Consider the following 461,373-nt stretch of genomic DNA (forward strand, 5'->3'; position numbering starts at 1 on the left):
GCTATGAGGGCAGCTTTGTGGGTGTAACCGGGGTTGCCGACGGGGTGCCAAGTGTTGATATAGGCGTGGCCGAAACCAGCGCAACACCGGCAGGCTTTTCCTTAAGCCGCACCGGCAACAGCTGGAACGGCCCGGCGGAAAGTCACTTCGGGCGCTGTGCGAACCCCGTGCCTAACGAGCCAGCACCACGGGTAAAAATTCATGAGGTGCAAGGTGCTGGCGATCGCATTGCCATTGAAACACCGGTGCAAATTGAGGGCGTGGTGATTGCCGACTATCAGCAAGATTCCCAATTGCGGGCCTTCTTCGTGCAGGAAGAAGATGCCGATGCCGATAACAACCCGGCCACCTCCGAAGGTATTTACGTTTACTGCGGGAATAAGTGTGATGTGGATGTGGCCGTAGGTGACCTGGTGCGGGTAAGCGGCACGCCCAAAGAATATTTTGGCATGAGCCAGCTCAATATTGCCCGCAGCGACGATGTGGAACTAGTCTCTACCTCGCAACCACTACCCACACCGGCAACCCTTAGCTTGCCCGTGCCGGTTACCAGCGGCGACCTAGCCCAAGCCATGAGTGAAATTGATGCCTACTACGAAGCCCGCGAGGGCATGCTGGTGCAATGGCCTGCACCGCTCACCGTAGTGGCGCATTACAATTTGGGCCGCTATGGCAGTGTGCAATTGGCCGATGACCGGCTGTATCAATTTACCCACTTGCAGGCACCGAGCGAGGCAGGGTTTATTGCCCACCAAATTCACACCGCAGCGCGCACGCTGATACTCGATGATGGCAGCAGTGCACAAAATCCCGCGCTTGCGCCACACCCCTTCCCGGCGCTTACTGCCAACAACTATTTGCGCGCGGGCGATCAGTTGGCCAATGTAACCGGCGCCTTGCACTACAGCTTTAATAACTGGACGCTGCAACCTGTGCCCGAGCAATTTAACTATACCCATCTCGCGCGCAATCCGCGGCCCCAAGCGCCGGCTACCTGGGCTGATTCCCTGACGGTGGCAAGCGTCAACTTGCTGAACTACTTCACCAGCCTAGACCTCGGCCCCGATGTGTGCGGGCCCGATGCCAACATGGGGTGCCGCGGCGCCGATAACGCCGCCGAGCTTGAGCGCCAGCAAGCCAAACTGGTGGCGGCGTTGTGCGAGATGGATGCCGACATACTGGGCCTAATCGAGCTGGAAAACCCCAATCTCGGCCACACAGGCCCCACCCCGCTCGATACCTTGGTGGCGGCAGTGAACGCGCGTTGTGGTGGGTATGCTGCTGTGCATACCGGCACTTTAGGTACCGATGCCGCAACCGTGGGCATTATGTACAAGCCCGCGCGTGCCCTGCTTGAAGGTGCGCCGGCCGTGCTGGATTCGCCCGAGTATGTAGACCCAATGAACACCGGGCGTGGCAAACATAGGCCAATGCTTGCACAAAGCTTTCGCGACCTGCACAGCGGCAAATCCTTCACCTTGGCCATGGCGCACCTAAAGGCCAAAAGCTCTTCATGTGGTGAAGGTGACGACGACACCACAACCGGCCAGGGCAACTGCAACGGTACCCGCACAGCCGCTGTAAAAGTGGCGGTTGAATGGCTTAAGACCCGCCCCACGGGCAGCGTATCGCCACACCTGCTGGTGATGGGAGATCTAAACGCCTATCGCAATGAAGATCCGATCATCGCCTTCGCCCGCGCGGGCATTACCGATCTTGGGCGTCGCAATGGCCAGGGTGCGTATAGTTACAGCTACGACGGCCAGCTGGGTTATCTCGATCACGCGTTGGCGAGCCGTTCGCTGCAGCCATTTGTGCGCAAACTGCACCACTGGCACATCAATGCCGATGAGCTGGCCCTGTTTGATTACAACGGCGAATACAAACCGGAAAACTACTTTGAAAATCTTTATCAGCCAACGCCTTACCGCGCCTCTGATCACGACCCGATCATGGTTGAGCTGTATTTCCCTGGTCGCTTCCCACCTGGTCGCGTTCCAAATGGCCACGATCCGCGCAGCGGCAAGCAAGCGCGCCCCTAGCGCCGTGCTTGTTTGCTAAACAGTGGTACACTAAAACTCCCGGCACGCGCTGGGAGTTTTTATTTATAACTTAAAATTTCAGTTAATTGTTAAGTGCTGCAGTTTTGCGCGGCACCAAGAGGTGTAGAAATCATGGTCAATAGCTTGCTAGAGCAAACAGCCGGCACCTATAAGCGCTGGCTGCAATGGGCGACACTGGGCTTGGTTTGCATGGTGGCCACAGAGGCCAGCGCTGAAGCCTGGTTTGAAAAACTGAAAGCCAGCGGCAACGATAAAGCCCTTTATGAAATGCTCTACGCCATGCCAAAGGGCGGCGACTTGCACCATCACTTAAGCGGCTCCGCGTTTTCTGATTGGTGGTACTCCCTGGCGCTTGCTGAAGCAGAGCGCGGCTACCGCTACTACACCAAAGTGCGCATCAACAACTGCCGTGCTTACGGCGAAAACGCCTACAGTTTTCAGCCCTACCATTTGCTGTTTCAAAATATCTCCAGCGCACAATTCGATGGCCTGGCGGAATGTGAAAAAGCGGAATACAAGCGCCTGGAAGAGTTAAACGCCGAGGAAAAAGCCGCGTGGTTAGACAGCATTCGGCTAGATAAGCCGCACGAAGGGCGCGATGAATTTTTTCAAACCCACTGGTCGCGTTTGGGTGCTTTGCTCGCCAACCCCTACCTATTATCGGAGCTGTTGGTGCGTAACATGCAGGCCTACCGCGACGAAGGCCTTACGTATCTTGAAACCATGGTAGAAACCCGCGGCTTTACCCGGGCCGACGGCACACCGCTCACGCCCGATGAAGTGGTAGAGGTATACCGCCAGCGCCTGCAACAAAAAGACGCCCGCGCCACCGGCGTAACCGTGCGCCTGCACGATTTTGTGCTGCGCTTTTTATCCAATGCCGAACAGCAAGTTATCGACTCGCACGGCTTGGTGTATCGCAACCGCGACATCATGGTGGGGGTGAATATGGTGGGCCGTGAAGACAACGCCTTCGGTCACCCGCTGCGTTTTAACAACGCCTTCCGCGAAGCGCGCAAGCGATACCCCAATGTGCGCCTCGCCATTCACGCCGGCGAAGTGGATGAACCCAATACCCATGTGCGCGACACCTTGGCACTCGGCGCTGATCGCATCGGCCATGGCCTCAACCTCATCACCGATCGCGACCTGTTGCGCCAAATGCGTCACGGCCCCTACCTGGTGGAAATCAATCTGATTTCAAACCTGCTGCTTGATTACTATCAGAATTTTGATGAACACCCCTTTCCCGAGTACTTGCGCCTAGGCATTCCGGTGGCGCTGTCTACAGACGATCGCGGCATGTGGGATTCAAATTACACCGATGAGTTCTTTGCGGCGGTGAAATCCTACAACCTATCGTGGGAAGAGGTGAAACTGCTTAGCCGCAACTCCATCGCCTACGGTTTTGTGGAAGACGACATCAAACGGAAACTCTTGGCCGACTTCGACAAGCGAATCGCCAAGTTCGAAAAGCGCGCCGCGCGCCAGAGCTTCGCGGATTTTGAGCGTGCAGGCAAAGCAAAAAGCTATGGGTTTACCTGTCGGCAGTTCAAATTGTGTTTGTGAAAGCGGATGTGTAAGCAGATGGCCACCTTGTGTGGCCATTTTTTTGGCCGAAGTTCCGGTTTGCGTGAATTTGTGTAAGCGGGGTTTCGCTCTGAGTGGGTGCTGTGTTCATTGAGTAGCTTTGATCTTGCGGTAATTTCAGCGGTGCATTTGGCAGCGTTTGTGTATTTGGGTGTTTGGTTGCGCAGTCGTTGATTTGGTGACAGCAATTCAAATTCCTCTTAAAGAAGATACAGAATGTGTTGGCGCAGGCGCAGCAGGGCCGAGTTTTAAGGCCTGAAACACGGGCAATCAAGCATTGCTTATGAGGGGGGGGTGAATAAAAGAGTCGCGCTAACTCTGGGCTTCTGCGTTCAAGTGGGCTTAGCCCCAAGCAGCCAGACGTTGTGCTCAGTGCGAATTACTTGCCCCTTCAGTCTCCTGTTTCTGGGGGCTTATATATCTGCCCAGGTAATGGCCTGCAATCGCTAAAAACTGGTCTTGTTTCATGTTTTTATTGATACAAATCAAGGGTTTATCTTGCATTAAGGCCGCGCCTTTAGCGCCAAATTCCAACCGGGTGAGGCGGTTTTAGGTAATTGTACTGTGCTTTATCTGACCACAAGGTCGATTTTTACCCTCTTTAATATCTCCCGATTGTTGGCTCATTGCCGGGTTTGATCAAAGATTTGGATTTTCATTGCACCTGTCTAGAAAACGCTCAAGTTTCATATTGTTCAATAAAATCAAACATTTAATCCAGTCAGCCTAGTGCAGGATTCATGTAAAATCTGCCCCTCTGTGGCAGGATTGCGAGAAATCGGTTGAAATTCTCGCCAGTTATGGCAATCTCTGCATTCATACCAATTGGTATTTTTATTTGGTTTTAAGATACCAGCGGTGCAAATAAGTTCGCCGGCGTAGGGCGAACAACAATAACTGAATAACCAACTGCTCAAGATGGAGACAATGCCGTGACGATAAATGCAAAGCCCTCGGTGCTTTCACTTTGTATTGCGATGGCTGTTGCTGGTGTTCCAGCTGCAATGGCACAGCAAGCGCAAGACGATGCTTTACTGGTAGAAGAAATTACGGTCACGGGTATCCGTGGCAGCTTGCAGTCAAGCGTGGATGCCAAGCGTGATAACAGCGCGATTGTGGATGCCATCAGCGCCGAAGACATCAGCAAGTTCCCCGATAAAAACGTAGCCGAATCACTCTCGCGTATAACCGGCGTATCGGTAACCCGCGATTTCGGTGAGGGTGAAAAAATTGCAGTGCGCGGTACCGACCCAAGCCAGAACCGTGTGTTGCTTAACGGTGCGTCAGTAACTTCGGTTGACTGGTTTACGCTGTACCGATCCACGCGTGCATTTAACTACTCCATCCTGCCTTCGAACGTTGTATCTTCGCTTGAGGTGTACAAATCCCCCAAAGCAGACATTCAAGAAGGCTCCCTTGGCGGTACTGTTTACCTGAAAACCCGTCGCCCGCTGGATCTGAAAGCAAACACCCTTTCATTGAAAGCCGAAGGCCAGTACTCGGATATTTCCGGTGAAACAGATCCCCTGTTGAGCGGCCTGTACTCCTGGAAAAACGATGATGAAACCTTTGGCGCCTTGTTGAGCTTAACCAGCCAAGAGCGCACCGTAACCCGTGTTGGCCGCGAAACCCTGGGCTACGACCGTGTTGAAGTGCCTGGCGTAGCCGGCGATGCCGAAGACGGTAAAGTATGGTTTCCAAAAACCGTAAACCACGCGATCTTCACTCAAGACCGAAAGCGTGAAACGGCCTTGGCCTCTGTTCAGTGGCGTCCAACCGAAACTTTTGAAACCACACTGAACGTGTTGAACACCTCGCTTGATGCCAACAACCAGAACTACTCTTACCTGGCCACCTTCAATGATGGCGGCAACCGCATGTTTGATGCAGACAGCGCCGTAGTTGAAGGCGGCGGTGTAGTTGCCGGCCAAACGCTGCCCACAGCAGGTGGTGCGGGCCCCGAAGCGCACACCCAGTGGTTTGGGCGTGATTCTTCAATGGAAACCAATTCCTACGATTTGAGCTTTAGCCTGAATGAAGATGGCTACGCCTTGAGTGGCCGCGTAGGTCATAGCGAATCGGACGGTGGTACGCCACGTCAGCGTTACATGTTGATGCGCAACTTCATGGATCGCGTAACCTTCGATAAAGACCTGAACCTTGGTCTGTACATTGATGGCGATCGCCAGGAATCTGTAGCAGAGCGCAATCAGCGCAGCCTTGCTTGGTTCAATGAAATCGGCACCGAATACGACGACACCGAAACCTACGGCGGCCTGGATTTCGAGCTGCTTTTGGAAGGTGATGTATTTACCAGCGTAAAAGCCGGTTTGCTGGTGCGCGATCGCACCAAGGGCCAAGAGCAGTTCCTGACTTCTTTCCATTGGTGGCGTGATGATCAGCGCAACCCGGATGGCAGCATCAAAGATGGCGAAGCGCGCTGGTTCACTGAGTGGAACGGTGATCAAACAACTTTGGGCGGCTTGGCCGGTGGCGATAGCGTAGATGGCTACCCTTTGTTTGACCTGGGTGAAGCCTACCGTCGTTATGATCCGGTTGCTCCTTTTACGGGCGCTCGCGTGCCGGTGTTGGCGCAAACCTGGGAAATCAAAGAAGACATCACCGCCGCCTATGCTATGGCTGAGTTTGATGTGAGCTCACAGATTTCCGGTGATGTGGGTGTGCGCGTTGTGCAAACCAACCTCACTTCCAGCGGCTACACCTGGCAGAATGGCGATGATGTATTCGTAGCCGGCCAGCTGGTAGGTGGTTACGATGTAACCTTGGGTAATGCCGATGCCAACTACAACCTGCAGTGGGATTCAATCGATCACGACTACGTGAACGTATTGCCAAACCTGAACCTGAGCTACAACCTGAATGACGACACACGTGTACGTTTCTCGGCCAGCAAAACCATGGCCCGTCAAACGTTTAACGACATCGCCTATCAGGAAAGCTACTCAACGCTGACAGGTGCCGGTACCCGTGGTAACCCCGAGCTGGACCCAACCTTGGCCAACCAGTTCGACCTGGCTTACGAGTGGTACTTTGCAGAAGGCTCTTATGTTGCTGCAACTTACTTCTTCAAAGATATCAGCAATAACCTGACCGCGGTGCAAACCACCGAGCAGCGTTATGATCCACAAACTGATCAAGACATTGATGTCGTGTTCACCCAGTTGGAAAACGGTGCCGGTGCTAAAGTGCATGGCCTGGAACTGAGCTATCAGCAAATGTTCGGCGACTTTGGTGTGGTAACCAACTACACCTATACCGATGCCGACAGTGATGAAGATCGCGATCCGCTGAACAAGCCGGGCTCTGGCGTGGTGATGGGTAACTCCAAGCACATGTTCAATATCTCGCCGTTTTATGAAAACGACGTGTTCAGTGCGCGCCTGTCGTACAGCTACCGTTCAGAGTACCTGGACAACGTACATTTCTACGGTAACGAATACTGGACAGATGAGTACGGTCAGTTCGATTTCTCAGCAACCTATGCGTTTAACGATGAAATCACACTCAACTTTGAAGGTGTAAACCTTACCGGTGAGAAGATTCGTCAATACCACATTGAGAAAGCGCAGTTGGCTTCACTCTACGAAAACGACACTCGCTTCGTATTGGGTATTACTTACCAGTTAGACTAAATGTCCCCTTGGAGGCCGCGATGCGTGCCTCCTTTTTTATTCCCTCCTGCCGGAAGGATTGGCGCTCGTAGAGTTTCGATCTTCTCCGGCATTTTTTTGGGCCGAATTTTATGCATGCAAGTGATGTAAATGCCAGCCGGATTTATCTGGAAAATGATGCGCTGTCGGTGACTGTCAATTGCCGGGGGGCAGAGCTTGCCAGCCTGATTTGCAAGTCTACTGGCCGGCAATTGCTATGGCAGGGTGATGCTTCGATTTGGCGTGGCCAGGCACCTGTGTTGTTCCCCGTTGTTGGGCGGCTGCGTGAACAGGGTTTTGAGTATGAGGGTAGATTTTACCCTATGCCCATTCACGGTTTTGCCAGCAGCGCCTGTTTTAAGGTGCAAATCCTTACACCTGAATGTGTGACCTTGCGCTTGGAAGACAGCCCGGCCACGCGTAGCGGTTACCCCTTTCCCTTTTGCTTGGATGTCAGCTTTAGCTTGCAGGGTAGCAAGTTGGCGGTGGATTACCGGGTGGTAAACACCGGCCTTGGGGATATGTACTTTTCCTTGGGGTCGCACCCTGCTTTTGCCCTGCCGGAATGGGCAGATTCGCATTGGCCGGTGGCGCTCGAGTTTGAAAAAGAAGAGCTGCCGCGTTGCTTTCGTATTCGAAATAGCCTTTTGGGGCAGGCTGAGCCCTCGCCATTTGTTGGCCGCAGGTTGCCCATTACACCGGCGACATTTGCAGAAGATGCACTTATTTTTCGCAACATTAATTCACAGCGCTTGTGGCTTTGGGTGGGTGATGATCGCCAGCTTGAATTTGACACAGGTGGTGCGCCCCACTTGGGTGTGTGGGCAAAGCCCGGCGCGCCTTACGTATGCATTGAGCCATGGCTAACCACCGATGACGGGCCGGATGCCCCGCTCGATATTACAAAAAAGCCGGGCTTTATCGCCTTGGCCCCCCAGTCTGATTACCACTTGGGTTATGCCATTTCAGTAAAAGATCACTAGTACACACTAACCACAGCAACAATAATAACGGAGCAAAAAATGAAGAAAATATTTCTGATAATCGGCCTCATGGCCTGCCATATGCTGGCGTTGGCTGATCCAACCACGCGCGATGCAGACGCCATTCTTGCCAATCAAACCCCGGTGTATGTGAATTACAATTGCAGCAGTTTGTCGTTTGATGTGCCGCCACTGATTGTGGAAGGCACCACCTTTGTGGAAGTAAATGGCTTGTTCACAGCCATGGGTATTGCGCTGCAATGGGACGGCGCTGCACAAAAGGTGACAGGTACGCGTAATGGCACTGTTATCGAATTATGGATAGGCAGTACCACTGCCAAGGTTAACGGCAGCACGGTGACGTTATCTGCAGCGCCGTTTATTGCCACACCTTACAATCGCACTATGGTGCCTGTGGCATTTATTGCACAGGCAACGGGCGCCCATGTTGCATGGGAGAATACCCGTCGCACGGTGATTGTGAGCGATGCCCCCTGCACCAGCGCGAGCGACTGGCAAACCGGTGCGCTCAATGGCGACATTGTTGACCCGACACTGCTAGAGCCACTCGCCATAGAAATTGATACACGCAAAATCTGGAAGAGTAACAATCCGGAAACCGTTGAGGGCGACGGCTGGTTAATGCAGAGTGGCCGCGTAGACGCCCTGCGGGGCGGCAGTGCCTACCCGCTGTCTGGTTGCTTTGATGTGTACCTGTTTCACATTAATAAATCAGGCTCCACCAAATATGTGCACCTACTGGCTTCCAACCCCAATGGCACCAGTGTAACCATCACCGGCCGGGGCTCTATGTACAACAACAGCGAGAAGCCGCTTGTAGGTGCCGGCGGCGGCTTGAACTATCAGGTTGTGTATGACTTCCTGTTCAACACGCCACGTACCACGTTCAATACCAGCATTGCCCCTTCAACAGCAAAAGAGTTGGTGAAAATCCCGCTTTCCAGCATGATTGATGGCCGCTACGAAATTTGTGCAAGTAAAGGTGTCTACCTGTATACGGTAGCTACCAGTAACGGCAGCGCGAACGATGCAGTAAACCTGTCGCAAAGCAATCCGGCGCCCGGATTCATCGCTCAGCCAGACGTAGATAAATTTGGCCGTGAAGCAGGTGTGTATCAAGGCTCGGGCGTACAAGCCGTTCAGGTAATTGATTTGCCTGTGGGGCAGGGGCATATTGGGTTCAATTTCAATACAACCAATAAGATTTATACTTACCTGCAAGATCAGACATCCGGTGCGGTAATGCATTTGGGTGACTCCTCTGATCGCACCCACGGCAACTACGGTCATCGCTACCAGGTAACTTTGCATGTGAAAAACACCCAGTCTTTTGCGCGCACTGTGTCCTTCAGCTTTGCCTCCAACCTTACCGGCAGCGGGCCATCGTTTACCTGGAACAGCCCTGCCAAGCTCAACGGCAGCTTAAAAAATATCTACGTGACGCCACAAAATCCTGCCCAGTTTTTAAATAGCTATTCTGTGCCGGCCCAGGGCTCGCGTAGCATTACGCTGGATTTGTATGTGCCGGGATTAATCACTACCAATCAGCAGTTGATATTGGAAGTAAATTAACCTGCTTCAGAATTGAAAAAGCCCGGCGATGCCGGGCTTTTCTTTTACTTTAAAGTTTGGGTGCTAGGCGGTAACTTCCAGCCCTGCCTTGCCACGTTTCGCGGCATCGGCAAACCATTGTGTGACAACTTCCGTGCGCGTTATCGCTGTGCCTACTGTAACAGCCCATGCGCCAAGTTTGCGCGCTTTGGCACAGGTAACCGGTGAGTTAAAGCGGCCTTCAGCCATAACCCTTGGAAAGCGCTCGGCCATTGCCTGCAATAAAGAGAAGTCTGGCTCATCGGGAATGGGGCCGCCGGTATAGCCCGAAAGCGTGGTGCCCACAATGTCGGCACCGGCGTTGCTGGCGAGTTCTGCATCTGCCAAGGTGCTGCAATCTGCCATGGCGATTTTTCCAGCGCTGCGAATCAGCTGAATTAACTCTTCAACCGGCTCCGGGCGCGCGCGTTGGGTGGCGTCTACTGCAATGACGTCTGCACCGGCGTTGGCCAGTGCAATAACATCTTCATTCAGCGGCGTAATGCGCACGGGTGAATCATCAAGATCGCGTTTAACGATGCCGATGATAAATGCATCGGGCAGTGCCGCGCGTACTTTTGCAAGGCGCTGGGCGCCTTCAATGCGCAGGCCATCTGCACCGCCATCGAGCGCCGCTTGTGCAAAGCGTACCACTATATCGTCGTGATCCATTGGGCCGTTATCAACTGGCTGGCAAGAAACAATCAAACCGGTTGTCATGCGCGCATCCAGCGCTTCTAGAGTGGTAGTGTTTGCGTCAGACATCATTCGTATACCGTGGCAAGGCGTGTGCCGTTGCGTTGTACCAAAACGTTAAAGCGGTAGCGATCAGCGCGGTACAAACTTTTCGCAAGCTCAATGATCCGGCCCTGTTCATCGTACACGGTACGCTCGGCGAGCAGGGCAGGGCTAAAGGTGGGTATTTGCAGCAGCTCGGCTTCTTCTTCGTTTACAACGGTGGCGCTGATTTGTTGTTTCGCTTGATCTACCACTATGTCGTACTGGCGATACAAAATTTCATACAGCGAGCCTGTGCGCAGCTGCTGAATTTCAAGTTCGGGAAAAATGGCCTTGGGCAGGTAAACCCGCTCAATGGCAACCGGGCAATCGTCGGCCAGGCGCAGGCGGCGCACCAAAAACAATTCCGAGCCGGGGGCCAGGTTCATCTTGTTGGAGATTTTAACGTCTGCCTTAATGACCTCGTTAAACAGCAGCTGGTTAGTGGGCTTAAGCCCCAGTTGTTGCATCTCTTCACTGAACGACATCAGCTTTAGCTGGTTGGCCAAGGGTTTGGCCAGCACGAAAATTCCTGCGCCTTGGCGAATTTCGATCCGGCCGATTTCCTCTAGGTGCTTAAGCGCGCGCCGCAAAGTGTCGCGCGATACCTGGGTCAGCTCGGCCAAATCCCGCTCACCCGGCAGGCGTGCGCCGGGGGGTAGCTCATCAATGAGCGCCAGAAGTTGTTGGTGCAATCGCTGCTGCTTGCGTGTCATCGCCATTGGCAGTCCCTTACTGTATGGAATAAACGACCAAAGTAACCTCGCTGGTGGGTTTAGCTGGCCGAATTTTTTCTAATAATATACCAAATGGTTTGATTTGGGAAATTTTCTTCGTTAAAGTCGTACCATCGTTTTCGAGGGAGTTGCCATGAAGTTTCGCCTGGGTTTAGGGTGCGTTGTGCTGTGTTTGGTCGGCTGGGCGGGCCTCGCGCAGGCTGCCGGCAATAAGGTGCAGATTCAGTTCTGGACAATGCAGCTGTCGCCCTTTCACGACGACTATGTGCAGGCCGTAATTCGTGAATTTGAGCAGGAAAATCCTGAAATTTCCGTCAAATGGGTTGATGTGCCCTGGAAGGAAATGGAAAAGAAAATGCTGGCCTCTGTGGCGGCCGGTACCGCGCCGGATGTGGTGAATTTAAACCCCCAATTTGCCGCCAAACTTGCTGAATTCGGCGCTTTGGCCGATCCCGAGCAGTATTTAACGCAGGCCGAAGTGGCCGCTTATTTGCCGAATATCTGGCGTGCTAACCGCTTTCAGGGCCAGGCGTTTGCGTTGCCTTGGTATCTTTCTACCACCATTACCATCTACAACCGTGCGCTGTTGGATGAGGCCTATGTATCCGTGCCGGAGAGCTTTGCGGAGCTTTTGACTGTTTCGCAAAAAGTGCGCGAAAAAACAGGTAAATATGCGTATTTCCCGGCTATGGATGGCAGCCGTCCGCTGGAAAATATGGTGGCCATGGGCGTGCCCTTGTTGTCTGAAAATGGTGCAGCCGTCGGCTTTAACAATGCCCGCGGTGAAGCGTTTTTTCAGTTCTATCGCGATCTCTACCAGCAGGGGTTAATCCCCAAAAACGTGCTTACCGAAGGCCACCACAAGGCTGTGGATCTGTTTCAATCCGGCGAGGTGGCCCTCATTACCACCGGCATGCAATTTTTGCAGTCGATAAAAACCAACGCGCCGGGCCTGTATGCACAGGTTGGCGTAGCGCCGCAGTTAAAGGCGCCGGAAAGCCTGGCCAATGTGGCGGTTATGAATGTGGCTGTGCCAGCAATTTCCAAGCACAAGGTGGCGGCCTTTCGCTTTGCGCGCTTTGTTACCAATCATGAGAACCAAATGGCCTTGGCGCGCCGCATTCCACTGCTGCCCTCTACCGTTGAAAGCTATAGCGACCCATTCTTCGCTATGCCCGAAAACCCAAGTTTGGTAGATCAGGCCCGTGCGATTTCAGCCCGCCAAGTGTTGGCCGGTGGGGTGTTAGTGCCACCGCTGCCAAAGTACAGCAAGCTCAAAACCAGTTTTGTATACAACCTGCAGTCGGCCATGGTGGGCAAGCGCCCGGTGGCCGAGGCACTGGCCGATACCGCGCGTACCTGGACGCTATTTTTAGCGCCCAAGCGGCCAGCCGATACAACGGCACTGGAGGCAATAAGTGGCCAGTGATCGCATGTTTATTGCAGCCGACATTGGCGGCACAAAAATTCGCGCAGGCGTGTTCGATGCGAATTTAACCCTGTTGCAAAGTGTGCAACGGCCAAGCAACGCAACCAGTGGGCGCGAGGCGCTACTGGTGGCTTTGGCCGCGGCCATTGATGCCGTTATCGAGCCCTTCGCAAACAAAAATTTTGCCGGCATTGGCATTTCAACGGCCGGTGTGGTGAACGCAAAAACCGGTGATATAGAAGACGCCACAGAGGCCATTCCCGGCTGGCGAAACACGCGCCTTGGTGGCCTGTTGGCTGCCCGTTACAAGGTGCCGGTGGTAGTGGAGAACGATGTAAAAGCCGCATTGCTGGGCGAGCTGCACGCAGCCCCCGCGCTTTGCGCCGGGCGGGTTGTCATGCTCACGCTCGGCACCGGGCTTGGCGGCGCGTTAGCCGAGCGCGGGCAAATTGTTGCAGGTGCACGCCATCTGGCCGGTCACTTTGGGCGCATGCCCATGCCGAACCCTTGGCACTTCGGCCAGTGGCTCACCCTTGAGGCGCTGGTGTCTGGCACGGGGCTTGCGCGGGTGGCCAATGAATCGGCCGTGGGCGATGTGCGTGAAACTTTCGCCAATGGCCACGCCGTACTTGATGCCGTGCAGGCAGGCAATACACAGGCGGCACGCGGGCTGAATCTTTTTTGTGATTATCTGGCCATGGCACTGCAGCAAATCGGCTGGTCTTTGGATCCGGATCATATTGTCTTGGGCGGCGGCCTCACCGAGGCGCGCTCACTTTGGTGGCATTTACTTGAAGCGCGGCTGGCCGAGGCCGGCCAGCCCTTGCCAGTTGTTGCTGCCACTTTAAATAACGATGCCGGCATGGTGGGTGCGGCCACGTTAATTCGTGATCGCCTTAACGCGCCGCAAAAGGATGCTCACGATGTTAAGTAAATCCAACCAATCAGCATTGGCCCCGGCATTGGCGGCATCAGGGCGGGCTCCTCGCCGCCGGGTGCAGGTGGCGGGCTTGGTGCGCGCTCTGGTTCCCTACGCGTTTTTATTGCCGGCGTGTGCAATTATCGGAGCTTTTGTGTTGTACCCCATGCTGCACGCCATCGCGGCCAGCCTTACAGATTACAACATGATTACCGAGTCTAACTTTGTGGGGCTCGATAACTACGCCATGCTGCTGGAAGATCCTTTCTTTTGGAACTCCTTGAAAAACACCTTGCTGTATTTGGTGTTTGTGGTGCCGGTGCTTGTGGTTGCTCCCATTTTTCTAGCCATGCTTGTGAACAACGCGCTGCCAGGCATCAAAATGTTCCGCGCGATATTTTATTTGCCGGTAATCACATCGCTCGTTGTTACGGGGTTGATCTGGAAGTGGGTGTATGAAGAACAGGGGATATTAAATTATTTCCTGCTATCAACAGGTATAACCGACAACCCCGTGGCCTTCCTTACAGACCCTGCCAACGCGCTTTTCTCTGTAATGGCGGTGACAGTCTGGACGGGGCTGGGTTACTACATGGTGATTTACCTGGCGGGCCTGCAATCTATCCCGCGCCACTTGTATGAGGCCGCCGAAGTGGAGGGCGTATCCAAGTGGCAGCAAACTATTCATATCACGATCCCGCTACTTAAGCCTTCTATTGCAGTGGTTGCGGTAATGTCTTCCATTGCGGCCATGAAAGTATTTGAAGAAGTGTACGTCATGACCCAGGGCGGGCCACTGGATGCCACCAAAACCCTTGTGTACTTCATTTACCAAAGCGCGTTTGAAGAGTTCGAAATGGGCTACGCAGCCGCCGCAGGCGTGGTGCTGTTTTTGCTGACCCTGGTGCTCTCGATGATCAACCTGTTTTTACTGAGAAAAGATCGATGAAACATTCAGCCTTTGCCATAGTGGGCAGGTACCTCGCGCTTGCAGGTGTTGCAGTGCTCACCATGGGGCCATTTTTGTGGTTAATGTCTACCGCGCTGAAATCGGGCAGTGAAAATATTTTTGCCTACCCACCAGCCTTGTTGCCGGAGTCGCCCACGCTCGATAACTTTGTGCGCGTGCTCGAAACCCAGCCCTTTATGCTGTACCTGAAAAACAGCGCACTGGTGGCGTTGCTGTCGGTAGGGGCTAATTTGCTGTTTGCATCGCTTGCGGCCTACCCATTGGCGCGCATGAACTTCCGGGGCAAAAATCTTATTTTCCTCGTGCTGCTAAGCTCGATGATGATTCCGTTTCAGTTACTGATGATTCCCGTGTACGACATCGCCATCAGCCTTGGCTTGCAGAATTCCTACTTGGGGTTGGTGCTGCCACATGCCTGTACCGCCTTCGGGGTGTTTCTCATGCGTCAGGCATTTTTGGGCATTCCCCGGGCGCTGGAAGAATCGGCCATGCTTGAAGGCCTGAACCGCCTGCAAATTTGGTGGCATGTGTTGATCCCGCTTGTGAAACCATCGCTGGCAACCCTTGCGGTGTTTAGTTTCATTGCCGTGTGGGGCGATTTTTTATGGCCGCTCATTATTCTTGACGACCCCTCCTATTACACCTTGCCGCTTGGCGTGAATCGCCTGGCCAATACTTTCTCTATGGATTGGCGGCTGGTGGCAGCCGGAGCCATATTTTCCATAGTGCCAATTTTAATTGTGTTTATTTTCAGCCAGAAATATTTCATTGAGGGCGCCATGCGTGGCGCTGTGAAGGGGTAGGGTACCAATGAGTTATCAAGAAGTTGCTGTGGTTGTCCAAACCCACTGGGACCGCGAGTGGTACTTTGCGCACCAAACATTTTTGGCGCGCCTGTTGCGCGTCATGGGGCAGGTGGTAGATCAGCTCGACAGTGGCGACCTGCACAGTTTTCTGTTCGACGGGCAAGTTTCCGCCATTGAAGATTTTTACCAGCAGGCAGAGCCGGCACTTGCCGCGCGTGTGCGGGCCCATGTTGAAGCCGGGCGCATCGTTATTGGCCCATGGTACATCATGGCCGATGAATTTTTGTGTGCAGGCGAGTCGCTGGTGCGCAACCTGGAGCTGGGTATTGCCCGTGCCAATGCGTTGGGCCGGGCGCAAAAGGTGGGCTACCTGCCCGATACCTTTGGCCATATATCGCAGATGCCGCAATTGCTGCAGGGCTTTGGCATTGATAACGCCGTTGCCTGGCGTGGTATAGACAGCCCGCAGTCGCAAGTGCAGTGGCAGGGCGCAGACGGTTCAGAAGTATTTATGGTGTTTCTGACCGAGGGCTACTACCAGCACCCCTTTAACACCGAAGATTGGCGCGCGGCACTTAACAGCTACCTAAATAAAGTGGGCCCACGTGCAAAAGGCCAGCCGCTGTTGCTCACCCAGGGCGGGGATCACCTGCTCACCGCTAATGGATTGGCAGAAAAAATTGCGGCCTTTAATGGCGAACAGTCCGAGTACCGGCTGGTGCAATCAAGCCTTGAATCCTACATAGGTAAGTTGCAGGCGGAGCCCTCGCACTTGCCAACAGTGCGCGGTGAATTGCGCGATAACCGCACAGCGTTTGTGCTGCCCGATGTATTGTCTACCCGCCAATACCTGAAGCGTTTGAATCAGGCTATTGAAGATCGCCTGCTAGGTGAAATTGAGCCGCTGCTCGCCGTTGCCGCGTTAAGCGATGCAAGTTTTGAATACCCCGCGCGCTACCTAGAGCTCACCTGGCAGCTGCTGATTGAGCAGCACGCGCACGATTCCATCTGCGGCTGCAGTGTGGATGAAGTACACAGTGAAATGGAAACCCGCTTTACCCAATTGGCCCAGCGGCTGGATGCCTTGAAAGCCCAGGCGTGCCTGGCACTGGGTATGAGCGGCGATCAGCAAGCGCGGGCCCGCGCGCAGCTTGCCCCAAGCCCCTTTGCCGATGACGCTAAAGTGTCGCTATTTAACCCCAGCGCCAAAGCCCGCAGCGGCTGGCAAGTGCATGAAGTTTTTGTGCAGGGTATGCCGCTCAACAACCTGCAATTGCGCACACTGGAAGGCAAAGCGCTTGCCTGTGTGGTATTGGATGTGGCGCCGGCAGAGGAGTTTCATTCGCCCGTTGATGACTTCCCGGATATGTTGGCAGGCCACCGCTACCGCGTGGCGGTAAAGGCAGATCTTGCAGGCCTTGCCGTTAGCGCCTGCGCTTTGCAGGGCGATCAGGTTGAAACTTTGGAATCCACAGGGCCCCAGGGCTTCAACCAGGCCCATGGCCGTGCCCAAGCCGCCGTGGAAAACAGCCACTACCGTATTGCCGTTACAGACGGCCAATTGGAAATTACCCACAAAGCCCGCGGCCAAACCTTCGCCAATGCGCTGGCTATTGTGAGCGAGCTGGACGGCGGTGATACCTACAATTTTTCACCGGTGGGCGATAGCCGTTTTGTAGCAACCCTTACCGAGGCCACGGCCTGGGAAGTTAACTGCCCGGATGCGCGCGCACCCGCAAGCATTCAGGAATTGCACCTGGAGTTTTCATTGCGCCAGCCTGCAGGGCTTGATGATGAGCGCAAGCCACGCACGGATTTTGTAACCAGTAGCGGGCAAATGCGGCTGCGCTTGTTGCCCGAGAGCACACAAATCGATGCGCAATTAACCTGGCATAATCGCGCCTGCGATCAGCGTTTGCGCCTGGAGATTGCGCTCGGCCAAGAGGTTCAGGAAATTGCCGCAGACAGCGCCTTCGATTGGGTGAAGCGCCCCAAGGTGTACCACTGCAACAAGCAGGTGAGTGGTCAACAGGAATCACCGGTGGCGGTGATGCCCAGCCAATCTGCGGCTCAAGCAGGCCCTGTGGCATTTATTCACCGCGGCTTGCAAGAACTTTCATTGGTGCCAGGCAACAACCAGGATTACTTTTCTGCAACGCTCTTGCGCAGCGTGGGTTGGCTTTCGCGGCGCGACCTGGTGACCCGTGGCTTAGGCGCGGGGCCAGATCTCGCCACCCCGGGCGCTCAATGCCTGGGCGAGCACGGCTTTGCGTTCGCACTGGCCTTTGATGCCCCCCAAGCTGCCACCTTGTTAGACCGTGCCGATGCCTGGCGCCGGCCTGTGGTGGCAGTGCGTGGCCATGTTAAGGCGGCAGGCTTGCCTGAACTCACGCTTACCGAACAGGCGCTGCAAATTAGTAGCCTTCGCAGAATTACCTGGCAAGGCGAACAGGCGTTGAGTGTGCGGCTGTGGAACCCAACTGAACAACCACTGCAGGCTGAATTTAATCAAGCGCCCTGTGCGCGTATTTCCTTGGGCGGCGAGACGGTTGCGTTGAGCCCAACCGTGGGCGCACGCCAAATTGCCACATTTGCTTTCAGTGGAGGTGCGCTACATGCATAAGCCCGCTAAAGGCCTGCCCAAAATTCTGGCGCTGCCTGTTGATGGTCGCCCGGTAACACGCGAGCAAGTGCAGCAGCTTGCATTGGTTGCCGGTTGCGAGTTGTTGTGCCCGCCGGTTTCCGCGCTGGGCTATTTTCGTGAAGCAGCCGACCGCGACGCCCTGAACGAGTGGGTTAGCGAGCACGCGGCCAGTGCCCAAGGGTTTATTTTTTCACTGGACATGCTGGTATACGGGGGCCTCGTGCCCAGCCGGTTTATTGACGACGAGCAATCACAATTGCAGGCGCGGCTGGCGTTTTTGCAAACCCTGAAAGCGCGCTTCCCGGAAAAGCCCCTGTACGGCTTTTGTGCCACCATGCGCATGAGCAACAACAACGAAAATGAAGAAGAAAAGCGCTACTGGGCAGATTACGGCACCGATATATGGGCCTGGTCTTACCATACCGATCGCTTCAGTTGCCTGGGCGAGCCGGCCGACAAGGCCCGCGCCGAAGCGGCCCGCGGCTTAATTCCAGAGGCAATACAGCAAGATTATTTGGCCACGCGCGCGCGCAATTTTAGCGTTACCCAGTCAGTACTTGAGCTGGTTGAGCAGGGCGTAATAGACAGGTTGATTCTGCCTCAAGATGACACCGCCGAGTATGGTTTTAACATCGCCGAGCGGCGCGCGCTGCAGGCCGCGGTAGAGGCAAAAGCGCTGGCTGACAAAGTATTAATTTACCCGGGCGCCGATGAAGTAATTTACACCTTGCTGGTGCACCAGTTATGTCATTTGGGACAGTTCAAACCCATTAAGCTTGCACTGCTACCGCACCATGAGCAGGCGCTCATGCAGATGGTGGCGCGCTATGAAGATCGCCCGGTTATGGAATCTATCCGCTGCCAGATACATGCAGCCGGTGCCGAACTTGTAGACACCCCAGAGGCGGCCGATGCCCTCATAGCCGTGCATTGCCGTGGCCATTTGCAAGGCGACTGGGCCATGCAATATCCCCTCGAGCAGGATCTGGGGTTTGACGCAAGTTGGTGTGACGCACTTGAGCAATATTTACAGGCAGGCGCTAAACCCGTTGCGCTCTTGGATCTTGCCTATGCCAATGGCGCAGACGCAGAGCTCATAGAAAGGTTAAGCCCAACCGCGCTCGGGCACCTTGTGGCTTTTACCGCATGGAATACCGCCAGCAATGCCATTGGCAGCCTGGTGGCACAAGTGTGCGCAGCCGTCGGTACCGGCAGCAGTGGAGGGCCCGAAAACCAGAAGTTGCTAGCCACCCGGTTGCTGGACGATTTTCTCTACCAATCAAAATGGCGGCAAACTATTCGCAAAGCGCAGCAGACCCAGCAAACAGCCGATGGCGAGCAAGGGCTGCTTGAATCCATGTATTTGCCGGCCGCACGCCAGTGGTTGGAACAATCGCCGTTCACGGCCGTTGCACTTGAATCTGTGTATTACCCCTGGGCGCGCACCTTTGAAGTGGGGCTGGTATTGGCTGATACGCCCGCAGAGGAGGCAGTTGATGCGTAACTATTCAGCCGATGTCGCCATTATTGGCGCAAGCCTGGGCGGCGTACTGGCAGCCTGGCAATGCGCGCGCGCCGGTGTAAACACTTTGCTCACCAGTGAGTTTGCGTGGATCGGCGGCCAGCTCACAAGCCAGGCTGTACCACCCGATGAGCATCGTTACATAGAATCTTTCGGCGCCAGTGAAAGCTACCGCGATTTTCGCCATGCAATCCGCGCCCATTACAAAGCACAACCCGGTTTTATAGATAACAGCCAGATGACCGAAGGCACTAACCCCGGTGACGGTTGGGTGAGCCGCCTGTGTTTTGAACCGGCTGTGGCAGAGCAATACCTGCGTGAACTATTGGCGCCTTTCATTGCATCCGGGCGGTTACAGGTGTTGGAACTTACACGCCCCACAAAGGTAGAGCGCAACGGCAGGGCCATCACCCGGGTTGAAGTGCAGTCCGATGCTGGTGCCAGTGTAATTGCTGCACGCTACTTTTTAGATGCCACCGATACCGGCGATTTACTTGCGCTGGCTGATGTGCCTTTCCGTTTGGGCAAAGAGGCGGCCGATGAATTCAACGAGCCGCAAGCGCCTGCTGTTGCATCGCCGGCTGATCAGCAGCCGGTTACTGTGGTGTGTGCGCTGCGCCAGCACCCTGTGCCCCAGCCGCCCATTGCCAAGCCTCTGCGCTACGCATTCTGGCGCGAGTATGTGCTGCCTCATTACAACTACCCCTTGTTCTCGGAATACTTGCCCGGCCACCCGGGGTTTGCCTCTATCAAGCTACCGCTGTTTTCACGCGCGGCTCAGGCTGGCCACTACCAGGATCAAACGCTGGATTTATGGCGCTACCGGCGCGTGGTGGCCGCCCATAACTGGGCAGATGGGCGCGCCGATGTGAGCCTGATTAACTGGGCGCAAAACGACTATGGCCTGCACCCGCTGCTTGAAGGCGCGCAGGCAACAGAATCTGAAGTGGTTGAAGCCGCGCGCGAATTGACGCTGTGTTTGGTGTACTGGCTGCAAACCGAAGCGCCGAGAGATTGCCTGGGCGATGGCGGTAAAGGCTTTGCCGAACTGAGCCTGGCACCGGATGTAACGGGCACTGCCGATGGCTTGGCGCAGCAGGTTTATGTGCGTGAATCGCGCCGCATTGTGGCGCTGCAAACGCTAACCCAGTGCGACATTATCGCCCCTGAAGGTGACGAGTCCTGGGCGCCGGCAACCTGCGCAAACAGCGTGGGCATTGGCCTTTACAACATGGATATTCACCCAACCTGCGTGTCGGGTATGGGCACCAATGCGTCTGTGCGCCCGTTCGAGTTGCCGCTGGGAATTTTCATTCCTGAGGCAATAGATAACCTGCTGCCTGCCTGCAAAAACATCGGCGTTACCCATCTGGTTAATGCTGCAACCCGCGTGCACCCCATTGAATGGCTGGTGGGCGAGGTGGCGGGCCTGTTGGCCGCCGAGTGCGTGCAGCACGAATGCACGCCCGCAGATATCTACAACAGTGGTAGTGCTACCCGGCAACTCCAGAATCGCCTGCAGGCGGCAGGTATTCCTCTGCACTGGCCGCAATCGCCGGCTGCAAAACTGCATTCATAACAAAGTATTTGAGAAGCGTAATGGCAAACTTAAAAATCAGTGGTGTGAAGAAGCGCTTTGGTGAAACCCAAACCATTCATGGCGTAGACCTTACAATCGAATCGGGCGAATTTGTGGTATTTGTGGGCCCCTCGGGCTGCGGCAAGTCTACGCTCTTGCGCATGATTGCAGGCCTTGAAACCGTCACCGAAGGGCAGGTGCACATTGGCCAGCGCGAAGTCACCCGCTTGGCACCCAGTGAGCGTAAAGTGGCAATGGTGTTTCAGTCTTACGCACTTTACCCGCACATGACCGTGGCCGATAACCTGAGTTTTGGCATGCGCATGCGTGGCGAACCGCGTGCGGAAATCAGCCAAAAGGTAGAGCGTGCCAGCAATGTATTGCAGTTGGCCGACTACCTGGCAAGAAAGCCGGGCGAGTTGTCTGGTGGCCAGTGCCAGCGCGTTGCCATCGGCCGGGCTCTGGTGCAAGACCCAGACGTATTTCTATTTGATGAACCTTTGTCGAATCTGGATGCAGAGCTGCGGGTAAAAATGCGCACGGAAATCGCCGAGCTGCACGGCCGCCTGGGTGCCACCATGATTTATGTTACCCATGATCAAACCGAAGCCATGACCCTTGCCGATCGCATAGTGGTGCTGCGCGATGGCCGCATCGAACAAGTGGGCGCGCCGATGGATTTATACCGCAACCCGGCCAATCAATTTGTAGCAGGCTTTATCGGCTCGCCCAAAATGAATTTTCTGCCGCTAGCCGTTGCAAGCCAAAGTGCAGCGCAAGCCACTGTGGTAGTGGGTGAACAGCAAATGAGTTTTGATCTGCAAGAAAATGGGCTGGAAAATGCGGCTGAGGCCGTGCTTGGTATTCGCCCCGAGCATTTGTTTTTCAGCCAAAACGGCCCCTTGAAAGCGCAGGTAAAATCTACCGAGCGCCTGGGTGCCATCAGCTTCGTGTACTGCACCTTGGCCGACACTGTGGTGTGCGTGCAAACAGCAGAGCCAAGCCTACCGGCTGTTGGTGAGACGGTAGCGCTCGATTTCATCCCGTCACATGCCTACCTGTTCAACACCCAGGGCCGCACTGTCTCATTGGACAAAATATAACAGGGGATCCACTTTGGAAAAGGTAATGCGTAAATGCAAGGCACTGTGCCTGTTACTGGGCGCTGTGTTGTTTATGGCGCCGATATATCTCAACGCAGCAACTGCGCCCTCAGTTGGGCCTGATGCTGCGAGTGCGGGCAACTTACCCCAAGCGGTACGCGGTGTGTGGTTAACCAATGTAGACAGCCAGGTGCTTAATTCCCGTGCGGGTATTGAAGAGGCGGTGGCCCTGTGTGCAGATATTGGTATTAACGCGATTTTTGTAGTGACCTGGAATAAGGGCCGAACCTTGTACCCGTCGGCCATTATGAAAAACTTTTCCGGTGTTGCGATGGATCCGGCGTTAGACCCAAACAATACCGGCCGCGACCCTTTGCAGGAACTCATTGACGCCGCGCACCGCAAGAACATCAAGGTATTTGCCTGGTTTGAGTTCGGCTTTGCGGCATCCTATCAGCGCGCGGGCGGTGAACTGGTGGCGCGCAACCCCCACTGGGCAGCACTGGGTGCTGATGGCAAGTTGGTCACCAAAAACGGCTTCGATTGGCTTAACGCTCTGGATAAAGACGTACAGCAATTTATGAACTCGCTGGTGCTAGAGGTTGTGAACAATTACAACGTCGATGGCATTCAGGGCGATGATCGATTACCGGCACTGCCTTCCGAGGCGGGCTACAACCCTGAAACTGTGGCGCGCTACCGCAGCGAAATGGGTATTAATCCGCCGCGCAATAGCCAAGAGCCTGCCTGGGTTGATTGGCGTGCAGCCCAGCTTAATGACTATGCCGAGCACTTGTACCGTGAGGTAAAAGCCGCTGATGGCAGTGTGTGGGTATCCTTTTCCCCGTCGGTGTTTCCCTGGTCTAAGCGCGAGTACCTGCAAGACTGGCCTGCCTGGCTTGCCGCCAACTCCGTTGATCTTTTGATTCCGCAACTTTACCGGCATGACCTGCAGCATTACGAAGATACGCTAAAAGCGACACTTGACTACATCCCGCAAGAAAAACGCGCGGCATTCGCGCCTGGGTTGTTAATTAAGGTAGGTGAAAAAAAGCCCTCTGTAGCCATGCTTGAAGGCATGTTGGATGCCAACCGTGCGGCGGGCATTCGCGGAGAGGTGTATTTCTTTTATGAAGGGTTGGCGGATTTTCGCGCGCAAATAAAGCGCCGTTACGATGCAGACCCGGTGGTTTTTCCCAGCCTTTAGTGCGCATATAGAAATGCCGCAACAGGTTTTGAGCAATAGCAGGAGGCACTTGTGATAAATGTTGTATGTTTTGGCGAGGCCTTGGTGGATATGTTGTCCAGCCGTGTAGCCAAAGGCGACGCAGCCAACGCCCAGGCCGAACAGTTTACCAAGTATGCCGGCGGCGCACCGGCCAACGCAGCGGTTGCAGTTGCAAGGCTGGGTGGTGCAGCAAAATTTGTGGGCATGTTGGGTGATGACATGTTCGGGCGCTTTTTACAGGCTGAGCTACAAGCACAGGGTGTCAACACCGAGCATGTGCAAACTACCCGCAGTGCCAAAACCGGCTTGGCGTTTGTATCCCTTGATGAGCACGGCGAACGTAGCTTTGAATTTTACCGGCCGCCGGCGGCAGATTTGCTCTATCGGCCCGAACATTTCGACGCGGCAGTTTTTCAAAGCCCCGGCATTTTTCATGTGTGTACCAACAGCCTCACCGAAGACGCCATTGCTGAAACCACACAGCAGCTTGTTGCCAGTGCGCGTGCCCATGAGTGGTTGGTAAGCGTAGATGTAAACCTGCGCCACAACCTTTGGCCCGAGGGCCGCGCAAATCGGGACAGGGTAAATGCATTATTGGCCGAGGCCGATGTTATTAAGTTTAGCCTTGAAGAGCTTGAGTACCTGGCCGATGGCAGCGACCATTTTGTATCAGGCCTGCTTAAGCAACGCGCCAAACTGATATTAATTACCGATGGCAGCCAGCCAGTGCAGTGGGTGACCGCCAATGATTGGGGTGGCGTACATCCGCCTGCAATTCGTGCGGTAGATACCACCGCCGGTGGCGATGCTTTCATCGGCGCCTTGCTTTACCAGCTGGCAGCGGCAGACATTTCAGCCAATCAATTACCGGCCTGGTTAAGCGAAGGTGCGCATGAGCGGGCCATCAAATTTGCTTGCGCCTGCGGCGCGCACGCGGTATCCCGAAGGGGGGCCTTCGTGGCCCTGCCCGGGCTTGCCGAAGCCGAAAAAGTCTTTGCTGAACACTACCCAAATTAAGGAGTACGCCATGCCCAGTGCGCCAAATTTCAAGAGCGCTGCCTTTTTACGTGAGCATGTTGATAGCATTCTCGCGTTCTACGAGCCCCATGTGGCAGATCCAGTGCATGGCGGCTTTCATCAAAATTTCTACGATGATGGCACGCCATTTAACCCGGGCGATAAGCACCTGGTGAGCAGCACCCGCATGGTGTTTAACTATTGCAAAGCCTACCAGCACGCACAAACGCCCGAGCGCAAGGCGCAATTTAAAGCGCGTGCACTGGCGGGCCTTGAGTACATTCGCACCCAACACTGGGATGCCAGCCGCCCCGGCTACCACTGGACACTGAGCGTTAATCAGCCGGTAGACAGTACCAATCACTGCTATGGCCTGGCGTTTGTGATACTGGCGTTTTCAAGCTGTTTGTCAGCGGGCGTGGCCGACACCCGCGCCGAGTTGTATCGCACCTGGGATCTGTTAAATGCCAAACTTTGGCTGCCGCAATCTGGCCTTTATGCCGATGAAGCCAGTGCCGATTGGCAAACCGTCAGTGATTATCGTGGGCAGAATGCCAACATGCACTGCTGTGAGGCGCTCCTGGCAGCGCACCAGGCAACCGGCGATGAGGTGTTTCTGGAGCGTGCCTATACACTGGCTAACACCGTATCGGTAACGCTTGCCGATAAGGCAGAGGGGCTGGTGTGGGAACACTTCACGAAAGATCTGGCAATAGATTGGGATTACAACCGCGACGACCCAAAAAACCTCTACCGCCCCTGGGGCTTTCAACCCGGCCACCAAACGGAGTGGGCAAAATTACTGGTGCTTTTGCACCGGGTAAAGCCCGAGGCGTGGATGCTCACCCGTGCACAATCCCTGTTTGATCGCGCGCTTGAAACCTGCTGGGATAGCGAGCAGGGCGGCATTTTTTATGGCCATGCGCCAGATGGCAGTATTTGCGATGACGATAAATATTTTTGGGTGCAGGCAGAAAGTTTTGCCGCAGCAGCCCTGTTGGCAGAAGCCACAGGCGAGGCACGCTATTGGCAGTGGTACGAAAAAATCTGGCAGTACAGCTGGGCGCATTTTGTGGATCATCAACACGGTGCCTGGTACCGTTTGCTAACCGCAAATAATGAAAAAACGAGCAATCAGAAAAGCACTGCCGGTGGCAAGTGCGACTACCACACCATGGGCGCCTGTTGGGAAGTGTTGGGTGTATTGGCATAGCGCGCGGGCTTGATTTGATCTATAGGTGAGCAACCCCATGCAGCGCTACCCCGCAACGGACGGCCGCATTTATAAGGCGGGCTATTGGCTTAAGGCCGCTGCATGCAACGATTTTTCAACGGATACCCAGGCATCCAGCGCTGGCGCTATTGCATTTGACTGGCCCGGCACCCGCGTCGTTTTTCGGTGCAGGGCGCAGCGAATTGTGTTGCATTTCTCCGGTGCGCAAACGTATTTTCAGGTGCGTATTTTGGCGCCTACAGCAAACGGCTTGCGTGAAGTATCGTCAAGGCGTGTGCGTGCCGGTTGCGATATCGCGATTGACCTTGCCGCACAATCTGCCTCTGCTACCCCCGATGACGAGCGGCTGGTGCATATTGCGCAGTGCTCTGAGTGCCGTAACCAACCGGTGGTATTTCACGGTGTTTCCCTTGATGGTTGCCTGCTTGATCAGCTTGCCGATGCCGGCGAGGCAGCCGGGTTATCGGCCACAAACACTGCTGATACTTTTGACGGGGTTGATGAATTTTTTGGTGCAGCCCCGGGGCGCTGCTCGCCACGCTTGGAATTCATCGGTGATTCCTATTTTGTGGGCTATGGCAATCTGTTGCCTGAAACCGCGCCCATGCGTGACGGTTTACCTGATGATCAGATAGACCAACATACCGATACCCAGCAAGCCATGGCGGCCCTTGCCGCCGGTTACCTGAATCTGCCTTGGCGTTTGCGGGCAGTTTCAGGGCGGGGGCTAGTGCGCAATTATCCGGGGCAGGCTTTACACTTGCCCACCCTGCCTGAATGCGTCAACCAATCGCTCCACGCGGCCCCACTTGCGCCAGCCATTAGAGCAGCCCAATTGCATACCGGGCCCGTTATTTATGTCGTAAATCTGGGCACCAACGACTTCTCCACACGCCCGGACGCCGGCGAAAAATATACCGAGCTTTCGTCATTGCGTGCGGCTTTCTTGGAAAAATATACCGAGCTTGTGGCACAACTATGTACCACGCATGCTCAGGCAAAGGTGCTACTAGTGGGTGTGCCGCACCCGAATTCCTCGCTACAGGCAAGTCTGCTGCAACAGCTAGCTGGCCAACTGGGTGCGCATCTACCCGTGCATTTTTGCCAGTTGCCCGAGGTGGGGCTGCACGGCTGCGATGCCCACCCGAACCTGGCCGGCCACAGGCAGTGCGCACAGGTTTTGGCAAAGTCATTGCGCCGAATACTGCGCTAGCATAACCGCTTGTTGTGTTTACGCCTTAGGTTGAAGGCTGCTTTGCATCGTGCATTGCTGCAACCTTCGGTAAGGCTAACACTCCCTCCAGATCTTCACACACCCGGGCGATTTCCTTTTCGTTCCAGGGGCTTTTTTCGCCGCTGTAGTAAATGTTGTTGTAAATCAGGCTTGCCGGGTCGTGGTGATTGCGCACTATGTGCTGGCACAAGCCAATGCGGGACGCGGTGGGGCAGGCCTGCTTTAAGAGTTTTGCGCCGGGCAGCGATTCACAGCCGGATTTCAAATCCAGCAGTTTCTCTTGCTCGGCGTCGGGAATGGCGTATTCGCGGCATTGATGGCCGTGTGCTATTAGCTCGCAAGCGTAGCGCTCGGCACCTTTGAGTGCGGCAATGCGGGCTTGGGTGGCGCGGTGTTCGGCAGCTTTGTACTCTGCATAGGTGCCGGTGTGGTCGTCGCGGTACACGTCGTGAGCGTTGTGCTGTTCGTGTGCACTGAGCACCAGCGAGGTAAGTGCAATAAAGCTTACTGCCAAAGTGATGAAAAAATTACGCAATGTCATGAGTGTCTCCTGCAAGACGTGAATCTAATAAATGCGTTTTCTGAATGATCTATTGAAGCCATAGCAAACCTCCAAGCGCGGTGGTGGGGCTGCAATTGGCAGCAACGCTGTGGGTTGCTGCCAATTAAGCCTGTAGGCTGTATGGCCGCGTTAATCGAGCGCCTCGTATTTCCGGCGCAGATCATCACCGCACAAATTGCACGTTACCGACTGGGTGCATTGATGCACGGCTTTGCCCTGCAAATTGGTTGTGCTTTGGCAGTCGGTTGTGAGTGCTTGCGCATCGCCCGGGTAGCAGCTGTCTTGTGCTTCTTCCAGGGCGCCGGCAATGGCCAAGGATGGATTGGCATGGGTGTGGGTGCCTTCAATTATGGTGGCTTCACACTCTGTGTTTGCATCCTTCGATTGCCCATAACCATTAAAGGAGGCCGCAATCAGCAACGCTGTAATACAAAATCTTAAATTGAACGTGTGCAACATAACGCCTCCTCAGTAGCCCTTAAAGACGGTGAACTGATCGATTATTTGGTTGTCGGTATTTTTGAAGTAAAACTCCGCGCGATCATCATAAAAGGTGCCAAACAATGCGCCGTATTTTGCACCCTGGGTGGAGGTGTAAATGCTGGCCCACCAGTTTCCGTTGCGCTCCTGGTCGCGTATGCCAATACCGCCCAGGCCTGATACGAAAGCGAAAGTATTGCCCTCGCTTACCGTAAAGGTCGAGCTAGTGGAAGCCAGGGTTTTGTCGCTCATGTCGCTTAGCAGGTGGGTGCGCGAGTAGGAGTGCTCGTGGCCTGTAGCAATAATGGCGCCTTGCTGGCGACAGGTTTCGTAGGCAGTCCAACCCACCTCGTCGCCCTTGCCGCCCACTTGCATATCGCGCTGGTTTTTGTGCCAGGCACAAATGCGCCAGTTGCCATTGGGCAGGCTGTTTAAACTGTTGCTGATGTAGGTTTCGTGCTCGGCACGTGAACCGGCAGAGCCAATGGCCGAAAGCACAATAGACACATTTCCGAAGTGACAGGTCATTTGTTCTGCATAGGTGCCATTGCACTGCACGGACGATTGGGCGTTCAACCGGGCCTCACCAAAGCCGCGTACATCGTTGAAGTTGCTGTCGCCGTAATCGTGATTGCCCGCGGCAATGATGGCGGGGTCGTTACCCAGCGTGTTGCGCACCATGGAATCCCAGTTGTCGTCGCGGGTGGCATTGTAGGAGGTATCTCCTGCCACTACCGTAAGTGCCGCGCCTTCCTGCGCAATAAGGTTCAATACATTCTGGAAATTGGTGCCGGTGCCGGTATCACCAATAAATGCAATCTTTACGCCCTCACTGTTATTACCGCCGTTGTCGGCCGGGCCTTCAAACTCCACCACCAATTGCGGGGCCTGGCTTGCTGAGCCGTTAAAGGATTCCGCCGTGCGCTCGCCGGTGCCCTGGATGATCAGCGCCAGCTCGTTGCCGCTTTGCCAGCCGCCACGATTTACCACTTCCTGAATGATATTTTTCAAGTTTGGCGTGCGTTGATCTATTCCGGCGGCACCCACGGTATTCCAGGCCGGTGGCTGCCAATTAACCGATGCACTGGTTGTAGGGCGGCTGGAAACATTGTGCGGGGCGCTGCCAAAGGGTGCCGCGTTGTTGACGTCTTCAGCGCGAATGGTGAGATTTGTTGCGCTGCTGTTTACTTCATCTGCGGTAAATTGCACATAGGCATTGGTAATGGTTGTGCCTTGGGCAATGGGCAGGTCGCGAAAGCGCAGGCCAACGGTTTGGCTGCTGCCATCGTAGGTTAATTCAAGGTCTGTGCTGTCTGGGTAAATAGACCCATCGGCCCGTTCTTCCACATCGTCTGTGCTGCTTGTGATGCGCTTACTGATGGTGGTTGTTTGTACGGCCACTTGGTACTCGATGGTAAGCAGCGGGGCCTGATTGCTTGCGCCATCGTAGGATTCTGCTGTGCGCTCGCCACTGCCGGTAATAATGAATGCCATTTCGTTGCCGCTGCTCCAGCCGTTGCGGCTAACAACCTCCTGCACCAGTTGCTTGAGGTTGGGCGTGCGTTGGCCGCTGCCTGCGGCGCCCACATTCGTCCAGGTGCTGGGCTGCCAGTTAACCGAGGCGTTTGTAGTTGCGCGGCTGGAAATATTGTGGCTGCTGTTGGCAAAGGCCGCCGCGCTGTTGGTGGCCTCTGCGCGAATGGTCAGCGAGGTGCTGTTGCTGTTGGTTTCATCGGTTGTAAATTGAATGTGGGCGTTGGTAATGGTGGCCCCTTTGGGTACCGCTATATCCTGAAAGCGCAAACCCACGGTTTGGTTGCCGCCATCGTACACAAGCTCTATGTCGGTGCTGTTGAAATACATGGAGCCATCGGCGCGTTGCTCGGCGTCGTCGTTGCCATTGCTAATGCGCTTGCTGAAGGTGATGCTCTCGGCCATAGCGTAGCTGCCAGCCATAAGGCACAGCAACGCAAGGCCACTGGTGATGTGTTTTATCATTTTCATGCCACCTTAGTCAGGGTAGGGGCGGCACACATGGGTTCCATGCCTTGTGTAACCGCGTAGATGTTATTTCCGTGATGTATGGCGCAGTGCGTCTTGCCGACCAACGCGGGGAATCTAGCGCAGCTATTTGACATAGCTGTTACACTTAGGTGACAAATCAGGTGGGTTGATTGCGATGTGATACAGGTGGCAGTTTCGTGTTACTTGCCGCGCACAGCCTGATGCCAGATAGATAATGCCGGATACTATAAGAACTCAGTATGTTTACAGCTTTTTACCTGTGGGCCACATTGCACGCCTTATTTTTGGGGGTGGCTATTCCCTGCATTCGCGCCAATATTGCCAATGGTTTTTTAAGTGCCTTCTTTCTACTGACTTCACTCAATGTGCTGTTTCAGCACCTGCTGGTGTTTACGGATTTTCGCCTGGCCTACCCTGAATTTGTGTTTGTTTCTGATGCCATTGGTTTTTGCTATGGGCCGGTATTGTACTTGTACTACCGGCAATTGATTTTTGAGCGCTTTGAGTGGCGCCAGGCACTGCATTTTGTGCCTGCAATGGCCTATGTGTTGTACTTTTTTGTGGTGGAGATGTGGTTTAAGGGCCCCTTTGTTTTTGAAAATTACATCCACCAAAATCAGCATGCGGTGGTGTTGTGCTTGATTGTGGCATCCACCCTTAGCTACTTGTGCCTGAGCCTATACTCCATTAAGCGTAACCGTAATTTACGGGGGGTTGAGGAGTTCAAGCTTATCTCGTGGCTGGATTTGCTGATTTTCGTGTTTCTTTTAAAATCGGTACTTAATCTTTTTATATTTGCCTTTCACGCGATTCTTGGCGAAGAAATATTCGATGCAGTGCGCTTGGGCAAAGATATTTTGTTTATTGGCAGCACTGTGGCGATTATTGCTGCCGCCCAGTGGTACTTAATGCGCCACCCGCAGGTGATTTTGCACGGTGCCATGGCCGATGCCGACGATGATGATACCTATGAGGGTGATGAGCCGGCAGTTCTAGATGTTCCCTGCAGCAAGGCCGGTGTGCATTCCCAGGCGGCTGCCCGAAGTAGCGTTGAGGGTACGGAACCTTTGCCGGCCCCGGCCCTTGATGAAAACACTGGCGCGGCCCGGCCTGGCGTGGCCCGGCCTGGCGCGGCCCGACCTGACGCGGCCCGACCTGACGCGGCCCGACCATCAACTTCAAATGTGAAACCCGCACTCGATGCACAAGCTGATGCAGGCCAACCCTCAGGCGCGCAGCCTTCTGTTGCGCCTGAGGGTGGCGCAGAAAATCTGCCCGATGCCGAGCGCAACGCCGAACGCCTTGAGGCGTTGATGAAACAAGATAAACTCTACCTGGACGCCACACTTACGGAAAAGGCGCTGGCCGAAAAGCTGGGTGTGCCCAGTTATTATTTATCGCGCCTGTTAAACCAGGTGGTGGGCAAGCGCTTTAATGAATACATCAATGAAAAGCGCGTAGAAGAGGCCAAGCGGCTGTTGCTGGCAGCAGATTCCAATAATAAAACCATGTTCGCTATATCGCTGGATGCAGGCTTTAAATCGGAATCGGTTTTTTATACCAACTTCAAAAAATTTACCGGGGTTACGCCCCGGGTGTTCAAGGTAAAACACGCCGTTTAGCAAACACGCCCAAGTTTACATGGGCGTGTGCCGTGGGTTACTTCGTTTTGACTTCTTCCCATTCTTCGCGCTGGGCATCTTTGGTTTTTTCAATGTAGTGCTTATCTAGCGCGGGTGAATCGACATAAGATTCCCTGAGCGTTGCCAGCTGCTGCTTGAGTTTTTTCACCACCGGCGCGTAGGCGGGGTTGAGGTATACATTGTTAAGCTCATCCGGGTCTTTTTCCAGATCGTAAAGCTCCCACTCGTCTATATCGTAGTAAAAGTGAATCAATTTATATTGGTGGGTGGTGATTGCGTAGTGGCGCTTAACCATGTGAATGGCAGGGTAGGCGTAGTAGTGGTAGTAAAGTGCATCGCGCGCCCAGGTGCCTGTGCGCGCCCCGGGCGCAAGCAGTGGCAGCAGCGATTGCCCGTGCATATCTTCGGGGATCGGTTGGTTTGCCAGTTGTAAAAAGGTGGGCGCGTAGTCGATATTCTGCACCAGCGCGTCGCTGACTTCACCGGGTTTGATGGCATTGGGCCAGCGTATGATTAACGGCACCTGCATGGATTCGCGGTAGGCGAAGCGCTTGTCGAACCAGCCGTGTTCGCCCAAAAAGAAGCCGTTGTCTGAGGTGTACACGATTACCGTGTTTTTATCGAGCCCTTGGGCTTTCAGATAGTCCATGAGCCGGCCTACGTTTTCATCTACCGATTCAATGGTGGCCAGGTAATCTTGCATATAGCGCTGGTATTTCCACTCTACCTTTTCGGCATCGGTCATGGTGGGCCAGTTTTCTTCAAAATCGCGATTAATTTTCTCAAGGGTTGGCTCATAGGCGGCCCGCTGCTCGGCGGTAACGCGCTTGGTGTAGGGGTCGTCAAAACCCCAGGATGAGGGCGCAATGGGCGGCTCTACTTTATTCATGCCGAGGTAGGTTTGCGGTTTTATTTTGCTGTCGTGGCTGTAGCGCATGTGATCGAGCAGCCGCATTTCAGCGGTTTTTGCGGCTGTGCCCCGGCCTTCGTAGTCGTCCATCAACGTGGGCGGGAGCGGGAATTTTTTGCCGTAGTACTTGGCAAATTTATCGGCTCTTGGCCACCAGGGGCGATGGGGCGCCTTGTGTAAATAGGCCAGAAAAAACGGCTTGGATTTATCGCGCTTTTTGTCCAGCCAGTTGATGGTCACATCGGTAATCAAATCGGTGACATAACCCTCAAGCCTCTGGGTGCCGGTGGGCGTGATGAAATCGGGATTAATGTATTCCCCCTGGCCCGGCAAAATCATGAAGTCGTCTACGCCCTTGGGGTTGTTGCCAAAGTGGAGCTTGCCAAACATGGCGGTTTGGTAGCCTGCACGCTGCAGCAATTGCGGGAAGGTGGTTTGGCTGTCGTCGAATGGCTGCACGTTATCTACCTTGCCGTTCACATGGCTGTGCTTGCCCGTGAGAATGGTTGCCCGCGAAGGCGCGCAAATGGCATTGGCCACAGTGGCCTGGGTGAAGCGCATGCCTTCAGCGGCAAGCTGGTCAATATTGGGGGTATCTATCAACTGGCTGCCGTAGGCGCTGATGGCTTGATAGGCGTGATCATCAGACATCATAAATATGATGTTCGGGCGAGAATCTGGCGTGGCAGCAGGCGCATCTGCAGAGGTGGTGCTGGCGGTGACAATGCTTGCTAACAGGCAGGCCACGGCCTTTGCTGCTTGCTTCATGGTTGGCTCCTTGGCGTTTATTTTTCTGACCATGAGCGCACCAAAGTGGTGCAATCATGTGACGCAGTGCCCGAATCGGCGCATTTATGATTGTGTGTGATTGTATATTGATCTAAAGTGATTGGTAAGGATTGATAATGGTATTTTGCCTGTTGTTCTTCGCTCCTGACTTGCTGGCGGCTTTCATAGGCTGTGTGGCCGCTCAATACAATAAAGATAAAGAGAGCAGTTATGTTAAAACACCTCATAGGCGGGCTAGCGCTGCTAGGCCTGCAATCTGCAATGGCAGCCACGGTTTGGCAGCCACTTAACCCCGGTGCCGGGGGCCAGGTACAGGATGTGGTGGCAGACCCTAACCAGGCCAACGTTGTGTACATGGCCTCTGATATGGAAGGGGTTTATAAAAGCACCAACAATGGCGAAAGCTGGCAAATCACCGGCAACCTGGTAAACAACCGGGTATTTGCCGTGGCGGTAGCGCCCGGTAATTCCAGCAAAGTATTGGTGGGCACCCTTTACGGGCTGCACATTTCCACCAACGGCAGTAACAGCTATACGCTGGTGCCGGAAACCGAAAACAAATCCATCGCCAGCATTGCCTTCAAGCCTGGCAATGCCAATCACATTATTGCTGCACCCGGCTGGCGCGATGACGACGATTTCATCGGTAAATTTGGGGAAACCGCCACCGGCCCGGGCCAGGTATTTGTGTCGCAAAACGGCGGCAGCAGCTGGCAAACGGTCACCTTCGACAGCAACAACAGCACCGATCGCAACGTCTACTCGGTGGAGTTTGATAAAACCAACCCCAGTACCGTGTACCTGGGCTCCAATAAGGGTGTTTACAAAAGCACCAACGGCGGCCTGAACTGGCAGCGCATTGCCGGCCCCAATGATGGCAGCCGCCCCTGGAACAAGGGCATTGCCTTAAGCCCTAATGGCAAGGTGCTCTACGCCACCTTTGCCGAGGCCAAGGCCGACTTGCGCTACAACACCAATTTCCTGGTGTACGCCACCCGCACCAACGGCATTAACTGGCAGCAGGTTACCGGTGGCGGGCTGGAAGGCAATCGCCGCTATTGGTACCCAGAGGTAGACCCACGTTCAACGGGCAACAGCCACAAGCTGCTCTTGGGTGCGGTGAAAGACCGCTTTGGTTTGTTCGAGGGCACCTTCAACTGGGACAACAACGGCAACCTCACCAGCTACTACTGGGAAAAAATCTGGGACAGCTACGACGGCAGCTGGGACATAGGTTGGGATTACGCAACGCCCCCCAATGCCCGTTTTGCCCACTACACACCCGCCACCGGCGGCTGGGCACGGGGCGTGTGGTCTACCACCAACCAGACCATGTACTACGCCAGCCACAACAGCGGCAACAACAGCTACAGTTGGGCCAACAAGTATTCAACCCCCACCAGCCAAACCGTTAACTGGTACGGAACTGATTGGCCCACCTACAAGGGCAAAGGCACCGAGAGTACCTACACCTACGATGTGGCCGTGCATGACAACTACGTAATTCAAGGCCAGGCCGATAACGGCTTGATGGAAAGCTGGGACGGCGGTGTGTCCTGGTCGAACATGCAGCACCGGCGCGGTGGTGGCTTTAATTTGTCAGACGTACAGGCAGTGGACATTGCCGATGCCTGGGGCGTGCCCACGGTGGTGGCGCAGGCCACCTCCGGTTACGGTGGCGCGGCACACAACGGCCGCTTATGGGCCAAACGGTTGAACACCCATAGCCCCTCTGATCAATGGGTTGAACTTGCCGGTGGCCCCAACGCCAAAGCGGGCTTACCCAAGGGAGTGCTCCGCGATGTGGCGGTATCACCTGCCAACCCCGCCAAGGTGTTTATGTTCAGCTCGAACTACGGCCTGTACATGTACGAAGACATTGGCCTTGCGCTGGATTACCACGATCGCGGCCAAACGCTGCCGGTAACGCTGGTATACGAAGGTTTGGATAACAGCACCGAAGCCCGCATGGCGCGCAAGATTGCCCCGCACCCCACCAATGAAAAGGTGGTGTTTTTAAGCTCTACCGGCGGTGTGCAAGGTGTATGGCGCGGCGAGCAGCAAAGCAACGGCAGCTGGAACTTCGCCCGGGTTTTGGAGAGTTCTGGTTGGGATGCGGAAGTAGAAGCCTGGGCCCATAACGGCACCGTGTACCTCATGAGCTTTGCCAAGGGCGGCGGCCCGGATCTTGCCGATGGCAACAACTGGCAGATATTGCTCTCTACCGATGAAGGCCAAAGCTGGCAGAAAATTTTCACCCCGGCCAACGCCAAGAGCGTGCGCCCAACCAGTAATCTGGTGTGGTGGAACGCCGTGGGCGATCGCTTCAAATTTACCGGTAAAGGCGGCTCGGCCGGTGCCGGCAACAAGATTGTGATGAGCTATTACGATCACGACTACCAGCTGGGTTATGGCGTGTTCCTGGGCACTATCCAGAGCAATGGCCAGGTGAACTGGCAAGACATCACCGACGACCTGCACTTCTCCGGCATGACCAGCTCGCGCTTTATTAAAGATGCAGGCCAAATGTACCTTTACTCCACTACACCCGGTGCCGGTTTATGGCGCAGGGCTATCAGTGGTATGAGTATGGATCCGGCGCCCTCCGGCGCACCTGCCAAGCCCACAAACCTCAATGGCCAGTTGCAGTCGTCCACCAACTCTGCGGCCCTTAGTTGGAGTGACGCTTCAAATAACGAAACCGGCTTTCGCATTGAGCGCTCGGCCAATGGCGGGGCCTACAAGGTAGTGGGGCAGGTGGGGCGCAACGCCACAAGCTTTACCGATGCCAATCTGGCCGGCGATACCCAATACACTTACCGCGTTTATGCATTCAATAGCGCGGGCAAGTCTGCCAACTCCAATACCAAAACCCTTACCAGCGGCGACCCGGTAGACCCGCCCGTTGCCTGTGAGCCTGTAAACCTGACGCCCGATGGTAACTTCACCGGCGGCCAGGGCGCCTGGACTGTGTACGCCAATACCAGTGCCGGTGCATCGGCCACGGGCAGCGTGGGCGTAGAGGGTGGATTTGGCAACGGCAACTCGTTGAAGGTAAACATCGGCGCGGCCTTTAGCACTAACGACGTGCAGGTTCAGCGCAGCTTCGGCAAGCTTGAGCCAGGCAACACCTACATGCTGAACTTCAACGCCAAGGCGGCCAGCAACCGCACCATGGAAGTGAAAATTCATCAGGCCCAAAGCCCTTGGGCCAACATCAAAACGCCCGATGAAATCCAGCTCACCACACAAGATCAATCCTTCACGCTGTTTTATGAGCCGGGTGTGGATTTCGGCAACCTGAAGCTGGGCTTTTTCCTGGGCAACAGCACCACCGATGTGTGGCTGGATGAAGTGAGCCTGCAACGCTACTGCGATACCGTAGTGCAACTGCCAGCCCCGGCTTCGGTGACGGCCAGTGCAGTGTCTGCAAGTTCCGCCAGCGTTAGTTGGAGCGCGGTGACCGATGCCGCAGGCTACCAGGTGCAATACCGCCCAGTGGGCGGCAACTGGGCCACGGCCGAGGCCAACACCCCCGCCACCAGCGCGTCAGTTACCGGTTTAGCCACCGGCGACTACGAGTTCCGCGTGCGGGCGCTGGCCTCTGTGGGCCAATCTTCCGAGTACCAGTTATCAAACGTGATAACACTCGAAGAAACCGGCGGCCCCTGGGGAGCGCCCGGGTGGATTGCAGTGTCGGTTAGCTCAGATACCTCAGTGAACGTGCAGTGGGCATCGGTTGAAAGCGCGGTTTCCTACGACGTGCAGCAGCAACTCTCTACCGAAACCACCTGGCGCAAGGCCGAATACGGTGTTGCGGGTACGTCTGCCTCGGTTACCGGCCTGGATGCCGGCGCAACTTACAAGTTCCGCGTAAAAGCGCGCAATGCCAGCGGCCAGGCCACATCCTGGACCACCAGCAGCCAGGTGAACCTCTCTGGTAGCCAGCCTCTGGCCGCGCCCGCCAATGCCGATGCCCTGGCGGTAAGCCATAACCGGGTGGATGTGAGCTGGAGTGCCGTAACCGATGCCGACAGCTACAGCCTCCAGCGCAGTGTGGATGGGGGTGCCTGGGCGGGCCTCACTTCCGGTGTTACGGCCACCAGCTACAGCGACACCAGCGTCAACCCCGATACCCTGTATGACTACCGCATTGCCGCGGTAAACAGCAGCGAGCAATCGGGCTGGACGGAAACCGGCGCCGTGGCCACACCCTCGGCGCCCAGCGGAAGCTTCGGTGCCCCTACGGGCGTGAGCGCCAGTAAATCGGGCAGCACCAGTGTGACCGTGAGCTGGAACCCCGTGGTGGACGCCGTCACCTACGACATCCAGAAGTTCAAAGCCGGCGATGCCTGGCGCAAGGCCGAGTACGATGTCACCGGCACCAGCGCCACCATCACCGGGCTGGATGCCGGCGCCACTTACACCTTCCGGGTAAAAGCGCGCAACGCCTCGGGTTCTGCCAGCGGCTGGACAGAATCCAATAACGTGGGCCTCTAACATTGGTTGGTAAATTGTAAGTAAGTGCTTCTTCTCTCCGTCCGGGGCGTGCGTAAACCCCGGAGCCTGCCCCGCCACTGGCGGGGCTTTTTTTGTGCTGTGTGATCAGGTCTCGGGCCTTGTTGATCGTTGACCGGAGTTGACTAATGGGTAACCCTAGTGATTCTTGATTGGGGAATTCAAACCGTGGCATTTATCCTCGAAAAAATAACCGAAGACATCAAACAATCAATAGTGTCGGACGCGGCCTCTGACGCAAATCTGCAGTCTCTGATGCAGTATGCCGCGAAAGAAAACCACCTTACAAAATCGCGAGCAATAGATTATGAAACAGGATGCTACCTGATGATGTGCCCAACTATTGTCCGAGACGATCGCTGCGACATTGGCTATTTATTTTATTGCATCGGCACTTGGTATGAGTTTTATCTGAACACCCCGTTTTCAGTCGATGCCCGATTTCGCAAAGAGGTGAACCTTACCGGTGAGGACTTTGAGGCCCTTACCCGTCGTATAAAAAATGCGTTCTCAGTGCATGGCTACTTTGGACTAGAAGATGACCGTGAACAGGCTGTAGTTCTTAATTTCCAAGAGGAAAATAATTGAGCATCAATAGGGTGTATCAATAGGGTCAGAGTCATTTGATTTCTGTATCAATAGGGTCAGAGTCATTTGATTTCTGTGATGCCACCAATAAAGCTCGGGCTCCGGGGGTAATCGATTGAAGACGCATATCGAAGCCAGGGCCGGGCGCAGAGCCGTTCTTGCCCGCAGAGGTGGCGTCAGTAAATCGGCCGCGTGCAGAAATGGGTAGGATCAATGACTCTGACCCTATTGATTTTGATTCCTATTGATTTGACCCGCTCCCGATTATCCGCTCATGCGTTGATCAGACTGCTCAAGCGTTGGTTAAAAATTCACCGAAAACCGAAGTTTTCACTGCAAAATTGTTCGATTTTAGAAAAACCGAAGAGAATTTGGTGTGTTTTATGGTCGGGTGATCGATTATAAGTGTCTGTTATTTATATGTTTTTGTTGTTATTGGTACTCTATCAATAGGGTCAGAGTCATTTGATTTCTGTGATGCCACCAATAAAGCTCGGGCTCCGGGGGTAATCGATTGAAGACGCATATCGAAGCCAGGGCCGGGCGCAGAGCCGTTCTTGCCCGCAGAGGTGGCGTCAGTAAATCGGCCGCGTGCAGAAATGGGTAGGATCAATGACTCTGACCCTATTGATTCATGACTCTGACCCTATTGATTCCTATTGATTTGACCCGCTCCCGATTATCCGCTCATGCGTTGATCAGACTGCTCAAGCGTCGGTTAAAAATTCACCGAAAACCGAAGTTTTCACTGCAAAATCGTTCGATTTTAGAAAATCAGAAGAGAATTTGGTGTGTTTTATGGTCGGGTGATCGATTATAAGTGTCTGTTATTTATATGTTTTTGTTGTTATTGGTGCTCAGTGTACTCAACTTTAATCAAAACTGAGAAATAGTTTCTTCGGATTCGTAAATGCAAAGTTTTTAGAGCAATTGCACCGATATAGTGACCCCAAACGATAACCATAATTGGGCAATGATATGTCGGTACCTCCTAGCAGTGCGGCCAGTGCGGCCGGCCTTGCATCAACGGATGCAAATTCCTCCAACTCCTACGTATTCCCGCTGTTGGTGATGACCAGCCTGTTTTTCATCTGGGGCTTTATTACCAGCCTGAACGACATTCTGATTCCGCACCTGAAAAGTGCCTTCGACCTCACCTACGTGCAGGCCATGCTGATCCAGTTCACCTTTTTTGGCGCCTACTTTTTGGTATCCATACCCGCCGGTGCGCTCATTCGCCGCATCGGCTACCAGAACGGGGTTTCGGTGGGGCTGGGTGTGGCTGCGCTCGGCTGCATCCTGTTTTACCCGGCGGCGGCCATTCAGCAGTATTGGCTGTTTCTGGCGGCGCTGTTTGTGATGGCCTCGGGCATCACCCTGCTGCAGGTCTCGGCCAACCCGTACGTGGCGGTGCTGGGCAACCCCGATACCGCCTCCAGCCGGCTGAATTTCTCACAGGCGATCAACTCTGTAGGCCACACCGTTGGCCCTTTGTTTGGTGCGCTGTTGATCATGACCGGCGATCACACCCAGGTGGCCGAAACCGCCAACCCCGAAGCCGTACAAATTCCCTATTTGATGATTGCAGGCTTTCTGCTGTTGGTTGCTGCCATTTTCAAATTCCTGAAGTTGCCCTCCATTGAAGGCGATGCCATGGCGCTTGGCGCCAGTGGTCAAACCAGCGCCTGGCAGTACCCGCACCTGGTGTTGGGTGCAGTGGCCATTTTTCTGTATGTGGGCGCAGAAGTATCCATTGGCAGCTTCATCATCAACTTTATTTCGCTGCCTGAAATCGGCCAGATAGACGAGCGCACCGCCGCCCAATACCTCACCTTTTATTGGGGTGGCGCCATGGTTGGCCGTTTCATCGGCTCGGCCGCGTTGCAATTTATCAAGCCGACGAGTGCACTGTTTTTTAACGCCGTTGTTGCCGGTGCGCTGCTGATGCTGGTGGTGGCTGTTGATGGCGCGCTGGCCATGTGGGCGGTACTGGCCATTGGCCTGTTTAACTCCATTATGTTCCCCACCATTTTCACGCTGGGTATTCGCGGCCTGGGTTCGCTCACAAGCCAGGGCTCGGGCATTTTGTGCCTGGCCATTGTGGGTGGTGCCGTGGTGCCTATGGCGCAGGGTTTTGTGGCCGATGGCGTGTCTTTGTCTGCAAGCTTTGCCGTGCCCTTGCTGTGCTATGCCTTCATCGCCTGGTATGCGCTGGTGGGTGCGAAAAAGCACTGAGGGTAAATACATGGCTAAAAATATTATTTGCTTCGGCGAGGCGCTAATCGATTTTCTGAACGTAGGCAGCCAAGATTTACAGGGCGTGCCTATCAACCGGTTCGATCAATACCCGGGTGGGGCGCCTGCCAATGTGGCGGTGGCGCTGGCCAAGCTGGGTGCACCGGTGCAGTTTTTGGGGCAGGTGGGGCAAGATGCCTTCGGCAACTTTCTGATTGATTGCCTGAACACCTACGGGGTAGATACCCGCCTTACCTTGCAACACCCCAGTGCCCCCACGGCACTGGCGTTTGTGTTTTTGGATGCATCCGGCGATCGCAGCTTCTCTTTCTATCGCGATGCCAGTGCCGACCTGCTGCTGACACCGGCACAGTGCCCGGCAACTCTCTTTGAAGGTTGTGGCATTTTTCACTTTTGCTCTAACACCTTGACCGATGAATCCATCACCAAAACCACAGAGGCGGCGCTGGCCAATGCCCGTGCCCAGGGCGCGGTGGTGAGCTTTGATGTGAATTTGCGCCACAACCTGTGGGCCAAAGGCGCCGCAGATATTGCGCGCGTGAATCGCTTGGTACACGCGGCAGAGGTGGTGAAATTCTCCCGCGATGAGTTGGATTATCTGGCCGGCAGTGGCAATGCCAGCAGTTACTTGCAGGCGTGTTTTGCAGCCGGTGTAAAGCTCGTGTTGGTTACAGATGGCGGCCAGCCCGTGCATGCCTATACCGCGCAGTTTGATGTGGTGGCCGGCATTCCTGATGTTGACGTGGTGGATACCACCGCCGGCGGCGATGGCTTCACCGGTGGCATGTTGTGCGCCGTCAATGCGCTGGGTTTAAGCGCATTAACTGCAGATGCGGACCTTCTTACGCGGGCGGTGGGATTTGCTGTTTCCTGCGGTGCTGTGGCGGTATCACGTCCGGGCGCTTTTCCTGCATTGCCCACGCTTGATGATGTAAAACCTTTCTGGAACTGATATGGCCGACTACCCGAATTTCCGAAGCGCCGCGTTTTTGCGCGACCACATGCAATCCATCCTGGATTTTTACGAGCCCAATGTAGACGACGCCGTACAGGGTGGATTTCACCAAAATTTTTATGATGACGGCACGGTATTCGAGCCGGGCCGCAAGCAGCTCGTAAGTTCAACACGCATGGTGTTTAACTATTGCACGGCGTTCGCTGCCTTCGGGCGCGATGCGTATTTAGCGCGCGCAGTACGGGGGTTGGATTACGTCAAGCAACATCATTGGGATGCCGCGCGTAACGGCTATCAGTGGGTGTTGGAAAATAACTCGCCCGTCGATCAAACCAATCAATGCTACGGCTTGGCGTTTGTCATGTTGGGCTATGCCAGCGCCCACATGCGCGGCATTGAAGGTGCAGCGCAAGGCATTGCTCACACCTGGGAAATTATGGAGTCGCGCTTTTGGGTACCCGCTCACAATCTCTATGCCGATGAAGCCAGCCCCGACTGGTCTGAGGTGAGCGACTACCGCGGTCAAAACGCCAATATGCATTGCTGTGAGGCCTTGCTGATGGCCTATGAAGCCACAGGTGATGCACTGTATCTGGATCGTGCCTATCTATTGGCAAAAACCGTGGCCGTTGAGCTGGCGGCAAAAGGCAATGGCCTGATCTGGGAACATTTCACATCGAGCCTTGAGCCGGATTGGGAATTCAACAAAGACGATCCGAAAAATTTGTACAAGCCCTGGGGCTTTCAGCCCGGCCATCAAACCGAGTGGACCAAGCTTTTACTTACCCTACACCAATTCCGCCCGGAACAATGGATGCTGGATCGTGCACGCGCACTCTTCGATGCCGCCTGGGAAAACTGCTGGGATGCCGAGCGCGGCGGCCTCTACTACGGCCACGCGCCAGACGGGCGCATTTGTGATGACGAAAAATATTTCTGGGTGCAGGCGGAATCCTTTGCTGCGGCTGCCATGTTGGCAAAAGCCCTGGGCGAGGAATCCTACTGGGAAAAATACGATGCGCTCTGGCGTTACAGCTGGGATCACATGATCGATCACAAGCACGGCGCCTGGTACCGCGTGTTGTCGGCCGACAACAAGCCCCTGTCAAACATTAAAAGCGCCGCTGGCGCCAAGTGCGACTACCACACACTGGGTGCTTGCTGGCAAGTGCTTCAGACTTTGAATAAATAGCTAGCAGAGGAAATAACATGCTTCGCTCGAACTACATAATAAAACCGGCGGCCTTGTTGCTTGCAACCGGCAGCTTGCTGCTTGGCGCTTGTGGCGCCGATAAAGCAGAAATCAAACAAGGGGCTAAGCCCAGCGCTGAAGTGCAGGCGGCTGCCGGTGTTACCCAGTGGGTAGACCCGTTCATCGGAACCGCCAATGAAGGCAATACTTACCCGGGCGCAGTACTGCCTTGGGGTATGGCCTCGGTTGTTCCGCAAAATATTGACTTCAGTAACCGTAAAAACTCTGCAGCCTATGTTTTTGGTGAGCCCTACATTTATGGTTTTGGCCATATGCAGCTTTCAGGCGTGGGCTGCCCAAGTTCGGGCGCGCTGCCTGTAAAAGTCACCACAGGCGAGCTGTTGCTTGGCCAACAGGATACCCGTAGCCGATACTCGCGCGAAATGGCCGAGCCAGGTTACTACCGCGTATTTTTAGATACCTTTGGCGTGCTGGCTGAAATGTCGGCCACAACCCGCTCGGGCATTAGCCGCTACCAGCTGCCAGCTGGCCAAACCAACTTTATTTTTGATTTGGCGCTCAACCAAGGTGAAACCAAAGGCGGCACGATTACCCATGTGAGCGAAAACCGCGTTGAAGGTTTTCAGGCAGAAGGTAACTTCTGTGATGCAGGCCAAATGCGGAAAATATTTTTCGCAGCCGAGTTCAGCAAGCCTGCAGCCAGCTTTGAGAAGTTCGAATCGCCGGAGTTCTTAAAAGAAGCCAAGCGCGTTGATGGCGGTAACTATGAAGGTGTGCACTTAAGTTACGAGTTCGCAGAGCCCACTGAAATTGAATTGCGTGTAGGCATCTCATTTGTGTCGGTTGAAAACGCACGCGAAAACCTGAAGGTGGAACAAGGCAATAAATCCTTTGCCGAAATTCGCAAAAATGCTAAAGCCGCCTGGGAAAAAGAGCTGTCTGTTGTAAAGGTTAAAGGTGGCACCAGCGAGAACAATACCAAGTTTTATACCGCGTTTTACCACTCACTGATCATGCCGCAGACCTACAATGATGTGAACGGCGAATACCTGGGTATGGACGGGAAAACCGTTCGCAAGGCCGAGGGGTTCACCCGCTATTCCACCTTCAGCCTGTGGGATACCTACCGCACAGTGCACCCGTTGATCACGTTAACCCACCCCAAGCAGCAAACCGACATGTTGAAATCCATGGCGGATATGGTGCACGACAGTGGCTGGCTACCAAAGTGGGAACTATTGGGAATGGAGGCGGCCACCATGGTGGGCGACCCGGCAGTGCCGGTAGTAGTAGACAGCTACCGCAAAGGCTTGACCGACTTTGACGCAGAAGCCGTTTACGGCGCCATGGTAAAAGCGGCAACCCAAACCGAGCCCTTTAACCACATGCGCCCGGGTTTGAAGCACTACCGTGAGCTGGGTTACATCCCGCAGGATGATCGCGGCGGTGAAGGCAAAGATTTCGGTTGGTTCAACGGCATTGTATGGGGCACGGTTTCAACCACCCTGGAATACAACCTGGCGGATTGGAACATCGCCAAAATGGCCGAGGCATTGGGTAAAACCGAAGATGCCAAGGCATTTCATGAGCAAAGCCTAAGCTACAAAAAACTCTACGATGAAGAAACCGGATTTTTGCGCCCGCGCAATAAAGACGGCTCCTGGATGACGCCGTTTGATCCGCTCGATCGCCACTGGGATATCCGCTGGAAAATGAGCGGCGGCGCCGGCTACGTAGAAGGTACTGCATGGCAATACCTGTTCTTTGTGCCACACGATATGCCAGGCCTGATTGATATCATGGGTGAAGAGCAGTTTATTACGCGCCTGGATGAAAGTTTTGACGAATTTTATTTCGACATGACCAACGAGCCAGATATCCAGTACCCCTTCCTGTACAACTATGTGGCCGGTAAGGAATACCGCACCCAGGAAGAAGTGCGCTACGCCGTTGATAAGTACTTCACCACCTCGCCCTGGGGTATTCCCGGCAACGATGACGCCGGCACCTTGTCTGCCTGGTTAGTGTTTGCCATGATGGGCTTCTATCCGGATTTGGTGGGCGAGCCCAGCTACCAGCTAGCGCTGCCAAGTTTTGCACGGGTAGATATCGCCCTTGACCAAAACTATTACCCGGGTGAAAGTTTTTCCATTGTTGTGGAAAACTTTGAAGATACGCACCGTTACATCAACAGCAAAAAGGTTAATGGCCAGGCGCACGCAGCCTTCCAGTTGAGCCACGATACCATCGTAAAGGGTGGCGCAATGTCGCTCACTTCATCACTCTACCGCGAGGTTAAGTGATATGAGCGTGGCAGAAAGGTTGTCTGAAAATCTGGATGCGGTGAATGAATACGAACGTGAACCGGTACCAGAAAAAAAGGTTAAAGGCTTTAAGAGTTTTCTTGGCCTTGTATCGGGCGAGCACATCGCCGGAACAGAATTTGTTATAGGGCCGTTGTTTGTTTTGCACGGCACGGCCTGGAGCGATCTGTTTTGGGGTTTGCTTGTAGGCAACATTCTCGCCACGCTAAGCTGGGTGTGCCTGTGCGCACCCACGGCCGTTAAAACCCGGCTTACCATCTATTACCAGTTGGAAAAAATAGCCGGGTTTAATTTGGTCAGTATATTTAATGTATTAAACGGGCTGCTATTTTGCGTGGCCGCGGCCGCCATGATTGGCGTATCCGGCACGGCCATTGGCTACATGCTGGGTGTGGATATGCCCGGGCTCACAGATCTGATGCCGGGCAGCCTTGAGGCCATGGCAATAGTGTTTGTTATTGGCACTGTAATGGCGCTGGTGTCTACCTGGGGTTATGACTTCGTTAGTAAGTTCTCGCTGATTTTCGCCCCCTGGATGCCGTTTATTTTTCTTGGGGCGGGGATAGCAATGTTGCCCCAGCTGGGGTTAACCCAGTGGTCAGACTTCTGGACCATTGCCGAAACCAAAATCTGGACAGGCATTCCCGTTGAGGGCCAATCCAAGTACGGTTTTTGGCATGTATTAATTTTTGCCTGGCTATGTAACAGCGCAATGCATATCGGTTTGTCTGATATGACGATCTACCGCTACGCCAAAAAACCGCACTACGGCATTGCCTCTGCGGCGGGTATGTTTATCGGCCACTTTATGGCGTGGGTTGCCTCGGGCATTTTATGTGCTGTGGCCATTCAGGCGGGCAACAATAACCCAAGCTCCGGTGAAATTGCGGTAATGAGTATTGGTATTGCAGGTGGCATTTGCGTACTGATTGCAGGCTGGACTACCGCCAACCCCACGGTCTATCGCGCAGGCATTGCCGTGCAGGCCCTGTTTCCGAACTCCAAACGCTGGAAAATCACACTGGGCATTGGCCTCTTGGCAACCGCGCTTGCGTGCTTCCCGTGGATTATTTCCAAGCTCGATCAATTTTTAGGCTTTTATGCATTGGTGGCGGCACCGGTTGGTGCGATGGTATTGGCCGATGTCTGGTTGTTTCCAAGGCTTGGGTTGGTGCAAAACTTTGCCGATTTCCGAAAGCTTAAATTCAATTACGCCGTAGCGCTTGCGTGGGTGCTTTCAATCGCGGTGAGCTATGGGCTTTATCTGGCATTCCAGGCGGACTTCTTTTTCTTTATGGCGTTGCCTGCCTGGCTTATTGCGGGCGTGTTGTATGTGGGCTTTGCAAAATTGATGCAAAACGGGCTGCAAGCAAGTACCGCAACGCTGCAAGTGGAGGCCTGAAATATGAACCGTTTACTACCCTTAAAGCTTTTTTCTTATTCTGGCCTTGCCTGTATTTTGATCAGTGCCCTGCTGGTGTTCTACCAGCAGCTTACGCTTGATGAATTCAAATCGTGGGCGCTGGCCGGTACGTTAATCTGGATTGCAACGGCACCTTTTTGGATTAACAAAAAGCCTGTGGAGGGCGCTGAATAACGCAGGCGTCTTTAAAAGTCTACCGGTTTTCAGGCTTAGGCTGCTGTTTACTTTAAAGCCTGCCGTTGCAGATTTCTTAAGCGCCCCTTTAGCGCTGGGCCAATCAATGATACACGGCTTAAAAATGTAAAGGCCTAAAATATGAAAGCCGCAGACAAAGCCCCGGCCTGTTACGCCAAAACAATAATCAGTGAGCGTGAGAGCACCATGAAAATCACATCAATTTTTGTTCAGTCTGTACCGCGCCGCCTGGCACTTGCCTTGGCAGTTGCCAGCGCTGCATCAGCAAGCATTGCCGCTACCGCGCAAGATGCCCGCGCGCCCCAGTATGTACCTGTGCCAGAGGTTACGCGCGATTACATTCGCCGTGCTGCAGAAGGTGATCACCTGGCGCTCGAAGGGGGCCACATGGCACTGGATGGGCATGTTATGCCCTACATGTATTTTCAGCCCCACGAAATATTGTTTTTGGAGCGCCTTGGGCGGCTGCGCCACAAAACCGTGTGGGAGCTCGATGCCATCGCAAGGGTAGATGAGTGGCGCGATGCTTTCATTACCCAGGGGCTACCGGCTGATGCTGTAAAGGCCTCGCCCGGTGAATTGGTGGGGGGGCGCCACTCGCAAATTGGTTATGAATTTACATTGCCCGAGCTTGCACCATCTGCCACGGGGTGGGAGCGATTCTTTACCCTGAAGCCCATGGACATGAGCGTGCCCGGCTGGCCGGAAACCACCATTTATATTAACGGCGAGCCAAAGGCTGCACTGCAGCGCAAACACTTTTATTGGTCGCTCGATAAACTTGTGACCACAAGTGGCCCCCAGCGTATCACCATGAAAAGCTTTGGCGTATTTGAGAGCCCACGCGGCTACCGCCAAGTGGCCGTGGTAGAGCGCGACCCGCTAGCGGATGACCTCTACTGGAAAATGCGCGTGTTGGTTGAGGCAGGCAGCATTTTATCGGATCAATCCGAGGCAGGCAGCCGTATTCGCCCTCTCATAGACAAGGTGGTCGCGCAGGTAAATCTTGAAACGCCCCACACGCCTGTGTATCGCCAGCAATTAAAAGCGGCAATAGCGCTGTTGGATAAAGGCTTTGCCGAGCTTGCCAGCTTGCCAAAAAATGAAGAGCGCCTGCGTGTACTTTTGCATGGCCACCTGGACAGCGCCTGGCGCTGGACGCTCGATCACACAGACGACAAATTGCTGCGGCTTGCACTTAACAACCTCTACTTGATGGATCGCTTTCCCGAGTACCGTTACGTATTTACCACGCCTTTTCACTATGAGCGAATTCAGGCGCTCTACCCAGAAGTATTTGAGCGCATTAAAGCCAAAATCAAAGCCGGTCAGTGGATCGCAAACGGTGCAACCTATGTGGAAACCGATCTCAACTTGCCTGGCGGTGAAAGTGTGGTGCGGCAGTTTTTGTACGGGTTGGATTACTACAAAAACACCCTGGGCGTTGAAAAAAACACCCTGTTTTTACCGGATACCTTCGGCTACCCGCCGTTTTTCCCGCAGGTGGTTAACAGCTTCGGCCTGGATAGCCTGATTGCCATGCGCACCAATACCCCAGAAATAGACAGCAGTATTTATCGCTGGCGGGGGCTTGATGGCAGCGAGCTGTTGGTAAACAGCCTGACCACGCCCGCCTGGGAATACCCCTATGAAGAGGCGATTCACAAGCGCCCCGTTGAAGATGGCGAACGTATCACCACCTATAACGCACCCGATGCCGGGCCACGCCGGCTGGCAGGCACCTGGGAGCAATTTAAAAATAAGGAAGACACCAAGCAACAACTGCTACTGGTTGGCTGGGGCGATGGCGGTGCCGGTGGAACGGAAGATCATGTTGAGTTGATCCGCCGCGTAACCGGCCTGCCGGGGTTCCCGCAGGTGGAGTGGACAACCCTCTACGGGTATGTGCAGGAACAAAACCAGGCCCGAGATAAATTCCCCGTTTACGATGGCAGAATTTTGCCGCGCGACTGGATTCAGCGCACCTTTATGATGGCCAACGGTATTAAGGCGGCCAACCGCGACGTAGAGCAGCGCCTGCAGGAAGCCGAAGCGCTGGCGGTTTATGCCGGAAAAAGTGGCTACCCCTACCCGGCAGATGCGCTTGAGAAATCCTGGAAGACGCTGCTGCTAAATCATTTTCACGACATAGTTACCGGCATGGCGGTGCCCGAAGTATTGGCGCGCGCAGCGCGCGATTTAACCGGGCTTGAGCAATCGGTGAGGGGCATGCGCGACAGCGCGCTAAAGCACATTGTGGCAGAGGCAGGCCTTAAAGAGGCGGGCCTTGTGATCTACAACCCGGCACCCTCTGTGGCAGGCGGGCTTGTGAATTTGGGTAAGGTTGATACGGGCAACAAAGTACTTGTAGATGCAGGCGGTGTGCAAATTTCCACGGCCCCTGATGCAGAAGGTAATCTCTGGGCCGATTTGCCAAAACTTGGGCCGCAACAGTTTATGCATCTGGCTTTACACAACAAGGTACTGCAGAAAGCCGCAAAAAAACCTGCAGATTCTGGCCTGGTTGCAAAAAAATACAGCCTGGAAAACGCACTGGTTAAAATCACTTTTAACAAGTCTGGGCAAATAAGCTCTTATTACGATAAAGCTCAAGCACGCGAGCTGGTGCCGGCGGGGCGCGTGTGGAACCAGTTTATACGGGTAGATCACGCCACCGTAACTGACGATCCTTTCAGTGCCAAAGCAAAGGTTTCTGACGTATTTTCAGATAACCTGCGTGCAGGCCTTACCCTGAATTGGAAAGTAGGTGAGAGCCGCATAGAGCAGCGCGTGTGGCTTGGGCACAATTCTCGCAAGTTACAATTTGATACACAGCTCGACTGGCGAGAGCAACACAGGCTTGAAGTGGATTTCCCGCTTAACCTCAATGCCCGAGTTGCCAATTACGGCATTCCCTTTGGCTACGTGCCCATGGCACGCAGCAACTTTGGCCCTCACGATCACATCCAAACCCCTATCGCAGTGCATGAATGGGCCGATGTATCCGAGGCCGGTTACGGTGTAGCACTCATTAACCGCACGCGCTACGCCTATAACCTTAAATCCGGCGGCCTGCGCATGAACATCGCCTGGGGCCAACGCAAGCACGACTACCAGGAAATGAAAGACCTCAACTGGAGCCTGGATGGCAGTGGCGATGCCGGCGGCATGAACTTCAGTTTTGCAATTTTGCCCCACGAAGGTGATCTGGCTGCCAGCGATGTAATTACCGAGGCCAAGGCGTTTAATCACCCGCTGGTTGTGCACCCCAATCAAGCCGCCACCGAGCCTGGGGTGGGCTTACCTGCACCGCTGATTACAGATCTGCCCGGTAACATTTTATTTCCCACAATCAAGCGGGCTGAATCCGGCCAGGGAACAGTATTGCGCCTTTATGAAACCCAAAACCGGCGCACCTCCTGGCAGGGGCCGGCTGGGGCATCGGTTATCACGATGAATGAAGTGCCTCAAAACGATAGTGCGAACCTGTTTACGCCCTTTGAAATCAAAACGCTGATTGTTAATGATTGAATATGATGCTTGAAGGTAATTGAAGGCGCCAATATCAAAATTGGCGCCTATAAAAACTTGGTCAACCAGTCAAATAAAGGGGGGGGTCAAAATGCCTAAGTACTTGAAGATAAGCACTATTACACTGATTTTGACACTTTTGGTAACAGCGAGCTAAAGGCTAAAATCACATTTCTAAAAATGATTGCAATTGATTTTATATGATTCATAATGGCTGCATGTTGCTTTTTGGGTGAACGCTTCTGAGAGCAGAGAAGGCAGGACAAAGGCAGCAGTCACAAGTTAGAGCATTTAAAATAACTAAAGGTAAGAGATATGCTGAAACACAATGCGTTTAATCGCACCCTCCTATCCACCGCTATCATTGCGGCTATGGCTGGCACCTCCGGCTATGCGCTTGCGCAGGAAGCGCCTGAAGATGAATCTGCACTTGAAGTAATTGAAGTTGTTGGTATTCGTCGCAGCTTAATGCAGTCTGCGGATATCAAACGCGACTCTATGGGCATTACCGACGCCATTTCTGCAGAAGACATGGGTAAATTCCCCGACTCTAACCTGGCGGAATCACTGCAGCGCATCACGGGTGTGTCTATCGACCGAAAAGACGGTGAAGGCAGCAGCATCACCGTACGTGGCCTTGGCCCAGCATTTAACCTAGTGCAGTTGAATGGTCGTCAGTTGGCTTCGGCTGCTGGCAACCGCAGCTTCGATTTCTCTACCATTTCTGCAGACATGATTCGCGGCATTGAGGTATACAAAACCTCTGCTGCTGAGCGTGAAACCGGTGGCATGGGCGCGACTGTCAATGTTAAAACCCTGCGTCCGCTGAATGAGCCAGGTGAGCGTTTGGTGTTGGTGGGTAAAGGTATTTCTGACAATTCTGCAGATGATGCCAGTATCACGCCAGAAATTGCAGGTATCTACTCAACCACCTTTGATGACGACAAGTTTGGTGTGGCTGTATCTTTGAACTACCAGGAGCGGCAGAACGGTCGCAGCGAAGCCAAAGAAGAAGTGTTCTGGATGTCTAACATCTGGGGTGAGGGCGCGCGTCCTGGCTTTGGCTGGATGAACTCTGAAAGTGCTGTAGACAATGACTACCAGGTAAACAAGCCTCAGGATGGTGAACTATACGCGCTGGGCCGTATGGCGGCATTCAATGCTGTTGAACAAGAGCACGAGCGTTTGAACGGCCAGGTGGTTTTTCAGTGGCGCCCAAGCGACAACATCACAACTACTGTTGATTATAACTACTTTAAAAAAGATGTGCAGACTCACACCAATCGCGCATCAATTTGGTATGACTGGGCTGGCCGAAACTCTACTGCAGTTTGGAGCGACGACACCATCAAGGCACCTTTGGTTTACGGTGAAGTCCGGCCGAATGCTGGTTTTGGTGAAACCACTTTCTACGCGCAAGAAGATAACGTGCAGAATGAATTGCAAGCCTTCGGCTTGAATGTTGAGTGGGATGTAAATGATAGTTTGGTTCTAGGCTTTGACGCGAATACTTCAAAGTCCGACATCACGCCAACTGGCGGTACCATGGGTTCGCGCGCGGCAATTGAAATGGCAGCTCTTACCCGTCAGGCAGTGGGTGTTGACTACACTGGCGACATTCCCGCTGTGTACTTGAATAATCCCAACGTAAATCCAGCTGACGTTGTGCCACTGAACCACTTCATTGAAAGCCGTTTTGATGAATCTGAAGTGACTCAGGCCAAGTTTGACGGCACCTGGTCATTAAATGAAGAGCACAGCTTTGACTTTGGTTTGCAGTACAACCAGGTGAGTTACGGCACGGGTGACATCCGCGTTGAACGTAAACGTAAGTACTACGAACAGTTTGTAGGTGACTTTGCAGCCTTTGAAGGTTTTGAAGCATTCAACTTCATGAACCGCTTTGATGCAGATTACGGTGATTTTGAAACAATTGCCCAGCAGTTGCCCAACGGGAATACCCTGAACGACTATGATAACAACGGCAACGTTGTTTCTTCTCATACACTGACAAAAGACAGCCTCTATGCAAGTGCGTTGAAGTTTGATTTGCGTGACATGTATGCCTTCCTTTCTGGTAACCCTGTTTGGGGTCAACACATCCCTGCAGGTGGTCTAGATTCAGCAGCACCTTCTCTAGGTTCGTGCGCTACGGTTTTCTGTGCTTCTAACAAATACGCACAGGGTAACCTGCAAGAAGTTGAGGAAGTTACCAATGTTGCGTTTGTACAGTGGAATTGGTCAAGCGAAGTATTGAGCATGCCTTTCGATATGCACCTAGGCTATCGCTACGAAGAAACTACTGTTGAATCTGCCTCCGCAATTCAGCAGTGGGGTGGTAGTGTATGGAGTACATACAGCCAGGTAGAGCTAATTCCTCAATTGGATTCAGATGGTAACGCCATTATTGGCCTGGGTTCACGTACTGGTGAATACAGCTACGGTTTGCCAAGCTTCAACCTGAACGTAAATGTTACCGAAAACATCATTGTACGTGCTGCATATAGTGAATCAATTGCGCGCCCTAACTACGGTGTGCTGAAAGGTGGTGTACGTATTGGTGCCAAGCAAAACCCTGGCATTGGTAACGGCAGCTCCGGTAACCCAGGTCTTGAGCCACTGGAGTCTGAGAACTACGATGTGTCTGCTGAGTGGTACTACAGCGACGACAGCTACGCATCTATTGCCTACTTCGACAAAAAGATCACCAACTTCGTTGGTGGAAACACCAACGTCAACACCATCCTTGATGGCGTGTACCAGCCAAGCGATGGTCAGTATGCACAAGAAGCAATGGCGGCAGGTATGACATCCACTCAGGAAATCTTCGATTGGATTATTGCCAACCGTGCTGGCTTCCCAGGCGTTGATAGCAGCAGTCAATCTGTGCTGGGTGATGTTGCACGTGACCCTGCGATGGAATTCCGTGTAAACGTTCCTAGCAATGGTGACCTAGTAAATGGTGTTGCTGGTTGGGAATTCAACGTTCAGCACCTGTTTGGCGAGTCTGGTTTTGGTGTGATTGCTAACTACACCATTGTAGATTCCGATTACAGCTACAAAAATGAGGACTTGAGCGGCTCGAACGCGCTGGTTGGTGTAAGCGATACCGCCAACCTTGTTGGCTTCTATGAAAAACACGGTGTTTCTGCCCGCTTGGCCTACAACTGGCGTGACAAGTTCCTCAAGAGCCACAACCAATCGTTTGGTCTTCAGGAGCCGGTGTACGATCGCGCGTTCGGTACGCTAGACCTGAACTTAAGCTACGATATCAACGATAATGCACAGGTGTTCCTGCAAGGTGTAAACATCCTTAATGAAGCTAATGTGAGCGTTGGTCGTGCTGACCACCTAATTCTGAATCATGCTGAAACGGGTGCGCGTTGGACATTGGGCGCTCGTTACCAGCTCTAATTTGATTCATTGTAAATTGATGCTCAATAAGCCCTCTGTATAGAGGGCTTTTTTCTTTGGTTTTTGACGGAATTCTATAGTGCGGTTTCTTAAAGTAGTAATGCTACTGGTAGTAGGTGGCGTTTTATTGGCGAGCTGTAAAGATGATCAGGCGCGAATCGTTGCGCTAGATTGGCAATACTGGGCGCCTGGCGGAGGTGGTGAAATTCAAAGCATCTATTTGGATCCTGCGGTAAAAGATCGCTTTTACGTAATGAGCGATATGGAGGGCTTGTACCGAACGGATGATGGCGGCAAGCACTACTCGCTGCTGGCGGAAGACCTTGCGCAACTGAATGTATTTGGCCTTGCGAGCGACCCAACTAACCCTGATCGCCTGTATTTGGGAACCCATCGCATGGCGCTTTTGTCTGATGATGCGGGTGAAACCTGGAACGCAATTGCTGAAACGCTCACTTACCCCGTGCAGCTTATTGGCGTTAACCCGAATAATTCGAGCCACATAGTGATGGCGCTAAGTTCGCCAGACATTACCGACCTCAATGACCAGCCCAAGCAGGTACCTGAATACGCAACAGGAGAAAAACACCCAGGGCTCGTGTTTGTATCAACTGATAGCGGTAAAACATTTACTAAGCACTATTACGATCAGGCGTTGCTAAAAGAAAAAAACGCCTGGGACTTGGTGTTCGATTCTGTTCACGATCTCGTTTATTTGGCCACCGAGCGCGGCTTGTATCACTCGCGTGATGGCGGCAAACAATGGGCGGCGGTTGCCGCACCCGAGGGCTTTAGTGCCGCGTTGGGTTTTGCACTCTCTCCGGCCGGTGATTTTGCCTTTGCCATTTTTGCCAAAGATGAAAAAATCTCAACGGTGTTTACTACCCGCGCTAAGGCCTTGGCCAACGGTACGCCCACTTGGGTGCAGGTTGATCAATTGTACCAACCTAACCGCAAAGGTGAGCCCGAACGCTTGGCGCAGCCCGGTGAAACCCGGGTGGAGTTTGATGGCGAAACCTATACCAACCCGGGCCAGCGCTACGCACGCCTGAAGGTAGACCCGCGCAGCCAAAGTGCTGAGTTCGGGCTGGCAAACACCGTGAGGCTGCTTATGGGTAAAACCATGAAACACCACAACAGCTCGCTTTTTTACTCAACCTTTGATGTAAGCCAAGGTGTGCCATCGCGCGGCAATTGGCAGCGCATCTATTACGAGGGCGGTAAAAAAGGGTGGGGTACCACCCAGGGTTCAGATAATTATGTTCAGGTAGACAGCTTCGATTTCGTACCCATTGCCTGGGGCCGCAACAACGAAATTATTCTTGAAAACGGCCACGGTATTAGCCTGCTGGATATAACTGCACCGGGGTTTCCAAAGCAGGGCGCTGAAACCATGCTTTACCAAACGCCCGTAACCGAAAATAACGGCGCCGCTCCCCATACTACCTGGGCCAATCGTGGTTTCGTAAATACCTACAACGGTGATTTTGCAACCAGTAAAAACTATTTTGTTGCCGCGCTCAGTGATCAGGGCCTGCATGAAAGTTGGGATTACGGTAAAAGCTGGATTCGCGATCTGCGCCCGATTCCGCAAATTACGGCCTCTAAATCTGTAGAAATTCTTGAAACAGACCCGCCCATTGTGGTGTTGGGCACGGGTTACGGCTATGGCGCAAGCGACATACCCATGGGGCTTTATGCCAAAGCGCTGGTGCATCACTCGCCCAAAGATACGTGGGTGCATCTGGCCGGCGGCATTGCAGAGTGGAACGGAGAGGGCAGTGAAAATGCCAACGGCTTGCCCTCGGTGCCAGAGGCGTTGCGCGTGCACGGCCACCCGGATGCCTGGGATTACCGCATATGGGCTATGGCTGCCGACAGCCAATCGCCGGGGCGCCTGTTTGTTGGTTTCAAAGGCCGCGGCATTTATGTTTGCGACGATGTGGGCGCCTTGTTGCGTGGTGACGGTGCAGGTTTCAGGCAATTGGATTTGGGCGAGGTTGAACTCCCGAAAACTGCGCTGGTTGCACACCCGCTAAAAGAAAATACCATTTTCTACCCCACGGCGAGCAGCTTGTACCGCTACCAAAATGGCCAGGTGGAAAAGGTGCAAACCTTCACGGGGCTAATTGAAGACGTGCACGCCTGGCAGCATCAGGGCAAAACGCTTTTGGCAGTGGCCGCGCAAACCCCGGCCGATGCCAGCCACAATACATATGTGAGTGCTGATGAAGGCAAAACCTGGCACACAGTGCTGGATAGAGCCGCAATGCGAAAGGCCGGTGTGCCGAGCTTCTTCGAAACCCCGGCCTACCCACGCAATGATCCGCTCATGCCCTTTATGGGTGGCTTTGCGGGGCTTGAAAACTGGTTAATTGTGCCGGTGGGTTCTATTCGCAACAGCATTGGTGTGTATGCCCTTGAATTGAACCTCAACAACCTTTCGGATGTGCGGGTGACAAATGTGGCCGGCACTGGCGCCAATCGCCACGGCTATACGCGCGTAAATGAAGGGGAGGTGCGCTGGATAAAGGGCAAGCCCTGGCTGGTGCACAGCACCCGTGGTGCAGGAGTGGTAGCCGCAGACTTATCGCCCTTGTTGGCGCGGGGAGCCGAATAATGGACATCGCCTTCCTGTGCCCCTTGTGGGGTTCTGAGCAGCTGCCCTTTGAAACCTTTTTGGCCAATGCAAAGCACGCGGGGTATGAAGGCGTTGAAGTGGCGTTTCCGAAAGATCCTGTTCAATGTGCAGAGATGGTAGCGGCCATAAAGCACTACAACCTCGTTTTTGTGGCGCAGCATTGGGACACGCTAACCACAGATTTTACCGAGCACCAGCGCGCCTACTTGGCGCGCTTATCGCAGCTTGCAGAAACTGGCCCATTGTTTGTTAACTCCCACTCCGGGCGCGATCACTTCAGCTTCGAACAAAATAAAGCGCTGTTGGACGCGGCCGAAGCCTTATCGCAATCGCTGGGTTTGCCCATTTATCATGAAACACACCGGGGCCGCTTTAACTTTGCGGCCCATGTTACTCAGCAATTTTTACAGGCCATGCCCGGCTTGCAGTTAACGGCAGATTTCAGCCATTGGTGCTGTGTGGCCGAATCATTATTGGAAGACCAGCAAGAGGCTGTGAATGCAGCCATTGCGCGGAGTTTTCACGTGCATTGCCGTGTGGGCCACAGCCAGGGTGCGCAGGTGGTAGCTACCGGGTTGCCAGAATATGCCGAAGCCCTTGAGCGGCACCTTGGCTGGTGGGTGGCCATTGCACAAGCAGCCCTTGCCCGTGGGCAAAGGTTACTGACTTTCACCGCCGAGTTTGGGCCTGCGCCCTATATGCTGCCCAACCCTGCAACGGGTGCGCCCATTGCAAATCAGTGGGCGCAAAATGTAGATATTATGCGCCGTGTGCGTGCTCGCGTTCAGCAAACGTTAGCAAAATCTCCCGTTGGTAGCGCTGCCCGGGGCTAACCAGCGGGCTTGGAAATTCAGGCCGGTTTACGGCGTTGGGGTAGCCTTGGGCCTCCAGGCACACGCCGCTAAACGGGCTGAATTCTCCGCTCAAATGGCCTGCGGTGTATAACAATATGCCGGGCTGGTTGGTGTGTAGTGTCATTTTCAGCTTATTGCCAAGCAGCACCGCCGCTGGCTGCAGTTGCGCCTTTGGCAACCCGCATTGCTCGCTTTTGGCTAGCGGGAAGTAATGATCAAAACCGTGTGCATCTACCCGCTTTTTTTGGCGCCAGCGCTCGATGTGCTGGCCGATGTTGTGATCAAAACTCAAGTTCAATTCATTTAATGGCAGTGCCTTGCCGGTGGGTAAGTCTGCGTGTTTCTCCAGCACCTCCTGTGCGCGCAGGCTTAATCGCAGGTTGCGGCAGTCGGGCTCGCCAAGCGTGAAGTAAGCGTGATGGGTGAGATCTATGGGTGTGGTGGCATCGGTGGTGGCACTCAAGGTGATGCGCATTTGATTGCCTTCAAGCAGCGCGTAGTGCACTTGCGCATGAACCCGCCCCGGAAAGCCCTGATCGCCATCGGGCGAGTGAATTTCAAACCCGGCCTCGCACGCCCCGCGCTCTGCGGTGGCCCAACTTTGGTTGCTGAAATTGCGCGCGCCGCCGTGCAATGTGTGTTCACCTAAATTGCGTGAAAGCGCATATTGGCGCCCCCCCAAACTGAATGTAGCGCCACCAATGCGGTTGGCAACCCGCCCGCATACAGCATTTACCGCGTAGATATCTTCAAGCCAAAGCGCTGCACTGGGGTAGGCAAGCAGTAGGGGTTGATCGTCGAAGTAGAGCTGCAACAAGCGCGCGCCGTGAGCACTTACTTCGGCCCGGAGCCGCCCGTGCTCTAGTGTGTGATAACCGGGCAGGCTTCCAAGGGGGGTGGATTGCGAGCAAAATTTTGTGGCTGTCATTGCTAACTTCCTGTTGTTATTGATTGAAATTATAATTATCATGATCGCAAATGACTAATAATGATTTGTAAGCGCCGCTACCGTTCGGCCGCTTACGTAGGGGGGGGCAGGCAATGCAGCCGCGGGATTATCGTCTCACAGGCCCAGAGGGCGCGCACGCGCAACAGCGTGGCCTTGCTGATGCACGCTGGTATCAAAGCCCGGTAAACAAAGCCGCCATGCGCGCACTGCTGGTGCGCCGCAATTGGCCTGCCCTGCGCGATACATGCATTTGGTTTGCGCTGCTTGGCGCCTCAGGTTACGCCATGTATGCCACCTGGGGTACGGCGTGGTTCCCGCTGCCTTTTCTGGTTTATGCGGTGCTCTATGCATCTGTTTCAGACTCCCGTTGGCACGAGTGCAGCCACGGCACAGCCTTTAAATCTGATTGGCTTAACATCCTGGTTTACGAAATTTCCTCGTTTCTGGTATTTCGTGAATCCACCACATGGCGCTGGAGCCACGTGCGCCACCACACAGATACCATCATCGTGGGGCGCGATCCGGAAATTGCGAGCCCGCGCCCGGTAAGCCTGTGGCAAATGGTGTTGTCTTTTTTTAAGCCGCAAGCCATGTGGGCCGAAGCCAAGCGCATTGTGTTACATGCGTTTGGCGGGCGCGATTCGCAAGCAGCCACCTATGTACCTGAAAGCGAGTGGCCAAAAATTCACTGGAAGGCGCGTATTTACCTGCTGATTTATTGCAGCGTGATTGCCCTGGCAGTGGCTGGCCAAAGCTTGTTGCCGCTGATGTACGTGGGCATGCCTACCGTATTTGGTTCATGGCTGATCAGCATTTACGGCTACACCCAACATGCAGGGCTTGCTGAAGATGTAACAGACCATCGCCGCAACAGCCGTACGGTGTACATGAATTTCCTTAACCGTTTTCTCTACTGGAACATGAATTACCATGTAGAGCACCACATGTACCCATTGGTGCCCTACCACGCGCTGCCAAAATTGCATGCCCTTATTAAAGACGATTGCCCGCCAGCCTACCCGGGCCTGTGGGCTGCCTGGAAAGAAATTATTACTGCGTGGCGCCGCCAAGCGAAAGATCCGGCGTTTTACATAGAACGCCCGCTGCCAAATTCAGATGCCACCTATGAGCGTGCAACTGCATCGGTAAAAGCTGCAGATGCGCAAGGCTTTGTGGACATCAGCGAAGCCCGCACACTTGCCCCTGAAGACGTTATGCGCGTAGATGTGGGCGGCCATACCTTTGCCGTATACCGCACCGCCAATGGCGAGCTTGCCGCCACAGAAGGCATATGTACCCACGGCAATGCACATCTGGCCAATGGCTTAGTGCTGGGTGATGAAATCGAATGCCCAAAGCACAACGGCCGCTTTAATGTGCACGATGGCAGCGCCAGGCGTGCACCGGCGTGCGTGGCACTTGAACGCTACGCCATAGAATCGCGTGCAGAGGGGCTGTTTTTAAACACCCGGCCGCTGCCCCGCACAGATGCAATAAAACGTTGGGCGCTGCGTGTTGTGGCAGTTAAGAATTTGTCTACCTTTATTCGTGAAATAGAGCTCGCGCCCGAACAGCTTACCCCGCAGTTTACCTATAAGCCGGGCGACTACCTGCGGCTGTGCATACCCGCCTATGAGGCGCGCAGCCTGTATCTTGCAGTGCCCACCGTATCGCAAGCCGCCACCTGGGAGGCGCTAGGCTTAACGCACGCCAAGGCCTGCAATGTGCAGCCCTGCATGAGAAATTACTCGCTTGCAACTAACCCTGTTAAAGATGAAACCCTAAAGCTTAATGTGCGGCTTGCTTTCAATGGCGCAGACGAACAGACCATGCACCTGGGTGTGGGCTCGGCTTACATGTACAGCCTAAAACCCGGTGATGTGGTTGAGGCAATGGGCCCGCAGGGTGATTTCCGAATCAAGCCTGCCAACACAGATATGGTTTACTTAGGGGGCGGTGCCGGTATGGCGCCACTAAAATCGCACCTTTCGTTTTTGCTGGAAACCGAAAAAACCGCCCGCTCCATCAGTTTTTGGTATGGCGCACGTAATCGTCACGAAGCGCTGTACAGGGAATACTTTGAAAACCTGGCAAAACAGCACCAAAACTTCACCTTCAACCTTGTGCTTTCCGAGCCGCAAGATGAAGAAGATAAACAGCTCAACATCGGTTTTGTGCATCAGGCAATGTACGATCAATTTTTAAAAGGTGCCGCCAACTCGCGCGCATTTGAATACTACCTCTGCGGCCCCCCGCCAATGATGGCCGCTGCCCGCACTATGCTGAAAAAGCATGGCGTGCCAGATAAGCAGGTAGCCTTCGACGAATTCTAGATGCCTCGTGTTCATGCTTAGGGTTTTCTCTCGGCCCTCGTTTTAGCCGCCCCTTGGGGCGGTTTTTTTATGGCCGGCCAGGTAGAAGGGCATAGCTCTGGGCTAACGCTTTAGGGGGGGAGTGCCTTTTATGTTGCGGGGTGAGGGTATGTTCAGCTTGGCTAAATAAATATGCGAGTCTATATATGGCTGGCTAATTTTTGTGCATGTCTAAATATGGACTGCAGTTAAGGTCATGCGCTAGCCATTAGCCATATCTAGACAATAAGGTGCCATATGTAGACATATTAGCAGCCAAATATAGACACATTTGAAAAATGTTGTGGCATTATTTGGAAGCGCGATCGTTGGTGCCTAAATGTGGACATATACGATCTATATATAGACACGGTGCGTCTAGATTTAGACTCGCCATTGAATAAGCTGTTATGCGGAAATAGAGCGAATGAGAAGGTGGAAGATCGAGCAAGTCCAGATGAGATTTGTTCGCTCGTTTCTCTGGTAGAGTACGAATAATATTGGGTGGACTTGTTAGCTTGGGCTGAGCCGGTATTAAAATTTCCTGCCAGTTTCAGGGCCATCAACATGCTGCGCAAGTTGCTTGCGGTATGTTCGCTCAAAACCAACGCAGTTTCGTTGCCCGCCCAACTTCAGCTTCGCACATGTTGGGCTAGTACACTGCCAAATTAATCAAAGTGCGGGTATCTGCTTTCTACCTTCTGGCCTTTTTACGTAATTCAAAGCTGGTCAAGGTTGTTCTAGCAGGTTCGCATAACAAGCCAAAGCAGCAAGGGCCTGCGGCCGGGACGCGCTAAACGCGCGCCCCTGTTTGCGGCGTTAAGTATATCGGTAGAAATGAAAATTCCGACGGAAGAAGATAAGCTTCTAGCAAAGAAGGCCAACGAATTAGCAAAGAAAATTTCTGCTGGAGACAAAGATGCAAAGGTGCAGCTAGTTAATATCATCCAAACAAATTGGTATGTAGCTAAACTGGTGGCTCGATTAAGAAAAAAAGCAAGTAGGCTGAATATGAAATGTCCAAAGTATAAAAAGCGGAGCAAGGTTAGGCTTCAGGGCAGTGTAATGCATGGACTGGCCGGGCATACCAGTAGCAAAAACTGGAAAAAAACAAAATAATACTTAACAAGCAAAGGCAAGCCGACGCGCAAAATGCGCGCGCGGTTGCTTTGGGCGTTATGCGGAAAAGCGAAACACTGAGAATGATGGCGAACAAATTACTTCGTAGTCATGATCAGCGCGGTGTCAAAGTGAAGTGGCTCAAAGTAGTAAGAATGCAAATGGAATTGATTAGGCTAGCCCATTGTTGGTAATTTCGTAGTCAAGAAAATCTTGGTACCAAAGATCAGTCTAAGAAAATAGTGTTGTATGCTCACATTTTCTAAGTGTATTTTCTTGCTCTGCTAGGTAGTGGCAATGTTGGTAGAAAAATAGTGGGCCAAAAGTAAATTAATATTAACAAAGGGCGGTGCGTAACTAGGTCGCGCATAACAAGCGGTTCTAGGGTCGCCGCAAAAAACGCGGCTGGGACGGCCTACGCTGACGCTCCGGCCGCCCCTAAACCGGGCGTTATGCGGAAAAGCGAAATCCTGAGTTTGGTTGCGCAACAAGCACTTCGTAGCGATGATCGGCAGGGCATCAAAGTAGGGTGCCTCCAAGTAGTACGGATCAAATCAAGATTGATTAGTGGCGTCCATCGCTGGTAACTTCGTAGTCAAGAAAAGTTTGGCGTCAAAGCGAACTCTTTGAAATAAACATTGTTGTAAACTCCGTTTTCTTAAGGGGTTTTTCTCGCACTGCGAAGTATTAGCGATGTTGGTTCAAGAATAATCGGCCTGTAAGTTGGGCAAAATAAACAAAGGGCGGTGCGTAACTAGGTCGCGCATAACAAGCGGTTCTAGTCACCGCACAAAAAACGTGCGGCTGGGACGGCCTACGCTGACGCTCCGGCCGCCCCTAAACCGGGCGTTATATTTACCAAGGAAGTCCAGTGGTCATTACCAGAATAAGTTTATTAATTACTTTACTGTTTAGTCTCAATGTTTATTCCGAAGAAACAACGTCTTGTCTTGAAACGGCAATGAGTCAGCGAGATATGAATCAATGTGCAGGAATTGATTACAAAAAAGCTGAGTTCGAAATGCATCGAGTAATTAAAGAGATTCGAAGGCTATATAAAGGTGAGGTGAAATTTTTAACCAACCTAGAGAAATCGCAACAAAACTGGGAAACTCAACTTGAGTTAGATCTGGATTTGAAATACCCAAAAGCAGATGAGCCCATGTATTACGGAAGTGTTTTTCCAATGTGTTACTCTGGTTATAAAACAAGACTTACGCTTCAACGAATTGCCTTTTTGAAAGAGTGGTTAAAGGGTAGTACAGAGGGTGAGGTTTGTTCTGGTTCAGTAATGCACGAATACTATTTAAAGAATGGCAAAGGGTAAATATAACAAGCTGTTCAAGCGGGACAAATTACAGTTGGCTGGTTCCGCTTCGCTTCACATTTTAGCCAACTACAATTTGCCCCTTAACAGGGCGTTATGCGGAAAAGCGAAATCCGGAGTTTGGTTGTGCAACAAGCACTTCGTAGTGATGATCGGCAGGGCATCAAAGCAGGGTGCCTCCAAGTAGTACGGATAAAATCAAGATTGATTAGTGGCGCCCATCGCTGGTAACTTCGTAGTCAAGAAAAGTTTGGCGTCAAAGAGAACTCTTTTTAAAAAATATTGTTTTAAGGCCACCTTTATTAGGGGCTTTTCTTGCGCTGCCAGGTTTTGGCGGTGTTGGTTAAAGAATAATGTGCCTGTAAATTGGGCAAAATAAACGAAGGGCGGTGCGTAACTAGGTCGCGCATAACAAGCGGTTCTAGGGTCGCCGCAAAAAACGCGGCTGGGACGGCCTACGCTGACGCTCCGGCCGCCCCTAAACCGGGCGTTAAGGCACCTATGAATCGAGCAATATTCATATTATCGATCCCACTACTTCTAGCTGCGGTATCAAGGGCTTGGTGGGTTGATTACGTCTATGAGCCACTATCCGAGACTGAGAAATATGGCTCTGAATTTAGTGCCGTCGAGATCTACACGTGTGAAAGTGATAGATACTTCACGCATGAACAATGTAAAGGAATCCAAATTAATGGCGGTAAATTTTCAGTGGTATCAGATCTTAACAACGATGGGGTAAAGGAGCTTTGGTCTGTAGGGGTTGCAAGGTACAAATCTGGCAAGTATCCCTACGCGAATGTCGTTGTTGTATCTGATCCAGTTAGCAAAACAATTCAACAGGTTCTAACTGTTGAACTGAAATCTCCAGGGTTTGCTATATTCTTTGGAAAAGAAAATGAATTGTCCCTGTTTTTCTGCATGGAGTGTGGCAGCTATGCTGATATACAATGGAAAAACAATAAATGGGCTTTGGTTTGGCCAGAGCCGTATGGGTAAATGCCTTAACAAGGCCATCAAAAATCGCTCCACTTCGTTCCGCTGGACCTCCTTACGCTGCGCTCCAGTCGGCCCTTTATGGCGGCGTTATGCGGAAAAGCGAAATCCGGAGATTAGTGGCGCACCTAGTACTTCGTAGCGATGATCAGTAGGACATCAAAGTAGGGTGCCTCCAAGTAGTACGGATAAAATCAAGATTGATTAGTGGCGCCCATCGCTGGTAACTTCGTAGTCAAGAAAAGTTTGGGGTCAAAGCGAACTCTTTGAAAAAACATTGTTGTAAACTCCGTTTTCTTAAGGGGTTCTTCTCGCACTGCTATGTAGTGGCAATGTTAGCTCAAAAGTAGTAAGCCAAAGGTAAGTCAATATTAACAAAGGGCGGTGCGTAACTAGGTCGCGCATAACAAGCGGTTCTAGTCACCGCACAAAAAAAACGTGCGGCTGGGACGGCCTACGCTGGCGCTGCGGCCGCCCCTAAGCCGGGCGTTATGCAGTCGGTTGATGAGTGATTTCAATCCATGAAGAAAGTAACAGATTTCATATTTTATGATTCGTGGCATGTGAAAGAGATTGGTCTAACGGTAGGCTCTTTTTATCTAGCTAAAAATGATTTGAGAGAACTTAAGGTTGGTGAAGTTATAAAGTTCGCAGGCTTTGAAGATGTGGATAATCATTACGGCAGATTTGTTTTCACCAATCAAAGTGGGCAAGTAGTCGTAGTTGATGGTGATTTCTGCACAAAAGACCATCCTGACTTCAAACAACTAAAAGAGACGCTATCAAATGCATAACAAACGCAGCCACACCGGCCTATCGGCCTCGACTCGCTACGCTCGCGTGTGCTGCGGGCGTTATGCGGAAAAGCGAAATCCTAAGATTGGTGGCGCACAAATTCCTTCGTAGTCATGAACAAAAAGGCGTCGAAGTGGTGTGGCTCCAAGAAGTGCGGATAAAGAATTGGTTAAGGGAGTTCATCGCTGGTAACTTCGTAGCCAAGATAAGCTCGGCGTCAATGAAAATTTTTTTTAAAAAATATTGTCGTAAGGCCACCTTTGTTAGGGGCTTTTCTCGCGCTGCCAGGCAATGGCAGTGTTAATTTAAGAATAATTGGCCTGTAAGTTTGGCTAAATAAACAAAGGGCGGTGCGTAACTAGGACGCGCATAACAAGCGGTTCTAGGGTCGCCGCAAAAAACGCGGCTGGGACGGCCTACGCTGACGCTCCGGCCGCCCCTAAACCGGGCGTTATGCAAAATGAAGAAACTATTACAGATATCTATAGCCCTGATATTTTCTGCAGCAGTCAATGCTAATGAATATCCAGAACAAATTGAGTTCAAGGAATGGATTATCGAAAATTTTGATCAGCTGAAATCGCTAGATATTAAGCTGCAGCAGGATGATAGGTTTGATTATATATGGAATATCGTGCCGCCGAGATTTAGGTCTAGGAGTCAAAATGGGAAAAGTGTAGATATTCAAGATAAAGAAGAGTACATAAAACTCCTACCCAAAAATGCAAATGTTCTCATATCTAGTGACAACAAGAAGTTTTTAATAGAAAACGGCGTTTCGTCGGTTTGCGGAAAGAAAATGTGTATAGTCTCTGCTGTTATGTTCAGATCAGACTTCGATGGCTCTACCTGTCAAGAGGCTGCGGAGCCAGCACCAGGAGTTTGCTTTATAAGAATGTTTGAGAATTGGTACTTAAGGTATCTTATCTTTGATGTTGATGCATAACAAACGCAATCAAACCGGCCTGTCGGCCTCGACTCGCTACGCTCGCGTTTGTTGCGGGCGTTATGCGGAAAAGCGAAATCCTGAGAACGATGGAGCACAAATTACTTCGTAGTCATGATCAGCGCGGTGTCAAAGTGAAGTGGCTCAAAGTAGTAAGAATGCAAATAGAATTGAGTAGGCTAGCCCATTGTTGGTAACTTCGTAGTCAAGAAAATCTTGGTACCAAAGATCAGCCTGAGAAAATAGTGTTGTATGCTCACATTTTCTAAGTGTATTTTCTTGCTCTGCTAGGTAGTGGCAATGTTGGTACAAAAATAGTGGGCCAAAAGTAAATTAATATTAACAAAGGGCGGTGCGTAACTAGGTCGCGCATAACAAGCGGTTCTAGGGTCGCCGCAAAAAAACGCGGCTGGACGGCCTACGCTGGCGCTCCGGCCGCCCCTAAACCAGGCGTTATGTGAAATCAAAGATCATCTATGGATAAGCCACGAATAAAGGTAGATTTTAATGAGCTTTTAGATAAAGACTTGGTTTTATTATCTAAAACAGACACGAGGGAAGATTCAGATGGGAATGTTGTCATTCTATCAGAGGGCTTACATTTTTCTTTGTATGAACATAATGAATACAGCGACGGAGAGATAGAATATCTGTATGCGGAAGGGGTTGTTGTGCCTAATGTCATACAGGAAAATCCGATAGCTATTTGGTGTTGCAAAATTAACGAAAAAGGAATTACCGTTGTCAACGAGTAGTATATAGGTTTTTTAAGAGTGTCGTTGCACATAACAAAGCTATCCACCAGACCCCATTTCCGTCGCTTGGTTTTTGTGCTTGGATAGCACAAAAATCCAATCAACTCCAATTTGCCGGTGATAGCGGCGTTATGCGGCCAAGTTACCCACGAAAAGTAGACACCCTGTATAGTTGTATTTGACTGATATGGAGGTGTCGAATGGCACGTAAAAAACACCAGCATTACACCGAAGAGTTTCGAAAAGAAGCGGTCAAGCGCTCTGAGCAGCCGGGCGTTACCCAGGCTCAGGTGGCCAAAGAGCTCGGCATTAGCGCCCAGCAGATATCAAACTGGAAGCGTCAGTTCACTCGCTTGTCAGACAAGCAATTTAATACGGTTGATGGCGTGGACTATTCCAAGCAGGAGAGCGAAGAGCTCCGTAAGTTGAAGCGCGAGAATAAACGCCTGCGAGAGGAGATGGAATTCTTAAAAAAGGTTTCTGCGTACTTCGCGAAAGACCAAGAGTGAAGTACGAGCTGATAGAACAGCATGCCGATCAATATGACATAAGATTGATGTGTCGAGTGTTGGTGGTCCACCCATCAGGCTTTTATCGCTGGCGGGATTGTCCATCTAGCCCGAGAGAGCAGCGGCGAGACCAGATCACTAGCTTGGTTAGAGATACCTACGAAGAGTTTGAGGCCGCTTATGGCGCCCCCAGAATCGCACGGGAGCTTAACGAGCAAGGGTATAAGTGTTCGATCAACTATATTGCCAAAATCATGCAGGAGCAGCGGATAGTCGCCCGTAACGGGAAGGCTTTCAATTATGGCGGGCATGCTTTGACGATGCATAACGTCGCAGATAATCTGCTGTGGAGGGATTTCACTACAGAGAGGCCTAATCAGAAGTGGGTAACGGATATCACCTATATCTGGGTTGAAAACCAATGGTTGTACTTGGCAACGGTAATGGATCTTTACTCGCGCAAAATCATCGGCTGGAGCTTCGATGAGAGTATGACAGTGGAGCTGATTACCGAGGCGATGCAAATGGCGATTGATGCCCGAGGTGTAAGCCCAGGCCTAATCGTTCACTCTGACCGTGGAACCCAGTACCGCTCGAACGAGTATGTAGGGTACCTTGAGCGACACGGAATCAAGCGTAGCATGAGCCGAAAAGGTAACTGCTGGGACAATGCGGTGATGGAATCATTCTACGCTCGGTTAAAGGTAGAGCTGATCTACGCCAAGAACTACCAGTCGATAGAGGCTGCACGTTCAGGTATATTTAGCTACATTGAAATATTTTATAACCGCAAGAGAAGGCATTCTGCAAACGACGGGGTTAGCCCTGTTGAGTTTGAGGAGAGGGCAGCGATTGCTGCATAAGTGAGGTGTCTACTTTTTGTGGGGAACACCAGCGGTAATGGAGATTATATGAAACTTGTAAAGTTAGCATTGATAGTAGGAGCCTTTTTTCTTATGTGTAATCAAGCTAATGCACTGTCTATTGTTAATTATAAGCAGTTAAAAAAAGAAGATTATAGCTCGCTCAAGTTATACGTTAGTGGCTTAGGTCAAGGCTATGATTGGAGTAATTCAATTGTAGCCAATAAATTAAAACAGAATTTATATTGCCCTCCTCAAAAAATAGCCTTAAATGCAGAAAATTTTTTATCAATAATTGATACAGAAATTGAATCAGGTCTATGGAAAGATGAAGATCCAATTGAGATGATTTTATTCTTTGGTTTAGAAAAAACGTTTGCTTGCGAATAAAACTGCATAACAAGTCATTCAAAAGGACAAATAACAGTTGGCTGTTTGCTCCTTCGTCGCTTATTTTAGCCAACATATTATTTGCCTCTTAACGAGGCGTTAAGGAAAAATAGAATGTTCTATATAAATATGGGTCTTGCCATTTTGCTATCTAAGGTTCTTCCAGTGAGTGCTTTTATAATGCCGATTTTGATTCTTGTTAAATCAAACATAAAAAGCATAAAAATTCCAAACTCAGTTATTATTGCAATGCTGTTAATAATTAGTATTGGTGTTCTTTATTTGGTTGCGCATATCTTTACTAAACATCAAAAATTTGCTGAACGGCTCCCTTCAAAAAAGCCTGGCACAGCTTTCATAGTTGCTGGGTTGATTTTTTATGCCCTCTATTTTTTCGTGCTAATTATTGCTTCGAGTGTAGTGGGTGGTGGTGCTTCATTCGCTGTTCTTCAGCTGGGTGTTTATGTTGTATATCCATCATACGTTTTAATTTGTGTGGGACTTTACAAGTCATACAAGGCTCTTTCTCCCAAGGAAATTCCTTAACAAGGGTGGTCATGTCGCAGCTAGCGCTGCTGGACTGCCTCCGCTGCGCTGCGGCCGCCCATGCCACCGGCGTTAGATTTCTATGAACAAAATACAGTCCTTCGTTCTTACACTTTTTATCAATTTCTTTATTTCGATGGATGCTTTTGCCTGTTCGTGTTTTAGCGATGCGAAGAGCATGTCTGAGGTAATCGATAGTCAAGTAGCCGTTTTTTCTGGGGTGATTCTTCAGACCGAACTCATTGAGAATGAATGGAATGAAGCTTATTACAAAAGTCGCCTAAAGCTTACAGCGGTATGGAAGTTGGAAAGCGATGAGAAAGTAGTAACTATACGCAGCGCAACCGAGATTAGCTCCTGTGGAGGACCGCCCCCTAAAGTTGGTGATGAATATGTTGTATTTTCTCACGCTATATTAGGTGGTGCACATTCCACTGGAGCTTGCTCTCAATTTTCAAATATCGAGAACAGAAACGAGGCCGTATTGGAGTTTATTCAAGAGCTTGGTTCACCTATGAGAGTATATGAAAACTAAATCTAACAAGTTGCTTAAGTACACTCCGGCCGCAAAAGGCGCGGCCTCCGCGGGACAACCTACACTGCGTTTCGGTTGCCCCTTAGCAAGGCGTTAAATGCCCAAGTTACCCACGAAAAGTAGACACCCTGTATAGTTGTATTTGACAGATATGGAGGTGCCGAATGACACGCAAAAAACACCAGCATTACACTGAAGAGTTTCGAAAAGAGGCCGTAAAGCGCTCGGAGCAGCCGGGCGTTACCCAGGCTCAGGTGGCCAAAGAGCTCGGCATTAGCGCCCAGCAGATATCAAACTGGAAGCGTCAGTTCACTCGCTTGTCAGACAAGCAATTTAATACGGTTGATGGCGTGGACTATTCCAAGCAGGAGAGCGAAGAGCTCCGTAAGTTGAAGCGCGAGAATAAACGCCTGCGAGAGGAGATGGAATTCTTAAAAAAGGTTTCTGCGTACTTCGCGAAAGACCAAGAGTGAAGTACGAGCTGATAGAACAGCATGCCGATCAATATGACATAAGATTGATGTGTCGAGTGTTGGGGGTCCACCCATCAGGCTTTTATCGCTGGCGGGATTGTCCATCTAGCCCGAGAGAGCAGCGGCGAGACCAGATCACTAGCTTGGTTAGAGATACCTACGAAGAGTTTGAGGCCGCTTATGGCGCCCCCAGAATCGCACGGGAGCTTAACGAGCAAGGGTATAAGTGTTCGGTCAACTATATTGCCAAAATCATGCAGGAGCAGCGGATAGTCGCCCGTAACGGGAAGGCTTTCAATTATGGCGGGCATGCTTTGACGATGCATAACGTCGCAGATAATCTGCTGTGGAGGGATTTCACTACAGAGAGGCCTAATCAGAAGTGGGTAACGGATATCACCTATATCTGGGTTGAAAACCAATGGTTGTACTTGGCAACGGTAATGGATCTTTACTCGCGCAAAATCATCGGCTGGAGCTTCGATGAGAGTATGACAGTGGAGCTGATTACCGAGGCGATGCAAATGGCGATTGATGCCCGAGGTGTAAGCCCAGGCCTAATCGTTCACTCTGACCGTGGAACCCAGTACCGCTCGAACGAGTATGTAGGGTACCTTGAGCGACACGGAATCAAGCGTAGCATGAGCCGAAAAGGTAACTGCTGGGACAATGCGGTGATGGAATCATTCTACGCTCGGTTAAAGGTAGAGCTGATCTACGCCAAGAACTACCAGTCGATAGAGGCTGCACGTTCAGGTATATTTAGCTACATTGAAATATTTTATAACCGCAAGAGAAGGCATTCTGCAAACGACGGGGTTAGCCCTGTTGAGTTTGAGGAGAGGGCAGCGATTGCTGCATAAGTGAGGTGTCTACTTTTTGTGGGGAACACCAATGCACAATGAATAGATACATCGTCACACTGTTAATAGCGTTTGCTTCGCCTGCTTTTTCTGGGGGAGATCACTTCCCTATACATGTTACTGAAATAGAAATTGATGGCAGCAATTTTTCATTTAATGCAATCCCAGTGACAGAAGAAAGGAAGTGGATGGAAGAAGAATGCACAAGTGTAAAAGTTAGTGGGACATATGGTGTATTGAAATGGTTGAATTACAAGGCACCAATTAGCAAAGATGAGCATGCATTAGCATTAGCCACATTACAGAAGTCTTATGAATCAGAAAAGAAAATCTATTTTGGCTACATCGGCGGTGGCTTGCATAAAGTTTCGAGCTGCAGCTACCTAAGCAAAGGGCTTCTCTATGAAAACGGCAATGTCTATTCTATCTACCACAGCATTTAACAAATCGGGGTTGTCGCCGTTGGCTGGGACGCTCCTGACGTCGCGCCCCAACCCGAGGCGTTACATGATCAATACAATCTATGCTCTACAAACTTGATTTAGAATTATTACGCAAGAAGCAAAAATTGATATTTTTCGCCACATGTGCAATGTGGACAGTTTTGTTCGGACTAGCTTTTATTTGGGGGGCATTGTTTGTATTGGTACTTGCTTTGCCTAGATTGATCTGGTCCATATATAAAAAGAGTAAGGAACTAGACTGTATAGAAAATAACTACAAGCTAGCTTCGCACATCATGATCAATAAAGATCACCTTTTTTATAGTAAAGGGGAAGGATCATATCAGGTTGAATTACCTTACGAGGACATTCAGTCTGTATCTTTATCCTCAATATTTGGATTCAATCGATTGCGAATCCAATTGAGTGGTGCAAGACAGTTAGATATTTGGAATATAGAAGGCTCAGCAGAGTTGTGTGAGAAGCTAAATGGCATGTAACAAGCCAAAGCAGCAAGGGCCTACGGCCGGGACGCGCTAAACGCGCGCCCCTGTTTGAGGCGTTAAAGCAATATGGAATTAATCCTGATGAGAAATTAGTAAAGCTAGTTTTTCTAACCCTATTTAGATTGAAAAAGGAATTTTGTGGCTAGGCATGCGGCGGAGGTTGCTGTTCGATTGCCACGGCAGCGGCCAAGTGCGTGATCGCTTTGCAGTTTGGCAGGCACCAAGTGCAAGGGTACCTGCAAGAACTGGCGCCTGACCATGAGTAGGGTATCTATCCTGTGCAGCCTAGCTGGTTTGCCATATGCGGCGCCATAAGCGAGTCACTGCGTTGTCTTGTTGTTTTGGGGCTTCGGTGCCCAACTCTGCAATTGGGTCTTTTCCTTCCACGCAGGCCTTCAGCAGCCCGTTGATCATGTCATCATTGAGAAAGTAGGGGTTAAAGTTTACCTGCCCTATCTGTTTCAGCAGGGCGCTCAGATTTTCTTCCAATGGCAGGTACTTCATAGACCAGCGGTCAAAAAGCCGCGCGCTAATTGTAACCATCGACAATACCTGAACGTTCTTATGGCGCGGGTCTTCAGAGATTTTTTGATACAGCGCATTAACCCGATCCCGTGGGCCTTCCAGGCATTGAAAAAAGTAACCATTGCCGTAATGCAGTACGCCGCCCACACCAACATGGCTGTTATTTTTTCGCGATTGCAGCAAAATGCGCGCAACATCAGATTCTATGCCCCCACGGCTATTGGTGGCGAATGTAGCGGTACTGGCATAGGTAAGCCGGGTGTATATCTGGGTCATAATCTTCAACTGCGTGTAGTGTTGTACGATTGTTACGGCGGGTTGTGTAAATCAGATCACGATAACCGGGCGGAGCGGAATATCTCATGTATAAAGTGCGGTAGCGCCGCCTTAATTTCTAGCTAACCATTTCAGGCGGGTAACCACTGCTTTTAATCTGGGCCATACAACCAAATAGCCTTTAAATGACAAGCTTTGACTTGGTGCTATCTTCAATGGAGTAGTGTTCACTAATCGCGAAACACCGCGTCAGCTACCTAGGTTTTTCAGCGGCGCTCATCTAGGTTTGACTTCGCTTGCTGCCCAGTTGTCGGTTCTAAAGGGTATGGCGGGCAGTTTTTCCTTGTTTACCAGATTTACCTGTGGGTAGTCTGCCCAGGCGTAGCGCGCGGCAACGGGCATGCTTACTTCGGGATGGCTTAATACCAGGGTTGCGCCCTCTATGCGTGCATTGGCCACGTAAAACGCTTTATCAGCGCCTGCAATAATGAAACCTAGCGGTGGGGTGTTGTCCAGGGTTGTTAGGCCTTGTGCGTAGTTAAAGTGTATGCGCATGTGGCTGCCCTCCACGGTTGCGTGCGTGAAATCTGGGCCGCTGGGTGTAATTTGATTGCCGTATACCAACGAGGCTGCTTGTCGCCAGAGGCGGTGGCCAACAGCGTACTTGTTGGCGGGGTGTACATTGTGTATTTCGCCAACGTCTATGGCAGTGGCCATTGCCGTGTGGGGCAGTGATGTGGTTTTTCTTTGTGCATCCCGCAGGTATGCCCAGCCACTTGCAGGTTGAAGTGTTTGGGGAAGCTTGAAAGCTGCAAGTTGAACAAACAGAAAGGGTAATTGAGGGTTGCCCGCCCGGGCTCGCCAGTTGTTGATCATGGCGGTGAAGAGTTCGTGGTAGCGCGTGTGTGTGCCTACGTTACTTTCACCCTGGTACCAGATGACGCCGCGTGCCGTGTAGGGCAGTAGTGGGTGAATCATGGCGTTGTATAAAAAGCTTGGTGTTTCGTTCAAGCGTTCAACCTTTGGCAGTGGTGGTTGCAGTTGGTTGTTGTGGTGCCAGTGGCCTGTGAGATCTACAGTGTGTTCTGGTGTTTTCAGCCACATCGCATCTGTGCGGGCACCTACGAACACGCGGTTATCCCAATCGTTAGCGGCCCTTAATGTAATTTGATTGGGGCCCTTTCTCAGCAGCTCGGCGGGAATTTTGTGCCTGGATTCACTGTGGCGCCAATCTTCTTTGGCGATGAATTGGCCGTTCACAAAAATAAAGGCATTCTGCACTATGTCGCCAAGAAATAGCTCTGCGTTATCCGTGGGTTTGTTGGCCAGTGTGAAGGTTTTCCGCAGCCAGTTTAAGTCACTAAGGGGCTCACTGTTCGGAAGTGTTACCAAGTTCCAGTGTGCAACATCTGTAGTTGATTTGTGTGCGCCGGTTTCTATAGCGAGTGCGAGGTCGTCTATTAGCCGGTATTTTTCTTTGCGGCGGGCGTCGTTTTGCGCAATGCGCTCGGCCCAGTTTTTCGTGGCGAGTACGGCGTGGGCCTTTTCGGCATAGCCGTTCACAGCGCTGAGTTTGTGGATGTCCATCCAGGCCTCAGCGGGCGTGCCGCCCCAATTGGATTCAATAATGCCCACAGCAACGGCTTGGTTTTCATGCAGATGTTTGGCAAAAAACCAGGCGACCGCAGAGAAATATTGCACCGATTCTGTGCTTGCCTTTACCCATTTGGATGGTGGCAGTTGTTGCTGTAGCGTAATGCCAATGGTATTGGGTACCTCAAAAAAGCGGATAGTGGGGTAGTTGGCATCAGCGAGGGCGGCTTTCTGATTGGTGATGCCCGCGTTCATTTTCCATTCCATGTTGGATTGGCCGCCGGCAATCCACACATCGCCAAAGTACACATCATTCAGGGTTCGGGTTTGATCTGCGCTTACCGTCAGCTGATAAGGCCCGCCTGCGGGCCGCGGCGGGAGTTTTAATTCCCAATAGCCGCGTTCGTTTGCCTGGGTTGTATATTCATTTTCGTTTACTTCTACTGTCACTGTGTGCAGTGCCGGTGCCTGCCCCCAAATCCTTGCGGGTTGATCGCGCTGTAATACCATGTGATCTGAAAACAGCGAGGGCAGCTCCAGTGCATGGGCGCTGAGTGCACAGAGCGTTAGCCAACAAAGCGTGAGACCGCAGAGGTATTTGGAGTGCTTGTTCATAGATGGCCGCGCCTGGTTGCAGTGTGGTGTGGCTAAGTTTTTAAAAAAAGGAGGGCCTTCGCCCCCCGGTTTTGTTACTTGGCTTTAAACCAGGTTTTCATATTGTCTGGTGATTCTTTGTCTTTCAGTGGGTACAGCATGATTTGATTTCCCGGCTGGTTGGGCCATGAGAACACATCGTACTGGTTGATTTGTACATCACTGGGCGCCACGGCCATGAGCGTTTTGCTGCTTTGTGGCATGCCTTTCATGGCGCGGATTTCAAGGCCTTCAACCGGCTCGCCTTGTGCCATTTGTTGTGCAGGCAGTGTGGGGATGTCTACATTTTGTGCAGCGCGTGCGGCCAGCATCCAGGGCCCTAGAAACTGGGTGTATACCTTGCCGCTTTCGGGCTTCACGGGCTCCGGTGCGCGCCCGGGAGTGGCGTTCCAGAATTTCCACTGCGCCATAAAGTGGTGTGTGGTGGTGCTCTGCTCTACTTGCCAGCTGGCCCAGCTGGGTTCTCGCAAGCAAACGTGTTTAATCTCGGGAGCCTCGGAAAGGTCTACGCTAAATTGCTGGTAATCCTGGCTCCACGCCAGGCTTACGGTTTGATTGCCAAAGGTAAAGGTGCCTTCTATAGGGTGCAGTATTTCCAGTGTGTCTTGGTGGCGTTGCACAAAGTAACTGGCGGCTTCCAGCATTACTGAGGGGCCATAGAGCGAGCAGCACCAATAGCCTTCTTTGCCCATTTGCAAATAGCGGTTTTGGTAAATAAGGCGTGCGCCAAAGCCGCCGTTAATGGTTTGGTTGTAGTAGAACTGGTTTTCCAGGCACAAAATGCCACGCTCCAGCCATTGGGCTTTGCCCGTGAGTTTGTGCAGTTTGAAACACAAGAGCATCCAGTCGGCGTGTGAGCAGGCTTCATCGTCGTGCACATGGTCGCCGTCGAACTTCACAAAGCGCTCGGGAATGCCGCCGGATTCCATCACAAATTCGTGCCACACTTGCTCCAGCTCTTGTTCGATATTGGCAACGAGATCTGTATCTTGATTGTACTCGGCAAACTCCAGGCAGCCGCGGCGCACGGTAAGGTAGGAGTGGGAGTGGTCAGCTTCGGCCAGCGATGCCACGTTGGGCAAGAACTGTTTGGCCAGGGTGAGAATACGTTCGTCTTGGGTGATCTGGTAGGCACTGGCAAGGCCTGCCAACCCGTGGAAGTAACCGCTGGGTGTAACGGCATAGTATTCGGTATCGCGCTCGCGAATGTTGCGGGCCACTTCTTCCCAGTAGGGGTACTGGTCTATGTACCACTGCACATGCTGACGCACTGCGGTTTGCAGTTTTTCGCCGGGAAACAGGCTCGCCAATACCGATAGGCCTTTTAGCATCCAGCCATTGCCATAGGCGCCAAGCATGGTTTCAACGCCGGGGGTGATGGTTTCGTTGCCAAAATGGCCGTCGGCCTGTTGGTGGGCGATGGCTTTATGGGCCAAATCCAGTACATCTTTCGGAGCTTCAGTGCAATCAGAGTGCGCCAATGCCTGGGCCCACAGCCAGCGGCCTGCTACGTCGCCATGGCAACAGGGGAAGTTTGTCCAGGTGTTTGGGTCTGTTTTGATTTGCTTTAGCAGGTACTCTTCGCTAAAGGGCGCCTCGTGGCTGATGCGGTGAATGGCGCGTGCCAGGCGTTCGCCCAGCTCGCCTGCCAGTTGCACACTGTCTGCCGAAAAATCATAGCGATTAATTTTCTTCGGGCTGAAATGTACGGGTGCGGGTATTTGGTACATAAAATTCTACCGTTAATAAGTTTATGCGTTTGATTGTGCTGCCGCGTCTTCACTGCCAGCTTGTTTGTATTGGGCCAGCGTGTGGCGGTTAATGCCGTAGCGCCAAATGAACACAAGCGCTAGTGCAATAATGATGGGGCCACCCAGGAATGAGAAGTTGGCAATGGCGCGCGCCGTTTCCGGTGCCTGGGTAGTAACGCCTTCAGCGTAGCCCAGCCACTCCAGTGTGAAGCCGCTGATTAAAATGCCCACAGAGGTGGCGGCTTTAATTACGAAGCTGAAAATGGCCGAGTAGCTGCCGTCTTTCAGTTCCCCGGTTTTGTGGAAGTTCACTTCCGAGGCATCGGCAATCATTGAAATGGTGAGGGGAATAATTATCCCGCAACCAAGCCAGAACAGCGCTTGGGGCAGCGCAAAGAGTACGGTAGTGTACCACTCGCCCATGTCTGCCACAGCGGCGCGCAGCGCAGACTGGCCAAAGGTGGCAAACATAACCACGCCCATCGCCAAAGAAAATAAAGTCGCGCCGGTGCAGATGCTGCGTTTTTCAAAGTGTTTCACCAGCCACACAATCAGCAGCGAGCCCAGGGTAAAGCCCACCATGGTTGAGCTGTGCACCACGGTTTTTTGAAAGGCCGAAAGCTGCATATAGTCGATAAAGGTGTAAATCTGCATTTGTGCGGTTAAGCCAATACCGATTTGGGCAACAAAGTAGAAAAGAAAAACCTTGTTAGCCTGCGGATCCCGGAATATCTGCACAATGCTTTGAAAAAACGCCTTAAGGCCTGCGTTTGCCGACTTCATTGCCCGCGAGTCTACAATGTAGTGGCGGGTTAAATAGCAGCACAAGAGGGTGAGGCACAGGGTGGCAATGGCGATGGTGAGGCCCATGGTTTCGTAGTTGGCCACTATGTTGGTGCCATCAAGCCTTGAACCATCGGGGTTCACCCCGTCTTTGAAAAACAGCGTCCAGGCCATGGCGCCAAAGGTAAAGTTAATGGCCATGTTCACCACGTAGCGAACCGACTGCAGGCTTGCGCGCGATTCATAGTTGGTACAGATTTCAAACCCAAGGGCGGTAAAGGGAATCACAAAAATGGTGACGGCGGTGCGCAATAAAATGTTTACCAGCAGCAGGTAGGTAAATAGCAAGCCATGGTCGCCCAACACAGAGTCGGGCACAAACCATACGAAATACAGCGACAGCGCCACCAATATGCCACCAATTAATAAATAGGGGTGGCGGCGGCCATAGCGGCTTTTGGTGTTGTCTGTTACGTGGCCCATGATCGGGTCGGTAATGGCATCCCACAGGGTGGTAATGCTCAGTGCCAGTGCGGCCATGGTGGCGGGCAGGCCCAGTGCCTGGGTGTAAAACACCATGGCGAAGTTGCCAATTGTGAGTAGTGGAATGGCGGTGCCGCCTTCTCCCAACGCGTAGTACCACATGTCGCGGCGGGGCGCGCGCGTTGGGGTTGTTACTTCTGATGCTTGCATGGTGATTCTGTGCTCTCGTTATTGAATCGGTGTTTTGTTGTTGGGTCTTTAAGGTTTTACTTGGCGATAACCGTGCAGGCCGTAGTAGATTACGTACAGGTAACAGGCCAAGGGCACAATGAGTGACATTTCCATATTCACAAGATCTGCAACCAGCCCCATAAGTGGCGGCACAAGGGCCGCGCCGAGAATGGCCATAATTAACATGGAAGACCCTTGGCTGGTGAAGCGGCCAAGATTATTGATGGCCAGCGTAAATACGTTTGACCACATAATGGAATTAAACAGGCCCACTGCCACAACACACCACATGGCAACCTGCGCGCCCATGAGCATAGCGATGGCAAGCAGCAGCACAATGACACTGGCAAAGGCCATGAGCGTGCGATTGGGGCTGAATTTGCAAGCAAACATCAGTGCAATGTTAATACCAATAAAGCCTGCCCAAATACTTGCGGCTACCCAGTCAACCAAAATACCGCAAATGCCAAAGGCCAGTAGCCACACCAGCGCAAACAGGGCCACCAATGTGCCGCGCTTTAAGCCATCCGAAAAGGCAATGGCACCGAGAAACCGGCCGACCATGAGCCCTGCCCAGTAAAGTGACAGGTAAACACTGGCTTCAAGTTCGCCAAGCCCTGCAATTTCAGGTAGGCCAAGGTATTTAATGAGGATGCTGCCCAGTGCAACTTCTGCGCCCACATACATAAAAATGCATACGGCTCCCAAAGTAAGGTGCCGGAATTGCCAAACATTGCCTTGGGTGTTGTGTTTAAGGCTGACATCTTCAAAGGCGGGCAATTTGATAACTTTAAAAAATACCGCCATCAGCAGCAGTGTGGCGGCCATGAAAGTATAAGGTGGCGCAACGCTGTTGACGTCGGCACTGAGGCCTGAGTGGCTGAATATGAGAATGCCGCCAATTATCGGGGCGAGGGTTGTACCGAGTGAATTAAGCGCCTGCGATAAGTTGAGCCGCCCAGAGGCTGTTTCGGGGCGGCCCAGAATAGATACATAGGGGTTGGCTGCAATTTGCAGAATGGCCATGCCACCGGCCAGTACAAACAATGCAAATAAAAATAATCCGTAGCTGGCCAGGCTTGCCGCCGGCCTAAACAACAGGCAACCGGCAGCCATCACAAAAAGCCCAAGGCTCAAGCCATTTTGGTAGCCAATGATGTTAAGCAAGTCTTTGCCTTTTTGGGCAAAGAGAAAGTACACCAGAGATACCACAAAATAGGCGATAAAAAATGCAAACTGCACCAACATGGCCTGGGTGTTGCTCAGAGTAAAAACATCTTGCAGGTGGGGAATTAAAATATCGTTCAGCGCGGTGATAAACCCCCACAGGAAAAACAAAATGGTGAGAAAGCACAGCGGCAGCAAGTAGCGGTTGCCTTCTGCGAGGGCGCCGGGTGCCGGGTTTTCTGCATCTGTATTGAGGGAGTTGATGGTCATGGCGGTGTGCTCGTTATGATTGTGGATTGCGCTACAGCAATATGAGTTTTACAAGCGCTGCGCTTGCTTTAAGGCAAGTTGGGCAACACCAATGGCTGCGTAATCGCCAATGGTTTCCCCCAACGCTGCGGGCACTATTTCACACGCGGCTGCGGCGCCGGGCAGTGCTTCGCGGGCGATCACTGCCTGCGCGGCCGGAGCAATCAGCGATTCACAGCGGGCGAAAACGCTGCCAATAATGATGCGCTGGGGGTTAAGCAGATCTATCACTATGCTGAGCCCTTGGCCCAAGCGGCGGCCGGATTCTGCAAACACACTTTGGGCCAATGCGTCGCCGTTGGCGGCATGGTGAGCCAGGTGTTTGGTGGTAAGTTCAGCTAATTCTTTTTCTGTGCGGCACCAGGTAGGCGCCTGATTTTTCTGCCAGGCAGCCTTTACCGCTGCCTGGCCAAGCAGGCGAATGCCAGCGCCGCTACAAAAGCCTTCAAACGATCCGTGTTTACCAAAGGCCAAAGGGCCTTCCTCTGCCAGCCGAATATGGCCTAGCTCGCCGGCCAGATCATTGGTGCCGCTATAGAGTTCCCCATTGAGAATGAGGCCCGCGCCTAAACCGGTACCAAAGGTTAAAAACACCATGTTGCGCGTGCCGCGGCCTGCGCCAAAACGCCACTCGGCCAAGGCGCCTGCATTGGCATCGTTTTGCAGTGCCGCCGGCACGCCGAAGGTGCGGCTAAAAAAGTCGGTAATGGGTACTTCATCCCAGCCTGGCAAATTGGGGGGCGAGAGAATCAGCCCTCTTTGGCTGTCGAGCGGGCCACCACAGCTGATTCCGATGGCGAGCAGTTCGGCTAAATGGCTTGGCGAAAAGCGTTCGCGTGCCAGTGCCGCTAATTGCCTTAGGGTTTCTAGCGGTGGCTGATGTGTATTGGTGGGCAGGGCTTCCCGGCGCAGTAGTTGGCCTTCTGCCGAGGCCAGCACCAGGGCGCACTTGGTGCCGCCAATATCCACGCCCAGCAGGAAACCGCCCATACATTGTTGCTCTATCAGGTGTTGTTTATTCGTTATTTGCGGGGCGGGTTACACCCCGTTTCTGATCGAATTAGATTACTATTGATTGTTTATGCTTGCAATCATTGATGAGTGCTTAATTCGAACAGCGAGAGGCTGTGTGCAGGCAGCTGCACTGCCTGGCCTGCGGGGTAGGTGTGCTCGCGCAGGGGCAGCGGCCCTTGTGCCCAAACAGGGCCACGGCCTTGGTAGTGAACTGTTGTTGCAGCAGGTGCATCTTCTACTGCGGGGTATACCCACTGGCTCGCCGGGCCGTTACCGGCTGGAAGTTGCAAGGTGAGCGGGTGCTCACTTCTGTTGATGATCCAGTATGATTGCCCGGCCTTGCCCGTGAGTGCTGCGCCATAGAGTGCGGCCTGGTTGGCGTCGCCCTCAATGGCTACGCCGAGCGCCGGGTTGTTGGCAAAGTGCAGCGGGTGCATCTGTTCATAGCGCAACGCGAGGCTTGTGAGGTGGGCGTATAGCTGCCCCATTTTGGTGATGGTGCCCGAGTGGGTATCAATGGGGTGGCCAAGGCCCCAGCCGTGATCCAGGTTGCCAATGCTGTGGTGGTTTAATACCTCTATGGCGTCTGGATTGTTCATTCCGTTGATAATGAAACTTGCCTGGTAAATGGCATTCCAGCCGGTGTCGCGGGTAGCCAACATCCACTCGGCCGACTCGCCCGTGCCATGAAACTGTTTGTAATAGGCGATCACATTGTATTCGGTGATCCACATGGGGTAGTTGCCGAAACGTTTTTTGATCAAGCCGGCGGCCCGGTCCAGGGTGGCCGTAGGGTAGGCCAGAAACGCTTTGCCGCGCGCGGCGTCTGTTGTGTAAGGGTCGAGCTTTTGCCGCTTCATTACATAGTGGTGCAAAATCAAGGCATCAAAATGCGGCCTGAACTCAGGGCGCATGATGTGCGTATTCCAGTTCACCATGGCTGGCGAGTCGTCTTGGTGATCAGTTTCAAACAGGTCGTCTTCGCGGGTCACAATGCCAATGCGTGCCTGTGGGTAGAGTGCCCGGATTTGCGGGCTGAGCTTGGCTACGCGCTTGGCGTAATTCAGCCCCCGTTCGGCTTCGCCGAATTCCTCGCCCCAGAAATAGGTTTCGTTATCCATTTCCACGTAGCGAATGTCGGCACCGGCGGCCTTGAGTTTTTGCAGCGCGGCTAATTGCTCGTCTTCACGGGTGGTGAGGTTAAGCATCCATTGAATTTCCGCATTGATGGCCTGGCCAAACTCCAGAAACTTTACCGGCCCCAGGGCACCCTCTGGCATGTTGCGGGTATCTTCAACCAGCTCCAGCATCCAGTTGAATGCACCCGCAGGCCAGATGGCGGTGATTTCCTGCTCGGGAATAAAATGCCCGCGGTGCCAATCCCAAAATGATGCCGGGCTGCCGGAGGGGTAGCGAATACCCTGCGCGTTCAGCGCCCGCAACATGGCCCGGTAGGCAGGGCTTGCCGCCGGATCATCGCTTGTTTCATGCACGCCATTTACGCCAAAAAGGCGTGGATTAATTGGGCTACCTGCGCCGAGGCTGGCCGATAGGGCTGTGGTTTGATTAACGCTTTGTGCAATTGATGTTTGCGCGGGCTCTGTATTGTCTGTACAGGCCCAAAGTGCGAGCAGACTAAAAATTGCGATGATGATGTAGATTTCGAGCTTTTGTTTTTTCATTTTATTATTTTTTTTAATCTGTTTTTTAATTTGATTAGCGCCGAAAATCCGACACTATTGGCCCGGGTTAAAGGGCCAGTTTCAACAGTGCTGGCCGCTCTGCTTGCAGCTTTAATATAAGTTCGCCAAACAACGTATTGGCCCAGGCAAACCAGTCGCGCGAGTATTGGCTGGGGTCGTCTTTGTCGAACCCCTCGTGCATCAAGCCTGTGTTGGCATCGGTTGTACACAGCCACTGCAGGCACTGGGTAATTTCTTCGTCACTTTGGCTGGTCATGGCGCGCAAGATTATGCCCATGGGCCAGATGCGGTGTTTGCCAGTGTGCGGGCTGCCCTGGCCCTCTGCGGCGGTGCCGCGCAAGTAGTAGGGGTTGTTGTCGCTCAATAAAAATGCGCGGGTATTTTGGTAAACCGGGCTTTGTGCAAAGGCAGGGTTTAAGTAGGCCAGCGACATCAGCGAGGGCACGTTGGCGTCGTCCATAAATAGCGCGTTGCCAAAGCCGTCTACTTCATAGGCGTAAATTTTGCCAAAGCCTTCGTGCTCTTTAATGGCGCAGGCTTTAATGGCGGCGTCTACCTGCGTGGCCATTTTGTCACAGCGGCGTGCAAAGTCCTGGTCGTTAAAAATCTGGCTGGCCATTTCACTGAGCTGGCGCAAACTGATTACCGCAAAAATGTTGCTGGGAATCAAAAACGGGAAGAGGGTGGCATCGTCTGATGGGCGAAAGGCGCTGGCGATAAGCCCGTTGGGTTTTACGGGCCGCCCGGTGCCCTCAAATACCGGGGCATCTATCATGCGCGGTGAGCTGCGTACAAACCGGTAGTCGGATTCGCCCGACCAGCGCTGCTCGGCTTCAAAGGTATCCACTGCGGCTATCATGGCGGTGCGCCAGCGCACATCGAAGGGGCTGTTGTTACCCGTGGCTTTCCAGTAGTGGTAGCCCAGGCGTACGGCGTAGCATAGAGAATCGATTTCCCATTTGCGTTCGTGAATGCCGGGCTCTGGTGTGGGTTCATCAGAGGCCCATTTCGATGGCCTGCTCAAATCTTTGTAAAAGGCGTTGGCGTAAGGGTCTTTAAGTATGCAGGTGGTTTGGCGGTTGATGAGCCCTTGAATCAGTAAGTCAATTTTTTCATCGTTGTGCACAAAGGGCAGGTAGGGCCACACCTGTGCCGTGCTGTCGCGCAGCCACATGGCGTCTATGTCGCCGGTAATGATGAAGGTGTCTGGCCGGTTGTTGATGAATTCGAAATCGACGGTGGTATCAAGGGTGTTGGGGAAGCAGTTAACAAACAGCTGCTTGAGTTTGGGCGATTCTATTTCTTTAGCCACCTTGTGTAGCGTATCTTCCACGGCCTGGCTGTGATAGGTGCGGGCCTTTACAGGTGGGCGTTTTAGGCTGAGTGTGGGTGCGGGGCTGGCTGCGCGCAACGGGGTGGCTGCCAGGGCTGTGCCCATGGCGGCAAGGTTCAAAAAGTGGCGGCGCTTAATCATGGTGGCTCCTGTATTTTATTATTTTTGCTTTTTGCTTTTTGCTTTTTGCTTTTTGTAAGGTTTGTGGGTTTGCGCTTAAGGCTTGGAGTGGCCCAGTAGCCATTGGTAGAAATCTCCGCCAGCGTAAACGCGGCGCCACACATCGTGCGCCATGTCTTCATGCACGGTGAACCGTGTGGCGTGCGGGTTGGCGTCGCGCAAAATGTTCAGGCCCGGGTAGAAGTGCTCAATGGGGATCACCGGGTCTAGCCCGCCTGCAAAACACCACACCGGCAAGCCGGCCTGTGCGATGGGGCCCATGAGCGACGGGTGGCCCCAACCGGCAACGGGGGCTGCGGCGGCAAAAAGTTCGGGGTGTTGGCTGGCCATAAACCAGGTGCCAAAGCCGCCATAGCTCAGGCCTGTAATGTAGGTGCGCTTTTGATCACCAGAGAGGTGTTCATGGGCGTGCTTGAGCATTGCCAGTAAGTCGGCTTCAACGGTTTCCCAGCCTTTCGGTAGCAGTGCGGGCCTGTTTGCCATGTGGGCAGTGGCTTGTTTACCCGTCATGGGCGTGGCGGGCGTATTGTGTGGCACGCGCGCGGGCACGCCTACTGCGCGCCGCTGCGGTACATCTTCTATACGCCGTTCGTTGAAATAGGCGTTGGTTTCAGGGAAGTCATAAAGTGGCAGTTGTGGGCTGATAATAATAAAAGGCAGGTCGCGTTTTTGAACCCAGGCTTCGTAGATTGGGCCGTGGGTTAATACAAAGTCCAGGTCCTTCTTGCCATCACCGCGCTCACCGTTGCCGTGCAAAAACAACAGCACTGGCCAGCGTTGATTGGCATCGCGCCCATAATTTTGGGGCAAGTACACAAAGTATTCGCGCTCGCTACCATCCTGTGTGCTGATGTAAGCCTGCCGCTTGAGCTGGGCGGGCAAGGTGTCAACACTTGCAGCATTCGTGGGTTTGGTCTCGTGTGTGAGGCTTGTACAGCCAAGTACCAAAAGGCTTGCCGCACTTAAACCGAGTATATATTTGCCAAGGCTGATCATGTGGGCTCCGGGGTGGGGCGCTGCAATTTTTGAACGCTCAAGCGCCACAAATTTTTGTAGCTTTTCAGATTGCTGAAAGTGGCGGGCTCGCAGCGAATGAGGGCGCTGTTGGGTAGCTGGTTATCCCGCGCCAGCATGGCGCAACCGGTGACGGTGCCGGTGTCGTCTTCCGATAATAAAATGGGCTGTGGCGCACGCAGCTGGGCCAGCAGTTTGCACAGCAGCGTGTTTTTCAAAAATGCGCCTTCAATAATGATGTCGCCCTGGCTTTGCAGGGCATCCAGCTGGTAGTCGAGCATGAGTGCACAATAAAGTGATGCCAGGCAATTACCGCTGCCTGCGGCAAGCTCGCCTTGAATGCGCCCGCGATGTTGGGTAAACGGGCCGCCGGCCTCGGCAAACGCAGGCAGCGCCAATGTGTTGCTGGCCAGCAATTGTTGCATGCGCTGATCTACTTCTTCGGGTTCGCTGTTTTGTGCAAGCGGTGCATGGGTGAGCTTGCAGATGGCCTCGTATTCGCGCCCGCCCATAAAGCGCGCGCAGGCCACGGGCGTGCCGTTTACATCAACGTTGGCCAGCATGTCGTGTGATTCAATCAGCGAATCGGGCGGCGTGGCCGCCGACATCACAATAGACCAGGTGCCCGTTGAAATAACCGTAAAGGGCGCGCCGCCGGCCCCGGCCTTGTGGCGCCAGTAGCTCGCATTGCTGTCGTGAATGCCTGCGAAAACTTTGCACTCAGGTTTAAGCCCGGCGCTTTGGCAAACCTCTGCCAAAGGTTGGGCAAAATGTTGCGCGCTCTTTACCGGCGGCAGCTTGGCTGCCCAGCCAAGGCGCTTCACCATGGGGGCGAAGGTGCGGGCCTGGGGTTGCCATAAATCCGTGTGGCAACCCAGAGAAGTTACCTCTGAACAGCACTCACCTGTCAGGCGCCAAAACCAGTATTGCGGGTACATCAGCAGTGCGTCGGCGCGTTCAAATTCCTGTGGAAACTGCTTTGCCAGCCAGTGCAGTTGGCGGCCAAGGTTCAGGCCCGCGGGCAGGCTGGGGGAGTGGGTAAGGGCAAAAGGGTCGCGCGTTTGCTGGTAGTGCTCTTCAATGTGGGGCTCGTCTGTAAGGCCTGTGAACTCGTAATCCAGCACTGGCAACGCCAGGCGCCCGGTGCGTGTGTCTACACAGGCCGCGGTGGCGCCGTGGGTAGTAATGTTGAGCGAATCAATGGGGTAGAGCTCATTGAGTTCAAGGGCCTGCTCGCAAAACCATTGCCAGATGCCGTCGGTATCTGCGTGCGGGTAGAGCCCCTGGCTGATTACCCGGTTTTTGGTTTCGCGGGCGGCAAGTGTTGCAAGGCCGGGGCTGACGACGCACAGCTTCACGTGCGTTTTGCCGATATCGAAAACCAGTGTGTTGGCCATGTAGGCTTCTTCCTTATTCTTAACCGCCCTGCAAGCTACCATCATTAACCCTACAAAACAATCATCTTTGATTGGTTATGCTTGGCTATGATTTTACGCGCCTTGATTGCAGTAGTTTATCCATTTAAAAAACAGGGGCTTAAAGGGCTTACGAGGAATTGTTTGTTTTGACAAATAATCATTATAAATCATTTGCGCTCATAAATTATCAGTGACATAATGATTTGACCTTGTACATAAATATCAATAACTAATTCAGAGTCCGCTATGAATCAGCCTCTCCAGAGCCTGTGGGATGACGCCCTGGCCGCCACCCTTTCCGAACCTGAAAAGCTGCGTTATCGCTCCAATCTTTTGGGGTCTGATTTGCGCATTACTAATTACGGTGGCGGTAATACCTCCGCAAAAATCGAGATGGAAGATCCGCTCACCGGCGAGCAAACCCTCGTTTTGTGGGTAAAAGGCTCCGGCGGCGACCTTGGGTCTATCGCGTTGGACGGCTTTTCCACCCTGTATATGGATAAGCTTGAAATGCTCAAGCAGAAGTACCGCGGCCTTGAGCATGAAGATGAGATGGTAGCCTACCTGTCTCACTGCACCTTTAACCTGAACCCGCGCGCGGCCAGTATTGACACCCCGCTGCACGCCTATATTCCGCACCCGCATGTGGATCACATGCACCCGGATGCCGCCATTGCCATCGCCTGCACCAAAGACAGCCGCGCGCTTACCGAAACCATTTTCGGTGGCGACATGGGCTGGCTGCCATGGCAGCGGCCCGGTTACGATCTGGGCCTGAAGCTTGAAGCCATGGCCAAATCGTCGCCGCACTTGAAGGGCATTGTGCTGGAAGGCCACGGTATTTTTACCTGGGGTGATAGCGCCAAAAGCTGTTACCTGAACACCCTTGAGATTATTCAAAAGGCCGCCGATTGGCTGGCAGAAAATAACACCCAACCCGCCTTTGGTGGCGCGCGCATCGCACAAGGTTTGGATGCGGGCGCCCGCGAACGTGTGGCCTCACATTTGATGCCGTTAGTGCGGGGCAAAATCACCCTGGATCAACCCAAGGTGGGCCACTTTAATGACAGTGACGCCGTGCTGCAGTTTGTTAATTCCAAAAATTTGCAGCCGCTGGCGGATTTGGGCACCTCTTGCCCGGATCACTTCCTGCGCACCAAAATCAAACCGCTGGTGTTGGATTTCAACCCGCAAGCCGAAGACCTAGAGGCCGAGCTTGCCCGTTGTGCAGCCAACCTCGATGGCCTGCTGGATGACTACCGCGCTTACTACAAAGCCTATTACGAGCGCTGCAAGCGCGATAACAGCCCCGCCATGCGCGACCCGAACGCTGTTATTTATTTGGTGCCGGGCGTTGGTATGTTCAGCTTTGCCAAAGATAAATCCACCGCGCGCATTGCCTCTGAGTTCTACATCAACGCCATTAATGTAATGCGCGAAGCCAGCGGTGTAAGCGAATACGTGGGCCTGGATGAGCAAGAAGCGTTTGATATCGAATATTGGTTGCTTGAAGAAGCGAAACTGCAGCGCATGCCCAAGCCAAAAAGTTTGGCGGGCAAAGTGGCTTTTATTACCGGCGGTGCCGGCGGTATTGGCCGCGCCACGGCCGAGCGTTTGCTGAGCGAAGGCGCCTGCACCATGCTCGCAGATATCGACGCCGAAGCTCTGGCAGGTGCTGAGCTCGAACTGGCTGAAAAATTCGGCAAAGATCGCGTGGCCTCTGTGCGCTGTGATGTAACCGATGAAGCCGGTGTTGCTGGCGCGTTTGCGGCCGCGGCGCGCGCCTTTGGTGGTTTGGATATTCTGGTTTCCAATGCCGGTATCGCCAGTGCTGCCCCCATTGAGGAAACCACGCTCGCGCTGTGGAATCGCAACATAGACATTCTGGCAACCGGATATTTCCTGGTGGCGCGCGAAGGTTTTAAAATTCTGAAGCAGCAAAACATTGGTGGCGCCATGGTGTTTGTGGCCAGTAAAAATGGCCTGGTGGCATCGCCTAATGCTTCCGCCTATTGCACTGCCAAAGCCGCTGAAGTGCAGCTGGCCCGTTGCCTGGCCCTTGAGGGCGCCCCCATTGGTGTGCGCTGCAACGTGGTGAACCCCGATGCCGTGCTGCGCGGCTCGAAGATTTGGTCTGGCCAATGGAAGAAAGAGCGCGCCGATGCCTACAATATGAACGAAGAGCAACTGGAAGAGCACTATCGCCAGCGCAGCCTGCTCAAGCGCAATGTATTCCCTGAAGACATTGCCGAGGCCGTGTACTTCTTGAGTGCCGACGTATCTGCCAAGTCTACCGGCAACATCATTAACGTGGACGCGGGTCACGCGCCATCGTTCACGCGCTAACAGGATTTCGTCATGACAGAGCTAAGAATTAATGCCGATCTGGTGGCCGAGCACAACCAGGCCCAAATTGCCCACGTGCAAGAAGATTACGATGCGCTGGCCAACCAGCTGGCGCGACGCGACATAGACATCAATGCCATCACCGAGCAGGCCATGGCCTTTGAAGTGGCTGTGCCCTCTTGGGGAACCGGCACCGGCGGCACGCGATTCGCGCGTTTTCCGGGCTTGGCCGAGCCGCGCAATATTTTTGAAAAGCTGCAAGATTGCGCGGTGATCAATCAGCTTACGCGCTGCACCCGTGAAGTTTCGCCGCATTTTCCGTGGGACAAAGTGGACGACTTCACCGAGCTGCGCCAGTATGCCGACAACCTGGGCCTGGGCTTTACCTGTGTAAACTCCAACACCTTTCAGGATCAGGCGGGCCAGGCGCATTCCTACAAATACGGCAGCTTGACCAACACGTCAAAGGCCGCACGCGAGCAGGCCATTGCCCACAATATCGAATGCATTCAGTGGGGCCAAACACTCGGCGCCAAGGCGTTAACTGTATGGGTTGGCGATGGTTCAAACCACCCGGGCCAGCAGCACTTCCAGCACGCTCTTGAGCGCTATCTGGATTCCATGCGCACCATTTACGCAGCCTTGCCGGACGATTGGCAGGTGTTTATCGAACACAAAATGTTTGAACCTGCGTTTTACTCCACCGTCATTCAAGATTGGGGCACCAATGTGTTGTGCGCCATGGAGCTGGGCGAGAAGGCCAAATCGCTGGTTGATTTGGGGCACCACGCGCCTAACGTCAATATTGAAATGATTGTGTCGCGTTTGATTCAGTTTAAAAAGCTGGCCGGTTTCCATTTTAACGACAGCAAATACGGCGACGACGATCTCGACAGTGGCTCGCTTCACCCCTACCAGCAGTTTTTGATTTTCAACGAACTGGTAGACGCCGAATACCGCAAACAAGAAGGCTTTGCGCCCTGCTACATGCTGGATCAATCGCACAACGTAACCGACCCTATCGAATCGTTGATGAACTCGGCAGAAGAAGTGCAGCGCTCTTATGTGAAAGCCTTGTTGGTAGATCGCAGTGCGCTTACTGCCGCACAAGATGGCAACGATGCACTGTTGGCATCACGCACATTGAAAACTGCCTTCAACACCGATGTGAACCCGATTCTTGCCATGGCGCGCTACCGCGCCCAGGGCGCGATAGACCCGGTGACCGCCTACCGCGCAGCCAACTATCGCACGCAAATTGCCGACCAGCGCCCCAGCAGTGGCGTGAGCGGCTCGGGTATTGTGTAAGTTTTATTCTCCATGTAAGTAAGTACTGTCATTGCACCGCTTAAGCCCCTACCGGGGCTTTTTTTATGACCGCCAGGGATGGCGGGAATGCCGGTATTGCAGGAGCAAATACCGGCGAGCCAGGGATGGCGGGAATGCCGGTATTGCACGACGGCATGGACGCCGGAGGTAGAGCAACGCAGGAGCAGTTGCCGAGGAGCAAATACCGGCGAGCCAGGGATGGCGGGAATGCCGGTATTGCACGACGGCATGGACGCCGGAATTAAACCCGTAGTTGCTAGCAGCGGCTGTTAGCGACACCTGGCCTTCAGATTCATCTAGCATCATTCGTAAAAGGGAGCGCCATGAAATACCTGATTGCCTTGTTCATTCTCTGGCTTCCGTTGTTGGGTCACGGTCAGGCGGCACGTGAACTTATTCCGGCCTATCTTGCAGACCTTTCGTCTTGGAAGCCCATGACGGCTATTACCTTTATGCCACAGGTCCGGCACGCGACGGCTTACAGATTCCTGTTTATCACTCGAAAGATGGCGAGCGCTGGCGCTATGTGAGTGGCGCTGTAGTACCTGCAGCCACGCCCGAGGCGTGGAACTACAAAAACTTTTGGGCACCGGAAGTGTATGCCTGGAATGGCCGCTACTACCTTTACTACACGGCGAGCCCGGGTACTACGCCTGCCAACGATGGCAACCGCGTTGGCCTAGCAATTGCTCACTCGCCTGCCGGGCCTTTTGTGGATCATGGGCCGGTAATTGCGCACGGCAGCCTTGATGGCTCAGTGATTGAGTTGCCCAATGGCGAGCGGTACATGTCTTACGCGCTTGAGTTGCGCAACGGCACCGGGCTAGGTGAGGGGGTGATTGTAATTGACCGCATGATCTCGCCCGCACAGATGGCGGGCAAACCCACTGTCATTTTAAATAAACACGGCTGGCAGGAAGCGCCCAACATTGTTCAGCGAGGCGATAAATTTTTTATGTTTTACGCACAGGGTGCCTGGCGTAAACCCGAATACAGCACCCGTGTTGCAGTTGCGTCTTCGCCTTTGGGCCCTTTTACCGAGCTGCCGGAAAGCCCGGTGCTGATAACCGGGCCTAATACCCAGGGCCCAGGGCACGGCCATTATTTGCGTACCCGGGCCGGGCGTGAGCTCTTTTACTATCACGCGTGGGATGCTGGCATGCAGCGCCGCTCGCCGAGGGTGGCCGAGGTGCAATGGTCGGCCGATGGCGTTCGCCTATTGCCGCAGCCCACAGCCCCCGATCCCTATTGCTGTCAGCTTGCGCGTGGGGCTGTGTTCACTGCTTCATACCCTGCATTGGCACGGTAGTACTCGGTATTGGCCCGCGATGCTTACGCGAGGCTCACCTGCCTGGCGTCTGTATGTTTTGGGGTGATCTCAGGCGGCCCTGCGAAAATGGCGGGCCAGGGCCGCGGTTAAGCACTTATTTTGGGCTGAGTGATCAAAAATAGGTCACATACTGCGGTTTAATGAGTTGATGTGATTGTTAATGCGCTCTATTCTTGCATTTGCAGTCAATAATAATCACTAACGATCGGCTCGGGTACTTGCCCGGCCATCTGCTATGCGAGACAACAATAATGTTTAAAAAGTTAATCAGCGCATTGTTATTGCTGGTGCCTTTGTGTGCTCAGGCCCAGTGGACATCCATCAACCCCGGCGCCGGCGGCCAAGTGCAGGATGTGGTGGCCGACCCCAATTAACGAACGGTTGATATTGGCATCGGATATGGAAGGTATCTACGAAACGCTCGACAATGGGTTGAGCTGGCACCCCAAAGGCGAGCTACACCAGAACCGCGTGTACGCGGTGGCTATCCCCAAGCAGCCTAGCAATCAGAAAATGTATGTGGGTACGCTGTTTGGTCTGGAAGTATCCAATGACGGTGGGGAGACTTTCCGTCTTGTGCCTACGGCCCAAAAGAAATCCATTGGCGCCATCGCCATTCACCCAACCAACAAAAATATTGTGCTCGCTGCAGTGGGTTGGCGTGACGACTACAACGTCAATAATGGCGTAGACGGGTTTTATAGCAAGTTCGGCCTGACTAAAGAGGGGGCTGTCACCTTGTTTAAATCAACCGATGCCGGTGAGACCTGGACAGAAATTCAAACGTCCGAGACCTACGGTGATCGCAATGTATTTGCTGTGAAGTTCAATCCGGCAAACGGCAGTGAAGTGTACCTAGCCTCTGATGCGGGTATTTTCAAGTCTGCCGACACGGGTGAAAGCTGGGTGCGGTTGCCGTCTCCGTCTGACAGCAATGGCCGGGCCAAAGGGGTGGATGTTTCGGCCGATGGCCAGGCAGTCTATGCCGTTTACCTGACCAATGCAGATATTAATAACAACCGGTTTCAAGGCAATAAGCTTGAAGCGGCAATCTATGTCTCAAGAACCTCCAGCATCGCCTGGCAAAACGTCACCGGCAGCCTTGAGAATTACAGCTTTTGGTTACCCGAGGTAGATCCTCGCTCCACCGGTGCCACGCACAAGTTGATTGTCTCTATGGACGCCGAACGCAAGGGTTTGTTCGAGGGCAAAGTAACATGGAATAGCAGCTACAACAGTGCCAGTCCAAGCTCGGTCAGCTAGCAGCAAGTGTGGACGGAATCCGATGTGGTTGATGGTTGGGACGTAGGTAAGCCCAACGCACGATTTGCACATTACACGCCCAAGGGCAATGGCTGGGTACGTGCTATCTGGTCAACACAGAACCAAACCATGTATCGCGGGTAATGGGATGGCGTGAGCTACCAGTGGAGCAATCGCTACAGCTATACCACCAATGAGTACTTTGCGGATTACTGGGGTACGCCGGTTGCCACCTATGGATCCCGCGGAACAGAGAGTACCTACACCTATGATCTTGCCGCCGATAAAAACTATGTGATTCAGGCGATGGCAGATAATGGCCCGGTGGAAAGCTGGGACGGCGGCGCAACCTGGAGCAATGTGTGGATGCGCCAGAATGGTTTTCTATCGGATGTACAAGCGGTAGAAATTGCTACAGCCAACGGCAAGAAAATGGTGCTCGCGCAAATGGCGCCCGGTTTTGGTGGCCTTGCCGGTACTGGCAACTTATACATCAAGCATTTGGATGATTATTCACCCAATGATCAGTGGGAGTTTTATGCCGGTGGTGCCAACTGGCGAGGCGCTTTGCCAGACGGTTTGTTCAGTGATATTGCCGAATCACCAGCGGCGCCCGGTAGAATATTTGTTTTTTCAAGGGGGCATGGCTTGTACCTTCAGCAAAATCTAAACTGGGGGTACAACGAACACATGAAGGGCAAGGACCCTTGGTTCAAAAAAATAAGTAATGGTGTTGCAGGCGGCATTAACTCCGTTAAAAAAATCTCTCCGCACCCCACTAATGCAGACATCGTATACCTGAGTGCCACCAGTGGCGATCAGGGTGTATTCAAAGGCGAATATAACGGCGCTGATTGGGTTTGGGAAAAACTCTATGAAGGTGGCGGTTGGGACGCGGAGGTGCAGGCTTGGGATAATGCGGGGCAACTCATCCTGTTTTATTCTGGAAAAAGCGTTGATGACGGAGAAGGCGATAACTTTGTTGGCGTGATATCTCTGGATGGCGGAACCTCCTGGAAAACCGTATTGAAAAGCACCGACTCACGGTCTGTGGTGTCGCACGACTGGTTTGATGTTGTGACCAGTGGCCCGGCAGCCTACCAGTATCAATTTCAAAGTAAGGGCGGCTTGTTGGGCTACGAAGATAAAGTTTTTATGGCCCACTATGATCATACGTTGCAAAAGCATTATGCCATTCTTGAGGGAACTGTAACCGGTAGCAGCACCGCCAATGCGGCTGTCACCTGGCAGGATATCAGTGGTGACTTGCACTTTGGCGGGCTAACTTCATCGCATCTAGTCAGTAACGATTCCGGTGCGCTTTCCCACTATGTATCTACCGCGGGTGCGGGCGCATGGTTCAGGTCAATGCCCGGAGAAGCCGTAGTTCCCGTCAGCGGTGTCTCAATTGGTGCCTGTCCAACAGATGCAATGAATATAGATGATCAAGTGCGTTTGCTGGGCTCGGTTTTGCCTGCCAATGCAACAGATAAGGGCATCGTTTGGAAGTCGACAGATTCGGGTATTGCCAGCGTTTCAAGCTCGGGTTGGGTCAAGGCCGTGGCGGCGGGAAGTGCGGTTATCAGTGCAACTTCCGCTGATGGCTTGCGCACAAGCAGCTGCGAGGTTTCGGTGCTTGCTGCCGCTGATGGGCAAGGTTATAGGTATTTGACATTGCGGGCCCATGGCACCGTTGAGTTGCCGTCCACAATTCAGCAAATCCATTTTATGCAGCAAGGCGAGTCTTACCCCAGCCCTAAGTTGACATCAGGCACAAAACATTCCGCGTCATCGAGTACTGATGGAAGCAGCGACTATCGTGCCTTTGACAACAGTAACAGTGGTTGGGTTATTGGTGATAATTTCCCGGCTTGGATTACTATCGATTTAGGCCAGGATACTGCCATCACGCCCGATGCAATAATGATAAAAGCGAGCGCAAATAATCGTGCGCTATCTGGCTTCGATATTCTGGGGTCGGACAACGGAAGTGATTGGACGTTGATCCATAGCCGATCTGGGCTCTCAACGTCAGATTATTCCGGATTGACCACCTTACATTTTAACCAGTAGCCCGATCGCGCCCTGGAAACAATTTTTTGTAGTGCCAAGGCGCGATTTTTGTTGGAAACTGGTATCTGTTTTGATTGCCGGTAGTTTTACGTTTAACCCCAACTGTGTTGATCTGTGATTGCTGGTTGCGAGTGAGTGTTGCCGTTAAAATTTAATGCAGGTACAGGCGCGAATGTCTGATTTATCCAAACACCATGAATTGTTAACAGAGCTTATGCGCAACCATTGGGATGCGTGCGATTGGACGGCCTATCGCCTGAGTGACGAGCAGGTTGCGCATTTTCAGGATCAGGGTTACGTGGCCGGTATTCCCATGCTCGATGATGAGTACATTCAGGCCTTGCGCGCAGAGCTTGCCGAGTTGCAGGACCCAGCGCACTCCGGTAATCACCTGTTTCACGAGTTCCATACCAATGAATCCAGCCTGCCTGATCAGGTGCTGTTTCACTCACTGGGCCACTGGCGCATTACGCCCCACTTTCATGATGTGTTGTGGAACCCGCGTTTTTTGGTGCCGGCCTGGCAGCTGTTGGGCCGGCAACCGGTGCGCTTTTGGCACGACCAGTTGTTTTGCAAGCCTGCAAAACACGGTGGCGTAGTGGCTTGGCATCAGGATTACAGCTACTGGACCCGCACTCAGCCCATGCAGCACTTAACCTGCTGGGTTGGCCTGGATGACGCCAATAAAGATAACGGTTGCCTGCATTACATTCCCTGCAGCCACCGTTGGGGGCTATTGGAAAAGCCGGAATTGGCCGGTGATATGCAGGGCCTGGCAGAGTATTTAACACCGGCGCAGCAGCGTGAGTTTGAGGGCCAGGTGGCCGTTGAAATGCCCAAGGGCTATGGGAGTTTTCATCACCCGTTGATGGTGCACGGCTCCTATGAAAACCGCTCGGAACGTGCACGCCGGGCGTTTGTGTTAAATGTGTTTGCCGAGGGTACCCGCTCTGCAAGCCACGAGCCCTTGCTGCCGGGGGTGCCACCAGTGTTGCCGGGTAACGCGCTGGCGGGGCAGTTTTTCCCACTGCTTTATAAGCCGGGCCTGCTTGGGCCGGCCATATAATGGCGGGCCAGATAGCATCTGGCGCTCAAACCGTGAGTTTCAATCGTAAAAGGCCTTTCATGATAGGTAATGAGCGGTTATGATTGGTAAAATTTCACGATCTAGGGATTGGACCCATGCTAGAACGCCAGCGGCACCAGTTGTTATTAGAACTTCTCGACGAGCAGCAATTTGCCAGCGTTGCAGACCTGACCACCCAGTTGAACTCTTCAGAGGCCACCATTCGCCGCGATTTGATCAAACTGCATAAAGAGGGGCGGCTGGAAAAAATCCGTGGCGGTGCGCAGCGGTTGCAAGGCGCGCCTATGCCCTCTACCAAAACGCATATCACGGGCTCCGCGTTTTTGGTGAACAAAGATAAGGCCACTACCGCCAAGCGGGCCATTGCCCAGCGCGCCGTGCAAATGTGTGACGATGGCGAGTTGATTATTGTCAACGGTGGCTCATCCACTTTTATGATGGGCGAGTTTCTGAGCCAGCGCGATGTGTCGGTGCTCACTAACTCTTACTACCTGGCCCAGTACCTGTGCGATAACGGGCAAAACCAGGTAACGGTGCCGAGCGGTGAAATCTATCGCAAGCAGGGCATTATTCTAAGCCCCTTTGAAAACGATTCCATCCAGAATTACCGCAGTAAGCTGATGTTTACCGGTACTGCGGGCATTGGAGAATTCGGTGTTATGGAAACCGATTCGCTGTTGGTACGGGCCGAGCAAAAACTGCGCAAGCAAGCCGAAAAGCTTGTGGTGCTGGCCGATAGCAGCAAGCTGGGCCACAAGAGCAACTTCATTCTCTACCCTATTGATGAGGTGGATGTGCTGATTACCGATGACGGCGCCGATGCCCAAATGGTGGAAAGCATTCGCGCCCACGGAGTAGAGGTGATTTTAGTACCGCTGGCCCAAAGTATTGCACAAGCGGTATAGCTGACCCGGCTTCTCTTTTATTGCTCACGCGAGGCGTGGGCAATCGCTATTTCGTCTGAGAAGGTGCCAGATTTGGTGCCTTTTTCAGGCTTTCGTGTGGTGTTTACTACATTTCCCGCCAGTAATCTTTATATTTCGCTCAAAATTATTCAGTGCTTGACTGTTTGTGATTGAAAATGCTAATTTTTGCCTTCAAACAATAATCACAACAATAACCCGCCGGTAGTCATGGTGGGCTGAGGGCATGAATTATGGCGAATGCCGTACTGCTGAATAATCAAGAGCACCATCAACTCAAGTACCAGCCAACGTTTGGTGAACCCTTTGGCCATAGCGTTGGCCGCATGGTGGTATTTCCCAATGAAATTAAAAACCTGCACGTCCAATACCCGTTGCTATTTGCCAAGGGGCAAGATGGCCTCCAGTTAGTGGCCCTGTTGGGTTTTGGCCCGGAGGAAAACCTGTTTCTTGAGGGCGCTGACTGGAACGCCCATGTGACACCCCTGCTGGCTGCGCGCGGGCCATTCAGTATTGGTTACCAAACCGCCGCGAACGGAACCCAAGCGATGGTGGTGCACGCCGACCTTGCCGATGCCCGGTTGAGTGATGCCGAAGGCGAGGCGCTATTTCTGCCCGAAGGCGGTGCCGCACCCAGATTGCAGCGCGTGCAAGGGCTGCTGGCGGCCATTGATGAAGGGATAAAACAGACAGCGCCTTTTGTAAAATTGCTCGAGCAACACCAGCTGCTGGAGCCGCTTTCGCTGGACGTGTCACTCGGCGAGCAAAGCTATCGGCTGGAAGGTTACTACAGTATTTCCGGCAAGGCGCTGGAAAACGTCTCTGCAGAAGCCTTGCAGGCTCTTCATAAGTCTGGCGCATTGGCTTTGATCTACTGGTTAGTGGGCTCGATGGCGAATGTGTCACGCTTGGCGCACCTAAAGCAAAGGCAGCTGCAACATGCGAGCTGAGGTGAGAGAGCTTGATGGCCTGGCGCTTGCTGAAATTCCGGTACAGGTAGTTAAGGCTTCTTTACCTGTGGTCTTTCGTGGGGCGATCAGTCATTGGCCGCTGGATGAGCTCGGCAATGCCGAAGGTGTGCAGGCTTTTTTTCAAAGGTTTGATTCCGGCCGTCCCATTGTGAGCTACCGCAAGCCTGTCGCAGAGCGTCCGGATTTTGGCTATGCCGAAGGTTGTGAAGCGTTGAGCTTTACCAAGCAGCCTTTAAGCCTTGGGGCTTTTTTTGAAGGCGCGCAGGCCATTGCCAAGGGTTCGGCCGAGCAATCCATCTTCGCACCGTCTGTGCATCTTGATACCCACTTGCCAGGCCTACGCAGTGCATTGTGTGATGAGCTTCCCTACGCTCCCGACGCCTTGATACAGGCCTGGATGGGCGGCCCTTCATTGGTGCCTGCTCATTTCGATAGCCAGCATAATTTTGCCTGCTGTGTGTCTGGCAGGCGTCGCTTCACGCTGCTTGAGCCTGAACAACTCGAGAACTTGTATGTAGGGCCGATGGATTTAACCCCGGCCGGCCAGCCGATCAGCCTGGTAGACCCCTATGCGCCGGACCTTGCGCAACACCCTCGCTATGCCTCTGCCCTGCAGGCGGCCCAATCTGTGGAGCTTGCGCCGGGTGACGTGTTGTATATACCGCCCATGTGGTGGCATCAAGTTGAAGGCCTTGCGCAATTTAATCTGATGATCAACTACTGGTGGCCAAGCCTTGGGGCATACACAGGTGATGCAATGTATGCGCTTTATCACGCCATGCTCACCATCAAAGATCTTCCTGACGACGAGCGCAACGCCTGGCGCAATCTGTTCAAGCACTATGTATTCGACGCACCAAGCGACGGCCGGTTCGAGCATATACCGGCCGCTGCCCGTGGTCGCCTGGATAAACTCGATGCCGCCAGGGCGCGTACCTTGCGTGCCCAGATATTGCGCGCACTTAACGTTTAGGAGGCGCTATGAAGTCGTCTAAATTATTCATAGCACTTGCGCTTGCAAGCCTGGTGGCATGTGGTGGGGGTGGCTCATCGACCGGCGGTGATGCACCAGCACCTACGCCGACACCTACGCCTAGTCCGACACCTAGCCCGGCCCCTAGCCCAACACCTTCAAGCTGGCAGTTTTCCAATAAAACCACATCATCCAACCTTGTACATCATTGGGGTGTGAGCGGTGCGTCAAACGCTACAGATATAAAAGATGAACTGTATTTTGGTGGTGGTGTCGCTCTAGGCGACATTGATGGCGATGGGCTGGATGACATTTTCATAGACTCGGGCGACATCGAGTCTGCAAAACTTTACCGCAACTTAGGTGACGGCCGCTTTGAAAACATTGCGGCAGAAGCAGGCGTTGCGCTGGCCTCACACTTAGGTAGTGGCCCGACATTTGCCGATGTCAATGGAGATGGGCGGGTAGACCTTTTTATTGGTGGCCTTGATGGCCACGCCAATAAACTGTTTATCAATGTGGGTAATAGCCAGTTTCAGGATGCCACAGCCGATGCCAACCTGACATTGAATGCGCCCAATACCTATTCAGCCGCTTTTGGTGACTACAACCTCGACGGCTTTTTGGATCTCGCGCTCTCGCATTGGGGGAATGCCTTTTCCGATGACACTGAAACGTTGTTTGAAGGTACAGGCACGGGTAGCTTTGTTCCAGCCAGCCAACATACAGGCATAGCAAGCCAGTTGTTGGTGGCTGGCAGTGGCGGTGTGCAGGGTGATCGCGATTACACCTTTACCCCGACTTTTGCAGATTTTAACAACGACGGCTGGCCGGATCTGGCCATGGTAGCGGATTTTAAAACCAGCAAGTATTTCCTGAACGACCAGCAGGGTAAATTTGTTGATGCCACAAACAACCAGCTCACAGATGACAGCGGCATGGGTAGCGCAATAGGCGACTACGATAACGATGGCGACCTCGATTGGTTTATTACCAGCATTTATGAAACCAGTGAGCACGGTATTGTACAAACGGGCAATCGCCTGTTTTCCAATAATCTCACAGGTTTTGGGGATCAAAGCTTCGTGTCTCGCATTGAAGACGGAGGCTGGGCTTGGGGCGCATGTTTTGCAGATTTTAACAACGATGGTCTGTTGGACATCTTTCATACCAACGGTTGGGTTGAGCCTTCAAGCTACGATCCGGATCAGCACAACTATCCGGAAGATCAAAGCCGCCTGTTCATGGCTAAAGGCGGTGGGCGATTTGAAGAGCAAGCCATGCTGCGTGGGCTCACTGATGAAGGCCAAGGGCGCGGTGTTGCCTGCTTTGATGCCGACAACGACGGCGATGTGGATTTGTTGCTGGTAAGTAATGAACGGGGTCACAACGCCTTTACCTATTATGAGAATCAAAACGGTAATGCAGCAGGTAACTTTCTTGCTCTCAGCCTGGTCGGTTCCGGTGCCAATACTCAAGCGGCTGGTGCACGAGTGTATGTCACCGCCGGTGGCGTTACCCAAATGCGCGAGCTGATGATCGGTTCAAATTTTACCAGCCAGAATTCCACTCAGTTGCACTTCGGGCTTGGGGAGTCAGAAGTTATTGAAGCACTGAAGGTGCGCTGGCCCGATGGCGCAGAACAAGAAATTACACCGCCATCGGTAAACTCCCGCATTCAATTGGTTCAGCCCTAACAATAATAATTTGAGAGAAACGCAATGAAAAATCATGCTGCATCAAGGCTTACCTTTTTGAGTTGCGCGCTGGCATTACTGAATGCCTGCGGTGGCGGCTCGTCAGGCGGCAGCACCCCGGCACCTTCGCCCACGCCAAGCCCCAGCCCAACGCCCGTGGTAGATACCAAGTCGCCCTCTGTGGCGCGCCAGTGGAATGAGGTGTTACTGGAAGGCATTCGCAACGATTTTGCACGCCCAACGGTGCACGCGCGCAACCTGTTTCATATTTCATCGGCCATGTACGACGCCTGGGCAACGCTCAGCGATGCCAATGCAAGCACCTACCTGCTTGGCAACAGCTTTGGCGATTACAGCTGCGAATTTGAAAGCCACAGCATAGAAAAAAGCCAGGCCAATCAAGAGTTGGCCATAGCGCACGCCGCCTACCGATTGATCGAGCACCGGTTTTTCCGCTCGCCCGGGCAAGAACATATTATGGAAACAGCCGATGGGCTAATGGCCGAGCTTGGCTACAACAAAGATCACACAGATACCGATTACGCCACCAACGGCGCGGCGTCGCTGGGCAACTACATTGCCGATTGTTACATCTATTACGGCTTGCAAGATGGCGCTAACGAGCAGTTCGACTACGCCAACCAGGGCTACGAATACCGCAACGACATTATCGAGCCGCAAAAACCCGGCAACCCCAGCGCCTTGGCCAACAACGATTACAACAGTTGGCAGCCCATTGTGCTGGAAGAATACATTGATCAGGCGGGCAATTTGATCAGCGGCACGCCGCCGTTTCTTTCGCCCGAGTGGGGCCATGTGGCGCCCTTTTCGTTAGACCCGGTAACCGCCACCAGCTACTGGCGCGAGGGTTTTGAATACAAGGTGTATTTTGATCCGGGCATGCCGCCACTGTTGGGTACAGACAGCCGCGATTTCTATCAGTGGAATTTCTCGCTGGTGTCTAAGTGGTCTGCCCACCTAGATCCGGCCGACGGAGTGATGATTGATATCTCGCCAAAATCTCTGGGCAACAATCCGGCGTTGCCTGCTGAAGACACGGTGGCGGCCTATGAAACCTTTTACCAAACCCTGGCCGGTGGCGATGCAAGCCAGGGCTATGAAGTAAACCCGGCAACCGGCGCACCCTACGCCGAACAACGGGTACCACGCGCCGATTATGCGCGCGTACTGGCGGAATTTTGGGCCGATGGCCCAGATTCGGAAACCCCGCCCGGCCATTGGTTTGTGCTGATGAACGATGTGTTCGACCACCCGGATTTTGAATTCCGCTGGCGCGGTGAAGGCGATCTGATTGGCCGCCTGGAGTGGGATGTAAAGTCTTACTTTGCCTTAGGTGGTGCCATGCATGATGCCGCCATTGCCGCCTGGGGCATCAAAGGTTGGTACGATTATTTACGCCCGGTGTCTGCCATTCGCCTGATGGCAGATTTAGGCCAAAGCTCTGATGCAATGCTCCCCAATTACCATGAAGACGGCATTCCCCTGGAGCCCGGTTTTATCGAACTGGTGCAGGCCGGCGACCCATTGGCCGGTGCGGCTGATGAGCATGTGGGCAAAATAAAAGTAAAAGCCTGGCGCGGCCCCGATTACATCGCCGATGTTGAAACCGATATCGCCGGTGTGGATTGGATTCTGGCGGAAAACTGGTGGCCCTACCAGCGGCCCACTTTTGTGAGCCCGCCCTTTGCCGGTTACATTTCTGGCCACTCCACCTATTCACGCGCGGCGGCAGAATTAATGACGCTGCTTACCGGCAGTGCCTATTTCCCCGGTGGCATGAGCGATTATGTGGCCAAGCAAAACGAATTTCTGGTGTTTGAGCAGGGCCCGAGTGTGGATGTTGTGCTGCAGTGGGCCACCTATCGCGACGCATCTGATCAATGCAGTTTGTCGCGCATTTGGGGCGGCATTCACCCGCCGGTAGATGATATTCCAGGCCGCAAAATTGGCGAGGCCATTGGCCCGCAAGCCTTTGCCAAGGCCGAAAGCTATTTCAGCCAGTAGCAACATGGCTGGCACGATTAAACCTGCGTTAATTGATTTTAATAAAAGCTACAGGAGTAAAGAATGAAACTGATCTACCCGCTATGTTTGGCAGCGCTTGTAGGGCTAATGGGCTGCAGTGAGCCTGCCGAAAGTAATGCGCAGGCAAAAAAGGCTGGTGCCCAGCCCAATATTGTTTTCATTCTCACCGACGACCAGCGCTGGGATGCCGTAGGCTATGCCGGTAACGACATTATTCAAACCCCCAATATTGATGCCTTGGCCGAACAGGGTACGCGCTTTTCAAATGCCTTTGTAACTACGTCAATTTGTGCTGCCAGCCGCGCTTCAATCATGACGGGCACCTACGAGCGCCGGCACGGTTTCACCTTTAACGAGCCGCCGCTGCGCACAAAGTTTATTGAAAACTCCTACCCCAAGTTGCTGAAAGATGCAGGTTATACCGTGGGATTTGTAGGTAAGTTCGGTATGCAGTTTGAAGGAGATGCCGATAAAACCCTGTTCGATTACGATGCCCGCCCCGGTGAGAAGGCTGTGGCCGGCCGCTACTACGAACTCAATCTCGATACCCACAAACACGAACACACCACCGAGCGCATTGGCAACCACAGTGTTGAATTTATTCGCAAGGCGGTTGCCAGCGGAAAGCCATTCAACCTTTCTGTAAGCTTCCATGCGCCCCACGCCGATGACCACGACCCAAACCAGTATGTGTATCCGCGTGATCTGGCGCCTTTGTATCAGGATGTGGAGATCCCCGTATCACCCCTTGCGCAAGATAAATACTTTGATGCACTGCCCGAATGGGTAAAAGGCTCCATCAGCAAAAAGCGCTGGTACTGGCGCTTTGATACGGAAGAAAAATATCAAACGATGGTGAAAGGCTACTATCGCATGATCACGGGCCTTGATCGTGAAGTTGGCAAAATTCGCGCAGAGCTTGAAAAACAAGGCGTGGCCGACAACACCGTGATTATGTTCATGGGTGATAACGGTTATTTCCTGGGCGAGCGCCAGCTGGCTGGTAAATGGCTGTTGTATGAAGACAGCCTCAGGGTGCCGTTTTTCGTTTACGACCCACGCAAACCTCAAGCCGAGGTAGACAAATTGGTACTGAACATTGATGTAGCGCCCACCATTTTGCAGTATGCAGGCCTGCCTGTGCCAGAGCTGATGCAGGGCAAAGCGCTGCAGCCGCTGCTGGCGGGTAAAAATATTGATTGGCGCGAGCAATTTTTGGGCGAGCACCTCATGCGCACAGACTGGATTCCCACAACCGAAGGTGTGCGCACGCTGGATAAAAAGTTCATTCGCTACCCGCAACACCCGGGTTACGCAGAGCTGTATGACCTCAAGGAAGATCCGTTGGAAACCAACAACCTCGCAACAGATCCCGCTTACAAAGCGGAGGTTGCGCGTATGAATGCCCTGACTGACCAGCTGATAAACGAGGCCAAATAGATGCCAATGCGCGAGTGTTTGGGCCGGCTGCTATTGGTAGCCGGTATGGCAGGCTGGTTAAGTGCAGCATCCGCAGCTGTAATAGTAGATGCCGATACTGCAAATGAAGTGGATGACCTGTTTGCTGTGACGCGCGCGGCCATTGCCGAGGAGTGGCAGCTTACCGGTGTGACGGCCGCGCAGTGGTCTGCCAGCCATTGGAGCATTCCCAACTCCATGGAAGAGAGCCACCGCCTAAATCAGATGATTCTCGCGCACTTGCAAGTGGAAGTGCCCACCTTTCGCGGTGGGCCAAACCGCCTGTATGACTGGGGCGATCAAGCCCAGCATTCCGCAGCCGCCTACGAAATTATTCGCCAGGCCAAGGCTATGAAACCCGGCCAGAAGCTCAAGGTGTTGGCATTGGGTTCGCTCACCAATGTGGCCTCGGCGCTGTTAATTGAGCCTGCGATTAGCAAAAAGTTGGCGGTTTACTGGTTGGGCTCGCAATACGATTTTGAAACGGGCAAGCATGGCATTGATGACTTCAACTGCATGATGGACATGCAAGCGCTATTTAAAGTGTTTAACGCAGATGTCGAGCTGCATGTCATGCCATTGAATGTGGCCAGTGCACTGACCATGAATTACCGCGAAGTGGAGCAGGCTTTAAAGGGTAAGCACCCTTTGGCCGACTTTTTGTTGCAACGCTGGCAAAGCCATATAGACCCGCTTAAACGCGAGCGCGTGATTTGGGATTTGGCTCTGGTGTATGCCGTGCTTAATCCTTCGCTTGTGAGCGAACAAGTTGTCACAACGCCTGCTCTGTTGGGGCAGCGCAAGGTATGGTTTTACCGCACCATCGATGCGCGCGCCATGATTGATGATTTTATTCAAACGACCGATGAATATTGGCGCACTCAAGCCGTACCTCCTGTCTGAGTTTTTAAATACATAAGTATTAAGTGGATACCGCGCATGCAATCCAGTGTGAAGATGTACCCTGCAAAACCCACGCACGTATACCTGTATGTTACCTGTTTGGTAGACAGCTTTTCCGCTGATACAGGCCTTGATGCCATAGCGCTGCTTGAGCGTGAAGGTGTTGAGGTTGTGGTGGTGCCCGAGCAAACCTGTTGCGGCCAGCCGGCCTATAACTCCGGTTATCGCGATCAGGCACGTGCGGTGGCGGAGGCCCAGATGGCATTGTTCCCCGAGCCTTGGCCGATTGTGATTTTGTCTGGCTCGTGCGGTGGCATGATGCGCAAGCACTATGAAGATCTCATGCCTGATAATCAAAACCTGGCCACGTTTACTGAGCGTGTATTTGAGTTCAGTGAGTTTATGGTGCATGTGCTGAACGTAAAATTACAGGATGTGGGCGCACCGACCCGAGTTACCTTACACACCAGTTGTGCCGGGCGCCGGGAAATGGGTATTCATGAATCCGGGCTGCAGCTTATAAAGCAATTGGCCAATGTAGAGCCTGTGGCCCACGAGCGGCAAACCGAGTGCTGCGGATTTGGCGGCACTTTTTCGGTAAAGCAGGCCGATATTTCCTCTGCCATGGCGCAAGATAAAGCCGCCAGCCTGAGCGCCACTAACGCCCCGGAATTTGTAAGCACCGATTGGGGTTGCATGCTCAATATCAACACCACACTGGAGTACCAGAAGTCTCCGTTGCGTGGTCGTCACCTGGCGAGCTTTCTTGCTGAGCGCACGCAGCCCGCCAAGGAGCCCAGCTAATGCATCAGGCACCAGAGCAGTTTAAACACAATGCCCGCCAGGCCCTTGGCAACTTACAATTGCGAAAGAACTTTCGCGGCGCCATGGATTTTTTGCAGGCCAAGCGCAAAGGCGTGCTACCCGATGACGAGTTTGCAAGCCTCTCTGCCCGTGGCGAGGCCATCAAACAGCGCTGCTTGAGCCAGCTGCCCGAGCTGCTGGAACAGCTGGAAGCGCAATGCACGAAAAATGGCATTCAGGTACATTGGGCTGCCACTGTGGACGAGGCCAACGGCATCATAGCGCGTATTGTGAGGGCGGTGGATGGCAAACTTGCGCTGAAGGGCAAGTCGATGGTTACCGAAGAAATGGGTTTAAACCATTACATGGCAAGCCACGGTGTAGATTGCCTTGAATCCGATATGGGCGAATTCATTGTGCAAATGGCCAACGAAGGGCCGTCGCACATTATTATGCCTGCCATTCATAAAAGTGCTGTAGAAATTGCGCAACTGTTTGAAGAAAAAATTGAAGGCGTGGCCTACACAGAAGATGTGGATACCCTCATTGCCATTGGGCGCAATCAATTGCGGGAAAAATTCAAACGCGCCGATGTAGGCATTTCAGGCGTGAACTTTGCGGTGGCTGAAACCGGTACCCTGTGCCTGGTGGAAAACGAGGGCAATGGGCGCATGTGCACCAGTGTGCCACCGGTGCATATTGCCGTAACCGGCATTGAAAAGGTGGTGCAGTGGTTGCAGGATGTACCGCCGCTACTTTCACTGCTTACCCGCTCGGCCACCGGCCAGCCCATCACCACCTATTTCAATATGATCTCCGGCCCGCGCAAAGGCGATGAAAAAGACGGGCCAGAGCAGGTGCATCTGGTGCTGCTGGATAACGGCCGCTCGCAAGCTTACGCCGATGAAGAGCTGCGCAAAACCTTGCAGTGCATTCGTTGTGGCGCCTGCATGAATCACTGCCCTGTGTATACGCGCATTGGTGGCCATGCCTATGGCACTACCTATCCAGGCCCCATTGGCAAAATTATCAGCCCGCACTTGTTGGGGTTGGAGGCCACGCAGGATTTGCCCACAGCATCATCACTGTGCGGTGCCTGCGAGGAAGTGTGCCCGGTGCGCATTCCAATTCCGAAACTATTGCAGCGCCTGCGCGCTGAAAGCCAGTCGCCACAAAGCCTCGCGATGCAAGGCGCCGGTGCCAGCTACAGCAGGCTTGAGGCCAGTATCTGGACATTGTGGTCTTGGGCGTGTGTGCACCCCCGGGTTTACCGCATCGGCAGTATGATGGCCGCACGCTTTAGGAAGTGTATAGGCTGGCTGCCGTCTGCCTGGAAAACCGGGCGCACTATGCCAATACCAGCTGCGCGCACTTTTCATGAGCGCTACCGCCAGCGGAGGCAACAACCATGAGCACCAAGCAAAATATTTTGGCGCGGCTGCGCGCATCTGGCCCTCAGGTTGCAAATGCCACCTTCGCCAGCAAACCCGAAGTGCCGGCAGTGGTTGAGGTAGATGCAAATGATGTTTCGCGCTTTATCGAGTGCCTGCAGGCTTGCCATGCCCAGGTAGCGGAAGTGTCGGCCGCTATGCTTGCCACAAGGTTGGCGGCACGGGTGCGCGCCCATGGGCTTACGCGGTTGCTTGTAAGTGAGCAGCTGCAGCCGATTGCCGCAGAGTGCGGCGATGCGTGCGAGTTAATTAGCTGGCAATCGCTGGGCGATGCGCCGGTAGCCAAACTCTTTGATGAAGTACCGGCAGCTCTCACTGGCAGCTTTGGCGGCATTTGTGAAACAGGCTCCATTGTGTTGTGGCCAACCGCTGAGGAGCCGCGCACTGTATCACTGGTGCCGCCGGTGCACTTTGTGGTGGTGTATAAAAGCAGGCTTGTGAAAAATTTTACGGCGCTGCTTGCCAAAGATGAATTTTCAAAAGGCTTGCCAACCAACTTGGTGTTGGTGTCTGGCCCGTCCAAAACCGCCGACATTCAGCAAACCCTGGCCTACGGTGCACACGGCCCCCATAGCCTCGAAGTGTTTCTGGTAGACGACACCGCGCAATAGCAGCCTGAATATAAACTGCCAAGCGGGTGTGCAAACCGGCTGGGCGCTGCTTGGCTACAAACCTTGCCTGTGATAACCAAGGCTCTCTATAACAAGGCGCTGCCCCAAAAGGCTGCGCCTTTTTTGTGGCTGGTAAAGAGGTTAATAGAAGGCTAAAAGGTACCGCTGGGGTTAAGGGGTTTAATCTTAAGAGTGTAATAAATTATTCCAGATGTTTGACTTGGCAGGAATAATAATGTTAACTTCGGTGCCACGCGACTAAGAATAAAGTTGGATAATAACTCGCCAGCCCCTAGCGGACGAGGGCAGTGCTCTTGGCGGATAGCCCCTGGCTCAATATCCCCACCCTGCAATACCAACACCGGTTGGCCCGTCGCGGCCCCTTTGCGGATGCCGGCGCCACCTAATCGCATGTGACTTAATCAGGTATCCGTTCGCCAGGACCCTCTCATGATTTATAAAACATCCTCATCACTTTTGCTCATACTTGCTTTGGCTGCCTGTGGCGGCGGAGGAGGGTCTGGTTCTTCGCCCAGCCCAACGCCCACACCCACACCTACACCCACACCTACACCTACGCCGACGCCTACCCCCAGCCCGTCGCCCAGCCCTGCAGGCGACTGGAAATTTACAAATATCACAGCACAGAGCGGGCTTAGCCATCAATGGGGTGTGCGCGACATCACCGTAACCGGCGATGCAACCGAAGCCGAGTTCTTCGGCGGCGGCGTTGCGGTGGGCGATTACAACGGCGATGGGCTACCGGATTTATTCATCGATTCAGGCGACTACAAACCGGCCAAGCTCTATAAAAATCTGGGTGGAAATCAGTGGGAAAACGTAGCAGAAGAAGCCGGTGTGCAGCTTGTGTGGCATAGAGGCAGTGGCCCGGTATTCGTTGATGTAGATGGCGATGGCTGGCTGGATCTATTTGTAGGCGGGCTTGAAGACGATGGCAACAAGCTCTTTTTAAACAATACCGATGGCACCTTTCGCGATGTTTCACAGACATCCGGTTTACGGGTGAACGCCAAAAATACTATCTCTGCAGCTTTTGGCGACTACGACAAAGATGGCTTTATAGACGTAGCGCTCGCTCATTGGGGCAACCCCATCTCAGATGAAACTGAAACAATTTTCAAAGGCTCGGGTACCGGGCAGTTTGTGGATGTCAGCCGTTCAACACGCGTAGCAGAGTTCGTGCTTACCCCTGGGGTTGATGGCATTGAAGGTGAGCGCGATTACAGTTTCAGCCCCACATTTGCAGACCTCAATAACGACGGCTGGCCAGACCTCACCATGGCGGCAGATTTTGGAACGTCAAAATATTTTTTGTCTGACGGCATGGGGCAATTTCTTGATAGTACAGACGATCAACTGACAGACCAATTTGGTATGGGATCTGCGCTGGGCGATTACGATAACGACGGCGATCTGGACTGGTTTGTCACCAGCATTTACGAAGCAGGCGACTTCTCTATTTCGAGCATTGGTAATCGCTTGTATGAAAACGACGGCGGCCGTTTTACAGATACCACTTTTTTTGCGCGGGTTGAAAATGGCGGTTGGGGTTGGGGCGCGTGCTTTGCCGACGTAAATAATGACGGGCTATTGGATATTTTTCACACCAATGGTTGGCATGCGGTGGGCGATACAGAAGATGCCCGTGACTACCCGGAAGATGCCAACCGGCTGTTTATTTCCGAGGGTAATGGCCGTTTCGATGAGCAAGCGCAGGCTCTGGGTGTTGGTGACTTAGGCCAGGGCCGCGCGGTAGTGTGCTTTGACTCAGACGCCGACGGCGATATTGATTTGCTGGTGGTCAACAATGATCTGGCTGCAAACGCCATGGTGCTCTACCGCAATGATGGAGCAGACGAGCTGGGTAATTACCTTCGCGTGAAGCTGCAGGGCAGTGGCGCCAACACCCAGGCTGTGGGTGCACGCATATACGCAACCACGGGTACCGTTACCCAAATGCGGGAGGTCATTGTTGGCGGCAGTTACGCAAGCCAAGTGCCGGTTGAAGCACACTTTGGGCTTGCCGGGCATCAAGTGGTAGATACGCTAACCATAGTTTGGCCAAACGGCGCAGAGCAGGAAATAACCGATGTGCCTGTAAATCAGCTGCTTACAATTGTGCAGCCATAGTATCTGGTGTTAGTGGCCGGCATTATTGGCGGGCATTGCGTTAACAATAAATTAGAAAAGTGCGGATCAACTCGATGAATCTTTTAATCAGCCCTATTGCAAAATTCATGGTGCCTGCGGCCGCGGTGGCCATTCTTTCCGCCTGCGGTGGCGGCTCGTCAGGCGGCAGCACCCCGGCACCTTCGCCCACGCCAAGCCCCAGCCCAACGCCCGTGATAGATACCAAGTCGCCCTCTGTGGCGCGCCAGTGGAATGAGGTGTTACTGGAAGGCATTCGCAACGATTTTGCACGCCCAACGGTGCACGCGCGCAACCTGTTTCATATTTCATCGGCCATGTACGACGCCTGGGCAACGCTCAGCGATGCCAATGCAAGCACCTACCTGCTTGGCAACAGCTTTGGCGATTACAGCTGCGAATTTGAAAGCCACAGCATAGAAAAAAACCAGGCCAATCAAGAGTTGGCCATAGCGCACGCCGCCTACCGCTTGATCGAGCACCGGTTTTTCCGCTCGCCCGGGCAAGAACATATTATGGAAACTGCCGATGGGCTAATGGCCGAGCTTGGCTACAACAAAGATCACACAGATACCGATTACACCACCAACGGCGCGGCGTCCCTCGGCAACTACATTGCGGACTGCTACATTTATTACGGCTTGCAAGATGGCGCCAACGAGCAGTTCGACTACGCCAACCAGGGCTACGAATACCACAACGACATTATCGAGCCGCAGAAACCCGGCAACCCCAACGCCTTGGCCAACAACGATTACAACAGTTGGCAGCCCATTGTGCTGGAAGAATACATTGATCAGGCGGGCAACTTGATCAGCGGCACGCCGCCGTTTCTTTCGCCCGAGTGGGGCCATGTGGCGCCCTTTTCGTTAGACCCGGTAACCGCCACCAGCTACTGGCGCGAGGGTTTTGAATACAAGGTGTATTTTGATCCGGGCATGCCGCCACTATTGGGTACAGACAGCCGCGATTTTTATCAGTGGAATTTCTCGCTGGTGTCTAAGTGGTCTGCCCACCTGGATCCGGCCGACGGAGTGATGATCGATATCTCGCCAAAATCCCTGGGCAACAATCCGGCGTTGCCTGCTGAAGACACGGTGGCGGCCTATGAAACCTTTTACCAAACCCTGGCCGGTGGCGATGCAAGCCAGGGCTATGAAGTAAACCCGGCAACCGGTGAACCCTACGCAGAACAACGGGTACCACGCGCCGACTATGCGCGCGTACTGGCGGAATTTTGGGCCGATGGCCCAGATTCGGAAACCCCGCCCGGCCATTGGTTTGTGCTGATGAACGATGTGTTCGACCACCCGGATTTTGAATTCCGCTGGCGCGGTGAAGGCGATCTGATGGGCCGCCTGGAGTGGGATGTAAAATCTTACTTCGCCTTAGGTGGTGCCATGCATGATGCCGCCATTGCCGCCTGGGGCATTAAAGGTTGGTACGATTATTTGCGCCCGGTGTCTGCCATTCGCTTGATGGCAGATTTAGGCCAAAGTTCTGATGCAATGCTGCCCAATTACCATGAAGACGGCATTCCCCTGGAGCCCGGTTTTATCGCACTGGTGCAGGCCGGCGACCCATTGGCCGGTGCGGCTGATGAGCATGTGGGCAAAATAAAAGTAAAAGCCTGGCGCGGCCCCGATTACATCGCCGATGTTGAAACCGATATCGCCGGTGTGGATTGGATTCTGGCGGAAAACTGGTGGCCCTACCAGCGGCCCACTTTTGTGAGCCCGCCCTTTGCCGGTTACATTTCTGGCCACTCCACCTATTCACGCGCGGCGGCAGAATTAATGACGCTGCTTACCGGCAGTGCCTATTTCCCCGGTGGCATGAGCGATTATGTGGCCAAGCAAAACGAATTTCTGGTGTTTGAGCAGGGCCCGAGTGTGGATGTTGTGCTGCAGTGGGCCACCTATCGCGACGCATCTGATCAATGCAGTTTGTCGCGCATTTGGGGCGGCATTCACCCGCCGGTAGATGATATTCCAGGCCGCAAAATTGGCGAGGCCATTGGCCCGCAAGCCTTTTCCAAGGCTGAAAGCTACTTTACTACCCAGTAGCTTTCTAGGTTTTTGGAAGCCGCGAATTATCTACTTATTAGAATTAATTGAACTTGTAGTAAGGCCCTGTGGGCGCTAGGTGCTTGTAGGTTCACTATGAAGCCTGAGCGCGGCCAAGGCCGCGCTCAGGCCTCTTTGAGCTTCCCGCCGTACGTCAATCCAGAAAGCGGCCATGGAAATACCAGACCCTATAGCGCGTAATCAATGCTCACAAATAATGAACGGGGCTCGCCAATAAAATAGCGCTCACCGGCAAACGCAGAAAAATCTGCCCGCTCGGCGTAGTCGGTATTGGTCAGATTTTTCACCCGCGCGCCCAGGCTCAGGTTATCGCCCAGCTGGTGTTTGAAGCGCAGGCCCAGCAAGTTATGGCCGCTGTAATCGTGCGCGTTTTCCAGATCTGTGTAGTAGCGCCCCATGGCCACCCATTCTAACTCTGCACGAGTGTTTTCATGGGTGTAGCCCAGGCGCAGGGTGTTCATGTTGCGCGGGGCAGATACTAGGCGGTTGCCGTCGGTTGCAATGGTGTCGCTGCTGCCCGGTGCGCTTACATTGCTGCGATAGTGGTGATCGGCCAAGGAGCCGGTTAACGCAAGATCCCACCGGGTGTTCATTTGCCAGTGCAATTCATACTCCAGGCCCTGGTGCTCGGTTTCGCCATCGTTGAGGTTAAGTCTGTCTGCATTTTGGAAAATCACATTGTCTTTTTTCATGTGAAAAGCGGTGGTGCTGTAGGTAAATTGTGCCCACTGGCCGCGCAGGCCGAGCTCCACACTTTGAATAGACTCCGAATCCAGATTGGCTTGCATTTGGCCGTTTTGCAGCCGGTACATCTCTGTTGCCTGAGGTGCGCGATTGCCATGTGCTGCACGCGCGAACAGGGTGTGTGTGTCTGTCAGCTTATACACCAGGCCGAGATTAGCTGAGAGGTTGGCGAATGAATCCTTTGAGTCTTCCGGGCGCGTGTAGCGGCAACCCACGGCGCCAGTAAATCCGTTGATGCAAAGGCTGCCATCTTCGGCGGTATTGCCGCTGCGCATTTTGTTGTCGTAATCGTACTGCAGGGTTTCATAATGCAGGCCGGCGTTCATGTGGATGGATTGGTTGACGGCGAAGTCTGCTGATGCAAAGGCGGCAGCCATGGCAGCGCCTACACGGTAGTCGTACTGACGGCCTGCGGGAAACGCCGAGAAACCTTGCGCTTGTGATTGGGTAAGCCAGGCGCGCGTGAGTTCCGCGTCTACACCGGAGGTGAGATTAACGCTTGGGCCAAGCGGTAAAAAGTAGGCGCTTTGAACCCCCACACTTTGGTGGCCATTTTCCTCCACGGGCGTGCCCGGCAAAAAGTGCATCATGAACGTCATGTGGGTGTGGCGCAGGTAAGGTGTTACCAGAAGCTGTGCATCGTCACCCAAGGGCCGTAAAAACTGCGTTTGCAGGCGTGCGGATTGTACGTCGCGAAACGCCTCGGGGTTCGGATTTTCACGCTTGCGGTCGGCATCTTTGTAGGCGTCTTGGCCCACCACATAGCCGGCCGTTTCCTGGTTCAAATTGTTGATGCTAAGCAGTGTGCGCGCATTGAAGGTGTCTGACTCATAGTCGTGACGGGCGCTCAATTTTTGCTGATCAAATTCGGAATCGTCTTTGTAGCCGCCATCGTGTGCACCGTTCATGCTGATGCGCAGGCCATGCTGGCCCTGGCGCTCGCTGTGGCTAAGCTTTACGCGTGAGTAATCGTTGGCGCCGGTTTCAAGGCCAAGGCGCGTAGCGCGCTCGGGCGCCGGTGCCAGGCTTATGACATTAATGACACCGTGTTGTGCATCTGAACCGTAAAGCACGGTGCCTGGCCCGCGCAGTACGTCTATTTGGCCGGCTTGTTCGGTGTTGATATCAAATAACTGGTTTACGTTACAAAAGCCCGTGGCGCGCACGGGAATGCCTTCTTCTGTAATCGCGAAGGCGCCGCAGCTGCCTGCACCTGTGAGCACCGGTGAGCGGATGGCGGTAAGGTGTTCCTGGCCATTGCCGCGGGAAATCCAGACTCCGGGTACGCGTGTGAGCGCTTCATTGATGTGGGTGGCTGAAATTAATTCAAGTTCCTGGGTGTCTACAACCGAAACGCTGGCGGCCAGTTCATTGAGCGATTGTTCGCTGCGGGCGGCGGTAACTGTAACTGTTTCCAGATTGCTGGCTACCACCTGGCCTGTGGGGCTTGTCAGAGCTGTACTTACAATCAAGTAGCCCAGTAGCCGCTGGGAGCGTTTATCGTGCTTGCTGTACATCAAGTTGCTCCCATGCTGTTGCTCAAGCGCCTTGTATCTGGTTATACGTAGGCTAGCGGGAAGGGTTTACTTGAAAACCTCCGGCCCAGCGTTCGCCTGGCCGCACAAATTAGTTTTTTCATGAGCCCAAGGCTGTGATCTGAAAGTATAATGCCCGCGATGATAACTGCTGTACAGGAACTTACATGGAGCTGCTGAATATTGAATTAATGGAGCGCAGGCTACGCCTTGATGCCTCAATGGCCGGCTGGCAGCGTTTGTACTGGGGGCCAACCTTGGTGTCTGAATTGGCGGCCACGGGAGAGCCCGGTGGAGAGTTTACGCACACGTTCGAGCTGCCGGCTGTACACCCGGGCTCAGGTGAGCAACACGCTGTGCAAACCTTCACGCTCACATTGCGACTGCAATGGCAGCCTTTTAGCGTGACCTATTCGCTGCAAGGTAACGATCAACAGTTGGCCCGCGGCACGCGCAAGGCAAAAGATGTAGAGCAACAAACACCTGTGCCGCAGGTAGAAGATAAGCCCAAGTTCAACCTTGTGGGCTTGGGGTTGCTTGGCTTAAAGCTCCTGAAAAGCGCCAAGGTCATTAAAGCTGCGCTGGCGGGGGCGAGCCTTGCGGCTTATTCGTGGTTGTTTTCTTTAGAGTTTGCACTGGCGTTAATCGCCTGTTTGGTTGTACACGAATACGGCCATATTCGCGCGATGAAATACTTTAATATGCCCACCAAAGGTATCTACCTCATTCCATTTTTCGGGGGTGCGGCGCTAACCGATGGCAAAATAAATACCCGCTGGCAAGATGTGGTGATCTCCATCATGGGGCCGGTGTTTGGTTTGTTTATGTCGGTATTGTGCCTGTTGCTTTACTGGGCAACCGGCAGCCTGTTTTTTGCAGGGCTGGCCGCGTTTAATGCGCTGCTAAATCTGTTTAATTTATTGCCCATTTTGCCGCTCGATGGTGGTCACATTCTGAAGAGCGTGAGCTTTTCCATGAATAGCTGGGTGGGGCTGATTGTATGCGTAATGGCGGCGGCCTTTGGCGTGTGGCTAAGCTACACCTTGGGGCTTGCCTTGCTGGGCTTCTTGCTGATCATTGGCACCCTTGAAATATTAAGCGAGTGGCGGGGCCGTTATCAAAGCCACTTGCTGCCGTTAGATCGCTACGGGCAAGTATTTGCCACAGTGTGGTACTTCTCTGTACTGGGCAGTTTTGTGGGCATTATCTGGTACCTGGCTGGTACCGGCGACGATATGCTGGGCCTGCCATTAAAAATACTGCAAAGCTAATGTTACAAAGCTCGGGTGCAATTTTTTAAATTGCGCCATAACTAATCTCAGCGCATTCCCCCCTTTACTTTTTGCTTGCTGATCAAGCTGCAGTAGGCTTACTGCAAGTGCTAAATTCATCTGCTTTTCTGGCGGCATCATCTTTGCCTGGTCCCAATATGTATCGGCTGAAGCGCTAGCTGTTGCATTGTTTGTACTTTGCAGTCGGAATTGTGCATAGACAGGCCGCAAGAATTCTACAGGCAAAAAAAGGCCCGGAGGGATCCGGGCTGCAAGAGAGAGTAACAACACATGTTACAAGAGAAAGCGGGGAGCGCCGGAGCGCTCCTGTACTACTGAGGATTGCCTAAGTTTTACACTTAGAAGTGGAACGAAACGCTGGTGCCGATGGTGCGCGGCTGCGAGTAAATATCGCGGTGGCCAACACTGGCGCCTTGCCCACGCTGGAATGAAACCAGCTTCTCTTCGTTGGTCAGGTTGCTGGCCCAAAGGCTCAGGCCCCATTGATCACCGTTCACGCCAACGCTTGCGTTGTAGCGGGTGATTTCCGGGTAGGTCCAAACGATGTCATCGGGTGAATCTGCGCGATCTGATTGAATCTCGTCGCGGTAATTCTGATGCAGGCCGGCGCGGAAACCTAAACCGTTAGGCAGTACGGTGTTGTAGCTAACCGACAAGTTGTAGGCAAACGCTGGCGTACCACCAAACTTGCCGCCTTTCTCCCATGTGCGGCATTCATCGCCACTTTCATAGAGGCAGTGGGTTTTGGTATTGGCCCACTTGGCTTCGTTGTTGGACGTAGAGAACTTGACAGACCAGTTATCGGTAATGCGGTAGCGGATTGCCGTTTCAATACCTTCGGTTACTGCATCCGGGCCATTGGCGGTGCCGTTCAACGGGAAGCCGGCATCAATGGTTTGTACGCGGTAAGTTTGGGTGTTGTACCACTTCATCTGATAAGCAGAAAGCTGTACATACAAACGGTCGTCGAACAACTTGCCTTTCAGGCCCAGCTCGAGGTTGTCGATGCTGTCTGGCTGGTAGGTTTGTGCTTCTTCGGTAACGGTTTCACCAGCGTGATCTTTAAAGCCGTTAACACCACCGCGACGGAAGCCCTGCGAGAAAGTCGCGTAAGTGAGCATGCTGTCGGTAATGTCGTAAGACAGGTTCAATTTGTAGAAAACATCTTGGTCGCCGTTATTTACTTCACGCTCGTAGTCAACCAGTTCGAAGGCGTAGTCAACAACTTTAGGGTTGGCGTTGTCTTCCCAATCGAACCAGCGCACGCCGCCAGTTACGTGGAAATCTTCGGTAACATCCCAGGTCACTTCGCCGTAAACCGCAAGCTCGGTGTAGTCGGTGTTGATGTCTTCAAAGTAGCCGTTGTCGCCGTTGGTTGGCAGGCCCCAAAGGCCGGCTTCCAGGTCGTCATACCACTCCCAGAAGCGCAGGTTACCCTTTTGCTCAGTGTAGTAAACGCCGCCAATCCAGCTGATGGCGCCTTCGGTATTGGATACCAGGCGTGTTTCGTGGGTGAATGCCGAGTTAACGTTATCAAACGTCATGTAAGGCGCTGAGTCGTAGTTATTTGAATAACAGAATACGGCGCAGTTGCCCCAGTCACCGTAGTAGGTGTAGCCGTTGGGGTAGTTGTTTTGGCCGGTGCGCGAATACTCGTAGTTAGACGTGTTGGATACCAGGCCTGCAAAGCCCAGATCCCACTCAAAGCTCAGGCTGTCGAGTGTGAATTCGCGATCTGAAAATTCACGGTGATAGCCCACTACCACGTTTTTGTCGTATTGAACGGCGTAGTCGCCGTCAACGGCGGTACCGCGTGAGCCATTGGCGCGTTGGTTTTGCTCGATGTGCGTGAGCGTAAGTTCCATGTTGTCGGCAGGCTGCCAAGCCAATGCTACTTTGGCTGAGTTCACACGCTGCCAATCATCATTTTTGAACTTAACTTGCTTGCCTTGTGCATCCCACATAGGGTCGTTCAGGCGCTCTGCTGTTACGATCATGCGATCGGTGTAACCGGCTTCGTCCAGGTAGGCGATGTTTGCACGCACAGCCAAGTTTTCGGCCAGTGGCAAGTTCATTGTAACGTCTGTGTCTACACTCAGGCCGCCACCTTGGGTTTGGTAGGTTCCTGCGCGAACATCAACGGTAGTTTCGTCGTATTCAGGCTGGTTGGTGATGTAGCGAATGGCACCACCCAGGCTGCCGCCGCCATAAAGGGTGCCCTGTGGGCCCATCAGCGTTTCAACGCGGCGAACATCTTTAATGCGGTAACCCATGCTGTGCACGGGGGTGTCGTCTATGTAATAGGCAACGGTTGAGCGCACAAAGTATTCAAGGTCGTTCTGGTTTACCGGCGAAATACTTAAACCGCGCACAGTTACAGAGTCCATAGAGCGCGCGGAGTTTTCAGGCGCGTGAATGGATACAGAGTCTTTCAGGAAATCTTTCAGGTCGCCAATGTTGCGCTCGCGCAACTCGGCTTCGCCCATGGCAGAGATGTTCATGGGAATGTCGGACATAGATTCATCACGGCGGGTTGCCGTTACGAGAATCTCTTCTTCTTCCAACTGGAACTTGGCGTTTTTAGTATCGGCTTGATCGTCAGTAGCATTCTGAGCGTATGAAGGCACGGCCAGGGCGAGCGTTGCTGCGGAAATCAGCAGGCTCAATTGGGTTTTGTTGAAAGGTATCATGACACCTCCCCCTTTTCTGTAACGTTATAATTAGAGATTTTTTAGCAGCTGCACATTGGAAATAAATAATTCCTACGCAGGCTGTGACATCAAGAATGCACAAGAGTCTCAGTTAGAAGAAGTTAACTTCCATCGGTTTTGCCGATGGTGGGGCGCCCAAGTTGTGACCTTTGTCACCTAAATTCGCCTGCTGCGGGGCCTTCAGGCATGTAAAAGGGCGGCGGCGGCGCATAAAACCGCACTTTAGCTGATGTGCCAAGGTTGCAAATTTCGCGCAGGAATATTATATTCTGTGGTGTCGCTCTGCTTGAGATCAACTATTTCAGGCGGGCGCGGCGGTTTCATTGTGTTTGGCACGGGTGATGACCCGTGGTTTAGCGCATGGAATCCATTGACCTAGACTCGCATCGCGCCTGTGTATGCCCGCAGCTAATGCAGGAGCAACTGCCGGTCTCACCAATTTTCTTACTGTTCCCTTCAGTAAAATTGGACTCGCTTTTAGGTGGCTTCGGCCACCTTTTTTATGCGACAAATTTTCGGGCGCAAGCCATCGGCGCGAGCGATGGCTCGTCATTTATTACAGGGTGCCGGGCGATGGCATGCTCAAATATTGCTGTGTTTACAGGCGGGAGGCCTGCAGAGGTATCGTCAGCAATGCGCGGGCAACCCACCGCGTTATGGATCTCACAATAATGCTAAAAGGAGTTCCAAATGAACATTTTCCATCGCACCCTGGGTGCTTGCACCCTTGCGCTGGCGGGCCTTGTAGGCTTTAGCGGCCAGGCGCAAGCTGCCTGCCCAGACGGCGCCAGCTTCGACAACAATCTAAGTTTTTGCGTTTCAGACACCTATGCTTTTGGCCCCTTCACCAATGCCATGGTAAATAAATGCGTGCAGTTCGGCGGCGGCAGTGCCTGCACTACCAAGCGATCCTATTTGGTTAATGGCCAGCACACTATCAATGTGCTGCGCTGGACGCGCTCGTTCGCACAGAATATCCGCGGTACGGGCAGTTGCCCCATCGGCAGTGTGCGCTCGGCTACCTATGGCAACCATTGCTTTGAATCGGTACCCGGCGGCACCAACAATGTGTACGGCAACTTTACCGCCGATGAAGTGGCCAAGTGTGAATACTTGAATGGCGGCAACGCCTGCTACACCAACCGCTGGTCTGCCAATTTCTATCAAACCGTGCAAAACACCACCTTGCCGCCGGCCGGTGGTGCTGCCGTCAATAAATTTGGCGCATGGCTTTGGTATATAGATGAGCTGGGCAAAACCCACACGCAATTGGCCGATGAATTGGCGGCCATGGGCGTTAAGCGCATTTTTATCAAAATTGCCGACGACACCGCCAACTGCACGCTTTTTACCGATGCCTGCTCAACCACAACCACCCAAATTTATAAAGACCGCGGCATAGAGCCCTGGGCCTGGAGCTACAACTACCCGGGCGATGAAAATGCGCAAGCCGATGCGTTGTACCTGGCTGCGCAATATGGCTACCTGGGCTTCGTGTTAGATGTGGAGGTAGAGTTTAATAACACCACCACCGCACTGCACTCGTTGTTTCAGGCGTTCCAGCAGGCGCGTAACGATGCTCGCAACGATGGGCACATTTCAGGCGAGTTCCCCATGGGTGCCACCACCTGGGGTAACCCGCTCGATCAAGGCATGCGCGTAGATATTATCGATCAATACGTAGATTTCCACATGCCCCAAACCTACCTGGAAGTGTGGGGCGCAAGTTATATGGCCGATCCGAAATACTGGATTGAGTACGGCAACTGCGAATACCGCGACATGGGTGCCAACAAACCCATTTGGCACATAGTGTCTACCGAGTACAACAATATTTCCGTATCGCAGCTCAACACCTTTATGCAGTGGGCTGGCCCTAATGCGTCGATTTGGCGCACGCCCGGTGGCCAGGTGCCACTGGCCGTGTGGGATGACTGGAACGCCTTGAACTGGAGTCGGTCAGACTTTCCAACGGCAAATTGCGGTGCAAATAACAACGCCTTGTATGACTTAGGTGTTGATAGCCCCGATGCAGGGAACGGTGGCACACCGCAGCCTGCCACCGTGCCTTATTGGAGCCAGTTAAGTAACAGCTACGACCCCTATGGCACCTGCTCTATTACTTCACTTGCCATGGTGACGGACTTCTTTGGCCTCACCAACCCCTCAAGCCTTGGCAAGCGCACCCCCGATTATCTCTATGAGCGCTTTGGTGTGCTGCAGGATGTGCCGTCATTGGCGTGGGGTTTCGACACCATTGCGCAAGAGGCGGGCAGCCCACTGCGTGACGTAGGTGTTACCAACGGCACCATCGCGCAATTGCGCCAACTGGCGAGCCAAGGCAAGCCCACCATCGTGCACGGCTGGTTTACCTCGCCCGGGCACATCATGGTGGTTACCGGATTTGACGGCACTCACTACACAGTGCACGACCCTTTCGGCAAGTGGAACTTGCAAAAGTGGGGCAGCTATAACACCAGCGTGTCTGGTAAAAACCAGCGCTACCCCGCAGCACAATTTGAGTACGCCATTAATGATAACGGCACAGGCGATGACCTGTGGCTTCACATATTTGAGTAAAATCCTCGGGCACGGCTAGCCGTGCCCGCTTCAATACGGACTTTGAATTATGCAGCTACATTTCTCGAAAGCCCTCGCAACCGGAATTTTGGCCGGTTTTTTATTGTCTGCCTGTGGCGGAGGCGGCGGTGGTGGTTCCGATGAAGGTGGCCAGCCGGCCACGGAAACGCCAGCGCCTACGCCGTCACCAACAGCGACACCCACCCCAACGCCAACCCCAACGCCCACAGAAACACCCAAAAATTTCACTGTGAGCACCAACAAATTTGGTGTGTGGTTGTGGTATATCGACCAAAATAATGAAGGCCAAACCCATGCATCTTTGGCGCAACAATTGAGCGAGCAGGGCGTAAAGCGCATATTTATAAAAATTGCCGATGATGTGCGCAACTGCGATCTATTTTTTGATGTGTGCGACGCCACAGTGTCGCAAACCTACCGCAATGCAGGGGTAGAACCCTGGACCTGGTCTTACAACTACCCGGGTGATGAAAGTGCGCAGGCCGAGGCCTTGTATCTCTCGGCCCAGTACGGTTATGCGGGCCACGTATTGGATATTGAATCAGAGTTTAACGGCTTGAGTACGGAACTCACCGCGCTGCTCGAGGCCTTCCGCGCGCGGCTGGACGACGCCATTGCCGATAACCACGCAGACGCCAACTACCTGCTGGGTGCCACTACCTGGGGTAATCCCATTGATCACGGCATGCGGGTAGATATTATTGATGATTATGTGGATTTCCACATGCCGCAAACCTACCTGGAAAACTGGGGCGCAAGCTACATGGCAGACCCGGCTTACTGGATTGAGTTTGGCAATTGTGAATACCGCGATTTAGGCGCAGAAAAACCCATTTGGCACATTGTTTCCACGGAACACGGCGATATCACACCCGAGCAGATAGACACCTTTTTAACCTACGCAGGCCCCAATGCGAGTATTTGGCGTATACCTGGTGGTGGCGTTGCCGATAGCATTTACGATGACTGGGCAGCGCTGAATTGGGAGCGCGCAGAATTTGCCGAAACCCCGTGTGGTACCGGTAACAACATTGTGCATGAAACGCAGGTTTCCACCACGCCGCCGGCCGCCGTGCCGCACTACAGCCAGCTTGAAAATGCCAACGAGCCAGATGCCACCTGCAGCATTACCTCCCTTGCCATGATCACCGATTACTACGGCATTACCGACCCGGATGTTTTGGGTATGCGCACGCCTGATTACTTGTACGATGAATATGGCCTGCTGCAAGATGTGCCCTCGCTCATGGCGGGCTTTGATGAACTGGCAATGAACGCGGGCAGTGACCTGCGCGATCACGGTACAGAAACAGGTACCTTGCAGCAATTGCGCGAACTTGCCCGTGCGGGCCAGCCCACCATTGTGCATGGGTGGTTTACAAGCTCTGGCCACATTCTGGTGGTAACGGGATTTGATGGAAATTACTACACAGTGCAAGATCCCAACGGCAAGTGGAATCTGCAAAAGTGGGGCAGTTACGACACCAGCGTGTCGGGCGAATCCCAGCGCTACCCGAAAGCGGCTTTTGAATACGCCATTAACGACAATGGCACAGGAGATGATCTTTGGTTACACGTTTTTCAGTAACAGCTTTCACAACGATTTTGCGCCGCCTTTGTGCGGCCTTTTGCCTGCTGGGGTTGAGTGTGGGCGCAGTTGGCAATCCAGTGCCCTATTACAGCCAGCTGGAAAACCGCCATGAGCCGGCGGCAACCTGTTCGCTAACCTCTATGGCCATGGTGTTGGATTACTTAAACATTGCCGTACCCGGTAATGGCAGAACGGCTGACCGTATTTATGAGCGCTACGGCAAATTGCAAACCGTGCCTGCGTTTGCAAATGGCTTTAACACACTCGCAAAAGAGGCCGGCAGCCTCTGGCGTGATAACGCCACCCTGCAGGGAACCCTTACCGAGCTGCGCGCACGCGCAGCCCAAGGTTTACCCTCGGTAGTGCACGGGTGGTTTACCAAGGCCGGCCACATTGTTGTGGTAATAGGTTTTGATGGCACCCACTACACTGTGCACGACCCTTACGGCGCCTGGAATTTGGAGAAGTGGGGCAATTACGATACCGCCAAAAGCGGTAATGCCATTCGCTACCCCAAAGCGGCATTTGAATATGCCATTAACGATAATGGCCAGGGCAATGACCTCTGGCTACACCGATTTGAAACACAAGAGAAAATCCAATGACCATGAACACTTTCCGCAAAGCGGCAGCCCTTGCCGGTGTTGCCATTCTGGGGGCCGCGCAGGTGGCGTGCAATCACGGCACGCAATCAGAAACGTCACTCACGCTTGAGCAAAAAATCGCGCAAAAACTTGCCGTAGATATGCGTTATTTTTGCTCTGAACCCTTGAGTGAAGGTGAAAAATGCCGCACGCCCGTAACTCAAATGCCAAAGGCGTTGGGCGACATCATTGCCGATACCCAAGTGGGCGGCGTGATTTTATTTGCGGAAAACTTTTCAACACCCGAAACCACTTTGCGGCTGGTAAACGATTTACAACAAGCAGCAGCGCGCACCAGCGCAACTCCCTTACTGGTTGCAACAGATCAGGAGGGCGGCAAAGTGGCACGCCTGCCGCGCCACTGGGCGGCTGCCTTTTCCGGCAATATGGCGGTTGCGGCCACCGGTGAGCGCGCGCCAGAATTTGCTGACAAGGTGGGCGGTGTGATGGCCGAACAGCTTTCGGCCTTGGGTATTTTTATTAACTATGCCCCCACCGTAGACGTAAATGCCAACCCCTTGAACCCGGTCATCAATACGCGCTCCTACTCTGAAGACCCAAAGCGGGTAGCAGAGCTTGGCGCGGCTTATACCCGTGGTTTACAGGCCGGTGGTGTAGCGGCAACGCTCAAGCACTTCCCCGGCCACGGTGATACCCATGTAGATTCGCACACCGGCCTGCCGCTGGTTGCGCACCCTTTGGCGCAAATCAAGGCGCAAGATTTATACCCGTTTAAATCGATCATTAGCGAAGCCGCGCCTGCATTGGTGATGACCGCGCACATTCAGTTCCCTGCACTGGATAACAGCACCCTTACCACCCACACAGGTGAACAAGCCGTTGTGCCGGCAACGCTTTCGCGCAAAATCATGACAGATCTATTGCGCCATGAGTTCGGCTACCAGGGCGTAACCACCACAGACGCACTCGACATGGTGGGTGTAGCCATGCTGCTACCAGACCCAGTAGAACGTACGGTTAAGGCATTCGCTGCCGGTGTGGATATCGCACTTATGCCGTTTAAAATCCGCACGCCCGCTGACGGTGAAAAGCTGCAAGCGTTGATAACTGCCGTGGCAGATGCTGTGCGGGCGGGTAACGTAGAACATTTAACCGAGGCGGAAATAGATGCATCGGTTGATCGCATTCTGGCGCTAAAAAAGCAATTGCCTATTAATGCGTGGTTGGCTAAACCCCTTGCAGAGCGCATTGCGCATACCCAAACGGTGTTCGACAACAAATCACACCGCGCGCTGGAATCTGCCATCGCCTTGGCGGCGGTAACTCATGTGGCAGGCTCACAGGAATCCCTTGCCGAACTCTGTGCCAAGCCCAGCCGGGTATCTGAGGCGGGCAATACCAATCGTCGCCTGGTGGTTGTGGCGCCTACAGAAGATGTGCAGCAAGCCATGGCGCAAACCTTGGTGGCAAAAATGCCAGAGCTTGCAACCCAGGCGTTCACCTTGAAAGACTACGCAGATCCCGCCCGGCGCGATGCCATGTTAAACGCCAATTGCGTGATGGTGATTGGCGTAACCCCGCCTGGTTCTCCAGTAGATATGGGCGGTATGGATGATGTCATTGATCAGATGAAAGCCGAGGCCGGTAATAATCCAGAGGCCTGGGCCGCCATTAAGGAGCGCCAGCGCGAGCAGGTAGGCCGTATTCAGTTCTCGTTATTGCGCGCCTTAAAAGAGCGCAAAGTGCCGCGTATTTTCGTGTCCATGCGCGCGCCCTACGAGGCTAAAACCATGGCCCCGGTAAGTGATGCCGTTTACGCCACCTACGATTTCAACAGCGCAAACTTTGAAACCGTAAATGGCCCGGTAAGCGTGCGTGGCCCTGCTTACGATGCCCTTGTTGCGGTGCTCTCCGGCCGTGCCAAAGCGCAAGGTAATCTGCCGGTTACAGTGTTTGATCAAGCCGTAGAAACTGCAGGAGCCCAGTAATGTTGAGCAAATCTGATGCGCTAAGAAATTGGGCAGGCCCGCTGCTTGCGGTGCTCGCGCTGTGCTTTGGCACAGCTCAGGCAAGTGTGCCTGCAAATTCTGGGCAGCTGGTGCTGGTGATCAGCGAAAACTGGGAAGACCGCAACGGCCAATTAAGTGCTTGGACACGTGGGCCGGAAGGTGAGTGGCAACAAGAGGAAGTTGCCACCCAGGTTTCGCTGGGGCGCACCGGCACTGCCTGGGGCAAAGGATTACATGCGCCCCAAGAGGGTGTACAAAAACGCGAAGGCGATGGCAAAGCCCCTGCGGGTATTTTCGCACTGGGTGATGCATTTGGTGCACTCAGTGCGTTAAACACGGGCTTGAATTATCAACCTATGAGCGAAAGCCATTACTGCATTGATGTACCCGGCTCACCTTTGTACAACCAAACGGTAGACGCCAAACTGGTTGGCAAGGCAGCGGTTGAAGGCTCTACCGAGGCCATGCGTCGCGATATCCACTCGAACGACAATCTGTACAGCAAAGGTATTTTTGTGGCCCACAATCCCGAGAATATTTCGGGCGCAGGTAGCTGCATTTTTGTACATATTTGGCGTGGGCCAGATAAGCCGACTGCCGGTTGTACGGCCATGCCGGAAGCCAAAATAGATGCCTTGCTTGCGTGGTTAAAGCGCGAGGCCGCACCGGTATTGGTGGTGTTGCCGCAGGCAGAGTATGAGCGCGTGCAAAGCCTGTGGGATTTGCCAAAACGCTAGGTGGTATTTCTAAGGCGCGCGAGCCAATTTACCGGTGTATTCATTGAGCGGCAAACAAGCCACGGCCCTCGCCGCGCATGAATGCGCCTTCTATTAAATCGCTATCGCCACACTGCGGGCCTGCCTCACAGTAAACTGTGAGGCAGGCTGAGCACCAAGCAGTGCTTGCTGATAGCTCTCACTGCCGCCAGGTGGCTTGTGAACCATTGAGAATCCTGCGTTACAGCGATGACTCTACTACCAGCAGCGCGCTGGGTACGTCCCGCTGTTGGTCGTAAATGGCTTGATCGTTAAAGGCCATGGCGCTGGAGCCGCCGCCATCCAAATTCATTGCCTCTACACAATTTAGCTTCAGCATTAACGCGGGCATGTCGCTCAGTTTCGCGCTGGTTGCTACCACCAGGCTTACCTGGTTGGTGGCGTCTACACAAATGGCCGAGCGGGGGCGTAAGTCGTCAAGCTCTACACCGGAACCCCAGAAAACCTCCTCGTTATAGGTGAGGGCGGGGGCGCCGTTGTTTAGCAGGGTGGGGCCGCCGCCGATGGCTGTGTGTATGGCGATGGGGGTGCCGTCTTCAGTGGTTGGGGCGGCCAGCGGGTTACTGGCAGAGCCTGTGTAGGCTAAAGGTTCATCAAAGCGGTAGGCCTGTGCGGCTGCATCTGTGCTGAAGTGATAAACCCACTCAACGCTTGCCTCACCTTCCGGGCTAATCACAAAGGCGCTGCGAATTACCGGGTAAGATTGGCCGTTACGCGTAAGCGCTGTGACGTTGCGCGCTTGCAGTTCGCCGCCGCTGACCACGGCAGAGTAACTTTGATTGCCTGCAAAAAATCCGCCGTTAATGGCAGCCACGGCGCCGGTTTGTGCCATGTAACTAAAAATTGGCTGGGCGTTGTCAGACTTAACCGCCTGTAACGATAATTCCGGCCGATTCAGATCTACACTCACCCAATACAGGTTGGTGCCATTGTGCTGGGCGAATTGGTACTTAACGCCTTGGGGGAAGTAGTGGTTGGCACTGCGATCTTCCCAGGCAATGGCATTCCACACATCTTCCGCTGGCCCATATACGGGTGCGGCCACGTCTTCACTTTTTGACCCGCCACCACCGCCGCAAGCACTTATTAGCAGTATGCAGCTTGCAAGGGGCAGTAGGTGATACCGGGTTTTCGAAAATGCATTTACTGTTGGCACGGTAATTCCTTCGTAAGTAATTTTTTTATTTAGCATAGGCGTGGGTAGGCCTGGCTCAAGTTGGGGCCTATCGGTTAGCCCTATCAATGCAGTTTTTAACTCAATTTCAAGCCGGTGCTGATTTCGCGGCGCTGCACATTTAATACAAAGGCAATTATCAAGCAGGCCCCGTAGATCACACTGAGAGCGCAGGCTGCAATTAAAATGTTAATCACCGGGTTGCCCTCCAGCAGCTTGGCGGTGGCCGCATCAAGCAGCGCTATGGCTGCGTAAATGGTCAGCGGTGTGAGTAAAAATGTGCGCGTGCGCGAAAATAGCATGCGTAAAACCTGCATTGAGGGGTAGCCAAATGCGCGGGCCAGATGCAGGCGGCGCGACTCAAGTTTGGCGGCGTTGTACAGGGCGGCGTAACAGTTGGCAAAAAACAGGCAGGCAAGGGCCGCCAATATAATCACGTTCAAATAGGCAATGTGCAGCCGCGATTTATTGCGCTCATCCCACATGTTGCGGGTGTCGTTATAAATGGGCTCTGCCCGCCCATTGAAGGGGGCAAGCCAGGCATTAACCACGTTGTCATCAAAGGGTGTGCGCGAAAATATTTTGCAATGCCCGCAAGATTCCGTGTAGGCATAAACAACTGCCCGGCTGTCTAACAGCTGCTGAAATCCCCAGGTTGTCTGGTAGCTGCCGGTAATGTTGTAGGTGGCATGGTTGGTTTGCAAAGGTACAGGCGGTGTTAGCCCCCTTTCATGCAATGGTTGTGACGGCGCAATAATCTCGCCAGACAATTGCGGGTTGCGGCCTTCGGCGAGGGTTGGGTTTACGAGCTTGAACCAGCCGGCTTCTGCACTGGCGAGGATAATTTTCTCACCGCTAAAGGGCGATTCTGGCTCAAGCGTCAGCGTGAAGTGGCGTTTGGTGGGTAAGTCTGCCATGGGAAAGCGCGTGTGATCACCCTGGCTCAAATGGCTGCGTAAATCACGCATGCCCTCGCCATGGTAATTAAAATAGCTTTCCTCGGGTGAAGTTGGGTACAGGCTTAACACATAAAGCGGATTTTTGTAGAGGCCGTATGCTGATTGGTCGGCATAAATGGCGCTCAGCTGATGGGTGCTTTGGCCCAGTAAAAATACAATGGCAGTGCCCAGTACTGCTTGCGATACCAGCACCCAGGGTGAACGGGTGCTGGTGGGGGTGCCTTTAAATTTCACGGTAATTTTTGCCAACCGGCTGCAGCCGCCGTAAAGCGCACAGGCCACCAGAAGCCCCAGCAATAAGTGGCTGGCTTCTGCGTGGCGGGCTGAATCTGCTTGCAACCATACATAGCTTAACAGGCCCCCCAGGCTGCCCAGCAGGCTGGCGGCCAGGCCTACCTGGCGGTAGCGCAGTTGCGATTGGTGGGCCAGGCGGGTGCCAAAGGCCAATTGCATGCGCCAGCGGTTGATGTTGCGTTGCTGCCAGCGCTGGGCCAGATAAATGTATAGCCAGCAGGTGGTAAAAAAACATAACAATGCCGCGGCCAATAAATAGCGCGCCGTAAATTGTGTTTCAACATCTTGCCTGCCTTGGGTGGCGATGGTGGGGATAGTTGGGAATTGGGGGTAATAGGCCTGCACGCTTTGCACCGCTTCAGCCGGCAGCGACCAATGCACCAGATTCCCATAGCTCACCGACATGCGCGTATTTGGCGGCAAGTTACTGGTGCTTTTAAGGTATTCGATACCCGCACGCGCAATAGCAATTTGCTCGTGCCAGTTCACCAGGGCATTCGGGCTATTGGGCAGGCTGCTTAAATCCAGCTCGGCGGTGAGCACCTGAAGGTCTATGCCATTAAGAGTAATGGCTGTGTGATCTATAAGGCCTTGTGATTCTGCAAAAGCGCGATCGAGAATAATCTGCCCGCTATTGAGCGTGATGTCTGCCATGCCGATGTGCTTCAGGCCATCTGCATTCATGGCGTGTACCTTGGGGCGCTCTAACAGCCCGTTGAGGTGCATGCTCATGGTGTGGCTAAAGGCCAGGTGGGGCGTTGTTGGGTGATCGGCCAGCCAGCGGTCGTATTGATGGCTGAAGTTAAACTCCAGCGGCTTTACCTGGTGGCGTTCAGTGGGGGGCAGGGGAAACAGCGTTCGCCAGTGGCTTACCTTTTCTGTGCCCGCAGGCATGCCAAGGTGCGTAAAAATAGCGTGGCCAATAATACCGCTGGTGATGCCCGAAAGCACAAACAGAGTGGCGGCGGCAATTAATAAAAAACGGTGCCGGCTAAAAAACCGTTGGGCGTTTTCAGGCTGCATTATGCCACTCTCCCGTCACATACCTGCAGGGTGCGGCTGGCACGGCTGGCTACTGATTGGTCGTGGGTAACCATTAAAATCGTTGCGCCGTCGGCGTGGAGCTGCTCGAAGATTTCCAGCACGGCGCGGGTGTTTTCGCTGTCTAGGCTGCCGGTGGGTTCATCGGCCAAAATCAGTGTGGGTTGGTTGATCAATGCGCGGGCAATGGCCGCCCGTTGCTTTTGCCCGCCGGAAAGTTGATGGGGCAGGTGTTGTTCAAAGCCTTTCATGCCAACCTGCTCTAGTAGTGTTTGGGCGCGCGCCAGTACTTCTGGCGCCGCGTTTGCCGGGCGCTGCTGTGTGGGTAACAGCACGTTTTCCAGCACGGTGGCATCGTCTACCAAGCAAAAGTCCTGAAACACATAGCCCAGGTGTTGTTGACGCACGGAGGCCATGGTCCGCGCATCAATACCGGCGGCGTTGGCTTCGGCAATAAACAGCTCGCCGGTGCAGGGCCTATCCAGCAGCCCGCAGATATTCAGCAGGGTGCTTTTGCCGTGGCCCGAGGGGCCCATCAGTGCCACGAACTCTCCTTGGGTGATGGCAAAGCTTACGTCGTTAAGTACGGCGTGTTGGCCATAGTGCTTAGACAAATTTTGGGCGCGCAAGATGGTATCGGGCATGGCCACCGGTTCCTTAGGGTTGTGTGGTTACTGGCGCAGCTGAATTTTAAGCGTGTCGCCGTAGAGAAATTGTTGGGTGTTGTTGCTTGTATCGCTGAGTGTAAATACCAAAGAGCCGGTGCCACCCTCGGAGCCTTGGGTTTTGCGCACCAGTTGCAAGTGCAAGCGTTGGCTGTTGGTTACAAGCTCATAATGTGCCTGGGCATTGTGGGCTGCCACGTCTTGATTGCTCATGCGCACACGGAATTCGGGCTGGCGCATGTCGTGCAAGGTGCCGAGGCGAGTGTTGGCATTGAGGTAGGCGCCGGTATTGGCACTGAGGTTGTCGGCCACAATAAATGTGCCGCTAAAGGGCGCGGTGATGGTCAGCTCTGCCACCTTGCGCTCAAGCCCCTGAATTTCCAGTTCAGCGGTTTGGATGTCGCTATCGAGTTCGGCCAAAAGGTCGCGCTTGTTGTCGGTTAAAAATGCGGCTTTCTTTTCAGCAAATGCCACTTGCAGTTGGGCGGTTTTCTCTTCCAGTTCATAGCGGCGCATGTCGATATCTGAAATCACATTTTTGCTGTGCAAATTCTGGTTGGCGCGGGTAACTTCGCTGGCCAGTTGCCATTGCAGGCGCGACTCTTCCATGGTGGACTGGTGTTGAAGTATGTCGTAGTCGATGGTTTTTGCACGGGTAATGCGGCGCGACTTCAGTGCGGCAAGTTCTATTTGTTTAAGCTTCAGGCGCTCTACCAGTTCAGGGTTGGCAAGTGTAAAAATCGCCGCGCCTTCTGTGACCTTAAAGCTTTCACCCTCGGCGATTTTGCTCACCAATGTGCCGGCAGATTGCACCGTGATGTCTGCGCTTAAACTGCTTGTTGCTCGCCCAATCAGCGAAGGCGTAGCGCGATCAAACGCGTCAATTGTTGTGGCATTGGGGCTTGTATCAGTGGCGGTTTGCGCCAAAGGGTTGCTGGCGTGATTGCTGTTTGCAGGCGTGAAAAACCAGTAGGTGGCAAGCAGGGTGCACGCGGCGGTGGCCGCCGCCGTGGCCAGCAGGTAGCGTTTTTTAATGGGTAGGGGGGCGGATGAAGGAACCTGGTTTACCAAATCGCCAAGGGGCGTTTTTGCATTCATTGTGGGCTCCCTGTTTCAGCTTTCCCGCTTTTCTGCAATGCATTTATTGCGCTCGCAACGCGCAATGAAGTCCGCAGGCTTTACCGCGCAGGTGGATTTTTCGATCCGGCTTGCTAGATACCACGCATCTATATCTTTGCGAATATTCTCACTGTTGTGGGTGTTAATGGCCACAACACCGCAGTAGTAGCCGGGCACCATTGCGCATTGGTTGTGGGCTTCGCACATGGCCCATGTGGGTGGGGGTGGTGTTTGGCAGGCGCTGATAACAAAGCCGCAACCCAATAGCAGGGCAGGTTTCATCACGACATTCCAGGTCTTGTGCATGCGGCATCTCTCTGCATGTGGCGCTCATGCGCCTGCCATTTAAATATTGGCGGCTTAACGCGAGCGCTTCACCACAGCCCGTGGTGCGAGCTTGAGAATACATTATTCTTTTTTGGTATTGCAATGGGAATATTCCCGAGAGGGATGCAAAAGCCAGGCGTTAGCCGGGCCTTTGCAGTTGGCATGCAAAACGCGGGTGTTGCGCTGAGGCTATTGGCACAGCTCGCTGTTTAAGCGAATGCCCGAGGCAAAATCAGCCGCGGGAATGGGCTCGGTTTTTACGATGCCCTTGTGTGAGGTCATGCGGTGAATGTAGTTGCCATCACCCAGTGCAATGCCCACATGGGTAATGACACCCTCGGCCCAATTGCCGTAGGTGTTTTTAAAAAATACCAAGTCGCCGGCCTGCAAATCTTCAATGCGATCGATGCGGGTACCCAGTTCATCGCCCGCCAGGGAGTCTGCGTGCTCTGGCAGTAATTTATCGTCTGGCCCCAGCAGGTGGGCATCCCAGGGTTTTTGGGTTTCGAGTGTGTGAAATTTTTCTCCGCAGGCTGCCACCAGCACTTCGCGCGTCCAGTTCATGCATTGCTCGGCTGCGCCCACGCGAAAGGGTTGCTCGTTCCAGGGCTTGGCCGCCGCAACCAGCTTGTCGCCCATTGTGGGCTTGCTAGTGGTTGCGCAGGCAAGCAATGTGCACAGCAGGGGTAGCAGTAACAGGCGGGTAAGTGTTGTTCGCATCATGGGTGTGATACCTCCACGGAATTATTTGAGCGCTGAATGTCGGGTGTCAGGTAGTCTGGGTCTAGGATAATGGTGTGTACGCGTTGCCCAGCAGCTACCGTTAGCTGCCATTCGATGTAGGCATGGCCCTCGGTATTCGCCCGGGCATTGGCCCAGGCGTTTACGGGAATGACTGCGTCTAATGATTCGCCATTGGTGAAGCTTACCCGCAGCGGCACAGGCAACAGGGCGGTGCCTGCGTTGCTGATGCCGATGCTGTAAGTGTGGGCTGCGGCATTGGCTGTGGTATTTTTTTCCGGCCTATTAACCGGTGCCGATTTATAGGTAGCCGACGGGTGTGTGGCCACAGGCCCCAGGTATTGGGCGCGGCTTTGGGTGTAGGCATCGGCCAGTGCCGGTGCATCGTCTACCACGAAACGGTGTTCATTGCCGTTTGTTAAGGCGCGTGCTTGTAGCGCAATTGCCGGAGGCTCTGGCGGGTTTTTATGGCGCAAAGGCAGTGGAGTTTGGTTGAGTTGTGCGTGGGTAATTTGCCAGTCGAGTGAGCGTGCTTCAAGAAACCAGCTGCGCCAAAACCAACCCAGGTTTTGGCCTGTGTGCTGTTCTATGGCCATCATCAAATCGCCGGGCGTGGGCCGTTTGCCTTGCCAGTGGGTAAAGAATTTTGCCAATGCGGCATCAAACTCGGCGGGGCCCAGCACCAAATAGCGCAGCATGTTTAACAGGCTTGCGGGTTTGTTATAGGCGTTGGCAATTTTTTGCTGCAGGTCGTCGGCCGGTGTCATTACCGGTTGGTGCCCGGGGCTTGCCGTGTAGCTTGCGATGCTGCGTGGCTCACCGTAAATCACATCGAAGTTGGCCTCCCACTGATGCTCTGCACGGTACTCCAAAAAGCTGGTTAGCCCTTCATCAAGCCAGGCCCACTCGCGCTCATCGGTGTTAACAGTCATGGGTATGTAGTTGTGCCCCACCTCGTGAATGACAGTGCCAATAAAATCGTATTTGGTGAGCGGGTTGTAGGCGGGCGTGTTGCCTGTTGCGTGAGTGCGCTCGGGGCGGGTGGCGATGGTTGCCAGGCCCGGGTATTCCATCCCAATGCCTGCGGCATTGGCAATGCTTACGGTTTGCATTGGCAGGTTTACCGCGGCGCTATCAAAGGTTGTGAGTGTGTGGCGCATTGCCGCCAGCCCAAAGGGCTGCCACAGGGGGGCGGCCTCGTTGGGGAACAGGCTGTTCAGGCGCCGGCCTTTTGCATCTACGCCCGTTTGCCACATAAACGCAGGCGAGGCCACAAAGGCAAAGTCGCGCAGTTGCTCGCCGGCAAATTGCCATTGTTGGCCTGCGGCAGCCGGCGGTTTTAATTGCCGGTTTTGCCGGGCAGTGTCTGCGTTAATCAGCAGGCAGTCTGTTTGGCTGGCCCAACATTTTTGCTGGGTTTTATCTAAAACTTCATGGGCGTTTTGCCAATTGCCGCTGGCGGCCAGCGCAAAGTGTGCCGGTGCAGTGACGGTGACCTGGTAGCGGCCAAATTCAGTTGAAAACTCCCCCTGGTGTAAAAACGGGCGCGTTTGCCAACCGCTGTAGTCGGTAAAGGCCGCCGCCCGCGGGAACCACTGGGCCGCCACAATAATGGGTGAACCATCGGCCAGCCATTCCACACCGCTGCGCGCATTGGTGGCCACTTTATCTGTGAGTGCAAGTTCCCAGGCCAGGTTCAGCTTAACCTCATCGCCACTTGCAATAGGCGTTGGCAGGCTAACGGTGAGCAGTGTGTCCTCTACTTGCCAGTGCAGGTTTTGCCCCTGCTGGCGGGCGTGGTGAATAATAAAGCCCTGAGCCTGGGCACGCCGGGCGGCCAACACTTCAGGTTTGCTGATGCGCGTTTGGGTGGCTAAAGATTCTGGCTTGAGTGCATTGTGATCCAGCAAAAATACCAGCTCACTAAGCGGCTTTGGGCTGTTGTTGTGATACACAATTTCGGCAGAGCCTTGCAGTTGCCATTGCTTGCCGTTGAATTCAAGCCGGGCGTTTAAGGTGTAATCCACCTGCTGTTGCCAGTAATTTTTTGCGGGCTGGCCGGTGCGGGTGCGCGCAGGGCTATCCAGTTGCAGACGTGCAAGTTCTACGTGGGTAAGCTGTGCGAAATCGTTTGCCGGCAGTTGTGGCGCCGGTGTGGGTTCTGCGCCATTGCAGCCGCCAAGCGCTACCACAACGAGCGCAGGCAGCAGCCGTTGGCAAGCGGCTGTGCGGCAAAAGTGCCGCGTATTTTTTTTGGGGCCTTGTTGCGTGTTATTTTTTTCCACGGTGCGCCATTTTTTGTGCATCAGGAGTGGCGGGCGCTAGGTGCCAGGGCTACCTTGGTTGTGCGCGCTTCAACCAGCAGCACCAAGGCGATAGAGGCCAACATGCAGCCGGCGCCCAGGCCAATTACGCCGCTGTAATCGTTGCCGTTAATCAGTGCCGCCGCCATTGGGGGGCCGGCCACTTCGCCCACTTTAAAGGCGCTGGCGCACAACACAATCAAGCGGCCTGTGGCATCGACTTTGTTGAATTGATCCATCAGCAAGGGTACGGCAAAACTCCAGAAAAACTGGAACACGATGGTGCTGCCGGCATAAAGGCCATACACAGAAAGCGGCATGTCGTCGCCCAGTAGCAACAGCATGGCGGCAATTTGAACCAGCGTGGCGCCGGCATAGGCCAGCGATTTACCCAGCCGTTGTGCAACCCAAGGCGCGGCCAGTGAGCCCAACCCGCTAATGGCAAAGCCCGTGCCCAACAAACTGCCCACGGCCTGGCCATCTAGCCCGAGTGCCACGCCCATGCGCTCTAGGTAGGCCCACACAGCGGAAACGCCACAGTAGTAAATTACCACCGCACTGAATACCAGCACGGCATTGAGGTTGAACAGGCCCAGCAAACTTTTTACATCGCTTGTACTGGTAGGCTTTTGCGATACCGGCATGCACACTGCACAGGCAACGAGCGCCAAAATGAGCCAGCCGTTTAAGTAGTGGAAAAACCCGGCCACACCCAGTGAATCAATTATGCCGGGCACGACGAAAAACCCCAGGGTGCCAAAGGCCACTTGTGCGGTAACCATCAAGCCAAAGGCAAAATCCGGGCGCCGGTGATCGCCAAGGCTTGCCAGCGCAATGGCGTAGGCGGTGCCGCAGCCTAAGCCCGCCAGCACGCGGGTGATCATCAGCAGGGCGAAATTTTCCTGGCCCAGGCTCAGCAGGTTGGCGATAAAAAACACGCCCAGGCCCGCAAGCGTTGGCAGCCGCCAGCCAATGCGGCGCACCCAAAACAGGCCGGAAACGGTGGCCGCAAAAATGCCCATCACGTCGGCTGCGGCCAGCCAGCCGATTTGTTGCTGGTTAAATACCGCTGCATCGGAAAGCGCGCCCACCCACAAGGGCAGCAGCGTCAAGATGGAGGCACCCATCACCGCAATGAATAAAAGGCTGGTTAGGCTTTGCCAATGGTTGGGAGTGGTGCGCATAGTTGTGTGCCGTATTTTATTGTATGAATGAGCGGGTAATTTCCGAGTATCTAATGCGCCTGAACGGGCTGCGAGTGAACAGCTATCGGCAGGCCCGATAGCTGTAAACGGGCGCGCATTTAGCTGCTCACCTGTTTGGCCAGGGCATCAATGAGCCAGCGTGTGGCGTGGCCTAATGTGCGACTTTGTGGCCAGATTAAATCCACCCCGTGAGGAAAGGGCGTGAGTTGGTAGCTGGTGGGCAGTTTTACCAGGCTGCCGTTGGCCAAATAGCGCTGCACCAGGTGCGAAGGAGCCGATGCCCAGCCCAAGCCCTGACGCACGAGTTCAATTAATTGGTGGTGGTTATCTACCTGCCACACCCGGTGGCTGAAATCGCTGGCGGCCTTGGCCGTTGAATTGCGCGCGCCAATGCGCAGGTGCAGGTGATCCCGAAGGCTTGCCGCCGAGACTTCACTCAATTGTGCAAGCGGGTGCGCGGCGCCCACTACGGCTTCAAAATAGGTGGTGCCTATGCCTTTGAATTCAAACTCTTCCGGGTAGTCGTCTGAGGCGAGCATCAAGCCAAGGTCTGCCTGGCCACTTTTAATCAGCGCCGCAGGCTCGGATTCCGGTGCCAGAATAATTTGCAGCTTAACGGTTTGAAAGCTTTCACTGAATGCCGCAAGGGTGGCGCTTAGCTGGCCCTGGCTAATGGCCGCCTCATCGATGGCCAGCGTCAGGCTGTCTTCCACGCCGGCGGTAAGGCTGCGGGTTTTGGCGTCGAGCCGGTTAAAGGCATTCATCACCGCGCGCACGTCATTTAACAGCGACTGGCCGTGCTCGGTGAGCATGGGCTCGCGGCGGGAGCGGTCAAACAGCTCAAGGCCCGTGTCTATCTCTAGATTGTTAATCAGCCCCGAAATGGTGGATTGCGCTTTGCCCAGCTGGCGGGCGGCCGCTGAAAAAGAGCCCACCCGCGCGGTTACCTCAAAGGCTTCCAGCTGCTCGGGTGCCAGGTAACTGAATTGTTTGGCTGTCATATTGGCTAATGTCCGCATAGTGTCTGGATTTTATATCTTTTAAACCGGTGAGCTTAGCGAGCATCTATCGGTTTTGGCGATGGGTCTTAACTTACTACTGAAACCTATATCTCTACAATGCACGAAAAGGACAGATTTTTTCACCTAGAGGTCCCGTTCGGTCATGTCTGATGCATTGTGTTATCTCTCTGCCACAGAGGCGCTTACGCTGTTTGCTGCCAAACAGTTGTCGCCCGTGGAGCTTATGCAAGCATTGATCGACCGGGCCGATGCCACAGAGCCCGCCATTAACGCGGCCTCATTTCGCTTTAACGAACGCGCACTCGAACAAGCCCGCGCCGCGGAAACCCGCTGGCTGCGCGGCGAAGCCCGTGGCCTGGAAGGCCTGGCCACGGCCATCAAAGATGAAACCTACATCGAGGGCCAGGTGACCACCAACGGCTCGAAACTGATGGTGGATAATCTGGCCGATGTGACAGACCCGGTGCCCGAGCGGTTACTCGCCGCCGGCGCCATTGTGCATGCGCGCACCACCACGCCGGAGTTTTCCTGCGCGGGGTTTACCTGGTCTGATTTGTGGGGCGTAACCCGTAACCCCTGGAATGAGGCAGTGACCGTGGGCGGCTCCTCTGGCGGCTCGGCGGCCATGTTGGCAGCGGGTTCTACCACGCTTGCCAACGCCACCGATTGCGGCGGCTCCATTCGCATTCCGGCGGCTATGTGTGGCGTTGTGGGCTTGAAGGCATCTTACGGGCGCATTCCGGAAATGCCGCCCTACAATGCAGACCCTTACGTGCACCACGGTGTTATGGGGCGCTCGGTAGCTGACGTGATTCTCATGTACAACCAGGTGGCCGGCCCGCACCCGGTAGACATCACCTCCCAGTTACCCGATACCCGCCTGTTGCCCAATGACTACCCGGCACTCGCCGGCAAGCGCGTGGCGCTCTCGCTGGACCTCGGGTTTTTCCGCCTGGAGCCCGATGTGCGCCGCAACACCCTGGCGCTGGCAGAAAAGCTGCGCGAGCTGGGCGCGGTGGTTGAGTTGGTGGAAATGGATTGGACAAGCGAATGCATTCGCACGGCCCAAGTGCATCAGGGCAGCCTGCTAGGCACCATGGTGCGCGAAAAATACGGCGCTGCCGACCAGCGCGCACAAATGACAAGCTACGCGCGCCGCTACCTGGAGCTTGCCGACGCCGTAACCCTTGAAGATGTGTTGCAAGCTGATCGCTACGCGCAAAAAATGTGGGATTCCCTAAGCACTATTTTTGAGCGCTACGACCTACTGGTTTGCCCCACCACTGCCACCACCCAGGTACCCGCCGATTACGATTACAGCAAAGATCAAATGCGGGTAGACGGCGAACTGGTAGAGCCTGTTAAAGGCTGGTTCATGACCTACCCCTTCAATACCCTAAGCCGTTGCCCGGTGCTTTCTGTGCCCTCAGGCGTGGCCGATAACGGTGTGCCTACCGGTGTGCAATTAGTGGGCAAACCCTACCGCGAAGCCGACGTAGTGGCCGTAGGCTGGCACCTTGAGCGCGCCTTTGGCAACAGCTTTGCGCAGGGTGTAAGGCCGAGTATTTCCACGCACGCCACGGTTTAATGTCACCTAAATAAGCGCTAGAGGATTCGCTGTTTTATAGTAGCTTGGATGCACCTATAAATGTACTGCGTCTTTGTTGCTGACACGCTTTACCGCGCTTACTGACAATATTTTTCTCTTAAGCAACAATTTCAAATCTCATATTCAAACTTCATACTCAAATTTCATGCCGCCAGATTTGTGCGGCAGGTCTGAACGCAGAAAGTTATAAAAAACAGGGAAGGATGGGGCAGACAGTGGCGCAAAGGGTGTTGCATGCGAGTGCAAAAGTGTTTGGAATCACACTCAATGTGGCTATGGCTCCGGCCGCTGATAAATCTCGCTGGCAGATGCAGCCCACTTTTTTTGAGTCGGCAATGATTCGCTGTATTTTCAGGTGGGCGCTGGCACTTGTATTGTGTGCTGGGGGTGGCACCTTGCAGGCGGAGCAAGCTGTTACCCCCGCTCAATGGCGGGTTGAAGCAGAAAGGGATTTAACGGCAACCTACCTTGCTATCAAGCAGGCGCATCCCGGCATGATAGATGAAGAAAATCCGGGCTTCGTAGATTTGGTGGAGCGGCAATATCAGTTGGCGCGTTCAACGCTCCCAGACGTATACGATTATCAATCTGCATTGAGTGTGACGCGCTTATTTCTAGTGGCCTTTAAAGATGGCCACCTTGCCATTTCTGATGATGTGCGCCCTCATGGTGATGCCCCATTGTCGCCAGGCGTCGGCTTGCGCGCAGAGGGCGAGCGGCTGTTTGTCAATGCGCGTATGAGGCAGTGGCCTGTGCCACTGCCTGAATTAAACGACGAGCTGATAGCGTGTGATGGTCAGCCGGTAGCTGATCTAGTGGCCAATCATTGGGCGCCCTATGTAGAACTGCGAAAAGCGACCGATCACTATCCTGCTGCGAAAACAGCTTTTACCATCGTCCATAGCTTAAAAAGCCAATTTAAAACCTGTGTTTTTCGGTCTCCCTTGGGGAGGGCGCAAACCTATTCACTGAGCTATCAGGCAACGGAATTGGGTGAGCTGATAGGGCTACTTGCAAGCGGTAATCGGGCGGGTGCTGCCAACGGTTATGATTACCAAGATGGTGTTTTATGGGTGCGGCTTGTCAGTTTTTCACTCAATGCTGCATCTGCCGATGTGTTTGAAAAGATGTTGACGGCTATAGAATCATTACCCTATTTCCATACACTGGTATTTGATGTGCGTGGCAATGACGGCGGCAGCTCAACATTGGGCGATCGCATCTTCAAGGCTGCTACAGGTGGTATTGAGTTAAGCGAACAGCAGCAGGCGCAGCTGCCCTTGGCATATGCACAGTGGCGGGTCTCCGATTACGCTCTGGCCCGTATAGAGGGTTCCATTGAATTCTTAAAGGCTGCCTACGGCCCAGACAACGAAGATCTTGGATTTTACCAGCAGTTAAAGGCGGCAATGCAGGCGGCACAGGCCAAGGGTGAGGCATGGGTGAGCGCAGGTAATAGCTACCACCAATGGCAACGCGAAGCCTTCCAGGAAATGAATATACGGCCTAAAAAGTTTTCCGGAGATCTTGTGTTGTTAACGGATAATCGTTGTGCCAGTGCATGCTTGGATTTCGCAGATACGGTGTTGGCAGTGCCTGGCGTCAGGCACTTTGGGCAGGCCACAAGCGGCGATACACTGTATATGGAAGCGCCTGCTTTTCGATTGCCAAGTGGTAACCGGCTAAGAATGCCGTTAAAAGTATGGCGTGGCAGGTTGAGGGGCAGCAATGAAGTGTATGTGCCCGATCTGCTTATCGATTTCAACGCCCATACTGAAGAATCGTTGCGGGCGCATGTATTAAAAGCCTTGAAGGATGTTGAGTAATGAATGTTATTGCCCCACGGGCGGATGTATACCTGCAATTGATGGGCGAAGCCAACTAGCTTATGCGAGCAACAGGTCCGTTTGCTTTAAGCTATTCACAGCCGAATGGCACAAAATATATTCTTTCAGCCTCGTAAACTCATGGGAGGTATTGCGTGGCCCTGCGCATTGTTTCCCCATTTAAACTCTACTGCAGGAAATAGGTTTCGTTGCCTGTGCGGCAGGTGTTTACAGGTTGCGCGCGGTTGCTTCGATCCACCAGCCAGCATTCGTCATAAATTGAGCAATAACACAGCGAAATACGGGTGCTCGCATCTACTTCAAGTACTTGTTCCAATTGCTTGCCTTGGTATCTCAAGGGGGTAACCGAGGTGTTGGCCGGTATGGTGACGTTGCCAATGTGCGACTGGGTAATATCGTTAAAGGCGGGCAGCTCTGCCCAGCGCTGAACGGGCTTGCCTGCATGGCTCACCTGGGCATAGTGAATAATGGCTGGGCCTGTGCCTTTGTTATACACCGCGTAACTAAATTCTGTGCCGCTGAAATTGCGATAAATCTCGAGTTTTGGCCATACGGATGCGCGAGCATAGGCGCGAATAAATAGAAATAACTGCTGTAAGCAAGCCGATAAACAGGGCTGAAAGCGCCACAAGCATTTCAGGGTTTTTATACCAGGGGGTGTTGGTCATGGCGCCGCACCTTTGCGATAAATGGTCAAAAATCTGAGTAGTTAGGCGTCTATGGTAGCGCAGCGAGCCCTGGGCTCAAATAGTGGCTTATTTCTGCAGCTTGTCACGTGGGTTTGACTGTGCGGGGCCATGGCCAAAGGGCTGAAAGGTGCGCCGGTATCGCACAGAAAAAGTATGGCTTCTCGCGGCGCTAAAAGGCGCCAGTTGAAATAAACACAACTTGCCCCATTGGGATGTAACATAGCAGCCGTTTGTTCATCCAAGCCAACTCACACACCATACAGGGCAATACCATGATGAAATCTTTCGCAATCTGCTTTCTGCTTAGCCTGGCCGCGCTGCCGCTACAGGCGGCGGAGCTTGCACTACCCAAGTTACCTGATGCCAGCAAGCTCTCGGCGCCCGAGGCCAAGGCCCTTGGGTTGCGCGATGGCGGCGCGGGCCTGGCAGTGGGCACGGCGGTGCCGGCCTTTAAGGCATCGGCGCACACTGGTGAGCCGGTATCGCAAAAGGATTTGCTGGCGGCGGGTAAACCACTGCTGGTTATTTTCTACCGTGGTGGCTGGTGCCCCTATTGCAACCTGCAAATTCGCCAGCTAACAGAGGCCTACAATCAATTTGCCAAGCGCAATGTGGAGCTTGTGTTGATTTCCGCAGACAAGGTAGACGGCGCAGCCCTGGCCCAGCGCCGGTACGAGATCCCATTTCCTGTGCTGGCAGACCCGGAGCTTTCTGCCCACGAGGCATTCAATGTGGTAATGACGCTCTCGCCAGAGCTGGTAGAAACCTACAAGGGCTATGGCATTGATGTAGAGCAGTGGTCTGGCAAAACCCACCACAAGTTTGCGCTCGCCTCGGCGTTTATCGTGAACCCTCAAGGCAAAGTGCAGTGGGCCCATGTGTCTGAAGATTACAAATCCCGCCCTTCCGTCCCGCAATTACTTGGCGTGATCGACGGGTTGAAATAGCCAGGCATTACGCCGAAGTTGACGCTTTGATAGTTGCATTCCAGCCATGCCCTGCTGCGGGAATGCAACGCCCCTCGCCCCATTTCATTCGCTGCTACCTGCCTTGTTGATGCAAAGGTAGGCGGGCCACACGGGATTTCAAAGAGTCTGCACCTGCCGCCATAGGGGCGCGGCCGTACCTTTTTGCCTCTCAGCTGCTGTTTCTGGCCGCCCAGCATGCCCATTTGCCGGTGGTTACGTTGAATTGCGCGCCAAAATAGAATTTTAAATTCCATAAAGTTCAATTGACTGGAATATTTCCTTGCAATTTTGTCGGCATGGAATAATCTATTCCTATATAAGTTTTAATAAGAATATTTACGTCTGACATTCGTGTCTCACAGGCGCTTTGGCGCTCCATCCGTTGTAGCAGTGAAAACGCAGTGCTTTTCGAGGGCGGTGCCCCGGGCTCTGAAATCGAAATTTAGGTATTTGCTGGCGCCTTGGGCGCCCGCGCAGCTTTTACTTTGGGTTACCGGCAGGCGCAGGCCTTGCCAGGCGCTTGGCCAGTGCATGCGGCCATGTAAAACCTGAAAAGTTTACACAACCAGAAAAATAAAACGGGGATGCTATGAACCCATTACTTCGTGCAGCGCTTTTTATGGGCGCGCTGTTGGCCGTAGGCGCCGTGCTTTTTTGGCCTGCTGAAAATTCACCTGAACACACGCCTGTGCAGGGCAGTACGGCTGGCCAAGCCCTTGCTAGCGACCAAGCAGCGAAAGCTGCGGGCAAGGCACCGTCGCAGGGTGTGGCTTTAGCAGCAGCGCCGGCTGGCGAACACGAGCCCGGCCATGCTGGCCATGGCCATGATCATGAATACAGCCGCACGGTAAGCGCGGAATCCCTGGACAAAAGCCATTGGTTCGAGCCGGTGGCCATGCTGGATGCGCGCCACTTTGTGCCCTCGGTTACCGCATTGGAGTTGGCGGAGTCTTGTACAGAGCTGCCGGCTTTTGAGGGGGTAAACACCCTGGAGGAGAGCCTGAAAAAGCAGTTCGCCATTGATACCAGTGCCCACAGCCCGAACAACATGTTCTTCAAATCTATTACGCAGTTTTTCCAATTGCCTGATAGCTATTTGCAAATGACCGTGTTGTGGGAAATGGATTTGCCGGCCACTTACCGCTACGAATTATTCCAATCTACCGACCCGCGCTTTGAGGCGCAGGTGTCGCAAATTCCGCTGCCGCAGGCGCCGCCGCGCCATAAAGATACGCTGGCAACCTATCAATATTTGCAACAAATTCAGGAGTATTACCAGGCCCAGGGAGGTGTAGCGGGCGCTCGTATCTTCGAAGGTGAAATCAATGGTGAGTCTGAACCGGTGAGCATTACTACCGTTAACGGCAAGCCCACCTTTGTTAGCTCAACGTCATTGACTTGCCGTTCTGACGTAAAAAGTTCATCGGCTCAATGCCTCTGTACGGAATCCTAATCATGAAAAAATATCACAATAAATCGCAATGGCTGCTGCCATTTGCGTGCCTGGCTCTGGCCGGAATAGGCACGCAAGCTGCAGCAGATACCTATGTCACCAAGCAAGACACTTACTTGAAAGTGTCTACCGCGCAATCCTCCTCGCTGCCCGCCAGCCAAAAGTGCTTAGTGGCTAAAAACACCTTGGTGAGTGTGAGCTCGGCCACTGTATCGGGCACGCACTTGCAGGTAAGCCTTGAAAACGAAGTGGCCAATTGCAGCTTGACCTCCGGTTATGTGTACGAACCTCACATGGCACCCGAGGCCAATACCCTGGTGGTGCATTACGACACCACCTTCAAAACCCAGGCGGTGCAATCCAGCCAGTTGCCGGCCAGCAGCAAGTGCGACTTGCCCGTTGGCGTTTACACCAGTAGCCAGTCTATTGGCAGCGCCAGTGCCGCGCACTTTTACGTAAAGCTTGAAAATGCACCGGCCGCGTGCGGATTCAGCAACGGTTACGTTTACGAAGGCCACAGTGTGCGTGGGCCGCAAGCCTTTAGTGTAACCACCGCTACCGATCTTAAAATCAGCACAGCGCAAACCTCCGAGTTAACGGCCGCAGAAAAATGCGCGCTGCCGGTGGGTACTTATGTGTCGAGCATTCCGGTACAGGATGCCGATGCCGTGCACTACAAAGTATCCATTCCGGATATCGACAACTGTGCATTCAACGAAGGCTATGTGTACTTTGAGCACACCAACATGGGCCAGCCCGTTGATCCGGGCACGGCGGAAACCTGGGAATTCCCAATGCCTGATGGCGTTTTGGGAAGCGGCTGGTGTGTGTGCCGCAATGTGGGCACCAGCCCGCACATCGGCCAGGATATCTACAAATACAACGGCATGTCGGCCTCGGCCACACAAGACGGTGTAGTGACCGATATCGTGTTCTCCAGTAGCTGTGGTTACATTCTCTATCTGGAAGATGAGTACAACACGCTGTGGCGGTACGTGCACTTGAACTCGCCGTCGGTGGCCGAAGGACAAAGTGTCAGCAAGGGCCAAACCCTGGCGTCTATTTCAGCCTACCCCAATAGCAGTTGCGGCACCGGCCCGCATTTGCACTTCGAGCGCAGAAGCGCCGGCTACTTTGGCGATCAGGCTACCGGCAACAGCTGCCAGAACGGCTATCGCTCTTGCTATTACGACCCGATCAAACCCTGGCGTGCAGGTTACGTTCCGCCAGCTGGCGCCGCCTCTGCCAGTGCCCCGGCCGGCAGCGCGCGCCCCGATGGCTGTCGCATGGATGTGGGTGATTATGCGGAAGTTTCGCGCTCTGAGTTGAACGAGTACAAAGCCGTTTCAGCTAACAAAGTGGATGCAGATATCAAACGCGTACAAAACGTCGAAGGCCAATGGGTGCTTGAAGCGGCCTTCGCGCTGGCAGATAACCCCAAAAACCAGTGCGCTAACGGCAATTGCATTGTGAATTGGGCTGTGGTTACAGAAGACGCCTCGGGCAACGGCCTGCGCCGCGTATTTTTTGACAACAAGGTACGCAACTACCCGCTGGCACGCGATGCCCGCGAGGAATTTTGTGTGGCCGAACAATCACAGCGCTACTGGGTGCTCTACACCGATCAAGAGGGCAATCAACTCCGCGTAGGTGGCAACTTTAACGAAAGTGCCAACGCTAAACAGGAGCAATAATAATGAAAGCTTGGATACTCCAAGCGCTGATGCTGGTGGCCTTCGCGGCCCCAGCAGTTGCGCAATATAACGATACCCCCGCAGACTGGAAGTGCTACAACAAGGTGGGTGGCAACTGGATATTTGGCATCGCACCCTACGGTTGCGATGCCAGTGCCTTTGGCTCAGACAGCCATTTAACCACCAACTACCCGCCGGTGATTTTTGACACCACCAAAAATTCTACCACCGAGCGCAACCGCTACATGCAAGAGCTTTACGGCATGTTGTTGGAGTCGGGCGAGTACTACATGGAACGCAATAAGCCCTCTGCCTCCAGCGCAGAGGTGGATGCCTTCAAACACGCCGTGCTGGCCATTGCCCACCAGGAAAGTTTTTGGTCTCACTACCGCTTGGCCTCACAAGATAGCCGCTACAAAATGATGCGCGGCGACTACGGCCACGGCCACGGTTTAATGCAGGTGGATGATCGCTGGCACTATTTGGCGGCCAACCAGGGTAAAGGCTGGGAGCTGGTGAATAACATTTTTTATTCACTGGATGAATACTTTACCGCCTGGCAGCGTGCGCCCAACGAGTGGTGTTTAAGCTCTGCTACCAATTGGCGTGATCGCGCGCGTGCGGCTTACTCTGCCTACAACGGTGGCCCGTCGCGCATCTGCCGCTGGACAAATCCAGACGATGTGTGGGCACGCAATGATGTGGGCTTTGTAACCAAGTACGATGAGCAAAGCTGGCTGAACTATGTGAACGCCAGCCAGACGGATTCCAACATCGATGTGGTGTGCCTGGCCAACGGTGGCAGCTACTGCCCACCGGGTGCGCCGGCAGATACCAGTAACTGGGCTGGCAAACTGATTGAAACTGCCGATCAAAAAGCCTGTGTGTTTACCAATGATGTGCTGCACTGCGTAGAAGATATGCGCCACTCTGCGTGTTTGGTAAACCTTGGCACTTTTGACGCCAATCAGGTGTTGGAATTGCAAAGCGGCGATACCACAGGCGTGGCACAGCAAGTGTATGATCCGCATAACCTGTGCGCCGATAACATTGCAGGCCTGGCTGCTGTGGGCGATTTTATTTCGCTTTCGCAAGCCAATAATCTGCGCGTTACACCTAACGGCGAGTTAATCAAAGCGGTGCCAGCTTCAACGCAGGTACAGGTGGAAGACATTGTGGTATACGACAACGTTTCCCAAAACCGCTTTTACCAAATCACCTACCAAGGCAGCACCGGCTACATTTGGGCTGGCAATCAATCGGATTACAGCAGCTGGACGCAAACAATTGCCTCGGCTGATGTGCCCTATAGCATTCCCGTAGCGGGCGATCAGGTAAGCATTGTAAAAGATGCCATTAATCTGCGCGCCGTGCCCGGCGGCACAGTTCTGGGTACCGTGCCCATGTATGCAGTAGTGCCGGTAGTGGATTTGACTGTGCAAGGCACCGATAACCTTGTTTACCTGAAGGTAACCTACAACGGTGACACGGGTTACATTTACTCAGGTCAGGTGCGCCCGCAAAACACCATTGCAGATTGGGTTGCTCTGCAAGGTGAAGCTCCCGAGTTCCAGGCGCCTTACTGCCCATCGGGTTCCAGCTACGACTTTGATTTGATGGTGTGTAAAAACGGCGTTGATGCCTACGGCCCCTTCACCAGCACCATGACCAACAAGTGCATTAGCTGGGGTGGCGGTTCTTCGTGTACCTCAACGGTGAATGTCACCATTAAAGATAAAACCCTGTCTTTGCAGCGCTGGGCGGTAAACTGGTACCAGAGTATTCGCGGCAGCGGTGATTGCCCCGATGGCGCGAGCCGCAGCAGCAGTTATGGCAACCATTGTGTGGAGTACAGCAATGGCTCGGTGGCCCACGTATACGGCCCCTTTGGTGAAGGCCAGGTAAGCAACTGTGTGGCCGGTGGCGGCGGTGCAGCTTGCTACTCTAACCGCTGGAGCGCCTACGCCTATAACGCCTGGGGTAATTAAGCAGGCAGCTGTTTAATCAGCCAGTAATAGTGCAACTAGGTGAAGCCTTTCGGCTTCACCTGGGGGCAGGCACCTTGCGCCGCAGTCAATAGGTAACTATGTATCTGCGTATATGGGTATCTGCGTATATGGGTATCTGCGCGCCTTGATGCCCTTGCCTTGGCACTGTTTTTATAAAGAATAAAGGCACCCAAGCGGTGCCTTTGCCCGTTGTGATACACGGGAAGACTTGCGAATGCCCTGAACTTTCTTCAGGTTAGCATTTCGAACGAGAGACAAACGCTATGAAAAAAGTCCATGTGGGAATTTTAACTGCGCTGGGTGTGCTGCTTGGCGTGGGTCTGCTTTTTAGCGCGACGCCCTTGCAAGATTTGGAGATGCCGGTTGACGATGCCACGCCAACGGTAAAGCAAGCGGCGGGCGCAGATTTAGCTGAAACCAAAACGGGCCCTGCCACGGCAACATCCGCAAAGGCAGGCGTACCGGTTGCGCAAAAAGCCGCGCCAGCCAAACCTCAAGATGGCGAGGCACTGGCAGAGCATTACACCCGGGCATTTACCGATTTAAACCAATGCCATGAAACCCAGGCCTGCGACTTCCCGCAAACCGATCCCCGCGCCTATTACTTTGCCGTGGGCAAAGCCATGCAGAACATATTGCGTGAGGCAGAAGCGGATTATGATGCCGGCAATCTTTCAGAGGCCGCAGCCCAGGCCTTGGTAGCGCAGGCGGCCCGTCAACCGGATGGCCACGTGCGCGCGCAAGCCTTGGCACTTATTGCCAAGCAACCCGTTTCGGCCGAATCTTTTACCGCCCTTAAAAACCTGTTGGCAGATTCCACCGATGCATTGTTACTTGAAAAAGCCATGCCCCAGCTCATGCGCTACTACCAGGCAGGCTATCAGGCCGAAATAGATCAGCTGTTACAAACCCTTATCGCTTCCGGTGGCCACTTTGTGCGCCAACACCTAAGCGCGCATGTGGGCCCCTTTGTGACGCTGAGTAATATTGATCAATACCGCATGCTGCAAACACAACTGCCGCAAAACAGCTTGGAATACAAAAACCTGACCTCCGCAATTGCGGCGTTCGAGCGGGCGCAAGCAGAGCAGGGTTGAGCCAAAAGGCTTATTATTTGTGTATGGCTAGTGTGGGGAGGCAATAGCGGGATAATTTTCCTCTACCCCCCACTTTTTAAACAAGGCCTGCGCCCGGCCGGACTCGCGCAATGATGTGAGGCCTGCATCCAGGGCATCGGCAATGGCCTGGCTTTCCGCTGATGGAATGAACGACACATACAGCGCCTGGGTGCCCAGCTCGTAGCTGTGCAGGCGTTGCGCTCTATTGCCCGCCAGTGCGCGGGCAATGTCGCTTTTGTCGTCTATGTAGCAATCCAGCCGCTTGGCCAGCAGCATGCGAATGCCTTGCTCTGTGTGGTTGAGCTCCATGTCTTTGTTTACTTTAAAGTGCACGTCATAGTCGTAGCCACGGGGCCAGGCGTAGCGTTTGCCCACCAAGTGCTGGCGCAGATTTTCGGTTTGCTTTGGCGTGTGGCATAGAGCAACTACCCGCTCGGTATAAATAGGTACACGATTGGTAAAGCGCGGGGTTTGTGGGTCTACCTTATTGATAAGGCTTGCGCGATAGGTGCCAATTTGGCCGTGTACCTGGCCTGTAACCAGCAACTGTGTGGCGCGCGCCCAGGGCGTTGTCACAATGCTTACTGCATAATTGGGCAGGGCCTGATGAATCAGGTCTGCAAACAGCCCCTCGCCGTTTTCCTGCATGAGTGCGGGCCAGGTGTCTGAGGCAAAGTGCGCAACCGGTGTTTGGGCAAGGCCCGGTACAGGTGCGCTGGCGGCAAGCCAGATGAGCAGTAGCGCAAGCGTTGTGTGCACTTTTGGCATAGGGTGGTTTTGTGAGGTAAGCATGTTCGTGAATATAGCATTCAAGTATGACACTTGTATGACGCAGCCTTTGTACGTGTTCCCCACAGGTGATGTTCAGGGTAGAGTGTTTTGGTTAGATTTATAGTGCAGCTTTTAAGGCGTGGGAGGTTTTTGGTGAAGTGGTTAGCGGTAGGCGTGCTGGCAGTGGGTGCCCTTGGGTGTGGCGGTGGCGGCAGCAGCGACGGCGGCGGTGACCATGTGCACCCGGCCCCGGCAGACCCTGGCAATAGCAGCGTGACTGCCAGTGCTGTAGCGGGTGCCAGTTGCTTTGATAATATGGCAGGGCCTTTCCCTTGCCTGCATATGGATCGGGTTTCAGGCTTGCAGTTTAACGTGGAGGCATCTGATATTTGGGGCTGGCAAGATGAAATTAACGGCGATGATTACGCGTTTCTGGCGCTTACCACGGGCACAGCTTTCATTCGAATGACCAACCCTCAGGCTCCCGAGTTTGCCGCCTACCTGCCCACCGCAACACAAAGCTCGGGTTGGCGAGATGTAAAACTGATTAACGAGCATGCGGTGGTGGTAAGTGAAGCCCCCGGCCACGGCATGCAAGTGGTGCACATTAAAGATCTGGTAAACCGCAGCGGCGGCGAAACCATTGCTGCCATTCATCACTACCAGGAGTTCGGCAGCGCACACAATATCGTAGTTAATGAAGATACCAATTTCGCCTATGTGGTGGGCTCTGATACCTGTGGCGGCGGCTTGCACATGATAGACATGAACAACCCCCATATGCCCGTATTTGCAGGTTGCTATGAAGGCGATGGTTATACCCACGATGCGCAATGTGCGATTTACTGGGGTGAAGACACCGACTACCGGGGGCGCGAAATCTGCTTTGGTGCCAATGAAGATACGCTGACGCTTGTGGATGTTACCGACAAAACCGCGCCGCAATTAATTGCCAAAAGAAACTACCCGCAAGTAGGTTATACCCATCAGGGTTGGCTAAGCGAAGATCACAACTATTTTATTTTGGGCGATGAAACCGATGAGCAGCAATACGGTGTGAATACCCGCACTTTGGTATTTGATGTGCGCGATTTGGACAACCCGGTATTTGTGAGTGCCTTTAACAATACCACCGGCAGTATTGATCACAATTTGTATGTGAAGGGAAATCACGTTTATCAAGCCAACTACACAAGCGGTGTGCGCATTTTGCGCCACGGTAACCTGGCGCTGGGTGAGTTGCGTGAAGTGGCCTACTTTGATACCTGGCCTGAAAATAACAGCGTGTTGTTTGATGGTGTGTGGAGTGTGTTCCCGTTTTTTGACAGTGGCTTGGTGATTACCGCCAATATCGATGGGCAGTTTTTTATTTTAAACCCACAGCTTGAGGCTATACCCGAGTGTAGCGATGGCTTGGATAACGACGCCGATGGCGCCACAGACTTCCCGGCAGACAACAATTGCTCCAGCGCTGAAACCGCCTTTGAATCGTAGCGGTTCGGCTACTAAATAAGGGCCTACAAACGTGGGCCAGCTATTGGGTGGCGATGCACTGGTTGCCGTGAAAGCACAACTCAAAATAGGGCCAGTGCGGGCTTTGATAAAAACTTGGCGTCAAGCTGCCATCGGCACGCATGGCATCCAGCGTGGCTTTCAGGGGTTGTACCCAGGGTTCTTGGGCGGCCCCGCGCGACACATAAAGATCTGCATGCACCTCAAACAGCGGCAGCGCAATGCGTAGGGATTCCCCGGCAAAGCCTGTTTCGTGCATGGCGTAAAGTAGTGATTGTTTAGTGGCGGCCATGGCATCTATGCGGCCGGCTTTTAACATGCGCAGTGCCTGATCTACATGGGGAATGCTCACCCGCTCAAAGTTCGGGTTGTTATCAAAGGCCTCGCCGTACTTGGAGCCTCGAACATGGCCCACCACCATGCCGTTGAAGTCATCCAGTGATTTAAAATCTTGGGTGTTGTTGGCCATCACCACAATCACTATGGGTACCGTAAGTACATGCCCAAGCGATACCGCCGCTTCATTTGCCATGGGGCTGCTGAACATAACGGCCACATCGGCATAGCCTGTTGAAATCGCGTGAATCACGCGCGGGTAGGGCTGCAAGTTATTTTTATATTCGATGCCTGCGCGCGCAAACAGTGTGCGCTGAAAATCTACCAACATACCCTGGTGCTTGCCCTGTTGGTCGGCAAAGCCCCAGGGTTTTACATCGGATGTCACCACTTGGGGAATCTTGGGGGCGGTTTTATTGGCTGCGGGGTTTGGTGCCGTGGCGTTGGGTGCGTCGCCACAGGCACCAAGCAATATCATGAGCGCCAATGCCCAGCTTGCATGCAAATGTTTGTATAACCTCGGCACTTTACTTTTACCGGGTGCGACTGCGGGCATAGGGCCAATCCTTTAGGCGTCTTGTGTGAGCGTGGTGGCCCTTGGGCCCGGGTGGCCTTATAAGACCTTTGGTGACTTTAGTATGTTAGCCAATCTTATCTACCGGTGCGGTATTTGCCTATTGGCTGCCGGCAGTTGGTTGTGGGCACTTGTTGCAGGTGGCGTGTTGGGGCGGGTGTGGTTTGGGGTGTGGCAATGCATGGTTGAGCAGCGCAAGGCCCCTTTGAAAAGGGCCTTGCTGCAAGCATGTTTAAAATCAGGCGCCGGCGCCTTCTTGAGTAGCCGGGGGCGTGGGCAGGCCGTATTCCAATGGCACTTTTTTAGGGAAATACTTCGCCAGCAGCGCCAACAAAATTGCCTGGGTTTGGATGTCGGCCTCGCCATCTACCTGCCATGGGCGGAAGTGATATTGAAAAGCTTTTACGTACAGCGCGTAATCAAGATCGGTGGCGGTTTCAGGCACTATGCCGTAGCCGTAGGCGGCCAGCCATTCAGCCACCTGAGTTTGTTCCGGGGTAAGCGGCTGTGGTTCTGGCTGGCTTGGGTCTGGTGCAATAGTGGCCGTTTGCGCGCGAAACTTGCCGGGCTTGCGCGTGTGGGCCTCGGTAAATTGGGCGGTTTCCGCACTTGGGTTCAGTGCCGCCACATAGGCGCGCGTGCTTAGCAGATCTGTGTAGTGGCGAACCGTGTCGTCATCGTACCAGGCGCCTACGCCGGCTTTGGCCAGTTGCTGCCAGGGGAAACGCGGGCCCGGATCATTCTTGAAATAGGGAATAATGTCGCCGTGGCCAACTACGCGGGTGGGGGTGATTTCGGGGTAGCGGGCCAGAATATCCTTTGACAGCTTGATCACCAGCTGAATTTGCTCCGGGTCGAAGTCGGGAAACAGGCACTGGCTTTTCGGTAGCGGAGGCAGGTTGGCCGCGTCACTTGTGGCGGCCGTTTGCGGAAGCTGTTCCAAATCTACCTTCGGGCGGTGGCAGCTGGCTAGGTTAACAATTTCAATGCCAATGGATTGATCGTTGAGCTGCTCGCGATCTTCCCAGCGGCTGGGGCCCGCATGCCAGGCGCGATTGTGTTCTTCCACCAGCTGAAAAACTTTCAGCTCATCGTGGGGGTAGGTTGGGTCGTTGTTTTCGGGCACCAAATAGTGGGAGCTTACCGGCCGGCTGGAAGGTTGGGTTAATGCCCGTAGCGAGCGCTCGAAATTAATGGCGGTAAAGTGCATTACCAGAAACCGTACGCGCTCGTTGGTATTGGCTGATTCAACGGTTTCTGTCACGTATTCCTTGGAGGGGCCGCTGGCGCAGGCGGTGAGCCCCGCGCACAGGAGTGGTAACAACACTTTACGAACTTGCAGCATGAAGACCTCAGGTTAAATGGCTGACAATTTTTACGGAATTATATATTCTTTCTTGATTAAATAAACAGAATAATCCATTATTTGTGCTCGCGGTACCGCACCGCGAGCGTTTACACCTTGCGCTCATTCCTGTGAGGTAAAGCATTGTTGTTGATCCGCCGCTCTCAGGGGGTCAATTCAGCATATTCCCTCTGCCGGCGTTAAGCCGGCATTTTTTTGAAAGTATTATTCGTAATTGAAGCGGTGGCTTGAATAATGTATTCTTTTGCCGTGTAGCCTGCTGCGCGACCGCTTCTACTATAGAGATTAGAACCCAAATGAGGGCAGTGAAATGATAAACGCCGGCCGCGCAATGCTGGGCGCTTTGGTGGTTTTCAGCCTGTTGGCGTGCAACGCACAGCCGGGCCGGGCAGCCACGGAATCAACCGCTTTTAGTACCGATGTGCCAGATATATCCGAGCCAATGCTGGAGGTTAACTTCTGGCTTGAGCGGTTGCAGGCCGATGGGCAGGTCATGTCTGAGGCGGAGGTGGCGCAATTTAATGCGGCGCTGTTTGCCAATAACCCGCATATGCACAGCATTCTACGCTGGCCTGATAAGTTAACGGCGCAACAGGTGAGCAACCTGATAAACAGCGTAAGCCGCGCCGCCAGCAGCCCCCGCTACTTTGCTGATGGTACACCGGTGAGTGCAGAGGTTTACGCGCGTTGGCAGGCGGCGGCCAATAGCCAGGGGCTCAGTGGTGAGGTGCCCGTGCGTTGGGGCATGGTGGTTGCTCGCGCGCACATGCGAAGCTTCCCCACCGATGAAAAAATATTCAAGCAGCCCAATGACCTGGATCTGGATCGCCTGCAGGAAACCGGTGTGTTTCCGGGCCAGCCGCTCGCGCTGTTGCATGAAAGCGCCGATGGCAATTGGTGGTTTGCGGTGAACTATCACTACGCCGCCTGGCTGCCCAAGTGGGCGGTGGCCACGGCAAGCAAGGCGCAACTTAAGGACTTTGAGGCAGCACACCCGCGGCTCTTGGTGACCGGTGCCCAGGTGCACACCAATTTTAACCCCGTTGATGCACGGAGCTCACAAGTGGCGCTTGATATGGGGGTAAGTTTGCCGCTATTGAGTGCAGCCCAGGTGAATCACAACGTGCACGGGCAAAACCCCTTTGCAAGCTACGTAGTGCAGTTGCCCGTGCGCACCGCAGACGGGCAGCTGAGCCTGACACCTACGCTCATTGCGCGCTCGCGCGATGTGCACGTGGGCCATCTGCCCTTTACCCGCGCCAATGTATTGCGCCAGGCATTCAAGTTTTTAGGCGAACGCTACGGCTGGGGGCACGATTATAACGGCCGCGACTGCACGGGATTTGTGGGCGAAGTTTACAAGAGCTTTGGGCTGCTAATGCCCCGCAACTCGGGCCAGCAGGGCGAGAGTGAGTTTGCCGAAAAATGGGATTTAGCCACGGCCTCGCGCGCGGAAAAACTCGACGCCTTGGCGCGCATGCAGGTGGGCGATCTGATTTACATACCCGGCCACGTGATGATGTACATAGGCTCAGTGAACAATGCGCCCTATGTGATTCACGATGTGACCGGTATGAGCTACTTCGATGGCCGTGGCGATTTGTATCAGGGCCGTTTGTCGGGTGTGTCGGTAACACCTTTATTGCCGCTTAGGCTTTCGGCCGAACGGGATTTTATAGACAGTATTTATGCGATAAAAGCAATTCGCTAACGGAAGAAACCATGAAAATTACTGATATTCGCTTGGGCATGCTCAAGGTGCCGTTGATTACACCATTTAAAACGGCCATGCGTACCGTAGAGCATGTGGAAGATGTGGTAGTGCAAATTGAAACAGACACAGGCCTTGTGGGCTACGGCAATGCGCCCGCCACCGCGGTAATTACCGGCGATACCCACGGCTCGGTAATAGAGGCAATTAATACCATTTACCGCCCGTTGCTGCTGGGCCGCAACATTGAAGAGCTCAACCGGCTTACAGGCGAAATTCAGGCGGCGCTGGTTAAAAACACCAGTGCCAAGGCCGCGGTTGAAATTGCCCTGTACGACTTGTTTGCGCAAAGCTACAAAACCCCGCTGTATAAAATACTGGGCGGTGGCGAAAGCAGCTTGACCACAGATATCACTATCAGCGTGGACTACATCGATAAAATGGTGGCCGATGCACAAACGGCCGTGGCGCGCGGATTTGAAATTCTGAAAATCAAAGTGGGCAAAGATATTCGCCTGGATATCGAACGCATTAAGGCCATTTATGCCGCCGTTGAAGGGCGGGCGCTGTTGCGGCTGGATGCCAACCAGGGTTGGACTGCCAAACAGGCAGTGCACGCCATCAAAAGCCTGGAAGATGCCGGCGTATTGCTAGAGCTGGTTGAACAGCCGGTAAAAGCCCACGATCTGGAAGGCATGCGCTACATCACCGAGCGCGTTCACACGCCCATCATGGCCGATGAAAGCACCTTCGGCCCCATTGAGGTGATTGAGCTTATCAAGCATCGTGCGGCCGATATCATCAACATTAAACTGATGAAAACCGGCGGGCTTTCCAATGCCATTAAAATTGCCGACATCGCCTCTGTGTACGACATCCAGTGCATGATGGGTTGTATGTTGGAAACCAGTATTGGCGTTTCGGCCGCAGCGCACGTGGCGGCAGCAAAGTCTGGTATTGTGCGCAAGGTTGACCTGGACGTACCTTCGCTATGCCAATATGATCCCGTGATTGGCGGTGTAAGCTACAAAGATGCCGATATCATCCTTAATGAAACCCCGGGCCTTGGCATTGAAACCATTGAAGGTTTGCAAATGCTTTAACTGCCAAGGTGCGGCGAGAAATCACCATGAGTTGCTTACTGAAAATGCGCGCCATGCGCGATGAAATGTCGGTGAATGAGCGCAAGCTTGCCGATTTTATTTTGGGCAATACGCCCTTGCTGCGGGATTATTCATCGCAACAGTTGGCTGATGCAGTGGGTGTGAGCCAGTCTTCGGTGGTGAAGTTTTCCCAAAAACTTGGCTATAAGGGCTACCCGAGTTTGAAGCTCGCGGTGTATGAAACCTACGCAGCCAACAATAGCGCAGATGCTACCCCCGGAAACGGTTTCTCTGATACCGGCCTGCCGCTCAGTGAGCTGGGGCAGAAAAAGCTTGAAGCGCTTGAAAATACCGTGCGCATTAACGATGCCGGCCAAATTCAAAAGGCCGTGGCGGCAGTGCGCAGTGCGCGCTGCATTCAGGTGGCCGCCTGTGCGGGTTCTGCCTCGGTTGCGCGCTACCTTACCATGCAGCTACTGGAGCTTGGCTATTGGGTGGTATTTGATAGCGACATCACGCTGCAAAAACGTGTGGCTGCAAACATTGAAGAGCGCGATGTGTTGTGCATTGTGTGCGACATGGGGCGCGAAGAGCCGCTTATCGATGTGGCGCGCAAGGCCCGCGAGCGCGGCGCGCAGGTGTTGAGCCTTACGCGCTACCATCACAACGCCATTAGTATGCACGCAGACATCAACCTGTTCGTCATGCCCGCAGAAGATGAGCGGGTGCTACAGAATTTGTTGTTCCGCTCGGCGCAACTTCATTTGGTGGAAAGCTTGGTGGCGGGCCTGCTGTTGGAGGCCGAGCGGCCTGCCTGAAACCTTAAAAATACATCAAGCGCCGCAGGGCGCTTTTTTTATGGGCGCAAATATTTTGCGGTTGCGGCTTTTGGCGTGGGCTTTAGTGGCCCCAGTGGCTTAAGCGGCGCGCACCGGCCCGTGGCCGGTGGCGAGGGGGTTAGGGTGTGTCGATTTGCTCCCAGGTCAGCGAGTAATCCCACTGGTCGAAATAGAGGTTGCCGCCGCGCCACTCCACTTCACCGCGCTGTGAATCTACGGTTTCCGAGCGAAAGTGTCGCTTGGCTGGCACAAAGGGCTGGCTGTAATCGGTGTTGAAAATTAACCGGAAGGCATCGAGCCTGCCCAGGTAAAACCACTGCAGGCGTGGGTCATTACTCGCCAGTTGGCCGTGGGTGACATCCATGGGCAACCAGCCGTAGGGCGCCAGATAAAACTCGGCCCAGTCGTGCATGGTATCGAACCCGCCCGGGCCGAACTCCCAGCCCGATTGCCAGCGGGTGGGAATACCTTTAATGCGCATTAATGTCATCAAAAGCAGGGTTTGCTGGCCGCAGTCGGCGCGGCCCTGGGTGTGTGCGTATTCGCTGATATTGCGAATGGTGGAATATTCGCGCGCGCTGGCCCAGGGGATTTGGTCCACATCTGCAAACAATTTCTGGGCGATGCGGTAGGGGTTGGTTTCAAGCCCGGCGGCCTTGTTGGCGCGGGCAATCAGTGCGGGCGTGAATTGGATGTGTGGTGGGCGCTCGCCCAAATAGGGTGCCAAGGCCTGTTGTTCTTCATCTGTTAGTGGCCGCACTTCCTGCGCCTTGGGGGTTAGCCCGCGCGAAAGGCTATCGAAGGCGTATTGCACTTCAAAGCGGGTGGGTTTGCCCGCCTGGGCCTCCTGGCTAAACGCAATGGTACGCTGGGCGGTGCTGTTAGGTGCCAGCTGGTAATGCGCAGGGCTCGCGCTCAGGAGCGCTACCTGTTCCTGGGCGCCGGGCAGGGCCTTTGGGAAGGGCAGCCAGGCGGTGAGCGTTTCACCGGCGGGCACGGCATCGGCATCCACGGTGAGTGAGTAGCTTACGCGGATGCGCTGGCGCAGGGGCTGGGCCTGTTCGATCAGGGTTTTGTGGTGATCATGCAGCCGGTAGAGGGGGCCCTTGTCGGTAAAGCGGGTAACCTGGGGCGCGCGCTTGGCTGCGGCGTCATCGGTTTGGATCAGGTTGTAGGCGCCGCGCTTGAAGTAGCGGGTTTCACCGTTGATTTGCTTGGCCTCAAAACGGCCCTCGGCCAGCCACTGGCTGATTTCAGCCTCGGTGGCATCTGGCAGGTAGCTCTGCACGCTGGCCCTGAGTGCGGCTTCATCCAGGGTAAATTCGCGCTCGATGCGTGCCATGCGTTCGGCTTCGAAGGCGAGTTCAGGGATGGGGGCGCGTGCGTTCAGGCGCTGGATTTCCGCTTTGGCGGCGCTGTACTGGCCGCTGTCTACCAGGGTCTGGATCTCGCTCACAGCTGTGGGTGTGGCATTGGCGTGGGTGGTTAGCAGGCCTTGGTACAAAAGGGCGCCGCAAAGGGCGAGGGGGAGGCGTATCACTTAGGTCTCCAAAATAATTTATTCTTCAATAAGGAATATTTTATGTTTACAAGAATTTTTAATGTTGATAAATTATTCCCATGCCTTTGCTGCGTCAAGGGGTAGCGCACGTCGCACAGCATATTAATAAAAAACAAAGAGGATCAGACATATGTCAAAACAACGTTCGGCTTTTATGACGAATCGCCTGGCTGAGGCAACGAGGGCCACCTGGCGCTCACCCTTTGCCACCCTATCCACTGCTGTGCTGGCTGGCGCCATGCTGTGCTCGCCGGCCTATGCGCAATTGGCTGGTGCCATTAAAGGTAGTGTTGCCTTTGAAGAGGCCGGCACAAGCCCCGCGGGCGTAAAGGTGACCGCCACCAGTAGCAAAATGCCCAAGGCCCGTACCGCCGTTACCGATGAGTCCGGTAGCTACAGCCTGCCTATGCTGGTGCCGGGCGAGTACTTGTTAACCTTCGAGGCCGCTGACGGCACTGTGCGTACCGCCAGCACTGAGGTGCGTCTGGAACAAACCACCCGTGTAGACATGGTGCTGGATTCAACCCTTGATGCCTCTGAAATGGAAGAGGTGTTTGTAACGGGCCGCATTGTCAACCTGGAAAGTAACTCTTCGCTGTCAAACTCCATCGGTGCAGACATGGTGGACGGTGTGCCAGTAGGGCAAGACTACCGCGACCTGATGAAGTTGATTCCCGGTGTGCAGTACACTCAAGAAACAGTGCGTGGCCCAAGTGCGGGCGCATCAGGCCAGGATAACGTCTACAACTTCGATGGCGTGGATGTAGGCCTGCCAGGCTACGGCGTATTGTCTTCAGAGCCTGCAACCCATGACGTTGAACAAATGGCTGTTCAGCGTGGTGGTGCGAATGCTATCAATTTCAACCGCGCCGGCGGTGTTTCTGTCAATACAACGTCGAAGTCGGGTAGCAATGAATTTGCCGGCAGTGTGCAGTACAAGTTTCAAACACCGAGCATGGTGGGTGAGACCCGTAACGGCGTTAAATCCGAGACTACCCGCAGCTGGTTGACCGCTAATGTAAGCGGCCCGCTGATTGAAGATCAGCTGTTTTTCTACGGCTCTTTCTACCGCCCCTATGCGGAACTAGACAATAAAGATACCGCCTATGGCCCGGTGAAAAGCTACAGCAGCGATCGCCATGAGTACTACGGTAAGCTCACTTATGCGCCTATTGAAGATATCCTCTTGAATGCCAGCTACCGTACCTCAGATAAAAAAATCGAGGGTAACTCCATCGGTTTTTACGAGCCAGACTCCGTATCGGCCGGTAGCGAAACCTCCATGGATATTCTGAACCTGGATGGCACCTGGATTATCGATGGCAATACCACCCTTTCGGTAGCTTATAGCGATTACGACAACGACGGCGGTACCACTGCAGATACGCAGTTGAGCGTGCAGCCTGTGCTGGGCGGATCGCTGGACATCGATAACATACATGAAATGGGCTATGTCAATGTGCCAAGCTATCGTGATGAAGATACGCCAGAAGATATCGCCTACAACGATTTCATTCGCCCTTACGTAGAGCAGTACGGCTTCATTAATGAAGACGGTGAGCGCCAAGGCGGTGGCGGTGTGGGCGCGTATTTTCAAAACGAAGTGGTAAATTATCATCGCAAAACCTTCACTGCGAAGCTGGATCATACCCTCACCTGGGGTGATGCAACCCACGAGCTGCACGCAGGCTATAAGTACACTGAAGGCGGCGAGATTCTGGATCGCAACGCCAACGGCTGGGGTAGCATCAGCATTATTGGTGGTCGCTCGACAACCGACGATGGCGTGCCGGTATATTTTCAAACCCGCACACCTTCCTCTGCGTTTAACAGCAGTGGTAACGTGCTGGACACCTATACCAAAGAGCACAATATCGAGTTTAACGACCTGATCACCTACGGCGATTTCATGATCAATGTGGGCGTATTGCTGAGCCAAGACACTCTCTACGGTCAGGGCCTGAAGGAAGACAGCAGCTCACCTGTTGGCTTTATAGAATCGCCCGGCACGAATTACGAAATGTATAACGTGCCCTTTTCGAAAATGATTCAGCCGCGTTTGGGTATTACCTGGCAGTACGCGGGTGAAGGCACGGTATTTGCCAACTACGCGGCCTACAACCCTGCGGCTTCTTCACTTGCCCGTGCGGCTTCGTGGGATCGCAATAGAACCCAGCTCTTGCAGGAAGTGCGCTTTGATGCAGACGGTAACTATATCGAGTCTGAACCCCAGGGTTCCAGCAGCGGTAAGTTCTTCGTAAAAGGCATGGACCCACGCAAGATTGATGAATTCACCCTCGGTACTACCCGTGAAGTGACAGATGAGCTGAGCATTCGTGCACACCTGCGCTACCGTGAAGGTTCAAACTTCTGGGAAGATGTGCCAAATGATGCGCGTTTAAGCGACGATGCGCCGCAGCATATCCAGGATAAAGGCCTTTACTTGCCAGAATTGCCAGACCTGATTGACGGCGTTGGTAGCGGTAGCTCTTATGTAATTGCCACGCTGGATGAGGCCTACACCAAGTACTACGAGGGCAGCATTGAAGCTGAGTGGAACGGTGACCGCTTCCACGTAAATGCATCTTACGTGTATAGCCGCTACCGTGGTAACTTCGACCAAGACAACTCTTCTGGTGCGAATGACCAGGCGATTTATATCGGCTCTTCCAACATTGCCGATGGTGTTGGCCGCCAAACCTGGGATAACCGCGATGGTATATTGCGTGGTGACCGCCCGCACCAGTTCAAAACCTACGGCTACTACAAAACTGACTGGAACGCCAACATTGGCGCCTACTTGATTTACCAGTCTGGTCAGCCATGGGAAGCTTGGGATGCCGAAGCCTTTGGATTGCCTTCTTGGTACTCCTCTACCTCGCGCTATGCTGAAAAAGCCGGTTCTAACCGCAGTAAGTCTCACTGGCAGTTGGACCTGAACTACACCCAGAACTTTGAGGTGTACAAAGGAACTATGGTGAACTTCCGCGCCGATCTGTTTAACGTGTTTGACCGTCAAACCGGTTACAACATTAACCCTTATGTAAGCAGCTCAACGTTTGGTGAGCCTAGGAACTACTTCGCCTCACGTCGCTTACAGTTGTCTCTTGGTGTGAACTTCTAAGCCAGGGCAACAGGTTACTCCTCCTTCGGCCAGGTTGGGCTGGCCGTTTTCTGTAGTACGCTTATGGGGCCTTTTGGCCCCATTTTTTCAGCCTGCTTTTTGGTGTGGCTGGATCAGGTGATTGCAAGCCAAAGGGGGCTAGGGCAACTAGCGCCGGCTGTGCGACACTCTTGGTTTGAGTGTGGCGTTTGCTCGCGCGGGTTGGCTGCCAAATAAAATAACCCAAAAGAATTTTTCACTTGCGCACGCGCAAGTTTCTACCAGCTGCGCCATGCCTTTGGTTTGGTTGGTAATACCTAACGACTGCCGCCTTGCTGGGTGCAGTATAAAAAAGGTGCAGTTTAAAAAGGAGGTGCTGTATGAATCGACGCAATTTATTAAAAGCCGCCGCACTGGCGCCCTTGGCTGCGGCAGTCGCGCCTGCAGCCTACGGGCAAAAGGCGCCGCTATTGCCAAGGCGCTTGCAACCGGGCATGACCGTTGGTTTGATTGCTCCGGCCAGCAACGCCATGGAAGACCAATCGATAGATTTTGCGGTTGATATCGTTAAATCCCTGGGTTTTACCGTGAAGCCCGGCAAGCACCTCTACCAGCGCACCCAGTACCTGGCCGGAACCGACCAGGCGCGCGCGGCAGACTTAAACAGCATGTTTGCCGATAAATCCGTAGACGCCATTATCTGTGCGCGTGGTGGTTATGGCACGCCGCGCATTTTGCCGATGCTTGATTACAAAACCATCGCAAAAAATCCGAAGGTGCTGCTGGGCTACAGCGATATCACCGGGCTACACAATGCGATTTACCGCCACACGGGGCTTGTGACCTTTCACGGCCCGATTGCCAGCCAAACCTATACCCCCTACACGCTGGGCGAATTCCGGCGCATTTTGATGGAGGCACAAGCGCCCACCGCATTGGGTGCACCGCCGCCCTTTGAGCCTAAACCGGGCCAGGCCGAGCGGGCTAATCGCATCACTACCTTTGTGGGCGGGCGCGGCCGGGGGCGCTTGGTGGGTGGCAACCTCACCTTGATTTCAACTTTGATGGGCACGCCCTATGCCCCGGATTTTCGCGGCAAGATTTTGTTTCTGGAAGACATAGGCGAGGCGCCCTACCGGGTAGACCGCATGCTTACGCAGCTTTGGCTGGCCGGTGTGTTTGATCAGGTGGCAGGTGTTGTGTTTGGTAAATTTACCGATGCAGACATAGACGGCCCAAGTTTCAGCCTGGAGCAGATTTTTCGCGAACGTACCGCACACTTGAAGGTGCCTGTGGTGCGTGGCCTGATGATTGGCCACGTGCGTGACCAAAGTGTGATTCCGGTAGGTGGGCTGGCTGAACTCGATGGCGACGCCGGTACCCTCACGCTGCTAGAGCCGGTACTGCGCGCTTAGCCGCCGGCGGCTCGTGAAAAAGCTTATAGATACTTGCGATAACTATAGGTTTGGCCGATAACTGCTGACTGGCCGCAGGGCGCTGCCGCGCTAGACTGGCCCGCGCACTGGCACAATGTGGGCTTGCTGGCCACCAACATTACTCTAATAACACAGTGATAACGACCATGACCGACCCAACCTGGACTTCGCTACTTCCCCCGCTGCTGGCCATTGGCCTGGCACTACTCACTCGGCAAGTGTATCTGGCATTGTTTGCCGGCATCTGGCTCGGCTTTTTCCAGCTGGCGGATGTCAACCTGTTAGCCGCTTTGGGCCAGGCGATCGAGGGCACCATTGCGGTGCTATCAAGCCCGGGCGATGCGCGCGTGGTGACCTTTACGCTGGTGATAGGCGCCTTTATTTTAACGCTGGAGCGCAGCGGCGCTGTGTCGGGTTTTGTGCAATACCTTGAGCGCTCGCGCTGGGTAAATAATGGCAAGCGCTCCCAGTGGATGGCCTTCTGGGTGGGCATTGTGATTTTCATTGAGTCGAATATCACCGTGCTGGTGGCGGGCACAGTTGCGCGGCCATTGTTTGACCGTTTTAAAATTGCCCGCGAAAAGCTCGCCTACATTATTGATTCAACCTCGGCACCCATTTGTATTTTGATTCCCCTCAATGCCTGGGGGGCGTTTAACCTGGGCCTGCTTGACGGCCTGGGTGTGGATCAGCCGCTCAAGGTGTTGCTGGCCACCATTCCTTTGAATGTGTACGCCATAGTGGCGGTGCTTACCACCGCTTTTGTTATTTACAGAAACGTCAATGTGGGCCCCATGGCCCAAGCCCAGGCGCGCACCGATGCCGGTGAGCGCGGTGGCATTGACGTGGGTGAGACGCCAGGCGAGTTGGATACCAGCACCAAGCCGCGCCTGCACAACATGGTTTGGCCGTTGGTGGCACTGATTGCGGCAATGCCGCTCGGTTTGTACTTCACCGGCAACGGCGATTTATTTGCAGGCTCGGGTTCAAAAAGTGTGCTGTGGGCAAGCTTGACGGGCTTGCTGGTGGTGTCTGTATTGGTGTTGGCGCAGCGCGCCATGAACCTCGAGCGGCTCACCCAAACCTGGATGGAAGGCGCCGGGCGCATGTTGCCGCTGGCCGTTATTCTGGTGCTTGCTTTGGCCTTGGGCTCGGTGGCTAAAGCACTTGGTACCGGTGCTTACGTGGCGGGCCTTGTGGGCGATGCCGTACCGCTTTGGCTATTGCCGGTGGTGATTTTTATGGTGGCGGGCGTGATTGCGTTTTCCGTGGGTTCAAGCTGGGGCACTTTTTCAATCATGATGCCCATCGCCATCCCTATTGCCACGGCGCTAAATCTGGATCCAACCCTGTTTGTGGCCGCCGTGCTCTCGGGGGGTATTTTTGGCGATCATTCATCGCCTATTTCAGATACCACCATTGTCTCAAGCCTGGCTGCAGGCACCCATCATATTGATCACGTAACCACCCAGCTGCCCTATGCGCTCATTGCCGGTGGCATCAGCGCGGTGGGCTTTATGATTTTGGGTGTGGTCTGGTTGTAATCCGCGTTATTTAAGGAAGGGTTTATGAAAATGTTCAGCCTCTTGGCACTTGCCTGTGGCGTTTTGATAACCAGCGGCTGCAAGCAGGCGGCTGATGCGCAATTGGGCGAAGCACAATCAGCTGCGGCGCAATCGCCCTTTGTGCAGGTTACAGACGCAAACATAACACTCGACATTAAATATTTTACCCACGAAAACCTTGTGGGTGAGCCCCTTGATGGCTACCTGGCTGCGCGTTGTTTGCTGGTGCCCGAGGCCGCCCGCGCACTGGTAGCGGTGAGCGAGGCGCTTGCCGAAGATGGCCTGGGCTTGTTGATTTTTGATTGTTACCGGCCACAGCGCGCGGTTAATCATTTTGTGCGCTGGGCAGCAAGCCCGGAAGACAACAGCACCAAGCCGGATTTTTACCCCAACGAAGAAAAGCACTTGATGTTCGAGCGCGGCTACATTGCCGAGCGCTCCGGCCACAGCCGTGGCGCCACTGTAGATTTAAGCCTGTATCGCTTGGCCGATGGCTCGCCGCTGGATATGGGCACCGGCTTTGATTTTATGGACGAATCTTCCGCCACCGATTACCCCCTGGAAAATGCGCAGGCCGTGGCCAACCGGCATTTACTGCGCCAGGCAATGACCGCGGCCGGCTTTAAAAATTATGCCCAGGAGTGGTGGCACTACACCTTCAAACCTGAGCCCCACCCCGACACTTACTTCGACATTCCCGTGCAATAACGGGCTGGAAATTTTATGTTTGCTGTGAAATACAACCCCGAATCCCAAGACCGTACCGCCTTGCTGCTGGATATTGCCAAGGCCCACGGCAGCCCCACCTTTGTGTATGACCTGGATGTTATCAGCCGCAATTACCGCGCTTATGCCGAGGCCATGGGCGAGCAACATTTAATTTGCTACGCGGTGAAAGCCAACGCCAATCTGGATGTGTTGCGCCATTTGGTGAGCCTGGGGTCAGGCTTTGATATTGTCTCTGGCGGCGAGTTAATGCGCGTGCTGCGCGCCGGTGGCGATGCCGGCAAGGTGGTGTTTTCCGGCGTGGGTAAAACCGATCAGGAAATTCGCTTCGCGCTTGGTGCGCGCATTAAATGTTTTAACGTGGAGAGTGAATCGGAGCTGCGCCGCATCAGCATGCTGGCCGTAGAAGAAGGGCGGGTGGCCAATATTTCGCTGCGCATTAACCCCGACGTAGACGCCGGCACCCACCCGTATATTTCAACGGGTTTGAAAGAAAATAAATTTGGCATTCCCATGGAGGAGGCGCGCGGGCTTTACGCCTTGGCGGGCGAGCTGCACAACCTGAAAGTGGTGGGTGTGGATTGCCACATAGGTTCACAGCTTACCGATCTCGGCCCGTTTAATGATGCACTCGAGCGGGTCTTGGCGCTGGTTGACGCGCTGCAAACCGATGGCATCAAGCTGCAACACATCGACATGGGCGGTGGTCTGGGCATTGCTTACAACGCCGAGCGCTTGCCCAGCAAAGCGGCCTACATCGGAATTTTTCGCGAGCGCATAGAGGCGCTCGGAATGCAGTTGATTATTGAGCCTGGCCGCTCTTTGGTGGCCGAGTGCGGCTCGCTTATTAGCGAAGTGATCTGCATTAAAGATACCCAAGGCAAACGCTTTGTAGTGGCCGATACCGCCATGAACGATAACCTGCGCCCGGCGCTTTATGGCGCCGAGCATCGCATCAGCGTGCTGCAAAGCCAGTGCCGCGAGCAGCCGCAATTGTGCGACTTGGTGGGGCCCGTGTGTGAAACCGCCGATACCCTTGCGAAAAAAATTCCTCTGGCCGTTGAAGAGGGCGACCTGCTGTTAATGCACGATGTAGGCGCCTATGGCTTTGCCATGAGTTCAAACTACAACGCGCGTCCACGGGCGGCCGAGGTGGTAATAAAAGGTGATGAATTTTCACTGGCGCGCCGGCGTGAAACCTTCGCCGATATGGTGGCCTGCGAAAACATGTACTGGAATCAATGATGGATATTGTCAATAAAACCCGCAATGCATTGGCGGGGCTTGCGTGTGTTTCTGCATTTTTAGGGGCCATGGCCTGCAGTGAAGGCCAGGTGGCACCCGAGGCACAATTGCGCGTGGGCGCAGAGCAACCGGCGGTGTATCAACCCCTGCTGGCGGGCAAAGCGCTTGGGCTTGTGGTGAATCAAACCTCGCGCGTGGGTGAGCGCCACCTGATTGATGTGCTTTTAAGCGAACAGCTGAGTGTTAAAAAAGTATTTGCGCTTGAGCACGGGGTGCGCGGCAACGTGGAAAACGGCGGCCATGTAAGTGGCGGTGTGGATGCGCAAACAGGCCTGCCAATTGTCTCTTTGTATGGCGGCAAGTATGGCCCTGATGCCAGTGATGTCAGCGATCTGGATTGGCTGGTATTTGATATTCAGGATGTGGGTGTGCGCTATTACACCTACATCAGCTCGTTGCATTATTTGATGCAGGCATGCGCCGATTTCGATGTGCCGCTGCTGGTGTTGGATCGCCCCAACCCCAATGGCGATCAAGTGGGCGGCCCGGTGCTTCAGCCCGAATTTAAAAGCTTTGTGGGCATGCACCCGATTCCCTTGGTGCACGGCCTGACGGTGGGTGAGCTTGCGCACATGATTAACGGCGAGGGCTGGCTTGATGGCGATAAAACCTGCGCGCTGACCGTGGTGCCGGTGGCCGGTTACCACAAGGCCATGCACTACTCACTGCCGGTGCGCCCATCGCCTAACCTGCCCAATGATTTGTCGGTGCGTTTATACCCCTCGCTCGGTTTTTTTGAGGGTACAGATGTGAGCATCGGGCGCGGTACTGATGCCCCGTTTCAAATTATCGGCCACCCGCAAGACACTGTGGGCGAGCTGTATTTCACCCCGGTGCCCAAACCTGGTGCCAGTGAAAACCCCAAGCATAAGGGCGTGCAATTGCGTGGTGATGCCATAGCGCTCACACCCGCCGAGGCCACCTTCACCATTGATTATGTGGTGAGCTGGTACCAGCGGCTGGGGCTTGCCCCTGAGGCGTTTTTTAATCGTGCGGCGTTTTTTGACAAGCTGGCCGGTACCGATGCCCTGCGCAAGGCCATTGTGAGTGGCGCCACAACAGAGGCCATAGAAAGCAGTTGGGCAGCCGACATAGCCGCCTTCAAACAGCAGCGCGCGCCTTATTTGCTCTACCCGGAAAATTAACGTGCGGCATATAGATAACATTCTTGCGCGCCAGCCGGCGCACCGGTTGATGTCTGTTGATTGCCTGCGCGGGCTGGCCATTGCCGCCATGGTGGTGGTGAACAATCCGGGCAGTTGGTCTTATGTGTACGCGCCTCTGGCGCACGCCACCTGGCACGGCTGGACGCCCACCGATGTGATCTTCCCGCTGTTTTTATTTGTGGTGGGGGTGTCTATTGTGCTGGCCAACGGGCGCGCGGAACATTTCCCCAAACCCGGCGCCGGCCACTGGAGCCGGGCGGCAAAGTTGTTCGGCCTGGGGCTTTTTCTGGCGCTGTTTTATATACAAACCTTTAACCCGGATTTCAACTGGTGGCGCGATCAACTGCTGCAGGTGCGTTGGTTGGGCGTGTTGCAACGCATTGCCCTTGTGTATATCGCAAGCTGCTATTTGGTGTGGTTGCTCGATAAGCGCGGGCTGATAATTGCCACGCTGCTGCTATTGGCGCTGCCTTACGCCATGATGTTGTGGGTGCCCTATGCCGATGCCCAGGGGCAGGTGTATCGCGGGGTGTTAGCACACGGCAATCACTTTTCCGCCTGGCTCGATCAATGGGTGTTGGGCAGTGCGCACGTGTATTACAAAACCGCCACGCCCTTTGCCTTCGACCCGGAGGGCTTGCTCACCACCTTGCCGGCCATCGCCAGTTGCCTGCTGGGTGTGCTGGCGGGCTTGCAGTGGCGAGCAACCCCATCGCACGAGGCCCTGGGCCTTGTGCGCCGCTGGCTGCTGTTGGGCGCGCTGTTGTTGGCGGCAGGCCAGCTGGCGCACCTTTGGGTGCCCATTAACAAAGCGCTCTGGACGCCCAGCTTCGTGGCAGTGTGCGCCGGTGTGTCTTACATTTTATTGGCACTGTGTTATTACCTTTGTGATGTGCGCCAGTGGCGGCGGCCCTTTGCGCCGCTTGTGGTATTTGGTGTGAATGCCATTGCGCTGTTTATGCTTGCGGGCGTTGTGGGGCGCTTGCTGGTGATGATTCCCGTAGGGGACATGAGCGCCAAGCAGGCCATTTTCAGCCAGTGGCTTGCGCCTTTGCTTGGCAATTACCCGGCCTCACTCACGTTTTCACTGCTGTGCCTGCTATTGTTTTACGCAGCCATGTGGCAATTATTTAAACGGGGCATTATTTGGAAGGTGTAAATGCTCGCTGAGCTTATTCAAACCTTGCGCGCCCAACTGCCCGCCGAGTGCCTGTTAACCGAGCCCGAGCAGCGGGTGGCGTTTGAGTGTGATGCGCTGTCGGTCTATACGGCCTTGCCGGGGCTGGTGGTGCTGGCGCGCTCCGAGGCCGATGTTGTTGCCGTGGTAAAAGCCTGTGCAACACACAAGGTGCCGCTGGTTAGCCGCGGTGCCGGTACCGGGCTGTCGGCCGGTGCACTGCCGCACCCAGATGGCGTGCTGCTGGTTACCGCGCGCATGAACCGCATTTTATCGCTGAATGCCCAAACCCTTACGGCGCGCGTGCAGCCGGGTGTCATTAATGCGCGCATCTCCGAGGCTGCGCAGAGCCACCAGTGTTATTACGCGCCCGACCCATCATCACAAATTGCCTGCTCTATTGGTGGCAATGTGGCCGAAAATGCCGGCGGTGTGCACTGCCTGAAATACGGCGTTACCGTGAACAATGTGATTGGCGCGCGCGTGGTGAATGCCAGCGGCCAGCTGGTGGAGCTGGGCGGCCAAACCGCAGCCCAGCCGGGCTTTGACTTGTTGGCCTTGGTGCACGGTTCCGAGGGCTGCCTGGGGGTAGTGACCGAAATTACCCTGCGGCTCACGCCCCTGCCCGAAACTACCCGCACCTTGCTGGCGGAATTTTCCGACGTGCGCAGTGCCTGCGATGCGGTATCTGAAGTGATTGCCAGCGGTGTCATTCCGGCGGCCCTTGAAATGATGGACGCGCTGGCCATTCGCGCCACCGAGGCCTTTTGCCAGCCGGGCTACGGCGCCGAGGCGCAGGCCGTATTGTTGGTGGATCTGGATGGCGACCCGGCCGAGGTGCGCGTGGAATGCGAGCTTACCCGCGAGCTGCTCACGCGCGCCGGCGCCCGGCAAGTGCGCGAGGCCAGTACCGAGGCCGAACGGCTGCGCTGGTGGAAGGGCCGCAAAAGTGCCTTCCCGGCCATCGGGCGCCTGAGCCCGGATTACTATTGCATTGATGGCACAGTGCCGCGCGGCAAAATTGGCGATCTGCTCGATTTTATTGGCCAGGCGGCACTGCGTTATCAATTGCAGGTGGCCAACGTGTTTCACGCAGGCGACGGCAACTTACACCCCATTATCATGTTTGATAACAGCAAGCCCGGTGAGCTTGCGCGCACCGAGCAGTTGGCCGGTGAAATTCTGGAGGCTTGCATTGCCGCTGGCGGCACCATTACCGGCGAGCACGGTGTGGGCGTTGAAAAAATTCGCCAGATGGCCAGCCAGTTTTCCGAGCCTGAAATTGCCCAGTTGCTGGCGCTGAAAGCGGCGCTGGATGAACACAACCTGCTCAACCCCGATAAACTGATTCCCTCGCTCGCGCGTTGCCGCGAGTACCGACTGTTGAAACAACAATGACCGATCAAAGTTTGAGCCTCTGCTCGGCGGTGAACCACGCCATTACCCGGCGCATTAATGGCGACCTTTTGGCGTTGCGCCTGCGTGGCGGTGGTACCCGTGTTGCCCCTTTGCCCGAAGCGCTCGATTGCAGCGGCCACACGGGCATCATGAGCTATCAACCCGAAGAGCTGGTAGTGCGCGTGCGCGCCGGTACCCGGCTGCGCAAATTGCAATCGGTGTTGCTGGCGCAAGGCCAACAGCTGGCGGCGGATATTCCGGTGCCGGGGCCGGCCAGCACCGTGGGTGGTGCCATTGCCATGGGCACCGATGGCCCCGGGCGCTTTTACGGCAACGCGCTGCGCGATGCGGTGTTGGGTTGCCAGCTGATTAACGGCCAGGGTGAGCGGGTAACCTTTGGCGGGCAGGTAATGAAAAATGTTGCCGGCTACGATGTGCCGAGGCTACAAGTGGGCGCGCGCGGCACCTTGGGGTTGCTGCTTGATGTGTCGCTCAAAGTGGTACCGGTGCCGGAGGCGAGCCTTTCGTTTAGTGAGGCCATAAGCCCCCAGCACTTGAGCGCGCGCTGGCTACAGCTACACGCGTTACGGCCGTTTTTGCGCAGCGCCCTTTACGATGGCAGCCACTTGCACTTTGTGTTGGCCGGGCGCGCACAGGCGCTCACAGCAAAGGTGAGTGCAGCAGGGCTTGGTGCACACCGCAGCAGTTTTAACTGGGGCGATGTAGCGGCCTGGCAGCTGCCTGTTTTTACCGGCGAAAGTTTGGCCTGTATGGTGTTGCCCGCGCCCTTGCCCATGGATATGTACCAGCCACAGTGGCTGCTCGATTGGGCGGCCACCCGCGTGTGGGTGGCCAATGGTAACCATCGGGCGCTCGCGCAACTGGCCGCCAGTTTAGGGGGCTTTTTGCAGGTGCTGCGGGGGCCTGCCGTTCCAAATCTTGGCCCGGGTCAGGTGCATTGGCACCGGCAAATCAAGGCGGCTTTTGACCCGCACAATATTTTTAACCCGGTAATTTTTCACACGCATTTCCAGGCGGCCTCGCCCCTGGATGAGGGGGCCGCGTGCAGGTCAATCTAGTTGAAAACCTGTTGACCGAAGCCCGGCAAGACAAGGCGCAAGCGGTGCTGAATGCCTGTGTACACTGCGGCTTTTGTACTGCCACTTGCCCCACCTACCTGCACACCGGCAACGAGCTAGACAGCCCCCGTGGGCGTATTTATCTCATTAAAAACATGCTTGAAACTGGTGAGGCGAGTGAAGTGACCCAAACCCATCTGGATCGCTGCCTGACCTGCCAAAGTTGTGAAACCACCTGCCCATCGGGTGTGGAATATCACGCGCTCTTGGCCATCGGGCGCGAGACGGTAGATAAGCTCGCGCCTGCCAATCGCGTGCGGGCAGCCAGCCGCTGGTTGATCAGAAAGTTAATGTTAAACCGCCCCCTGGTATTCGGCGCCTTTCGCATTGCCCGCGCACTGCGTGCGCTAGTGCCGGCCGCGCTTGCCCGCACCTGGTTGCCGCGCACGCGTTTCGATGCCGATTGGGATTACCCTGCACGCGGTGATCAGGGCGTTGAACAAGAGCAGGTAAGGCCTGCCTTTACCCGCAAAGTGCTGGTGCAAAGCGGCTGTGTGCAGCCGGCGTTGCGGCCCGATACCGACCGGGCGCTGGCCATTGTGCTGGCCTATTTTGGTGTGGATGTCGAGTTCGTCACCGGCGCCGGTTGTTGCGGCGCGCTCAATAGCCACACCGGCGATGAGCCAGCCGCACGCGCGCAGGCACTGCAGAATTTAAGCGCCTGGGAAGCCCTGCTTGCCGCACAAAAAGAAGCCGAGGTGCTGGCTATTGTGTCAAGCGCCAGCGGGTGCGGAGCACAGCTGGCCGATTACCCGAATTTGCTAATGGACGACGCGGGCGCACAAGCCCGAGCGCGCACATTGTGCAGCCTGCTGCGTGACCCGGCGGAACTCGTGTGGTGGTTAATGGAGCAGTCGCCCCAGACGGCATTGCCGGATTTAACGGGTGAAAATTTGAGTTTTCATTGCCCTTGCACTTTGCAGCACGCCTTAAAACTTTCCGGGCGGGTTGAGCAAATTTTCGCGCGCATGGGTGTCAGTTTACCCGCCGTTGAAGACAGCCACCTGTGTTGTGGTTCTGCCGGCAGTTATTCGTTGCTGCAGCCGGCCATGGCGCGCACCCTGCGCGACGACAAGCTCGACAAGCTATTGGCCAGCGAGCCCGCGCAAATCATCACCGCCAATGTGGGCTGCCAGTTGCACCTGCAAGGGGGAACCGAAAAGCCTGTGCGCCATTGGTTGGAGATTTTGGCAGAGGCTATGGATGGGTGACGGTTGCTAGTTGACAGTTGACAGTTGACAGTTGACAGTTGACAGTTGACAGTTAAAAGCGAAAAGCGAAAAGCGAAAAGCGAAAAGCGAAAAGCGAAAAGCGATGGCGTTGTGCGTTGATAGAGCCTTCGTGTGTCACACTGTTTCAGGATGGGGTAGTGCCCAAAATAAAAAGCCCGCTGAATTTCGCGGGCTTTTTTGTGTGGGGTTTGTAAAAAAGTTTCTAGTTTCTAGCTTGCGGCCTCGGCTTGTTGCAGGGCCAGGCGTAAAAAGCCGTTGGCGTTTTCGAGTGCGCGTTGGGCTTCGTTGCGGGGCAGGCCTGACAGAATCATCATGATGGCAAGTTTGGCGTTGTGCTCGCACTGGCTCAAGGTGGCGTCGGCTTCCTCGAGTGTGGCGCCGGTGGCCTCCATGACAATACGGCGGGTGCGCCCCACCAGTTTTGCGTTGGTGGCTTTTACATCCACCATCAGGTTGTAAAAACTTTTACCCTGGCGAATCATGGCGGCGGTGGTGAGCATATTGAGCACCAGTTTTTGTGCAGTACCGGCTTTCATGCGGGTAGAACCCGTGAGAATTTCCGGGCCCACTTCAGGCAGCAGGGCGATGTCTGCCTCGTTGGCAATTTGTGCCACGCGGTTGCAGCTCAGGGCCACGGTGGTGCAGCCGAGTTTGCGGGCGTAGCGCAGGCCACCAATCACATAGGGCGTGCGGCCGCTGGCGGCAATGCCCACCACCACATCATTGGCACTCAGGTTGATGCCTTTTAAATCCGCTTCGCCGAGTTCCGGGTTGTCTTCGGCGCCTTCCTGGGCGCGGTAGATGGCGGGTTCGCCGCCGGCAATCAACGCCACCACCTGGCTTTCATCTGTGCCGTAGGTGGGCGGGCATTCCACGGCGTCGAGAATGCCCAGCCGGCCACTGGTGCCTGCGCCCATGTAAACCAGGCGCCCGCCGTTGTTAAAGGCGGCCACTATGGCATCTACCGCTTCGGCAATTTGCGGCAATACCGCGCGCACGGCGGCGGGCACTTCGGCATCGGCATCGTTAATCTTTTTCAAGATTTCCTGGGTGGGCAGCAGGTCGATGTCTTGGGTGTTGGGGTTGCGTGCTTCGGAGGCCAGGCCCCCCAACTCGTGTATTAATTCAGGGTTCATTCACTGTTAGCCGTAGGTTGGGTGCAAAGTAAATAGCGCCGGCCACGGTGTTCTCAGAGGCGCCAGTGGCACCTGCGAGCCGGAGCGGCACTTGGTTAAGCGTAGCGCGGGCAAACCAGGCGAAGGCCATGGCCTCCAGGTAGTCGGGGTTCACGCCGAGGTGTTCACTGCTGTAGGTGGCGCGCTTGGTGCGCTGGGTGAGCCGCTCCATGAGCAGTTGGTTGTGGGCACCGCCGCCGCACACCACCAGGTCGCCAGGCGGGAGCCCGGCCAGCGCCTGTGAAACGCAGGCGGCGGTAAATTCAGTTAGCGTGGCCTGCACGTCGGCGGCGGCCAGATTGCGGCCATCGAGGTGGCGCGCCAGAAAGTCTGCGTTGAATAACTCGCGCCCGGTACTTTTGGGCGGCGGCTCCTGCACAAAAGGGGTAGCCATAAATGCCGCCAGCAAGGCGTCATCTACGCGCCCGGTGCGGGCCCAGTCACCACCGGCATCGTAGTCGTAGCCGCGCTGTTGTTTTATCCAGCCGTCCATCAATACATTGCCCGGGCCCACGTCAAAGCCGCCCATTACCCGCTCGCCTTCAAGGTGGGTCAGGTTGGCCATGCCGCCCAGGTTCAATACATAGCGGTGCCCGTGGGTGGCAAACAGTTGTGCGTGAAAGGCCGGCGCAAGGGGCGCGCCCTGGCCACCGGCGGCCACATCGGCGCGGCGGAAATCCGTGACGGTGGTGATACCGGTTTGGCGGGCAATGCGGTTGGCATCGCCAATTTGCAGGCTGTTGGCAAAGGGGCCAGTGGGGTAATGGGCCAGGGTTTGGCCGTGGCTGCCAATGGCGATAACGCGGTCTTTGCGGGTGATCAGTTGGTTGGCGGCATCGGCAAATTGCAGCCCCAGTTGGGCGTCTATGGCGCACAGTTCGGGCAGGCTCAGGTGTTGTTCATCGAGCACGCGCAGCAGGCGCTCGCGCAGCTGATCGTGCAGCGGAGCATAGTGGTGGCGCACCAGCTCGCACTGTTGATCGTTGATGTTCACCAATACGGCGTCTATGCCGTCGAGACTCGTGCCTGACATCAGGCCAATGTATAAACCGTCCACTAAAACCTCAGCTAAATTGATGGCGCTGGCGCGCCAGGGTGCAGGCACCGTCGAGCGCGGTACCTTTGGGCGCCACTAATTTAGCGCGTAGGTCGGGAGACAGTAAATCACTCATGTTCTGCGCCAGGCCTCCGAGCAAGGTGATGGGCAGGTCTTGATCGCCCGAGGCTGCGCGAATCAGTTGCTCTACTTCACTGGCGGTTTTGCGGGCAATTTTTTGTGCCAGTGGGCAATAGGGCAGAAACTCGAATACCGCCGGTGCCAGGGCTGCATATTCTTTGGGGCCGGCCTGGCTTAACCAGCGCAGTATGGCCGCACGCTCACGGCCCACCTGTTCTACCACATGGCGCGATAGTTTGGTTTGCGGCTCGCCGTGCAAATCCAGTTCCCATAGCAGTGCGCGCACGGCACTTTTGCCCACCGCCGCACCGCTGCCTTCATCGCCTACGGCCAGGCCCCAGCCACCAACCTGGGTGATCTTGCCGTCGGCCGACAGGCGCATGGCCACAGACCCTGTGCCTACGGCCACCATCACCATAGGCTCACCGGCGCCCGCGCCCAGGAGCGAGGTTTGCGCATCGGTGGTGATGTGCACGCTGGCGTAGCCTGCATTGGTGAGTGCGGTGTGTACCGCTTGGGCGGCGTCTGACTTGCCAGCGCCGGCAAGGCCCGCGGCTAAATGTACCTGTTCAGGCGTAAGGCCCGCCTCGGTGAGCAGCTGGTGACACACGTCTTGCACGGTGGCTATGGCCTGGGTGAGATCGTTGGTGAGCGAGGCCGCGCCTGCGCGCCGCTCGCACAGGGTGCCGTCACTGTTACACAGGCGCGCGACGCACTTGGTGGCGCCGCCGTCTACTCCCAGGTAGTAGTGGCTCATGCCAGGGCCTCTTGGGTGTTGCTGTTGTGGGCTTGGGTTTGCGCCGGTTTGCCCAGGCAGCACAGGCCAAAGGCGATAAGGGTGCCAATGCACAGCTGCCAGGGGAATGCCATGGGGGCAATGTAATCTTGCAGGGCGAAAGCTTCTATGAGCCAGGGTTGCATGACCAGCGGCGTACAAAAGCCGCCGATGAGTGCGGCAGTCACGCTCATGCCATTGCCGCGCCCGGTGAACAGGGCGGTAAAGAAGACGCCCAGCAGGCCCGAATAGGCAAATACCATTACCGAAAGCGCAAAGGGCAGCAGCGGCAGCTGGCTGACCTGTTGCCAGTAAAAGCACAGAATCGCCATGCCCGACAGCGCCGCAGCAACGGCAATCATGGCCAGGCGGCCTACGCGCACCATCTGGGCATCGCTCGGCTGTTGTTTGCGTTTGGCCGCCCACGGGCGGTAGAAATCTTCGGTAATCACCGAGGCCATGGAGTTCAGGCCCGAGGTTAAGGTGGAAAGTGCAGCGGCAATCACACCAATCACCACCAGCCCGCGTACGCCGCCTGGCAATTCGTTGAGCACAAATTGCATAAACACGGTGACATCGGCGCTGTTTTGCAGCACGCCCTGGCTTGCGCCCATGAGGTCTGGCCGCTGGTAGTACACATACAAGAGCATGCCAATGCCCATGAACAGTGCCATGACCGGAATCACCATCAACACGCTCCAAAGCATGGCGCGCGCGCCCTCAAGGCTTGAGCGGCAGGTGAGCACCCGCTGGGTGACATCCTGATCCAGGCCGAAGGCGGCCACGTTCAGCAATACGAAGCCTGTAAAGGTAGCCCACAGGGTGAAAGGGTCTGTGAGGTCGAAGCGCCAGTCGATCAGCTCAAGCTTGGAGCCGCTGCCATCGGTGGGGTTGGCCAGCGCCGTGAGAATTTCGCCGCTGCTCACCGGGATGTACCACATCAATACACAAAACACGGCAATGGCTGCGCCCACGTACACAAAGCACTGGATCACATCGCTTTGAATTACCGAACTTACGCCGCCAAACACCGTCTGCCCGAGGCTGACAATGGCGAGCATCACCACGGCAAGCACCACGTGGTCGGCCTGAATATCGCCAAATAACAGCATGGAAACGGCAATGGCCGCCATATACAGGCGCGCGCCGCTCGCAAAAATTCGGCCCAGCAAATAAACGCCGCCGGCCTTGCGCTTGGCGTTGGCACCGAAGCGGTTTTGCAAAAGCTCATACACGGTGGTGACGCGCTGCTGATAAAACAGGGGAATCAAAAAGCGCGCCACAATCAGGGCGGCAATCACGGCACCAAGATTGGTAAAGATGTAGCTGAAATCGCTGCGGTAGCCGAGATCCGGCCCGCCCAGAAAGGTGGCCGCCGATTGGGTGGTGGCAAGGGTGGAGATGGCCACCATCCACACGGGCATGGCATTGCCCGCCAGAAAGAAGTCGCGGCTGTTCTGGCTGTTGCGCAGGCTGAAGTAGTAGGCGGTAGCGCCCAGAATAAGGCCGTAGATGGCAAATACAGCCCAGTCTGGGCCGGTAAGTGTGAGATTCATCGTTATTGTGGTCGCTCGTTGGCACTGCTGGGTTAGGAAATGATTAAAAATATATTATTCCTAATCATGGTTTATATTGATATCATTTATTCTAAACAAAGGCAAAGGTTTGCCCATCGGTTGCGCCGATATTTCACCTGGCCCACGCTTGGGGTACATTGTCGGGCTGGGGCCTGCGAATGTCAGCAACACCGCGCCTGCCTTTGCCAAATAAGCCTAATAAAGCGGTGGCCCAAGCCGCCTGCGCAATGAAAAGTGGAACTAAGTATGGGTTGTATTGCAAAAATTCGCGCGATGCGTGAATCCATGTCGAGCCATGAGCGACGCATTGCAGATTTCTTGCTGGAAAACGCCACCGGAATTCGCGACCACAGCTCTAAAACGCTGGCCAGCGATATTGGCGTTTCACAATCGAGTGTGGTGAAGTTCAGCCAGAAGCTCGGCTATACAGGCTACAGCGATTTGAAGCTGGCGCTCACCGAAGCTGCCGCGCGTACGGCAGTGTTGCCCAAGGCCATTCATGGCGATATTTCTGCCAGTGACGACATCGCCACCGTGGCGCAAAAGCTGGTGGCGCGCAAATCCAGCTCGCTCACAGAAACCGTGGCCATTAACCGCGAAGATGTGTTGCAGTCTGCCATTGATTCACTGGCCCGCGCCCAGCGCATTCTGATTGCCGGGGTGGGCGCTTCCTCTCTGGTGGCGCGCGACTTTGGCTACAAGCTGATGAAGCTGGGTAAAAATGTGTTGGTGGAATCAGACACCCACGTACAGGTGGCCAATGCCGCCACCTTGCACCCCGGCGATCTGGTGTTTGCCATTTCGGAATCGGGCATGACCCAGGATGTATTGCGCGTGGCCACCACGGGTTTGCAGCAAGGTGCCGAGGTAATTTCCCTAACGCGCTTCACCCGCAACTCGCTGGTAGAGCTTGCCGGCATCAACCTGTTTTGCATGGCCGATGAGGCCGGTGCGCGCAGCTCCTCAATATTGGCCCGCACCGCGCAGCACATGATCACCGATTTGTTGTTTATTTTGATGTCGCAACGCGATGAACAGGCCCAGGAATTGTTTGAGCGCTCGCGCAAGGCGGTTCAGGTGTTCCGTCAGGGCTAGGTTACTCGCCAATATCTTCGTGCCAGAGCGCCGGATGCGCGCTGATAAACGCCCGCATCAGGGCGATGCATTCGGCGTTGTTAAGTACCTCCAGCTGCACGCCGCGGGCGCGTAGCTGGGTTTCATCCCCCATGAATGTCTCGTTTTCACCGATGATTACCCGGCCGATGCCGTACAGCAAGATGGCACCGCTACACATAGGGCAGGGCGATAGGGTGGTGTAGAGCGTGCTCTGGCGGTACACGGCTGCGGGTTGCCGGCCGGCGTTTTCAAGCGCATCCATCTCACCGTGCAAAATGGCGCTGCCTTTTTGCACGCGCCGGTTGTGGCCGCGGCCAATAATTTGCCCACCGTGTACCAGCACCGAACCAATGGGGATGCCCCCTTGGTCGCGCCCGCGAATGGCTTCATCTATGGCGGCGCGCATGAATTTATCCATCGCGATCAGGCTCTTGTGCCGCGTTCTGAAGGCTGGCTTCCGGTTTCTTCATCAGGCCGTATTTTTGCCAAAGCGCATCGAGAGTGCCCTGCGCTTGCAGGCGCTTGATGAAGTTGTCTAGCTCCGAAGGGGCGGGCCTGGTGCCTGCGCGTATGAGCGCGCAGTGCTGGTAGCGTTGATCGAATTTCTCTGAAATCAGCAGCTGCGATTGGAGTTCCGGTTGGCTCGCGAGCTGTTGGAATAAATACGATTGGGTAACCACCGCCACATCCACCCGGCCCGATAGCACCATGCGAATGCTGCCGGCGTTGCTGTCTATGAGGTTGATGGTGAACTGCTCGTGCAGGTAGTTTGGGTCTGCATTGAAGTTGGCAAAGCGGTAGTGGTAGCCGCGAATGCCCACCAGGCGTTTGTCTTGCAAATTATCGAAGTAATCCTGGCCTCGCCCGGGCAAGGCCTGTGCGATGTAGCGCTCGCCGCCGCTCAGGTAAGGGCTAGAGCTGTTGATGGCGTAGTTATTCCAGCCCCAGGTTTTATTTTCAAACAGCAGCATGTCGAAGCGGTTGGCCTCGAACTCCTTGTAACGCTGGGCGGGTTTGGTGGGCACAAACACAAAGTGGTAGCGGTTTTGCACCAGGTTCAGCGCCTCAATCAACTCCAGCGTCAGGCCGGAGGCTTCGCCCTCGGGTGATATTTCAACAAAAGGCGCGAATTGGTAGCCGCCTACGCGCACCTCGGTGGGCGCGCTGTTGGCCATGCAGGGGGCGGCTGCGAGCATTAGCGAAAGGGTCAGAAAAATTGAGGCCTTCATCGTAAGCGAGCAGAGGCTCATGGCGGTTACATCCTCATACAAGTGCTTTAAGCATAGCCGCTGGCGCCCATTGAACAAGGCTGCGCCCGCCTTGGGCTACACTTGGGTGTGCTTGGCCGCAGCTCTGCGCCCTTTGCATTGGCCCACAGGGAACCCTATGACTTTTGAAGAATTAAAGCTGCTGCCCGGCGCCCAGCTGGAGCTCGATTTCAATGTGGCGCACGGGCGGCGCGAAGCCAGCCGCCTGATTGGCTATGTGGTGGGGCGCTGCATACTGGTAACGCCGCCGGTGTTGCCCGCCGGTGCCGCGGAACTCCCCAAGCGCGGCCTTGTTGAAGTGCACCTTTACTCCGAGCACCTCAATTGCGCCATATTATTCAGCGCCCAGATCACAGGCCTGATCGAGCAACCCGTGCCCATGCTGTGTTTGGGGTACCCCGCATTTATTGCCCAGGATGAAAGCCGCAAGGCTACCCGGGTGGCCACCTCCCTTGCTGCCAACATCCGCCACGGTGAGCTTGATGTGGCGGGCACCATTGTGGATTTAAGTGTATCTGGCTGCCGGTTAGAGGCGGGCCAGGCGCTCGGTGGGCCGGGCACAAGCCTGACCCTAGCTACCACTTTGGCCCTTGAAGCCGCAGAGCGGCGCGTGAAAGTGGCGGCCACCGTACGTGGTGTATTGGGTCAGCCAGATGACGAGCACGACTGCTTCAGCTACGGGCTTTCCTTTGATGCCTTAAACGATGCCGGTAAGGCGCTGTTGGCAGAATTCATTGCCCAGCAGGCTGGGGCCGGCCACTAGCCCGCGCAATAAGCAAGCTGCAATTTTGTAACCCTCGCCAAAGGCCGGCACTCATTCAGTGCCGCCTGGTTGTGTACCTTGGTACCAGCTGCACCCCTGATTCCGGGGCAATTATCCCTTTTGCCACGGGAAAGCCCGCGGCTGTTTCACGGCGCCTGTTAACCTGAATTAGACTCGCCCCACAGGCCCTAGGGCAAAAGGATGAATTCAACGAGGGAATTACAATGGCGCGAGTAACCATGAGCACCGGCGGCCTAGTTTTTGGCAATGGTGCAGATTTCGAAGACGAGCGCGAACGCGCCCCAAGTTCAGACAGCGGCCAGCCGCTGCACATGATTTTAATGGGCGACTACTCGGGCCGGGGTAGCCGGGGCGTGCTGGATTTAAGCAGCCTGGGCGAGCGCCCGCTTAGGGAAGTGAACCGCGATAACCTGGATGAGGTGTTTTCCGCCTTAAAAGTACAGCTGGCCCTGCCAGGTTGTGCCACCCCCTTGGGTTTTGAGCTGCCCGATGACCTGCACCCGGATACCCTCTATACCCGCATGCCGCTGTTTGCCCGGCTGCGTGAATTGAAGGCGCAACTGGCAAATCCTCTGCAGTTTGAGCAGGCCGCAGCCGAGATTGCCCGCATGCAAAGCGCCACAGACGCATCCGATACGGCCGCTGTGGCCATACCTGCCGATTTGTTTGAGCGAAAATCCGGCCGGCTACCGGAAGGTGAGCAGGATGTGTCTGCCTTGATTGCACAAATTGTGGCGCCCTTTGTCGAGCCCAAGGCCGACCCACGCCAAAGTGAGTTGATGAACACCCTGGATTTGGCCGCCAGCGATGCATTGCGCGGGCTGCTGCACACGGGTTTTTTCCAGCGTCTTGAGGCCAATTGGCGCAGCCTGGAGCTGCTGGTCAGGCGCCTGGAAACAGGCCGCAACTTAAAGCTGTTTTTGCTGGATGTAAGCGAGGCCGAGGTGCGTGCTGATTTCGCCGCCTCCAACGATATTACCCAATCGGCCCTGTACCAGAGGTTGGTGACCAGCTTCCAGGTGCCCGGCGCCACGCCCTATTCGGTGCTGGTGAGCGACATCACCCTCACAGATAACCCGGCCGACGTGCGGGTGGCTGCGGGCCTTTCGGCGCTGGCAGTGTATGGCGATGCCATTGCCTTGGTGAGCGGCCACGAGCGCATTGCCGGCTGCGCAAGCCTTGCGGCAACGCCGGACGTGGAAGACTGGGCCCACCCAGTGGATGAGGAGTTTGCCAAGCTGTGGGCCGTGTTGCGCAACGAGCCCCAAAGCGATTCACTGCTGGTGGCTGCCCCCCGATTTTTAGTGCGCCTGCCCTATGGTGAGCGCACGTCACCCATTGAGAGCTTTGATTTTGATGAGCTTGGCCCGGGCGACAACCATCGCCACTACCTGTGGGGCGCGGGGGCTGTGCTGGCGGCGCTGTTGATTGGCCAGTCTTTTAACCGCAATTTTTGGGATTTCTCCACAGGGCTTGTGACCCGCGTGCCCGATCTCGCCCTGCACGTATACCGCGATGCCCTGGGCGACACCCAAATCACCCCGGCGGCAGAAATCTACATGACCGATGCCACAGCCAGTGCATTGCGCCAAGCGGGGCTTTGCCCCCTGCGCTCGGTGAAAGGGGAGGCGGCGGTTTTGATGCCCAGTTTTGCTTCGCTATCGGCCGCCGGGCACCCGGTGCTGGCCGTGATCTCGGCTTAAGGTTGGCGGGGCTGTGTGAGGGATTTCTGCACAGCCTCGCTGCAATCTGCATAAAAATTTCACTTTGTATTTAAAAATAGGCAGGGAAGTTCAAATCGGCTCCGTTTGCGGGGCTATTTAGGCGAAAAGTGCCCGGTTGGGCTAGCTATACTCTTCAGTCTCTGCGCGCATGATTGCGCCCACTGAACAGGAGGAGTAAGCAATGGCAGATTTATTCGAAAACCCCATGGGTTTAGACGGCTTTGAGTTCGTAGAATTCGCCGCCAAAGAAAAGGGCATATTAGAGCCCGTACTGGATATTCTGGGTTTCACCCACGTGGCAAACCACCGCTCCAAGGATGTGACCTTGTGGCGCCAGGGCGGCATTAACTTTGTGGTGAACTACGAGAAAAAGCACCCCTCTGCTTACTACGCTGAAGAGCACGGCCCCTCGGCCTGCGGCATGGGCTTTCGCGTAAAAGACGCCCACAAAGCCTACGCCCGCGCACTGGAACTGGGTGCACAGCCGGTAGATGTACCCACCGGCCCCATGCAGCTGCGCCTGCCCGCTATTCGCGGCATTGGCGGCGCCATCTTGTATTTGATCGACCGCTATGAAGAGGGCGCGTCTATCTACGACATCGATTTCGAGTTTATCGAAGGTGTGGATCGCCACCCGGAAGGTTGTGGCTTCAAGATCATCGATCACCTCACCCACAATGTGTACCGTGGCCGTATGGCCTACTGGGCCGAATACTACGAGAAGCTGTTTAACTTCCGCGAAATCCGCTACTTCGATATCAAAGGCGAATACACAGGCCTCACATCGAAAGCGATGACCGCGCCCGATGGCAAAATCCGTATTCCGCTGAACGAAGAAGCCGGCGGCAATGGCCAGATTGAAGAGTTCCTGATGGCCTATAACGGCGAAGGCATTCAGCACATTGCGTTTTCTTGTGACGACCTGCCGGGTTGCTGGGATCGCCTGAAAGCGCGCGGCATGCGCTTTATGACCCCGCCACCTGAAACCTACTATGAAATGCTTGAAGAGCGTTTGCCCGGCCACGGCGAGCCAGTAGACGAGCTGAAAAAGCGCGGCATTCTGATGGATGGCTCCGTTGAGGCCGGCGACCCGCGCCTGTTGCTGCAGATTTTCTCTGAAAACCTGGTGGGCCCGATTTTCTTCGAGTTCATCCAGCGCAAGAAAGACGAAGGTTTTGGCGAGGGCAACTTTAAAGCGCTGTTTGAATCCATGGAGCGCGACCAAATCCGCCGCGGTGTACTGAAAGCCGACGAAAAGGCCTGATCACCCGCAGCACACCCAAGGCGAAGGCAAACCCTTCGCCTTTTTTGTGGGCGCAAAAAAGGCTAGTCTGCACGCAATCCGATTGCGTACACCACTGCGGGATCTTTACACATTGCAGGAGTATCTATGAAAACCTTGATCATCAGCGCCAGCCAGCGCGCCGATTCACAAAGCAGCCGCATTGCGGGCCTGCTGAACACTCGCTACTTTAACAACAGCGCCGACCTGTTAGATTTAGCCGCCAAGCCCCTGCCCGAGTGGGACGGCACAGGCTTTGACCGCGACGATGTCAAAGCTGTAAAAGCGCGCGCCCTTGCCGCCGATGCACTGGTGTTGGTGGTGCCCGAGTGGAACGGCATGGCGCCGTCTGCTGTTAAAAACTTTTTCCTGTGGTGCGGCGCGGCGGAGCTGGCGCACAAGCCTGCGCTGTTGGTGGGAGTTTCGGCGGGCACAGGCGGTGCCTATGTGATTAACGAAATGCGCACCAGCAGCTACAAGAATTCGCGCCTGCTGTATTTGCCAGAGCACTTGCTGATGCGCGATGTGGAAAATCTGTGGGTGAATGACACGCCCACCAAGTCTGATACCTACCTAAGCGAGCGCACCCGGTATGCGGTGAATTTGCTTGAGGCCTACGCCAAGGCGCTGGCGCCTGTACGCAAGCAGGCCCTGGAGACTATGGGAGCCTTTACCAACGGTATGTCATAATCGCCGGGTCCAGGGCGGCGCAAGGCCGCCTTGTTAACTACCGGAGAGACCATGAAAGCGCTCGTGATTACCGCTGTACTCTGTGCCCTGTGCACTGCGGCACAGGCCGACTCCCTTGATCGCGCCAAAGCCCTCACCCAAAAATACCCAATTGTAGATGGCCACATAGATGTGCCTTACCGCCTGCAAGAGGCCTGGGCCGACGTCACCAAGGCCACGCCCAATGGCGATTTCGACTACCCGCGCGCCAAGGCCGGCGGGCTAGACGCGCCGTTTATGTCTATTTATATTCCCGCCTCTTTAGAGGGCAAAGGGGCCAAGGCGCTGGCCGATGTATTGATTGATCAGGTTGAAGCCATTGTGTACCGCGCGCCCGACAAATTTGCCATTGCGCGCACCGCCGCCGACATTCGCGCCAACCACAAAGCCGGAAAAATTTCCCTGCCGCTGGGTATTGAGAATGGGGCTGCCATTGAAGGCGACCTGAAAAATGTTCAACACTTTTATGATCGTGGTGTGCGCTACATTACCCTTACCCACTCAAAGTCTAACCACATATCAGATTCCTCCTACGATAAAAGTAGGCTCTGGCAGGGCCTGAGCCCCTTCGGTGTGGCCATGGTGCAAGAGATGAACCGCTTAGGGATTATGGTTGATGTATCCCACGTATCCGATGCCGCCTTCTTCCAGGCGGTTGAAGTCTCCAAGGTGCCGGTTATTGCCTCGCACTCATCACTGCGTCACTTCACGCCCGGGCTTGAGCGCAATGTGAGCGATAAAATGCTCAAGGCCATGGCCAAAAAAGGCGGCGTGATTATGATTAATTTCGGCAGCTACTTTTTAACCGAGCAAGCCGTCAAATGGACAGACACGCACGATGCCGCTGAAAAGGCCTTCATTGCCTTGCAGGGTGAGCACCTGACCGATAAGGCGCTCGCGGATTTTAATCGCGCATACAAAGCCAAGTTTCCCTACCCCTATGCCACGGTTAACGATGTGGCAAATCACATAGACCGCGCCGTAAAGCTTGTGGGCGTCGATCACGTGGGCCTGGGGTCAGATTACGATGGCGTGGGTGATTCCTTGCCCGTAGGTTTAAAAGATGCCGCGAGCTTCCCAAACCTTGTACAAGAGCTCCTGGCGCGCGGCTACAAAGAGCGCGATATCGAAAAAATATTAGGCGGCAATGTGCTGCGCGTAATGGAGGCCGTAGAGGCCTACGCACGCGCGCAATAAAATTTGCCTGAAAATAATTAATAAGGAGCTAAACCATGAAAACCCTGATGCTGTGTTTTGCCGCCGGCGGCATAGGTGCGCTGGCCAACAGTATAGTGGTGTGGGCCTTTGGCCACTATGGGCTCAGCCAAAGCATGGGCGTGGCCATTGCGCCCGCGCTCAGTGCCGCCTGGTTATACCCGCGCATTGTGTGGGGTGGCCTGTGGGGCTTTTTGTTTGCGTTGCCACTTTCGAATGCGCGACCGCTTACCAAGGCTGCACTGCTGAGTTTATTTCCCACGGCCTTTCAATTATTTGTGGTGTTCCCCTACTTTAAAGGGCTGGGGGTGGCCGGCATGGCGCTGGGTGAATTAACGCCGGTGCTGGTGTTGTTTTTCAATTGGGTGTGGGCAGTGGCGACCATGATGGCCCTGCGACTTGCCCGCTAATACACATACCTTGAGATACCGCTTTGCGCTCTCGCCGCTTTGACGATGCCGATGCCCCATTAACTTGGGGCACCTTAAAAAAATTGGTGCCCTATTTATTGGAGTACCGCGCGCGGGTGGCGCTGGCGCTTGCGTGTTTGATTGCCGCAAAGGTGGCGGCCGTGGGTTTGCCTTTTGTTTTAAAACACCTGGTAGATACACTTGCGAGCGAGCAGGGCGCATTGGTGGCACTGCCGCTGGGTTTACTGTTGGCTTACGGTGCCGTGCGCCTATCTACCGTGCTGTTTGCAGAATTGCGCGATACGGTATTCGGGCGTGTCACCGAGCGCGCCATGCGCCGCATCGGGTTGCAGGTGTTTCAGCATTTGCACAATCTGGAATTGGCCTTTCATCTGGATCGCCGCACCGGCGGTTTATCGCGCGATATCGAACGCGGTAACAGCGGTATCAGTTTTTTGCTGCGCTTTATGGTGTTTAACATCATCCCCACGCTGCTTGAGGTGGGAATGGTGATCACTCTGTTGCTCATCAACTACGATGCAGGCTTTGCGCTCATTACCTTGGTGGCGGTAGTGGCCTATGTTGCTTACTCTGTGTGGGCCACCGAGTGGCGCACGGGCTTTGTACGTGAAGCCAATCAGGCGGAGTCGGCCTCAAGTTCACGCTCGGTAGACAGCCTGCTCAATTATGAAACCGTGAAATACTTTGGCAACGAAGGCTACGAGGCCCAGTGCTACGATCGCGAGCTGGCCGCCTGGGAGCAGGCGCGTAGAAAAAACCGGCTGAGCTTGTTTGCGCTCAATGGCGGCCAGGCCTTGATTGTTGCGCTGGCGATGACCGCCATGATGGTGTTGGCCGCCCAGCAGGTAATGGTGGAAGCCATGACCATTGGTGATTTTGTATTGATCAACGCCTTCATGATGCAAATTTTTATGCCGCTCAATTTTCTTGGCTTCATCTACCGTGAAATGAAGGGCGCTTTCGCAAGCATTGAAAAAATGTTCGCGCTGCTTGCCAAAACACCACAGGTACAAGATCAACCCGATGCCAAGGCGCTGGCTGTAGCTGGCGGCAAAATAGTGTTTGATTCAGTGGGTTTTGGTTATGGTGATGCCCGCGCCATAGTGCAAAGTTTAAGCTTTGAAGTGCGCCCGCGTCAGCGGGTGGCCATTGTGGGGGCCAGCGGTGCCGGCAAGTCCACCTTGTTTAAATTGCTGTTTCGTTTCTACGACTGTAGCCAAGGTCGTATTTTGATAGATGATCAGGATATCCGCACCGTCACCCAGGCGTCTTTGCGCAAGGCCATTGGCGTGGTGCCGCAGGAGGCGGTGCTTTTTAACGGCTCAATTTACGAAAACATCCGCTACGGGCGTATTGATGCCAGTGAAGATGACGTGCGTGAGGCCATTGTGTTATCGCACCTTGAAGATTTTATCGCGCAGCTGCCTGAAGGCTGGCACACCCAGGTGGGCGAGCGGGGGCTTAAATTATCGGGCGGTGAAAAGCAGCGCGTGGCCATTGCCCGCACTATTTTAAAGCGCCCGCCCATTCTGGTGTTTGATGAGGCCACCTCATCACTGGATTCCCATGCAGAAAAATCCATTCTGAAAGCCATTGATGCCGTTGCCGAAAAGCACACGGCGCTGGTGATTGCCCATCGGCTGTCTACTGTTGTGAACGCCGATCGCATTTTGGTGTTGGATCAAGGGCAGCTGGTAGAGCAGGGCAATCACGGCGACTTGTTAGCCGCCGGTGGCCACTACGCAAAGCTTTGGCAGGCGCAGCAATCTGAAGTGCGGCACTCAAACTGATATTTCGCTCACGCAGGCGATGGATTGCATTAAAAGTTGCAAGTCAGAAAAATAAAAAGTGTAGATAATCTGGGCTGAAAGCCCGCGCTACAACGGGATACTTCTAATTACCGCAAGCTAGCCCGTTGCGCACTTGGCACCATGGCAAAGTGCGCAACCGGTGTTGCTTTAGTGGCCTGCCATGGCGAGGCTGGCGTGCTGATCGGCACTGCGGTAGAAGGCCAGGTCGGCGGCATTCACACGCTGGCCAATGAGCAGGCTTAATTCTTCGGCCACTTTTTCACGGTCTATGTCTTGGCTTTTTTCATCCACGGCTTCCAGGTCAAGCTGGCTTAAGCGCTTGGTGTGCTTTTCAACTGCGGAGGTGCCGCCAGCGGGCAAGTAGATGGCGCCGGTAGAGAGGTCTACGGCGAAGGCTACTACGCCCGGTAAAATACCGAACAACAGGCCGGCGGCATCCAGAATCACTACCGTTGGGTCTACGCGGCCGTCGGTTTGGCCTACGCGCTCGGGGTAGAGAAAATAGCCGCAAGCGGTGGTGTTCAGAAGTAGTACCAGGGCTGCAGTACGCGCAATGATTTTCATAGTCTGCCTCGTTAAATGCGTTAATGTCGCTGGGCTGCAGTGTAGCAAAACCCGCGAGGGCTTAGGTGCGCTGTTTGGCAAATTCCCGCTCGCGGTAGGCGCCGGGCGTGAGCCCCGTCCAGCGCTTGAAGGCCTTAAAAAACACGCTTGGCTCTGAAAAGCCCATTTTGGTGGCTATATCCTGCATGGGCAGGTCGTCGCGCAGCAGGTAGTGAATGGCCAGCGAACAGCGCACGGCGTCTTTGATTTCCTGAAAGCTGTTGCCTTCTTCCTTCAGGCGCCGGCGCAGGGTTTGGCTGGTGAGGTGCAGCGCTTGTGCCACCTGCTCAAGGCCGCATTGATCTATGCCCGAGTGATCGCTGTCGGCGGCGTTTTGCAGCAGCTGGCGCACCTGCGCCGAGAGGCTGGTGTCGCGTTGATAGTGGCTCAGCAGGCTCACCGGGGCCTGCGCCAAAAACTCTGCAAGGGTGTGCGGTGTTTGCGCCACGCGCTCATCCAAAAAGCGGGTGGCAAAACAGATGCGGGTTGCAGATTGATTAAAGTGCGGGGCGCAGCCAAAAATGTGGGCGCGCTCGCCCGGGTCTTCCGGGGTGGGGGCGTTGAAGTCGATGCGCGCTACCAGGAGCTTTTTGTCAATCATCCAGCTCGACCAGCGAATTAAAATCAACGCCAGGGTTTCCAGAAAAAACAGCGGGTCTAGCCCCGGGCGCGTGCTGTGCGTTATTTCAATACAGGCCTCGCGCTCGTTTTCCTGCAGGCCTCGCGCTCGTTTTCCTGCAGGCCGATGTGTAAGTCGTCGGTGAGCAGCTGAAAAAACTTGATGGCGCGCGCCAGTGCCCTGCGCAGGTTGGGGGTGTGAATAGTGGCGTGGCACAGCATGGCAAAGGTGCCGGGTTTGAGCGGGCGCAGGCTGTAACCGGCCGATTCATCCTGGGTGAGCGTCCACACCTTGTGCATCAATGCCACATAGTCATCCACCGGCATGCGCCAATGGGCGAGCGCCAGCTGGCGCTGTTGTTGCTCGGTGAGCAAATGGCTGGCAGCGATACCTTGGGCCTCGACGCCTGCGAGCAGGTGGCGCACGTAACAGGCCGCCACCGAGGGTGAGTGTGTCATTAGTCGCCGATGGGCAGGGGTTTGTGCAGGGTATCTACACCGCTTGCGCGCGCCAGCAGCAGCACGTCGGCTGGGCGGCTGGCAAACAGGCCGTTGGTCACCACACCCACAATTTGGTTGATGGCCATTTCCATTGCCACCGGATCTTCAATGCGCAGGTTGTGCACATCCAGAATGATGTTGCCGTTGTCGGTGGTAACGCCTTGGCGATATACCGGGTCGCCGCCCAGCTTTACCAGCTCGCGCGCCACCTGTGAGCGCGCCATGGGAATCACCTCAACAGGCAGCGGGAAAGCGCCCAGGCAATCCACCCATTTTGATTCATCGGCAATGCACACAAACTCATCGGCCACGGCCGCCACAATTTTTTCACGGGTTAAGGCTGCGCCGCCGCCTTTGATCAGGTGCAGCCGCGGGTTGGATTCATCGGCACCGTCTACATACACCACCATGTTGTCGATGGTGTTGAGGTCGTACACGGGGATGCCGTGTTGGCGCAGGCGCTCGGCAGAGGCATCGGAGCTGGCGACCGTGCCATCAAACAGGCCTTTGATCTCGGCCAAAAAGTCTATGAAGTAGTTGGCTGTGGAGCCTGTGCCCACGCCCACAATGCTGTTGGCTTCCAGTTTGGGTTTGATGTATTCAACGGCCGCACGGGCGACGGCTTGTTTAAGCTGGTCTTGATTCATTGGGCGCTCCCACTGTTAATGGCGCGATTATACCGATCTTAGGGGGTGATGGCGCGGGCGAAATTGTTTACCATGCGCGATTACGCACGCATTTATTGCGCCGCTTTTTCAAAATCTGCCAATTATTTCCGAGAATCTGAAATCACCATGCCCGAAACCTATATCAAACGCATTTTAAATGCGCGCATCTACGATGTGGCCGTTGAGACCCCATTGGACCACGCGCGCGGCTTAAGCGAGCGGTTGGGTAATCGGGTGTTGCTCAAGCGCGAAGACTTGCAGCCGGTGTTCAGTTTTAAGATTCGTGGGGCCTACAACAAGCTGTTGCAATTATCCGATGCCGAGCGCGATGCCGGTGTGGTGGCGGCATCGGCCGGCAACCACGCCCAGGGCTTGGCCATGGGCGCGCAAAAGCTCGGGGTGAAAGCCACCATTGTGATGCCGCGCACCACGCCCGCCATTAAAGTGGATGCCGTGCGCGCGCGCGGCGCCAAGGTGGTATTGCACGGCGATGCCTTCGATGAGGCCTCGGCCTACGCGCAAAAACTGGTGCAGGAAAAGGGCATGACCTATGTGCCGCCCTACGACGACCCGGATGTCATTGCCGGCCAAGGCACTATCGGCATGGAGATTTTGCGCCAGTGTACCGGCCCGATTGATGCGATTTTTCTACCCGTGGGTGGCGGTGGCCTGTGTGCGGGCGTGGCCGCCTACATCAAGTATGTGCGCCCGGATGTAAAAATTATTGCCGTAGAACCGGAAGATGCCGCTTGCCTGAAGGCCGCCATGGAAAAGGGGCGGCGCGTGGTGTTGCCGCAAGTGGGCCTGTTTGCCGACGGCGTGGCGGTGGCGCAAATCGGCAAGGAACCCTTTAGGGTGCTGCGCAAAACTGTCGATGCCTGTATGACCGTTAGCACCGATGAAATCTGTGCGGCCATTAAGGACATTTTTGAAGATACCCGCTCCATTGCCGAACCCGCCGGTGCTGTGTCGCTGGCCGGCTTGAAAAAATACGTGAGCAGCCAGGGGGCCAAGGGCCAAACGCTGGTGGCCATTGCCAGTGGCGCCAACACCAACTTCGACAGGCTGCGCTACATTTCCGAGCGCACGGAAATCGGTGAAAAGCGCGAGGCCATTCTGGCGGTGACCATTCCCGAAAAGCCCGGTGCCTACAAGCAGTTTTGCAAGGCCATCAACAAGCGCAATATCACCGAGTTCAACTACCGCTATGGCGACAAAAGTGCCGCCCGTATTTTTGTGGGCGTTGCCGTGAGTGCCGACCCCCAGGATCGCAAAGATCTGGTGCAAGAGCTGATTGATCAGGGCTATTCGGTGGCCGATATGACCGAAAACGAAATGGCCAAGCTCCACATTCGCCACATGGTGGGTGGCAAGGCGCCGCACGTAGAGCACGAGCGGGTGCTGCGCTTTGAGTTTCCCGAACGCCCGGGGGCGCTCTATAACTTCCTCACCAAGGTGGCCGGGCGCTGGAATATCACCCTGTTTCACTACCGCAATCACGGCGCCGCCTACGGCAGGGTACTGGTGGGTATGGAAATACCGCCGGCGGAGTTTCAGGCTATGAAGAGTTTTCTGGATGAACTGGGCTACCCCTACTGGGATGAAACACAAAACCCGGCATATACTTTTTTCTTAGGTTCTAACGGCTTTTAAGGCGTTGTGATGTGAGTGCTCGCTTACACTGTGCGCCTTGTCACACAAATGCGACTTGGTACTTTCTTCTTAAGGTCGGCTTACCTATGATAAAAACTCGAAGATCTTAGGTTAAGGTCTTGGGGTTTTTATTATATTGCGGTATAAAGGCCAGCGCGGCGAGTTTCAGTCGCAGGTAGTAGTAAATCGCAAAGAATCAAGTCATTTAAAAATAGAAAGGTGATGTCATGAAGGCAGATGTTCTGACCATCACTGCATTGGTGTTTGCCCTTGGGGTGTTGGTTACCGGTCTCACAAACAGTGATTTTTTTGAGCGCGAACCAGAGGTGCCCACGGCGTTAATGCAAGGTGTGGCAACTCGATAAGGACAGTCCTCCCCCGGCGTAAGCTGGTGTGGTTGTAGCCGCGGTAACAGGCGGTAGTGCAGATGTTGTAAGTAGTGCAGCTTTTTAAGTAGTGCAGATGTAGCTGAAATAAAACAAAAAAGGCGGGCCAGTGGCCCGCCTTTTTTGTGTCTCGCCACTAAAGCCTTGTGTGTGCCCGCTAGCAGCGAAAGCCTGCCATCAGCTGTTGCAGGCTCTTGGCCAGGGTGTCCAGCTCACGGCTTACCACCGCAGATTGGCCGATGCGACTGGTGGTGTCTTTCGATTGTTTATCAATACTGCTGAGGTTGCTGTTCACCTCGTGAATCACCGTGCTTTGCTCTTCGGCCGAAGTGGCAATTTGAATAGACATCTGGGTAATGCGATTCACTGCCTCATCAATGGCGGCCAGCGCATCGTTGGCCTCCCGGGCAGAATCTACCGTAAGCAGGGCGTTTTCGCTGGCCGCCTGCATGGCTTGCACGGCCCCTTTAACCCCCTGTTGCAAGGCGCTCAGCATTTGCTGGATGTGCTGGGTGGAATCCTGGGTTTTGCTGGCGAGGGTGCGCACTTCATCGGCCACTACTGCAAAGCCCCGGCCCTGTTCGCCGGCGCGGGCCGCTTCAATGGCGGCGTTCAATGCCAGCAAGTTGGTTTGTTCTGCAATACCGCGAATCACATCCAGCACCGAGTTGGCCTCCCCGGCCTGTTGCTGCACGTTGCCTATCAATGTTGAGGTGGCATCCACTTCTTTGGCCAGCTGGGCAATGCGCTCCATGGTGTCGTTCACCTTGGTGCTACCCTGGCCTGTGAGAGTGTTGGCGGTGCGCGCCTGATCGGCGGTGAGGTTGGTGTTTTGGGCAATTTCTTCCACCGTGGCAGACAGCTCCGCCACCGAGGCCACCACCGCGCGAATCTCCCTGTTTTGTGAAGACATCGCCTCCAGATTCGCCTCGCCCAGGTTGTGGGTGTCGATTGCGGCTTTCAGCACTTTATCGGCATCGAGCTTGGCGGTGCCGATGGTTTGTTGGAGGGTATCCATAAATTGGTTGAAGCTGCGCGACAGGCTGCCCAGTTCATCGTGGGTGTTGAGCTTGGTACGGCTGGTGAGGTCGCCTTCGCCCTCGGCAATGGCGGCCATGGTGCGGTTAATTTGGTCGAGGGGGGCGGTCAGCAGTGGCGGCAGGAACAATAAAATCCCAAGGCCCAAAAGCGAGCCGCCAATAATCAATACATTCGCGCGCGCCGTGGCGCTGCTGTTTTGCGCCTTGGTGTCGGCCAGGTACCGGTTAACCGCCTGTTGATGCGCTTCGGTGGCGGCATCCAACAGGTTGCGCAGGGCTTCAAACCGCGTTGCCACGTCGCCGTAACTCCGGGCAATAAGCGCCGGGTCGTTGGCGTCGGTCAGCGCCCGCTGACGCAGGGATTGGCTCACCGCACTTTGCCAGGCGTCGAAATGTCGCTCCAGCGCACTGGCCGATGCCACCTGCGCAATGGCGGGCGAAAGCGCACTGGCGCGGGTGGCGCGCTCTATGGCTTGCTGCTGGTTTTCAGCCAAGGTGTCGGTCAGCTGGTTGTAGCCTTTAAAGCTTGCATCCAGAAAAATCAGGCTGCGCTCGGCGGCTTGCGCCTGGTACAGATCGCGGTCTGCCTGCAGCAAGAGATCGAGCGCCTGCAGGTACTGCTCGCCCAGCTTTTCACTGGTGTCGGTAAAGCGCGCTTGCACCAGCAGGCTGTTGGCGGCTACCAGAATCATCAATAGCAGCAAGCCGCCAATGGGCAGGCTGATTTTCCAGCGAAACGACAAGTTGTGAAACCACGACATGCACAGCTCCTTGCGGCACCAAAATGGGGGTGCAAGCAAGAGTATAGGTAAGCTTAGGGGCGCGTGATGATTGTCTGGTGTTCGGTGGCAATGGCGTGCAGGGGGATATCCCAGTGTTCGGCGGTAAGTGCCGGCCAGAGCTGGCAGCTGTGGGCAAGGCCCAGCCGGCGGCCTATGGCGCGCGGGAGCCCGGTATTGCCGAAGGTGCGATCGTAATAACCGCCGCCCATGCCCAGGCGGTGCCCCTGGTGGTTGTAGCCCACCAGTGGCAAGAGGGTGAGGTCTATCAGCCAGGCCGGACGCACCGGCGCACCGGGCCGGGGTTCGGCTATGCCATAGCGGTTGCGCTTAAGGCGTTGGCCGGGCAGGTAGCGCTTAAACTGCAGCAGCCCGCGCCCGGTGACCACCGGCAGGTAGCAGCGCTTGGCCTGCGCCAGGGCGAGCTGCATGAGCGGGGTTGGGTCTATTTCACCGTCGTTGGGCAAATAAAAGGCAATGTGTTGCGCCTGCTTGAACCACAGGTGGCCCGCCAGGTGGGTGGCTAACTGCACCGCCGCGCGTTGTTGCTCGACGCTAGAAAGTGCCCTGCGCCGTGCGCGCAGCAGGCGCCGGATGTCTGAGCGGGTTTGGGGGGAATCCATAGCCAATCGCAGCAGCAAGCCAAAATAGGACCCCGAGAATGCCGTAGCCGGCTTGGCCTTGAACCCGATGGTTCAAGGTGGCGGAATCTGTGGTGAATCAGGCTTTCCGTCGCGCGGACATGCACACCATCACCAGCGAGACGCCGCCGGGTATAAATTTATCGGCTCGAGGACTTACCGGACCAACGAACACCTCAGGGAGGCACACAGTTTAACGTAAAGCGGGCGGCAGAAAACAGGGGGCAGGCAGCTGGTGCTTGTGGATAACAGGCTAGAAGCCGCGTGCAGGCTGCGGCCGCGGCGCATAGAAATTTATTTATTCGTAATCTGCCAGGGCTTTATCCAGCCGGCTGATCAGCGGGGTTAAATCCGGTGCTTTGGCGGTGTTGCCTTGCTCGCGGGCCTGCAGCAGCTCGTGGCTCAGGTTCAGCGCCGCCATGACAGCAATGCGCTCAAGGCCAATCACGTGGCCTGAGCTTCGGATGTCGCGCATGCGCTGGTCTAGCTGCTTGGCGGCATCTTGCAGGGCGTTGCGCTCTTCCGGTGGGCAGGCCACTTGATATTCGCGATCCAGAATACGGACCAAAACGGCGTTGGCGGCGGGTTTGCTCATGGCTTAGCCCTCAGATTCCATGCTTTTAAGGCGTTTGATCATGGCCTCCACACGGGAGCGGGCCAGCTCGTTCTTTTCAACCAAGCGCAATTTCTCTTGCTGCCAGGTGGCTTCGCGCGCCTTGAGCGCGGTGTTCTCCCGATCCAGCCGCTGGCACAGCTCGATGAGCTGATTGAGCTTGGCTTCTAATTGGGCTAACTGTGTATCGGCCATGGGCAACTCGTGCTATTGAGGCAGTGTAATTAGCGGTAACTATATGCATGCCGCCAAGAGGGGTCAATCTTTGTTGAAGTTAATTCTAGCTAATGTGCTGTAGGTTGCCGATATTTAAGCACTTTTTGCTTTTCTGAGTCTTTCGTGTGAGGCGTGGGCTGGGCGAATTCACGGCCGTAGTGGTAGCATGTGCGGCTTCTGAGATTTAGGACAACCCCATGACAGACACCAAGCCCGCCTTGCCCGCATTCGACGATTTTGCAGACTTGTTACTGCAGGCGAAATCTCTGGCGAGCCCCACGGATTTACAGGGCGTGGTGTGTGGGCGTTTAAGCGCCGGCGCAAGCCTGAATCAAGCCAGCTGGCACGAACTTGCCAAGCAATTGATGGACGTCGAAAGCCTGGACCCGCTGCTGGCCCAGGCACTGGACGATCTGCTGGCGGGCACCGTAGACGAGCTGCAAGGCGAGGGCTTTAGCCTCGATTTACTCTTGCCCGGCGATCATATTGGCCTTGATATGCGCGTGCAATCGCTGGCGGGTTGGTGCTCAAGCTTTTTGCACGGTTTTGGCACGGCAGGCCTAAAGGGCGATGCCAAGTTTTCGGCCGAAGCCGCCGAGGCGCTGCGCGATATTGCATCGCTTGCGCAAGTGGAGGCCGATGAAAGCTCCACCGAGCAAGAGGCCGAGGCCAACTACATTGAGGTGGTGGAGTACCTGCGCATGGCGGTGCTCACCTTGTACCTCGAGTTTTCCCGCAAAGCAAAAATGCATTAAGCGCACACTATGGCAATCGGCAAGGCGGAATTTGCGCGCAGGCGTCAGACCTTGATGGGCATGATGGAGCCCAACAGCATTGCCATTGTGCCCACCGCGAGCGTGAAAGTGCGCTCGCGCGATACGGATTTCCCCTACCGGCCAGACAGCAACTTTTTTTACCTTTCGGGTTTTAACGAGCCGGAGGCGGTGGCTGTGTTGTTGCCCGGGCGCACCCACGGTGAGTTTGTGATGTTCTGCCGCGAGCGCAATCCGGAAAAAGAAATTTGGGATGGCGTGCGGGCGGGCCCGGAGGGCGTGCTGGCCAGCCACGGTGCCGACGATGCCTTCCCGGTAGACGACATAGACGACATTCTGCCCGGCCTTATTGAAGGCCGCGATCGGGTTTACTACGCCATGGGCAAAGACCCGGTGTTTGATCGGCGGGTGATGAACTGGGTGAACCGCATCCGTGAAAACATCGGCATCGGCGCCATGCCGCCGGGTGAGTTTCTGGATTTGGATCACCTGCTGCACGACATGCGCCTGTACAAAAGTGCCGCCGAAGTGCGCGCACTGCAAAAGGCCTGCGACATCTCAGCCGCCGGCCACCGGCGCGCCATGGCCGCCTGCAAGCCCGGCATGATGGAGTATGAGCTCGAGGCCGAATTGCTCTACGAATTCACCCGTCAAGGCGCACGCCAGCCGGCTTACCCGAGCATTGTGGGCGGCGGGCGCAACGCCTGTATATTGCACTACATAGATAACAACGCGCCCCTGCGCGATGGCGACCTGGTGCTCATTGATGCCGGTTGTGAATGGGCCGGCTACGCCGCCGACATCACCCGCACCTTCCCCGTAAACGGCGTATTTTCGCCCGCGCAAAAGCAGCTTTACGAATTGGTGCTGGATGTGCAGCTGGCCGCCATAGCGGCTCTCAAGCCCGGCGCCCACTGGAATCAGGCTCATGAGATTTCTGTGCAGGTCATGGTGGAAGGGCTGGTGCGGCTGGGTATTTTGCACGGCGAGGTGGCCAAGCTGATTGAGGAAGGCGCCTACAAAGACTATTACATGCACCGCATCGGCCATTGGCTGGGCATGGATGTGCACGATGTGGGCGACTACCGTGTGGGCGATCAATGGCGTGTGTTAGAGTCGGGCATGGCGCTCACCGTCGAGCCCGGCCTGTACATTCGCGCAGACGACGAGCGGGTGCCCAAAAAGTGGCGCGGCCTGGCCATACGCATTGAAGACGACGTGGTGATTACCCGCCAGGGGTGCCAGGTATTGAGCAGCGACGTGCCTAAAACCTGCGCCGATATCGAACAGCTAATGGCCCAAGCGCGCGCCACAGGCCCCCAGCAGCAACTACTTTAAAACACTATGACCGAGCCAGAATTTGAAACGGATGTAACGCTTATTGGTGCCGGCATGGTGGGCGCAACGGCCGCTTTGCTGTTGGCCAAGCGAATACCCGGGCTTCGCATTCGCCTGTTGGAGCGCTTTGATATTTTCAGCCAACGCGCGCCCCAGCCCAGTTTTGATCAGCGTGCCACGGCGGTGGCTGCCGGCAGTTGGGCGCTCTTGCAGGCGCTGGATTTGGAGCCAGAGCTTGGCCCGCTAAGCGGTGAAATCACCGAAGTGCAGGTGAGTGATCGCGGCCACTGGGGCCATGCCCACATTCGCGCAGCCGAGCACCAGCTGGCAAGGCTTGGGCGCGTGGTGCCCAATCAGGCGCTGGGCCAGGCATTGATGCAGCGCCTTGGCCAAACGCCTGCCATTGAAGTGCGTGCACCGGAAACGGTACAGCGCTTGCGCCCCATTGCCGGTGGCTACCAGGTCACCGCCGAAAGCTGCCAATTCAACACCCGCTTGTTAATTCTTGCCGATGGCGCCAACGATGCGCTTAAAAAACAATTGGGTTTAAGTGCCCGCCAAACGGATTACCAGCAGCTGGCCGCCATTGCCAATGTGCAGGTGGAAAAGCCACACCTTGGCCGCGCCTTCGAGCGCTTCACTTGCGATGGCCCAATGGCGTTGCTGCCCTTGGCAGACCCGCACCAACTGGCCATGGTTTGGACACTCCCCAAGGCCCAGGCGCAGGTTGCCGAGCTCAGCGATGCCGAGTTTTGCCGCCGGGCCCAGGCCCATTTTGGCGATCGTCTGGGTAATTTTTTGGCCGTGGGCAAGCGCGATGTTTACCCGTTGGTGCTGCACGAAGCCACCGAGCAGGTACGCAGCCACCTGGTATTGCTGGGCAATGCCGCGCACTTTTTGCACCCGGTGGCAGGCCAGGGGTTTAATTTATCGGTGCGCGACCTGGCCACATTGGTAGATACCCTTGCACAGGATGTTAGCCGCCAGGGCGTTGCAAACCTCGGCAACCTGCAATCGCTACAGGCCTATGCCTCGGCCCGCGCGCAAGATCAATTGCTGACCGTGCAATACAGCCATCAGTTAGTGGCCTGGTTTAGCAGCGATCACTGGCTGCGTTTTTTGCCGCGCCAGCTCGGGCTAATGGCGTTGCAATCTGTGCCTTCGCTAAAACATTTATTGGCCGAGCAATCCATGGGTCGGGGCGTGTTTGCACGAGGGGTGAATAGCTATGAATAAGCCGATGCCGCAGGCAGATATCACCATCGTAGGCGCGGGCCTGGTGGGCGCGTTGCTCGGTTTACAGCTGGCGCGCCGCCTGCCCGATCACAGCGTTCAAGTTTTGGAAGCCCAGCCCACACTCACGCAATTTAACCCCAGCGCCGTAGACCCGCGGGTAGTGGCGCTCACTGAACATTCCGTGGATTTGTTGCAGGCGGTGGGCGTGTGGGGGCGGCTTGCCAGTGCGCGCGTAAGCCCTTACACAAAAATGGACGTGTGGGACGCCGAGGGCACCGGGCGCATTCAATTTGATGCAGATTCCGTTGAGCGCGAACAGCTCGGTTTTATTGTTGAAAACTCACTGGTTGTTTCTGAATTGCAACAGGCGCTCAGCTATCAGCCCAATGTGCAATTGTGCATGGGCCAGCGGGTAAAACAATTGCTGCTGCCTGAAAGCGACGCTGAAGATAATTTTGGCCAAGTGCAGTTGATTTTGGAAAGTGGTGAAAAATCCGCCACGCAATTGCTGCTTGCCGCCGACGGCGCCCATTCAAGTATTCGCACCCTGGCAGGCATTGATGCCAGAGAATCTGACTGCCACCAGCAGGGGATAGTCACCACCATCACCACCGAGCGCCCCCACGGGCAGGTGGCGCGCCAGCGGTTTATGGCCACTGGCCCATTGGCGTTACTGCCGCTCACAACCGGCGCGCAAGGTTATCAATGCTCGATTGTGTGGTCTGCCGATACCGATTGTGCAAGCAACATAATGGCGTTGGATGATCACGCATTTTGCGAGGCGCTTACGCGTGCAAGTGAGGGCTGCCTTGGGCAGGTTACGCACGCCGATGCCCGCTTCAGCTTTCCGCTTTGGCAGCGCCATGCACTCACCTATTACAAGCCGGGGCTTGCATTGGTGGGCGATGCCGCGCACAGCATTCACCCGCTGGCAGGCCAGGGCGTAAATCTTGGTTTAAAAGATGTGGGTGCTCTGGTGGGCGAAATTGAACGCGCACTTGCGCGTGACTTGCCGCTGGGTTGCATGGCCACATTGCGGCGTTACCAGCGCGCGCGACGGGCCGACAACCGGGCAACCCTGGGCGCCATGGCGGGCTTCCAGCAGCTCTTTGGTGCCGATGCACACCTGTTGCGCTGGTTGCGCAATGAAGGCCTGCGCCAGGTGGATCGCCAGCCACTGCTCAAACGTTTTTTAATTAACAAGGCTATGGGAGTCAACTCATAATGCACATCTCATTTCGCGCGTGCCTGGTTGCGCTGGTGTTCAGCTTGGGCTTGGTGGGCTGTGATGCACCCGAACAACACCATGCGGGCGTTAATAACACAGAGCTGACCGTGCTCTGGGGTGAAAACAGTTTCGAACAACCGCTCTATGCCGTGGTGGCCGAAGGTGCGGGCGAGCCCAAAAGTATTGGCAGCTACAGTGTGCGCATTTACACGCCCAATGCCGATGGCGGCAAGCGCGATTTCTTTCTGGCAGGCGAAGTGTTTTCCCGCGATGGCTTTTTGAAATCCATCACCCTGGCAGATGTAGATGGCGATCAATTGGAAGAGCTGGTAGTAGTGTTAGAAAGCGTAGGCACCGGCAGTTATGTAACCGCCCACGCCTGGCACTACCTGGAGGGCCACATCAGCGTTATTGCCAGCGCTGAAAACCTGTTGCCCGAAGTGGACATGATTGCCGCACTGAAAGCGCAAATTCAAGCGCTCAATGCACTGGAGCCCAGTGATTCTAGCCGCGGCCCAGAGCAATGAGCATGAGCAACAAAGCAGCACTTGGCCTTGAAATTCAACGGGTGGATTATGGCAACCCGCAGCAGGGCCGGGCATTGCTAACCCTGCTCGATGCCTACGCACAGGATCCAATGGGTGGCGGTGAGCCCTTGTGTGAAAATGTGCACCAAAATTTGTTGGCGCTCTTGCGGCAAACACCAAATGCGGTGAGTTTTATTGCCTACCTCAAAGGTGAGGCCGTGGGGCTGATAAACGGGTTTGAATCTGTATCTACCTTTGCTGCCCGGCCGCTGATAAACATTCACGATCTGGCGGTAAGTAGTCATGTGCGCGGCCAAGGTGTAGGGGCCGCACTAGTAAACGCCATGGCAAATCATGCCCGCGCGCGCAATTGCTGCAAGCTCACACTGGAAGTGCTCACCGGCAATACCCGGGCCCTGGCATTGTACGAACGCCAGGGGTTTGAAAGTTACGCCCTGGATCCGGCCATGGGTCACGCCACCTTTTTGCAAAAAAAGCTCTAAGCTTTTTGCTCACCCTTTAATTTGGATTCCCCATGCAAGAAGTTGTTATCACCCGCGAGCCGGTTGAGTTGTATAAAATTTTAAAATTTGAAGGCCTGTGTGCCAGCGGTGCCGAGGCCAAAAACGCGGTGGCGGCAGGTTTGGTGCAGGTTAATGGTGAGCAAGAGCTGCGTAAGCGCCGCCAGATTGTGGGTGGCGATGTCATCGCCTTTGAAGGTGAAACCTTAAAGATTCTTTTCCAGCCGCCGCAATAGTCGGCCGTTTAAAAGCCGGAGGTAACACGCCATGAATCAAACTCTTGAATCTGAACCCATCAGCAGTTTAACTGGCAAAGAGGCGCGGGTTTACACTACGGGCGATTTTCTTACGCAAGATCACCGCCCGGAGCGCGTGAACATCGAGCTTTCGCCCGCACGCGACATAGTGCGCATTTGGATGGGCTAGCGCCTAATTACCCCCGCCACTATTGCCAGCCCCACGGTGTGGGTGGTGTTTTTACGGGCTTGGTTAAATCAAAATCCACGCGAAATTCACGGCCCTGGCGCACCATGCGGTAGCTGAAAATCTTGGGGTAAAGATAAAACTGCCAGGTGTTGCCCATCGATTGCGGAATGCCCTCACGCACAAACAAGGCTTTGGTGAAGTCGTCTGCCGGAAACGATTGCACTTGCGGCCAGCCTAACTCTTTGGTGTGGCCACCATATTGGCTGATAGAATCTTCCAGCCCGTCTTTGTGGCGATGATCGTGTTTAAGCTCCAGCCCCGTGGCGGTTTTACTGATCACCCAGGTGCGCGAGGCATCGTCGCCCACGTGAAAGGGGATATGCAGCTGGGTGTCGCTGCATTGGCGCACATGCATCACCAAACGCTTGCCCGCAAAGCCGCCATCGGGGGCGTTATCTACCGCCACCTTGCCCGCGTAGGCCTTGCCGCAATGTTTAGACAGCGTATTAAAAAACGCATCCTGGGCGCTGGGCTTGGGTGTGGCGCTCGCGCCCAAGGTATACAGGCCCAGGCAAAGGGTGGAGAGTGCGAGCAGTGTGTGCTTTATCATGATGTGTGGCTCCGGCGAGTGTTGGGGTAGGTATAGCAGCCATTGTTTCAAGCGCGAATCTAATCAAGCTTGGAGGGAAAAAACACCGAGCGCAACCAATTCCACCAGCCGTTGTTGCCCATCACGTATTTATCCAGCGCATCCTGGTTGCGGTAGTAATGTTTTGGGTCTTGAAACAGCGAGGCGCGCGTGAGCATTTTGCGCTTAGGGTTAAGCGTTTTAACTACCTTGGCGGGGTTGCCCGCCACCACCACATTGGCCGGCACATCTTTGGTGACCAGGCTGCCTGCGCCCACCACACTGTTGTCGCCAATGGTAACTCCTTTGCCCACTATGGCGCTGTCGCCAATCCATACGTTGTTGCCTAGGGTTATGGGTTTGGAGCAGCGAAACGGGCGCGTGCGGTTGTAAAGCCCGTGCCAATCGGAATCCGATATATACACGTTGGCCGCAAGCATGGTGTTGTCGCCAATGCGAATACCGATGTTTGAGGCAAGGCGCACGCCGGGCGAAATGAGTACGTTATCGCCCACCTGAATGCTGCCCTGGCTTTGCTTGCCAGACCAGCAGGTAAACTGCACAGGGTTAGCGCGCGCTGAAATAATATGCACGCAGCGCCCAAGGCGTATGTGGCTGCCGAACACACTTACGCTCCAAGGCGATACCACCTGTAGGCCGCGGCCACAGGCGTCGAACTGCGGCTTTAGAAAGTGGCGCGTATAGGTGCGGTTAATGCGGTTGGCGAGCCACTTTAAAAGGTAGGGCCGATTGTTTTTGCGCATAGTTAAAAATTCAGGTTAAAGGTGGCGCCGCCACCGGGTGTTGCATGAACGGTGAGCGTGCCGCCGTGGGCCAACATGATTTGCCGGCTCAATGCCAGGCCAACGCCGCTGCCCTCGGTTTTGGTGGTAAAAAACGGCACGAAAATTTTATCGGCAATATTGTCGGCGATGCCGGGGCCGTTATCTGCCACTTGTATCACCGCGCGCCCGCGCTTGGATAAATGGGCTTTCAAGGTAAGCGAGGCGGAGGCATGGCCTGCGAGTGCGTGCAGCGCATTTTTTACAAGGTTGATGATCACCTGCTCAATCATATCGCGGTCTAACACCGCCTCCAGTGAAGAGGGCTCTGTATGGCATTGCAACTGCACCTTGGCCGCAGCGGCCTCGGGCGCCATGAGGGCACGAATATGGGTGAGTAATTCACTGATGCTGCAGCGCTGCTTTTGGGGCGTGGGCAGGCGCGTCATCTGCCGGTAGCTGGAAACAAATCCAAGTAAATTTTCTGCGCGCCTTGCCAAGGTGTCTACCGCTTGTTGCAAATCGTCAATGTTTTCCTGATTGATTTCCTCTTGCAGCTCGCGGGCCAGGCTACTTGCCGTGTGTGCCAATGAGGAAACCGGGGTAATGGAATTCATGATTTCATGGGTCAGCACGCGTACCAAATCTTGCCAGGCTTGCAATTGCGCGCCTTCAAGTTCGCTTTGAATATCTTGCAGGCTAATCAGCTTTTCAGTGGTGGCACTTATGCGCAGCTGTGCTGCGGTAACAATCAGCTGGTGCTCTATATCATCTACCACGCACTTCACCACGCGGCGCTCACCCACAGGCAGTGTGTGTAGCTGCGCTGCAAAGGTTTGGCCAAATTGTTCCAGCTGGGTTGTGTTCACCACAGGCACTGTGCCGAACAGGCGGCGCGCGGCGTTATTCCACAGGGTAATGCTGCCGTCATTAAACACTGAGATAAGCGGCACCGGCACGTGCTCCAGCAGGGCCCGCAAATGCCGCAGCTCCTGTTCTTGCTCCGAGCGCTCGGCGCGAATGCGCGCAAGAATGTCTGTAAAGGTGGTGCCCAACTCGTCAAAGCCCGCGCCTTGGTTGTTGAGATCAAATTGCTGGTTAAAATCGGCGTAGCGCGCAGCGCCTAAAAAGCGCGCAAGTTCATTGTTGGTGCGGCCAACAAAACGCACAATGGCCCAGCATTGCAATATCACCGCCGCCAAAACCAGCGCGCAGGTAGCGTAGTAGCCGGGCTGAAACAGCAACCAGGTGAAAGCCAGCAAACTTAGCAGTACCAATGTCAGGCGCAGAGTAAGCACCAGGCTGAAGCGTTTAAAGGCCATGTTTTTCCATCCTGCGGTAAAGGGCTGCGCGGGTTAGGCCAAGTTCTTTGGCAGCGTGGCTGATGTTGTAGCCGTGCTTTTTTAAGGCCGTTTGAATAATGCGCTGCTCCTGGCGCACCAGATTTAAATCTTCAGGCAACTCCCGGCTTGCCGATGCCCCGGCATAGGTCTGTTCGGGCGGCATGTCCAAAGGGAAATCGGCCACTTCAAATTCGGGTGTTTGCGACAAAATAACCGCGCGCTCTATGGCGTGGCGCAAGGCTCGCACGTTGCCCGGCCAGCGGTAGTGGGTGATGGCAGCCAGGGCTTGTGGGCTGAATTCACGGGGTGCCTGGTGGTATTTCTGGGCGTAAACCCGGGCATAGTGGCGCGCTATGAGGGCGATGTCCTGCCCGCGCTCACGCAGGGGTGGCAGCTGTAACTCAACGGTATTCAGCCTGAACAATAAATCCTGGCGGAACCGGGTTTCGTCACGCAGTTGCGCCGGTGGCAGGTTGGTTGCGGCAATCACGCGCACATCAAAGGGTTGCGATTGATTGGCCCCAAGGGGCGTGACGCGGCGCTGCTCAAGCACCGTTAATAATTTGGCCTGTAAATGCAGCGGCAGGTTGCCCACTTCATCCAAAAACAAGGTGCCGCCATTGGCCGCTAACAATTTGCCAAGCCGATCTTCCTGGGCGCCGGTAAAGGCCCCTTTGCGGTGGCCAAAGAGCTCGCTTTCAAACAAGGTTTCGGCAACGGCGCCCAAATCGATGGCCATAAACACCTGATCTTTTCGGAGGCTTTGGGCGTGCAATTGCCGGGCAACCAACTCTTTGCCGGTGCCATTTTCACCCAAAATTAACACGTTGGCATCAGTGGGAGCCGCGCGGGCTACCAGGCCCATCACTTGCTGCATGGCGGGGCTTGCACCCAGCAAGGCACTGGTGCGATTGGTATCAGACAGCAGCTGGTTAGCCTGGCGCAGGGTTTGGGTTTGCTTTTGCGAGGCGCGCAATTTCAGTGCAGCCGATAAAGTGGCCACCACTTTTTCGTTTTGCCAGGGCTTGGCAATAAAATCGGTGGCGCCAAGCTTCATGGCTTCAACGGCAATGTTCACCCCGCTGTGCGCGGTAATCATAATCACCACGGCCTGTGGGTCTTGGCTCAGAATTTTTTTAAGCCAGTAAAAGCCTTGCGCACCATCAGATTCGCCGGGGCTGAAATTCATATCCAGCAAAATGGCGTCAAAGTCGTGCTCGGCCAAAAGCTGTGGCAGTTGGCAGGGGTCGCCGGTGGTGGTGATTTTTGCCAGGTGCCGCTTGAGCAGCAATTGGCCGGCGGTTCGAATGTCTGGATCGTCATCCACTATCAGCAGGTGGCCGCTGCGTTCACTCATGGGAAGTTCCTTTTTTACTGTCCGCAATCGTACAGCGAGTGTTCGTATTCGTACAGTTGGCAGGCGGGCTCAATCGTCTTTTTTATGTAAGTGCTTATTATCGTTAGGGTTTTTGTGTTGGCACTCTGCTTGCAAATATACCTGTAGCAATGCGGGTGTACCGATTCAGGTGGCCTGTCGGGAAGTTACAGCAGGATTAATGCAATGGAAAACTCACAAGCCATACCGCTTCGCGCCACCAAGGCGAGCTCGGGTGCTGCCATGGATCGCGTGGTGGTCACGCCCCAGCGGCGCTGGCTTAAAATATTGATGATGGCCGCGGGCGGCCTGGCAGTTGCGGTACTCATTGGGCTTGCCATCGGCGCCGGGCAAAATCGGGCTTACACCATCGATGGCGATCGCCTGCAGCTGGCCCAGGTGCACTCGGGTATCTTTGAAGATTTTATTCCCGTGCGCGCACGGGTAACGCCGCTAAACACGGTTTTTTTGGACGCCATTGAGGGCGGGCGCATTGAGCGGGTGCTGGTGGAAGACGGCGCACTCCTGGCCGCCGGCGACCCCATTGTAGAGCTCTCCAACACAAGCCTGCAGCTAGAGGTTACCCGCAACGAGGCCGCGGTGACCGAGCAGTTGAACAACATGCGCAGCATTGAATTGCAGCTGGAGCAAAACCGGCTGTCGCACAAGCGAAATCTTGTGGAAATTAACTATCAGATAACCCGCCTCACGCGTCTGGTAAGCCGCCAGCGCAAGCTCAGTGAAAGCCAATCCATTTCGCTATCGCAATTGCAAGATACCGAAGACGAGCTTGCCTATTACCAAGCGCGCCGCCAGGTCACCTTGGAGAGCCAGCAAACCGATGCCCGCATGCAAGATGCGCAGTTGGCGTTTCTTCGCTCGGCCGCTGTGCGCCTTGAACAAAATCTGGAGTTTTCGCGCGCCAATTTGGATGCGTTGAAAGTGCGCGCGCCGGTGGCGGGCAAACTTTCGGGCTTTAGTGCCGAGGTTGGCCAGAGTATTGATCGCGGCGGGCGACTGGGCCAAATAGACGATCCGGATAACTACAAATTGATGGCCGGTATCGATGAGTTTTACCTGGGCCGGGTAGATATTGGACAGCGCGCAAGTTTTGATATGGCCGGCAATAGTTACCAGGTGGAAGTGGCAAAAATCTACCCGCACGTAAGTAACGGCCAGTTCCAGGTTGATTTGCTTTTCCCCGGGCAGGAGCCCGCCGGCATCCGCCGCGGCCAGACGCTACAGCTGAAGCTCATGTTGGGCGACGCCGAGCCCGCCACCCTCATTCCCAACGGCGCCTTCTACCAGGATACCGGTGGCCAATGGGTATTCGTGGTGACAGATGACGGCCAGGGTGCCATGCGCCGCAACGTGCGCCTGGGCCGCAGGAACGCCCGCTTCATTGAAGTGATTGAAGGCTTGGAGGTGGGTGAGCAGATAGTGACTTCCCCTTACAGCAGTTTCATAGATATGGACAGATTAGTGTTGTCGCACTGATCAACGCCCACAAAAAAGAAAGGAAAATACCATGATTAAAATGCACAACATGTCGCAAATATTTCGCACCGACGCCGTAGAAACCGTGGCCCTTAACAACATTAATATTGAAATTGCCGAGGGTGAATTTGTAGCCATTATGGGGCCTTCGGGCTGCGGAAAATCCACCTTGCTCAACATTTTAGGCATGCTCGATTCGCCCACCCAGGGTAAGTACCTGTTTAAGGGTGAAGATGTTGCAGGTTATGGCGAGTCGAAGCTGGCGGCCATTCGAAAGCGCAACATCGGGTTTATTTTTCAATCTTTTAATTTAATTGATGAGCTGAGTGTTGCTGAAAATATCGAGCTTGCGCTCTTGTACCACGGTATTTCGAGCTCAGAGCGCGCCCGCAGGGTCGCCGAGGTGATGGATCGCGTGGGCATAGCGCACCGCGCAAGCCACATGCCAAGCCAACTCTCGGGTGGCCAGCAGCAGCGCGTGGCGGTTGCACGCGCGGTGGTGGGCAAGCAATCGTTGATTTTGGCCGATGAACCCACCGGCAACCTGGATTCGGCCCATGGCCAAGAGGTGATGGAAATGCTGCAGCGCCTGAACGCAGAGGGTTCCACCATTGTGATGGTTACCCACAGCCCGGCCCACGCCGACTATGCCAAGCGCACCATTAATCTTTTCGATGGCCAGGTAGTAACTGAAAACCTGCGCGCCGTCGTGTAAGGAGCTCACCATGTTCAAGAACTACCTGCAGGTGGCCTTGCGCAACCTGGTCAAACACAAACTTTACAGTGCCATTAATATTGTGGGTTTGGCCGTAGGCCTTGCCGCATGCATTTTGATTACGCTGTTTGTGCGCGATGAATTTACCTACGACACCCAATGGGCCAAGGCTGAAAAAATTTACCGCCTAAACACCACCTTTGCCATTCCCGGGCGCGAGCCGTTCATCACGGTGTCGGCGCCGGGGCCTGCAAAACAGGCGCTACTTGACTACTTTGGTGAAGACATTCTGCACACTGCGCGCATAACCAATATGCACCCGGTGGTACGCTACGGCGATAGGGTAAATGAAGAAACCATAGTCTGGGCCGACAGTGCCTTTGCTGAAATGATCGATTTCCCCGTTGTGTCCGGCAACATCAAGGCCGCGTTGGGCGACAATGCAAGCCTTGTGGTAACGGAAGCTTTTGCTAAACGCATTTTTGGCACCAACAACCCGCTGGGTGAAGTGGTGAGCATGAGTTTCTACGATACCGTGCGCGATTATCGTGTGGCGGCGGTCATAGAAGATTTGCCCCATAACACCATCTTCGATATTGAAGCCATGGTGATGATCGATGAGCAGGATTTCAAATCCTTCCCGTGGATGTTCTCCCAGTGGACGAGCGTAAACCAGTATTTGTTTTTCGAGCTAAAAGATGGCGCCAGTATTGAAGCGCTGCACGCGCGCATGCCAGACTTTGTTGATCACTACATCAAGCTGCCACCTGCGGCAGGCATTAAGGGCAAGGCCTCTGATTTAATCACCATGACGCCGCAGCGCCTGCTGGATATTCAATTGAACCCTCACGGGCCTGTGGGCGGTGAGATGAAGCCCACTGGCAGTATTGATAATGTCATGCTATTTGCGGCCGTGGCTGCGTTGATTTTGATTATTGGCTGTATCAATTTTATGAACCTGGCCACCGCTAAATCTACCCAGCGTGCAAAGGAGGTTGCGCTGCGCAAAGTGCTGGGTGCAAGCCGGCCACAACTGGTTGGCCAGTTTATGGGTGAGTCTTTATTGCTTGCGCTGTTGGGCTTGTTTTTCGGCGTGGTGTTAGTGGAGCTTGTGTTGCCCGCTTTCGGCAATTACGTGGGCAAAACACTGGTGCTGGACTACACCGACGCAGCCAATTGGTTATTGCTTTTAGGGCTGATAGTCATAGTGGGGTTGCTGGGTGGTGCCTACCCTGCCTTGGTGCTTTCGGGGTTTCAGCCAGCGCGGGTACTCAAGGCCAATAAATCTGCAGAAACCCGCGGTTCTGCCAACTTGCGCCAGGTGCTGGTAATCGCCCAATTTGCCATTTCCGTGTCGCTAATTATTTGTACCTGCCTTGTGTACGGGCAAAAGTTCTACCTGATGAATATGGATGCAGGCTTCAGCAAAGACCAGCAGCTACTGGTGCATAATCTGGGTAATGCCGGGGTGCGGGACAAACGCGATGTGATCAAGCAGCGCATAGGTCAACTGCCCGGTGTGGAGTCTGTGGCGCTGCACGCAGATCCACCGGCTTCGGGTAATGAAAGCAATATTTCAGTGCGTATTCCCGGTGATGAAAGCCAGCAAAGCCAGTTAATTGGCGTGCAATCAATAGATCACGATTTTTTTCCCACCTATGAAATTCCACTGCTTGCCGGTCGCAACTACGACATCAATCGCCCGGCCGATGGAATGCCTGCCCCTGAAAGTTTGGTGCCGGGTCAAAAAGGCCAAGGTACCATTATTGTGAACGAAAGTGCGTTGGGTAAATTTGGTTTTGGCACGCCCGAGCAGGCGCTTGGTAAGGTGATTGAGGTGGGCGTTGATTTTAATCCGAATCAACCCACTATGGTCGACCTCACCATTATTGGTGTGGTGCCCGATATGCACTTTCAAAGCCTGCGTCGGGTGGTGCGGCCGGAAATTTATCAGCTTAATGCCAACAACTGGCGCACCTTGACGGTCAGGTTTTCAGGTAATGGCAACCAATTGGTAAAAGATATTCAGGAGGTATGGCGCTCGCAAGTAACCGATGAGCCTTTTCGCCACCAGTTTGTGGTTGATCGTATGGCCGGTGAATTCGAACAGGAAAGTCGTCAGTCCACGCTCCTTGGTATCTTCGCGGGTTTGGCCATTGTAATAGCCTGCCTTGGGCTTTACGGCTTGGCGGCATTTACTGCCGAGCGGCGCACTAAGGAAATTGGCATTCGCAAGGTGATGGGTGCCCGTGCTCGCGACATAGTGGCCTTGATGCTGTGGCAATTTTCCAAGCCTGTGCTGTTGGCCAATGTGATTGCCTGGCCACTTGCGAGCTGGATTATGATTAACTGGTTATCGCAATTTCCCTACCGCTTAGATAGCTGGGTGCTCATACCCGTATGTCTTGTGGCGGGCGCTTTGGCCTTGGCCATCGCCTGGTTGACAGTGGGCGGCAACGCGGCCCGGGTGGCAATGGCTAACCCCGTAAAAGCCTTGCGATACGAGTAACATTAACACGCAGGGGCGGTGGCAATAGAATGTGTCATCGCCCTTTTTTGTTGCCAGATATTGGGTAGGCGCATAGTGGCCCAGCCGTCGGGTTTATCGCGCGCACATGCACTGGATGAATTTTGCACCCAAGGTACTTGCCTGGTACATAGTGCCGGTTCCGAATATGAGCCGCTATGATTGCCTGAATATTTGCAGCTTGACTTAAACGGATTTTCATCAGCCAATGCTCATATTGAAACGCCCTGTGATCTATCTCTTGATGCCTGCTAAACAGGGCAATTACTCATTGGATTGCCTGCAGTGCAGGCTGGCTGCCTGATAACCCCATTGAATCCACGCCTCGTCGCCTTTTTGGGCAAATATTTCGTTGCGCCCGTGGTAGAGGGTTTTGGGTTGTTGGGTATCGCGCAACATCAGCGACGTGCTGTCGCCGCGCTCGGCAATAAGTGTGGGCGGTTGGGTGTCGAAAAAGGTGATGATGAATTCGTTTTTAGGGTCGTTTTCGCAGTAAAAACTTACCGGGCCTTGGTAATTAACCAGCCGGTACCGGGCCTGTAGCTCGGCGATGCGCTGGGTGTAATTTTGCGAAACACAGGCCTGTTTGTCTGCGGCCTTCCAGCAATCGTTGCGGCCTTTTATCCAGCCCCGTTGTTCGGCGGCAAGCCGTGGCGGGTGTTCATTGGTGGCCTTTTGCTTCGCTTGTTGGTAAACCTTGGCAAGTTGCTGGTCTAGTTCTGCCAATGTGCTGTTGCTGCAGATCATTTGCTCAACGTCGGTTAGAGATGATTGCTTGCAATCAAAGCTTGGGGCGGCAATGGACGCTGAATTGAACACCTGCTCGTGAATGTACTCACACCAGGCGCGGCTGTTGCGCGCAGGTGTTGTGGGTTTACCGCGAATGCCTAGTTTAAATTCAATCACCGATTGCCATTCCAGAGAGCCGAGGTCTGGCCCGTGGCCCTGGCCGTCGCCTGTGCTGATTTTTTCATCTACCGCTTGATACCATTGGGGCGAGCAAAGTGGCTCGCTATTTACCTCGCTTGTTTTGTTGGCGTGGGAGGCTGTGCAGCCAGTGAGTACCATCAGCAACAGCAGGGCCGAGCAAAACTTGGTCAGGTTAAAGGGCGAAATCATAAGCGAGCGCTCCGTGGCAGATGCGTTTATGGCAATGTTCAATGGCGATAGCAGTAGGGGTTTTGCAGCCAGCCTACAGCCGAGCCTAGCGTTTGCATGCAGTCAGGTCAAAGCCAAGGGTTGCAGTATTTAAACGGGCCCTGCGGTTTTACTGCTGCGGTGGGCCGGGCCTTGAGGTAAGCTGTGCGCCTTTATTGTTGCAACCAACGAGAGTATTGCATGAAATTGTTACAGGTCCCCGAATTCGACATTCAATCTGTGAAAGGGTTTCTTGCCGATGACGAAGGTGAGGGGCTGTACCAGCTGGCATTGACCGCCAGTCAAATGGGCCCGTGCCTTGAGGTGGGCAGCTATTGCGGCAAATCCACCGTGTATTTGGGAGCCGCCTGCCAGCAGCAGGGGCAAACATTATTTGCAGTAGATCATCACCGCGGGTCGGAAGAGCACCAATTGGGTGAGGAGTATCACGATCCGGAACTCTACGATGGCCAAGCACAAAAGATGGATAGTTTTCGCACCTTTCGCGATACACTGCAGCGCGCGCGATTGGAATACACGGTAGTGCCTGTGGTAGCACCATCGGCGGTGGCCGCACGCCATTGGGCCACACCCTTGGCATTGGTATTTATTGATGGCGGCCACGCGCTGGAAACTGCGCTGGCTGATTACCGCAGCTGGGCCGCCCATGTGATACCGGGTGGCTTGCTGTTAATTCACGACATCTTTCCAGACCCGGCCGATGGCGGCCAGGCACCCTACGATATCTACAAGCTGGCGCTGGCCTCGGGGCTTTTTGAAGCGCTGCCCACCATCAACACCCTGGGTGTATTGCGCCGTATTGCCTGAGGTTTTTCTGAGCGCAGTTATTGCGCTGTTAAACGCCAAGCCCCTGCTTGCTGGCCCGGCTGCTGGGGGCAAGCAGGTTGACTTCTGTGAAGAGTTTGGCGGCCGGGGTGTGCTCTGTGAGTGCGTCTGCTGCCAATAAAATTGCGCCACTCGTCCAGGTGGTTTTTTCTTCAGGCCAAATGGCTTTATCGCGAAACTGGTAGCCCATCCAATAGCCGCCATCGGCATCTAAAAACTGGTGCAACCAGCTGTAGAGGTTTACCGCGCGGGTGTGATCGCCAATGGCCAGCAGCGCCATGGTGAGCTCGCAGCTTTCGGCAATGGTGACCCAGGGCTCGTCACTCACACACCGGCACCCCAGGTTGTGCTCTACAAATTCGCTCCAGCGGCTGTCGATGCGCGCGCGCGCCTGCTCGCCGGAAATTACGCCGGTAAGCACCGGGTAAAACCAATCCATGGAATAGCGTGCCTTGCTCTCCCAGGTGCGATCGAAACGCTCGGGTTTGTGGTTGATGCATTCAACCAGCAGAGTGCGCGCGCGCACCCAGTGGCGGGCATCCTCACCCAGGGTTACGGCAATATTTATGGCGCACTCCAGGCTCTTGGCAATGGAGCTATTGGCGGTAAGCAGTGCATCGTTGAGGCCGCAGTCGTTTTCATCTACGGCCCAGTCGATTTCGCCGTGCACACTTTGGTAGCGCAGCACAAAATTGATGGCGTTTTGTACCATTTGCCAGTGGTGCAGTAAAAAACTGTGATCACCGCTGATGAGGTAGTGGTGCCAAATGCCGGTGGCCACGTAGGCCACAAAATTGGTTTCGCGCTTTTCACGGCATACAGGTTGATTGTTGCGGTAGTGATTCCACCAGCTGCCGTCTACCCGTTGTTGATCTGCCAGCCATTGGTAGGCGTGTTCGGCGGCGGCCCATTGGCCAGCAATGGAAAGCCCCATGGCGGCCTCTGTGTGATCCCACGGGTCTGCTTTATCGCCGCGGTACCAGGGGATGCAACCGTCTTCGAGCTGTTGGCTCAAAATATAATTAACTGTGGGGGCGAGCAGGGCCTTCGGAAAGCGGCCTTTTTGCAGCAATAGCGATGTCACTGTGATTCCTCGGTGCGGTAGTACATCACCACACTTTTCCCCATCAGGGGGTTTAAAAGTTTTTCGAGCGTGCGCGTAAGCCAGGGCTTTTGCATTAAATCCCACACCAGTAACTTGTGGTACCAGGCAATAAGGCGCGATGAATCCTGGGTGTCCCAGAGCATGCATTTCAGCCACCAAAAAGGTGAGTGCAAGGCGTGGGCCCAGTGTTTTTTGTAGCGTATAAAGCCGTGCTGCTGCACTTCCTGATTGAGCTGGGCTGCGTTAAATATGCGCACATGGCCGCCTTCCACCTGGTGGTAGGCGCTGGAGTAGTGCCAGCAAATTCTCTCGGGCCAGGCCCTTGGCACGCTGATGGCCAGCAGGCCGCCGGGCTTTAACACGCGTTGAATTTCACGGAGCGCGCCCTGATAGTCGGGCAGGTGCTCTAACACTTCCGAGCAAATAATTTTATCAAAGCTGTGATCGGCAAAGGGCAGTGCGAGTGCATTGGCGCATTGCAGGTGAAAGCTTTTGTGCTTGGAGCCGGTGTTAAAAGGCGTAAAGCGTTCGCGGCTGGCGGCCAAATCTTTTAGCGATAAATCCACACCGTAGACATCCACATCGCCTGCGATGTAGGCATTGATGGCGTGGCGGCCCTCGCCGCAACCTAAATCCAATAGTTTGTCGCCGCGGGCCAGGGGGAAGTGGGTAAAATCAACGGTGAGCACGGGCGGCCTCCGTTGTGAGCATTTGGGTGCGGTAGTAGTGGGTGAGTTCTGCCGCTACCCGCGCCCAGCAGAAAGTTTCTTCAATGCGCGTGCGCGCTTTGGTGGCCAACATCTGGCGCCAGGCGGGCTTGTCAAATAATTGCGATACTGCCTCGGCAATGGCCCGGGCGTCGCCCGCCGGTACGCTGAGGGCGGCATCGCCCACCACTTCGGGAATGGCGCCGCCATTGGTGGCCACTAACGGCAGGCCGCAGGCCATGGCTTCGCCGGCGGGCAAGCCGAAACCTTCATAGAGTGATGGCACGACAGCCACCTGGCTTTGGTTGTAACGCGCCACCAACGCCTGCGTGCTGATGCCCGATACAAAATGCACGGCGTCTTCCAGCTGCAAGGCTTTTAGCCGCTGCTCGGTTTCGCCGCCGGCGTTTAATTTACCGATTACCGTAAGCTGGATGCCGGGGTAGTGCGGGCGCAACAGGTGCATGGCCTCCAGCAGATAGCGCAGGCCTTTAAGGGGCTGATCGGCGGAGGCGGTGGTAATCAGGCTAAAGGGTGTTTTGTTGGCGTTTGGGTCTGGCTTGAATACGTCTGTGTCTATGCCGTTGTGAATCAAATCAATGGCAGATACCGGGCGCTTAAAGCAGGCGGCGATATCGCTACGCGATTGCTCAGAGACGGTAATCACGTGTTTAAGTTTGCGCACCACTTTTTCTTGCATGGCGAGAAACGAATGCCAGCGTTTAATGAGCAGCCGCATGCCCCAGTGCTGTTCGGCGGCAAGCTTGAGCTCCAGGTCGCGGGTGATGGGGTGGTGCACTGTGGCCACCACCGGCAGGCCGCGTTTTTGAATATCCAAAAGCCCCCAGGCCAGGCACTGGTTGTCGTGCACCAGGTCGTACTGGTGGCCGTGTTGCTTTAAGTATTTGGCCACCCGGCGCCCGAAAGTGTAGGGCTCGGCAAAGCCGCCGGTGATTTTGGCCCACCACTCGTAGGTATCGGTATAGCTTTTCAGGTGCGACCATTTAAGGGCCTTAAGGGGCTCTTCTACGGCGAATAAATCAAGGCTCGGCATTTTAATTAGCCCCACGCCTTCCACCAGTTCTGGGTAGGGCGGGCCCGAGATCACATCCACCTTGTGGCCAAAGGCCAACAGCGCCTTGCTGAGGTAGTGCAAGTAAATGCCTTGGCCGCCCACGAACGGGTGCGAGCGGTAGCCGAGCAGGCAAATGCGCAGGGCGGGTTTGCCGTCTGCGGCCAAATCGGGCAGGGCCTGGGCAATATCTACATGGGCCTGAGCAAGCGAGCGTGCATTCATAGGGCGTATCGATTTGGGTGATTGCAGAGGTTATAGCGAAACAGGGCCGAGGCCAAGAGTGACCGATTATAGAGAGAGGGTCAGCGTGAGCCAAATTAAAAGCACGACTTAAGAGTCAGCGCGCTGCCTGAAACAAAAAAGCCCCCTGCCTGGGTGACCGGGGGCTTCAAACTGCTGTGGCGAGGCCTAGAAGGAGAAGCGCAGCCCCAGCTCTAACGAGCGCCCAGGCTCAGGCGCGTAGGCGCGCAGGAAGGAGTTGGCATTGCGAATCTCCGCATTGGCGAGGTTGTTGCCGCGCAGGAATACCAGCAGTGCTTGCTCGGCGCCTACATCGAAGGCGCGGCTCGCACTCAAATCTACCCGGGTGTAACCATCAACCGCCAGTTCGCCTTCGCCAGGGTGGCGTTGCTCGCTCACCTGGGTGGTACGCAGCTCGGCATTCCAGTGCTCATCGCCGTAGCTTAGCGCCAGGCCAATGCGGGCAGGGGTTATGCGCGGTACATCGGTGCCGTCGTCAAGTTCGGCGCGCACGGTGTCGCCGGTGAGGCTGATTTCCCAGTGCTGGGCAAAGGGCAGGCCCAAGGTTGCCTCGGCACCGTAAAAGCGCGCGTCTTGCTGGCTGAACTGATATACCGGCAACTCCTCCAGCTCTGCGCCTGTGTTGGCTTTGTAGATGAAGTTGTCGATCTGGTTGTTGAACAGGTTTACCTGCAAGTGCAGCGGACCTTCGTAGTGGTAGGCCAGCTCGAGGTTGTTACTGGTTTCAGGGCTGAGGTCGTCGTTGCCCAGAATGTAATTTTGCTCAGCCAGATGCGGGCCATTGGCAAACAGTTCTTCAACGGCCGGGGCGCGTTCTGCGCGGGCCAATCCGAAGGTGAGGTGGCTCTCATCGGTGAGGTGCCAGTGCGCGGCACCCGAGGCGCTAAAGGTGTTAAAGCTCTGGGCTTTGAGGCCATCGGGGGCGATGTCTGCGTGCTCGGCACGCAGGCCCAGCTCCAGCACCCACTGGCCGCTGGTGTATTCCTGCAGTGTGAAGGCGCCCAGGTTTTCGATATCCGAGCGCGGTATGAAGGCTTCATCACCAATGGCTGCGTAATCGCGCAGCTGGTATTGCATGCCCAATGCGCCGCGGTGCTGGTCGCCCGCGCTGTGAATCAGTTCGGCGCGGCCCTCCCAGGCTTTGTTGGTAAAGCGCGTGCCCACCTCGTGGCCTTCCAGCTCGGCGTGTTCGTAATCGGTATAGCCCAGGCGGTAGGTAATTTTACTGGCCCAGCCGTCGCCCAGGTTGTGCTCGCCTTTGAGGTCGTAGCGGGTTTGTTCCATGTCGATGCGAATAAATTCTTCGCCGTGCTCGTGCTCTTCGTCATGGTCGGCGTGATCGTCTTCCTCGTGGTGCTCGTGAGCACCGGGCGGAATGCCGTAGTTGTTGCCAGATTGCGCAACTGCCAGGCCAATGAAGCCTGCATCGTAGTGAAAGGCGGTGCCCAGGCTGTAGCTGTGGGCTTCGCGATCGGTATTTTCGATCAGCCCGTGCGCTTCGGCTTCGGCCTCTGCTTCATCCTCTTCTTCGTGCACCGAGTGATGGTGGGCTTCGCCTGGAATGCGTACATCCTTGCCGGTGCTGGTCACACCGTTTAAGTGCCACGCCCACTGCCCATTGCCGCCTTGAATAAAGCCAACCCCGGTTTGCTGCTCGTTTACCGATTGGTAACGCACTTCGGCCGCGCCTTCTATGCCATCAATGGGCGCGGCGGGAATGCGGTTGTCGAGCACGTTCACCACGCCGCCAATGGCGTTGTTGCCGTAGCGCAGGGTGGCAGGGCCGCGCAGCACTTCAATGCGGTCGGCCAGCAAGGGCTCAACGGTGTTGGCGTGATCGGGGCTGGAGCTTGCCGCATCGCCGGTGCCCAGGTGGTCTTGCATCACTTTCACGCGGTTGGCGCTTTGCCCGCGAATCACAGGCGCCCCCACGCCCGGGCCAAAGCTTGCAGAACTGATGCCGGGCTCTTGTTGCAGGCTTTCACCCAAGGTGGCCGCGGCTTTGCGGCGCAGGGCCTCGCCGGTTAATACCGAGGCAGGCTGGGTTAGGGTGTCGCCGGTTTTGGCAAAGGGCGATGCGGTAACCACCACCTCTTCAAGGTCAGAGCGTTCGCCATCGGCTGCGGCAAAGGGCGAAACGCTGGCAATAGCAACGAACAAGGCGGTACGGCCCCAAGCGGGGGTAGAAAAAGCAGAAAACATAAATAGCACTCCACGGCCCAAGCGCATGGCGCCGGGCAACAGCATTAGTCAAAAATGGTCTGGAAAATCAGGCTGATGCTTCGCGGGTGGTCGGGGGGTCGCGCTTGCCACGCTTTTCGGCGTTGCGGTGCAAACGGTGGTAGGGGGAAATCTCCAGCCACATGCCCGGTTCCGGGCGCTGGGCTTTGGGCACCTCTTCATTGCAGGCAAGGGCGTTCGCGTGCTGGCACAGGAAACACTCGGTTTGCAGCTGCTGGTGGTCGTGTTGAACCTCTACCGCTTGTGCAAACACCAGGCACAAGGCCAGCGCTGCCAGAAGCAGTGTGCGCGACTTGTTAAATTTGGTGAATGAAAACATAAGCTCGGTTTGAGTGGTTCAGGCCCAGTAGACTAGTCTACAAGTAGACGGGGCTTCTGCGCTAGGGGTAGCCATTGCGCAAAAAATCGATTTTTTAATCGTCTATTGCGGCAGTGCTGGTAAAATTGTTGCTTTGCCTGCTCTGGTTTACGGATTAGCGTTGCTAATTCTAATGTTTCGATACCCCTAGAGGATGTCTTGTTGAACAGTGATTTTAGCCAGTCAACCAACCCCGCCAACAAGGCCGGCAGCGAGGCGAGTTTCGGTGCCGATGCAACGCTCCATTTGGCGATTACCGGCCGCTTCGGGTTGGATGTTCATCAAGCCTTCAGAGAGGCCTACCGGCCCTACGTGGGCCGCGCGCGCCGCTGCGTGATAGATCTTTCCGAGTGCACAGGCATAGACAGCGCCGGCATGGCCCAGCTGTTAATCCTGCGAGACCTGCTTGGCCTGGCGCAGGCGCAATTTTTATTAAGTGGCAGTAATGAAGACGTGACCCGATTGCTTGGATACGCCAATTTCGACCAGTTATTTACCGTAATCCCCCGTTAGCACTGCTGGGCAGCTTTGCCCTCAGCCTATATAATCCCCGCTCCTCGAAAACCCGCCACCGGAGTCCGTAGTGGAGCGCACCGCTAAAGTCAGCCGCGATACGCTGGAAACACAAATCACAGTCGCGTTAAATCTTGATGGTTCAGGCAGGGGCAAATTTGCCACTGGCGTGCCCTTCCTTGAGCACATGATGGATCAGATCGCCCGCCACGGGATGATCGATCTCGACATCACCTGCAAAGGCGATACCCACATTGATGATCACCACTCGGTGGAAGACATCGGCATCACCCTGGGCCAGGCCATTGCCAAGGCCGTGGGCGATAAAAAGGGCATTCGCCGCTATGGCCACGCCTATGTGCCCCTCGATGAAGCCCTTTCGCGGGTAGTGATCGACTTCTCCGGCCGCCCGGGTTTGATCATGGAGGTGCCTTTTACCCAAAAGCGCATTGGCCAGTTTGATACCGAGCTGTTTTGGGAGTTCTTCCAGGGCTTTGTTAACCACGCCCAGGTGACCTTGCACATAGACACGCTGCGCGGCTTTAACGCGCACCATCAAATTGAAACCGTGTTCAAGGCCTTTGGGCGCGCGTTGCGCATGGCGCTGGAAGAAGATCCACGCATGGCAGGCCAAATGCCTTCCACCAAGGGCACGCTCTAGACCATGAGCCAGACCATTGCAGTGATTGATTACGGCATGGGCAACCTGCACTCGGTGTCCAGTGCCTTGCAGCATGTAGCCCCCGATGCCGAGGTGCGGGTTACCGCAGATCCGGCGGCGGTGGCCGCGGCAGATCGCGTGGTGTTCCCGGGTGTGGGTGCCATTCGCGATTGCATGGCCGAAATTCGCCGCCTGGGGTTCGATGCGCTGGTGCGCGAACAGGTGGCCAGCGGCAAGCCCGTGCTGGGCGTATGTGTGGGCATGCAGGCGCTCATGAGCCACAGTGAAGAAAACGGCGGGGTAGATTGCATCGGCATTCTGCCAGGCCAAGTGCGCTTTTTCGGCCATGACTTGCACGAGCCGGGCAGCCAAACCCGCTTGAAGGTGCCGCACATGGGCTGGAATCAGGTGGCCCAGGTAGATCACCCCCTGTGGGCCGGCATCGACGATATGAGCCGGTTTTATTTTGTGCATTCTTATTACGTGCGCGCGGAACTTGCCCATCAGGTGGTGGGGCGTTGCCACTACGGTGTGGATTGCGATGTGGCACTGGCCGCCGGCAATTTATTCGCCGTGCAATTTCACCCGGAAAAAAGCCACACGCCCGGCCTGCAGTTGCTGCGCAATTTTGTGGGCTGGAATGGTCAGCCCTAGCTGACCCTGTTTAATTTTAAAAAGTCTCAGGAACTCCCATGCTAATTATTCCCGCCATCGACCTCAAAGACGGCCAATGCGTGCGCTTGCGCCAGGGCTTGATGGATGATTCAACCGTATTCTCCGATGACCCGGTGGCCATGGCTGCGCAGTGGGTTGAGCAGGGTTGCCGGCGTTTGCACCTGGTAGATCTAAACGGCGCCTTCGAGGGCAAACCGGTTAACGGCGAGGTGGTTACCGCCATTGCCAAGGCCTACCCGGGCCTGCCCATTCAAATTGGCGGCGGCATTCGCAGTGCTGAAATCATTGAGGCCTACCTTGCGGCAGGTGTTAGCCATGTGATCATCGGCACCAAGGCCGTGAAAGAGCCCAAGTTTGTGACCGAGATGTGCAAGGCCTTTCCGGGCCACATCATCGTGGGGCTGGATGCCAAAGATGGCCTGGTGGCCACCGATGGTTGGGCGGAGGTTTCCAATGTGAAAGCCACCGAGCTTGCCAAGCGCTTTGAGGCCGACGGGGTGGATTCCATCGTCTATACCGACATCGCCCGCGACGGCATGATGCAAGGTGTAAACGTAGAGCAAACCCTGGCCATGGCAAAGGCCTCGTCTATTCCGGTGATTGCCTCAGGCGGCATCACCAATATGGACGACATTCGCGCGCTCAAGGCGGTGGCCGACCAGGGCATTTGTGGCGCCATTACCGGCCGCGCCATTTACGAGGGTAGCCTCAACATGGCCGAAGCCCAGCAGTTTTGCGACGCCTAAAGGCGCGGGAGGAAAACCACCATGGCACTGGCCAAGCGTATTATTCCCTGCCTGGATGTAGAAAATGGCCGGGTTGTGAAGGGCGTAAAGTTTCTTGATATTCGCGATGCCGGAGACCCGGTAGAAGTGGCGCGCCGCTACAACGAGGCCGGCGCCGATGAAATTACCTTCCTGGATATCACCGCCAGTCACGAAGAGCGCGACACCACCGTACACACAGTAGAGGCCATTGCCTCTGATGTGTTTATACCCCTGACAGTGGGTGGGGGTATTCGCAAAGTTGAAGACATCCGCCGTATGCTCAATGCCGGTGCCGATAAAGTCTCTATCAATTCCGCCGCGGTGTTTAACCCGGATTTCGTCAAGCAGGCCTCAGACAGATTCGGTGCCCAGTGCATTGTGGTGGCCATTGATGCCAAGCAGGTATCCCTTGCGGGCGAGGCCCCGCGCTGGGAAATCTTTACCCACGGTGGCCGCAAGCCCACGGGGCTGGACGCCGTAGAATGGGCCGCGCGCATGGCCGAATACGGTGCTGGTGAAATCCTGTTGACCAGCATGGATCAAGACGGCGTAAAAAGCGGCTACGATCTGGGAGTGACGCGCGCCATCAGCGACGCCGTGCACATTCCCGTGATCGCCTCAGGTGGCGTGGGCAACTTGCAGCATTTGGCAGAGGGCGTGCTTGAAGGCGGCGCCGATGCAGTGCTGGCCGCCAGTATTTTCCACTTTGGTGAATACACTGTGGCCGAGGCCAAGGCCTATATGGCCGCCCAGGGCATTGAAATGCGTTTGTAAGCCAATGCGGTTTAAATTTTTAAAGCCGCAATTTATTGCGGCTTTTTTGTGGGCGCCAGAATTTATTTGCAGCCGCTTGAATGGTTAAGGACGCAGCGCAAATCTTGAGAGCTCGCCGGGGTAGCGGGAAAGCCGGGTGTGTAAACGCCAGGCAGCAAAAAGCAGGCACTGTGTAAACAGTACCTGCGGCTCATCAAGAAAGTGGTGGTGCTTAGGCTGCGTGGCGGCCGTAGCGCTCGAGCGTGGGGATCAGCGGTGCGCCGGCGCCCATAATGAATTCAATGAATTCGCTGGCACCTTCGCGGGCTTCGCTCAGGTTGTCGAAGGGACCAATGGCCACGCCCTCGCGGGTATTGTAGTACCAGTAGTCGTCTTTCTTGAAAAAGCGTTCATGCCTTGAGGGGACCTGTCCCTGTTCACCCGTTCTTTGCATACTCATAATATTGCCTTTGCTCGTCATGTCAGCGTGCTGACTTACCGATCTCTGCTGCATCTACTGCAACACTGCGAGACCATTCCCTCAAACGAGGGGCCCATGTTAGAACCAAGCACACAATCCTCTGGGTTGCCTGATTCTTAGACCACGTAGATAGCGATTTGCTCCCGCAATTTCCTGCCTGCTGTGCAGCCGGCAAGTGCTGCGCGAAACCCATGCGCTATCTGGGTAAGTTTATCGGACGGAGGGCGTGTGTCTTATACCAATTTGGTATGAACTATATTAATTTTTATAATTTCAGCGCGCAGACTCTTGTTTCCAAGGTGTTTTTAGGCGCCAGTTGACGCTTTGGGTGTGACGGACTTCCGTTTGATTGTGTGACAGGTGTCTCAAAAATGAGTACAGGGGTACTAGTTCTACCTGTTTGTCCAGCTTTGCCAGCTCCGCTTCCAGCACCGCCAAAGTGTTGGGGTAGGGGTGGCCAATGGCCAGCGCATAACCCTGGGCTTGCGCAAGGGCAATGGCCTGGTGCAGTTGTTGCCTGATGGCGGCGGGCGATTGATCGTTATCCAAAAATACATCGCGCTCGGCGGTGGTGATGCCCTGTTGGCGGGCCAGGCTGAAGGCCACGCTCTGGCTGCTGGTTTTGCTGTCTACAAAATATTTGCCCCGCTCGGCCAGTGCCAGCATCACCGCCTGCATGGCCAGCGGTTGGCTGGTAAGCAGGCTGCCCATGTGGTTGTTCATACCCTGGGCCTGGGGGAAAGCATCAAAATGCGCGTGCAGGCGGCGCTGTATGTGGGTGGCCGGTAAATCGGCGGGCAGGCCACCCGGGTCGAGTTTGGCGTGATTCACCGTGGCCATGGGAATGTGTAGCAGCACATCGCGCCCGCGCAGCCAGGCGTTCTTGGCAAGTGCTTGCGAGTGTGGGGCCACCGGAAGCACTGCAAAGCTGATGGGGTAGGGCAGGGCAATCAGCGCATCGGCCGTGGCCCGCTGGTAGCCTATGTCGTCGATGATAATGGCAAGCTTGCCTAACGTGCGCGTGGCTGCGGTGGTTTGGGAAGTGGGCTGCGCGCCGGTGGCCTGAGCCTCTAAAGCCGGGGCCTGCGCGACCCAAATGCCAAAAGCCAGTACACGCCACGCCCTGTTGATCACACGGGTGGCGCGCCGTGCGCGGCCTGGGTGGGGCAAGCGGGGCACCGGCCGTTAGGGCGCGTCTGGGGTGTGGCCGTTGGCGCTAATCACCGTGGCCTTGTCGCTTTTTTCGGGTTGCACCGCGGGGCGGCCAAACAGTTTGTAGCCCTTTAGCAGGTTCACCGCTTCAAACAGTTGGTTGTCGCGCTCCAGCATTTCGCGGTGCTCTTTTTGGGCCTCGGCGCGCTGTTTGGCTTTGCTCTCTTCGCCACCGTTGGCGTTGTTAATGTGGCCCGATAAATCCGCCTCTGTGTATTGCGAACGCGGGCGAATGGCCGTGAGCTTGGCGCGCTCCACGTGAATGTCGGGCACTATGCCCTGGGCCTGAATGGAGCGGCCGCTGGGGGTGAAATACAGTGCGGTGGTCAGCTTGATGGCGCGCTCTTCGCTGATGGGAATAACCGTTTGCACCGAGCCTTTGCCGAAGCTGTCGGTGCCGAGAATAATGGCGCGTTGGTGATCTTGCAGGGCGCCGGCCACAATTTCCGAGGCCGAGGCCGAGCCATCGTTAATCAATACCACTATGGGCAGGCCGTTGGTGATGTCGCCCGCCGTGGCGCTGTAGCTGTTGTCTGAATTTTCATAGCGGCCTTCGGTGTACACAATCAGGCCCTCTTCCACAAAGGCATCTACCACCTCAACCGAGGCTTGCAGCACGCCGCCGGGGTTGTTGCGCAAATCCAGCACTATGCCCTGCAGGGGTTGCTCTTTTTGCAGCTTGTTGATGGCATCGATCATGTCTTTGCCGGTGCCCAGCTGGAATTGTGCAATGCGCACATAGCCGTAGTCGTCGCTCAAGCGGCGCGCGCGCACGCTTTTCACTTTAATGGCATCGCGTACCAGGGTGAGTTCGCGGGGCTTATCTTCGCCTTCGCGCACGATGGTGACCTCAATCTTGCTGCCTTTCGGGCCGCGCATGGCTTTTACCGCTTCGGTGAGGCTCATGCCTTTAACGGATTTTTCGCCCAGTTTGATGATCAGGTCGCCCGCTTCAATGCCGGCTTTGGAGGCGGGGGTGTCGTCCATGGGGGCAATGACTTTTACGAAGCCGTCTTCCATGCCCACTTCAATGCCCAGGCCGCCAAATTCGCCGGTGGTATTGGTTTGCAGATCTTCAAAAGAGTTGGCATCCAGGTAGGCCGAGTGGGGGTCTAGCTCGGCCAGCATGCCTTTAATGGCGTATTCCAGCAGTTCGCGGTCGCTGATGTTTTCAACATAGCCCTGGCGAATGTGATCGTACACCTTGGTAAAGGTGCGCAAATCTTCCAGTGGCAGTTGGCCCGGCTCGTCTTCTGTTGTTTCAGCGGCGAAGGCTGCACTGGTAAAACTTAGGGCCAGGGCCGCAATAACATATGCCAGGGGGCGGCCTGCGCGCGCCCGGGTGTTGCAAAACGCGCGACCCAGAGTGCGATTGGATAACTTCATGAAACAAATACTCCCGAGTGTGACGACCGCAGCGTCAAGGTTTCATCACAGTGTAATGCATGGTGCGGCCATTTGTTTATCAGGTGACAATTTTTTGCCTGCAGGGTTCGCACAATGCGACCAGCCGCCCTAACCGCGGCACCAGTGTGCCGGATCAACGGGCTTGCCGGCGTGGCGGATTTCAAAGTACAGGCTTGGATCTTGCTGGCCGCCGCTGGTGCCCACTTCGGCAATTACCTCGCCGGCGGCCACCCAATCGCCGGTTTCCTTGAAGAGCACTTGGTTGTGGGCGTACAGGCTCAGGTAGTTATCGCCATGATCCACAATAATCAGCATGCCTTGGCCGCGCATGTACTCGGAAAATACCACCCGACCCTGGTGAATGGCTTTCACGTCGCGGCCTTCGGGGGCGCCAATCAGCACCCCTTGCCAGCGCAAGCTGTTGCCAGCGCGGTTGCTGCCAAAGCGGGCTTTCATATGGCCCTTGGTGGGCCAACCCATCTGGCCCTTGCGCGCGGTAAAGGCCTGGCCTGGCAGGGCCAGGGCGGTATCGCTCAGCTGGCGGGAAATCTCGCCCAGAATCTTTTCCAGATGGGCGCGCTCGGCGTGGGATTTCTGTAGCCGGACATCCTTGCTGGCAATACTGGCATCGAGTTTTGCCAGGGTGCGCTGGCGCTCGGCCTTGCGGCTTTTGAGCTGCTGGTAGCGGCTGTTGAGCTGGGCTTGGGTTTGGCTGAGTTTTTCGGTTTGGCGCTCAATGGCGGGTGCGATTTGGTCGAGCTCGGCCAGGGTGGCCTGGTAGCTGTTGATGGCCGTTTGCCGGTCTGCCAGCAGCAGGGCGTTGTAATACGCCATGCGCGAGACGGTATCTGGCTGGCTTTGGCTCAACAGCAACTGCAGCTGTGAGGGGTTGCCGGTTTTGTAGGCGGCCACCAGCTGTTCGCTGAAATGCGCCTGTTGTTGTTGCTTGGCGGCATTCAGCGATTGCTGGCGGGCTCTGAGATCAGCTAGCTTTTTTTTTCCGCGGCCAGCTCGCCTTTGATGCGCTCGATGTTTTGCAACAGTTCAGCAATTTCGCTTTCACTGCGTTGCAATTCGTTGTTGAGCTCATCGCGGTTGCTTTTTGCTTCGGCAATCTCGCCTTGCAGCTTTTGCACCATGGCTTGCAGCTCGGCGAGCTTCGCCTCGTAGTTAGCCTGATCTTGCGCGTGCAGTTGCGGGGCGGCCAAAAGGCAGAGTGCAAGCAGCGCTGCGTTAAAAGACTTCATAGGGTTAAACCTGATCAATGAGTAAACGTACCGCTTGGTGTCGGCAAATTCGCGCGCTCAGCATAAAATGTTGCGCGCGCGAACGCCAGCCTGTTGTGGCAGTTTGTGTGCCCGGCCTACGTAAAGTTGACCAGGTTCCGGCCGGTCATCTCGGCGGGCTGTTGCAAATCCATCAGCGCGAGCATAGTGGGTGCCACATCGGCCAGTGAGCCGCCGTCGGCAAGGCTGAGGCTGCGCTCGCCCACATACACAAAGGGCACTGGCAGGGTGGTGTGCTGGGTGCTTACCTGGCCTGTGGCGTCGTCGAACATTTCCTCAACGTTGCCGTGGTCGGCGGTAATCAGGGCCTCGCCGCCTACGCGCGCAACCGCCGCCAGCACTTGGGCCAAGGCGCCATCTACGGTTTCAACCGCTTGCACAGCGGCATCAAATACGCCCGAGTGGCCCACCTGATCGCAGTTGGCGTAGTTGCAGATGATGGTGTCGAACCGCTGGGATTCGATGGCTGCTACGAGCTTATCGGTTACCTCTGCCGCACTCATGGCGGGGGCCAGATCGTAGGTGGCTACCTGTGGCGAGGGCACCAGAATGCGCTCTTCACCCGGGTACAGATCTTCCTGGCCGCCGCTGAAGAAAAAGGTCACATGGGCGTATTTTTCGGTTTCGGCAATGCGCAGCTGGGTTTTGCCGAGCTTGGCCAAATAGTCGCCCATGGAGTTTTCCATGGATTCCGGCGGGAAGGCGATGGGCGCGTTGATGTCGGCGGCGTACTCGGTGGTCATCACGAACTCGGCCAACGCCGGCACCAGCTCGCGCTCAAAGCCGTCGAACTCTGGCTCAACAAAGGCGCGGGTAATTTCGCGGGCGCGGTCGGGGCGGAAGTTCATGAAAATCAGCGCGTCGCCATCGTTAACCGTGGCGACTTCCTGGCCCTCGGCCACAATCACCGTGGCTTTTACAAATTCGTCGTTTTCATCGCGCGCGTAGGCCGCCTGCAGGCCGCTGATGGCGTCGTCGGCGTCGTATTCTGCAGCGCCCGTGGTCATCAGGTCGTAGGCCGCTTGTACGCGATCCCAGCGGTTGTCGCGATCGAGCGCGTAAAACCGGCCGATAATGCTGGCCACACGGCCCACGCCCAGCGCCTCGAACTTGGCCTGGGCTTTTGCCAGCGAGGCCTCGGCGCTGCGCGGGGCGGTATCGCGGCCGTCGAGCATGGCGTGCAGGTAAATTTCCTTGGCACCGCGCTTGGCGGCAAGCTCCAGCATGGCCAGCAGGTGATCCTCATGGCTGTGCACGCCGCCGGGCGATAACAGCCCCATCACATGCACCGCTTTGCCGGCGCTCACGGCTTTATCAATGGCGGCGCAGTAGACGGGGTTTTCGAAAAAGTCGCCCTCGCTAATGGCTTTGTTAATGCGGGTGTAGTTTTGGTACACCACGCGCCCGGCGCCAAGGGTCATGTGGCCCACTTCGCTGTTACCCATCTGGCCCTCTGGCAGGCCCACGGCCATGCCTGAGGTTGCAATCAGGGTTTTTGGTTGTTCCGCCCACAGCCTGTCCCAGGTGGGGGTGTTGGCCGCGCGAATGGCATTGTGTTCGGAGCGCTCGGAGTATCCGAAGCCGTCGAGAATAAGCAGTACCAGGGGCTTTTTGGCAGACATGAACGAAGGGCCTTTTACAAACAAGAAACTGATGAAGGGGCGCATTCTACCGTTTGAGGGGGCATAACACTATGTTTGGGCCTCGGGGGCTCGGCAATGTTTGGCGGTTTTTTGGTCAGCCGGTGTGTTTTTGTGGCAGCCGTGGGTTGAGGGCAGGAAAATCCTGCCGGCGCCAGGTGGCCGGTGTGAGGCCTGGCCGCGCCCTGCGTTGTGCCTCATGCTTTTTCAGGGGTGAGTCGCTATACTGGCGCGCTCGCGAGCATCGAACAAAGGAACACCTGTGGATTTAATCATCTTTCTTACCGAGCAGTGGATGTTGGTATCGCTGCTGATATTGCTGATATACGTCTATTTCTGGCGTGAAGGCCAAAAGGCTGGCGCCACCTTGTCTATTCACCAAATGACCACCCTGGTTAACAAGGGCGATGCGGTGCTGGTAGACATTCGCGATGCTGCCGATTACAAAGCCGGCCACATAGTGGATGCCATCAATATTCCCCACAACAAGCTGGAAAAGCAGCTCGATGAACTGGGCAAGTACGCAGGCAAAACCCTGGTATTGGTGGATAAACTGGGCCAGCACACGGGCCACGCCGGCCGCTTGCTGCGCGCCAAAGGCCTTGAGGTTGCACGCCTTAGCGGCGGCATGGCCGAGTGGCAGGGCCAGAACCTGCCGCTGGTGAAGAAGTAGCCCCGCTTGAAATCTGCGCGTTGGCCCGCATAACTAAGGTTGTTCGGGCCAAGCCCAAAAACCCGCTTTGCAGGAGTACCCATGAGCGTTCCCGTTACCGTCTACAGCACCACCATTTGCCCCTATTGCGTGCGTGCCAAGCAGTTGTTGAGCCAGAAAGGTGTTGCCTATGAAGACATCAATCTGGATCGCAATCCGGAGCTGCGCAGCGATGTGATGCGCCGCAGTGGCCGCCGCACCGTGCCGCAAATCTGGGTGGGCGAAACCCACGTGGGCGGTTTCGACGAGCTGTGGGCACTCGATCGCGCCGGCAAGCTAGACCCGCTGCTGGCAGGCAATTAAGCGCGGGGCTTGAAAACGCCCCCGGTGCCCATATCTCAAGGGTATCCATAACAACAACACTAAATAATTAGTACTATCGAAAGGCATTTACCCCATGACTGAAGAAAACACCCAAGGCGCCGCAGCGGCCCAAGAAGAAGCCAACCCACAGGGTCAGCAATTTGCACTGCAGCGCGTTTACCTGAAAGACATGTCTTTCGAAGCACCCATGGGCGTAAAAGCCTTCATGAAAGAGTGGAAGCCCCAGGTAGATCAAGAGCTCAACACCAAAGTTGCCAAGGTTGATGAAACCAATTACGAAGTGACCCTAACGCTCACCGTTACCGTAAAACTCGGTGAAGAAACGGCGTTCTTGGTGGAAGTGCAGCAGGGTGGCCTGTTTCACGTGAGCGGTTTGCCTGAGCAGGCCATGCCACAAATTTTTAACACTGCCTGCCCGCAGATCCTGTTCCCCTATGCGCGTGAAGCCATTGACAACGTGGTTGTGAAAGGCAGCTTCCCGGCCTTGATGTTACCGCCAGTGAACTTTGATGCATTGTTCGCCCAGGCCGTGCAGCAGGCCAAAGCGCAGCAACAAGCGCAAGGCGCAGCCGAGGCCCCCGCCGAGCAGTAAGCTTGGTTGAGGTTTAAAAAACGGCGCTCTGGCGCCGTTTTTTGTTGGTGCGGCCGGTAGCCACTTGGCAAAGCTCACCTGCTAAGGGCACACTGCGATGAATTATCCAATGGAAGGTACCAGCCACTGCATGCCTAGAATCACTCCACATGGCTTGGCCATCACAGCGCTTGGTGTGCTGGCCGTGATGGCATCGGCGGGCGCGCGCGCGCAGCTGTTGGTGCAAGGCGTTGAGGGTGAACTGGCCGACAACATTCGCGCGCACATAAGCCTCACCGAAGAAGCCTGTGATGCACCCCGCTGGCGGCTAGTCCAGCGCCGCAAGGAAGTCCCCCAGCAGGCCAAGGTGGCGCTCAATGCCTACGGCTATTATCAGCCCGCGCTCAAGGCCAGCTTCACAGAAACAGACGATTGCTGGCAGCTGCTGCTCGATGTGACTCCGGGCGAGCGGGTGAGGCTGCGCAACATTAACGTAGCACTTGCCGACAGGCCCCCGGCACTGGACGGGGAGCTTGCAGAAATGCTCGACCACCCGCCGCTCGATGCGGGCGACCCCCTTGTTCACCAGGACTACGACAGCTACAAAACCCAATTGCTGGAAACCGCCAGAGCGCAGGGCTACTGGCGCGCGCAATTTACCGAGGCCGAGCTTGCCATCTACCCGCACGAGCAAGCGGCCGATGTAAAGCTTGCCCTGGTGCTGGGCCCGCGTTACTACTTTGGCGACTATCAATTTACCGATGTGGGCCTCACACCGGAATTTCTGCGCAGGCTTGCCGGCAATGTGCAAGATGAACCCTACACGAGCGAGGCGGTGCAAAAAATTTACAGCCGCCTGCAAGGCAGCGATTACTTTCGCCGCGTGCTGTTAAACCCTCACGTAAATACCCAAAGTGACGACGTCACCGTACCGGTGGAAGTGGATTTGGCACTGCAAAGCCAAACCAGTGTGAGCGCAGGTGTGGGCTACTCCAGTGATCAGGGCGCGCGGGTGCGTGCCGATTACCGCAATCGCTACGCCAATCCCAAGGGTCACAAGTGGCGGGTAGACGGCCTTTACTCACGCACGTTCAAAGAGCTGGGCTTTACCTACACCATTCCCCGCAACGACCCGGCGCGCGAGTGGTATGAAATCAACGCCGGCGTGCTGTCGGAAAGCACCGTAAGCTACGACACCGAAGCGCAAACAACCCAGGTGCGCGCGGTGGAGGCGCTGCCCTATGATTGGGTGCTGAGTTCTGCCATTAACCTTCGCAACGAAACCTACATCATTGGCAGTGAGCCAGAGGAAACCAAGTTACTGGTTGTGCCGGGTGTTGGCTTTAGCTGGGTAGATGCCCCCAAAGATGTGCGCCAGCTAGAGGGTATAAGGTTTGAGGCAAATTTAACGGGCAGCAGCCAATACTGGTTATCCGACGCCGATTTTTTACAAGTGCGGGTCAAGTCGAAAATTATTCTGCCGTTTTCTACGCGCCTACGCTTGATCGCGCGCGCAGAAGCGGCCACCACGCTCAAAGACGACATCACAGACCTGCCACCCTCGGTGCGCTTTTTTACCGGTGGCGACAACAGTGTGCGCGGCTACCAATACAACGCCCTTGGCCCCAAAAACGATGCAGGCGATGTGGTGGGCGGCAGCCACCTGGTGGTGGCCAGCGCCGAGTTTGATTATCTGTTTTTACCTAATTGGTCGGTGTCGGTATTTGCCGACGCCGGCAATGCCTTTGATACAGTGTTTGAATTAAAGCGCGGCGTGGGGGTGGGCGTGCGTTGGTATTCACCGGTAGGGCCGCTGCGTTTTGACCTGGCCCGGCCACTCGACCCCCAAGACCCGGACGATAAATTCCGTTTGCACTTGTCGGTGGGGGCGGATTTGTAAATGCGGTTATTAAAGCGCATTGCCTTTTATTCAAGCGGCGCTATTTCGGTGTTGGCGGCGGTGCTGTTTGTGGCGCTGGGTTGGCTTGCCTTCACCGAGGCCGGTGCGCGCTGGGCGCTTATGCGTGCACTGCCATTGGCACCGGTATCTGTGCAGTTTTACGAGCTGCAAGGCACCTTGTGGCGGGGTTTGCGGGTACGTCAGTTAAGTGTGGCGGCCGATGACCACAGCCTGGGTTTTGAGCGCGCAGAAGTTGGCGAGTTGTCGTTTCGCTGGCAGCCCTTGGCGTTGATGTCGGGCCGGTTGGTGTTTGATCGCGTGCACCTGCGCGATCTGCAACTGCAGCTGGCTGAAAACACGGCCGCGCCTGAAGCCGAGCCTGCGTTGCCGCAATTTTTTGTGCCGCTGGCCATCGATGTGCGCCACCTGTCCACCCGAAATCTGAACATCCAGCAGGCCGGCCAAAGCCATAGCCTGCCGGATGCACGCCTGCGCGTAATGGTGCAAGGCGATCAGCTGTTGGTGTCGCGGCTGCAACTGGAATATGAAGGCGTGCCCTACGCGCTGTCGCTGCGCGCGCACTTTGGCAGCACATTTAAACTTGTGGCCGACATCAGCTCCCACGGTATTCAGGCAAGCGGCAGTTGCTACCAGGCTGCACCCTGGGCCTGTGAGGCGCGCGTCAATTGGGCTGGCTTTTCGCACCCGCTTACCGGTGAATTTGCATCACCCAAGGGTGAGCTTGCGCTCAATTTGCAAGGCGAACTGCTCACAATAGAAGGCGCGGCCGATTTTGCCTGGGCCTTTGCGCCTGCGCCAATTGATACGCAGTTATTGTTGGCAGGCCAGTTAAATCTAAAATCGCAAAACCTTGAGGTTACGCGCTTTAATGGAGAATTTTCAGGCGGCCAGGTGCAAGCCACAGGCGCGCTGCAATTCGCCCAAGGCTTTGCCATGCAAATCCAGGTGGGTGCCCAGAAACTTTCACTGGCGCAATGGTTGCCCGAGGCACTGGCGGAGTCTCAGGCGCAGTTGCGCTCCACTTTGGACTTGAAGGTTCACAATGATGAGGTGGATTTGCGCTGGGCAATCAGCGAGCTGCAACTTGACCTGGGTGCGCGCCCCATTACCGGTAGCACAGAATTTTATGTAAACGGGCAAGGCCTGGGGTTCGACAAGGTCGCACTCAGCGGTACAAGCGGCAGTTTGACGGGCAGTGCCTATTTCGGTTTTGACGAGCGCGTGCGACTCGATGCCCGCCTGCAAGCAGACGCACTCGAGCGCTTGGTGCCCGAGCTTTCCGGTCAGCTTGACCTTACCGCAAAAGCCTCGGGCACAGCCAAGGCACCGGTGTTTTCATTGCAGGCGCAGGGTACAGAGCTTGCGATAGCTGGCTGGCGCGCGCGCGATTTATCGCTTGCAACACAACTGCAAACCCAAGCCACCGACGCGCCCGGTTGGAGCGACCAGCTACGCGCTTTGGAAATTGCGACTTTTGATGCCCGCGTACAAGGCTTGCACGATGGCACGCGCGAACTGGGTGAACTCGCCTTGCAGCTCTCGGGTACTGCTGCCCGCCATCAAATCAACATGACCGGCCAATGGTTGCCCGACCACATCAGGCTTGAAGCCCTGTCGGTGAATGGCCGCGTTGAATTGCCGGCCAAGGCCACCAACACCGGCGAGCTATTAAGTGGCCTGCGTTGGCAACCCCTACTTGCCAAGCTTGAGGTCAGTGATCTTTGGTTGCGCGAACCCTGGCGCCTGGTTAACCCCAGCCGGGGCGATGTGAGTGCTAGCGCCCTGCAATGGCAGGCTTTGTGTTTGGCGCGCGGGCAGGCCGAGGTTTGCTGGGATGAACTGCGCATGGAAAACTGGAAAAGTTTAAGTGCGCATGGGCGCGTCGCGGGGATATATCTGGATCGCGAGCGCAGCCTGTTTTCGGAATTTTACGATACCGTCCCTTTGGGCTGGCAGCTGCGCGGTGAAGCCGTGGCCGATTGGCAAGTCACTTTGGGTGAGTTGGCCAGCGCTCGCCCACAGGTTGCCTTGGATGTTGCTCTGGCGCTCAAGGGCGCCGGTATGCGCTACCAGGAAGACGGTGAAACCACGCTCGATTTGCCCGTGCAAAGCTTGCGCGTGCGGGCCACGGGCAACCAAGGCCTGCTGGACATTACCGGTGCGGCCAGGCTTGCAGAAGATGAGCCCATAAACCTTTCAGGCCAGCTTGCTGATTGGCTCACGGAAAACCGGGCGCTCACCGGGCGCATTGCAGGGCAGTTGCATCAGCTCACCTATTTGCAGCCATTCATGCCGAGCGTACAGGCGCTCAGTGGCCGGGCTGAAATGGATTTATCGCTCGAGCTGTTACCGGGGCGTGAAGAGCCTGTATACGATGGCCGATTGCTCATTGCCGATGTGGGCATGCTGGTGCCGGCCTCGGGCACAAACCTTAAAGATTGGCGGCTGTTGATGGAAGCGGTCAAGGGTGATTTGCAGGTGTCGGGCGGTGGCCTGGTGGGTGAAGGCCGCGCCACGGTCAACGGCATGATTCGCGCCGACCGCGCCAGTGCCAAGGGCGCCTTCACCGCGCGTTTGGCAATTGAAGGTGAGGGCTTAACCCTTACGGATTTGCCCGATGCACGTTTGCAGGCAAGCCCCGATTTGGTGTTGACCGGCAACGGCCAGCGCTGGCACCTGGCCGGTGATGTGCAGGTAGACGATTCGCTGGTGGTGCTGCGCGATTTGCCAGAGGCGGCCTCTGATGTCTCGCAAGATGCCAAAGTTTACGGTTTGCAGGAACCACAGGCGCCGCGCAACCTGGTGGTATTCACCAGCGATGTAGCCCTGCGCCTGGGTGATGATGTGCGCTTTGAGGGCTTCGGGCTCACCACGCGCGTAGACGGTAATTTACGCTTCACGCGCGATGAACACAGGCTCGATCAATTGCACGGCGTGTTGGGATTGCCTGAAGGGCGTTTTCGCAGTTACGGCCAGAAGCTCGATATTAAAAACGGGCGCATTATTTTTTCCGGTGCGCCCGATAACCCGGCGCTCGATGTGCGGGCGGCGCGAAAAATCAATGATGTGGAAGCCGGTATCTGGCTCACCGGCACCGCGAAATATCCGAAAACCGAACTCTATTCCACGCCGCCCATGAGCGAGGCCGACATACTGGCCTATATGGTGAGCGGCAAACCCATTTCCGAATCGGGCCAGGGCGAAGTGAGCGACATGCAGTCGGCGGCATTGGGGCTTGGCTTAAAGCAAGCCTTGCCACTGCTGCAACGCATTGGCGGCCAATTCGGGTTTTCCGATGTTTCCATTGAAGAGTCGAGCAGCGGCGGCAGCTCTATTGCCGCCGGGCGCCGCTTGAGTGATCGCCTGTACATTAAATATGTGTATGGTTTAGTGGGCGCGGCCGGTAATTTTGTGGTGCAGTATCAGTTGTCTGATCAGGTCACACTGGAAACCTCTTCGGGCGATACCCAGGCCATCGACATCACCTACAAGTGGTCATCCACGCCGCCAACACCTGCCGAATCCAGCGCGCAATTGCGTGAAGAAGATTAACGCCCAGCGCTTGCTGTCATAGAAAATTCATCTGCGCGTCACACTTCATTCATGGCAAGTGCTGACACTTAAGCCATGATGAAGCACACGATAACCCGGCTCAACCAAGCCGACACCCAAGCGTTTTTGTGGGTGGCGAGCCGCGCGCAACAGCAGGGGCTGTTGTTGCTGGCGCGCCTTGTGTCACGCCTGGCCGATGGCCCCGGGTACTTGGCTGCAGGTATTTTACTTGCGCTTTTTGAGCCGGTGGCTGGCCCGCATTTTTTGGCCCTTGGCCTATGTTGTTACGCGCTTGAAATTCCGATTTACGTATTGTTGAAAAAGCTGTTCAAGCGTGCCCGCCCGTTTCGAAGGCTCAACTGTTGGCATTTGTTGGTGCCGGCCGATGAGTTCAGTTTTCCCTCTGGCCACACGGCGGCTGCGGCGGTTTTTGCAAGCCTGCTGGGTATGTTTTATGTGGATAGTGTGTGGTTGATGGTGGCGTTTGTAGCGCTGGTGGGGGCTGCCCGTGTAGTAATGGGGGTGCACTACCCGGGCGACATTCTGGCCGGTGCCGCCTTGGGTTTACTGTGTGTTTGCCTGATTACATTCAGTGCGCGGGTGCTTGATTTAATGCACATGCCGCCCACGCTTTTGGAGCAGCTATGAAAATTCTCTACGGTGTGCAAGCAACGGGCAATGGCCACATTACCCGGGCCCGTGCGTTGGTGCCCTGGCTTAGGAGGCTCGGTTTTGAGGTGGATGTACTTTTGAGTGGGCGCCCCCGTGATCAATTGTTCGGGCTGGAGGTCTTTGGCCATTACCGCACGCGCAAAGGGTTTACCTTTGCCTTGGCCGATGGCCGTGTGCGCCCGATGCACACACTATTTCATGCCGATCTAAAAACCTTTTGGCGCGATGTGCAGGATCTGAATGTTGAAGATTACGATGTGATACTGACAGATTTCGAGCCGGTTACCGCGTGGGCGGCTAAGTTGAAAGGCCGTGAGTGCATTGGCATTGGCCACCAGTATGCATTTCAACACCCGGTACCTAAAGCCGGCTTCAACTATTTGGCGCGCACAATTTTGTGCTGGTTTGCACCGGCAAGTACCGCCCTAGGCCTGCATTGGGACAGTTTCAACAGCCCCGTGCTGCCGCCGATTATTGAAACAGATCAAGCCTACCGCGCGCCCATGGTGGGCCAATATTTGGTGTACTTGCCGTTTGATTCACACGAGCGGGTGATGAATCTTCTGCGCGCGTTTCCCGGTGTGGCGTTTACCTATTACGCAGGCGTTGATGCGCCCTACCAAGAGCGGCATATTCAGGTAAAGCCCTATTCCCGAGCAGGATTTAAAGACGATTTGGCGCGCGCAGAAGGTGTGGTGTGTGGTGCAGGTTTTGAATTGCCCTCCGAGGCGTTGCACCTGGGTAAAAAATTATTGGTACAGCCACTACAAGGGCAATTTGAGCAGTGCTCAAATGCCCGCGCGCTAGAATTGTTGGAGCGTGCGCAGGTTATGCGCGATTTAAATCCCGAGGCATTGCGGCGCTTTTTCAATGCGTCGCCCGTAGCTCCTGTGCACTACCCGGATGTGGCCCGAGCCATTGCCGAGTGGCTAAAGGGCGGGCGCACTCAATCGGTACAAGCGCTGGCCGATCAACTGTGGGCACAAACCCGCGCAGAGCATAGGCAAGTGTCGCCCCATTTCGCACGCCACCTGAGCCCCGGGTGAATGGCTGCTAAATCAGGCGGTATCAGGCTATGACGGCAGCAGGCTTGTAATTAATGGCGGGTATTGCCGGCCGTCTCGTCAAAATACGCGCGCTCCATTGCTGCAATGGCAATAATATAATCGTTCAAGGCCACTTGCAGTTGCGCAGTTGTCATGGCGGGGATGACGCTGCTCTTGAACTTGCGCGCTGCAAAGTCCACGGTGATGACCTGCGTCCGTTCGCGCAACTCTTTGTAGCTTGCGTAGGTGATCAGGCTGGATTTGAGTTTGGTTTTTAAATAATAGGTATCGCAGGTTTGAACTTTTTGGTGCCATTGCTTTAGGTTACTGCTAAAGCCGTGCAGCCTGTCTTGCCTGTGCACATCTTTTTCCGCAAAGCGCTTCACTTGCTTTGGCCACTGGGTTAAAAAATCGCTCATCACATAGCTGCAGTACTCCAGGTTTACATGGCGCGGAAATGTGGTGCCGAAGGTTTTTTTGGCGTACTGGCGGCCAGCCTGTTCTTGTTCGCTCATGGCCGCGTTACTGATGGGGCTAAACGCTAAAATGGCTAACAGTAAAATATGTTGCTTCATGGGTGTTTCCCTAAGGGTGCCTTCCTGACAAGTGCTTGAAGCTATCAATTATTAACTGTTAATGGGCTTGTGCAAAGGTGTGGCGTGGCCTGTTGATGCGGGTTGATTGGCTATTCAGTAAAATTGCTGAATTTCGCGGGGCTTATGGGAAAAGTGCGGCAGCGGGGCGTGAATTTGTTATGCTGCGCGCCTGCATTTGCAGTCATGTAATTTAATGAAGGAATCTCAACAATGAAAACAGGAATAATTTTACTGCTGGCGACCCTGCTGGCCTGTTCAGGTGTGGCTTTCGCCGGTGATGCGGTACAAGTGCAGCGGGTTATCGGTTATGCCGAAAACGCCGAGGTGCGTCAGGCTGTGGTAGATGAGTGTGAGCTGCAAACCAAAATACCGGTGTTCCTTTCGAAATATGCCAAGAAAGATGTCGCACTGGTTGATGGTGAACTGGCCGCCGAAGGGCGTCGGCTGGAGCTTGTTATTAGCAATGCCTTTGCCTCCGGCGGCGGTGCCTGGTCGGGTGCGAAATCGGTCACGGTAAAGGGCAAGCTCTATGAGGGTGAGGCGCTGGTGGGTGATTTCATCGCGCGACGCTACTCAACCGGCGGTATGTTTGGGGGCTTTAAGGGTACTTGCTCTATTGTTGGCCGCTGCGGTAAGGCCATCGCGAAAGATATTGCCGAATGGCTGAAAAACCCTACCGAGGGCGCGCGCCTAGGTGATGCTAAGTAAACTTAGCGGCTGTTGCCATTGGGCAATGGCCGTATAAATGAAAAGGCGCAAGGTGTAAGCCCTGCGCCTTTTTTAGTGCGGTTGTTCGCTGTGGCAGGTTCAGAATTACGGCGTTGATTGAGCCGTTAGGCAGGGCTTAGTCTTCATGCACTTCATCTTCGGCCGTATCTGCCATGCCCAGCTCTTTGAGTTTGCGCGTGAGGGTGTTGCGCCCCCAGCCCAGCAGGTTGGCGGCATCGCGCTTGCGACCGGCCGTGTGCTTGAGCGCTGTTTCAATGAGGGCGCGCTCAAAGGCCGGCACCGCCTGGCTCAGAATATCCTGCTGGCCGCGGGCCAAGGCTTGATCGGCCCAGGTGCGTAGGGCTTTGTCCCAGTCGCCGTTGGGTACGTCTTTGCCCTGGGCATCTAACAGCTCGGGCGGCAGGTCGCTCACTTGCACTTCGCGCCCGGAGGCCATAACGGTAATCCACCGGCAGGTGTTTTCCAGCTGGCGCACGTTGCCAGGCCAGTTCAGGTTGCACAGCAGGTTTTCTGCATCTTTTTGCAGGGTTTTGGATTCCACGCCCAATTCGCGCGCGGCTTTTTGCAAGAAAAATTGGGCAAGTTTGGGGATGTCTTCACGGCGCTCGGCAAGCTTGGGTATGTGAATGCGAATCACATTCAGGCGGTGGAACAAATCTTCACGAAAGCGATGATCTTCCACCAGCCTTTCCAGGTTTTGGTGGGTGGCAGCAATAATGCGCACGTTCACTTTTACCGGCGTATGGCCGCCTACGCGGTAAAATTCGCCATCGGCCAGCACCCGCAGCAAGCGCGTTTGGGTGTCGGCGGGCATGTCACCAATTTCATCTAAAAATAAGGTGCCACCGTTGGCCTGCTCGAAGCGGCCCTGGCGTTGGCCGCCGGCGCCGGTGAAGGCGCCTTTCTCATGGCCAAACAATTCCGATTCAATCAAATCTTTAGGAATGGCGGCCATGTTCAGTGCAATAAAAGGCGATGCCTTGCGTGGGCTGTGGCGGTGCAGTGCGCGCGCAACCAACTCTTTGCCGGTACCGGATTCGCCGTTAATAAGCACGGTAATGTTCGATTGCGAAAGGCGACCAATGGCGCGAAACACCTCCTGCATGGCCGGCGCTTCGCCAATGATTTCGGTGCTTTCTTCGCCTTCCTCAGGCTCGGGGGCCTGGGCTTTTTGCTCAAGTGCGTGGGCCAGCGCACGCTTGGTTACGGCCACGGCTTCGTCTACGTCAAAGGGCTTTGGCAGGTATTCAAAGGCGCCGCCCTGGTAGGCTTGTACGGCGCTGTCGAGATCCGAGTGGGCCGTCATGATGATCACGGGCACCGTTGGGTGGCTGTCGTGAATTTGTTGCAACAGCGCCAGGCCGTCAATGCCGGGCATGCGAATGTCGCTCACTATGGCGTCTGGCTGGTCGCGCTCAAGGGTGCTCAGCACGCCATCGCCAGATTCAAAACTGCGGGTTTCCATGCCGGCCTGCTGCAGGGATTTTTCCAGCACCCAGCGAATAGAGCGGTCATCGTCGATGATCCAAACGCGATTAGTCTTTTGCATTGGGTTGTTCCATCGGTATGTATAAGGTGAATTGGGTTTGGCCTGGCCAGCTTTCACACTCGATCAGTCCGTGATGTTGGTTGATGAGCTGTTGGGAGATGGCGAGCCCAAGGCCTGTGCCTTCGGCGCGCCCGGAAATCATGGGGTAGAAAATGTCTTCAATGAGCTCCTGCGGGATGCCGGGGCCGTTGTCGAGAATGTCTATGCGGCACACCAGCCCATAGTGGTGACGGCCAATGGTGAACTGGCGCTGCACGCGGGTGCGCAGCGCAATGTGGCCATCTTCCACATTGTTTTCCTGCAGTGCTTGCATGGCGTTGCGCACCACGTTCAGGGTGGCCTGCACCAATTGTTCGGCATCGCCGTCCAGGTCGGGAATACTGGGGTCGTAATCGCGGGTGATGGTAACTTGCCCACCGCTTTCGGCATCCACCAATACGCACACTCGCTCGAGCACCTGGTGGATGTTAATGGGCGCGAAATTGGGGGGCTGGCGGGGGCCCAGCATGCGGTCTACCAGGTTGCGCAGCCGGTCGGCCTCTTCAATGATGACCTGGGTGTATTCCTTCAGCCCGCCATCGTCTAATTCGCGCGCCAGCAATTGTGCGGCGCCACGTATTCCACCCAGCGGGTTCTTGATTTCATGGGCCATGCCGCGCACCAGGTTGCGGCTGGTGTCTTGGGCGGAAAGCAGTGCCTCCTCGCGGGAGATGCGCAGCAGCCTGTCTAAGGGCTGAATTTCAATGAGTAGGCCATTGGGTTGGTTAATGGGGGTTACGGTGTAATCCACCGTGAGCCGCGTACCGCTGCCGAGCGTCCATTCGGCGCGGCGGCGGGTAAACTGGTGCTGCTCGCTGAGCGCTTCCTGCAGGTCTTTTTGGGCTGCCTCCGATTCGTGCACAAAGTGCACCATCTGCTCGCCCACCACCCGCTCGCCACTTACCGCCAGCAGCATTTCGGCGGCGGGGTTAATGTGCTGGATGCGCAGGTTGGCATCGGCCACCACCACAGCGGTATTCAGGCTGTCGAGCAGGGTTCTGAATGAGAGTTCGGACTTAGTCACTGCAATACCTCAAGATCCAATGGGGTCAGCCTTGCAAGAACTAAACCAACCTTGAAATGGGCGTTTGCAGGGCAAAAGACGGTGATTCCTTCACCAAAGTGAGGCGATTAGCGTAGCGCAAAAACAACTAGCGCACCATTATGGTGCGCAGCTTGATAAAAAGGGATTGTTTTGGGGCTTGGGGCGATTAATCTGTGCGAGGAACCCTTGCACGGTGAACGTACACTGGCACCGGCTCCGATTCTGCCAGCACCTCTTGATCTTCGTTGTAAATGATCACGCTGATCTGGTGTTCGCCCCGGTGAATTTCGGGAATGGTGATTACTGTGTCGGTGCTGCTATTGCCCATAGGCGTACCGTTAGACAGCACCTGGTAGCGCATGCCTTGCTCAAGGGGGCGGTTGGTTTCAAAGCTTACGGTGAGGTCGCGATCGCCCGGGTTCAGGTGGGTTTCGGGTGCCGGGCTGACAATGTACAGCTCTATGGCCGGGGCCTGGTCGCGCTTGGGGCGGCGCTTGGGGTGCAAGTTGCCGGATTCGCCGCTCATATCAAAACCGGGGGTGACGTTGGTTTCCTTCAGCTCTACCTTTTCGGTTTTGTCTGTGGGTGTGTCTGTGTAGATAACCCGGCCTTTTTCATCGGTGGTTTTGTAAACTTCGGCACCGGCAGATGCGCACATCGAAAGGCTTAACAGCAAGCAGGCGATTAATCTCATGGCGGCTCCTCGGTGAGCGTTTGGTGTGGGCCTAAACCCTGTGGCGCGAGTATAAACCAAGTACTTAACACTCAGACAAACAAAAGGCCCACAAGTTTCCTTGTGGGCCTTTTGGGTGATGCGGCTGCTCAAATTCGAGCAGTGGCGCACTTACACAGAGTAGTAGAGTTCAAATTCTACTGGGTGTGGTGTCATGTTGATCTTCTGGATGTCGCCCTTCTTCAGTTCGATGTAAGAATCGATGAAGTCGTCAGAGAAAACGCCGCCACGGGTCAGGAACTCGCGGTCTGCATCCAGTGCATCCAGGGCCTGCTCAAGGCTTGAACACACAGTTGGAATTTCGGCTTCTTCTTCTGGTGGCAGGTCGTACAGATCTTTAGAGGCTGCTTCACCCGGGTGAATCTTGTTCTGAATACCGTCGATACCGGCCATCAGCAGGGCTGAGAAGCACAGGTAGGGGTTGGCGGTTGGATCTGGGAAGCGGGTTTCAATACGCTTGGCCTTGGCGCTCTGTACGAAAGGAATACGGATAGAAGCCGAGCGGTTGCGGGCAGAGTAAGCCAGCATTACAGGTGCTTCGAAGCCGGGAACCAGACGCTTGTAAGAGTTGGTAGAGGCATTACAGAAGGCGTTCAGCGCGCGCGCGTGCTTGATGATACCGCCAACATAGTAAAGGGCAGTTTCAGACAGGCCAGCGTAGCTGTCGCCAGCAAACTGGTTTACGCCGTCTTTAGAGAAAGACTGGTGTACGTGCATGCCTGAGCCGTTGTCGCCAATCAAAGGCTTGGGCATGAAGGTGGCAGTTTTGCCGTAGGCGTGCGCTACGTTGTGAACGCAGTACTTCAGAATCTGTACTTCGTCAGCCTTTTTCACCAGGGTGTTGGCGCCAACGCCAATCTCGCACTGGCCAGCGGTGGCCACTTCGTGGTGGTGAATTTCAATTTCCAGGCCCATGGCTTCCATGGCGTTACACATGGCGCCGCGGATGTCGTGCAGGCTGTCCAGTGGTGGTACGGGGAAGTAGCCGCCTTTTACGCGTGGACGGTGGCCGGTGTTGGCGCCGTCGAAATCGTCGCCTGAAGACCAGGCCGCTTCTTCAGAGTTGATCTTGTAGAAAGCGCCGCCCATGCCAGAGTTGAACTGCACGCTGTCGAAGATGAAGAACTCTGGCTCTGGGCCGAACAGTGCCTTGTCGCCGAGGCCGGTTGAGGTCAGGTAGTCTTCTGCGCGCTTGGCGATAGAGCGTGGGTCGCGGTCGTAGCCCTGCATGGTTGAAGGCTCAACGATGTTACAGCGCACAATCACGGTGGGCTCTTCGGTGAACGGGTCCATTACAGATGCATCGTCATCGGGCATCAGGATCATGTCGGATTCGTTGATGCCTTTCCAGCCGGAGATAGATGAGCCATCAAACATGCGGCCTTCTTCGAAGAAAGACTCGCTGATAGTGCTGGCTGGGTAAGATACGTGCTGCTCTTTACCTTTGGTATCGGTAAAACGCAGATCAACCCACTTGGCTTCGTGTTCCTTGATCAGGTCTAAAGTTTTTGACATGGATGCCTCCGAATAGTCAGACCGGTTAACAATTTATTTTTACATCGCGCCCTTCCTGCATGCTGCATCATCGATACCGCGGGGCGCTGATGAAGGGTATCCGAGTAAGGGCAAAATATATGCCAAATCGGAATATCCCGTAGAGGCCCATATTTCAGGCCGTGCGCCAGTGCAGGGCGGCGTAAGCGCAATTATGGTGCACCACACTGGTGCCTTAGTGTGTTGCGCGCACCATTATAGGTCATTACCCCGTTGGGACGCTCAATGATTGAGCATGTATAATGCGCGCCCTTTTATTTCAGGCGTGTGTCTGGCCATCACCATGCTGGGTGGCGTGGAGCTTTGGGCTCGAGGAGAAGTTAAGTATGCATTTTGTTGTGAAGTTGTTCCCGGAAATCACCATTAAAAGCCCGCCCGTGCGCAAGCGCTTCATAAAGCAGCTGCGCGAAAATTTGCGCGCGCAATTGGTGCAGGTAGATCCGGCCATAGCCGTGGTGCGCGATTGGGAAAAAATTGAAGTGACCTGTGAGAGCGCCGATGAGCAGCTCTGGGCGCGGGTGTCCGATGTGTTGGCGCGCACGCCCGGCATTGCCAACTTTGTGCGCGTGCAGGCCTTCCCGCTCGGCGACATGGACGACATCTTCCAGAAAACCCTGCCCATTTGGGGGCCGAAGCTCGCCGGTAAAACCTTTTGCGTGCGCGTTAAGCGCAGCGGCAACCACGATTTCTCATCCATTGATGTAGAGCGCTATGTGGGTGGCGGCTTGAACCAGCACACCGGGGCAAAAGGCGTGAGCCTCAAACAGCCGGATGTGACCGTAAAGCTTGAGATCCGGGCCGACACCCTCTACGTGGTGGAAGAGCAAACCCCGGGCCTGGGTGGCTTCCCGCTCGGCTCGCAGGAAGGCGTACTGTCGCTCATATCCGGCGGTTTCGACTCCACCGTGGCCAGCTATTTGATGATCAAGCGCGGCGTGCGCACCCACTACTGCTTTTTTAATCTCGGCGGCAAGGCCCACGAGCTGGGTGTTAAAGAGGTGGCCTTTTATTTGTGGAATAAGTTTGGCTCTTCGCACCCGGTGAAATTTGTCACTGTGCCCTTTGAAGGAGTGGTTAGCCAGATTTTGCAAAACGTGGATAACAGCTACATGGGGGTGGTGCTCAAGCGCATGATGCTGCGTGCGGCAACCCAGGTGGCGGCTGAGCTGGACTTGCCTGCGTTGGTAACCGGTGAAGCGGTGGCGCAGGTATCCAGCCAAACGCTGCCCAACCTGGCCGCTATCGACGCCGTTACCGATACATTGGTGCTGCGCCCGCTGGTGGTGATGGACAAAGGCGACATCATTGATATTTCCCGCGCCATTGGCACCGAAGATTTCGCCGCCTCCATGCCCGAGTACTGCGGTGTGATCTCCGTTAAACCCACCACCCGCGCCAAGATGGATCGCGTGCTGCACGCTGAAAGCAAGTTCGATTTCGATGTGCTGGAGCAGGCTATAGGCGCGCGTCGCACCCAGTTTATTCAGGATGTGGTGGCCGATTTAGAGCAAACGGTGGTGAGCGTTGAGCAGGTGGCCGACCCGCAGCAGGCGGTGGTGGTGGATATTCGCCACCCCAACGAGGAAGAGCTGCGCCCGCTGCGCCTGGCCAATGTGGAAGTGCTGAAAATTCCGTTTTTCAGCCTCAACACCCGTTTCGCCGCCCTGGATGCCGGCCGCCAATACCTGCTGTATTGCGATAAAGGTGTGATGAGCCAGCTGCACGCTGAGCACCTGAAAGACGCAGGCTTTGATAACGTGGGCGTATACCGGCCGGCCCCTAAAGCCGCTGGCTGCGAGCTTAAGGGCTAGGTTTGGCGGCGCTTGGCTTGCGCATGGTTAAAAACATGCCGTGCGCGGCAAAGATGTCGGCCCCGGCCTGGCTGTGGGCCACCGCCAATACCGCCTGTTCCAGTGCGTAGTGGCGGGCCTGGTAGTTGGCAATGTTCGGGTTGATGCACAGCACTATGTCCAGGTTTGGCAGCGCCAGCTTGCGGTAGGCAAATTGCGGCGAGAGCGCCACCAGTGGCGGCTCCATGTGTTCCTGAAAATCCACCACCAGGCCCAGCCGCTGTTTGGCAAACATGCGCACTATGGCTTTGTCGGCGTTGCTGTCGTCGGTTTTGGTGCCCGGCGGCAGCAGCTGGGCAAGTGTATGGCTGGTAGATTGCGGCGCGTACACCACCTCATTGGCCAGTTGCTCAAGGCGCTCAAGGGTGGGATGTTGGGCGCGGTTTACATATACCGCCGGCCTCAGCCGGGTGAGGGGCTCGGCCGAGCAGTGGTAGTGGTCTTTGGCCTGTGCAATGTAAAAGCTTGAAACGAAGGCCAGCTGCAGGCGGCCGGCGCGGGTAAGCTGCACCATGCGCTGCTGTGGCAGTTGTTGCAGCCGCAAGGGCTCATTCACCTGTGCTGCCGCTACCCGCAATAAATCCAGCGTAACCCCTTCGGCCTCTTTTGTTGCCTCGCTCACATACTGAAAGGGCGGGAACTTTACAAAGTTATAGGTGAGGGGGGCGGGCACTGCCTCGGCTGTGGCAAGCTGGCAGGCTGCAGCCGTTAGCAAAAGCCAGGTGCCCAGCGCAGGCAGCGCCCGGCGGCAGGTGCCGGTTGTGAAGGTGCAGGGCAGGGCCATGGCGCGCCTTATAGGGTGAAAGTATGAGCTTATAGCCTAGCGGGTGCCGGGCATTTGGTAAATGAATCTGACTTTCGCACGCTTTTGACTGTTTATTGAGCACCGACACCGGTATAATGCGCGCCCTTTATTCTTGAGCATTGCTGTCGGTTTGGCCATGGCCCCCGTCTACACTGTGCTGAGTGTGAGTAACACCCCCCTTTATTTTTAAGAGATTCCTGTTGTGATCGAGAAATTACGCAATATTGCCATCATCGCCCACGTTGACCATGGCAAAACCACCCTCGTGGACAAGCTGTTAAGCCAGTCCGGCACCCTCGATCGCAAGAATGTGGGCACCGAACGTATCATGGACTCCAACGACCAGGAGCGTGAGCGCGGTATTACCATTTTGGCCAAAAACACCGCCATTGAGTGGAACGGCTACCACATCAACATCGTAGATACCCCCGGGCACGCCGATTTCGGTGGAGAAGTTGAGCGCGTACTCTCGATGGTAGATTGCGTGTGCTTGCTGGTAGATGCCGTAGATGGCCCCATGCCACAAACCCGCTTTGTAACCTCCAAGGCCTTTGAAAAAGGTTTGAACCCCATTGTGGTAATCAACAAGGTTGACCGCCCCGGTGCGCGCCCTGATTGGGTAATGGATCAGGTATTCGACCTGTTCGACCGCTTGGGTGCCACCGATGAGCAGCTGGATTTCCCGGTTATTTATGCCTCTGCCTTGAATGGTATCGCGGGCATGGAACTGGACGACATGGCAGAAGACATGACGCCCCTGTTCCAATTGATTGTAGATAAGGTGAATCCGCCAGAAGTGGACCGCGACGGCCCCTTCCAAATGCAAATTTCTGCACTCGATTACAACTCCTACGTGGGTGTTATCGGTGTGGGGCGCATCAAGCGCGGCTCTGTGAAGCCCAACCAGCAAGTGGTGGTTGTGGATCACGAAGGTAAATCTCGCAAAGGTAAAGTGCTGCAGGTAATGGGTTACCTGGGCCTTGAGCGCGTTGAAGAAACCGAAGCCTTCGCCGGCGACATTGTGTGCGTTACCGGTATCGAAGGTTTGAACATTTCAGACACCCTGTGCGATCCGCAAAATGTAGAAGCACTGCCCGCGTTGATGGTGGATGAGCCCACCGTGAGCATGACCTTCCAGGTGAACGATTCACCCTTCGCCGGTAAAGAGGGCAAGTTCGTTACCTCGCGCAACATCAAAGATCGCCTGGACCAAGAGCTGATTCACAACGTGGCACTGCGCGTTCAGCAGGGCGACACGCCAGACAAATTTATTGTGTCTGGCCGTGGTGAATTGCACTTGTCGGTACTGATCGAAAACATGCGTCGCGAAGGTTTCGAGCTGGGTGTGTCGCGCCCTGAGGTTATCCAGAAAGAAGTGGATGGCCAGATCATGGAGCCCTTCGAGCAGGTAGTGATCGACGTAGAAGAGCAGCACCAGGGCTCTATTATGGAAGAACTGGGCCTGCGCAAAGCGGAAATGACCAACATGGAGCCAGACGGCAAAGGCCGTGTAAAACTGGAATTCATCGTGCCTTCACGCGGATTGATCGGCTTCCGTGGTTTGTTCCTCACCCTGACCTCCGGTTCTGGCATTATGACCAGCATCTTTGATCACTACGGCCCGGTAAAAGACGGTGAAGTGGCCAAGCGCATTAACGGCGTTCTGATTTCCATGGTGAAGGGTAAAACCCTGGCTTACGGCCTGCACCCGCTGCAAGACCGTGGCCGCCTGTTTTTGGGCTCGGCTGTTGAAGTGTACGAAGGCCAGATCATCGGCCTGCACAGCCGCGGTAACGACCTGGTGGTTAACCCTACCAAGGCCAAGCAGCTCACCAACGTGCGCGCCTCCGGTACCGACGACGCCTTGACGCTATCGCCACCGATCAAGCACACCCTTGAGCAGGCGTTGGAATTCATTGAAGACGATGAGCTGGTAGAGGTAACGCCCCAGAGCATTCGTTTGCGCAAGAAATTGCTCACTGAAAACGAACGCAAGCGCGCCAAGAAGTAATTGCCGCGCGTTTAAAAAACCGGCTGCGGCCGGTTTTTTTATGCCCGCTCGCAAGCGCGACGGCCCGCACGCCGGTAACATGCGCGAATAGGGTAAAGTGTACTGCCAAAAGGCGGCTGGATGCGGCTGCCCGTTAACCTTGAGTAAACAAAATGAAAGCCTCCGCCCCCAATTTTTCAGACCCGCGCCTAGCCGCCGTTTGGCAAGAGTGGCAGAAGGCCCCGCTTGGCCAGGCGCTGGATAAATGGCTGAAGTACCAGCTGCCCAAGCTGCATTTGCGCTATGAAGACCAAAAAACCGAGCGCGGTTCGTTGGCACTGGCTTTAATAGAAGCGCTGCGGTTTCAGCAGCTGGCAATGGCCCTTGAACACGCCTTTGCAACAGGTACTGAGGTGGATTGGTTCCAGTGGGATGCCCAATGGCGGCCCGCGCTACTGGCGGCCTTCAGCCCCGAGCTGCTATGGGGGTGGGTCAGCTTACGGGTAAGTGGCAAGCTGCCGGCCGGGCGCCAATACCAGCAGGCTGAGTGGGCCGGGCGGCGCGACCTCTTTGCAAGCCTCGCGCCTGGCGCGGCCGAAGGGCCCCTTGAATACCTGTGGCACGGCCTGAGGCCCGGCTGGCAGCCGCTGCTCGCTGCGCGTGCGCAGGCAAGCGGTTGGCAGGCAAAAGATGTATCAGCATTTATACGCGCCCAAATACAAACGCCGCCCCTGTGGTTGCGGGTGCAGCCAGAGTTGCCCATTAGCGCCGCCTGTGCCCAATTGCTAGCCGATGAAGTGAACGCAAAAATCGTAGCTAATGAACTCTGTGCAATCGGTGGGCGAGGGGTGCAAGGCAGTGGCTTGTACAAGCGCGGGCTGATTGAAATTCAGGATCTTGCCAGCCAGCGCATTGCCCTGGCCGTTGGTGTGGCGCCGGGCCAAAAAGTGTGGGATGCCTGCGCCGGTGCCGGCGGTAAATCACTGGCCATTGCCGCGGGTATGGGCAACAAAGGCTCGCTCTATGCCACCGACTTACACGAGCATAAGCTCAAGGAACTTAAGCGCCGCGCCAAGCGCGCCAATGTCACTAACATTCGCAGTTTTACCTGGAATGCAGAGCGGCCCTTACAGCTGCCGAAAGAGGTGGCCCAGCAGCAGGGGTTTGACTGGGTGCTGGTAGATGCCCCTTGCACCTCCACCGGTACCTGGCGGCGCAATCCCGATGCCCGATGGCGCTTTAACGATGAAGACACCCAAGAACTCGTGGCGATTCAAAAAAGCATATTGCGTATGGCCGTGCCTGCCGTGCGCGAAGGTGGCCATTTGGTTTACGCCACCTGCTCGTGGGATGTGCGGGAAAACGAACAGCAGGTTGCAGAGTTTCTTGCCAGCCACCCAGGTTTCAGGTTAATTTCACAGACGCTGCTTGGCTGCCCGGCAGAAAATTCGGATACTATGTTTGCAGCAGTTTTAAAGCGCCCTGTTTCGTAGGGCGGCTATTGCAGTGCCGTTTTTACTTATAATTTTGTAGCTGCGCGCTTGCAGTATCGGGCTATGCTTAACACCTAAAATACATGGTGAAAATATTTTTATACATTCTCCTGTCGCTTGGTGCGTTTGGTTTTTATACCAATGTTCTTCCAGACTCGGTGCCAGCTGTGAACTGTGGGCGCGCCATGGAGGGTGCCATTCACAACAAAAAGCGGCTCTGGTTTATATTGCGAATGCAGCCCCCTTCTTTATAATCACTAGCCACAAGCCCTCACAAAAAACTTCTCCTTTTAAGGCCCAGTATGCAGCTCCTGAAAAATAGTTTAAAAACATTAGTAAATATAACAGTACGTATAAGATACTTTATTACCGTAGGTGCCCTCCTCACCATAATAGGCGGTTGTGGCGGCTCTACGGGCAACTCAAACAACAACAATGAACCTGGTACAGTCGAGCAACAACTGCATGCGGCACTTGACGCGGCTAATATTGATACTGACTTTACGCTCATTGTTAAATCCCATAACGGCACTCAGTTCACTCATAGCCGCGGAGAGTCAACAGCAGCAACAACGTATCGTTCAGCCTCAACTGCAAAAATGGTGACCGCTTCTGTCATTCTGTGGTTAGTGGAGCAAGGTCTTATCTCGCTTGAGGACAACCCACAGGATTATCTCGATTTTTGGCCAACTACAGGGAATCATGCTGCCATTAAATTACGACACCTGTTGAGCTTTACTTCAGGGCTGAACAATGAACCTGTCTGCTTATATTTACCTGACGCAGTTTTTTTGGATTGCATTGAAAAAATTCTTGACGACAATCCTTCTATACCTGCCCCAGGAGACGAGTTTTATTATGCTAACACGCATTTACAAATAGCTGGCTTGATGGCCATTCACGCCAGCGGCATGGACAATTGGGAGCAGGTATTTGATTACTTCAAAGCGGGAACACAGCTGTTTACCAATGCTTCCTATGATTACCCATCCCCCAGCAATCCGCGCTTGGGGGGCGGTATGCACTGGCAAGCCAATGAGTACATTGAATTTCTTGACGCGCTTTATCATCAAAAAATTCTTTCTGGAGCTTCTGTAGAGGCCATGACCAGCGATCAAATTGGCAGTGCAAACATCGTTTACTCCCCAGTCAGTGAGTGGCCTATTGCATTAGATTGGCATTATGGTTTTGGTCAGTGGATTGAGTGCAGATCCATACCCTTTGACTGCATATCAACCTCTAGAGTATCTAGTACAGGTGCTTATGGTGCGTACCCATTTATAGATTTTGAAAACCAATACTTTGGTATTGTTGCGCGCGAAGGCTCTCTATCAATGGCGCATAGAGGGTTTCAGCTTTGGCGTGAAGTAGAAAGCGAACTGGCTGAATGGGCAGGAAATAATAATGAATAAAATGAAACGGTAAGAAGCATCAAGTCTAAAAAAGCAACTCACCAATAAAACGATCAATTTTCGCGCTTGCAGCATCGGGCTATGCTTAACACCTAAAACATGATGAAAATATATTTATACCTTCTCGTGGCGTTTTGTGCGCTTGGTGCTTCTGCCAATGTGCTTGCAGATTCGGTGCCAGGTACTAAGCCATTCAATTACCTTGGCAAAGATTACCACGGTAACCGCATTGAGCTCGATGATTACAAGGGCAAAGTAGTTGTTGTAAGTTTTTGGGCTACATGGTGCCCGCCCTGCATTAAAGAGCTTTCCGTGTTGGCCCAGATTCAGAAACAAGTTGGCACTGATCATTTGCAGGTGGTTGCAGTAAGTCATAAAAATTCGAGAAAAGTATTTTCCGAAGTGGCCAAAAGTTTTGATCAGATTCCGGTAAAGTTTACCTTTGATAAACGCTCCTATGTGGCAAACGCCTACGGGCTGAAAGCGTTGCCTTATATGTTAATCATCGGGCGCGACGGCATTGTAAAGTCAAAGTATGTGGGTTACAGAGAAGATCAGATTCACCTGTGGGTAGACGAGCTCAATGCGCTTTTGGCCACAGCACCCTGATGTTGGGTTTAGGGTGGTTTAACCTCTGGTTTGGTTAGCCTGGGCTGATCTATGTGGGCTGATCCATGTGCGCTGACCTGCGTGAAGTGGCCTTGGCAACAGGGCCTTCCTTGTCATATTAATTCGCGCCTTTTTCAGTAGTTTAATGATGATGCCCGTGCTCCATCATCGCGCTTATCCGCTGTTTTTGTTCTTGAGTTAATACATTTTCTTGTACTGCTGCGTAATCCAGCCAGGCAGATACCGCTGCTTGATTAATGGCCTGTTGGCCGCGGGGCAGGGCGGCCTTCACGCGCTTGGCGCCGCGCGCGCAGGCCGCTTTCAGCTGCTTTTCTTGCTTGCCGGAAAGGTTGGCAATCCAGGCGTGGCCGCCAAGCGCGTTGTTGCAACCATTGGGTGTGGCTATGTCTAACCCGCGCGCGGTGACAAGGCTCGCCCCCTGGCTCCAGCTAATGGGCAGGCCCAGTTTCCGGTAGGGCAGGGTGCGATCATAATTGGCAAATACACCATCTGGGTTTTCGGTTTCTGTCCAAACGTGCACCATGGCCAGGCGGTAGCGGTTGTCGCCTTTGCTGAAGTAGTTGTCGTTCATCCACCACTTCGCCAGCGTGCGTACAAAGGGCCTGTCTTCTGTTGCGGCATTAATGGCTGCCAAAAAATTGTGCACATGCCATGCGTCTTTTGGCCCGGCAAAGCCCGCGGGTACTGGCTCGTGTTCGCCAATACGCACCACAAAGGCCACGCCCGTTAAGGTTTTTTTGCCGTTTAGGGTGGCGTACATCAGGTTGTTTGGTTGAGAGAAATCCAGCAAATCGCCGCTCACATAGTCGGGCGCGCTGGGGTTGTGAAAATGCTGGCCCATCAAGGGTTCTTCGCCGCCAAAAGGCTCCCAGCCGGCGGCAATGGCCGCGTCGTAATCCTGCCATTTTGAAGCTGCACGATTAACCTCGGCAATTTGTGCAGGCAGTAATTCGCGCCAGTTATCCGGCTCGGGCTGTGCCGCTACCGGGTGGTGGGCGGCTGTTGTGGGTGCACTGATAGGCTGGTAGGTGCAGCCTGTGATTAACAAGCCTGCAAGTGCTACCCTTGATAGGTATGTGCGCATAGCGTGTTCCTTATTCGGCATGCCTCTGGTGCTAGATGAAAACCTAGCAAAGTTGGGCTTTAAACAAAAGTTGGGCTTTAAACAAAAGGAACAAATTGGGCTTTTTGTGGCCCAAGCAAGGCTCGCTGAAATTGTGCAAGCCCTGCGGACTTAAACCGAAGGTCGCTCTATTGCGTAATTGCTGGGAGGGTGTCGCACTGCAGTGGCTAGTGGCTAGTGGCTAGTGGCTAGTGGCTAGTGGCTAGTGGCTAGTGGCCAGGGCAGCGTGGCTATATATACATAAGTAGAAGGAGTAGGTATGAAAACCGGTTCATTTTTGAAGGCAGCTCTCGGGGCCCTGGCCTTGGTGTGCGGTATGTCTACGGCAACCGCTGGGGTGGTAGAAGATTGCCAGCCAGGGGCGAGCGTGGATGCCAGCCACGCGTGTGACACCTACATTGAGGGCTTTATTGCTGGCGCCCTGCTAACGGATGCAGCCATTGTGGAGTCGCTGGAGCGCTCTGAGGGTTCGGCTTTTATGGACCGGGCCTACCGCACGCGCCTGGGTCAAAAGCCGGTGCCGCCCACCTATCTGGCATCCTTCTGTTTGCCGGAGCAGCCAATTGATGCGATGGTAAAAGAGATTCGTGGCCACCTGCTTAAGGCCAAGCCCAGTCGAAACATTGGCGTGGTGATTTACGATGTCCTGAAAAAGCATTACCCCTGTAGTTAGTATTCGCCATAATCCAAAAGCCGGCCAGAGCGCCGGTTTTTTATGCCCTACGATCCCGCGCGTGCCTGTGTTACCTTTGGGCTCAAGTAGATCCGCAGTGCAACGGAATGTATTGCGGTGTGCGCCAGTCGAAACCGCGGCCGAAATGGTACCGGCTGGCTTAACCTGACGAAGGCGACCAGATGCTGCTCGCGATATATATTGCCATTTCACTGGTGTTTTCTTTTGCGTGCTCAGTTTTTGAAGCGGTATTACTGAGCGTGAACAGCGCCTACATTTCGCTGATGGAAAAGCGCGGCCAGCCGGCGGGGGCTTTACTGAAATCACTCAAGGCCGATGTATCCAAACCGCTCGCGGCTATTCTTACCCTCAATACTATCGCCCATACAGTAGGTGCCGCTGGCGCCGGAGCCGAGGCCGCCAAGCTTTTTGGCAGTGCCTATGTGGGGGTTATTTCAGCAGTACTTACCCTGCTGATTCTTGTTTTTTCTGAAATCATCCCGAAAACCCTCGGCGCCACTTACTGGCGCAAGCTTGCGCCACTTACCGCGCACTGCCTTAAGTATTTGATTATTGTGCTTTACCCCTTTGTAAAACTCTCAGATAAAATTACCGGTGGAATTTCCGGTGAGCCCACGCTCAACGGTTTCAGCCGCGAAGAGTTTGCGGCAATGGCAGAAATAAGTACTCAAGCGGGCCAGCTGGCCAAGCAGGAATCACGCCTGCTGCGCAGCCTGATGAAGCTCCGTAACCTGCGCGTAAAAGATGCAATGACACCACGCACGGTAATTTTTTCACTTTCGGAAGATTTAACGGTAGAGGAATATTTCCACAAGTACGACAAGGTAAACTTCAGTCGCGTGCCTATTTTTGACGGCGATCGTGAAAAAGTTACAGGCTTTGTGTTTCGTAACGATCTGCTATTGGCTCAAGCGCGTGGCAATGGTGAAAACCCGCTGCAAAATTACTGCCGGGAGCTGCCGGCATTGATTGGCACAACCTCACTGTTGCATGCGTTGAATGAGATGCTGGGCCAGCGCGTGCACATCATGCTGGTGGTGAGTGAGTACGGCGGCGTAGAAGGTATTCTCACCCTGGAGGATGTTATGGAAACCATGCTCGGCTTTGAAATTGTGGATGAAAAAGATAAAGCTGTTGATATGCAAAAGGAAGCAAAGCGCCTGTGGCGCCGAAGGGCGGGCAAAAAAAGTACTGCACCAGAATAAAAAAAGGCCTCTTGCGGGCACTGCTGACCCACAAAGCTACAGGCATGGAATATGGGGCGGAGTTTGTGACCGTCACCCGCATGGGTTTAAGCGCCCGCTGGCAAAGCAAGGCTTTGCGAGTGCTTAAACGCCTACATGCTGTGCTTGTAGGCAGGCCCCGAAGGGCGGGTGTCGAGACTACATGGGTTTGACAAACGTTTGCGAAGCGCAGCTTTGCGTGCCGTCATACGCCAAGAGCTTTGCTCGCAGGCCGGTCCCGAAGGGTATTTACGTCGTGTCACAAACTGCGCCGCAGATTTCATGTCCAGACATCGCTTAGAAACTCTACGATATAGGTAGTTTCAACGACTGTCTTCCAAGGACACTTAAATTATGGGACAGCAATGCCCTTGCGGGGCCTTTTTATTAATCAACAAACAGCCCGAGCAGCTGTTTGTTCCACACACCTTCAGTTGAGGTGTCGCCTTCCCATTTGGCTTGTTCTGCTTTCAGGTAAGCGATGGTTTCTGGTGTTTGAATATCACCAATGGCCTTTAGCGCTACCGCACGATCTTGCCACTGGCGGCCAGATTCGTGCAGTTTTTTCAGGTCTTCAAAGGCGGTAGCTTTACCTACCATGCCCATGCCAGAGATAGCCGCCAGGCGAATGTACTCGGCCTTATGGCTGCTTAACTCTTTAAGTGCGGCCAAGGCATTAGGGTTGTTTGAAAAGCCCAGCTCGTACACTTTTTGATAGGCGCTGTCTTCATCAGTGTTAATGCTGGCGTGAACTTCTTTCACAAGCTTTTCAACTTCGGCATCTGTGAGCTGATTGTTGAACAGCACGCCATTGATTTTGGCGGCCACTTCCTTAACCAACAGTTCCTGCGGCTGGTTGATGGTGGCTTCAATCAGGGGCTCTTCTGTGAGTGTCCAAATGGGTACTTTGGCGCGCTTGATCATGGCGCCAATACGGTAGGTCTCACCCTGGTGAGTCAGATCCAGCTTGGCGCTAGCAATCATTACCAAAGGCGCAAAGCCGTTAGAGCGGTGCACAATGGTGTCGTAAGAAATCAGTTTCAGCGCATCGGCGGCTTGGCCATCAAAGGTAACGGGCATGGCGCGGGCCTGAACTTCGTTTTTCAAAGCATTTAAGAAAAACTCAGACATATCGATATTTTTAGCGTTTTGCTGATAGTAATAATTCAGTAGCGGGCCCTTGGCGTGCACGCCCTCGGCAGGCAGCTGATGGCTGTAGCTGAGTTGAACGGGGGTATCTTGATCTGCTGAAACAAACGCTGTTTCAGAGGGTGCCGGGGTATCAATTTCCGCTTGAAAAGGGGCAATGGTACAGGCTTGGGTTAGCGCGATAAGCCCGCTCAAGCTAAGCAGTTTAATGGCCTTTAGTTGGCTGTTTGGCAAGTGCATACAATCTCCTTTAGTTATGGTTATGTTCCTTGCGCGCTAGCCTATCAGGCTTTCTTTGAGTGCTCACCTGGTAAATCTTCTGGCTCTGTATAAAAAATGGCCGCTCTGTTCTCTGCAGGTACAGGCCAGAGGAATTGGTGGGTTTTTTTACCAAAAATGAGGTTTTTCTGGCATGTTTGAAATGTTTTTGGCTATTTTTTGGTGAAACCTTTTGCCTTGCTTTAGCCAGCATTTATCTCGGCTAGACGCAATTTTTACTGTGCACCTACACCTACTGCTACACCTTTAAAGGGTGCTTATTTAGCTGAGGGGCTAGCGCCCGAGCAGCGCCGTGCTTTTTACTTGGGCAAATACTTTTTGCCCTTGTTTGAGTTGCAGGTGTGCAGCCGAATAGCTTGAAACCTGGGCGATAAGGGTTTGGTTGCCAAGGGCGAGGTGTACTTGCTGAATACCTTGCACCGGCGCTTCCAGGGTTTTAATGGTGGCCGCCAGAATGTTAACAATGGAGCTGTCGGTTGCGCGGGTGAGCGCCAGGCTTACATCGCGTGCATCTATGGCAAGGTAGGGCGTTTGGGTTTCGGGTGTGGCGGCAACGCGTAACGTTTGGCCGTCTGCAAGGGTAAATGATTGCAGGCCTTGGTACTCGCTTGCAGGTTGTGGTGTGCCCTGCAGTACGCTGAACTGATGCCCCCGCTGGTTTGTGAGCAGCGGGTGGTTTAACAGTTCTGCCACAGGCCCGCTCACCGAGCTTTGGCCATCTACCAATACCAGGTAGTCTGCCAGTGCCAACAGTTCATCCAGTTGATGCGTAACCAACAGCACCGGTTGTGTGCGCGCTATGTTTTTAATGTAGGGCAGCAGTGCCTGCCTGCGCTTTTTATCCAGCCCGTTAAAGGGTTCATCTAATAGCAGGGCACTGGCGGGTTTAAGCAGCGCGCGTGCCAGTGCGACACGCTGTTGTTCACCACCGGAAAGTTGGCGGGCAGGTTGTGCGAGCAGTGGCGTTAAATTTAATAGCTCACATACGGTTTGCCATTGGGTGGGGTTAATGGTGTGTGTGCCCAGGCGAATATTGCTTTGTGCATTTAAGTGCGCAAGCAGCCTGGGCTCTTGAAACACCATGGCAAGGTTGCGCGCGCGTGGGCTGAGTGAGTGCGTGCCTTCCTGCCAGGTTTGCCCGCCAAATTTTACGGTGCCAGGTTGTGGGCCCGTGCCTGCTAAGGCGTGCAGCAAGGTAGATTTGCCGCTGCCTGAGGCGCCGAATACAACACTCACGCCACGGGTTGGAAGCGCAAGGCTATGTTGGCAGCGGGGGCCTGTAAATTGAATATGCCAGTTCATGGTTTTTGCCTGCGCCCGTAAATAACGAGTAGTGCGGTAACGGCAATGACCAGCATCACGAGCGACAGCTTGTGTGCTTCATGGTATTGCAAACCTTCAACGGCATCGAAAATGGCAATAGAGGCCACTTGGGTTTCGCCGGGCAAATTGCCGCCAATCATGAGCACCACACCAAACTCACCCAAGGTGTGTGCAAAACCCAGCACCGCCGCCCCAATAAAACCCCGTGCACACAGCGGTGCCACCACGTGGCGAAAGCACCCCACCGTTGAAAGGCCCTGCACACGGGCCATGTGTAAAAGTTTGTGATCAAGCTGGGCGAAGGCGGCTTGCAGTGGCTGCACAACGAACGGCAGCGAATAAATCATCGAGCCAATGACCAAGCCTGTAAAACTGAAGGCCAGTGGTTGGCCGGTGCTGCTGAGCCATTGGCTGCCGGGCCAGTAATTGGGCGAGAAGGCCAGCAATAAATAAAAGCCGATCACGGTAGGCGGCAATACCAGCGGGAGTGCCACGCACACTTCGGCAATACGCCCGGCCCAGCTGCGCGATTGGTGCAACCACCAGGCAAGTGGTGTGGCGAGTACTATGAGTAGCACCGTGGTTACTGTGGCCAGTTGCAGGCTCAGCGCAATGGCGGCCCAGGCATTAGCGCTTAGCATCAGTTGCCCCGCTCAATGGTGGTTCAGGGTTTGGTTTATCGCCGCTGTGCTTTTCGATTTCTGGCAGCGCTCTAAAACCCTGTGCTTGCAGTAACGCCTGCGTGTTGGCGCTTAATAAAAATTGTACGAAGTCGGCAGCCGCTTGGGGTTGCCGGGTGCGTGTGAGCACCGCCAGCTGTTGTGCTATGGGTTCAGCCAGAAAGGGTGTGACATCCAGTTGTGTGTAATCGGCATTGGCGGGCTGTAAGGAGGCCGCGGCAAATGCGCTGTCTACATGGCTTGCGGCAAACCAGTGTTGCACCTGAGATACCGCCGTGGCGGTAAGTACCCGGCCATTAAATTCAGGTGCCTGTTGCAGTAAGGTTTGCGCGGCCGCGCCGTAGGGTGCCAGTGCCGGGTTGGCCATGGCCAAACGCTCGGTTTGGGCCAGCAGTGCCTGCCAGCTTTCACCTGAATGGCGGCTTATTAATAACAGCCTGCCGTGGGCGTAGGTCACGGGCATCTGTGCGAGTTGCCTGGCAAATAATTTTTGCGGGTAGTCTGTGTTGGCGGCAAGGTACACATCAAAGGGTGCGCCTTGCACAATTTGCGCAAACAGCTGGCCCGAGGCGCCGGCGCTCACCTGCACATTTATTTTGGGGTGTTGCTGGTGAAATTGTGCAAGCAGTGTGTGCAGGCTGGGGCTGAAATTGCTGGCCACCGCCACGCGCAGCGGCTCGGCTGCCTGCGCGCCATTAATGCACCAAAGCGCCAATATAAGGTAGCGCCCCAGTTGTGCGGTGAACTGCATAATGTGCGTTAGGCTTTGCAAGGCCGGTGGCTCCACCCGGTTAGCGAGTGGACATCTTAGCAAAAACCGGGGTTGAGCTGTCAGTGCCTGCGTTCGTGATCGTCGAGCATGGTGGTTACAGAGCGCTCGTTGGCGCGCTCTGCTTCTTTCTTTAAAAGCTCCCGCAGGCGTGCCTGGTTGTCTATGCCCAGGGCGCGGCATTCAATGCCCAGCATGTGCTCACGCTGATGGGCAAGCTTGCCCTGCATTTTAATGAGGTTATCGTCGCCGGCTTCAATACTTAAAATAATTTCCTCGCCGGGGCTAAGGTCGTGCGGGCGCACGAGTGCGGCCAGTGCACCATTAAAGCTCACATCAATAATGTGTACGTCGAACTTTTTCTTGGTGGTGGTGAGCGTGGCGTAGGCGCGGTAGTGAACACGCGGAAAATAACGGCGCTCGCGGTCTTCAGTGGGCGATGTGGTCATACAGCTTTCCTTCTCTACATTGCCGATGGTGTCGGCGCTTCCATGACGGGTGTCTCGTCCAGTAAGTTTAGCACGTAAGTACTAAGCAAAGCATCCACCGGCGGCGGTTTACAGGGGCTGGCCGAGCTTGTGTACCTCGCGCTCAGCGGCAACTGGGTCGCCAGTATTGAGCTCAACCAGCCGGCGCAAATGCGCCACACTTTCCACATCAATTTGCTGGCAGGCAAGGCCCGCCATGTCTGCTTCAAGGTGGCTCAGTTGGGTTGTCATTTCTATCACCGTATCGTCGGCCAAGGCCAGGCGTAGTTGAATAGGGGCGCTGGTTTGCAACTTGCAACCCTTGGGCAGGCGAATGAGTGCACCCTTAAGGGAAATGTCTACCACTTCACCTTGCCATTGCTGTTGCGCCTGCGTGAGGGTGACATCGCCAGTAAAGGCAACGCGCGCAAAGTGCCTTCTGTCTGTATGGTCTGTCACAGGGCCTCCTGGGTGCTTGGGCATTCTCCAGTGTAGCCGGTTTCAGTTGGGGTGGGGTGTGTGGCCAGGCCTTTGGCCCTATAATGGCCGCTCTCGATGGAGGCCAATCATGACTCAACTTCAAACACTGTTCGCATTGTTGCTAACTGCTAGCCTTTTGGTTGCCTGTGGTAGCGAACGTGCACCTATCGCAAGTTCAGTGGCAGATGCCCCAAGCGCCAAGGCGGGCACCCCAACCCCTAACCCACAAGCGCCTGAAACTGACGCAAACAGCTGCATAGACCCAGCCCAAATAGACCCATCGCGCATGTGCACCATGGATTACACCCCAGTGTGTGGCTGCGATGGTAAAACCCACAGCAACGCCTGTAAGGCCGGTGCCGCCGGTGTCACCGAGTGGGCCAAGGGCGCGTGCGACGCAACCCACTAGCCCAGGCGCAGGCTTCAGTAGGCCAAGGCGCGCGTTTGCGGTTGCAATGCCGTGCCCGCGCGCTAGGGCTGGCGCTGTTGTTGCTGGTTTCTGTGCCCGGCAGGGGGGCAGGTATTGCATCTATTAACCTCTGTGTTGATCAAATGCTGCTGCGTTTTGCCGACCACCGCCAAATTGCAAGTGTGACCTATTTTGCCGCCAATTCTTTGATGTCGCCCCATGCCGCCGCGGCACGGGGCCTGCACCTGAACCACGGGCTAGTGGAAGAAATTGTACCCTTGAAGCCCGATGTGGTGCTGGCCGGCGAATACGGGGCCCGCGAAGCCGCCACGCTGCTCACGCATTTGGGGTTTCAGGTAGAGCGGGTGCCTTTGCCTTCGGGCCTAAAAGATATCGACAACCATCTGGTGCGTATGGCCGAGCTTTTGGGCAAGCCGCAGGCGCTAGTGGCACATCGCAAAGCCTGGCTTGAACGATTGGCCGAGGCCCGGCAAGCCAATGCACAAGTGGCGCCCGGTGCGCGCCCGGTGGCCTTGATGCTGGGCCCAAACCACATCGCCCCCGGTGCAGGTACACTTGAAAGCGACCTGCTGGAATTGGCCGGTTTTCAAAACTGGGCGGGCAACAAAAAAGGCTTTGCCACCGTTGATTTGGAACAGCTAGTGGAGCGCCCGCCAGACCTGCTTATTGTTGATAACGTAGCGCGCACCCACTTTTCATTGGCGCATGAAGTGCTCGAGCACCCGGCGTTGCAGGTGGCCATGGCGCGCGGGCGTCTGGGCAGTTTGCCCGGCAATCTCTCTGTGTGCCCGGCGCCGCACATCAACGAACTGCTAAGCGCCTTGCAGGCACTGCGCGGCAAATTTACCCAATAAAAACTAAGGATTGTGTGTGAAGTATTTTGGGCTATCTGCGCTATTGCTGATGCTTGCGGTGGCATCGCTCACACTGGGCGCGGTAGATGTTTCTGTGTGGGCAGCGCTTGCCGATGCCTGGGCCAACAATGCCTCAGCCAGCCGCACTATTGTGTTTGATGTGCGCCTGCCGCGTGTGCTCTTGGCCTTGATAGTTGGGGCAAGCCTGGGCATCAGCGGCGCGGCCATGCAGGGTTTGTTGCGCAACCCTTTGGCCGAGCCTGGCGTGCTGGGTGTGAGTTCCGGTGCGGCGCTGGGTGCGGTAATTACCCTCTATTTTGGCCTGACCGCCTGGGGCTGGCTGGTGCTACCCGCCGCTGCCATGATGGGCAGCTTTGTGGCGCTGTTTGCCATTTATGCTTTGGCCGGGCGCAGCCAAAGTGTGTTGGTATTAATACTCGCAGGCGTTGCCCTTAATTCTTTATTTGGTGCGCTGGTGGCGGTTTCACTGAATTTCGCCAAAAACTTGTTCGCACTACAGGAAATTATTTTCTGGCTCATGGGGTCGCTGGCCAACCGCAGTATGGATCACCTGCTAATCGCCTTGCCTACCTGCCTGTTGGGCATGGCCATTATTTTTAACCGGCGCGCTTATCTGGATGCGCTCACCCTTGGCGACGATACCGCCGCAAGCCTGGGTTTTGTGGCCGCCCGCGAGCGCGGTTTATTATTAACGGGCATTGCGCTCGCCGTGGGCGGCGGGGTGGCGGTTTCGGGGAGCATTGGTTTTGTGGGGTTGATAGTGCCGCATTTGCTGCGCCCGTTAGCGCAACACCAGCCTGGCAAGTTGTTAGTGCTTTCTGCGCTGGGTGGGGCGGCTTTGGTATTGGGCGCAGATTTACTGGTGCGCCATTTGGATTTAGCCCGCGAGCTCAAGTTGGGTGTGGTAACGGCACTCTTGGGGGCGCCGTTTTTTATCTACCTGTTAATAAAAGGCAAGCGGGCCCTCATTTAATGGCAACAACACTCACGCTTAACTGTAAAGCCGTGCATGCCGAAGTGGCGGGCCACGCGCTACTTAAAGGTGTAGATTTCAGCGCTGCCAGTGGCGAGTTCATTGGCCTGATTGGGCCCAATGGCGCAGGCAAAAGCAGCCTGCTAAAAACCCTGGCAGGTCTGCAGCCGCCAAGCCAGGGCGATGTGCAGCTCGATGGCCGCGCCTTAAACCAGTGGCCACCCAAAAAGCGCGCACAAAAACTTGCCCTATTGGCGCAGCAAGAAACACCGGCCTGGTCGCTTTCCGCCCGTGCGCTTGTAGCACTGGGGCGCTTGCCGCACACGGGCAGCCTGGATGTCGCACTTGAACGTGAAGGGCATATTATCGATATGGCACTGGCCGCAGCCGACGTGGAGCCGCTGGCGCATCGCGCAGTAGACACACTTTCTGGCGGCGAGCTTAGGCGTGTGCAATGCGCGCGGCTATTTGCCACAGTGGCCGATATCTGGCTTGCCGATGAACCCATAGCCGCGCTAGACCCACTGCACCAGCTGCAAATTATGCAGCTGTTAAAAACCAAATCAGAAACCGGCCTGGTGATTGCCGCGCTGCACGATCTCACATTGGCGGCACGCTTTTGCGACAGGTTGCTGTTGTTAAATCATGGCGAGCTGGTGGCAGACGGCCCCCCGGCCGAGGTGCTTACTGAAGCCAATTTAGCGCAGGTTTATCGCGTGCAGGCGCGCGTGGTGAGCAATGGCGGCAGCCTCAATATCACCATCGACGCCCCCTTGGGTAGTTCTTCTACCAGCTCAGCACTAAGCCCTGCAACAAACCCTGCTAAAAATACCAACACCACAAAACCCTATCCAGATTAATGGCGGGTCTTTGGTGCAATGAATAGCTCTGTTCCCACTACTCGATCGCTGAATCAATGGTGCTTGCAGCACCACATTCAACTTCAGTTTTTGAGCATCGCGCAGCTTAGCCCTAGGTTGGTTTCGCTCGGTATGCAAGAGCCCTCCCAAGCGGTGCAGCGGCGTGCAAACGCCATCGCCAAAACCCTCTGTGCCGACGAATGGCATGCGTTGGTGGATTTAGAGCAATCCAAAATGCCGCACTGGCTTGCCTACCGCATTGTGCGCTATTCAGAAATGTTGGCGTTGCGTGAGCTGGGCGCAAGGCCTCTCGGCCTTGCAGCCACCCTGTTGCTGGCAGAGCGCAAGCCCGCCAGTGCAGCTGGTGGGGCGTTGAATCTTTTGTGGCAGCGCCGTAGCGCAACCAGCCATCTATTCCCCGGGTTTTACAGTGTATTGGGTGGCGGCTTTAACCCCTACCTGAATGACGCAAACCCCGGCGATCACAACAGCCCGCAAACCACCGCCGTGCGCGAATGTTTTGAAGAATCCAACCTCACCGTTACCATCGCACCCAATACCTGGGTTGCCCTAACCCGCGAAACCGACAGCGGTGCAATGCAAATAAATTACCTGGGTGTTGAAACAGATTTTACCGGCATGCAGGCAGACGAGACTGAAGGCAGCCTCCACATCATGCCCGCGCCTGAACAACAGGAAATCGCCGGGCTGGAAAACTTTACCGATCTGGCAAAGGGGTGTTTGTATGCGTGGCGGTGTGTTGGTGGGTAATAGGCGCCCCGTGATCTTATCGGGTGCTCGTTAAAGGGGGCGGGTTGAATTAGAGCTGGGCGTGCTTGATGATGTTGGGCGCGTACACCTAGAGTAATTGACTCCGGCTCCTTTATCCCCCGGCCCCTTTATCCCGAATGACTTTTCTAACTTGATTGAGGCTATGAGAGTAAGATACTGATGGATGAGTGGTCAGAGGTTGTCAAGATATTGATTTTCATTTTTATACTTTTCTTGATAATTCCATTTCTAAAGGAGCTTGGGCGGGGGAGGGACTCAGTCCCTTGGAAAAGTCTATCCGTAAGGTATCAGAAGACAGACAAAATTTACTGCGGTAATAAATTTGGTGGCGATATTTTCGTATGTGATTCAAAACATACAGGTTGTAAGTCGCATTGGATCGCGCTACCTGGTGCCTCTGTGTATGTTGGGGAGAAGTCCATAATAATTAAGCCATCGTTTCTATCTCCTGGTATGTGCGCGTTAGAAATTCCCCGGGAAGATTTTGAGTTGTCAAATGGAAGGTACAAATATTTTCATTACAGTTTTAGGTTTCTTAAGGTAAAAAATCTAGCTGTTTGCCTTGTAATTCCTGATGACGTTGCTGAAATTATTGGCGGTTAAAGGGGGCCGGGATAAAGGGGTCGGAGTAAATTAATTTATAATGCTGCTCCCGCGAAAGTAGCAGTGCCCGGTAGTGGGAATAGTTGGGGGTAGATAAGAATTATGATGGAAGCGTACCCAGCCTTGGTTAATTCACTCCGACCCCTTTATTCCATAAAGGCAATAGAGATCAAATGGAAGATTCCAGACGGTGGACAATTGATAAATCATTACTACCAGACAGTTTTGGGGGATGCTTTTGGACAGTGGCGGCGATAATAAGTGCAAGGAAATTAATGGGCGAAATCTGGTGGGTTATGTAGGATTGGTATCTATTATTCCGCATGCGCTAGTGCGAGCGGGTGAGCTCAATGCGTCCGCGGTAATATTTTTAATTGCACTATTTCTGCTTTTAAATGAGATTCTTTGTAAGAGTTATTTCGAAAATAGATCGTTAAGCTTTATAGGGCTAATGTTATTTTGTGTTGCATATGCATTGGCTGCTTTTGGTTACCATAGCTACGGTGAGTTTGACTGGCGAGATATAAAATATGTAGATCTAAGCTTATTTATTTTTTGCTTTGCCTTGTTAGTTTATTTTTATGTTCAGGTTGCCACTAACGATATAGTTATAAAAGAGTGGGAAGGGTGATCCCCGAATTAAGTGGGGTCAGATTGAACCTGCTACAGTTTAACGGACACTTTTAATCAGGGACAATGGAGCCCTCAGGAGTGTTCAATATGACAGCAAAACGTAGACCCTATAAGACCTATTCTAAAGAGTTCAAACTTGAGGCGGTTCGCAGGATGGAAGCATCTGACCGGCCTGCTGCCGAGATAGCGAGAGAGTTGGGGTTGCGCCGAAATCAGCTGTACAAGTGGAAAGAGCAGCTAGAGAAGACTGGTGATGTAGCATCATCCCAGCGCGGTAGGCCAAAGAAAGAAGATCAGAGCGATGTCACCCGACTTGAAGCTGAAGTAAGGAAGCTCAGGGAGGAAAACGAGATACTAAAAAAGGCCGCCGTGTTCTTTGCCAAGGAACTGGATTGAAGTTCGCTTTTATCCGCGAGCATAGCAAAGAACACAAGGTAGTCAGGCTCTGTGAAGTGCTGGAGGTGTCCACCAGCGGCTATTACGACTGGCTTGATCGGCCTGAAAGTAGAACTTCTCGTGAGAATAAACATCTGACGGAGTGGATTAGGCGAGCTCACGAGCGATCTAACCAGATCTATGGTGCGCCGAAAGGATAAAGGGGTCGGAGTGAATTAGATCTGTAGTTGTGTCGGTAGTGAGGATAAAGGGAACCCGAATCAATGTGGTCAGAGTCGAATGGCACTAAATTAAGGGTTTCTAGCTTAATAGCCAATTACATGCTTAGTTAACTCTGAGCGGGCCATTAGTATTGATTTTTACTGTATTTAATGTCTTTAAAAGTACTGGCCCTCTAAAGCTTTTGGTCTGAGAGTTTGTCGCAAAGTTAGCTTAACTTAGTGCTATTCGGGTCAGAGTCATTGATTTTCTCAGCCTCATAATAATCGGGGTCGGATAAGTATTTTCCGTTCAATAATCGGGGAATAATCAGGGTCAGATAAGAATTATTTCGTTGATTTTGGTAAAGCTGGTTAAAGGGACCGGAGTGAATTACAAGTGGAATCAGATGAGTTATTCCAAGCTCATTGATTTATGGCCTGCTACTGCCAGATGTAAAAAAATCTTAAAGAAATGCAACTTACTTAATTTCAAAGCCCCTGTTCTCAGGGGCTTTTTTTTGCCTGGAATTCAGGGACGGCGGGCTTGGGGTGAATTTGTGAAAATTTTACAAGTCAGCAGGCTGTTTTGTGTTTTTTACACGCCTCAAATGGCCTGTAGGCCGCATTATTTGGTGTTCTTAAAGTTGGCATGGCCCATGCATTATTCCTTGTGACATCGCCAGCAGGAGGTTGGTGTGGCGGGCAGGAGGCCCATAAGTGTTAACCAAAAAAGGAGTATAGGTATGAACGCTGAAAATATTAGTAGCATTATTAAAGTGATTAATGGTGGTATTGAGTTTTACGAGTCGGCCATTGAGAAGGTAGACAGCAACCCCATTAAAAACGTATTCAAATCCATGGTGCTGGCACGCAAAAATGCATTGGTGAAGTTGCAGCCCTTTGCGAAAATAAGCGAAGGTGAGCGTGAAACCGGCAGTGCGCTAACGGTTAAAGCCCGTGAGGTTTACACCGAGGTTATGGGTGCGCTTACCTCAGATACTGAGCACACCTACATCGAGCAGCTGGAAGAAGTGGAAGACAAAACATTGGAGGAAATCCAAAGCGCGCTGGAGGAAAACCCCGATGCACGCTACGCAGCAACCCTGCGTGAGGTTTACCACGAAATGAAGCTGTGTCACGACCGTATGTTAAACCTCCAGGAAGTGACTGCATAACACATATGTGTTGAGCTAACAAAAACGCGCCAATTGGCGCGTTTTTTTATGCTGGCTGATTTCTATTGCCTCTCAGTGCGCCGTAGGAGAAATAAGCTCGTTTAACGACATGAGCGCATCAAGTGACAAGGGTTTTAACAGCGCACCGGTAAAGGGCGAGCGGGCGAGTTCATCGGGCGAGAGGGATTCTCCGCTTACGGCAATCACCGGCAGGTTGTATTGCTGGTTGATAAATTGCGCAAAATCCGAGCCGTGCCCATCGGGCAGGTTTAAATCGGTAAGTACTGCAGTAAAGCTCGATTGCGCCAAATGTGCTTGTGCTTCGCTGATGGTTTCACAGGCATACACCTGCCAGCCTAATCCCTCCAGCAGCAGCGTGGTGGCGGTGCGCGCATCGGCGTTGTCTTCTACCAATAGCAGTGCTGCGGTTGTTGATTGCGTGCAGGCTTCGGGCGCTGTATCGGTTGTGTGATTGGCTGCATTGGATCTTAGGTGCCGTTGAATGCAGCTGATTAGCTGGCGCTCTTGCACGGGTTTTCCCAGGTGTGTATTGCATCCTGCGGCCAGGCACTTTTCTTTTTCGCCGAGCATGGTTTGGGCGGTAATGGCAATCACTGGCTGGGTAAAACCTTGGGCGCGCAGTTCGCGGGTGGCTGTTAGGCCATCCATTTCCGGCATTTGCATATCCATTAACACAAGATCTATCGGCGTGCCATTGCGCTCATGTTTATGCATGGCCTCAATGGCTTGCAGGCCATTGCTGGCAAATACCACCGTGCCGCCGTAGCGGCTTACCCAGTGGCCTAAGAGGTTTCTAAGCTCGGGCAGATCATCTGCCACTAGAATTCGCCCACTAATGCCCAGGCTGGGTTGTGGCGCTGTAAGGGCCAAATTTTCAATATTCACAGGCACCCAGGCATTGGGTTCGGGTAGCTGCAGCTCTTTTAATGTAAGGGTAAAGCAGCTGCCTTTGCCAGGTTGGCTGCTGGCCGTAATGTGGCCATTAAGGCGCTCGGCAAGTTTTTGGCTGATGGCAAGCCCCAGGCCCGTGCCCAGTTCGCTGCGGCTTTTGGCGCTGGCGGCCTGCTCAAAGGGCTGAAACAATTTGTTCAGTTCATTGGCGGCAATGCCTACGCCTGTGTCTTTAATTTCAAAATACAGACGGTTTGCCTGCACATCTGCTTTTAAGGTGACGTTTACCCCGCCTTCATCGGTAAACTTTATGGCGTTGCCAATAATGTTAATTAATATCTGCTGCAGGCGCGTGGCATCTGTGATGAGCTGCTGTGGAATATCGCTCGCGCCTTGAATAGTAAACTGGATGTTCTTTTCACGCGCCTTGATGTGCATCAGGCTGTGAATGTTTGACAGCAGCTCATTTAAATACACCGGCTGCAATGTCATGTCGAGCTTGCCAGCCTCAATTTTAGAGAGATCCAGCACATCATTCAGCAGGCTTAAAAGGTAGCTGCCATTGCGCTTGATGATATGCACATATTCTGCCGTGGGATCTGTTGATACTTCATGGGCCAATAAATCCGTGTAGCCCAAAATGGCGGTAAGGGGGGTGCGCAATTCGTGGCTTAAGTGTGCTAAAAATTCGCTCTTGGAGCGGTTTTCAGCTTGCGCGCGAATGCGTTTCAAACGCTCGCGCTCCATTTCGCGGCGCGCTACGGCGTAGCGAATGGCGCGCCCCAGGCGTGCAGCGGAAAGATGATTTTTTACCAGGTAGTCTACGGCGCCTGCCGAGAGCGCATCTGCATCCAGGGCGCTGTCATCGTGGCCGGTGAGCATAATAATGGGTGCGTTAAACCCGAGCTTATGGGCCTCTGCCATGAGTTCCAGGCCTGTGAATGCACCCAGTGAGTAATCCAGCAGGCAGACATCGTGATTGTCTGCAGTGAAAAACTCGCGCGCCTGTTCGGGCGTTCGAGCCCAATCCAGCTGGTAGTGCTCGGCGCCTAGGTCATTTAGAAAATCCTGGGTGATGATGTAGTCGTCTTCATCATCTTCTACCAGTAATAATTTTATGGCAGGCATGGGGCTCCTGTGCGTTGGGGCGCTTAAAATTTGTGTTGTTTACCCGGTAGCTCAACAAATTCTACCCAGTAGCGGCCGAGCGTTTTCATAAGCTCCACCAGCCCATCAAAGGTTACGGGCTTTGATAAGTAGGATGCGGCGCCCAAATCGTAGGATTTCAGCATGTCTTCTTCTGCTTTTGAGGTGGTGAGTATCACCACGGGAATGCGGCGTAGGTCTGGGTCTGCTTTGATGGCAGCCAGTGCCTGGCGGCCGTCCATGCGGGGCATATTTAAATCCAGCAGAATGAGATCCGGGCGCTCGTTGGCATCGCGGCCTGCAAAACGGCCTTCGGCCTTGAGGTACTCCAATAGCTCTACGCCATCATCTACTATGTCTAGCGTGCTGCGTACCAGGCTTTCTTCCAGCGCATCGCGGGTGAGTAGCTGGTCGTCTTTGTCGTCGTCGGCTAATAAAATGCTGATCGACTTGGGGTTGGCTTGCATAGGTACTCCTTAAATGGCGTTATTGCCTGGCGCTGGGTTGCTCTCTGATTGCAAGCCAAGTTCGGCATTGGAAAGTTGGGCGGCCGCGGCTTGCTCCAACGGCAACACCACAATGAAGGTGGCGCCTTCGCCGGGGATGCTGTTGGCGGTAATGGTGCCGCCGTGGCGCTCTACAATGCGGCGGCATATGGCAAGGCCAATGCCTGTGCCTTCATAGGCTTCACGGGCATGGAGCCGTTGAAAGGCGTTAAATACTTTATCTAAAAATTGTTCATCAAAGCCAATGCCATTGTCTTGCACGGCAATTTCAATGGCCGGTACATCGTTGCCTGTGGCATCGGTGAGGATTTCGCCAGGCTCCTGGCCTGCAAAGTGCAGGCGGGTTTCAGCGGCTGTGATGTGAATAACCGGCTGCCTTTGTGGTTCTATGAATTTCAGCGCGTTGCCAATTAAATTAAGAAACAGCTGGCCCATTTGCATTGGATCTGCCGAGATGGTGGGCAGTGGGTCTACCTTTATTTGTGCGTTGGTTTCTTCAATTTTAAATTGCAGATCGTCTAACACTTCTGCCACTGTGCTTTGCAAATCTACCTGCTCGAAGGGCTTGCGGCGGGTGGAAACACGCGAGAAGGCCAATAAATCTTCGATGAGCTTAGACATGCGCGAGGCGGCATTTTGCATGCGTTCTACGTAATCTTTGCCATCGCCCAGCTGATCGCTGTAGCGATCTTGCAGCCGGTCGCCGAAGGCGCGAATTTTACGCAGGGGTTCTTGCAAATCGTGTGAGGCCACAAAGGCAAAGCTTTGTAGCTCGCGGTTGCTGCGGCTGAGTTCCTGGGCGTACAGCTCCAGCGCTTGGGTGCGCTCTTGTACTTTGCCTTCCAGAAGTTTGGCGTATTCCGCTTGCTGGCGTGAGGTGCGGCTGGTGAGCATGGCGATAATAATGATAAAACCAATGCCCAAGCAGTTGGCAAATAACACTGCTTGCGAAATTTCCTTACGGCGCTGGGCGCTTTCATCCATGATTTTCTGGATGTGGCTGAACTCTTCCTGTTCAACGGTATTAATAAGCTCAGAGAGCACCGTTAAGCTCTGCCGGCTGGCGGCCATGGTTTGCGAAAGGGATTTAACCTCCTGCTTTTCCAGCTCTGATTTTTGTTCGCTCAGTTCGGTTTCAGTAGCACCTTTCTGTGCCATTAATGCCTTCGATTCCTTGTGGCGCTGAATGGCTTCTGCTAGGGCTTGATCGTGAGAGTTGATGATTTCAAGCAGTTCTTCAAAACGCGAGCGCTGCAGGGGTAATTCTGTGCCCATCGCTTGTAACTCGGTGATCAGGCGTTTTACTTCATCAACGGCTTCATTGTAATTTTCCAGCTGGTCATCGTTATCAGCGAGCATATATTCGCGCAGGTGTACTTCGGCGTTTTGTACCGCCAGGTAGGTGTTGCCGGCCAATTCCAGAATGTTTTTTGTACTACCTGAACGGCTGGCGTTGAGGTCTAGCACTTTTAGGCTTTCATAGGTTTGCAGGCTGTTTACCAAAAATAGCAGCCCCAATGCGCCTAGCAGAAAATTCCAGAAATATTTAAGCGTACTGGATTTATCAGCCATGGTTTCTGACTGTTCCTTTGTGCTATCGATGTTCGTCAAGCAGTGTTGCGCACTCTCTGCAGGCCTCCGTGACTTTGGCAAGGCTTGCGAGTACTTTTTCCTGCGCTTGGCCTTGCTGGGTTTGCAGTTTGGCCAATTCGGTATTCACAGAGATGTTGTTCAGCTTATTGCGAATTTCGTGCAGTAGCTTGGCATCGGGTGTAGTGGTCATTCGGCCTACTCCTGATCTTTATATTGGTTTAGGCGGTTGTAGAGCGTTTTCAGGCTGATGCCCAGCATTTCGGCGGCCTTGGGTTTGTCGCCTTGTACGGATTCGAGCGTCATTGAGATCAATTGGCGCTCCATATCTTCAATGGTAGTGCCAGGTTGCATGCCCGCGGCTGAGGGTTGTGTTGTGTCTACCGATTTGCCGAAGGGGCTGCCCAGTTGGGCGGGCAGGGTGAGCTCCGATTGGCTCTTGTCGCTCATGATGACTGCGCGATGGAGTGCGTGGCGCAGTTCGCGTACGTTGCCTGGCCAGCTGTAGCTACTCAGGGTGTTGATGGCGGCATCGCTCAATTCAAAGTGGGTGTCGTACTCGGTGTTGAAGTCGTCGAGAAAGGCCTGGCACAGCAGGGGGATGTCTTCTACGCGTTCACGCAGCGGGGGCAGCTGCAATGGAAACACGGCCAGGCGGAAGTAGATGTCTTCACGCAGTATATTGCCTTCAGCCAGTTGCTGGTGGGTGCGGTTGGTAGCAGATACCACGCGGCAAGAAACCGACAATTCACTGGTGCCGCCTAGCCGCGTAACCTGGCCGGTTTCGAGTACCCGCAGCAGGTTGGGCTGCTGGTCTATGGGCATTTCGGTCACTTCATCCAAAAACAGGGTGCCGTGGTTGGCGCGCTCAAACAGCCCGGGCTTGCGCGACACGGCGCCGGTAAAGGCACCTTTTTCATGGCCGAATAACTCGCTGGCAATCAGCTCTTTGGAAATGGCGCCGCAGTTTGCCGCAACGAGTGGGCCCTGGGCATTGGAGGCATTGTGAATCGCATTGGCGATGAGTTCCTTACCGGTGCCGCTTTCACCTTGTATTAGAACATTGGCCTGGGTTTGCGCCACTTTTTCAATTTGCTCATAGAGGGCGTGCATTGCAGGCGATTCACCCACCAGAACGCCAAAGTGGCGGGTGTACTTGCGCCTGGCGGGTTGGCTTTCGTCGGCATTGCCCACCAGCTCATCAAGCTGATCAAGGGTTACGGGCTTAAGCAGGTAGCTGACGCCTGGGCCCGCCATGGATTTGATGTTGGATTTAATGGCTGAGTGGCCGGTTACAAAGGCGATTCGCGCGGGCGTGCGATCCAGTGGCAGGGCGTTTAGCACATCAAAGCCGCTGCCATCTGGGAGCATTAAATCAAGCAGCAAGGTGTGGTATTTGGTGCGTTCAAGTTGCGCTTTGGCATCGGCCACGCAGTGGGCAATGTCTACCTGGTGGCCCATGTTTTCGAGCAGCGCCTGGGTGGCTTCGGTAAAGCTCTGGTCGTCGTCTACCAACAATACCTTTTGCATGAGCGAGGGTAGCTCCTTATGTTGATGATCTAATGGCACGATTTGATGCGCAGTGGCCTGTATGTCGTATTTGACGCCATAAGTCGCCGAACTGCCGTTATGGTGCCCTAGTTTGGTGGTAAATGTTGTGATTTCAAGGGTTTTTTAAGGAATTATGACGTGCAGCACGCTCACGTGGCTTTACCCTTTAAATGTAAGGCTGCCCTCTAGCTCTATTTCATAGGCGCGTATGAAGGCGTTCTCAATAATACCCCATATGAGTGTGAGCAGCGGGGTATCTATATTATCCAGTTCACCCGCAAGCGGCACCTTGGTGGCAATGGCACCTGTTTGATTGTTCTCTAGCAGTTGCGCCAAGCCATCGCTCAGGCCTTCAAATAGTGCGCTGAAGAAATGATCGCCATCGCGCTCTATGTCTGCACGCCAATCAAACACTGAAATTTCCTTAAGCCCAAGGCGCAAGTAGCCATCAACGGCCCCTTGATTGGCCTGCATTTCTGCGGCTATATCAAGTGTACCGGCTTCAATATCGTAAGGGGTGTAGTACTGCACCAGCGCGTCTAGCTGTTTGGCGGGAAGGGCGGCCATGGTGAAATCTACATCAAAGGTAGGCCGTGGCTCGTAGGGTGAATAGGTGCCTTTCAGCGTAAAGTGCGAAACGTTGTACAGCTCGCCTTCAAGATTAAACTGGCCGTCGAGTGTGTTGGCTACTTGCAGGCTGTTGGTGATATTTAGCAGCTGGCCGTTTAGCTTGGTAAGTGTAAGACCGCGCTGCCACTCACCTTCATTTACATACAGGTGCAATTCACCGTTTCGGATATCCAGCCTATTGATGGCAAAGGGCGCAATGCGATCTGCCAGGGCGAGCCAGGTGGTGTTTTCATCCAGCGCATTTTCGTCTGCCAGATTTCGCCCTTTGCCGTCGTGCAGGTTCAGTACCGGGCTGTGAAATACCAGCTCGCTAAGCAGCTGGCCACGTATTAGCGAGCGCCATTCGAGCGTAAGTTCTAACCTGGGCATGGTTAACAATGGGCGGGCGTCTTCCCGCTCGACTGTGTAAAGGGCGATCCCTTCAATACTATAAGCACCGCGCCAGAGGTGCAGGTCTACACCTTCTATTGCGCCACCTATTTTCGAACTGTTTGCAATGTGATTGTTTATCACTTTGGTAATGTAAACTGGCGCGTAAATCCGGGCTGTAATGGCTATCAAAGCGAGCGTTAGCAGTGCCGTAACCAGGATTTTTACGCGCCGCATGCCATTCCATTGAATGTTCATCAACACTCCCGGGCTTGTGGTGCTGGCTGCGGCGAAGGTGTGGGGGCATCGTCATCCTGCTTTCCATTGCGCTCGTGGACGGGTTTTTTTACTACGCCGGAAAACTGGAAGATCAAAAACGCGATGAGCGATAGGGTAAGCGCTATTTCATAGCGGCTGTAAGCCACACTCACGCCGATGGCGCCGGTATTCCAAAGGCCTGCAGCGGTGGCGGTGCCACCCACTTTGCCGCCGTGCTTTACAATGGCGCCGCCACCAATAAACCCCATACCACCAATCACGCCATACATAATGCGCGCCTGCGCGTCTGGGTGATCAAAAATATCTATGCCTACCAAAATAAATGCACACGAGGCGATGGCAACCAGTGGGAAGGTGCGCAAGCCTGCGCCCTTGTGGTTAAGCTCGCGGTTAAAGGCCACCGGCAGCGCCAGTAAAAACGCAACGCCCAAGTGGGTAAAGTGTGAAAGTACCAAATCGAAATCAATATCCATGGCGGTGTGCCGCTCCTAGGCTGGCGCCTCCTCTTGTTCAGCTTTTTTGGATTCTTCGTTCTTTGCCTTCGCCTCTTGCGTTTTGGTGGTTGCAGGTGCGGGGCTTAGCTGTGTGTCGTTTCCAGCCTGCGTTGTAGTGGGATTAATTTTGTCACCAATGGATTCGCCCAGCATAAAGGTGCGGTGTGGGAAGGGTATTTCAATGCCGCGCTCATCGAAGGCATATTTGATACGGCGATTGAACTCGCGCCCCAGGGCCCATTTATCATGGGCGCGGGTTTTCAGCCGCACGCGAATATTCACGGCGCTATCGGCAAATTGGTTAACACCCAGTATTTCAATGTCGTCTAGCATCATTGGCCCGAAGGTGTCGTCTTCACGGAGCGATTTGCTCACATCCTTAGCGCAGGCAATTACAGAATCGATGTCTTCTTTGTAGGCCACGCCTATGTCTGTCAGGTAATAGCTGTATTCTTTGGTGTGGTTTTCAACCACATCCAGCTCGCTAAAGGGAATGGTGTGCACTGTGCCGTCAAGGCTTCGCAGTTGAAGCTTGCGCATGGTGATCTTTTCCACCTCGCCCATGCGCCCGGCAACCTTAACCACATCACCAATTTGCAGCAGATCCTCAAGCACAATAATAAAGCCCACCAGGAAATCGCGCACAACAGTTTGGGCACCAAAACCAATGGCAATACCGAATACACCGGCACCGGCCACCAGCGGCATAATATTAATGCCCAGCTCTGAAAGCGTCATGAGTGTGAAAATAATCACTAGCACGATGAAAATTACACGGCGAATAATAGGCAGCACGGTATCTGCGCGGGCACTGCTCATAGAGCGTGCGTGGCGCATGCCATATTCTATGGCCGCGTTAGAAACCTCCCAGAACACGGCATAGAGTAATGCCAGCACGCCCAAGGTAAGTACCCAATTTAAAAGTTTTAAATAGCTGGCCTGGCCTTCGGGCAAAAACCAGCCGAGCTGCCAAATTTCTGCGATGGCCGCAATACCCAGGGTTAAGCACAGCGCAAAACCCGCAAGCGACCACACCTGAGTAATCATGCGAAGGCGATCGGGTTCGAGTGCAAACCGTGAGCGCACCTGGTTAAGTTTTCGATCTGCTGTGCGTGCAATCCAGCGGTTAGCCAGTGCCATGAGCATCAGTGAAAACAAGGCACCAATGCTTACTAGAATCTTGCCTATTTCGGAGTCGCTAAGGCCCAGGTTTTGCAACAGTTGGCTGTACTCGGTTGCAAGTGCGCCGCTGCTATCTTCAAGATGCAGTAGCTCGCTGAGGGCCAGTTGGTCTTGCTCTTCTTCCTGTTGCAGCTGTGCCAAGGCTTTTAGCTTATCGATAAAAGCCTGGCGCGCGGTTTCGCTCTCCAGTAACGCAATCAGGTCGTTTAACTCGGCGTTACTGGCGGCGTGGGTGATCTGCTCAGAGGCGTCGGGCTGCTCTGTGGCAGTTTGGGCCTGATCTGAGGTTGTTTGATTGGCGTGAATAGGGGCGCTGAGGGCCAAACCGAGCGATAGGCCAAGTACAATGCGCTGGATACCACGCCAGATATTGCGCATGCTGTTCATAAGTTCTCTGCAATAATCTGATTTCAAGTGGTGGCCGGTGAGGCCGGTTGAGAAAATAAAGGCGCTCTAGTGAGCGCCTTTGGGTATAGCCTATTAGCAGTCGGTATCTTCAGCTTTTACGCCTTCTTTAACTTCTTCACAGGCATCTTCAATATCGTTACCGATATCTTCTGCAGTTTCTTCAATGTTTTCGCCAAACTCCTCTGGGCCGCCTTCGTTAACGTCGCAAGCAGACAAAGCAAAAACAGACAGCAGAAAGGTGATCATCAACATTAACTTTTTCATCTTCATATCCTTTTCAAGATTTACGTTGTTTGAGCCAGCGGCCGCCTGAATTCACAGAAAGTGCACCGGCGTTGCTAAGCACTGTAGGTAATCCAATATGCGTGCCAACTTTTAAGTTTTTACTGAATTCTCTTGTGGGCCCCCTGTTTTAAAGGGTTCTGGCGGTGCTTGTGCAATTGTCGACGAGGTTTGTGCAGCCTGTGTGCCATAAGTACTGGAGGTTGTTTAGGTAGCCTTTACAAGCCCTGTAGGAACTGCCTGTAAATCTTGCAAAAACAGCGCTTATTGCTGCCTGCTAATTGATGGCTTGTTATGCCCTGGAGTATAGGTGAGCTATTAAGTGCAGTGATTTTCGTGCCTTTTTAGTTCGCGCTAGAGAGAGAATGATTGGTGCTGTAGGGCCTGATCTTCATGGCTTTTGGGGGGTTGAAGATGTGCGGTGGCTTGCGTTTTCATGTCAACGCGGTAAGTGGTTAAGGCGGCATGTATTTTAATGGATTAAAAAGTTGGCATACCCGTTGCAACACTCTCAGTGAACGGCGAAAAAGTTTACATCGCCATTTAGGTTTAACCATTAAATGCAAACTGAGAACAAGGAGTTCGTTATGTTGAGCTGGGTAGTAACGTTTTTAATTTTGGCATTGATTGCCGGTTTTCTTGGTTTTGGCGGTGTGGCCAGCGCGTCCTTAGGTATCGCCAAGTTGTTTTTTGCCGTTTTCATTGTGCTGTTTCTGGTAACACTGGTGGCGCATTTGTTAACAGGCCGCAGGCCGCCTATGCCGTAGTGGCTGCATTTTTTAGGCGTAGATATTCTGGGTATAAATATTGTCAACAAGGAGCTAACAATGAGTAACGATATTTTTAAAGGCCAATGGCGTCAGGTGGAAGGAAAGCTAAAGGAGCGATTTTCCAAGTTAACTGACAACGACTTGGGTGAAGCCGAAGGCAAGATGGATGTATTGCTTGGCAAACTTCAAGAGAAGTACGGCTGGACTAAGGCCGAGGCTCAAGCGCAGTTAGATAGCCTTAGGTAGTGCACTGCCACCTCGTGCATGAGTGCGTTGCGATGTCAATGTGTTCATGCGCGAGGTGGTGTGCCTCTGAACGCTTGCCGGTGTTTTCAGATGTAACGCGTTAGAGGGCTTCGTAAGGACGCTGCGTGTAAGGCTATTGAAAGGAGCTATGTAAAGTAGCTACATAAAGGAGCTATGTAATGGATATTCAAATAACAGGCCTGTTGGGCCTTTTGATTTTGATTGCTGATATCTGGGCCATATTAAGTGTGGCACAGTCGTCAGCAAAAACTGCAGTAAAGCTTGTGTGGGTTTTGCTAATTCTATTGTTGCCCGTACTGGGTTTGATTATTTGGTTTTTGGCAGGCCCGCGCGGCCGCTAGTATTTTATGCCTCCCCAAGGCTATTTATTTAGTCTCCCATTGGCCCCTGAAGGGGCCTTTTTTATGCTTGATAATAATGGCTAACTTTCATCACAAGGCTCGGCGTAAATTTATTGCCAAGGCGATGTCTGTTTGCAGTGTAAGCTTTTCAAAGGTTGAAAAATATTTTGTATTTTTCGCAAATGCAGTACAGGGTTTGGTTGAAATTTCACCAAAAAGTCGGGGTTTGGCCTTTTTTAAGGCTAAATTTGCGAAATTAAAAGTTGGCACGCTTCTCGCTACATACACAGTGCAAAGTAACCGGGTGCCAAATGGTCCCGCTGCAACTGACGTTTTAATCGCAACGTTTAGTTATTGAGCAATCAACTGGAAAGGAGTTATCCATGAAAACTGTAGCGAAAACATTAAGTGTATTGGCTGTAAGTATTGCCGCGGCTTCTGCTGTGCCTACCGCAATGGCAGGTGATCGTGGCCAAGAAATGAATGAGAAAGAATCTCATTATTTCAGCAACGGCTGGCGTGAAGGCAAGATTGAAGCTGCGGTATTATTTAACGAACATCTTAACCCCTTCGATATTGATGTAGAGGTTAACCGCGATGTGGCCTACCTTGTAGGGTCAGTATCATCTGATATTGAAAAGGATCTGGCAGAGCAGGTAGCCTTAAGTGTTGAAGGCATTAGCCAGGTTGAAAACAAGCTGACCGTTAATCAAGATGCCGCCAAGGCGGAAAGCCGCAGTGAGCGCCGCATTAAAGACAGTGAGTTTGTTAAATCTGTGAAAGACGCCACTCTGGCTGCGCAGGTTAAAATGAAGCTTTTGGCTAATTCGAACGTGTCTGGTTTGAAAATCGATGTAGATACCAAAGACCAGGTGGTAGAGCTAAAAGGTGAAGTGCCGAGCAATGCCGCAAAAGAGCTTGCAGGGCGTATTGCGGAAAATACCGAAGATGTACGCGATGTGCGTAACAAGCTTAAGGTTGTTAACAGCTAATGCCGTTGTACCGTAAAAAATCCGCGCAGAGGCGCGGATTTTTTTTGCCTGCAGTTTATTCATCTTACTTGGTAATAAAAATGCGCAGTTTATTGTTGAGTGGTGCTGGTATTCTAGTGCGGCTGGTGCTGCTATCGGAGTTTCACATTGATGCTCCTGCGCGCGCTGTAAAGGCCTCCTAAGTTTAAAGCCTTAGCCATAATTCAAGCACCAGGGTTAAGGGTGATTGGCGGGTCTGTCTAATGTCGAGCACGAAACCATGGGGCAGCAGCGCAACCTATGCTTTGCTAATCAGCCACAGCTTTTGCCTAGACCTCGATCGACATCCTTGAGAGGTTGAGTTGTAGCCAAGGGCTGGTGTGCCATTCCCGCTGCAAAACTTATGCGCGGATTCTTGTCTCAATAGGTGTAACCCAAAAGTAGCGGTAAGGAGGCTGATGTGGCCGGCTGAGCCATCTCACCATTGATCGTAGGTGCATTATTTCTCTTAAGCTGGCCACAATTCTACACGCGCGTTTGCTCAAGCACTGCGCGAATAGCGTTAAGTAACTTCTCTCAACATTGCGGCGGCAGTTAAGGCTCTTGGGGCTGCATTGTGAGTGCTAATGCAGGTGTGGCATAGGAGGGGTAAGGTTTGGGTGGCTTGCCAGATTCTGTGTCAGATTTTGGTCAAATTCGGCGCTGTTGGTATGTCAGTTGTGTGCGGGCCTTGTGTCGGCTTAGATGTAGGAGGGTGTAGAAAGGTATATCAGGCGCTGGGGTATTACTGAGTTTGCTATTGTGTTATCGCAAGGTCATGTGCTTCATTCAGTCGGCGTGTATGATCATGGCGCCAATGATGTATGGCGCCCGCCAGAGTAGAATCAATAGCGAAGTTAAGTCTTGGTTACAAAAAAAGCCACGGGAAACCCGTGGCGAGTGGGGTGCGAAGGGAGGGCCTTCGCAACTACCTTGGGGGAGGTAGCGGGATACTGTTGCAGATAGCGTTTACTGACGCTGTGAAACCTGCTCTGTACTTACCGGGGCTTCGTAGTTCTCACCCTTATCCAGTACAACTACTTCAACCCGGCGGTTGTGTTGGCGGCCAGCGGCGGTGCTGTTGGTGGCAACGGGATTTGCCTCACCGTAGCCTTCGGTGTTGATGCGATCTTTGCCAATGCCGCGCTCGGCAAGCGCTTTCTGAACGGCGTTGGCTCGGCGTTCCGAGAGGGTGAGGTTGTACTCTTCACTCCCTTGGGCGTCGGTATAGCCTTCAACCACAATTTTTACATCGGGGTATTTCTTTAAAAATTCGGCCAAGCGTTTAATGGCCGCTTGAGAGCCAGGCTGTAATTGATCATCGTCAAAGGCAAAGAGCATGTCACCAAGGGTGAGTACGTTTGCCTTTTGCGACTGACGGCTGCCGGCCTCACTGAGTTCAGCCTTTAGCTTGTCTATTTCCTTTTGCTTGTGAGCCAGCGCTTCATTCTTTGCTTTAAGTTCCAGCTGCGCACGACGCTCATCTGCTTTGGAAAATTCGGCTTCCATCTTGCCAAGGCGGGTTCGTGCCTCGGTGTTTAGCAGTAGTTTGTCAGACACATACATATGGTGCTCGGCAAGGGATTCTTCGTCTTCTTCCCAGGCCTTGGTGGCAGATTTAACACTCTCGCTTGCCTCATTGAAGGCATCGCCTGCGTACAGCGCAACCTGATCATCTTGTGCCAGGCGTGCTTCACGTTCTTGCAACGCCTGTAGTTCGTTTGGGGTTTCTGTGGTTGCGCAACCCGTGGCCAGAAGGGCAACCAATGCGGTGGCGATACCTGTAGATAGTAGGTGCTTATTCATGATTGGGCTCCTGAATATATTTCGATTTATGCCGTCACTCGTAACAACACAGGGTTTAGTGTGCGTGCATTTCTTGTTCAAGTTGGGCAATGGTTTCGTTCAGTTCAGTCAGCATCTTCTGCATTTTTACGGTTTTGGCTTTTGCCTCTGCCAGTTTTGCATCTGCTGTGGCCTTTTCTGCAGCCCAGCGTGCTTGCTGGTAATCTTCGCTATCAAGTGCGGCCATTGCGATGTCCAAATTTGACTTGGCGCGGCGGTAGTGCTCTGCGGCCAGTTTGTCTGCTTGCTCATCCTGAGCAGTTTTTACATAGGTTTCAGCGGTGGCCAATTCCGATTTTGGTGGTGTGCCGGTGGCACACGCAGTGGCAGTTAGCGTGATGGCGCTGGCAAAAATCAGCTGTTTAATATTCATGGTGTGCTCCTGTATCCGTTACTTTGTGAAGAAGTCCTTGAAGCGTGCATCCCTGCGCCTTTGCTCACGTCTTGCATCCGTACATTTAACGTCCGTTTATCGTGCGTGTGCACATTCACTCCTGTGGTTGAGCTATCCGTGTTGGCATCCATGCGTGAGGGCGTATAGGCCCGGCTTCTGCTGCAACACAGGCTGCAGCGGGCGAATGTGCCGCGCTGCCGCCAGATGTTTAATGTTAAAAGCTGTACTGCAAGTTAACTGAGGCCACATCAACTTCCGGCTTGATGTCGTCATCCAGTTCGTAGCGGTCGTATTCCAGGCGCAAATCCAGGTTGGTGGTTAGGCCAAACTTCAAGCCGCCGCCGTAAAACCAGTCGCCGCCGTCAATGTCTTCAGAGATTTCACCGATTACCGGCACCGTGGTTTTCAACTTGGCATCCCAGGTGAACCAGCCGGCGCGGGCGTAAACTGAAAATCGTTCATGCAATGGTGCAGAAACGATACCTGCGAAAGTAAAGCCATCGATTTCAGCGTTGTCGTCAAAGCTGTTGGCTTCATCGAAGTTGAGGTAACCGATTTCTGCGCCAAGAAATTCGTTGAACTTCATGCCGCCGTAAACTTTCAGTACTTCAGCGTCATCGTCGAAATCTGTGTCGTCGTTTTCATACTTGATGGAGTACTGTCCGTAGCCGCCGCCCACATAAAGCTCGGGTTCATTCAGGTTGAAATCGTTGGCCCAAGCCGAAGCAGAGGTGGCAGTGATTAAGCCTGCTGCGAGTAATGTGCGTCCAAACATCATGTTACTTCTCCTGTTTGCAATTAAATCAATGGTATGGCGTTGCCATGTTTGCGCTGAGAGTATTGCAACCGGTATGCCAACTTTATTGTTCGAATTTCGGGCGTAAATCGGCATTTTTTTGTGAGCGAGTTATCAAAATAATGTGGGTGAACTTCCGGGGATTTTCTTTTTTTCAAACTTTTTTACACGCCCCCGTGAAAGCTTGTAAAAGTTACAGCCCACGTTTTTCGGAAACTGGGCCCGGCGGCCCGCAAAAGGCTTAAAAGGTTATTTCTTGACCTAGGGCCCGATTGGCGTAAACTGCGCGCCATCGTAACCAGGTGCCTGTATGGCCCAGCGCGAGCTGGAGTCTGATACAGGGTAAATGGGAAGCCGGTATTCCGGCGCTGCCCCCGCAACGGTGATTGATGCAGTGCGCATCATCAGCCCGACACCAGCCTGATTGCGCTGCCCCGCCACCACGGCGGGAATACGACGTAGCGGAGGGCTGCATCGGTGGATGTTTTTTCAGGCGCTGGCCGCAGGTTTACACCCACTCTTCTCCCTCCCTCAACACTTATTATTGTGATTGGGGAGTTCTCATGAAATTGATTCACACCACCCTGGCCGCCGCCGTAGCGCTGGCTGCCAATACCTATGCCCAAGCAGAAACCGGCTTGATAGCCGAGGAAGTGCTGGTTACCGCAACGCGCACTGAGCAGTCTGTGGCTGAAACCCTGGCGCCCGTTAGCGTGCTAAGCGCTGAAGATATCACCGCTCTGCAGGCGCCCGATTTACCCACGCTTTTGCAAGGCCTTACCGGGGTAGATCTCATTCAGCGCGGTGGCCGGGGCGCCAGCACCGGCACTTTTGTGCGCGGCACCAATACCGGCCATTTGTTGGTGTTGGTTGATGGCGTGCGCGTGGGTTCGGCAACCCTAGGGGCTGCTGCGCTGGAAACCTTAGACCCGGCCGCCATCGAGCGAATTGAGCTGGTGCGTGGCCCTCGCTCCAGCCTTTATGGCTCGGATGCCGTGGGCGGCATATTGCAAATATTTACCCGCCAGGCGCTGGAACCCGGCACCGAGTTTGGCGTGGCGGCCAGTGTGGGCTCGCACAATGAGCAGCAGGTCAGTGCCAATGTTGGAGTAAAAACCTCGCGCGGAAATCTGCGCCTGGTGCTAAGCCACAACAGCACAGACGGTTTTGATCGAACCTTTGCTGAAACAAGCGGCAATGGCGACAAGGATGCCTACACAGCTAATCGCCTGGCGCTTACTGCGGGCTACCAGCTGAGTGATGCACTTACCGCAAGCGCTCAAGTGCAGTATCAGGAAGGTGAGGCAGATTCCGATAACCTTTATTGCTTTATAGACTGTGAGCCCTTTGCACGCTTTGCCAATGGCAGCGCCAGCGCAAGCCTGAGTGCGGCATTAACCAACGCCTGGCAAAGCAAGCTTACTTTGGGTTTTGCGCAAGACAAAAGCGAACAAGACGATCACATCAGTGCGGCGGCTGAAATCAATTACGGTGGCCGCAACCGCATTGAAACCGAGCGCCAAAGTGCCAGCTGGCAAAACGACATCACCCTCTCCGATAGCCAGCTGTTAACCCTGGGCGTTGACTATGTGAACGACAGCGTAGACGGCAAGCTTGAGCAGCGTGATTACCAGCCAGATTTCAGCTACCTGGTAAGCTTTGTAGGCTACGACGTAGAAGATCGCGCAAGCCTGGGTGTATTTGGCCAGTACCAGTTGCGCGCCGGTCACCACAGTTTGGTTGCCGCACTGCGCAATGAAGACAATGAACAATTCGGCGCGGCTAATACCGGCAATCTGGCCTACGGCTACCAATTAACCGAGCGCTGGGCACTAAAGGCAAGCGCTGGCTCGGCCTTTAAAGCGCCCACCTTTAACGATCTCTACTGGCCCAATTCCGGCAACCCCGAGCTTGAGCCGGAAACGGCCACCAACTACGAGCTTGGTGCCAGGTTTAGTCACCGTGGTGTGCGGGCAGAAATCAACCTGTTTCACAACCGCATTGATGACCTGATTGCTTGGGCGCCAAACGCCATGGGCAACTGGCAGCCATCCAATGTGGCCAAGGCAGATATTTTGGGTGCAGAGGCTGAAGCAAGTGCACAGCTGGGCGAGTGGCGTATTGGCGCCAATTACACCTGGCTTGATACCGAAGATAAAGCCACGGGCAATGCGCTGCCACATCGTGCACACCAGCTGTTTAATGCCGATGTGAGCCGAAGCCTCGGCAGCCTTACCCTGGCGCTGGCCTTTGAGGCGCGTGGCAAGCGCTATACCGACGCAGGCAACAGCACCACGCTTGCAGGTTACGGGCTGGTTAATGCCCGCGTCTCTTGGGCGCTGGCCGAGGGCTTCACTCTGGAAGCCAAGGTGAATAACCTGCTGGATAAAGACTATGTGGTGGTACAGAACTACCGCCAGGATGGTATCAATGGCTCGGTAGGCGCACGCTTCGTGTTCTAAATGCCGGCCGGCCCTCTAAAACCCGCGTACAAGCTGATTGTGCGCCATTGCTGTCCCACAAATCTACAGGCATGGAATATGGGGCGGAGTTTGTGACCGTCACCCGCATGGACGCGGGTGTCGAGACTACAGGGATGTATTTACGTCGTGTCACAAACTGCGCCCCAAATTTCATGTCCAGGTATCGCTTAGAAACTCTGCGATATAAGTAGTTTCAACGTCTGTTTTCCATGGAGACATAAACTATGGGACGGCAGTGGATTGTGCGCGGGTTTTTTATGGGAAAGGCCCGCCTTTCACAATTGCGGCATTCGCGCCGGGTTTCGTCCTATACCTTTACCCAACCCGAAGGACGCGCGATGAACCGGTTAGTCTCCACCGGCCTTGCAGCCGCCATTGCACTTGGTTTAAGTGCCTGCGGCGAGCCCGAAAAGGCCAAGCCCACGTTGGATTTGCCCAACAAAAACCCTTACCCCTCAACCTACCAAGCCAACGCCAAGGGCACTTTGCTCATCAAAGGCGCCAATTTGTTGATTGGCAATGGCGAAGAGAAGGCCGGCACAGACCTGGTGGTAACCGATGGCAAAATTGTGGCCTTGGGCCAGGGCCTGCAGGTGCCAGCTGAGGCCAAGGTGATTGATGGCGCAGGCAAATGGGTAACGCCGGGTTTGATTGACGTGCACTCGCACATGGGCGTGTACCCGGCGCCGGGCACCCACAATCACCAAGATGGCAACGAAATGACCGCCCCGGTAACCCCGCAGGTGTGGGCCGAGCATTCGGTTTGGCCGGAAGACCCCCAGTTTGAAAAGGCGCTGGCCGGCGGTGTAACCACCGTGCAGGTGTTGCCGGGCTCTGGCAACCTCATTGGCGGGCGCGGTGTAACCCTTAAGAACGTGCCTGCCACCACTGTGCAGGGCATGAAATTCCCGGGCGCGCCCTACAGCCTGAAAATGGCCTGTGGTGAAAACCCCAAGCGCGTGTACGGCAGCAAGGGCCAGTTGCCCTCCACCCGTATGGGCAACATGGCCGGTTATCGCGCCGCCTGGATTGAGGCGCGCGCCTACAAAAAGAGCTGGGATGATTACATCGCCAAGGTAGAGGCCGGTGAAGAGGCCGATGCGCCCACCCGCGATCTGCGCTTGGAAACCCTGGCCGGCGTACTTGAAGGTGACATCCGCATTCACAACCACTGCTACAAAGTGGATGAAATGGCGCAAATGATTGATATGTCGAAGGAATTTGGCTACGAGATTGCGGCCTTCCACCACGCCATTGAAGGCTACAAGGCCGCGCCAATGCTGGCTGAAACCGGCATTTGCGCGGTGATGTGGGCCGACTGGTGGGGCTTCAAGCAAGAGGCCTTCGACATGGTGCGTGAAAATATCGCCCTGGTTGATTACGCCAAGGCGTGCGCTGTGATTCACTCTGATGACCCGATTCAAATCCAGCGATTAAACCAGGAAGTGGCCAAAGCCATGAGCGCAGGCAACCGCCTGGGCCTTGGGCTAACCGCGGGCGATGCCATCAAGTGGGCCACCTTGAACCCCGCTATTTCGCTGGGCCTGGCCGATCAGATTGGCTCTCTGGAAGCGGGCAAGAATGCCGACATCGTACTGTGGGATGCCAACCCCATGAGCGTATACGCCCACGCAGAGAAAGTCTGGATTGATGGCGTACTGCGTTTTGATCGCAACGATGCAACCGTTGCGCCCACCAGCGATTTTAATCTTGGCATTCTGGAAGCCGGGGAGGTCCGCCCATGAAACCTTTAACGCAACGCCTCACACAGCCTGTTGCCCGCACTGCCAAATTCTGGCTGGGTGCCTTTAGCCTGGCGTTGGCAACCGCCGCCGGTGCGGAATCTATTTTGATTAAAGGGGCCGATGTTTACACGGCCACTGATCTAAAGCCGGCCACCGATGTGTACATCAACAATGGGCGCATTGAAGCGCTTGGTAAAAACCTCACGCAATCTGCCGATCGCACGCTAGACGGCAAAGGCAAAACCATTACTGCAGGTTTGTTTAACAGCTCTACTCATTTAGGCGTAGTGGAAGTGGGTGCCATCGAGCAGACGGTAGATTTTTACACCGAGCGCGCGGATATCACCGCGGCACTAAAAGTGGCCGATGCCTTTAACCCCAACTCCACGTTGCTCCCCCACAACCGCGCGCACGGGCTTACCCACGCACTGGTTATGCCAGAGGCAGGTGCAGGGTTGTTTGCCGGCCAAGTGGCCTTGGTGCAATTGGGTGTGGCGCCGCGTGTTGTGCACGAAAGCCTAGGCGTTGCGGTAGATTTCACCGAGCACGGTGTGGAGCTGGCCGGTAAATCACGCGCGGCTGCCATGGCGCTCTTGCGCCAAGGGCTGGAAGACGCCAAAGACTACAGCGCCAACCGCCGCGCGGCACTGGCCGGTGAACGGCGTGAATACAGCATCAGCCTGATGGATGCCCAAGCGCTGGCGCCGGTGGTTAATGGCGAAAAGCCCTTGTTCGTGCGCGTGCACCGCGCATCGGATATCCGTGGCATTTTGGCGCTGGCGAAAACCTACAAGCTCAAGCTGATTTTAGCGGGTGTAGAAGAAGGCTGGATGGTTGCCGAAGACATTGCCCAAGCACAGGTGCCGGTAATTGTTGATCCAATCAATAACTTGCCATCGGGTTACGAGGCTCTGGGTGCACGCCTGGATAACGTGGTAACCCTGCACAAGGCGGGCATCACCTTGTTGTTTACCGGCATGAGCTGGCACAACACCCACAATGCTTATTTGGTGCGCCAATCGGCCGGTAATGCCGTGGCTAACGGGCTGGATAAACACGCCGCCATCGCCGCCATGACATTAAACCCCGCGCGCGTTTTTAAGGCTCCGGTGGCCGGCGATTTGGTGCAAGGCGCTGTGGCTGATTTGGTGCTATGGGATGGCGACCCGCTGGAAGTGACCACAGAGCCCGCGCTGGTAATGGCCGCAGGTGAAGTGGTTCCAATGGTGACCCGCGCCACCATGTTGCGCGATCGTTACTTTGAGCGGTTATCAGCCAAGTAAACTATTTAGCGCAATAAATGAAAAGCGGCTTCGGCCCACTGCTGTCCCATAGTTTAAGTGTCCTTGGAAGACAGTCGTTGAAACTACCTATATCGTAGAGTTTCTAAGCGATGTCTGGACATGAAATCTGCGGCGCAGTTTGTGACACGACGTAAATACCCTTCGGGGCCGGCCTGCGAGCAAAGCTCTTGGCGTATGACGGCACGCAAAGCTGCGCTTTGCAAACGTTTGTCATACCCATCTAGTCTCGACACCCGCCCTTCGGGGCCTGCCTACAAGCACAGCATGTAGGCGTTTAAGCACCCGCAAAGCCTTGCTTTGCCAGCGGGCGCTTAAACCCATGCGGGTGACGGTCACAAACTCCGCCCCATATTCCATGCCTGTAGCTTTGTGGGACAGCAGCGGCTTCGGCCGCTTTTTTTATGCAAGGCCCAACGCCATGGGGCAATTCCTACAAGCGCTTGGCAGAGGGTTGCGCCTTGTGGCTAGAGTGCAGTTAAATGGCCGAGCGCTGTGAGCGGGTTTTGTGCACCTGCCCGTCAGTTTGAGAACCTACAGGATGTTTGTGCATGGGCTAAAATATTTCGCCGTGGCAGTTAGTCAACATTCAACTGAATAAATGCATAAAAAGGAATTGAGTCATGAAGTTACTTTGCATGGTGGTCATCAGCCTGCTTGTTGCGTGCACACCTTTGCAATCAACGAAGGCTGTGAAGGTGCAGGGCTGGGTGATGATGTCTTACGTGAGTACACCCTCGGGTATGTATTCGGGCTATGTGTTGCACACCGAAGACGGGCGAAAAATATTGCTGGAAAGTGATAGCACCCAGTTACTCGATGAACTGGCCGGCAAGCAAGTTGTGGCAACCGGTGCCTTGCGCAAAGAGCACGCCGAGCTGTTTCACACCGAATATATTTTGCAAGTAGAGCGCTTGGGCGCACTGGCCGAGGCAGGCTAGGTGCCATAACTGCGCGCCCTGGTGCAGTTTTCAGGCCGGATCTTAAAAAGGTACACACATGTCAGCCGATAGCACGCGTGCATTAAATCTCTTATGGGCCAGGCTGCGTGCTCGGCTGTTTTCAACGGCGGTTTCCCCTCTACGCAACGCACTGAATTGTGTTGTGTTATGGCTGTTGGTGCTTACCACAGTTGCGGTATTTGGATACCTAGTGCTCTCACAAGCGGCTGCCCACTGTTGGCAGGGGTTTTTCAGCCTTGCGTTGTTAAGTGGGGTTTGCCAGAGTGCCGTTATCGGGTATCTATTCACTGCGCGCAACTTGCCTGCCTACGCGCGCGGCGCCATTACCCTGGTGTTGTTGATGAGCAACCTGTGGTTGATTTTGTTTATATTCTCGTTGCGTGCATGTGTTTGATGTGAGCGGTGAATGTTAACCCCTGCCGGAGGCCCAGTGGCATTTGAAGATACCTTTCGTTTAAGCAGCCACGCGGTTATTACCAATGTTCTTGGCGAGGTACTACTGCTCAAGGCCACCTACGGTAAACAGGCCTGGGGTTTGCCGGGCGGTGCGCTTGAGCCAGGTGAAACCATTCACGAGGCGCTGGTGCGCGAGTGCCTTGAAGAGCTAGGCTGTGAGGTGCGCATTCACTATTTAAGCGGCGTTTATTATCACAGCGCGGTTAACTCGCAGGCGTTTATTTTTCGGTGTGACCTTGCTGAGAGCGCAGCCATTGCGCTCAGCCATGAGCACAGCGCTTATGCCTACACGCCTGTACATGCGCTTGCACCTGTGCAGTTACAGCGTGTACAGGAGTGCCTGAATTACAGTGGCCGCGTGTCCAGCGCCAAATTTTAGCGCCCACTGTTCACCCCTGGTTCAGGTGCAATCCGCTATACTCGGTTCAATTGTCAGTAGCGGCCCGGTCACTCGGCCTGTGGCATTTTTATCACACCATTTTGGAACAGAAGAGCCCAAACGCCATGAAACTGTTGTTGCCTTTAGTGTTGATCGCGCTGCTAGCAGGGTGCGCCACCATGAATAAAGAAGAATGCCAGCTGGCCGACTGGAGCGCTGTGGGCTACAAGCACGGCGCACAGGGGCAGGCGGCCACTACCTTTAACCAGTATCAGGCCGATTGTGCCGATCACAGCATCAAGGCCGATTACGCCGCCTTTAAACGTGGGCACCAGCAAGGGTTAGATGACTACTGCGTGTATGAAACGGGGCTCAACAACGGCAGTGCCGGCAACAATTACAATGGCAATTGCCCAAGCCGGCGCTACCCGGATTTTGCCGAGGGCTACCACGAGGGCCTGGGGCGTTTTTGCACCTATGAAAGCGGCTACGATCAAGGCGCCCGTGGCCAGGGTGCCAACCGCAATTGTGCAGAGCAAGATTACCCCGAATACAGCCAGGGCTTGGTGAGCGGGCAGGCCAAATACGAAGTGATTCGCGCAGTTCATGCATTGGAAGACGAGCTGATCAGCCTTGAGCAAGATCTCCAGCGCCAGGATGAATTTATTGCAGATTCAGAGGCGGTTATTGTGAGTAAAGAAAGTACCTCTGATGATCGTGTAAAGGCGTTGTTGGATATAAAAAACCACCGCGATGAGCGCAAGCGTATCAAGCGTGAATACCGCCGCGTTGAAGCGGAGCTCGCCGATCTGCAAATGCGTTTAAGCGAAATGTAATAATTTGTTGGTAATATTGCACAGGCCTGCATTCGCGGGCCTGTTGTTAAAATAAATTGTTAAATTAAGCTGTTAAAAGAAGTCGTTAAAAGTAATTGTTGCCAGTATTTGTAAGCAGAGTTTGTTGGCCGTGAATGCAGCCGTAAAACCTAATCAATAGTTTGAGTCTTAGTTTTAAGTTTAAGGATGCCCGTTTTGTTTAGCCCGGCCGTTGGCGTTGCCCGCCTTAAAACCTGTATGGCAAAGTGCCTATCAACCCTTAAGTTATCACCTTGGTGGCTACTCGCCTGTGTAGTGCCCATCGAGGCTCAAGCACTTGGCAAAACCGGGCATCGGGTGGTGGCAGAACTTGCGGAAAATCATTTAACCGCAGAGGCCAAAGCCGCCGTGCACGCCATCACTGGTGGCAAACCTTTGGCAAGTATCGCCAACTGGCCCGATTTTATCCGCTCAGACCCAGCCTGGGATCACGCAGCCCCCTGGCACTATGTTTCAGTAGAAGATGATGAAACCGTCACAAGTTATAAACCCAGTAAGAAAGGCGATATTCTGCAAGCCCTCGCACGCTTTGAGCAGGTGTTGCGCAACCCAAATGCCGGCGCCAAAGCCCACTGGGAAGCGCTCGCATTTTACACGCACCTTGTGGGCGATATTCATCAGCCACTGCACGTGGGGCGCGCAGCTGACTGGGGTGGCAACAAAATTGAACTCACCTGGCTTGGCGAGCCCAGCAACTTGCACGCCGTGTGGGATAGCGGGTTGATTGACCACGAGCAATTAAGCTACACCGAATATGTGGCGTTTTTGTCGTTCCTTAGCGCACCCACCATTGCCGAGTGGCAGGGCGCAAGCTACCTGGATTGGGCGCGGGAATCGAAGGCGCTGAGGCCTGGCGTGTATCAATTCGGCAAACAGGAAGGCCGCAATCTGGCGTTGGGTTGGGAATACAATTTCCACCACAAACCCACCATAAACGAACGCATGCAGCAAGCAGGCATTCGCCTGGCGGGTAAACTGAATGACATTTTTGCAAAGCAATAGCGGGCGAGGGGCGTGCACCGCCTTGAGCAGGTGCGAATACACAGAGTGCGAAAAGTCAGATTGGTAAATTTGCGCAATGCTGGGAGCCATGCCTCAGCGTGTAGCCCTTAAATGTGACCCATAAAAAAGCCAGCGTGAAGCTGGCTTTTTTATGGGTTCAGGGTAATTACTTTTCCTGCAGCTGATATTCGTTGGCAAATAAATGCAGCATCACAGTCCAGGCCGCCAGGTTTTGGTTGAAATGCTCGGGGTTAATTTTGTCGAGCGTATCATCGGCGGTGTGGTGGTAATCGAAGTAGTCTGTGCCGTCTTGTTTCAGTTGAAATAAGGGCACGCCTTTGTCGGCCATGGGGATTATGTCTGGCCCGCCGCTGGTGGCATCGTTACCCAGGTATTTAATGCCCAGTGGTTTTAAAAGCGCTTGAGCTCGCGCAATAAATTCATCTGAGGGGTTGGCGAGGCGGGTTTTAAAGGCCCAGATGGGGCCTGCGCCAAAATCAGATTCAGAGGCCACTATGTGGCGGCTCAGCTCATCGGCGTGGGCTTTGGCATAGGCCTTGGCACCAATTAACCCTTGCTCTTCGTTTGAAAACGCAATCACACGAATGGTGCGCTGGGGGCGCTGGCGGTGCTTGATGAACTGGTAGGCGGCGCCGGCGGTAATGGCAACACCGGCACCGTCATCAAGCGCGCCCGTGCCTAAATCCCAGCTGTCTAGGTGGCCCCCAATGGCGATAATTTCTTCTGGCCGGCCTTTGCCGGTGATTTCTGCAATCACATTGTGCGAAGTGTATTCACCGGTCCAGCCTACGTTGATATCAAGGCTCACCTCCACTTTGCCTTTCGCCAGCAGGCGCTCGAGCTGATCGGCATCGGGGTTGCTTAGGGCGGCGGCCGGAATTTGTGGCTGGCCGGCGCTCATGCTCATCATGCCTGTGTGGGCAAAGCGGTGGCTGTCGGTGCCGATAGAGCGAATCAAGAGCGCCTTGGCGCCCTTGGCTTCAGCTTCCAGCGCGCCTTTGCCCCGCGCGATCACCGCTTCGCCGTAGCCTGCGCCTTCTTTGTGTTTGCGCATGCGGTTTTTGATAAACACAATTTTGTCTTTTACCTGCGCGCTCGGTGTTGCCAAGAGGGCTGCGTAGTCTTCAACCATCACAATTTCCCCGGTGAGCTCACCTTGGGTTCCCACCGAGCCGCCCAGGGCTGTGATGTGCAATGGCTGGGGGAACTTGCCAAGTACCCGGGCACGTTCGTGGTTGCGCTGCCACTGCGCGAAGGTGACAGGCTCAAGCCAGACTTTATCGAAGCCCATTTGCTCAAAGCGTGCTTTCGTCCAGGCTACGGCGCGGGCGTCGGCCTCTGTGCCGCCCATGCGCGGGCCTACCTCGGTGGTCAAATCGCGCACAAATGAGTAACCTGCCTGATCTTCCAGCGCTTTGTCGCGCAGTATTTCAGCGTTATCTTGTGAGCGGGGTGTGGCGCATGCGGCCAGCGTGGCTGCCAGCAGGGTGGCAACGATTGTGCGTAGAGTCATGGGGGCCTCCATTAAATGAAGGCGGCAGTTTAGGGGCTTGCCCACCGATTGCAAACCAGAGCCGCGTGCCGCTAGGCTAGTGCGGGCGGCTTGTATGGCAGCTTTGGCAAAGTGTGTGCACATCCACACAATAATTAGCCAATAAAAATAACAAAGAGACGCGTAGATGGCGGTGAAATTGCGAAAAACCGTTTGGAGCCTGCATAAAATATTGTCGTATTTTGTGTTTCTGCAAATATTTTTCTGGGTGTTGGGCGGCATTTTCTTTGCCACTGTGCCCTTTAAAGCGCTGGTGAAAGGCGGCGACTATGTAACGCCCCCCGCCAGTGCCAGCCTGCCCGCCAACTGGGTTATGCCCGCGGTTGCAGGCGTGCAGCAGGTTCAAGCGGTAAATACGGCCCAGGGCACACTGGTGCACATTGTGGCTGAAAGCGGCGAGCAGTGGTTTACCCCTGAAGGCCTGAGCGCATCAAAAGCCAATGCCAAAGAAATTGCCACCTTTGCCCAAGGTTTGTACCAAGGGCCTGCAAGCGAACCTTCTGTGACCTGGCAGGCAGAGCCCCAGCGCCGGATGCTCGGGCTTGTTGACGAAACCGCGGGCCGTGCGGGCTTGTGGGTGGCGGCTTTTGAGGGTGCGCGGCTGTATTTTGGCCCCCGGGGTGACTACCAACTGGTGCGCTCGGATTACTGGGTGTGGTACGACGCCCTCTGGCGGTTGCACATAATGGATTATGGCGAGGGGGACGATTTTAATAATACCTTGCTGCGCGTGTTTGCCTGGCTTGCCTTTGCCTTCGTGCTCACCGGGCTTGTGCTCAGCTATTACGCCTTTACGCGCACAATACAACGCGGGTTTAATGCGCCCGCTAAACGATTACACAATCAAAATGAGATGTAACCCCCATGAGCGATGACGAAAAGAATCAAGCCAAAGCCGCCCGCCACAAGGAGCGCATGGCGCAACGTAAAGCCCTGGTAGATGCGGCCGTAGCGCGCGCCACTGAAGAGCGCGGTGTAGTGATTGTGCTCACCGGCGACGGCAAGGGCAAAAGTTCATCGGCCTTTGGCACGGCGCTGCGGGCCGCCGGCCACGGTTTTAAGGTGGGCATTGCGCAGTTTATCAAGGGCACCTGGGAGTGCGGCGAGCGCAATATTCTGGCCAAGCTGCCCAATGTGGAATTTCACGTAATGGGCACAGGCTTTACCTGGGAGACACAAGATGCCGAGCAAGATAAAGCCGCCGCACAAGCCTGTTGGGCAGAGTGCAAACACCTGCTGGCAGATGAAAGCGTGCGGTTGGTGGTGTTTGATGAACTCACCTACATGCTCAACTACAAATACCTGGATAAAGACGAGGTGCTAGCCACCATCAAGGCGCGCCCGAAAGATCAAAGCGTGATCATCACCGGCCGCGGTGCGAAAAAATATTTAGAAGAGCTTGCCGATACATTCAGTGAAGTGAAATCTGTAAAACATGCCTTCCACGCGGGCGTTGCCGCGCAGAAGGGCATTGAATGGTAGGGTTAACGGCACTTGGCAGAGCGATATTTCCTGTCCAACGTACCCAGATCACAGCGCCATTGCAGGCGCTCGGATTCATCAAGATAGGGTTGAAACACTATTGTTTCGCCCTGGAGTTGTGGTGCGCCTTGAAGGCGGAGAACAAATCCTTCGTCGGTGATTTCCACTCCGCTTACGATGTCGTTACCTAGATTGTTAGGAAGGTCAATCGCCGACAGTTCGGCGGGCAATGCCTGGTGCTGGTTGATATAATTACTGGCGTTTTGCGTTATCTGTTGGCCAAGGTTTTCGGCTTGGTAGGTTTGGGCTCGGATTGTGTAATCCTGATAGGCCGGAATAGCAACGGCAGCCAGAATACCGATAACTGCCACGACAATCATCATTGAGGCCAAGCCGCCACCAACCCCCAGCCTTGGTACCAGCAGTGCAACTGCGCCGGCAAAAACATTGCGTCGTGGAAATCGGCTATCAACACCTTTTGCGGCTTCAACAAGGTGCTGCATACGTTTTGACAACCACGGATAATCGTTGGTGTATTCGTGAAAAGACATCCAAAAGCCCTGCGGCTTGGTGTTTTGCTGCATGTAGGCCTGGATATTGAGCTTGTTCCAGTGGTCTTGCCCGGTTGCTAGTACCGCCATGGCGAATGCGGCATCTTTCGGTTGATTACAGCAAGCCAGGCCGTGCAAGTCGCATGTGTATTCACGCGCGCGCGAGTAGGCAGCGCCCAGCAGGGGCAGCAGCCTTGCTGGCCAAATAAGTGTGGCCCAGTTTAAATGGCCGCGCTTTATGTGCCCTAGTTCGTGGCCTAAATAAAAATTCAGCCCATCTGGGTACTTCTTCAAAGCATCCACTATGCCGCTGTATAGCACCACGTACTGTTGGCGCAGAAACCGTGTTGCCAATGCGTTGAGCATGCCATCGGAGTTAAGAATGTAAAGTTCGGGGGCTTCCTTGATTTCAAGTTTTTCACAGCAGTGTTGATACTGTGCGTAGAGCTCCGGAAATTGCTGCGCATTCACCAATACCCCATTGCCGCGAATGTGGGCGATAAAGCCCGACTGGGCAAAAAGGTAGAATAGAAAGCCCAGTAGTAGGTAAAGAAATACAGTACCCAGAGTGCCTACTACAAGGAGTGCCCAGAATAGCAGCGATAGCACCAGAATTATCTTGTGCAGAGGTTGTTCGTGCTTATAGATCAATTTCATAGTGTGACTTTGTATGTTATTGGTATTTAAATGAGATTTTTAGCGGCCCTGAGCCCGCTGGCGTAAGATTATGATTATTTGCAGTTCCTAAAACCAGCTAAAAGCTGCGATTAACCGCCGTTAATATGCGTCAGTGCGACTTGCGCCGGTAGGGTTGTTTTGGCAAAGATGCTACATTTGGTATGCGCTGCGATCCGGCGCCACAATAAATCACAAATGGAGTTTGCCCATGTTCAAAAAACCGTTGGCCGCTGCCTGCCTGATGTTTGCCGCTGGCGCCTATGCCGGCCCGCTGACTGATTCTGTTCAAATCCCCTATGAAACCTTCACCCTGGATAACGGCCTGCGCGTGGTGGTGCACACCGATCGCAAGGCGCCGGTGGTGGCGGTAAACGTGTGGTATCACGTGGGTTCCAAAGATGAGAAACCCGGCAAAACCGGCTTTGCCCACCTGTTTGAACACCTGATGTTTAACGGCAGCGAAAACGCCCCGGGCGAATTTTTTGAACCCTTTGAAAAGGCCGGTGCCACGGGCATGAATGGCACCACCTGGCTTGATCGCACCAACTACTTTGAAACCGTGCCCACGCCCGCGTTGGATATGGCGCTGTGGATGGAGTCCGATCGCATGGGCCACATGCTCGGCGCCATCGACCAGGCCAAGCTCGACGAGCAGCGCGGCGTGGTGCAAAACGAGAAGCGCCAAAGCGAAAACCAGCCCTACGGTAAATCCTGGGGCATTTTACAGAAATCGGCTTTCCCTGCAGGGCACCCCTATTCCTGGAGCACCATTGGCTCTATGGAAGATTTGAACGCCGCTTCGCTTGAGGATGTGAAGGCCTGGTTTCACGAATACTATGGCGCCACCAACGCCGTGGTGGTGCTGGCGGGTGATATCGATGTAGCAACCGCCAAGGCCAAGATGAACAAATACTTCGGCTTCGTAGAGCCAGGTGAGCCCATTGATCGCCAGAAAAGCTGGGTGGCCAAACGCGATAGCCAAAAACGCGTAAAAACCCAAGACCGCGTACCGCAATCGCGCTTGTATAAATCCTGGAATACCGCAGAGCTTGCCAATAGCGACAGCGATGTGATGCAAATTGTGGCCGAGCTGCTGGCCGGCGGCAAAAACTCGCGCCTGTACAAGCGCCTGGTGCATGAAGATCAAATTGCCACCAGCGTGAATGTGGCCTACTGGCCCTTTGAACTCTCAAGCCTGTTTACCATTATTGCCGATGCCAAGCCCGGCGTGGAATTGGCACAGGTAGAGCGCGCCATTGATGAAGAAATTGCCCGCTTCTTGAAAAAGGGGCCCGACAAAAAAGAACTGGAGCGCGTGCGCACCAGCCTTTTTGCAAGCTTTGTGCGCGGTGCTGAAAAAGTGGGCGGCTGGGGTGGCAAGTCAGACATCCTGGCCTCTAACGCGGTGTACATGGGTGACCCGGGCGCTTTTAAAAAGAGCCTGCTAGTGATGGAAGAGGCCAGCACCAAAGACGTGCAACAAGTGGCCAAGCGCTGGTTGTCTGCCGGCGATTTGGTGTTGGAGGTTGAACCCTTCCCGAAACTTGCCGCCTCCGGCCAAGATGCCGATCGCTCTAAAATTCCCGATGCCGGTGAGGTGCCGCAGCTGAGCTTTCCCGCCATTGAGCGCACAGAGCTCGCCAATGGCCTGAAGGTGGTATACGCGCGCCGCGATACCGTGCCTCAGGTGAACTTGTCGCTTATGTTTGATGCGGGATACGCGGCAGATTTCGGCAACAAACTGGGGCTCACCAAGCTTGCCTCGGGCGTGATGTTTGAAGGCACCAAAAAGCGCGATGCGCTGGAAATTGCCGAAGAGCTGGAAGGCCTGGGTGCTAACTGGAATGTCAGCAACAATGTGGATGTCACAACCTTTGGTGTGTCGGCGTTGAGCGTAAATCTGCGCGATACCTTAGATGTGTTTGCCGATGTAGTGCAAAACCCGGCCTTCCGCGAGCAGGATGTCGAGCGCAAACGCTCACTGGCATTGGCGGGTATTGGCCAGGAGAAATCCCAGCCGGTATCTATGGCGCTGCGCACCTTGCCGCCACTGTTGTACGGCAACCAACACGCCTACGGCATTCCGCTAACGGGCTCTGGCACTGAAGATTCCGTCAAGAGCATCAGCATTGACGACATGAAACAATTCCACAGCCAGTGGATTCGCCCAGACAACGCCACACTGGTGGCTGTAGGTGCCATGTCGCTTGCGGATTTAAAGCCGGAGCTTGAGCGCGCCTTTGGCAAATGGCAGGCACCTAAAGCCGATAAAGGCACAAAGAAAATCCAACCGGTAAGCGCACCGGCGAAGGCTCACGTTTATCTCATTGATAAACCCGGCGCCGAGCAGTCGGTGATTCTGGCAGGCCAGCTGGTGGGGTCAGCCAAAGACAAAGGCAACCTGGCACTGGATATGGCCAACACCATTTTGGGCGGCGCCTTTACTGCACGGTTGAACATGAACCTGCGTGAAGACAAACACTGGGCCTATGGCGCCTACACCTTCATGGTGGATGCCGTAGCGCAGCAGCCGCTGATGGCCTATGCCCCGGTGCAAACCGATAAAACCAAAGAGGCTGTGGCCGAAGTGGCGCGCGAGTTGAAGGAATACCTGGGTAAAAACCCGGCCCAAAAAGACGAGCTGCACCGCTACCAGTTAAACGAAGTGGCCAAGCTGCCCGGCAGCTACGAAACCATGAACGCCGTCTTGGGCGCCATGAGCTCGCAGGTGCGTTTCGATCGCCCGGATGACTATGTGGTGACCTACGCCGATCGCGTTAAAGCGCTCACCGTAGACCAAGTGCGCCAGGCCGCCCAAACCAACATGACACCCGATAAGCTCACCTGGGTGATTGTGGGCGATTTAAACAAGATTGAGGCGGGTATCAAATCGCTCAACCTTGGCCCCATTAACGTGTTGGATGCCGATGGTAAACAGGTGCGTTAATACCTGAGTGCCCAAGTTTTTAAGCCGGCCCCGGGCCGGCTTTTTTGTGCCCGGTAATTTTTTTGCAAGCCGCGCGCACACGCAACGTACAATGGGCGCCGAACTTTGGGAGCGCTTATGGCGAAGACATTAATGGTGCAAGGCACCACCTCCGATGCGGGCAAAACCACCTTGGTGGCCGCACTCGGGCGCCTGCTGGCCCGTGAGGGGCGAAAGGTGGCGCCCTTTAAGCCGCAAAACATGGCACTTAATTCTGCGGTAACCGAAGACGGCGGCGAGATTGGCCGTGGCCAGGCGGTGCAGGCGCAGGCCTGCGGCGTGGCGCCCCACACAGACATGAACCCCATATTGCTAAAGCCCGCCACTGATACGGGCGCGCAAGTTATTGTGCACGGGCGCGCGCTCTCGCAAATGGAGGCCGGCGCCTTTCACGACTACAAAAAAGTGGCCATGCAGGCGGTGCTCGAATCCTACCGGCGGCTCGCATCGGCCTATGAATTTATTGTGGTTGAGGGCGCCGGCAGCCCCGCGGAAATTAACTTGCGCGAGGGCGATATTGCCAACATGGGTTTTGCCGAGGCCGTGGACTGCCCGGTGATCATCATTGCCGATATCGACAAGGGCGGCGTTTTTGCGCACTTGGTGGGCACCTTGGCGCTCTTGTCGGAATCTGAGCAGGCGCGGGTGCGGGGCTTTGTGATCAACCGTTTTCGCGGTGATATTTCGCTCTTGCAGCCGGGGCTTGATTGGCTGGAGCAACGCACAGGCCTGCCGGTGTTGGGGGTGATTCCCTATCTGGAGCAGCTGCACATTGCCGCCGAAGATGCGCTCACCAGCAGTGCAACAGGTAAAGAGGGCGCGCGTTTGCGGGTGAAAGTACCTGTGTGGCAACGGATCAGCAATCACACAGATTTCGACCCCTTGCGGCTGCACCCACAGGTAGATTTCGAATTTGTAGGCCCGGGTAGGGAGCTGGCGGGTGCCGACTTGATTGTGTTGCCCGGCACCAAAAACACCCGCGCCGATTTGGCCTTCATGCGCGCCCAAGGCTGGGATCAACAGCTGGTTCGCCACTTGCGCTACGGCGGCAAGGTGCTGGGTATTTGTGGTGGCTTGCAGATGTTGGGGCGCGATATTCACGACCCAGAGGCCATTGAAGGCCCGGCGGGCAGCTCTGCGGGCTTGGGCCTGCTGCCCATCAGCACCACCATGGCGCCCGAGAAAACCCTCACCAATGTGTGCGGGCATTTGCACCTGCCGGGGCGCCCACCGGCGGTTATTACGGGCTATGAAATTCACGCAGGCCGCACCACTGGCCCCGCCCCCTCGCTTATTGCCCTCGGCCAATACAGCGATGGCTACCTGAGTGAAGATGAGCAGATAGCGGGCACTTACTTACATGGGTTGTTTGATGCCCCCGAGGCCCTGAGCGCGTGGCTCCACTGGGCCGGCACAGGTGAGGTGGCAGCCTTCGATCATGGGCTGCGCGTAGAGCAAGATCTAGACAGGCTTGCCGATGCGGTGGCAGCCCATCTGGATTGGGCGCGGGTAAAGGCCTGCTTTGGCTAGCGGAATTTAAGCTCGGCGCAGGCGCCGAGCAGTTGGCTGCGTAGCCAGCTGTGCGGGCCGGAACCCGCGGTGCGTTGATGTTGCACCAGCACGTAGCGCATGAGGGTGTTGAGCGGCTCGGCATCGGCGCTGGGAATCTGGCGCGCCGCCAGCAATTGGCGCAGCTGCGGGCTTACGGCCAGCAGCGGCGGGCCCAGCATGATGGCATCGGTACGCAGTAAAACTTCAATGGCGGTCATCAGGTGGCTGGTTTCCAGCACAAAGTGCAATTGGCGCTCGTACTCGGCCAGGCGCGCATCCTGTTGCCAGAATTGCAGCTTGCGAAAATCGCCCACCAGCAAGCGCACCTGCGGGTAGCGCACAAAGCCCTCCCATTGCACTGTGGCCTGCTCGGTAAGTGGGTGATCACTACGCATCAGCAAGCAAGGTTGCATGGCGCCAAGGCTCGTAACCTCAAAACCCGGCCCATAGTGCTGGCGTTGCAGTTGCACGGCAAAATCCAGCTCGCCATCGGCCAGTTGCTTGAGCGGGTTGGCCTCGTGGGCGGCCGCACTCAGGCGTACCCCCGGCGCTTCAAGGGCAAGCCGCGATACCAGTGTTGGCATAATGGCCACGCCCAGGTATTCACCCAGCGCCAAGCGGAACTGGCCCTGGTAGTGGCGGCTGTCGAAGCCTTGGGGCAGCAGTAGTTTATCGGCTCCGCGCAGCCAGTGGGCCAGTGGCTCTGCCATTGCAAGGGCTTTGGGGGTGGGCGTTAGGCCCTGGGGGCTGCGGGTAAATAGCGGATCGTCCAGCGCTTGACGCAGCCGGCCCAAGGCCTTGCTCACGGTAGACTGGGTAAGGTGCAACCGCTCGGCCACCCGCGAGACTTGCCGCTCTTCAAGCAGCAGGTGCAGAGTGACCAATAGGTTCAGGTCTAGCCGGGCCAGTTGATCAATATTCATGGGTGTGAATTTAATTCATATCTAAATTGATTAAAAGTCACTGGAAGAATATTAATCCGTCCCCTAATCTAGCAACCACTCCACACCGTAGGGTGTGCATAGGGAATGCTCTCCCTGTGACTGCCGTGAGCGGCACATTTTACCCCTCTGAACTTGTTCAGATAGCGTCAGATTCACCCCGCCCCGGCGGGGTTTTTTTATGGCCAAGGATGGCCGGTATGCCGAAAAGAGCCAGGGAGGGCGCCGGGTCGACGCATCGATTCGGCGTGCTCGAATTCACTGCTACCCCAAAACCCAGCAAAGGCAGGACGCCGTATTGCAGGGCATGGCCAAGGATGGCCGGTATCACGGTGAACGCGACAATGTGCCGAAAAGAGCCAGGGAAGGCGCCGGGTCGACGCATCGATTCGGCGTGCTCGAATTCACTGCCACCCCAAAACCCAGCAAAGGCCGGCGCCGCATTGCAGGGCATGGCAAGAGTTGGCAATTCGCTGCGCGAGCATTCACACAGCCCTTGACTCCATAGCCCCGGATCTTGAAGCGAAAATTAAGCGAACCGCTTATTTCCTCTGAGGGCTGGTTAATCTCTGGTTGTATTTCACAGCCTATTCCGCCCGGCAGCTACCTTCAGGGGCCTGTTCGCCGAAATATTGTAAATACCCTGCAACGCCCGCCATTGTTGGGGTTTAGCCTGAGCGTCCCGCTGGTTTCAGGGCCGGTTTCGGGGTGGTTTCACCTTACTGTCGGGTTGGTTTCAGGTAAGCTTCGTGTTGGGCTGGGCGATTTTTCGCAATCATGGCACCACCTCAACAGCAAAGGCAGAACGATGATTTTACGTAAGCTCAGGTTACAGCGCGGCTGGTCGCAAGAGCAGCTGGCAGACATGGCGGGTGTCACAGTGCGCACCATTCAGCGGCTGGAGCGCGGCCACAAGCCCGGGCTTGAAACGGCAAAATCACTGGCTGCGGTGTTTGAGGTGGAATTTTCCATTTTTCTCAGCGAGGAACGCCCAATGACAAGTGATCAATCAGTAGACAAGCCCGCAAATCAAGCCAACAGCAAGGCAGATCTGGAGGAAGATCTGGCCGTTGAATACATCAAGGGTGTAAAAGAATTCTTCAGCCACCTGCTAATGTACGTAATTTTTTGTGCCGTCTTTCTGTTTTTGGATGATGAATACTCAAGCACTCTGTTGTGGGGTTTCTTCGGCTGGGGTGTGGGGGTGCTTTTTCATGGCTTGAGCGCTTTCGAGGTTATCCGCTTTGGCACAGCCGATTGGGAGCGCAAGCTGGTGGAGTGGCGTTTAGGGCGTAAGTGGTAAGTGTCGCTGGCAAATTAAGGCATGAAAAAAGGCACCTTTGGGTGCCTTTCTAGTTGTGCCTTCTTAGTTGTGCTGAATCAGGCCTTGCGCTTGCGCATGGCCGCCAAACCTAACAAGCCCAAGCCCAGCAGGGCAAAGGGGGCGGGCTCGGGTACTTTGATGTCTGCACGCGCATCCAGCCAATCGTTGCCACACGACATGGTCCAGTGGGCGTCCATGGTGAAATCGCTCATCAAGCCAATGGCACCAATGTTGAAACTGAACATGTTGTAGAAGGATTTCTTACCGTCTGCGCCCATTGCATAACTTTCCGTGAAGTTGCTGCCATTGGCGGCAATCAACAGGTTGCCACTGGCCATGGCAAAGGGGTTGGACACGCCGTGGCCTGTGTATACATCGTTGCTCCAGCTCGTTACCGCGTACAGGCCTGCGGCATCTGTGCCGAGGTTAGTGCCATAGTAGCCCTTGGTGAGATTGCCGAAATCCAGTGCGTACTCGTATTGGCTGTCGTCGCCATCAAAAGACAGGGCCAGGTCGCCGTTGAAGTAGTCTTTGTTGCCGTAGCGGTAGCCGTTGTTGTCGGCATCTATGATGTCAAAGCCCGTTTGCAGGCCCACGTGCAGCGTGTTGCTGCTGGCGTCGAACTTGTACATCAAAAATTCAACATCAAAAGGCTGGCCGCCCACGCCAGGGGCGATAACGCCGTCGCCGTTGCCGGCGGTTACGGTCATCTGGTTCCAGTCTGAACCCCATACGTTGAGCAGGCTTGCAGAGGCAGACAGTGGTGCGCCCAACAGCAGAGCAAGAGCGGCAATTTTAAAAGGTGATTTCATGGTTGTGCTGGCATCCTTGTGGGTTAATCCGGCCGCAGCGCGGCATAGGGGATGCAGAGCAAATACCAAGCCACTAACGAAAAATCCTTTTATGCCAATGGGTTATTGTAGGTTTAGGCCATTCAGATAAGGTGGGTTGTTAAATTTTCCGACAGCGTGGTTTACAGGCTGAATGCCTCGCCAAGTGCTTTGCATTCGGCGTGTGCCGGGCAGCTGACCAGGTGATCGTTCACCATGCCGGTGGCCTGCATGTGGGCGTAGCAAATGGTAGAGCCCACAAAGTTAAAGCCGGCTTGCTTTAGGGCTTTACTGAGCTGGTCTGAAAGCGCGGTGCTGGCCGGCAGCTCGCTCATGGAGCGCAGGTTGTTTTGAATGGGGCGCCCATCCACAAAATCCCAAAAAAAGGCCACCGGGCTCTGGCCTGCTTCTTTCATATCCAGCCAGGCGCGGGCGTTTTTTACGGCGCTGTTTACTTTCAGGCGATTGCGGATAATGCCCGGGTCTTGCAGTAGTTGTTCGATTTTTTGGGGGCTGTAGCGGGCAATTTTCTCTGGGTTGAAACCGTCAAATACCTTGCGGTAGTGCGCACGCTTGCGTAGCACAGTAATCCAGCTAAGCCCGGCCTGCGCACCTTCCAGCACCAAAAACTCAAACAGGGTTTGCTCGTCTTTGAGCGGGCGGCCCCACTCGTGGTCGTGGTAGTGCTCATACAGCGCGTCGCCGTGGCACCAGTTGCAGCGTGGATTATTCATGGGCGGCTCCTCGGTTCTGGTGCCAGTTTGCCTCCGTTCGCTTGGGGTCGTCTACACTTTGGGGATTGTTTAAGCACTGAGTGGAATTCGGGCAATGAAGCGAGGCTATTTGCGTTACCTGTGGTTGCTGGCGTGCTTGGTGAGTGCCCCATTATTGGCACAGTCGCCTACGGCCTGTGACGTAACGCGCACGGCCAAGGTGGCCTTTACCGGCCAGCAGGCCACCGATACCCTGACTGTCACAGTGGCAGGGGACCCTTGCCGCGAGGCCACGGTAGTGCTGCGTATCAACAATAAAGACGGGCGCGAGGTGTACCTGTATGAGGGCCTTTTGCTTGAGCACTTGCCCTTTGTGGTGCACGAGCCTGAGCTTGAGCCGCTGGTGGGCTTTTTTGCCGAAAAGGTGATTCGCGATGGCTTTATTCGCCGCACCAACGACTTGCCGCCCTGGGCGCCGGTGGAGCAATATTACGATTCAACCAACGACATCATCGTGGTTTCAGAACAGGTGTATAACGGCCTGCGCGGCATGAAGAAACCCATATTCTGGCATGCAGCAGGCGATGCCACCTGGGTGCATGTGGTGTACGACGGCCGCAGTCAGTACGGGCGTATCATCATGCGCGGTGGCGTGTTTCGATCAGCAGGAGAGCAGTGAATCACCATGCATCAGGCCTACCCTGATATTCGCCCCTTCGCCCGCAACACACTCGCCGTTAACGGGCATCAAATATATGTTGAGCAGGCCGGCCAGCCCACGGGCGTGCCGCTGCTGTTTTTACACGATGGCCCGGGCCTCGGCTGCCATGGGGCCGACCGTCGGCTCTTCGACCCGCAGCGCTTTCACATGATATTGCCAGACCAGCGCGGTTGTGGCCGTTCGCGCCCGCACCTGGCCCTGGCCGATAATCGCCGCGAGCAGTTGTGCGACGACATGGTGGCCTTGCGCGAACAGCTAGGCATAGAGCAATGGGTGGTGGTGGGTGTTGGTTGGGGCGGCCTGCTGGCGCTCACACTGGCGCTGCGCGAGCCAGAGCGGATTCAACATCTGCTGCTTATAGGAACCGGGCTTGGCCGCCGGCAGGAGCTTGAGTGGCTGTTTGAAGAGGGCGCGCCACAGGTGTTTCCCGAGGCCTACCGGCACCTGTGCAAGGCCTTGCGGGTCACCGAAGGTTTGAGTGCGGGTGAACTCCTGGCGCGCGCCACCGACATGTTCCAGTCAGACAACGAAATCGAGCGCATGGCACTGGCGCGCCACTGGGGCCAGTGGATGTCGCAATGTGCGGGCTTAAAGCCCCAAACCGATTTGCAGAAGGCCTATCTTGAGCCGCCGGTGGTGCTGGCCCATGCCTGCCTGCAGGCCGCTTACATGCAGCGCCAGTGGGATTTTGATCAGCCCGCCGGTGTGTTGCCACACCTTGGCGCCCTGCAATCGCACGGCATTACCTGTGTGCACGGGCGCTTCGACATGATCTCGCCACTTTCAGGTGTGTGGCACCTGCAGGGGGTGCTGCCAGACATGAAAATCCACATAGTACGCGAGGCCGGCCATTCAGTGCGCGAGGCCGCCATGCTGGATGCAGTGGTGAAGGCCCAGGCCGATATCGCCGGTGCCTGCAATGCGCCGCCCCCCGATTGCGGCTAGCGCTGCCTGCGGTACACTGGTGGCCTTGTAATAAGCAGTTATCAGTAGGGAAGGGGCGTGCGGGCGTTAATTCAGCGAGTAACCCATGCAAGGGTAGATATCGAAGGCCACACAGTGGGCGCCATTGATCAGGGCTTACTGGTTTTGCTGGGGGTGCAGCGTGGCGACACCGAAGCGGTGGCCGATAAATTACTGGATAAGCTCCTTGCCTACCGCGTGTTCTCCGACACTGAAGGCAAGATGAACTTGAGTGTGCAAGACGTACAGGGTGGTGTGCTGTTGGTATCGCAATTTACCTTGGCGGCCGATACCCAAAAAGGGCTGCGGCCGGGGTTTTCCAATGCCTGCCCGCCGGCAGAAGCCCGGGCGCTGTTCGATTACACGCAGGCCCGGCTCGAAAGCCTGCACGCCCAGGTGGCTTTCGGGCGCTTTGGTGCCGACATGCAGGTGAGCCTCACCAACGATGGCCCTGTGACCTTTTTGCTAGAGATGAACGCCCAGTGAGCGCACCGCGCTAATAACAATAGGCTTACGAGTAGCTACAGATGATGAAAGTGCATCAAGGTCGAATTCTGATTGTTGACGACAACGCCGTGAACATTGTGATTGTGGAAAAGATTCTTCGCCAAGACGGCTTTGTGCACATAGATTCCACCACCGATGCCAAAGCCGTGCGCGAGATGTACCTGGCCAATCGCTATGATGCGATTTTGCTGGATGTGCACATGCCTGAAATGAATGGCTTTGAGGTGATGCTGGAACTGCAGCAAGATCAACCGGAAGACTATCTGCCCATACTGGTGCTCACTGCCGATCACACACCCGAAACCCGCCATCTGGCGCTGAGTTCGGGCGCGAAAGATTTCATCAGTAAGCCCTTTGAGCGAGTGGAAGTATTGTTCCGCGTGCGCAACCTCGTAGAAGTGCGCATGTTGCACAAGGCGGTGCTGGATTCCCACGAGAATCTGGAGCACAAAGTGCGCGAGCGCACGCGCCAGTTGTACGAGGCGCAAATCAAACTCATTGAGTGCCTGGGCAAGGCCGCCGAATACCGCGACAACGAAACCGGCATGCACGTGGTGCGCATGAGCCACGCCTCGGCACTGTTGGCCAAGCGCATGGGGTTGAGTGACGATGAGTGCGAAATTATTCTGCATGCAAGCCCCATGCACGATATTGGCAAAATCGCCATTCCCGATGAGGTGCTGCTAAAAGAAGGCAAGCTCACCAGCAAAGAGTGGCGAACCATGAAAACCCACGCCGAGGTGGGGGCTGAAATTCTGGGCAGCTACGATTCACGGTTAATGGAAGTGGCGGCCATTATTGCCAAAACCCATCACGAGCGCTGGGATGGCAAGGGCTACCCGGCGGGCCTTAAGGGTGAAGAAATTCCGCTCTACACACGCATTGTGAGCGTGTGCGATGTGTTTGATGCACTCACCTCCAACCGGCCCTACAAAGCTGCCTGGCCTGTGTCTCGGGCGCTGGAGTATTTGCAGGAAAACAGCGGCAGCCAATTTGACCCGCAAGTGGTGGAGGAGTTTGTGTCTATCATCGATCAGGTGCTGGCCATTCGCCAGCAATTTCCCGATCAGAAGGCCGAACACGCCCATTAAAAGGCTGCGCCAACATTATTCATATGAGGTAAAAAGTAACGTCCGCAAAGTGGTAAGAGGTAATGCGGTTTCATCGCCAATAAAAGAGGAAAAAGTATGGATCCGGTTTCATCTGCGCTGTTTGTTTTTGGTTTGATTTTATTGGGTGTGAGCTGGCTGCTCATGTTGCAGGTGTCGTTTAGCGACGACTATGTGTGGGGCCTTTCAACCCTGTTTGTACCGCCGTTGGCCTACCTGTATGGGTGCTTCGCCTGGAGCAAGGCGAAAGAATCGCTGTACTTCGCCGCGGGCGGCTGCGGTCTGTTATTTTTCTCGTTTATCTGATTTTCTATCGGGCGGGCAAACCTTGCTACCAAAGTATGGTTTTGCCAAGCGGCAGGCAACAAAAAAGGGCGCTAGCGCCCTTTTTTGTTGACACCCAGGCGATTACATCGGGTTGACGTTCTCAGCCTGTGGGCCCTTTTGACCTTGGGTAACAGTCATGGTTACTTTCTGGCCGTCGTGCAGCGTTTTACGGCCATTGCCGTTGATGGCGCTGAAATGAACGAATACGTCCTTTCCGCCTTCCTGTTCGATAAAGCCAAAACCTTTTTCGTCGTTAAACCACTTTACAGTGCCTTCAACCTGATCAGACATAGTCTTTCCATTTCTTTTGCAATTGCCCCAACGGCGGAGCCTTAAAATCTGACTGTTAGCACCTAGCCTGAAAGCCGAGTATTAACAGACACCTTCCCTGCGCCGTCGGACCCGCAAGACGAACTTGTGTGATCCACTACACCAAAGCACAGTTGACTTGATTCTACACGGATAAATTTTTTTTGTTAGGGGCTGTAAGCACTATTTGGAACTTTCGTCTATTAAAGAATGCCTAGGGCCACACACTTTTTGGAGTGAATCAGGTTTCATCCGGGCGATTGCGTTCTATAACGCGCCCCACTAATACGCCCGATTCAAACAGCAGCCACATGGGCACGGCCAACAGCGACTGGGAAATAATATCCGGTGGCGTTAATAGCATGCCAATGATGAAACAGGTGACAACAATATAGGGCCGCTTACTGGCCAGGCTCTCGCTACTGGCAATGCCCATGGAAATTAACAATACGGTGGCCACGGGAATCTGAAAGGCCATGCCGAAGGCAAAAAACAGTTTTAATACAAAATTCAAATACAGGCTGATGTCTGTCATAACCGTGACATTTTCAGGCCCTACGCTGGTGAAAAACCCAAACACCAGCGGAAATACCACATAGTAGGCAAATGCCATGCCCGCATAAAATAATGAGACGCTTGCACACAGCAAGGGCAGCGCGAAGCGTTTTTCATGCTTGTACAAAGCCGGTGCCACAAAGCCCCACAGCTGATACAACAAGTAGGGTATGGCTACCACCACCGCGGCAAACAGCGTGAGTTTAAAGGGTGTAAAAAACGGTGAGGTGACATCGGTGGCAATCATGCTGGCGTTGGGCGGCAAAAACTTTTCCAGCGGTGCGGCTACAAAGGTGTAGATGTCGTTGGCGAAATAAAACAGCGATAAAAATACCACCAGTACTGCCAGCAGCATGCGCAGCAGGCGGTCGCGTAATTCAATCAGGTGTTGAACCAGCGGCAGGGGTTGATCTGTCATGCTTTGTCCTGCGGTGGGGTGCTGGCACTTGGCTGCTGGTCGCTGGCCGATGTGGCCTGGGCCTTGGGTGTTGCTTGTGATTCTACCTGCGGCTCTACTTGCTTTTCTGCAGCAGGTTTTGTGCCGGCTTGTGTTGGGGCGGGTGTTGCGGGCGCGCCAATTTCCCCGGCGGCTGTGGCCGGTTTTTGGGGCTCATCCATGTGTGCGTGATCGGGCAGCTCTTCGTGCTCTACGTAGCCGTCGCGCAGTACTCGCTCAATTTCTTCGCGGCTGGCGTTGAGCTCGCGCATGATGGATTCGTTATGCAATTGGCGGCGAATGTCATCGGTACCCAGTTGCTGTTCAAGCTCGGCCTTGGTGGAAGAAATGCTGCGCTTTATGCGCCCAACCCACAGGCTGAGCGTGCGAATGGTTTCCGGCAATCGTTCGGGGCCAATAACCAGCAGCCCCACAATGCCCACAACCAGCAGTTCAAAAAAACCGATGTCAAACATGCGGTATTGCCCGGTCAGTTACTTGGTTTCAGATTTTGAAGGCTCGCCGGTTTTGGCCGCTTCGGCTTTTGAAGCCGCGCTTTGTTCCAGTGGCGCCGGGGGTTCTTTATCTACGTTTTCTTTGGCTTTGTCTTCGTCACTTACCGCTTTGCGGAAGCCTTTAATGGCATCGCCAATGTCGCTACCAAGGCCTTTCAGGCGCTTGGTGCCAAACAGTAAAATGACAATGACAAGAATAATCAGAAGTTGCCAGATGCTAATGCCGCCGAGTCCCATGGGTGTCTCCTAATGCTGATGGCTAGTCTTTTCTGCGGTTGGCTTTTTCAACCAGCCCGGAAAGGTCGAAGCGGCGGCTGAGTTCCTGTAAAACGTCATCCGCCGTTAAATTTAAATGCGAGAGCATCACCAGGGTGTGAAACCACAAATCGGCAGTTTCGTAGATCAGCTCGTCTTTGTTGCCGGTGTGCACGGCGTCTTTAGCAGCAATAATAGCCTCTACAGACTCCTCGCCCACCTTTTCCAGAATTTTGTTTAACCCCTTGGCGTGCAGCGAGGCTACGTAGGAGCTCTCTGCCGGTGCGGTTTTGCGGGCTTCCAGCACAGCCGTCAGCTGGGTGAGTACATCGCTCATGAATACATCTCGCTCGGGTCTTTAATCACTGCATCGGTGGTGCGCCACTGGCCGTTTTCCAATACCCGGTACAGGCAGGATTCGCGGCCAGTATGGCAGGCAATGCCGCCGACTTGTTCAATCTGGAGGCAGATCATATCACCATCACAGTCGAGCCGAATCTCTTTCACCTTTTGGGTGTTGCCCGAGCTTTCGCCCTTGTGCCACAGCTGCTTGCGCGAACGGCTGAAGTACACAGCCTCACCGGATTCTACGGTGGCGGCCAGTGCTTCGCGATTCATCCAGGCCATCATCAAAATGCGCCCAGTGCCGGCGTCTTGGGCGATGGCGGCCACCAGCCCGTTGCTGTCGAAATTTACCTGGTCTAGAAAGTTGGCTGACATAAGCTGTTAAAACCTTAGTGTACCTTAACTGGGGTGAGGGCCCTTAACGGGCCAGCAGCGCAAACAGCGCACCACCGGCCAACAGCCAGCTGGCGATGGGTGCCTCGTGAATGATGGCCTGCAGGCGCGGCTCGGCGGCGCACACGGCGGCCAGGCCCAGTGCAGCAGCAATCACCCATCGGCGCCTGCGATTGTGGCCAGGTTGCGGGTTGCCGAGCTCGCACAGGCGGGCATCTAGCGCGCCCAGCCGGGCGCTGGTGTCTTCCAGGCTTGAGAGCGCCTCATAGAGCTTTTGCGGCATGTGCGGCAACTTTTCCAACCACTCGGGGCCAAAGCGCTGAATTTCCGCCCACAGGGTTTTGGGGTGATAGCGCTGTTTCATCCAGCGCTCGAGATAGGGTTGTGCCGTGCTCCACAAATCCAGTTGCGGGTACAGCTGGCGGCCCAGCCCCTCAATATTGAGCAGGGTTTTTTGCAGTAGTACCAGCTGGGGCTGCACTTGCATATCAAAGCGCCGGGCGGTGCGAAACAGCTGCAGCAGCACCTGGCCGAAGGAAATCTCGGCCAAGGGCTTTTCAAAGATGGGCTCGCACACGGTGCGAATGGCGCTTTCAAAATCGGCGATGCGGGTGTTGGCGGGCACCCAGCCGGAGTCTAGGTGTAATTGTGCCACCTGGCGGTAGTCGCGCCGGAACATGGCCAGCAGGTTGCGCGCAAGATAGTACTGGTCTTCGGTGGTGAGGCTGCCCATGATCGCGGTATCTACGGCAATGTAGCTCGGGCTTTCGGGCGTTTCGCGGGCCACGAAGATGTTGCCGGGGTGCATGTCGGCGTGGAAGAAGTTGTGTTCAAACACCTGGGTGAAAAAGATTTCCACGCCCCGCTCAGCAAGGCTTTGCATGTTGGTGTGCTGGGCGTTGAGCTGCTCGATGTCGCTCACGCCAATGCCCTCAATGCGCTCTTGCACCAGCACGTTTTCACGGCAGTAATCCCAGTAGATGTCGGGCACATAGAGCAGTTTCGAGCCTAGAAAATTGCGTCGCAACTGGGTGCAGTTGGCGGCTTCGCGCAGCAAATTGAGTTCATCGGTAATGGTGTGGCGGTAGTCGTCTACCACTTCCACCGGGCGCAGGCGCCGGCCGTCCTGGCTGATATTGGCCACAAGCCTGGCCAGCAGGCGCAGCAGGGCGATATCGCGCTCGATCACGGGCGCAAGGCCGGGGCGCACCACCTTGACGATGACCCGCCGGCCGTCGTGCAGCACGGCGCCGTGCACCTGGGCGATAGAGGCGCTGGCCAGTGGCTCGGTATCAACGGATTCAAACAGCTCGGTGAGCGGCTGGCCCAGTGCTTGTTCCACAAGTTTGGCCCAGTGGTTGTTTTCGAAGGGGGCCACGTCGTCCTGGAGCTTGCGTAGCTCCGCTACCAGGGGCGCAGACACGAGGTCCGGGCGGGTGGAAAGCAGCTGGCCAAACTTGATGAATATCGGCCCCAGCCGCTCAAGGGCGAGGCGCAGCCGTACTGCCACCGGTTGCTTGGGCGCAGGCAGCAGCGCCAGTGGCGCAAGCAACAGGCGCAGCCACCAGGGGCGGTTGGCCGGCAGCAGTTGGTCGAGCCGGTAGCGCAGGGCAATGGCGGTAATGTGAAACAGGCGAATCAATGCGCGCACGGGCTTCTCAGTGTCTTGTTGCAAGTGAGGCTTGCAGCGCCCGCAGGCGGGCTTCAAGCCGGTCGGTGTCTTGGGCGAGCTGGTCTACGGCGTCGCTGAAATTTGCCAGTGCCGTTGCGGTGGGCAGCACTTTCAGCTCTTCAGACAAGTAGGGTTCAAGCTGATCGCGCGCGCCGGCCAGTTGTTGCTTGCCGTATTCATGTACGCGCCTTGCGGCCGCACCCAGGGGGCCTGCAAGTTCATCGCCCAGATACTGGGCCAGCCAATCCGCCCAGTCGATATCCAGCTCGCCCAGGCAATTTTTGAGCGCCAGCAATAACTGGGTTTGGCCGCTTACCTGCACGCCTGCGCCTGTGATATTGAGTTGTTCGCTGGTGGCAAGCGTCAGTAGTGCAGATAGCCTGCCGCTCACTTTACAGTGCACGGGTAGCTCGCAGTGGCTCAGTAATTCGATGCCCTGCGTGCCCATGTGGAGGTACACATCAAAGGCGGGCTCGGTGATGTGCAAATGCACCACCTTGCCCGCCAGCGCTTTCAGGCGCGCGCGCGTGGCCGGATCAAAGCGCAAGGCCTCGTTCACCAGCCGTTCGGCCGCGGCCAAGGCCGCGAGGGTAAGCGTACGCATCAGGGTTTGATGCCCTTGTGCAGCGCAACAATGCCGCCGGTCATGTTGTAAAAGCGGGTTTCGGCAAAGCCTGCGTTTTGCATCATGCCTTTAAGGGTTTCCTGATCCGGGTGCATGCGGATGCTCTCGGCCAGGTAGCGGTAGGATTCGCTGTCGTTGGCAATCAGCTTGCCCATCAACGGCAGCAGGCGGAAGGAGTAGGTGTCGTACACCTTTTCCAATAGCCCGTTGGTGGGCTTGGAAAACTCCAGTACCAGCAAGCGCCCGCCGGGTTTCAAGATACGGTGCATGGAGGCCAGTGCCAGGTCTTTGTCGGTGACGTTGCGCAAACCAAAGGCGATGGTGATGCAATCGAAGGTGTTGTCTGGGAAGGGCAGAAACTGCGCGTCGGCCTGGGCGTATTGCAGGTTGCCTACATCGCCGAGGTCGATGAGTTTATCGCGCCCTACGCGCAACATGGATTCGTTGATATCGGCCAATACCACCAGGCCTTCGGCGCCCACAATGCGGGCGAACTTGTGGCTTAAATCGCCTGTGCCACCGGCAATGTCTAACACTTTGTCGCCGGCGCGTACGCCCGAGAGCTCAATGGTAAAGCGTTTCCACAGGCGGTGAATACCGCCAGACATGACATCGTTCATCATGTCGTACTTTGCTGCTACCGAGTGAAAAACCCCGGCAACGCGTTTCGCCTTTTCTTCAACGGCCACTTGCTCGAAGCCAAAGTGGGTGGTGCGTTTATCAGACATATCAATATCACAGCCAAACAGTGGTGACCGGATTCTACCTTGTTGTGCGGGGTTTGTCGGCCTTGGGCAATGGATTCCTGAGGGCCGGTTTTCGGGTGGCCTTGTGCGCTTGATGGTAAAGCCCCCACCCTGAAGGCTTCTGCAGTTTACCGCTTTTTCTTACATTGCCTGCCCGCAGGTGTAGCGGCCAGGTGGGCGTTGACCAGGGATCTTTGCCGGATGCGGCGGGAGCCATTGCTCCTTAGTGCGTGGCAGGGGCGAAGAAGCACTAGATAAACTTTACCACCGAGGTGTCGGGGTCGCGGGTGGCCTTTGCTTCGTGTAGCTGTGCCAGGTAGGCGTTCCAGTAGTGATCGTGCCGGGTGGCCAAATCGTGCAGGTATTGCCAGGTGTAAATGCCGCTGTCGTGACCATCGCTAAAAATCAATTTCAGGGCGTAACTGCCCACTGGCTCTACTTTATTGAGTGCCACCTCGCGCTTGCCCGTTTGTAAAATGGCTTGGCCCGGGCCATGGCCCTTGACCTCTGCTGAGGGAGAGTGAACGCGCAAGAACTCCGCACTGAGCGTGTAGGGCGTACCTTGGTAGACCAATTCGAGGGTGCGGGTACTTTTATGCAGTTTGATCTTGTCCGGCATCATTGTGTGAGTTGTCACTGTGTTACGCGCCCGGTGCGGGCAGTGGCTGGCAGGGGTGGGGGAAAGTATAACAGCTGCAAAACGGTGCTGTGCGAGAGGGCGCGGTGCAGTCATTTACCCGTTAGAATTATTGCCCGTCTACACCCTGCCCGCCGCCTGCGGGCAAGGGGTGAGCGACTGTGCTAGAGGATGAACCGGCTTAAATCTTCATCTTGTGCCAGTTCACCCAGTTGGGCGTCTACGAAGGCTGCATCAACACTCAGGCTTTTGGCGGCGGTGCCGGCATCAAAAGAGGCCGCTTCCATCAGTTTTTCAATCACCGTGTGCAGGCGCCGTGCGCCGATGTTTTCAGTGCGCTCGTTCACCTGGTGGGCGGTTTCTGCAATGCGACGGATACCCTCCGGGGTGAAGTTGACCTCAACGCCTTCCGTGGCCATCAGCGCTTTTTGCTGTTCGGTCAGCGACGCGCGCGGTTCGGTGAGAATGCGCTCGAAATCTTCCGGTGTCAGGGCTTTGAGCTCAACGCGAATGGGCAGGCGGCCTTGCAGCTCGGGAATCAGGTCGGAAGGTTTGGAAAGGTGAAAGGCGCCGCTGGCCACAAACAGAATGTGATCTGTTTTGATCATGCCGTGCTTGGTGGATACGGTGCAGCCTTCAATTAAAGGCAGCAAATCGCGCTGTACACCTTCGCGCGAAACATCGGCGCCGCTGGTGCCCTCGCGCTTGGCAACCTTATCAATTTCATCAATAAACACTATGCCGTTTTGCTCGGCCGCGTTGATGGCCTGGGCTTTAACGTCTTCCTCGTTGACGAGCTTGGCAGCTTCTTCTTCGCCGAGTTGCTTAAGGGCCTGCTTGACGGTCATTTTGGCCTTTTTGCGCTTTTGTTTGCCCATAGAGGAAAACATGTTTTGCAGCTGGTTGGTCATTTCTTCCATGCCGGGCGGCGCCATGATTTCTACGCCCATATTCATGGCGGCCACTTCCAGTTCGATTTCCTTGTCGTCCAGCTGGCCTTCACGGAGCTTTTTGCGAAACACCTGGCGGGTGCTGGAATCTGTGGCTTGGGGCTCGCCGTCGGCACCGCGCGCCGGTGGTAAGAGCACGTCCAGAATGCGCTCCTCTGCGGCCTCTTCTGCGCGGTATTTCACTTTCTCTTGCGCCTGCTCGCGGTGCATTTTAATAGAAACGTCCACCAGGTCGCGGATGATGGAATCCACATCGCGGCCCACGTAACCCACCTCGGTGAATTTGGTGGCTTCCACCTTTATAAAGGGTGCATTGGCGAGCTTGGCCAGGCGGCGGGCAATTTCGGTTTTGCCCACGCCTGTGGGGCCAATCATCAGAATATTTTTGGGGGTAACTTCTGCGCGCAGCTCGTCGTTGAGCTGCATGCGGCGCCAGCGGTTGCGCAGGGCGATGGCCACGGCGCGCTTGGCATCTTGCTGGCCAATGATGTGACGGTCCAGCTCGTGCACGATTTCACTGGGGGTCATGTTAGACATAGGCTTAACTCAATTCTTCGATGGTCAGGTGGTTATTGGTGTACACGCAGATGTCACCGGCGATTTTGAGGCCTTGCTCGACAATGTGGCGGGCATCCAGCTCGGTGTTGTCCAGCAGCGCGCGGGCGGCGGCCTGGGCGTAGGGGCCACCTGAGCCGATGGCGATGAGGTCGTCTTCGGGCTGAATCACATCGCCGTTACCGGTGATGATCAGCGAGGCGTCTTTGTCGGCCACCGCCAGCAGGGCTTCAAGCCGGCGCAGTGCGCGATCGGTGCGCCAGTCTTTGGCGAGCTCGACGGCTGCGCGCACCAGTTGGCCGTTGTGGGCCTCAAGCTTGGCTTCAAAGCGCTCAAACAGGGTAAAGGCATCGGCAGTGCCACCGGCAAACCCGGCCAGCACCTGATTGTTATACAGGCGCCTGACTTTGCGGGCGTTGCCTTTCATGACGGTATTGCCCAGGGAAACCTGGCCATCGCCACCAAGTACAACCTGGCCTTCGCGGCGTACAGATAAAATTGTGGTCACGGGAAGTCCTTCGTTTGACACGTGAGAACTTCCTAGGTGGGGGTGGTGTTGGCTTAATTCAACCGATCAGCCGGCCTTGCGTTTCAGCAAGAGGGTATCGAACTGGTTGGAAACCAGCGTTGAGCGGGCATTGGCCATGGCCGAGGTGTTGGTAAATGGGCCCACAATCACACGGTGCCAGGTTTCGCCGGTTTTCACGGTGACCTTTTCTACCTTGGCGTCCATGTTCAGTAAAATGAGCTTCGCGCGCACGCTGTCGGCATCTTCGGCCTTGCGAAATGAGCCCACTTGCAGCAGGTATTCCACATTGCTGGTGGATTGCTGTTGCAGCTGGATGCGGGTCTCCTCCGGGGTTTCCACCTGCACTTCGCTCTCTTCCAGCAGCTTGTAAAAATCAAAGCGTGGCTTGGGCACGGTTTTTTCTGGTGCCTCGGCCTTGGGCGCTTTGGCGACTTTTGCGGGCTGGGCTTTGCCGGGCGGTTGCTCGGCCAGATATACCAAAAACATCACGAACGCGCCCAGTACGGCACCGGTAAACAGCCAGACCCAACCGGGCACGTCTGACTTCTTTTTACTGGGCTGCTTACGGCGTTTGCGATTGGCGAAATCTTGGGTCATGGTTTTGTATGCATTGTGTTTGGGGCGGCATTGTAAAGGATTGCGCGTGCGCCGTCAGTGCTCGTGGGCGCTTCAATGGGCTTCTTGTGGGTCGACATCAATGGCCCAGCGCACCCGCCGGCTGAGTGCCAGCGCTTCCAGGCGCTCAATCCATGGGGGTAAAAACTGCTGCAGCTGCGCGCGCGAGTGGGCCTGAAGCTGCAGCAGGAAGCGGAACCTGTCTTGGCGCTTTTCCATGGCGGCCGGCAGTGGGCCCAGGTAGCGAAATTGCGGGCTGGGTGGCAGCAGTTGTTCGGCTTGCTGGCGGGCTTGTTGTAAAAATTGCTGGGCGTTGTCGGCGCGTTTGGATTCCGCGCGCAATAGCACCATAAAGCTGAATGGCGGCAATTCTGCAAGCCTGCGCTCGCGCAGCAGTTGCGCGGCCAGGCCGTGGTAGCCCTTGGCCAGCAATAGCTGCAGGTAGGGGTGTTCTACGTGGTGGCTTTGCAGCAATACGCGCCCTTGCAAATCTTCACGCCCCGCGCGCCCGGCCACTTGCACAATCAGTTGGGCCATTTTCTCCGTTGCCCGAAAGTCGGGCGAAAACAGCCCGCCGTCGGCATCGAGAATAATCACCGTTGATACCCGGGGAAAGTGGTGGCCCTTGGCCAGCATTTGGGTGCCCACCAGCACGCAGGGCTCGCCTGTGTTGATTTGATCGAGCATGGCGTTGAGTTGCTTTTGCGAGCGGGTGGAATCGCGGTCGATACGTAGCACCGGGGTGTTGGGCACCAATTGGTTCAACAGCGCCTCGGTGCGCTCTGTGCCTGCGCCGATTTGTTGCAGCTCCGAGCCTTTGCAATCCGGGCACTGGTTGGGCACCCGGCGCTGGTGGTCGCAGTGATGGCAATGCAGGTGGTAGGGGTGATGGTGCAGCGTCATGCGCGCATCGCAGCGTGGGCACTTGGCCTGCCAGCCGCAAAAGTGGCACATCAGCAATGGGGCAAAACCGCGCCGGTTGATAAATACCAGCGCCTGCTCGCCCCGGCGCAGTGCGGCCTTCAACTGCTGAATGCTCTCGCCCGCCAGCCCCTCTTGCAAGGCTTGGTTGCGTATGTCTACAGGCTCAAGGCGCGCCAGCTGGTTGCTGGCGGCTTGTTTTCTAAGGCGCAGGTGTTGGTAGCGCCCGGCGCTGACGTTGGCCAGGCTTTCCAGCGAGGGCGTGGCGCTGCCCAATACCAGAGGAATTTGCAGTTGGTGGGCGCGAAACACGGCGAGATCCCGGGCCGAATACCGAAAGCCTTCCTGTTGCTTGTAGGAGGTGTCGTGTTCTTCGTCGACGATGATAATGCCCGGGTGTTTGAGCGGCGCAAACACCGCCGAGCGGGTGCCAATCACGATGCGATCAAGCCCTGCCCGTGCCCGCAGCCAGGCCTGTTGGCGCCCGCCATCTGCCACGCCTGAGTGCATAAGCCCCACGGGCACCTTGAAGCGTCGCGCAAAGCGGGCCACGGTTTGCGGGGTGAGGCCAATTTCCGGCACCAGCACCAGTGCCTGACGCCCGGCTGCCAGTTGCTGGGCAATGGCCTGCAAATACACCTCGGTCTTACCGCTGCCGGTCACGCCATCGAGCAGGCTCACTTGATAGCCCGTGGTGTTAATCGCTTGCAGCGCCGCGCTTTGCTCGGGGTTCAGGGCAAGCGCTGGTTCGCCCAGCGGGCAGTCGAAGGTTTGCGGCTCGGCAAGCTCTATTGCTTGCACCAGCTGTTTATCGGCCAGGGCATTGAGCACACTTTTGCTGAAGCCTGCGGCTTGAATGTCGGCCGGGCTGCGGGTGCCCTGGCGCAACAGATTCAACAATTGCGCCTGCTTTTTGGCTCCTTTGGGCGCGCCCTCGGGTAATCCCAGGCCCTCAACGGTTATTTGCCAGCGCACCTGGGCCGGCAGCGTGGCTGGCTCGCCGGCGCGCAAAGGGGCGGGCAGGGCGGCGCTGAATACCTCGCCTAAGGGGTATTGGTAGTAGCGCGCCGCCCAGCGTGCGAGCGCCAGCAGCTGCTCGTCGAACAGGGGGGTGTCGTCGAGGCTTGCCAGGGCGGCCTTGAGCTTGGCTTCGGCTTGGTCTGTTTGGCTCGTGCACTCCACCACCACGCCCACCAGCTGCTGGTTGCCAAAAGGCACAAGCAGGCGCTGGCCCGGCGCCGGCAGCGGGCCCCGGGCGGGGGGCAAATAGTCAAACAGGCGCCGTAACGGGCTAGGAACGGCGACGCGAAGCAGGGTGTGGCTGGGCATGAGGGCAGGTCTGCCTGTTGAAAAATTACACAGTTAGCGCTTGTCTGGGAGATGAATTCTGGTAGTATGCGCGATCCTTCGAACCGCTAACATTAACCTTTGTGCGGTGCCCGGCACAAGATCGGGTGGCGGCACACAATGGGAAAGCTAAATCATGAAAGCTGAAATTCATCCAAATTACACCGCCGTTGTTGCAAGCTGCAGCTGCGGTAACAAAATCGAGACTGCCTCTACTTTGGGTCAAGATTTCCACATCGATATCTGTTCTGAGTGCCACCCTTTCTATACTGGCAAGCAGAAAGTTGCCGACACCGGTGGCCGTATCGATCGTTTCAAAAAGCGTTTTGCCGGCCGTACCACAGCCAAGTAATTGGTTGCCGCAATCGCTCAAAAAAGCCGCACTTGTTGCGGCTTTTTTTATGCCTGAAATTTGTCGCCCAGGCGAGCTGCTATAAATGCCTTCTATACTCGATATTGAACGGCTTGATGCAGCGCCCCGTGCGCCTTGAGGGGGGGTAGGCAACTCTGTATGCTTTTGGGCTAAAACAATAAATTGCATTGCAGCAAATACTAACAACAATCACAAAAACTACGGAAGGCGGTTGCATACATGTCTGAGTCATCAGCATCACAAGAGTCTGCAAAATCGAAACAGCGCGCGCGCAAGCAGGCCGCGCTCGATTATCACGCGTTGCCTGTGCCGGGCAAATTGAGCATTGAATTATCCAAGCCTGCCGACACCCAGGAAGATTTATCGCTCGCCTATAGCCCAGGCGTTGCAGAGCCTGTGCGCGCCATTGCTGAAGACCCGGAAAATGCCTACAAATACACGGGCAAGGGCAATCTGGTGGCGGTAATTTCCGACGGCACGGCCATTTTGGGTTTGGGCAATTTGGGGCCTTTGGCCTCGAAACCTGTGATGGAAGGAAAGTGTTTATTGTTTAAACGCTTTGCCGGCATTAATGCCATCGACATAGAAGTAGCCGCGCCATCCTCTACCGCCTTTATAGACACAGTGGCAAACATTGCGTTGACCTTTGGCGGCATTAATCTGGAAGACATCAAAGCGCCTGAGTGTTTTGAAATTGAGCGCATTTTAAAAGAGCGCTGTGATATACCCGTGTTTCACGACGATCAGCATGGCACGGCCATTGTGACGGTTGCGGGCCTGTTAAACGCCTTGGAGGTGCAGGGTAAATCCATTGAGACTGCAAAAATTGTGTGCTTGGGCGCAGGTGCTGCTGCCAATGCCTGCTGTAACCTGATGGTGGCCGCCGGCGCCCCACGCGCTCATATCATGATGCTAGACAGTAAAGGTGTGGTGCACACTGAGCGCGATGACCTCAATCAATACAAGCGCCAGTTTGCGGTAAAAACCCACAGGCGCAGCCTCGATGACGCCATTGACGGCGCCGATGTGTTTTTGGGTGTGTCTGGCCCGAATCTCTTGAGCGCGCAGCAGCTGGCGAAAATGGCCAGTAAACCTGTGGTGTTTGCCTGCTCCAACCCGGACCCCGAGATAGACCCGGCCCTTGCCCGCAGCGTGCGCTCGGATTTGATTATGGCCACCGGCCGCTCGGACTACCCCAACCAGGTGAACAACGTTTTGTGTTTTCCGTTTTTGTTTCGCGGCGCGATGGATGTGCGCGCCACCATCATTAACGAAGAGATGAAATTGGCCGCCGTTGAGGCGATTAGGGCATTGGCGAAAGAGCCGGTAACCGAGGCTGTGCGTTCGGTGTATGGCGGTGGCGACTTGGCGTTTGGGCCAGAATATATCATCCCCAAACCCACCGATGACCGCTTGCTGGGCGCAGTGGCTGCAGCCGTTGCCCGAGCTGCTGTTGATACCGGGGTGGCCAAAGCCGGCTACCCGGCACACTACCCGCTAGCGGGTGTGGGTTCGGTGAAGGTGTAAGCGCACCCGGCCATTCCTGAAAACGCCCCGTTCAGGTTCTGTCAACGGGGCGTTTTCATGTTGGGCTGAGGCGTTGTTAGAAAAGCTCTTCGGGCAGTGTTTCGCTGTCGCTGTCGGCCGTGCCTTCGTCGGCCACTGATTGAACCTCTGCCGGTGCCGTTTCTGCTTTGAATATCTCGAAAATGGCACCGCTGCTGCCTGGCTGTGCGCGCTTGCCGGTTTTGGTATCGATGCGCACGGTAATAATGCCCTCTGGCTGGCGACGGTGGGTTTCCGGCACGCCGTTAAGCGCCTCGGCCATATAATCGATCCAAATTGGCAGTGCGGCAGAGCCGCCGTATTCACTGCGCCCCAGGTTGAAATTTTGGTCAAAGCCAAGCCAGGCAGTGGCCACCAGCGAGTGGTTGTAGCCCGAGAACCAGGCATCGCGCGGGCCGTTAGTGGTGCCGGTTTTGCCGGCCAGGTCGTTGCGCCCAAGCGCCATGGCCTTGCGCCCGGTGCCCTTTTTAATCACATCGCGCAGCATGGAATCAATCAGAAAGGCATCGCGCTCATCCAGAATCTGCTCGGCAAGGCGGACAGCGGGTTCGGTGTTGACGGTTTCTGGCTCTGTTTCGGTTTCTGCATTGGCTTCTGCCAGGAGGTCTGCCAAATTGCCGGCCTCGGGCTCGGCAGTTTCTGCGGAGGGCTCGCTTGCCTGGGCCTGGGCGAGCTGTTGGCGCTCCGGGCAGGTGTGGCAGGCGCGCAGCGGGTTTTCCTCGTAGAGAGAGAGGTCGTTGGCGTCGGTGATGCGCTTAACAAGATAGGGCTCTACGCGGTAGCCGCCGTTGGCGAATACCGCATAGCCTGTGGCAATTTGCAGTGGCGTCAAGGCGTGGCTGCCAAGTGCCAGCGATAAATCCCGCGGCAGTTTGCTGGTATCGAAACCAAAGCGATCGAGCTTGGCGATGGTATCGGCAATGCCCATGGAGCGCAAAATGCGGATAGACACCAAATTGCGCGATTGGTAAAGGGCCTGGCGCATGCGGGTTGGGCCCAGAAATTGGCCGCTGTCGTTTTCTGGCCGCCAGGTGCCTTCCAGGCTTGCGTCTTCAAATACGATAGGGGCATCGTTAATGAGGGTGGCAGGCGTAAAGCCGCTCTCTAGTGCTGCGGTATAGATAAACGGCTTGAAGCTGGAGCCCGGCTGGCGCTCGGCCTGAATGGCACGGTTAAAGTGGCTCTGGCGGAAATCGAAACCACCTACCAATGACACAATGGCGCCGTCTTCGGGGTTTAAGGCAACAAAGGCGGCCTGTGCATTGGGCACTTGCGACAGCTGCCAGCTAGGGCCTACTGCCAGGCCTGCCTCAGCTTGCGGGGCCGCGCTGTTTTCGCTTGCCTCGGCGGCATCGGCATCGGCATCGGCATCGGCATCGGCATCGGCATCGGCATCGGCACTGGCCGCAGTAGCGATTGCGCGCAGGCGAATCAAATCGCCAACCGCCACAACATCGCTGGCATTCCTGGGTTCGCGCCCCACGCGGTTTTCATTAATAAAGCGTTGTGCGCTAGATAAACCCTGCTCCCAACCCAGGGTGTATTCGCTGCCATCGGCCAGCAGCAGTTGCGCGCTCTGCTCGGCCACCGTCAGCACCACAGCCGGCATCAGATTGCCGAGCCTGGGCGTGCGGGTGAGTTCGTCTAAATACCGCTGGAGTTGTGCCTCGGGGCTGCCCTCCACTTGGGGCAGTTGTTTTTCCGGCCCGCGGTAACCGTGGCGGCCGTCATAGGTCAGCAGCCCGTTGACCACGGCCTCTTGGGCTGTGGCCTGAAGCTCTGTATCAATGGTGGTGTATACCTTCAGCCCGTCGCTGTAGGCGTCTTCACCATAGAATTCCAGCACCTGTTGGCGTGCCATCTCGGCCACATAGGGGGAGCTTAAATCCAGTGCCAGTGCATGAAAGCGTGCGGTTAGCGGAGCGTTGATGGCCAGATCGTGCTCAGCTTGGGTGATTTTCCCAAGCTCCAGCATGCGCCCGATAATCCAATTGCGGCGAATGGTGGCCCGTGGCGGGTTGGCAATGGGGTTGTAGCGCGAAGGTGCCTTGGGCAAACCCGCAATCATGGCCAGTTGCGCGAGGTTAAGTTGGTCTATGCTCTTACCGTAGTAGACCTGTGCGGCGGCTTCGATCCCGTAAGCGCGATTGCCCAGGTAGATTTTATTAACGTAAAGCTCAAGAATTTCTTGTTTTGTGAGTTCGTTCTCAATCTTTATGGCGAGCAGAATTTCATTGGCCTTTCGAAGGAACGTCTGATCGAAAGACAGGAAAAAATTGCGTGCCACCTGCATGGTGATGGTGCTTCCACCGCCTTGAATCTGGCCTGTTTGCAATATTTGTGAAGCTGCTCGCAAAAGTCCTTTAATGGAGACGCCGTGATGTTTGTAGAATTGGTCGTCCTCAGCCGCAAGTATGGCATCGATATAGGCTTGAGGTATCTGGTCGTATCGCACCGGGCTTCGGCGCTTCTCGCCAAACTCGCCAATCAGCTTGCCATTGGCCGAATAGACCCTAAGGGGCGTTTGAAACTTAACCTGTTTCAAAGACTCCACATCGGGCAGTTTGGGGCTCAGATAAAGGTAGAGACCACCGGCCGAAAGGGCGGTGGCGCTAAAACCCGCTAAAACGAACCAGCCCAGGAGTCGGAGTTTGCGGTACTTCTTGGATATTTTTTCCATAGGAATTAGTAGCTTAGGGTATCCCGTCAATTTGGCGGCCATTATACGGGCTTTTACAGGCTTTACATATTGCCACTATTGTTGCAGGCTTAAGTTAAAGTGCTATAACATAACTTGCACGTAAGTTACGGAAATTGATAGAAAAATGGGAATTTTGGGATTTCTCGAGAAAAAGACGAAACCGGTGATCGGGCTGGATATTAGTTCCACGTCCGTCAAGTTGCTTGAGTTGTCCCGGCAGGGCGAGCGCTACCGTGTTGAAAGTTACGCAGTTCGGGCGCTGCCGCCGAATGCTGTATCGGAGAAAAACATCACCGATGTCGAGGTGGTGGCCGATGTGGTCAAGAAGGTGGTGCAGCAATCGAAGTGCAAAACTCAGCTCACGGCCGTTGCCGTGGCGGGCTCTGCGGTGATCACCAAGCTGATCGAGATGCCGTCGGGCCTGTCTGACGACGCCATGGAGACGCAGATCTCGCTAGAGGCTGATCAATACATTCCCTACCCCTTGGAAGAGGTGGCTATCGATTTCGAGGTGCAGGGCCCATCGCCGCGCAACCCCGATCAGGTGGAAGTGTTGCTGGCTGCTTGCCGACGCGAAAACGTCGATTTGCGCACGGCAGTGCTCGAGCAGGCCGGGCTCACGCCAAAGGTGGTAGATGTAGAAGCCTACACCATGGAGCGCGCTTTCTCACTGGTGGCGCGCCAACTCGAAGATGATTCAGACCAAGTGGTTGCCATCGTAGATATTGGCGCAACCATGACAACCCTCAGCGTGCTGCTTGAAGGTAAAACTATCTACACCCGCGAGCAGTTGTTTGGTGGCAAACAGCTTACCGAGGAAATTCAGCGCCGCTACGGTTTGTCTGCTGAAGAGGCTGGTCTTGCTAAAAAGCAGGGCGGCTTACCTGACGATTACGAAACCGATGTGCTGGTGCAGTTTAAGGAATCTGTAGTGCAGCAGGTTACGCGCTCATTGCAGTTCTTCTTTTCCTCCAGCCAGTACAACGATGTTGATCACATTGTATTGGCCGGCGGCGTTGCCGCGATGGAAGGGCTTGCCGAACTCATTGAGGAAAAACTGGGCACTCAGACAAGCATCGCCAACCCCTTTGCCAGCATGTCTGTTTCCCCCAAGGTGAATGCAGTTGCGCTGGCCTCTGATGCCCCGTCACTGATGATCGCCACCGGCTTGGCAATGAGGAGCTTTGAAGACTGATGTCACGCATTAACTTATTGCCATGGCGCGACCAACACCGCCAGGAAAAGAAACAGGAATACTTCACCATACTCGGTGGGGTATTTATTTTGGCAGCCTTGCTGGCGTACCTCTGGGTATCCGCTGTGCAGGGCGCTATTGAGCATCAAAACGAACGCAACGCCCTGTTGCAGCGTGAAATTCAACTGCTTGAAAAGCAGGTGGCTGAAATTCGCGAATTGCGTAAGCGCAAAGAGGAGTTACTTGCTCGCATGCGGGTTATTCAGGGCCTGCAGGGTACACGCCCGGTAATTGTGCGCTATTTCGATGAAATGGCGCGCGCCATACCCGATGGCGTGTTTCTGCTGGAGCTGCGTCGCACTGGCGATCGCATTGAGCTTAAAGGTATAGCGGAGTCAAATAATCGCGTGTCGTCGCTTATGCGCAATCTTGATGAATCCGAGTGGTTTGATGCGCCGAACCTCACCAGCGTGCAGGCAGCGCCTGATGAAGGTGAGCTGGCTAATGAATTCAGTATGTCTGTTAAGGCAGCGGTACCGGGCTCTCATGAAGAGGAAGCGAAATAATGGCGCTCGCAGATACCTTAGAACAAATACAAAACTTTGATTTTAATGATGTAGATTGGGACAAAATCGGCGTTTGGCCTGCTTGGGTAAAAGCCTTTTTAGCCCTGTTGCTGGCTGTGGCCATTCTGGCGTTGACCTACTTTTTGTTTATAAAAGATCTGGAGGTTACCTACCAAAGCGTTGTGGCCAAAGAGGCGGATCTGCGTCGGTCGTTCGAGAGCAAGAGTGAGCAGGCAGCCAATCTGGAAGCCTATCGCCAGCAAATGGTTGAGCTGGATCAATCTCTGGGCGCGCTGGTTAAGCAATTGCCCAGTGATACCGAAGTGCCGGGCCTGTTGGAAGATATCGATGAAAAAGGTGCATCCAGCGGCTTGGCAATCGGAAGGATTCAGCTGGAGCCCGAAGTTGCGGCTGAATTTTATATCGAGCTGCCTATTCAGATTGCGGTAAAAGGCAGCTACCACGATTTCGGTGCTTTTGTATCGGGTATTTCAAGTATGCCGCGTATTGTCACGCTGCATAACTACCACATCTTGCCAAGCAAGGAAGGCAACATGCTGGAAATGAACATCTCTGCGAAAACCTATCGCTATAAGTCGCAGGGGGAGTAACCAATGAAATTTCGACTATTGATCTTGGTGTTTGTCTCCGCAGCTCTGGCGGGCTGTGGGTCAGGTGCTAGCGACAGTGATTTACGCGATTACATTCAGGACGTAAAAGCGCGTCCGGCGGGGCCTATTGAGCCAATCCCGGCCTTCAGGCCTTATGAAGCTTTTAATTATAGCGCCATGTTGATGCGCAGCCCCTTTGATCGCCCGGTTGTGGAGTTGCAGGCACTGCTTCGTAGTACCGGTAAGAAGATCCAGCCGGATTTAAACCGCGAGCGTGAGCACCTGGAAAATTACTCGGTAAGCGCGCTTGCGATGGTAGGTACAATTAAGAAAGACGGCGTGCTTTGGGCTTTGATTGCAGATGATCAGGGCGGTGTGCACCGGATACGTGAAGGAAACTACGTGGGCCGCAACCATGGCCAGGTAATTTCAATTAGTCAGGCGCAAGTTGAGTTTGTAGAAATCATTTCTGACGGCCTAAAGGGCTGGGTAGAGCGGCCACGAAGCTTACGAATTGAGGATAAGGAATAGCAGCCATGAAAACTCCCATAAATATGTTAACCCACGTTGGCTGCAAGTTGGCTGCCTCTGCAGCCCTCGCATTTGCAGCGGTAACAGAAGCCGGCACTATTCAGGATATCTCCTTTGCCGAACTGCCCGGCCAGCGCTTTGAAGTGCACCTGAAGTTTGATGAGGCGCCGATACAACCTGATGGTTACACCATCGATAAGCCTGCGCGCATTGTGTTGGACTTTCCGGAAACCGATAGCGCATTGGCACAAAAAAAGTACGCGCTGTCTTTTGAAAACGCACAAGATGCCGCGGTGGTCTCTGCCGGAGGCCGCACACGCCTGATTTTATCGCTCGATGATTTGGCGCCCTACAACACTCGCTTAGACGGCAACACCTTTGTGTTGGAAGTAGGTGGCTCAAATGTGTCTGATTACCTGGCCAAGAGTTCCACCACCAAAACCTCGGCGCTCGCTGCCCAAACCAATTCTGCCAAGGCGAAAGCCGCGTCAAATAACAATAGCCGTGTACAAGTGGCTGATGTTGACTTCAAACGCAACGCACAAGGTGCCGGCGAGCTGATGTTTACGCTCTCTGACCCTCACTTGGAGGTGGATGTAGATGAAACTTCAGGCGGTGTGCGGGTCACCTTTATTAACACCTTCCTTGAGCAGGATTTGCGTCGTCGTTTGGATGTCACTGACTTTGCAACACCTGTTACCCAAGTGAATATGGATTTTGACGGGCGCAATACCGTGGTTGATGTGGCCGCCCCTGGCCAGTTCGATTACATCGCATACCAAGCTGATAGCAGCTACGTAATTAGCCTAAAGCCGCTCACTAAAAAGGAACTGGAAGAGAAAAATGCGCGCTTTGCCTTTGTGGGCGACAAGCTGAGCTTGAACTTCCAGGACATCGAGGTGCGCTCTGTGCTCCAGCTGATTGCAGACTTCACCGAATTAAACTTGGTGGCATCAGATACCGTTAGTGGCCGCATTACATTGCGTCTCGATAATGTGCCATGGGATCAGGCGTTGGATCTGGTGCTTAAAACTAAAGGGCTCGATAAGCGTCAGATTGGTAACGTGCTGATGGTGGCGCCTGCTGCGGAAATTGCCGAGCGTGAGCGCCAGGAGCTTGAAACCAAGCGCCAGTTGGAAGAGCTTGCTCCGTTAAGAACCGAATACATCCGTGTTCGCTACGCGAATGCCAAAGAACTTTTTGAATTATTTAAAGGTAAGCGCGATTCTGGTAGTGGTAGGGATTTTCGTGGCGGCTCAAGTGGCGCAGACGACAGAAACTCAACCGGCTCACTACTCTCAGAGCGCGGCCGAGCCATTGTTGATGAGCGCACCAATTCAATTATCTTGACCGATACCGAAGAAAAAATTACCGAATTCAAAAAGGTAATTGCTGAGGTGGATATACCAATCCGCCAGGTTCAAATTGAAGCGCGAATCGTTATTGCCAATACAAATTTCCGGGAAGAAATGGGGATTCGCTGGGGCGGCGTGGCGCTGCACGGTACCGATAATGGTATGATTGGCGGTGTAACTGGTAATCAGCGGCAATTGGATAGTAATAACTTGGAGTATGGTTGGGAAACCGCGGACCGTAACAAGCCTGTGTTAAACCAAATTGAGTTGAGTAATGCCAATTTAGTGGATTTAGGGGTAGATAACCCGGCGGGTATGTTTACAGCTTTCCTGAATTCCAAGAGCTCTTTTTTAAGTTTGGAATTGTCGGCACTCGAAGATTCTGGCATTGCCGAGGTGGTATCGCAGCCTAAGGTGGTAACTGGCGATAAGCAAAAAGCCACTATCATGTCCGGTACCGAGATTCCCTACCAGGAGGCTTCTGCCAGTGGCGCGACTACCACATCGTTCAAAGAAGCGGTCTTGAAACTGGATGTAACACCACAAATTACGCCGGACAACCGCATTATCATGCAGTTGCTGGTGAGTAAAGACAGTGTGGGTCAGGTGACAAACGGCGTGCCTGCAATTGATGTAACGCAATTGGAAACCAAAGTGCTTGCGTCTGACGGTGAAACAGTTGTGCTTGGCGGTATTTTTGAAACAGAGCAGGTTAATGGTGTATCGAAGGTGCCATTTTTTGGTGACATTCCTTACATCGGTCGGGCCTTCCGCAAGAACATCTCCCGTGAAGACAAAACCGAGCTACTCATTTTCATCACTCCTCGCATTATGGCGGACAACGTTACTCAATGAGTCAGCCTGTTTTTCTTGTCGGCCCCATGGGGGCCGGCAAGACCACTATCGGTAAACAATTGGCCCAACAGCTGGGTTACCCTTTCAAAGATTCAGACCGCGAAATCGAAGAGCGCACCGGTGCAGATATCCCCTGGATATTTGATGTTGAAGGTGAGGCGGGTTTTCGTCAGCGCGAGGTTGCCGTTTTGGCAGATCTTGCCACCCAGGGCCAGCTGGTGATCGCCACTGGCGGTGGCATAGTGATGCGCGAAGAAAATCGTGAGTGTTTAAAGCGATCCGGTATCGTTTTTTACCTAACTGCCTCTATTGAGCAGCTGCTTGAACGCACCGCAAAAGACAAGCGTCGCCCGCTATTGCAGGTAGACGATCCAGAGGCGCGTGTGCGGGAGCTGTTGGCAATCAGGGATCCGCTGTACGCCGAAGTGGCAACACACGTAATCAATACCGAGAAACGCCCTCCGCGTCAGGTTGCGCAAGAAATGGCGGCTTTGGTGCGCAGCTAGCTCACAAGTTGTTTCTTGGCTGATCTGAGTTAACAAATCTGCTATGGTTGCGGTTTTTCTACAGCAACCATAGCCATGCAAACACTTACCGTATCTCTCGGCGATCGCAGCTACCCTATCTACATTGGCAAGGGGCTGCTCGCTGACGCGCAACTGCTTACCAATCACCTCAAGAGCGCACAGGCCTGTATCGTCACCAACGAGACCATCGCACCGCTTTATCTGTCACAGGTACAGGCGTCGCTTTCAGGTATGCACCTTTCGGTAGTGACTTTGCCAGACGGCGAATCACATAAGCATTGGCAAACCCTTAACACTGTTTTTGATCAGATGTTGGCAGATCGCCACAATCGCCGCACCACACTGGTGGCGCTCGGTGGTGGTGTGGTGGGTGATATGACAGGTTTTGCGGCAGCGTGTTACCAGCGGGGCGTTAACTTTATCCAGGTACCCACCACGCTGCTGTCCCAAGTAGACTCCTCCGTGGGCGGTAAAACCGGTATTAACCATCCCCTTGGCAAAAATATGGTGGGTGCCTTCCATCAGCCGGAAGCGGTTGTAATAGATACCGCGGTGTTGTCTACACTGCCACCGCGCGAAGTATCGGCGGGGCTTGCTGAGGTCATTAAGTACGGATTGCTAGGTGATGCCGATTTTTTGGCATGGCTTGAGGATAATATGGATGCACTACTGGCATTGGATGACCAAGCGCTGGCTTATGCAATTTTCAAATCCTGTGAAACCAAGGCCCGTATTGTTGCCGAAGATGAGCGAGAAGGCGGTGTCCGGGCGTTGTTAAACTTGGGGCATACGTTTGGTCATGCCATCGAGACGCAATTAGGTTATGGCCAGTGGCTGCACGGTGAGGCGGTGGCTGCGGGCATGGCCATTGCGGCAGAGGTTTCTGCAGCGCTCGGCTGGATTACTGACGCAGATGTAGCGCGCGTGCGCAATCTCTTGGTGCGTGCAGGCTTACCCGTGGACGCGCCGGCAGAGATGACAGTGGCGCAATTTATCACTCACATGAGTGTTGATAAAAAAGTACTCAGTAACCGCCTGCGCTTTGTATTACTTAAGTCGCTAGGGCAGGCTGTGGTCACAGAAGCGGTGCCCTTGGCCTTGCTTGAAAAAGTGCTCCAAGCCTCAATTGCGCGAGGGCTTGCTGCAAGCGGATAAAGGCGTTAGCCTGATTAAAAAAACGCCAAGGATGAAATCATGTGTGCAGCGCCACGGCAAGCCCAAGCAGCCATGTCTTCGCTTGATGATCATGTAGCTCAACCGCACCCAGGGCTACCAGAGGGCTTGGCAGATTATCAGCAGTTTTTTGATTTGGGCGAGCCGCCTTTTGATGAGGCCATAGACGCCTACTTTACTGCCCACGGGCGCCAGCAATTGCTCAGTCAAACACTGCATTTGCTGCACTTTTCTGAAACCCCTTCTTTTATTACCGGGCCACAGGGCTCGGGTAAATCTGCGTTTGTTCGTGAGGTGGTGCGCCAGCTCAGTGACCAAGATTACGTTTTTCACTTGTCTGCCCCACTTATTCGAGAGCCTGCCGATTTACTCTATGAGCTGGCAAGCGGTATTGGTTTGGCCGTGGAGGCCGGTGATGCGTTGCCTCATTTACAGGAAAAGCTCGCCGAGTGGGCGCAATTCAGTGAGGGTAGCCTGCAGGTTTTTGTGATCATTGACGACGCTGAAGCATTGAGCCGTGAGGTGATTGCCCATTTACTCACATTGACCACAGCGCCTGAGAATAATTGTTGGCACCTTTTGTGTGTGGGCTCTGCCGTGGCGCTGGAAAAGTTCGGGCGGCAGATTGAAATTGATCCTGCACAACAATTTGAATTGCCTGAGGTAAGCGCCATGTTTGTGGCTGACTACCTTGAATTCAGGTTGGCCGAGGCAGGCTACGATGGCCCGCCTATTTTTGATGAGGAAGATGAAACCCACATTTTTATAAGCGCTGCGGGCGATTTGAATCGCGTTCACGAAGCGGCTGAAATCAGCTTGCTGGAAAAGGCCAGCCGTGCAACGCCTGGCCCAAGCGGTTTGCCCCTTTGGCATTTGGGTGCTCTGGCGCTGCTGCTTGTTGTACTGGGGGTTGCTTGGTGGGGGCTGGAGTCGGGCGTGGATGACGCCGTTACCCGCCAACCTGTGGCGCTCGATACCGGCCCTCAAAGTACTGGTGGCGATTCGGCAAGCGACGCGGGTGAAGGCCCAAATAAAAACCAGCGCCCGAGCGGTGCAACCGCGGCTGTGGGCAGCCCCCCTGAAAATGTGGGCAGCACCCCCGAAGAGGCAGGCCAGGTATCGGCGCGCGGTAATGCGGGGGCAAGCCTGCAGGCGTCGTCAGGTGCCGGGCTGCAATCGCAAATGCCAAAGGGTCAATTGGCCGAGGCGAGTATGTCCTCGCCAGACGCATCCATTGCATCCTCAAGCGCGCCATCAGTTACAGCGGGCAGCAACGCGAATGAGCAAGCTGCAGGCGCGCCCGAGGCGGACCCGCTCATGTACACTGGCGGCTTGAAGCGCGCAGAAGCACCTGTTGAAAAACCTACCCAGCCAAGCAGACTCGCCGCGGCCCCTGTGGCTCGTGATTCAGGGTTCTCAGACGATGAGCTGCACTTGCTTGAACGCCAGCCAACGCGCTACACCTTACAAGTGCTTGCGGCGGCCTCCGAGGCCGGGGTGCAACGCTTTCTGGATGAGAATGCCGGCCTGCCTATGCGGGTTTATCGCACCGTTCGTGCCGGAGAGCCTTGGTATGTGGTGGTACTTGGGGATTACGCCAGCACCCAGCAAGCACGCGCAGCGATTCAGAAATTGCCCAAATCCCTGCAAAAAAGCGGCCCCTGGCCCCGTGATGTGGGATCTATCCAGCAGCAAATAAATAGCCGCAGTTAGTCTGAGCAATTATTTGCTGTTATTGCCCTTGGGGCTTTATGTTTATTGCTTGGCTGCCCTTGCGAAGTGGGGCTTGAGCGGGTAACATTCTGCGCCCATTTGCCCTCGAATCCGCAGAAACTGCTGCGCCCGGGAGTCGAATGGGATCTGGGGAACCTCTGTGCGATAAATAATAGAGGTGGCAACCGATCCGAAGAGATCGCACTAGCATAGCCACCTACGCTTTCAGCATCGCAGGCACACGTCATCTACGCGCATCGTTCGCTTGCGGGTTTACACCCGCGGTGGTTACTGCGCCCTGACGAAAGCAGCGGAGGTTCTATCGGAGCCGGCGACGTTCCTGAAGTGCGCGCCGAGCAAAAAATTCTCAACGATTGAAGGACTGTTTATGAGCACTGGCCTGTACCGGTTAGACGAGTTCAAAGACAACTGCGGCTTTGGCTTGATTGCGCACCTCAAAGGCGAAACCAGCCACCGGCTGTTAAGCACGGCCATTGAGGCGCTGACCTGTATGACCCATCGCGGCGGTATTGCTGCCGATGGCAAAACGGGCGACGGGTGCGGTTTGCTGCTGCAAAAGCCAGACAGCTTTTTGCGCGCTGTGGCCAAGCAGGCCTGTGCTGCCGAACTGTCTGCCGTTTACGGTGTGGGCGTACTTATGCTCAGCACCGATCCGGTTTTGGCACAGCAACAGCGCAATATTGTTGAAGAAGAGCTGACGGCGGTGGATCTGGATGTGGCCGGCTGGCGCCTGATGCCCACAGATAACGCCTGCCTTGGGCCCATTGCCCTTGAGTCTGTGCCTGCTTTTTACAACGTCTTTGTCAATAGCCCGGCTGAGCTGGGCGATGAGCAGTTAAGTGCCAAATTATTTGTGGCGCGCCGTAAAGTTGAAAAGCGCCTGGCAGATGACGAATCTTTTTATGTGGCAAGCTTAAGCTGCAAGGTCATGTCTTTTAAAGGCTTGATGATGCCCGTGGATTTACCACGCTTTTTCCTGGATTTAGCCGACGATCGGTTGGAAACCGCCATTTGCGTTTTCCACCAGCGCTTTTCCACCAACACCATGCCGCGCTGGCCTCTGGCCCAGCCGTTCCGTATGTTGGCCCACAACGGTGAAATCAACACCATCACGGCCAACCGCAACTGGAGTGTGGCGCGTACGCCCAAGTTTCAATCGCCGCTGTTGCCGGATCTTGCTGAAATTTCGCCACTGGTCAACCGCACTGGTTCCGATTCATCAAGCCTTGATAACATGCTGGAAGTGCTCTTGGCAGGCGGCATGGAATTGCACCGCGCCGTGCGCATGTTGGTGCCGCCAGCCTGGCAGAACGTCGAGCATATGGACCCGGATCTGCGCGCGTTTTATGAATACAACTCCATGCATATGGAGCCCTGGGATGGCCCCGCCGGGCTTGTGATTACCGATGGTCGATACGCCGTCTGCACGCTCGATCGCAACGGCCTGCGTCCGTCGCGCTACGTAATCACTAAAGACGATTTTATTACCGTGGCCTCAGAAGTGGGTGTACACGGCTATAAGCCTGAAGATGTCGTGGCCAAGGGGCGCCTTGGCCCGGGCCAGATGCTGTCTATCGATACCCAGGAAGGCAAGCTCTACTTCAGCGAAGATATCGACAACATGTTGAAGTCGGCGCAGCCCTATAAGCAGTGGCTATCCAAGCGCGCGACGCGTCTACGCGCCGATTACAATGGCCCGGCCATTGATAACCAATTCACCATGGATGAGTTCTTCCGTCATCAAAAGCTGTTTCAGGTGAGCTTTGAAGAGCGCGACCAGGTGATTCGCCCGCTGGCAGAAGGTGGTCAGGAAGCAGTGGGCTCTATGGGCGACGACACGCCCATGGCCGTGCTGTCTGAAAAAGAGCGCTGCCTGTACGATTTCTTCCGCCAGCAATTTGCGCAGGTTACCAACCCGCCAATCGACCCGCTGCGTGAATCCATCGTGATGTCTTTGGAAACCTGTTTAGGTGCAGAAAAATCTGTCTTTGAGCATGTGGAAGATCACGCAGACCGCCTGATACTTTCATCGCCGGTGCTCACCTGGGCCAAGTGCGATTACATTTTGAAATTTGATAAGCCCGGTTACCGGGTGCGCAAGTTCTCGCTCTACTATGATCCCGCGCAAAAAGATTTGCGCCAGGCGGTGGTCGATTTGTGTGATGAAGTGGAAGCTGCCGTGCGCGAGGGTGCGGTTATCGTTGTGCTTTCAGATCGCGATGTAGAGCCCGAGCTGCTGCCTATTCATGCGCTGCTGGCCACCGGTGCCGTGCATGCGCGCCTGGTGAATACCGGGTTGCGCTGTAATTCCAACATCATTGCAGATACCGCCACCGCGCGCGATTCTCACCAAATTGCCTGCCTGATTGGCTACGGTGCCACCGCCGTTCACCCCTATTTGAGTTACTCGGTTATCAACCACCTGATTCAAACCGGTGAGATGCTGGACGATGCCGCAACCGCGCAGAAGCGTTACGTTACTGCAATTTGTAAGGGGCTTTTGAAAATTCTTTCGAAGATGGGTATTTCTACCATTGCGTCTTACCGCGGTGCTTACCTGTTCGAAATTATCGGCTTGAACCGCGATGTGGTAGACCTGTGTTTCCCGGAGACGCCATCGCGTATTGCCGGTGCCGGGTTTGATGATTTGCAGTCTGATCAAGCCAAGCTTCTGGCCTATGCCAACAAGGCCCGCAAGCCCATCCAGCCGGGCGGCCTGTTGAAGTATATGCACGGCCAGGAATATCACGCCTTTAACCCGGATGTTGTGCAAACCCTGCAGCGCGCGGTGCAAACCGGCGACTACAGCGTATGGCGCGACTACGCGGGCCTTGTGAACGAGCGCCCAACGGCCACGCTGCGCGATTTGTTGAAAGTAAAAGAGGCACCCACACCTATTCCGCTCGATGAAGTGGAGCCTGTGTCTGCCATTGTGCGCCGCTTTGATTCGGCAGCTATGTCGCTCGGTGCGCTGTCACCCGAAGCGCACGAGGCGCTGGCCCAGGCCATGAACGCTTTGGGTGGTCGTTCCAACAGCGGTGAGGGCGGTGAAGATCCGGCTCGCCATGGCACCAACAAAACGTCCAAAATCAAGCAGGTGGCCTCTGGCCGTTTCGGCGTCACGCCGGAATACCTGGTCAATGGCGAGGTGCTGCAAATCAAAGTGGCCCAGGGTGCCAAGCCCGGTGAGGGCGGCCAGCTGCCGGGCGGCAAGGTGAATGCGTTGATTGCGCGCCTGCGTTACTCGGTGCCTGGCGTTACGCTGATTTCGCCGCCGCCGCATCATGATATTTATTCGATTGAAGATCTGGCGCAGCTGATTTACGACCTCAAGCAAGTCAATCCCGCGGCCTTGGTATCGGTGAAACTGGTGTCGCGCCCGGGTGTGGGCACCATTGCCGCGGGTGTGGCCAAGGCCTATGCCGATTTAATTACTATCTCGGGCTACGATGGCGGTACAGCAGCCAGCCCATTGACGTCAATTCGTTACGCCGGTTCACCCTGGGAGCTCGGCCTTTCAGAAACCCACCAGATGCTGCGTGCCAATAACCTGCGCGGCAAGGTGCGCGTGCAAACTGATGGCGGTTTGAAATCGGGCCTGGACGTTGTAAAGGCGGCCATGCTGGGTGCTGAAAGCTTTGGCTTTGGCACGGCACCCATGGTGGCTTTGGGTTGCAAGTATTTGCGTATTTGCCACCTCAATAACTGTGCAACGGGTGTGGCCACCCAGAACGCCAAGCTCCGCCGCGATCACTACATCGGCACTGTGGATATGGCGATGAACTTCTTTAAGTTTATGGCTGAGGAAACCCGCGAGTGGATGGCGCGTTTGGGCGTGCGTACATTTGATGAGCTGGTGGGGCGCGTGGATTTGCTGGAGCGGATCGAAGGGCGCACCAAGCGGCAGTCGCAGCTCGATTTAAGCCCCATCACCCATACCGATGCGTTCCTGGCAACCAAGCCGCAAACCTGCCAGCAAGAGCGCAACAAGCCCTTCGACGAGGGCCGCCTGGCAGAAACCATGGTGCAAGCCCTGCTGCCTGCCATCGAGAAAAAATCCGGCGGCGAGTATGCGTTTACCGTCACCAACTGCGACCGCTCCATTGGCGCGCGTATCAGTGGTGAGATTGCCAAGCGCCACGGCAACCTGGGCATGAACGATGCCCCTATCACCTTGAAATTGACCGGTGTTGCCGGCCAAAGTTTCGGTGTGTGGAACGCAGGTGGCCTGGAGATGATTCTGGAAGGCGATGCCAACGACTATGTGGGTAAAGGCATGGCTGGCGGCAAGCTGGTTGTGCGCCCGCCGCAGGGTTCTGGCTTTAAATCCCAGGAAACCTCCATCATTGGCAACACTTGTTTGTACGGCGCGACTGGCGGCAAATTGTTTGCTGCAGGTCAGGCCGGTGAACGCTTTGCCGTGCGCAACTCCGGCGCCCAGGCGGTTGTGGAAGGTGCGGGTGATCACTGCTGCGAATACATGACCGGCGGTGTGGTGGCCGTGCTTGGCAAGGTAGGTGTGAACTTCGGCGCCGGTATGACCGGTGGCTTTGCCTACGTGCTGGATTTGGAGCGCAGTTTCTCTGATCGTTACAATCGCGAGCTGGTTGAAATTACCCGCATCAACAACGAAGAATTGGAAGCGCATCAAACCCATTTGCAGCAAATTATTGAAGAATTTGTGGCTGAAACAGACAGCGAGTGGGGCAAATACCTGTTGGAGAATTTCTTCGATTTGGTCGGCAAGTTCTGGTTGGTTAAGCCCAAGGCCGCAAACCTTGAAGGCTTGTTAAAGCAAACTGTGGCGAGCCCACAATAACCACACAGAATTGAAGAGGAAGCATTATGTCAGCTCGATTAAATAATCATTTTCAGTTCGTGGATGTGGGCCGTCAGGATCCTGCGAAAAAAGCGCTGAAAACCCGCAAGACACAATTCGTAGAAATTTATCAGCCGTTCACCGAAGAAGAGGTGCAAAGCCAATCGCACCGCTGCCTGGAGTGCGGCAACCCTTACTGCGAGTGGAAGTGCCCGGTACACAACTTTATTCCCAACTGGTTGAAGTTGATCAGTGAAGGCAACATTTTTGAAGCAGCCGAGCTCAGCCATCAAACCAACTCGCTGCCGGAAGTGTGCGGGCGTGTGTGCCCGCAAGATCGCCTGTGCGAAGGTGCCTGTACCTTAAACGATGGCTTCGGGGCGGTAACCATTGGCAATGCCGAGAAATACATTACCGATACCGCGTTCGCCATGGGCTGGAAGCCCGACATGTCGAAAGTGGTATGGACCGACAAAAAAGTCGCCATCATCGGCGCCGGCCCCGCCGGTATCGGGTGTGCCGATATTCTGGTGCGCAATGGCGTGAAGCCTGTGGTGTTTGATCGCTACCCGGAAATTGGCGGGCTGCTCACCTTTGGCATTCCCGAGTTCAAGTTGGAAAAATCCGTATTGAGCCGCCGCCGTGAAATCTTTACCGAAATGGGTGTGGAGTTCCGCCTGAACACCGAGATCGGCAAAGACATTTCCATGGATGAATTGCTGCAAGAATACGATGCGGTATTCATGGGCATGGGTACCTACAAATACATGAAAGGTGGCTTCCCCGGTGAGGATCTTGATGGCGTGTACGACGCGCTCCCGTTCCTAGTGGCCAACGTCAACCGCAACCTGGGCTTTGAGAAAGACCCGGCAGATTTCATCAGTGTGGAAGGCAAGCGCGTGGTAGTGCTTGGCGGTGGTGATACCGCCATGGATTGTAACCGCACCTCCATTCGCCAGCAGGCGGCCTCGGTAACCTGTGCCTACCGTCGCGACGAAGCCAACATGCCGGGCTCCAAGCGCGAAGTGGTGAATGCCAAGCAAGAGGGCGTGAAATTCCTGTTCAATCGCCAGCCCGTTGAAATTGTGGGCGATGGCAAAGTGGAAGGCGTGAAAGTGGTTACCACCAAGCTGGGCGAACCCGATGCCAATTGTCGTCGCCGGCCCGAGGTAGTGGCAGGCTCTGAGGAAATTATTCCCGCCGATACTGTACTTGTGGCCTTTGGCTTCCAGCCAAGCCCCGCGCCCTGGTTTGAAACCCACGGCATTAGCGTGAACAGCTGGGGCGGTGTTGAAGCCAAAGAGCATCAAACCTACAAGTTCCAAACATCCAACCCCAAGGTGTTTGCCGGTGGCGACATGGTGCGTGGTTCAGACCTGGTGGTTACCGCCATTTGGGAGGGCCGCGAAGCCGCCCAGGGGATTCTGGATTACCTGGACGTCTAACCTCCAGCAGCAACACCCTAAGGGCCCAGACCGGGCCCTTTGTCATTTCTGGGCGGAGGCTTGTGGCTTGCGTCTGTACGCCTTGCAGGCCACGCCGTACAATGCGCGCATCTGATATAAAGTGAATGCTATGACTGAATTGAAGAATGACCGCTTTTTGCGGGCGCTGATGCGCGAACCGGTTGATGTCACCCCCGTCTGGATGATGCGCCAGGCAGGGCGCTACCTGCCCGAATACCGCGCCAGCCGCGCGCGCGCCGGCGACTTCATGGGCCTGTGTACCAACCCTGAGGCCGCCTGTGAAGTCACGCTGCAGCCCTTGGAGCGCTATCCACTGGATGCCGCCATTCTGTTTTCAGATATTCTCACTATCCCCGATGCCATGGGCCTGGGCCTCTACTTTGAAACCGGCGAAGGCCCGCGCTTTAAAAAGCCCGTGCGCACCGAGGCTGAGGTCAACGCCCTGAAGGTGATAGACCCACACCAGGACTTGCCCTATGTGGTAGATGCAGTGAGCACCATCCGCCGCGAGCTCAACGGCCGCGTGCCGCTCATCGGCTTCTCCGGCAGCCCCTGGACACTGGCCACCTACATGGTGGAGGGCGGCTCCAGCAAGGATTTCCGCCGTGCGAAAACCATGGCCTTCAACCAGCCTGAGGTAATGCACCAGCTGCTGACGGTGCTTGCGGACTCGGTTACAGCCTATCTCAACGCCCAGATTGAAGCCGGTGCCCAGGCCGTGCAAATTTTTGATACCTGGGGCGGCGCGCTGTCGCATGCGGCTTACCAAGAGTTCTCGCTGGCCTATATGCAGCGCATTGTTGCCGGCCTCATTCGCGAGCGTGAGGGGCGCAAGGTGCCGGTAATTCTGTTTACCAAGGGCGGCGGCCAGTGGCTTGAGCTGCTGGCAAATACCGGCGCAGACGCGCTGGGCCTGGATTGGACCACCGATATTGGCCAGGCGCGTGCCCGCGTAGGCTCGCAGGTGGCGCTGCAAGGCAATATGGACCCAACCATGCTCTACGCAAGCCCTGAGCGTATTCGCGCCGAGGTGGGCCAAATACTTGGGTCTTACGGGGCGGGCAGTGGCCACGTTTTCAACCTTGGCCACGGTATCACCCCGGAAGTGGATCCGGCCCATGCGGGGGCATTTATCAACGCCGTGCACGAGTTGTCGGCGGTCTACCACGAGTAATTGTTAAGAGTGTGACCCCCTTCGTGAGGCAAAATTCGCCAAACGCAGTGGAAAGACGCTAAAATCGTCTATTAAGTCAAATGGTTAGAGCCGCTTTCTCTGGTAGGACTTGAATTCCAGCGCAGGCATTGCAGCCTGCGCGCGCAAACGCGCAGCCCGGCAGAGTGATTGGCACATAGCGACGAGGAAGTTGCCTTGGCGATAAAGCAGTTAAAAGTGGATGTAAATGAGCTGACTCCCGGCATGTTCGTGTCGGGCCTGGATCGCCCATGGTCGCAAACCCCCTTTCCCTTGCAGGGCTTCTACATCCGCGAGATGGAAGAAATCAAGCAGCTGAAAGCCCATTGCCGGCACGTATACATTGATGTAGCCAAGGGTAAGGGCCCGGTTGCCGCCAAGCTTAAAACCTTGAAGCCAGGTGTATCCCAACCTGCCGGCCCGCGCACAGCCAAAGGCTCCAGCGCCAACATTCCCGTGGCGCCGCTTAAAATCAAGCGCAATGTCTACCAGCAAAAATCGCAACTGAAAAAAGAAGTGGCGGTGGCCAAGGAATTGCACCAGCAGGTGCACTCGGCCATGGGGCAGGTGCTGGGCCAGCTGGAAAAGGGCCGCGAAATTTCCGTCAAGGATACCAAGCGTGCCGCCAGCCAGATGGTAGATTCAGTAATCAGAAACCCCGATGCCTTCTCTTGGCTTGCGCGCGTGCGCGAGGTGGATGAGCACACCTACACCCACGCCATGCGCTCGGCGGTGTGGGGTATTTTATTTGGTCGCCACATCGGCCTTGGCAAAACCGACCTAGACACCCTGGCACTCGGTATTTTGTTTAAGGATGTGGGCAAAACCAAAATTGAGAAATCGCTCATTGCCAAAAAGCAGCGCACGCCCGAGGAAGAGCTGCAATACGAAAAATTTGTATTGCACGGCTGCGATATCTTGCGCCAGATGCCGGGCATAGAACCGCGCGTGATTGCGGTGGTAAAAACCCACTGCGAGCGGCTAAACGGCAGCGGCTTCCCGCAGCATTTGCGCGGCGACAAAATCCCCATGCTGGGCAAGATTGCCGGTATTGTGACCTTCTACGACGACACCACTAACCCTCGTGGCGAGGCCTACCCGCTGGCGCCATCGAAGGCTGTGGCCAAACTGTATGAGCTGCGCGATATCCAGTTTCAGGAAGAGCTGGTGGTGGAGTTTATTCGCGCCATCGGCCTCTACCCAACGGGCACCTTGGTGGAGCTTTCCACAGGCGAAGTGGGCGTGGTGGTTGAGCAAAATTTCGAGCGCAGGCTGAAGCCCAAAGTAATGCTGGTGCTGGATGCCTGCAAGCATCACATGCGCAAACCTTTATTGCTGGATTTAGCCGAAGATGACAGGCAGAAGCAGGCGTTGATCGATTCCGGCAAAAAGCGCTTGTCTGAAATTGAAAAAATTGAAATCGCACAGGACTTGGAGCCCGGCAGTTACGATATTGATATCGCAACCATTCGCGATGAATACCTGTTTAAGCCTGAAAAAAAGGGCTGGCTTTCTGGCCTGTTCGGCAAATAAGCCGTTAGCCGTTTGTCTAAAGTTGAATAAAAAACGCCTGCATTAGCAGGCGTTTTTTATGGGCGAGGGTGCAAGATCTAGCGCTTTAGCTCGCCGAGTTTGGTGCCCATTACCGTGGGGGTGCCAGCGCGGTAATGCGCCTCCCACTCCATCACGCCCGGGCCAAAAACCACAATGGCGGTGCTGCCCAGTTTAAAGCGGCCCATCTCTGCACCTTTTTCAAGGCTAACGGTTTGGGCGGTGTTGTATTGGGTGCGCTTGATGGTGCGGCGGTAAGGCGTAACCTGGCCTGCCCACACAGTTTCAATGGCGGCCACAATCATCGCGCCCACCAGCACCAGCGCCATGGGGCCGGCTTCTGTTTCAAAAAAGCACACCAGCCGCTCGTTGCGCGCAAATAAGCGCGGCACTTCATCGGCGGTTGCCTCGTTCACGGAAAATAAATCGCCCGGCACGTAAACCATTTCGGTGAGCGTGCCGCCAAGGGGCATGTGCACGCGGTGATAATCTTTGGGTGAAAGATACACAGTGGCAAATTTGCCGCCCATAAACGGCTGGGCTGCTGAGGGGTCGCCACCGAGTAGTTCGGTCAGGCTGTAATCCTGGCCTTTGGCCTGAAATACCCGCCCCAGTTCAATATCGCCCAGCTGTGAAATGGCACCATCGGTCGGGCTTACAATGCTGTTGGCATCGGTATCAATGGGGCGTGCGCCGGGCTTGAGTGCACGGGTAAAAAAATCGTTAAAACAGGCGTAGCGGGTTGGATCTTCTTCCAGGGCTTCGCTCATGTTGACGTCGTAGCGATCCACAAACCAGCGGGTGAAGGGGTCTTTAATCCAGCTGATGTGGGTTTCGGCCAGCCAGCCTGCGGCACGCGAAAGCGCGTGCTGGGGAACGAGGTATTGCAGGCTGGCAAAAAGTTTCGGATTCATGTGGGGTGTCCGTGTGGTGGTTATTGTTCAACGGGCGTTGACGGGTGGTTGCCCCATTCGCTCCAGGATCCATCGTAGGCGCGAATGGAAAGGCCCAGACTTTTGCCTACCAGGTAGGTAAAGCCCGAGCGGTGATGGGTTTGGCAGTGGGTCACAATGTCTTTGCCGCGCGCAATGCCAAGGCTTGCCAAAAACTGTTTGGCATCGGGGCGAATGCGCAGCTGTTTTTGTTGGTCCATGAGCTGCGTCCATTCGCAGTTAATGGCGCCGGGAATGTGGCCGCCTTTTTGGGCGAATACTTTTTCGCCACGAAATTCTGCGGGGCTGCGGGCATCCCACACCAGGAAGTTGCTATCGCCAAGGCGCGCTTCAATTTCTTCAAGGCTTGCGGTAAAAGATTTCGGGTGCAGGTGCAGCTTGGGCGTTGTAGGCGCAACTTGTGTGGCCTCTGTTGACAGTGGCAAGCCCTCGGCCTTCCAGGCCAGCAGGCCGCCGTTTAAGTAGGAATATTTTTGATGGCCAATCACATCCAATAGCCAAATAAAGCGGCCAGCCCAGCCCCCGCCCTCGTCGTCGTACACCACAAAGTGGGTGTCGGGCGTGAAGCCTAACCGCCCGAACAGGGCCGTTAAGTGGGCGGCATCGGGCAGTTTACCCACCGCAGGAGGCGCGCTTGCCATAATCGATTGCGGTGTGGCGCTCAACGCACCCGGGATGTGGCCTTGGGCGTAAGACTGCTCGTTGCATAAATCCACCAAGCACAGGGCGGGGTTTTGCAGTTTTGCGCTCAGATCTGCAGGTTCGATAATCAATGGCAGCATCACAGGATTCCCGACTGGTTAAAGGCGACATTGTAATGCAATAGGCCCGGCACACCAGCCTTTGGTGTTAGCTGGCGGTGCGACGCTGTACGTTGCGGGCAAGGCGGGCGATGGATTTCTGTGCAGCCTGGGCCAGCCGTTTGCACGCTGCCAGCCTGGGTGGCGTGAGGTCGGCCTCGCTGGCGAATAAAATTGCCACGGGCTTGGCGCCCAAAAACAGCGAGATAAAAAGCGCATCCCGTTCCCCAAGTGAGTCTGCCAGCGGGTCAGGCAGCTGGCGTAGCATGGGTGCGCGGTTGTCGGCGTTAACCAGCAGTGCTGCGGGCTTTTCCAAAAGTTTCGCCAGCAGGCCGTTGGCGGGCAGGTGTTGGGGTAGCGAATTGTGTTGGTCGAAGCTGCATTTTAATTGCCATTGCCCGCTTTGGGTGCGCACCAGTAAACCGCCTTGTTGCATGCCTATGCCGTCGGCCAATGTGCTGGCAAGCAGGGTAAAAATATCATTCAGGCTCGCCAAAGCCTCTGCGCCCTCGGTTAAGTGCTGCAGGGCGTTGCGCACCCGTGTTGCGTTGTGAAAACGATTGTCTAGCAGGCGCGAGGTATCGGCGCTGCTGTTGCCTGTATTGGCCTTGGCTTCGGGTTTGATCTGTGGCTTGGCAACCGTTTGTGCTTGCTGGGGCCTGGGCAGTGAGTAAACCGGTTGCTGGGCAAAGCGCGGCCATTGGCAAACTAGCCGGCGCGCCGGGTGGCTGGCAGTTATTTGTGCGTGAATAACCGGCAAATTGGCCGCACATGTGTGCAGGGTGCGGGTAACCACCGAGGGCTCGCAGTGCAGCAGTGTGGCCAGCCATTGCTGCGCGCGCAGGCAGCGGTTTTGGCCGGGCGCCTCGGCAAAGCTGCGTGTAAGCCCGGCGATTAAGCCTAAAAAAACTGCCGGCCGATGTTGTGAGTCGGCGCCACGCTGTTGGCGGCTGGTGCGCGCGAGGTTGCGCAGTTGGTGCCGGTAGCTGGCAGGGTGCAGCGCCAGTGCTTCACGCAGCCGCAGCGGCAGCGGCTGTTGGCGCAGGGCTGCGTTTAGCCAGGGCTCAAGTGCGGTGCCAAACACCAGTGCCTGCGCTTTGGCGGGGCCTATGTGCGGGTTCAGGCTCAACCCGTCACATACGGCTTTTTCTTCCGGCGCCTGATGCCAGAGCAGCCATTGATCCAGCTGACTGAACAGGGCTGCAAAATACAGCTCGCCGGGCACAAGGCCTGCGCGCGCAAGCGGTAATTGCTGCACCAGGGCTGCGCGCAGCAGGGCTTGCTGCAGTTGGCGCCAGTAGGCGGGCAGTGGCCCTTCGGCCACGGGCAGGCTGTTTAGAATTTGCGTAACCTGCGGGAAGCCTAGCAGGCTCACCAGGTGGCTGAGCCCGTGCAACTCATTGCCCGATGCCTGCAACAACCGGTTGGCGCGCAAGAAAAAGTGCAGGCAGGCGGCTGGGTCCTGGGCGATGGCTTGGCCTACCTGTGCCGCGCTGCTGTTGGGTTTGGCCAGCGCGCGCTGAATACGCTCAAAGCTCCCCGGCAGCAGGGTAAGGCCTGCCAGCGACAGGTTTTTATGCCAGTGGGCAGCGCCTTTGGGGGCGCCGAGTTTGATGGGCTTGGGGCTGCTTCGCGTCATGCTCCAAGCATAGTCGAGCCCGCTCAGCCGTGCGGGTGTTCCAGGCTTGCAAGAATCATGTTGCAGCTGTCAAAGCGCGATTCGCTGATGCGCCCGTCTTGCACTGCCTGGCGCAGTGCGCAACCCGGCTCGCTTTGGTGTTTGCAGTCGCGAAATTTACAGTGCCCCAAAAAGGGCCGGAATTCGATAAACCCTTGCAGTACGTCATCTGGCTCCATGTGCCACAGGCCAAACTCGCGAATGCCGGGCGAGTCTATCAGGTGCCCGCCCGAGGGGAAGTGATACAGGTGTGCGGTGGTGGTGGTGTGGGTGCCTTTTTGGGTGGCCTCGGATAAGCCGCCCACGCGGATATCGTAACCGGGCAAGAGGCTATTGATGAGCGACGATTTGCCCACGCCCGATTGCCCCACAAACACGCTGGTGTAGTGGGCCAGATAGCGGGTGAGCTGGCTGATGTTTTCGCCGGTTTCGGTAGACACCCGCAGGCAGTCGTACCCCAATGAGGTGTAGCGCTCGGCCAGCCAATCCATCTTGGTGCGATTGCCCGCATCAATGCGATCGGATTTGTTGAACAGAATCAGCGGCGTAATTTCAAGTGATTCTGTGGCCACCAGGTAGCGATCAATCAAATTGGCGTGCGGCTCTGGGTAGGGCGCGGCCACAATGATTACCCGGTCGATGTTGGCGGCGATGGTTTTTAAATCGCCGTAAGGGTCTGGCCGTTGCAGTTGGGAGTGACGCGGCTGCACCGCCACAATCACGCCGGCATCTTTGCCGCGCCGCCATACCACTTTATCGCCGGTAACCAAAGAGCCCAGGTTGGCGCGAAAGTGGCAGCTCACCACCTCGCCTTGGGCAGAGCCCGCATCTTCTTCGCGCTCGATAGATTCTACCTCAACGCGCTTGCCATAGTGCGCCACCACCAGGCCAAACTCTTCAGGCCCCAGGCTGTCGTCTTGCAATTGTTGTTCGGTGCGGGCATCGCGCTTGCTGGCGCGCTCACTGCGTTCTTTTTGGATCTTCTCTATTCGCCAGGCTTGTCGGCGATTGAGCTTGCGCTTACTCATGGGGCAGGATCATTATGCGGGCGCCTCTGGGTGTGCCTTGCTAAACTGTGGGGCACATTGTAAAACGTGCGCCTTCAAAAAAATACGAGCATATCCCATGAGCCAAATTGCCGACGACAACCTGATCTGGATTGACCTGGAAATGACCGGGCTTGAACCCGATTCTGATGTAATCATCGAGATTGCCACAATCGTGACCGATGCCCAGCTGAACATTCTGGCAGAAGGGCCGGTGTTTGCCATTTCCCAGCCCAAATCGGTGATGGATGGTATGGACGAGTGGAACACCAACCAGCACGGCAAATCGGGCCTTACCCAGCGGGTGTTGTCTTCCGATGTGAGTGCCGCCGACGCCGAGGCCGCCACCATTGCCTTCCTGGAGCAGTGGGTGCCCAAGGGCAAGTCGCCCATGTGTGGCAATTCCATCTGTCAGGATCGTCGCTTTCTGGTGCGCGGCATGCCGGCGCTTGAGCGCTACTTCCACTATCGCAACCTGGATGTAAGCACCCTCAAGGAACTGGCCCGTCGCTGGGCGCCAGAGGTATTGGCGGGCGTTAAGAAAACCAGCAGCCACCTGGCCATGGACGACATCAAAGACTCCATTGCCGAATTGCAGCACTACCGCAAAGAGTTCATCAAGGCCTGATTGCCGGGCCTGCACTGGCAGGCCTTTACCTGCGCAGCGGCCTGTAGCGCGGGCGTTTTACGCGGTTTTTTCACCCAGTTTATGCAGGCAAGGTGTGCTACCAGGCCCGCTCGCTATTGCGAATTTTGCGCTTGCGCTTTTTTGTGGGGTTGCGCTGTTGGGCCAGCGCCCAGTCGATGTGCTCTTGCACCATGGCCGTTGCCTGTGGCCGTACGCGCTCGAGCACCTGAATAACTGCATCACTTTTTGGCGCGTTGCCAAGGCCAATGGCCAGGTTGCGCTGCCAGTTTTCAAAGCCCGTGCGGCGCAGGGGTGAGCCTGCCGTGCGATCCAAAAACTCTTGTTCACGCCACTGAAACAGCTCCACCAGTTTGGTGTTATCGAGCTTGTGGCGCGGTAAAAAGTCGATTTCCCGGGTGTAGTGCGCGTACTTGTTCCAGGGGCAGATGGCCTGGCAGTCGTCGCAGCCAAATACGCGGTTGCCTATGGGCTCGCGAAACTCTTCGGGAATGGCGCCTTTGTGTTCGATGGTGAGGTAGGAAATGCAGCGCCCGGCATCTAGCTCATAGGGCCGCGGGAAGGCATCTGTGGGGCAGACTTTCAGGCAGGCGGTGCACTCGCCGCACTCGTCGGCCTGGGGTTGTTGGTCGATTGGCAGTGGCAGTGCCGAGAGAATCTCACCCAGGAAAAACCAGCTGCCCGCTTCGCGGTTAATCACCAGCGTGTGTTTGCCCTGCCAGCCCAGGCCCGCCTTGGCGGCCAGGGGCTTTTCCGCCACCGGGGCGCTGTCTACAAAGGCGCGATGTTGAAAGCCCGCCGGCAGCGCAAGGCCCAGTTCTTCGGCCCGGGTTTCAATGTACTTGGCCAGTTGGCTCAGGCGTTTGCGAATTAATTTGTGGTAGTCGCGCCCGAGTGCGTAGCGCGACACATAGGCGCTTTCACCGTCTTTTAAAGCGGCAATGAGTTGGGTGTCGGCGGGTAAATAATTCATGCGCAGGCTGATTACCCGCACGGTGCCCGGCAGTAGCTCCTGCGGGCGGGTGCGCATATTGCCGTGCTCGCCCATCCACTGCATACCTGCCTGATAGCCCTTGGCCAGCCACTGGCTAAGTTGTGCCTCGCTGGCGGTGAGATCGGTATCGGTGATGCCGATCTGCTGAAAGCCCAACTGCTGGCCGCGGGTTTTGAGGTCGGCAGCTAACTGGGCCAACGCTGTGTGATCGGTTTCTGCCATTGTTCGTGTGCTGTGTATGCCTTTTCCGTATAATTCTGACAGATTTTTCACCTGCACGAGATAACGCATGTCTGCCGCCTTGCCATTGGAACTCTACAGCGCCGCTTCGGTGCGCGCACTGGATCAATACCTGATTGAACAACAAGGCCTCAGTGCCGAGCTGTTAATGAAGCGCGCTGGCCGCTTCGCCTTTGAGCAAATCCTGCAGGCCTGGCCACAGGCACGCCGCATGGTGGTGGTGTGCGGCGCGGGCAATAACGCAGGCGATGGCTATGTGGTGGCGGCCTTGGCGCAGGCGCGCAACTGGGCGGTGGAGCTGCGCTGGCTTGCCAAGCCCGAAGATCTCAGCGGTGCCGCCAGTGCTGCTTGGCAGTATGCCCAGCAAGAGGGCGTGAGCGCAAAAGCCTTCGATAAAACCGAAAGCCTGCCCGCCGATGTGCTGGTGGATGGCCTGCTAGGCACAGGCCTGAATAAACCCGTTGAAGGCCTTTACGCCGATGCCATTGACTGGCTTAACCACCAAAAGCGCCGCCAGCAGGCCAAGGTGTTGGCACTGGATGTGCCCTCGGGGCTGAATGTAGACACCGGCAGTGCAACCAAGGTGGTGCTTGCCGATCTCACCGCCACCTTCGTGGGCTTGAAATTTGGCCTGTTCACAGGCGCGGGGCGCAGTGCAGCGGGGCGCGTGGTGTTTTCCGATCTCGGCGGCGATACGCGCGAGGCCAGTGTGCCAGTCGCCGCCTACCGGGCCGATTATCCGGTGCTCTTGAGCAAACTTTCACCGCGCCCGCTCGATAGCCACAAGGGCCGCTTTGGCCACCTGGCTGTGGTGGGGGGTGATAACGGCATGAGTGGCGCAGCCCTGATTGCCGCCGAGGCAGGCCTGCGCGCAGGCAGCGGTATGGTGAGCCTGGTGAGCCGGTCGCTCACCGCGCAAATCGCGCTAACCCGCCAGCCGGAGTTGATGGCCTTGGGCGTAGATGCCGGCATTGATGCCCAGGCCAAGCTCGCCACTGCTACCTCGCTGGTCGTGGGGCCGGGGCTTGGCCAGCAGGCCTGGGGTGAGCAATTGCTCGCCCAAAGCCTGGCGGCAAACTTGCCCTGCTGCATAGATGCCGACGGCCTGAATTTACTCGCCAAGCTAGCCGCTCCCCAATTGCCCCCGCAGGTTGTGCTCACGCCGCATCCGGCCGAGGCTGCGCGCCTGCTCAGGCAAACTACCCAAGAGGTGCAAGCCGACCGGGCAGCTGCGGCGCGCGCCTTGGTGCAGGCCACCGGTGCGGTGGTGGTACTCAAGGGTGCCGGTACGCTGGTGGCCTACCGCGCAGGCGGTGATACCCGGCTCACGTTGATTGATGCCGGCAATCCCGGCATGGCCAGCGGTGGCATGGGTGATTGCCTGGCGGGCGTAATTGGCGCGCTGCTGGCACAGGGCCTTGAGGCCCAGGAGGCTGCACAATTGGGTGCGCTGGTGCACGCCATGGCCGGTGATCAGCAGGCCGAGGCCGACGGCCAGCGGGGCCTGTTGGCCACTGATTTACTACCCGCGGTGCGTTGGTTGTTGAACGGGCTCTAACACATGAACGAGTTGCGATTAAGCGCCCACGGCGAGGCGGAGATGGTGGCCCTGGGCGAGCGGCTGGGTAGGCTACTGCCTGCGGGTGTGATTTTTCTTGAAGGTGATCTGGGGGCCGGTAAAACCACGTTAACGCGCGGATTACTGCACGCGTTTGGCCATTCAGGTGCCGTTAAGAGCCCCACCTATACCCTGGTTGAGCCTTATCAATTGGGAGATGCACAGGTGTTTCACTTCGATCTCTACCGCCTGGGTGATCCGGAGGAGCTGGAGTACATGGGAATCCGTGATTATTTTGATGCCCAGAGCCTGTGCATTGTGGAGTGGCCCATGCGCGGTGAGGGTTTTTTGCCTCAGCCGGACTGGCGGGTTAAAGTCACGCCATTACTGCTTGCCGGGCAAGCACCGGGCCGCACACTGGCTGTGTCGGCTCACACAGAGCGCGGCCGGCAAGCGCTACAATTGCTACAAAACACTGGGAGTTAGGGCCGCTGATGCTGCGACCTATAGTGACATTGCTGGGCCTGTGCCTAAGCCTCTGTGCGCAAACGCTGGCCGCCACCACCATTGATGGCGCGCGGCTTTGGCGCGCCCCCGATCACACCAGGCTGGTGTTCGATTTAAGTGGCCCGGTAGATCACAGCATCTTCTCCTTAAGCGGGCCCGACCGCTTGGTGGTAGACATCCAATCGGTGAAGCTCAAAACCAATCTGGCGGATTTACCGCTGGAAAATACCCCCATTCGCACCCTGCGAACCGCGCCTCGCAACGCCGACGATTTGCGCATCGTGCTGGATTTATCGGCCGCGGTGAAACCGCGCAGCCTGGTGCTGAAAAAGTTTGGCGACAAGGCCGACCGTCTGGTGATCGATCTCTACGATACCGACATCAAGGTTGAGAAAACCGTGGTGGCCTCGGTGCCCTCCAGCAAGCGCGATATCGTCATCGCCATTGATGCCGGCCACGGCGGCGAAGACCCGGGCGCCCTTGGCCCCAACCGGTTGCGTGAAAAAGACGTGGTGCTGGCTATTGCCCGCGATTTGAAAAAGCTGGTGGATGCCGAGCCCGGCTACCGCGCCTTCATGACCCGCACGGGTGACTACTATGTGTTGCACGCCAAGCGCCGGAACCTGGCCCGTGCCGAGCGCGCCGATTTGTTTGTGTCGATTCACGCCGATGCCTTTACCAACCCCAAAGCACGCGGTGCGTCGGTATTTGCGCTGTCGCAGCGTGGCGCCACCTCTGAAATGGCGCGCTTTCTGGCCCAGCGTGAAAACGAGGCAGATTTGTTCGGCGGTGAGGGCACCATTTTGGAGGGCCGCGATGAAATGCTGGCCTCGGTGCTGGTGGATTTGTCCATGACCTCCACCCTCAGCCAGAGCTTGCAAGTGGGCGATAAAGTTATCCAGTCCATGAAAAAAATGGCGCATATGCACAAGCACCACGTAGAGCAGGCCAACTTTCTGGTGTTGAAGGCCCCCGATGTGCCCTCTATTTTGGTGGAAACGGGTTTTATCTCGAACCCCCAAGAGGCGCGCAAGCTCGCCACCAGCAGCTACCGCCAGCAAATGGCCAACGCCATTTTTGGCGGCATTAAAAATTATTTTTACGAAACCCCACCGTCGGATTCCTACATCGCCTGGCGCAAAAAAGGCGGCCGAGATGAAGCGCCCGGGCGTAAGGAATATGTAATCGCCAGGGGTGATACCCTCACTGCCATTGCAAGGCGCCACAATGTATCGGTTGATGAATTGCGCCGCGCCAACAATCTGAATGGCTCAACCATTATGATTGGCCAGAAAATCCAAATCCCCACTTCCTGACCTGTGTTGTTTTAATGACCTCTATCATCAAGTTATTGTCGCCCCGCCTTGCCAACCAGATTGCTGCCGGTGAGGTGGTAGAGCGGCCGGCATCGGTGATTAAAGAGCTGTTGGAAAACAGCATTGATGCCGGTGCCACACGGCTTGATGTGGAGGCCGAAGAAGGCGGCGTGAAACTCATGCGCGTGCGCGACAATGGCCGGGGCATCAGCCGTGAGGATTTGCCCCTGGCACTTAGCCGGCACGCCACCAGTAAAATTTACGAGCTTGATGATCTTGAGGCGGTGGGCACCCTAGGTTTTCGCGGTGAGGCGCTGGCATCTATCAGCTCGGTGTCGCGCCTGTTGATTACCGCCAACCCCACCGATGATGTCTCCCAAGGCTGGAGCGCGCGCTCGGAAGGGCGCGACATGGAAACAGAGCTCATGCCCGCGCCGCACCCGCGCGGCACCAGTGTAGAAGTGCGCGATTTATTTTTTAATACGCCTGCCCGACGCAAATTCTTGCGCACCGAAAAAACCGAATTTAATCGCCTTGAAGATGTGGTCAAGCGATTGGCGCTGTCGCATTTTGAAGTGGCCTTCAGCCTTACCCACAATGGCCGTGCCTTGCACCAGTGGCGCGCGGCGGGTTCACGCATTGAATGCGAGCGCCGCGTGGGGCAGATCTGCGGTACAGCCTTTATGGAAAATGCCCTCTACGTAGAAGTAGAGCGTGCAGGCCTCAAACTTTGGGGGTGGGTGGCGTTGCCTGCGTTTTCACGCTCCCAGGCAGACTTGCAGCATTTTTATGTGAACGGCCGCGCCATCAAAGACAAACTGGTGACCCACGCGGTGCGTCAGGCCTACCAGGATGTGCTGTTTCACGGCCGCCACCCGGCCTATGTGTTGTACCTGGAGCTGGATCCGGCCACAGTGGATGTAAACGTGCACCCCACCAAGCACGAAGTGCGCTTTCGCGATTCGCGCCTGGTACACGATTTTCTGTTCCGCACGCTGCACCACGCCCTTGCCGATGTGCGCCCGCAGGATCAACTGGCAAAGCCCGGGCAAGAGCCGCAGGTCACAGGCCCTGTGGCCGGTGAGTTTGGCCCCCAGTCAAGCTTGGGGCTGGCGGTGCCTAGCTCGCGCATACAGCCCTCGCCGGGCGCGCAAAGTTTTAGCAGAGGCCAAGTGGGCGAGCAGATGCACCACTATGGCGCGCTGCATCAAAACCAGAATTTACAACCCAGCCCTTGGCAAGGCGGCCAGAGCGCGGGCAGTGGTGTAACCGGTGCGCATGCGTGGCCTGCTGGTGGGTCTGAAGATGAAATGCCTCCGCTCGGTTTTGCCATCGCCCAGCTTAAAGGCGTGTATATTTTGGCGGAAAACGCCCAGGGCCTGGTGGTGGTGGATGCCCATGCCGCCCACGAGCGCATTACCTACGAGCGCATGAAAGCCGCCTTTGATGGCGAGGGGTTGAAAGCCCAGCCACTGCTGGTGCCGGAATCCATCCCGGTGAGTGAAAAAGAGGCGGGCCTTGCCGAAACCCACAGCGCACTGTTTGATTCGCTCGGTTTTGGCGTAGAGCGCGCCGGGCCTGAAACACTCCTGATTCGCCAGATTCCGGTGATTTTGGGGCAGGCCAAGGTGGAGCAATTGGTGCGCGATGTGTTATCTGATTTGGCAGAACACGGCACCAGCGATCGCATTCGCGAACATATCAACGAGCTACTTTCCACCATGGCCTGTCACGGCTCAGTGCGCGCCAATCGCAAGCTCTCCATTCCAGAGATGAATGCCCTGCTGCGCGACATGGAAGCCACCGAGCGCTCGGGCCAGTGCAACCACGGCAGACCCACCTGGTTTTTACAAAGTATGGATGCGCTCGACAAAATGTTTTTGCGGGGCCAATGATGCGCCCGCGCGTGATTTTCCTCATGGGCCCCACGGCCTCGGGCAAAACCGATCTGGCCATTGCCCTGCAGAACCACTTGCCCGTTGAGCTGATCAGTGTTGATTCGGCACTGGTGTACCGCGGGCTGGATATCGGCTCGGCCAAACCCAGTGCCGAAGAACAAGCGCTGGCACCGCACCGGCTTATCGATATCTGCGACCCGGCCGAGCCCTACAACGCCGGCCAGTTTGTGCAAGACGCGCTGGCCGCCATCGACGAGATTCACGCAGCCGGCAAGATCCCACTGCTGGTAGGTGGCACCATGCTGTATTTCAAAGCGCTGCTCGATGGCCTGGCCGACATGCCTGCCACGCCACCTTCGGTGCGCGCTGAGGTTGAGCGCGAGGCGGCCGAAAAGGGCTGGGCGGCCATGCATGCAGAGCTTGCCCGCATAGACCCGCAAACAGCCGCCGACCTACACCCCAATCACTCCCAGCGCATTTCCCGTGCGCTTGAGGTGTACCGCAGTTGCGGCAAAACCATGTCACAGTTGCGCGCCCAGCAACAAGCCAACGCCGGCCCTGGCTTCACCGAGCGCTTTGACCTCACCCAGCTCGCCATTGCCCCGCGCGACAGGGGCGTGCTGCATGCGCGCATTGCCGAGCGCTTTGAACGTATGCTGGCGGCAGGGTTTGATGCAGAAGTGCGCGGACTCATGCAGCGGGCGGATTTACACCCGGATTTACCCGCCATTCGGGCTGTGGGTTACCGGCAGATGTGGGCGCACTTGGCAGGCGAATACAGCCGGGCCGAAATGCTTGCCAAGGGGGTTGCGGCCAGTCGCCAACTGGCCAAGCGGCAGCTCACCTGGCTTCGAGGCTGGCCAAATCTCAATTGGGTCTATACTGACGATTCTTCCGGAAATGCGCTGCCACATAAAGAAATTGTGCGGCAGGCCTTGAACTGTCTGGGGGTTGCAACCATATAATGGGCAGTAGTGTGCCTGTTTTGGTGCATTTGTCAGTTATTTCGCTTGCAGTTGCGCCCACCACAATATGTGTGGATGGGGTATTCGCAACCTTTATTTGTTGATTATAAGGAGAATAAACATGTCAAAAGGGCATAGCTTACAAGACCCTTATTTGAATGTTTTGCGCAAAGAACGTATTCCCGTATCGATCTATTTGGTTAACGGAATCAAGTTGCAAGGCCAAGTAGAGTCTTTTGACCAATTTGTTGTGTTGCTGAAAAACACCGTAAGCCAAATGGTTTATAAGCACGCAATTTCCACAGTTGTACCCTCTCGCGCTGTCCGCGTACCCATGCTGAACCCAGCAGAAGGTGAGCAGGAAGAAGGCGCAGAGGACTAAAAGGGCCTAAAGCTCAGGAGCTATCTTGTTCTTTGAACGACCCGATTCCGGTGAACTGGCAGTGCTGGTTCACCTGGATTTCAACCTCAAACTCGATGTAAACGACCCCCGTGAATTTGAAGAGCTGGTGCTATCTGCCGGCGGAGACCCTGTGGCGTTGCTCACGGGTAAGCGCCCCGCACCCGATGCAAAAACCTTCATGGGTAGTGGCAAATTACAGGAACTGAAAGATCTGGTTACGCTGCATGAAGCGCAACTGGTGATCTTCAACCACAACCTGTCGCCGAGCCAAGAGCGCAACCTCGAACGTGAACTGAAATGCCGTGTGCTAGACCGCACAGGGTTGATTCTCGATATTTTTGCCCAGCGTGCACGCACCCATGAGGGTAAGTTGCAAGTTGAGCTGGCGCAGTTGCGCCATATGTCTACCCGCCTTGTGCGGGGCTGGACCCACCTCGAGCGCCAGAAGGGCGGTATTGGCCTGCGCGGCCCCGGTGAAACCCAGCTTGAAACAGACCGCCGGTTATTGCGTGGCCGCATCAGCTTTATCGAGTCGCGCCTGGAGGCCGTGCGGCGCCAGCGCGATCAGGCCCGGCGCTCGCGCACCCGTGCCGACATTCCCACTGTGTCTTTGGTGGGCTACACCAACGCCGGCAAATCTACCTTGTTCAATCACCTCACCAACGCCGAGGTGTACGCCAAAGATCAATTGTTCGCCACCCTAGACCCCACCATGCGCCGGGTAGAGCTGCAAGACGTGGGCGCAGCGGTGCTGGCCGATACCGTGGGTTTTATCAGCCACTTACCGCACAAGTTGGTAGAGGCCTTTCGCGCCACACTGGAAGAGGCCGCCAATGCCACGCTGCTGTTGCACGTGATTGATGCGCCCAGTGAGGAGCGTCAGCGCAACATCGAGGAAGTGGAGTTGGTGTTGGAAGAAATCAACGCCCATGAATTGCCGCAGCTGAAGGTCTATAACAAGATTGATCTGCTGGAAGACTTCGCACCGCGCATTGACCGCAACGACCAGGGTGAGCCCGTGGCTGTGTGGCTGTCGGCCCAAACCGGTGCCGGCACCGACCTGTTGTTACAGGCCATTGCCGAGCGCCTGGGTGAAGAAATTGTGCACCAGCGCGTCACCTTGCCGGTGCAGTGGTCGCGCCTGCGCGCGCGCCTGTATCAACACAATGCCGTGTTAGATGAGGCCAGTGGCGAAGACGGCTCGTATGAGTTGGATGTACGCATTGGCCGGGTGGATTTGATGCGCCTGCTGAGCGCTGAGCACATTGCCCTGGCGGAATCGCCCTGGCGCAATTTGACGGTGGTAAATCACTAGCGCGCCTGCGGGAAAACAATCGCGCCAACAGATCGGCGCGGTTCATAAAAGCTTGATACACTGCCGCCCCACAGCGTTCGCGTAAAGCCCGCGATGGGCGGCAACATTTTTTTATCTGATGGAGACTGACTATGGCTTGGAATGAGCCCGGTGGTAACAATCAGGACCCTTGGGGCGGTCGCAAAGGCGGCAAGAACGATGGTCCTCCAGACTTGGACGAAGCGCTGCGCCGCTTTCAGGAAAAGCTCGGCGGTTTATTCGGCAACGGCGGTGGCAGCAGCAATAATGCAGGCCCAGGCTTCAGCGCGGGCTTCTTTGGCGCCGTGTTTTTTATCGCCCTGATTGTGTATGGCCTGTTTGGCTTCTACAAGGTGGATGAACAGGAAAAGGCCGTAGTGCTGCGCTTTGGCTTGTTCCACGAAGAAAAAGGTTCGGGCTTGCGCTGGAACCCGCCGCTGGTTGATAACGTGGCCAAAGTGAATGTGACCCGCGTGCGTCTGCACAGTGCCAAGGCCACCATGCTCACCGAAGATTTGAACATCGTTGATGTCAATTTGTCGGTGCAGTACTCCATTCTGAACGCCAAAGATTTCGTGATTAACGTGCGCAACCCCGAGAACAGCCTGCGCGAGGCCACCGATTCGGCCCTGCGTCACGTGATTGGGTCAACGGTGATGCACGAAGTGCTGACCGAAGGGCGTACCCAGATTGCCGTAGACGTGAAAGATCGTTTGCAGGTGTACCTGAACGACTATGGCACCGGCATCCATGTGGAAACCGTCAACATGGAAGACGCGCTGCCACCCCAGCAGGTGAAAGCCGCGTTTAACGATGTGAACAAGGCCCGTGAAGACGAAGAGCGCTTCAAGAACGAGGCCCAGGCCTACTTGAATGGCGTGGTGCCAGAAGCCCGTGGTAAGGCCCAGCGCATCATCGAAGAGGCCAATGCCTACAAATCCCGTGTGATTGCAGAATCTACCGGTGAGGCCTCGCGCTTTGAGCAGCTGTTGGTGGAGTACAAAAAGGCGCCCAAGGTAACCCGTGATCGCCTGTACCTGGATGCCATCGAGTCGGTAATGAGCGCAAGCTCCAAAATCATGGTGGATGTAGAAGGCGGCAATAACATGATGTACCTGCCGTTAGATCAAATCACCAAGCAGCGCCAGAGCGCCATTGATAGCACTGAAATTTCACCAGAGGTGATTCGTGAAGTGAGCAACCGCGTCATGGATCAACTGCGCCGTGAAGCGGCGTCTAGCCGTCGGGAGGTTCGCTAATGAACGGTAAGTCGTTATTAGGTTTGGCCGTTGTGGCCGTCGGCGTGCTGGTGGCCAACGCCACCTTGTTTGTGGTGAAAGAAACCGAGCGGGCGGTACTGCTTGAGTTCGGTAAGATGTCGCCGGAAGAAATTACCCCGGGCCTGCATTTCAAGTGGCCCATTAAAGACGACGTGCGCAAGTTTGATGGCCGCGTACTCACCCTGGATACCCACCCGCAGAACTTTCTGACGGTAGAGAAGAAGGGCATGATCGTTGACTACTTCGCCAAATGGCAGATCAAAGACGTGCACAAATTCTACACCGCCACCGGCGGCGATGAAGCCACGGCTGATCGGCTGCTGGCCCAGCGCATCAACGAAGGCCTGCGCAACCAGTTTGCCCAGCGCTCTTTGCTGGAAGTGGTCAGTGGCGAGCGCGATGAACTGATGGATCAGCTCACCGATCATCTCGATGAGTTCAGCCGTACATCGCTCGGCATTGAAGTGATTGACGTGCGGGTAAAACAGATCGAACTGCCGCCGGAAGTGAGTGGTTCGGTTTACAACCGCATGACCTCCGAGCGTGAGCGCGAAGCCCGCGAACACCGCTCGAAGGGTAAAGAGCAGGCCGAATTCATTCAGGCCGACGCCGACCGCCAGGTGGTGGTGATTGAATCTGAAGCCTATCGCGATGCCGAGCGCATTCGCGGTGAAGGTGATGCAATCGCTGCGGCCACCTACGCCAATGCTTACAATAAAGATCCGGAGTTCTACACCTTCGTGCGTAGCCTCCATGCCTACAAGCAGACCTTTAAAGATAAGCAAGACATCATGCTGGTAGATCCCGATAGCGAGTTCTTCCGCTACCTGAAGGATGCCCAGGGCAAGAACAAGTAAGGCGTAGAATCCATACGCCTTTTTGTTCAACATTCACCCAGAAAGGGTGGTAGAATGCGCCCCTTTCGGTGATCGCCCACACAAGCGAGATGAAATCACCGGGCCAAGTGCCCGGTTTTTTTGTGTGAAAAAAGCCTTGGCTTGTTAACTGTTGCGTAATATTGCACGGTTTTCGTGAAAAGTGTCTTGGTTTTACAGGTTTGTGGGCATTAATAGCTAGTGAGTTATGTGGGAAGATTTGGCAAAAGCGTTTTGTCTGATGTTGGTGCTCGAGGGCATCATCCCTTTCCTGAACCCGGGCCGCTGGCGCAGCCTGGTGGCAACCATGGCTACCGTTAACGATCGCCAACTACGAATTATGGGGCTGGCCAGCATGCTGGTTGGCGCCGGACTCCTGTACATCATTAAGTAAACGAGAAGGCCCCACGCGTCATGACGAATGCTGATCGATGGTTGCTGCCCGATGGTATTGCCGAAATTTTGCCGGCCCAGGCCGAAGATATCGAACAACTGCGCCGGGATATGCTCAACCTCTACCATCGCTGGGGTTACGACCTGGTGATTCCGCCGGTACTGGAATTTACCGATTCACTGCTAACAGGCCTAGGCCAGGATCTGGATCTGCTCACCTTCAAGGTGACCGATCAGCTCTCTGGCCGCTCCATGGGTATTCGCGCTGACATCACGCCGCAAACCGCCCGCATGGATGCCCACTCCTTTAAGCGCGAAGGCGTTAACCGCCTGTGTTACGCAGGCCACGTGGTGCACACCCGCCCCAAGAGCCCGCTGGCTACCCGCACGCCCATTCAGGCAGGTGTTGAGCTGTATGGCGAGCCCGGCTTGAGTGCCGATATTGAAGTGGTGTCGCTGTTGCTGGAATCGCTGCAAACAGCCGGCGTGACCGAGCTTAATATCGACCTTGGGCACGTGGGTATTTACCGTGCGCTGGCCAAAGCCGTGGGCTTAAATAACACCCAAGAGCTGGCGCTGTTTGAGTTGCTGCAACAAAAAGCTGTGAGCGATATCGACCGCTGGGTAGCCGCAGAAATCGCCCAGCCGGGTGTGGCCCAGCTGATTCGCAAGCTGCCGGCCCTGTGCGGTGGCATTGACGTGTTGGCCGAGGCCCGCGCGCTCTTTTCGCGCTTTGTGCCCGATGCCCTGCAAGCTATAGATGAGCTGAACCAGTTGGCCGAAGTAATTGGCGAGCGCTACCCCAAGGCCAACCTCTATTTTGATATCAGCGAATTGCGCGGCTATCACTACCACACAGGTGTGGTGTTTGCGGCCTTCGCACCGGGCTATGGCGATGCCATTGCCAACGGCGGCCGCTACGATCACATAGGTGAAGTGTTTGGCCGCGCACGCGCAGCCACTGGCTTTGCCGTAGATTTAAGTGCACTGAATGCACTCGGCAACACCGTAGGCCAGCTAGAGCCCGGCATTTTAGCGCCCGAACCCGCAAGTGCCGAAGCCTGGGCCGCCGTGCAGGCGCTGCGCCAGCAAGGTGAGCGGGTTGTGTGTGTATTGAGCGACAGCTCATTGGTACGCGAAGAATTAAATTGTGACCGCGAGCTGGTGCTCGAGCACGGTCAATACCAGGTTAAACCACTTAGTCAGTAAAGGTTATTTCGTCATGGGCAAAAACGTCGTTGTATTGGGCACCCAGTGGGGTGACGAGGGCAAGGGCAAGATCGTTGATCTGCTTACCGATCAGGTCTCCATCGTGGCTCGCTTTCAGGGCGGTCACAACGCCGGTCACACACTGGTCATCAACGGTAAGAAAACGGTTCTGCACCTGATTCCCTCCGGCATTCTGCGCGAAGGCGTCTCCTGCCTGATCGGCAATGGCGTGGTGCTGTCACCCGAGGCCCTGATGACCGAAATGAAAGGTCTGGAAGACAGCGGCGTGCCCGTGCGCGAGCGCCTGCGCCTGTCGCCTGCCTGCCCGTTGATTTTGCCCTACCACGTAGCGCTTGATCAGGCCCGCGAAGCCGCCAAGGGCGACGCCAAAATCGGCACCACCGGGCGCGGCATTGGCCCGGCCTATGAAGATAAGGTAGCCCGCCGTTCACTGCGCCTGGGTGATCTGTTCGTGCCAGAGCGCTTTGAGGCCAAGTTACGTGAAGTCATGGAACTGCACAACTTCACCCTTACCGAGTACTACAAGGTGCCGGCGGTTGATGTAGAGGAAGTACTGGCGCTGGCGAGTCAGTGGGCGGTTGAACTCAAGCCCATGGTGGCCGATGTCACCGACTTGCTGCACACCGCCCGCGAGCGCGGTGAAGGCATCTTGTTTGAAGGCGCACAGGGCTCGCTTTTGGATATCGACCACGGCACCTACCCCTTTGTGACGTCATCCAATACCACCGCCGGTGGCACCGCCACAGGTTCCGGTTTTGGCCCGCTGTATCTCGACTATGTGCTGGGCATTACCAAAGCCTACACCACGCGCGTGGGCTCAGGCCCATTCCCCACCGAGCTTGATTGCGAAGTGGGCGAGCACCTGGGTGTGAAAGGCCACGAGTTTGGTGCCACCACCGGGCGCAAGCGCCGCACCGGCTGGTTTGATGCGGTAGCCGTGCGCCACGCCATTCGCATCAACTCCATGTCGGGCATGTGCCTCACCAAGCTCGATGTGTTAGACGGGCTGGAAACCGTGAAGGTGTGCGTAAGCTACCAGAATGCCCAGGGTGAAACCGTGGGTGTGCCTTGCGATGCCGAGGGTTGGGCAGAAGTTGTGCCGGTGTATGAATCTATGCCCGGTTGGAGCGAAAGCACCGTGGGTGTTACCACCCTTGAAGGCCTGCCGCAAAATGCGCGCAACTACATTTCGCGGTTGGAAGAGCTCACCGGTGCGCCTATAGATATTGTGTCTACCGGCCCGGATCGCGTTGAAACCATTGTGTTGCGCCACCCGTTTGCGTAAACGCCTGAGCCTTTACAAGAAAAAGCCCGGCAATGCCGGGCTTTTTTGTGCCTGTGCAGGTTCTATTTAATGGCGGCAATGTGTTCCTGCTGCCAGTTGTATACCGTGTGCCAATCCACCAGTTTTTCACTTTTGCCATTGTGAATGCGCATGGCGATGACGTCGGCGTTTTTATCGCCCACAACCGCCACCACAAAAATCTCCCGCCCCGCGGCACCTTTGCCTTTGGTGTCTAGGCTGTATAAGAGCGTCCAGCCGCGGGCTTTGGCCTGCTGATTGATGTCGGCGCAGCCATCGGTGCCCTTATAGACATGCGCACCCCAAGCGTGGCCATCCGGATCGCGCCACAGCTGGAATATACAGCCCGAAAAGCCGCCACTGGCCAACACCTTTACGGTGTCGGCTTTGGCGAGTGCGGTTTTTTGATCCTGAAAGTTGATGTATTTGGCGCCGACATTTTCAATGCTGGCATTAAAGCCAAGGCCCAGGCCGTTGGCCGCGTTGGTATTGAGTTGGCAGCTGTAGAAATCTTCCACGCCCTTGTTGGGGAAGGTCGCGTGGGTGCGGGTGGTCCAGGCGGCATTGGCGCCCTGATTATTGAAATAGATCAGATGTTTGCCGCGCGCAACCACGGTATCGGCGTTAATGGTCATGTGCTTTCCTTGCGTTAACGGGCGTTGAGCCAAGGGTGGAATCAGTGCGCGCAGTGTAGCTTGGCTGGGTGCCGGGCAGGTTTTAACCTGTACGCCAGTGCGTTAAATAGCAGGCATAAAAAAACCGGCTTGCGCCGGTTCTTTTTGCCTGCAAGGGATCAGCCCTTGGCGCGGCCTTTGAACTCGCCAGTGCGGGTATCGATCTCGATGGCTTCACCGATCTCAATAAAGGCTGCAACCTGCAGCTCGTAACCGTTGTCGAGCTTGGCCACTTTCATCACCTTGCCAGAGGTGTCGCCACGGGCGGCGGGCTCTGTGTAGGCCACGGTGCGCACGATGGTGGTAGGCAGTTCAATAGAGATCGCCTTACCTTCGTAGAACACCGCTTCGCAGGTTTCCTGCATGCCATCAACGATGAAGTTGGCGGTTTCGCCGAGGTTTTCTTTTTCAACGTCGATCTGGTTGTACTCTTCGTCCATAAACACGTAGAGCGGATCGGCGAAGTAGGAGTAGGTTACTTCCCTGCGCTCAAGAATGATGGGCTCGAGCTTGTCGTCGGCCTTGAACACGGGCTCTTGGGAGGCGCCGGTGATCAGGTTCTTTAACTTCATTTTGCAAACAGCAGCGTTGCGACCGGATTTGTTGAATTCCGATTTCAGGACGACCCAGGCCTGACCATCGAGGTTCATAACCTGGCCGGCGCGGAACTCTTGAGCAGTTTTCATAGCATATTCACCGAAATTTAAGGCGTTAAAAACGCGCAGTACTATACCTCATTGGTGCAAAAATGCACGATATTTGAGGCCAAATTACCGTGGCCGAGCATTTCTTCGCGCCAGCATTGGGCCTGTTCGGAAAGCGCTGGCAAGGCCGCCAGCAGCGCGGGCCAGGGCGGGGTTGCCGGGCGCTCTGGCTGGTTCCAGACTGCGTGCGCCTGGGTGAGTGTATGGGCAAGTGCTGCCGGTGCCGCCCGGGTGTAGAGCGAAAGAAAGGCGGCCAGCTTGTCCAGGTGGGCGGCTGCCTCTTGCGGGTAGATGTGCCACACAAAGGGCCGGCCCAGCATTTGGGTGCGCACGAAGGAGTCTTCACCGCGCACAAAGTTGAGATCACACAGCGCCAGCAGGCGGTCGTACTCGGGTTGCTGTAAAAAGGGCAGGCCCACCAGGGTGAGTTGGCCACGGGCAAGCTTCTGGCCTACAGCCAGCGGCTCGCCTAGCCAAGCGTTAACGCCTGCCTCCATGCGCCCGCGGGGTACGGCCAGCACGCAGGGCACAGGGCTTGCCGCCAGGCTGTCGAGCAGGGCGGGCAGAGCCGGGTTTTCGTAGCTGAATAGGCTAAGGGTTGGGCCATCAACGCCGGGCAGGCCAAGCTGCTGGCGCCACTGTGCGCGGGTGTGGTCATCGGCCGTGGCGAGCCCGGCAAGCGCGGGTTCACACAGCAGGCCGCCGGTACCGGCCTCAAAGCCTGGAAAGAAAAACGTTTTTTTAAGCCCATGCACGGGCGATTTACTTAAGTGGTAGTCCTTTACCCAGGCCTCGGCGCTCAGGTATTCGAGGTTTAGCCAGTGGGGCTTGTGGCTTTTCATGGCCTGAATATAGGGCGTGGGCAGATCGCAACCAAAGGCTTCAATCACCACGTCTGCGGGTGCGCAGTCGGGCAGTGGGTCGCACCAGTGGCGCACCTCAATGCCCTCTACGGTTTGCAGGCCGAGGGCGGGGTTTATGGCCTTACACAGCGCCTGAAAGCTTGCCAGGTCGTCCACAAACAGGCACACCACGCACTCATGTTGATGCGCCAATTGGCGGGCCAGGCGCCAGCAGACGCCAATATCGCCAAAATTATCGATAACCCGGCAGAAAATGTGCCAGCATTTGGGGGTGTTCATGGCGCCTCCTCACAGAGCGGGCATTATATCCAGTTGAACGTTTGGGCCACTAGCTCGTCTTAGCAGCCTTGAGGCTTACAACTTTTTCAGGAGGTATTTCAATGGGTTTACGCAGGCTTGCAGTGGCGGCATTGTGGTTAGGGGTACTTGGCGGTTGTGGTGCCGTGGTGGATGAAAGCACCGGCCCGTCTGCGGCGCAGGCTCCGCTCACCCTGGCAGATTTGGCCCACCGGCGTTGGGTGTTGCAAACCATCAATGATGAACCTGTGGCCAGTAAATCTTTGGGTACCTACGACAAGGGCATAGCGCCCGAGCTCGATTTTGGCGAAACGCCGCATGTGGCGGGCTTTGCCGGTTGCAACCGCTACCGGGGCAATGCGCAATTAAGCGAGGCGGGTGAGTTTCAGGTGGCGCGCTTGGCAACCACTATGATGATGTGTCCGCAAGCCGCGATGGCACTGGAAAAGCGGTTTACGGCCCTGTTGGAAACCGGCGCCCGGCTTACCATTGAGGGCCAATACTTAAGCCTTACCCACAACGACGAGCGCTGGTTATTCCGCATTGCCGACTGGGTGCAGTAGGCGCTCAATCCAGCGATCGAGATGGCTGAAAAGGGCGATAAATGCCACAAGCCCCGTGGCAATGCCCAGGCCATTGGCTAGCAGATCGCGCCAGTCGAAACTGCGGGTGGGCACAAAATACTGGCCCACTTCAATGGCAAAGGAATAGCTAAACAGCAGCAGAAATGCCTGCCACAGTTTTTGCGTGGGCAATGCCAGGCGAATGGAGCAACCGGCCACGGCGTAGCCTAAAAAGTGCAGCACCAAATCGTTACTGGCGCTCAGCACTTCACCGGGGTAGGGCACAAGCCCAAGCCAGGTGAAAATCATCAGTAACAGGGCAAACTGCACGCGTTTGCTCAGGTGGTAAATCTGCTGCATGGTGCGCTTACTTCTCGGTGGTTTGGTAAATATGTACATCGCGCTGGGGGAAGGGAATACTGATGCCTTCAGCGTCGAACCGTTTTTTCACAGCCCGGGTCACATCCCAATACACATCCCAGTAGTCTTCGGTGTTAACCCACGGGCGCACAACAAAATCCACGCTGGAATCGTTCAGTGTGTGCAATCGCACAATGGGTTCGGGCTCACTCAGCACCTTATCGTGGTCTGCCAAAATACTGTTGAGCACTTTTTCGGCTTGGTCTATGTCGTCTTGGTAGCCAATGCCGAATACCATATCTACCCGGCGCTGGTTTTGTGCGGTGACATTGCGAATCACATCGCCCCAGATTTTATTGTTGGGCACCACCAGGGTTTGGTTGTCGAAGGTAAGAATAGTGGTAGACACCAAGTTCATGCTGCGCACCTGGCCTTTGATGCCGGCAGCCTCAATAACATCGTCTACATCAAAGGGGCGGTAAATTAAAATCATCATGCCCGAGGCGAAGTTGCCGAGCGTATCTTGCAGGGCAAAGCCCACAATAAAACCTGCCACACCCAGGCCGGCGAGAATGGGCCCCACCGACACACCCAGCTGGCCCAGGCCAATTAAGACGCCGATAAACAACACCAGGCGGCCGGTGAGTTTTACCAGCATGTCTTCCATGAGCGATGACATGCGCACGTTCGAGCGGCGCAGGCTCTTATGCAAAAGCTTCGACGCCCAGCGCGAGAGCAAATAGAAAATGCCGATGATGGCAAAAAATACCACCAGCTTGAAAAATACCGCAGCGCCATTGTGCTTGATGAAATCTACCGTATCGGCAAGCCACGCCTGGGCCAGCCGTTTGATGAGATTGGCATCCAGAATATCGGCGGTAATGTCGCCGGTGGTGCGAATTAACAGTTCCTGGTAGCGCTCGGTTTCCAGCTTGTTGTCACGCATTAGCGCGATGACCACTCGCAAACTGTTTGTGATCAGCGCGAGTTTTTCATCCTGTGCCTGTTTGCGTGCTTTGGTGTCTGCGTCGTCCGGGCGGTTTTCAAGGTGCAGGGTGGCGTTTTCAATGGCGCGTTGGGTGAGGCTCACTTGGCCTGCCAGAATTTCCGCGCGCTGGTGCAGGGCCTGGTTTAGAAATTCCTGGGAATCTTTGTTGTTAAGGGATAAATCCGCCAAATTTTCCACGTGTTGGCTGAGCGCAGTCAGGCCGGTATCAATAAACTGGTTGTGCTCGCGAAAGGCCGCCAGCCACTCAACAGAGAGCGGCTCGAATTTGCCATCTAGGGTATCTATGGCCTTTTGGCGTTGCTCAATGGCGCGCCTGATGTGTGGCCCCAAGCGCAGTAACTTGGGCGCCAGCTGCTGTGTGACCTGACTTACATCAAGGCCCGCCTCACGGTCTTCGCGCAGTGCCAGCGCCAGCTCGTCGTACACATTCAGCAGCCGTAGGTGGCGCTCTGCCAGGCGAATGTTTAACGATGACTGGCTCTCGCCGCTGAGGTGATCGCGCTCGGTGCGCAGCTGTTCTATTTCGCTGCGTAGGCTTTCGGATTTTTCAATGAGCTCCAGTGTGCCTTGGGATTGGGCCAGGCAAACATTGCCAAGGCTTATGCCCAATAAAAGTATCATCCATGTCAGGCGTGGCATTCGCTGTCCTCTGTTGTGAGTTTACGCCCGTTATTCAAGCATACTTTTATGGCACTTACAGGGGGTTGGCGGTTTCAATATTGCGGCGAAACCAGCCGGCAATGGAATAGCGGTCAGTGTGCGCGGGCAGTACTTCATGGGGGAAGCGCTCGCTCCAAAACAGCAGCAGGTCGCCCCCGGCGGGTTGGATGTGGTTGATGATTCGGGCCTCGTCTGTGTCGCTGTAAAGCACCAGCTCGCCGCCATCACCTGGCGCCCAGTGGGGGTTGAGGTAGCACACACTGGTGAGCACCCGCGCGCCACGCCCGCGCAGGGCATCTACATGTTTGCGGTAAAAGGCACCGGGCGGGTAGTGGGCAAAGTGCGCCTCGTATTCAAACAAGCCGGCAAACAGGGCGCGGTTTACCTGGGTGCGAATCTGCTCCATGGCGGCCAGATAATCCTGCTGCGGGCCGGTATCGCCCTGCATCCAAATGGTGTGATCGCGGCGGATGTTGCTCTCGGTTTGGCCGGCCAGGCCCACGCCCGCGCGGCGCCAGTCTTCACTTTGCATGGCCTCCCAGCGCAGGCCGGCCACTTGTTCGGCCGACAAAAAGCCCGGCAAAAGCGCCCAGCCCTGTTCGCTCAGGGCATCGATGTAGTTATCGTCCCAGCCGCCCGGGCCGGATGTTGTGGTGGCAATACTCATGGGGCCTTCCCTCAATCGGCGCGCGATTGTAGGGCCAGCCTTTGCATGGGTACAGCGGTATTTTCAGCGCAGGCCTGGGCCGGCTTAGCGGTTTTCCAGGCGGTTGTAGTCGAGCAGCCCGAAAGTGTGCGGGTTTTGCTCGCCAAACAGCTGGTGCACTTGATCGCTCAGGGCCCAGAACCCCGGGTTATTGCGGCGCACGCCGTACTGGCTCATCAACTTGCCGTAGGCCTGTTCGCCATCGAGTGCCTGTATGGCGTTGGCAAAGGCCGGGATTTGCGTGCTTTTAATGCGATAAAACGCATTGGGGTAATAAGTGGCCACGCCCTGGGCCAGGGTCAGGGTATCTTCTTCAGGCAGCCGGTTGCGGTTTTCCAGCAGCAGGCTTGTGATATTGCGGTGGGCCTTGTTGAGAATCAGCGTTACCAGCACAGGTTTGAAGGGCGCGGGCTGCTCGATCAACAGCAGGCTTGTGTCGGGTAGCCACTGCAGGTGTTCGCCGGTTTGTTTTTGCAGCGCGGCCAGCGCCTTTTGGGTGGCACCTTCTAAACGCGGGTTGCCGAGCAGGTCGTATTCGAGGTTGCGCACGCCATCGAGGTGGCTTTTTAAGCGCTCCAGCAACTCCGATTTGTGGTCAGGCGTTTTGTAGCGAACCTGGGTTTGCCATACCTGATCCAGTTCCAGGGCCTTGAAGTAGGTCTCGGCGTCTTCATGGGCGCCGCGGTACCAAAAATCCAGCTCGCGCTTGGCGGTTTCGCTGGGTAGTAAGCCCAGAAAGTTTTGCTCGCCTTCCATGCGCAGGAAATCCATGTAGGTGCGCGTGAGTAACTGGTGGCCCACATTGCCATACACATCAAAGCCTGCCACCAGCAGGTAGTGAATGCGCTCGAGCAGCGGGTAGGTAATCACCCAGGCAGTTTTCGGGTGCTCGCCCACCAAGCCTTTGAGCACGGCCGAGCTGTCGAAGTGGCGCACCACTGTGAGGGCGGCGTTATCGTTGTGGCCGTCGCCCTGCCAGATCATTTCAAGGCTGGGGCCCTTGTAGGCCTGCAGGTTGTCTTTGATGAGTTGATTGCGCGCCTTTAAATATTGCCGCTGATGTTTGGCGTAGGTAATCCAGCCAGTGGCGCCGGTGGTGCTGTCGCGCTCGGCAGGCATGTTGAGATTGTCGCTGTTGTTGGCCAGAAAGCCTGCGAAGTCGGCAATGTCGGGGTATTCCGGGTCTACAAAAAACACCCAGAATTGATCGTTAATTACATTAAGCGCGGTTTGGCCGCGGCACACAGGGCCTTTAATAAAGCCCATAATCGTAAATTGCGCCTCTTCCAGCATGAACCGGTAGCGGGCTTTAATGGGCAGTGCCTCAAAGGCCTTAAAGGGGTTGGCGGCAATTTCCGGGGCGTAGCCCGGCAAGGATTTCACGCTGAAATCGGCGTCGATAAACCATTGCTTCCAGCGCGCCAGGCGCGCGTCATCCAGCCGGTAGGGCAGGTGATTTTTGAGAACCAGGCTGTCTACATTGAGCTGCAGGCGGTAATACACACGCCCTGTGCCCGGGTCGTCAAATGGGCGGCGGCTGGCAATGTAGGCGATGGGTTCACCGGGCGGTGTGGCCGAGCGTACAAGCTTGAAAAACTGGCGGCTTTCACCGCCGTCAAAGTGGATGTTGGCCAGAAACAAGTGCTCGTAAATGTAGCGGCCCATTAGCCGGGCTTTGTTGCTGTTGCCGTTTAAAAAGGCCTCCCAGCGGGTTACTTCATCGTTGAAGTTGTGTCGGCTGGGGTCGGCCATGGGCGCGCCCTGCTCCAGCCAGGCGGCCAGGGTTTTGTGTTCGGCAGCTGAAATGGCCGGCAAGCCGTAGGGCATGCCGGCTAATGGAAAGCGTTGGGCGTAGGTGTCGAACTCATCGGCACTTGGGCAGCTTTGGTTGCGGTCTATGGTGAAGTCGAAGGTGTCGGGCAGCGGGCCCTCGGTGGGCATCTGGGTTTTTTGCTTGAGCGCCAGCATCTGGTACATCACGCTGCCCACCTGATTGGCGCTTTTTACCTGGGCGCGCTCGTTCAGTACCGGGAAGAAACCTTTGTCACGCCACTCGGCGGTTGTGTGGGCATCTTTGTGCAGGCGGGTGAGTTCGGCTGCCAGCAAGCGCGTGCCATCGTACACTTTGGTGCGGTTGGCGCCGCGCGCAAGGCCTGCGGCAGATTCGAGTTTCAGCTGGCAGGGCGCATCGTAACAGCCGTGGCACACAATACAGCGCTGCTCGAGTATCGGCTTTACCTCAGCCTGGAACACCTTTGCATCGGCTTCTGAAGGCGCGAGCCTGCGGGCCGGGTCACTTGGGCCATAGCGCTGGTCCAGCGGGCTTGCCAGCAATAAGCTGCAGCCGGTAACGAGGGCCAGCACCAAAGGGAACAGAAATTTAGGCATCGCACTCTCGCTGCTTGAATAATCAGCGCGCTACTTGCGTTTGCCGATGACCCGCCAGCCGGCGTTGATCAGGGGCTTTTCGTCGCTGAGCAACTGCGCCACGTGGAATTGTTTTTTAATGTCTGAGGTAGTGTAAAACGCTTTTGGGTCTAATTGGGCTATAAGTTGGCACAAGGCGGGTACGCGTTTGCGGCTTTCAGAGATCAACAATATCTCTACATCTTTGCCATCGTCGAAGCGCGCGGCCAGCTCGATTACGGAGTAGTCGTGCGCACGCAGGGCCTCTGCCAGGCAGATATCGGGGTTATCGGTAACTACCCGCACCAGCTCCCGGCCCATGGCGAGCTTGGCTTCCAGTGTGATGCCTACATAGTTGCCGGCGGCAAAACCGCCCGCGTAGGCGACGGCCAAATGCCATTGGTCCAGGTGGGTAATCACCTGGCTTGCGGCCACTATCCACAGCAGTACTTCAAAAAAGCCCACAAGTGCCGAAAGTGCGCGGTAGCCCCGAAAAACCATCAGGGTGCGCAGGGTGCCCAGGCTTACATCGGTAAGGCGCGCAAAGAAAATGGCTGCACACAGCAGCGCCGGGTGCTGGTGTAAAAACGCCAGCAGCTCGGTCATTAGTTGAACATTTCCATCAAGCGGCGGCCTGGCTCTTCATCGCGCATGAACGCCTCACCCACCAGAAAGCTGTTCACATTGTGCCCGCGCATGATTTTCACATCGTCAATATTGTGAATGCCCGATTCACTCACCACAATGCGCGTCTCATCAATATGGGGCAGCAGTGCGAAGGTGGTTTCCAGGCTGGTTTCGAAGGTGTGCAGGTTGCGGTTGTTAATGCCGATTAACTTGTTGGGTAAATCCAGCGCCAGATCCAGCTCGGCGCGATCGTGCACTTCTACCAGCACATCCATGCCCAATTCGAGCGCGGTTTGGTTCAGGCTTACCAGTTGTTGTTTATCCAGCGCGGCCACAATCAGCAAGATGCAGTCTGCGCCAATGGCTCGGGCCTCTACCAGCTGGTAGTCGTCGATGATGAAATCTTTGCGAATCACGGGCAGGTTGCTGGCGGCGCGGGCCTGTTTGAGGTAGTCCTCATGGCCTTGAAAGAAATCGGCATCGGTCAGCACAGATAAACAGGCGGCACCGCCTTTGGTGTAGCTTTTGGCGATTTCCGTTGGGTCAAAGTTTTCCCGAATCACGCCTTTAGACGGCGAGGCCTTTTTAATTTCGGCAATAACCGCGGCTTCCTGATTGGCCAGCTTGCGCTCAATGCTGTTTACAAAGCCACGGGGTGCACTTTGGTGCTTGGCCTCGTTCAGCAGCTGTTGGGTGCCAGCCTTGCGCGAGCGCTCGGCAATTTCTTCTTTCTTGCGCGCTAGAATGTTGCGCAGCACTGTGGGAGTTGCAGACATAATAAAACCTGTATCACTGGGCGCGTTAGTTGGCGCGAAAGCACTCGGTAAACGCGGCGAGTTCCTGAATTTTTTCACGGGCAAGGCCTGAGCCAATGGCATCTTGTGCCATGGCAACGCCCTGGGCGATGGAGTCGGCCACGCCGCTCACATAAATGGCGGCACCGGCATTAAGGGCAATAATATCTGCAGCTTTTTTTGCAGCCGCTGTGTCTTGCTTGCCTAGGGCGTTCCTAATCAGCGCCAGAGATTCGGCCGCAGTAGCCACACTCAAGCCCTCAAGGGTTTGGGTTTCAATGTTGAAATCCGCCGGTGTGATGCGGTACTCGCGAATCTCACCATTGTTGAGTTCGGCCACAAAGGTGTGCCCGCTGAGTGTGATTTCATCCAGGCCGTCTTCGGCGTGAACCACCAGCACGTGTTCTGAACCCAGCCGCCCCAATACCTCGGCCATAGGCCTGCATAAATCGCGGTTGAATACGCCAATCACCTGGCGCTTCACCAGCGCCGGGTTGGTCATGGGGCCCAGCATGTTAAAAATGGTGCGCATGCCCATGTCGCGGCGCGGGCCTATGGCGTGTTTCATGGCGCTGTGGTGGGAGGGCGCAAACATAAAACCTACGCCAAGTGTATCTATGCACTTTTTTACCTGCTCGGCATTTAATGCCAAGTTTACACCTGCGGCTTCCAGTACATCGGCGCTGCCGGTGGAAGACGAAACCGAGCGGTTGCCGTGTTTGGCTACGCGCACGCCGCTGGCGGCGGCCACAAACGCGCTGGCTGTGGATACGTTAAACAGGTTGGCGCCGTCGCCGCCGGTACCACAGGTATCCACCAAATGGGTTTGATCGATGTGTACGTGGGTGGCGAGCTCGCGCATTACGCTGGCGGCGCCGGTAATTTCATCCACGCTTTCGCCTTTCATGCGCAGGCCCATCAGCAGTGCGCCAATTTGTGCCGCTGTGGCATCACCGGTCATTACCGTGCGCATCACGCTGGTCATCTCGGCCTGGCTTAGGGATTGGCCGGCGGCGATCTGCTGCAGGGCTGATTTGATATCCATGACTAGCCTCCTTGCGATTGCAAAAAGTTATCGAGCAGCTCGTGGCCTTGCTCTGATAAAATTGATTCAGGGTGAAATTGCACGCCTTCCACGTTTAAGGTTTTGTGGCGCACGCCCATGATTTCATCCATGCGTCCGTCTTGGTGTTGGGTCCAGGCGGTGATTTCCAAACACTCGGGCAGGCTGTCTTTGTCGATTACCAGCGAGTGATAGCGGGTGCATACCAGCGGGTTTTTCAAACCTTTAAATACGCCGGTGTTGTTGTGATAAATGGGCGAGGTTTTGCCGTGCATCACTTCCCGTGCGCGCACCACCTGCCCACCAAATACCTGGCCGATGGACTGGTGCCCCAGGCAGATACCGAGAACCGGCAACTTGCCTGCGTAGGTGCGAATAGCGTCTACGGAAATGCCCGCTTCGTTGGGCGTGCAGGGGCCGGGCGAGATCACCAGTCGCTCGGGTGCCAGTTGGTCGATATCTGCAACGGTAATTTCGTCATTGCGTACAACTTTTACCTCGGCCTTGAGCTCGGCCAGGTATTGCACCACGTTGTAGGTAAAGGAGTCGTAATTGTCGATCATCAAAAGCATTGTTTTCTCCTTACCTCATAAAACCATATCAACGGCGCGGAACATGGCGCGGGCCTTGTTCATGGTTTCTTTCCACTCAAGTGCCGGTTGTGAATCGGCCACTACACCGGCGCCGGCCTGAATGTAGAGGGTGCCGTTTTTAATCACTGCAGTGCGAATGGCAATGGCGGTATCCATGGCGCCGTTCCATGCCAGGTAGCCGATGGCACCGCCATAAATGCCGCGCTTTTCGTTTTCGAGCTCGTCGATAATTTCCATGGCGCGAATTTTCGGTGCGCCAGACAGGGTGCCTGCGGGCAGGGCGGCGCGCAGTACGTCCATGGCGGTGAGGTTGGGTTTTACTTTGCCGGTAACGTTGCTGGTGATGTGCATCACGTGGCTGTAGCGCTCTACCACCATTTTATCGGTGAGTTTGACGGTGCCGGTTTCGGCCACGCGGCCTACATCGTTGCGGCCAAGGTCGATGAGCATCAAGTGCTCGGCAATTTCTTTCGGATCGTTAACCAGATCTTGTTCAAGCGCGCGGTCTTCCGCTTCGGTGTGGCCGCGGCGGCGGGTGCCGGCAATGGGCCGCACGGTTACTTCGCCGTGCTCAAAGCGTGCAAGAATTTCAGGGCTTGAGCCCACCACCTGATGGTCACCCAAATCCAAAAAGTACATGTAGGGCGAGGGGTTCAGGCAGCGCAGCGCACGGTAGAGGTTCAGTGGCTCGGCATCGAAGGGAATCGACAACCGCTGGGAAACCACCACCTGCATGGTATCGCCTGCGAGCACGTAATCTTTGATTTTTTGAACGGCGCTGTGGAAGTTGGCCTCGCCAAAGCTTGAGGTGAACTCGGCCTCGCGCGCGGCTTCGCCCTTCAAGCGCATGGGTGCCGTGGCCGGTGCGGCCTCGGCGAGCTTTTGTTCCAGCGCATCCAGCCGACTTTGGGCTTGTTGGTAGGCATCACTGGTGTCGGCATCGGCGTGCACAATTAAAATGAGCTTGCCGGCCAGATTGTCGAATACCAGCAACTCATCAGACACCATCAGCAAAATATCGGGTGTGCCAATCACATCCTGGGGTTGGCTGGCCTTGAGCTTGGGCTCTACATAGCGCACGCAATCGTAGCCAAAGTAGCCCACCAGGCCGCCGTTAAAGCGCGGCAAGCCCTCAAGCTCCGGGGCGCGAAAGCGGCCTTTGAATTCGTCTACAAAGTCGAGCGGATCGGCCGAGCTGTGCGCTTCTACAACTTCGCCATCAAGCTCTACCTGAATCTGGTCGCCGTGCACGCGCAGCACCTGGCGTGCCGGCAGGCCGATAATGGAATAGCGGCCCCACTTTTCGCCGCCCTGTACCGATTCCAGCAGGTAGGAATAGGGGCCTTTGGCAAATTTCAGGTAGCTTGAGAGGGGGGTGTCTAAATCGGCCAGCAATTCGCGCGTGAGCGGGATGCGGTTATAGCCTTGCAGGCAAAGTTGGGCAAAAAGTTCCGGGGTCATGGGCGATCCTGATGAGCGTTTGTGTAAGCAATCGTTGGTACAGGCGTGCGCGGGCACACCCGTGGGCTGAAGGGATAATCAGCCACGCCATCGCAGGCTGCGGGCCCGGCGGGAATGTTCCAACAACTTGTCCAACGGCACAGGGTGCTCCGGATTTCGGGTTATTTTGTGGGGCGCTAGTGTACTGAAAAGCACAGGCCTTGCCTACCTGTGGCCCAAACACGGTAAATATGCCGGTTCACGCATACCATTAGCGAGGGCTTTGGCCGATAATTGCGTACACCTTGATTTGGATGGGAAGACTCGTAAATGTCGCTTTCAAGCAAAATTGTTGCAGGTTTGCTGGCTGGATTGGTAGCGGGGCTATGTTTTGGCGCGCGTATGACAAGCCTCGACATCATTGGCGAAATCTTCCTGGGCCTGCTGCAAATGACGGTGTTGCCCTACATTCTGGTGTCTTTGGTGTCGGCGGTGGGCGCGCTCAGGCGCAACCAGGCCCAGGCGCTGGCGCGCTTCGGGGCCATTGTGCTGGCGCTGCTTTGGGGGGTAACGCTGGTATTGATTGCCATTGCGAGCCTGTCTTTTCCGCAGTGGGAATCTGCGTCTTACTTCAGCCCGGCGCTGCTTGAGCCCGCCCAGCGCTTCGATTTTATCGGCAGTTTTTTACCCTCGAACATTTTTCACGCTCTCGGCACCGGCGCCATTCCCGCCGTAGTGGTTTTTGCGTTGTTGCTTGGGGTGGCCTTATTGCGGTTGGGCCAAAAAGATGAATTTTTGAAAGTGGTAAATGCCCTGCAAGAGGCCATTGGTGAAATGGCTGCACTGGTGATGAAAACCGCACCGCTCGGTGTGTTTGCCATTACGGCAAGTGCCGCCGGCACCCTGAATGTAGACGCGCTCAAGGGGCTGTATGTGTACCTGGTAACGCTCACGTTGCTATGCGTGGTGCTCACCTTCTGGGTGTTCCCGATGCTTGTGAAAACCCTTACCAAGTTTCGCTACAGCGAAGTGCTGGATGTCAGCAAAGATGCGCTCATTACCGCTTTTGCCACCGGCAACCTGTTTATTGTGCTCCCCATCATTGCCGAAAACACCCGCAAACTTTTCTTGCGCTCTTACGAAACCAATTCGCCGCAATCCAATCTGGTGGAGGTGGTAGTGCCTGCCTCTTTTTCGCTGCCGGTTGCAGGCAAGTTAATGGCGTTATTGTTTGTGTTGTTTGCCGGCTGGTTCAGTGGCGAGCCCATTGCGTTGGTAGATTACCCCGAGCTTTTGGTAAGCGGGGTGGTTAATTTATTTGGCTCAAGCCTGGCTGCCGTGCCCGCGCTATTGCATGCCCACAAAATTCCGGCCGAGGTGTTCGAGTTATTTTTGATTACTGAAAACATCATTTCCAACAGGCTGGGCGCGATGACCTCGGTGATGTTTGTGGTGGTGATGGCAATTCTCGTGGCCACCGGCGCAGACAGAAAGTGGCGCTGGCACACCTTTGCGGTGGTGCGCTTTGCGGTAGTGGGCCTGGTGGTGATTACCGCCATGTCTTATTCGCTGCGCTACCTTTATAAAGCCGTGGGCAACGAGTACACCGCCTACGATGAGTTTATCGCCCGCGAGCTGCTGCTGCCTGCCGCCCCTTCGCGCAACTTGATGCAAGTGCCAGAGCAGCGCGCCCAAGAGCCTTACGGCAATACGCTAGATCGCATTGCAAAACGCGGCACGTTACGCGTTGGCTATTATCGCGACTGGCTGCCCTATGCGTTTCACAATAAGCAGGGCCAACTTGTGGGGCTGGATGTAGAGCTGTGGCACCAGCTGGCGCGCGATTTGGGTGTGCGGGTTGAGTTTGTGCGTGTGTACCGCCGCGAGGTAAAACAGCTGTTAGATGCCCGCTACCTGGATATGGCCGCCGGTGTTGCCATGTCGCCTGCCGCTATCGCCCGCTACACATTGGCCGCGCCACACTTTAATGAAAATCTTGCGCTGCTGGTGCGTAAAGACAAGCGCACAGAGCTGCGCGAGTGGCAGGAAATTGGCAGTAACCAGCGCTGGCATTTGGGCGTGCCCAATGCCTACTACCTAACCAGCTCATTGCGCAACGCGCTGCCCAACTGGCAGGTTGAAGAAATTGCCTCGCCGCGCAGCTTTGTGCGGGGTGAAAAGCCGGAACTCGATGCCATTATTTTCGGCGCCGCCGGCGCTTCTGCCTGGACACTCTTATACCCCGAATACGGGGTGGTTGTGCCGCAACCCACCTTGCCACCAGTGCCTATGGCAATGCCTGTGGCAACCAATGACCTGGACTTCGTGTTGTTCATGCGCCAGTGGCTGGAAATCCGCCGCAACGATGGCACCATCGAAAAGCTTACCAACTACTGGATTCGCGGCCAGCGCCCGGAAGGTGCCCAGCACCGGTGGAACCTCTGGGACGACTGGGTGATGAAAAGCCCTGAACCGGTTCAGGACTAGTTGGCATTTGCTTGGCGTATTGTAGGGGCTTGATTGCTATCGGCGGCCCCAAAGGCCGCCGCATCTAATCAATACCCGTAGCAGCTGTTATTGAAATAATTTTCGCAAATCATCCACCAGCGCATCCGGGTTGAGTGTGGCAACAGGCGCGCCCCTGTCGTAACCGTAACTCACCGCTGCTACCGGCACCTGGGCTGCACGCGCAGCGCCAATATCGGCGGCAGAATCACCCACCATGAGCGTGTGGGCAGCGCCAATGTTGGCCTCTTTCATGGCTTCCAAAAGCATATCGGGCGCGGGCTTTTTATTGGCCACACACTCGCCACCGAACATTGAATCAAAATAGTGGGCAATGCCCAGATGCTCAACAATCGGGCGGGCAAACTGCACGGGCTTATTGGTAACCAGCGCCATGGAAATGTTTGACTGTTGCAGGAATGCCAGAAATTCCTTGGCGCCAGGGTAAAGGGAGGTGTTGCGCGTGCAGCACAGGGTGTATGCCGCGCGCCACAAGGTCATTGCTTGCGCGTGCATGCTTTGTTCAAGGCCTGCGTGTTCCAGTGCACGGGCAACCAGTGTGGCTGCGCCGTTGCCTACCCAATTGCGTACCCGGGCTACTCCGGCTTCGGGTTGGCCTAAGGATTTCAGCATGGTGTCTGTGGCTGTGGCGATGTCCGGCACCGAGTCTATGAGTGTGCCGTCTAGATCAAACAACACAAGCTGTGGCGGCTTGCCATTGAAAAGTTGTTCAAGGGTGCTCATCGGTGCCTTATGAATTTTAGGGGTTGTATATACGCCTGCCACTTCAAGTGGCTGAAGGCGTGCGCCCGCGGGTTAACCTTTTCTGCTTAGCAATCGGCCAGGGCCTCGCGCATTGCATCAATTGCAGATTTGTAAGATTGCGCGCCGAAAATGGCAGAACCGGCCACAAAGGTGTCGGCACCGGCGCGGGCAATTTCTGCGATATTGGCAGGGGTAACGCCGCCGTCTATCTCAAGGCGGATGTCATGGCCCGAGTTGTCGATGAGCGCTCTTGCCTCACGCAGCTTGTCGAGCGTTTGCGCAATAAATTTCTGCCCGCCAAAGCCCGGGTTCACCGACATCAGCAACAGCATGTCGAGTTTGTGCAGTACCGGCTTTACGATGTCTACCGGCGTGGCAGGGTTCAATACCAGGCCTGGCTTGCAGCCTTTATCAATAATTAATTGCAGCGAGCGATCTACGTGTTTGGAGGCCTCCGGGTGGAAGGTAATGTAGGTGGCACCGGCATCGGCAAACTGGCTGATTAAATCGTCTACCGGCTCTACCATCAGGTGTACATCGATGGGTGCGGTAATGCCGTAATTGCGCAGCGCCTTGCACACCATGGGGCCGAAGGTGAGGTTCGGCACATAGTGGTTGTCCATTACATCAAAGTGCACCACATCGGCACCGTCGGCCAGTACCTTGGCTACATCGTCGCCCAGGCGGGCCAGATCGGCAGATAAAATCGAAGGGGCAATCAGAAAGTTGGTCATGGGCTCACTCACAAGCAAATTGGTCGGCTATTGTACGCACTCCATAGCGCAGGCCCAAGAGGGGGCGGCTAGACTAAAGCTATTGAATGGGTGATGAAGGGGGGCGCGTGCGTAAACATCGGTGGGTTATTTTTGGCTGGTTGTGTCTTGTTGGGCTGGCGCACGGGCAGGCTGCTGATGAGAATGCCGCGGCGCCCGATGAGGTAGACGCGGCGCTAGCACCAACAGCTGCCGCGGAGCCGGAACCCACGCCCGAGCCGCCGCTTTATGCCAGCCGCGAGGCGCGCGACATGGCGTTGCTGGCGCAGGCAGTGCCGAGCGATCAGGTTGTTTGGTTTGATATCGGCGGCGAGCGGGTGTTGGGTTTGTATCACGCAGCAATCAGCGCCAACCCCTCCGGTGCTGTGCTGTTGGTGCAAGATCAAGACCGCAACCCCACCTGGCCCGAGCGTATCCAGGCGCTGCGCCTGAGCTTGCCCGAGCAAGGCTGGACCACAATGGTGGTGACCTTGCCCCCGGCAGATCCCGCGGCCATACCCGAGCGCGACCTCCCGCCTGCGCCTGACGAGGCGGCGGTATCGCCCGCTGAAGGCGACGGCGAAGCACGCCCTGAAACAGAAGAAGTGTTTAACGATGCCACAGGCGACGTGGCTGATGTGGCAAGCATGGCACAAGAGCAGCCGGCCCCAACGCCCACGCCCGAGGTGCCAAAAATACCCGCGCAAACACGGGTTGATCAGCGCCTGGCGCAAGCCATTGAGCACCTGCGTGGCCAGGGCCAATTTAATTTGGCGTTGTTGGCCGAAGGTGGCGGTGCGGTGCGCGCGGCCCGGCTATTTGCGGGCATGGGGTCTGAGGGCTTTCGCGCCTTGGTGTTGGTTGATGCCCGTCACAACCTGGGCACAGAGGCGGGTGACGTTCTCGCCATGGCCTCGGCGCAATTGCCTGTGCTGGATGTGATTGCCGTTGACCAGCCCGCATTGCTAGCGGCCGCCAAGGCACGCCACACCGCCGCCAAACGCGCCGGGCGCGAGGGCTTCCAGCAACTGTCGCTGCCACGTTACGAGCCGGATTTGGTGCGCCTTAGTAAACGCGTGCGCGGATTTCTGGATCGCCATGCAAAAGGCGTGAAGGTTGATAATGCCCAGGTGATACAAAACCCGCCTGATTAGGCGGGTTTTACTGTGGCTATCAAGGCTGCTGGAGGGCCTTGGCCTCAGGCGGTAGTTCGCCCTCAGCGATGGGGTTGGCGGGTGCCGAGTCGCCTGGGGCGGGTGTGGCGTCGGCCAGGGCTGCGGCTTGCGCTTTGGCGGCGGCTTCTGCTTTGGCTAGTACTTCGCTCTCCCAATCAACATCGGGTAGCTCACCCAGCGCAATCTCTGCCAGGCTGCTGTTCACCGCCGGCAGTGCCTTGCGGTTGGCCCAGATCACGCGGCCTTCGGTGGTTTCTACCAGGGCAACATCAATGCTGGCTCCTTAAGTATTCTGAACGGGCACAACGGCGCCGGCAGTCAGAACGCTCACCAAAATGCTGGTGCCTACATCTTTCGCAATCATGCCGACGGATTTTTTCGCGCCGGTGTATTCCATCAACAGTACCGCCTCAGCGCCGGTACGCTCGGCTATGGCGTTTACCACGGGGCCGAGGGTGGATTGAAAGGTGCTCTTCTTGTCTTCGCTCACTAGGCCTGTGGTGTACAGCTCGGTTTTGGCCGCTTCCCACGCCTCTTTGCATTGGGTCACGTTGTAGGCAAATTCTTCATCACTGGCGATGGCTGCTTCGATATCAAACTCCACTACGGACAGGCCTTCTTCGGTCAAGCGCTTGTGGGCGTGCGCGGTGATGGCCTCTTTGATCATCAGTTGATCGTCAATCAGCTCTTCATTGTCGCCATCGAAGGTGACCAGCTCGATGTTCACCTCGGGCGGCAGCACCACTACGGTGTGAATGTCCTTGGCGATATCGGCGTAGCTCTGGTGCTGGCGCACGGTGGTGTGCTGGGCGCAGGCTGTGGCCAGAAAGCACAGCAGTGTGAGGAGTCCTAGTTTTTTCATCTTAATGTCCTTTTAGGGTTAGATTTTTTTGACAAGGCTTTCGATGTAACGGCGGTCTTTTATGTCATTGAGTTGCAGGTATTGGGTAAAAAATTCCTTGGCCTGTGCCGGCTCTTGTTGATCCAGGTGCAACAAGCCCAGCCCTCGCAGCGCCACGGGGCTATGGGTTTCCAGCGCCAGTGCCTTTTGGTAGTGCGCATGGGCGCTGCTGATAAAGTCGGCCTGTTGCTCGGCAATGGCAACTTTGGCGTCGGCGAGTTTGGTGTCGTACAGCCATACCTGTTCCTGAGCGGCCGCCAAATTTGTCAAGGACCTTGCAGGGCCGCCAACCGCTCGGGCGTGCCCACATCCTGCCACAGGCCCCGGTGTACAAAACCGCCCAGTTTGTGCAGGCGCTGCCAGTGTTGCAGGGCGTCTCTGATGGGGAAGCGGGCTTGGCGGCCGGGGTAATCATTGATGAAGTCAAAGCGCGCAGTGCCAAGGCCTGTGTAGGTGTAGCGGGGGGGTAATGTGTTGATCAGCCCTTGGGCCAGGCCAAAGTCGCCATCGGGGTTGTGCGGTGGGTTGGCCGCTAGCACAAGCTCGGCGCAAAGGCCGCGCGCCTGCAAGCTTTGCAGTGATTGGGCAAGCAGGTTGTAGGGCAGGTCTGTGTAGGCATCGGTTGAGATCATTGCGAAGGCATCACCCGCCAGCCAGTCTAGGCACTGGTTGAGCGCGCCGCCGGTTTCCAGCGGCTCCGGGCCTTCATCGGAATAGTGGAGCCTGAGGCCATAGCGCCCGCCGTTGCCGCAGTGGTTGCGAATCTGGTCACCCAAATAGGAAAGATTGATCATGGCCTGGGAAAATCCGGCAGCGGCCAGCTTTTCCAGGTGGTAATCGATCAGGGCTTTGCCGTTGACCGTTAGTAGTGGTTTGGGTGTGTGATCGGTGAGTGGCCGCATGCGCTCGCCCTTGCCGGCAGCAAAGACGAAGGCTTTCACTGGGCGCGGGCCTTGGCGTTGCCGGCGCTGCGGTAATCGCTGTACCAGTGCTGTTGTTTGGCCAGCGGCAGCAGCGTTTCGCGCAGCCAGTCGGCAAAGGGCAAGAGCTCCGGGTAGGCCTCTGCCACTTCCAGCGTGTAGCGCAGCACCAGCGGCAGGTTTTGCAAGTAGCCGTCTTTGCCGTCGCGCAAGTGCAGCCGTGCGAAGATACCCAGTACCTTGATGTGGCGCTGCAGGCCCATCCAGTCGAACCAGCGCAAAAAGGTCTCACGGGTTACCGGGCGCATCAGGCCCACTTCCACGGCCATGTTGCCGTAGGCCAGTGCCCAGCGCTCTACCTGATCGGTGGGCCAGCGGATATAGCAATCGCGCAGTAAAGACACCAAGTCATAGGTGATGGGGCCTACCACGCCGTCCTGGAAATCCACTACGCCGGGGGCCAAGCCGTCGCGCACAATCAGGTTTCTGGAGTGGAAATCGCGGTGGACTAACACCTGCGGTTGCGCCGCGGCCAGTGCCTCTAGGTGCGCGAAGGTGGTGTGCAGCAGGTTTTGCTCGGCCGGGGTAAGCGTGTGGCCCAGGAGCCTGGTGGCAAACCAGTCTTCGAACAGGCTCATTTCCAGGCGCAGCAAGGGTTGGTCGTATGCGGGCAGCTCCAGCGCCGCGGTGGGGATTTGCTGGATGCGCAGCAGGTCGGTGATCACCTCGCCATACAGGCAGTGGGCGGTGTCTGGCTCCAGGCTGTCGAGCAGCAGTTGGCCGCCCAAATCTTCAACCAGCAAAAACCCCTGTTCGTAATCGGTGGCGAACACTTCCGGCGCGTGAATGCCCTGCTCGCGCAGCAGCTTGGCGATGAACACGAAGGTCTCGTTTTTTTCCGTGGTGGGCGGGGCCACCACGGCGAGCAGGTGGGCATCGGTGTTCAGGCGAAAGTAGCGCCGAAAGCCCGCATCGCTGGGCAGGGGCGCGAGTTGGAGTGGGCCGCTGGGCAGCCAGCCCTTATCTGCCAGGGTTGTATGCACCCATTGTTGTAATGCTGTCACTGAGGTCAAAAGGGGTTCCAACTCGAAAAAAGGGCACATGATTCCAGATTCGGCGCGCCGGTTAAAGTATTAGTTGTGCCCAAGCGGTGAGTTACAGCGGCTTTTCTTTCCAATTGACGGTGGCTTTGCAGTAGAATCCACGGCTTGGTTTGTCGCCCGGCCAAGGGTAGGCGGCAGAAGCAGTATATCGATAAAGGCTCAACCTTGACGTTCCCATTCCCCCAACAACCACTCAGCTTGGCCGTACGCCTAGGGCTCTGTGCGACTGTGCTGCTGGCCCAGCAGGCCAACGCCGACGATTCCCCCTACCAGGCCGGCGCCGATGGCGACATGTTTGCCGGCAGCCGCCAGGTGCACGCCCAGGGGCGGGCAGCGCTTGATTGGGTGCCCAAAGCCGAGCTGACCGATGCCCAGGCCAGTTGCCGCGCCGGCTGTGACGGTGCCTATGTGGCGCCCATGCGCACCGATGCCGAGGCTGGCCTCAAGCCCGAGCAGGCACCGGTGCGGGCTGCCGCTGACGACAGCCGTTGGCTGCAGGAATCGAAAGCCGAGCTGACCGGCAATGTAGAGGTCATACAAGGCTACCGGTCGCTCAGCGCCGATCGCGCCGTGTACGATCAAGCCAATCAAACCGCTGAAATTGAAGGCCACGTAGTGGTGCGCGAGCCGGGGCTGGTGGTTTTTGCCGATCGGTTGATGCTCGATGAAGGCCGTGGCAGTGCGGTGCTTGAAAACACCCAGTTTGTGCTGCACGAGGCCCATATGCGCGGCAAGGCAACCACGCTTGCCCAGCAGCAGGGCCGGGGCATTGGCGAAAACCTGTACCAGCTTGAAGACGGCAGCTTTACCATGTGCTCGCCAGAAGATAACACCTGGCTTGTGCGCGGTGCCGAAATTGAAATAGACACCGCCACAGGCCAAGGCAAGGCGCGCCACATGCGCCTGGAGCTGGCCGATGTGCCGGTGTTTTACGCGCCTTATTTCCGCTTTCCCGCCACCGATAAGCGCATGACGGGTTTGCTATTTCCCACTATCGCCTCCGACAGTCGCAACGGCTTTGAGTACGCCCAGCCGCTCTACTTAAACCTGGCGCCCAATTACGACCTCACCTTAACGCCGCGCTGGATGCAGCACCGGGGCCTGGGTATTGAGGCCGAGGGCCGGCATTTGTCGTCGCTGTTTGAAACCGCCATTGGGGGTGCTTACCTTGCCGACGACAAGGGCGGCGAGAACGATAAGCTGCAAGAAAAAGCTGATGCCGGTGAAATTTCGCAAGCCGATGTGACCCCCTACAAGGGCCAAGACCGCTGGTTGGCGCACCTGCAACAGCGCGGCGGGCGCGGCCGGGATTGGAGCACGGTGATTGATTACACCCAGGTGAGCGATGTGGATTACCTGCGCGACCTCGACACCGGCAGCATCGAAACCAGCTCGCGTACCCACTTGCGTCAGGCCGGCAGCCTGCACTACCAGCTGCCCGATTGGCGCCTGGGCCTGAACCTTGAAGCCTACCAAAGCGTGAGCCTGATTGGCGTTGAACCCTACCGCAAGTTGCCGCAGCTCACTGCCAACGGCCAGTACCAGTGGGGCGATTGGGAGCTTGCGCTCAATCACGATTACACCCAGTTCGCTCACAGCGATACCTACTGGGATCAAACCGACGACAACCCCGACGACATCCGCATTGTGGGTGACAGGCTCCGCACCGACTACCGGCTGGGGTGGCGGGCTGAAACCATCTGGGGCTTTTTGCGCCCGGCGGTAATGGTTAAGCACCTGCAATACGCGCTGGATGAAACTACCCTGCGCGCCGATGCCAATGCCACTCCCGGCATTACCGGCGCCCAGGCAAGCATTGATGCGGGCCTGTTTTTCGAGCGCGAAGGCAGCCTGTTTGAGCACGGCTACATTCAAACCTTCGAGCCGCGGGTGTTTTATTTCAACAGCCCAGAGCAGGATCACAGCGATCTATACCGTGTAACCGATCGCAACCGCTCGGTGCAATTTGATACCACCGAAACCACCTTCAGCTACAACCAGCTGTTTCGCGAGTCGCGCTTTAACGGCGGCGACCGCATAGACGATGCCAACCAGACCTCCGTGGGCTTAACCACCCGCTTCATTGAGGCCAGCAGCGGCATTGAACGCTTTCGCGCAAGCCTTGGGCAGATTTTTTACGCCGCCAATCGCAATGTCACACTCAGCGGCGTGGCCGATGAGGCGCCGCGCTCGGAAATTGCGGGCCAGCTGGCCGCGCACATTGGCGAGCACTGGCGCTTCAACCTGGATATCGCCTACTCCCAGGAAAACTACAAACCCTCCCAGGGCACAACCAGCCTGCGCTATGTGGATCCGGCCGGCTACGTGGTTAACCTGGGCTACCGCTACCAGCGCAAGGGCCTGGCGACAGATCAAGAAACCGGTGAACTTTTTAACAACAATATCGATCAAACAGATATTGGCATTGTCTACCCGCTGTCAGATCAATGGAACCTGATGGCGCGCAGCTTCTACGATCACGCGCTGGGGCGCGAAATTGATACCTTTGCAGGCGTTGAGTACAACAGTTGTTGTTATCGCGTGCGCGTGGTGGGCAGGCGCTGGACAGACAGCCGGGATATCCAAACACTGGGGCCCTCGAGCCTTGAGTTAGATCGTGGTATCTATATCGAATTCCAGCTCAAAGGGCTGGGTAGCTTGGGGCGTCGACTCGACGAATTGTTGACAGAAGGCATTATCGGCTTTGATCAACGCCCGCAATACGAACCCTAACGGTAAGCAAATGAAGTCTTTTAATAAAAAATGTGTAACGTTAATGCTGGCGCTTTCTACCTTGGCTGGTTGGGCGCACGCCGAAGTGCAAACCCTCGATCGCGTAGTGGCGGTGGTTGATGAAGGCGTGGTGATGGAGAGTGAACTCAATGCCAAGCTGCGTGGCATTGTGGCCAAGTTGCGTGCCTCCAACACCGAGCTCCCGCCCGAAGACGTGCTGAAAGCCCAGGTGCTGGATCACCTGGTGAACGAGCAAATCCAGCTGCAAATGGCCAAGCGTGCCGGCGCCAAAGTGCCGCCTGAAGAGCTCGACCAAATGATTCAGCGCATTCGCGCCTCGAACAACCTGAGTGAAGCAGAGTTTGCCCGCGAGTTGGCCGCCGAAGGCCTGAGCCTGGCGGAACTGCGCGAAGACCTGCGCCGTGAAATGCTGGTGCGTCAGGTGCAGCAAGGCAGCGTGAACCGCCGCATTCAGGTTACGGAATCTGAAATTGAAAACTTCCTCAATTCCACCGAAGGCAAATTCTGGACCTCGCCCGAATACCAGCTGGGCCATATTCTGATTGCCGTGCCCTCAGGTAGCTCCGAGGCGCAAATAGCCGAGCTTGAAGCCAAAGCCCACGCGCTGCGCGAAGAGGCGTTGGCCGGTGCCGATTTCCGTCGCCTGGCGGTGGCGAACTCGGCCGGCCAAAATGCCCTTGAGGGCGGTGATCTAGGTTGGCGCAAGGTGGCCCAGCTGCCCACGCTGTTTGCCGACAACGTAGCCAACCTGAAAGTGGGCGATGTTACCGAACCCTTCCGCAGCGGCGCCGGTTTTCACTTGATTAAACTGCACAACCAGCGCGGTGGCGGTGAAGTGTTAATTGAGCAAACCAAGGCGCGCCATATTCTGGTGAAAACCAATGAAGTGGTTAACGACACCGAGGCCTTCGACAAGCTCACAGAACTGCGCGAGAAGATCTTGGCCGGTGCCGACTTTGCAGAACTTGCCAAAGAGCACTCCGAAGACCTGGGCTCGGCCCTGCAAGGGGGCGACTTGGGTTGGGCCAACCCCGGCCAGTTTGTGCCCGCCTTTGAAGAAACCATGGCGCAGCTCAAGCCCGGCGAAATGAGCCAGCCCTTTCGCAGCCAGTTCGGCTGGCACCTGATGCAGGTGTTGGAGCGCCGTCAGCAAGACATGAGCGACACCATGATCAAAAATCAGGCCGCCAATTTGCTGCGCAGCCGCCGTTTTGAAGAAGAGCTGCAAGTGTGGCTGCAAGAGATTCGTGACGAAGCCTACGTTGAACTCAAACTCTAAGGTGCCGCTCACCTTTGCCATTACGCCCGGTGAACCCGCGGGCATCGGGCCGGATGTGCTGATTCAGGCGGCCCAGCAGGCCCGCGCCGCCCACTGGGTGGCGGTGGCCGACCCGGCGCTGCTCCAGGCGCGCGCAAGTACCTTGAATTTACCCCTCACCCTGCACCCTTTCGATGCGGCCCGGCCCGTGTGCGAGGCAGGCCACATTGCAGTGTGCGCCCAGCCCCTGCAAGCCCCGGTAACGGCAGGTACGCTCAACGCCGCCAATGGCCGCTATGTGCTCAATACCCTGGATGCCGCCATCGAGATGTGCACCTCAGGTAAGGCCCAGGGGTTGATTACCGGGCCCGTGCAAAAAAGCGTCATTAACGAGGCGGGTATCCAGTTTACCGGCCATACGGAATACCTGGCCCAGAAGGCCAAAACCCCGGTGGTGATGATGCTGGCCACAGGGTCCTTGCGCGTGGCGCTGGCCACCACCCACCTGCCACTGCGCGACGTGGCCGATGCCATTACGCCCGCGCTGCTGGATCAGGTAATTGGCATTTTACTGCACGACCTAACCCACCACTTTGGCATCAAAAAGCCCCGCGTACTGGTGTGCGGCCTGAACCCCCATGCCGGCGAAGGTGGCCACCTGGGCCGTGAAGAAATAGACATCATTACCCCGGTGCTCGCGCGCTGGCGCAGCCACGGCCATGCGCTGCTGGGCCCGCTGCCCGCCGATACCCTGTTTCAGCCCAAGTACCTGGAGCAGGCCGATGCAGTGCTGGCCATGTACCACGACCAAGGCCTGCCGGTATTGAAGTACCAGGGCTTTGGCGAAGCGGTAAACGTGACCCTTGGCTTGCCCTATATCCGCACCTCGGTAGATCATGGCACCGCACTCGATCTGGCGGGCACGGGCCAGGCCCACGCCGGCAGCCTGCTGACGGCCATCGACTATGCTACCCGCATGGCAACCCGTGCACACACGGGTGCTGCACAACATTAATCAGGACAACACCGTGACCGATTTCTATCACAAGGCGCGCAAGCGTTTTGGCCAAAACTTTTTAATTGATCAGGGCATTATCGGGCGCATTGCGCGCGCGGTGGGCGCCAGGCCCGAGGAGCAAGTGGTGGAAATCGGCCCCGGCAAGGGCGCCATAACCGAGCTGCTGATTGCCGACTGCCCGCACCTGAAGGTGGTGGAACTAGACCGCGATCTGATCCCCTGGCTTAAGGTAAAGTTTGAGCAATACCCCGATTTCGAGGTGATCGCCAACGATGCCCTTAAGGTGGATTTTGGCGCCTTGGCTGGCAACCGGCCGCTGCGCATTGTGGGCAACCTGCCCTACAACATTTCCACGCCCTTGATCTTTCACCTGTTGAGCTTTGTAGGCCAAGTGCAAGACATGCACTTTATGCTGCAAAAAGAAGTGGTGCAGCGCATGGGGGCGGAGCCCGGCTCCAAGGCCTATGGGCGGCTCTCGATCATGGTGCAGTATTGGTGCCGGGTGGAGTATTTGTTCGATGTGGGCCCGCAGTGTTTCTCGCCCGCGCCCAAGGTGGATTCCGCCATTGTGCGGCTCACCCCCCGCGCCGAGCCCGAGGTGGCGGTGCATGACCACAAGGTGCTGCAAGAGTTGGTTACCGCGGCTTTCTCCCAGCGTCGCAAAACCCTGCGCAACACCTTAAAGCAGCTGATGAGCGTTGAGGCCATAGAGCAGCTGGATTTTGATACCAGCCGCCGGCCGGAAACTATCTCGGTTGCCGAGTTTGTGGGCCTGGCAAACCATTTGCTGGCCTTGCGCGAGGCGGGAGTAGCCTAGTGGCCAAAGACGACATCCGCATCCAGGTAAAGAGCCTGTATCTGCCCGACCAGTCAGACCCCAAGGCCCGGCGCTTTGTGTTTGCCTACACTATCAAGATTAAAAACGCCGGGGCCGAGCCCGCCAAGCTGATGAGCCGGCATTGGAAAATTCTGGACGGCAACAACCAGCTTGAAGAAGTGCGCGGCGACGGCGTAATTGGCGAGCAGCCGCGCCTGTTGCCCGGTGGTGAGTTCACCTACAGCTCCGGTGCGATTCTAAAAACCCCCACCGGCACCATGGAGGGCAGCTACCGCTTCCGCACCGACGACGGCCGCCAGTTCGAGGCGCCCATCCCCCTGTTTGCCTTGGCCATGCCCGGAGCCCTGCATTAATGGCCACCTATGCCGTGGGCGATATTCAGGGCTGCTTTGAACCCCTGCAGCGCCTGCTGGCTGAGGTGAACTTCAACCCCGCACAAGACACCCTCTGGGTGGCCGGCGATCTGGTTAACCGCGGGCCGGATTCCCTGGCGGTTATCCGTTTTTTAAGGAGCCTGGGTGATGCGGTGGTGCCGGTGCTCGGCAACCACGACCTGCACTTTTTGGCAGTGGCCGAGGGCGTGAAGCCGCCCTCAAAGGGCGACACGCTAGAGGATTTACTGGCAGCGCCAGAGCTTGCCGACATTGTGCAATGGCTGCGTGGCCTGCCGTTGATTCACCAAGACAAAGCCCTGGGTTACACCATGGTGCACGCCGGCATTCCGCCGCAGTGGGGTATCAAAAAGGCGCTAAAGCGTGCCCGCGAGGTGGAGCAGGTGTTGCAAAGCGGCGATTACCGGCGCTTTTTGAAAGCCATGTATGGCAACACGCCCGCCGGTTGGCGCAAAGGCTTGCGCGGCATGAAGCGTTTGCGAGTCATTACTAACTATTTCACCCGCATGCGCTTTTGCGCCCCCGATGGCGAATTGGATATCACCAATAAATCGGCCCCCATGGGCGTAAACCTGGGCTTTGCGCCCTGGTACGCGCTGGAAAATCGCAAGAGCCGTGGCCACAGGATTATTTTCGGCCATTGGGCGGCACTGGAAGGCGCGGTGAGCGAGCCCGATATCTTCGCGCTCGACACGGGTTGTGTCTGGGGTGGCTGCCTGACCCTCCTGCGTTTGGAGGATCAGGCGCGCTTTCAGGTGAGCTGCAAGGCAGGCTAGCTGCCGTAACCCGCTGGATTTTGCTCGGTCCAGCGCCAGCTGTCTTCTACCATGGTGCGCAAATCAAACTCCGCCCGCCAACCGATGTACTCGGCGGCCTTTGCTGGGTCTGCGTAACAGGTGGCCAGGTCGCCCGCCCGGCGCGGCTTGATGGCGACATTAATCTCAGCGCCACTCACTTCCCGATAGGCTTTTACCACATCCATTACGCTGTAGCCTTGGCCGGTGCCAAGGTTGACTACCTGGCAGCCCGAGCCCATGTTTTCCATGGCCTTGAGGTGGCCGCGGGCGAGATCCACCACGTGGATGTAATCGCGCACGCCAGTGCCATCCGGGGTGGGGTAGTCGTCGCCAAACACGGGCAGCTCTGGCAAGCGGCCGATGGCAACGCGCGCCACATAGGGCACCAAATTGTTGGGAATGCCGTTCGGGTCTTCGCCAATCAGGCCACTGGGGTGTGCGCCAATGGGGTTGAAGTAGCGCAGCAGCCAGATGCGCCAGCGGTTGTCGCTGGCGGCCAGGTCAGCCAGCACCTGCTCAAGCATCAATTTGGTGCGCCCATAGGGGTTAATGGCAGCAAGCGGCGAGCTTTCGGTGAGCGGCACCTTGGCCTCGGGGGAATACACGGTGGCAGAGGAGCTGAACACCAGGTCAAAAACACCGTGGGCGGCCATAACCTCCAGCAGCGTAAGCGTGCCGGCAATGTTGTTCTGGTAATAACTCAAAGGAATTTGAGACGACTCACCCACGGCTTTAAGGCCTGCAAAGTGAATCACCTGCAGGATCTGGTGCTCGCCGAAGATGCGGGTCAGCGCGGCTTTATCGCAGATGTCTGCTTGATAAAACGCCACCGCTTGGCCGGTGATTTGCTGCACCCGCTTGAGCGATTCGGCCTGACTATTGCAGAGGTTATCCACAACCACCACCTGGTGGCCGGCCAGCTGCAGTTCGACGATGGTGTGGCTGCCGATAAACCCGGCGCCCCCGGTAACCAATACCGTCATGTGATCTGTCCCTGTATGCGTTGAATAAAGCGCCATTGTAACCGCAAAGGGCAGGGGCTGGGCAAAGACCTTAGAGGTCGTTTGTGAGTTACTTTGGCGTGAAATGCGCAAGCGCCTGACCAACGGTTGAACAATTTGATCGCGCAGTGGTCTGTGTGAAAATAATTAATGAATGTGTCTGCTAACGCGCCAGATTACCGACTATGCTTAAACCAAGCGCCAATTATTTCATGGGCCAGCAGTGCTGCCGGTGAACCAGTAAAAGGATTAAAAACGTAATTCAAACAGTCAGTTAAAAAAGCTTTCCGGCTTTCAAGGTAAAGGAGCGATTTGATGAGCATTTTCAGCCATTACCAGGACCGTTACGAAGCAACCCAGCAAGAGGAAATGACAATCCAGGAGTATCTGGATTTGTGCAAGCAAGAGCCTCGAGCCTACGCCACCGCCGCCGAGCGCATGCTAGCTGCCATCGGTGAACCGGAGCTGGTTGATACCTCCCGCGATTCGCGACTGAGTCGCATTTTCTCCAACAAAATCATCAAGCGATACCCGGTCTTTGATGAGTTCTACGGCATGGAAGAAGCCATAGAACAAATCGTCTCCTTTTTTAAGCACGCAGCCCAAGGGCTGGAAGAGCGAAAACAAATTCTTTACCTGCTGGGCCCGGTGGGCGGCGGTAAATCCTCCCTTGCCGAAAAACTCAAAGCGCTCATGCAGCAAGAGCCCATTTATTGCATCAAAGGCTCGCCGGTATTTGAGTCGCCCCTGGGGTTATTTAACCCCGATGAAGACGGCGCTATTCTTGAAGAAGATTACGGTATTCCCCGCCGTTATATCAAAACCATCATGTCGCCATGGGCCTCCAAGCGGCTGCAGGAATTTCGTGGCGACATCAGCCAGTTCAAGGTGGTCAAACTCTACCCCTCCATTCTGAACCAGATTGCCATTACCAAAACCGAACCCGGTGATGAAAACAACCAGGATATCTCCTCGCTGGTGGGCAAGGTGGATATCCGAAAGCTCGAAGAGTTTCCCCAAAACGACCCGGATGCCTATTCATTTTCCGGCGGCTTGTGCCGGGCCAATCAGGGCTTGATGGAATTTGTGGAGATGTTCAAGGCCCCTATCAAAGTGTTGCACCCCTTGCTTACCGCAACCCAAGAGGGCAACTTCAACTCCACAGAAGGCCTGGGTGCGATCCCCTTTGAAGGCGTTGTGTTGGCGCACTCAAATGAATCCGAGTGGCAGACGTTTAAGAACAACAAAAACAATGAAGCCTTTATCGACCGTGTGTACATTGTCAAGGTGCCCTATTGTTTGCGGGTGTCTGAAGAGGTGAAAATTTATGACAAGCTGTTGGAAAACAGCTCACTCAAGGGTTACCCCTGCGCGCCCGATACGCTTAACATGCTGGCCAAGTTCACCGTGCTTTCGCGCCTGAAGGAGCCTGAAAATTCCAACCTGTTTTCGAAAATGCGCATCTACGACGGTGAAAACCTGAAAGATACAGATCCAAAAGCAAAATCCATGCAGGAGTATCGCGATAGTGCCGGTGTAGATGAAGGCATGAACGGCTTGTCTACCCGCTTTGCCTTTAAAATTCTCTCCAAGGTGTTTAATTTCGACCCAACCGAAGTAGCCGCCAACCCCGTGCACTTGTTGTATGTGCTGGAGCAGCGAATAGAGCAAGAGCAATTTCAACCCGAGGTGCGCGAGCGCTACCTGTCTTTCATCAAGGAGTACCTGGCGCCACGTTATGTAGAGTTTATCGGCAAAGAAATTCAAACGGCTTATTTGGAATCTTACACAGAGTACGGGCAGAATATTTTTGACCGCTATGTTCTCTATGCGGACTTCTGGATTCAGGATCAGGAATACCGCGACCCTGAAACCGGCGAGATACTGAATCGCGCTTCGCTGAACGAAGAACTCGAGAAAATCGAGAAACCTGCAGGCATCAGTAACCCCAAAGATTTCCGTAACGAGGTGGTGAACTTTGTTTTGCGCGCACGCGCCAATAACCAGGGCAAGAACCCTATGTGGAACAGCTATGAAAAGCTGCGCACAGTCATCGAGAAGAAAATGTTCTCCAACACGGAAGATCTGCTGCCGGTGATTTCTTTCAATGCTAAGGCGTCTGCCGACGACAAGAAAAAACACCAGGATTTTGTCGCCCGCATGACCGAGCGAGGTTACACGGAAAAGCAAGTGCGGTTGCTGTCTGATTGGTATTTGCGGGTGCGTAAGTCGCAGTAAATTGATCGAAACCGAGGTACACGAATGAGCTATGTTGTCGATCGTCGCCTGAACGGTAAGAACAAGAGTACTGTTAATCGCCAACGCTTTTTACGCCGTTACCGCGACCATATTAAAAAGGCGGTATCTGACGCGGTTAATAACCGCTCCATCACCGATGTGGAGCGGGGCGAAAAAATCAGTATTCCTACGCGCGATATCAGTGAGCCCGTATTTCACCACGGCCGGGGAGGGCGCAACGAGCGCGTGCACCCAGGTAATAAGGAGTTCACCGCAGGCGACCGCATACCCAGGCCCCAGGGCGGTGGTGGTGGCGGTGGTGCAGGGGAGGGTGCCAGTGATCAGGGCGAAGGCATGGATGACTTCGTTTTCCAGATCACACAGGAAGAGTTTTTAGACTTCATGTTTGATGATCTGGAGCTTCCGAACTTGGTTAAACGCCAGCTCTCGGGCTCTGAAGAGTTTAAATTTCACCGTGCAGGCGTTGCCAATGAAGGCAACCCCGGGCGCATAAACGTTGTGCGCAGCCTGCGTGCGGCCAATGCCAGACGTATTGCCCTGGGCGGCCAAAAGCGGCGCAGGTTACGTGAATGCGAAGCCCAGCTTGCAGAGCTAATGGCGATAGATGAAGTGCTGCGTGACCACAAAGCGGTTGCCGCGCTTGAAGATGAGATTACACAACTGCAGGCGCGCTTGAAAAAGGTGCCTTGGCTTGATGATTTTGACATCAAGTACAATCTATTGGTAAAGCACCCCATCCCAAAATCCAAAGCGGTGATGTTTTGCTTGATGGACGTCTCGGGCTCCATGACCCAAGACACCAAAGACATGGCCAAGCGCTTTTTCATCTTGTTGTATTTGTTTTTGCAGCGCAATTACGAGCGTACCGAAGTGGTGTTTATTCGCCACCACACCAGTGCCAAGGAAGTAGACGAACAGGATTTTTTCTACAGCCGAGAAACCGGCGGTACTATTGTATCCAGCGCATTAAAACTGATGGATGAAGTGGTGGCAGATCGCTACTCGCCAGAGGAGTGGAATATCTATGGCGCCCAGGCCAGCGATGGCGATAACTGGAACGACGATTCAAGCGTGTGCCGGGATTTAATGTTGAGCAAAATTTTGCCCAAAAGCCAGTACTTTGCCTACATCGAAATTACGCCCCGTCAACATCAGGCGCTGTGGGAAGAGTACGCCAAGGTGGCAAACTCCCAGCCCGATGGCTTTGCCATGCAACAAATTAAAACCGCGGCCGACATCTACCCCGTGTTCCGTGAACTTTTCCAGAAGAAATCCCATGACGCATAGCCCTATTTCTACCAGCTCCGAATGGACCTTTGAGCTTATTTCGGAATACGACCAGGCCATTGCCGAGATTGCCAAAGAGTACGGCCTGGATACCTACCCCAACCAAATTGAGGTGATCAGCTCTGAGCAGATGATGGATGCATACGCCTCTGTGGGTATGCCCATTGGCTATAACCACTGGTCTTACGGCAAGCAATTTTTGAATGTTGAAAACTCCTACAAGCGCGGGCAAATGGGCTTGGCCTATGAAATTGTAATCAATTCCAACCCCTGTATTGCCTATTTGATGGAAGAAAACACCATGACCATGCAAGCGTTGGTTATTGCCCACGCCTGCTACGGCCATAACTCCTTTTTTAAGGGCAACTACCTGTTTCGGGCTTGGACCGATGCAGATTCCATCATCGACTACCTGGTGTTTGCAAAAAATTACATTGCCGAGTGTGAATCGCGCCACGGCATAGATGAGGTTGAGCGCATATTGGATTCGTGCCATGCACTTATGAATCACGGCGTGGATCGCTATAAGCGCCCCTATCCTATTTCTGCAGTAGAAGAGATTCAGCGCCAGGAAGAGCGAGCCAAGCATTTACAGCAGCAAGTGAATGACCTGTGGCGCACCATCCCCGTGGTGGAGGCGGAGAAGGCGGCCAAGCAGCAGCGGCGGTTCCCCGAGGAGCCGCAGGAAAATATTTTATATTTTATTGAAAAGCACGCGCCCCTGCTTGAGCCCTGGCAGCGGGAGCTGGTTAGAATTGTGCGCAAAATTGCGCAGTACTTTTACCCGCAACGTCAAACCCAGGTAATGAACGAAGGCTGGGCCACTTTTTGGCATTACACCTTGCTCAATACCTTATACGACCGGGGCAAAGTGACCGACGGCTTTATGATGGAGTTTCTACAAAGCCACACAAGCGTTATTTACCAGCCAGCGTTTGATAGCCCTTACTACTCTGGCATCAACCCCTACACCTTGGGCTTTAACATGATGTGTGATATCCGGCGCATGTGTGAACACCCAACGGATGAAGATCGCAAGTGGTTCCCCGATTTGGTGGGCAGGCCCTGGCAGGAAACCCTGGATTTCGCCATGCGCAACTTCAAAGACGAAAGTTTTATTTTGCAGTACCTTTCGCCCAAGCTCATTCGCGAGCTGAAATTATTTTCCATTGTTGACGACGATGCGGAAAGAGAAATTGTGGTTGATGCCATTCACGACGAGCAGGGCTATTTAGCGGTGCGCGAAGCGCTGGCGGGCAACTACAATCTGGGCAACCGCGAACCCAATATCCAGGTTTACAACGTGGATGTGCGCGGCGATCGCTCGCTGACCTTGCGCCACTATCAACACCTGCGCAAACCCATGGGCGGCTCTACAGAGGAGGTGCTCAAGCACGTGCACCGTTTGTGGGGGTTTGATGTGGTATTGGAATCTGTGTGTGATGATCAGGTGACCCAAAGCTTTCGCTGCCCACCGGCCTCGCCAGACGAGGCGGCCGCCTAGGTACTAGCCCCACTACCTGGGTACTAGCCCCACTAAGCGTCACCTGATTGTGACTAAGCTTGGTTCAGCCAGCGCCAGGCCATCAATAGAAACAGGCCGTAGGCCACAAGGGTTGCGGGAAAGGTTTTGGTGCCCAGCAAAGTGCCTGCCCGGCGCTGCTGGCTGGCGAAGATCAAGGCGCTGGATACCACCCCTTGTAAGGCCAGCGTAAAGCCGATGCCCCGGCCTTCATGGGGCAGCCACTGGGGAGCCACAAGCCAAAGCGCAGCAAGGCACAGCGCCATGGCAATGTTGCACCAGCCAAAGTATTCAATAGCCTTCAAATCATTGCCCCCGGGCTTAGAGTGTTTCCAGGGCGGGTTGCCCTTCGCCTATCAACTCTGCAACCTTGGTGAGCAGCTCGCTGTTGTCGAAGGGTTTGGGAAGGATGTCGTCGGCGCCGGCGGTCATGGCGCGGTTCAGGCCTTCGCGGGTTTCCGCAGAAATCACCAGCACTTTCACCTGGCTGTGGTCTTCCTGCTCGCGAATGAAGTTGAGCACCTGATAGCCGTCCATGCCGGGCATTTTCAAATCCAATGTCACCAGCGCCGGGTTGTGCCGCATTAGCAGGGTGCCGGCAATAAACCCGTCTTTAGCCACCTCAACCTCGTAGCCTGCACGCTTTAATGTGCGCCGTATGGCCGCTGCCATCTCTGGCTGATCTTCAATAATCAGTACCCGGTTGTTGGCGCCCACAAGCTCGGGCGGCACGGGCATGCTGTTGTCGCGCAAGAAGGTGACGAAATCCTGAGTTTGAATCCGGTGGTCTCCCCGCCCTGGCAATTTATAGGCTTTTAGCCGGCCGCGCTCGATCCAGCGGATAACAGTGCGGAAGTTAACGCCACAGTACTTGGCGGCCTCGCCGGTGGTTAGAACCTGAATTTCACTCATACAGAAGTCTGCTGGTGGGTTTGGACAATCACAGAATAGCCAATTTTTCTACTGACTTAAATGTCTAATGTGCTTTATGTATCAAATATCCATAACGAATTGATATAATGTCACGATTGACAGGTTAGTCAGAAAATGTAGAATGGTCACATGTTCAAGCGAAAGAGTGTGGTTGCCCAAGGGCCTGGGCCCGACGGTAGAAGTTCTCTGGCAGTAAGCTGAATGTGATGACCCTTTGTAGTAGCTAGTTGGTTAAATCCGGTTTTGTCGTAGTCGTTGTTAAGAAGGCAGAACCGGGCTCTATTTAGGGGGGCTCGAAGTAACACAAGTAGTCGCGTGTTGAGCCTCCCGATTTTTCCACCGCCGGCGCGAGCCCGCAGGTTAAACGGTAAGACCCGATGAGTAGATCAGGCCCAATTAACCCGTTGTAACAGGCAGTGATGAACCGAACACCCTAAGACCTTGCCCTCACCTTTTGAGGGCTTTTTTTTGCTTGCAAGAAAGGCAGGCCCGGGCCTGCTCTTGCGTCGCAAGGGGCATCTGCGTTTTACTGCACCCTCAGGCAAAGCAAGGAGCCAAGGCGATGTCTCAGGCAATACTGTTAGTGGATGACAACGACATCAACCGCAAGTTGGTGCGCCACATTCTGGCCGATGAGTACCCCGAACTCTATGAGGCCTCCAATGGCCTGCAGTGTTTGGCGCTGTTGCGCGAGCAACCCGTAGACCTGGTATTGCTGGATCTCAATATGCCGGAGAAATCGGGCTTTGAGGTTTTGGAGGAGCTGCCAGACCTACCCCTTTCCCGCTCTCCCACAGTGATTGTGCTCAGTGCCGATAACGAACCCAACACCATCAGCCGGGCCTTTCATCTGGGCGCGGCTGATTATGTGTCTACGCCCTTTAATCGCGACGAGTTGCTGGCGCGGGTGCGTACCCATCTGGCGTTGCACAACCGCGAGCAACACTTAGAGCAGCGCGTGCAAGAGCGCACCCAAGAGCTGCAAACCGCCAATGCGCGCCTGCAAGAGGCCACCGCACAGCTGATTCAGGCCGAAAAAATGGTGAGCCTTGGCCAGCTGGCGGCCGGAGTGGCCCATGAGATAAACAACCCTGTGGGCTATATCAATTCAAATCTGGATACGCTCAATGCCTACCTGGGGGATTTGTGGCGCCTGCTTGAGGCCTATGAGGGGCTTGAGGCGGAGCTGCCGGCATCCGAGGCGCTGCAAGACCTGCAGCAGTTGAAGGCCCGCTTGGATTTAACCTATCTGCGCGAAGATTGCGCGCACATTATCAGTGAATCGCGCCAAGGGGTGGCACACGTAAAGCAAATCGTAAGTGACCTCAAGGGCTTCGCCCACCCCGAGCAAAAGGCCTGGCAAGAGGTGGATTTACACCAGCTGCTGCGCTCAAGCCTTAATATTGTTAGCAATGAATTAAAGTACAAGTGCGATGTGGAGCTAAGGCTTGGCGAGCTTGTGCCGGTGCAATGCATTGGCCCGCAAATTAGCCAGGTGCTGTTAAACCTGTTGGTGAATGCAAGTCAGGCCATGACCGAGTTTGGCCGCATTGAGGTACGCTCAGGCTTTGATGCAGCCCAAGATTGCGTGTGGCTCAGCATTTCAGATAACGGCAAAGGCATGACGCAAGAGGTGCAGCGCAAGATTTTTGATCCCTTTTTCACCACCAAGCCCGTAGGCGAGGGAACAGGGCTGGGGCTCAGTGTTTCCTACGGCATTATTCAAATGCATCGCGGCGAAATTCAGGTGGAATCCAAGCCGGGCGAAGGCAGCTGCTTTACCCTGCGGCTACCCAGAGTGCAGCCGGATGTTTCTACATCGGCTCAGGTGCCCGCCGAGTCTGCCCAGTGAGGTGCAAGGCGATGGCTTTGCCAATCAGGCGGCTTCGGCCCAGGGGTGAACCAGTGGTTCGGCAGTGCAGTGGCGCTGGTCTTCGCCGGCAAGGGTTAGAATCGCCTCGTCACCCTTACTCCAGAAGTCTGCCGCTTCCGATTGATAATGCGCACCCGAGCCACTGGGAATGCGGGTGAGCAGATAGGTGTGTTCACCCAATGATAGAGTGGCCTGATCGCCACTGAGGCTTACGCGCAAGCCCTCGCCGTCGCACATAAAAAATACCGTGGTGGGCGCGGCCGCCGCTGCAGGCTGCATGACAAGGGTAACTGGGTTGTTTGTTTGGGGCAGTAGTGCGGCGTCTGGCGTGTGCCACAGCAATTTACCCGCTTGGCTTTCAATGCGCGCGCGCAGCTGGTATTGGGCGTGGTCTTCACTTGGTAGCTGCAGGTTTTGCAGCAGGAAGGTCAGTGGTTGCCGGGCTTGCTGGCGCAGCTCGGCAACGCGGCTGGGGGCTTCATTCGCTGCCGCTTGCCGCTCCAGCCAAACCACCAGTTGGGCGGCCTCGGGCAGTGTCGCGTTTTCGGGCAGTTGTGCCTGGCCACTCACTTGTTGCCAGTGCGGCGGCGCTTTTGGGGTACAGGCAAAGACCCCCAGCGCAAAGGCACATACCGCCAAGCGTACCCAGGGCATCAAATTAACGGGTCCCAAAGACCACCATGGTCTTGCCCTTTACTGAAACCAGGCCCTGTTCCTCCAAGGTTTTGAGTACCCGGCCCACCATTTCGCGGGAGCAGCCCACTATGCGGCCGATTTCCTGGCGGGTGATCTTGATTTGCATGCCGTCCGGGTGGGTCATGGCATCGGGTTCTTTGCACAAATCCAGCAGGGTGCGGGCCACCCGGCCGGTGACATCCAGAAACGCCAAATCACCTACTTTGCGCGTGGTGTTACGCAACCGCTTGGCCATTTGGGTGCCCAGCGCAAACAGGAATTCCGGGTGGCTCTCGCTCAGCTCTTGAAACTTGCTATAGCTGATTTCTGCTACTTCACATTCGGTTTTGGCTCTTACCCAGGCACTGCGGGATTCGTCGTCACTTTCAAACAAACCCATTTCGCCGAAAAAGTCGCCGTCGTTGAGGTAGGCCACAATCATCTCATGGCCGTCGTCGTCTTCAATCAAGACGGTTACCGAACCTTTAACGATGTAGTACAGCGAATCACTTTTATCGCCGGCATAAATAATGGTGGTTTTTGCCGGGTAGCGACGTCGGTGACAATGTTCCAGAAACTTGTCCACGTTTTTTATGTGTGGTGTCAGAGATACTGCGACCAAAATGTAACCCCTTGCGCGTGTTGCCAAAAGCTGAGTGTGGTGGCCTAGTGGGCCGGCACCGATTATGGCGTTTATCGGGTGTGTGTACCAGCTGGCATGTGACTGATGGTTCTACTGTGGTCTTAAAAGCCACCCATAGTGTGAACTGGTTGGCGTTTGGCTTAAGTCTAAGGTGTGATATTGCGCCCGATCCTGCCCGGGGTACAGCGAAATGCGCATTTATTGGCGCTTTTTTCAGGGCTGGCACGGTTTTGTGCTAATCTGCGCGCCTTTGTTTCAGCAACACCGAGAGGTCTGGCATGCAAGCGACGGTCAAATGGGTAGATGGCGTCATGTTTTTGGGTGAATCGGGCAGCGGCCACAGCGTGGTGATGGATGGCGCAGCCGATCACGGCGGTCGCAACATGGGCGTGCGCCCCATGGAGATGATTCTGCTGGGCCTGGGTGGTTGCGCCTCGTTTGATGTAATCAGTATTCTTAAAAAGGCTCGCCAGCCTGTAACCGATTGCCGGGTAGAGCTTGAGGCCGAGCGTGCCGATGGCGTGCCGTCGCCATTTACCAAAATTCACCTGCGCTTTGTGGTCACCGGGCGCGGTTTGAAAGAGGTGCAGGTCAAGCGTGCGGTTGAGCTTTCCGCCACCAAATATTGCTCCGCCTCCGTGATGCTGGAGGCGGCCAATGTTGCGCTTAGCCATTCTTATGAGGTGGTTGAGGCCCAGTAGCGGGCAGCGCTCAGTGTTTAAACGCGGGCGCAAGCAGGGCCAAGAGCGCCTGCAGGCCTTGTTCATCAACGGCTGAAAACGCCGCCGGATCGTTGGAATCCAAATCCAGCACGGCGCGCACTTCGCCCGTGTCGTCGAGTACGGGCAGTACAATTTCAGACAGGGTGCTGCTAGAGCAGGCAATGTGGTAGGGCAGGCTGTTTACATCGTCTACACGCTGCACGGCTTTGTCGTTGGCGGCCTTGCCGCACACGCCGCGATCAAAACTGATTTGCAGGCAGCCGTGCCCGCCCTGGTAGGGCCCCACTTTCAACAGGCGAGGCTCGGTAACCCGGTAAAATCCCGTCCAATGGCTGTAGGGCAGTGCCTGGTGAATTTCGCACACCAGGGTGGCCATTAGCGCAATTTCATCGGTTTCGCCCGCCGTTAAGGCTTGGCAGTTGGCAAGTAATTGGGCGTAGATCGCCTGCTTTTCAGCATCGTTCATGGGTTAGATCCGGTAACTGGTTTTGGTCATCAATTTGGCCGAAAGGCTCATCAGCTGTTTCACGGGGGCCGGAAACGCCAGGCCGCCGGCGGCCAGCGCCGCTTGCGCGTGCTTGGCTTCGTCTTCGCGCATTTGGCTAATCACCGCGCGGCTTTTGCGATCTTCGTCGGGCAGCGATGCCAGGTGGCTATCCAGGTGTTTACACACCTGATCTTCGGTGGCCGCCACAAAGCCTAGGCTCACTTTATCGCTGATGAGGCCGGCGCCTGCGCCAATGGTAAAAGACAAGCCATACCACAAAGGGTTCAGCAGGCTCGGGCTGCTATCGAGTTCGCGCAGGCGCTGCTCGCACCAGGCCAAGTGATCCACTTCTTCATCTGCAGCCTGTGCCATTTCAGCGCGCACTTCCGGCAGCTTGGCGGTAAGTGCCTGGCCTTGGTAGAGCGCCTGTGCACACACTTCACCTGTGTGGTTGACGCGCATCAGGCCTGCCGCGTGGCGCTGTTGCTCGGGCGCCATGGCAGCCTCGGGTTCACAGGCAGCAGGTGAGGGCCGGCGCGACGCCGTGGGGCCGGGCGCCAGGGTGCGCAGGGCGCGGTCTGCCTCAATCAGGCATTGATCCAAAAAACTGAGTTGTCGCATAGCACTTCTCCCGCGGGCATTAAGCGCCCAGTTTAAAGCTTTTGCTGATTTTTTTCCTGCAAGTTCGCGGTACCATGAGTGCCTGTTTCAAAGGGTAATACTCGGGCCTTGTTGCCCGCAGTGGCGCCCGGCCAATTATCGCCCACAAGGAGTTGATGGTGACGGATATACGCGATCTCGGTTTGTTGTTGCATTCAAAAACCCCGCTGTTGGTGCTGGAAACCTTTGATGAATTGCGCGCGCTCGAAACCGTGCAACGCGCCGTGGCCGAGGCCAGTACCAGTGAACGCGGGCGTTTGAGAAGCCGGCCAATCTACCGCTGGACAATCACCGACGGCCTTGTGCGCCTGGGCTTTGGTGGCGAGTTATCACTGGCCGGTGAATCCATGCCGCACCAGGAGCCAGATGAAGTGTTGCAGCATTTAAAAACGGTTGAAAAACCCGCCGTCATTGTGCTGTGCGATTTTCACCCCTACCTGGAGGGCAACCCGAAAAATGTGCGGTTGCTAAAAGATATCGCCCTGGGCCAGGGCGGCAACGGTCATACCCTAGTAATGGTGAGCCACCAATTAAAATTGCCCAAAGAGCTCTCCCGCCTGGCTGCAAGGGTTAACCTGGCGTTGCCGAGTGATGAAGAAATCATGACCATTGTGCGCGAAGAGGCCAAGGCCTGGGCTGCCAAAGGTGGCCGCGTGCGCGCCGATCAGGCCACCGTGGCACGCATGGTGAACAACCTGCGCGGGCTCAGTTTTGCCGATGTGCGTGCACTGGTGCGCTCGGCCATTGTGGATGATGGCGCTATTACCGAATCGGATTTGCCCGCCATTAACAAGGCCAAGTTTGAGCTGTTAAACCTTGAGGGTGTGGTGTCGTTCGAGTTTGATACCGCCTCTTTTGCGGATGTGGGTGGGCTTGAGAAACTGAAACAATGGTTGGCCAGCCGGCAAACGGCATTTACCGATGCAGCCCTGGCAGACAAGCCCAAAGGCTTAATGCTCTTGGGTGTGCAAGGCAGTGGCAAAAGCCTTGCCGCCAAAGCCGTGGCGGGCCTGTGGGGCCTGCCTTTGCTGCGCCTGGATTTTGGCGCGCTTTACAACAAATACCACGGTGAATCCGAGCGCAACTTGCGCGAGGCATTGGCATTGGCCGATCGAATGGCGCCCTGCGTGCTGTGGATGGATGAAGTGGAAAAAGGCCTGGCAACCGATGGCAACGACAGCGGCACCAGCAAGCGCTTGTTGGGTACGCTCTTGACCTGGCAGGCAGAGCGCAAAACCTCTGTGTTTGTGGTGGCTACGGCAAACGACATCTCGGCGCTGCCGCCGGAGCTTATGCGCAAGGGGCGGCTGGATGAAATATTTTTTGTAGATTTACCCAAGGCCCCGGTGCGCGAGCAAATTTTTGCCATTCATTTGCGCCGCCGTGGGCTTGAGCGGTTAACGATTCAAGCACCCATTTTAGCCAGTGCCGCGGAAGGGTTTTCCGGTGCGGAAATCGAGCAGGCGGTGGTGTCTGCCATTTATTCGGCGCGAGCAAACAATGCTGAGTGCGGGGTAAAAGATATTCTCCACGAGCTGGCAAATACCAATCCGCTTTCGGTGATTATGGCGGAAAAAGTGGCCGAACTCAGGGGCTGGGCACAGGAGCGGTGCGTGCTGGCTGATTAATTTGGGGCTGAACAATGTGGCTACAGCCCTGGGGCTGTAGCCACACTTTGCAGCGATTACTGCTTACTTTTGCTCGCGTGCAATGGCGCGGTAGGCGATGTCGGTGCGGTAGAAGCTACCTTCCCAGTGCACTTGGCCTGCCAATTCATAGGCGCGTGCTTGCGCGTCACTCACGCTTTCACCTAGCGCCGTGGCACACAATACGCGCCCGCCGTTGGTGAGCACGCGGCCATCTTCAAGGTGGGTGCCTGCGTGAAATACTTTGGCGTCTTGGCTGTCTGTTGCCGGTAGCCCTTTAATTTCATCGCCCTTGCGGTAGCTGCCGGGGTAGCCACCGGCGGCCAGCACCACGCCCACAGCTGCGCGGCTATCCCATTGGGTTTGCTGTTGATCCAGCGTGCCATCCAGTGCTGCGTTGCACAGGCCCACTAAATCCGATTGCAATCGCATCATAATGGGCTGGGTTTCCGGGTCGCCGAAGCGGCAGTTGTATTCAATCACCTTCGGGTTGCCGTCGGCATCGATCATCAGGCCCGCGTATAAAAAGCCCGTGTAGTCGTTGCCTTCTGCGGCCATACCTTTAACGGTGGGCATGATCACTTGTTCCATCACGCGCTGGTGTACGGTGTTTGTTACCACCGGCGCCGGCGAATAAGCGCCCATGCCGCCGGTGTTGGGGCCTGTGTCGCCATTGCCAACGCGTTTGTGATCTTGGCTGGTGGCCATGGGCAATACATTTTTGCCGTCTACCAACACAATGAAGCTTGCTTCTTCGCCCGTTAAAAACTCTTCAATAACCACGCGGCAACCGGCATCGCCAAAGGCGTTGCCCGAGAGCATGTCGCGCACTGCGTCTTCGGCTTGCGCCAGCGTTTCAGCAACAATCACGCCTTTACCCGCCGCCAGGCCATCGGCCTTAACCACAATGGGGGCGCCCATTTCGCGCAAGTAGGCAAGGGCAGGCTCAACCTCGGTGAAGTTCTGGTAGCGCGCGGTGGGTATGTTGTGGCGTGCGAGAAAGTCTTTGGTAAAGGCCTTGGAGCCTTCCAGTTGCGCAGCCCCTTTGCTGGGGCCAAAGCAGCGCAGGCCTTGCTCGGAAAAATAATCCACAATGCCATCTACCAAGGGTGCTTCCGGGCCCACGATGGTGAGTTGCACATCGTTGGCCTTGGCAAAGGTTGCGAGCTTTTCAAACTCGCTCACGCCAATGGCCACGTTTTCAAGCTTGGCATCAATTTCAGTACCGGCATTGCCCGGTGCCACAAAAACTTTTTTCACATCGGGATTTTGTGCGGCTTTCCAGGCCAGTGCATGCTCGCGGCCGCCGGCACCAATCACTAAAATATTCATAATCTAATCTCGTGTTAAACCAATCAGTGACGGAAGTGGCGCTGGCCGGTAAACACCATGGCTATGTTGTGCTCGTCGGCCGCGGCGATGACTTCTTCATCACGCATGGAGCCGCCTGGCTGAATCACGGCGGCGATGCCTGCCTGGGCTGCGTTGTCTATGCCGTCGCGAAACGGGAAGAAGGCGTCAGAGGCCATAACGGAACCCGGCACTGTGAGGCCTGCGTGTTCGGCTTTAATACCGGCAATGCGCGCGGAGTTTACCCGGCTCATTTGGCCGGCGCCCACGCCTACTGTGGCGTTGTCTTTGCCGTACACAATGGCGTTGGATTTCACCATCATCGCCACGCGCCAGGTGAACAACAAATCGCGCATTTCCGCTTCAGTGGGTACGCGCTTGGTGACCACCTTCAAATCGGCAGCGGTGATGTTGTCGCTGTCGCGATCCTGAACCAGCAAGCCACCTGAAACGCGTTTGAAATCAAGCTTTGCAATGCCTGCGCCGTTGTTGTTGCTCCAGGCTCCACACGCCAACAGGCGCACGTTTTTCTTGGCCTTTACCACTTCCACGGCATCGGCGGTTACGCTCGGTGCAATAATCACCTCAACAAATTGCTTTTCAACAATGGCGCTGGCGGTGTTGGCATCAAGCTCGCGGTTAAACGCAATAATGCCGCCAAAGGCAGATTCCGGGTCGGTGTCGAAGGCGCGCTGGTAGGCGCTTAATAAGTCATTACCGCTGGCCACACCGCAGGGGTTGGCGTGCTTGACGATCACGCAGGTGGGCGCCTCGAACAGCTTGACGGTTTCCAACGCGGCATCGGTGTCGGCAATATTGTTGTAAGACAACTCTTTGCCTTGCAGCTGCTTGGCTGTGGCAATGGTGCCGGCGGCCGGATTTTTTTCGGTGTAGAAGGCGCTCTTCTGGTGGCTGTTTTCGCCGTAGCGCAGCTCTTGCACTTTATTGAACTGGGTGTTGAACGTGCGCGGGAAATGCTCGCTGCCACCGTCTACCAAGCGGCCAAAATAGTTGGCGATGGCGCCATCGTAGGCGGCGGTGTGCTCGTAGGCTTTAATGGCCAGGTCGAAACGGGTTTTTAGGCTGGTGGCGCCTTTGTTGGCCTGCATTTCTGCAATGATGTGGCCGTAGTCTGTGGCGTTAACCACAATGTTGACATGGGCGTGGTTTTTGGCAGCTGCGCGCACCATGGTGGGGCCGCCGATATCGATGTTTTCCACAGCGTCTGCCAGTGAGCAGCCCTCTTTGGCAACGGTTTGTTCGAAGGGGTAGAGGTTAACCACCACCATGTCGATGGCGTTAATGCCATGTTCGGCCATTACCGCCTCGTCGGTGCCACGGCGACCCAATATGCCGCCGTGCACTTTCGGGTGCAGGGTTTTTACGCGCCCGTCCATCATTTCAGGGAAGCCCGTGTAGTCGGAAACTTCAATGGCGGGAATGCCGTTGTCTTTCAATAGTTTGAAAGTGCCACCGGTGGAAAGAATTTCTACGCCTTGGCCGTGCAGTGCCTGGGCAAATTCAACTATGCCGGTTTTATCTGAAACGCTGATGAGCGCGCGTTGTACCTGAACCAAGTCAGAGCTCATAGAGGGTGTCCTAACGTCTGTGGGTCTGAAAAACGAAAGGGGTGAAATCACCCCTTTAAATTGAAACTGTGTGTGCGTTACAGCAGGCCGTACTGCTTCAGCTTTTTGCGCAGTGTGCCCCGGTTTAAACCTAACACCTGGGCTGCTTTGGTTTGGTTGTGGCGGGTATATTTCAACACCACTTCAAGCATTGGCGCTTCCACCTCGGCCATTACCATGTCGTAAACGTTGGTTACCGGCTGGCCGTCCAGGTTGCGGAAATAGTTTTCCATGGCCTGATCTACACAATCGCGCAGCGATTGGTTCGCACTGATACCCGAGAAATTGTCTACTACAGTTTCTTTGGCGGGTGCCTCTGCCATAAAAGGTTCCAGTGTATTCATGCTGCTTTTTCCTCATTCAATCTCAGCATCTCAAAGTAAGTTTGGATGCTGGCATGTTGCTGTTTTGCACATTCAAGTTTGTTAAACGTTTTTCTGAACGCTTCCGAACCCGGTAGCGTTTTTAAATACCAACCCACATGTTTCCGGGCTATGCGCGGGCCCATAACATCGCCGTAAAATGTTGCGAGCGCGCCAATGTGTTCACACAGGAGTTGCTCAATGGTGTCGAGCCCCGGCGCCGGCAATTGTTGCCCGGTGCGCAGGTAGTGGTTGATCTCCTGAAAAATCCAGGGCCGCCCCTGGGCTGCGCGGCCGATCATTACCGCTTGGGCGCCGGTGTACTCAAGTACTTGCCGGGCCTCGGTTGCGCTGTTGATGTCGCCATTGGCCAACACCGGAATAGACACCGCCTGCACAATTTCGGCAATGGTGTCGTACTCGGCTGAGCCCTTAAATGCACAGGCGCGGGTGCGACCGTGCACAGCCAGAGCCTGAATGCCCGCCTGTTCGGCCATTTGCGCAATGCGCACGCCATTGCGGTGCGCGATGTCGGAGCCGGTGCGGATTTTCAGCGTCACCGGCACGTCTACCGCCGCCACCACCGCGTGCAGAATTTCCTGCACCAGGGGTTCGTTGGCGAGCAAGGCAGAGCCCGCGGCCTTTTTACACACCTTTTTGGCCGGGCAGCCCATGTTGATATCAATGATTTCGGCGCCATTGGCTACGTTGAGCCTGGCCGCTTGCACCATCATTTCTGGGTCGCCACCGGCAATTTGAACGGCGCGCGGGCTGGCTTCATCATCGTGTGCCAGGCGCAAGCTGGACTTGCGGCTGTTCCACAGGCGTACATCGCTGGTCACCATTTCTGATGCGGCAAGGCCGGCGCCAAAGCGCAGACACAATTTGCGAAACGGCAGGTCTGTCACACCGGCCATAGGTGCGAGCACCGCGCGGCTATCGATGATGTGGTGACCGATGTTGAACACGTGAACACCCTGTTCTGGCAACGATTTAGACGACAGCACGGCCGATCTGGCCTGTGCGAAAAGGGCAGCTATGATACCCGCACCGGGGGCGCGGTTAAAAGCAGAAAATACACAAAATGGCGAAATTTTAATCTGGTTTTTGCCGGCCAAATATGCTTGGCCGGCACTGTTTTAGTCGCGCACGATACGGGCGGTGTAGTTCACCGCTTCCGGGCCCGGGTCCAGTATTTCGAGGGCGATATGCACCGGTTGATTGCTGGGCATGTCGGTTTGGCCGGCCAGTTCACCGCCCAGATATTCCTTGGGGCGAAACTGGCGGGCGGCAACTACTTTGCCTTGCAGATCCGAAAATTGCAGTTCTAGCAGCGGGAAGGGTTGGGTAAAGCGGGCCTTGTTTAGCAGCACCGCGTCAATTTGCAGGGCATCGCTCATGCTGGGGTGGCTGCGCACTACCAGATTCGATGCATGTACCTGGCTTGGGTCAGACAGCGATGGCAGCTGGCAGCCCAGCAGGGGGCAAAGGGCTTCGTAGTAGGGGCGCGTGGCCTGGGCCCGAGCCCAGACATCCATATTGTAGGCACCTAATTGCACGATAAAGGTTACCGCCGCGGCCATGCACAGACTGGCCCACATGATGCGCTTGGGCCAGGGCGAGGATTCCACGTGAAAACCGAATTCAAGTGGCTCCGGCTCAATGGCCCTCAAGGCTGCACGGCGCTCCGGGTCGTAGGCGCGCAGTGCCGGTTCGTCGTCTACCTCCTCCATGGCGGTAAACAGCGGCTCGTGGCGCTCTTCTTCATCATCGGCAAATTGGAACATGGGCCGCTTTTCTTGAGCCACGGGTTCGTCGTGATCGTAGGGGGCGCTGTCGAAGCTGGCTTCATCCAGTGCGGCCTGTTCGCCGGTAATATTGAAGTTGTCTTCCAGTGCCGCCTCTAGATCGGCATCGGTGACGGCGCTGAAGGTACCGGTGGTGGCGCGGGAGTAGTCGCTTTTTGCCTTGGCTTCTTCTTTTTTGGCTGATTGGCGGGTTTCGTCTTCCACCTCTTCGAGAATGCTCAGCGCCCAGGATTCATCGGCCCGTTCTGTGTCTTCATCGTCTTCAACGGGCTTGATCTCCCGGTCGAAGATGGATTTTTCGGGTTGGCTGGCCTTGCGTGGCTCGTAGATGTCGAAAAAACTGTCAGACAGCTCGCCGGTGCGATCTTTGGAATCTTCTTCGTCGAAGAGGTCATCGTGAATGAGTTGATCGTCGTCCCACTCGGCCTCGTCGTCGATGGCTTGTTGGTTAAACTGCAGGCCTTTTTGCGCGGGTGCGCTGCTTGCAGCCTTTGCCGCTGCCGGTTTGGCGGCAGGTGTAGCCGCTTTGGGCGCGGCTTTAGCGGGTGCGGCCTTGGCGGCCTGCTTGGGGGCAGGGCTTGCTGCGGCAGGTTTCTCTGCTGCAGGCTGCTGGGCCGGGGTTTGTTTGGCAGCCTGAGCTTTAACGGCCTGCGGTTTGGCGGCTTGAGGCTTCGCGGCCTGTGGTTTTGGGGCCTGTGGCTTGGCGTCGCTGATCAGGTGGTCTGCCGCGCGAAATATTTGCAGGCAGGAGCCGCAGCGTACCGCACCCTTGGCGCGGTCCATTTGCGCCTGAGTGATGCGAAATGACGTGCTGCACTTGGGGCAGCGGGTCACGAATTGGGTCATGAGCAACGTAATCCTTACGGCTTCTTGGCCAGCGGGGCTGGCAGTTGTGATCTGGCGGCGGGGTGTATAACCCCCTGGGCGTAAATGCCTTTCGCGTGCAGAGTTTAGTCTTTGTCGGTAATAAGGTAAATCGCGCCAGCGCGCACCCGGGTGTTGTTGCACGCTTTAGGCGGGCTTTTCCGGGGCCATGGCCGCAAAAAGCGCGCCATTTTACCGAACTTTGGTGCCCGTCAATCTGACCCATTCCTCTTTTTGCGCAACCGGGTCGAAGTCAAAGGCCGGGTAGGCGGCCATTACGGTATCTGCCTGAGTGGCCAAAATACCCGAAAGGCACAACTTGCCGCCCGGGCTCACTTGCGCACTGAGCGTATCTGCAAGTTCCACCAGCGGGCCTGCCAAAATGTTGGCCAAGACAATATCAGCCACCGGCGCCGGCGCGTCGGCGGGCAGGTACACGGGCATGGCATCGGCGGGCATGCCGTTGCGGCTGGCGTTCTCGCGGGTAGCCAGCAGGGCCTGTGGGTCTATGTCTACCCCGATCACCTGCTTGGCGCCCAGCAGCAGCGCGGCAATGCCCAATATGCCGGAGCCGCAGCCGAAGTCCACCAGGTGGCGGCCCGCTAGGGGCTGTTGATCTAACCACTGCAGGCATAAAAAGGTGGTGGGGTGGGTGCCGGTGCCAAAGGCCAGGCCCGGGTCTAGCATCAGGTTTACCGCGTCCGCTTGTGGTGGCGCCTGCCAGCTCGGGCAGATCCACAGGCGTTCGCCGCAGCAGATGGGCTTGAAGCTTGCCATCCACTCGCGCTCCCAGTCTTTGTCTTCCAGCTGCTCCCACTTCATTTGGGTGGGCGGCTCGGCCAGCAGGGCCAACAACTCAAGGCTTACCGTTGATGTGTCGATATCTGCCTCAAATAGCCCGGTGATGCGCGTTGCATCCCACAGGGGTGTTTCGCCCAGGGCCGGTTCAAGAATGGGCTGGTCGGCGTCGTCTTGCAGGGTTACCGAAACCGCGCCCACTTCCAGCAGCGCATCGTCGATGGCTTCGGCCTGGCGGCGGTTTGTGTGAATAATCAATTGAAGCCAGGGCATGGTGCTACTCGTTTGCTTGGGCTGTTGGATAAGGGCGGCATTATAGCCCGACACTTGGCAGAAGGGGCTGCTTTCTATAACCTGCATGAAGGCCGCGCAGACGGCCGCTATGTGTCCATGCCCGCCGCAGTTTGATTGCGGAAATTGTGTTCAGGGATGCCGACGCTGCATACACATAACAAAACTTACGAGCAAATATTACCCATGAAAGATAGCCGGCCAACGTCACTGGATATCGCCTATCGGGCGGGTGTGTCGCAATCCACGGTGTCCCGTGCGCTGCGCGATAGCCCCCTCGTCAGCCTGGAAACCCGGGAGAAAATCAAAGCCATTGCGCGCGAACTCAATTACAAGGTGGACAAAGCCGCCAGTAATCTGCGGGCGAAATCCAGCCGCACGCTGGCGCTGTTGATTCGCGAAGACCCAACCACCGATGAATCGCACATCAACCCGTTTTTTCTTTCGATGCTGGGTTCAATCACCCGTGCCACGGCCGCCAAGGGTTACGATTTGCTGGTGAGCTTTCAACAGCAAAGTGAAGATTGGCACCGCGATTTTGAAGATTCCCACCGGGCAGACGGTTTGATTTTGTTGGGCTACGGCGCCTACGATTCCTACGTAGAGCGGCTGCGCCACCTGCTTAATGCCGGCGCCCATTTTATTTGCTGGGGGGCGGTACACCCGGATCAACCCGGCTGCTCGATTGGTTGCGATAACGAAGAGGGCGGCTATCTGGCCGGTAAACATTTGGTGAGCATCGGCCGTACGCGCATTGCGTTTTTAGGCGATACCTCGGCCAACAGCCCTGAATTTAGTGCCCGCTATCGCGGTTTTTGCAAGGCGCTGGCCGAGACCGGCATCAACCATGCACCCGAACTGCTGGTGGCGGCAGAAACCATTGAAACCCTGGGCTATGAGGCCGTGCAAAACTTGCAGGCAGCTGGCGTGGCGTTTGACGCCGTATTTGCCGCCAGCGATCTCATAGCCATAGGGGCGCTGCGCGCGCTGCAAAAAGCCGGTAAAACCGTGGGCCGCGACGTATCGGTTGTGGGCTTTGATGATATTCAATCGGCGGCCTACATCACACCTTCGCTCACCACCATCCGCCAGGATACGAACCTTGCCGGCACAATGCTTGTGGATAATTTGTTGCGCATTGTGGCAGGCGAAGCGGTGGCTTCTACCTTAATGCCACCAAAATTAATTGTGCGGGAATCCTGTGGGGCGGGCGGTTAATTGCGTGTTGATTTCATGGGTCTGATGCTTAAAACCAAAGGTAGTAATAAGCAGTCAGAATGCCAGCCGTAACTAGAAAGCCCGTAGTGTATTCCGCCAATGGGCGATGGATGTGAGTGTTTGGATGGGCTTTGGAAACACCAACCAACAACACAGGCACAAGTAGCAGGCTGGCAAAAATTTTTCCCGCAAGGATGAGCCACTCCATAATCAGTTGTTTTTCCTTAAGGCGTTGCGGGCCTCACGATGTGCCTTTTCCATGATTTTTTGCAGCACTTGTCTCATGAGCCGCTGGGTAAGGGCCTTTTTGCCGCTGGCCACCTGCATGCCCAAGGCCTGCATCATCTTGCGCATTAGGTGCTCCACCCAGTCGCTGATGTGCTCAGACAAATCAATTCCTTTCGCAAGTATCCAGGCAATTTTATCTGCCAGGGTGAGCCCACCCATGAATGTTGCCTGCAGTGACAGTGCGAGACCCATGGCAATTTTCTTGAGTACGTAAATAACCGCACTCTCGAGCCAGCGCCAAAAACTCGCGCTGTGAGGATCTACTGGTGATTTGGATCTCAACCACTGCTCCACGAATACCTGAACTGTGTAGGGCTCTTCAGGCGTCTCGTTGAGCTGTGCCCAGGATTTTCCTTCTACGGATTTTCTATAGTTCAGCATCCTGTGAGCGTCACCTGAAGTGAGAGGCTGGGCCGAAGGAATATAGTGGCCTTGTCGTTGGACTGGCGCGTGCATAAAAGGGTATAGCGCCACCATAGGTACGGGATCGGTTTTGTGATAGGTGCGGTGTATGTTGCTCTGGCCCAGGGTGCTGCTGGTGCTGGTGGCAAACCATTCAGTGCCCACCCGGGGCGCACCAAACGTATAGAGCTTGACGGGGTGTGCTGTATTGCGTTTTACCCAGTCGGCGGCCAGTGATGCAACGGCGCCGCCCAGGCTGTGGCCGATGCAATGAACTTGCCCCATGATTTTGTTGCTTGACAGAAATTGCTTGATGTCCGGCAGCATACTGTTGAAGGCATGGTTAAAGCCGATGTGCACTGGAAGCCCGGCCTTTGATAGCGTGATGCCAATACGGGCATCAGTAACAAAATCGGCTTTGTTATTGGCGGTTGTCGTACCGCGGAATACAAGAAACGCATCGCCCTCATGTTCACCACCGCCCACGGCGCAGACGCCAAACGCGTCTTTGCATGACCGAAATATGCGCCCTCCAATTTCAGCTGTTAATTTTGTAGGCGCTTGAGCGCTTGAAAATGGCTTTCGCTTTAGAAAAGCGCGAAGTTCGATATTGTTGCCGGAGTTAACGCTATATACACCAGAGGCGAGCTTTGCGGCTATCGTAGGTTCCAATTCCATTTGATTTTCTCCAAAAAGTTAATTGATCAATCCCAGTCTGTTGGCATATTTACCCAGCGACATATTGTTAGAACCCGAGAAAAACCGAGATCCAGTGCTACCTCCTCGCTCTTCAGATCACAAACCACTCTCTCTAAAGGCTCGCCGCCAAACTCCTTGTTTTCCTCTGCCTCCAGCTTGCTGTTGTACCACAGGGTGTGTTTTTCGCCGCCTATATGAGCTTCTATGTGCACATTGGCGGCAAATTGTGCCAATGGGCTGATGGCAAGTTCACGTACAATGGCCGGAAAGCTGAATAGTCCGTTGGCATCCGTTGTGGCGTGTTGTACGTCTTTTGGATCGTCGCCGTTCCAGCTTACTGTACGGCTGACGTTGACGCCTGACAGCGGCCCATTATTCTCGGTGAGAGTTGCGGTAAAGGCCGAGGCCAAGTAGTAATCTTCTTTTTTGGCTTTAAAAAACATAGTGGATTCCGCCGTGCTCCCTGGCTGTTTCGAATTGGCATCGCATCCGCTTACTGAGGTAAGCATCAGTATTGCGCTGATAAAGGTGAGGTAATTTGTGGTTGTGTTAGATTTCAAATTCACAGCGCCTGAGGTCTTGTCGGTTTTGTCTGTGTGTATTCACGGATTCTAGCGCTCGGCAAATAGATTCAGCAAGCGACTAGCCTGCAATTGCAAACTGTTGGTACCATGGTTTTGGCTAGGGTTCTGGCTTTGGATGCTAGGGCTCTGCCCCGGGGTACTTTACGGTCGCAGTACAAGTTCCGGCATGCTGTTGCAGTAAGGGCTTTTCAATCAATTTTGGGATTACTCATGAAAACAACTGAGGAAATATTGGGTTTGTTGCAACAACGCTTTCCCGGCGCGCCGCTCACCTTCCCGCCTCAGTGCTTTGTGACCATGGGCGGTGAGTTTTTGGAATTCGATGAACGCGCCAAGCGCTTGCGGGTGCGGTTTCCCGTGAAGGCCGAGTTTCAAAATCCCATGGGCTACATGCAGGGAGGGTTGATCGTGGGTGCTATTGATAACACCGTGGGCCCGCTGACCTTTCTGGTGGCGCCGCCGTCTGTTACCACGCAAATGAACACCAGCTACATTCGGCCCATTACGCCTGAGCTTTCGCATTTTGAGGTAGAGGCAGTGGTGACCGAGCAAACCCGGCGGCAGATATTTGTGGATGCAGTGGTTTATAGCGGTGACAAGCAGCTGGCGCAGGCGCGCGCCAGCTGCACGGTAATGGAGGCCTTTATTGAGGCCTGAAGCTTAAAAACGGGTTCAGCAAACGCGTGAGTGGGCCGGTCATGCGTACCGGCGCCGCCACCACAGAAAGGCAAATGCAAGGTGCATCCCGGCTGGCTAAAGGCCTGTGTACTTCACCGGCTTCACGCACCAGAAAATCGCCTTCGTTATAGATGCCGTTTTCATCGGAAAAGCTGCCGTCGAGCACCAGGGTGATCTCTGTGCCGCGGTGGTCGTGCTTGGCTACGCTGCCGCCGGCTTTAATACGGTGCAGCGCCACTTCAAACTCTTTTTGGCCGGTGCGCAGGCGCGCCATGTCGAGTGAGGGGGTAAGAAACTCCCACTTTGCCTTGCCGTAATTGGCAATCAGCTTATCAATCACCCGCGGCATTTTGCCAACCGGGCGGGCTGCTTGGGGTGCAACTTCCGCGGTGGCGTCTAGCTTATCCATAACCTGGGAAAGTAAATCATCACTTACCGGCACAGCGTCTGCTTCTTGCATCAAGGTGCCGCCCACTTGGGTGAGGCGATCGACGCGCTGTTGGCAGTGGCGGCAAAAATGTAAATGCGACGACACCGCAATACTTTGCGCAAAGGCCAAAGTGCCGGCGCTGAATTCAATGAGCAGATTGTCGTCTGGGTGGTGCTTGATCATAGTGTTACCTTGCATTGGCATGCCTGCATCACGCGATGGCTTCACGGCCAACCACGTCTTGTAGTTTCTTAAGGGCCAAACGCACGCGCGATTTGACCGTACCCAGTGGCAGTCCTAGCTCGTTAGATACCTCTGAGTGAGATTTGGATTCCATGTAAACTTTTTTCAGTACCAGCGCCTGCTCTTCGGGCAGGGTGGCCAGTGCGCTGGCAACGGTTTGTTGGTCGCGCGCATGCTGCAGTTGGGTGAAGGGGGTTTCGCCTGCTTCATCTTCGTACAGATCATCGGCAATCAGCTCTTCGGTTTCGGCATTGGCCTGGCGGCGCAACCAATCGATGCGGCTGTTTCTGGCAATGGTGTAAAGCCAGGTGGTGGCCGACGACTTGGTACTGTCAAATTGCCTGGCGCGGTTCCACACTTTAATCATCACCTCTTGCACCAGCTCTTCAGCCTGGGCGCCATTGAGGCGCGAGCCCTTCATCAAAAAACCTTTCAGCAGCGGTGAAAAGTGCTGGAAGAAGGTGGCAAAGCTCTGGCGGCAGCGCTGTTCGGCAATTCGGGTGAGCGCAAGGCTCCACTGGTCATCCCGCTGGGGGGCGTCATTCACAGGCGATCTCCGGTGCGCAGTGCGAGGGTCTGGGCCCTCTTTGGGGCGCATGGTTCTGGGCTTAGTGGCCATCATAGTCTGGCTATTCCTCAGATGCTACTTGTGCGCTGGGCGCGGATTGGGCTCGCCTGTGCTATGCCCGTTTGTACACTGTTACGGCCAGCAGCCTCGGCCGGATCACAGGCAGATTCATTCTGGCTACAAGAATTGTGGCTTGGGTGGTCTATATATAAAAGAAGCAGTGAAAGCGCGGGTAGATTTCCCGGGTTACAGCTAATGGCCGGCTATTTGCAGGTGATCCAGCGCAGCCACCGGCTCGTAATTCAGGCCAACGCGCGGCAAGATCCATGCATTACCCGTCATCGGGTTAAGGAGATTGAAGTTGGACGATTTAATCAAAAAATTCAAGGCGTGCTATAGCCAGTTTTCGCTCACCAGCGTGGGCATGCTGCCTGCGATCTACGCGCCCGAGGCCGAGTTCATAGACCCGGTGCACAAGGTACAGGGCCTGAATGCCATTGAAGCCTACTTCACCGACATGTGCCAAGGCCTCAATCGTTGCGAGTTCCAGTTTGAATCCATTGTAAAAGACGGCGATCAGGTGTGTATCCGCTGGTGCATGACCTTCGAGCACCCGAGGTTGCAAGGTGGCGCCCCGGTGAGTGTGCCGGGTGTGAGCTGGCTTTGGGTAGCCAATGGCCGCGTGGTGCGCCATGAAGACCATTACGATATGGGTGCAATGCTGTATGAGCAGCTTCCTCTGCTTGGGCGAGTGATTCGCTATTTGCGCAAGCGCCTGGCCGTCACCCAGAAACCCGAGGCGCAATTGGCATGATTAGCGGCAAAACCGTGTGGGTAACCGGCGCTTCGGCGGGCATTGGCAAGGCCATCAGCGAGCAGTTGCTGCAGTGGGGCAACCATGTGATTGCCAGTGGCCGCAACCGCGAGGCCTTGCAGGCATTGCAAGGGGCGCGCCCGGGCCAGCTGTCTATCTTGCCCTTTGATGTTAGCGATACGGCGGCGCTTTCTGCGGTGCAACAGCAAATGGCGGCCATCACGGATTTTATCGACATTGCCATATTTAATGCCGGCACCTGCGAATACGTGGATTTACCCAAGCTTGAGCCCGCCATGTTCGAGCGGGTGTTTGCCACTAATGTGCAGGGCGTTGTGAATAGCCTGCACCTGGCCTTGCCCTTGTTGCGCCGTGCCCGCGCCGGGCAGGTGGTAGCGGTTTCAAGCCTTTCATCATTGCTGCCCTTCCCCCGTGCCGAGGCCTACGGCGCCAGCAAAGCGGCGCTGGATTACCTGATGAGCACGCTGCGCATTGATCTGTTGCCCTTCAAGGTTGCGGTGACCGTGGTGCAGCCGGGTTTTGTGGCAACTCCGCTGACCGACAAAAACGATTTTCCCATGCCCGGCTTAATGAGCGCCCAGGCGGCAGCCGATGAAATTTTGTGGGCGGTAAGTAAGCGCAAGCGGGTGCATCGCTTTCCCAAGCGGCTTGCTTGGCCCTTGCGATTTTTTCAGGCATTGCGGCCTGTGTGGGATAAATTCATCGCCCCGGGCATGCAGCGCAAACCGAAAACCTTGTACTGATTATTTTTGGGAACTTCTATTTTTCTTGTATTCAATGTATTCGCTGTTGCAGGCGCTAATGCCCTACAGCTTAAGGAGCGTGTGTGAACATAGCCATTATCGGCAGCGGCATTTCCAGCTTAACGGCGGCCTACTTGCTGGCGCGCAAACACAATGTAACGGTGTTTGAATCAGATACCCGCATAGGCGGCCACACCGCCACCAAAACCGTGACACTGGGAGATGAAACCCACAATATTGATACAGGTTTTATTGTGTTTAACGATTGGACCTACCCCAACTTTATCCGCTTGATGAAAGAGCTGGGGGTGGCCTCGCGCCCCACCGAAATGAGCTACAGCGTGACCGATGATACCTCGGGCATGGAGTACAGCGGCACAAATTTAAATACCTTGTTTGCCCAGCGCTCGAATTTGGTGAGCCCGCGTTTTTGGGGCATGCTGCAAGATATTATGCGGTTTAATCGCGAATCCGTTGACGATTGGCAAAATGCGCGCATTGAACCCAACATGAGCCTGCGCGATTATCTAGCGGCCAACCGCTATGGCGAGAAATTTATTCACCACTATTTAGTGCCTATGGGGGCTGCTATCTGGTCTTCCGGCGACGAGGTAATGCTGGATTTCCCCGCGGTATTTTTTATTCGCTTTTTCCACAATCACGGTTTGTTGAGCGTGACTAATCGCCCGCAATGGCATACGTTAATTGGCGGTTCTAAAGCCTACCTTGAACCGCTTACCGCACCCTTCAGGCAAAACATCCACACCGGCACCAAAATTACCGGCATTACCCGCGCCAAAGACAATGTGACCCTCACCTTTGCCGACCACAGCACCCAGGTGTTTGATCAGGTGGTGATTGGTACCCACTCCAACCAGGCACTTGCGCTATTGGCAGATGCAAGTGCGGCAGAGCAACACATACTGGGCGCCATTCCCTATCAGCCCAACGAGGTGGTATTGCACACAGATACCCGCCAGCTGCCGAGCCGCAAACTGGCCTGGGCCAGCTGGAATACCCGCCTGATAGCCACCCGCATGGGTGAACCGCACGCCAAACCGGTGCTGACTTACAACATGAATATTTTGCAGGGGCTCGAGTCTGATCATACCTTTTGCGTTACGTTAAACCGCACCCACGCCATAGCGCCCGAAAAAATCCTGGGCATATACCATTACGACCATCCGGTGTTTACAGCAGCAGGCACACAGGCGCAAGGCCAATGGCAAGACATCAATGGTGTGCAGCGTACCTGGTTTTGCGGCGCTTACTGGGCCAATGGTTTTCATGAAGATGGCGTGGTGAGTGGTATGCGGGTGGCAGAAGCGCTGGGGTGTGGCTGGTAATGGCCAACCCCCTTTCGCAACTGGCCAGTGGCATCTACAGCGGGCGGCTCATGCATGCGCGCTGGGCGCCTAAGGCCCACCAGTTTCAATACAAAGTGTTCATGGCGTATCTGGACCTTGATGAACTGGATGCACTGTGCGCGCGCTCACCCTTTTGGTCTTGCACTCGGGCCGCATTATTTTGGATTCGTCGCCAGGATTACTTCGGCGACCCGGCTATCTCCCTAAAACAGGCTGTGCATAACAAAGTGCACGCGGCGCTCGGGTTTCGCCCAATGGGCCCCGTGCGCATGCTCACCAACCCCCGCTGCTTTGGTGTGCGCATGAATCCCATTACTGTGTTTTACGTTTTCGATAAAAAGGGTGAACAGCTTGAGGCGGTGCTTGCAGAGGTTACCAACACGCCGTGGGATAAACGCCATGTGTATGTGCTCGATTACCGCGCAGCTGCTGTGAATCAATGGGTAACCTTTGGCAAAGAGCTGCATGTGTCACCCTTTATGCCACTCAGCCAATATTATCGTTGGAAGACACATCTGCCCGGTGATGATGTGCGTATCTTATTGCAGAATTTTGCAGTGGGCGAGGCGCAGCCTGAGGAGGTTGCACGCACCCGCAAAGTGTTTGAAGCGCAGCTTGCGCTGGTGCGTGAGCCGGCCACAAGCCGGGTGCTTAACAGTTTGGTGCTACGCTTTCCCTGGATGACATTGAAAGTTGCGGCAGCCATCTATTGGCAGGCACTCAAGTTGTGGTTAAAAGGGGCAAAGTTTTACAGCTACCAAGAGCCCGATGCCCCTGCGCAAAAGGCAAGCACGCCGCCCACTGTGCCGGTGACAACGAATAATACGAACAACTTACCAAATAACTAGCAGGAGGCTTCATGGCTTCAGTAAACAAGGCGACCAGTACGCGTGCGGATCTCGTGGCACACCAAGCGGTTTCAAACAAACCCCGTGCCGCCAGATCATTGAGTACTACGCAGCGCCTGAGTAAACGCCTGGTGCTGAAGGCACTTGCGCAATTAAACCAAGGGCACCTGGTAATAGAAGACCGTGGCGAGCGCCAGTGCTTCGGTGATTCCCGGTCGAATCTGCACGGCGTGGTGCATGTGCACGACCCGGAGTTCTATGTGGCGCTGCTCACCTCAGGCACCGTGGGTGCGGGCGAGGCCTATATGCAGGGCCACTGGAGCAGCCCAGATTTGGTAGGCGTGGTGCGCGTGATGAGCGCCAACCTCGATACCACCAATGGCCTTGATAGCGGTTGGACAAATATCAAAAGCCTGGCACTTAAAGGCTTTCACTGGCTGCGGGAAAATTCGCGCAAGGGTTCGCGTAAAAATATTGCCGCACATTACGATCTCGGCAACGATTTTTTCAAGTTGTTTTTGGATTCTTCCATGATGTATTCGGCGGCGGTGTTCGAATCGCCCGAGGCAACCCTCGAGCAAGCGGCCTTCGCCAAGCTCGATCGCATCTGCCAGCGTTTGCAGCTCAAAGCCAACGATCACCTGCTGGAAATCGGCACCGGTTGGGGCGGTATGGCCATTCACGCGGCCAAGCACTATGGCTGTAGGGTTACCACCACCACCATTTCCAAAGAGCAATACGAATACGCCCGCGCTTGGGTTGCCCGTGAAGGTTTGCAAGATCGCATAACCTTGCTGCTGGAAGATTACCGCGACCTCAAGGGCCAATACGACAAGCTGGTATCCATTGAGATGATAGAGGCGGTGGGGCACAAGTATTACCCCACCTATTTTGCCGCCTGTTCACGGCTGTTAAAACCCGAGGGCCTGATGCTTATCCAGGCCATTACCATTGCCGATCAACGCTTTGATTTTGCCAATCGCAATGTGGATTTTATTCAGCGTTATATTTTCCCGGGCGGCGCGCTACCCTCGGTTAGCGTTATCGCTGATTGCCTGCGCAACCACACCGACATGCAGTTGGTGGGCATGGAGGAAATAGGCCTGCACTACGCCGAAACCCTGGCCCACTGGCGCACCCGGTTTTGGGCCGCCATCGACAAGGTGCGCGCCTGCGGGTTTGATGAGGTGTTTGTGCGCATGTGGGATTTCTATTTAGGTTATTGTGAGGGAGGCTTCCGCGAGCGCGCCATTGGCACGGGCCAATTACTCATGGCCAAGCCTGCAGCCCGCAATTTGCCAGGCCTGCTGCCTTTGCCTGAATCACGTGCACGATAAAAGGCCCGCACAGCGCACACGCCTGATTGCCAATGCGCTGCTGTTTCAGCTGGGGTGGTGGGCCATTGTGCTCACCCACAACCTCTATTCATTATTCATTATTGCAATTTATCTGGCGGTGCATTTTTGGCTCTTGGCCGAGCACCGCGTGCGTGAGGCTGTGTTTATTGCACTGGCAACCTGCTTGGGCGCGCTGGTTGATTTATTGTGGTTCAAGCTCGGCATATTACAGGCAGAGGGCGGCTACCCCCTTTGGCTGTTAGCCCTTTGGCCCTTGTTTTTATCAACCCTTTACCACAGCCTGGCGTGGCTTGGCGGGCAATGGTTGTGGGCCGCCTTGCTGGGCGCGGTATTTGCGCCTTTGTCTTACTGGGGGGGCGTGGCCTTTACACCGGTAAGCTTTGCTGACCCCTGGCTTTCAACCCTTGCGCTGGGTGCATTCTGGTTGGTTTATCTGCCTGCGTGCTTTAAGTTTAAGCAGTATCTGAGTGCCTCCACCGCGTTCAGGTTTTAGGCAGTGGCGGGTATTTGCTATTGTGCTTAAGTGAGCGCCACCCGTCTTGTGGCTGAATACTTAAGAGAACCTTCATGGAAAACCTGATTCGGCGTGCATTCTTGCAGGGTATGTACGATTGCAGCCCGTTCATTTTGGTTATTGCCCCTTTTGGCCTGCTGTTTGGTGTAGTGGCTGCAGAGGCGGGGTTAAACCTGCTTGAAACCCTGGGCATGACAGTGTTGGTAATCGCCGGCGCCTCGCAATTTACGGCGCTTGCACTGCTCACAGAGCAGGCACCCACCTTCATTGTGATTGCCGCAGCCTTGGCTGTGAACCTGCGCATGGCGATGTATTCGGCCGCACTGGTACCGCACCTCGGCGCTGCCTCGCTTAAAATGCGCGCGCTGGCGGCCTACTTCATGGTGGATCAATCCTTTGCGGTGGCCATAAAAAAATATGAAGCAGAGCAGGGCTTTTCTCTTTCACAAAAGCTTGCCTATTACTTTGGCTGCGCTGCAATAATTTGCCCTTTCTGGTATGGCTGCTCGGCACTCGGCGCTCTGGTGGGGCAGGCCATTCCCAAATCCTATTCGCTGGATTTTGCCATTCCCATTTGTTTTATTGCGCTGGTTGCCCCCATGCTCAGAAGCCTGCCGCATTTAATTGCCGCACTTGTATCTGTGTTGTGCGCGCTGTTGCTCGCGTGGATGCCCTATAACCTTTGGCTGCTGGTGGCGGCCATTATTGCCATGGCCGCCGGTGCGCAATCAGAGCGCTGGCTGGAGGTGCGCCGTGGCTAATGTAGATACTGGCACCTTGTGGTTGGTTATTGTTGCCTTGGGTGTGGGTACTTATTTAATTCGGTTTTCTTTCTTGGGCATTGTGGGCAATCGCCCGATACCTGAGTGGGTGCAGCGCCATTTGCGCTATGTGGCCGTGGCGGTTTTGCCTGCGCTGATTACGCCACTGGTTATTTGGCCGCCGGCCACCGGCGGCGAAACAGATCCGGCAAGGCTTGTTGCGGCGCTGGCAGCCTTTGCTGTGGGTATGCGGTTTAATTCGGTAATGGGCGCCGTGGGCCTGGGAATGGCCACGCTGTATGGCATGCAATATTTGCTGGGATGATGAGTGATGCCCGGCCAGTATATTTTCAATAAAAAAACCGGCTGACTAACACACTGACTGCTTTAGGGGAAACCCAAAACCTATCAATATGCCAGCGCCGGCAAGGTGCAAAAAATGTTGGCCGTTTAAATAAGGCCGAGCAATCCAGGTAGCCATTCGCTGAGTTGAGGCACCAGGGTTACCAGTGCTAATCCAACCAGCATGGCAAGGTAGAGGGGGATAATCGGTTTGATAATGTCGGCAATACTGACTTTCCCAATACTGCATCCTACAAACAGCACGCTGCCAACCGGAGGCGTACATAGCCCGATGGACAAATTTAAGATCATCATAATGCCGAAGTGCAATGGCGACATGCCCAGTGTTTCAGCTACCGGTAGCAGTATGGGCGTGAATATTAATACCGCCGGTGTCATATCCATGAATGTACCGATTACCAGCAACAGGCAATTGATAATTAACAGAATAACGGCTTCATTTTCGGTAAGTGCCAGCAGCCCCGCGCTAATAAACTGAGGGATAGTCGCAAAAGAGAGCAACCAAGACATAGCCGCAGATGCGCCAATGAGCAACATGACAATAGCGGTGGTAACTACCGACTTCGCTAAAATTGCCGGCAGGTCTTGCCAGCTGATTTCACGGTATATGCCTACCGACAGTGCAAGTGCATAAAGTACTGCAATTGCACCTGCCTCTGTGGGTGTGAACCAGCCTAAAATAATGCCGCCAATTACCAGAAATATGAGAGCAAGGCTCGGTAGGGCGCCCAGTAATCCTTTGCGCACTGAAACCAGCACCAGGCTTGCCCGCGGCTGTATACCGCTGCGCTTTACGTAGATCAAAGCGGCCGCCATTAACAGCCCGGCGATTAACAGCCCGGGTAGATAGCCCGCAATAAACAAGGCTGCAATAGATACCCCACCGCTGGCCAACGAATACACAATAAGAATGTTGCTGGGTGGAATCAGCATGCCTGTGGTTGAGGCGGTAACCGTAACGGCTGTGCTGAATGCCTTGGGGTAGCCTTCGCGGTTCATTGCCGGAATCATGAAGCCGCCAATGGCAGATGTTGCAGCCACAGCCGAGCCGGAAATAGAGCCAAACAGGGCACAGGCAATGATATTTACAAAAGCAAGGCCGCCCGGTAAGCGCCCCACAATTGACAGGGCAAAATCAATGAGGCGGCGTGCTATACCGCCTTGCCCCATCAGGTAGCCCGATAAAATAAAAAATGGAATAGCCAAAAGCGCAAAGCTATCTATACCTGCACTGAGCCTTTGGGCGATGGTTGTCACCGCTGGCAGTGGGTCTATGGTAACCAGCAGTGATGCCAGCGTCGCCAGACCAATAGCAATGGCAATGGGCACATTGATGGCCAGTAAGATAAAAAAGCACAGTATTAAAACCAGGGTTGTCAGTGCCATGTTATTCGGCTCCAGTAGGCGTGCTTGGGTGCAACATGGCCTCTGCACTGTAGAGGCACATTAACAATCCGCTTAAGGGTAAAACTGCATAGATTGCCGCCATGGGAAGCCCGAGTGACGGAGAAATCTGGCCTAGATCCCAAGTCAGTAGCATGAGGTTTCCGCCACCAATGATAAAAATACTCACGGCAAATACCGCGCAAAGTGCATGCACCAGAATGTGCAGTCGCTGCTGTGCCTGGGCGCTTGTTTTTTGGGTGAGCAGGTCGATCCCCAAGTGCATTTTTTGGCGATAGGCGTGCACTGCGCCCAGTAAACCAATCCAAATCAATAGAAAGCGCGCCAGCTCTTCTGTTACCGAGCTGGGTACGCTGAGTGCATAACGGGTGAGTACTTGCCAGCTTACCGTAAGCACCAGTAGGGCTAGCAGTGCACTCAAAAAGTGCGACAGGTATTGATCTATGGGCCGACACAAAGCAGCGAGGCTAGTCATGTTTATGCTCCTCCAGAGGACGGGTGGCCAATGCATTGATTCTTGAAATAAGGTGAGCCAATTCTGTTTGCTCTGCCAAATAATCTGCAACACTCAATTTAAATGTGGATTTATCGGGGTAAATAACTTCAACGCCTGCAGCGGTTACCGCAGCGAGTGCCTCCTGGGTGGCTTCGGCCCAAAGGGTACGTTGATACTCGCTTGATGACTGCATCGCTTGTTGCAGCCAGGTTTGCTGCTGTGGGTTCAATTGCTCCCAGGCATGGGTGCCGATCACAATCACATCCGGAATCGTTGTGTGTTCATCCAAGGTGTAAAATTTTGAAACTTCATAGTGTTTAGAAAGGTAGAAGCTTGGGGGGTTGTTCTCTGCGCCATCTACAACACCCTGTTGTAGGGCCGTATAGAGCTCGCCCCAGGAAACCGGCGTGGCAGAGCCACCCATGGCGCGCACCATATTTACCGCACTCTGGCTATTCATTACGCGTATTTTTAAACCCGCTAAATCTTTAGGGCTGTGAATGGGCGCATGGGTGGCGTAAAAACTGCGGCTGCCTGCATCATAGTAGCCCAGTCCGCGAATGCGATAGGGTGTGCCGGCGGCAAGTAATTCCTGGCCAAGGGGTGACTCCAGCGTGTGCCAGAAGTGGCGGTTATCCTGAAACAAATAGGGCAGGCTAAAAAGCTTCATTTGCGGTACGAAGGCCTCAAGTGAGCTGGCCGAAACTTTGGTCATCGCAAGGCTACCGATCTGTAGCAGTTCAATCACTTCGCGTTCGCTGCCTAGCTGGCCTGAGGAATATATCTGCAGTTGCATTTGCCCATTCGAGCGCTGCTGCAGATCTTTATTCATGTATTCAAGCGCCAGGTGTACGGGGTGCCTGTTATCTAATCCATGGGCGACAGTGAGTGAAACAGTAGTTTGCTTGTCGCCACATCCAACAAGTAACAGTGCAGCCATTGCCAGAGAAATTTGCCTGAAAACAACGCAGAGATGGTGCAAGGGTTGGCTAGTCATGGGCGAGCGCTCCTTGAAAGATAGCTTTGGGCACAATGGCGCCGGGGTGTTGAATGACCAAAGCCGCGCAACAGGCGCCCTGCAGCACGGCCTCTTCCGGCGATTCGTTTACCAGGCGCGCAGCAAGATAACCCCCATTAAAGGAGTCGCCTGCAGCGGTGGTGTCTAGCGGTTTTACGCGGGTTGGCACCGGCAAGGTACGGTGTACTTCCGGCGTGTATAAGCGGCTGCCCTCCACCCCTTGTTTCACGACTATTTCGTTGCAGCCGTGGGCACGGTAGCGACTGATGCATTGATCGGCCGTTTGCGGCCCCCAAAGCAACACTTCGTCGTCCAGGCTTGGCAGTGCTATGTCGGTTAAATCCAGCATGGCGCCAATCACTGCCTGCGCCTGTTGTGCATTGGGCCAATTGCGTGGGCGGTAGTTGATGTCGAATGCCACCCGGCCGCCTTGGGCACGAAATTGCGCCAGCGCCTTAAATAGCAGTGATCGCGCCTTGTCTGAGTAGAGCGACAAGCTGATACCACTAAGGTAAATGATGTCGTAATCGCTAAAGGAGCGAAGTAGCTCGGGCGCCAGATCAAACAGGTCCCTGGCGGGCGAGTTTTCACGCCAGTAGTGAAATTGCCGTTCACCCTCTGCATCGGTTTCAATGAGGTAGAGCCCCGGTGTGCGCCCGGGCATCTGCAATACATGCCGGGTGCCAATGCCTTCTTGCTGCCACTGGCTGATCATTGCATTTGAGAAACGGTCGGTGCCAAGTGCTGTGAGGTAATCTACCTCGGCGCCAAAACGCGCAAGGTAAACGGCAGTGTTTAGCGTATCGCCTGCGTACCCAAGGGCGAAACTGTCGGAATTATTAGGCGCAAGCTCAATCATGCATTCGCCCAATGCGGCTATTTTCGGCATATCTATGGCTTCGAGTTATTGTTTGTTTGCCAACCCGGTAATCTTGGCTCAGAGGGTGGCAATCATCATTAATTGGTCATGCCACTTGACCATAGTAATGGGAAACCGGGGCCCAAATCAACCCGATGCTTCTATATTCTGCTGTAATTGGCTAGTATGTCGCCTGCAGGGGGACTGATGGTCAGATAGATTTTAGAAGGGGTTTCTGGCCCTCTAAAGAGCAGATCCCAATGATTATTATCCGGGTGGCGTGCCGTTGCCGTGAGCCAGTTGCAGTGGCTTGCGGTTGATGAGAACTAACCAGTTGCCGTTTCCCATTGATCGGAGCACTAATGCAGTGGAATTGCAAACAGTAAAAGCCGAGCGTTTGTATTTAAAAGTGGCAGAACAATTATCAGGCTTAATTGCCGACGGCTCTATCAAGCCCGGTGATCGCCTTCCCTCTGAGCGGGTATTGGCCGATAAGCTAGGTGTAAGCCGCCCGACGATTCGCGAGGCTATGATTGCCCTGGAAATTTCAGGGGTGATTGAAATTCGTACAGGCTCTGGTATTTACGCAACCAAGAAACAGGCGCAGCAGCCACAGCTGGAGCTGGGTGACAAAGGCGTAGGTCCGTTCGAGATATTGGAAATTCGATTTATCGTAGAGTCGGAAGCCTGTGCGCTGGCCGCTGCGCGTATTACGCCCGAACAAGTGGCCGCATTGAAAGTGGCGCTGGCTGAAATGGAAGAGGAAGAGAAACGGCCCGATGCCTCAGAGCAGGCAGATTGGAAATTCCACCGCATCATTGCCGAAGCTACGCAAAATAGCGCCGTAATCAGTATTGTGAACTGGTTGTGGGAGTTACGTAATAAATCTGAACTGAGCACTGCCTTTATGGAGCGCTTGCGCGGTGGTGGCGTGCACCCTTCAATTGAAGATCACAAGAAAATTATTTTGGCGCTGGAGCAACGCAACCCAGAAAAGGCCCGTGCTGCAATGCGCAACCATATTGATAACGCCACTACAGCAGCGGCGACCTACTTTGGTAAAACAGAATAGGGCAATTGATTCTGTGGCGGCTTGCTGCCCAAAACTGCCTGTTTATCAGGGGCTCTGGAAAAAAGTAAAACAAGTATTATTGATCTAACGAAACGGCGCCTGAATTGGCGCCTTTTTATTGTTTGCTATTTACATTCGATAGATTGAAGCACAGCCACGGTTTGCTCGTGTAAAAAACGTGTAAAGGCGTGGTGTACCGCGCTAGTAAATTGGGCGTCGTTTAACAGCAGGCTGGGCACAATGCCCGAGTGCGTTAGGAGGGCGATGCTTTGCTCTGTAGTGGGAAAGGCTTTGTTGTCACACTGCTTTGCAATCATATCCAACAGCGCTCTACAGCCCGGATCGTTGACATCATAGCTATCCGATTGCAACCGGCTCTTGGTTAAAAAGGCAAGCCATGCACCTACCAGGGTGGCGATTTGGTGAGTGGGTTTGCCCAATTTTAGAAGCTCGGTGGCAGGCTCGAGTGCGCGTTGCGGTAATTTCTGTGAACCATCGGAGGCCACTTGAGCGCACCGGTAGGGAACCTTTGCATTGGCGAAACGGGCAATCAGTGTTTGGCAGTACTCATCAAGATCCACCCCTTTCAGGCTCGGCAGCGTTGGCCGCATGGCGCTTTGCATCAACTGTTTTACAAAGCCGCGAATGGCCGGGTCGTTTACTGCTTCATGGATGTAGGTATAGCCGGCCAGGTGTCCGAGGTACGCCAAGGCCGAGTGGCTGCCATTAAGTAGTCGCAGTTTCATTTTTTCGTAAGGCGCCACATCGTCCACCACCAGTGCGCCAGCGCTCTGCCAATCCGGTGTGGGTGCCACGAAATTATCTTCAATAATCCACTGCCGAAAGGTTTCGCAGATCAGTGATCCCTCATCTTTGAGACCGGTTTGTTGCTCTATGGCTGCTTGGTGTTCGGCAGTTGTGGCAGGCACTATGCGGTCTACCATGGTATTGCAAAACCCGAGATTGGTTTGAATCCACTCAGCCAAAGCGGAATCTACTAAGCGCGCAGCGCACAACAGTGCGTCGCGTAGCAGCTGGGCATTGTTGGGGAGATTATCGCAGCTCAATACGTTAAAGCCCGCGATCTGATTTTGCATTCGATTGCGAGCGGCCGCCAATAAAAAGCCTATTACTGTGCGCGGGTGTGTAGGGTGTGTGATGTCGTGTTGAATGTCCGGCAGGCTAAGGTCGAGTGATCGGCTGCCGGGTTTCAGGCAATAGCCTTTTTCAGTTACCGTTAGGGTGACATTTGTGGTGGTTTCAGCACTCAGAACATCAATTACCGCCTGCGGATCCTCAGGTGCTACGAGCACTCGCGCTATTGCGCCAATTACCCGCAGGGATTCTGAGTTTTGATCCATCTCCTTTAGCGTATACAGATATTGCTGGGGCGCCATTTTGTCGCGCATTGTGGGGCTGCGCATGCTAACCCCGATGATGCGCCAGGGCCCGCTGCTCCTGGCTAAAATATCGTCGATGTAAACCGCTTGGTGAGCGCGGTGAAAGTTGCCGACGCCCAGGTGCACAATGCCCGCAGTATTGGTTGCGGGGTTGTATGCAGGCACTGAGAGTTTGCCACTGGCGGATGCCTTTGGCGTTGGGCAATCAGATAGAGATTCTAGATTTAACTGGCGCATAAGATTCAGAGCTTGTAAGCACTTTTTGCAAGTGAGTAGGTAAGGGCCTGGGCCAGCTCGCAGGCTTCGCTGTCACTGAGCCTGTGTTCTGCAACCAGTTGCGCGAGGAAGGCGCAATCCATGCGGCGAGCCAGATCGTGCCGCGCCGGGATTGACAGGAATGCACGCGTGTCGTCGTTAAAACCTGCGGTGTTGTAAAAGCCTGCAGTTTCCGTTACCTGCTCCCGATAGCGTCGCATGCCCTCGGGGCTATCGTGAAACCACCAGGCCGGCCCGACTTTCAAGGCGGGATAGTGGCCCGCCAAAGGTGCCAGTTCACGGCTGTAACTGGTTTCGTCCAGCGTAAATACGATCATGGAAAACTTGGGGTCATTGCCGTACTTATTCAGCAGTGGGCGCAAAGCATGAACATATTCCGTTTGCAGCGGAATGTCGGCGCCTTTATCGCGGCCGTGGCTCATAAATAGTGGATTGTTATGGTTTCTATAGCAGCCAGGGTGTAGCTGCATCACTAGGCCATCATCAAGGCTCATTGCGGCCATTTCCGTTAGCATCTGGCCGCGAAACAGGTCTGCCTCTTGTGCGCTTAATGCATTTTTCTGGGCGCGCTGAAACAGGGATTCACACTCGCGCGCAGATAAATCCGCGGTGGTGGCCGTGGCATGGCCATGGTCTGTGGCCGTGGCGCCATGGGCAATAAAGTGTTGTCTGCGCTGGCGCAGCGCTTGAAGATAGCCCTGATATTGGGTGGTATCTTCGCCGGTTAGCTGGCCTAGGGCATGCAAATTGTCAACAAACGCAGGTTGTTCTGGGTCTAGCAAATCGTCTGGCCTGAAGGTGGTGATTACCCGCCCTTGCCAGTCGCTATCGATTATTTTTTTGTGATGCGTTAAAGGGTCAAGTGTGCCTTCGGTAGTGGCCAGTACTTCAATGTTAAAGCGCTCAAACAGTGCTCGTGGCCTGAATGCCTCTGTGGTTAGCTGGTCTTGAATTTTCTGGTAGTAGCGCGAAGCTGATTGATCGCTTAAGGGTTCATCTATTTCAAAGACGTGCTGAAAAACATAGTCGAGCCAAAGCCGCGAAGGGGTGCCGCGAAAAAGATGATAGTGGTGCGCGAAAATCTTCCACACAGCTTCCGGATCGGCGCTGGCGCCAATGCCGAGTGACTTGAGTGGCACACCCTGGCTATATAGCATGCGAAACACATAGTGATCCGGCTGAATCAGGAGTTCTGCAGGGTTGGTAAAGTGTTCATTGTCGGCAAACCAGCGCGGATCCGTATGGCCATGGGGGCTGATAATGGGCAGTGCTTTTACTTGCTGGTATAGCTCGCGGGCTATGGTGCGGGTAGTTGAATCTGCGGGAAACAGCCTGTCTTCATGCAATAGGGCCACGAAATCGCCTCTGCTTTTACGGTTGGATTAATGCCAAGAACCCAATGCCTAAGCGTAGGCTTTGGGTTACTTGTATTTATTAGTCGGCGTGCGCAAAGCCTGTGTTCAGGCAAGTTAGCGCTCGCGCAGTTGGTATGCGAGGGTGTGAATCACGCCACGCAACTCTGCCAGCCCCTTTAGCCTACCAAGATAAGAGTAGCCGGGCCTTACGCCGGGCACACCAATCTCGTCTGCCAGTGTGTGGCCATGATCCGGGCGCATAGGAATGCGCGATTCGGGCTCATTGGCTGCATGGCGTCGTTGTTCTTCGGTGAGCAGCGCATTAATCAGGCCCACCATGTCATTATCGCCGGTAAGATGGTCAGATTCATAAAATGAACCGTCTGCCTCCCGCACTACGTTGCGCAGGTGCACAAAATAAATGCGCGGGCCAAATTCCTTGGCCATGGCCACCAGGTCATTATCGCATCTCGCGCCGTAGGAGCCTGCGCATAATGTAATGCCGTTGGCGGGGCTAGGCACTGCGTTCAAGATAGCGCGTACATCCTCCGCGGTGGATACCACCCTGGGGAGCCCAAACAGCGAAAATGGCGGGTCATCCGGGTGGATGCACATCTTAACGCCCACCGATTCAGCCACCGGGATAATACGTTCTAAAAAGGCAAACAGGTTCGCTCTGAATCCTTCGTTGCCTAGGTCTATAAACTGTTGCAGCGTTTGCTGGATGCCGGCGCGATCGTGTGAGCCTTCGCCGCCAGGCAGCCCCGCGATAATATTGCGCTCGAGCAGTGCGATTTCCTCGCGACCCATGCCTTGCAGTCGCGCCTTGGCCTTGGCCAGCACTTGTTCATCGTAACTTTTTGCGGCGTTCGGGCGCTCCAGTACGTAGACATCGTAAGCGGCGAAGTCTGTCATTTCAAAGCGCAATGCTTGGCTCTTGTTCGGTAGGGTGTAGGTCAGGTTGGTGCGGGTCCAATCCACTACTGGCATGAAGTTGTAGCAAACAGTGGTGACGCCAGCTGCCGCAGCGTTGCGAATCGACTGGCAGTAGTTGTCGATCATCCGCTCAAAATCGCCGGTGCGGGCCTTGATATTGTTGTGCACCGGGATTGACTCGATGACAGACCATTCAAGCCCTTCTGCTTCTATTAATGCGCGCCGCGCTTCAATGGCGGCTTGTGGCCAAACTTCCCCTGCGGGTATTTCGTGAAGTGCACTGACAATTCCCGTGGCGCCGGCTTGGGCAATGTGCCGCAGCGAAATGCCATCCTCAGGACCAAACCAGCGCCATGTCTCTTGCATTTCGGAGTCTCTCTCAGGGTTAGAAATAGGTTGCCTTACAATTGGTAAGACCACTTGTCCAATTAAACCCAAACTGCCTGGGAATGGCAAGTAAATAGGCCAACTTTTCCAGAGATTTTTTCCATTTAGCCTGAATTTTGTGCAAATCCCATAGGATTGAGTGGTTAGTAATTGCTTTTTTGCTAAAAAGGTAGGTGGCAAGGTTGTAAGGCCAGTTTGCTTGGTCTAGCTTCGATGGGTCGATAGCGGGCCCTTTACTCGCATTGACCAGCCGGCGGAGCGCATTCTTTGAACCGAATCGCCGTCAAAGTGGAACGGAATATGGGCAGCAGTAACACGGAGTGTCACCGGCTGTAATCCTTTTACTTTTACAGGAATGATAATAATGAAAAAGCACGAATTTTCCCGCGCAGGCAGGACTGCAATGATAACCACACTGGCAATGGGTGTTGCGATTGCCAACGCACAGGCGGCACCCGGCTATAACGACGGCCAGAGTTTACCTCAAAGCTATGCGCAGGTAATCCAGGCAGCTAACCACGGTGTAATTGCCAATGATGGTCTGGATGATGCGCATGCTATTCAGGCCATCATCGATAATCAAATCAGCGCAAGCAACAGTGCAACTAATCTGATAGCAATTCAATTGCCAGCCGGTGAGCTGCACATTGATGATGAAATTCATGTGGATAAATCCGGCGTGGTGATTGTAGGCGCAGGCACTAGCCCCCAATCCGGTACGCGATTGGTGGTTCGCAGCTGGCAACCCTATGGGGAGGCCAGCGACGGCGCGCCAGATTTCGACAAAAAGTACTGGCCAGGATTTGGCGCATTTCGTGTAGAAACCCGTGCCAAGCACCCCAACGAGCAGGCTTATGAAGGTTCCATTAATTTTCATTGGAAGCACAGTATGGAAATTGTGCAGCCTGCCAACATTGGCGACACCGTATTAACACTTGAGAGCGGCAAGGCAGGTAACTTTTCTGTTGGTGATCTCATTTATGTTGGCGCGGCGAACGATACGGCGTTTCTGGATTTGGGCGAGGTTCCCACCAGTAAACGATCCAAAAGCCATATAACTACAGGCCACATGCGCACCCAAATTTTTGATGTGGCGGCGGTCAATACAGGGGCAAATCAGGTGACGCTCAGTGCGCCTTTGGAGTTTGACATAGAGCCTGCCAATAGCAGTGGCTACAAGAGCAGGGTGATGCCTGTGACGGCAGTAGCAGGCGTGGGCTTTCGAGATTTTTACCTGACGATGTCTACCCAGGGTACTGCGTGTGCAGGCTTCAATGGTGGTGATTTTTCACCACAAAACCCCAACGGGGTTGGGCATAAATACTTGAATCTCTGCCCGAAAGACGCGCTGCATGGCATTATTTTCAAATGGGCAGTTAACGGCTGGGTGGAAAACGTACAGATGGAAATGGTGGGCTCTCACCCGCTGGTTACCGAGTTCGCTCGCAATATGACCTTTAAAAACAACGTACTTTCCGGATCCTGGAATAAGGGCGCGGGGGGCAATGGCTATTTTCGTGGCTCAAAAATTTACGATAGTCTGATTCAGGGCAATACGCTTAATCGTTTGCGCCACTTGACCTTGCAGTGGTCTGCTACCGGCAACATTGTTGAGCAAAACACCTTAGACTGCGATATCAATCTGCACGGCGGCTGGGAGCGAAATAATCTGATTCGAAACAATCAGGTGAGTGTACCCTTTGAACACCGGAGTTGGAGTAACGGCCAGCCGGGTACGGGTACATGGCAGCCGGTCTGGTATGGCTCTGGCGATCATGCCAGTAATTGGGCTGGCCCTACTGGCCCGAATAATGTGTTCGTTGACAATCAGTTTTCTAAAGCCCTCTCAGAAGGCGCCCCTATTCAGCCTTGGGGGCTGTTTGATACGCCCGGCGTTTCTTACGCATTCGCGTGGGATGGCGCGGCATTTAAACATCTGAATATTTCGGGAACGCCGGTAGACACCTGGACCCAGACCCATGCAGAAGATGTTGCGGCCGAAATGCCTTTGTCTGGCGTGCTGGCTTCAGGCTCGCCTACACCAACGCCTACACCAACACCAACGCCTACACCAACACCAACGCCAACGCCAACACCAACACCAACATCAACGCCAACACCTGGTTGTAGCCAAGTGGTTGATGTGCCCTGGGATAGTCGCACGGAGGTGACTTTGTCTCAGGGAAGTTGTGTAAGGTTCGATCGGGATTTGTCTGGTGAGACAGTTCAAGTGTGGGACAGCAATGCCAATCCCAGCTGCGACTTCCGTGGCTCAGTGACCTCGGTAGATGGCGGTGGGTCGCTCAATGTTACCGGCAATTACCATGCGGCCAATAACTTTAGCGGTACAACGCTCGCGTTCAGCAGTAGCAATAGCTGCCCCTATGTGAAAGTGCGCGCCTATTGATCACGATTGTTTGAAGGTCTGCGCCCTGGTAGGGCGCAGTTTAAAAAAGGGGCTTCTAAGCCTCTTTTTTTTGCGCGAAAAAAAGCCCCGCGAGCGGGGCATGAGGGCGAGAGATAATACCGTTTACATCGAGCGCGCTGACATTGATTTGGCGCTCACGCTTTCGCGCATGCGGGAAGCCTGCTTGGGAGTTTTGCCCACAGCGAGTTTACTCTGGCTGCATCTTGGCATGGCTCTAATTATTGGACAAGTGGTAAGGCCAAATAATTGCGATTGTATTATCCAATATCGGCCATTGTCAGGTGGTCCATATCGTCGAATTCCTGGTTTTCACCGCCCATCGCCCAAATAAAGCTATAGCTGCAGCTGCCGGCGCCGGAATGAATAGACCAGCTGGGCGAGGCGATGGCCGTGCCTGCAGCCAGAGGCAGCGCCCGTGTCTCCTGTGGGCTGCCCATAAAATGAAACACGCGCTCTGTTTCGGGCAAATCGAAATACATGTACACCTCAGTGCGGCGGCGGTGGGTGTGTGGCGGTTTGGTGTTCCAAACGCTGCCGTCGCTTAATTGTGTAATTCCCATAACCAGTTGGCAGCTGTCTACAATACCCGGGCAAATGGATTGGTAGATAACCCGCTTGTTGCTGCTATTGGTATCGCCCAGGGCTATCTGGTTGGCCTTTTCCTGCGGTACATGGCAGTGCTGTGTTTGGCGATGTGCAGGATAACTGACGAAATAAAATTGCGCGGGTAATGCTGAATTGGTGCTTTCAAACTCAACGCTTTTTGCACCTCTTGCCACGTAGAGGCTGTCTAGCTTACTCATGGTGAAGCGCTCGCCATCAACGATCACGGTGCCATCGCCACCTATATTAATAATGCCCAGCTCGCGCCGCTGGCAAAAATATTCGCTGGCCAGCTCTTTGTGGGTGGGCAGAGCTAATGTGTTAGCGGTGGGCACTGCAGAGCCTACAACCGCGCGATCCACATCGGTATAGGTAAGCTGGAGCTCGCCTGATTTAAACAGTTGATCTATAACAAACGCGTCTTTGAGTTCCGCATTGGTCATGCGTTGGTAGCGAACCTGATCTGCTGTATGTAAAAAATTCATAGTTTCATCCGGTTGATATTACTTGCGGTTGATGATTTTTGTAGTAATCGGGTGGTTAAGTTCTTGCTGTTGACGCTTGAGCCAGCGCACAAAACTGCGCTTGTCTGTTACTTCCTCGTCTCGCCAGCTTGCACCAAAATAGTATTGTGTGTTCGGGCCACCTTTGAGTATGGCAAGGTGATTTGTCTCGTTTTGTTGTAGATCACTGAGTGCTTGAACAGGAAAAAACACTGCCATGCCCAGGTTGTCATCCGCCAGGCTTTGCTTGCCCCAGGTTGCCAGGTAGCCCCAGCCCGTTATTGGGCGCGCGTGAAGTTCTTCTACTTTATGGTTAACAATGCCAGTGGCCCAATGGGGCAGCGCTGCATCGGTGCGGGTAGTGACGCGGGTTAAGGCCTGTTCGGGCAGTATCCAGTATTGCACTTGCAAGTTAGTGCTAGGCCCGGCAGATTGCCATTGGTTGTAGTCAACCAAGGCGCCTGAGCCTAAAGGGCTGTTAAATATTTCAGCGTGCGCGCCTGCGAATTGATTGACACCGTGTAGGCCATATTGCTTGTGCCAGCTGGCGGGCCCGCCAATGCCGAGTGAGCTGCCAACTTTCAAAACGTCCATGCCCCAATCTGCCAGGGTGTGATAGTCGGTACCGTCTTGCCCAACACCCGGCAACACCAGTGCAGGGGTTTGTTTGCCAAAAATATCGATGGTGGCGCGGTGATCAAAATACAGGCGGTAGCCAATTTTGGACGATTCCCAACCGATGCCCTCATACTTGAGCAGGCGGTCGCCCACGGTATGGTTAGCGGGCAGTGTCAGTTTGGTTGTGGGCACATAGCTGCCCCCTTGCAAGCGACCCTCTGCATCCGTAATGGCATTTACACGCAGCGCAAGTTCCGCAAGCGTGTGGGTATTTTCAGTTTTTGCAGGTTGCGCGTTTGCATGCCAGGTGAGATTAAATTGCTTTGTTTCATTGCTTTTGAAATCAGCAAGAAATGCCGCATCAGTGAAATTGAGGTCAGCGCCGCAATTAAACGGTGTAAGGCTATAGTGGCGATTGCCGTCGGTAACAAAGGCTTGGGTGGCGGCCTGCGGTAATTGTGCTGCATCAATGCATACCAGCGCTTGCACTCGCTCTCGATCAAGCGGGTTGTGCGCCTCAAGAGTCACTGAATCGGGCGCGGCAATTGCCTGGTGTGCAAGCGCAAACACTGCGCCAGCTGTAAGTATTTTTAAACGTAAAAAAGCGCTCATTCGCTGCATGCTCTTGCCTGTAGACATGGTGGTCAGGCCAATATACACTACAAAAATTGGTATTACCACATTACCAGTTTGGAGGGTTGGCCTCTCGGCTGTGCACCCCTTACCCATAATGGATAATCAGGAAGGTATAAAAATGACAATGCATTCGAAGGCGGCCATCGGTTGCCTGTTAACAGGTTTGCTGGTTGGTCTTGGTGGCTGTGGCGGTTCAGATTCGGCACCGGTGGCAAAAGCTGCACCCGAGCAAGCTGTGTCGGCTAAGGCGAATAGGGCGCTGGCAGTAAATCCGTTGTGGCCGGTGGTTGTACCCTATCAAAAGCCCGGCACAGAGGCGGCAGATTTTAATGATGCATTGACCAAAGGCGCCATCACCCAAGTGGCCAACCAGGTGGCCGATTGGCAGCTGGCCCAATACGATTTACGCAGTAATAAAATGCGAGCGGAGGGGCGGCCAAGCGGTATTCCCCAAGGTTGGATGTATGCCACATGGCAAATTGGATTGCTGGCGTGGGCAGATGCCAGTGAGCAGGTTGCCTATGAGCAGGCAGTAATCAATGCATCGGCTGTTAATCAATGGCTGCTGGGGCCGCGTATCTATCATGCCGACGACCACGCCATGGGCGCTGTGTATCTGAGTTTGTATGAGCGCCGTGCTGCGCCCGAGCGCGTGGCTCATGTAAAACAAACTCTCGATCAAGTGTTGGCCGCCCCCTTATCCATCGATCTCACCTTCAATGACGACGATAAAGTCACCCACACTCTGGCCAAGCGCGATTTTATTGATCCCGCCTGCACTGATCGCTGGTGCTGGGCCGATGCCATTTTTATGGCTCCGCCCGTATGGGCGCAATATGCCCGCATTAGTGGCGATAATCGCTACCTGGAATTTATGGATAGAGAGTTTTGGGCAACCACCGATTTTCTCTATCGCGCGGATGAAAAGCTGTACTTGCGCGATAGCCGATATTTTGAGCGCAAAGATTCCAAAGGCCGTTTGATTTACTGGGGGCGCGGTAATGGCTGGGTTTTGGCCGGCATCGCCCGAGTGCTAAAAGAATTGCCTGAAGATTTTGCGGGACGCGAAAAATATTTAAAGCTGTATCGCGAAATGTCTGAGCGCCTGGTAGACCTGCAGCAAGCCGATGGTTCATGGCCGTCCTCTCTGTTGGAAATTGAACAGCAGTCACCACCGGAATCATCGGGCACGGGCCTGTTGGTGTATGGCCTGGCCTGGGGTGTGAATCAGGGGCTATTGAAGGACGAGAAATACCAGCAGGCAGTCACCAAAGGTTGGCAGTCGCTAGTGGCCAGTGTGCACGGCGATGGCAAGCTTGGTTGGGTTCAGCAGGTGGCGTTTGCCCCGGGCTCTGCAACAGAAAACGATACGCAGCTCTACGGCACGGGCGCACTGCTACTGGCTGCCTCTGAAGTTATCAAGCAGGCTGAGTAATTCCGAAATTAAGAGGCACGATCATGCAAGACTATTTAGCTCGTCAATTTGGCCTTGCCAACAAGGTTGCACTGGTTACGGGTGCAAGCCGTGGCCTGGGCCAGGCAATGGCCTTTGCCCTGGGGCGTGCGGGTGCACAGGTAATCGCCGTGGGCTCGTCAATCCAAAGCGTTGAAAATACAGTTAGCCAAATGAATGCCGAGGGTTTGTCGGCACTGGGTATGGGGTGTGATCAGTCTAAGCCTCAGGAGATTGTGGCGCTATTTGACAGGCTGCGTAAAGAAATCGGGCGCCTGGATATATTGGTAAACAATGCCGGCACCATCCGGCGCGCGCCGGCGGCGGAATTTTCCGATGAAGATTGGCAGGCCGTGATGGAAACCAATATCAACGGTGTGTTTCGCATGTGCCGCGCTGCAGGCCAGATGATGTTGACCCAAGGGCAGGGCAAGATAATTAACATTGCATCGCTGCTGAGTTTTTCCGGTGGCATTACCGTGCCGGCCTATGCCGCCAGCAAAGGCGCAGTGGCCCAGCTCACCAAGGCGCTGGCCAACGAATGGGCGCACAACAACCTGCAAGTTAATGCCATTGCGCCGGGATACTTCGCCACCGATAACACCGAAAATCTGCGCAAAGATCCGGAGCGTAACGCCAGTATCAGCGCCCGCATTCCTGCCGGTCGCTGGGGTGAGCCAGAAGATCTTGCGGGCGCCGCTGTGTTTTTGGCGTCCCGTGCGTCTGATTACATGAATGGCCATATCATGCTTGTTGATGGCGGCTGGATGGCGCGCTGATGAACTTCCCCCAAAAACTACTGGCAAGCCTTGCGCTTGGCTGTATGGCTTTTGGTAGTGCACAGGCTACGGAGCTGGTTGCAGCTGACAGCAAGCAATTGGCTCTGCAGCCGTCGCACGCATTACCTGAGGCCCCCTTGCGGTTGCACGCCCGTGATTTGGCATCCATCAAGGCTGCGTGGCAAGCGCGCCATCAACCACACGCCGCTGCGGTAGATCAACTGCTTGATGAGGCTGAGAAATTGCTCGCCGAGCTGCCGCCCAGTGTTGTGGGTAGTGACCCGGGTGTCGATAAAGAAAGCCCGAACGATTACGTAAGTTTGGCGCCCTATTGGTGGCCAAACCCCGATACAGCAGACGGCCTGCCGTGGGTAAAACACGACGGCAGGCGCAACCCATGGGTGGATGATCCACGCTCGTCGAAAGCTGCATGGAATCGCTTTGCCAATAGCGTTGAAGTGTTGGCGCTGGCAGGTTACTACACCGATGATGCCCGCTTTGGTAACAAGGCGGTGGATTATATGCGCACCTGGATGATTGCACCGGCCACCCGTATGAATCCGCATCTGAAATTTGCGCAGTCGGTACCCGGGGTGGCCAAAGGGCGGAGTTTTGGCATTATCGACTTTGTGTTGTTGCCGCGCGTGCTGGATGCGCTGCGGTTGGTGTCTGCCCAGGGCCTGTTGGATACCAATGCCCGCGCACAGGCTGATTTGTGGCTGGCCGAATTGCTGGATTGGCTGCAACAGAGCCCGCTCGGCATAACTGAACGGGATGCGCATAATAACCACGGCACCTTTTACGATGTGCAGGTGCTGGCGTTGCAATTGCATTTGGGGCGTATGCAGGAGGCCAGGGCAACCTATAAACGGAGCCAGGCGCGGCTATTGAATCATATAGCAGCAGACGGCGGCCAACCCCATGAACTGCATCGCACCCGTCCATTTGGATATTCCGTTTACAACTTGCGCGCGTTTTTTACCATTGCAGATCTCGCTCGCCATTTGCAGGCAGATTTTTGGCAGTGGCCGGACGACAACGCAGCTTTGGCCCGAGCATTGAATTATATCGTTGCGCGTGCAGAGCGCGATAACTGGGGCGGTGATGAAGAACCACTACTGAAACGCTATCGCCTGACATCGCTTCTGTTAATGGCTTATCGCGAGGATCAGCCGGTATTGGCCGCCGGGGCTAAGCTGAGTTCAGCGCTTGCGTTAAGCTGCCTTGCCAGATTCCCAGCACCTGCAGCGGAAGTTAACCCGGCCAACTGGGACGCTGCGGCAGGCTGCTTTTATTAGCGACCAAAGTTCATGCAGGGTTGCCCTGCAGAAAACAGAGCGCTGAATGCTAGGTTGACCAATTTTTAGGAAGTTCTATGAAAGGCAAAATGCACCACTTGCGCAATCGTCTGGCGAGTTTGCTGGTAAAGGTGATTGATTTCTGCAGCCCGCGCCTAACCCGTTGCGTGGTTGTTGTTGGATTGATCAGCCTGTGTGCCTGCTTGGCGGAGCCCACAGTTGGCCGCAACCACGCATCCGCTGGCACCGGCCCGGTTGAAATTTCAGTGGCTTGGGGCGAGCGCACAAATTTCAATGATCACTGGCGCTATGCCCATGCCAATGCCCCCTCGCCCAATGCAAAAGCGCTGGCCACTGTTACACAGTGGCAGCCAGTGACCTTGCCGCACACATGGAATGCCACAGATACCGTGGATCCCACTCCCGGGTATCGAAGGGCTACTGGCTGGTATCAAAAAACTTTCACGGTATCGGAAGCGGGGCATTATCGCCTGCATTTCGAAGCGGCAAACATGGAAACCCAGATCTACCTTAACGGGCACATGATAGGCGAGCATGTGGGCGGTTATGTGGGGTTTAAGCAATCTTTGAACAAGCACCTAAAAGTAGGCGAGCCCAATACGCTACTGGTGAGTGTAAGCAACCGCTATAACCCCGATGTGATCCCATCGCAAAAGGCAGATTTTTTTATTCATGGCGGCCTTACCCGCGATGTCTGGTTGGAGCGCCTGCCCGATTATTTTATTGAACGCGCCCTAATCACAACACCTGTGGTTAGCAAAGCCGAAGCACACACCCATGTGGCTGTGCAGCTTGCGGGCAAAGTACAGCCGGCAGACCTGCTGGTAACACTGAAAAACGCTGAAGGCGAAGCCCTGGTGAGTGAGCAGGTTTTGCTGCCGGCGGGCGGGCGTGAGGCCAATATTCAACTGCCTGTTATTGAATCGCCACAGCTCTGGTCTCCAGCTTCCCCGTATCTATACACGCTGTCTGTCACCCTGTTGGATGCAGACGGTGTTGCAGTGCACTCGCAAAGTCACCCTGTGGGTTTTCGTTGGTTCGAGATGCGCGATGGTGAGGGTTTTTTCCTGAATGGCGAGCGACTGCTGTTGCGCGGCACCCATCGGCATGAGGAACATGCCGGCGTGGGTGCGGCTATGAGCAACGCACAACACCGCGCCGATATGGCCCAAATGAAAGCGCTGGGTGTTAACTTTGTAAGGTTGGCACACTACCCGCAAGATCCGGAGGTGTATCGCGCAGCCGATGAATTGGGCCTGATTTTATGGGATGAATTACCCTGGTGCCGGGGTGGTAAAGGTGGTGCTTTATGGGAGCAAAATACCGAGCGCTTACTTGAGGCGCAAATACTGCAAAACTATAACCACCCAAGCATTATGTTTTGGTCTCTTGGGAATGAAATCTACTGGGAAAGTGATTTTCCCGGTGGTGGTGAAGACAGCATTATTCTCCCGTACCTGGAAAAACTTCACAGCAAAGCCAAAAAGTTAGACCCGCACAGGTACACGGCGATTCGCAAATACTACCCGGGCGCACAAACTGTGGATGTGTTTTCGCCATCCATTTGGGCTGGTTGGTATGGCGGAGCTTATGGCCAGTACCAAGCGGCCATTAGCAAGGCGATGAAAGACTACCCGCGGTTCTTACATATGGAGTACGGCGCTTCAAGTCACCGCGGGCGGCATACAGAGCAGCCCTACACTGAAGCCGGAATGCCAAATGAACAACTTTCTGTAGCGGAGGCCATGAATCAGGCTGGCGTCACTAGCATTGCACGCGACAGTGACTGGAACGAAACCTATGCGGCCAATTTATTTGACTGGCACTTGAGTGTAAGTGAATCCCAGCAAGGTTTCGGCGGTAATGCGCAGTGGGCATTCAAGGATTTTGGCACCCCATTGCGGCCTGAAAATCCGCTGCCCTACGTCAACCAAAAGGGCTTGGTAGACAGGCAAGGGCGGCCGAAAGATGCCTACTATGTATTTGCAAGCTATTGGTCGGAGTCGCCGTTTTGTTACATTGCGTCGCACACCTGGCCGGTGCGATACGGTCCGCCCGAGGGGCGAGAAGTTAAGGTTTATTGTAATACCCACAGCGCAGAGCTGACGCTGAATGGTAAAACCCTGGGTAAAAAGCAGCGTACCTATGGCCAGTACCCAGCGCATGGGCTGGTGTGGCAAGTGCCTTTCAATGAAGGCGAAAATCAATTGCAGGTTGCAGGGTTTAGTCGCGAAGGTGAGAGGCTTGCTGCCGATAGCTTGCAGGTTAAGTACCATATTGGCGTGCCGGGCAAGCTGGAACGGGTTGTTCTTACTGCACTGGATTTGGGCGAGGGCAATTGGCAAATAGACGCCGAAGCGCTGGATGAAAAGGGCAGGCGTGTAGTGACCTTCAGCGACCGCGCCTACTTTTCAGTTCTCAATGGCGACGCCACTTTGTGGGCAGATCAGGGCACTTATGATGGCGCGTCCATCATTGAAATGGCAAATGGTGTAGCCAGCATAAAAGTTCGTGCGGGCCGGTTGCCTTCAACTATTGAGTTGCGCACACAGGATGTGAAAGGTGTGTTCGTCCAATTGCCGCCGCAGGCCGCCCGGTAATATAGCCGCCTTAGTGATTACCCAACCGGGCCCCTTCTGGGGCCCGATTTGCATGTGCAGCGCCAGATATCGCGTTTGCCTGCGGCTCGCCATTGCGCTCATGGCATTGGGTTAGGATGATTCCTCAATCCGTGAATGCATGGTCAGGTGGCTTGCTAGTTGACCGTTTTTAAAACGAATTACCAGTGGCATAATGCATTGACCACAGGCGGCCGCAGGCGCTGCTTGGCCCTAGGGGTTTTATTCTAAGTTACTGATAATAAACAGATAAAAACTATTTTTTAAACCTGCTTGCAGCCTAAATGCACGTGACCAACTAAAATAATGCAGTCATAAATAGCGCCATTTAAATTGGTAAGGCCACTTGACAGTAAGTCATTTCTGCAGGAGTATGGGTCTATCTCATCTGGTGACTGATGAGTCCTGACAGCTGTTGCGTCAGAGAAATAATGAATAACAATGAATCCCAAGGGGACCTGAGCATGACAATTCAACGGACAACAACCGGCCAACCCGTCTTTAGAAAAACACTGCTAAGTGCAGTGATTGCCCTGGCGGCCACACCTGCCATCGCCCAAGAAAGCGATGCCAACGCAGCGCTAGAAGAGGTGGTTGTTACCGCACAATTTCAGCGCAACCTGGATAACGCGCTTGATGTAAAGCGAAACTCTTCCACCATTGTTGATGGTATCTCAGCCGATGACATCGGCTCGCTGCCGGCACTCGATATGGGTGAAGCATTGCAGGCTGTGGTAGGTGTTCAGCTGAACCGTGAAGGCGAGCGTCGCGAATCCAGTATCAACTTGCGCGGCATGCCCTCAGGCTTTGTGTTAACCACCGCGAACGGTCAAACCTTTGCTAGCCCCTCGCGCAGCGATAAGGCATTTGGCGCACCCAACCCCTTCGGTGCATACGACCCTGCGATTTTTAACGGTACTGATGTTATCAAAACCCAAACTGCAGAAATGCAAGAGGGTGGTATTGCCGGTACTGTAGATCTCAAACTGGCGCGCGCACTGGATAAGCCGGATAACAAATTGAGCCTGGCAGTGGCCGGGCGCAGTGAGCAGTTGGCTGATACCGTTGATACAGAGTTTGTGTTGTCTGGCTCTAAACATTTGATCGAAGACACCCTGGCCCTGACCGCCACTATTGCAACCTCAGAGCAAACCTTCCGTCGCGATACCATCAAAATTAACCGTTACGACAACATCCCCACTAACGGTAATTTTGTGGGCGCCAACGGGGAAGACTACGCCACTTGGGCGGCCGCCAATAACCTGCCCGATAACGCAGTGGTAAAGATGCCTGGCGAGTTGCGCCAGGGTTCAGAGCTTAACGAAGGTCAGCGCACCTCATTCAGCGGTAACCTCGAGTATCAAGCCAATGACGCGCTGCGTTTGGGTGTAAGCCTGTTCTACACCGAGCGCGATATGGATGAGAACGGCCAGCAAGAAATTGATATGCGTACCCGTAGTGGCGGTACAAAAATTACGCCCAATTCTTCGCCATTTGCCACAGGTAAGTTAGATAAAGACGGCAACCCCATCTACAGCGTGGCCGACATCATGTTTGATGATGTTGATTACCGTTACACCTCGCGCATTTGGGATACCTACGAACAGTCGCAAGCTGCAATTTTCGATGCGCAATGGCAAAACGAACAGTGGACCATTGACGGCCTGATCTCGATCTCCAGTGCGGAGAATAACTGGAGCGAATTGTTCTATACGCCTATTCACAAAGCTGGCAGCAGTGGTATTTCTGGCCGCTTGTACACAGGCGAAGGCGATGTGGAGGATTTCCTGGTAGACATCCAAAACTTCGACAACCTGGATCTGGATGCCAACTGGCAAGTTAAAGACACCCTAAGTAGCTCGGGTGTTGTAAACAGCCTGGATAACAACCAGATTCAAATGCTGGTTACCGGTACCTACGAAACACTTGAGCGCGATAACAACTCGTTCGAATTTAATGTAGAGCGCGAGCTGGATTTACCGGTGTTGTCGAACGTGAAGTTTGGTTACCGCTATTCTACCGATGAGCAAAGCTCCGATCGTCTGCGCAGCTCTCCCACAGGCATTGATCTTACCGGCATCATCACCAATGCCGCGCGCGGCAATCCGGCTTACAGCTCACAGGGCAGCTTCTTTGGTGGCAATGTTGATGGTTTTGCTGGTGCAGGTGAAGGCTGGTACGCACTGGATGTGGATGCCGTAAATGCATTGGCAGCCGCCACCATCGGTACCGTCAACCCGGATCCTGCCACCGGCGAAATGCCAGTGCGCGTTCCCTCTACAGGCTTGATTGCCCGTGGTGGCCAGCAGAGCGCGGGCCTCATTTACGATGTAACACTTGATACCTCCGCTGCCTATTTAATGTCGGATTTGGATTTCATGATTGCAGACCGCCCGGTGATGGGTAACATTGGTGTGCGCTATGTATCCTCCGAGCAAGATGCGTCAGCGCCGTTTTTTGCCTTTGGTGCAACGGATATCAATAACCCCGAAGATCGCCATGTGAAAAACAGCTACAGCTATGTGCTGCCCAGCATGAACCTGGCGATGGATATCACCGAAGATGTGAAGCTGCGGGTTGCTTATAGCGAATCCATGGCACGCCCGAATGTACGCGCAGCCACGCCCTCTGCCACTGTAAGAACCACACCGGGTGAAGCCACCGTAGGCTTGCCAGGTGCAGATGTAGATCCGTTTACCGCGCAGTCATACGATGTATCGCTTGAGTGGTATAACCGTGAAGGCAGCGCCATTACCTTTGCGGCCTTCCACAAAGATATCGATAACTTCTTCACCTCTGTTGGCACCTGTGATCAGGATCTGCTGGCAAGCTATGGGTTGAATGTGGGTAACCTCACTGAGGTGGGCGGCAATTGTATTACCGACGGTGCCGACGACTATGATGCCATCGATTCTGATTACATCATGGCCGGTGATGCCGTAAGCGCAAGCCAGGTGCAGAACATTGATTCACGCATTAAGGTGCAGGGCTACGAGTTGTCAATCCAGCAAAATCTCAGCTTCTTGCCTTACCCCTGGAACGGCTTTGGCGGCATCATCAACTACTCCAAAACCAAGCAGGATGCGCCTCTTGAAGCCCAGATTCCCGGCATTTCAGATGATACCTACAACATTATTGGTTACTACGAGCAAGGCCCCTTTGGTATTCGCCTGGCGTACAACTACCGCAGTGAATACGAGCTGGAAAGCGTAGGCACCTTTAACGGCGAAGGTAATAAAGATGTGAAAGCCGCAGGCCGCGTAGATTTGTCTGCCTACTACAACATTACCGACCAGCTGAGTGTTTCGCTAAAAGGCTACAACCTTACCGAAACATTGTATGAAGAGTATCAGGATACCGAGTATCAGCCGCGTGCTACCCACTATGATGGCCGCACGTTCGTGATGCAGGCCAAGTACAAGTTCTTCTAACCAATAACTGGTTGCCCAACCGGGGTCGCGATGAAAGTCGCGACCCTTTTTTTATACCTGAAAATTCATTCAGCTATATACGCACTTTTTAACGGCAAGCCTTGCCATCGGTTTAACGCGTTGTGGGTGCGCGGTAGCTTTGGGGTAACTGTTCTTGCGTTAGCTGCGCCTTGAATTGGTTAGCGGTATGGAAGGAGTGCAGGGCGTTTTGACTATTGAGTTTGATATGGTCTGCTGAGGTGAAGTGAGTTGGCTGCTTTAACAACTATGTTGCATAAATTATAATCATTCTTATTGTTTGATTTGTTCATTTTCTTTTTGTACGAAAAGAAAACGAACCAAAAGAAAGGCCACCCCGGCTGCGCTAAATCCATTCAAAGCACTAAAGCTTGGGGTCGCGTTGACAGGCGCACCGTCGAGCGGCACCGAGGTCCTGCCTTGCAACGCTCAAATGGGCGTCCTGCGGATGGCCGCCCCGCCCATTTGACCCCAACCTTCAGCACTTTGAATGGCCGCTACGCAAGGGGCCCCAAAGGCGCGGCGCTGTAGTTGGTTTTAAACTACATCAAAGTCTTGTGGTCTTTTCCTTCCCTATAGCTGCATTGCTCGATGTGGCACCACTTCCCCTTGCGCAGCGGTGAACGGAAGCTAAATCGAACTGGCTAAATGGCCATGGACCTCGGTGCCGCTTGACGGTATGGCCATTTAAGCGGCGTTCGCCAGGGACGGCGATTGCCACGGCCTGTTGGATTTGGCTGGAGTGCACGGACTCGAAGGGCGCACAGCCGGGGCGGCTTTTTTGGTTGCTTTTTGGCCGCGCAAAAAGTGACAAAGAATTCGTTCGAAGTGAGTTGGTCGATTTCACCAGCATGTTGCCTAACTTATATTCATTCTTATTGTTAGATTTGTTCATTTTCTTTTTATACGAAAAGAAAACGAACCAAAAGAAACGTACCCCGGCTGCGCTAAATCCATTCAAAGCACTAAAGCTTGGGGTCGCGCTGACAGGCGTCCTGCCTTGCAACGCTCAAATGGCCTTCCATGGCCATTTGCCCCCAACCTTCAGCACTTTGAATGGCCGCTACGCAAGGGGCCCCAAAGGCGGCACGCTGTAGTCGGATTTTAAGCGTGCAAGCGAGCGTTCTATTTTTCTTTTGCTCAACTACGTGCATCACTTGATGCTGGCACTACTTCCCCTTGCGCAGCGGTGAACGGAAGCCTAATACAGCAGGTTAAACGGCGGGGCGGCCATCCGCCAAGGATGGCCATCTAAGCGGCGTTCGCCAGGGACGGCGATTGCCGCGGCCTGTTGGATTTGGGTGGAGTAAACGAACCCGAAGGGGGATCGGCAGGACAGCCGATCAGTCCACCCGGGGCGGCCTTTTTGGTTACTTTTTGGCCGCGCAAAAAGTGACGAAGGAATCGTTCTGAGTGGGGTACTTGGTTCAGCACGTTCAATGCCGACCTAATAGCTATCTCAATTTATTTGGGTTGTTACTTTTCTTTGTGTGGCCAAAGCAAAGTAACCAAAAGAAAGGCCACCCCGGCTGCGCTAAATCCATTCAAAGCACTAAAGCTTGGGGTCGCGCTGACAGGCGCACCGTCGAGCGGCACCCAGGCACTGCCTGGCAAAGCTCAAATGGGCGTCCTGCGGACGGCCGCCCCGCGGATGGCCGCTCCGCCCATGTGACCGCAACCTTCAGTGCTTTGAAGGGCCGTTACACAAGGGGCCCCAACGGCGCGGTGCTGTAGTGGGGTTATTAATGCGTTAAGGCGAATGATGAGGAGATCCTGAGGTATGTGGCTGATCAAAAACCAAAAAAGGCAGCGCCGGCTGCCTTTATCCTAACTAAACGAAGTAAGTGAGCCGTATTGTTTACGACACTTGAATGGCGCTAATCAAATAGCCCCATTGAGTTGGCAGCAATAAATATCAACATTAGCGCAACTGAAATGGTATAGGTATACCAGAAAATTTTAGCCAAACCCCGGTCAAAAGTGCTGGTATGCTTTTCTAACAGATCTCTATCTGCATAGAGACCGCTTAGCGGACTTTGAGCCAATTTGTCTGTTATATACCTGGGCAAGGCCAAAGCTTGTGCTGCGTTCAAAATATCCCAGCCGCTGGCAAACTCACACCCTAACGCATTTTTGGTTTCTTCTGTTTTTCGAAGCCTTCGAACTGTTATTTGGCCAAAAAGAACAAATAAGATTAAAGCGATTAGCATCAAAAGTACTGAAAAGGCTAAGAGTTTTGAAAATAAAGTCATTTCGAACCTATTGCGCCCATAATTCCGTCATACCAACTACCGCTGTTATCTTTTATCGTATTGTTTACAGCAATGGAAGCTGTTGCTGCAGCACCTGCCACAGCTAAACCACCTACAATAAGACCTACCCATCCAATCGGTGTGGCTACCATTAGAAGCCCTAGTGCTGCAGTTCCAGCATGCACAGTAAGTATGCCCGCACCTGCACTTGCAGCGAAACTAGTGGACTCAATGAACAATTCCCGCTCCCATTCGCCGCCAGCTTTGTATTCATTATGAATATTGCCGATGCGGCTTGTAAAATCGATTACTGCAAGCCCGTTGCCCAGTACTTTGGCATGTTGGGTGAATTTTACCAAGTTATGGGCTTGTGCCTGTGATGTTACATTCAGCGAGGTGATATTTCTGCTGCTTTGGGCGATATTGGTAGCGCGCGTAGCGCTGGTGAGCGGCGTGCCCCGGCGTGAACGGATGCCCGCTGTTACGGCGTCGAGCTCGTGCCTGAACCTTACCTGCAATTTCTGGAAAGCATTAAACGCACGCTCCCTTGCTGCAGCCTTGAGGGCGGCGTTTGATTTGGCGGCGTGGCGATAGGCCATCAGGGCATCTTGGTATTCTTTAACGGCACCTGCAAAGCCACCCAGCCGGTTCGCATACATGCTGGTTGATGCCCCCATAAGGCCCACGTTGTACTCCTGCAGCTGTTTGGTCAGCTCGGCCAGCGCTAGGGTGTTATCCCCACCAAAGGTTAACGATAAATCCGTAAGGTTTTTGGCCGTGGTAGGGGCAGACAGGGTGGCCAGTATCTGTGATTCGCGCGGCCCCATGCTTTGCCCAAGCAGGTAGGGTGTGTAAGCGGCAATAGCCGACGGATTAGTGCATTGCCTACCGTGTAGCTGATTGGTATCGATACCGCAGGATTTACTTAGAAAATCTGCCTTCAATGGCTGATTGCACAACAATATCTCACTCATGCTGATCTCCTTGTGAGTGATTATGACAACTGATATGGCTGCTCGTTGGATAGACGTAGGTGTGCCAGCGTGGCAATGTGCAAGGCTTCCTTTCCATTGGTTTAACGCTCAGAGTCCATTCTTCCATTTGCATTTACACACCTGATATGTGCGTTTTTAAACCCCGTTTCTGGTGGTAATTGGGTGCGCTGCCAGGGCGGCATACGCTAACACAATAACGAAACAGCGAGAATTAAATTCATGAATTTTGGCACCTAGATTGACGGCCAAAAGAATAATTTAGTGCTGGCGTGCCAAATGAGTTTTATTCTATTTTCTCTGCTGGGTTGGACTTGGTGGAATGCCAATTGGTGGGTGCTATTGGGGTTGGTCAGGATTGAACCGAGTTGGTGCTAGCTCGTTTGTTTTGGTCTGGTAGTGAAATGATTCGCATTTGTCACCGACCCCTTTTCTATTAGACGTGCGACAATGAAATATCGGGCCATTCAATTGACCTAGTAAGCTGATAAGGGATGCGCTTTGTAACTAGGGTGGGCTCGGTTTCGCAAAGACTTGGGAAATCCGCTCGGCTAATTGCCGATAGCAAGGCCAGTATTGTTAAGCTAACCCACCTGTACATAACTACTCCTAAACAACTGTTAACCCGACTGATCGACAGCATGGCGGCGATTGAAAGCGGGTGTTGGATTGCGCGCCAAAATTCTTATCTGATCCCGATTTTCATCTTTTTTGATTGGTCGTGAAGTGAAATGATTCGCATTTGTCACCGACCCCTTTTCTCCTTTGCCTAACGTTGAAGCTGTGCGGTGCAAACGAAGCGCTGCGTAGCTTGCATACGAACGAGCGCCTTGTTAGCTCTTTTAGTTCCACTGTGATATCTGTTGTATTTTTTCATGAATGTCGGCAAAACGTCCCGAGCCAGAATGCCCCCATCCGTAACTCCACTGGTCTAAGTCACCTCTAATGGCCATTTCTCCATCTTCGTCAACAAAACCCGATCTTATTAAGATGTCTTTTTTGTTCTCTCCTTCGTCCATATGTATACCCCCGCCAGTAAGGAAAAGCAGGAACCACCACTCTATTTTTTCCCGATTCATTAACTGCTCTAAATAAGCAATTGCTTCATCAGAATGAAGATTTTGCGAGCCCAAAAGATTAAATATTTTAGGGTTGCCAACTTTAAATGCAGCCATGGCTAAAGATCCGGCGCCTAGGCACCAGTACAGCCGTCCTCTATTCTCTTCTGTTGTAGATAATATATGCCCAAGAATTCGAAATACTTCTTGTATTTGTCTTGGAGTAAGTTTTAATGCTCCTATGAGCTCGGAAATATTATCCACCAGATAGTGGTCTAACTTCATAAAACAGTGTCGTTCATTCTCGCGCTCTAGAAAGAGGGGTGCATAGGTAGAAGCCAGCCTCTTGTAACCTGCCTCAGTAATCTTAGGCAGCGTTATCTCACGATGGATAAACTTCCTATAATACTCTTCGAAATCGAGGTCTTGCCCAAACGCAGTTCTTGCTGAGTTTTCTAGCTGATGCCGATCGGCGGCAAGCAAGAAAACAGCGCCTTTTATATCGAAAATATGCTTAATTGTTTCTAAGTAAGTAATCGCATAATCAGGTCTGCACCTGTCTAATTCATCAACTAAAAACAATACTCTTTGCTCTGATTCAGCAACAATTTTCTCTATCTCTTCCTTAAGTCTCTTCATTGCATTCTTTCTGTCTAGATACAATGAAAACGAATCAGGGATTACTTGGTTAGTTTCTTCTCGTTCTCCCTTTTTCTTTTCAGCAAGATCTCCAGCAGCAACTGCATCGATACCCGTGAATTTATTAACCAATTGACTACCAATGGCAGTTGCAAACCATCCAAAGTCCTTCGCAGCATCAACTAAAGACCCTACACTCTTTCCATCAGTCTCTAAGCGTTCTATCAGCCCTGAAATAATTGCAAAAAGGGGATCGCCATAATAATCACTTTCCCAGGCATTTAACGAAATCACTAACTTCTTTTCAGTTTTTTCGGCTGCACCATTAAGAGACGATTTCCACATCTCAAGAAATGTCGTTTTTCCAGTTCCATATTTAGATGTTAGGGCTATTACAAGACCACCGTCGACATAATTGATCTCTGTTTCTATAAACTTTTCAAGCCTGTGAGCAAACGTTTCTAGCTCTAGCAAATCATTGCTGAATGTAGATATTTTCATTTTTTCCCTTAAATTTAACGCCGTGCTCAACGGCAGTTTGTAAGTTGTGATTTTGTGGATTACTTTTTCGAATAAAAACCACATAAATACGACTTGCAAGCTGTCCAGCGCACGTAGTGCGCGGCTTGCGGTAATTTGTTAGGCCATTTTATTTTCTTCAAGTACTTTCCGAAGCCCATTCAAAACCTCAGATTGAGTAATTTGTGAAAAACCAAATGCAAAATTACCCTGACTTTTTAATAAGTCTGGAAGCCATGGTTGTTCATTGAGCTTTGGCATTGGATCAAATAGCTGCCCGAATCCTCCGCTTAATCTATGAGTAAAATCTGGTTTTTCTGAAGGAGTGTATTTGTGAAATTTGAACACTGCCCTCAAATAATACTCTCTAGGACTGCCTTCACCTGCAATTAGCCAAATCCAATCCCCTTCTGTTGCTGCAACCGATTTATTTGTATAAATAGATAGGTTGTCTACATCCAAGGCGGGGTAACCCATTTTTTCCTTTTTGTGGTACTGAACAAAATGCTTCAAAAAATATCCTCTAACCGATAACTCTCGTTGTCTTATTGCCTAATAGCTGATTTATCTGCGAGTCTAAATTTGGTGGTCCAAAATTATATCCATTGGAGAACCAAAGTTAAGACTTGTTATCAGTAATGTCTGAGTAAATCTCGCGGGGCGGGCATTCAGACAACCTTTTCCTATTCAATGATGGCGCGTCACATGTCGCCTAAATAATCATTTTTATTTTTTATCCTAATTTTTTGTGACAAAGATCCTACCACAGGTTTTTTTTAACGTGCATACCCATTTTTTGGTGTGAAGTACAAAGGATTGGCCGTGGCACCCATCCCCTTGCGCAGCGGTGAACGGAAGCCTAATTCAACAGGTTAAATGGCCATGGATGGCCATTTAAGCGGCGTTCGCCAGGGACGGCGATTGCCGCGGCCTGTTGGATTTGGCTGGAGTGCACGGACCCGAAGGGCGCGCAGCCGGGGCGGCCTTTTTGGTTACTTTTTGGCCGCGCAAAAAGTGACGAAGGAGTCGATCGGAGTGGGGGGCTTGATTCAGCACGTTCGGTGCCAACTTGGTAATTAGCTGATTTTTTTGGGTTGTTACTTTTCTTTGTTTGGCCAAAGCAAAGTAACCAAAAGAAAGGCCACCCCGGCTGCGCTAAATCCATTCAAAGCACTAAAGCTTGGGGTCGCGTTGACAGGCCTCCTGCCTTGCAACGCTCAAATGGGCGTCCTGCCCATATGCCCCCAACCTTTAGCACTTTGAATGGCCGCTCCGCAAGGGGCCCCAACGGCGCGGCGCTGTAGCCGGTTTTAAACTACATCAACGCCAGTGGTCTTTTCCTTGTCTATCGCTGCATTGCTCGATGTGGCACAACTCCCCCTTGCGCAGCGGTGCACGGAAGCTGAAGCCAATAGGTTAAATGGCCATGGACCTCGGTGCCGCTTGACGGTATGGCCATTTAAGCGGCGTTCGCCAGGGATGGCGATTGCCGCGGCCTGTTGGATTTGGTTGGAGTGCACGGACCCGAAGGGCGCACAGCCGGGGCGGCCTTTTTGGTTACTTTTTGGCCGCGCAAAAAGTGACATAAGATTCCTACGAAGTGAGCTGGCCGATTGAGCAACTATGGTGCCTAACTTATATTCATTCTTATTGTTAGATTTGTTCATTTTCTTTTTGTACGAAAAGAAAACGAACCAAAAGAAACGTACCCCGGCTGCGCTAAATCCATTCAAAGCACTAAAGCTTGGGGTCGCGTTGACAGGCCTCCTGCCTTGCAACGCTCATATGGCCATCCGTGGCCATATGCCCCCAACCTTAAGTACTTTGAATGGCCGCTCCGCAAGGGGCCCCAATGGTGCGGCGCTGTAGTTGGTTCTGCGTGATATCAAAGCCTTGGTTACTTTTTGGCCGCGCAAAAAGTGACAAAGAAAAATGTACGAAAGGTGAATTTCGCAAGGGGCCCCAAAGGCGGCACGCTGTAGTTGGCCTGATTTACGCCAAGGCAAAAAACCAATAACTTCTGAATTTTTAATGATAAATAAACAAAAAAGGCAGCTATCGCTGCCTTCATCAAACCCTAAAATAAAAAACAAAACCTAATCAAAACAATGCTCACTGGCGGGGAACACGCCATTTTTCACATCATCGGCGTACTTGAGCATCGAGCCTGGAATATCGCCTGCTTCCAATAAAAAGTTTTTGGAAAACTTGGGCGGGTGTTCGGTGAGGCCTAGGATGTCGTTGATTACCAGCACTTGGGCATCGGTATCTTTACCCGCGCCAATGCCAATGGTGGGCATGGAGACTGCCTCGGTAATTTCCTGGGCGAGTGCCGAGGGCACGCACTCCAGCACCAGCAGATCGGCGCCGGCTTCGTCGAGCAATTTGGCATCGCGCAGCATCACTTTTGCCGCGGCTGCCTCGCGCCCCTGTACGCGGTAGCCGCCGAGCTTGTTAACCGACTGTGGCGTAAGGCCCAGGTGGCCGCACACGGGAATACCGCGCTCGGTGAGCTTGTGTACGGTATCTGCCACCCATTCGCCGCCTTCGAGTTTCACCATGTGGGCGCCGGCTTGCATGATGCGTGTGGCGTTGGTGAAGGCAAGCTCGGTGGTGGCGTAACTCATAAACGGCATGTCGCCCATGATCAGTGATTTGCTGTTGCCCCGGCGCACGGCCTCTACGTGGTAGATCATTTGCTCCATGGTCACCGGAATGGTGGAGTCGTAACCCAGTACCGTCATGCCGAGGGAGTCGCCCACCAGCAATACCTGTACGCCGCAGCGCTGGGCCATGGCGGCCATGGGGGCGTCGTAAAGGGCGACGGTGACAAACTTCTCACCCATGGCCTTCATTTTGCGCAAGGTGGTTACCGTGATGGGTTTCGACAGGGCCGATTCTTGGGTGGGTTTTCCGTAGGGCATGGTTGGCTCCCGTTACAGCTTGGGTGTGGGGTTGTAGTAGTGGCGGCCTGATTTAATGTTTAGCAGGTAATCCACCAGTTGCGCATAGTGATCGGCGTTGGAAACCAAGTCTAGATCGGTGGCGTTCACGATCAACAAGGGGGCGGCATCGTAAAAGTGGAAAAAGCGCATGTAGGCATCGTTGAGCCGGTTTAAATAATCGTGGCTGATCAGTTGCTCTACGGCGTTGCCGCGCTCGCGGATGCGCTGCATGAGCACATCGGTTGGGGCCTGCAGGTAAATCACAAGCTCGGGCTTGGGGCTGTTGAAGGTGAGCTTTTCATACACCTGCTGGTAGAGCGCAAATTCATCGTCGTCGAGCGTTACTTGGGCAAAGAGCTGGTCGCGCTCCATCAAAAAGTCTGCCACGCGCACAGGTTCAAATAAATCGTCTTGTTTTAACTCTTGCAGTTGTTGGGCCCGCTGAAACAAGAAAAACAGCTGGGTGGGCAGGGCGCTGTGCTTCGGGTCTTTATAGAAGCGTTCCAAAAACGGGTTTTCGCGGGTGTGCTCGAGCAGGGTGTCATAGTTAAAGGTGCGCGCCAGGTGCTTGGCCAACGTGGTTTTGCCAGCGCCAATGGGGCCTTCTACCGAAATAAAACGCGGTAATTTACAGTGGGTCAGATCCAATTGCAGGTCAAAAAAATCGGTCACTGCGTGCTCCTGGTAAGGTCAGCTGTCGGGCGCATCCGTTTCCAGCCGCGACAGGCCTTTCATCGTACATTGCTCCAAAAGGGATGCAAGTGTTCGGCCGTCTGGCAGGCAGGCTTGTGGGTAGATTTCATGCAGCGGGTAGAGCACAAAGTTGCGCTCGCACAGGTAGGCGTGCGGCACAGTCAGGCGCGGCAGGTCTATGCGTTGGTTGCCGTATAAGAGCAGGTCTAAATCCAGTGTGCGCGGCCCCCAGTGGGTCAGCCGCTCGCGTTTGTGGGCCTGCTCTATGGCTTGCAGTTGGTCTAGCAATGCCAAAGGCTCAAGGCTTGTGTGCAGCAGGGCGCAGGCGTTCAGGTAGTCGGGTTGGGTGGGACCTACGGCCACACTTTGGTAGAGCGACGAGCGCGCCACCAAACGGGTACCGGGCAATGCGCTTAAGCCCTCAAAGGCGCGCGCCAGTTGCGCGCGCGGATCGCCCAGATTGCTGCCCAGGCCAATGGCACAGGTTACCGGCATCAGGCTTGGGGTTTGGGCGTGTTCTTGCGGTGCCGACGGCGCTTGGTGCGCGGGCCCTGGCTGCCAAGGTCTTTAACCATTTGTTCCTGGCCTTGCTCGTCTGTGGCTTGAAAATCTGTCCACCACTGGCCCAGGCCATCGAAGTTTTCGCCGGCGCTTTCCCTAAGCAGCAGGAAGTCGTAGGCGGCGCGAAAACGGGGGTGGCTGGCCACGGCAAAGGCACGCTTGCCATTGCGATTGGGCAGGCGCAGCTGTAAATCCCAGATTTCGCGCATGGGAATCAAGAATCGTTTGGGCACGGCAATGGCGGCCAGTTGTTGGCTCACCACGGCGCCCGCTGCCTGGTTTAGCGCCATGGGCGCGCTCAGTTTTTGCTCAACCACCAGTTCGCGCAGCAGTTTGGCAACGGCAGGCCACAGGAGTGCGGCATAGATGAACGCGGGTGTTACCCGTTGTTCATTGCGAATGCGTTTATCGGTGTTGATCAGGGCGTTTTCAATGAGCCGCTCGGCCTGGGCATCGCCTGCGTGCAAAACGGCGTGGGTTTGGGCAAACAGGTGCGGCAGCAGCTGGTACTCGCGCAGCAAGCCAAAGGTGGCGGTGGCAGAGCCTGCCATGAACAGTTTCAGGCTTTCATCAAACAGGCGCGAAGACGATACCTGGCCCAGTAATTCTGCATTTTTGGCGATGGGGGCGGCGGTGTTGGGCTCTATGCTGAAGCCGAGTTTGGCGGCAAAGCGCACCGCGCGTAGCATGCGCACCGGGTCTTCTTTGTAGCGGGTTTCCGGGTCGCCAATCATGCGAATCTGGCGTTTTGCCAGGTCTTCCAGGCCGCCTTCGTAATCGTGAATGGTGAAATCTTTGGAGGTGTAGTAGAGCGCGTTGATGGTGAAATCGCGCCGGGCCGAGTCTGTTTCCAGGGTGCCGAAGACGTTATCGCGCAGCAGCATGCCGGAATCTGCCTGCTGGGAGTCGCGCTTGGATTCGGCCTCTGTGTGGCTGTCGCGGAAGGTGGTGACCTCCAGCAGCTCGCGGCCCATGCGCACGTGCACAATCTTGAAGCGGCGGCCAATGATGCGGGCACCGCGAAACAGTTGCCGCACCTGCTCGGGGGTGGCATCGGTGGCCAGGTCGAAATCTTTCGGGTTGCCGTCTAGCAACAGGTCTCTTACGCCACCGCCCACCAGATAGGCCTCAAAGCCTTCGGCATGCAGGCGCTTCATGGCCGACAGGGCACCGCGGCTGATATTGGCGCGCGAGATGCTGTGCTGGTCGCGGGGTACAACCCGCTTGGTCTGCTTGTGTGGGGCTGCAGCGCTCCCAGAGCGGGAGGGGAAGAGTGAGAAGAGTCGCTTCAACATAGGGGGATAGTCGGGCCCGGTTTCAAAGAAGGCGCGAGTTTACCACGGCTCGGGCAATTCGCTCACATTCTGATGCAGTGGGTGGTGGCAAGGTGGGTAACGGCCAGAAAGCAAAACGGGAAAGCCTTGGCTTTCCCGTCAAATTCTGTGTTACGTCCACATTGTTATGCTTATTAGGTGGTGCTTCCATGCCCGGGTTGGCAATTTGCTTACTGGCAAACCCTCTCCTAGTTTCGTAGTCAGTTAAATCGCTATCTTATTATTATTTGTTGTTTTTATTAGTTATTTGTACGTTTCTTATTATTTGTTGTTGTTATTAGAGTTTTCGTTTTTTCTTATTATTTGTTGTTTTTATTATGGGTCTTTAATTGTTTTTATTATCTATTGTTCTTATTCTGTTGCACTCTAATACATTTAGCGTGCCAACTTTATAAAACCCATATAAAACAACAAGTTATAAAGTTTGGAATAACGGGGCCATCAGTCGATAACCGTTGATTCGTTACCGTTACGCTCGTTCACTGTTACATTTCCATGACAAGGTAACACTTGTTACGACCAGTGGATTTGCGCATTTTTTGATCTTGGTCTACTTGCCCCTGGCATTCCCACGGTGTTGCCCCATGCTGGTGCCTGCTCTCGGCATTTGGGCGTGTTTGGTGCTAGTGCTGCTGGTGCGGTGATCGGCTTGTGCTGTTGCGCAGAAAGGCTTGTGCCGGCAAGGGGTTGCGCAAAATGCAGTAAAAATTCGCTGGCTAAAAATGCGCTGGCTAATTAAGACGCAAGCAGTAGCCTGGCACACAGGGCAATGGGGCCTGCACAGTGGGGGCTTGTGGCGCTTTAATGCCAAAGCGTGGTCGGGGTGCGGGCGGCTTGCAGCCAAACGCTTTGGTTTTTTTGGGGGGCAGGTAAGATTGGTAAGGCCTACAAATGAAAGCCCTTGGATAAACGGGCCTTGCGGCGAGGGTGGGGCGGCAGCGCCGGCCCCGGTTACCTGGCGGTGGCTTTCTTGCGGGGGATACCCAGGCGCTGGCGGCGCTCCCACAGGCACTTGCGGCTAACGCCAAGCTTTTTGGCCAGCTCCGTTTCGCTCATGGTGTCTTGGTGTTCGAGTACAAAGCGCTGGAAGTAGTCTTCCAGCGACAGATCTTCCGCCGGGTCTTCTTTTTTGGTTTTCGAGAGCAGCTTGCGCGGTTGCAGGTCGTCTTCGTGCAGGTCGTCGTCTTCTACGTCTACTTCCACGAGGTCGAGGTCTATCTCCAGCAGCTTGTGGCTGATTTCTTTATCATCGTTGCAGAGAATAATGGCGCGCTGAATGGCGTTTTCCATTTCGCGCACGTTGCCTGGCCATATGTAGGTGGTAATGGCCTGAATGGCCTCCGGCGAGAGCGACAGCGGTTGCTTGCCGAACTGGGCGCAAAAGCGGGTGAGCATGTGCTCGGCCAGCAGCAGGATATCGCGCCCGCGCTCGCGCAGCGGCGGCAGTGTGAGCTGCACGACATTGATGCGGTAGTACAAATCTTCCCGAAACTTGCCTTCCTGGGCCAGTTTGCGCAGGTCGCGGTGGGTAGCGGCCACCAGGCGCACATCCACCTTGTGGGATTCCACCGAGCCAATGGGCCGCACTTCACCTTCTTGCAGTACCCGCAGCAGGCGGGCCTGGGCCTCCAGGGGCAGCTCGCCGATTTCATCGAGAAACAGGGTGCCACCGTCGGCGGCGGCCACCAGGCCTTCGCGCTGGCTGGCGGCACCGGTAAAGGCGCCTTTTTCGTGGCCAAACAGTTCCGATTCAATGAGTGTTTCGGGAATGGCGGCGCAGTTAACGGAAATCAGCGGTTTCTCGGCGCGGGGGCTTTCTGCGTGAATGGCCTTGGCTACCAGCTCTTTACCGGTGCCGGTTTCGCCGTGCACCAGCACCGTGGCGCCGGTGGGGGCTACTTTGTGGATCTTGGCGTACAGGGCCTTCATGACGTTGGAATTGCCAATCATGCTGGCCACGCCCGCCTGGTTTTCCTCGGGCGCCTGGCGCGCCGCGCGGTTGGCTTTGCCGATTACCCGCTTCACGGCCGCTAGCATTTCATCGTGGTCGAAGGGCTTGGCGATGTAATCCACCGCGCCCATGCGCATGGAGTCTACCGCTGAGCGCAGGCTGGCGTAGCTGGTCATGATCAGCACGGGCACCTCGCCCGACAGGGTGATCAAATCGGTGCCGGGCGCGCCGGGCAGGCGCAGATCGCTGATGATCAGGTCGAAACTGGTGAGGTTGTGCTTGGTGGTAGCTTCTTTGACCGAGCCGGCCTCGCTCACCACGTATTTGTTGCGCTCGAGCAGCTTGCGCAGGGCCATGCGGATGATGGGTTCGTCTTCAACGATCAGGATATGGCTCATGGTGTTTCTTTTCGCTACACGTTAACGGGCTAGTGTTACCAACCCGGCGGCGTTATGCAAGGGGTAGGCGGATATCAAACCGCGTTCCCCGGCCGGCCTCGGTATCCACGGGGCTTGTGACGCTCAGGCTGCCCTTGTGGTCTTCAACAATGGAGTACACCATGGCGAGCCCCAGGCCCGTGCCTTGGCCCGGTTCTTTGGTGGTAAAGAACGGCTCCATAATGCGATCCATCAGTTCCGGCGGAATGCCCGAACCCTCGTCTTCTACGCTCACCACCACATGCTCTTCGGCCTCGTCGCTCCACAGGCACACCTCGGCGCCCTCGGGGCTGGCATCGCGGGCGTTAGAGAGCAGGTTCACAAATACCTGGATCATGCGCTGGCTGTCGCCCAACAGGCTGATGTCGGGTTCTATGTGGTTGGTGAATATCACTTGTTGCTTGTCTTTTTGCAGCGAAATCAAAGCGATGGCTTCCTGCGCGCAGGTGTGGATGTTCATGGGCTCCACCAGCCGTTCCTCGCCGCCGCCCGAGTGGGAGAAGCTCACCAGCGAGTGCACAATGCGCGATACGCGGTCTGTTTGGCTCAGAATCTGGTCTGCGGTGGCGTGCACTTCCGGTTCTTGGGAGTCGTAGTGCAGGTTTTGCGCAAGGCAGGCAATGCCGGTGATGGGGTTGCCAATCTCGTGGGCCACACCCGCCGCCAGCCGCCCCACGGAGGCCAGGCGCTCACTGTGCACCAGCTCCTGTTCAAGCAGCTGGGTTTCGGTAACGTCTTCCAGCAGGATCACCTGGCCGTCGAACAGGCCGTCTTCCACTTCTGTTTGTTCAAGCAGTGCCTTGTGCAGGCTGATCCAGTGGGTGCGGTGGTTGATTTCCACGCTTTGCTTGTAGCGGTGGTTGTCTTCACTGTGGGCAAAGCTGCGAATCAGGCTGCCCCATGGGTCTGCCAGGTCTTCCAGGCTTGAGCCGGTAACGGCCTCGGCATCAATACCGGTGAGCCGGCTCATGGCGTCGTTCCACATCATGATCTCGCCGTCCTGGCCCAGAGAGCAGGCGGCCATGGGCAATAGTTGCAGGGTTTGGCGGTGGTACAGGCGCAGTTTGTTGAGTTCTGCCGCCATGCCGGTGAGGTGCGATTGCAGTTGCCCTAAGCGGCTTTCCATCAGGTTGATGTCGGCGGTGTGGCGCTGTTCACTCACAGCGTAGGGGATGCAGCGGTCGAGAATATCGTTGGCGATGCCGATGCCCATCAAGCCCGAGAGGTTGGCCTCAATCTGATCGCGCAGGCGGCGCAGGGCGTAGGGGCGGCGTTCATCAATGGTGAGCGAGAGCTGCCCTAGCGCCCGGGCCACTTCATCGCGCGCCGATTGTGGCCCCAGCACTTCGGCCAGGCGGGCGCGAAATTCCCGGGCCGAGCGCAGCTCAAGCGACAGCCGCAGGGGTTGGGATAGCTCGTCATCGGCGCAGATATCGGCACTGAAGCGCTCGTCTTCGCCCTGGCTTGTAAGCAGCGACAGCAGCACAAATACCAGGGTGTTGGCGCCCAGCGAAATGAGCGTGATTTCGCTCCAATAATTGATGCCCACGGGCAGTGCCAGGCCCAGGCTTGGCAGCTGGTAGAGGGATATATCCAGTACCGAGGGCATGAACAGCCCCATAAACCAGAGGCTCGCGCCCAGTGCCAGGCCACAGGTGGCGCCCAGGCGATTACCCTTGGGCCAGTAGGCCACCGCCGAGATGCTGGGCAAAAACTGCAGGGTGCCAATAAACGCCATCAGCGCCAATTGTGCCAGCGAGAAGTTGCTGTCGAACCACAGGTACAGCCCGAAGCCCGATAAAAACACCACGCAAATCAGCACCCGGCGCAACCACATCAGGCGCGCGTAGATGTCGGTTTGGTAGCTCAGCTGCAGAACCGGCAGCAGCCAGTGGTTGAGCAGCATGGTGGCCATGGCCAGCGCAATCACCACCATGGCGCCGGTGGCCGCCGAGAGGCCGCCAATAAAGGCGATGAGCGTGAGGGTAGGGGCCTCGCCGTAAATGGGCACACCCAAGGTGAAATACTGGGCAGGCAGGGGCACACCCAGCTCGAAACCGGCCCACAGAATGGGGAACACCGGCAGTGCCATGAGCAACAAAAACAGCGGGAACGCCCAGCTCACCGTTTGGGTGGTGTGCTTCATGGGGTTTTCCACCACGCTCATGTGAAAGATGTGCGGCATGGCCACGGCGGTGGCAAAAAATACCAGCATCAGGGTGGAGCTGGCGGAATCTTTCATGGGGTTGTGCAGCAGGGCGATGTTTTCCGGGTGATCCAGCAGCCATTGGTCGAGCCCGGCCACGCCATCGAATACATTGAATACCGCAAACAGGCCCACCGCGCAGATGGCGCACACCTTTAACAGCGATTCAAAGGCCATGGCGGTAATCATGCCCCGGTGTTGCTCGCGGTTAGAGCCGAACATGCTAGTGAAGGTGGCCAGCAGGGCGCAGTACATAAAGGCCAGCACCTGTTTTAGGGTCACGCCGCTTTCGCCCAGGCCCCAGGCGGGAAGGCTGTCTACGGTGATGATGCGCAGGGTGTCTGATACCGCCTGAATCTGCAGAGCCAGCAGCGGCAATACGCCCAAAAACATGCACAGGGTGCCGAGCGCGCCCAAGAGGTTTGAGTGGTAGCGAAACACCAGCAAATCGGCCAGCGAGTGAATCTGGTAGCGGCGCGCCAGATCTGCCAGCGGGCGAATGGCCACCGGGGCAAACAAAAACAGGGCGCCGGTGCCCAGGTAATAGGCCAGTGCGCCGTAGCCATACTGGAAGGCCAGATCCACCACCCCATAGAAAGACCAGGCGCTGGCGAAGATTCCCAGCGACAAAATGTAGGTAAGCGGGTGGCGAATGACGCGGTCGGGAATCCAGCCGTTTTCGGTAATCCAGGCGATGCCGAAAATGAGCAGCAAATAGCCCACACACAGCAATGAAATTTCAATCAGGCTAAAGGTCATTGCGCTTCGACTTGCCGGCGGCTTGAATGAAGTAAGCAATTACTATCACTAAAACCCAGATAATAAATGGCCGGTACCAGGAACCCTCTTCATTGATCACCCAGCCAAACAGCGTGGGAGAGAAGATATAGGCCACCAGTAACAGGAGGATGATCAGGCGTGAATTGGGCATGAATTCCGGTCGTTGTGCGCAAGCGGCCCATGGTAAGTGGCGGCCCTGCACTTGGCAACGAGAGCGCGCACAAAATCCGCCTCAGTGGCTAAACAGCGGGTCTGTGCAGTTGGGCTGGCGCGGCACCCGGGCTGCCTGCCAGTGCGCGGCACCCCAGGTAAGCAGCGCACCCGGTGATTGGCTTTCAAGGGCTTGGGGCGGCTGTTGGCCGAGCAGGCGCAGGGCGTGGTAGAGGTTGAAACCCGGGCGCGTAAGGTCCAGCGCCGGGGCGTGATTTTGCTTGCTGAGCTTTTGGCCTTGCAGGTTGTTGATGACGGGGATGTGTGCCCACCGGGGCGGTGTGGCACCCAGAATTTCGAACAGCAACTGTTGGCGCGCACTTACATCCAGCAAATCGGCCCCGCGCACCACGTGGCTAATGCCCTGGTGTATGTCGTCTACCACCACCGCCAGTTGGTAGGCATGCAGGCCGTCTTTGCGCTTTAGAATGGTATCGCCAAAGTCCTGCGCGGGCACCTGCCGCTGGGGCCCTTGAATGGCATCTTCAAAGTACACGGGGCGCTCGGGTGCGGGCAGGTGCAGCCGCAGCGCGGTGGCCTCAGCGGGCGCGGGTGGTTGGCGCAGGCAATGGCCGTCGTACACCCGCCCAAGGCTGTTTAGCCGTTGGCGGTTACAACTGCAGGGGTAGAGGAACCCGTGGTTTGCAAGCCAATCGAGTTGTGCGTCATAGGCGCTCAGGCGGCGGCTTTGAAACAGTACCGGCTCATCGGATTCCAGACCGTGTACGGCCAGTGCTTCAATAATGTGTTGGGCGGCGCCGGCCACTTCGCGGGGTGGGTCTAGATCTTCCATGCGCACAAGCCAGGTGCCCTGGTGGGCGCGGGCGTCCAGCCAGCTGGCCAGTGCGGCCATCAGGCTGCCAAAGTGCAGGGGGCCTGTGGGCGAGGGGGCAAATCTGCCGCGGTAGGGGCGGTTCATGGGCGCGGTGCCTAAAAACAACAAAGGGCGATAAATCGCCCTTTGAATCGGTACTGGCGTTTAGCCGCCAATCTGTTTTTCTTTGATTTCCGCCAGGGTTTTGCAATCTACACACAAGGTGGCTGTAGGGCGCGCTTCCAGGCGACGGATACCAATTTCAACGCCACAGGTTTCGCAGTACCCGTAATCGTCTTGCTCAATCAGCTCAATGGTTTTATCGATCTTCTTGATCAGCTTGCGCTCGCGGTCGCGGGTGCGCAATTCCAAACTGAACTCTTCTTCCTGACTGGCACGGTCGGCCGGATCGGGGAAGTTGGCAGCCTCATCTTTCATGTGGCTCATGGTGCGATCCACTTCTTCCATGAGTTCACGCTTCCAGTTCAGAAGGATGCTCTTGAAATGATCGCGCTGCTTTTCATTCATGTACTCCTCACCCTTCTTTTCTTTGTAGGGTGTGAAGTTTGTTGAGCCATCCATTACTGACTCTTTGGCTGCATTTTTGGGCATGTTGACGCCTCTTCTAAAACTTCCGGGTTGTGCAGAATGGGGGTGGCCGCGTGAATTTCAAGCCCCCCCTGTTGCGAACGGAGCAAACTACCAGATTCCGGGGCGGCCCGCCACTGTTTTGCCGTCGGTTTGGGCGCCGCTTGGGTGTTACACTGCGCGCAGTTTTACCGGGATTTTGGCTAAAAAATAACCGCCACCAAGAGGGCACACGCAATGCAATTTGATCCGCCGTTAATTGAGGGCAAGCTCATCAAACGCTACAAGCGATTTCTGGCGGATGTGATCAGCCCCGAGGGTGAGCAGATTACCATTCACTGCCCCAATACCGGCTCTATGCGTGCCTGCCTGAGTGAGGGCGCGCCCTGCTGGTACTCGCTATCAGACAGTAAAACCCGCAAATACCCGCACACCTGGGAGCTTGCCACCACGCCCGATGGCTTTTTGGCAGGCATTAATACCCATCGCGCCAATGCGTTGGTGGAGGAGCTTTTGCGCGCGGGCCGGGTGCGTGAACTTGCCGGTTACAGCGAGCTCAAGCGCGAGGTGAAGTACGGTGAAGAAAAATCCCGCATCGATTTTTTACTGACGCAACCCGGGCGCCCAGATTGCTACGTGGAAGTTAAAAACGTCACCCTGCACGAGGGCGATGGCCTGGGCCAGTTTCCCGATGCGGTGAGCACGCGCGGTGCCAAACACCTGCGCGAATTGGCGGCCATGGTGGCAGCGGGCCAGCGCGCGGTGCTGCTGTTTTGCGTGCAGCACACGGGTGTTACCCGGGTGGCACCGGCCGATGCCAT

Annotated in this window: 398 protein-coding genes, 1 other RNA gene and 1 riboswitch (2 of these 400 cut by a window edge); of the genes, 225 read left to right on the forward strand and 174 right to left on the reverse strand. The window is 55.0% G+C overall.

Annotated elements, in window-relative coordinates; all coding sequences use genetic code 11:
- From L1F30_RS01805 to L1F30_RS01825, 5 genes are all read left to right on the forward strand, one after another.
- Positions 1-2,042, forward strand: the 3' portion of a protein-coding gene (locus L1F30_RS01805) for an ExeM/NucH family extracellular endonuclease (RefSeq protein WP_253358653.1). Its footprint begins 367 nt before the window's first position; the window shows 2,042 of its 2,409 coding nt (coding positions 368-2,409); its start codon lies beyond the left edge, outside the window; it ends in the stop codon at positions 2,040-2,042.
- Between the two features lie 132 nt (positions 2,043-2,174).
- Positions 2,175-3,632 carry an adenosine deaminase gene (locus L1F30_RS01810; RefSeq protein WP_253358654.1) on the forward strand — a complete coding sequence of 486 codons (1,458 nt, stop codon included), beginning with the start codon at positions 2,175-2,177 and terminating at the stop codon, positions 3,630-3,632.
- A 1,025-nt stretch (positions 3,633-4,657) separates the two neighbouring features.
- Positions 4,658-7,306 (forward strand): TonB-dependent receptor, encoded by a 2,649-nt coding sequence (locus L1F30_RS01815; protein WP_253358655.1) that lies wholly within the window; start codon positions 4,658-4,660, stop codon positions 7,304-7,306.
- A gap of 110 nt (positions 7,307-7,416) precedes the next feature.
- On the forward strand, positions 7,417-8,307 hold the full coding sequence (locus L1F30_RS01820) for an aldose 1-epimerase family protein (protein ID WP_253358656.1): 891 nt from the start codon (positions 7,417-7,419) through the stop codon (positions 8,305-8,307).
- A 39-nt stretch (positions 8,308-8,346) separates the two neighbouring features.
- Complete coding sequence (locus L1F30_RS01825) at positions 8,347-9,900, forward strand: DUF3370 family protein (protein ID WP_253358657.1); 1,554 nt, start codon at positions 8,347-8,349, stop codon at positions 9,898-9,900.
- Positions 9,901-9,963: 63 nt separating this feature from the next.
- Here the strand turns inward: L1F30_RS01825 and L1F30_RS01830 are convergent, their stop codons facing one another.
- On the reverse strand, positions 9,964-10,686 hold the full coding sequence (locus tag L1F30_RS01830; protein ID WP_253358658.1) for an N-acetylmannosamine-6-phosphate 2-epimerase: 723 nt from the start codon (positions 10,684-10,686) through the stop codon (positions 9,964-9,966).
- Positions 10,683-11,417 (reverse strand): GntR family transcriptional regulator, encoded by a 735-nt coding sequence (locus L1F30_RS01835; RefSeq protein WP_253358663.1) that lies wholly within the window; start codon positions 11,415-11,417, stop codon positions 10,683-10,685. Before L1F30_RS01835 ends, L1F30_RS01830 begins: the two co-directional genes overlap by 4 nt.
- Before the next feature lie 148 nt (positions 11,418-11,565).
- Between L1F30_RS01835 and L1F30_RS01840 the strand changes: the two genes are divergently transcribed.
- Genes L1F30_RS01840 through L1F30_RS01895 form a run of 12 tightly spaced genes read left to right on the forward strand, consistent with a single transcriptional unit; the run spans position 11,566 to position 27,096 of the window.
- Entirely contained in the window at positions 11,566-12,861 is a 1,296-nt protein-coding gene (locus L1F30_RS01840) for a sugar ABC transporter substrate-binding protein (RefSeq protein ID WP_253358665.1), read from the forward strand.
- Positions 12,851-13,795 (forward strand): ROK family protein, encoded by a 945-nt coding sequence (locus L1F30_RS01845; protein ID WP_253358667.1) that lies wholly within the window; start codon positions 12,851-12,853, stop codon positions 13,793-13,795. Before L1F30_RS01840 ends, L1F30_RS01845 begins: the two co-directional genes overlap by 11 nt.
- Positions 13,785-14,729 carry a carbohydrate ABC transporter permease gene (locus tag L1F30_RS01850; RefSeq protein ID WP_253358669.1) on the forward strand — a complete coding sequence of 315 codons (945 nt, stop codon included), beginning with the start codon at positions 13,785-13,787 and terminating at the stop codon, positions 14,727-14,729. The genes L1F30_RS01845 and L1F30_RS01850 overlap by 11 nt, the downstream gene beginning before the upstream one ends.
- Positions 14,726-15,553 carry a carbohydrate ABC transporter permease gene (locus L1F30_RS01855; RefSeq protein ID WP_253358671.1) on the forward strand — a complete coding sequence of 276 codons (828 nt, stop codon included), beginning with the start codon at positions 14,726-14,728 and terminating at the stop codon, positions 15,551-15,553. The genes L1F30_RS01850 and L1F30_RS01855 overlap by 4 nt, the downstream gene beginning before the upstream one ends.
- Before the next feature lie 7 nt (positions 15,554-15,560).
- The gene (locus tag L1F30_RS01860) at positions 15,561-18,179 is read left to right on the forward strand and encodes a glycoside hydrolase family 38 C-terminal domain-containing protein (protein ID WP_253358673.1); all 2,619 of its coding nucleotides are present in this window, start codon (positions 15,561-15,563) and stop codon (positions 18,177-18,179) included.
- Positions 18,172-19,704: a DUF4127 family protein gene (locus L1F30_RS01865; RefSeq protein ID WP_253358675.1), complete on the forward strand. Its 1,533-nt coding sequence runs from the start codon at positions 18,172-18,174 to the stop codon at positions 19,702-19,704. The genes L1F30_RS01860 and L1F30_RS01865 overlap by 8 nt, the downstream gene beginning before the upstream one ends.
- Entirely contained in the window at positions 19,697-21,301 is a 1,605-nt protein-coding gene (locus L1F30_RS01870; RefSeq protein WP_253358677.1) for an FAD-dependent oxidoreductase, read from the forward strand. The genes L1F30_RS01865 and L1F30_RS01870 overlap by 8 nt, the downstream gene beginning before the upstream one ends.
- A 20-nt stretch (positions 21,302-21,321) precedes the next feature.
- Positions 21,322-22,404: an ABC transporter ATP-binding protein gene (locus L1F30_RS01875; RefSeq protein WP_253358679.1), complete on the forward strand. Its 1,083-nt coding sequence runs from the start codon at positions 21,322-21,324 to the stop codon at positions 22,402-22,404.
- Positions 22,405-22,429: 25 nt separating this feature from the next.
- A complete protein-coding gene (locus L1F30_RS01880; protein ID WP_253358681.1) occupies positions 22,430-23,611 on the forward strand; it encodes a glycoside hydrolase family 10 protein in 1,182 nt (393 codons plus the stop codon).
- Positions 23,612-23,662: 51 nt separating this feature from the next.
- A complete protein-coding gene (locus L1F30_RS01885) occupies positions 23,663-24,649 on the forward strand; it encodes a carbohydrate kinase (RefSeq protein ID WP_253358682.1) in 987 nt (328 codons plus the stop codon).
- 10 nt (positions 24,650-24,659) lie between these two features.
- On the forward strand, positions 24,660-25,862 hold the full coding sequence (locus L1F30_RS01890) for an AGE family epimerase/isomerase (protein WP_253358683.1): 1,203 nt from the start codon (positions 24,660-24,662) through the stop codon (positions 25,860-25,862).
- Positions 25,863-25,899: 37 nt separating this feature from the next.
- Positions 25,900-27,096 carry a GDSL-type esterase/lipase family protein gene (locus L1F30_RS01895; RefSeq protein ID WP_253358684.1) on the forward strand — a complete coding sequence of 399 codons (1,197 nt, stop codon included), beginning with the start codon at positions 25,900-25,902 and terminating at the stop codon, positions 27,094-27,096.
- 25 nt (positions 27,097-27,121) lie between these two features.
- Here L1F30_RS01895 and L1F30_RS01900 read toward each other — a convergent pair whose 3' ends face one another.
- The 3 genes from L1F30_RS01900 to L1F30_RS01910 all read right to left on the reverse strand — a co-directional run bounded on the left by L1F30_RS01900 (position 27,122) and on the right by L1F30_RS01910 (position 30,157).
- A complete protein-coding gene (locus L1F30_RS01900) occupies positions 27,122-27,658 on the reverse strand; it encodes a hypothetical protein (RefSeq protein WP_253358685.1) in 537 nt (178 codons plus the stop codon).
- A gap of 150 nt (positions 27,659-27,808) precedes the next feature.
- Complete coding sequence (locus L1F30_RS01905) at positions 27,809-28,138, reverse strand: hypothetical protein (protein ID WP_253358688.1); 330 nt, start codon at positions 28,136-28,138, stop codon at positions 27,809-27,811.
- 9 nt (positions 28,139-28,147) lie between these two features.
- Entirely contained in the window at positions 28,148-30,157 is a 2,010-nt protein-coding gene (locus L1F30_RS01910; RefSeq protein WP_253358695.1) for a metallophosphoesterase, read from the reverse strand.
- A 266-nt stretch (positions 30,158-30,423) separates the two neighbouring features.
- On the opposite strand from L1F30_RS01910, the gene L1F30_RS01915 reads away from it, so the two are divergent.
- Positions 30,424-31,806 carry an AraC family transcriptional regulator gene (locus L1F30_RS01915; RefSeq protein ID WP_253358697.1) on the forward strand — a complete coding sequence of 461 codons (1,383 nt, stop codon included), beginning with the start codon at positions 30,424-30,426 and terminating at the stop codon, positions 31,804-31,806.
- Between the two features lie 37 nt (positions 31,807-31,843).
- Here the strand turns inward: L1F30_RS01915 and L1F30_RS01920 are convergent, their stop codons facing one another.
- On the reverse strand, positions 31,844-33,505 hold the full coding sequence (locus tag L1F30_RS01920; RefSeq protein WP_253358699.1) for a sulfatase: 1,662 nt from the start codon (positions 33,503-33,505) through the stop codon (positions 31,844-31,846).
- Between the two features lie 231 nt (positions 33,506-33,736).
- Here L1F30_RS01920 and L1F30_RS01925 point away from each other — a divergent pair, with 231 nt between their 5' ends.
- The 12 genes from L1F30_RS01925 (at position 33,737) to L1F30_RS01980 (ending at position 57,417) form a co-directional block, all read left to right on the forward strand.
- A complete protein-coding gene (locus L1F30_RS01925; protein WP_253358704.1) occupies positions 33,737-38,026 on the forward strand; it encodes a fibronectin type III domain-containing protein in 4,290 nt (1,429 codons plus the stop codon).
- Between the two features lie 159 nt (positions 38,027-38,185).
- Positions 38,186-38,632, forward strand: a complete 447-nt coding sequence (locus L1F30_RS01930; protein WP_253358706.1) for a hypothetical protein — start codon at positions 38,186-38,188, stop codon at positions 38,630-38,632.
- A 978-nt stretch (positions 38,633-39,610) separates the two neighbouring features.
- Positions 39,611-40,867 (forward strand): sugar MFS transporter, encoded by a 1,257-nt coding sequence (locus L1F30_RS01935; protein ID WP_253358708.1) that lies wholly within the window; start codon positions 39,611-39,613, stop codon positions 40,865-40,867.
- A gap of 10 nt (positions 40,868-40,877) precedes the next feature.
- Positions 40,878-41,840 (forward strand): carbohydrate kinase, encoded by a 963-nt coding sequence (locus L1F30_RS01940; protein ID WP_253358710.1) that lies wholly within the window; start codon positions 40,878-40,880, stop codon positions 41,838-41,840.
- Position 41,841: 1 nt separating this feature from the next.
- The gene (locus L1F30_RS01945) at positions 41,842-43,035 is read left to right on the forward strand and encodes an AGE family epimerase/isomerase (RefSeq protein ID WP_253358711.1); all 1,194 of its coding nucleotides are present in this window, start codon (positions 41,842-41,844) and stop codon (positions 43,033-43,035) included.
- Positions 43,036-43,052: 17 nt separating this feature from the next.
- Positions 43,053-45,359 carry a GH92 family glycosyl hydrolase gene (locus L1F30_RS01950; RefSeq protein ID WP_253358713.1) on the forward strand — a complete coding sequence of 769 codons (2,307 nt, stop codon included), beginning with the start codon at positions 43,053-43,055 and terminating at the stop codon, positions 45,357-45,359.
- A 1-nt stretch (position 45,360) separates the two neighbouring features.
- Positions 45,361-46,782 (forward strand): cytosine permease, encoded by a 1,422-nt coding sequence (locus L1F30_RS01955; protein WP_253358715.1) that lies wholly within the window; start codon positions 45,361-45,363, stop codon positions 46,780-46,782.
- Positions 46,783-46,785: 3 nt separating this feature from the next.
- On the forward strand, positions 46,786-46,977 hold the full coding sequence (locus L1F30_RS01960) for a hypothetical protein (RefSeq protein ID WP_253358716.1): 192 nt from the start codon (positions 46,786-46,788) through the stop codon (positions 46,975-46,977).
- Positions 46,978-47,184: 207 nt separating this feature from the next.
- Positions 47,185-50,529 carry a glycoside hydrolase family 38 C-terminal domain-containing protein gene (locus L1F30_RS01965; protein WP_253358718.1) on the forward strand — a complete coding sequence of 1,115 codons (3,345 nt, stop codon included), beginning with the start codon at positions 47,185-47,187 and terminating at the stop codon, positions 50,527-50,529.
- A 315-nt stretch (positions 50,530-50,844) separates the two neighbouring features.
- Complete coding sequence (locus tag L1F30_RS01970) at positions 50,845-53,943, forward strand: TonB-dependent receptor (protein WP_253358720.1); 3,099 nt, start codon at positions 50,845-50,847, stop codon at positions 53,941-53,943.
- Positions 53,944-54,022: 79 nt separating this feature from the next.
- Entirely contained in the window at positions 54,023-56,563 is a 2,541-nt protein-coding gene (locus L1F30_RS01975; RefSeq protein WP_253358722.1) for a hypothetical protein, read from the forward strand.
- The gene (locus L1F30_RS01980) at positions 56,563-57,417 is read left to right on the forward strand and encodes a sugar phosphate isomerase/epimerase (protein WP_253358723.1); all 855 of its coding nucleotides are present in this window, start codon (positions 56,563-56,565) and stop codon (positions 57,415-57,417) included. The genes L1F30_RS01975 and L1F30_RS01980 overlap by 1 nt, the downstream gene beginning before the upstream one ends.
- On the opposite strand, the gene L1F30_RS01985 is transcribed toward L1F30_RS01980, so the two are convergent.
- On the reverse strand, positions 57,344-58,366 hold the full coding sequence (locus L1F30_RS01985) for an aldose epimerase family protein (RefSeq protein ID WP_253358725.1): 1,023 nt from the start codon (positions 58,364-58,366) through the stop codon (positions 57,344-57,346). The genes L1F30_RS01980 and L1F30_RS01985 overlap by 74 nt on opposite strands.
- Before the next feature lie 113 nt (positions 58,367-58,479).
- Between L1F30_RS01985 and L1F30_RS01990 the strand changes: the two genes are divergently transcribed.
- The 16 genes from L1F30_RS01990 to L1F30_RS02065 all read left to right on the forward strand — a co-directional run bounded on the left by L1F30_RS01990 (position 58,480) and on the right by L1F30_RS02065 (position 71,798).
- Positions 58,480-60,720 carry a fatty acid desaturase gene (locus L1F30_RS01990; RefSeq protein ID WP_253358727.1) on the forward strand — a complete coding sequence of 747 codons (2,241 nt, stop codon included), beginning with the start codon at positions 58,480-58,482 and terminating at the stop codon, positions 60,718-60,720.
- Between the two features lie 855 nt (positions 60,721-61,575).
- Positions 61,576-61,857, forward strand: a complete 282-nt coding sequence (locus L1F30_RS01995) for a hypothetical protein (RefSeq protein ID WP_253358729.1) — start codon at positions 61,576-61,578, stop codon at positions 61,855-61,857.
- An 871-nt stretch (positions 61,858-62,728) separates the two neighbouring features.
- On the forward strand, positions 62,729-63,184 hold the full coding sequence (locus tag L1F30_RS02000; RefSeq protein WP_253358731.1) for a lysozyme inhibitor LprI family protein: 456 nt from the start codon (positions 62,729-62,731) through the stop codon (positions 63,182-63,184).
- 501 nt (positions 63,185-63,685) lie between these two features.
- A complete protein-coding gene (locus L1F30_RS02005; RefSeq protein ID WP_253358733.1) occupies positions 63,686-64,183 on the forward strand; it encodes a hypothetical protein in 498 nt (165 codons plus the stop codon).
- Between the two features lie 518 nt (positions 64,184-64,701).
- Entirely contained in the window at positions 64,702-64,974 is a 273-nt protein-coding gene (locus L1F30_RS02010; RefSeq protein WP_253358735.1) for a hypothetical protein, read from the forward strand.
- Positions 64,975-65,435: 461 nt separating this feature from the next.
- Positions 65,436-65,921, forward strand: coding sequence for a hypothetical protein (locus L1F30_RS02015; protein WP_253358737.1), 486 nt, complete (start codon positions 65,436-65,438; stop codon positions 65,919-65,921).
- Positions 65,922-66,397: 476 nt separating this feature from the next.
- Entirely contained in the window at positions 66,398-66,676 is a 279-nt protein-coding gene (locus tag L1F30_RS02020) for a hypothetical protein (protein WP_253358738.1), read from the forward strand.
- Positions 66,677-66,876: 200 nt separating this feature from the next.
- Positions 66,877-67,185 (forward strand): transposase, encoded by a 309-nt coding sequence (locus L1F30_RS02025; RefSeq protein WP_253358596.1) that lies wholly within the window; start codon positions 66,877-66,879, stop codon positions 67,183-67,185.
- Complete coding sequence (locus L1F30_RS02030; protein ID WP_253358597.1) at positions 67,182-68,048, forward strand: IS3 family transposase; 867 nt, start codon at positions 67,182-67,184, stop codon at positions 68,046-68,048. The genes L1F30_RS02025 and L1F30_RS02030 overlap by 4 nt, the downstream gene beginning before the upstream one ends.
- A gap of 48 nt (positions 68,049-68,096) precedes the next feature.
- On the forward strand, positions 68,097-68,438 hold the full coding sequence (locus L1F30_RS02035) for a hypothetical protein (RefSeq protein WP_253358740.1): 342 nt from the start codon (positions 68,097-68,099) through the stop codon (positions 68,436-68,438).
- A 114-nt stretch (positions 68,439-68,552) separates the two neighbouring features.
- Entirely contained in the window at positions 68,553-68,984 is a 432-nt protein-coding gene (locus L1F30_RS02040; protein ID WP_253358742.1) for a hypothetical protein, read from the forward strand.
- Between the two features lie 82 nt (positions 68,985-69,066).
- The gene (locus L1F30_RS02045; RefSeq protein ID WP_253358743.1) at positions 69,067-69,519 is read left to right on the forward strand and encodes a hypothetical protein; all 453 of its coding nucleotides are present in this window, start codon (positions 69,067-69,069) and stop codon (positions 69,517-69,519) included.
- Positions 69,520-69,683: 164 nt separating this feature from the next.
- Positions 69,684-69,992 (forward strand): transposase, encoded by a 309-nt coding sequence (locus L1F30_RS02050; RefSeq protein ID WP_253358744.1) that lies wholly within the window; start codon positions 69,684-69,686, stop codon positions 69,990-69,992.
- Positions 69,989-70,855, forward strand: a complete 867-nt coding sequence (locus tag L1F30_RS02055) for an IS3 family transposase (protein ID WP_253358746.1) — start codon at positions 69,989-69,991, stop codon at positions 70,853-70,855. Before L1F30_RS02050 ends, L1F30_RS02055 begins: the two co-directional genes overlap by 4 nt.
- Before the next feature lie 38 nt (positions 70,856-70,893).
- The gene (locus L1F30_RS02060) at positions 70,894-71,298 is read left to right on the forward strand and encodes a hypothetical protein (RefSeq protein WP_253358748.1); all 405 of its coding nucleotides are present in this window, start codon (positions 70,894-70,896) and stop codon (positions 71,296-71,298) included.
- A gap of 80 nt (positions 71,299-71,378) precedes the next feature.
- The gene (locus tag L1F30_RS02065; RefSeq protein WP_253358750.1) at positions 71,379-71,798 is read left to right on the forward strand and encodes a hypothetical protein; all 420 of its coding nucleotides are present in this window, start codon (positions 71,379-71,381) and stop codon (positions 71,796-71,798) included.
- Positions 71,799-72,089: 291 nt separating this feature from the next.
- Here L1F30_RS02065 and L1F30_RS02070 read toward each other — a convergent pair whose 3' ends face one another.
- The 10 genes from L1F30_RS02070 to L1F30_RS02115 form a co-directional block, all read right to left on the reverse strand.
- Positions 72,090-72,605 (reverse strand): BLUF domain-containing protein, encoded by a 516-nt coding sequence (locus L1F30_RS02070; RefSeq protein ID WP_253358752.1) that lies wholly within the window; start codon positions 72,603-72,605, stop codon positions 72,090-72,092.
- Positions 72,606-72,881: 276 nt separating this feature from the next.
- Positions 72,882-74,813, reverse strand: coding sequence for a sialate O-acetylesterase (locus L1F30_RS02075; RefSeq protein ID WP_253358753.1), 1,932 nt, complete (start codon positions 74,811-74,813; stop codon positions 72,882-72,884).
- 74 nt (positions 74,814-74,887) lie between these two features.
- Positions 74,888-76,582 (reverse strand): hypothetical protein, encoded by a 1,695-nt coding sequence (locus L1F30_RS02080; RefSeq protein ID WP_253358755.1) that lies wholly within the window; start codon positions 76,580-76,582, stop codon positions 74,888-74,890.
- A gap of 21 nt (positions 76,583-76,603) precedes the next feature.
- Positions 76,604-78,079, reverse strand: coding sequence for an MFS transporter (locus tag L1F30_RS02085; protein ID WP_253358757.1), 1,476 nt, complete (start codon positions 78,077-78,079; stop codon positions 76,604-76,606).
- 48 nt (positions 78,080-78,127) lie between these two features.
- Positions 78,128-79,537: a sugar MFS transporter gene (locus tag L1F30_RS02090; protein ID WP_253358759.1), complete on the reverse strand. Its 1,410-nt coding sequence runs from the start codon at positions 79,535-79,537 to the stop codon at positions 78,128-78,130.
- Between the two features lie 48 nt (positions 79,538-79,585).
- Positions 79,586-80,566 (reverse strand): ROK family protein, encoded by a 981-nt coding sequence (locus tag L1F30_RS02095; RefSeq protein ID WP_253358761.1) that lies wholly within the window; start codon positions 80,564-80,566, stop codon positions 79,586-79,588.
- 101 nt (positions 80,567-80,667) lie between these two features.
- Positions 80,668-82,272 (reverse strand): hypothetical protein, encoded by a 1,605-nt coding sequence (locus L1F30_RS02100; RefSeq protein WP_253358763.1) that lies wholly within the window; start codon positions 82,270-82,272, stop codon positions 80,668-80,670.
- 67 nt (positions 82,273-82,339) lie between these two features.
- Positions 82,340-83,767 carry a glycoside hydrolase family 125 protein gene (locus tag L1F30_RS02105; RefSeq protein WP_253358764.1) on the reverse strand — a complete coding sequence of 476 codons (1,428 nt, stop codon included), beginning with the start codon at positions 83,765-83,767 and terminating at the stop codon, positions 82,340-82,342.
- A gap of 75 nt (positions 83,768-83,842) precedes the next feature.
- The gene (locus L1F30_RS02110) at positions 83,843-84,802 is read right to left on the reverse strand and encodes a prolyl oligopeptidase family serine peptidase (protein WP_253358765.1); all 960 of its coding nucleotides are present in this window, start codon (positions 84,800-84,802) and stop codon (positions 83,843-83,845) included.
- Entirely contained in the window at positions 84,799-86,217 is a 1,419-nt protein-coding gene (locus tag L1F30_RS02115) for an FGGY-family carbohydrate kinase (RefSeq protein ID WP_253358773.1), read from the reverse strand. Before L1F30_RS02115 ends, L1F30_RS02110 begins: the two co-directional genes overlap by 4 nt.
- Before the next feature lie 267 nt (positions 86,218-86,484).
- On the opposite strand from L1F30_RS02115, the gene L1F30_RS02120 reads away from it, so the two are divergent.
- The 19 genes from L1F30_RS02120 to L1F30_RS02205 all read left to right on the forward strand — a co-directional run bounded on the left by L1F30_RS02120 (position 86,485) and on the right by L1F30_RS02205 (position 111,738).
- The gene (locus L1F30_RS02120) at positions 86,485-88,584 is read left to right on the forward strand and encodes a bifunctional rhamnulose-1-phosphate aldolase/short-chain dehydrogenase (protein ID WP_253358775.1); all 2,100 of its coding nucleotides are present in this window, start codon (positions 86,485-86,487) and stop codon (positions 88,582-88,584) included.
- A 12-nt stretch (positions 88,585-88,596) separates the two neighbouring features.
- A complete protein-coding gene (rhaI, locus tag L1F30_RS02125; protein ID WP_253358778.1) occupies positions 88,597-89,892 on the forward strand; it encodes an L-rhamnose catabolism isomerase in 1,296 nt (431 codons plus the stop codon).
- A 445-nt stretch (positions 89,893-90,337) separates the two neighbouring features.
- Positions 90,338-91,222 (forward strand): family 43 glycosylhydrolase, encoded by an 885-nt coding sequence (locus L1F30_RS02130; RefSeq protein ID WP_253358784.1) that lies wholly within the window; start codon positions 90,338-90,340, stop codon positions 91,220-91,222.
- 272 nt (positions 91,223-91,494) lie between these two features.
- A complete protein-coding gene (locus L1F30_RS17525) occupies positions 91,495-91,617 on the forward strand; it encodes a hypothetical protein (protein ID WP_256476017.1) in 123 nt (40 codons plus the stop codon).
- Between the two features lie 25 nt (positions 91,618-91,642).
- The gene (locus L1F30_RS02135; RefSeq protein ID WP_253358786.1) at positions 91,643-92,506 is read left to right on the forward strand and encodes a hypothetical protein; all 864 of its coding nucleotides are present in this window, start codon (positions 91,643-91,645) and stop codon (positions 92,504-92,506) included.
- A 153-nt stretch (positions 92,507-92,659) separates the two neighbouring features.
- Positions 92,660-94,579, forward strand: coding sequence for an Ig-like domain-containing protein (locus L1F30_RS02140; RefSeq protein ID WP_253358788.1), 1,920 nt, complete (start codon positions 92,660-92,662; stop codon positions 94,577-94,579).
- Positions 94,580-94,751: 172 nt separating this feature from the next.
- Positions 94,752-95,645 (forward strand): phytanoyl-CoA dioxygenase family protein, encoded by an 894-nt coding sequence (locus L1F30_RS02145; protein ID WP_253358790.1) that lies wholly within the window; start codon positions 94,752-94,754, stop codon positions 95,643-95,645.
- A gap of 116 nt (positions 95,646-95,761) precedes the next feature.
- Positions 95,762-96,571, forward strand: coding sequence for a DeoR/GlpR family DNA-binding transcription regulator (locus tag L1F30_RS02150; RefSeq protein ID WP_253358796.1), 810 nt, complete (start codon positions 95,762-95,764; stop codon positions 96,569-96,571).
- A gap of 251 nt (positions 96,572-96,822) precedes the next feature.
- Complete coding sequence (locus L1F30_RS02155) at positions 96,823-97,539, forward strand: SapC family protein (protein ID WP_253358797.1); 717 nt, start codon at positions 96,823-96,825, stop codon at positions 97,537-97,539.
- Positions 97,529-98,533 carry a cupin-like domain-containing protein gene (locus L1F30_RS02160; RefSeq protein WP_253358800.1) on the forward strand — a complete coding sequence of 335 codons (1,005 nt, stop codon included), beginning with the start codon at positions 97,529-97,531 and terminating at the stop codon, positions 98,531-98,533. The genes L1F30_RS02155 and L1F30_RS02160 overlap by 11 nt, the downstream gene beginning before the upstream one ends.
- Positions 98,534-98,541: 8 nt before the next feature.
- On the forward strand, positions 98,542-100,230 hold the full coding sequence (locus tag L1F30_RS02165; RefSeq protein ID WP_305879915.1) for a CRTAC1 family protein: 1,689 nt from the start codon (positions 98,542-98,544) through the stop codon (positions 100,228-100,230).
- Positions 100,231-100,254: 24 nt separating this feature from the next.
- Positions 100,255-102,255: a vanadium-dependent haloperoxidase gene (locus L1F30_RS02170; RefSeq protein ID WP_253358802.1), complete on the forward strand. Its 2,001-nt coding sequence runs from the start codon at positions 100,255-100,257 to the stop codon at positions 102,253-102,255.
- Positions 102,256-102,318: 63 nt separating this feature from the next.
- Complete coding sequence (locus L1F30_RS02175; protein ID WP_253358803.1) at positions 102,319-103,716, forward strand: sulfatase; 1,398 nt, start codon at positions 102,319-102,321, stop codon at positions 103,714-103,716.
- The gene (locus L1F30_RS02180; RefSeq protein WP_253358805.1) at positions 103,717-104,637 is read left to right on the forward strand and encodes a nucleoside hydrolase; all 921 of its coding nucleotides are present in this window, start codon (positions 103,717-103,719) and stop codon (positions 104,635-104,637) included. It abuts the gene before it with no gap.
- Between the two features lie 36 nt (positions 104,638-104,673).
- Positions 104,674-105,441, forward strand: a complete 768-nt coding sequence (locus L1F30_RS02185) for a (Fe-S)-binding protein (protein WP_253358807.1) — start codon at positions 104,674-104,676, stop codon at positions 105,439-105,441.
- Positions 105,441-106,853 (forward strand): LutB/LldF family L-lactate oxidation iron-sulfur protein, encoded by a 1,413-nt coding sequence (locus L1F30_RS02190; RefSeq protein ID WP_253358811.1) that lies wholly within the window; start codon positions 105,441-105,443, stop codon positions 106,851-106,853. The genes L1F30_RS02185 and L1F30_RS02190 overlap by 1 nt, the downstream gene beginning before the upstream one ends.
- Entirely contained in the window at positions 106,850-107,503 is a 654-nt protein-coding gene (locus L1F30_RS02195; RefSeq protein ID WP_253358813.1) for an LUD domain-containing protein, read from the forward strand. Before L1F30_RS02190 ends, L1F30_RS02195 begins: the two co-directional genes overlap by 4 nt.
- A 450-nt stretch (positions 107,504-107,953) precedes the next feature.
- Positions 107,954-109,654 (forward strand): CRTAC1 family protein, encoded by a 1,701-nt coding sequence (locus L1F30_RS02200; RefSeq protein ID WP_253358815.1) that lies wholly within the window; start codon positions 107,954-107,956, stop codon positions 109,652-109,654.
- 74 nt (positions 109,655-109,728) lie between these two features.
- The gene (locus L1F30_RS02205) at positions 109,729-111,738 is read left to right on the forward strand and encodes a vanadium-dependent haloperoxidase (RefSeq protein WP_253358817.1); all 2,010 of its coding nucleotides are present in this window, start codon (positions 109,729-109,731) and stop codon (positions 111,736-111,738) included.
- A gap of 188 nt (positions 111,739-111,926) precedes the next feature.
- Here L1F30_RS02205 and L1F30_RS02210 read toward each other — a convergent pair whose 3' ends face one another.
- Positions 111,927-114,020, reverse strand: coding sequence for a TonB-dependent receptor (locus L1F30_RS02210; RefSeq protein ID WP_253358819.1), 2,094 nt, complete (start codon positions 114,018-114,020; stop codon positions 111,927-111,929).
- A gap of 185 nt (positions 114,021-114,205) precedes the next feature.
- Here L1F30_RS02210 and L1F30_RS02215 point away from each other — a divergent pair, with 185 nt between their 5' ends.
- Complete coding sequence (locus L1F30_RS02215) at positions 114,206-115,309, forward strand: site-2 protease family protein (protein WP_253358821.1); 1,104 nt, start codon at positions 114,206-114,208, stop codon at positions 115,307-115,309.
- Here the strand turns inward: L1F30_RS02215 and L1F30_RS02220 are convergent.
- Together L1F30_RS02220 and L1F30_RS02225 are read right to left on the reverse strand one after the other, a co-directional pair.
- Positions 115,289-115,555 (reverse strand): hypothetical protein, encoded by a 267-nt coding sequence (locus tag L1F30_RS02220; RefSeq protein ID WP_253358823.1) that lies wholly within the window; start codon positions 115,553-115,555, stop codon positions 115,289-115,291. The two genes, L1F30_RS02215 and L1F30_RS02220, sit on opposite strands and share 21 nt — an antisense overlap.
- Before the next feature lie 113 nt (positions 115,556-115,668).
- Positions 115,669-118,020: a TonB-dependent receptor gene (locus L1F30_RS02225; RefSeq protein WP_253358825.1), complete on the reverse strand. Its 2,352-nt coding sequence runs from the start codon at positions 118,018-118,020 to the stop codon at positions 115,669-115,671.
- A 711-nt stretch (positions 118,021-118,731) separates the two neighbouring features.
- Between L1F30_RS02225 and L1F30_RS02230 the strand changes: the two genes are divergently transcribed.
- Genes L1F30_RS02230 through L1F30_RS02250 form a run of 5 tightly spaced genes read left to right on the forward strand, consistent with a single transcriptional unit; the run spans position 118,732 to position 125,584 of the window.
- Positions 118,732-120,621 carry a C39 family peptidase gene (locus L1F30_RS02230; protein ID WP_253358827.1) on the forward strand — a complete coding sequence of 630 codons (1,890 nt, stop codon included), beginning with the start codon at positions 118,732-118,734 and terminating at the stop codon, positions 120,619-120,621.
- Between the two features lie 49 nt (positions 120,622-120,670).
- On the forward strand, positions 120,671-122,230 hold the full coding sequence (locus L1F30_RS02235) for a C39 family peptidase (RefSeq protein ID WP_253358829.1): 1,560 nt from the start codon (positions 120,671-120,673) through the stop codon (positions 122,228-122,230).
- A gap of 59 nt (positions 122,231-122,289) precedes the next feature.
- Complete coding sequence (locus L1F30_RS02240; protein ID WP_253358831.1) at positions 122,290-122,838, forward strand: C39 family peptidase; 549 nt, start codon at positions 122,290-122,292, stop codon at positions 122,836-122,838.
- Positions 122,835-124,826: a glycoside hydrolase family 3 protein gene (locus L1F30_RS02245; protein WP_253358833.1), complete on the forward strand. Its 1,992-nt coding sequence runs from the start codon at positions 122,835-122,837 to the stop codon at positions 124,824-124,826. Before L1F30_RS02240 ends, L1F30_RS02245 begins: the two co-directional genes overlap by 4 nt.
- The gene (locus L1F30_RS02250; RefSeq protein ID WP_253358835.1) at positions 124,826-125,584 is read left to right on the forward strand and encodes a L,D-transpeptidase; all 759 of its coding nucleotides are present in this window, start codon (positions 124,826-124,828) and stop codon (positions 125,582-125,584) included. The genes L1F30_RS02245 and L1F30_RS02250 overlap by 1 nt, the downstream gene beginning before the upstream one ends.
- A 220-nt stretch (positions 125,585-125,804) precedes the next feature.
- Here L1F30_RS02250 and L1F30_RS02255 read toward each other — a convergent pair whose 3' ends face one another.
- The 9 genes from L1F30_RS02255 to L1F30_RS02295 all read right to left on the reverse strand — a co-directional run bounded on the left by L1F30_RS02255 (position 125,805) and on the right by L1F30_RS02295 (position 136,452).
- Positions 125,805-126,668, reverse strand: coding sequence for a phosphodiester glycosidase family protein (locus L1F30_RS02255; protein WP_253358837.1), 864 nt, complete (start codon positions 126,666-126,668; stop codon positions 125,805-125,807).
- 206 nt (positions 126,669-126,874) lie between these two features.
- Positions 126,875-129,073 carry a hypothetical protein gene (locus L1F30_RS02260; protein ID WP_253358839.1) on the reverse strand — a complete coding sequence of 733 codons (2,199 nt, stop codon included), beginning with the start codon at positions 129,071-129,073 and terminating at the stop codon, positions 126,875-126,877.
- Positions 129,073-129,735, reverse strand: coding sequence for an ABC transporter ATP-binding protein (locus L1F30_RS02265; RefSeq protein WP_253358840.1), 663 nt, complete (start codon positions 129,733-129,735; stop codon positions 129,073-129,075). The genes L1F30_RS02260 and L1F30_RS02265 overlap by 1 nt, the downstream gene beginning before the upstream one ends.
- Positions 129,736-129,762: 27 nt before the next feature.
- Positions 129,763-130,854: an HlyD family secretion protein gene (locus L1F30_RS02270; protein ID WP_253358842.1), complete on the reverse strand. Its 1,092-nt coding sequence runs from the start codon at positions 130,852-130,854 to the stop codon at positions 129,763-129,765.
- Positions 130,855-130,869: 15 nt separating this feature from the next.
- The gene (locus L1F30_RS02275; RefSeq protein ID WP_253358846.1) at positions 130,870-131,181 is read right to left on the reverse strand and encodes a hypothetical protein; all 312 of its coding nucleotides are present in this window, start codon (positions 131,179-131,181) and stop codon (positions 130,870-130,872) included.
- A gap of 210 nt (positions 131,182-131,391) precedes the next feature.
- Complete coding sequence (locus L1F30_RS02280) at positions 131,392-131,925, reverse strand: C40 family peptidase (RefSeq protein ID WP_253358848.1); 534 nt, start codon at positions 131,923-131,925, stop codon at positions 131,392-131,394.
- Complete coding sequence (locus tag L1F30_RS02285) at positions 131,922-134,228, reverse strand: M1 family metallopeptidase (RefSeq protein ID WP_253358849.1); 2,307 nt, start codon at positions 134,226-134,228, stop codon at positions 131,922-131,924. The genes L1F30_RS02280 and L1F30_RS02285 overlap by 4 nt, the downstream gene beginning before the upstream one ends.
- 20 nt (positions 134,229-134,248) lie before the next feature.
- On the reverse strand, positions 134,249-135,430 hold the full coding sequence (locus L1F30_RS02290; protein WP_253358850.1) for an MFS transporter: 1,182 nt from the start codon (positions 135,428-135,430) through the stop codon (positions 134,249-134,251).
- A gap of 119 nt (positions 135,431-135,549) precedes the next feature.
- Positions 135,550-136,452, reverse strand: coding sequence for a LysR family transcriptional regulator (locus tag L1F30_RS02295; protein WP_253358852.1), 903 nt, complete (start codon positions 136,450-136,452; stop codon positions 135,550-135,552).
- 163 nt (positions 136,453-136,615) lie between these two features.
- Between L1F30_RS02295 and L1F30_RS02300 the strand changes: the two genes are divergently transcribed.
- Positions 136,616-138,061, forward strand: coding sequence for an amidase (locus tag L1F30_RS02300; RefSeq protein WP_253358854.1), 1,446 nt, complete (start codon positions 136,616-136,618; stop codon positions 138,059-138,061).
- Positions 138,062-138,699: 638 nt separating this feature from the next.
- Positions 138,700-139,908, forward strand: a complete 1,209-nt coding sequence (locus L1F30_RS02305) for a S41 family peptidase (protein ID WP_253358856.1) — start codon at positions 138,700-138,702, stop codon at positions 139,906-139,908.
- Positions 139,909-140,095: 187 nt separating this feature from the next.
- Here L1F30_RS02305 and L1F30_RS02310 read toward each other — a convergent pair whose 3' ends face one another.
- On the reverse strand, positions 140,096-140,425 hold the full coding sequence (locus tag L1F30_RS02310) for a hypothetical protein (RefSeq protein WP_253358858.1): 330 nt from the start codon (positions 140,423-140,425) through the stop codon (positions 140,096-140,098).
- 7 nt (positions 140,426-140,432) lie between these two features.
- Positions 140,433-140,597 (reverse strand): hypothetical protein, encoded by a 165-nt coding sequence (locus L1F30_RS02315; RefSeq protein WP_253358864.1) that lies wholly within the window; start codon positions 140,595-140,597, stop codon positions 140,433-140,435.
- Positions 140,598-140,890: 293 nt separating this feature from the next.
- Here L1F30_RS02315 and L1F30_RS02320 point away from each other — a divergent pair, with 293 nt between their 5' ends.
- The 5 genes from L1F30_RS02320 (at position 140,891) to L1F30_RS02340 (ending at position 147,839) form a co-directional block, all read left to right on the forward strand.
- The gene (locus tag L1F30_RS02320) at positions 140,891-141,565 is read left to right on the forward strand and encodes a peroxiredoxin family protein (RefSeq protein ID WP_253358866.1); all 675 of its coding nucleotides are present in this window, start codon (positions 140,891-140,893) and stop codon (positions 141,563-141,565) included.
- A gap of 610 nt (positions 141,566-142,175) precedes the next feature.
- Positions 142,176-143,039, forward strand: a complete 864-nt coding sequence (locus L1F30_RS02325; RefSeq protein ID WP_253358868.1) for a hypothetical protein — start codon at positions 142,176-142,178, stop codon at positions 143,037-143,039.
- A 2-nt stretch (positions 143,040-143,041) separates the two neighbouring features.
- Positions 143,042-144,733 carry a M23 family metallopeptidase gene (locus L1F30_RS02330; RefSeq protein WP_253358870.1) on the forward strand — a complete coding sequence of 564 codons (1,692 nt, stop codon included), beginning with the start codon at positions 143,042-143,044 and terminating at the stop codon, positions 144,731-144,733.
- Positions 144,734-144,735: 2 nt separating this feature from the next.
- Positions 144,736-146,721, forward strand: a complete 1,986-nt coding sequence (locus tag L1F30_RS02335; protein ID WP_253358872.1) for a hypothetical protein — start codon at positions 144,736-144,738, stop codon at positions 146,719-146,721.
- A 284-nt stretch (positions 146,722-147,005) separates the two neighbouring features.
- A complete protein-coding gene (locus L1F30_RS02340) occupies positions 147,006-147,839 on the forward strand; it encodes a hypothetical protein (protein ID WP_253358873.1) in 834 nt (277 codons plus the stop codon).
- Between the two features lie 27 nt (positions 147,840-147,866).
- Here the strand turns inward: L1F30_RS02340 and L1F30_RS02345 are convergent, their stop codons facing one another.
- Positions 147,867-148,628, reverse strand: coding sequence for an ABC transporter substrate-binding protein (locus L1F30_RS02345; RefSeq protein ID WP_253358875.1), 762 nt, complete (start codon positions 148,626-148,628; stop codon positions 147,867-147,869).
- 156 nt (positions 148,629-148,784) lie between these two features.
- Between L1F30_RS02345 and L1F30_RS02350 the strand changes: the two genes are divergently transcribed.
- Positions 148,785-150,125, forward strand: coding sequence for a choice-of-anchor B family protein (locus L1F30_RS02350; protein WP_253358877.1), 1,341 nt, complete (start codon positions 148,785-148,787; stop codon positions 150,123-150,125).
- A 40-nt stretch (positions 150,126-150,165) separates the two neighbouring features.
- Here the strand turns inward: L1F30_RS02350 and L1F30_RS02355 are convergent, their stop codons facing one another.
- Positions 150,166-151,035, reverse strand: a complete 870-nt coding sequence (locus tag L1F30_RS02355; protein WP_253358879.1) for an ABC transporter substrate-binding protein — start codon at positions 151,033-151,035, stop codon at positions 150,166-150,168.
- A gap of 256 nt (positions 151,036-151,291) precedes the next feature.
- A complete protein-coding gene (locus tag L1F30_RS02360) occupies positions 151,292-152,398 on the reverse strand; it encodes an N-acetylmuramoyl-L-alanine amidase (protein WP_253358881.1) in 1,107 nt (368 codons plus the stop codon).
- Positions 152,399-152,729: 331 nt separating this feature from the next.
- Between L1F30_RS02360 and L1F30_RS02365 the strand changes: the two genes are divergently transcribed.
- Genes L1F30_RS02365 through L1F30_RS02375 form a run of 3 tightly spaced genes read left to right on the forward strand, consistent with a single transcriptional unit; the run spans position 152,730 to position 156,051 of the window.
- Positions 152,730-154,130 carry an SH3 domain-containing protein gene (locus L1F30_RS02365; protein ID WP_253358883.1) on the forward strand — a complete coding sequence of 467 codons (1,401 nt, stop codon included), beginning with the start codon at positions 152,730-152,732 and terminating at the stop codon, positions 154,128-154,130.
- Between the two features lie 11 nt (positions 154,131-154,141).
- Complete coding sequence (locus tag L1F30_RS02370) at positions 154,142-155,233, forward strand: dipeptide epimerase (protein WP_253358885.1); 1,092 nt, start codon at positions 154,142-154,144, stop codon at positions 155,231-155,233.
- A 26-nt stretch (positions 155,234-155,259) separates the two neighbouring features.
- Positions 155,260-156,051, forward strand: a complete 792-nt coding sequence (locus tag L1F30_RS02375; protein ID WP_253358886.1) for a MurR/RpiR family transcriptional regulator — start codon at positions 155,260-155,262, stop codon at positions 156,049-156,051.
- A gap of 139 nt (positions 156,052-156,190) precedes the next feature.
- On the opposite strand, the gene L1F30_RS02380 is transcribed toward L1F30_RS02375, so the two are convergent.
- Positions 156,191-157,612, reverse strand: a complete 1,422-nt coding sequence (locus L1F30_RS02380) for a transglutaminase-like domain-containing protein (RefSeq protein WP_253358887.1) — start codon at positions 157,610-157,612, stop codon at positions 156,191-156,193.
- Positions 157,613-157,763: 151 nt separating this feature from the next.
- Between L1F30_RS02380 and L1F30_RS02385 the strand changes: the two genes are divergently transcribed.
- The 10 genes from L1F30_RS02385 to glcF all read left to right on the forward strand — a co-directional run bounded on the left by L1F30_RS02385 (position 157,764) and on the right by glcF (position 171,859).
- Complete coding sequence (locus L1F30_RS02385) at positions 157,764-160,757, forward strand: TonB-dependent receptor (protein ID WP_253358888.1); 2,994 nt, start codon at positions 157,764-157,766, stop codon at positions 160,755-160,757.
- A 359-nt stretch (positions 160,758-161,116) separates the two neighbouring features.
- Positions 161,117-162,151, forward strand: a complete 1,035-nt coding sequence (locus L1F30_RS02390) for an LD-carboxypeptidase (protein ID WP_253358889.1) — start codon at positions 161,117-161,119, stop codon at positions 162,149-162,151.
- Positions 162,152-162,318: 167 nt separating this feature from the next.
- On the forward strand, positions 162,319-163,716 hold the full coding sequence (locus tag L1F30_RS02395) for a Na+/H+ antiporter NhaC family protein (RefSeq protein ID WP_253358890.1): 1,398 nt from the start codon (positions 162,319-162,321) through the stop codon (positions 163,714-163,716).
- Between the two features lie 24 nt (positions 163,717-163,740).
- Positions 163,741-164,445 (forward strand): M15 family metallopeptidase, encoded by a 705-nt coding sequence (locus L1F30_RS02400; RefSeq protein ID WP_253358895.1) that lies wholly within the window; start codon positions 163,741-163,743, stop codon positions 164,443-164,445.
- A 15-nt stretch (positions 164,446-164,460) separates the two neighbouring features.
- Complete coding sequence (lysA, locus tag L1F30_RS02405; RefSeq protein WP_253358897.1) at positions 164,461-165,708, forward strand: diaminopimelate decarboxylase; 1,248 nt, start codon at positions 164,461-164,463, stop codon at positions 165,706-165,708.
- Positions 165,708-166,913 carry an exo-beta-N-acetylmuramidase NamZ domain-containing protein gene (locus L1F30_RS02410; RefSeq protein ID WP_253358898.1) on the forward strand — a complete coding sequence of 402 codons (1,206 nt, stop codon included), beginning with the start codon at positions 165,708-165,710 and terminating at the stop codon, positions 166,911-166,913. Before lysA ends, L1F30_RS02410 begins: the two co-directional genes overlap by 1 nt.
- Position 166,914: 1 nt before the next feature.
- Complete coding sequence (locus tag L1F30_RS02415) at positions 166,915-168,093, forward strand: acyltransferase family protein (protein ID WP_253358899.1); 1,179 nt, start codon at positions 166,915-166,917, stop codon at positions 168,091-168,093.
- Positions 168,094-169,509 (forward strand): FAD-linked oxidase C-terminal domain-containing protein, encoded by a 1,416-nt coding sequence (locus L1F30_RS02420; RefSeq protein ID WP_253358900.1) that lies wholly within the window; start codon positions 168,094-168,096, stop codon positions 169,507-169,509. It abuts the gene before it with no gap.
- Positions 169,506-170,588 (forward strand): FAD-binding protein, encoded by a 1,083-nt coding sequence (locus L1F30_RS02425; RefSeq protein WP_253358904.1) that lies wholly within the window; start codon positions 169,506-169,508, stop codon positions 170,586-170,588. Before L1F30_RS02420 ends, L1F30_RS02425 begins: the two co-directional genes overlap by 4 nt.
- A complete protein-coding gene (glcF, locus tag L1F30_RS02430) occupies positions 170,573-171,859 on the forward strand; it encodes a glycolate oxidase subunit GlcF (protein ID WP_253358906.1) in 1,287 nt (428 codons plus the stop codon). The genes L1F30_RS02425 and glcF overlap by 16 nt, the downstream gene beginning before the upstream one ends.
- 230 nt (positions 171,860-172,089) lie before the next feature.
- On the opposite strand, the gene murQ is transcribed toward glcF, so the two are convergent.
- Genes murQ through L1F30_RS02450 form a run of 4 tightly spaced genes read right to left on the reverse strand, consistent with a single transcriptional unit; the run spans position 172,090 to position 176,563 of the window.
- On the reverse strand, positions 172,090-173,016 hold the full coding sequence (gene murQ, locus L1F30_RS02435) for an N-acetylmuramic acid 6-phosphate etherase (RefSeq protein ID WP_253358908.1): 927 nt from the start codon (positions 173,014-173,016) through the stop codon (positions 172,090-172,092).
- Positions 173,006-174,112, reverse strand: a complete 1,107-nt coding sequence (locus L1F30_RS02440; RefSeq protein ID WP_253358910.1) for an anhydro-N-acetylmuramic acid kinase — start codon at positions 174,110-174,112, stop codon at positions 173,006-173,008. Before L1F30_RS02440 ends, murQ begins: the two co-directional genes overlap by 11 nt.
- Positions 174,113-174,119: 7 nt before the next feature.
- On the reverse strand, positions 174,120-174,989 hold the full coding sequence (locus L1F30_RS02445; RefSeq protein ID WP_253358912.1) for a BadF/BadG/BcrA/BcrD ATPase family protein: 870 nt from the start codon (positions 174,987-174,989) through the stop codon (positions 174,120-174,122).
- The gene (locus L1F30_RS02450; RefSeq protein ID WP_253358914.1) at positions 174,986-176,563 is read right to left on the reverse strand and encodes a sodium:solute symporter; all 1,578 of its coding nucleotides are present in this window, start codon (positions 176,561-176,563) and stop codon (positions 174,986-174,988) included. The genes L1F30_RS02445 and L1F30_RS02450 overlap by 4 nt, the downstream gene beginning before the upstream one ends.
- Positions 176,564-176,830: 267 nt before the next feature.
- Between L1F30_RS02450 and L1F30_RS02455 the strand changes: the two genes are divergently transcribed.
- Positions 176,831-177,679, forward strand: coding sequence for a MurR/RpiR family transcriptional regulator (locus L1F30_RS02455; protein ID WP_253358920.1), 849 nt, complete (start codon positions 176,831-176,833; stop codon positions 177,677-177,679).
- Position 177,680: 1 nt separating this feature from the next.
- Here the strand turns inward: L1F30_RS02455 and L1F30_RS02460 are convergent, their stop codons facing one another.
- Together L1F30_RS02460 and L1F30_RS02465 are read right to left on the reverse strand one after the other, a co-directional pair.
- Positions 177,681-178,118: a nucleoside deaminase gene (locus tag L1F30_RS02460; protein WP_253358922.1), complete on the reverse strand. Its 438-nt coding sequence runs from the start codon at positions 178,116-178,118 to the stop codon at positions 177,681-177,683.
- Positions 178,111-178,950, reverse strand: coding sequence for an ABC transporter substrate-binding protein (locus L1F30_RS02465; protein ID WP_253358924.1), 840 nt, complete (start codon positions 178,948-178,950; stop codon positions 178,111-178,113). Before L1F30_RS02465 ends, L1F30_RS02460 begins: the two co-directional genes overlap by 8 nt.
- A 136-nt stretch (positions 178,951-179,086) precedes the next feature.
- Here L1F30_RS02465 and L1F30_RS02470 point away from each other — a divergent pair, with 136 nt between their 5' ends.
- The 7 genes from L1F30_RS02470 (at position 179,087) to L1F30_RS02500 (ending at position 186,923) form a co-directional block, all read left to right on the forward strand.
- Positions 179,087-179,731, forward strand: a complete 645-nt coding sequence (locus L1F30_RS02470; protein WP_253358925.1) for a flagellar brake protein — start codon at positions 179,087-179,089, stop codon at positions 179,729-179,731.
- Positions 179,732-179,955: 224 nt separating this feature from the next.
- Positions 179,956-181,455, forward strand: coding sequence for a type VI secretion system contractile sheath domain-containing protein (locus L1F30_RS02475; RefSeq protein WP_253358927.1), 1,500 nt, complete (start codon positions 179,956-179,958; stop codon positions 181,453-181,455).
- 202 nt (positions 181,456-181,657) lie between these two features.
- The gene (gene hppD, locus L1F30_RS02480) at positions 181,658-182,740 is read left to right on the forward strand and encodes a 4-hydroxyphenylpyruvate dioxygenase (protein WP_253358929.1); all 1,083 of its coding nucleotides are present in this window, start codon (positions 181,658-181,660) and stop codon (positions 182,738-182,740) included.
- A 126-nt stretch (positions 182,741-182,866) separates the two neighbouring features.
- A complete protein-coding gene (locus tag L1F30_RS02485) occupies positions 182,867-183,448 on the forward strand; it encodes an NADPH-dependent FMN reductase (RefSeq protein ID WP_253358931.1) in 582 nt (193 codons plus the stop codon).
- A 51-nt stretch (positions 183,449-183,499) separates the two neighbouring features.
- Positions 183,500-184,684 (forward strand): dipeptidase, encoded by a 1,185-nt coding sequence (locus L1F30_RS02490; RefSeq protein WP_253358933.1) that lies wholly within the window; start codon positions 183,500-183,502, stop codon positions 184,682-184,684.
- Between the two features lie 35 nt (positions 184,685-184,719).
- Positions 184,720-185,112: a hypothetical protein gene (locus L1F30_RS02495; RefSeq protein ID WP_253358935.1), complete on the forward strand. Its 393-nt coding sequence runs from the start codon at positions 184,720-184,722 to the stop codon at positions 185,110-185,112.
- A 23-nt stretch (positions 185,113-185,135) separates the two neighbouring features.
- Complete coding sequence (locus L1F30_RS02500; RefSeq protein ID WP_253358937.1) at positions 185,136-186,923, forward strand: ABC transporter ATP-binding protein/permease; 1,788 nt, start codon at positions 185,136-185,138, stop codon at positions 186,921-186,923.
- 168 nt (positions 186,924-187,091) lie between these two features.
- On the opposite strand, the gene L1F30_RS02505 is transcribed toward L1F30_RS02500, so the two are convergent.
- From L1F30_RS02505 to rpiA, 4 genes are all read right to left on the reverse strand, one after another.
- Positions 187,092-187,508 (reverse strand): hypothetical protein, encoded by a 417-nt coding sequence (locus tag L1F30_RS02505; RefSeq protein ID WP_253358939.1) that lies wholly within the window; start codon positions 187,506-187,508, stop codon positions 187,092-187,094.
- Between the two features lie 61 nt (positions 187,509-187,569).
- Positions 187,570-188,175 (reverse strand): helix-turn-helix domain-containing protein, encoded by a 606-nt coding sequence (locus tag L1F30_RS02510; protein WP_371922643.1) that lies wholly within the window; start codon positions 188,173-188,175, stop codon positions 187,570-187,572.
- Between the two features lie 53 nt (positions 188,176-188,228).
- Positions 188,229-188,624 (reverse strand): AraC family transcriptional regulator ligand-binding domain-containing protein, encoded by a 396-nt coding sequence (locus L1F30_RS02515; RefSeq protein ID WP_253358941.1) that lies wholly within the window; start codon positions 188,622-188,624, stop codon positions 188,229-188,231.
- Complete coding sequence (gene rpiA, locus L1F30_RS02520) at positions 188,624-189,313, reverse strand: ribose-5-phosphate isomerase RpiA (protein WP_253358942.1); 690 nt, start codon at positions 189,311-189,313, stop codon at positions 188,624-188,626. The genes L1F30_RS02515 and rpiA overlap by 1 nt, the downstream gene beginning before the upstream one ends.
- 147 nt (positions 189,314-189,460) lie before the next feature.
- Here rpiA and ilvA point away from each other — a divergent pair, with 147 nt between their 5' ends.
- Positions 189,461-190,987: a threonine ammonia-lyase, biosynthetic gene (ilvA, locus tag L1F30_RS02525; protein WP_253361882.1), complete on the forward strand. Its 1,527-nt coding sequence runs from the start codon at positions 189,461-189,463 to the stop codon at positions 190,985-190,987.
- A 227-nt stretch (positions 190,988-191,214) separates the two neighbouring features.
- The gene (locus tag L1F30_RS02530; RefSeq protein WP_253358943.1) at positions 191,215-191,352 is read left to right on the forward strand and encodes a hypothetical protein; all 138 of its coding nucleotides are present in this window, start codon (positions 191,215-191,217) and stop codon (positions 191,350-191,352) included.
- Between the two features lie 178 nt (positions 191,353-191,530).
- On the opposite strand, the gene L1F30_RS02535 is transcribed toward L1F30_RS02530, so the two are convergent.
- The 5 genes from L1F30_RS02535 to L1F30_RS02555 all read right to left on the reverse strand — a co-directional run bounded on the left by L1F30_RS02535 (position 191,531) and on the right by L1F30_RS02555 (position 194,641).
- Positions 191,531-193,174, reverse strand: a complete 1,644-nt coding sequence (locus tag L1F30_RS02535) for a methyl-accepting chemotaxis protein (protein WP_253358945.1) — start codon at positions 193,172-193,174, stop codon at positions 191,531-191,533.
- 53 nt (positions 193,175-193,227) lie between these two features.
- Positions 193,228-193,815 carry a 5-formyltetrahydrofolate cyclo-ligase gene (locus tag L1F30_RS02540; protein WP_253358951.1) on the reverse strand — a complete coding sequence of 196 codons (588 nt, stop codon included), beginning with the start codon at positions 193,813-193,815 and terminating at the stop codon, positions 193,228-193,230.
- Positions 193,816-193,840: 25 nt separating this feature from the next.
- Positions 193,841-194,019, reverse strand: a non-coding RNA gene (gene ssrS / locus L1F30_RS02545) — 6S RNA.
- A gap of 112 nt (positions 194,020-194,131) precedes the next feature.
- Complete coding sequence (locus L1F30_RS02550) at positions 194,132-194,428, reverse strand: cell division protein ZapA (protein ID WP_253358953.1); 297 nt, start codon at positions 194,426-194,428, stop codon at positions 194,132-194,134.
- 3 nt (positions 194,429-194,431) lie between these two features.
- Positions 194,432-194,641, reverse strand: coding sequence for a TIGR02449 family protein (locus L1F30_RS02555; protein WP_253358955.1), 210 nt, complete (start codon positions 194,639-194,641; stop codon positions 194,432-194,434).
- A 218-nt stretch (positions 194,642-194,859) separates the two neighbouring features.
- On the opposite strand from L1F30_RS02555, the gene L1F30_RS02560 reads away from it, so the two are divergent.
- From L1F30_RS02560 to L1F30_RS02595, 8 genes are read left to right on the forward strand one after another with little or no spacing between them, the layout of a single operon-like run.
- Positions 194,860-195,417 (forward strand): UPF0149 family protein, encoded by a 558-nt coding sequence (locus tag L1F30_RS02560; protein ID WP_253358957.1) that lies wholly within the window; start codon positions 194,860-194,862, stop codon positions 195,415-195,417.
- Positions 195,418-195,426: 9 nt separating this feature from the next.
- Positions 195,427-196,773, forward strand: coding sequence for a Xaa-Pro aminopeptidase (pepP, locus tag L1F30_RS02565; protein WP_253358958.1), 1,347 nt, complete (start codon positions 195,427-195,429; stop codon positions 196,771-196,773).
- A gap of 6 nt (positions 196,774-196,779) precedes the next feature.
- Positions 196,780-198,009 carry a 2-octaprenyl-6-methoxyphenyl hydroxylase gene (gene ubiH, locus L1F30_RS02570; RefSeq protein WP_253358960.1) on the forward strand — a complete coding sequence of 410 codons (1,230 nt, stop codon included), beginning with the start codon at positions 196,780-196,782 and terminating at the stop codon, positions 198,007-198,009.
- Positions 198,002-199,234 (forward strand): UbiH/UbiF/VisC/COQ6 family ubiquinone biosynthesis hydroxylase, encoded by a 1,233-nt coding sequence (locus L1F30_RS02575; protein WP_253358968.1) that lies wholly within the window; start codon positions 198,002-198,004, stop codon positions 199,232-199,234. Before ubiH ends, L1F30_RS02575 begins: the two co-directional genes overlap by 8 nt.
- Complete coding sequence (locus L1F30_RS02580; RefSeq protein ID WP_253358970.1) at positions 199,234-199,764, forward strand: PliI family lysozyme inhibitor of I-type lysozyme; 531 nt, start codon at positions 199,234-199,236, stop codon at positions 199,762-199,764. Before L1F30_RS02575 ends, L1F30_RS02580 begins: the two co-directional genes overlap by 1 nt.
- Positions 199,765-199,766: 2 nt before the next feature.
- Positions 199,767-200,267: an N-acetyltransferase gene (locus L1F30_RS02585; RefSeq protein WP_253358972.1), complete on the forward strand. Its 501-nt coding sequence runs from the start codon at positions 199,767-199,769 to the stop codon at positions 200,265-200,267.
- A gap of 32 nt (positions 200,268-200,299) precedes the next feature.
- Entirely contained in the window at positions 200,300-200,521 is a 222-nt protein-coding gene (locus tag L1F30_RS02590; protein WP_253358973.1) for an RNA-binding S4 domain-containing protein, read from the forward strand.
- A 31-nt stretch (positions 200,522-200,552) separates the two neighbouring features.
- Positions 200,553-200,711, forward strand: coding sequence for a hypothetical protein (locus L1F30_RS02595; protein WP_253358974.1), 159 nt, complete (start codon positions 200,553-200,555; stop codon positions 200,709-200,711).
- Positions 200,712-200,730: 19 nt separating this feature from the next.
- Here the strand turns inward: L1F30_RS02595 and L1F30_RS02600 are convergent, their stop codons facing one another.
- From L1F30_RS02600 to L1F30_RS02615, 4 genes are read right to left on the reverse strand one after another with little or no spacing between them, the layout of a single operon-like run.
- On the reverse strand, positions 200,731-201,321 hold the full coding sequence (locus L1F30_RS02600; protein ID WP_253358975.1) for a hypothetical protein: 591 nt from the start codon (positions 201,319-201,321) through the stop codon (positions 200,731-200,733).
- Between the two features lie 59 nt (positions 201,322-201,380).
- Positions 201,381-202,103, reverse strand: a complete 723-nt coding sequence (locus L1F30_RS02605) for a DapH/DapD/GlmU-related protein (RefSeq protein ID WP_253358976.1) — start codon at positions 202,101-202,103, stop codon at positions 201,381-201,383.
- Positions 202,104-202,105: 2 nt separating this feature from the next.
- Complete coding sequence (locus tag L1F30_RS02610) at positions 202,106-203,443, reverse strand: PAS domain-containing sensor histidine kinase (RefSeq protein ID WP_253358977.1); 1,338 nt, start codon at positions 203,441-203,443, stop codon at positions 202,106-202,108.
- Positions 203,433-204,821: a sigma-54 dependent transcriptional regulator gene (locus L1F30_RS02615; RefSeq protein WP_253358978.1), complete on the reverse strand. Its 1,389-nt coding sequence runs from the start codon at positions 204,819-204,821 to the stop codon at positions 203,433-203,435. Before L1F30_RS02615 ends, L1F30_RS02610 begins: the two co-directional genes overlap by 11 nt.
- A 204-nt stretch (positions 204,822-205,025) precedes the next feature.
- Here L1F30_RS02615 and L1F30_RS02620 point away from each other — a divergent pair, with 204 nt between their 5' ends.
- Genes L1F30_RS02620 through L1F30_RS02630 form a run of 3 tightly spaced genes read left to right on the forward strand, consistent with a single transcriptional unit; the run spans position 205,026 to position 209,560 of the window.
- The gene (locus L1F30_RS02620; RefSeq protein ID WP_253358979.1) at positions 205,026-206,336 is read left to right on the forward strand and encodes an efflux RND transporter periplasmic adaptor subunit; all 1,311 of its coding nucleotides are present in this window, start codon (positions 205,026-205,028) and stop codon (positions 206,334-206,336) included.
- A 31-nt stretch (positions 206,337-206,367) separates the two neighbouring features.
- On the forward strand, positions 206,368-207,051 hold the full coding sequence (locus L1F30_RS02625; protein WP_253358980.1) for an ABC transporter ATP-binding protein: 684 nt from the start codon (positions 206,368-206,370) through the stop codon (positions 207,049-207,051).
- A gap of 10 nt (positions 207,052-207,061) precedes the next feature.
- Positions 207,062-209,560: an ABC transporter permease gene (locus tag L1F30_RS02630; protein ID WP_253358982.1), complete on the forward strand. Its 2,499-nt coding sequence runs from the start codon at positions 207,062-207,064 to the stop codon at positions 209,558-209,560.
- Between the two features lie 282 nt (positions 209,561-209,842).
- Here the strand turns inward: L1F30_RS02630 and L1F30_RS02635 are convergent, their stop codons facing one another.
- On the reverse strand, positions 209,843-210,697 hold the full coding sequence (locus tag L1F30_RS02635; protein ID WP_253358990.1) for a lysozyme inhibitor LprI family protein: 855 nt from the start codon (positions 210,695-210,697) through the stop codon (positions 209,843-209,845).
- 219 nt (positions 210,698-210,916) lie between these two features.
- Here L1F30_RS02635 and L1F30_RS02640 point away from each other — a divergent pair, with 219 nt between their 5' ends.
- Positions 210,917-211,543 carry a class I SAM-dependent methyltransferase gene (locus L1F30_RS02640; protein ID WP_253358992.1) on the forward strand — a complete coding sequence of 209 codons (627 nt, stop codon included), beginning with the start codon at positions 210,917-210,919 and terminating at the stop codon, positions 211,541-211,543.
- 28 nt (positions 211,544-211,571) lie between these two features.
- Here the strand turns inward: L1F30_RS02640 and L1F30_RS02645 are convergent, their stop codons facing one another.
- The 5 genes from L1F30_RS02645 to L1F30_RS02665 all read right to left on the reverse strand — a co-directional run bounded on the left by L1F30_RS02645 (position 211,572) and on the right by L1F30_RS02665 (position 217,269).
- Positions 211,572-212,645, reverse strand: coding sequence for a prenyltransferase (locus L1F30_RS02645; RefSeq protein WP_253358994.1), 1,074 nt, complete (start codon positions 212,643-212,645; stop codon positions 211,572-211,574).
- Positions 212,642-213,355, reverse strand: a complete 714-nt coding sequence (locus L1F30_RS02650; protein WP_253358996.1) for a class I SAM-dependent methyltransferase — start codon at positions 213,353-213,355, stop codon at positions 212,642-212,644. Before L1F30_RS02650 ends, L1F30_RS02645 begins: the two co-directional genes overlap by 4 nt.
- Entirely contained in the window at positions 213,342-214,670 is a 1,329-nt protein-coding gene (locus L1F30_RS02655) for a glycosyltransferase family 4 protein (RefSeq protein WP_253358998.1), read from the reverse strand. The genes L1F30_RS02650 and L1F30_RS02655 overlap by 14 nt, the downstream gene beginning before the upstream one ends.
- A 186-nt stretch (positions 214,671-214,856) precedes the next feature.
- Positions 214,857-216,911, reverse strand: a complete 2,055-nt coding sequence (locus tag L1F30_RS02660; protein WP_253359000.1) for a TonB-dependent receptor — start codon at positions 216,909-216,911, stop codon at positions 214,857-214,859.
- A 67-nt stretch (positions 216,912-216,978) separates the two neighbouring features.
- Positions 216,979-217,269, reverse strand: a complete 291-nt coding sequence (locus L1F30_RS02665) for a hypothetical protein (RefSeq protein ID WP_253359002.1) — start codon at positions 217,267-217,269, stop codon at positions 216,979-216,981.
- A gap of 201 nt (positions 217,270-217,470) precedes the next feature.
- On the opposite strand from L1F30_RS02665, the gene L1F30_RS02670 reads away from it, so the two are divergent.
- The 5 genes from L1F30_RS02670 to hisF all read left to right on the forward strand — a co-directional run bounded on the left by L1F30_RS02670 (position 217,471) and on the right by hisF (position 220,698).
- Entirely contained in the window at positions 217,471-217,821 is a 351-nt protein-coding gene (locus tag L1F30_RS02670; protein ID WP_253359004.1) for an STAS domain-containing protein, read from the forward strand.
- A 70-nt stretch (positions 217,822-217,891) separates the two neighbouring features.
- Positions 217,892-218,482 carry an imidazoleglycerol-phosphate dehydratase HisB gene (hisB, locus tag L1F30_RS02675; RefSeq protein ID WP_253359006.1) on the forward strand — a complete coding sequence of 197 codons (591 nt, stop codon included), beginning with the start codon at positions 217,892-217,894 and terminating at the stop codon, positions 218,480-218,482.
- Positions 218,483-218,485: 3 nt separating this feature from the next.
- On the forward strand, positions 218,486-219,136 hold the full coding sequence (hisH, locus tag L1F30_RS02680; protein ID WP_253359014.1) for an imidazole glycerol phosphate synthase subunit HisH: 651 nt from the start codon (positions 218,486-218,488) through the stop codon (positions 219,134-219,136).
- 38 nt (positions 219,137-219,174) lie between these two features.
- On the forward strand, positions 219,175-219,903 hold the full coding sequence (gene hisA / locus L1F30_RS02685; protein WP_253359016.1) for a 1-(5-phosphoribosyl)-5-[(5-phosphoribosylamino)methylideneamino]imidazole-4-carboxamide isomerase: 729 nt from the start codon (positions 219,175-219,177) through the stop codon (positions 219,901-219,903).
- Between the two features lie 21 nt (positions 219,904-219,924).
- Positions 219,925-220,698, forward strand: a complete 774-nt coding sequence (gene hisF, locus L1F30_RS02690; protein ID WP_253359018.1) for an imidazole glycerol phosphate synthase subunit HisF — start codon at positions 219,925-219,927, stop codon at positions 220,696-220,698.
- Between the two features lie 211 nt (positions 220,699-220,909).
- Here hisF and L1F30_RS02695 read toward each other — a convergent pair whose 3' ends face one another.
- From L1F30_RS02695 to gpmI, 6 genes are all read right to left on the reverse strand, one after another.
- Entirely contained in the window at positions 220,910-221,137 is a 228-nt protein-coding gene (locus L1F30_RS02695) for a DUF6316 family protein (RefSeq protein ID WP_371922644.1), read from the reverse strand.
- Positions 221,138-221,431: 294 nt separating this feature from the next.
- Positions 221,432-222,328: a divergent polysaccharide deacetylase family protein gene (locus L1F30_RS02700; protein ID WP_253359020.1), complete on the reverse strand. Its 897-nt coding sequence runs from the start codon at positions 222,326-222,328 to the stop codon at positions 221,432-221,434.
- A gap of 15 nt (positions 222,329-222,343) precedes the next feature.
- Complete coding sequence (locus tag L1F30_RS02705; RefSeq protein WP_253359022.1) at positions 222,344-223,756, reverse strand: S41 family peptidase; 1,413 nt, start codon at positions 223,754-223,756, stop codon at positions 222,344-222,346.
- A gap of 129 nt (positions 223,757-223,885) precedes the next feature.
- Entirely contained in the window at positions 223,886-224,689 is an 804-nt protein-coding gene (locus L1F30_RS02710) for a murein hydrolase activator EnvC (RefSeq protein ID WP_253359024.1), read from the reverse strand.
- 74 nt (positions 224,690-224,763) lie between these two features.
- Positions 224,764-225,024 (reverse strand): hypothetical protein, encoded by a 261-nt coding sequence (locus L1F30_RS02715; RefSeq protein ID WP_253359026.1) that lies wholly within the window; start codon positions 225,022-225,024, stop codon positions 224,764-224,766.
- Between the two features lie 116 nt (positions 225,025-225,140).
- Positions 225,141-226,685, reverse strand: coding sequence for a 2,3-bisphosphoglycerate-independent phosphoglycerate mutase (gene gpmI, locus L1F30_RS02720; RefSeq protein ID WP_253359028.1), 1,545 nt, complete (start codon positions 226,683-226,685; stop codon positions 225,141-225,143).
- Positions 226,686-226,974: 289 nt separating this feature from the next.
- Between gpmI and L1F30_RS02725 the strand changes: the two genes are divergently transcribed.
- From L1F30_RS02725 to L1F30_RS02755, 7 genes are all read left to right on the forward strand, one after another.
- Positions 226,975-227,376: a rhodanese-like domain-containing protein gene (locus tag L1F30_RS02725; RefSeq protein WP_253361717.1), complete on the forward strand. Its 402-nt coding sequence runs from the start codon at positions 226,975-226,977 to the stop codon at positions 227,374-227,376.
- Between the two features lie 81 nt (positions 227,377-227,457).
- A complete protein-coding gene (grxC, locus tag L1F30_RS02730) occupies positions 227,458-227,718 on the forward strand; it encodes a glutaredoxin 3 (protein ID WP_253359036.1) in 261 nt (86 codons plus the stop codon).
- A gap of 94 nt (positions 227,719-227,812) precedes the next feature.
- Complete coding sequence (gene secB / locus L1F30_RS02735; protein WP_253359038.1) at positions 227,813-228,331, forward strand: protein-export chaperone SecB; 519 nt, start codon at positions 227,813-227,815, stop codon at positions 228,329-228,331.
- A gap of 130 nt (positions 228,332-228,461) precedes the next feature.
- On the forward strand, positions 228,462-230,210 hold the full coding sequence (locus L1F30_RS02740) for an autotransporter assembly complex family protein (protein ID WP_253359040.1): 1,749 nt from the start codon (positions 228,462-228,464) through the stop codon (positions 230,208-230,210).
- Positions 230,211-233,783 (forward strand): translocation/assembly module TamB domain-containing protein, encoded by a 3,573-nt coding sequence (locus tag L1F30_RS02745; RefSeq protein ID WP_253359042.1) that lies wholly within the window; start codon positions 230,211-230,213, stop codon positions 233,781-233,783.
- A 75-nt stretch (positions 233,784-233,858) separates the two neighbouring features.
- Positions 233,859-234,431 carry a phosphatase PAP2 family protein gene (locus L1F30_RS02750; RefSeq protein ID WP_253359044.1) on the forward strand — a complete coding sequence of 191 codons (573 nt, stop codon included), beginning with the start codon at positions 233,859-233,861 and terminating at the stop codon, positions 234,429-234,431.
- Positions 234,428-235,501: an MJ1255/VC2487 family glycosyltransferase gene (locus L1F30_RS02755; RefSeq protein WP_253359046.1), complete on the forward strand. Its 1,074-nt coding sequence runs from the start codon at positions 234,428-234,430 to the stop codon at positions 235,499-235,501. Before L1F30_RS02750 ends, L1F30_RS02755 begins: the two co-directional genes overlap by 4 nt.
- A gap of 50 nt (positions 235,502-235,551) precedes the next feature.
- On the opposite strand, the gene L1F30_RS02760 is transcribed toward L1F30_RS02755, so the two are convergent.
- Entirely contained in the window at positions 235,552-236,076 is a 525-nt protein-coding gene (locus L1F30_RS02760; protein WP_253359047.1) for a hypothetical protein, read from the reverse strand.
- A 231-nt stretch (positions 236,077-236,307) separates the two neighbouring features.
- Here L1F30_RS02760 and L1F30_RS02765 point away from each other — a divergent pair, with 231 nt between their 5' ends.
- The gene (locus tag L1F30_RS02765; protein WP_253359049.1) at positions 236,308-236,805 is read left to right on the forward strand and encodes a hypothetical protein; all 498 of its coding nucleotides are present in this window, start codon (positions 236,308-236,310) and stop codon (positions 236,803-236,805) included.
- 136 nt (positions 236,806-236,941) lie between these two features.
- Here L1F30_RS02765 and glnG read toward each other — a convergent pair whose 3' ends face one another.
- The 4 genes from glnG to glnA all read right to left on the reverse strand — a co-directional run bounded on the left by glnG (position 236,942) and on the right by glnA (position 241,707).
- On the reverse strand, positions 236,942-238,375 hold the full coding sequence (glnG, locus tag L1F30_RS02770) for a nitrogen regulation protein NR(I) (RefSeq protein WP_253359051.1): 1,434 nt from the start codon (positions 238,373-238,375) through the stop codon (positions 236,942-236,944).
- On the reverse strand, positions 238,362-239,438 hold the full coding sequence (gene glnL, locus L1F30_RS02775; RefSeq protein WP_253359053.1) for a nitrogen regulation protein NR(II): 1,077 nt from the start codon (positions 239,436-239,438) through the stop codon (positions 238,362-238,364). The genes glnG and glnL overlap by 14 nt, the downstream gene beginning before the upstream one ends.
- 187 nt (positions 239,439-239,625) lie before the next feature.
- Entirely contained in the window at positions 239,626-240,153 is a 528-nt protein-coding gene (locus tag L1F30_RS02780) for a DUF4124 domain-containing protein (protein WP_253359054.1), read from the reverse strand.
- Positions 240,154-240,303: 150 nt separating this feature from the next.
- Positions 240,304-241,707 (reverse strand): glutamate--ammonia ligase, encoded by a 1,404-nt coding sequence (gene glnA / locus L1F30_RS02785; protein WP_253359056.1) that lies wholly within the window; start codon positions 241,705-241,707, stop codon positions 240,304-240,306.
- Positions 241,708-242,072: 365 nt separating this feature from the next.
- Between glnA and thiI the strand changes: the two genes are divergently transcribed.
- The gene (gene thiI / locus L1F30_RS02790; protein ID WP_253359058.1) at positions 242,073-243,557 is read left to right on the forward strand and encodes a tRNA uracil 4-sulfurtransferase ThiI; all 1,485 of its coding nucleotides are present in this window, start codon (positions 242,073-242,075) and stop codon (positions 243,555-243,557) included.
- Here the strand turns inward: thiI and L1F30_RS02795 are convergent.
- Positions 243,547-244,380: a transporter substrate-binding domain-containing protein gene (locus L1F30_RS02795; RefSeq protein ID WP_253359066.1), complete on the reverse strand. Its 834-nt coding sequence runs from the start codon at positions 244,378-244,380 to the stop codon at positions 243,547-243,549. The two genes, thiI and L1F30_RS02795, sit on opposite strands and share 11 nt — an antisense overlap.
- Before the next feature lie 223 nt (positions 244,381-244,603).
- Between L1F30_RS02795 and typA the strand changes: the two genes are divergently transcribed.
- The 4 genes from typA to L1F30_RS02815 all read left to right on the forward strand — a co-directional run bounded on the left by typA (position 244,604) and on the right by L1F30_RS02815 (position 249,905).
- A complete protein-coding gene (typA, locus tag L1F30_RS02800; RefSeq protein ID WP_253359072.1) occupies positions 244,604-246,412 on the forward strand; it encodes a translational GTPase TypA in 1,809 nt (602 codons plus the stop codon).
- Positions 246,413-246,564: 152 nt separating this feature from the next.
- Positions 246,565-247,884, forward strand: coding sequence for an RsmB/NOP family class I SAM-dependent RNA methyltransferase (locus tag L1F30_RS02805; RefSeq protein WP_253359074.1), 1,320 nt, complete (start codon positions 246,565-246,567; stop codon positions 247,882-247,884).
- A gap of 302 nt (positions 247,885-248,186) precedes the next feature.
- The gene (locus L1F30_RS02810) at positions 248,187-249,296 is read left to right on the forward strand and encodes a serine hydrolase (protein WP_253359082.1); all 1,110 of its coding nucleotides are present in this window, start codon (positions 248,187-248,189) and stop codon (positions 249,294-249,296) included.
- A gap of 99 nt (positions 249,297-249,395) precedes the next feature.
- A complete protein-coding gene (locus L1F30_RS02815) occupies positions 249,396-249,905 on the forward strand; it encodes a TlpA disulfide reductase family protein (RefSeq protein WP_253359084.1) in 510 nt (169 codons plus the stop codon).
- A 142-nt stretch (positions 249,906-250,047) separates the two neighbouring features.
- On the opposite strand, the gene L1F30_RS02820 is transcribed toward L1F30_RS02815, so the two are convergent.
- Positions 250,048-251,010, reverse strand: a complete 963-nt coding sequence (locus L1F30_RS02820; RefSeq protein WP_253359086.1) for a hypothetical protein — start codon at positions 251,008-251,010, stop codon at positions 250,048-250,050.
- Positions 251,011-251,308: 298 nt separating this feature from the next.
- Here L1F30_RS02820 and L1F30_RS02825 point away from each other — a divergent pair, with 298 nt between their 5' ends.
- Both L1F30_RS02825 and L1F30_RS02830 read left to right on the forward strand, forming a co-directional pair.
- A complete protein-coding gene (locus L1F30_RS02825) occupies positions 251,309-251,722 on the forward strand; it encodes a Rap1a/Tai family immunity protein (protein WP_253359088.1) in 414 nt (137 codons plus the stop codon).
- 182 nt (positions 251,723-251,904) lie between these two features.
- Positions 251,905-252,948 carry a CNNM domain-containing protein gene (locus tag L1F30_RS02830; protein ID WP_253359091.1) on the forward strand — a complete coding sequence of 348 codons (1,044 nt, stop codon included), beginning with the start codon at positions 251,905-251,907 and terminating at the stop codon, positions 252,946-252,948.
- 405 nt (positions 252,949-253,353) lie between these two features.
- Here L1F30_RS02830 and L1F30_RS02835 read toward each other — a convergent pair whose 3' ends face one another.
- The 6 genes from L1F30_RS02835 to L1F30_RS02860 all read right to left on the reverse strand — a co-directional run bounded on the left by L1F30_RS02835 (position 253,354) and on the right by L1F30_RS02860 (position 258,092).
- The gene (locus L1F30_RS02835) at positions 253,354-254,355 is read right to left on the reverse strand and encodes a HEAT repeat domain-containing protein (protein WP_253359093.1); all 1,002 of its coding nucleotides are present in this window, start codon (positions 254,353-254,355) and stop codon (positions 253,354-253,356) included.
- A gap of 312 nt (positions 254,356-254,667) precedes the next feature.
- Positions 254,668-255,696 (reverse strand): molybdenum ABC transporter ATP-binding protein, encoded by a 1,029-nt coding sequence (locus tag L1F30_RS02840; protein WP_253359102.1) that lies wholly within the window; start codon positions 255,694-255,696, stop codon positions 254,668-254,670.
- A complete protein-coding gene (gene modB / locus L1F30_RS02845; RefSeq protein WP_253359110.1) occupies positions 255,693-256,358 on the reverse strand; it encodes a molybdate ABC transporter permease subunit in 666 nt (221 codons plus the stop codon). Before modB ends, L1F30_RS02840 begins: the two co-directional genes overlap by 4 nt.
- Positions 256,345-257,169, reverse strand: coding sequence for a molybdate ABC transporter substrate-binding protein (gene modA, locus L1F30_RS02850; protein WP_253359117.1), 825 nt, complete (start codon positions 257,167-257,169; stop codon positions 256,345-256,347). Before modA ends, modB begins: the two co-directional genes overlap by 14 nt.
- 59 nt (positions 257,170-257,228) lie before the next feature.
- Positions 257,229-257,615 carry a PilZ domain-containing protein gene (locus L1F30_RS02855; protein WP_253359119.1) on the reverse strand — a complete coding sequence of 129 codons (387 nt, stop codon included), beginning with the start codon at positions 257,613-257,615 and terminating at the stop codon, positions 257,229-257,231.
- Between the two features lie 108 nt (positions 257,616-257,723).
- Positions 257,724-258,092, reverse strand: coding sequence for a PilZ domain-containing protein (locus tag L1F30_RS02860; RefSeq protein WP_253359121.1), 369 nt, complete (start codon positions 258,090-258,092; stop codon positions 257,724-257,726).
- A 109-nt stretch (positions 258,093-258,201) separates the two neighbouring features.
- Between L1F30_RS02860 and L1F30_RS02865 the strand changes: the two genes are divergently transcribed.
- The 8 genes from L1F30_RS02865 (at position 258,202) to L1F30_RS02900 (ending at position 265,050) form a co-directional block, all read left to right on the forward strand.
- Positions 258,202-258,522 carry a Kazal-type serine protease inhibitor domain-containing protein gene (locus tag L1F30_RS02865; RefSeq protein WP_253359123.1) on the forward strand — a complete coding sequence of 107 codons (321 nt, stop codon included), beginning with the start codon at positions 258,202-258,204 and terminating at the stop codon, positions 258,520-258,522.
- Between the two features lie 35 nt (positions 258,523-258,557).
- Entirely contained in the window at positions 258,558-259,397 is an 840-nt protein-coding gene (locus L1F30_RS02870) for an ABC transporter substrate-binding protein (protein WP_253359131.1), read from the forward strand.
- 16 nt (positions 259,398-259,413) lie between these two features.
- Positions 259,414-260,391 (forward strand): iron ABC transporter permease, encoded by a 978-nt coding sequence (locus tag L1F30_RS02875; RefSeq protein WP_253359133.1) that lies wholly within the window; start codon positions 259,414-259,416, stop codon positions 260,389-260,391.
- Positions 260,391-261,251 carry an ABC transporter ATP-binding protein gene (locus tag L1F30_RS02880; RefSeq protein ID WP_253359135.1) on the forward strand — a complete coding sequence of 287 codons (861 nt, stop codon included), beginning with the start codon at positions 260,391-260,393 and terminating at the stop codon, positions 261,249-261,251. Before L1F30_RS02875 ends, L1F30_RS02880 begins: the two co-directional genes overlap by 1 nt.
- A gap of 132 nt (positions 261,252-261,383) precedes the next feature.
- Entirely contained in the window at positions 261,384-262,022 is a 639-nt protein-coding gene (locus tag L1F30_RS02885) for a hypothetical protein (RefSeq protein ID WP_253359144.1), read from the forward strand.
- 862 nt (positions 262,023-262,884) lie between these two features.
- On the forward strand, positions 262,885-263,277 hold the full coding sequence (locus L1F30_RS02890; RefSeq protein WP_253359146.1) for a hypothetical protein: 393 nt from the start codon (positions 262,885-262,887) through the stop codon (positions 263,275-263,277).
- A gap of 89 nt (positions 263,278-263,366) precedes the next feature.
- Positions 263,367-263,675, forward strand: a complete 309-nt coding sequence (locus L1F30_RS02895; protein ID WP_253359148.1) for a transposase — start codon at positions 263,367-263,369, stop codon at positions 263,673-263,675.
- A 943-nt stretch (positions 263,676-264,618) separates the two neighbouring features.
- Entirely contained in the window at positions 264,619-265,050 is a 432-nt protein-coding gene (locus L1F30_RS02900) for a PA2169 family four-helix-bundle protein (protein WP_253359150.1), read from the forward strand.
- A gap of 72 nt (positions 265,051-265,122) precedes the next feature.
- Here the strand turns inward: L1F30_RS02900 and L1F30_RS02905 are convergent, their stop codons facing one another.
- From L1F30_RS02905 to L1F30_RS02945, 9 genes are all read right to left on the reverse strand, one after another.
- Positions 265,123-267,090, reverse strand: coding sequence for a response regulator (locus tag L1F30_RS02905; RefSeq protein WP_253359158.1), 1,968 nt, complete (start codon positions 267,088-267,090; stop codon positions 265,123-265,125).
- A gap of 23 nt (positions 267,091-267,113) precedes the next feature.
- Positions 267,114-267,575: a response regulator gene (locus L1F30_RS02910; RefSeq protein ID WP_253359160.1), complete on the reverse strand. Its 462-nt coding sequence runs from the start codon at positions 267,573-267,575 to the stop codon at positions 267,114-267,116.
- A 9-nt stretch (positions 267,576-267,584) separates the two neighbouring features.
- Positions 267,585-269,186 carry an ATP-binding protein gene (locus L1F30_RS02915; RefSeq protein WP_253359162.1) on the reverse strand — a complete coding sequence of 534 codons (1,602 nt, stop codon included), beginning with the start codon at positions 269,184-269,186 and terminating at the stop codon, positions 267,585-267,587.
- 22 nt (positions 269,187-269,208) lie between these two features.
- Positions 269,209-269,397, reverse strand: a complete 189-nt coding sequence (locus L1F30_RS02920) for a hypothetical protein (protein ID WP_253359164.1) — start codon at positions 269,395-269,397, stop codon at positions 269,209-269,211.
- Between the two features lie 5 nt (positions 269,398-269,402).
- Complete coding sequence (locus L1F30_RS02925) at positions 269,403-270,734, reverse strand: sigma-54 dependent transcriptional regulator (protein WP_253359166.1); 1,332 nt, start codon at positions 270,732-270,734, stop codon at positions 269,403-269,405.
- A 180-nt stretch (positions 270,735-270,914) separates the two neighbouring features.
- Positions 270,915-272,012, reverse strand: a complete 1,098-nt coding sequence (locus L1F30_RS02930) for a DUF748 domain-containing protein (RefSeq protein WP_253359168.1) — start codon at positions 272,010-272,012, stop codon at positions 270,915-270,917.
- On the reverse strand, positions 272,012-272,506 hold the full coding sequence (locus L1F30_RS02935; RefSeq protein ID WP_253359170.1) for an MgtC/SapB family protein: 495 nt from the start codon (positions 272,504-272,506) through the stop codon (positions 272,012-272,014). The genes L1F30_RS02930 and L1F30_RS02935 overlap by 1 nt, the downstream gene beginning before the upstream one ends.
- 15 nt (positions 272,507-272,521) lie before the next feature.
- The gene (locus L1F30_RS02940; RefSeq protein WP_253359172.1) at positions 272,522-274,096 is read right to left on the reverse strand and encodes a mechanosensitive ion channel family protein; all 1,575 of its coding nucleotides are present in this window, start codon (positions 274,094-274,096) and stop codon (positions 272,522-272,524) included.
- Positions 274,097-274,189: 93 nt separating this feature from the next.
- Positions 274,190-274,381, reverse strand: a complete 192-nt coding sequence (locus L1F30_RS02945; RefSeq protein ID WP_253359174.1) for a hypothetical protein — start codon at positions 274,379-274,381, stop codon at positions 274,190-274,192.
- Positions 274,382-274,986: 605 nt separating this feature from the next.
- Here L1F30_RS02945 and L1F30_RS02950 point away from each other — a divergent pair.
- The 5 genes from L1F30_RS02950 to L1F30_RS02970 all read left to right on the forward strand — a co-directional run bounded on the left by L1F30_RS02950 (position 274,987) and on the right by L1F30_RS02970 (position 276,769).
- Entirely contained in the window at positions 274,987-275,166 is a 180-nt protein-coding gene (locus L1F30_RS02950) for a DUF1328 domain-containing protein (protein ID WP_253359176.1), read from the forward strand.
- Positions 275,167-275,226: 60 nt separating this feature from the next.
- Positions 275,227-275,415 (forward strand): CsbD family protein, encoded by a 189-nt coding sequence (locus L1F30_RS02955; RefSeq protein WP_253359178.1) that lies wholly within the window; start codon positions 275,227-275,229, stop codon positions 275,413-275,415.
- 179 nt (positions 275,416-275,594) lie between these two features.
- On the forward strand, positions 275,595-275,777 hold the full coding sequence (locus L1F30_RS02960) for a PLDc N-terminal domain-containing protein (protein WP_253359180.1): 183 nt from the start codon (positions 275,595-275,597) through the stop codon (positions 275,775-275,777).
- 76 nt (positions 275,778-275,853) lie between these two features.
- On the forward strand, positions 275,854-276,135 hold the full coding sequence (locus L1F30_RS02965; protein ID WP_253359182.1) for a hypothetical protein: 282 nt from the start codon (positions 275,854-275,856) through the stop codon (positions 276,133-276,135).
- A 25-nt stretch (positions 276,136-276,160) separates the two neighbouring features.
- Positions 276,161-276,769, forward strand: a complete 609-nt coding sequence (locus L1F30_RS02970; protein WP_253359184.1) for a BON domain-containing protein — start codon at positions 276,161-276,163, stop codon at positions 276,767-276,769.
- Positions 276,770-277,756: 987 nt separating this feature from the next.
- Here L1F30_RS02970 and L1F30_RS02975 read toward each other — a convergent pair.
- The 3 genes from L1F30_RS02975 to L1F30_RS02985 all read right to left on the reverse strand — a co-directional run bounded on the left by L1F30_RS02975 (position 277,757) and on the right by L1F30_RS02985 (position 279,804).
- Complete coding sequence (locus tag L1F30_RS02975) at positions 277,757-278,593, reverse strand: OmpA family protein (protein WP_253359186.1); 837 nt, start codon at positions 278,591-278,593, stop codon at positions 277,757-277,759.
- Positions 278,594-278,648: 55 nt separating this feature from the next.
- Positions 278,649-279,005 carry a DUF4398 domain-containing protein gene (locus L1F30_RS02980; protein WP_253359187.1) on the reverse strand — a complete coding sequence of 119 codons (357 nt, stop codon included), beginning with the start codon at positions 279,003-279,005 and terminating at the stop codon, positions 278,649-278,651.
- Between the two features lie 235 nt (positions 279,006-279,240).
- Complete coding sequence (locus L1F30_RS02985; protein ID WP_253359189.1) at positions 279,241-279,804, reverse strand: outer membrane beta-barrel protein; 564 nt, start codon at positions 279,802-279,804, stop codon at positions 279,241-279,243.
- 301 nt (positions 279,805-280,105) lie between these two features.
- Positions 280,106-280,261, forward strand: a riboswitch (cobalamin riboswitch).
- 124 nt (positions 280,262-280,385) lie between these two features.
- Between L1F30_RS02985 and L1F30_RS02990 the strand changes: the two genes are divergently transcribed.
- From L1F30_RS02990 to L1F30_RS03020, 7 genes are all read left to right on the forward strand, one after another.
- Positions 280,386-282,284, forward strand: coding sequence for a TonB-dependent receptor domain-containing protein (locus L1F30_RS02990; RefSeq protein ID WP_253359197.1), 1,899 nt, complete (start codon positions 280,386-280,388; stop codon positions 282,282-282,284).
- A gap of 359 nt (positions 282,285-282,643) precedes the next feature.
- Positions 282,644-284,050: an amidohydrolase gene (locus L1F30_RS02995; RefSeq protein ID WP_253359199.1), complete on the forward strand. Its 1,407-nt coding sequence runs from the start codon at positions 282,644-282,646 to the stop codon at positions 284,048-284,050.
- Positions 284,047-285,333 carry an amidohydrolase family protein gene (locus tag L1F30_RS03000; RefSeq protein WP_253359201.1) on the forward strand — a complete coding sequence of 429 codons (1,287 nt, stop codon included), beginning with the start codon at positions 284,047-284,049 and terminating at the stop codon, positions 285,331-285,333. The genes L1F30_RS02995 and L1F30_RS03000 overlap by 4 nt, the downstream gene beginning before the upstream one ends.
- 641 nt (positions 285,334-285,974) lie before the next feature.
- Complete coding sequence (locus tag L1F30_RS03005; RefSeq protein ID WP_253359207.1) at positions 285,975-286,292, forward strand: hypothetical protein; 318 nt, start codon at positions 285,975-285,977, stop codon at positions 286,290-286,292.
- A gap of 451 nt (positions 286,293-286,743) precedes the next feature.
- A complete protein-coding gene (locus tag L1F30_RS03010; RefSeq protein ID WP_253359208.1) occupies positions 286,744-287,148 on the forward strand; it encodes an NUDIX hydrolase in 405 nt (134 codons plus the stop codon).
- A 179-nt stretch (positions 287,149-287,327) separates the two neighbouring features.
- On the forward strand, positions 287,328-287,984 hold the full coding sequence (locus L1F30_RS03015) for a DUF2799 domain-containing protein (RefSeq protein ID WP_253359221.1): 657 nt from the start codon (positions 287,328-287,330) through the stop codon (positions 287,982-287,984).
- A gap of 195 nt (positions 287,985-288,179) precedes the next feature.
- Positions 288,180-289,025 (forward strand): S1/P1 nuclease, encoded by an 846-nt coding sequence (locus tag L1F30_RS03020; RefSeq protein ID WP_253359223.1) that lies wholly within the window; start codon positions 288,180-288,182, stop codon positions 289,023-289,025.
- A gap of 166 nt (positions 289,026-289,191) precedes the next feature.
- Here the strand turns inward: L1F30_RS03020 and L1F30_RS03025 are convergent, their stop codons facing one another.
- Complete coding sequence (locus L1F30_RS03025) at positions 289,192-290,559, reverse strand: M20/M25/M40 family metallo-hydrolase (protein WP_253359225.1); 1,368 nt, start codon at positions 290,557-290,559, stop codon at positions 289,192-289,194.
- 166 nt (positions 290,560-290,725) lie between these two features.
- Between L1F30_RS03025 and L1F30_RS03030 the strand changes: the two genes are divergently transcribed.
- Together L1F30_RS03030 and cobO are read left to right on the forward strand one after the other, a co-directional pair.
- The gene (locus L1F30_RS03030) at positions 290,726-291,457 is read left to right on the forward strand and encodes a hypothetical protein (RefSeq protein ID WP_253359226.1); all 732 of its coding nucleotides are present in this window, start codon (positions 290,726-290,728) and stop codon (positions 291,455-291,457) included.
- A gap of 5 nt (positions 291,458-291,462) precedes the next feature.
- A complete protein-coding gene (gene cobO, locus L1F30_RS03035; protein WP_253359233.1) occupies positions 291,463-292,080 on the forward strand; it encodes a cob(I)yrinic acid a,c-diamide adenosyltransferase in 618 nt (205 codons plus the stop codon).
- A gap of 2 nt (positions 292,081-292,082) precedes the next feature.
- On the opposite strand, the gene L1F30_RS17550 is transcribed toward cobO, so the two are convergent.
- Positions 292,083-293,102: a M48 family metalloprotease gene (locus tag L1F30_RS17550; RefSeq protein WP_305879916.1), complete on the reverse strand. Its 1,020-nt coding sequence runs from the start codon at positions 293,100-293,102 to the stop codon at positions 292,083-292,085.
- A gap of 415 nt (positions 293,103-293,517) precedes the next feature.
- Here L1F30_RS17550 and L1F30_RS03045 point away from each other — a divergent pair, with 415 nt between their 5' ends.
- Entirely contained in the window at positions 293,518-296,256 is a 2,739-nt protein-coding gene (locus tag L1F30_RS03045) for a pitrilysin family protein (protein WP_253359235.1), read from the forward strand.
- Between the two features lie 117 nt (positions 296,257-296,373).
- On the forward strand, positions 296,374-297,825 hold the full coding sequence (locus L1F30_RS03050) for a cobyric acid synthase (protein WP_253359237.1): 1,452 nt from the start codon (positions 296,374-296,376) through the stop codon (positions 297,823-297,825).
- Here L1F30_RS03050 and L1F30_RS03055 read toward each other — a convergent pair.
- Positions 297,822-298,769 carry a LysR family transcriptional regulator gene (locus tag L1F30_RS03055; protein ID WP_253359239.1) on the reverse strand — a complete coding sequence of 316 codons (948 nt, stop codon included), beginning with the start codon at positions 298,767-298,769 and terminating at the stop codon, positions 297,822-297,824. The two genes, L1F30_RS03050 and L1F30_RS03055, sit on opposite strands and share 4 nt — an antisense overlap.
- An 826-nt stretch (positions 298,770-299,595) precedes the next feature.
- Here L1F30_RS03055 and L1F30_RS03060 point away from each other — a divergent pair.
- Positions 299,596-300,090, forward strand: coding sequence for a helix-turn-helix domain-containing protein (locus L1F30_RS03060; RefSeq protein ID WP_253359241.1), 495 nt, complete (start codon positions 299,596-299,598; stop codon positions 300,088-300,090).
- A 77-nt stretch (positions 300,091-300,167) separates the two neighbouring features.
- Here L1F30_RS03060 and L1F30_RS03065 read toward each other — a convergent pair whose 3' ends face one another.
- Positions 300,168-300,923 carry a PEP-CTERM sorting domain-containing protein gene (locus L1F30_RS03065; protein ID WP_253359248.1) on the reverse strand — a complete coding sequence of 252 codons (756 nt, stop codon included), beginning with the start codon at positions 300,921-300,923 and terminating at the stop codon, positions 300,168-300,170.
- 161 nt (positions 300,924-301,084) lie between these two features.
- On the reverse strand, positions 301,085-301,675 hold the full coding sequence (locus L1F30_RS03070) for a DNA-3-methyladenine glycosylase I (RefSeq protein WP_253359250.1): 591 nt from the start codon (positions 301,673-301,675) through the stop codon (positions 301,085-301,087).
- A 94-nt stretch (positions 301,676-301,769) separates the two neighbouring features.
- On the opposite strand from L1F30_RS03070, the gene L1F30_RS03075 reads away from it, so the two are divergent.
- The 5 genes from L1F30_RS03075 to L1F30_RS03095 all read left to right on the forward strand — a co-directional run bounded on the left by L1F30_RS03075 (position 301,770) and on the right by L1F30_RS03095 (position 305,260).
- Positions 301,770-302,333, forward strand: a complete 564-nt coding sequence (locus L1F30_RS03075) for a hypothetical protein (protein WP_253359252.1) — start codon at positions 301,770-301,772, stop codon at positions 302,331-302,333.
- Between the two features lie 6 nt (positions 302,334-302,339).
- Positions 302,340-303,320 carry an alpha/beta fold hydrolase gene (locus tag L1F30_RS03080; protein ID WP_253359253.1) on the forward strand — a complete coding sequence of 327 codons (981 nt, stop codon included), beginning with the start codon at positions 302,340-302,342 and terminating at the stop codon, positions 303,318-303,320.
- A 57-nt stretch (positions 303,321-303,377) separates the two neighbouring features.
- Positions 303,378-303,824 carry a D-aminoacyl-tRNA deacylase gene (gene dtd / locus L1F30_RS03085; protein WP_253359261.1) on the forward strand — a complete coding sequence of 149 codons (447 nt, stop codon included), beginning with the start codon at positions 303,378-303,380 and terminating at the stop codon, positions 303,822-303,824.
- Positions 303,825-303,865: 41 nt separating this feature from the next.
- Positions 303,866-304,936, forward strand: a complete 1,071-nt coding sequence (locus L1F30_RS03090; protein ID WP_253359263.1) for an HD domain-containing phosphohydrolase — start codon at positions 303,866-303,868, stop codon at positions 304,934-304,936.
- Between the two features lie 96 nt (positions 304,937-305,032).
- Positions 305,033-305,260: a hypothetical protein gene (locus L1F30_RS03095; RefSeq protein ID WP_253359264.1), complete on the forward strand. Its 228-nt coding sequence runs from the start codon at positions 305,033-305,035 to the stop codon at positions 305,258-305,260.
- A 102-nt stretch (positions 305,261-305,362) separates the two neighbouring features.
- On the opposite strand, the gene L1F30_RS03100 is transcribed toward L1F30_RS03095, so the two are convergent.
- The 14 genes from L1F30_RS03100 to L1F30_RS03165 all read right to left on the reverse strand — a co-directional run bounded on the left by L1F30_RS03100 (position 305,363) and on the right by L1F30_RS03165 (position 316,668).
- Entirely contained in the window at positions 305,363-305,572 is a 210-nt protein-coding gene (locus L1F30_RS03100) for a cold-shock protein (protein WP_183907723.1), read from the reverse strand.
- Between the two features lie 259 nt (positions 305,573-305,831).
- The gene (gene tatC, locus L1F30_RS03105; protein WP_253359265.1) at positions 305,832-306,563 is read right to left on the reverse strand and encodes a twin-arginine translocase subunit TatC; all 732 of its coding nucleotides are present in this window, start codon (positions 306,561-306,563) and stop codon (positions 305,832-305,834) included.
- Entirely contained in the window at positions 306,560-307,057 is a 498-nt protein-coding gene (gene tatB / locus L1F30_RS03110) for a Sec-independent protein translocase protein TatB (RefSeq protein WP_253359267.1), read from the reverse strand. The genes tatC and tatB overlap by 4 nt, the downstream gene beginning before the upstream one ends.
- 18 nt (positions 307,058-307,075) lie before the next feature.
- Entirely contained in the window at positions 307,076-307,333 is a 258-nt protein-coding gene (gene tatA, locus L1F30_RS03115) for a twin-arginine translocase TatA/TatE family subunit (protein ID WP_253359272.1), read from the reverse strand.
- Positions 307,334-307,355: 22 nt separating this feature from the next.
- Positions 307,356-307,688 (reverse strand): phosphoribosyl-ATP diphosphatase, encoded by a 333-nt coding sequence (locus L1F30_RS03120; protein ID WP_253359274.1) that lies wholly within the window; start codon positions 307,686-307,688, stop codon positions 307,356-307,358.
- Positions 307,685-308,071, reverse strand: a complete 387-nt coding sequence (gene hisI, locus L1F30_RS03125) for a phosphoribosyl-AMP cyclohydrolase (RefSeq protein ID WP_253359276.1) — start codon at positions 308,069-308,071, stop codon at positions 307,685-307,687. The genes L1F30_RS03120 and hisI overlap by 4 nt, the downstream gene beginning before the upstream one ends.
- Positions 308,072-308,114: 43 nt before the next feature.
- Positions 308,115-309,740, reverse strand: a complete 1,626-nt coding sequence (ubiB, locus tag L1F30_RS03130; RefSeq protein ID WP_253361719.1) for a ubiquinone biosynthesis regulatory protein kinase UbiB — start codon at positions 309,738-309,740, stop codon at positions 308,115-308,117.
- A gap of 7 nt (positions 309,741-309,747) precedes the next feature.
- The gene (locus L1F30_RS03135) at positions 309,748-310,365 is read right to left on the reverse strand and encodes an SCP2 domain-containing protein (protein ID WP_253359278.1); all 618 of its coding nucleotides are present in this window, start codon (positions 310,363-310,365) and stop codon (positions 309,748-309,750) included.
- Complete coding sequence (gene ubiE, locus L1F30_RS03140) at positions 310,365-311,114, reverse strand: bifunctional demethylmenaquinone methyltransferase/2-methoxy-6-polyprenyl-1,4-benzoquinol methylase UbiE (protein ID WP_253359280.1); 750 nt, start codon at positions 311,112-311,114, stop codon at positions 310,365-310,367. The genes L1F30_RS03135 and ubiE overlap by 1 nt, the downstream gene beginning before the upstream one ends.
- Positions 311,115-311,382: 268 nt before the next feature.
- Positions 311,383-311,754, reverse strand: a complete 372-nt coding sequence (locus tag L1F30_RS03145; RefSeq protein ID WP_253361721.1) for a gamma-butyrobetaine hydroxylase-like domain-containing protein — start codon at positions 311,752-311,754, stop codon at positions 311,383-311,385.
- A 179-nt stretch (positions 311,755-311,933) separates the two neighbouring features.
- Entirely contained in the window at positions 311,934-313,256 is a 1,323-nt protein-coding gene (gene hslU / locus L1F30_RS03150; protein WP_253359281.1) for an ATP-dependent protease ATPase subunit HslU, read from the reverse strand.
- Between the two features lie 4 nt (positions 313,257-313,260).
- Positions 313,261-313,782 carry an ATP-dependent protease subunit HslV gene (gene hslV / locus L1F30_RS03155; RefSeq protein WP_253359283.1) on the reverse strand — a complete coding sequence of 174 codons (522 nt, stop codon included), beginning with the start codon at positions 313,780-313,782 and terminating at the stop codon, positions 313,261-313,263.
- 66 nt (positions 313,783-313,848) lie between these two features.
- Positions 313,849-314,400: an SPOR domain-containing protein gene (locus L1F30_RS03160; protein WP_253359285.1), complete on the reverse strand. Its 552-nt coding sequence runs from the start codon at positions 314,398-314,400 to the stop codon at positions 313,849-313,851.
- Positions 314,401-314,472: 72 nt separating this feature from the next.
- Positions 314,473-316,668, reverse strand: a complete 2,196-nt coding sequence (locus L1F30_RS03165; protein WP_253359287.1) for a primosomal protein N' — start codon at positions 316,666-316,668, stop codon at positions 314,473-314,475.
- Between the two features lie 154 nt (positions 316,669-316,822).
- Between L1F30_RS03165 and rpmE the strand changes: the two genes are divergently transcribed.
- Positions 316,823-317,038: a 50S ribosomal protein L31 gene (gene rpmE / locus L1F30_RS03170; RefSeq protein ID WP_253359289.1), complete on the forward strand. Its 216-nt coding sequence runs from the start codon at positions 316,823-316,825 to the stop codon at positions 317,036-317,038.
- A 240-nt stretch (positions 317,039-317,278) separates the two neighbouring features.
- The gene (locus tag L1F30_RS03175; protein WP_253359291.1) at positions 317,279-318,586 is read left to right on the forward strand and encodes a malic enzyme-like NAD(P)-binding protein; all 1,308 of its coding nucleotides are present in this window, start codon (positions 317,279-317,281) and stop codon (positions 318,584-318,586) included.
- Between the two features lie 76 nt (positions 318,587-318,662).
- Here the strand turns inward: L1F30_RS03175 and L1F30_RS03180 are convergent, their stop codons facing one another.
- Positions 318,663-321,305 carry a penicillin-binding protein 1A gene (locus L1F30_RS03180; RefSeq protein ID WP_253359297.1) on the reverse strand — a complete coding sequence of 881 codons (2,643 nt, stop codon included), beginning with the start codon at positions 321,303-321,305 and terminating at the stop codon, positions 318,663-318,665.
- A 145-nt stretch (positions 321,306-321,450) separates the two neighbouring features.
- Here L1F30_RS03180 and L1F30_RS03185 point away from each other — a divergent pair, with 145 nt between their 5' ends.
- From L1F30_RS03185 to L1F30_RS03240, 12 genes are all read left to right on the forward strand, one after another.
- Positions 321,451-322,521 carry a pilus assembly protein PilM gene (locus tag L1F30_RS03185; RefSeq protein WP_305879917.1) on the forward strand — a complete coding sequence of 357 codons (1,071 nt, stop codon included), beginning with the start codon at positions 321,451-321,453 and terminating at the stop codon, positions 322,519-322,521.
- Complete coding sequence (locus tag L1F30_RS03190) at positions 322,521-323,087, forward strand: PilN domain-containing protein (protein ID WP_253359299.1); 567 nt, start codon at positions 322,521-322,523, stop codon at positions 323,085-323,087. Before L1F30_RS03185 ends, L1F30_RS03190 begins: the two co-directional genes overlap by 1 nt.
- Positions 323,087-323,698: a type 4a pilus biogenesis protein PilO gene (locus tag L1F30_RS03195; protein ID WP_253359301.1), complete on the forward strand. Its 612-nt coding sequence runs from the start codon at positions 323,087-323,089 to the stop codon at positions 323,696-323,698. Before L1F30_RS03190 ends, L1F30_RS03195 begins: the two co-directional genes overlap by 1 nt.
- Before the next feature lie 3 nt (positions 323,699-323,701).
- On the forward strand, positions 323,702-324,229 hold the full coding sequence (locus tag L1F30_RS03200; protein WP_253359303.1) for a pilus assembly protein PilP: 528 nt from the start codon (positions 323,702-323,704) through the stop codon (positions 324,227-324,229).
- A gap of 5 nt (positions 324,230-324,234) precedes the next feature.
- Entirely contained in the window at positions 324,235-326,439 is a 2,205-nt protein-coding gene (locus L1F30_RS03205; RefSeq protein WP_253359305.1) for a type IV pilus secretin PilQ, read from the forward strand.
- Entirely contained in the window at positions 326,436-326,945 is a 510-nt protein-coding gene (gene aroK / locus L1F30_RS03210; protein ID WP_253359307.1) for a shikimate kinase AroK, read from the forward strand. Before L1F30_RS03205 ends, aroK begins: the two co-directional genes overlap by 4 nt.
- A gap of 75 nt (positions 326,946-327,020) precedes the next feature.
- A complete protein-coding gene (gene aroB, locus L1F30_RS03215; protein ID WP_253359315.1) occupies positions 327,021-328,121 on the forward strand; it encodes a 3-dehydroquinate synthase in 1,101 nt (366 codons plus the stop codon).
- 39 nt (positions 328,122-328,160) lie between these two features.
- Positions 328,161-329,852: an SPOR domain-containing protein gene (locus L1F30_RS03220; protein WP_253359317.1), complete on the forward strand. Its 1,692-nt coding sequence runs from the start codon at positions 328,161-328,163 to the stop codon at positions 329,850-329,852.
- A gap of 388 nt (positions 329,853-330,240) precedes the next feature.
- Complete coding sequence (gene gltB, locus L1F30_RS03225) at positions 330,241-334,692, forward strand: glutamate synthase large subunit (RefSeq protein ID WP_253359319.1); 4,452 nt, start codon at positions 330,241-330,243, stop codon at positions 334,690-334,692.
- A 26-nt stretch (positions 334,693-334,718) separates the two neighbouring features.
- Entirely contained in the window at positions 334,719-336,137 is a 1,419-nt protein-coding gene (locus tag L1F30_RS03230) for an FAD-dependent oxidoreductase (RefSeq protein ID WP_253359320.1), read from the forward strand.
- A 130-nt stretch (positions 336,138-336,267) separates the two neighbouring features.
- Positions 336,268-337,332, forward strand: coding sequence for a uroporphyrinogen decarboxylase (gene hemE, locus L1F30_RS03235; protein WP_253359322.1), 1,065 nt, complete (start codon positions 336,268-336,270; stop codon positions 337,330-337,332).
- Positions 337,333-337,527: 195 nt separating this feature from the next.
- Positions 337,528-338,883: an HD-GYP domain-containing protein gene (locus L1F30_RS03240; protein ID WP_253359324.1), complete on the forward strand. Its 1,356-nt coding sequence runs from the start codon at positions 337,528-337,530 to the stop codon at positions 338,881-338,883.
- 77 nt (positions 338,884-338,960) lie between these two features.
- Here L1F30_RS03240 and asd read toward each other — a convergent pair whose 3' ends face one another.
- The 4 genes from asd to rsgA form a co-directional block, all read right to left on the reverse strand.
- Positions 338,961-339,815, reverse strand: coding sequence for an archaetidylserine decarboxylase (gene asd / locus L1F30_RS03245; protein WP_253359326.1), 855 nt, complete (start codon positions 339,813-339,815; stop codon positions 338,961-338,963).
- A gap of 20 nt (positions 339,816-339,835) precedes the next feature.
- On the reverse strand, positions 339,836-340,636 hold the full coding sequence (locus tag L1F30_RS03250) for a rhodanese-like domain-containing protein (protein WP_253359338.1): 801 nt from the start codon (positions 340,634-340,636) through the stop codon (positions 339,836-339,838).
- A 67-nt stretch (positions 340,637-340,703) separates the two neighbouring features.
- A complete protein-coding gene (locus L1F30_RS03255) occupies positions 340,704-342,293 on the reverse strand; it encodes an HDOD domain-containing protein (protein ID WP_253359340.1) in 1,590 nt (529 codons plus the stop codon).
- A gap of 23 nt (positions 342,294-342,316) precedes the next feature.
- On the reverse strand, positions 342,317-343,360 hold the full coding sequence (rsgA, locus tag L1F30_RS03260; RefSeq protein ID WP_253359342.1) for a small ribosomal subunit biogenesis GTPase RsgA: 1,044 nt from the start codon (positions 343,358-343,360) through the stop codon (positions 342,317-342,319).
- A 97-nt stretch (positions 343,361-343,457) separates the two neighbouring features.
- Between rsgA and orn the strand changes: the two genes are divergently transcribed.
- The gene (orn, locus tag L1F30_RS03265; protein WP_253359344.1) at positions 343,458-344,006 is read left to right on the forward strand and encodes an oligoribonuclease; all 549 of its coding nucleotides are present in this window, start codon (positions 343,458-343,460) and stop codon (positions 344,004-344,006) included.
- Positions 344,007-344,103: 97 nt separating this feature from the next.
- On the opposite strand, the gene queG is transcribed toward orn, so the two are convergent.
- Positions 344,104-345,240 (reverse strand): tRNA epoxyqueuosine(34) reductase QueG, encoded by a 1,137-nt coding sequence (gene queG / locus L1F30_RS03270; protein WP_253359346.1) that lies wholly within the window; start codon positions 345,238-345,240, stop codon positions 344,104-344,106.
- A 67-nt stretch (positions 345,241-345,307) separates the two neighbouring features.
- Here queG and L1F30_RS03275 point away from each other — a divergent pair, with 67 nt between their 5' ends.
- The 12 genes from L1F30_RS03275 (at position 345,308) to L1F30_RS03330 (ending at position 358,301) form a co-directional block, all read left to right on the forward strand.
- Positions 345,308-346,816: an NAD(P)H-hydrate dehydratase gene (locus L1F30_RS03275; protein WP_253359348.1), complete on the forward strand. Its 1,509-nt coding sequence runs from the start codon at positions 345,308-345,310 to the stop codon at positions 346,814-346,816.
- A 3-nt stretch (positions 346,817-346,819) separates the two neighbouring features.
- The gene (gene tsaE / locus L1F30_RS03280; protein WP_371922645.1) at positions 346,820-347,302 is read left to right on the forward strand and encodes a tRNA (adenosine(37)-N6)-threonylcarbamoyltransferase complex ATPase subunit type 1 TsaE; all 483 of its coding nucleotides are present in this window, start codon (positions 346,820-346,822) and stop codon (positions 347,300-347,302) included.
- An 8-nt stretch (positions 347,303-347,310) separates the two neighbouring features.
- Positions 347,311-348,639, forward strand: coding sequence for an N-acetylmuramoyl-L-alanine amidase (locus L1F30_RS03285; RefSeq protein ID WP_253359349.1), 1,329 nt, complete (start codon positions 347,311-347,313; stop codon positions 348,637-348,639).
- Positions 348,640-348,653: 14 nt separating this feature from the next.
- Complete coding sequence (gene mutL / locus L1F30_RS03290) at positions 348,654-350,534, forward strand: DNA mismatch repair endonuclease MutL (RefSeq protein ID WP_253359357.1); 1,881 nt, start codon at positions 348,654-348,656, stop codon at positions 350,532-350,534.
- Positions 350,534-351,502 (forward strand): tRNA (adenosine(37)-N6)-dimethylallyltransferase MiaA, encoded by a 969-nt coding sequence (gene miaA, locus L1F30_RS03295; protein WP_253361726.1) that lies wholly within the window; start codon positions 350,534-350,536, stop codon positions 351,500-351,502. The genes mutL and miaA overlap by 1 nt, the downstream gene beginning before the upstream one ends.
- Before the next feature lie 121 nt (positions 351,503-351,623).
- Entirely contained in the window at positions 351,624-351,884 is a 261-nt protein-coding gene (gene hfq, locus L1F30_RS03300; protein ID WP_183907799.1) for an RNA chaperone Hfq, read from the forward strand.
- A gap of 25 nt (positions 351,885-351,909) precedes the next feature.
- Positions 351,910-353,220 (forward strand): ribosome rescue GTPase HflX, encoded by a 1,311-nt coding sequence (gene hflX, locus L1F30_RS03305; RefSeq protein WP_253359359.1) that lies wholly within the window; start codon positions 351,910-351,912, stop codon positions 353,218-353,220.
- Positions 353,221-353,351: 131 nt separating this feature from the next.
- A complete protein-coding gene (hflK, locus tag L1F30_RS03310) occupies positions 353,352-354,497 on the forward strand; it encodes an FtsH protease activity modulator HflK (RefSeq protein WP_253359361.1) in 1,146 nt (381 codons plus the stop codon).
- Positions 354,497-355,375: a protease modulator HflC gene (gene hflC, locus L1F30_RS03315; RefSeq protein WP_253359362.1), complete on the forward strand. Its 879-nt coding sequence runs from the start codon at positions 354,497-354,499 to the stop codon at positions 355,373-355,375. The genes hflK and hflC overlap by 1 nt, the downstream gene beginning before the upstream one ends.
- A gap of 226 nt (positions 355,376-355,601) precedes the next feature.
- A complete protein-coding gene (locus tag L1F30_RS03320; RefSeq protein WP_253359364.1) occupies positions 355,602-355,787 on the forward strand; it encodes a DUF2065 domain-containing protein in 186 nt (61 codons plus the stop codon).
- A 20-nt stretch (positions 355,788-355,807) separates the two neighbouring features.
- The gene (locus L1F30_RS03325; protein WP_253359366.1) at positions 355,808-356,995 is read left to right on the forward strand and encodes an ATP phosphoribosyltransferase regulatory subunit; all 1,188 of its coding nucleotides are present in this window, start codon (positions 355,808-355,810) and stop codon (positions 356,993-356,995) included.
- Between the two features lie 13 nt (positions 356,996-357,008).
- Positions 357,009-358,301, forward strand: coding sequence for an adenylosuccinate synthase (locus tag L1F30_RS03330; protein ID WP_253359368.1), 1,293 nt, complete (start codon positions 357,009-357,011; stop codon positions 358,299-358,301).
- A gap of 62 nt (positions 358,302-358,363) precedes the next feature.
- Here L1F30_RS03330 and L1F30_RS03335 read toward each other — a convergent pair whose 3' ends face one another.
- The 3 genes from L1F30_RS03335 to earP form a co-directional block, all read right to left on the reverse strand.
- Positions 358,364-358,954: a hypothetical protein gene (locus L1F30_RS03335; protein ID WP_253359370.1), complete on the reverse strand. Its 591-nt coding sequence runs from the start codon at positions 358,952-358,954 to the stop codon at positions 358,364-358,366.
- Between the two features lie 158 nt (positions 358,955-359,112).
- On the reverse strand, positions 359,113-359,679 hold the full coding sequence (efp, locus tag L1F30_RS03340; protein WP_253359372.1) for an elongation factor P: 567 nt from the start codon (positions 359,677-359,679) through the stop codon (positions 359,113-359,115).
- A 41-nt stretch (positions 359,680-359,720) separates the two neighbouring features.
- Positions 359,721-360,839, reverse strand: a complete 1,119-nt coding sequence (earP, locus tag L1F30_RS03345) for an elongation factor P maturation arginine rhamnosyltransferase EarP (RefSeq protein ID WP_253359374.1) — start codon at positions 360,837-360,839, stop codon at positions 359,721-359,723.
- A gap of 101 nt (positions 360,840-360,940) precedes the next feature.
- Between earP and L1F30_RS03350 the strand changes: the two genes are divergently transcribed.
- On the forward strand, positions 360,941-361,420 hold the full coding sequence (locus L1F30_RS03350) for an META domain-containing protein (protein ID WP_253359382.1): 480 nt from the start codon (positions 360,941-360,943) through the stop codon (positions 361,418-361,420).
- On the opposite strand, the gene L1F30_RS03355 is transcribed toward L1F30_RS03350, so the two are convergent.
- From L1F30_RS03355 to trpE, 9 genes are all read right to left on the reverse strand, one after another.
- The gene (locus L1F30_RS03355) at positions 361,391-361,780 is read right to left on the reverse strand and encodes a VanZ family protein (RefSeq protein WP_253359384.1); all 390 of its coding nucleotides are present in this window, start codon (positions 361,778-361,780) and stop codon (positions 361,391-361,393) included. The genes L1F30_RS03350 and L1F30_RS03355 overlap by 30 nt on opposite strands.
- Positions 361,781-361,787: 7 nt before the next feature.
- On the reverse strand, positions 361,788-363,428 hold the full coding sequence (locus L1F30_RS03360) for a mechanosensitive ion channel domain-containing protein (RefSeq protein ID WP_253359386.1): 1,641 nt from the start codon (positions 363,426-363,428) through the stop codon (positions 361,788-361,790).
- Positions 363,429-363,483: 55 nt separating this feature from the next.
- Positions 363,484-364,116 (reverse strand): 2OG-Fe(II) oxygenase, encoded by a 633-nt coding sequence (locus tag L1F30_RS03365; RefSeq protein ID WP_253359388.1) that lies wholly within the window; start codon positions 364,114-364,116, stop codon positions 363,484-363,486.
- Positions 364,117-364,200: 84 nt separating this feature from the next.
- Complete coding sequence (locus tag L1F30_RS03370) at positions 364,201-366,543, reverse strand: fatty acid cis/trans isomerase (RefSeq protein ID WP_253359390.1); 2,343 nt, start codon at positions 366,541-366,543, stop codon at positions 364,201-364,203.
- Between the two features lie 30 nt (positions 366,544-366,573).
- Positions 366,574-367,167, reverse strand: coding sequence for a DUF2179 domain-containing protein (locus tag L1F30_RS03375; protein ID WP_253359392.1), 594 nt, complete (start codon positions 367,165-367,167; stop codon positions 366,574-366,576).
- Entirely contained in the window at positions 367,167-367,964 is a 798-nt protein-coding gene (gene trpC, locus L1F30_RS03380) for an indole-3-glycerol phosphate synthase TrpC (protein ID WP_253359393.1), read from the reverse strand. Before trpC ends, L1F30_RS03375 begins: the two co-directional genes overlap by 1 nt.
- Before the next feature lie 25 nt (positions 367,965-367,989).
- Positions 367,990-369,027, reverse strand: a complete 1,038-nt coding sequence (trpD, locus tag L1F30_RS03385; protein WP_253359395.1) for an anthranilate phosphoribosyltransferase — start codon at positions 369,025-369,027, stop codon at positions 367,990-367,992.
- A gap of 2 nt (positions 369,028-369,029) precedes the next feature.
- Positions 369,030-369,617 (reverse strand): aminodeoxychorismate synthase component II, encoded by a 588-nt coding sequence (locus tag L1F30_RS03390; protein WP_253359397.1) that lies wholly within the window; start codon positions 369,615-369,617, stop codon positions 369,030-369,032.
- A 15-nt stretch (positions 369,618-369,632) separates the two neighbouring features.
- A complete protein-coding gene (gene trpE / locus L1F30_RS03395; protein WP_253359399.1) occupies positions 369,633-371,099 on the reverse strand; it encodes an anthranilate synthase component I in 1,467 nt (488 codons plus the stop codon).
- Between the two features lie 309 nt (positions 371,100-371,408).
- Between trpE and L1F30_RS03400 the strand changes: the two genes are divergently transcribed.
- On the forward strand, positions 371,409-373,565 hold the full coding sequence (locus L1F30_RS03400; protein ID WP_253359401.1) for a cation:dicarboxylate symporter family transporter: 2,157 nt from the start codon (positions 371,409-371,411) through the stop codon (positions 373,563-373,565).
- An 87-nt stretch (positions 373,566-373,652) separates the two neighbouring features.
- On the opposite strand, the gene L1F30_RS03405 is transcribed toward L1F30_RS03400, so the two are convergent.
- Together L1F30_RS03405 and rpe are read right to left on the reverse strand one after the other, a co-directional pair.
- Positions 373,653-374,327, reverse strand: a complete 675-nt coding sequence (locus L1F30_RS03405) for a phosphoglycolate phosphatase (RefSeq protein WP_253359409.1) — start codon at positions 374,325-374,327, stop codon at positions 373,653-373,655.
- 86 nt (positions 374,328-374,413) lie between these two features.
- Positions 374,414-375,082, reverse strand: a complete 669-nt coding sequence (gene rpe / locus L1F30_RS03410) for a ribulose-phosphate 3-epimerase (RefSeq protein WP_253359411.1) — start codon at positions 375,080-375,082, stop codon at positions 374,414-374,416.
- Positions 375,083-375,189: 107 nt separating this feature from the next.
- Here rpe and L1F30_RS03415 point away from each other — a divergent pair, with 107 nt between their 5' ends.
- Positions 375,190-376,254 (forward strand): DUF3530 family protein, encoded by a 1,065-nt coding sequence (locus tag L1F30_RS03415; protein WP_253359413.1) that lies wholly within the window; start codon positions 375,190-375,192, stop codon positions 376,252-376,254.
- Positions 376,255-376,273: 19 nt separating this feature from the next.
- Here L1F30_RS03415 and L1F30_RS03420 read toward each other — a convergent pair whose 3' ends face one another.
- The 5 genes from L1F30_RS03420 to L1F30_RS03440 are packed head-to-tail and all read right to left on the reverse strand — an operon-like array spanning position 376,274 to position 379,160.
- Entirely contained in the window at positions 376,274-376,513 is a 240-nt protein-coding gene (locus tag L1F30_RS03420; protein WP_253359414.1) for a hypothetical protein, read from the reverse strand.
- A 45-nt stretch (positions 376,514-376,558) separates the two neighbouring features.
- Positions 376,559-377,137: a hypothetical protein gene (locus L1F30_RS03425; RefSeq protein ID WP_253359416.1), complete on the reverse strand. Its 579-nt coding sequence runs from the start codon at positions 377,135-377,137 to the stop codon at positions 376,559-376,561.
- 18 nt (positions 377,138-377,155) lie between these two features.
- Positions 377,156-377,446, reverse strand: coding sequence for a hypothetical protein (locus L1F30_RS03430; RefSeq protein ID WP_253359417.1), 291 nt, complete (start codon positions 377,444-377,446; stop codon positions 377,156-377,158).
- On the reverse strand, positions 377,443-378,117 hold the full coding sequence (locus tag L1F30_RS03435; RefSeq protein WP_253359419.1) for a nucleotidyltransferase family protein: 675 nt from the start codon (positions 378,115-378,117) through the stop codon (positions 377,443-377,445). The genes L1F30_RS03430 and L1F30_RS03435 overlap by 4 nt, the downstream gene beginning before the upstream one ends.
- Complete coding sequence (locus L1F30_RS03440; RefSeq protein ID WP_253361728.1) at positions 378,114-379,160, reverse strand: aminoglycoside phosphotransferase family protein; 1,047 nt, start codon at positions 379,158-379,160, stop codon at positions 378,114-378,116. Before L1F30_RS03440 ends, L1F30_RS03435 begins: the two co-directional genes overlap by 4 nt.
- A 204-nt stretch (positions 379,161-379,364) precedes the next feature.
- On the opposite strand from L1F30_RS03440, the gene L1F30_RS03445 reads away from it, so the two are divergent.
- From L1F30_RS03445 to L1F30_RS03470, 6 genes are read left to right on the forward strand one after another with little or no spacing between them, the layout of a single operon-like run.
- Entirely contained in the window at positions 379,365-381,932 is a 2,568-nt protein-coding gene (locus L1F30_RS03445; RefSeq protein WP_253359421.1) for an LPS-assembly protein LptD, read from the forward strand.
- Positions 381,933-381,942: 10 nt separating this feature from the next.
- Positions 381,943-383,232 carry a peptidylprolyl isomerase gene (locus tag L1F30_RS03450; protein WP_253359423.1) on the forward strand — a complete coding sequence of 430 codons (1,290 nt, stop codon included), beginning with the start codon at positions 381,943-381,945 and terminating at the stop codon, positions 383,230-383,232.
- Entirely contained in the window at positions 383,201-384,226 is a 1,026-nt protein-coding gene (gene pdxA / locus L1F30_RS03455; protein ID WP_371922646.1) for a 4-hydroxythreonine-4-phosphate dehydrogenase PdxA, read from the forward strand. Before L1F30_RS03450 ends, pdxA begins: the two co-directional genes overlap by 32 nt.
- 13 nt (positions 384,227-384,239) lie before the next feature.
- Positions 384,240-385,046 carry a 16S rRNA (adenine(1518)-N(6)/adenine(1519)-N(6))-dimethyltransferase RsmA gene (gene rsmA, locus L1F30_RS03460; RefSeq protein ID WP_253359425.1) on the forward strand — a complete coding sequence of 269 codons (807 nt, stop codon included), beginning with the start codon at positions 384,240-384,242 and terminating at the stop codon, positions 385,044-385,046.
- A complete protein-coding gene (apaG, locus tag L1F30_RS03465; RefSeq protein ID WP_253359427.1) occupies positions 385,046-385,420 on the forward strand; it encodes a Co2+/Mg2+ efflux protein ApaG in 375 nt (124 codons plus the stop codon). The genes rsmA and apaG overlap by 1 nt, the downstream gene beginning before the upstream one ends.
- On the forward strand, positions 385,420-386,235 hold the full coding sequence (locus L1F30_RS03470; protein WP_253359429.1) for a symmetrical bis(5'-nucleosyl)-tetraphosphatase: 816 nt from the start codon (positions 385,420-385,422) through the stop codon (positions 386,233-386,235). Before apaG ends, L1F30_RS03470 begins: the two co-directional genes overlap by 1 nt.
- Here the strand turns inward: L1F30_RS03470 and galE are convergent.
- Positions 386,232-387,239: a UDP-glucose 4-epimerase GalE gene (galE, locus tag L1F30_RS03475; RefSeq protein WP_253359431.1), complete on the reverse strand. Its 1,008-nt coding sequence runs from the start codon at positions 387,237-387,239 to the stop codon at positions 386,232-386,234. The genes L1F30_RS03470 and galE overlap by 4 nt on opposite strands.
- A 333-nt stretch (positions 387,240-387,572) precedes the next feature.
- Here galE and L1F30_RS03480 point away from each other — a divergent pair, with 333 nt between their 5' ends.
- From L1F30_RS03480 to L1F30_RS03490, 3 genes are read left to right on the forward strand one after another with little or no spacing between them, the layout of a single operon-like run.
- A complete protein-coding gene (locus L1F30_RS03480) occupies positions 387,573-389,495 on the forward strand; it encodes a PrkA family serine protein kinase (RefSeq protein WP_253359433.1) in 1,923 nt (640 codons plus the stop codon).
- A gap of 24 nt (positions 389,496-389,519) precedes the next feature.
- The gene (locus L1F30_RS03485) at positions 389,520-390,803 is read left to right on the forward strand and encodes a YeaH/YhbH family protein (RefSeq protein WP_253359440.1); all 1,284 of its coding nucleotides are present in this window, start codon (positions 389,520-389,522) and stop codon (positions 390,801-390,803) included.
- Entirely contained in the window at positions 390,793-392,307 is a 1,515-nt protein-coding gene (locus L1F30_RS03490; protein WP_253359442.1) for a SpoVR family protein, read from the forward strand. Before L1F30_RS03485 ends, L1F30_RS03490 begins: the two co-directional genes overlap by 11 nt.
- A gap of 53 nt (positions 392,308-392,360) precedes the next feature.
- Here the strand turns inward: L1F30_RS03490 and L1F30_RS03495 are convergent, their stop codons facing one another.
- Together L1F30_RS03495 and L1F30_RS03500 are read right to left on the reverse strand one after the other, a co-directional pair.
- Positions 392,361-392,630, reverse strand: coding sequence for a hypothetical protein (locus L1F30_RS03495; RefSeq protein WP_253359444.1), 270 nt, complete (start codon positions 392,628-392,630; stop codon positions 392,361-392,363).
- 16 nt (positions 392,631-392,646) lie between these two features.
- Entirely contained in the window at positions 392,647-393,237 is a 591-nt protein-coding gene (locus L1F30_RS03500) for a response regulator (protein ID WP_253359446.1), read from the reverse strand.
- A 583-nt stretch (positions 393,238-393,820) separates the two neighbouring features.
- Here L1F30_RS03500 and L1F30_RS03505 point away from each other — a divergent pair.
- Positions 393,821-395,110 (forward strand): sensor histidine kinase, encoded by a 1,290-nt coding sequence (locus tag L1F30_RS03505; RefSeq protein ID WP_253359447.1) that lies wholly within the window; start codon positions 393,821-393,823, stop codon positions 395,108-395,110.
- A gap of 24 nt (positions 395,111-395,134) precedes the next feature.
- Here L1F30_RS03505 and L1F30_RS03510 read toward each other — a convergent pair whose 3' ends face one another.
- Positions 395,135-395,785 carry an MliC family protein gene (locus L1F30_RS03510; RefSeq protein ID WP_253359457.1) on the reverse strand — a complete coding sequence of 217 codons (651 nt, stop codon included), beginning with the start codon at positions 395,783-395,785 and terminating at the stop codon, positions 395,135-395,137.
- A gap of 4 nt (positions 395,786-395,789) precedes the next feature.
- Positions 395,790-396,428, reverse strand: a complete 639-nt coding sequence (crp, locus tag L1F30_RS03515; protein WP_253359464.1) for a cAMP-activated global transcriptional regulator CRP — start codon at positions 396,426-396,428, stop codon at positions 395,790-395,792.
- Between the two features lie 299 nt (positions 396,429-396,727).
- Here crp and L1F30_RS03520 point away from each other — a divergent pair, with 299 nt between their 5' ends.
- Positions 396,728-397,150 (forward strand): OsmC family protein, encoded by a 423-nt coding sequence (locus tag L1F30_RS03520; RefSeq protein WP_253359466.1) that lies wholly within the window; start codon positions 396,728-396,730, stop codon positions 397,148-397,150.
- 10 nt (positions 397,151-397,160) lie between these two features.
- On the opposite strand, the gene L1F30_RS03525 is transcribed toward L1F30_RS03520, so the two are convergent.
- On the reverse strand, positions 397,161-397,637 hold the full coding sequence (locus L1F30_RS03525) for a GAF domain-containing protein (RefSeq protein WP_253359468.1): 477 nt from the start codon (positions 397,635-397,637) through the stop codon (positions 397,161-397,163).
- A gap of 3 nt (positions 397,638-397,640) precedes the next feature.
- A complete protein-coding gene (coq7, locus tag L1F30_RS03530; RefSeq protein WP_253359470.1) occupies positions 397,641-398,279 on the reverse strand; it encodes a 2-polyprenyl-3-methyl-6-methoxy-1,4-benzoquinone monooxygenase in 639 nt (212 codons plus the stop codon).
- Positions 398,280-398,434: 155 nt separating this feature from the next.
- On the opposite strand from coq7, the gene L1F30_RS03535 reads away from it, so the two are divergent.
- On the forward strand, positions 398,435-399,946 hold the full coding sequence (locus L1F30_RS03535) for an AAA family ATPase (RefSeq protein WP_253359472.1): 1,512 nt from the start codon (positions 398,435-398,437) through the stop codon (positions 399,944-399,946).
- A 63-nt stretch (positions 399,947-400,009) separates the two neighbouring features.
- On the opposite strand, the gene purD is transcribed toward L1F30_RS03535, so the two are convergent.
- The 6 genes from purD to prmA form a co-directional block, all read right to left on the reverse strand.
- Positions 400,010-401,296 (reverse strand): phosphoribosylamine--glycine ligase, encoded by a 1,287-nt coding sequence (purD, locus tag L1F30_RS03540; protein ID WP_253359473.1) that lies wholly within the window; start codon positions 401,294-401,296, stop codon positions 400,010-400,012.
- 23 nt (positions 401,297-401,319) lie between these two features.
- A complete protein-coding gene (gene purH, locus L1F30_RS03545) occupies positions 401,320-402,903 on the reverse strand; it encodes a bifunctional phosphoribosylaminoimidazolecarboxamide formyltransferase/IMP cyclohydrolase (RefSeq protein WP_253359475.1) in 1,584 nt (527 codons plus the stop codon).
- A gap of 77 nt (positions 402,904-402,980) precedes the next feature.
- Positions 402,981-403,265 carry a DNA-binding transcriptional regulator Fis gene (gene fis / locus L1F30_RS03550; protein WP_042455827.1) on the reverse strand — a complete coding sequence of 95 codons (285 nt, stop codon included), beginning with the start codon at positions 403,263-403,265 and terminating at the stop codon, positions 402,981-402,983.
- 17 nt (positions 403,266-403,282) lie between these two features.
- Positions 403,283-404,221: a tRNA dihydrouridine synthase DusB gene (dusB, locus tag L1F30_RS03555; protein WP_256476044.1), complete on the reverse strand. Its 939-nt coding sequence runs from the start codon at positions 404,219-404,221 to the stop codon at positions 403,283-403,285.
- Positions 404,222-404,443: 222 nt separating this feature from the next.
- Positions 404,444-405,958, reverse strand: coding sequence for a zinc-ribbon and DUF3426 domain-containing protein (locus L1F30_RS03560; protein WP_253359479.1), 1,515 nt, complete (start codon positions 405,956-405,958; stop codon positions 404,444-404,446).
- 210 nt (positions 405,959-406,168) lie between these two features.
- Positions 406,169-407,047, reverse strand: a complete 879-nt coding sequence (gene prmA, locus L1F30_RS03565) for a 50S ribosomal protein L11 methyltransferase (RefSeq protein WP_253359481.1) — start codon at positions 407,045-407,047, stop codon at positions 406,169-406,171.
- Between the two features lie 204 nt (positions 407,048-407,251).
- Between prmA and L1F30_RS03570 the strand changes: the two genes are divergently transcribed.
- Complete coding sequence (locus tag L1F30_RS03570) at positions 407,252-408,283, forward strand: LacI family DNA-binding transcriptional regulator (protein ID WP_253359489.1); 1,032 nt, start codon at positions 407,252-407,254, stop codon at positions 408,281-408,283.
- A 210-nt stretch (positions 408,284-408,493) separates the two neighbouring features.
- On the opposite strand, the gene L1F30_RS03575 is transcribed toward L1F30_RS03570, so the two are convergent.
- On the reverse strand, positions 408,494-409,651 hold the full coding sequence (locus tag L1F30_RS03575) for a lipase family protein (protein ID WP_253359491.1): 1,158 nt from the start codon (positions 409,649-409,651) through the stop codon (positions 408,494-408,496).
- Positions 409,652-409,677: 26 nt separating this feature from the next.
- Positions 409,678-410,115, reverse strand: coding sequence for a DUF6795 domain-containing protein (locus L1F30_RS03580; RefSeq protein ID WP_253359493.1), 438 nt, complete (start codon positions 410,113-410,115; stop codon positions 409,678-409,680).
- A gap of 351 nt (positions 410,116-410,466) precedes the next feature.
- Here L1F30_RS03580 and L1F30_RS03585 point away from each other — a divergent pair, with 351 nt between their 5' ends.
- The gene (locus L1F30_RS03585; RefSeq protein WP_253359495.1) at positions 410,467-410,913 is read left to right on the forward strand and encodes a PaaI family thioesterase; all 447 of its coding nucleotides are present in this window, start codon (positions 410,467-410,469) and stop codon (positions 410,911-410,913) included.
- Here the strand turns inward: L1F30_RS03585 and L1F30_RS03590 are convergent.
- Positions 410,900-411,547 carry a ChrR family anti-sigma-E factor gene (locus tag L1F30_RS03590; RefSeq protein ID WP_253359501.1) on the reverse strand — a complete coding sequence of 216 codons (648 nt, stop codon included), beginning with the start codon at positions 411,545-411,547 and terminating at the stop codon, positions 410,900-410,902. The genes L1F30_RS03585 and L1F30_RS03590 overlap by 14 nt on opposite strands.
- A 28-nt stretch (positions 411,548-411,575) precedes the next feature.
- Positions 411,576-412,154, reverse strand: coding sequence for a sigma-70 family RNA polymerase sigma factor (locus L1F30_RS03595; RefSeq protein WP_253359512.1), 579 nt, complete (start codon positions 412,152-412,154; stop codon positions 411,576-411,578).
- A 382-nt stretch (positions 412,155-412,536) separates the two neighbouring features.
- Between L1F30_RS03595 and L1F30_RS03600 the strand changes: the two genes are divergently transcribed.
- The 8 genes from L1F30_RS03600 to L1F30_RS03635 all read left to right on the forward strand — a co-directional run bounded on the left by L1F30_RS03600 (position 412,537) and on the right by L1F30_RS03635 (position 418,926).
- Positions 412,537-412,989 carry a nuclear transport factor 2 family protein gene (locus L1F30_RS03600; protein ID WP_253359514.1) on the forward strand — a complete coding sequence of 151 codons (453 nt, stop codon included), beginning with the start codon at positions 412,537-412,539 and terminating at the stop codon, positions 412,987-412,989.
- Positions 412,986-413,753, forward strand: coding sequence for an SDR family oxidoreductase (locus L1F30_RS03605; protein WP_253359516.1), 768 nt, complete (start codon positions 412,986-412,988; stop codon positions 413,751-413,753). Before L1F30_RS03600 ends, L1F30_RS03605 begins: the two co-directional genes overlap by 4 nt.
- A gap of 83 nt (positions 413,754-413,836) precedes the next feature.
- Positions 413,837-415,099, forward strand: a complete 1,263-nt coding sequence (locus L1F30_RS03610) for an NAD(P)/FAD-dependent oxidoreductase (RefSeq protein ID WP_253359518.1) — start codon at positions 413,837-413,839, stop codon at positions 415,097-415,099.
- A complete protein-coding gene (locus L1F30_RS03615; RefSeq protein WP_253359520.1) occupies positions 415,099-415,968 on the forward strand; it encodes a DUF1365 domain-containing protein in 870 nt (289 codons plus the stop codon). The genes L1F30_RS03610 and L1F30_RS03615 overlap by 1 nt, the downstream gene beginning before the upstream one ends.
- An 11-nt stretch (positions 415,969-415,979) precedes the next feature.
- On the forward strand, positions 415,980-417,305 hold the full coding sequence (locus tag L1F30_RS03620; RefSeq protein ID WP_253359521.1) for a cyclopropane-fatty-acyl-phospholipid synthase family protein: 1,326 nt from the start codon (positions 415,980-415,982) through the stop codon (positions 417,303-417,305).
- Positions 417,295-417,819 carry a DUF2878 domain-containing protein gene (locus tag L1F30_RS03625; RefSeq protein WP_253359523.1) on the forward strand — a complete coding sequence of 175 codons (525 nt, stop codon included), beginning with the start codon at positions 417,295-417,297 and terminating at the stop codon, positions 417,817-417,819. The genes L1F30_RS03620 and L1F30_RS03625 overlap by 11 nt, the downstream gene beginning before the upstream one ends.
- A 74-nt stretch (positions 417,820-417,893) precedes the next feature.
- Positions 417,894-418,601, forward strand: a complete 708-nt coding sequence (locus L1F30_RS03630) for an AzlC family ABC transporter permease (protein WP_253359525.1) — start codon at positions 417,894-417,896, stop codon at positions 418,599-418,601.
- Complete coding sequence (locus L1F30_RS03635) at positions 418,594-418,926, forward strand: AzlD domain-containing protein (RefSeq protein ID WP_253359527.1); 333 nt, start codon at positions 418,594-418,596, stop codon at positions 418,924-418,926. The genes L1F30_RS03630 and L1F30_RS03635 overlap by 8 nt, the downstream gene beginning before the upstream one ends.
- 125 nt (positions 418,927-419,051) lie before the next feature.
- Here the strand turns inward: L1F30_RS03635 and L1F30_RS03640 are convergent, their stop codons facing one another.
- Genes L1F30_RS03640 through L1F30_RS03655 form a run of 4 tightly spaced genes read right to left on the reverse strand, consistent with a single transcriptional unit; the run spans position 419,052 to position 422,771 of the window.
- Positions 419,052-420,350 (reverse strand): TRAP transporter large permease, encoded by a 1,299-nt coding sequence (locus tag L1F30_RS03640; protein WP_253359529.1) that lies wholly within the window; start codon positions 420,348-420,350, stop codon positions 419,052-419,054.
- Between the two features lies 1 nt (position 420,351).
- Positions 420,352-420,843: a TRAP transporter small permease gene (locus L1F30_RS03645; RefSeq protein ID WP_253359531.1), complete on the reverse strand. Its 492-nt coding sequence runs from the start codon at positions 420,841-420,843 to the stop codon at positions 420,352-420,354.
- Positions 420,836-421,861 carry a TRAP transporter substrate-binding protein gene (locus L1F30_RS03650; protein WP_371922647.1) on the reverse strand — a complete coding sequence of 342 codons (1,026 nt, stop codon included), beginning with the start codon at positions 421,859-421,861 and terminating at the stop codon, positions 420,836-420,838. Before L1F30_RS03650 ends, L1F30_RS03645 begins: the two co-directional genes overlap by 8 nt.
- Entirely contained in the window at positions 421,854-422,771 is a 918-nt protein-coding gene (locus L1F30_RS03655) for a sugar kinase (protein ID WP_253359533.1), read from the reverse strand. Before L1F30_RS03655 ends, L1F30_RS03650 begins: the two co-directional genes overlap by 8 nt.
- A 337-nt stretch (positions 422,772-423,108) precedes the next feature.
- Here L1F30_RS03655 and L1F30_RS03660 point away from each other — a divergent pair, with 337 nt between their 5' ends.
- Positions 423,109-423,813: a FadR/GntR family transcriptional regulator gene (locus L1F30_RS03660; protein ID WP_253359535.1), complete on the forward strand. Its 705-nt coding sequence runs from the start codon at positions 423,109-423,111 to the stop codon at positions 423,811-423,813.
- A gap of 125 nt (positions 423,814-423,938) precedes the next feature.
- Here L1F30_RS03660 and L1F30_RS03665 read toward each other — a convergent pair whose 3' ends face one another.
- From L1F30_RS03665 to uxuA, 3 genes are all read right to left on the reverse strand, one after another.
- A complete protein-coding gene (locus L1F30_RS03665; RefSeq protein ID WP_253359537.1) occupies positions 423,939-425,450 on the reverse strand; it encodes a mannitol dehydrogenase family protein in 1,512 nt (503 codons plus the stop codon).
- Between the two features lie 5 nt (positions 425,451-425,455).
- Positions 425,456-426,844, reverse strand: coding sequence for a glucuronate isomerase (uxaC, locus tag L1F30_RS03670; RefSeq protein ID WP_253359544.1), 1,389 nt, complete (start codon positions 426,842-426,844; stop codon positions 425,456-425,458).
- A 114-nt stretch (positions 426,845-426,958) separates the two neighbouring features.
- Positions 426,959-428,146 carry a mannonate dehydratase gene (gene uxuA / locus L1F30_RS03675; RefSeq protein ID WP_253359546.1) on the reverse strand — a complete coding sequence of 396 codons (1,188 nt, stop codon included), beginning with the start codon at positions 428,144-428,146 and terminating at the stop codon, positions 426,959-426,961.
- 385 nt (positions 428,147-428,531) lie between these two features.
- Between uxuA and L1F30_RS03680 the strand changes: the two genes are divergently transcribed.
- Positions 428,532-430,574 carry a hypothetical protein gene (locus L1F30_RS03680; RefSeq protein WP_253359548.1) on the forward strand — a complete coding sequence of 681 codons (2,043 nt, stop codon included), beginning with the start codon at positions 428,532-428,534 and terminating at the stop codon, positions 430,572-430,574.
- A gap of 278 nt (positions 430,575-430,852) precedes the next feature.
- On the opposite strand, the gene kduI is transcribed toward L1F30_RS03680, so the two are convergent.
- Both kduI and L1F30_RS03690 read right to left on the reverse strand, forming a co-directional pair.
- Positions 430,853-431,683: a 5-dehydro-4-deoxy-D-glucuronate isomerase gene (gene kduI / locus L1F30_RS03685; RefSeq protein WP_253359560.1), complete on the reverse strand. Its 831-nt coding sequence runs from the start codon at positions 431,681-431,683 to the stop codon at positions 430,853-430,855.
- An 18-nt stretch (positions 431,684-431,701) separates the two neighbouring features.
- Positions 431,702-432,931, reverse strand: coding sequence for a DUF4861 family protein (locus L1F30_RS03690; RefSeq protein ID WP_253359562.1), 1,230 nt, complete (start codon positions 432,929-432,931; stop codon positions 431,702-431,704).
- Positions 432,932-433,073: 142 nt separating this feature from the next.
- Between L1F30_RS03690 and L1F30_RS03695 the strand changes: the two genes are divergently transcribed.
- From L1F30_RS03695 to L1F30_RS03720, 6 genes are all read left to right on the forward strand, one after another.
- Entirely contained in the window at positions 433,074-434,390 is a 1,317-nt protein-coding gene (locus L1F30_RS03695) for a glycoside hydrolase family 105 protein (protein WP_253359564.1), read from the forward strand.
- Between the two features lie 23 nt (positions 434,391-434,413).
- Positions 434,414-435,187, forward strand: a complete 774-nt coding sequence (kduD, locus tag L1F30_RS03700) for a 2-dehydro-3-deoxy-D-gluconate 5-dehydrogenase KduD (protein WP_253359566.1) — start codon at positions 434,414-434,416, stop codon at positions 435,185-435,187.
- Positions 435,187-436,485, forward strand: coding sequence for an alginate lyase family protein (locus tag L1F30_RS03705; RefSeq protein ID WP_253359568.1), 1,299 nt, complete (start codon positions 435,187-435,189; stop codon positions 436,483-436,485). The genes kduD and L1F30_RS03705 overlap by 1 nt, the downstream gene beginning before the upstream one ends.
- A 77-nt stretch (positions 436,486-436,562) precedes the next feature.
- Complete coding sequence (locus L1F30_RS03710; RefSeq protein WP_253359570.1) at positions 436,563-439,106, forward strand: glycoside hydrolase family 2 TIM barrel-domain containing protein; 2,544 nt, start codon at positions 436,563-436,565, stop codon at positions 439,104-439,106.
- Positions 439,107-439,588: 482 nt separating this feature from the next.
- On the forward strand, positions 439,589-442,555 hold the full coding sequence (locus tag L1F30_RS03715) for a TonB-dependent receptor (RefSeq protein WP_253359572.1): 2,967 nt from the start codon (positions 439,589-439,591) through the stop codon (positions 442,553-442,555).
- 689 nt (positions 442,556-443,244) lie between these two features.
- Positions 443,245-443,670, forward strand: a complete 426-nt coding sequence (locus tag L1F30_RS03720; protein ID WP_253359580.1) for a hypothetical protein — start codon at positions 443,245-443,247, stop codon at positions 443,668-443,670.
- Positions 443,671-444,450: 780 nt separating this feature from the next.
- On the opposite strand, the gene L1F30_RS03725 is transcribed toward L1F30_RS03720, so the two are convergent.
- From L1F30_RS03725 to dksA, 13 genes are all read right to left on the reverse strand, one after another.
- The gene (locus L1F30_RS03725) at positions 444,451-444,825 is read right to left on the reverse strand and encodes a hypothetical protein (protein WP_253359586.1); all 375 of its coding nucleotides are present in this window, start codon (positions 444,823-444,825) and stop codon (positions 444,451-444,453) included.
- The gene (locus L1F30_RS03730) at positions 444,822-445,769 is read right to left on the reverse strand and encodes a hypothetical protein (RefSeq protein WP_253359588.1); all 948 of its coding nucleotides are present in this window, start codon (positions 445,767-445,769) and stop codon (positions 444,822-444,824) included. Before L1F30_RS03730 ends, L1F30_RS03725 begins: the two co-directional genes overlap by 4 nt.
- A gap of 890 nt (positions 445,770-446,659) precedes the next feature.
- Positions 446,660-448,099, reverse strand: coding sequence for a P-loop NTPase fold protein (locus L1F30_RS03735; protein ID WP_253359590.1), 1,440 nt, complete (start codon positions 448,097-448,099; stop codon positions 446,660-446,662).
- 54 nt (positions 448,100-448,153) lie between these two features.
- Entirely contained in the window at positions 448,154-448,546 is a 393-nt protein-coding gene (locus tag L1F30_RS03740; RefSeq protein WP_253359592.1) for a hypothetical protein, read from the reverse strand.
- Positions 448,547-450,129: 1,583 nt separating this feature from the next.
- The gene (panB, locus tag L1F30_RS03745) at positions 450,130-450,957 is read right to left on the reverse strand and encodes a 3-methyl-2-oxobutanoate hydroxymethyltransferase (protein WP_253359594.1); all 828 of its coding nucleotides are present in this window, start codon (positions 450,955-450,957) and stop codon (positions 450,130-450,132) included.
- 12 nt (positions 450,958-450,969) lie between these two features.
- Complete coding sequence (locus L1F30_RS03750) at positions 450,970-451,650, reverse strand: deoxynucleoside kinase (RefSeq protein ID WP_253359596.1); 681 nt, start codon at positions 451,648-451,650, stop codon at positions 450,970-450,972.
- Between the two features lie 18 nt (positions 451,651-451,668).
- Complete coding sequence (gene folK / locus L1F30_RS03755) at positions 451,669-452,166, reverse strand: 2-amino-4-hydroxy-6-hydroxymethyldihydropteridine diphosphokinase (RefSeq protein ID WP_253359598.1); 498 nt, start codon at positions 452,164-452,166, stop codon at positions 451,669-451,671.
- A complete protein-coding gene (gene pcnB / locus L1F30_RS03760) occupies positions 452,166-453,527 on the reverse strand; it encodes a polynucleotide adenylyltransferase PcnB (RefSeq protein WP_253359600.1) in 1,362 nt (453 codons plus the stop codon). The genes folK and pcnB overlap by 1 nt, the downstream gene beginning before the upstream one ends.
- A 990-nt stretch (positions 453,528-454,517) precedes the next feature.
- Complete coding sequence (locus tag L1F30_RS03765) at positions 454,518-455,915, reverse strand: sigma-54 dependent transcriptional regulator (protein WP_253359608.1); 1,398 nt, start codon at positions 455,913-455,915, stop codon at positions 454,518-454,520.
- A gap of 52 nt (positions 455,916-455,967) precedes the next feature.
- Positions 455,968-458,919, reverse strand: a complete 2,952-nt coding sequence (locus tag L1F30_RS03770; RefSeq protein ID WP_253359610.1) for an ATP-binding protein — start codon at positions 458,917-458,919, stop codon at positions 455,968-455,970.
- The gene (locus L1F30_RS03775) at positions 458,909-459,091 is read right to left on the reverse strand and encodes a hypothetical protein (protein ID WP_253359612.1); all 183 of its coding nucleotides are present in this window, start codon (positions 459,089-459,091) and stop codon (positions 458,909-458,911) included. Before L1F30_RS03775 ends, L1F30_RS03770 begins: the two co-directional genes overlap by 11 nt.
- An 81-nt stretch (positions 459,092-459,172) precedes the next feature.
- Positions 459,173-460,069 carry a tRNA glutamyl-Q(34) synthetase GluQRS gene (gene gluQRS / locus L1F30_RS03780; RefSeq protein ID WP_253359614.1) on the reverse strand — a complete coding sequence of 299 codons (897 nt, stop codon included), beginning with the start codon at positions 460,067-460,069 and terminating at the stop codon, positions 459,173-459,175.
- Between the two features lie 60 nt (positions 460,070-460,129).
- A complete protein-coding gene (gene dksA, locus L1F30_RS03785) occupies positions 460,130-460,576 on the reverse strand; it encodes an RNA polymerase-binding protein DksA (protein ID WP_253359616.1) in 447 nt (148 codons plus the stop codon).
- 213 nt (positions 460,577-460,789) lie between these two features.
- On the opposite strand from dksA, the gene sfsA reads away from it, so the two are divergent.
- Positions 460,790-461,373: the 5' portion of a DNA/RNA nuclease SfsA gene (sfsA, locus tag L1F30_RS03790; protein ID WP_253359618.1), read on the forward strand. It continues 127 nt past the right edge of the window; the window shows 584 of its 711 coding nt (coding positions 1-584); its start codon is at positions 460,790-460,792; its stop codon lies off the right edge, out of view.

Source organism: Simiduia sp. 21SJ11W-1 (genome assembly GCF_024138675.1).
Classification (GTDB): Bacteria; Pseudomonadota; Gammaproteobacteria; order Pseudomonadales; family Cellvibrionaceae; genus Simiduia.

What these genes read in the sequence shown, in the direction of transcription:
- L1F30_RS03015 (WP_253359221.1), top strand. Translation starts at nt 287,328, where the DNA reads ATGAATAAAGAAGAATGCCAGCTGGCCGACTGGAGCGCTGTGGGCTAC.
- L1F30_RS03715 (WP_253359572.1), top strand. Translation starts at nt 439,589, where the DNA reads ATGACAATTCAACGGACAACAACCGGCCAACCCGTCTTTAGAAAAACA.
- L1F30_RS02085 (WP_253358757.1), bottom strand. Translation starts at nt 78,079, where the DNA reads ATGCAAGCATCAGAAGTAACAACCCCAACGCGCGCGCCCCGCCGCGAC.
- L1F30_RS02505 (WP_253358939.1), bottom strand. Translation starts at nt 187,508, where the DNA reads ATGAAAATCATTGCGCGTACTGCAGCCCTGGTACTACTTCTGAACACC.
- miaA (WP_253361726.1), top strand. Translation starts at nt 350,534, where the DNA reads ATGCGCCCGCGCGTGATTTTCCTCATGGGCCCCACGGCCTCGGGCAAA.
- L1F30_RS02640 (WP_253358992.1), top strand. Translation starts at nt 210,917, where the DNA reads ATGAAATTGTTACAGGTCCCCGAATTCGACATTCAATCTGTGAAAGGG.
- L1F30_RS02395 (WP_253358890.1), top strand. Translation starts at nt 162,319, where the DNA reads ATGACCGACCCAACCTGGACTTCGCTACTTCCCCCGCTGCTGGCCATT.
- L1F30_RS02880 (WP_253359135.1), top strand. Translation starts at nt 260,391, where the DNA reads ATGGCAACAACACTCACGCTTAACTGTAAAGCCGTGCATGCCGAAGTG.
- queG (WP_253359346.1), bottom strand. Translation starts at nt 345,240, where the DNA reads ATGGCAGAAACCGATCACACAGCGTTGGCCCAGTTAGCTGCCGACCTC.
- hppD (WP_253358929.1), top strand. Translation starts at nt 181,658, where the DNA reads ATGGCAGATTTATTCGAAAACCCCATGGGTTTAGACGGCTTTGAGTTC.
- L1F30_RS02745 (WP_253359042.1), top strand. Translation starts at nt 230,211, where the DNA reads ATGCGGTTATTAAAGCGCATTGCCTTTTATTCAAGCGGCGCTATTTCG.
- thiI (WP_253359058.1), top strand. Translation starts at nt 242,073, where the DNA reads ATGCATTTTGTTGTGAAGTTGTTCCCGGAAATCACCATTAAAAGCCCG.
- L1F30_RS03350 (WP_253359382.1), top strand. Translation starts at nt 360,941, where the DNA reads ATGGGTTTACGCAGGCTTGCAGTGGCGGCATTGTGGTTAGGGGTACTT.
- L1F30_RS02695 (WP_371922644.1), bottom strand. Translation starts at nt 221,137, where the DNA reads ATGAGTATGCAAAGAACGGGTGAACAGGGACAGGTCCCCTCAAGGCAT.
- modB (WP_253359110.1), bottom strand. Translation starts at nt 256,358, where the DNA reads ATGCTAAGCGCTAATGCCTGGGCCGCCATTGCGCTGAGCCTGCAACTG.
- L1F30_RS01865 (WP_253358675.1), top strand. Translation starts at nt 18,172, where the DNA reads ATGCATAAGCCCGCTAAAGGCCTGCCCAAAATTCTGGCGCTGCCTGTT.
- L1F30_RS01900 (WP_253358685.1), bottom strand. Translation starts at nt 27,658, where the DNA reads ATGACATTGCGTAATTTTTTCATCACTTTGGCAGTAAGCTTTATTGCA.
- L1F30_RS02230 (WP_253358827.1), top strand. Translation starts at nt 118,732, where the DNA reads ATGAACATTTTCCATCGCACCCTGGGTGCTTGCACCCTTGCGCTGGCG.
- hfq (WP_183907799.1), top strand. Translation starts at nt 351,624, where the DNA reads ATGTCAAAAGGGCATAGCTTACAAGACCCTTATTTGAATGTTTTGCGC.
- L1F30_RS03120 (WP_253359274.1), bottom strand. Translation starts at nt 307,688, where the DNA reads ATGAGCGATGTACTCACCCAGCTGACGGCTGTGCTGGAAGCCCGCAAA.
- L1F30_RS01825 (WP_253358657.1), top strand. Translation starts at nt 8,347, where the DNA reads ATGAAGAAAATATTTCTGATAATCGGCCTCATGGCCTGCCATATGCTG.
- L1F30_RS02150 (WP_253358796.1), top strand. Translation starts at nt 95,762, where the DNA reads ATGCTAGAACGCCAGCGGCACCAGTTGTTATTAGAACTTCTCGACGAG.
- L1F30_RS02320 (WP_253358866.1), top strand. Translation starts at nt 140,891, where the DNA reads ATGATGAAATCTTTCGCAATCTGCTTTCTGCTTAGCCTGGCCGCGCTG.
- L1F30_RS02325 (WP_253358868.1), top strand. Translation starts at nt 142,176, where the DNA reads ATGAACCCATTACTTCGTGCAGCGCTTTTTATGGGCGCGCTGTTGGCC.
- L1F30_RS03615 (WP_253359520.1), top strand. Translation starts at nt 415,099, where the DNA reads ATGGCCAACCCCCTTTCGCAACTGGCCAGTGGCATCTACAGCGGGCGG.
- L1F30_RS02295 (WP_253358852.1), bottom strand. Translation starts at nt 136,452, where the DNA reads ATGACAGCCAAACAATTCAGTTACCTGGCACCCGAGCAGCTGGAAGCC.
- L1F30_RS01925 (WP_253358704.1), top strand. Translation starts at nt 33,737, where the DNA reads ATGTTAAAACACCTCATAGGCGGGCTAGCGCTGCTAGGCCTGCAATCT.
- L1F30_RS03535 (WP_253359472.1), top strand. Translation starts at nt 398,435, where the DNA reads ATGGTGACGGATATACGCGATCTCGGTTTGTTGTTGCATTCAAAAACC.
- L1F30_RS03230 (WP_253359320.1), top strand. Translation starts at nt 334,719, where the DNA reads ATGTCAGCTCGATTAAATAATCATTTTCAGTTCGTGGATGTGGGCCGT.
- L1F30_RS02975 (WP_253359186.1), bottom strand. Translation starts at nt 278,593, where the DNA reads ATGAATAAGCACCTACTATCTACAGGTATCGCCACCGCATTGGTTGCC.
- L1F30_RS03325 (WP_253359366.1), top strand. Translation starts at nt 355,808, where the DNA reads ATGACGAATGCTGATCGATGGTTGCTGCCCGATGGTATTGCCGAAATT.
- L1F30_RS01815 (WP_253358655.1), top strand. Translation starts at nt 4,658, where the DNA reads ATGGCACAGCAAGCGCAAGACGATGCTTTACTGGTAGAAGAAATTACG.
- L1F30_RS02950 (WP_253359176.1), top strand. Translation starts at nt 274,987, where the DNA reads ATGTTGAGCTGGGTAGTAACGTTTTTAATTTTGGCATTGATTGCCGGT.
- L1F30_RS01935 (WP_253358708.1), top strand. Translation starts at nt 39,611, where the DNA reads ATGTCGGTACCTCCTAGCAGTGCGGCCAGTGCGGCCGGCCTTGCATCA.
- gltB (WP_253359319.1), top strand. Translation starts at nt 330,241, where the DNA reads ATGAGCACTGGCCTGTACCGGTTAGACGAGTTCAAAGACAACTGCGGC.
- L1F30_RS03725 (WP_253359586.1), bottom strand. Translation starts at nt 444,825, where the DNA reads ATGACTTTATTTTCAAAACTCTTAGCCTTTTCAGTACTTTTGATGCTA.
- L1F30_RS03505 (WP_253359447.1), top strand. Translation starts at nt 393,821, where the DNA reads ATGTCTCAGGCAATACTGTTAGTGGATGACAACGACATCAACCGCAAG.
- L1F30_RS02585 (WP_253358972.1), top strand. Translation starts at nt 199,767, where the DNA reads ATGAGCAACAAAGCAGCACTTGGCCTTGAAATTCAACGGGTGGATTAT.
- L1F30_RS02025 (WP_253358596.1), top strand. Translation starts at nt 66,877, where the DNA reads ATGGCACGTAAAAAACACCAGCATTACACCGAAGAGTTTCGAAAAGAA.
- L1F30_RS02060 (WP_253358748.1), top strand. Translation starts at nt 70,894, where the DNA reads ATGAATAGATACATCGTCACACTGTTAATAGCGTTTGCTTCGCCTGCT.
- L1F30_RS03775 (WP_253359612.1), bottom strand. Translation starts at nt 459,091, where the DNA reads ATGCCCAATTCACGCCTGATCATCCTCCTGTTACTGGTGGCCTATATC.
- L1F30_RS03480 (WP_253359433.1), top strand. Translation starts at nt 387,573, where the DNA reads ATGAGCATTTTCAGCCATTACCAGGACCGTTACGAAGCAACCCAGCAA.
- L1F30_RS02340 (WP_253358873.1), top strand. Translation starts at nt 147,006, where the DNA reads ATGAAAAAAGTCCATGTGGGAATTTTAACTGCGCTGGGTGTGCTGCTT.
- L1F30_RS01955 (WP_253358715.1), top strand. Translation starts at nt 45,361, where the DNA reads ATGAGCGTGGCAGAAAGGTTGTCTGAAAATCTGGATGCGGTGAATGAA.
- L1F30_RS03490 (WP_253359442.1), top strand. Translation starts at nt 390,793, where the DNA reads ATGACGCATAGCCCTATTTCTACCAGCTCCGAATGGACCTTTGAGCTT.
- L1F30_RS01940 (WP_253358710.1), top strand. Translation starts at nt 40,878, where the DNA reads ATGGCTAAAAATATTATTTGCTTCGGCGAGGCGCTAATCGATTTTCTG.
- L1F30_RS02625 (WP_253358980.1), top strand. Translation starts at nt 206,368, where the DNA reads ATGATTAAAATGCACAACATGTCGCAAATATTTCGCACCGACGCCGTA.
- L1F30_RS02995 (WP_253359199.1), top strand. Translation starts at nt 282,644, where the DNA reads ATGAACCGGTTAGTCTCCACCGGCCTTGCAGCCGCCATTGCACTTGGT.
- L1F30_RS02205 (WP_253358817.1), top strand. Translation starts at nt 109,729, where the DNA reads ATGAATCTTTTAATCAGCCCTATTGCAAAATTCATGGTGCCTGCGGCC.
- L1F30_RS02705 (WP_253359022.1), bottom strand. Translation starts at nt 223,756, where the DNA reads ATGAAGTTATCCAATCGCACTCTGGGTCGCGCGTTTTGCAACACCCGG.
- L1F30_RS02075 (WP_253358753.1), bottom strand. Translation starts at nt 74,813, where the DNA reads ATGAACAAGCACTCCAAATACCTCTGCGGTCTCACGCTTTGTTGGCTA.
- L1F30_RS02375 (WP_253358886.1), top strand. Translation starts at nt 155,260, where the DNA reads ATGAGTTGCTTACTGAAAATGCGCGCCATGCGCGATGAAATGTCGGTG.
- pcnB (WP_253359600.1), bottom strand. Translation starts at nt 453,527, where the DNA reads ATGTTGAAGCGACTCTTCTCACTCTTCCCCTCCCGCTCTGGGAGCGCT.
- L1F30_RS02420 (WP_253358900.1), top strand. Translation starts at nt 168,094, where the DNA reads ATGCTCGCTGAGCTTATTCAAACCTTGCGCGCCCAACTGCCCGCCGAG.
- L1F30_RS02175 (WP_253358803.1), top strand. Translation starts at nt 102,319, where the DNA reads ATGAAACTGATCTACCCGCTATGTTTGGCAGCGCTTGTAGGGCTAATG.
- L1F30_RS03160 (WP_253359285.1), bottom strand. Translation starts at nt 314,400, where the DNA reads ATGACCCAAGATTTCGCCAATCGCAAACGCCGTAAGCAGCCCAGTAAA.
- L1F30_RS02765 (WP_253359049.1), top strand. Translation starts at nt 236,308, where the DNA reads ATGAAAACAGGAATAATTTTACTGCTGGCGACCCTGCTGGCCTGTTCA.
- L1F30_RS02445 (WP_253358912.1), bottom strand. Translation starts at nt 174,989, where the DNA reads ATGAGCCACTACTACCTGGGAGTAGACGGCGGCGCCACCAAGTGCGTC.
- L1F30_RS02070 (WP_253358752.1), bottom strand. Translation starts at nt 72,605, where the DNA reads ATGACCCAGATATACACCCGGCTTACCTATGCCAGTACCGCTACATTC.
- L1F30_RS03095 (WP_253359264.1), top strand. Translation starts at nt 305,033, where the DNA reads ATGGATCCGGTTTCATCTGCGCTGTTTGTTTTTGGTTTGATTTTATTG.
- L1F30_RS02345 (WP_253358875.1), bottom strand. Translation starts at nt 148,628, where the DNA reads ATGCCAAAAGTGCACACAACGCTTGCGCTACTGCTCATCTGGCTTGCC.
- L1F30_RS03320 (WP_253359364.1), top strand. Translation starts at nt 355,602, where the DNA reads ATGTGGGAAGATTTGGCAAAAGCGTTTTGTCTGATGTTGGTGCTCGAG.
- L1F30_RS02660 (WP_253359000.1), bottom strand. Translation starts at nt 216,911, where the DNA reads ATGTTTTCTGCTTTTTCTACCCCCGCTTGGGGCCGTACCGCCTTGTTC.
- L1F30_RS02490 (WP_253358933.1), top strand. Translation starts at nt 183,500, where the DNA reads ATGAAAGCGCTCGTGATTACCGCTGTACTCTGTGCCCTGTGCACTGCG.
- rsgA (WP_253359342.1), bottom strand. Translation starts at nt 343,360, where the DNA reads ATGAGTAAGCGCAAGCTCAATCGCCGACAAGCCTGGCGAATAGAGAAG.
- L1F30_RS03055 (WP_253359239.1), bottom strand. Translation starts at nt 298,769, where the DNA reads ATGAATATTGATCAACTGGCCCGGCTAGACCTGAACCTATTGGTCACT.
- L1F30_RS01985 (WP_253358725.1), bottom strand. Translation starts at nt 58,366, where the DNA reads ATGACAGCCACAAAATTTTGCTCGCAATCCACCCCCCTTGGAAGCCTG.
- L1F30_RS02265 (WP_253358840.1), bottom strand. Translation starts at nt 129,735, where the DNA reads ATGCCCGATACCATCTTGCGCGCCCAAAATTTGTCTAAGCACTATGGC.
- L1F30_RS02005 (WP_253358733.1), top strand. Translation starts at nt 63,686, where the DNA reads ATGAATCGAGCAATATTCATATTATCGATCCCACTACTTCTAGCTGCG.
- L1F30_RS03080 (WP_253359253.1), top strand. Translation starts at nt 302,340, where the DNA reads ATGCATCAGGCCTACCCTGATATTCGCCCCTTCGCCCGCAACACACTC.
- L1F30_RS03190 (WP_253359299.1), top strand. Translation starts at nt 322,521, where the DNA reads ATGTCACGCATTAACTTATTGCCATGGCGCGACCAACACCGCCAGGAA.
- fis (WP_042455827.1), bottom strand. Translation starts at nt 403,265, where the DNA reads ATGGCAGAGGCACCCGCCAAAGAAACTGTAGTAGACAATTTCTCGGGT.
- hemE (WP_253359322.1), top strand. Translation starts at nt 336,268, where the DNA reads ATGACTGAATTGAAGAATGACCGCTTTTTGCGGGCGCTGATGCGCGAA.
- L1F30_RS02180 (WP_253358805.1), top strand. Translation starts at nt 103,717, where the DNA reads ATGCCAATGCGCGAGTGTTTGGGCCGGCTGCTATTGGTAGCCGGTATG.
- L1F30_RS03275 (WP_253359348.1), top strand. Translation starts at nt 345,308, where the DNA reads ATGTCTGCCGCCTTGCCATTGGAACTCTACAGCGCCGCTTCGGTGCGC.
- L1F30_RS03510 (WP_253359457.1), bottom strand. Translation starts at nt 395,785, where the DNA reads ATGCCCTGGGTACGCTTGGCGGTATGTGCCTTTGCGCTGGGGGTCTTT.
- L1F30_RS03045 (WP_253359235.1), top strand. Translation starts at nt 293,518, where the DNA reads ATGTTCAAAAAACCGTTGGCCGCTGCCTGCCTGATGTTTGCCGCTGGC.
- purH (WP_253359475.1), bottom strand. Translation starts at nt 402,903, where the DNA reads ATGAGCTCTGACTTGGTTCAGGTACAACGCGCGCTCATCAGCGTTTCA.
- L1F30_RS01860 (WP_253358673.1), top strand. Translation starts at nt 15,561, where the DNA reads ATGAGTTATCAAGAAGTTGCTGTGGTTGTCCAAACCCACTGGGACCGC.
- kduD (WP_253359566.1), top strand. Translation starts at nt 434,414, where the DNA reads ATGCAAGACTATTTAGCTCGTCAATTTGGCCTTGCCAACAAGGTTGCA.
- L1F30_RS02590 (WP_253358973.1), top strand. Translation starts at nt 200,300, where the DNA reads ATGCAAGAAGTTGTTATCACCCGCGAGCCGGTTGAGTTGTATAAAATT.
- L1F30_RS03355 (WP_253359384.1), bottom strand. Translation starts at nt 361,780, where the DNA reads ATGCAGCAGATTTACCACCTGAGCAAACGCGTGCAGTTTGCCCTGTTA.
- secB (WP_253359038.1), top strand. Translation starts at nt 227,813, where the DNA reads ATGACTGAAGAAAACACCCAAGGCGCCGCAGCGGCCCAAGAAGAAGCC.
- L1F30_RS03375 (WP_253359392.1), bottom strand. Translation starts at nt 367,167, where the DNA reads ATGACCGAGCTGCTGGCGTTTTTACACCAGCACCCGGCGCTGCTGTGT.
- rpiA (WP_253358942.1), bottom strand. Translation starts at nt 189,313, where the DNA reads ATGAATCAAGACCAGCTTAAACAAGCCGTCGCCCGTGCGGCCGTTGAA.
- L1F30_RS02600 (WP_253358975.1), bottom strand. Translation starts at nt 201,321, where the DNA reads ATGATAAAGCACACACTGCTCGCACTCTCCACCCTTTGCCTGGGCCTG.
- L1F30_RS02715 (WP_253359026.1), bottom strand. Translation starts at nt 225,024, where the DNA reads ATGAAGTCTTTTAACGCAGCGCTGCTTGCACTCTGCCTTTTGGCCGCC.
- L1F30_RS03585 (WP_253359495.1), top strand. Translation starts at nt 410,467, where the DNA reads ATGAAAACAACTGAGGAAATATTGGGTTTGTTGCAACAACGCTTTCCC.
- lysA (WP_253358897.1), top strand. Translation starts at nt 164,461, where the DNA reads ATGTTTGCTGTGAAATACAACCCCGAATCCCAAGACCGTACCGCCTTG.
- L1F30_RS02460 (WP_253358922.1), bottom strand. Translation starts at nt 178,118, where the DNA reads ATGGATAAATTCATGCGCGCCGCCATAGATGAAGCCATTCGCGGGCGC.
- L1F30_RS02795 (WP_253359066.1), bottom strand. Translation starts at nt 244,380, where the DNA reads ATGGCCCTGCCCTGCACCTTCACAACCGGCACCTGCCGCCGGGCGCTG.
- L1F30_RS03560 (WP_253359479.1), bottom strand. Translation starts at nt 405,958, where the DNA reads ATGACCCAATTCGTGACCCGCTGCCCCAAGTGCAGCACGTCATTTCGC.
- L1F30_RS02170 (WP_253358802.1), top strand. Translation starts at nt 100,255, where the DNA reads ATGAAAAATCATGCTGCATCAAGGCTTACCTTTTTGAGTTGCGCGCTG.
- L1F30_RS02550 (WP_253358953.1), bottom strand. Translation starts at nt 194,428, where the DNA reads ATGAGCAAACCCGCCGCCAACGCCGTTTTGGTCCGTATTCTGGATCGC.
- L1F30_RS02155 (WP_253358797.1), top strand. Translation starts at nt 96,823, where the DNA reads ATGGCGAATGCCGTACTGCTGAATAATCAAGAGCACCATCAACTCAAG.
- L1F30_RS02165 (WP_305879915.1), top strand. Translation starts at nt 98,542, where the DNA reads ATGAAGTCGTCTAAATTATTCATAGCACTTGCGCTTGCAAGCCTGGTG.
- L1F30_RS03485 (WP_253359440.1), top strand. Translation starts at nt 389,520, where the DNA reads ATGAGCTATGTTGTCGATCGTCGCCTGAACGGTAAGAACAAGAGTACT.
- L1F30_RS03640 (WP_253359529.1), bottom strand. Translation starts at nt 420,350, where the DNA reads ATGGCACTGACAACCCTGGTTTTAATACTGTGCTTTTTTATCTTACTG.
- L1F30_RS02275 (WP_253358846.1), bottom strand. Translation starts at nt 131,181, where the DNA reads ATGCACAAGACCTGGAATGTCGTGATGAAACCTGCCCTGCTATTGGGT.
- L1F30_RS02245 (WP_253358833.1), top strand. Translation starts at nt 122,835, where the DNA reads ATGACCATGAACACTTTCCGCAAAGCGGCAGCCCTTGCCGGTGTTGCC.
- trpE (WP_253359399.1), bottom strand. Translation starts at nt 371,099, where the DNA reads ATGACCCCGGAACTTTTTGCCCAACTTTGCCTGCAAGGCTATAACCGC.
- L1F30_RS01965 (WP_253358718.1), top strand. Translation starts at nt 47,185, where the DNA reads ATGAAAATCACATCAATTTTTGTTCAGTCTGTACCGCGCCGCCTGGCA.
- aroB (WP_253359315.1), top strand. Translation starts at nt 327,021, where the DNA reads ATGCAAACACTTACCGTATCTCTCGGCGATCGCAGCTACCCTATCTAC.
- gluQRS (WP_253359614.1), bottom strand. Translation starts at nt 460,069, where the DNA reads ATGAACCGCCCCTACCGCGGCAGATTTGCCCCCTCGCCCACAGGCCCC.
- L1F30_RS02010 (WP_253358735.1), top strand. Translation starts at nt 64,702, where the DNA reads ATGAAGAAAGTAACAGATTTCATATTTTATGATTCGTGGCATGTGAAA.
- L1F30_RS02135 (WP_253358786.1), top strand. Translation starts at nt 91,643, where the DNA reads ATGGAAGGTATCTACGAAACGCTCGACAATGGGTTGAGCTGGCACCCC.
- L1F30_RS02355 (WP_253358879.1), bottom strand. Translation starts at nt 151,035, where the DNA reads ATGCCCGCAGTCGCACCCGGTAAAAGTAAAGTGCCGAGGTTATACAAA.
- L1F30_RS02200 (WP_253358815.1), top strand. Translation starts at nt 107,954, where the DNA reads ATGATTTATAAAACATCCTCATCACTTTTGCTCATACTTGCTTTGGCT.
- L1F30_RS03180 (WP_253359297.1), bottom strand. Translation starts at nt 321,305, where the DNA reads ATGGAAAAAATATCCAAGAAGTACCGCAAACTCCGACTCCTGGGCTGG.
- hisA (WP_253359016.1), top strand. Translation starts at nt 219,175, where the DNA reads ATGCTAATTATTCCCGCCATCGACCTCAAAGACGGCCAATGCGTGCGC.
- rpe (WP_253359411.1), bottom strand. Translation starts at nt 375,082, where the DNA reads ATGACCAACTTTCTGATTGCCCCTTCGATTTTATCTGCCGATCTGGCC.
- L1F30_RS02105 (WP_253358764.1), bottom strand. Translation starts at nt 83,767, where the DNA reads ATGATTAAGCGCCGCCACTTTTTGAACCTTGCCGCCATGGGCACAGCC.
- L1F30_RS02820 (WP_253359086.1), bottom strand. Translation starts at nt 251,010, where the DNA reads ATGCGCACATACCTATCAAGGGTAGCACTTGCAGGCTTGTTAATCACA.
- trpC (WP_253359393.1), bottom strand. Translation starts at nt 367,964, where the DNA reads ATGTCTGCAACTCCCACAGTGCTGCGCAACATTCTAGCGCGCAAGAAA.
- orn (WP_253359344.1), top strand. Translation starts at nt 343,458, where the DNA reads ATGAGCCAAATTGCCGACGACAACCTGATCTGGATTGACCTGGAAATG.
- L1F30_RS03630 (WP_253359525.1), top strand. Translation starts at nt 417,894, where the DNA reads ATGGAAAACCTGATTCGGCGTGCATTCTTGCAGGGTATGTACGATTGC.
- L1F30_RS02050 (WP_253358744.1), top strand. Translation starts at nt 69,684, where the DNA reads ATGACACGCAAAAAACACCAGCATTACACTGAAGAGTTTCGAAAAGAG.
- L1F30_RS02120 (WP_253358775.1), top strand. Translation starts at nt 86,485, where the DNA reads ATGAATCAGCCTCTCCAGAGCCTGTGGGATGACGCCCTGGCCGCCACC.
- L1F30_RS03580 (WP_253359493.1), bottom strand. Translation starts at nt 410,115, where the DNA reads ATGTTTTTTAAAGCCAAAAAAGAAGATTACTACTTGGCCTCGGCCTTT.
- L1F30_RS02885 (WP_253359144.1), top strand. Translation starts at nt 261,384, where the DNA reads ATGCAAGAGCCCTCCCAAGCGGTGCAGCGGCGTGCAAACGCCATCGCC.
- L1F30_RS03250 (WP_253359338.1), bottom strand. Translation starts at nt 340,636, where the DNA reads ATGCTGCCATTGATTATCGAACCTGCAGATCTGAGCGCAAAACTGCAA.
- L1F30_RS02280 (WP_253358848.1), bottom strand. Translation starts at nt 131,925, where the DNA reads ATGATGCGAACAACACTTACCCGCCTGTTACTGCTACCCCTGCTGTGC.
- L1F30_RS03220 (WP_253359317.1), top strand. Translation starts at nt 328,161, where the DNA reads ATGTGTGCAGCGCCACGGCAAGCCCAAGCAGCCATGTCTTCGCTTGAT.
- L1F30_RS02855 (WP_253359119.1), bottom strand. Translation starts at nt 257,615, where the DNA reads ATGACCACATCGCCCACTGAAGACCGCGAGCGCCGTTATTTTCCGCGT.
- L1F30_RS02810 (WP_253359082.1), top strand. Translation starts at nt 248,187, where the DNA reads ATGCAGCTCCTGAAAAATAGTTTAAAAACATTAGTAAATATAACAGTA.
- L1F30_RS02045 (WP_253358743.1), top strand. Translation starts at nt 69,067, where the DNA reads ATGAACAAAATACAGTCCTTCGTTCTTACACTTTTTATCAATTTCTTT.
- L1F30_RS03525 (WP_253359468.1), bottom strand. Translation starts at nt 397,637, where the DNA reads ATGAACGATGCTGAAAAGCAGGCGATCTACGCCCAATTACTTGCCAAC.
- L1F30_RS03450 (WP_253359423.1), top strand. Translation starts at nt 381,943, where the DNA reads ATGAAGTCTTTTAATAAAAAATGTGTAACGTTAATGCTGGCGCTTTCT.
- L1F30_RS01890 (WP_253358683.1), top strand. Translation starts at nt 24,660, where the DNA reads ATGCCCAGTGCGCCAAATTTCAAGAGCGCTGCCTTTTTACGTGAGCAT.
- L1F30_RS01970 (WP_253358720.1), top strand. Translation starts at nt 50,845, where the DNA reads ATGCTGAAACACAATGCGTTTAATCGCACCCTCCTATCCACCGCTATC.
- ubiE (WP_253359280.1), bottom strand. Translation starts at nt 311,114, where the DNA reads ATGTCTGATAAACGCACCACCCACTTTGGCTTCGAGCAAGTGGCCGTT.
- L1F30_RS03605 (WP_253359516.1), top strand. Translation starts at nt 412,986, where the DNA reads ATGATTAGCGGCAAAACCGTGTGGGTAACCGGCGCTTCGGCGGGCATT.
- L1F30_RS02900 (WP_253359150.1), top strand. Translation starts at nt 264,619, where the DNA reads ATGAACGCTGAAAATATTAGTAGCATTATTAAAGTGATTAATGGTGGT.
- L1F30_RS02555 (WP_253358955.1), bottom strand. Translation starts at nt 194,641, where the DNA reads ATGGCCGATACACAGTTAGCCCAATTAGAAGCCAAGCTCAATCAGCTC.
- L1F30_RS01895 (WP_253358684.1), top strand. Translation starts at nt 25,900, where the DNA reads ATGCAGCGCTACCCCGCAACGGACGGCCGCATTTATAAGGCGGGCTAT.
- L1F30_RS02370 (WP_253358885.1), top strand. Translation starts at nt 154,142, where the DNA reads ATGAAAATTACTGATATTCGCTTGGGCATGCTCAAGGTGCCGTTGATT.
- L1F30_RS02215 (WP_253358821.1), top strand. Translation starts at nt 114,206, where the DNA reads ATGGAGCTGCTGAATATTGAATTAATGGAGCGCAGGCTACGCCTTGAT.
- L1F30_RS01920 (WP_253358699.1), bottom strand. Translation starts at nt 33,505, where the DNA reads ATGAAGCAAGCAGCAAAGGCCGTGGCCTGCCTGTTAGCAAGCATTGTC.
- L1F30_RS02815 (WP_253359084.1), top strand. Translation starts at nt 249,396, where the DNA reads ATGATGAAAATATATTTATACCTTCTCGTGGCGTTTTGTGCGCTTGGT.
- L1F30_RS02095 (WP_253358761.1), bottom strand. Translation starts at nt 80,566, where the DNA reads ATGGGCGGTTTCCTGCTGGGCGTGGATATTGGCGGCACCAAGTGCGCC.
- L1F30_RS02955 (WP_253359178.1), top strand. Translation starts at nt 275,227, where the DNA reads ATGAGTAACGATATTTTTAAAGGCCAATGGCGTCAGGTGGAAGGAAAG.
- L1F30_RS02330 (WP_253358870.1), top strand. Translation starts at nt 143,042, where the DNA reads ATGAAAAAATATCACAATAAATCGCAATGGCTGCTGCCATTTGCGTGC.
- L1F30_RS02195 (WP_253358813.1), top strand. Translation starts at nt 106,850, where the DNA reads ATGAGCACCAAGCAAAATATTTTGGCGCGGCTGCGCGCATCTGGCCCT.
- glnG (WP_253359051.1), bottom strand. Translation starts at nt 238,375, where the DNA reads ATGCAAAAGACTAATCGCGTTTGGATCATCGACGATGACCGCTCTATT.
- coq7 (WP_253359470.1), bottom strand. Translation starts at nt 398,279, where the DNA reads ATGCGACAACTCAGTTTTTTGGATCAATGCCTGATTGAGGCAGACCGC.
- mutL (WP_253359357.1), top strand. Translation starts at nt 348,654, where the DNA reads ATGACCTCTATCATCAAGTTATTGTCGCCCCGCCTTGCCAACCAGATT.
- L1F30_RS03255 (WP_253359340.1), bottom strand. Translation starts at nt 342,293, where the DNA reads ATGACGCGAAGCAGCCCCAAGCCCATCAAACTCGGCGCCCCCAAAGGC.
- L1F30_RS02470 (WP_253358925.1), top strand. Translation starts at nt 179,087, where the DNA reads ATGACTTTTGAAGAATTAAAGCTGCTGCCCGGCGCCCAGCTGGAGCTC.
- cobO (WP_253359233.1), top strand. Translation starts at nt 291,463, where the DNA reads ATGAGCGATGACGAAAAGAATCAAGCCAAAGCCGCCCGCCACAAGGAG.
- L1F30_RS01950 (WP_253358713.1), top strand. Translation starts at nt 43,053, where the DNA reads ATGCTTCGCTCGAACTACATAATAAAACCGGCGGCCTTGTTGCTTGCA.
- L1F30_RS02100 (WP_253358763.1), bottom strand. Translation starts at nt 82,272, where the DNA reads ATGAAAAAACAAAAGCTCGAAATCTACATCATCATCGCAATTTTTAGT.
- L1F30_RS02920 (WP_253359164.1), bottom strand. Translation starts at nt 269,397, where the DNA reads ATGACCACTACACCCGATGCCAAGCTACTGCACGAAATTCGCAATAAG.
- L1F30_RS02665 (WP_253359002.1), bottom strand. Translation starts at nt 217,269, where the DNA reads ATGTTTTCATTCACCAAATTTAACAAGTCGCGCACACTGCTTCTGGCA.
- L1F30_RS02475 (WP_253358927.1), top strand. Translation starts at nt 179,956, where the DNA reads ATGGCGCGAGTAACCATGAGCACCGGCGGCCTAGTTTTTGGCAATGGT.
- L1F30_RS03000 (WP_253359201.1), top strand. Translation starts at nt 284,047, where the DNA reads ATGAAACCTTTAACGCAACGCCTCACACAGCCTGTTGCCCGCACTGCC.
- L1F30_RS03060 (WP_253359241.1), top strand. Translation starts at nt 299,596, where the DNA reads ATGATTTTACGTAAGCTCAGGTTACAGCGCGGCTGGTCGCAAGAGCAG.
- L1F30_RS02450 (WP_253358914.1), bottom strand. Translation starts at nt 176,563, where the DNA reads ATGAATCTCACACTTACCGGCCCAGACTGGGCTGTATTTGCCATCTAC.
- L1F30_RS03335 (WP_253359370.1), bottom strand. Translation starts at nt 358,954, where the DNA reads ATGACCATTAACGCCGATACCGTGGTTGCGCGCGGCAAACATCTGATC.
- L1F30_RS02225 (WP_253358825.1), bottom strand. Translation starts at nt 118,020, where the DNA reads ATGATACCTTTCAACAAAACCCAATTGAGCCTGCTGATTTCCGCAGCA.
- dksA (WP_253359616.1), bottom strand. Translation starts at nt 460,576, where the DNA reads ATGCCCAAAAATGCAGCCAAAGAGTCAGTAATGGATGGCTCAACAAAC.
- tatB (WP_253359267.1), bottom strand. Translation starts at nt 307,057, where the DNA reads ATGTTTGACATCGGTTTTTTTGAACTGCTGGTTGTGGGCATTGTGGGG.
- L1F30_RS02465 (WP_253358924.1), bottom strand. Translation starts at nt 178,950, where the DNA reads ATGAGCCTCTGCTCGCTTACGATGAAGGCCTCAATTTTTCTGACCCTT.
- L1F30_RS02425 (WP_253358904.1), top strand. Translation starts at nt 169,506, where the DNA reads ATGACCGATCAAAGTTTGAGCCTCTGCTCGGCGGTGAACCACGCCATT.
- L1F30_RS03680 (WP_253359548.1), top strand. Translation starts at nt 428,532, where the DNA reads ATGAAAAAGCACGAATTTTCCCGCGCAGGCAGGACTGCAATGATAACC.
- L1F30_RS01910 (WP_253358695.1), bottom strand. Translation starts at nt 30,157, where the DNA reads ATGATAAAACACATCACCAGTGGCCTTGCGTTGCTGTGCCTTATGGCT.
- L1F30_RS03075 (WP_253359252.1), top strand. Translation starts at nt 301,770, where the DNA reads ATGAAGCGAGGCTATTTGCGTTACCTGTGGTTGCTGGCGTGCTTGGTG.
- L1F30_RS01905 (WP_253358688.1), bottom strand. Translation starts at nt 28,138, where the DNA reads ATGTTGCACACGTTCAATTTAAGATTTTGTATTACAGCGTTGCTGATT.
- asd (WP_253359326.1), bottom strand. Translation starts at nt 339,815, where the DNA reads ATGAATCCGAAACTTTTTGCCAGCCTGCAATACCTCGTTCCCCAGCAC.
- L1F30_RS01880 (WP_253358681.1), top strand. Translation starts at nt 22,430, where the DNA reads ATGCGTAAATGCAAGGCACTGTGCCTGTTACTGGGCGCTGTGTTGTTT.
- L1F30_RS02110 (WP_253358765.1), bottom strand. Translation starts at nt 84,802, where the DNA reads ATGATCAGCCTTGGCAAATATATACTCGGTTTAAGTGCGGCAAGCCTT.
- L1F30_RS02830 (WP_253359091.1), top strand. Translation starts at nt 251,905, where the DNA reads ATGCTGCTCGCGATATATATTGCCATTTCACTGGTGTTTTCTTTTGCG.
- L1F30_RS03650 (WP_371922647.1), bottom strand. Translation starts at nt 421,861, where the DNA reads ATGACTAGCCAACCCTTGCACCATCTCTGCGTTGTTTTCAGGCAAATT.
- L1F30_RS02610 (WP_253358977.1), bottom strand. Translation starts at nt 203,443, where the DNA reads ATGGCCTTTAAACGCTTCAGCCTGGTGCTTACTCTGCGCCTGACATTG.
- hslU (WP_253359281.1), bottom strand. Translation starts at nt 313,256, where the DNA reads ATGTCTAACATGACCCCCAGTGAAATCGTGCACGAGCTGGACCGTCAC.
- L1F30_RS02740 (WP_253359040.1), top strand. Translation starts at nt 228,462, where the DNA reads ATGCCTAGAATCACTCCACATGGCTTGGCCATCACAGCGCTTGGTGTG.
- L1F30_RS02960 (WP_253359180.1), top strand. Translation starts at nt 275,595, where the DNA reads ATGGATATTCAAATAACAGGCCTGTTGGGCCTTTTGATTTTGATTGCT.
- L1F30_RS03520 (WP_253359466.1), top strand. Translation starts at nt 396,728, where the DNA reads ATGCAAGCGACGGTCAAATGGGTAGATGGCGTCATGTTTTTGGGTGAA.
- L1F30_RS02365 (WP_253358883.1), top strand. Translation starts at nt 152,730, where the DNA reads ATGATAAACGCCGGCCGCGCAATGCTGGGCGCTTTGGTGGTTTTCAGC.
- L1F30_RS02905 (WP_253359158.1), bottom strand. Translation starts at nt 267,090, where the DNA reads ATGCCTGCCATAAAATTATTACTGGTAGAAGATGATGAAGACGACTAC.
- L1F30_RS01810 (WP_253358654.1), top strand. Translation starts at nt 2,175, where the DNA reads ATGGTCAATAGCTTGCTAGAGCAAACAGCCGGCACCTATAAGCGCTGG.
- L1F30_RS03735 (WP_253359590.1), bottom strand. Translation starts at nt 448,099, where the DNA reads ATGTGGTTTTTATTCGAAAAAGTAATCCACAAAATCACAACTTACAAA.
- L1F30_RS03695 (WP_253359564.1), top strand. Translation starts at nt 433,074, where the DNA reads ATGACAATGCATTCGAAGGCGGCCATCGGTTGCCTGTTAACAGGTTTG.
- L1F30_RS02485 (WP_253358931.1), top strand. Translation starts at nt 182,867, where the DNA reads ATGAAAACCTTGATCATCAGCGCCAGCCAGCGCGCCGATTCACAAAGC.
- L1F30_RS03175 (WP_253359291.1), top strand. Translation starts at nt 317,279, where the DNA reads ATGTCTGAGTCATCAGCATCACAAGAGTCTGCAAAATCGAAACAGCGC.
- L1F30_RS02560 (WP_253358957.1), top strand. Translation starts at nt 194,860, where the DNA reads ATGACAGACACCAAGCCCGCCTTGCCCGCATTCGACGATTTTGCAGAC.
- L1F30_RS02985 (WP_253359189.1), bottom strand. Translation starts at nt 279,804, where the DNA reads ATGATGTTTGGACGCACATTACTCGCAGCAGGCTTAATCACTGCCACC.
- L1F30_RS02015 (WP_253358737.1), top strand. Translation starts at nt 65,436, where the DNA reads ATGAAGAAACTATTACAGATATCTATAGCCCTGATATTTTCTGCAGCA.
- L1F30_RS03500 (WP_253359446.1), bottom strand. Translation starts at nt 393,237, where the DNA reads ATGAGTGAAATTCAGGTTCTAACCACCGGCGAGGCCGCCAAGTACTGT.
- L1F30_RS02805 (WP_253359074.1), top strand. Translation starts at nt 246,565, where the DNA reads ATGAAAGCCTCCGCCCCCAATTTTTCAGACCCGCGCCTAGCCGCCGTT.
- L1F30_RS02290 (WP_253358850.1), bottom strand. Translation starts at nt 135,430, where the DNA reads ATGCGCACCACTCCCAACCATTGGCAAAGCCTAACCAGCCTTTTATTC.
- L1F30_RS02895 (WP_253359148.1), top strand. Translation starts at nt 263,367, where the DNA reads ATGACAGCAAAACGTAGACCCTATAAGACCTATTCTAAAGAGTTCAAA.
- tatC (WP_253359265.1), bottom strand. Translation starts at nt 306,563, where the DNA reads ATGACAGATCAACCCCTGCCGCTGGTTCAACACCTGATTGAATTACGC.
- L1F30_RS03205 (WP_253359305.1), top strand. Translation starts at nt 324,235, where the DNA reads ATGAAAACTCCCATAAATATGTTAACCCACGTTGGCTGCAAGTTGGCT.
- dusB (WP_256476044.1), bottom strand. Translation starts at nt 404,221, where the DNA reads ATGGCCGGTGTGACAGACCTGCCGTTTCGCAAATTGTGTCTGCGCTTT.
- L1F30_RS02145 (WP_253358790.1), top strand. Translation starts at nt 94,752, where the DNA reads ATGTCTGATTTATCCAAACACCATGAATTGTTAACAGAGCTTATGCGC.
- L1F30_RS03050 (WP_253359237.1), top strand. Translation starts at nt 296,374, where the DNA reads ATGGCGAAGACATTAATGGTGCAAGGCACCACCTCCGATGCGGGCAAA.
- rpmE (WP_253359289.1), top strand. Translation starts at nt 316,823, where the DNA reads ATGAAAGCTGAAATTCATCCAAATTACACCGCCGTTGTTGCAAGCTGC.
- L1F30_RS03390 (WP_253359397.1), bottom strand. Translation starts at nt 369,617, where the DNA reads ATGCTTTTGATGATCGACAATTACGACTCCTTTACCTACAACGTGGTG.
- L1F30_RS03710 (WP_253359570.1), top strand. Translation starts at nt 436,563, where the DNA reads ATGAAAGGCAAAATGCACCACTTGCGCAATCGTCTGGCGAGTTTGCTG.
- L1F30_RS03590 (WP_253359501.1), bottom strand. Translation starts at nt 411,547, where the DNA reads ATGATCAAGCACCACCCAGACGACAATCTGCTCATTGAATTCAGCGCC.
- hisI (WP_253359276.1), bottom strand. Translation starts at nt 308,071, where the DNA reads ATGTCAGCCAACTTTCTAGACCAGGTAAATTTCGACAGCAACGGGCTG.
- L1F30_RS01875 (WP_253358679.1), top strand. Translation starts at nt 21,322, where the DNA reads ATGGCAAACTTAAAAATCAGTGGTGTGAAGAAGCGCTTTGGTGAAACC.
- L1F30_RS02185 (WP_253358807.1), top strand. Translation starts at nt 104,674, where the DNA reads ATGCAATCCAGTGTGAAGATGTACCCTGCAAAACCCACGCACGTATAC.
- L1F30_RS02270 (WP_253358842.1), bottom strand. Translation starts at nt 130,854, where the DNA reads ATGAATGCAAAAACGCCCCTTGGCGATTTGGTAAACCAGGTTCCTTCA.
- L1F30_RS02235 (WP_253358829.1), top strand. Translation starts at nt 120,671, where the DNA reads ATGCAGCTACATTTCTCGAAAGCCCTCGCAACCGGAATTTTGGCCGGT.
- L1F30_RS02260 (WP_253358839.1), bottom strand. Translation starts at nt 129,073, where the DNA reads ATGCAGCCTGAAAACGCCCAACGGTTTTTTAGCCGGCACCGTTTTTTA.
- L1F30_RS03065 (WP_253359248.1), bottom strand. Translation starts at nt 300,923, where the DNA reads ATGAAATCACCTTTTAAAATTGCCGCTCTTGCTCTGCTGTTGGGCGCA.
- L1F30_RS03370 (WP_253359390.1), bottom strand. Translation starts at nt 366,543, where the DNA reads ATGCCTAAATTTCTGTTCCCTTTGGTGCTGGCCCTCGTTACCGGCTGC.
- hisF (WP_253359018.1), top strand. Translation starts at nt 219,925, where the DNA reads ATGGCACTGGCCAAGCGTATTATTCCCTGCCTGGATGTAGAAAATGGC.
- L1F30_RS02385 (WP_253358888.1), top strand. Translation starts at nt 157,764, where the DNA reads ATGTCAAAACAACGTTCGGCTTTTATGACGAATCGCCTGGCTGAGGCA.
- panB (WP_253359594.1), bottom strand. Translation starts at nt 450,957, where the DNA reads ATGCCCTACGGAAAACCCACCCAAGAATCGGCCCTGTCGAAACCCATC.
- L1F30_RS03070 (WP_253359250.1), bottom strand. Translation starts at nt 301,675, where the DNA reads ATGAATAATCCACGCTGCAACTGGTGCCACGGCGACGCGCTGTATGAG.
- L1F30_RS02515 (WP_253358941.1), bottom strand. Translation starts at nt 188,624, where the DNA reads ATGACACACTCACCCTCGGTGGCGGCCTGTTACGTGCGCCACCTGCTC.
- L1F30_RS03100 (WP_183907723.1), bottom strand. Translation starts at nt 305,572, where the DNA reads ATGTCTGATCAGGTTGAAGGCACTGTAAAGTGGTTTAACGACGAAAAA.
- L1F30_RS02750 (WP_253359044.1), top strand. Translation starts at nt 233,859, where the DNA reads ATGATGAAGCACACGATAACCCGGCTCAACCAAGCCGACACCCAAGCG.
- L1F30_RS03360 (WP_253359386.1), bottom strand. Translation starts at nt 363,428, where the DNA reads ATGCCACGCCTGACATGGATGATACTTTTATTGGGCATAAGCCTTGGC.
- trpD (WP_253359395.1), bottom strand. Translation starts at nt 369,027, where the DNA reads ATGGATATCAAATCAGCCCTGCAGCAGATCGCCGCCGGCCAATCCCTA.
- L1F30_RS03425 (WP_253359416.1), bottom strand. Translation starts at nt 377,137, where the DNA reads ATGAAAAAACTAGGACTCCTCACACTGCTGTGCTTTCTGGCCACAGCC.
- L1F30_RS02400 (WP_253358895.1), top strand. Translation starts at nt 163,741, where the DNA reads ATGAAAATGTTCAGCCTCTTGGCACTTGCCTGTGGCGTTTTGATAACC.
- L1F30_RS02410 (WP_253358898.1), top strand. Translation starts at nt 165,708, where the DNA reads ATGGATATTGTCAATAAAACCCGCAATGCATTGGCGGGGCTTGCGTGT.
- L1F30_RS03145 (WP_253361721.1), bottom strand. Translation starts at nt 311,754, where the DNA reads ATGATGCCGGACAAGATCAAACTGCATAAAAGTACCCGCACCCTCGAA.
- L1F30_RS03655 (WP_253359533.1), bottom strand. Translation starts at nt 422,771, where the DNA reads ATGCCGAAAATAGCCGCATTGGGCGAATGCATGATTGAGCTTGCGCCT.
- efp (WP_253359372.1), bottom strand. Translation starts at nt 359,679, where the DNA reads ATGAAAACTGCTCAAGAGTTCCGCGCCGGCCAGGTTATGAACCTCGAT.
- L1F30_RS01835 (WP_253358663.1), bottom strand. Translation starts at nt 11,417, where the DNA reads ATGGCGATGACACGCAAGCAGCAGCGATTGCACCAACAACTTCTGGCG.
- L1F30_RS03620 (WP_253359521.1), top strand. Translation starts at nt 415,980, where the DNA reads ATGGCTTCAGTAAACAAGGCGACCAGTACGCGTGCGGATCTCGTGGCA.
- L1F30_RS02990 (WP_253359197.1), top strand. Translation starts at nt 280,386, where the DNA reads ATGAAATTGATTCACACCACCCTGGCCGCCGCCGTAGCGCTGGCTGCC.
- L1F30_RS02535 (WP_253358945.1), bottom strand. Translation starts at nt 193,174, where the DNA reads ATGTCGTGGTTTCACAACTTGTCGTTTCGCTGGAAAATCAGCCTGCCC.
- L1F30_RS02970 (WP_253359184.1), top strand. Translation starts at nt 276,161, where the DNA reads ATGAAAACTGTAGCGAAAACATTAAGTGTATTGGCTGTAAGTATTGCC.
- L1F30_RS01855 (WP_253358671.1), top strand. Translation starts at nt 14,726, where the DNA reads ATGAAACATTCAGCCTTTGCCATAGTGGGCAGGTACCTCGCGCTTGCA.
- L1F30_RS03765 (WP_253359608.1), bottom strand. Translation starts at nt 455,915, where the DNA reads ATGAGCCATATCCTGATCGTTGAAGACGAACCCATCATCCGCATGGCC.
- L1F30_RS02635 (WP_253358990.1), bottom strand. Translation starts at nt 210,697, where the DNA reads ATGATTTCGCCCTTTAACCTGACCAAGTTTTGCTCGGCCCTGCTGTTG.
- L1F30_RS02040 (WP_253358742.1), top strand. Translation starts at nt 68,553, where the DNA reads ATGTTCTATATAAATATGGGTCTTGCCATTTTGCTATCTAAGGTTCTT.
- L1F30_RS17525 (WP_256476017.1), top strand. Translation starts at nt 91,495, where the DNA reads ATGTTTAAAAAGTTAATCAGCGCATTGTTATTGCTGGTGCCTTTGTGT.
- L1F30_RS02575 (WP_253358968.1), top strand. Translation starts at nt 198,002, where the DNA reads ATGAATAAGCCGATGCCGCAGGCAGATATCACCATCGTAGGCGCGGGC.
- L1F30_RS02065 (WP_253358750.1), top strand. Translation starts at nt 71,379, where the DNA reads ATGCTCTACAAACTTGATTTAGAATTATTACGCAAGAAGCAAAAATTG.
- L1F30_RS01830 (WP_253358658.1), bottom strand. Translation starts at nt 10,686, where the DNA reads ATGATGTCTGACGCAAACACTACCACTCTAGAAGCGCTGGATGCGCGC.
- L1F30_RS02035 (WP_253358740.1), top strand. Translation starts at nt 68,097, where the DNA reads ATGAAACTTGTAAAGTTAGCATTGATAGTAGGAGCCTTTTTTCTTATG.
- murQ (WP_253358908.1), bottom strand. Translation starts at nt 173,016, where the DNA reads ATGAACCCTGAATTAATACACGAGTTGGGGGGCCTGGCCTCCGAAGCA.
- L1F30_RS03285 (WP_253359349.1), top strand. Translation starts at nt 347,311, where the DNA reads ATGCTGCGACCTATAGTGACATTGCTGGGCCTGTGCCTAAGCCTCTGT.
- purD (WP_253359473.1), bottom strand. Translation starts at nt 401,296, where the DNA reads ATGAATATTTTAGTGATTGGTGCCGGCGGCCGCGAGCATGCACTGGCC.
- L1F30_RS02530 (WP_253358943.1), top strand. Translation starts at nt 191,215, where the DNA reads ATGAAGGCAGATGTTCTGACCATCACTGCATTGGTGTTTGCCCTTGGG.
- L1F30_RS03090 (WP_253359263.1), top strand. Translation starts at nt 303,866, where the DNA reads ATGATGAAAGTGCATCAAGGTCGAATTCTGATTGTTGACGACAACGCC.
- L1F30_RS02080 (WP_253358755.1), bottom strand. Translation starts at nt 76,582, where the DNA reads ATGTACCAAATACCCGCACCCGTACATTTCAGCCCGAAGAAAATTAAT.
- uxuA (WP_253359546.1), bottom strand. Translation starts at nt 428,146, where the DNA reads ATGCAAGAGACATGGCGCTGGTTTGGTCCTGAGGATGGCATTTCGCTG.
- L1F30_RS03705 (WP_253359568.1), top strand. Translation starts at nt 435,187, where the DNA reads ATGAACTTCCCCCAAAAACTACTGGCAAGCCTTGCGCTTGGCTGTATG.
- L1F30_RS02620 (WP_253358979.1), top strand. Translation starts at nt 205,026, where the DNA reads ATGGAAAACTCACAAGCCATACCGCTTCGCGCCACCAAGGCGAGCTCG.
- L1F30_RS02940 (WP_253359172.1), bottom strand. Translation starts at nt 274,096, where the DNA reads ATGAACAGCATGCGCAATATCTGGCGTGGTATCCAGCGCATTGTACTT.
- L1F30_RS03470 (WP_253359429.1), top strand. Translation starts at nt 385,420, where the DNA reads ATGGCCACCTATGCCGTGGGCGATATTCAGGGCTGCTTTGAACCCCTG.
- L1F30_RS02630 (WP_253358982.1), top strand. Translation starts at nt 207,062, where the DNA reads ATGTTCAAGAACTACCTGCAGGTGGCCTTGCGCAACCTGGTCAAACAC.
- L1F30_RS02495 (WP_253358935.1), top strand. Translation starts at nt 184,720, where the DNA reads ATGAAAACCCTGATGCTGTGTTTTGCCGCCGGCGGCATAGGTGCGCTG.
- L1F30_RS03200 (WP_253359303.1), top strand. Translation starts at nt 323,702, where the DNA reads ATGAAATTTCGACTATTGATCTTGGTGTTTGTCTCCGCAGCTCTGGCG.
- L1F30_RS02835 (WP_253359093.1), bottom strand. Translation starts at nt 254,355, where the DNA reads ATGCACTTGCCAAACAGCCAACTAAAGGCCATTAAACTGCTTAGCTTG.
- L1F30_RS02210 (WP_253358819.1), bottom strand. Translation starts at nt 114,020, where the DNA reads ATGTACAGCAAGCACGATAAACGCTCCCAGCGGCTACTGGGCTACTTG.
- gpmI (WP_253359028.1), bottom strand. Translation starts at nt 226,685, where the DNA reads ATGTCTGCCAAAAAGCCCCTGGTACTGCTTATTCTCGACGGCTTCGGA.
- L1F30_RS01990 (WP_253358727.1), top strand. Translation starts at nt 58,480, where the DNA reads ATGCAGCCGCGGGATTATCGTCTCACAGGCCCAGAGGGCGCGCACGCG.
- kduI (WP_253359560.1), bottom strand. Translation starts at nt 431,683, where the DNA reads ATGAATTTTTTACATACAGCAGATCAGGTTCGCTACCAACGCATGACC.
- L1F30_RS03005 (WP_253359207.1), top strand. Translation starts at nt 285,975, where the DNA reads ATGAAGTTACTTTGCATGGTGGTCATCAGCCTGCTTGTTGCGTGCACA.
- L1F30_RS03025 (WP_253359225.1), bottom strand. Translation starts at nt 290,559, where the DNA reads ATGACTCTACGCACAATCGTTGCCACCCTGCTGGCAGCCACGCTGGCC.
- L1F30_RS02825 (WP_253359088.1), top strand. Translation starts at nt 251,309, where the DNA reads ATGAAAACCGGTTCATTTTTGAAGGCAGCTCTCGGGGCCCTGGCCTTG.
- prmA (WP_253359481.1), bottom strand. Translation starts at nt 407,047, where the DNA reads ATGCCCTGGCTTCAATTGATTATTCACACAAACCGCCGCCAGGCCGAA.
- L1F30_RS03030 (WP_253359226.1), top strand. Translation starts at nt 290,726, where the DNA reads ATGGCGGTGAAATTGCGAAAAACCGTTTGGAGCCTGCATAAAATATTG.
- L1F30_RS01980 (WP_253358723.1), top strand. Translation starts at nt 56,563, where the DNA reads ATGGACATCGCCTTCCTGTGCCCCTTGTGGGGTTCTGAGCAGCTGCCC.
- hflK (WP_253359361.1), top strand. Translation starts at nt 353,352, where the DNA reads ATGGCTTGGAATGAGCCCGGTGGTAACAATCAGGACCCTTGGGGCGGT.
- L1F30_RS03185 (WP_305879917.1), top strand. Translation starts at nt 321,451, where the DNA reads ATGGGAATTTTGGGATTTCTCGAGAAAAAGACGAAACCGGTGATCGGG.
- L1F30_RS02840 (WP_253359102.1), bottom strand. Translation starts at nt 255,696, where the DNA reads ATGAACTGGCATATTCAATTTACAGGCCCCCGCTGCCAACATAGCCTT.
- L1F30_RS02335 (WP_253358872.1), top strand. Translation starts at nt 144,736, where the DNA reads ATGAAAGCTTGGATACTCCAAGCGCTGATGCTGGTGGCCTTCGCGGCC.
- L1F30_RS02090 (WP_253358759.1), bottom strand. Translation starts at nt 79,537, where the DNA reads ATGACCATCAACTCCCTCAATACAGATGCAGAAAACCCGGCACCCGGC.
- L1F30_RS01820 (WP_253358656.1), top strand. Translation starts at nt 7,417, where the DNA reads ATGCATGCAAGTGATGTAAATGCCAGCCGGATTTATCTGGAAAATGAT.
- L1F30_RS03400 (WP_253359401.1), top strand. Translation starts at nt 371,409, where the DNA reads ATGTCGCTTTCAAGCAAAATTGTTGCAGGTTTGCTGGCTGGATTGGTA.
- L1F30_RS03645 (WP_253359531.1), bottom strand. Translation starts at nt 420,843, where the DNA reads ATGACTAGCCTCGCTGCTTTGTGTCGGCCCATAGATCAATACCTGTCG.
- L1F30_RS03770 (WP_253359610.1), bottom strand. Translation starts at nt 458,919, where the DNA reads ATGACCTTTAGCCTGATTGAAATTTCATTGCTGTGTGTGGGCTATTTG.
- L1F30_RS02250 (WP_253358835.1), top strand. Translation starts at nt 124,826, where the DNA reads ATGTTGAGCAAATCTGATGCGCTAAGAAATTGGGCAGGCCCGCTGCTT.
- L1F30_RS02925 (WP_253359166.1), bottom strand. Translation starts at nt 270,734, where the DNA reads ATGCAAAAGGTATTGTTGGTAGACGACGACCAGAGCTTTACCGAAGCC.
- L1F30_RS02755 (WP_253359046.1), top strand. Translation starts at nt 234,428, where the DNA reads ATGAAAATTCTCTACGGTGTGCAAGCAACGGGCAATGGCCACATTACC.
- L1F30_RS03195 (WP_253359301.1), top strand. Translation starts at nt 323,087, where the DNA reads ATGGCGCTCGCAGATACCTTAGAACAAATACAAAACTTTGATTTTAAT.
- L1F30_RS02540 (WP_253358951.1), bottom strand. Translation starts at nt 193,815, where the DNA reads ATGGATTCCCCCCAAACCCGCTCAGACATCCGGCGCCTGCTGCGCGCA.
- L1F30_RS02190 (WP_253358811.1), top strand. Translation starts at nt 105,441, where the DNA reads ATGCATCAGGCACCAGAGCAGTTTAAACACAATGCCCGCCAGGCCCTT.
- glnA (WP_253359056.1), bottom strand. Translation starts at nt 241,707, where the DNA reads ATGTCAAAAACTTTAGACCTGATCAAGGAACACGAAGCCAAGTGGGTT.
- L1F30_RS02390 (WP_253358889.1), top strand. Translation starts at nt 161,117, where the DNA reads ATGAATCGACGCAATTTATTAAAAGCCGCCGCACTGGCGCCCTTGGCT.
- L1F30_RS02655 (WP_253358998.1), bottom strand. Translation starts at nt 214,670, where the DNA reads ATGAATGCACGCTCGCTTGCTCAGGCCCATGTAGATATTGCCCAGGCC.
- L1F30_RS02020 (WP_253358738.1), top strand. Translation starts at nt 66,398, where the DNA reads ATGGATAAGCCACGAATAAAGGTAGATTTTAATGAGCTTTTAGATAAA.
- L1F30_RS02910 (WP_253359160.1), bottom strand. Translation starts at nt 267,575, where the DNA reads ATGCAAGCCAACCCCAAGTCGATCAGCATTTTATTAGCCGACGACGAC.
- galE (WP_253359431.1), bottom strand. Translation starts at nt 387,239, where the DNA reads ATGACGGTATTGGTTACCGGGGGCGCCGGGTTTATCGGCAGCCACACC.
- L1F30_RS02930 (WP_253359168.1), bottom strand. Translation starts at nt 272,012, where the DNA reads ATGAACATTCAATGGAATGGCATGCGGCGCGTAAAAATCCTGGTTACG.
- L1F30_RS02605 (WP_253358976.1), bottom strand. Translation starts at nt 202,103, where the DNA reads ATGCGCAAAAACAATCGGCCCTACCTTTTAAAGTGGCTCGCCAACCGC.
- L1F30_RS02935 (WP_253359170.1), bottom strand. Translation starts at nt 272,506, where the DNA reads ATGGATATTGATTTCGATTTGGTACTTTCACACTTTACCCACTTGGGC.
- grxC (WP_253359036.1), top strand. Translation starts at nt 227,458, where the DNA reads ATGAGCGTTCCCGTTACCGTCTACAGCACCACCATTTGCCCCTATTGC.
- folK (WP_253359598.1), bottom strand. Translation starts at nt 452,166, where the DNA reads ATGCCGGTAACCTGTGCCATTGGCCTGGGCAGCAATCTGGGCGATCCG.
- L1F30_RS02595 (WP_253358974.1), top strand. Translation starts at nt 200,553, where the DNA reads ATGAATCAAACTCTTGAATCTGAACCCATCAGCAGTTTAACTGGCAAA.
- L1F30_RS02915 (WP_253359162.1), bottom strand. Translation starts at nt 269,186, where the DNA reads ATGGCTGATAAATCCAGTACGCTTAAATATTTCTGGAATTTTCTGCTA.
- L1F30_RS02760 (WP_253359047.1), bottom strand. Translation starts at nt 236,076, where the DNA reads ATGAAGCAACATATTTTACTGTTAGCCATTTTAGCGTTTAGCCCCATC.
- L1F30_RS02455 (WP_253358920.1), top strand. Translation starts at nt 176,831, where the DNA reads ATGGGTTGTATTGCAAAAATTCGCGCGATGCGTGAATCCATGTCGAGC.
- aroK (WP_253359307.1), top strand. Translation starts at nt 326,436, where the DNA reads ATGAGTCAGCCTGTTTTTCTTGTCGGCCCCATGGGGGCCGGCAAGACC.
- pepP (WP_253358958.1), top strand. Translation starts at nt 195,427, where the DNA reads ATGGCAATCGGCAAGGCGGAATTTGCGCGCAGGCGTCAGACCTTGATG.
- tsaE (WP_371922645.1), top strand. Translation starts at nt 346,820, where the DNA reads ATGAACGAGTTGCGATTAAGCGCCCACGGCGAGGCGGAGATGGTGGCC.
- L1F30_RS01870 (WP_253358677.1), top strand. Translation starts at nt 19,697, where the DNA reads ATGCGTAACTATTCAGCCGATGTCGCCATTATTGGCGCAAGCCTGGGC.
- L1F30_RS01945 (WP_253358711.1), top strand. Translation starts at nt 41,842, where the DNA reads ATGGCCGACTACCCGAATTTCCGAAGCGCCGCGTTTTTGCGCGACCAC.
- L1F30_RS03665 (WP_253359537.1), bottom strand. Translation starts at nt 425,450, where the DNA reads ATGCGCCAGTTAAATCTAGAATCTCTATCTGATTGCCCAACGCCAAAG.
- rhaI (WP_253358778.1), top strand. Translation starts at nt 88,597, where the DNA reads ATGACAGAGCTAAGAATTAATGCCGATCTGGTGGCCGAGCACAACCAG.
- earP (WP_253359374.1), bottom strand. Translation starts at nt 360,839, where the DNA reads ATGAACACCCCCAAATGCTGGCACATTTTCTGCCGGGTTATCGATAAT.
- L1F30_RS02965 (WP_253359182.1), top strand. Translation starts at nt 275,854, where the DNA reads ATGGCTAACTTTCATCACAAGGCTCGGCGTAAATTTATTGCCAAGGCG.
- L1F30_RS02865 (WP_253359123.1), top strand. Translation starts at nt 258,202, where the DNA reads ATGACTCAACTTCAAACACTGTTCGCATTGTTGCTAACTGCTAGCCTT.
- L1F30_RS02580 (WP_253358970.1), top strand. Translation starts at nt 199,234, where the DNA reads ATGCACATCTCATTTCGCGCGTGCCTGGTTGCGCTGGTGTTCAGCTTG.
- L1F30_RS03365 (WP_253359388.1), bottom strand. Translation starts at nt 364,116, where the DNA reads ATGAGTATTGCCACCACAACATCCGGCCCGGGCGGCTGGGACGATAAC.
- L1F30_RS03575 (WP_253359491.1), bottom strand. Translation starts at nt 409,651, where the DNA reads ATGGAATTGGAACCTACGATAGCCGCAAAGCTCGCCTCTGGTGTATAT.
- ubiH (WP_253358960.1), top strand. Translation starts at nt 196,780, where the DNA reads ATGACCGAGCCAGAATTTGAAACGGATGTAACGCTTATTGGTGCCGGC.
- L1F30_RS02980 (WP_253359187.1), bottom strand. Translation starts at nt 279,005, where the DNA reads ATGAATATTAAACAGCTGATTTTTGCCAGCGCCATCACGCTAACTGCC.
- L1F30_RS01915 (WP_253358697.1), top strand. Translation starts at nt 30,424, where the DNA reads ATGTTTACAGCTTTTTACCTGTGGGCCACATTGCACGCCTTATTTTTG.
- L1F30_RS02780 (WP_253359054.1), bottom strand. Translation starts at nt 240,153, where the DNA reads ATGAGATTAATCGCCTGCTTGCTGTTAAGCCTTTCGATGTGCGCATCT.
- L1F30_RS01995 (WP_253358729.1), top strand. Translation starts at nt 61,576, where the DNA reads ATGAAAATTCCGACGGAAGAAGATAAGCTTCTAGCAAAGAAGGCCAAC.
- L1F30_RS03135 (WP_253359278.1), bottom strand. Translation starts at nt 310,365, where the DNA reads ATGCGTACGCTTACCCTCGCGGCCTTGGCCGCGGCCGAACGGCTGGTG.
- L1F30_RS02300 (WP_253358854.1), top strand. Translation starts at nt 136,616, where the DNA reads ATGTCTGATGCATTGTGTTATCTCTCTGCCACAGAGGCGCTTACGCTG.
- hflC (WP_253359362.1), top strand. Translation starts at nt 354,497, where the DNA reads ATGAACGGTAAGTCGTTATTAGGTTTGGCCGTTGTGGCCGTCGGCGTG.
- tatA (WP_253359272.1), bottom strand. Translation starts at nt 307,333, where the DNA reads ATGGGACTCGGCGGCATTAGCATCTGGCAACTTCTGATTATTCTTGTC.
- L1F30_RS01960 (WP_253358716.1), top strand. Translation starts at nt 46,786, where the DNA reads ATGAACCGTTTACTACCCTTAAAGCTTTTTTCTTATTCTGGCCTTGCC.
- L1F30_RS02945 (WP_253359174.1), bottom strand. Translation starts at nt 274,381, where the DNA reads ATGAAAAAGTTAATGTTGATGATCACCTTTCTGCTGTCTGTTTTTGCT.
- L1F30_RS02115 (WP_253358773.1), bottom strand. Translation starts at nt 86,217, where the DNA reads ATGGCCAACACACTGGTTTTCGATATCGGCAAAACGCACGTGAAGCTG.
- L1F30_RS03330 (WP_253359368.1), top strand. Translation starts at nt 357,009, where the DNA reads ATGGGCAAAAACGTCGTTGTATTGGGCACCCAGTGGGGTGACGAGGGC.
- L1F30_RS01850 (WP_253358669.1), top strand. Translation starts at nt 13,785, where the DNA reads ATGTTAAGTAAATCCAACCAATCAGCATTGGCCCCGGCATTGGCGGCA.
- L1F30_RS02360 (WP_253358881.1), bottom strand. Translation starts at nt 152,398, where the DNA reads ATGCTGCAAGTTCGTAAAGTGTTGTTACCACTCCTGTGCGCGGGGCTC.
- L1F30_RS01840 (WP_253358665.1), top strand. Translation starts at nt 11,566, where the DNA reads ATGAAGTTTCGCCTGGGTTTAGGGTGCGTTGTGCTGTGTTTGGTCGGC.
- L1F30_RS02315 (WP_253358864.1), bottom strand. Translation starts at nt 140,597, where the DNA reads ATGACCAACACCCCCTGGTATAAAAACCCTGAAATGCTTGTGGCGCTT.
- L1F30_RS03165 (WP_253359287.1), bottom strand. Translation starts at nt 316,668, where the DNA reads ATGCCCAGCCACACCCTGCTTCGCGTCGCCGTTCCTAGCCCGTTACGG.
- L1F30_RS03570 (WP_253359489.1), top strand. Translation starts at nt 407,252, where the DNA reads ATGAAAGATAGCCGGCCAACGTCACTGGATATCGCCTATCGGGCGGGT.
- L1F30_RS03405 (WP_253359409.1), bottom strand. Translation starts at nt 374,327, where the DNA reads ATGAGCACCCTTGAACAACTTTTCAATGGCAAGCCGCCACAGCTTGTG.
- L1F30_RS02615 (WP_253358978.1), bottom strand. Translation starts at nt 204,821, where the DNA reads ATGAGTGAACGCAGCGGCCACCTGCTGATAGTGGATGACGATCCAGAC.
- hisH (WP_253359014.1), top strand. Translation starts at nt 218,486, where the DNA reads ATGAGCCAGACCATTGCAGTGATTGATTACGGCATGGGCAACCTGCAC.
- L1F30_RS03690 (WP_253359562.1), bottom strand. Translation starts at nt 432,931, where the DNA reads ATGAGCGCTTTTTTACGTTTAAAAATACTTACAGCTGGCGCAGTGTTT.
- L1F30_RS02160 (WP_253358800.1), top strand. Translation starts at nt 97,529, where the DNA reads ATGCGAGCTGAGGTGAGAGAGCTTGATGGCCTGGCGCTTGCTGAAATT.
- ilvA (WP_253361882.1), top strand. Translation starts at nt 189,461, where the DNA reads ATGCCCGAAACCTATATCAAACGCATTTTAAATGCGCGCATCTACGAT.